312 protein-coding genes, 4 tRNA genes, 1 rRNA gene, 8 pseudogenes and 5 riboswitches are annotated in these 340,672 nt (G+C 45.6%); of the genes and pseudogenes, 210 read left to right on the top strand and 115 right to left on the bottom strand.

Annotated elements, in window-relative coordinates; genetic code table 11:
- The 8 genes from QMZ64_RS06535 to dnaA form a co-directional block, all read right to left on the bottom strand.
- A 16S ribosomal RNA gene (locus QMZ64_RS06535) occupies window positions 1-302 on the bottom strand; the annotation flags it as partial.
- Between the two features lie 337 nt (window positions 303-639).
- Window positions 640-3,114 carry a DNA gyrase subunit A gene (gene gyrA, locus QMZ64_RS06530; RefSeq protein ID WP_265625177.1) on the bottom strand — a complete coding sequence of 825 codons (2,475 nt, stop codon included), beginning with the start codon at window positions 3,112-3,114 and terminating at the stop codon, window positions 640-642.
- 190 nt (window positions 3,115-3,304) lie between these two features.
- Window positions 3,305-5,218, bottom strand: a complete 1,914-nt coding sequence (gyrB, locus tag QMZ64_RS06525) for a DNA topoisomerase (ATP-hydrolyzing) subunit B (RefSeq protein ID WP_020449766.1) — start codon at window positions 5,216-5,218, stop codon at window positions 3,305-3,307.
- 60 nt (window positions 5,219-5,278) lie between these two features.
- Window positions 5,279-5,521 (bottom strand): extracellular matrix regulator RemB, encoded by a 243-nt coding sequence (remB, locus tag QMZ64_RS06520; protein WP_243941219.1) that lies wholly within the window; start codon window positions 5,519-5,521, stop codon window positions 5,279-5,281.
- A 17-nt stretch (window positions 5,522-5,538) separates the two neighbouring features.
- Window positions 5,539-6,651 carry a DNA replication/repair protein RecF gene (gene recF, locus QMZ64_RS06515; RefSeq protein WP_003178089.1) on the bottom strand — a complete coding sequence of 371 codons (1,113 nt, stop codon included), beginning with the start codon at window positions 6,649-6,651 and terminating at the stop codon, window positions 5,539-5,541.
- Window positions 6,652-6,667: 16 nt separating this feature from the next.
- Window positions 6,668-6,883, bottom strand: a complete 216-nt coding sequence (gene yaaA / locus QMZ64_RS06510) for a S4 domain-containing protein YaaA (RefSeq protein ID WP_003178084.1) — start codon at window positions 6,881-6,883, stop codon at window positions 6,668-6,670.
- Window positions 6,884-7,050: 167 nt separating this feature from the next.
- Entirely contained in the window at window positions 7,051-8,187 is a 1,137-nt protein-coding gene (gene dnaN / locus QMZ64_RS06505; protein ID WP_301441201.1) for a DNA polymerase III subunit beta, read from the bottom strand.
- A 177-nt stretch (window positions 8,188-8,364) separates the two neighbouring features.
- Window positions 8,365-9,705 (bottom strand): chromosomal replication initiator protein DnaA, encoded by a 1,341-nt coding sequence (dnaA, locus tag QMZ64_RS06500; RefSeq protein WP_009330034.1) that lies wholly within the window; start codon window positions 9,703-9,705, stop codon window positions 8,365-8,367.
- Between the two features lie 638 nt (window positions 9,706-10,343).
- Here dnaA and rpmH point away from each other — a divergent pair.
- The 12 genes from rpmH to QMZ64_RS06440 all read left to right on the top strand — a co-directional run bounded on the left by rpmH (window position 10,344) and on the right by QMZ64_RS06440 (window position 21,077).
- On the top strand, window positions 10,344-10,478 hold the full coding sequence (gene rpmH / locus QMZ64_RS06495) for a 50S ribosomal protein L34 (protein WP_003178075.1): 135 nt from the start codon (window positions 10,344-10,346) through the stop codon (window positions 10,476-10,478).
- Window positions 10,479-10,562: 84 nt separating this feature from the next.
- Window positions 10,563-10,922 carry a ribonuclease P protein component gene (gene rnpA / locus QMZ64_RS06490; RefSeq protein WP_020453656.1) on the top strand — a complete coding sequence of 120 codons (360 nt, stop codon included), beginning with the start codon at window positions 10,563-10,565 and terminating at the stop codon, window positions 10,920-10,922.
- Window positions 10,923-11,087: 165 nt separating this feature from the next.
- Window positions 11,088-11,888, top strand: coding sequence for a YidC family membrane integrase SpoIIIJ (gene spoIIIJ, locus QMZ64_RS06485; protein WP_243942506.1), 801 nt, complete (start codon window positions 11,088-11,090; stop codon window positions 11,886-11,888).
- On the top strand, window positions 11,885-12,508 hold the full coding sequence (jag, locus tag QMZ64_RS06480) for an RNA-binding cell elongation regulator Jag/EloR (RefSeq protein ID WP_265625179.1): 624 nt from the start codon (window positions 11,885-11,887) through the stop codon (window positions 12,506-12,508). The genes spoIIIJ and jag overlap by 4 nt, the downstream gene beginning before the upstream one ends.
- A gap of 335 nt (window positions 12,509-12,843) precedes the next feature.
- On the top strand, window positions 12,844-14,223 hold the full coding sequence (gene mnmE, locus QMZ64_RS06475; RefSeq protein WP_165428569.1) for a tRNA uridine-5-carboxymethylaminomethyl(34) synthesis GTPase MnmE: 1,380 nt from the start codon (window positions 12,844-12,846) through the stop codon (window positions 14,221-14,223).
- Window positions 14,224-14,239: 16 nt separating this feature from the next.
- Window positions 14,240-16,126 carry a tRNA uridine-5-carboxymethylaminomethyl(34) synthesis enzyme MnmG gene (mnmG, locus tag QMZ64_RS06470; RefSeq protein ID WP_035338138.1) on the top strand — a complete coding sequence of 629 codons (1,887 nt, stop codon included), beginning with the start codon at window positions 14,240-14,242 and terminating at the stop codon, window positions 16,124-16,126.
- A 13-nt stretch (window positions 16,127-16,139) separates the two neighbouring features.
- Window positions 16,140-16,859 (top strand): 16S rRNA (guanine(527)-N(7))-methyltransferase RsmG, encoded by a 720-nt coding sequence (rsmG, locus tag QMZ64_RS06465; RefSeq protein WP_165428567.1) that lies wholly within the window; start codon window positions 16,140-16,142, stop codon window positions 16,857-16,859.
- 97 nt (window positions 16,860-16,956) lie between these two features.
- Complete coding sequence (noc, locus tag QMZ64_RS06460; protein ID WP_145653701.1) at window positions 16,957-17,808, top strand: nucleoid occlusion protein; 852 nt, start codon at window positions 16,957-16,959, stop codon at window positions 17,806-17,808.
- Between the two features lie 55 nt (window positions 17,809-17,863).
- A complete protein-coding gene (locus QMZ64_RS06455; protein ID WP_265625180.1) occupies window positions 17,864-18,721 on the top strand; it encodes an RNA polymerase sigma-70 factor in 858 nt (285 codons plus the stop codon).
- A 66-nt stretch (window positions 18,722-18,787) separates the two neighbouring features.
- On the top strand, window positions 18,788-19,231 hold the full coding sequence (locus QMZ64_RS06450) for a carboxymuconolactone decarboxylase family protein (protein ID WP_265625181.1): 444 nt from the start codon (window positions 18,788-18,790) through the stop codon (window positions 19,229-19,231).
- Between the two features lie 243 nt (window positions 19,232-19,474).
- Window positions 19,475-20,236, top strand: a complete 762-nt coding sequence (soj, locus tag QMZ64_RS06445) for a sporulation initiation inhibitor protein Soj (RefSeq protein ID WP_020453647.1) — start codon at window positions 19,475-19,477, stop codon at window positions 20,234-20,236.
- Window positions 20,229-21,077 carry a ParB/RepB/Spo0J family partition protein gene (locus tag QMZ64_RS06440; RefSeq protein WP_265625182.1) on the top strand — a complete coding sequence of 283 codons (849 nt, stop codon included), beginning with the start codon at window positions 20,229-20,231 and terminating at the stop codon, window positions 21,075-21,077. Before soj ends, QMZ64_RS06440 begins: the two co-directional genes overlap by 8 nt.
- A gap of 36 nt (window positions 21,078-21,113) precedes the next feature.
- Here the strand turns inward: QMZ64_RS06440 and yyaC are convergent, their stop codons facing one another.
- On the bottom strand, window positions 21,114-21,731 hold the full coding sequence (gene yyaC, locus QMZ64_RS06435; protein ID WP_145652019.1) for a spore protease YyaC: 618 nt from the start codon (window positions 21,729-21,731) through the stop codon (window positions 21,114-21,116).
- 303 nt (window positions 21,732-22,034) lie between these two features.
- Here yyaC and QMZ64_RS06430 point away from each other — a divergent pair, with 303 nt between their 5' ends.
- From QMZ64_RS06430 to rpsR, 6 genes are all read left to right on the top strand, one after another.
- Window positions 22,035-23,048 (top strand): YkvI family membrane protein, encoded by a 1,014-nt coding sequence (locus tag QMZ64_RS06430; RefSeq protein ID WP_265625183.1) that lies wholly within the window; start codon window positions 22,035-22,037, stop codon window positions 23,046-23,048.
- 87 nt (window positions 23,049-23,135) lie between these two features.
- Window positions 23,136-23,342, top strand: coding sequence for a DUF951 domain-containing protein (locus QMZ64_RS06425; protein ID WP_011201785.1), 207 nt, complete (start codon window positions 23,136-23,138; stop codon window positions 23,340-23,342).
- 180 nt (window positions 23,343-23,522) lie between these two features.
- Entirely contained in the window at window positions 23,523-24,623 is a 1,101-nt protein-coding gene (gene ychF / locus QMZ64_RS06420) for a redox-regulated ATPase YchF (protein ID WP_265625185.1), read from the top strand.
- Between the two features lie 113 nt (window positions 24,624-24,736).
- Window positions 24,737-25,024: a 30S ribosomal protein S6 gene (gene rpsF, locus QMZ64_RS06415; protein WP_020453642.1), complete on the top strand. Its 288-nt coding sequence runs from the start codon at window positions 24,737-24,739 to the stop codon at window positions 25,022-25,024.
- A gap of 46 nt (window positions 25,025-25,070) precedes the next feature.
- Window positions 25,071-25,583 (top strand): single-stranded DNA-binding protein SsbA, encoded by a 513-nt coding sequence (ssbA, locus tag QMZ64_RS06410; protein WP_003178024.1) that lies wholly within the window; start codon window positions 25,071-25,073, stop codon window positions 25,581-25,583.
- Between the two features lie 51 nt (window positions 25,584-25,634).
- Window positions 25,635-25,874 carry a 30S ribosomal protein S18 gene (rpsR, locus tag QMZ64_RS06405; RefSeq protein ID WP_003178022.1) on the top strand — a complete coding sequence of 80 codons (240 nt, stop codon included), beginning with the start codon at window positions 25,635-25,637 and terminating at the stop codon, window positions 25,872-25,874.
- Between the two features lie 76 nt (window positions 25,875-25,950).
- On the opposite strand, the gene QMZ64_RS06400 is transcribed toward rpsR, so the two are convergent.
- A complete protein-coding gene (locus tag QMZ64_RS06400; protein ID WP_265625186.1) occupies window positions 25,951-27,246 on the bottom strand; it encodes an MFS transporter in 1,296 nt (431 codons plus the stop codon).
- 214 nt (window positions 27,247-27,460) lie between these two features.
- On the opposite strand from QMZ64_RS06400, the gene QMZ64_RS06395 reads away from it, so the two are divergent.
- Together QMZ64_RS06395 and QMZ64_RS06390 are read left to right on the top strand one after the other, a co-directional pair.
- Window positions 27,461-28,927 (top strand): SulP family inorganic anion transporter, encoded by a 1,467-nt coding sequence (locus tag QMZ64_RS06395; protein WP_265625187.1) that lies wholly within the window; start codon window positions 27,461-27,463, stop codon window positions 28,925-28,927.
- A 17-nt stretch (window positions 28,928-28,944) separates the two neighbouring features.
- Window positions 28,945-29,364, top strand: a complete 420-nt coding sequence (locus QMZ64_RS06390) for a universal stress protein (RefSeq protein WP_265625188.1) — start codon at window positions 28,945-28,947, stop codon at window positions 29,362-29,364.
- Window positions 29,365-29,406: 42 nt separating this feature from the next.
- Here QMZ64_RS06390 and QMZ64_RS06385 read toward each other — a convergent pair whose 3' ends face one another.
- The gene (locus tag QMZ64_RS06385) at window positions 29,407-29,883 is read right to left on the bottom strand and encodes a spore coat protein (RefSeq protein ID WP_265625189.1); all 477 of its coding nucleotides are present in this window, start codon (window positions 29,881-29,883) and stop codon (window positions 29,407-29,409) included.
- A gap of 155 nt (window positions 29,884-30,038) precedes the next feature.
- Between QMZ64_RS06385 and QMZ64_RS06380 the strand changes: the two genes are divergently transcribed.
- From QMZ64_RS06380 to rplI, 4 genes are all read left to right on the top strand, one after another.
- Complete coding sequence (locus QMZ64_RS06380) at window positions 30,039-30,179, top strand: hypothetical protein (RefSeq protein WP_020453636.1); 141 nt, start codon at window positions 30,039-30,041, stop codon at window positions 30,177-30,179.
- A 216-nt stretch (window positions 30,180-30,395) separates the two neighbouring features.
- The gene (locus tag QMZ64_RS06375) at window positions 30,396-31,325 is read left to right on the top strand and encodes a YybS family protein (protein ID WP_265625190.1); all 930 of its coding nucleotides are present in this window, start codon (window positions 30,396-30,398) and stop codon (window positions 31,323-31,325) included.
- 35 nt (window positions 31,326-31,360) lie between these two features.
- Complete coding sequence (locus tag QMZ64_RS06370) at window positions 31,361-33,343, top strand: DHH family phosphoesterase (RefSeq protein ID WP_020453634.1); 1,983 nt, start codon at window positions 31,361-31,363, stop codon at window positions 33,341-33,343.
- Entirely contained in the window at window positions 33,340-33,789 is a 450-nt protein-coding gene (gene rplI / locus QMZ64_RS06365) for a 50S ribosomal protein L9 (RefSeq protein ID WP_020453633.1), read from the top strand. The genes QMZ64_RS06370 and rplI overlap by 4 nt, the downstream gene beginning before the upstream one ends.
- A 42-nt stretch (window positions 33,790-33,831) precedes the next feature.
- Here the strand turns inward: rplI and nagE are convergent, their stop codons facing one another.
- From nagE to QMZ64_RS06330, 7 genes are all read right to left on the bottom strand, one after another.
- Window positions 33,832-35,205 (bottom strand): N-acetylglucosamine-specific PTS transporter subunit IIBC, encoded by a 1,374-nt coding sequence (gene nagE, locus QMZ64_RS06360; RefSeq protein WP_265625191.1) that lies wholly within the window; start codon window positions 35,203-35,205, stop codon window positions 33,832-33,834.
- A gap of 2 nt (window positions 35,206-35,207) precedes the next feature.
- Entirely contained in the window at window positions 35,208-36,104 is an 897-nt protein-coding gene (gene murQ / locus QMZ64_RS06355) for an N-acetylmuramic acid 6-phosphate etherase (protein WP_265625193.1), read from the bottom strand.
- Window positions 36,101-36,832 carry a GntR family transcriptional regulator gene (locus QMZ64_RS06350; protein ID WP_265625194.1) on the bottom strand — a complete coding sequence of 244 codons (732 nt, stop codon included), beginning with the start codon at window positions 36,830-36,832 and terminating at the stop codon, window positions 36,101-36,103. Before QMZ64_RS06350 ends, murQ begins: the two co-directional genes overlap by 4 nt.
- On the bottom strand, window positions 36,829-37,575 hold the full coding sequence (gene nagB / locus QMZ64_RS06345; RefSeq protein ID WP_301441200.1) for a glucosamine-6-phosphate deaminase: 747 nt from the start codon (window positions 37,573-37,575) through the stop codon (window positions 36,829-36,831). The genes QMZ64_RS06350 and nagB overlap by 4 nt, the downstream gene beginning before the upstream one ends.
- On the bottom strand, window positions 37,572-38,822 hold the full coding sequence (nagA, locus tag QMZ64_RS06340; protein ID WP_265625196.1) for an N-acetylglucosamine-6-phosphate deacetylase: 1,251 nt from the start codon (window positions 38,820-38,822) through the stop codon (window positions 37,572-37,574). Before nagA ends, nagB begins: the two co-directional genes overlap by 4 nt.
- A gap of 131 nt (window positions 38,823-38,953) precedes the next feature.
- A complete protein-coding gene (locus tag QMZ64_RS06335; protein WP_265625197.1) occupies window positions 38,954-40,159 on the bottom strand; it encodes a CynX/NimT family MFS transporter in 1,206 nt (401 codons plus the stop codon).
- A 57-nt stretch (window positions 40,160-40,216) separates the two neighbouring features.
- Window positions 40,217-40,369 (bottom strand): YycC family protein, encoded by a 153-nt coding sequence (locus QMZ64_RS06330; protein WP_301441199.1) that lies wholly within the window; start codon window positions 40,367-40,369, stop codon window positions 40,217-40,219.
- A 133-nt stretch (window positions 40,370-40,502) separates the two neighbouring features.
- On the opposite strand from QMZ64_RS06330, the gene QMZ64_RS06325 reads away from it, so the two are divergent.
- Window positions 40,503-40,730, top strand: coding sequence for a hypothetical protein (locus QMZ64_RS06325; RefSeq protein WP_370510545.1), 228 nt, complete (start codon window positions 40,503-40,505; stop codon window positions 40,728-40,730).
- Between the two features lie 35 nt (window positions 40,731-40,765).
- On the opposite strand, the gene QMZ64_RS06320 is transcribed toward QMZ64_RS06325, so the two are convergent.
- Window positions 40,766-40,963, bottom strand: a complete 198-nt coding sequence (locus QMZ64_RS06320; RefSeq protein ID WP_265625200.1) for a DUF2188 domain-containing protein — start codon at window positions 40,961-40,963, stop codon at window positions 40,766-40,768.
- Between the two features lie 184 nt (window positions 40,964-41,147).
- Here QMZ64_RS06320 and dnaB point away from each other — a divergent pair, with 184 nt between their 5' ends.
- Window positions 41,148-42,512, top strand: coding sequence for a replicative DNA helicase (dnaB, locus tag QMZ64_RS06315; protein ID WP_020453623.1), 1,365 nt, complete (start codon window positions 41,148-41,150; stop codon window positions 42,510-42,512).
- Window positions 42,513-42,529: 17 nt separating this feature from the next.
- On the opposite strand, the gene QMZ64_RS06310 is transcribed toward dnaB, so the two are convergent.
- Window positions 42,530-42,796: a holin gene (locus QMZ64_RS06310; protein ID WP_003177977.1), complete on the bottom strand. Its 267-nt coding sequence runs from the start codon at window positions 42,794-42,796 to the stop codon at window positions 42,530-42,532.
- 266 nt (window positions 42,797-43,062) lie between these two features.
- On the opposite strand from QMZ64_RS06310, the gene QMZ64_RS06305 reads away from it, so the two are divergent.
- The 22 genes from QMZ64_RS06305 to QMZ64_RS06200 all read left to right on the top strand — a co-directional run bounded on the left by QMZ64_RS06305 (window position 43,063) and on the right by QMZ64_RS06200 (window position 60,179).
- Window positions 43,063-44,355, top strand: a complete 1,293-nt coding sequence (locus QMZ64_RS06305) for an adenylosuccinate synthase (protein WP_020453621.1) — start codon at window positions 43,063-43,065, stop codon at window positions 44,353-44,355.
- A 63-nt stretch (window positions 44,356-44,418) separates the two neighbouring features.
- Window positions 44,419-44,832 (top strand): NUDIX hydrolase, encoded by a 414-nt coding sequence (locus QMZ64_RS06300; RefSeq protein ID WP_301441198.1) that lies wholly within the window; start codon window positions 44,419-44,421, stop codon window positions 44,830-44,832.
- 226 nt (window positions 44,833-45,058) lie between these two features.
- A tRNA-Lys gene (locus QMZ64_RS06295) sits at window positions 45,059-45,134 on the top strand.
- Between the two features lie 7 nt (window positions 45,135-45,141).
- Window positions 45,142-45,213, top strand: a tRNA-Glu gene (locus tag QMZ64_RS06290).
- Between the two features lie 88 nt (window positions 45,214-45,301).
- A tRNA-Asp gene (locus tag QMZ64_RS06285) sits at window positions 45,302-45,378 on the top strand.
- A gap of 21 nt (window positions 45,379-45,399) precedes the next feature.
- A tRNA-Phe gene (locus QMZ64_RS06280) sits at window positions 45,400-45,472 on the top strand.
- Window positions 45,473-45,887: 415 nt separating this feature from the next.
- Window positions 45,888-46,595: a cell wall metabolism DNA-binding response regulator WalR gene (gene walR, locus QMZ64_RS06275; protein ID WP_152850118.1), complete on the top strand. Its 708-nt coding sequence runs from the start codon at window positions 45,888-45,890 to the stop codon at window positions 46,593-46,595.
- Window positions 46,596-46,602: 7 nt separating this feature from the next.
- Complete coding sequence (gene walK, locus QMZ64_RS06270) at window positions 46,603-48,447, top strand: cell wall metabolism sensor histidine kinase WalK (RefSeq protein ID WP_265625203.1); 1,845 nt, start codon at window positions 46,603-46,605, stop codon at window positions 48,445-48,447.
- Complete coding sequence (locus QMZ64_RS06265) at window positions 48,437-49,801, top strand: YycH family regulatory protein (protein ID WP_301441197.1); 1,365 nt, start codon at window positions 48,437-48,439, stop codon at window positions 49,799-49,801. The genes walK and QMZ64_RS06265 overlap by 11 nt, the downstream gene beginning before the upstream one ends.
- Window positions 49,788-50,636, top strand: a complete 849-nt coding sequence (locus QMZ64_RS06260; protein WP_035338116.1) for a two-component system regulatory protein YycI — start codon at window positions 49,788-49,790, stop codon at window positions 50,634-50,636. Before QMZ64_RS06265 ends, QMZ64_RS06260 begins: the two co-directional genes overlap by 14 nt.
- Before the next feature lie 14 nt (window positions 50,637-50,650).
- A complete protein-coding gene (locus tag QMZ64_RS06255) occupies window positions 50,651-51,445 on the top strand; it encodes an MBL fold metallo-hydrolase (protein ID WP_301441196.1) in 795 nt (264 codons plus the stop codon).
- 81 nt (window positions 51,446-51,526) lie between these two features.
- Window positions 51,527-52,738, top strand: coding sequence for a S1C family serine protease (locus tag QMZ64_RS06250; protein WP_301441195.1), 1,212 nt, complete (start codon window positions 51,527-51,529; stop codon window positions 52,736-52,738).
- Window positions 52,739-53,027: 289 nt separating this feature from the next.
- Window positions 53,028-53,879 carry an SAM hydrolase/SAM-dependent halogenase family protein gene (locus QMZ64_RS06245; protein WP_265625204.1) on the top strand — a complete coding sequence of 284 codons (852 nt, stop codon included), beginning with the start codon at window positions 53,028-53,030 and terminating at the stop codon, window positions 53,877-53,879.
- 251 nt (window positions 53,880-54,130) lie between these two features.
- A complete protein-coding gene (locus QMZ64_RS06240) occupies window positions 54,131-54,601 on the top strand; it encodes a hypothetical protein (protein WP_075751786.1) in 471 nt (156 codons plus the stop codon).
- Window positions 54,602-54,687: 86 nt separating this feature from the next.
- Entirely contained in the window at window positions 54,688-55,143 is a 456-nt protein-coding gene (locus tag QMZ64_RS06235; protein ID WP_265627878.1) for a GNAT family N-acetyltransferase, read from the top strand.
- A 582-nt stretch (window positions 55,144-55,725) separates the two neighbouring features.
- A complete protein-coding gene (locus QMZ64_RS06230; protein ID WP_265625205.1) occupies window positions 55,726-56,052 on the top strand; it encodes a hypothetical protein in 327 nt (108 codons plus the stop codon).
- Between the two features lie 197 nt (window positions 56,053-56,249).
- Window positions 56,250-56,408, top strand: coding sequence for a CxxH/CxxC protein (locus QMZ64_RS06225; RefSeq protein WP_265625206.1), 159 nt, complete (start codon window positions 56,250-56,252; stop codon window positions 56,406-56,408).
- A gap of 80 nt (window positions 56,409-56,488) precedes the next feature.
- Window positions 56,489-56,968, top strand: coding sequence for a 23S rRNA (pseudouridine(1915)-N(3))-methyltransferase RlmH (gene rlmH, locus QMZ64_RS06220; RefSeq protein WP_003177946.1), 480 nt, complete (start codon window positions 56,489-56,491; stop codon window positions 56,966-56,968).
- 447 nt (window positions 56,969-57,415) lie between these two features.
- Window positions 57,416-57,610, top strand: a complete 195-nt coding sequence (locus QMZ64_RS06215) for a hypothetical protein (protein WP_265625208.1) — start codon at window positions 57,416-57,418, stop codon at window positions 57,608-57,610.
- Window positions 57,611-57,961: 351 nt separating this feature from the next.
- Window positions 57,962-58,465, top strand: a complete 504-nt coding sequence (locus QMZ64_RS06210) for an RNA polymerase sigma factor (protein ID WP_265625209.1) — start codon at window positions 57,962-57,964, stop codon at window positions 58,463-58,465.
- Window positions 58,449-59,375: an anti sigma factor C-terminal domain-containing protein gene (locus tag QMZ64_RS06205; RefSeq protein ID WP_265625210.1), complete on the top strand. Its 927-nt coding sequence runs from the start codon at window positions 58,449-58,451 to the stop codon at window positions 59,373-59,375. The genes QMZ64_RS06210 and QMZ64_RS06205 overlap by 17 nt, the downstream gene beginning before the upstream one ends.
- Window positions 59,376-59,552: 177 nt before the next feature.
- Complete coding sequence (locus QMZ64_RS06200; RefSeq protein ID WP_301441194.1) at window positions 59,553-60,179, top strand: recombinase family protein; 627 nt, start codon at window positions 59,553-59,555, stop codon at window positions 60,177-60,179.
- A gap of 854 nt (window positions 60,180-61,033) precedes the next feature.
- Here the strand turns inward: QMZ64_RS06200 and QMZ64_RS06195 are convergent.
- Window positions 61,034-61,309, bottom strand: coding sequence for a hypothetical protein (locus QMZ64_RS06195; protein WP_265625211.1), 276 nt, complete (start codon window positions 61,307-61,309; stop codon window positions 61,034-61,036).
- A 339-nt stretch (window positions 61,310-61,648) separates the two neighbouring features.
- Between QMZ64_RS06195 and QMZ64_RS06190 the strand changes: the two genes are divergently transcribed.
- The 5 genes and pseudogenes from QMZ64_RS06190 (at window position 61,649) to QMZ64_RS06170 (ending at window position 67,015) form a co-directional block, all read left to right on the top strand.
- Window positions 61,649-62,026, top strand: a complete 378-nt coding sequence (locus QMZ64_RS06190) for a lactococcin 972 family bacteriocin (protein ID WP_265625212.1) — start codon at window positions 61,649-61,651, stop codon at window positions 62,024-62,026.
- A gap of 975 nt (window positions 62,027-63,001) precedes the next feature.
- Window positions 63,002-63,697: an ABC transporter ATP-binding protein gene (locus QMZ64_RS06185; protein ID WP_301441193.1), complete on the top strand. Its 696-nt coding sequence runs from the start codon at window positions 63,002-63,004 to the stop codon at window positions 63,695-63,697.
- Window positions 63,694-64,050, top strand: a complete 357-nt coding sequence (locus QMZ64_RS06180; protein ID WP_265625214.1) for a hypothetical protein — start codon at window positions 63,694-63,696, stop codon at window positions 64,048-64,050. Before QMZ64_RS06185 ends, QMZ64_RS06180 begins: the two co-directional genes overlap by 4 nt.
- Window positions 64,051-64,397: 347 nt before the next feature.
- Entirely contained in the window at window positions 64,398-66,371 is a 1,974-nt protein-coding gene (locus QMZ64_RS06175) for a hypothetical protein (protein WP_301441192.1), read from the top strand.
- 462 nt (window positions 66,372-66,833) lie between these two features.
- Window positions 66,834-67,015: pseudogene (locus QMZ64_RS06170) on the top strand (hypothetical protein).
- A 153-nt stretch (window positions 67,016-67,168) separates the two neighbouring features.
- Here the strand turns inward: QMZ64_RS06170 and QMZ64_RS06165 are convergent.
- From QMZ64_RS06165 to QMZ64_RS06130, 8 genes are all read right to left on the bottom strand, one after another.
- Window positions 67,169-67,771 carry a response regulator transcription factor gene (locus tag QMZ64_RS06165; RefSeq protein WP_265625216.1) on the bottom strand — a complete coding sequence of 201 codons (603 nt, stop codon included), beginning with the start codon at window positions 67,769-67,771 and terminating at the stop codon, window positions 67,169-67,171.
- Window positions 67,768-68,907: a sensor histidine kinase gene (locus QMZ64_RS06160; RefSeq protein WP_265625217.1), complete on the bottom strand. Its 1,140-nt coding sequence runs from the start codon at window positions 68,905-68,907 to the stop codon at window positions 67,768-67,770. The genes QMZ64_RS06165 and QMZ64_RS06160 overlap by 4 nt, the downstream gene beginning before the upstream one ends.
- A 6-nt stretch (window positions 68,908-68,913) precedes the next feature.
- Window positions 68,914-69,651 carry an ABC transporter permease gene (locus QMZ64_RS06155; protein WP_301441191.1) on the bottom strand — a complete coding sequence of 246 codons (738 nt, stop codon included), beginning with the start codon at window positions 69,649-69,651 and terminating at the stop codon, window positions 68,914-68,916.
- Window positions 69,648-70,550, bottom strand: coding sequence for an ABC transporter ATP-binding protein (locus QMZ64_RS06150; RefSeq protein WP_265625220.1), 903 nt, complete (start codon window positions 70,548-70,550; stop codon window positions 69,648-69,650). Before QMZ64_RS06150 ends, QMZ64_RS06155 begins: the two co-directional genes overlap by 4 nt.
- Before the next feature lie 279 nt (window positions 70,551-70,829).
- Window positions 70,830-71,141, bottom strand: a complete 312-nt coding sequence (locus QMZ64_RS06145; RefSeq protein WP_152845925.1) for a nucleotide pyrophosphohydrolase — start codon at window positions 71,139-71,141, stop codon at window positions 70,830-70,832.
- Between the two features lie 74 nt (window positions 71,142-71,215).
- Complete coding sequence (locus tag QMZ64_RS06140) at window positions 71,216-72,220, bottom strand: FecCD family ABC transporter permease (RefSeq protein ID WP_265625221.1); 1,005 nt, start codon at window positions 72,218-72,220, stop codon at window positions 71,216-71,218.
- Window positions 72,217-73,227: a FecCD family ABC transporter permease gene (locus QMZ64_RS06135; protein WP_265627879.1), complete on the bottom strand. Its 1,011-nt coding sequence runs from the start codon at window positions 73,225-73,227 to the stop codon at window positions 72,217-72,219. Before QMZ64_RS06135 ends, QMZ64_RS06140 begins: the two co-directional genes overlap by 4 nt.
- 84 nt (window positions 73,228-73,311) lie before the next feature.
- Window positions 73,312-74,232: an iron-hydroxamate ABC transporter substrate-binding protein gene (locus tag QMZ64_RS06130; RefSeq protein ID WP_265625222.1), complete on the bottom strand. Its 921-nt coding sequence runs from the start codon at window positions 74,230-74,232 to the stop codon at window positions 73,312-73,314.
- Window positions 74,233-74,807: 575 nt separating this feature from the next.
- On the opposite strand from QMZ64_RS06130, the pseudogene QMZ64_RS23275 reads away from it, so the two are divergent.
- Both QMZ64_RS23275 and QMZ64_RS06125 read left to right on the top strand, forming a co-directional pair.
- A pseudogene (locus QMZ64_RS23275) lies at window positions 74,808-75,014 on the top strand (thioredoxin reductase); the annotation flags it as partial.
- A pseudogene (locus QMZ64_RS06125) lies at window positions 75,013-75,248 on the top strand (NAD(P)H-dependent oxidoreductase); the annotation flags it as partial. The pseudogenes QMZ64_RS23275 and QMZ64_RS06125, both read left to right, overlap by 2 nt.
- A 125-nt stretch (window positions 75,249-75,373) precedes the next feature.
- Here QMZ64_RS06125 and QMZ64_RS06120 read toward each other — a convergent pair.
- Together QMZ64_RS06120 and fbp are read right to left on the bottom strand one after the other, a co-directional pair.
- Window positions 75,374-75,604: a DUF2306 domain-containing protein gene (locus QMZ64_RS06120; protein WP_301441205.1), complete on the bottom strand. Its 231-nt coding sequence runs from the start codon at window positions 75,602-75,604 to the stop codon at window positions 75,374-75,376.
- 238 nt (window positions 75,605-75,842) lie between these two features.
- Entirely contained in the window at window positions 75,843-77,768 is a 1,926-nt protein-coding gene (gene fbp / locus QMZ64_RS06115; RefSeq protein ID WP_301441190.1) for a fructose-1,6-bisphosphatase, read from the bottom strand.
- A gap of 469 nt (window positions 77,769-78,237) precedes the next feature.
- A riboswitch (glycine riboswitch) is annotated at window positions 78,238-78,317 on the top strand.
- A 148-nt stretch (window positions 78,318-78,465) separates the two neighbouring features.
- On the opposite strand from fbp, the gene QMZ64_RS06110 reads away from it, so the two are divergent.
- Both QMZ64_RS06110 and QMZ64_RS06105 read left to right on the top strand, forming a co-directional pair.
- On the top strand, window positions 78,466-79,818 hold the full coding sequence (locus QMZ64_RS06110; RefSeq protein WP_025810517.1) for an amino acid permease: 1,353 nt from the start codon (window positions 78,466-78,468) through the stop codon (window positions 79,816-79,818).
- Window positions 79,819-79,945: 127 nt separating this feature from the next.
- Window positions 79,946-80,068, top strand: coding sequence for a hypothetical protein (locus tag QMZ64_RS06105; protein WP_265625224.1), 123 nt, complete (start codon window positions 79,946-79,948; stop codon window positions 80,066-80,068).
- Window positions 80,069-80,116: 48 nt separating this feature from the next.
- On the opposite strand, the gene ahpF is transcribed toward QMZ64_RS06105, so the two are convergent.
- The 12 genes from ahpF to QMZ64_RS06045 all read right to left on the bottom strand — a co-directional run bounded on the left by ahpF (window position 80,117) and on the right by QMZ64_RS06045 (window position 93,937).
- Window positions 80,117-81,646, bottom strand: coding sequence for an alkyl hydroperoxide reductase subunit F (ahpF, locus tag QMZ64_RS06100; protein ID WP_265625226.1), 1,530 nt, complete (start codon window positions 81,644-81,646; stop codon window positions 80,117-80,119).
- 13 nt (window positions 81,647-81,659) lie between these two features.
- On the bottom strand, window positions 81,660-82,223 hold the full coding sequence (gene ahpC / locus QMZ64_RS06095; protein WP_020453590.1) for an alkyl hydroperoxide reductase subunit C: 564 nt from the start codon (window positions 82,221-82,223) through the stop codon (window positions 81,660-81,662).
- A 247-nt stretch (window positions 82,224-82,470) separates the two neighbouring features.
- Window positions 82,471-83,766 carry a chloride channel protein gene (locus QMZ64_RS06090; protein WP_265625227.1) on the bottom strand — a complete coding sequence of 432 codons (1,296 nt, stop codon included), beginning with the start codon at window positions 83,764-83,766 and terminating at the stop codon, window positions 82,471-82,473.
- Between the two features lie 13 nt (window positions 83,767-83,779).
- Window positions 83,780-84,391 (bottom strand): DUF421 domain-containing protein, encoded by a 612-nt coding sequence (locus tag QMZ64_RS06085; RefSeq protein ID WP_265625228.1) that lies wholly within the window; start codon window positions 84,389-84,391, stop codon window positions 83,780-83,782.
- Between the two features lie 154 nt (window positions 84,392-84,545).
- Window positions 84,546-87,149: a bifunctional acetaldehyde-CoA/alcohol dehydrogenase gene (gene adhE, locus QMZ64_RS06080; RefSeq protein WP_265625229.1), complete on the bottom strand. Its 2,604-nt coding sequence runs from the start codon at window positions 87,147-87,149 to the stop codon at window positions 84,546-84,548.
- Between the two features lie 280 nt (window positions 87,150-87,429).
- A complete protein-coding gene (gene gnd / locus QMZ64_RS06075; protein ID WP_301441189.1) occupies window positions 87,430-88,833 on the bottom strand; it encodes a decarboxylating NADP(+)-dependent phosphogluconate dehydrogenase in 1,404 nt (467 codons plus the stop codon).
- 29 nt (window positions 88,834-88,862) lie between these two features.
- Entirely contained in the window at window positions 88,863-90,209 is a 1,347-nt protein-coding gene (locus QMZ64_RS06070; protein ID WP_265625231.1) for a GntP family permease, read from the bottom strand.
- A gap of 21 nt (window positions 90,210-90,230) precedes the next feature.
- Window positions 90,231-91,772, bottom strand: coding sequence for a gluconokinase (gntK, locus tag QMZ64_RS06065; protein ID WP_301441188.1), 1,542 nt, complete (start codon window positions 91,770-91,772; stop codon window positions 90,231-90,233).
- Entirely contained in the window at window positions 91,765-92,496 is a 732-nt protein-coding gene (locus tag QMZ64_RS06060) for a GntR family transcriptional regulator (protein ID WP_243941297.1), read from the bottom strand. Before QMZ64_RS06060 ends, gntK begins: the two co-directional genes overlap by 8 nt.
- A 182-nt stretch (window positions 92,497-92,678) precedes the next feature.
- The gene (locus QMZ64_RS06055; protein ID WP_265625233.1) at window positions 92,679-93,113 is read right to left on the bottom strand and encodes an EVE domain-containing protein; all 435 of its coding nucleotides are present in this window, start codon (window positions 93,111-93,113) and stop codon (window positions 92,679-92,681) included.
- Window positions 93,107-93,499 carry a rhodanese-like domain-containing protein gene (locus tag QMZ64_RS06050; protein WP_265625234.1) on the bottom strand — a complete coding sequence of 131 codons (393 nt, stop codon included), beginning with the start codon at window positions 93,497-93,499 and terminating at the stop codon, window positions 93,107-93,109. The genes QMZ64_RS06055 and QMZ64_RS06050 overlap by 7 nt, the downstream gene beginning before the upstream one ends.
- 12 nt (window positions 93,500-93,511) lie before the next feature.
- Window positions 93,512-93,937, bottom strand: a complete 426-nt coding sequence (locus tag QMZ64_RS06045; protein ID WP_265625235.1) for a MarR family winged helix-turn-helix transcriptional regulator — start codon at window positions 93,935-93,937, stop codon at window positions 93,512-93,514.
- 152 nt (window positions 93,938-94,089) lie between these two features.
- Between QMZ64_RS06045 and QMZ64_RS06040 the strand changes: the two genes are divergently transcribed.
- Window positions 94,090-95,262: an ROK family transcriptional regulator gene (locus tag QMZ64_RS06040; RefSeq protein ID WP_265625236.1), complete on the top strand. Its 1,173-nt coding sequence runs from the start codon at window positions 94,090-94,092 to the stop codon at window positions 95,260-95,262.
- A gap of 35 nt (window positions 95,263-95,297) precedes the next feature.
- On the opposite strand, the gene galT is transcribed toward QMZ64_RS06040, so the two are convergent.
- Genes galT through QMZ64_RS06025 form a run of 3 tightly spaced genes read right to left on the bottom strand, consistent with a single transcriptional unit; the run spans window position 95,298 to window position 98,967 of the window.
- Complete coding sequence (gene galT, locus QMZ64_RS06035; protein ID WP_265625237.1) at window positions 95,298-96,785, bottom strand: UDP-glucose--hexose-1-phosphate uridylyltransferase; 1,488 nt, start codon at window positions 96,783-96,785, stop codon at window positions 95,298-95,300.
- Window positions 96,782-97,783, bottom strand: a complete 1,002-nt coding sequence (galE, locus tag QMZ64_RS06030) for a UDP-glucose 4-epimerase GalE (protein WP_265625238.1) — start codon at window positions 97,781-97,783, stop codon at window positions 96,782-96,784. The genes galT and galE (QMZ64_RS06030) overlap by 4 nt, the downstream gene beginning before the upstream one ends.
- 14 nt (window positions 97,784-97,797) lie before the next feature.
- Window positions 97,798-98,967, bottom strand: coding sequence for a galactokinase (locus QMZ64_RS06025; RefSeq protein ID WP_265625239.1), 1,170 nt, complete (start codon window positions 98,965-98,967; stop codon window positions 97,798-97,800).
- A 242-nt stretch (window positions 98,968-99,209) separates the two neighbouring features.
- On the opposite strand from QMZ64_RS06025, the gene QMZ64_RS06020 reads away from it, so the two are divergent.
- The 6 genes from QMZ64_RS06020 to ganB all read left to right on the top strand — a co-directional run bounded on the left by QMZ64_RS06020 (window position 99,210) and on the right by ganB (window position 107,265).
- Complete coding sequence (locus tag QMZ64_RS06020) at window positions 99,210-100,202, top strand: galactan degradation operon transcriptional regulator GanR (protein WP_265625240.1); 993 nt, start codon at window positions 99,210-99,212, stop codon at window positions 100,200-100,202.
- 143 nt (window positions 100,203-100,345) lie between these two features.
- Complete coding sequence (ganS, locus tag QMZ64_RS06015; protein WP_265625241.1) at window positions 100,346-101,614, top strand: arabinogalactan oligomer ABC transporter substrate-binding protein GanS; 1,269 nt, start codon at window positions 100,346-100,348, stop codon at window positions 101,612-101,614.
- 81 nt (window positions 101,615-101,695) lie between these two features.
- On the top strand, window positions 101,696-102,952 hold the full coding sequence (ganP, locus tag QMZ64_RS06010; protein ID WP_265625242.1) for a galactooligosaccharide ABC transporter permease GanP: 1,257 nt from the start codon (window positions 101,696-101,698) through the stop codon (window positions 102,950-102,952).
- A gap of 3 nt (window positions 102,953-102,955) precedes the next feature.
- Complete coding sequence (gene ganQ / locus QMZ64_RS06005) at window positions 102,956-103,795, top strand: galactooligosaccharide ABC transporter permease GanQ (protein WP_265625243.1); 840 nt, start codon at window positions 102,956-102,958, stop codon at window positions 103,793-103,795.
- A gap of 35 nt (window positions 103,796-103,830) precedes the next feature.
- Window positions 103,831-105,885, top strand: coding sequence for a beta-galactosidase GanA (locus tag QMZ64_RS06000; RefSeq protein ID WP_301441187.1), 2,055 nt, complete (start codon window positions 103,831-103,833; stop codon window positions 105,883-105,885).
- A gap of 105 nt (window positions 105,886-105,990) precedes the next feature.
- Window positions 105,991-107,265 carry an arabinogalactan endo-beta-1,4-galactanase gene (gene ganB, locus QMZ64_RS05995; RefSeq protein WP_265627881.1) on the top strand — a complete coding sequence of 425 codons (1,275 nt, stop codon included), beginning with the start codon at window positions 105,991-105,993 and terminating at the stop codon, window positions 107,263-107,265.
- A gap of 159 nt (window positions 107,266-107,424) precedes the next feature.
- Here the strand turns inward: ganB and ald are convergent, their stop codons facing one another.
- On the bottom strand, window positions 107,425-108,555 hold the full coding sequence (ald, locus tag QMZ64_RS05990; RefSeq protein ID WP_265625244.1) for an alanine dehydrogenase: 1,131 nt from the start codon (window positions 108,553-108,555) through the stop codon (window positions 107,425-107,427).
- A gap of 312 nt (window positions 108,556-108,867) precedes the next feature.
- On the opposite strand from ald, the gene QMZ64_RS05985 reads away from it, so the two are divergent.
- Together QMZ64_RS05985 and QMZ64_RS05980 are read left to right on the top strand one after the other, a co-directional pair.
- Window positions 108,868-110,292, top strand: coding sequence for an alanine/glycine:cation symporter family protein (locus tag QMZ64_RS05985; RefSeq protein ID WP_075751748.1), 1,425 nt, complete (start codon window positions 108,868-108,870; stop codon window positions 110,290-110,292).
- A gap of 162 nt (window positions 110,293-110,454) precedes the next feature.
- Complete coding sequence (locus tag QMZ64_RS05980) at window positions 110,455-112,140, top strand: methyl-accepting chemotaxis protein (protein WP_265625245.1); 1,686 nt, start codon at window positions 110,455-110,457, stop codon at window positions 112,138-112,140.
- A 228-nt stretch (window positions 112,141-112,368) separates the two neighbouring features.
- Here the strand turns inward: QMZ64_RS05980 and QMZ64_RS05975 are convergent, their stop codons facing one another.
- Window positions 112,369-112,740, bottom strand: a complete 372-nt coding sequence (locus QMZ64_RS05975) for a YxeA family protein (RefSeq protein WP_265625246.1) — start codon at window positions 112,738-112,740, stop codon at window positions 112,369-112,371.
- A 181-nt stretch (window positions 112,741-112,921) separates the two neighbouring features.
- Between QMZ64_RS05975 and QMZ64_RS05970 the strand changes: the two genes are divergently transcribed.
- The 8 genes from QMZ64_RS05970 to QMZ64_RS05935 all read left to right on the top strand — a co-directional run bounded on the left by QMZ64_RS05970 (window position 112,922) and on the right by QMZ64_RS05935 (window position 121,173).
- The gene (locus QMZ64_RS05970; RefSeq protein WP_065643488.1) at window positions 112,922-113,629 is read left to right on the top strand and encodes a response regulator transcription factor; all 708 of its coding nucleotides are present in this window, start codon (window positions 112,922-112,924) and stop codon (window positions 113,627-113,629) included.
- Window positions 113,626-114,633: a sensor histidine kinase gene (locus QMZ64_RS05965; RefSeq protein WP_265625247.1), complete on the top strand. Its 1,008-nt coding sequence runs from the start codon at window positions 113,626-113,628 to the stop codon at window positions 114,631-114,633. The genes QMZ64_RS05970 and QMZ64_RS05965 overlap by 4 nt, the downstream gene beginning before the upstream one ends.
- A 91-nt stretch (window positions 114,634-114,724) precedes the next feature.
- On the top strand, window positions 114,725-115,489 hold the full coding sequence (locus QMZ64_RS05960; protein WP_075751744.1) for an ABC transporter ATP-binding protein: 765 nt from the start codon (window positions 114,725-114,727) through the stop codon (window positions 115,487-115,489).
- Window positions 115,464-117,350 carry an FtsX-like permease family protein gene (locus QMZ64_RS05955; protein WP_265625248.1) on the top strand — a complete coding sequence of 629 codons (1,887 nt, stop codon included), beginning with the start codon at window positions 115,464-115,466 and terminating at the stop codon, window positions 117,348-117,350. The genes QMZ64_RS05960 and QMZ64_RS05955 overlap by 26 nt, the downstream gene beginning before the upstream one ends.
- 146 nt (window positions 117,351-117,496) lie before the next feature.
- Window positions 117,497-118,585 carry an acyltransferase family protein gene (locus tag QMZ64_RS05950; RefSeq protein ID WP_265625249.1) on the top strand — a complete coding sequence of 363 codons (1,089 nt, stop codon included), beginning with the start codon at window positions 117,497-117,499 and terminating at the stop codon, window positions 118,583-118,585.
- Window positions 118,586-118,768: 183 nt separating this feature from the next.
- Complete coding sequence (locus QMZ64_RS05945) at window positions 118,769-118,996, top strand: FeoA family protein (RefSeq protein WP_020453562.1); 228 nt, start codon at window positions 118,769-118,771, stop codon at window positions 118,994-118,996.
- Window positions 118,993-121,005 carry a ferrous iron transport protein B gene (gene feoB / locus QMZ64_RS05940; protein ID WP_265625250.1) on the top strand — a complete coding sequence of 671 codons (2,013 nt, stop codon included), beginning with the start codon at window positions 118,993-118,995 and terminating at the stop codon, window positions 121,003-121,005. Before QMZ64_RS05945 ends, feoB begins: the two co-directional genes overlap by 4 nt.
- A gap of 15 nt (window positions 121,006-121,020) precedes the next feature.
- Window positions 121,021-121,173, top strand: coding sequence for a FeoB-associated Cys-rich membrane protein (locus QMZ64_RS05935; protein WP_065643494.1), 153 nt, complete (start codon window positions 121,021-121,023; stop codon window positions 121,171-121,173).
- A 22-nt stretch (window positions 121,174-121,195) separates the two neighbouring features.
- Here QMZ64_RS05935 and QMZ64_RS05930 read toward each other — a convergent pair whose 3' ends face one another.
- From QMZ64_RS05930 to QMZ64_RS05920, 3 genes are all read right to left on the bottom strand, one after another.
- A complete protein-coding gene (locus tag QMZ64_RS05930; protein WP_265625251.1) occupies window positions 121,196-121,564 on the bottom strand; it encodes a VOC family protein in 369 nt (122 codons plus the stop codon).
- 33 nt (window positions 121,565-121,597) lie between these two features.
- Complete coding sequence (locus QMZ64_RS05925) at window positions 121,598-121,825, bottom strand: hypothetical protein (protein ID WP_265625252.1); 228 nt, start codon at window positions 121,823-121,825, stop codon at window positions 121,598-121,600.
- Between the two features lie 356 nt (window positions 121,826-122,181).
- Window positions 122,182-123,141, bottom strand: a complete 960-nt coding sequence (locus QMZ64_RS05920) for an iron-hydroxamate ABC transporter substrate-binding protein (protein WP_265625253.1) — start codon at window positions 123,139-123,141, stop codon at window positions 122,182-122,184.
- A gap of 173 nt (window positions 123,142-123,314) precedes the next feature.
- Here QMZ64_RS05920 and QMZ64_RS05915 point away from each other — a divergent pair, with 173 nt between their 5' ends.
- From QMZ64_RS05915 to yidA, 4 genes are all read left to right on the top strand, one after another.
- The gene (locus tag QMZ64_RS05915; RefSeq protein WP_265625254.1) at window positions 123,315-123,776 is read left to right on the top strand and encodes a DUF3052 domain-containing protein; all 462 of its coding nucleotides are present in this window, start codon (window positions 123,315-123,317) and stop codon (window positions 123,774-123,776) included.
- A gap of 147 nt (window positions 123,777-123,923) precedes the next feature.
- Window positions 123,924-124,574 (top strand): MtnX-like HAD-IB family phosphatase, encoded by a 651-nt coding sequence (locus QMZ64_RS05910; protein ID WP_265625255.1) that lies wholly within the window; start codon window positions 123,924-123,926, stop codon window positions 124,572-124,574.
- Window positions 124,574-125,623, top strand: coding sequence for an iron-containing alcohol dehydrogenase family protein (locus QMZ64_RS05905; protein WP_265625256.1), 1,050 nt, complete (start codon window positions 124,574-124,576; stop codon window positions 125,621-125,623). The genes QMZ64_RS05910 and QMZ64_RS05905 overlap by 1 nt, the downstream gene beginning before the upstream one ends.
- Before the next feature lie 155 nt (window positions 125,624-125,778).
- Window positions 125,779-126,591 carry a sugar-phosphatase gene (gene yidA, locus QMZ64_RS05900; RefSeq protein ID WP_265625257.1) on the top strand — a complete coding sequence of 271 codons (813 nt, stop codon included), beginning with the start codon at window positions 125,779-125,781 and terminating at the stop codon, window positions 126,589-126,591.
- Between the two features lie 34 nt (window positions 126,592-126,625).
- On the opposite strand, the gene QMZ64_RS05895 is transcribed toward yidA, so the two are convergent.
- Window positions 126,626-128,164 (bottom strand): ABC-F family ATP-binding cassette domain-containing protein, encoded by a 1,539-nt coding sequence (locus QMZ64_RS05895; RefSeq protein WP_265625258.1) that lies wholly within the window; start codon window positions 128,162-128,164, stop codon window positions 126,626-126,628.
- A gap of 429 nt (window positions 128,165-128,593) precedes the next feature.
- Here QMZ64_RS05895 and htpG point away from each other — a divergent pair, with 429 nt between their 5' ends.
- Window positions 128,594-130,474, top strand: coding sequence for a molecular chaperone HtpG (gene htpG, locus QMZ64_RS05890; protein ID WP_265625259.1), 1,881 nt, complete (start codon window positions 128,594-128,596; stop codon window positions 130,472-130,474).
- Between the two features lie 51 nt (window positions 130,475-130,525).
- On the opposite strand, the gene glpT is transcribed toward htpG, so the two are convergent.
- The 4 genes from glpT to QMZ64_RS05870 all read right to left on the bottom strand — a co-directional run bounded on the left by glpT (window position 130,526) and on the right by QMZ64_RS05870 (window position 134,839).
- On the bottom strand, window positions 130,526-131,884 hold the full coding sequence (gene glpT, locus QMZ64_RS05885; RefSeq protein ID WP_265625260.1) for a glycerol-3-phosphate transporter: 1,359 nt from the start codon (window positions 131,882-131,884) through the stop codon (window positions 130,526-130,528).
- A 22-nt stretch (window positions 131,885-131,906) separates the two neighbouring features.
- Window positions 131,907-132,800, bottom strand: a complete 894-nt coding sequence (locus tag QMZ64_RS05880) for a glycerophosphodiester phosphodiesterase (protein ID WP_265625261.1) — start codon at window positions 132,798-132,800, stop codon at window positions 131,907-131,909.
- Between the two features lie 255 nt (window positions 132,801-133,055).
- Window positions 133,056-133,991, bottom strand: a complete 936-nt coding sequence (locus QMZ64_RS05875; protein WP_265625262.1) for an aldo/keto reductase — start codon at window positions 133,989-133,991, stop codon at window positions 133,056-133,058.
- Between the two features lie 83 nt (window positions 133,992-134,074).
- Window positions 134,075-134,839, bottom strand: coding sequence for a DeoR/GlpR family DNA-binding transcription regulator (locus QMZ64_RS05870; RefSeq protein WP_025810534.1), 765 nt, complete (start codon window positions 134,837-134,839; stop codon window positions 134,075-134,077).
- A gap of 468 nt (window positions 134,840-135,307) precedes the next feature.
- Between QMZ64_RS05870 and iolA the strand changes: the two genes are divergently transcribed.
- The 15 genes from iolA to QMZ64_RS05795 all read left to right on the top strand — a co-directional run bounded on the left by iolA (window position 135,308) and on the right by QMZ64_RS05795 (window position 152,069).
- Window positions 135,308-136,771, top strand: a complete 1,464-nt coding sequence (iolA, locus tag QMZ64_RS05865) for a methylmalonate-semialdehyde dehydrogenase (protein ID WP_265625263.1) — start codon at window positions 135,308-135,310, stop codon at window positions 136,769-136,771.
- A gap of 74 nt (window positions 136,772-136,845) precedes the next feature.
- Complete coding sequence (gene iolB, locus QMZ64_RS05860; protein WP_020453546.1) at window positions 136,846-137,661, top strand: 5-deoxy-glucuronate isomerase; 816 nt, start codon at window positions 136,846-136,848, stop codon at window positions 137,659-137,661.
- A gap of 27 nt (window positions 137,662-137,688) precedes the next feature.
- Window positions 137,689-138,666, top strand: a complete 978-nt coding sequence (iolC, locus tag QMZ64_RS05855) for a 5-dehydro-2-deoxygluconokinase (RefSeq protein ID WP_265627882.1) — start codon at window positions 137,689-137,691, stop codon at window positions 138,664-138,666.
- Between the two features lie 31 nt (window positions 138,667-138,697).
- Window positions 138,698-140,611 (top strand): 3D-(3,5/4)-trihydroxycyclohexane-1,2-dione acylhydrolase (decyclizing), encoded by a 1,914-nt coding sequence (gene iolD, locus QMZ64_RS05850; protein ID WP_265625264.1) that lies wholly within the window; start codon window positions 138,698-138,700, stop codon window positions 140,609-140,611.
- Between the two features lie 13 nt (window positions 140,612-140,624).
- Window positions 140,625-141,527 (top strand): myo-inosose-2 dehydratase, encoded by a 903-nt coding sequence (gene iolE / locus QMZ64_RS05845; RefSeq protein ID WP_075751726.1) that lies wholly within the window; start codon window positions 140,625-140,627, stop codon window positions 141,525-141,527.
- A gap of 12 nt (window positions 141,528-141,539) precedes the next feature.
- Window positions 141,540-142,844 (top strand): MFS transporter, encoded by a 1,305-nt coding sequence (locus QMZ64_RS05840; protein ID WP_265625265.1) that lies wholly within the window; start codon window positions 141,540-141,542, stop codon window positions 142,842-142,844.
- 24 nt (window positions 142,845-142,868) lie between these two features.
- The gene (gene iolG / locus QMZ64_RS05835) at window positions 142,869-143,903 is read left to right on the top strand and encodes a bifunctional inositol 2-dehydrogenase/D-chiro-inositol 1-dehydrogenase (protein ID WP_243941370.1); all 1,035 of its coding nucleotides are present in this window, start codon (window positions 142,869-142,871) and stop codon (window positions 143,901-143,903) included.
- A gap of 23 nt (window positions 143,904-143,926) precedes the next feature.
- On the top strand, window positions 143,927-144,793 hold the full coding sequence (locus tag QMZ64_RS05830) for a sugar phosphate isomerase/epimerase family protein (protein WP_265625266.1): 867 nt from the start codon (window positions 143,927-143,929) through the stop codon (window positions 144,791-144,793).
- 67 nt (window positions 144,794-144,860) lie between these two features.
- A complete protein-coding gene (iolI, locus tag QMZ64_RS05825) occupies window positions 144,861-145,697 on the top strand; it encodes a 2-keto-myo-inositol isomerase (RefSeq protein WP_023856875.1) in 837 nt (278 codons plus the stop codon).
- Window positions 145,698-145,718: 21 nt separating this feature from the next.
- Window positions 145,719-146,597, top strand: coding sequence for a class II fructose-1,6-bisphosphate aldolase (gene fba, locus QMZ64_RS05820; protein ID WP_023856876.1), 879 nt, complete (start codon window positions 145,719-145,721; stop codon window positions 146,595-146,597).
- Window positions 146,598-146,807: 210 nt separating this feature from the next.
- Window positions 146,808-147,746: a DMT family transporter gene (locus tag QMZ64_RS05815; RefSeq protein WP_265625267.1), complete on the top strand. Its 939-nt coding sequence runs from the start codon at window positions 146,808-146,810 to the stop codon at window positions 147,744-147,746.
- Window positions 147,703-148,980, top strand: coding sequence for an ATP-grasp domain-containing protein (locus tag QMZ64_RS05810; protein WP_301441186.1), 1,278 nt, complete (start codon window positions 147,703-147,705; stop codon window positions 148,978-148,980). Before QMZ64_RS05815 ends, QMZ64_RS05810 begins: the two co-directional genes overlap by 44 nt.
- 1 nt (window position 148,981) lies before the next feature.
- Entirely contained in the window at window positions 148,982-149,548 is a 567-nt protein-coding gene (locus QMZ64_RS05805; protein WP_065643509.1) for a prephenate dehydratase domain-containing protein, read from the top strand.
- Complete coding sequence (locus tag QMZ64_RS05800; protein WP_301441185.1) at window positions 149,545-150,783, top strand: DUF6421 family protein; 1,239 nt, start codon at window positions 149,545-149,547, stop codon at window positions 150,781-150,783. Before QMZ64_RS05805 ends, QMZ64_RS05800 begins: the two co-directional genes overlap by 4 nt.
- The gene (locus QMZ64_RS05795) at window positions 150,780-152,069 is read left to right on the top strand and encodes a valine--pyruvate transaminase (RefSeq protein WP_265625270.1); all 1,290 of its coding nucleotides are present in this window, start codon (window positions 150,780-150,782) and stop codon (window positions 152,067-152,069) included. Before QMZ64_RS05800 ends, QMZ64_RS05795 begins: the two co-directional genes overlap by 4 nt.
- A gap of 28 nt (window positions 152,070-152,097) precedes the next feature.
- Here the strand turns inward: QMZ64_RS05795 and QMZ64_RS05790 are convergent, their stop codons facing one another.
- From QMZ64_RS05790 to QMZ64_RS05770, 5 genes are read right to left on the bottom strand one after another with little or no spacing between them, the layout of a single operon-like run.
- On the bottom strand, window positions 152,098-154,224 hold the full coding sequence (locus tag QMZ64_RS05790) for a cellulose biosynthesis cyclic di-GMP-binding regulatory protein BcsB (RefSeq protein ID WP_301441204.1): 2,127 nt from the start codon (window positions 154,222-154,224) through the stop codon (window positions 152,098-152,100).
- 5 nt (window positions 154,225-154,229) lie between these two features.
- On the bottom strand, window positions 154,230-155,492 hold the full coding sequence (locus tag QMZ64_RS05785; protein WP_065643512.1) for a glycosyltransferase family 2 protein: 1,263 nt from the start codon (window positions 155,490-155,492) through the stop codon (window positions 154,230-154,232).
- Window positions 155,485-157,215, bottom strand: a complete 1,731-nt coding sequence (locus tag QMZ64_RS05780; protein ID WP_301441184.1) for a DUF2334 domain-containing protein — start codon at window positions 157,213-157,215, stop codon at window positions 155,485-155,487. The genes QMZ64_RS05785 and QMZ64_RS05780 overlap by 8 nt, the downstream gene beginning before the upstream one ends.
- The gene (locus QMZ64_RS05775) at window positions 157,205-158,044 is read right to left on the bottom strand and encodes a diguanylate cyclase domain-containing protein (RefSeq protein WP_265625272.1); all 840 of its coding nucleotides are present in this window, start codon (window positions 158,042-158,044) and stop codon (window positions 157,205-157,207) included. Before QMZ64_RS05775 ends, QMZ64_RS05780 begins: the two co-directional genes overlap by 11 nt.
- Entirely contained in the window at window positions 158,025-159,107 is a 1,083-nt protein-coding gene (locus tag QMZ64_RS05770; protein WP_265627884.1) for a lipoprotein YdaJ, read from the bottom strand. Before QMZ64_RS05770 ends, QMZ64_RS05775 begins: the two co-directional genes overlap by 20 nt.
- 353 nt (window positions 159,108-159,460) lie before the next feature.
- On the opposite strand from QMZ64_RS05770, the gene QMZ64_RS05765 reads away from it, so the two are divergent.
- The 24 genes and pseudogenes from QMZ64_RS05765 (at window position 159,461) to QMZ64_RS05650 (ending at window position 185,492) form a co-directional block, all read left to right on the top strand.
- Entirely contained in the window at window positions 159,461-159,622 is a 162-nt protein-coding gene (locus QMZ64_RS05765) for a hypothetical protein (RefSeq protein WP_265625273.1), read from the top strand.
- Between the two features lie 35 nt (window positions 159,623-159,657).
- Complete coding sequence (locus QMZ64_RS05760; RefSeq protein WP_265625274.1) at window positions 159,658-160,596, top strand: DNA-binding transcriptional repressor DeoR; 939 nt, start codon at window positions 159,658-159,660, stop codon at window positions 160,594-160,596.
- A gap of 125 nt (window positions 160,597-160,721) precedes the next feature.
- A complete protein-coding gene (gene deoC, locus QMZ64_RS05755; protein ID WP_265625275.1) occupies window positions 160,722-161,393 on the top strand; it encodes a deoxyribose-phosphate aldolase in 672 nt (223 codons plus the stop codon).
- An 81-nt stretch (window positions 161,394-161,474) separates the two neighbouring features.
- Window positions 161,475-162,656 (top strand): NupC/NupG family nucleoside CNT transporter, encoded by a 1,182-nt coding sequence (locus QMZ64_RS05750; protein ID WP_301441183.1) that lies wholly within the window; start codon window positions 161,475-161,477, stop codon window positions 162,654-162,656.
- A 30-nt stretch (window positions 162,657-162,686) separates the two neighbouring features.
- Complete coding sequence (locus tag QMZ64_RS05745; RefSeq protein WP_265625276.1) at window positions 162,687-163,988, top strand: pyrimidine-nucleoside phosphorylase; 1,302 nt, start codon at window positions 162,687-162,689, stop codon at window positions 163,986-163,988.
- Window positions 163,989-164,777: 789 nt separating this feature from the next.
- Window positions 164,778-165,170 carry a DUF5082 domain-containing protein gene (locus QMZ64_RS05740; RefSeq protein WP_265625277.1) on the top strand — a complete coding sequence of 131 codons (393 nt, stop codon included), beginning with the start codon at window positions 164,778-164,780 and terminating at the stop codon, window positions 165,168-165,170.
- A gap of 9 nt (window positions 165,171-165,179) precedes the next feature.
- Window positions 165,180-165,449 carry a YwqI/YxiC family protein gene (locus tag QMZ64_RS05735; protein WP_044789527.1) on the top strand — a complete coding sequence of 90 codons (270 nt, stop codon included), beginning with the start codon at window positions 165,180-165,182 and terminating at the stop codon, window positions 165,447-165,449.
- 17 nt (window positions 165,450-165,466) lie between these two features.
- Entirely contained in the window at window positions 165,467-167,059 is a 1,593-nt protein-coding gene (locus QMZ64_RS05730) for a ribonuclease YeeF family protein (RefSeq protein ID WP_301441182.1), read from the top strand.
- 14 nt (window positions 167,060-167,073) lie between these two features.
- Window positions 167,074-167,853: a hypothetical protein gene (locus QMZ64_RS05725; protein WP_301441181.1), complete on the top strand. Its 780-nt coding sequence runs from the start codon at window positions 167,074-167,076 to the stop codon at window positions 167,851-167,853.
- Window positions 167,854-167,871: 18 nt separating this feature from the next.
- Window positions 167,872-168,477 carry a hypothetical protein gene (locus QMZ64_RS05720; RefSeq protein WP_301441180.1) on the top strand — a complete coding sequence of 202 codons (606 nt, stop codon included), beginning with the start codon at window positions 167,872-167,874 and terminating at the stop codon, window positions 168,475-168,477.
- 267 nt (window positions 168,478-168,744) lie between these two features.
- Window positions 168,745-169,350: a hypothetical protein gene (locus QMZ64_RS05715; RefSeq protein ID WP_301441179.1), complete on the top strand. Its 606-nt coding sequence runs from the start codon at window positions 168,745-168,747 to the stop codon at window positions 169,348-169,350.
- A complete protein-coding gene (locus tag QMZ64_RS05710; RefSeq protein ID WP_301441178.1) occupies window positions 169,340-169,960 on the top strand; it encodes a hypothetical protein in 621 nt (206 codons plus the stop codon). Before QMZ64_RS05715 ends, QMZ64_RS05710 begins: the two co-directional genes overlap by 11 nt.
- A 212-nt stretch (window positions 169,961-170,172) precedes the next feature.
- The gene (locus tag QMZ64_RS05705) at window positions 170,173-171,618 is read left to right on the top strand and encodes a DEAD/DEAH box helicase (RefSeq protein ID WP_265625283.1); all 1,446 of its coding nucleotides are present in this window, start codon (window positions 170,173-170,175) and stop codon (window positions 171,616-171,618) included.
- A gap of 113 nt (window positions 171,619-171,731) precedes the next feature.
- Window positions 171,732-173,147, top strand: a pseudogene (gene abnB / locus QMZ64_RS05700) (arabinan endo-1,5-alpha-L-arabinosidase AbnB).
- Window positions 173,148-173,484: 337 nt separating this feature from the next.
- The gene (locus QMZ64_RS05695; protein ID WP_265625284.1) at window positions 173,485-174,264 is read left to right on the top strand and encodes an OLD family protein; all 780 of its coding nucleotides are present in this window, start codon (window positions 173,485-173,487) and stop codon (window positions 174,262-174,264) included.
- Complete coding sequence (locus QMZ64_RS05690; RefSeq protein ID WP_301441177.1) at window positions 174,257-175,495, top strand: OLD family protein; 1,239 nt, start codon at window positions 174,257-174,259, stop codon at window positions 175,493-175,495. The genes QMZ64_RS05695 and QMZ64_RS05690 overlap by 8 nt, the downstream gene beginning before the upstream one ends.
- A gap of 214 nt (window positions 175,496-175,709) precedes the next feature.
- Window positions 175,710-176,699, top strand: coding sequence for a choloylglycine hydrolase family protein (locus tag QMZ64_RS05685; RefSeq protein WP_265625286.1), 990 nt, complete (start codon window positions 175,710-175,712; stop codon window positions 176,697-176,699).
- 18 nt (window positions 176,700-176,717) lie between these two features.
- A complete protein-coding gene (locus tag QMZ64_RS05680) occupies window positions 176,718-177,260 on the top strand; it encodes a hypothetical protein (protein ID WP_265625287.1) in 543 nt (180 codons plus the stop codon).
- 332 nt (window positions 177,261-177,592) lie between these two features.
- The gene (locus QMZ64_RS05675; RefSeq protein WP_265625288.1) at window positions 177,593-179,443 is read left to right on the top strand and encodes a beta-glucoside-specific PTS transporter subunit IIABC; all 1,851 of its coding nucleotides are present in this window, start codon (window positions 177,593-177,595) and stop codon (window positions 179,441-179,443) included.
- Between the two features lie 40 nt (window positions 179,444-179,483).
- Window positions 179,484-180,893, top strand: a complete 1,410-nt coding sequence (gene bglH / locus QMZ64_RS05670) for an aryl-phospho-beta-d-glucosidase (protein ID WP_243941408.1) — start codon at window positions 179,484-179,486, stop codon at window positions 180,891-180,893.
- Between the two features lie 110 nt (window positions 180,894-181,003).
- Complete coding sequence (locus QMZ64_RS05665; RefSeq protein WP_301441176.1) at window positions 181,004-181,690, top strand: response regulator transcription factor; 687 nt, start codon at window positions 181,004-181,006, stop codon at window positions 181,688-181,690.
- Between the two features lie 5 nt (window positions 181,691-181,695).
- Window positions 181,696-182,700 carry a sensor histidine kinase gene (locus QMZ64_RS05660; protein WP_265625290.1) on the top strand — a complete coding sequence of 335 codons (1,005 nt, stop codon included), beginning with the start codon at window positions 181,696-181,698 and terminating at the stop codon, window positions 182,698-182,700.
- Between the two features lie 100 nt (window positions 182,701-182,800).
- A complete protein-coding gene (locus QMZ64_RS05655; RefSeq protein WP_243941415.1) occupies window positions 182,801-183,562 on the top strand; it encodes an ABC transporter ATP-binding protein in 762 nt (253 codons plus the stop codon).
- Window positions 183,552-185,492, top strand: coding sequence for an ABC transporter permease (locus tag QMZ64_RS05650; protein WP_301441175.1), 1,941 nt, complete (start codon window positions 183,552-183,554; stop codon window positions 185,490-185,492). The genes QMZ64_RS05655 and QMZ64_RS05650 overlap by 11 nt, the downstream gene beginning before the upstream one ends.
- A 130-nt stretch (window positions 185,493-185,622) precedes the next feature.
- On the opposite strand, the gene QMZ64_RS05645 is transcribed toward QMZ64_RS05650, so the two are convergent.
- Window positions 185,623-187,785, bottom strand: a complete 2,163-nt coding sequence (locus QMZ64_RS05645; protein WP_301441203.1) for an ArnT family glycosyltransferase — start codon at window positions 187,783-187,785, stop codon at window positions 185,623-185,625.
- 214 nt (window positions 187,786-187,999) lie between these two features.
- Between QMZ64_RS05645 and yhfH the strand changes: the two genes are divergently transcribed.
- The 3 genes from yhfH to aceA are packed head-to-tail and all read left to right on the top strand — an operon-like array spanning window position 188,000 to window position 191,055.
- Window positions 188,000-188,137, top strand: coding sequence for a protein YhfH (gene yhfH, locus QMZ64_RS05640; RefSeq protein WP_023856901.1), 138 nt, complete (start codon window positions 188,000-188,002; stop codon window positions 188,135-188,137).
- A gap of 42 nt (window positions 188,138-188,179) precedes the next feature.
- Window positions 188,180-189,769 (top strand): malate synthase A, encoded by a 1,590-nt coding sequence (gene aceB, locus QMZ64_RS05635; RefSeq protein WP_301441174.1) that lies wholly within the window; start codon window positions 188,180-188,182, stop codon window positions 189,767-189,769.
- Between the two features lie 14 nt (window positions 189,770-189,783).
- The gene (aceA, locus tag QMZ64_RS05630) at window positions 189,784-191,055 is read left to right on the top strand and encodes an isocitrate lyase (RefSeq protein WP_105981315.1); all 1,272 of its coding nucleotides are present in this window, start codon (window positions 189,784-189,786) and stop codon (window positions 191,053-191,055) included.
- A gap of 50 nt (window positions 191,056-191,105) precedes the next feature.
- Here the strand turns inward: aceA and QMZ64_RS05625 are convergent, their stop codons facing one another.
- Window positions 191,106-191,264: a hypothetical protein gene (locus tag QMZ64_RS05625; RefSeq protein WP_265625293.1), complete on the bottom strand. Its 159-nt coding sequence runs from the start codon at window positions 191,262-191,264 to the stop codon at window positions 191,106-191,108.
- Between the two features lie 204 nt (window positions 191,265-191,468).
- Window positions 191,469-191,573: riboswitch (TPP riboswitch) on the top strand.
- 113 nt (window positions 191,574-191,686) lie between these two features.
- On the opposite strand from QMZ64_RS05625, the gene tenA reads away from it, so the two are divergent.
- From tenA to QMZ64_RS05580, 9 genes are all read left to right on the top strand, one after another.
- The gene (gene tenA, locus QMZ64_RS05620) at window positions 191,687-192,373 is read left to right on the top strand and encodes a thiaminase II (RefSeq protein WP_023856904.1); all 687 of its coding nucleotides are present in this window, start codon (window positions 191,687-191,689) and stop codon (window positions 192,371-192,373) included.
- Window positions 192,370-192,969, top strand: coding sequence for an ECF transporter S component (locus QMZ64_RS05615; protein ID WP_020453501.1), 600 nt, complete (start codon window positions 192,370-192,372; stop codon window positions 192,967-192,969). Before tenA ends, QMZ64_RS05615 begins: the two co-directional genes overlap by 4 nt.
- Window positions 192,944-194,536: an ABC transporter ATP-binding protein gene (locus tag QMZ64_RS05610; RefSeq protein ID WP_301441173.1), complete on the top strand. Its 1,593-nt coding sequence runs from the start codon at window positions 192,944-192,946 to the stop codon at window positions 194,534-194,536. Before QMZ64_RS05615 ends, QMZ64_RS05610 begins: the two co-directional genes overlap by 26 nt.
- Window positions 194,533-195,267 carry an energy-coupling factor transporter transmembrane component T family protein gene (locus QMZ64_RS05605; protein WP_301441172.1) on the top strand — a complete coding sequence of 245 codons (735 nt, stop codon included), beginning with the start codon at window positions 194,533-194,535 and terminating at the stop codon, window positions 195,265-195,267. Before QMZ64_RS05610 ends, QMZ64_RS05605 begins: the two co-directional genes overlap by 4 nt.
- Before the next feature lie 193 nt (window positions 195,268-195,460).
- The gene (licT, locus tag QMZ64_RS05600; RefSeq protein WP_243941429.1) at window positions 195,461-196,294 is read left to right on the top strand and encodes a BglG family transcription antiterminator LicT; all 834 of its coding nucleotides are present in this window, start codon (window positions 195,461-195,463) and stop codon (window positions 196,292-196,294) included.
- A 309-nt stretch (window positions 196,295-196,603) separates the two neighbouring features.
- Entirely contained in the window at window positions 196,604-198,463 is a 1,860-nt protein-coding gene (locus QMZ64_RS05595) for a PTS beta-glucoside transporter subunit IIBCA (protein ID WP_301441171.1), read from the top strand.
- On the top strand, window positions 198,453-199,871 hold the full coding sequence (locus QMZ64_RS05590; RefSeq protein WP_301441170.1) for a glycoside hydrolase family 1 protein: 1,419 nt from the start codon (window positions 198,453-198,455) through the stop codon (window positions 199,869-199,871). Before QMZ64_RS05595 ends, QMZ64_RS05590 begins: the two co-directional genes overlap by 11 nt.
- Window positions 199,872-200,038: 167 nt before the next feature.
- Window positions 200,039-200,491 (top strand): AraC family transcriptional regulator, encoded by a 453-nt coding sequence (locus QMZ64_RS05585; RefSeq protein WP_035339296.1) that lies wholly within the window; start codon window positions 200,039-200,041, stop codon window positions 200,489-200,491.
- A gap of 146 nt (window positions 200,492-200,637) precedes the next feature.
- The gene (locus QMZ64_RS05580; protein ID WP_301441169.1) at window positions 200,638-202,719 is read left to right on the top strand and encodes a catalase; all 2,082 of its coding nucleotides are present in this window, start codon (window positions 200,638-200,640) and stop codon (window positions 202,717-202,719) included.
- 45 nt (window positions 202,720-202,764) lie between these two features.
- Here the strand turns inward: QMZ64_RS05580 and QMZ64_RS05575 are convergent, their stop codons facing one another.
- Complete coding sequence (locus tag QMZ64_RS05575) at window positions 202,765-203,958, bottom strand: nucleoside transporter C-terminal domain-containing protein (RefSeq protein WP_301441168.1); 1,194 nt, start codon at window positions 203,956-203,958, stop codon at window positions 202,765-202,767.
- A gap of 134 nt (window positions 203,959-204,092) precedes the next feature.
- Window positions 204,093-204,194: riboswitch (purine riboswitch) on the bottom strand.
- Window positions 204,195-204,721: 527 nt separating this feature from the next.
- On the opposite strand from QMZ64_RS05575, the gene QMZ64_RS05570 reads away from it, so the two are divergent.
- The 4 genes from QMZ64_RS05570 to QMZ64_RS05555 are packed head-to-tail and all read left to right on the top strand — an operon-like array spanning window position 204,722 to window position 208,240.
- A complete protein-coding gene (locus QMZ64_RS05570; protein ID WP_265625296.1) occupies window positions 204,722-205,018 on the top strand; it encodes a DUF4176 domain-containing protein in 297 nt (98 codons plus the stop codon).
- A gap of 2 nt (window positions 205,019-205,020) precedes the next feature.
- Entirely contained in the window at window positions 205,021-205,659 is a 639-nt protein-coding gene (locus tag QMZ64_RS05565) for a hypothetical protein (protein ID WP_265625297.1), read from the top strand.
- A gap of 18 nt (window positions 205,660-205,677) precedes the next feature.
- A complete protein-coding gene (locus QMZ64_RS05560; RefSeq protein WP_301441167.1) occupies window positions 205,678-207,099 on the top strand; it encodes an alpha/beta fold hydrolase in 1,422 nt (473 codons plus the stop codon).
- A gap of 10 nt (window positions 207,100-207,109) precedes the next feature.
- The gene (locus QMZ64_RS05555) at window positions 207,110-208,240 is read left to right on the top strand and encodes a hypothetical protein (protein ID WP_025810560.1); all 1,131 of its coding nucleotides are present in this window, start codon (window positions 207,110-207,112) and stop codon (window positions 208,238-208,240) included.
- Between the two features lie 301 nt (window positions 208,241-208,541).
- On the opposite strand, the gene galE (QMZ64_RS05550) is transcribed toward QMZ64_RS05555, so the two are convergent.
- The 5 genes from galE (QMZ64_RS05550) to QMZ64_RS05530 all read right to left on the bottom strand — a co-directional run bounded on the left by galE (QMZ64_RS05550) (window position 208,542) and on the right by QMZ64_RS05530 (window position 214,893).
- Entirely contained in the window at window positions 208,542-209,534 is a 993-nt protein-coding gene (gene galE / locus QMZ64_RS05550; protein ID WP_301441166.1) for a UDP-glucose 4-epimerase GalE, read from the bottom strand.
- 28 nt (window positions 209,535-209,562) lie between these two features.
- Complete coding sequence (locus QMZ64_RS05545) at window positions 209,563-210,540, bottom strand: glycosyltransferase family 2 protein (RefSeq protein ID WP_023856914.1); 978 nt, start codon at window positions 210,538-210,540, stop codon at window positions 209,563-209,565.
- A 19-nt stretch (window positions 210,541-210,559) separates the two neighbouring features.
- Entirely contained in the window at window positions 210,560-212,800 is a 2,241-nt protein-coding gene (locus QMZ64_RS05540) for a glycosyltransferase family 39 protein (RefSeq protein ID WP_301441165.1), read from the bottom strand.
- Between the two features lie 139 nt (window positions 212,801-212,939).
- Window positions 212,940-214,070: a 5-methyltetrahydropteroyltriglutamate--homocysteine S-methyltransferase gene (locus tag QMZ64_RS05535; protein ID WP_301441164.1), complete on the bottom strand. Its 1,131-nt coding sequence runs from the start codon at window positions 214,068-214,070 to the stop codon at window positions 212,940-212,942.
- A 73-nt stretch (window positions 214,071-214,143) separates the two neighbouring features.
- A riboswitch (SAM riboswitch) is annotated at window positions 214,144-214,253 on the bottom strand.
- Window positions 214,254-214,341: 88 nt separating this feature from the next.
- Entirely contained in the window at window positions 214,342-214,893 is a 552-nt protein-coding gene (locus tag QMZ64_RS05530) for a hypothetical protein (protein ID WP_265625305.1), read from the bottom strand.
- Between the two features lie 181 nt (window positions 214,894-215,074).
- On the opposite strand from QMZ64_RS05530, the gene QMZ64_RS05525 reads away from it, so the two are divergent.
- Window positions 215,075-215,758, top strand: a complete 684-nt coding sequence (locus QMZ64_RS05525; RefSeq protein WP_265625306.1) for a DUF3298 and DUF4163 domain-containing protein — start codon at window positions 215,075-215,077, stop codon at window positions 215,756-215,758.
- A 98-nt stretch (window positions 215,759-215,856) separates the two neighbouring features.
- Here the strand turns inward: QMZ64_RS05525 and QMZ64_RS05520 are convergent, their stop codons facing one another.
- Both QMZ64_RS05520 and QMZ64_RS05515 read right to left on the bottom strand, forming a co-directional pair.
- A complete protein-coding gene (locus QMZ64_RS05520) occupies window positions 215,857-216,387 on the bottom strand; it encodes a chorismate--pyruvate lyase family protein (protein WP_265625307.1) in 531 nt (176 codons plus the stop codon).
- 188 nt (window positions 216,388-216,575) lie between these two features.
- Window positions 216,576-217,550 carry a LacI family DNA-binding transcriptional regulator gene (locus QMZ64_RS05515; RefSeq protein WP_243941462.1) on the bottom strand — a complete coding sequence of 325 codons (975 nt, stop codon included), beginning with the start codon at window positions 217,548-217,550 and terminating at the stop codon, window positions 216,576-216,578.
- Window positions 217,551-217,783: 233 nt separating this feature from the next.
- On the opposite strand from QMZ64_RS05515, the gene QMZ64_RS05510 reads away from it, so the two are divergent.
- Genes QMZ64_RS05510 through QMZ64_RS05490 form a run of 5 tightly spaced genes read left to right on the top strand, consistent with a single transcriptional unit; the run spans window position 217,784 to window position 223,640 of the window.
- Window positions 217,784-219,082 carry an ABC transporter substrate-binding protein gene (locus QMZ64_RS05510; protein ID WP_265625308.1) on the top strand — a complete coding sequence of 433 codons (1,299 nt, stop codon included), beginning with the start codon at window positions 217,784-217,786 and terminating at the stop codon, window positions 219,080-219,082.
- An 11-nt stretch (window positions 219,083-219,093) separates the two neighbouring features.
- Window positions 219,094-220,032 (top strand): carbohydrate ABC transporter permease, encoded by a 939-nt coding sequence (locus tag QMZ64_RS05505; protein WP_301441163.1) that lies wholly within the window; start codon window positions 219,094-219,096, stop codon window positions 220,030-220,032.
- The gene (locus tag QMZ64_RS05500) at window positions 220,029-220,877 is read left to right on the top strand and encodes a carbohydrate ABC transporter permease (RefSeq protein ID WP_301441162.1); all 849 of its coding nucleotides are present in this window, start codon (window positions 220,029-220,031) and stop codon (window positions 220,875-220,877) included. The genes QMZ64_RS05505 and QMZ64_RS05500 overlap by 4 nt, the downstream gene beginning before the upstream one ends.
- Before the next feature lie 34 nt (window positions 220,878-220,911).
- Complete coding sequence (locus QMZ64_RS05495) at window positions 220,912-222,147, top strand: MFS transporter (protein ID WP_301441161.1); 1,236 nt, start codon at window positions 220,912-220,914, stop codon at window positions 222,145-222,147.
- A 14-nt stretch (window positions 222,148-222,161) separates the two neighbouring features.
- Window positions 222,162-223,640: a glycoside hydrolase family 32 protein gene (locus tag QMZ64_RS05490; RefSeq protein WP_301441160.1), complete on the top strand. Its 1,479-nt coding sequence runs from the start codon at window positions 222,162-222,164 to the stop codon at window positions 223,638-223,640.
- A 153-nt stretch (window positions 223,641-223,793) separates the two neighbouring features.
- Here QMZ64_RS05490 and pepT read toward each other — a convergent pair whose 3' ends face one another.
- Complete coding sequence (pepT, locus tag QMZ64_RS05485; RefSeq protein ID WP_301441159.1) at window positions 223,794-225,026, bottom strand: peptidase T; 1,233 nt, start codon at window positions 225,024-225,026, stop codon at window positions 223,794-223,796.
- 139 nt (window positions 225,027-225,165) lie between these two features.
- On the opposite strand from pepT, the gene QMZ64_RS05480 reads away from it, so the two are divergent.
- The 5 genes and pseudogenes from QMZ64_RS05480 to QMZ64_RS05460 all read left to right on the top strand — a co-directional run bounded on the left by QMZ64_RS05480 (window position 225,166) and on the right by QMZ64_RS05460 (window position 230,541).
- Complete coding sequence (locus tag QMZ64_RS05480; RefSeq protein WP_265625314.1) at window positions 225,166-225,579, top strand: hypothetical protein; 414 nt, start codon at window positions 225,166-225,168, stop codon at window positions 225,577-225,579.
- Between the two features lie 94 nt (window positions 225,580-225,673).
- Complete coding sequence (locus QMZ64_RS05475; RefSeq protein WP_265625315.1) at window positions 225,674-226,243, top strand: sigma-70 family RNA polymerase sigma factor; 570 nt, start codon at window positions 225,674-225,676, stop codon at window positions 226,241-226,243.
- Window positions 226,213-227,604 (top strand): DUF4179 domain-containing protein, encoded by a 1,392-nt coding sequence (locus QMZ64_RS05470; protein ID WP_265625316.1) that lies wholly within the window; start codon window positions 226,213-226,215, stop codon window positions 227,602-227,604. Before QMZ64_RS05475 ends, QMZ64_RS05470 begins: the two co-directional genes overlap by 31 nt.
- Window positions 227,605-227,760: 156 nt before the next feature.
- Window positions 227,761-229,080 carry a PTS sugar transporter subunit IIC gene (locus QMZ64_RS05465; protein WP_301441158.1) on the top strand — a complete coding sequence of 440 codons (1,320 nt, stop codon included), beginning with the start codon at window positions 227,761-227,763 and terminating at the stop codon, window positions 229,078-229,080.
- A gap of 23 nt (window positions 229,081-229,103) precedes the next feature.
- Window positions 229,104-230,541: pseudogene (locus QMZ64_RS05460) on the top strand (glycoside hydrolase family 1 protein).
- Window positions 230,542-230,595: 54 nt separating this feature from the next.
- Here the strand turns inward: QMZ64_RS05460 and QMZ64_RS05455 are convergent.
- The 6 genes from QMZ64_RS05455 to argR all read right to left on the bottom strand — a co-directional run bounded on the left by QMZ64_RS05455 (window position 230,596) and on the right by argR (window position 236,797).
- Window positions 230,596-231,273: a Crp/Fnr family transcriptional regulator gene (locus tag QMZ64_RS05455; protein WP_020453468.1), complete on the bottom strand. Its 678-nt coding sequence runs from the start codon at window positions 231,271-231,273 to the stop codon at window positions 230,596-230,598.
- 109 nt (window positions 231,274-231,382) lie between these two features.
- Window positions 231,383-232,333 carry a carbamate kinase gene (arcC, locus tag QMZ64_RS05450; RefSeq protein ID WP_265625319.1) on the bottom strand — a complete coding sequence of 317 codons (951 nt, stop codon included), beginning with the start codon at window positions 232,331-232,333 and terminating at the stop codon, window positions 231,383-231,385.
- Window positions 232,334-232,354: 21 nt separating this feature from the next.
- A complete protein-coding gene (gene arcD, locus QMZ64_RS05445; protein WP_301441157.1) occupies window positions 232,355-233,761 on the bottom strand; it encodes an arginine-ornithine antiporter in 1,407 nt (468 codons plus the stop codon).
- Between the two features lie 53 nt (window positions 233,762-233,814).
- Window positions 233,815-234,822 carry an ornithine carbamoyltransferase gene (gene argF / locus QMZ64_RS05440; protein ID WP_020453465.1) on the bottom strand — a complete coding sequence of 336 codons (1,008 nt, stop codon included), beginning with the start codon at window positions 234,820-234,822 and terminating at the stop codon, window positions 233,815-233,817.
- A gap of 29 nt (window positions 234,823-234,851) precedes the next feature.
- Complete coding sequence (arcA, locus tag QMZ64_RS05435) at window positions 234,852-236,087, bottom strand: arginine deiminase (protein WP_069500929.1); 1,236 nt, start codon at window positions 236,085-236,087, stop codon at window positions 234,852-234,854.
- A 269-nt stretch (window positions 236,088-236,356) separates the two neighbouring features.
- Window positions 236,357-236,797, bottom strand: a complete 441-nt coding sequence (argR, locus tag QMZ64_RS05430; protein ID WP_243941489.1) for an arginine repressor — start codon at window positions 236,795-236,797, stop codon at window positions 236,357-236,359.
- Between the two features lie 168 nt (window positions 236,798-236,965).
- Window positions 236,966-237,072, top strand: a riboswitch (guanidine-I (ykkC/yxkD leader).
- 84 nt (window positions 237,073-237,156) lie between these two features.
- Between argR and QMZ64_RS05425 the strand changes: the two genes are divergently transcribed.
- From QMZ64_RS05425 to QMZ64_RS05400, 6 genes and pseudogenes are all read left to right on the top strand, one after another.
- Window positions 237,157-237,993, top strand: a complete 837-nt coding sequence (locus tag QMZ64_RS05425; protein ID WP_265625321.1) for a YitT family protein — start codon at window positions 237,157-237,159, stop codon at window positions 237,991-237,993.
- A 156-nt stretch (window positions 237,994-238,149) separates the two neighbouring features.
- Window positions 238,150-238,704, top strand: a pseudogene (locus QMZ64_RS05420) (YfjD family protein).
- A gap of 272 nt (window positions 238,705-238,976) precedes the next feature.
- Window positions 238,977-240,896 (top strand): lipoteichoic acid synthase, encoded by a 1,920-nt coding sequence (ltaS, locus tag QMZ64_RS05415; RefSeq protein ID WP_301441156.1) that lies wholly within the window; start codon window positions 238,977-238,979, stop codon window positions 240,894-240,896.
- 129 nt (window positions 240,897-241,025) lie between these two features.
- Window positions 241,026-241,673, top strand: coding sequence for a hypothetical protein (locus tag QMZ64_RS05410; protein WP_265625323.1), 648 nt, complete (start codon window positions 241,026-241,028; stop codon window positions 241,671-241,673).
- 144 nt (window positions 241,674-241,817) lie between these two features.
- Window positions 241,818-242,087 carry an excalibur calcium-binding domain-containing protein gene (locus QMZ64_RS05405; RefSeq protein ID WP_265625324.1) on the top strand — a complete coding sequence of 90 codons (270 nt, stop codon included), beginning with the start codon at window positions 241,818-241,820 and terminating at the stop codon, window positions 242,085-242,087.
- A gap of 139 nt (window positions 242,088-242,226) precedes the next feature.
- Window positions 242,227-243,087, top strand: coding sequence for a glycerophosphodiester phosphodiesterase (locus tag QMZ64_RS05400; protein WP_265625325.1), 861 nt, complete (start codon window positions 242,227-242,229; stop codon window positions 243,085-243,087).
- Between the two features lie 42 nt (window positions 243,088-243,129).
- On the opposite strand, the gene cimH is transcribed toward QMZ64_RS05400, so the two are convergent.
- Window positions 243,130-244,482, bottom strand: a complete 1,353-nt coding sequence (gene cimH / locus QMZ64_RS05395) for a citrate/malate transporter CimH (protein ID WP_165428416.1) — start codon at window positions 244,480-244,482, stop codon at window positions 243,130-243,132.
- A 573-nt stretch (window positions 244,483-245,055) separates the two neighbouring features.
- On the opposite strand from cimH, the gene QMZ64_RS05390 reads away from it, so the two are divergent.
- Entirely contained in the window at window positions 245,056-247,314 is a 2,259-nt protein-coding gene (locus QMZ64_RS05390) for a glycosyltransferase (RefSeq protein WP_265625326.1), read from the top strand.
- 18 nt (window positions 247,315-247,332) lie between these two features.
- Here the strand turns inward: QMZ64_RS05390 and QMZ64_RS05385 are convergent, their stop codons facing one another.
- Window positions 247,333-247,881, bottom strand: coding sequence for a pyridoxamine 5'-phosphate oxidase family protein (locus tag QMZ64_RS05385; protein WP_243941501.1), 549 nt, complete (start codon window positions 247,879-247,881; stop codon window positions 247,333-247,335).
- Window positions 247,882-247,975: 94 nt separating this feature from the next.
- Between QMZ64_RS05385 and pdxR the strand changes: the two genes are divergently transcribed.
- Entirely contained in the window at window positions 247,976-249,379 is a 1,404-nt protein-coding gene (gene pdxR, locus QMZ64_RS05380; RefSeq protein WP_265625327.1) for a MocR-like pyridoxine biosynthesis transcription factor PdxR, read from the top strand.
- Between the two features lie 82 nt (window positions 249,380-249,461).
- Entirely contained in the window at window positions 249,462-250,298 is an 837-nt protein-coding gene (locus tag QMZ64_RS05375; protein ID WP_165428414.1) for a polysaccharide deacetylase family protein, read from the top strand.
- 37 nt (window positions 250,299-250,335) lie between these two features.
- On the opposite strand, the gene QMZ64_RS05370 is transcribed toward QMZ64_RS05375, so the two are convergent.
- Window positions 250,336-250,584 carry a hypothetical protein gene (locus tag QMZ64_RS05370; protein ID WP_243941507.1) on the bottom strand — a complete coding sequence of 83 codons (249 nt, stop codon included), beginning with the start codon at window positions 250,582-250,584 and terminating at the stop codon, window positions 250,336-250,338.
- Window positions 250,585-250,917: 333 nt separating this feature from the next.
- Entirely contained in the window at window positions 250,918-251,106 is a 189-nt protein-coding gene (locus QMZ64_RS05365; RefSeq protein ID WP_205689341.1) for a hypothetical protein, read from the bottom strand.
- Between the two features lie 238 nt (window positions 251,107-251,344).
- On the opposite strand from QMZ64_RS05365, the gene QMZ64_RS05360 reads away from it, so the two are divergent.
- The gene (locus QMZ64_RS05360; protein WP_165428412.1) at window positions 251,345-252,391 is read left to right on the top strand and encodes a lactonase family protein; all 1,047 of its coding nucleotides are present in this window, start codon (window positions 251,345-251,347) and stop codon (window positions 252,389-252,391) included.
- An 84-nt stretch (window positions 252,392-252,475) separates the two neighbouring features.
- On the opposite strand, the gene QMZ64_RS05355 is transcribed toward QMZ64_RS05360, so the two are convergent.
- The gene (locus tag QMZ64_RS05355; protein ID WP_265625329.1) at window positions 252,476-252,823 is read right to left on the bottom strand and encodes a helix-turn-helix domain-containing protein; all 348 of its coding nucleotides are present in this window, start codon (window positions 252,821-252,823) and stop codon (window positions 252,476-252,478) included.
- Window positions 252,824-253,038: 215 nt separating this feature from the next.
- On the opposite strand from QMZ64_RS05355, the gene QMZ64_RS05350 reads away from it, so the two are divergent.
- The 4 genes from QMZ64_RS05350 to QMZ64_RS05335 all read left to right on the top strand — a co-directional run bounded on the left by QMZ64_RS05350 (window position 253,039) and on the right by QMZ64_RS05335 (window position 258,485).
- Window positions 253,039-254,028: an asparaginase gene (locus tag QMZ64_RS05350; protein ID WP_065644383.1), complete on the top strand. Its 990-nt coding sequence runs from the start codon at window positions 253,039-253,041 to the stop codon at window positions 254,026-254,028.
- Window positions 254,029-254,050: 22 nt separating this feature from the next.
- Window positions 254,051-255,478, top strand: a complete 1,428-nt coding sequence (gene aspA, locus QMZ64_RS05345; RefSeq protein ID WP_065644384.1) for an aspartate ammonia-lyase — start codon at window positions 254,051-254,053, stop codon at window positions 255,476-255,478.
- Between the two features lie 243 nt (window positions 255,479-255,721).
- Entirely contained in the window at window positions 255,722-257,119 is a 1,398-nt protein-coding gene (gene nhaC, locus QMZ64_RS05340; RefSeq protein WP_243941515.1) for a Na+/H+ antiporter NhaC, read from the top strand.
- Between the two features lie 34 nt (window positions 257,120-257,153).
- Window positions 257,154-258,485, top strand: a complete 1,332-nt coding sequence (locus tag QMZ64_RS05335) for an NAD-dependent malic enzyme (RefSeq protein ID WP_075751660.1) — start codon at window positions 257,154-257,156, stop codon at window positions 258,483-258,485.
- Window positions 258,486-258,502: 17 nt separating this feature from the next.
- Here the strand turns inward: QMZ64_RS05335 and QMZ64_RS05330 are convergent, their stop codons facing one another.
- Both QMZ64_RS05330 and QMZ64_RS05325 read right to left on the bottom strand, forming a co-directional pair.
- Entirely contained in the window at window positions 258,503-258,892 is a 390-nt protein-coding gene (locus QMZ64_RS05330) for a DUF1259 domain-containing protein (RefSeq protein WP_265625330.1), read from the bottom strand.
- 84 nt (window positions 258,893-258,976) lie between these two features.
- Window positions 258,977-259,765, bottom strand: coding sequence for a formate/nitrite transporter family protein (locus QMZ64_RS05325; RefSeq protein WP_243941519.1), 789 nt, complete (start codon window positions 259,763-259,765; stop codon window positions 258,977-258,979).
- A 337-nt stretch (window positions 259,766-260,102) separates the two neighbouring features.
- On the opposite strand from QMZ64_RS05325, the gene QMZ64_RS05320 reads away from it, so the two are divergent.
- From QMZ64_RS05320 to QMZ64_RS05295, 6 genes are all read left to right on the top strand, one after another.
- Window positions 260,103-260,309, top strand: a complete 207-nt coding sequence (locus QMZ64_RS05320; protein WP_265625331.1) for a hypothetical protein — start codon at window positions 260,103-260,105, stop codon at window positions 260,307-260,309.
- Between the two features lie 248 nt (window positions 260,310-260,557).
- The gene (locus QMZ64_RS05315) at window positions 260,558-261,964 is read left to right on the top strand and encodes a cytochrome ubiquinol oxidase subunit I (protein ID WP_243941523.1); all 1,407 of its coding nucleotides are present in this window, start codon (window positions 260,558-260,560) and stop codon (window positions 261,962-261,964) included.
- Window positions 261,951-262,967, top strand: a complete 1,017-nt coding sequence (cydB, locus tag QMZ64_RS05310; RefSeq protein ID WP_231005483.1) for a cytochrome d ubiquinol oxidase subunit II — start codon at window positions 261,951-261,953, stop codon at window positions 262,965-262,967. The genes QMZ64_RS05315 and cydB overlap by 14 nt, the downstream gene beginning before the upstream one ends.
- Window positions 262,967-264,691 carry a thiol reductant ABC exporter subunit CydD gene (gene cydD, locus QMZ64_RS05305; RefSeq protein ID WP_265625332.1) on the top strand — a complete coding sequence of 575 codons (1,725 nt, stop codon included), beginning with the start codon at window positions 262,967-262,969 and terminating at the stop codon, window positions 264,689-264,691. Before cydB ends, cydD begins: the two co-directional genes overlap by 1 nt.
- Window positions 264,688-266,439 carry a thiol reductant ABC exporter subunit CydC gene (cydC, locus tag QMZ64_RS05300; protein ID WP_265625333.1) on the top strand — a complete coding sequence of 584 codons (1,752 nt, stop codon included), beginning with the start codon at window positions 264,688-264,690 and terminating at the stop codon, window positions 266,437-266,439. Before cydD ends, cydC begins: the two co-directional genes overlap by 4 nt.
- Window positions 266,440-266,601: 162 nt before the next feature.
- The gene (locus QMZ64_RS05295) at window positions 266,602-267,453 is read left to right on the top strand and encodes an NAD(P)H-hydrate dehydratase (RefSeq protein WP_265625334.1); all 852 of its coding nucleotides are present in this window, start codon (window positions 266,602-266,604) and stop codon (window positions 267,451-267,453) included.
- 37 nt (window positions 267,454-267,490) lie between these two features.
- Here QMZ64_RS05295 and QMZ64_RS05290 read toward each other — a convergent pair whose 3' ends face one another.
- The 4 genes from QMZ64_RS05290 to katA all read right to left on the bottom strand — a co-directional run bounded on the left by QMZ64_RS05290 (window position 267,491) and on the right by katA (window position 271,799).
- The gene (locus QMZ64_RS05290; protein WP_265625335.1) at window positions 267,491-268,516 is read right to left on the bottom strand and encodes a pectate lyase family protein; all 1,026 of its coding nucleotides are present in this window, start codon (window positions 268,514-268,516) and stop codon (window positions 267,491-267,493) included.
- A 332-nt stretch (window positions 268,517-268,848) separates the two neighbouring features.
- Window positions 268,849-269,802, bottom strand: coding sequence for a ferrochelatase (gene hemH / locus QMZ64_RS05285; RefSeq protein ID WP_265625336.1), 954 nt, complete (start codon window positions 269,800-269,802; stop codon window positions 268,849-268,851).
- Window positions 269,803-269,808: 6 nt separating this feature from the next.
- Window positions 269,809-270,225, bottom strand: coding sequence for a Fur family transcriptional regulator (locus tag QMZ64_RS05280; RefSeq protein ID WP_322784710.1), 417 nt, complete (start codon window positions 270,223-270,225; stop codon window positions 269,809-269,811).
- 116 nt (window positions 270,226-270,341) lie between these two features.
- Window positions 270,342-271,799, bottom strand: a complete 1,458-nt coding sequence (gene katA, locus QMZ64_RS05275) for a catalase KatA (protein WP_243941537.1) — start codon at window positions 271,797-271,799, stop codon at window positions 270,342-270,344.
- 185 nt (window positions 271,800-271,984) lie between these two features.
- Here katA and QMZ64_RS05270 point away from each other — a divergent pair, with 185 nt between their 5' ends.
- Window positions 271,985-273,583 (top strand): catalase, encoded by a 1,599-nt coding sequence (locus tag QMZ64_RS05270; RefSeq protein ID WP_265625338.1) that lies wholly within the window; start codon window positions 271,985-271,987, stop codon window positions 273,581-273,583.
- A 304-nt stretch (window positions 273,584-273,887) separates the two neighbouring features.
- Window positions 273,888-274,319 (top strand): hypothetical protein, encoded by a 432-nt coding sequence (locus tag QMZ64_RS05265; RefSeq protein WP_026580310.1) that lies wholly within the window; start codon window positions 273,888-273,890, stop codon window positions 274,317-274,319.
- 18 nt (window positions 274,320-274,337) lie between these two features.
- On the opposite strand, the gene QMZ64_RS05260 is transcribed toward QMZ64_RS05265, so the two are convergent.
- On the bottom strand, window positions 274,338-275,549 hold the full coding sequence (locus QMZ64_RS05260; protein WP_265625339.1) for an MFS transporter: 1,212 nt from the start codon (window positions 275,547-275,549) through the stop codon (window positions 274,338-274,340).
- A 153-nt stretch (window positions 275,550-275,702) separates the two neighbouring features.
- On the opposite strand from QMZ64_RS05260, the gene sigY reads away from it, so the two are divergent.
- From sigY to QMZ64_RS05225, 7 genes are all read left to right on the top strand, one after another.
- Window positions 275,703-276,236 carry an RNA polymerase sigma factor SigY gene (gene sigY, locus QMZ64_RS05255; protein ID WP_265625340.1) on the top strand — a complete coding sequence of 178 codons (534 nt, stop codon included), beginning with the start codon at window positions 275,703-275,705 and terminating at the stop codon, window positions 276,234-276,236.
- Window positions 276,233-276,556, top strand: a complete 324-nt coding sequence (locus tag QMZ64_RS05250) for a YxlC family protein (protein ID WP_020453422.1) — start codon at window positions 276,233-276,235, stop codon at window positions 276,554-276,556. The genes sigY and QMZ64_RS05250 overlap by 4 nt, the downstream gene beginning before the upstream one ends.
- Window positions 276,557-276,775, top strand: coding sequence for a transcriptional regulator (locus tag QMZ64_RS05245; RefSeq protein WP_279599974.1), 219 nt, complete (start codon window positions 276,557-276,559; stop codon window positions 276,773-276,775). It abuts the gene before it with no gap.
- Window positions 276,772-276,984 (top strand): PLD nuclease N-terminal domain-containing protein, encoded by a 213-nt coding sequence (locus QMZ64_RS05240; protein WP_243941547.1) that lies wholly within the window; start codon window positions 276,772-276,774, stop codon window positions 276,982-276,984. Before QMZ64_RS05245 ends, QMZ64_RS05240 begins: the two co-directional genes overlap by 4 nt.
- The gene (locus tag QMZ64_RS05235; RefSeq protein WP_265625342.1) at window positions 276,984-277,871 is read left to right on the top strand and encodes an ABC transporter ATP-binding protein; all 888 of its coding nucleotides are present in this window, start codon (window positions 276,984-276,986) and stop codon (window positions 277,869-277,871) included. The genes QMZ64_RS05240 and QMZ64_RS05235 overlap by 1 nt, the downstream gene beginning before the upstream one ends.
- The gene (locus QMZ64_RS05230) at window positions 277,868-278,644 is read left to right on the top strand and encodes an ABC transporter permease (RefSeq protein ID WP_265625343.1); all 777 of its coding nucleotides are present in this window, start codon (window positions 277,868-277,870) and stop codon (window positions 278,642-278,644) included. The genes QMZ64_RS05235 and QMZ64_RS05230 overlap by 4 nt, the downstream gene beginning before the upstream one ends.
- Before the next feature lie 109 nt (window positions 278,645-278,753).
- A complete protein-coding gene (locus QMZ64_RS05225) occupies window positions 278,754-279,983 on the top strand; it encodes a multidrug effflux MFS transporter (RefSeq protein WP_020453417.1) in 1,230 nt (409 codons plus the stop codon).
- Window positions 279,984-280,024: 41 nt separating this feature from the next.
- Here QMZ64_RS05225 and bslB (QMZ64_RS05220) read toward each other — a convergent pair whose 3' ends face one another.
- Both bslB (QMZ64_RS05220) and bslB (QMZ64_RS05215) read right to left on the bottom strand, forming a co-directional pair.
- Complete coding sequence (gene bslB / locus QMZ64_RS05220) at window positions 280,025-280,498, bottom strand: biofilm surface layer hydrophobin BslB (protein WP_075751643.1); 474 nt, start codon at window positions 280,496-280,498, stop codon at window positions 280,025-280,027.
- Window positions 280,499-280,724: 226 nt separating this feature from the next.
- Window positions 280,725-281,291, bottom strand: a complete 567-nt coding sequence (gene bslB, locus QMZ64_RS05215; protein ID WP_265625344.1) for a biofilm surface layer hydrophobin BslB — start codon at window positions 281,289-281,291, stop codon at window positions 280,725-280,727.
- 313 nt (window positions 281,292-281,604) lie between these two features.
- Here bslB (QMZ64_RS05215) and QMZ64_RS05210 point away from each other — a divergent pair, with 313 nt between their 5' ends.
- From QMZ64_RS05210 to QMZ64_RS05195, 4 genes are all read left to right on the top strand, one after another.
- Entirely contained in the window at window positions 281,605-282,267 is a 663-nt protein-coding gene (locus QMZ64_RS05210; protein WP_265625345.1) for a rhamnogalacturonan acetylesterase, read from the top strand.
- 114 nt (window positions 282,268-282,381) lie between these two features.
- Entirely contained in the window at window positions 282,382-284,097 is a 1,716-nt protein-coding gene (locus tag QMZ64_RS05205; protein ID WP_243941557.1) for an ABC transporter ATP-binding protein, read from the top strand.
- 144 nt (window positions 284,098-284,241) lie between these two features.
- Complete coding sequence (locus QMZ64_RS05200) at window positions 284,242-284,550, top strand: PadR family transcriptional regulator (RefSeq protein WP_020453412.1); 309 nt, start codon at window positions 284,242-284,244, stop codon at window positions 284,548-284,550.
- Between the two features lie 12 nt (window positions 284,551-284,562).
- On the top strand, window positions 284,563-285,756 hold the full coding sequence (locus QMZ64_RS05195; RefSeq protein WP_265625346.1) for a chromate transporter: 1,194 nt from the start codon (window positions 284,563-284,565) through the stop codon (window positions 285,754-285,756).
- Window positions 285,757-285,799: 43 nt separating this feature from the next.
- Here QMZ64_RS05195 and prpB read toward each other — a convergent pair whose 3' ends face one another.
- From prpB to QMZ64_RS05175, 4 genes are all read right to left on the bottom strand, one after another.
- Window positions 285,800-286,717 (bottom strand): methylisocitrate lyase, encoded by a 918-nt coding sequence (gene prpB / locus QMZ64_RS05190; protein WP_265625347.1) that lies wholly within the window; start codon window positions 286,715-286,717, stop codon window positions 285,800-285,802.
- A gap of 12 nt (window positions 286,718-286,729) precedes the next feature.
- A complete protein-coding gene (locus QMZ64_RS05185; protein WP_265625348.1) occupies window positions 286,730-288,169 on the bottom strand; it encodes a bifunctional 2-methylcitrate dehydratase/aconitate hydratase in 1,440 nt (479 codons plus the stop codon).
- A 36-nt stretch (window positions 288,170-288,205) separates the two neighbouring features.
- A complete protein-coding gene (mmgD, locus tag QMZ64_RS05180; protein ID WP_065644413.1) occupies window positions 288,206-289,321 on the bottom strand; it encodes a citrate synthase in 1,116 nt (371 codons plus the stop codon).
- Between the two features lie 75 nt (window positions 289,322-289,396).
- On the bottom strand, window positions 289,397-290,068 hold the full coding sequence (locus QMZ64_RS05175) for a GntR family transcriptional regulator (RefSeq protein ID WP_243941566.1): 672 nt from the start codon (window positions 290,066-290,068) through the stop codon (window positions 289,397-289,399).
- 224 nt (window positions 290,069-290,292) lie between these two features.
- Here QMZ64_RS05175 and QMZ64_RS05170 point away from each other — a divergent pair, with 224 nt between their 5' ends.
- The 6 genes from QMZ64_RS05170 to licH all read left to right on the top strand — a co-directional run bounded on the left by QMZ64_RS05170 (window position 290,293) and on the right by licH (window position 296,628).
- The gene (locus QMZ64_RS05170) at window positions 290,293-290,883 is read left to right on the top strand and encodes a DNA-3-methyladenine glycosylase (RefSeq protein WP_265625349.1); all 591 of its coding nucleotides are present in this window, start codon (window positions 290,293-290,295) and stop codon (window positions 290,881-290,883) included.
- Between the two features lie 326 nt (window positions 290,884-291,209).
- Entirely contained in the window at window positions 291,210-293,156 is a 1,947-nt protein-coding gene (locus tag QMZ64_RS05160; protein WP_265625350.1) for a BglG family transcription antiterminator, read from the top strand.
- 126 nt (window positions 293,157-293,282) lie between these two features.
- Window positions 293,283-293,588: a PTS lichenan transporter subunit IIB gene (gene licB, locus QMZ64_RS05155; protein WP_003186297.1), complete on the top strand. Its 306-nt coding sequence runs from the start codon at window positions 293,283-293,285 to the stop codon at window positions 293,586-293,588.
- 14 nt (window positions 293,589-293,602) lie between these two features.
- Window positions 293,603-294,955, top strand: coding sequence for a PTS cellobiose transporter subunit IIC (gene celB, locus QMZ64_RS05150; protein ID WP_265625351.1), 1,353 nt, complete (start codon window positions 293,603-293,605; stop codon window positions 294,953-294,955).
- Window positions 294,956-294,970: 15 nt separating this feature from the next.
- Complete coding sequence (locus QMZ64_RS05145; protein ID WP_043926908.1) at window positions 294,971-295,300, top strand: PTS lactose/cellobiose transporter subunit IIA; 330 nt, start codon at window positions 294,971-294,973, stop codon at window positions 295,298-295,300.
- Window positions 295,300-296,628, top strand: coding sequence for a 6-phospho-beta-glucosidase LicH (gene licH / locus QMZ64_RS05140; RefSeq protein WP_265625352.1), 1,329 nt, complete (start codon window positions 295,300-295,302; stop codon window positions 296,626-296,628). The genes QMZ64_RS05145 and licH overlap by 1 nt, the downstream gene beginning before the upstream one ends.
- A gap of 102 nt (window positions 296,629-296,730) precedes the next feature.
- On the opposite strand, the gene QMZ64_RS05135 is transcribed toward licH, so the two are convergent.
- The 8 genes from QMZ64_RS05135 to QMZ64_RS05100 form a co-directional block, all read right to left on the bottom strand.
- A complete protein-coding gene (locus QMZ64_RS05135; RefSeq protein ID WP_065644419.1) occupies window positions 296,731-297,993 on the bottom strand; it encodes an MFS transporter in 1,263 nt (420 codons plus the stop codon).
- 222 nt (window positions 297,994-298,215) lie between these two features.
- Window positions 298,216-299,307 carry a branched-chain amino acid aminotransferase gene (locus tag QMZ64_RS05130; RefSeq protein WP_075751631.1) on the bottom strand — a complete coding sequence of 364 codons (1,092 nt, stop codon included), beginning with the start codon at window positions 299,305-299,307 and terminating at the stop codon, window positions 298,216-298,218.
- 171 nt (window positions 299,308-299,478) lie between these two features.
- Complete coding sequence (gene dltD / locus QMZ64_RS05125) at window positions 299,479-300,648, bottom strand: D-alanyl-lipoteichoic acid biosynthesis protein DltD (protein WP_265625353.1); 1,170 nt, start codon at window positions 300,646-300,648, stop codon at window positions 299,479-299,481.
- Window positions 300,648-300,884, bottom strand: coding sequence for a D-alanine--poly(phosphoribitol) ligase subunit 2 (dltC, locus tag QMZ64_RS05120; RefSeq protein ID WP_003186284.1), 237 nt, complete (start codon window positions 300,882-300,884; stop codon window positions 300,648-300,650). Before dltC ends, dltD begins: the two co-directional genes overlap by 1 nt.
- A gap of 15 nt (window positions 300,885-300,899) precedes the next feature.
- A complete protein-coding gene (gene dltB, locus QMZ64_RS05115; RefSeq protein ID WP_243941578.1) occupies window positions 300,900-302,057 on the bottom strand; it encodes a D-alanyl-lipoteichoic acid biosynthesis protein DltB in 1,158 nt (385 codons plus the stop codon).
- Window positions 302,054-303,562 carry a D-alanine--poly(phosphoribitol) ligase subunit DltA gene (dltA, locus tag QMZ64_RS05110; RefSeq protein ID WP_265625354.1) on the bottom strand — a complete coding sequence of 503 codons (1,509 nt, stop codon included), beginning with the start codon at window positions 303,560-303,562 and terminating at the stop codon, window positions 302,054-302,056. Before dltA ends, dltB begins: the two co-directional genes overlap by 4 nt.
- Window positions 303,563-303,576: 14 nt before the next feature.
- Entirely contained in the window at window positions 303,577-303,726 is a 150-nt protein-coding gene (locus tag QMZ64_RS05105) for a teichoic acid D-Ala incorporation-associated protein DltX (protein WP_003186278.1), read from the bottom strand.
- A gap of 252 nt (window positions 303,727-303,978) precedes the next feature.
- Window positions 303,979-304,098, bottom strand: coding sequence for a YjcZ family sporulation protein (locus QMZ64_RS05100; protein WP_377902634.1), 120 nt, complete (start codon window positions 304,096-304,098; stop codon window positions 303,979-303,981).
- Window positions 304,099-304,277: 179 nt separating this feature from the next.
- On the opposite strand from QMZ64_RS05100, the gene ywaC reads away from it, so the two are divergent.
- Window positions 304,278-304,916: a GTP pyrophosphokinase YwaC gene (gene ywaC / locus QMZ64_RS05095; protein ID WP_031314764.1), complete on the top strand. Its 639-nt coding sequence runs from the start codon at window positions 304,278-304,280 to the stop codon at window positions 304,914-304,916.
- Window positions 304,917-304,964: 48 nt separating this feature from the next.
- Here ywaC and QMZ64_RS05090 read toward each other — a convergent pair whose 3' ends face one another.
- Window positions 304,965-305,144: a Ger(x)C family spore germination C-terminal domain-containing protein gene (locus tag QMZ64_RS05090; protein WP_326131967.1), complete on the bottom strand. Its 180-nt coding sequence runs from the start codon at window positions 305,142-305,144 to the stop codon at window positions 304,965-304,967.
- 262 nt (window positions 305,145-305,406) lie between these two features.
- Between QMZ64_RS05090 and QMZ64_RS05085 the strand changes: the two genes are divergently transcribed.
- Both QMZ64_RS05085 and QMZ64_RS05080 read left to right on the top strand, forming a co-directional pair.
- A complete protein-coding gene (locus tag QMZ64_RS05085) occupies window positions 305,407-305,592 on the top strand; it encodes a hypothetical protein (protein WP_265625356.1) in 186 nt (61 codons plus the stop codon).
- On the top strand, window positions 305,593-306,954 hold the full coding sequence (locus QMZ64_RS05080) for an MFS transporter (protein WP_265625357.1): 1,362 nt from the start codon (window positions 305,593-305,595) through the stop codon (window positions 306,952-306,954).
- Between the two features lie 810 nt (window positions 306,955-307,764).
- Here QMZ64_RS05080 and QMZ64_RS05075 read toward each other — a convergent pair.
- Entirely contained in the window at window positions 307,765-309,114 is a 1,350-nt protein-coding gene (locus QMZ64_RS05075) for a M28 family peptidase (RefSeq protein ID WP_265625358.1), read from the bottom strand.
- Window positions 309,115-309,342: 228 nt separating this feature from the next.
- Between QMZ64_RS05075 and QMZ64_RS05070 the strand changes: the two are divergent.
- The 8 genes and pseudogenes from QMZ64_RS05070 to QMZ64_RS05035 all read left to right on the top strand — a co-directional run bounded on the left by QMZ64_RS05070 (window position 309,343) and on the right by QMZ64_RS05035 (window position 317,185).
- A pseudogene (locus QMZ64_RS05070) lies at window positions 309,343-310,118 on the top strand (IclR family transcriptional regulator).
- Entirely contained in the window at window positions 310,118-311,071 is a 954-nt protein-coding gene (locus QMZ64_RS05065) for a sugar kinase (protein WP_265625359.1), read from the top strand. Before QMZ64_RS05070 ends, QMZ64_RS05065 begins: the two are co-directional and overlap by 1 nt.
- Window positions 311,072-311,098: 27 nt before the next feature.
- On the top strand, window positions 311,099-311,743 hold the full coding sequence (locus QMZ64_RS05060) for a bifunctional 4-hydroxy-2-oxoglutarate aldolase/2-dehydro-3-deoxy-phosphogluconate aldolase (RefSeq protein ID WP_265625360.1): 645 nt from the start codon (window positions 311,099-311,101) through the stop codon (window positions 311,741-311,743).
- Window positions 311,740-312,887, top strand: a pseudogene (dgoD, locus tag QMZ64_RS05055) (galactonate dehydratase). The gene QMZ64_RS05060 and the pseudogene dgoD overlap by 4 nt, the downstream one beginning before the upstream one ends.
- 61 nt (window positions 312,888-312,948) lie before the next feature.
- Complete coding sequence (locus QMZ64_RS05050; protein WP_243941595.1) at window positions 312,949-314,280, top strand: MFS transporter; 1,332 nt, start codon at window positions 312,949-312,951, stop codon at window positions 314,278-314,280.
- Between the two features lie 107 nt (window positions 314,281-314,387).
- Entirely contained in the window at window positions 314,388-315,128 is a 741-nt protein-coding gene (locus QMZ64_RS05045; RefSeq protein WP_265625361.1) for a YwaF family protein, read from the top strand.
- Between the two features lie 82 nt (window positions 315,129-315,210).
- Window positions 315,211-316,074: a glycosyltransferase family 8 protein gene (locus QMZ64_RS05040; RefSeq protein ID WP_075213733.1), complete on the top strand. Its 864-nt coding sequence runs from the start codon at window positions 315,211-315,213 to the stop codon at window positions 316,072-316,074.
- Between the two features lie 154 nt (window positions 316,075-316,228).
- Complete coding sequence (locus QMZ64_RS05035) at window positions 316,229-317,185, top strand: phosphoglycerate dehydrogenase (protein ID WP_265627887.1); 957 nt, start codon at window positions 316,229-316,231, stop codon at window positions 317,183-317,185.
- Window positions 317,186-317,196: 11 nt separating this feature from the next.
- On the opposite strand, the gene QMZ64_RS05030 is transcribed toward QMZ64_RS05035, so the two are convergent.
- Window positions 317,197-317,577 carry a VOC family protein gene (locus QMZ64_RS05030; RefSeq protein WP_265625362.1) on the bottom strand — a complete coding sequence of 127 codons (381 nt, stop codon included), beginning with the start codon at window positions 317,575-317,577 and terminating at the stop codon, window positions 317,197-317,199.
- 142 nt (window positions 317,578-317,719) lie between these two features.
- On the opposite strand from QMZ64_RS05030, the gene QMZ64_RS05025 reads away from it, so the two are divergent.
- Together QMZ64_RS05025 and putP are read left to right on the top strand one after the other, a co-directional pair.
- On the top strand, window positions 317,720-318,910 hold the full coding sequence (locus QMZ64_RS05025) for a class I SAM-dependent rRNA methyltransferase (protein WP_265625363.1): 1,191 nt from the start codon (window positions 317,720-317,722) through the stop codon (window positions 318,908-318,910).
- A gap of 98 nt (window positions 318,911-319,008) precedes the next feature.
- Entirely contained in the window at window positions 319,009-320,475 is a 1,467-nt protein-coding gene (putP, locus tag QMZ64_RS05020) for a sodium/proline symporter PutP (protein ID WP_265625364.1), read from the top strand.
- Between the two features lie 297 nt (window positions 320,476-320,772).
- Here putP and QMZ64_RS05015 read toward each other — a convergent pair whose 3' ends face one another.
- Both QMZ64_RS05015 and QMZ64_RS05010 read right to left on the bottom strand, forming a co-directional pair.
- Window positions 320,773-321,459: a CidB/LrgB family autolysis modulator gene (locus QMZ64_RS05015; RefSeq protein WP_023856983.1), complete on the bottom strand. Its 687-nt coding sequence runs from the start codon at window positions 321,457-321,459 to the stop codon at window positions 320,773-320,775.
- Complete coding sequence (locus tag QMZ64_RS05010; protein WP_020453376.1) at window positions 321,441-321,827, bottom strand: CidA/LrgA family holin-like protein; 387 nt, start codon at window positions 321,825-321,827, stop codon at window positions 321,441-321,443. The genes QMZ64_RS05015 and QMZ64_RS05010 overlap by 19 nt, the downstream gene beginning before the upstream one ends.
- Before the next feature lie 459 nt (window positions 321,828-322,286).
- Between QMZ64_RS05010 and QMZ64_RS05005 the strand changes: the two genes are divergently transcribed.
- The 5 genes from QMZ64_RS05005 (at window position 322,287) to thiE (ending at window position 325,512) form a co-directional block, all read left to right on the top strand.
- Window positions 322,287-322,715: a YwqH-like family protein gene (locus QMZ64_RS05005; RefSeq protein WP_020453375.1), complete on the top strand. Its 429-nt coding sequence runs from the start codon at window positions 322,287-322,289 to the stop codon at window positions 322,713-322,715.
- Entirely contained in the window at window positions 322,712-322,981 is a 270-nt protein-coding gene (locus QMZ64_RS05000; RefSeq protein ID WP_065644440.1) for a YwqI/YxiC family protein, read from the top strand. The genes QMZ64_RS05005 and QMZ64_RS05000 overlap by 4 nt, the downstream gene beginning before the upstream one ends.
- A 131-nt stretch (window positions 322,982-323,112) precedes the next feature.
- Window positions 323,113-324,030 carry a cidABC operon transcriptional activator CidR gene (gene cidR / locus QMZ64_RS04995; protein WP_243941606.1) on the top strand — a complete coding sequence of 306 codons (918 nt, stop codon included), beginning with the start codon at window positions 323,113-323,115 and terminating at the stop codon, window positions 324,028-324,030.
- Window positions 324,027-324,836 carry a hydroxyethylthiazole kinase gene (gene thiM, locus QMZ64_RS04990; protein ID WP_265625365.1) on the top strand — a complete coding sequence of 270 codons (810 nt, stop codon included), beginning with the start codon at window positions 324,027-324,029 and terminating at the stop codon, window positions 324,834-324,836. The genes cidR and thiM overlap by 4 nt, the downstream gene beginning before the upstream one ends.
- 1 nt (window position 324,837) lies before the next feature.
- Window positions 324,838-325,512: a thiamine phosphate synthase gene (gene thiE, locus QMZ64_RS04985; RefSeq protein ID WP_243941610.1), complete on the top strand. Its 675-nt coding sequence runs from the start codon at window positions 324,838-324,840 to the stop codon at window positions 325,510-325,512.
- 298 nt (window positions 325,513-325,810) lie between these two features.
- Here the strand turns inward: thiE and QMZ64_RS04980 are convergent, their stop codons facing one another.
- The gene (locus QMZ64_RS04980) at window positions 325,811-326,974 is read right to left on the bottom strand and encodes an ROK family transcriptional regulator (RefSeq protein ID WP_265625366.1); all 1,164 of its coding nucleotides are present in this window, start codon (window positions 326,972-326,974) and stop codon (window positions 325,811-325,813) included.
- A gap of 195 nt (window positions 326,975-327,169) precedes the next feature.
- Here QMZ64_RS04980 and xylA point away from each other — a divergent pair, with 195 nt between their 5' ends.
- On the top strand, window positions 327,170-328,516 hold the full coding sequence (gene xylA, locus QMZ64_RS04975) for a xylose isomerase (RefSeq protein ID WP_301441202.1): 1,347 nt from the start codon (window positions 327,170-327,172) through the stop codon (window positions 328,514-328,516).
- Window positions 328,516-330,018, top strand: coding sequence for a xylulokinase (gene xylB / locus QMZ64_RS04970; RefSeq protein WP_265625367.1), 1,503 nt, complete (start codon window positions 328,516-328,518; stop codon window positions 330,016-330,018). The genes xylA and xylB overlap by 1 nt, the downstream gene beginning before the upstream one ends.
- A 52-nt stretch (window positions 330,019-330,070) precedes the next feature.
- On the opposite strand, the gene QMZ64_RS04965 is transcribed toward xylB, so the two are convergent.
- The 4 genes from QMZ64_RS04965 to QMZ64_RS04950 form a co-directional block, all read right to left on the bottom strand.
- Window positions 330,071-331,609 (bottom strand): solute symporter family protein, encoded by a 1,539-nt coding sequence (locus QMZ64_RS04965; RefSeq protein ID WP_265625368.1) that lies wholly within the window; start codon window positions 331,607-331,609, stop codon window positions 330,071-330,073.
- The gene (locus QMZ64_RS04960) at window positions 331,606-331,920 is read right to left on the bottom strand and encodes a DUF485 domain-containing protein (protein ID WP_020453366.1); all 315 of its coding nucleotides are present in this window, start codon (window positions 331,918-331,920) and stop codon (window positions 331,606-331,608) included. The genes QMZ64_RS04965 and QMZ64_RS04960 overlap by 4 nt, the downstream gene beginning before the upstream one ends.
- A gap of 174 nt (window positions 331,921-332,094) precedes the next feature.
- Window positions 332,095-332,658 (bottom strand): flavodoxin family protein, encoded by a 564-nt coding sequence (locus QMZ64_RS04955; protein WP_265625369.1) that lies wholly within the window; start codon window positions 332,656-332,658, stop codon window positions 332,095-332,097.
- A 537-nt stretch (window positions 332,659-333,195) separates the two neighbouring features.
- Window positions 333,196-333,345, bottom strand: coding sequence for an anti-repressor SinI family protein (locus QMZ64_RS04950; RefSeq protein WP_265625370.1), 150 nt, complete (start codon window positions 333,343-333,345; stop codon window positions 333,196-333,198).
- Between the two features lie 798 nt (window positions 333,346-334,143).
- On the opposite strand from QMZ64_RS04950, the gene galE (QMZ64_RS04945) reads away from it, so the two are divergent.
- The 5 genes from galE (QMZ64_RS04945) (at window position 334,144) to qoxD (ending at window position 339,518) form a co-directional block, all read left to right on the top strand.
- Complete coding sequence (gene galE, locus QMZ64_RS04945; protein ID WP_243941619.1) at window positions 334,144-335,133, top strand: UDP-glucose 4-epimerase GalE; 990 nt, start codon at window positions 334,144-334,146, stop codon at window positions 335,131-335,133.
- Window positions 335,134-335,588: 455 nt separating this feature from the next.
- On the top strand, window positions 335,589-336,557 hold the full coding sequence (gene qoxA / locus QMZ64_RS04940) for a cytochrome aa3 quinol oxidase subunit II (protein WP_020453363.1): 969 nt from the start codon (window positions 335,589-335,591) through the stop codon (window positions 336,555-336,557).
- A gap of 17 nt (window positions 336,558-336,574) precedes the next feature.
- Window positions 336,575-338,524 (top strand): cytochrome aa3 quinol oxidase subunit I, encoded by a 1,950-nt coding sequence (gene qoxB, locus QMZ64_RS04935; RefSeq protein WP_020453362.1) that lies wholly within the window; start codon window positions 336,575-336,577, stop codon window positions 338,522-338,524.
- A gap of 14 nt (window positions 338,525-338,538) precedes the next feature.
- On the top strand, window positions 338,539-339,153 hold the full coding sequence (gene qoxC / locus QMZ64_RS04930; RefSeq protein ID WP_059230874.1) for a cytochrome aa3 quinol oxidase subunit III: 615 nt from the start codon (window positions 338,539-338,541) through the stop codon (window positions 339,151-339,153).
- Window positions 339,153-339,518, top strand: coding sequence for a cytochrome aa3 quinol oxidase subunit IV (qoxD, locus tag QMZ64_RS04925; protein WP_059230872.1), 366 nt, complete (start codon window positions 339,153-339,155; stop codon window positions 339,516-339,518). The genes qoxC and qoxD overlap by 1 nt, the downstream gene beginning before the upstream one ends.
- Window positions 339,519-339,619: 101 nt before the next feature.
- Here qoxD and QMZ64_RS23270 read toward each other — a convergent pair whose 3' ends face one another.
- Window positions 339,620-339,736, bottom strand: a complete 117-nt coding sequence (locus QMZ64_RS23270) for a lariocidin family lasso peptide (RefSeq protein WP_423734433.1) — start codon at window positions 339,734-339,736, stop codon at window positions 339,620-339,622.
- A 171-nt stretch (window positions 339,737-339,907) separates the two neighbouring features.
- Here QMZ64_RS23270 and QMZ64_RS04920 point away from each other — a divergent pair, with 171 nt between their 5' ends.
- The gene (locus tag QMZ64_RS04920) at window positions 339,908-340,540 is read left to right on the top strand and encodes a response regulator transcription factor (protein WP_265625371.1); all 633 of its coding nucleotides are present in this window, start codon (window positions 339,908-339,910) and stop codon (window positions 340,538-340,540) included.
- Window positions 340,541-340,672: the final 132 nt, after the last annotated feature.

Here is a 340,672-nt window from a genome sequence, read left to right as displayed (position 1 = left end):
GGTCGGCTACGCATCGTTGCCTTGGTGAGCCGTTACCTCACCAACTAGCTAATGCGCCGCGGGTCCATCTGTAAGTGGTAGCTAAAAGCCACCTTTTATAATTGAACCATGCGGTTCAATCAAGCATCCGGTATTAGCCCCGGTTTCCCGGAGTTATCCCAGTCTTACAGGCAGGTTACCCACGTGTTACTCACCCGTCCGCCGCTAACATCAGGGAGCAAGCTCCCATCTGTCCGCTCGACTTGCATGTATTAGGCACGCCGCCAGCGTTCGTCCTGAGCCAGGATCAAACTCTCCATGAAATAATGGAGCGCAGATTAAGTTCGTCACATCCTGTGACAACATCTGCATGACCTGCATCGTGCAGGCCCCTGACTACGCACATTCGCATGTGCGATTTATTTAATGAATTAACAGGTACGTTTTGTCTTGTTTAGTTTTCAAAGAACTTCGTTGCCGCTCTCAAAGCGACCACTTAAATATAACATTTATGAGACAAGCGGTCAATACTTTTTTTGAAAAAGTTTTTGTTGTTACTTTTATAAGCGACCAAAAGAAATTATAGCACATGATCTTTCTGATGAAAAGATAATATTTGAATTTGAATAGAAAAACATGCAGCCCTTTGGCTGCATGTTTTTATGATTCGTCTGCTTCCTGTTCCTGTTCTTCTGCATCGTTCTCTTCATCTTTTTCAACTAAAGCGACAGTCGCGACATGCTCTTGTTCACCTAAGCGGATAAGACGCACACCCTGAGTGACGCGGCCGGTCGTGGAAATATCTTTAATATCCATCCGAATGATCACGCCGCTGGCTGTGATGATCATTAAATCTTCTTCTCCTGTTGTTGCTTTCACTGTCACAAGAGATCCGTTATTTTCTGTGATTTTGCAGGTTTTCAGCCCTTTTCCTCCACGGCTTTGAACCCTATATTCTGAAGCCGGCGTCAGTTTTCCGTAGCCTTTTTCAGTTACGATTAGCACATGATAATCCTCTTCCAAAATCTCCATGCCGACGACAACATCGTCATCTGTCAGAGTGATGCCTTTAACGCCGGCTGCTGTTCTTCCCATTTGCCTTACATCTGTTTCAGGGAAACGGATCAGCAGACCGTTCTTCGTACCGATAATCATTTGTTTATTTCCGTCCGTCAGGCGGACGGCCATCAATTCATCCTCATCGCGGAGGCTTAAGGCGATCAATCCGTTATTGCGGATATTCGCGAATTGGGAAAGCGGCGTGCGTTTTGATATTCCGTGTTTTGTCGTGAAGAACAAATAAGACTCGTCATCAAATTCGCTTACCGGAATAATCGCGTTGATCCATTCTCCTTTTTCCACTTCAAGCAGGTTAATAATCGGAATTCCCTTTGCTGTCCGTCCGAATTCAGGGATCTCATATCCTTTCGCACGGTAAACCTTCCCTTTATTTGAGAAGAAGAGAATGGTGTCATGGGTGGATGTTGAAATCAGGTGTTCAACGAAGTCGTCTTCGTTTGTCCCCATGCCCTGAATGCCTTTCCCGCCCCGTTTTTGGCTACGGTAAGTGGAAGAAGGCAGACGTTTGATATATCCGTTATGGGTTAAAGTCACAACGATATTCTCGCGCGTGATGAGATCTTCGTCCTCAATCGTCTCAAGGCCTGATGTCACGATTTCTGTACGGCGCTCATCATTAAAGCGCTCTTTAACTTCCGTAAGCTCTTCTCGAATGATTTCAAGAACCTTTTCTTCGTCTGCTAAGATGGCTTTTAGCTCTGCAATCAACTCAACAAGGCCTTGATATTCCTCTTCGATTTTTTCGCGTTCCAGTCCTGTTAAACGCTGAAGACGCATGTCCAAAATCGCTTGGGCCTGTTTTTCGGTCAAAGAAAACTTCTCGATCAATCCGTTTTTTGCGATTTCAGCCGTTTGCGAATTTCTAATTAGGGAAATAACTTCATCAAGATGATCAAGCGCCACTCTCAAGCCCTCAAGAATATGGGCCCGCGCTTCCGCTTTGCGAAGCTCGAATGCCGTGCGCCTTCTGATCACGACTTTTTGATGGTCAAGATAATGCTCCAGACACTGCTTCAGGCTCAATACTTTCGGCTGTCCGTCAACAAGCGCCAAAAGATTAATGCCGAATGATGTTTGAAGAGCGGTCTGCTTGTACAAGTTATTTAACAGTACATTAGCGTTTGCGTCCCTTCTCAGTTCAATGACGATGCGCATTCCGTTTCGGTCTGATTCATCGCGGAGATCCGTAATGCCGTCGATTTTCTTATCGCGCACTAGATCCGCGATTTTTTCGATCAGCCTAGCTTTATTCACCTGGTACGGTATTTCCGTAATAATGATTACCGGTTTGCCGGAAGATGTTTCTTCGATTTGAGCTTTGGCTCGAAGCGTAATGGATCCCCGGCCTGTTTCATAGGCTTTCCGAATGCCGCTTCTCCCCAAGATCAGCCCTGCTGTAGGGAAATCAGGTCCAGGAATGATTTCCATCAATTCCGGCAACGTAATATCAGGGTTCTTGCTGACCGCCAAGACCCCGTCAATGACTTCACCGAGCTGATGCGGCGGAATGTTCGTAGCCATACCTACAGCAATACCGGCCGCTCCGTTGACAAGCAGGTTTGGAAATCTCGCGGGCATGACAACAGGCTCTTTTTCCGATCCGTCATAGTTGTCCTGGTAATCGATTGTGTCTTTATTGATGTCGCGCAGAATTTCCATTGATATTTTAGACATTCTCGCTTCTGTGTAACGCATGGCCGCAGCCGAGTCGCCGTCAACAGAACCGAAGTTTCCGTGGCCTTGAACGAGCATGTACCGATAGTTAAAATCCTGCGCCATTCTGACCATCGCTTCGTAAACAGCAGAATCACCATGCGGGTGGTACTTACCGATAACTTCGCCGACAATACGCGCGGATTTTTTATACGGCTTATCACTTGTCATCCCAAGGTCGTTCATCGCATACAATATTCTTCTGTGCACCGGCTTCAGACCGTCTCTTACGTCCGGAAGAGCGCGGGAAACAATAACACTCATTGCGTAATCTAAAAAAGATGTGCGCATTTCCTGACTGATATTGACTTCCTGAACTTGGGGCTTATGTTGTTCACTCATTAAAAAACCTCCCTGGAGAATCTACATGAGTTGTGTGGGAGTAGATTTGTATTTATACTCTTCAACGAATTAGGCTATTCTCCATTATATCAATAATCTTGATTTTATACACATCAAATGACTAGAGCGTCAAAGGCTCATTCTAGAAAAGACCTTATTTCAAATAAGCGAAAATAAGGTCTTACAATCATTAAATATCCAAATTCTTCACATATCGGGCATTCTCTTCGATAAAGTTGCGGCGCGGCTCAACCTTGTCGCCCATCAGCATTTCAAAGGTTTCATCCGCATCGATCGCATCTTTGAGCGTTACTTGAAGCAATGTCCGCGTTTCAGGATCCATCGTCGTTTCCCAAAGCTGTGTCGCGTTCATCTCGCCCAAACCTTTATAGCGCTGCAGGCCTGGCTTCGGATTTTGCGGAAGCTCTTTTAAAATTTCTTCGAGCTGCTGGTCATTGTACGCATACTCAACGCGTTTCCCCTGCTGTATTTTGTAAAGCGGCGGCTGAGCGATGTAGACATATCCTTGTTCGATGATCTGCCTCATGTAGCGGTAGAAAAAGGTCAGCAGCAATGTTCTGATGTGGGCACCGTCGACATCGGCATCCGTCATAATCACGACTTTGTGGTAGCGGGCTTTTTCAAGATTGAAATCTTCCCCGATTCCGGTGCCAAGTGCGGTGATCATAGAACGAACCTCATTGTTGGACAAAATTTTGTCCAGGCGTGCTTTTTCGACGTTCAAGATTTTCCCTCTCAAAGGCAAAATGGCTTGGAAATGACGATCGCGGCCCTGTTTTGCCGATCCGCCCGCAGAGTCACCCTCAACGATGTAAAGTTCGGAAATCGTCGGGTCTTTAGAAGAACAGTCAGCCAGTTTCCCTGGCAGATTTGACACTTCAAGGGCGCTTTTTCTGCGCGTCAATTCGCGCGCTTTCTTTGCAGCCATTCGTGCTCTGGCAGCCATAACCCCTTTTTCAACGATTTTTTTCGCTGAATCCGGGTTTTCAAGCAGAAATTTTTCGAGCGCTTCTGAAAATAGCGCATCTGTTATCGTACGCGCTTCTGAGTTGCCAAGCTTTGTTTTCGTCTGACCTTCAAATTGAGGATCCGGGTGCTTGATTGAAATGATCGCTGTCAACCCTTCTCGGACGTCTTCCCCGCTTAAGTTTGGATCGCTTTCTTTGAATACGCCGTTCCTTCTCGCGTAATCATTGATGACCCTCGTCAAACCGGTCTTAAAGCCGGCTTCATGCGTTCCGCCTTCATACGTATGAATGTTGTTGGCAAATGAATAAATGTTGCTGGTATAGCTGTCGTTGTATTGAAGCGCCACCTCGACGGTAATGCCGTCTTTGGATCCTTCAATGTAGACCGGCTCTTCATGAACAACTTCCCGCGAACGGTTCAAATGTTCAACATAGCTTTTAATACCGCCTTCATAGCAGTATTCATTCTTGCGTTCTTTTCCATCTCGTTTATCTTCGATCGTGATTTTGACGCCTTTTGTCAAGAAAGCGAGCTCCCGGACACGAGTGGCAAGTGTATCATAGTCGTATTCAGTCGTTTCCGTGAATATTTCCGGATCAGGCTTGAAGTGAGTGGTCGTTCCCGTCACTTCCGTCTCTCCGATGACTTTCAGATCAGCTTTCGGAACGCCCCGTTCAAATTCCTGATAATGGACTTTTCCATCTCTGTAAACCGTTACATCGAGCTCGGTTGAAAGGGCGTTAACAACAGAAGCACCAACGCCGTGCAGACCGCCTGAAACTTTATATCCGCTTCCGTCAAACTTTCCTCCGGCGTGCAAGACAGTCATGATGACTTCAACAGCGGGACGGCCCATCTTCTCGTGAATACCGACAGGAATCCCCCGTCCGTTGTCTTTTACAGTGATGCTGTTGTCTTTTTCAATTTCGACATTGATTTCAGTGCAGTAACCGGCCAATGCTTCATCGATGCTGTTATCGACAATTTCCCATACTAAATGGTGCAGACCTTTGCCGCTTGTCGACCCGATGTACATTCCGGGTCTTTTCCGAACGGCTTCCAATCCCTCTAGAACCTGTATCTGATTTTCATCGTAATTATTTTGCTGTTCCATTGCCACGCACATTCACCTACACTTTTCTTCAAACATAATAAATTTATAGTTAAGATTCTTTTATGAATCGATTTCCGGCTTGGATTGCGCCCGTTTTTTCAACGTGCTTGAGGCTAAAGGAGAAAAATAAATCGATTGTAATGTGACAACAATTGACTTCGGCGTGCTGTTAGAAGAGACAATCAGCTGTTTTTGCTTGTTTAAAAACTCTTCAACAATCGGCGATGTCTTTGCCTTGTAATCAAAAATAGCCACAATTTCACGCGTTGAGACGACAAAATCGTCACCTAAGTGGATATACAATCCCTCACCCCATTTTCTCAGTCCGATAGCGTGCCATTTTCAACTCGAAAGATTTCCGCTTCGTTTAAGGTTTTATGATCAATTCCATCAACGCTTGTCGTTGTTACGAAAGTTTGAACACGGCCTTGAATGGTGTGGAGCAAGTGAGACTGCCGATAGTCGTCCAGCTCTGATAAAACATCATCCAAAAGCAAAATCGGGTATTCTCCTATCTCTTCCTGAATCAAATCGATTTCAGCCAATTTAAGTGACAATGCAGTCGTTCGCTGCTGGCCCTGCGATCCGTAAGTCTGCACATCACGGCCATTGACGTAGAAGAGAACATCATCCCTGTGGGGACCTGACAGAGATACCCCCCGTTCTATTTCTTTATCTCTTAATTTAGAAAACGTTTCTTGATAACTATTGATCATTTTCGACAAATCGGGCGAATCTGATACGTGAAGAGACGTATGATACTTTAGCGTCAGCTCTTCCAGACCTCTTGAAATTCCGGAATGAATGGGCTGAGCCCATTTTTCAAGCTGATCGACAAACTGAAGCCGTTTCATCACAACCTTTGCTGCGAATTCCGTCAGCTGTTCCGTCAGCACGTCAAGCATCGTTTGATCGGTTTGCTTTCTCGTTTGAAGCTGTTTCAGGAAATGATTCCGTTGTGAAAGGATTTTTTGGTAAAGAGAAAGGTCATGAAGATAGACAGGTGATACTTGGCCGATTTCCATATCGAGAAACCTTCTTCTGACCTGAGGACTTCCTTTTACAAGGTTTAAATCCTCCGGCGCGAACATAATCGTGTTGACAGCCCCGACATACTGGCTCAGCTTCTGCTGTTCAATATGATTAACTTTACCTTTTTTTCCTTTTTTGGAAATCACGAGCTGAATGGGAACAGAACCGTTTTTTTTAATGACCCTGCCTTCTATTTTAGCATAGTCTTCATCCCATCGTATGAGTTCTTTATCATTTGACGTCCGATGGGATTTGGCCATCGCAAGCACATAGATCGCTTCCATCAAATTCGTTTTTCCTTGAGCGTTCTCTCCGATAATCACGTTCACTTTGTTCTCAAATTGAAGGTCAAGGCGCTCATAATTACGGTAAGACGACAATGTTAGATTTTGGATATACAATCAATACCACCTGCTTTTAGCCGACGACTTGAAATGAACCGAATCCTTCAATCGTCACCACATCTCCGACATACAGTTTTCGTCCGCGGCGGTTATCCGGCTCGTCATTGACGAGTACTTCATATTCCGATAAAAACCATTTTGCCATTCCTCCGGACTGAATGACATCCGCCAATTTCAAAAACTGGCCGAGGGTAATCATCTCTGTATCAATAGCCACCGTCTTTGTCATTATATCGACCTCTTTCAATATCACTAATATCTAATTGTACTAAAAAACAGGGAAAGAAGGAAAGGGGAAACTTGCGGTATGAACAACCAAGGCAGGGCGAGAGCGCTTTTCTCCCGAAAAAATAAGAGAAGCTGCCGGACCAGCCGGCAACTTTCTATTCCAACAAATTAATACGTCCGGACAGGAAGAATTAATTGGACGATCGAATCGTCATTCGGCGTACGGATCAGAAAAGGCCTCATAGCGCCCGTGAAACTCACGTGAATGTCCTCTCCTTCAAGAACTTTAAGGGCATCCAGCATATATTTCGGACTAAAGGATATCTTTAAGTCTTCCCCTTCAATCTGCTCGGCATTCACCGTCTCGACAACCTTTCCGATTTCCGGAGAGTTTGAAGAAATTTCGATCGACTCATTGGCGGCTGCGGAAAGTTTCACCACATTGTTTCGTCCTTCTCTCGCCAAGAGCGAAGCCCTGTCGATCGCCTGAAGAAATTCCTTTGTATTGACGATCAGGTTCGTTTTGCTTTCCTGAGGAATCAGGCGGTTTGTATCCGGATAATTTCCGTCAAGCAGCCTGGAGAAAAACAGCACGTTTTTTGTTTTAAACAGCACTTGTGTTTCGGTAATTACAATATCGACAAGCTCCTGGTGGTCATCAAGGATCTTGCTCAGCTCGGTTAAGCTTTTTCCTGGGATGACGACATTGTAAGAACTGTCTTCGTGAATGTCGAGCTTAGCTTTTCTTAGCGCCAGACGGTGACTATCCGTCGCAGTGCATATTAATTCACCGCTTGTGACATTCCAGTTTACACCTGTCAAGATTGGGCGTGTTTCTGAGGTGGACACTGCGAAAACGGTTTGGCGGATCAGGTTTTTCAGCAGATCGGTCGGAATTTGAAAAGCGTGATGCTCTTCAATTTGCGGCAAAAGCGGATATTCGCTCGCATCTAAACCGTTTAAGTTAAACTCTGCTTTGCCGGAGCGGATGATCGTTAAGTATTGATTTTGAACCTCGATTTCCACCGTTGACATCGGCAGCTTTTTGACAATTTCACTGAAAAAACGGGCTTGAAGCACAATGCTGCCGGGCTGTTCAATTGTCACGACCTCTAAATCGCCGTCTTCTTTCGGGATAAACGATTCAATCGAAATATCGGAATCGCTGCCTGTCAGAGAGACTCCTTCATCAGAGGCCACAATTTTAATACCGGTTAAGATCGGAATCGTCGTTCTTGAAGAAACGGCTTTTAACACATCTTGGACACCTTCGACTAGGCGGTCTTTTTGAATTGTAAACTTCATAATCATCCTCCTTGCAGGAATCTATTAATTATTATGTTTTATAAAAATAGCAGAAGTACTAGTAGGGGCTGTGGATTTGTGGATAAGTGTAAAAAACGAACGGAAATACAGCCTATCCACATGTGGACAGACTGTGTAAGACTATGTTCAAGTTATTCACACTTTCCCGCTCACCACTTATCTCAGCTGCTCTTTAATTTCTTTAATCTGCTGCTGGAGCTGTTCATCATCGCTCAGCAGTTTTGATATTTTCTCATGGGCATGGATGACGGTCGTGTGGTCGCGTCCGCCAAACTCTTCGCCGATCTTCGGAAGAGAAGAATCTGTCATTTCTCTTGATAGATACATAGCGATCTGCCTCGGAAAAGCTACCGATTTTGTCCGTTTCTTCGCCTTGAAATCTTCCAGCTTGATATTGAACTGCTGGCCGACAATTCTTTGGATGTCTTTGATCGTAATGACTTTCGGCTTTGAAGACGGAATGATATCTTTCAAAGCTTCGGCAGCCAGATCGGCGTTGATGTCTTTATTGATCAGGGAAGAATATGCGACAACCCTGATTAATGCTCCTTCCAGCTCCCTGATATTGCTGTCGATCTGATTGGCAATATAAAGCATGACTTCATTCGGGATATCAAGTCCTTCTGCTTTTGCTTTCTTTCTTAAAATCGCAATTCTTGTTTCCAGATCAGGAGGCGTGATGTCTGTGATCAATCCCCATTCAAAACGGGAGCGCAAACGGTCTTCAAGCGTTGGGATCTCTTTTGGAGGCCGGTCACTGGAAATGACGATCTGCTTTGTTTCTTCATGCAGCGTATTAAACGTATGGAAAAATTCCTCTTGCGTTTGTTCTTTTCCGGCTAAAAATTGAATATCATCTATCAAAAGAACGTCAACATTTCGATAGCGATTGCGAAAATCGACAGCTTTATTGTCACGGATCGAGTTAATGAATTCATTTGTAAATTTCTCAGATGACAAATAAACCACTTTTGCAGATGGATTGTGATCGATGACATAGTGCCCGATCGCATGCATTAAGTGAGTCTTTCCAAGTCCGACTCCCCCATAAATAAACAGCGGATTGTAAGCTTTCGCCGGGGCTTCGGCCACTGCCAAAGACGCCGCATGGGCGAATCGGTTTCCTGAACCGATAACGAACGTATCGAATGTATATTTGGGATTCAGCATGTTTTGCGGAAAATCAGCCGGTTCTTCTTTCGACATTTTTTTGATTGGAGACTTAGGCATAAAATCTTCTTCATTTTGATTCTGCGGAATGACAAATTTAATGCTCAATTCTTCTCCTGTCAGATCGTAGATCGTATCGGCAATCAGGTGCAGGTATCTTGATTCAAGCCAGTCTCTTGCGAACTCGTTCGGTGCGGTGATGATCAGCGTATCGCCCTGCAATGAATGGGCCTTTGTCGATTTCATCCATGTTTCAAAGCTGGGCTTGCTCAATTTTTTTTCGATCTGCCCCAAAGCTTGATTCCAAAGATCCGATATGTTTTTCATAATGGCGGTTCGTCCCTCCTTTACCAGCATATTTGCTTGTCCAACCTGTTATAGAACACAAAAAAAGAGCAAATGGATGAGTCCATTCGTTAATGAAATGTTGAAAACATATAATATAGTAGAAAAACGTCTTTTCGACACTCTTCACAAGATGTGGACAAATTACTGCACACCCTGTGAAAAAACTTTCCACAACTTATCCACAGTTTGTGGATAATGGATTGGCAGCCAATTTGTTATCAAGAGTTAAAACACAAATATAATATCAGAATAAGCGAGTGGTTGCAATGGTTGTGAGGAACTTATCCACACACTATACAAACTGTTGAAGAAATATTGTCCACAGCAGTTAGTTTTGTGAAAATGTTGTCGATAATGATTGTGGATAGAAAAAACGAGGCGAAAGATATCCACACTGGCTTTTTTTTGCTTCGCTCTTCCCATTTTCCCGCTTCCAAAAAAATCTTTTAAGCTAAAATTGAGGAAAAATGAAATTAGGCTTTCGAAGAAAATTGATATGTGTTATCCTATTATGGTGCAAAAAAGAAATGTGTGAGCGAAGTTGACAATGAACTGCTCATCCCAATATAATAAATTAGACTGTCTTTAACAGCTATTCCTCGAGGGAGGTGTCATACATGAAAAGAACATTTCAACCAAATAACCGTAAGCGCAGCAAAGTTCATGGCTTTCGCAGCCGTATGAGTTCTAAAAATGGACGTCTTGTATTAGCACGTCGTCGCCGCAAAGGAAGAAAAGTATTATCAGCTTAGGCCACTGAATAATGTCAGTGGTCTTTTTTACATAGAGGAATGACCAGGCCCATTTGCCAGCTTGTTATCGGAGTGAAAGAAGATATGAAAAAGCGAAATCGATTAAAGAAAAATGAAGATTTTCAAAAAGTATTTAAAAAAGGCAAATCGATGGCAAACCGGCAATATGTTTTATACGTGCTTCACCAGCCTGAGGCGAAAGAGTTTCGGGTGGGACTGTCGGTCAGCAAGAAAATCGGAAACGCAGTTGTGCGCAACCGGGTAAAGCGGCTGATTCGCCAGGTCATCCAGGAAGAGCGGGATCTGTTAAAACAAGAAAATGACTACATTATCATCGCAAGAAAGCCTGCAGCTGAATTGTCATATGAAGAGACGAAAAAAAGTTTGCAGCACCTTTTCAGAAAGTCGTTTGTCTACCGGAAAAAACCGAATCAGCCATCATAGTCCGGGTTAAAAAGATGTTATGGCCCTCATTTTTAAGCGCTTCCTTTAGCTCCTGAAAAATGTCGTCGCCCATTCGGGGAGAAAGATGATAAAATACGAGAAAGTATGTCTTTTTAATGGTCATAACCGAATAACACCGGTTGAAGAATGAAGATTTAGGAGGAAATATTGTTGAAGAGGCGAATTTTATTATTGTTCAGTATGATCGGCGTTATCGTGCTGTTAGCTGGATGTACGGAAATCAACCAGCCGATCACTGCAGAAAGCGAAGGGTTTTGGAACACGTATATTGTATACCCGTTGTCACAGCTGATCACGTATGTAGCAAATTTAACGAATGAAAACTTCGGACTCGCGATTATCATCGTCACGATCTTAGTCAGACTTTTAATTTTGCCGCTGATGATCAAGCAGACGAAGAGTTCGAAAGCGATGCAGGCCCTCCAGCCTGAAATGCAAAAACTTCGCGAAAAATACAGTTCTAAAGATCAAAAAACGCAGCAGAAGCTTCAACAGGAAACGATGGCTCTCATGCAGAAGCACGGGGTTAACCCGCTTGCCGGATGTTTCCCGATCTTAATTCAAATGCCGATTTTAATCGGATTCTATCATGCCATTATGAGAACGCGGGAAATCGCAGAACACAGCTTTTTATGGTTTGACCTTGGGGAGCGTGATCCGTATTTCATTTTGCCGATTCTCGCCGGTGTGTTCACATTCATTCAGCAAAAGCTGATGATGGCGGGAACAGCGCAGCAAAATCCGCAGATGGCGATGATGCTTTGGCTGATGCCGATCATGATCGTTGTATTTGCGGTCAGTTTCCCGGCGGCTCTTTCCCTGTACTGGGTAGTCGGTAACTTATTCATGATTGCTCAAACCTTCTTTATCAAAGGGCCTGATTTAAAGGCAGAGAGGCAGGAAGCGGCAGCCGGAGGAAAAAAATCCGGAGGTAAGAAAAAGTGAAGGAACTGACTGCTACTGGACGTACCGTCGATGAAGCAGTGCAATCCGGGCTTGAACAGCTGGGCCTTCATGCAGATGATGTCGAAGTCGACGTAGTTGATGAAGGAAAAAAGGGAGTATTTGGCATTTTCGGTCATCGGTCTGCAGTCGTGAACATTCGGGAAAAAATAGACCCGGTTAAAGAAGCGAAACAGTATTTGGAAAATGTAATTTCGAATATGGGAATACAAGCCCAGGTGACGGCAGAAGAGGAGTCAAAACGAGTGGTTTTTCAGTTGAAAGGCGATAAAACAGCCCTTTTAATTGGAAAAAGGGGACAAACTTTAAATGCCCTTGAAACGCTGACGCAGCTCGTGCTCAATCGTCATTCCGACAAATATATCCAAGCGGTGGTTGACGCCGAAGGATACCGCGCAAAGCGGAAGGAAACACTGGCTCAGCTTGCATTGAAGCTTGCTGACCAGGCGGCCAGGCAGAAAAAAGACATTCACCTGGAGCCGATGCCTTCCAGTGAGCGAAAGGTCATCCATGATACGCTTGCGGGCTACTCGCAGCATATCGAAACTTATTCTACCGGAGAAGACCATAACCGGCACCTTGTCATCTCATATAAAAAATAACATGAAAACCGAAGTTCCCAAAATTGGGGCTTCGGTTTTTTGCCGTTGCAAAATCGATAAATGCAGACCAAATCGGTTTAAGCTTTAGTTTTTTCGGTGTAAGCTGTTGATGAAAATGAAATTTAATTGTTATTCACATGTGGATAAGTTAAAGTAAGTAATGATGGCTTAGAACGGTTGTGGATAACGGTTCAAGTCACTTCCACTTCAATTGAAACTATGTTATCTTTAAATTTTGATTACAATAAAAGTTTTTCATCCATATACGATGTTTGGAAGATGATCCGGACAAATGGGGATAATAGATAGAGGAATGAAAAAGAGAGGTGAAAGCCATGGATACCATCGCTGCGATTTCAACGCCGATGGGAGAAGGGGCGATTGCGATCGTCCGGATGAGCGGCCCTGAGGCTCTTGCGATCGCCGATAAAGTATATAAAGGACCCCGCGGGAAAAGGCTGAGTTCCGTCGATTCACATACGATTAACTACGGTCATATCGTTGATCCCGAAACGGAAAAAGTCGTGGAAGAAGTCATGGTTTCGGTACTGAAAGCGCCGAAAACTTTTACGCGGGAAGATATTGTAGAAATCAACTGCCATGGCGGAATTGTAACCGTCAACCAGGTGCTTCAGCTCGTTTTGAGAGAGGGAGCGCGCCTTGCGGAACCGGGGGAATTTACGAAAAGAGCCTTTTTGAACGGAAGAATCGATCTTTCCCAGGCTGAGGCTGTCATGGATCTCATCAGGGCCAAAACAGACCGCGCTATGAATGTGGCCATGAATCAGATGGAAGGAAGGCTGTCTTCACTGATCAAACGGTTGCGAGCCGAGATTCTTGAAACATTGGCCCATGTTGAAGTGAATATAGACTATCCGGAATACGATGATGTCGAAGAAATGACCCATAAGATGCTGATTGAAAAGGCGACAAAGGTCAAAAAGGAAATCGAGGCGCTGCTGACGACTTCAGAGCAGGGTAAAATATTAAGAGAAGGCATCTCGACGGTTATCATCGGGCGGCCAAATGTCGGCAAATCCTCGCTTTTAAACAGTCTCGTCCATGAGACAAAAGCGATTGTAACGGACATTCCGGGTACGACGCGGGATGTCATTGAAGAATATGTGAATGTCAGGGGCGTGCCGCTGCGGCTTGTCGATACAGCCGGGATCCGTGAGACCGAAGACATCGTCGAGCGAATCGGCGTTGAACGTTCAAGACAGGTATTAAAAGAAGCCGATTTGATTTTGCTTGTCCTCAATTACAGTGAGACCCTTTCGGAAGAAGACATCAAGCTCTTTGAAGCGACGAAGGGCATGGACATCATCGTCATCGTTAATAAGACCGATCTTGAGCAAAAGCTTGATCTTGATCGGGTTCGGGAATTGGCGGGAAATCAGCCTGTCGTCACGACATCCTTATTGAAAGAGGAAGGGATTGATGAGCTGGAGGAAGCCATTCAATCGCTGTTTTTCACAGGAACGATCGAGAGCGGCGACTTGACATATGTCAGCAATACAAGGCACATCTCACTGCTGCATGAGGCGAAGCGCGCCATTACTGACGCATTGGAGGGCATCGAAAACGATGTGCCGATCGATATGGTTCAAATTGATTTAACAAGATGCTGGGAAGTTCTCGGAGAGATCATTGGCGATGCTGTACACGAAAGCCTGATCGATCAGCTCTTCTCTCAATTTTGCTTAGGAAAATAAAGGAGGAACAAAGCATATGGGCTATGAAGCAGGCCAATATGACGTCGTTGTTGTCGGCGCCGGACACGCCGGTGTTGAAGCGGCGCTGGCGTCAGCCAGACAAGGCGCAAAAACGCTTGTCTTAACGATCAACCTTGATATGGTTGCTTTCATGCCATGTAACCCGTCTGTCGGCGGACCTGCAAAAGGAATCGTCGTCCGCGAAATCGATGCGCTCGGCGGGGAAATGGCTAAAAATATCGATAAAACTCATATTCAAATGAGGCTTTTAAATACAGGAAAAGGACCTGCCGTCCGGGCGCTGCGGGCTCAGGCTGATAAATTCCAATATCAGCATGAAATGAAAAAGACACTTGAAAATGAACCGAATTTGACCATGCTGCAAGGAATGGTCGAACGCCTTCTGATTGAAGACGGGGAATGCCGGGGCGTTGTAACCCAAACAGGGGCGGAGTACCGTTCTAAGACCGTTGTTCTGACGACGGGGACATTTTTGAGAGGAAAAATCATTCTTGGCGATCTGTCATACTCGAGCGGACCGAACAACCAGCAGCCGTCCATCAAGCTGTCAGAGCATCTTGAAGAGCTCGGCTTTGACCTCGTCCGCTTTAAAACAGGAACGCCGCCGCGGGTCAACAGCCATTCGATTGACTACAGCAAAACGGAAATTCAGCCCGGCGATGAAGTGCCGCGGGCCTTTTCGTATGAGACAGTCGAATATATTACAGACCAGCTTCCATGCTGGCTCACATATACGAGCCCGGAAACGCACGAAATTATTGACAACAATCTGCATCGCTCACCGATGTATTCCGGTATGATCAAAGGAACGGGGCCAAGATATTGCCCTTCTATTGAAGACAAGGTCGTCCGCTTTAACGACAAGCCGAGACACCAGATCTTTCTTGAGCCTGAAGGGCGCAACACCCAGGAAGTCTATGTCCAGGGATTATCGACAAGCCTTCCGGAAGATGTGCAGCGAAAAATGCTTTCAACTATTCCCGGTCTTGAAAATGTGCAAATGATGCGGGCAGGATACGCGATTGAATATGATGCGATCGTACCGACTCAACTGTGGCCGACACTGGAAACGAAAAAAATTCCCGGACTCTTTACAGCCGGACAGATTAACGGAACATCAGGCTATGAAGAAGCGGCCGGACAGGGAATTATGGCCGGCATCAATGCAGGCCGGAAAGCGCTTGGCAAAGAAGAGGTCATTCTCAGCCGTTCTGACGCTTATATCGGCGTATTGATCGACGACCTTGTGACGAAAGGAACAAACGAACCGTACCGCCTGCTGACTTCGCGTGCGGAGTACAGGCTGCTTCTGCGTCACGACAATGCAGACTTGCGCCTGACCGAGATCGGCTATCAGATCGGCTTGATTTCTGAAGAACGATATCAAAAGTTCCAAGAGAAAAAAGCGGCCATTGAAGCAGAGAAAAAACGCCTTCATTCTGTTATTATCAAACCGACAAAGGAAAATCAGGAATATATCCGTTCATTGGGCGGCAGCGAGCTCAAAGACGGCATTCGCGCGACCGACCTGATGAAGCGGCCGGAAATGAATTATGAAACCGTTACTGCTCTTGCGCCGCCTGAACAAAAAGTCGCCGGCGACGTTGCTGAACAGGTTGAAATTCAAATTAAGTATGAAGGATATATTGAAAAGTCCTTGCAGCAGGTCGAAAAACTAAAGAAAATGGAAAACAAAAAGATTCCTGACAGAATCGACTATGACGCGATCAAAGGCATTGCAACGGAAGCGCGCCAAAAATTGAAAGAGGTCAGACCGCTGTCGGTCGCACAGGCCTCACGGATTTCCGGCGTCAATCCTGCTGATATTTCCATTCTGCTTGTCTACTTAGAGCAGGGACGGATTGCCAAGGTTGCGGAATAGAAAGGGTGACGGCATGAACATTGAGCAATTTACAGCCGGTTTGGAGGAGAAAGGCATCTCCCTTTCTTCCTTCCAGCTGGAGCAATTTGAGACCTATTACGAATGGCTTGTTGAGTGGAACGAAAAAATGAATTTAACCTCGATTACCGAGAAAAAAGAAGTGTATTTAAAGCATTTTTACGATTCCATCGCCGCTTCTTTTTATGTTGATTTCAAAAAGATGAACAGTCTCTGTGATGTTGGAGCGGGCGCCGGATTTCCAAGCCTTCCGATAAAAATCTGCTTTCCTCACCTTCACGTCACAATCGTTGACTCACTGAACAAACGGATTCACTTTTTGAATCAGCTGTCAGATGCTTTGAAGCTGGAAAACACAGCTTTTTACCATGACCGCGCGGAAACATTCGGAAGATCAAAAGACCACAGAGAAAGCTATGACATCGTGACGGCACGCGCTGTCGCCCGCCTTTCGGTTCTCAGCGAGCTCTGCCTTCCGCTTGTGAAAAAAGACGGTTTATTCGTAGCATTAAAAGCAGCTTCGGCTGATGAAGAAATTGAAACGGGCAAAAAAGCCATCAAAATGCTTGGAGGCAAAATTGAAACCGTACATTCTTTTCAGCTGCCAATTGAAGAAAGCGACAGAAACATCATTGTCATCAAAAAACAATCGCAGACACCGAAGAAATTTCCAAGAAAGCCTGGAACACCTAATAAATCTCCTATAGAAGGTTAAATTATTCGTTTTCTTCAAATTTCGTGATGTCACAGAAGGAAAATTCATGAGAAAATAGAATTATAAAAATGGCAGTGTTTAAAGGTGGTGTAGGTACATGAAGCATTCATTCTCTCGTCTCTTCGGACTTGGCGACAAGGAAGAAGAAGCAGAGATTGCTGAACATGATACGAATAAAGAAGAAATTCAAGAGATTCCAGTAGGCGATATAATTCCTAACCGTTTTCAGCCGCGCACCATTTTCTCAGAAGAAAAAATTAAAGAATTAGCTGCAACCATTCATACACACGGCATTATCCAGCCGATTGTCGTCAGAAAAACAGAGCGGGAAGGCCAATATGAACTCATAGCCGGAGAGCGGCGCTGGCGGGCGGTTCAAACGCTCGATTGGGAGAAGGTTCCCGCTATTATTAAGGATTTTTCAGATACGGAGACCGCTTCCGTCGCTCTAATCGAAAACCTTCAGAGGGAAGAATTATCTTCGATTGAAGAAGCGCATGCTTATGCAAGGCTTTTAGAGCTTCACGATTTGACGCAGGAAGCCCTTGCACAAAGGCTTGGAAAGGGCCAGTCAACAATCGCCAATAAGCTCAGACTGTTGAAGCTTCCGGAAGAGGTGCAGGAAGCGATCTTGAAAAAAGAAATTTCAGAGCGCCACGCAAGAGCGCTCATACCGTTGAAACAGCCCGACCTTCAAGTCAAGCTGTTACATGAAGTCATTGAAAAGAATTTAAATGTAAAGCAAACCGAAGACCGTGTCGTCAAAATGCTTGAGCAGGATAAACGCAAGCCGAAACCGAAGAGAAAAGCGTACAGCAGAGACGCGAGAATCGCGATGAATACGATTCGCCAGTCTTTATCAATGGTGGAAGACAGCGGCGTCAAACTGAATACGGAAGAAGAGGAATTTGAAGAATATATTCAGTTTACGATCCGGATACCGAAATAAAAGCTCCCTCTAGAGCTTTTATTTTTTTAGGCAAAATATCAATGGGGGAGCATCTATGGAATACTATCGACAATATCATTCTTTGCTTTTTTCAATTGCTTACCGTATGCTCGGGTCTTTGCAGGATGCAGAGGACATCGTCCAGGAATTGTTCGCAGACCTCCAGGAAAAAGATATCAGTCAAATTGACCATATTCAAGCCTATTTGACGAAATCTATCACAAACCGCTGCATAAATGAACTGCAGTCTGCCCGCAAGAAGCGGGAGGTGTATATCGGGGAATGGCTTCCTGAACCGCAGGTGGAGCTTTCAGCTCAAAGTCCGGCGGAATACGTTGAAGAAAAAGAAAAGGTTTCCTATGCGTTTTTGGTAGTTATGAGCCGGTTAAATCCTGTGGAAAGAGCCGTTTTGTTGTTTAGGGAAGTATTCGGATATCACTATAAGGAAATTTCGCCCATAATCGGGAAGTCTGAAGCGAACTGCCGTAAAATCCACAGCCGGCTGAAACAGAAGCTAAATGGGGATATTTCGGTATTATCACAGCCGGTCGAAGAACAGCAACTGGCCCGGCTTTTTATCGAATCAGCGAAAACCGGTGACTTTGAGGCGTTTTCCAAAACATTGATTGAAGATGCCGTATTGTATACGGATGGCGGCGGAAAAGTACGCAGCGCGTTGAGACCGATCTATGGAAAGAGCCGCATTTATGCGTTTTTTACGGGAGTTGTTTCAAAGGGAAGCTTTTCCGGCCACTTTATACCTGTCGATATCAACGGCCAAAAGGGCGTTTTAATCATGAAAAACAACCGCCCGGCTTACGCTGTTTGCTTTGCTTGGAACCCGGAAGGCGATTCCGTCAAAAATGTGTTTATCGTGTCAAATCCCGATAAACTGAAGCACATTAAAATATAACGTTTTCTGTCACAAACGTCGTTCCTCACTTGTTATATAAGTGAAACACTTAAAGGAGGAATAGACATGGAAACGAGATTTCTAATGGAAAAAGTAAACCCTGAGGGCTACAGAGGAATGCTGGAGCTTGAAAAAGCGCAGGCTTCCTCAAGCATTGATCCAGTCTTAAAGGAACTGATCAAAATTCGTGCTTCACAGCTGAATGGATGTGCTTTCTGCTTAAACATGCATACGAAAGATGCAAGGCAGAACGGTGAGACGGAACAGCGGATCTATGTGCTCAATGCGTGGCGGGAAGCGCCTTTTTTCACGGAAAAAGAGAGGGCGGTATTGGCGCTGACTGAAGCCGTTACGCGAATCGGCGAGCACGGGCTGCCGGATGAAGTATACAACGAAGTAAGGATCCATTTTACAGAAGCTGAAACAGCCGAACTGATCATGGCAGCCGTCACAATAAATGCCTGGAACAGAATTGCCATCGCCACCCGGAAAATGCCCGCAGCAGATTGATTGAAATCCCCCTAAGACAGGGGGATTTTTTTTATATTAATATAATAATAAAACTATCTTTCATTTCACTTGAACATCTCTTCTCCTTTTTCTGAGATAAAAAAATGGTTTCTTTATGTCGAAAAATAGAAAAAACGGATCTCTTTGAAAAAACAAAAATTCAAAAAAAGCAAACGGCCGATTCTTTTTTTGTTAAAATAGAGAAATGAGAGAAACTTGTTCAATGTGAAAGTAGGTGACATTGTGGGGAAAATTATTGCGATCACAAACCAAAAAGGTGGCGTTGGTAAAACGACAACCTCTGTTAACCTGGGAGCTTGTTTAGCTTACATCGGGAAAAGGGTTTTGTTAGTCGACATAGACCCGCAAGGAAACGCAACAAGCGGTATCGGCGTTGAAAAGGCTGATGTTGATCAATGTGTGTACGATATATTAGTAGATGATGCAGATGTGAAAGATGTCATCAAAACAACATCCGTAGAAAATTTGGATGTCATTCCTGCCACGATTCAGCTTGCGGGGGCGGAAATCGAACTCGTTCCGACCATTTCCCGTGAAGTCCGGCTGAAAAGAGCTTTGGAATCGGTCAAACAAAACTATGATTTTATGATTATTGACTGCCCGCCGTCTTTAGGGCTGCTTACAATCAATGCGCTTACGGCTTCCGATTCCGTCGTGATTCCGGTTCAGTGCGAATATTATGCGCTGGAAGGGCTGAGCCAGCTGCTCAACTCAGTCCGGCTCGTGCAAAAACATTTAAATACGGATCTGATGATAGACGGTGTATTGCTGACAATGCTTGATGCAAGAACGAATTTAGGCATACAGGTCATCGAAGAAGTGAAAAAGTACTTCCGCGATAAAGTATACCAAACGGTTATCCCCCGGAATGTCCGGCTCAGTGAAGCGCCGAGCCATGGAAAGCCGATCATTTTATATGATCCTCGTTCCAGAGGAGCGGAAGTCTATTTAGAATTAGCAAAGGAAGTGGCTGCGAATGCCTAAAGGTCTCGGAAAAGGGATTAATGCATTGTTTTCAAATGTTGATTTATCCGAAGAAACGGTTGAGGAAATCAAGCTGCAAGACTTGCGGCCCAACCCTTATCAGCCAAGAAAAACGTTTGATGACCAATCGTTAAAAGATTTGAAGGAGTCCATTTTGCAACACGGTGTTTTGCAGCCCATCATCGTCAGAAAGTCAATTAAAGGCTATGATATTGTAGCCGGAGAACGCCGTTACCGGGCTGCTGAAAAAGCCGGATTGGAAACCATTCCTGCGATTGTGCGCGAGCTGTCGGAATCCCTGATGATGGAGATTGCCCTATTGGAAAATCTTCAACGAGAAGACCTGTCTCCGCTTGAAGAAGCAAAAGCCTATGAATCTTTGCTCAAACATCTCGATATGACCCAGGAACAGCTGGCAAAAAGGCTTGGAAAAAGCAGGCCTCACATCGCCAACCACTTACGGCTGCTGACACTTCCTGAAGACGTTCAAAAGCTAATTGACAACGGCACGTTATCGATGGGCCATGGCCGAACATTGCTTGGGTTGAAAAACAAGCAAAAGCTTGAGCCACTTGTTCAAAAGGTCGTGTCCGAACAGCTGAACGTCCGCCAGCTTGAAAAGTTAATTCAACAGTTGAATGCTGATGTTCCACGTGAAACAAAGAAGCCGAAACAAGTAAAAGATGCAGTGATCAAAGAACGAGAGTCGTATTTGCGAAACTATTTTGGAACACCGGTGACCATTAAAAAGCAAAAGAAAAAAGGCAGAATCGAAATCGAATTTTATTCAAATGAAGACTTGGAGCGTATTCTCGAATTGCTGGCCCAAGAAGACGAATAAACTTAAAAACCATCTGATCATGTGCAGATGGTTTTTTTATGACATCCTTCCGGTCATTCTTTGAATTGGAGACACATGGCGCCGCTGCCACCCGGCTTTCTCCAGATGCGACAGCCCGTCAGCGAGCACATCCGCCATGCTCATGACAAGGTTGAGCCTTGTATTTTGCAGGACAAAATACTCCATAAAGCCGCTGACATTGACAATGCCGTTAATATGCACGTGGCCGACTTCAGGCAAGCTTTTCTGAACGCCTGCTCCCGGCTTCAAAGGTCCTTTGCCGATTTGAAAAGATCCCACGCTTTTGGTTCGTCCAAGACAGGCATCGATCGCGATCATAAATGGATTTTGATGCTGCTGATGAATATGATCAATCTTTTCATTTAAGTTTACGGCGTGAACCGGGTCGGCAAGCGTTCCATAGACATGAAAACGTGTCAGCTGTTTTGCGGAGAGTTTCATTCCTACGAGGGGACCGAGCGAATCTCCGGTGGAGCGGTCTGTACCGATGCAAACGATCACGATGGGCCGGTCTTCGGCTTCCTTTAAATAGACGGAAAGAACTTTCTCTATTTGTTTCACAGCTAGCGGATCCGAATGAGAAATATATTCATTTATTGGTTCTTGAGAAAAAATTCCGCCTTTTCGATTCATAGGCTTCACATCCTTGTCATCATGGTAACAGCAGTGCCTTGGTGTGTTTTTCGAGTATGAATGGTTGTTTACAGTATATCCAGCTGTCTCTTTTTTTATGCTTTTGATGAAACGATTTGGTCAGGCGGAAAAAATACTTTACTAAAAGAAGATATGATAATTCATTTTATTATATTTATATAATTTATTCATTTGAATGAGAAAAGTCGTAAGGGGATTCATGAATTTTTATAGAGGACCGGCAATATAGTGTCATAAGCGGAGAAACAAGCTTAAAAACTATATTGCTGGGGTGAGCAAATCGTGTGGAGAGCCGGGATGAAGTGGATGCTTCTTATTTTAGGAAGCTTAATAGGTGCGGGATATGCGTCCGGCCAGGAAATATGGCAGTTTTTTGGTGATGAAAGCGGACTGGCTATCCTGTTGTTTATGATCATGTTCAGCCTGTCAACTTATATTGTGATGAAGATCAGCTACGAACAAAAATCAGAGCATTTTCTGCCTGTGCTCGAAACATTAATCGGTCCGCTGCTGGCTAAAGTATACGATGTGCTGATCATCCTGTACTTGTTTACGACGACGATTGTGATGATTGCAGGTGGCGGGGTAACGCTGCAAATTTTTCATATCCCGTTTTGGACTGGCGTCATCTTGTTTTGTTTATGCACAGGGTTGTTGTTTTTCTGGGGGCTTAATGGCATATTGTCCGTTAACAGCTACTTAATCCCGATTTTGGTGGCTGGGCTGCTGTATGCGCTGATTTCTTTTCAAACCGCTCATCATCAGCCGTGGCTGCTCAATTTGACTCATCAATACAACTGGCCTGCCGGCATCGCATTCACTTCGCTGAACATATTATCTGTTGTCGCTGTATTGTCTGCGGTCGGCAAAGAGATGAAGGGAGTCGGAGAAGCGAAGATTGCCAGCATATTAAGCGGCCTGGTGTTTGGCGCTATTTCATACATGTACAATGAGACCCTTGTTGAGCTTGCCGGTGAACTGGCCCATTATGAAATTCCTTTATTCGCGGTTTTGGAGGGCGCGCCTTTTCCAATTTTTATTTTTATGACGGCTGTTCTTTGCGTCGCGATCTACACAACGACGGTCTCGAGCATTCTCGGGCTGTCCAGCCGTTTTCTGTCACTTGTGAACTGGCCGAGATGGGTAATCGTCTTCCTGCTCCTGTTGATCATGGTGCCTTTTACATCAATCGGCTTTTCAAATTTAATCGCTTTTTTATATCCAATTTACGGGTTATTAAATTTATATTTATTGGTAAATATTTTACTTTATCCGATTTTAAGTAAATGGAAATAAATATATTTATGGTCATGAAGAATTGCTCTTTCGCTGTGGTTTTTTGTACAATAAGATCACAACAAGGAAGCAAAGAGGTGAACGATGTTGGCCGATAAAGAATTTGGCCTGAATGACGTGGTCGAAATGAAAAAGCCGCATCCCTGCGGGACGAACCGCTGGAAGATCATTCGGATGGGAATGGATATCCGGATCAAGTGCGAGGGCTGTTCACACAGTGTCATGATCCCGCGTAAAGAGTTTCAAAGGAAGCTGAAAAAGATATTAGTTAAGCATGAGGAGTCCGAATCTTAATCTTTGCGGACCCCCTCATGCTTTTTTTTTCGATCTCAACGAAAAATGAATTTTCACCTAGTTTGTATGCTTGAAAAGCAAGTTTTGTCAGCTTGTCTTTTACTGTAATCATCCTTATAATTGTTGCAGGTTTAACATTTACGACTACACATGGATGTTAATTATAGAGGAGATGAAACAATGGCTTTAACAGCTGGGATTGTTGGTTTGCCTAACGTTGGGAAATCAACCTTATTTAATGCAATTACTCAGGCCGGGGCAGAATCGGCCAACTACCCGTTTTGTACGATTGATCCAAACGTCGGAATCGTAGAGGTTCCTGATGAGCGTCTGCAAAAGCTGACAGAACTCGTCAATCCGAAGAAGACGGTCGCTACCGCATTTGAATTCACCGATATCGCCGGCATTGTAAAAGGAGCATCAAAAGGAGAAGGGCTTGGAAACAAGTTCCTGTCCCACATCCGCCAAGTAGACGCGATCTGCCATGTTGTCCGCTGTTTTGCCGACGACAATATTACGCACGTGTCCGGGAAAGTAGATCCGATTTCGGATATCGAGACGATCAACCTTGAGCTGATACTGGCTGACCTTGAAACCGTTGAGAAGCGGATCGGCCGGGTCGGAAAGATGGCCAAGCAAAAAGACAAAGAAGCCGTGTTTGAATTTGAGATTTTGACAAAGTTAAAAGAGGCCTTTGAACAGGAAAAGCCGGCCCGTTCTGTCGAGTTCTCGGAAGAGCAGCAAAAGGTGTTGAAGCAGCTTCATCTGCTGACGACAAAACCTGTCTTATATGTAGCGAATGTCAGCGAGGATGAAGTGGCTGATCCTTCAGGAAACGAGTACGTCCAGAAGGTCCGGGAATTTGCTGCTGCTGAAAACGCGGAAGTCATCGTCGTCTGCGCCAAAATTGAGTCCGAAATCGCAGAGCTTGAAGGCGAAGAGAAGGCAATGTTCCTTGAAGAACTCGGCATTGAAGAATCCGGTTTGGATCAGCTGATTAAAGCGTCCTACTCCCTCCTTGGACTCGCCACTTATTTTACAGCGGGAGAACAGGAAGTCAGAGCCTGGACATTTAAAAAGGGAATGAAAGCCCCTGAATGTGCGGGTATCATCCATACGGACTTTGAACGCGGATTTATCCGTGCGGAAACGGTCGCTTACGACGATCTGCTGGAGGCTGGAAGCATGGCCGCAGCAAAAGAGGCCGGAAAAGTCCGCCTTGAAGGGAAAGAATACATTGTGAAAGACGGCGATGTCATTCATTTCCGTTTCAATGTATAACACAGTTGAAATAGGACAAGAGCTTTGATATAATATAAAATTGTGAGTAATAGGATTATTGCTCCTTGCCCAATATAATGGGCCGCTTAGTCCAAAAGGAGGTGCAAATACAAATGAGAAAGTACGAAATCATGTACATCATCCGCCCAGACGTTGATGAAGAGTCTAAAAAGGCTGTTGTTGAGCGTTTTAACAACATTTTAACAACTAACGGTGCGGAGGTCACTGAAACAAAAGATTGGGGAAAACGCCGTCTTGCGTACGAAATCAACGATTTCCGCGACGGATTCTACCAAATCTTAAACGTTCAAGCTGGTGCTGAAGCAGTTCAAGAATTTGACCGTTTAGCTAAAATCAGTGATGACATCATTCGCCACATCGTGGTTAAAGAAGAAGAATAAACAGAATTGAATTATATACTCTAAAGCAAAAGGATGGTCTCTCAATATGCTTAACCGAGTTGTTTTAGTCGGCAGACTGACAAAGGACCCAGAGCTTCGTTATACTCCAAGCGGTGCAGCTGTTGCCACCTTTACGCTTGCTGTCAATCGTACGTTTACGAATCAGCAGGGTGAACGTGAAGCTGATTTCATCAACTGTGTTGTCTGGAGAAGACAAGCCGAAAACGTTGCGAATTTCCTTAAAAAAGGAAGTCTTGCGGGTGTAGATGGACGTTTGCAAACGCGCAGCTATGAAAATCAGCAAGGACAGCGTGTATACGTCACGGAAGTTCAAGCTGAAAGTGTTCAATTTCTGGAGCCTAAAGGCGGCGGTTCTGGTTCAGGCGGTTACAGCGGAGGCCAGGGAGGCCAACACTTTGGCGGCGGACAGAATGAACCGGCTCCATTCGGCGGCAGTCAAAACAATCAGAATCGCAATCAAGGCAACAGCTTCAATGACGATCCATTCGCAAACGATGGAAAGCCGATTGACATCTCTGATGACGACTTGCCATTTTAATGGATGACGGACGAATAAAACAAAACCAGAATAGAAAGGAGGGAAATAACGATGGCAGGAGGACGCAGAGGCGGTCGTGCGAAACGCCGTAAGGTGTGTTATTTCACTTCTAACGGCATTACGCACATCGACTACAAAGATGTAGATCTTCTTAGAAAATTTATCTCTGAGCGCGGTAAAATCTTACCACGCCGTGTAACAGGAACAAGCGCGAAATACCAACGTAAATTGACTGTTGCAATCAAACGCGCTCGTCAAATGGCTTTACTTCCATACGTAGCAGGCGAGTAAGCCGATAAAAGGAACAAGACCCAATACGGTCTTGTTCTTTTTTTATCATCAAAAGCCAGTCCGTTTTCTGCGGCATTCAGGTTTCTTGCTTGCCAATCTGAATCCGTTTGATGTCGCCGAGGACTGCAAGGTAGAACACGAGTCCAAGCAGTAATACAAATCCGGCTACTAAAAAGCTGAGCGTAAATGAACCGGTCACATCGACCAGATAACCTGTTAAAGAAACCGCGATAATCCCTCCGAATAAGTTATTTGCCAAATTGACCATTGAGCTGAGCAGAGAGATGGAACCAGCCGGTGCAATATCAGCTGATATCGACCAGCCGACAGGCGCAGTCGCAGATATTCCGGCTAAGCCGACGGAAATGCAGATGATCGCGATCGTGATGTTGTGCGTGAAGACAGCTCCCAAAAAGGCAAATCCAAGGCTCATGCCGATTGCGATAATGGTCTGGTACACTTTTGTATTCGAATGCCCCTTTTGAATTAAAAAATCAACGAGCCATCCGCCCACTACGATTCCGGAAACCGTCGATATCAGCCAGGGAACCGCTGTAAACAGCCCTGAGGACATAATATCCATTCCGTATGTTTCTTTAAAGAAAGTCGGCAGCCAGGTTAAGAGCAGGTTGAATGTATAACCGTAACCCGTGAATCCGATCATCAGCCCCCATGCTTTGCGGTTTGCCAGCATTGCTTTTAAAGCAATGAGCGTCCGTTCCGTGATGTCTTCCTCTGATACGGCATTATGCTTTTGAATATAATGAAGCTCTTCTTTTGAGATTCGTTTGTGCCGATCGGGTTGTTCATAATACATCCAGAAAAATACGGTGAACAGTACATTGATGATTCCGATCGTTAAAAAAGCGGCTCGCCAGTCAAATGTCGTGACTAAAAAGGCAACGAGAGGTGCGCCGATGACATTTGCGAACTTGGCTGCCGAGTCAAACAGAGAATTGGCAAGACCGCGCTCATTTGGCGGAAACCATAATGCCGTGGCTTTGGAAGCGGCAGGAAATGCTGAAGCACTCGTCAGCCCGATTAAAAATCTGACAATATAAAGAAGCAATTTCCCCTGTAAAAAAGCCAATATAATGGTTAGAAAACTCCATACGGTCATTCCGATCCTTGTTACCCAGGCAACGCCGTCCAAGAGACTCCCGACCGGAATCTGCATCAGCGTGTATGAGTAGGTATAGATGGAAAAGACGATGCCTAATTGGGTTGCCGTCAATTGAAAGGAATCCTGTATCGCAGGAGCCGCGACTGAAATGGCAACACGGTCAAAGTAATTTAAAATGATCATGCTGCTTAATAAAGAAGAAATATACCATCTTGTATGCCCCGGTCGTTTTTCCAGCTCTTGCGCCATATTGAAACCTCCTCTAATGATTAGATTGGACTCTTTTCAAAATTACATTCTTAATTTCTTCGTGTTCATTTCCACGGGATTGCGGGGAGTAAACGGCCGCGGAAAAAAAACCATATAGACATTTTGATACAAGTTTGCTAAAGTGAAACATGTTAAAAACAGATGGCTTCTATGAGAGTTAGAAGCAAATGATTACGAACGAGGTGTTGAATCTTTGAATGTTAAACAATTAAATAGCGAATGGTTTTCTAATGTACGGGGGGATATCCTTTCGGGTATCGTCGTAGCGCTTGCTCTCATTCCTGAAGCCATAGCGTTTTCCATCATTGCGGGTGTAGACCCGATGGTCGGTTTGTACGCATCTTTTTGTATTGCCGTTGTCATTTCCTTTACGGGCGGCCGTCCGGCGATGATATCAGCTGCGACCGGGGCGATGGCTCTTTTGATGGGATCTTTGGTCAGGGATCACGGGCTTGATTATTTATTTGCTGCTACGATTTTAACGGGAATCATCCAATTGATATTTGGGGTGCTGAAGATTGCGCGCTTTATGAAATTTATTCCGCGGTCGGTTATGGTAGGTTTCGTAAATGCGCTCGCCATTTTAATCTTTATGGCGCAGGTTCCTCATTTTGTTGGAGTTTCGAATATGACGTATGTTGTGGTCGGGATTACGTTGTTGATTATTTATGTTCTTCCCCGCTTTACAAAAGCCGTTCCATCTGCACTTGTTGCCATTATTGCGATGACTGTATTTGCTATTTTTGGCCATTTTGATCTCCGCACTGTCGGTGATTTGGGAGAAATGAAGCAATCATTGCCTGCTTTTATGATTCCCAATATTCCTTTCAATTTTGAGACGTTGGCCATTATTTTTCCAACAGCCTTTGCGCTTTCCATCGTCGGCTTGCTTGAGTCATTATTAACCTCTTCTATTGTTGATGATATGACGGATACGGAAAGCGATAAAAACAGGGAAAGCCGCGGACAGGGCATCGCCAACATTGTCGCCGGATTTTTCGGTGGCATGGCGGGATGCGCGATGATCGGCCAGTCTGTGATCAATGTGAAATCTGGAGGAAGAGGCCGCTTGTCCACTTTTGTTGCCGGCATTTTCTTAATGTTTTTGATCTTGGTGTTGGGCGACTGGGTCGTACAGATTCCGATGGCGGCCTTGGCTGGTGTGATGATTATGGTATCGATCGGTACGTTTGACTGGTCTTCGTTCAGCATGTTGAGAAAGGTGCCGCTGACAGATTCCATTGTCATGCTTGTGACCGTTATTACCGTTGTGGCGACCCACGATTTATCAAAAGGGGTTTTTGCCGGCGTTATTTTGAGCGCGATCTTCTTTGTGGCGAAAATCTCCAAATTGAAAATTGAAGAAAAGTCAGAAGAACATGCGGTCAAGTACATCATTAAAGGGCAAGTTTTCTTTGCATCTGTTCAAGATTTCGTAAAGTCTTTTAAAACAGATGAGCAAACGAAAAAGGTCATTCTTGATTTTTCAGAGGCCCATATATGGGATGATTCCGCTGTGGCGGCTATCGATAAAGTCGTTTTGAAAATGAAAGATCAGGGAATAGACGTTGACTTGATTGGTTTAAATGAGTCCAGCTGGAAGCTGGTCGAAAAACTGGCAACTTATGATCAGCCTCATCGTTCAGTGTCAAATCACTAAGAAACGGGTGATGAAGGGTGTATAAAAATATATTGCTGGCTGCTGACGGCTCAAAGCATTCTGAAAGAGCGGCCGATCATGCGATTCATTTGGCTTCCATGTCAAAGCAGGCGGTCGTCGACGTTATTTATGTATTGGATTATGCGAAAGCAAAACACGAAGTTCTGCATAGCGACAACCGTGCAGAACTCGAACGTGAACGGCGCAGCAGGCTGCTGTCGATAGAAAATAAATTCAAACAATCGGCCGTTCCCTATCAAATGACGATGCAGCACGGGGATCCAGGCCCGACGATCGTATCGTACGCCAACCATCATGATGTGGATATCGTGATTATCGGAAGCAGGGGGCTGAACACTTTGCAGGAAATGGTGCTGGGAAGTGTCAGCCATAAAGTGGCGAAAAGAGTGAAGTGTCCGGTTTTAATTGTAAAATAGCTTAAAACAGAGCCAGTGAGGATCCTATCCTTACTGGCTTTTTTATCTCATCGATATCGCTTTTTGGGCGTGCATGGCGTCGCCTTTTAGCAGGTCAACGAGATTATAGGCGGGATATAAGCCTTTTTGATACATAAAATAAAAAATTTGTTCATGCAATTTAATAGCCTCATTGATTTGTTTAACAAACACTCTTCTGAGCTCGGGCGTCGCCGTTTCCGTGATCGCAATCGCATAGTTTCGAACGGTCGTTTTCGCCAGTACCAACAGATCACCCGCATCAAAATACAGGTCGGCCCGTTCTTCCTCCCGATGAAATGCCGGAGCTTTTGGCAAAAAGGGAAGAAGCTCCCGTAAATTTTGCTCCAATGCCTTCGCTGAAACACTGTAAAGCTGTCTTAACTGAGGATCGCTGATTTTTTTCATGCTTTTCTTGATCTTGACCAATCCGACAGACTGGGCCGCGATCAGTTCATGCAACTCCATCGTTTCATGCCAAGCCAATGTTTTTGTTGTCATGCATATTCTCCTTTATTGCTTTTTCTCAGCATATGCCCATTGCCGTCTAAAGGTTAATAGAAGAATCAGAGGGACGTTTTAGACCGTTTTGGAAAGGGGAAATCAAATCATACGGGATTTTTGCATCTAAGTGACAACAATGAGAGGTGATCAATGTGTTGGATGTGTTGAAGGACTTTTTTCTATTCTTGAGCGGCGGGCTTCGCGTGACGCTTCTGATCGCAATTTTGATTATATTGTTGTTGATCAGAAAAGCGAGAAAGAAAAATAAAGAGAAGTCGGGGTTTCTCGACTGACAGTGTTTCACATGGAACATTTACTCGTTTTCTCAAGCCTTATGATCGTTTTACTTGCGATTTAACCTTATGTTAGAATAAAGAAACAATGAGAGAAGGCCGAGACCTGCTCATCTCATCGTCTTTATTTGAAAATGAAATTTTCGGCGTTAGAAAAGAGCAGTCGTCTATGCTGCTCTTTTTGATTCATGACATTTAAACATACGAGGTGAACAAGTGAAACAAACAAGAGCTTTAGTAGAAGGCGCTATCATGGTCAGTATTTTTGCCGTTTTGCTGATGATCAGCCTCTATATTCCTTTCGTCGGAACCATTCTTGTATTGACGCTGCCGCTGCCTGCCATGGTTCAAACAATCAGGTACGGTCTAAAGCCGGGGATTTCGGTAGGATTGGTCAGTTTACCCGTTTCGTTGATTGCCGGTTCCTTAGGCGGACTGATGTTTGCTATTCCGGTAAGTGCTGCGGGGGTGATCATGGGCTTTTTCTACAGAAGAAAAGAGCCAGCCCAAGCGATTGCAGCAGCAGCCGTTACATACATGATTTCGCTCGTGCTGCTGCTTTTCATCAGCATTCAGTTTCTCGGGTTAAACTTAATAGAGACGGCCAATCAAGCATATAATGAAACAATCAAAACTTTTGAATCAAGTATCAAACAGTTTGGAAATGATAAAGAAGCGGCTAAACAGATCGAATTGCTGAATGAACAATTCAAACAGGCGCAATATTTATATCCGACAGCCATTGTGATATTTTCCGGAATCACCGCGTTTTTGAATCACCTGCTCGCTAAGCCGGTGCTTCGGCGCATCATCCAAATACCGTCTTTGAAACCGTTTAGGGATATGAGGCTTCCGCAAAGCATGATTTGGATCTATTTATTGACGATTCTTCTGTCGCTTGCTCCCGTTGAAGAGGGCAGTATATCTTACTCCATTCTGCTAAATGCGAGTCTCATCATGGGCTTTGTCTTGATCATTCAAGGGTTTTCATTTGTGTTTTACTTTTGCCATGCCAAGAAACTGCCAATTGTCCTGCCGGTTCTTTTTTTAATTATCGGGTTGTTTTCGCCCCTGATGTACCTTGTTCGCATCTTAGGTATAATTGACATAGGCTTTAACTTGAGAGAAAGAGTAAAAAAATCGTAGCCACGATGTTCTCCAATGGTGAGGAGTTGATTTGAGTGCCAAGTTTTTATGAAAAACCGTTATTTCGATACCCCATATATTCTTTAATCGTCGTCACAATCATTTCTGTCCTCATCAACATTTATTTTAATTGGGTGGCAGGAGCGGCCGGCGTTCTGATTCTGGGTGTCATATTGTACTTTTTGAGACGGGCGGACTCCCAAATCAGAAAAGAGCTGGACGATTATATATCGACGCTGTCTTACCGTCTGAAAAAAGTCGGGGAAGAGGCGCTGCTCGAAATGCCGATCGGGATCATGCTGTTTAACGATCAGTACTATATCGAGTGGGCCAATCCTTTTATGGCGTCATGCTTTAATGAAAATACGCTCGTCGGCCGGTCGCTTTATGATACTTGTGAATCTGTCGTCCCTTTGATTAAGCAGGAAGTGGACACAGAAACGATTACGCTGAATGAGCGGAAATTTAATGTGGTCATCAAACGGGAAGAAAAGCTGCTTTATTTCTTCGATGTCACAGAGCAGACGCAGATTGAGAGACAATACGAAAATGAAAGAACGGTCCTTGCCTACATCTTTCTCGATAATTACGACGATGTGACACAAGGGCTTGATGACCAGACAAGAAGCTCGATAAACAGTGAAGTGACATCGCTTTTGAACCAGTGGGCCCAAGAGTACGGCATTTTCTTAAAACGGGTTTCCTCTGAGCGGTTTATCGGAGTATTAAACGAACATATTTTAAGCGAGCTTGAAGCATCAAAGTTTTCGATCCTTGATGAAGTTCGGGAGAAGACATCCGTTCATACGATCTCCTTGACGTTAAGCATCGGAATCGGTGCATCTGTTGCATCATTGAAAGAGCTCGGGGACTTGGCGCAATCCAGCCTTGACCTGGCGCTGGGACGCGGAGGAGATCAGGTGGCAATCAAGCAGCCGAACGGGAAAGTGAAGTTTTACGGCGGCAAGACGAATCCGATGGAAAAACGGACGCGCGTCAGAGCCCGGGTCATTTCACACGCCCTCAAGGAAATTGTCTCTGAAAGCAGCAATGTGATTATCATGGGTCATAAGTTTCCCGATATGGATTCGATCGGATCAGCCATCGGGATTTTGAAGGTCGCTCAAGCAAACGGCAAAGACGGTTTTGTCGTGATCGACTCCAATCAGATCGGTTCAAGCGTTCAAAGACTGATCGGGGAAATTAAAAAATACGAAGAACTGTGGTCCAGGTTTATTACGCCGGAAGAGGCGCTTGAGATTGCGAAAGACGACACGCTTCTCGTGATCGTTGATACACATAAGCCTTCCTTTGTCATTGAAGAAAGGCTGGTCAATAAAATTGAAAATATCGTCGTTATCGATCATCATAGAAGAGGGGAAGAGTTTATTAAAGACCCGCTGCTCGTCTATATGGAGCCGTACGCTTCATCTACAGCGGAGCTTGTGACAGAGCTGCTCGAGTACCAGCCGAAGCGCTTAAAAATTAACATGATCGAAGCAACAGCCCTTTTGGCCGGGATTATTGTCGATACGAAGAGCTTCTCGCTGCGCACCGGTTCCCGTACGTTCGATGCGGCGTCATATTTGCGCGCAAAAGGCGCTGACACCGTATTGGTGCAAAAGTTTTTAAAAGAAACAGCCGATCATTATATTAAAAGGGCGAAGTTGATTCAGCATACCGTTTTCTATCAAAACGGCATCGCCATCGCATCGCTGCCGGACGATGAGGCGGACGAATATTTTGACCAGGTTATCATTGCGCAAGCCGCGGATTCTCTCCTGTCCATGAGCGATGTCGAAGCGTCATTTGCTGTGGCGAGAAGAGATGAGAATACAGTATGCATCAGTGCGAGGTCGCTCGGCGAAGTGAATGTTCAAATCATCATGGAAGCGCTCGAGGGCGGCGGTCATTTAACCAATGCCGCGACACAGCTGACCGATATCACGGTTGAAGAAACGCTCCGCCGACTGAAAGAAGCGATTGACGAGTATTTCGAAGGAGGCATTCAGAAATGAAGGTAATTTTCTTACAGGATGTTAAAGGCAAAGGGAAAAAAGGCGAAGTGAAAAATGTAGCGGATGGATACGCGCACAACTTTTTGATCAAAAAAGGGCTGGCTGTTGAAGCGACATCCTCCAATATCAGCGCGCTTGAAGGCCAGAAGAAAAAAGAGAAGAAAGAAGCCGCTGAAGAACTGAAACACGCGAAAGAGCTGAAAAAACAACTTGAGGACATCACGGTGGAACTTTCAGCCAAGTCCGGAGAAGGCGGCCGTCTATTTGGCTCCGTGACAAGCAAACAAATCGCGGATGCGCTGCAAAAAAGCCATCAGTTAAAGATCGACAAACGTAAAATCGAATTAAACGATGCGATTCGCTCATTGGGATATACAAATGTTCCCGTGAAACTCCATCCAGAAGTACAAGCAACACTGAAAGTTCACGTGAAAGAGCAATCATAAAATAACAAAGCCCCTTCATGCAGTGCAGAAGGGGCTTATTTTTTATTCTATGCGTTTTCTCATTTCATTCGCCAAGAATTCAACGTCTGTACCGATGATCACCTGTACATCGTGCTGATTGAGCTTCACGAATCCTTTTGCTCCCATAGCTTTCATCGCGCTTTCATCCAGTTTGGAAGCATCGCGGACCTTGAGGCGGAGGCGGGTTACACAATTGTTCAGCGTCTCAATGTTTTCTTTTCCGCCAAGCGCTTCGATGTATTTGTCCGCAAGGGTATCGTATTTGGACGATCCTGTGTCAGGGCTGACAGGTGTGTTTTCCTGGTCATCGTCCTCCTCTCGGCCAGGCGTTTTCAAATTGAGCTTCGTAATCAGGAAATAAAAGATGACGAAATAAATAATGCCGTATACAAGACCGACCGGCAGCAATAGCAGCGGCTTTGTGGCGATTCCAAAGTTTAAAAGGTAGTCGATCGTCCCGGCTGAAAAGGTAAAGCCGTGGTGGATGCCGAGCATATTGGTTACGGTCATGGCGCTTGCGGTTAACAAGGCGTGAATACCGAAGAGCAGCGGCGACAGGAACATGAATGTGAACTCAATCGGCTCCGTGATACCGGTTAAAAATGATGTGAACGCTAATCCGATCAGCAATCCGGCCGTTGCTTTGCGGCGATGCTTTTTCGCGGCGGCGATCATTGCTAGACATGCCGCAGGAAGACCGAACATCATGATCGGGAAGAACCCTGTCATAAAGGCGCCGGCGCTTGGATCTCCGGCAAAGAACCGGTTCATGTCACCCGTTTTGCCCGCAAATTCTCCAAAGACCATCCAAACCATATTGTTTAAAATGTGATGAAGGCCGAGCGGCAGGAGCAGTCTGTTTAAAAGACCGAATATGCCGACTCCCAATGCCCCCGCATGAATGATCCAGCCACCAATGGCGTCAATGGCCTGCTGTGCGTAAATCCAGACGAAGCCGAAAATGCCTGCAAGAATGATGGAACAGAAGGCTGTCATAATCGGAACGCTGCGTTTTCCGCCGAAAAACCCGAGCCAGTCAGGCAGTTTTGCATCTTTAAAGCGGTTATACATGACGGCGGCGACGACACCTGAAATAATCCCGCCGAGAACGCCCATGTTCAGATCCTTATTGATGGCTGCTAAGCCGCCTGTCAGGACAAAATAACCGATGGCTCCGGACAGTGCGGCGGCCCCGTGGCCATCCTTTGACAACCCGATTGCAACGCCTATCGCAAAGATGATCGGCAGTTGGTCAAGAATCGATTGTCCTGAAGCGGCGATAAACGGAATGTTTAACAGGTCTTCTCTTCCCAGCGCAAGCAAGAGGCCCGCAGCAGGAAGAACGGCAATCGGCAGCATGAGCGCGCGGCCGATATTTTGAAGAAATCCCAACATAGTTAAAACCCCTTTCGATGATATTGAATCGCTTTTTTCAAATGTCCATTTTCATGGGATAAACAGCGGCGGGCATCTTCAAGTGTTCCGTTTGTCAACACCATAAAGATCGCTGCCTTGATGTCATTGCCGCTTTCTTTTAAAGCTTGCTGGGCCTCATTCTGTGATAATCCGGTGGTATTCATCAGAATGGTGACAGCGCGCCCGGCCAATTTTTGATTGAGCAGTCTCATATTCACCATCTCGTTTTGATAGACGCGGCCAAGCCTCGCCATTGCAGCTGTTGACAGCATGTTCAAGATCATTTTTTGAGCGGTTCCTGCTTTCAGCCGCGTTGAACCGCGGATAATTTCCGGTCCTGTTTGCACCTCAATCGCGATATCGCTTAATTTGCCCGCTTCTGTATCGGCGTTGCAGCTGATCGAAACAGATGCGGCTCCGAGCTGTTTGGCATAGGATAATGCGCCAAGGACATAAGGTGTCGAGCCGCTCGCTGTGACGCCGATTAAGACGTCATCTCCCGAGAATGATTGCGCTTTCAGTTCGGCGACGATTTTTTCACGGTCATCTTCATTTTCTTCAAGAGGTCTCCACATCGCGTCATATCCGCCGGCGATAAGACCGGTCCAACGGCTTTCGTCAATAGAGAAGGTCGGAGGCAGTTCTGCGGCATCAAGAACTGCGATTCTGCCGCTTGTGCCGGCGCCAGCTGTAAACACTCTTCCGCCTTGCTTAAAGCGGCTGACAATCGTATCCGCCGCCTCGGCGATCAGGGGAAGGCAGGGCGTAATGGCGCGAGGAACTGTATAGTCTTCCTCATTCATCAAGGTGACGATATCTAAAGCATTCATTTCATCAAGTGCTTTGCTTTTGTCGTTCGTATCTTCTGTCTTCCTCATTGTTCTTTCCTCTTCATATCGATGACGAATTTATAGCGGTCGCCTCTGTAAATGGATTTGACCACTTCAAACGGTCTGCCGTCGTCCAAATAGCTCAAACGTTCGATGAGCAGGACGGGTGCGCCTTCCTCGATGTCGAGAGGCTCGCTCTCTGCCGGAGAGGCAATCGCCGGCTCGAGTGTTTGTGCGGCGCGGTCAATCGTAAGGGAGAGCTTATTTTCGACATAGTCGTACAAAGATGCGCTCATAATGTCTTCTGTCAGGCCGTTGATGAGGTCGGCGGGCAAATAGGAGATTTCATAAGCCATCGGGATGTCATCGGCGAGACGGATCCGTTTGACTTCATAGACGGAAGCCCCTTCATGTATCTCCAGTTTGCGTGCTGTGCTCTGGTCACACGGAATGACGCCGAAGCCGAGCATTTTTGTGCCGGGTCTCATGCCTCTTGATTTCATGTCCTCGGAAAAGCTTGTCAATCCTTTGAGAGGCTGCTCAATTTTAGGCTCGGCAATAAATGTTCCTTTTCCCCGCTGCCGGACGAGAATGCCTTCATTAACGAGGTTGTTGACCGCCTGCCGGACAGTCATCCTGCTTACCTCATATTTTTCTGCGAACTCTCTTTCAGAAGGAATGAGGTCGCCGGGCTTCAAATCTTTTGTATCGGCAAGCTTTTTAATCTCGGTCTCAATCTGATAGTAAATCGGAATGTGGGAATCTTTTTTGATCAAAAGGCCATACCCCTTTCTTTCACGATTGATAAAGCATCGCTGTCCGCTATGATGACGACGTTCTGGTGTGTTTTTAAGACAGAAGCGGGCGTGTCTTCATTTGGTTCTTCACTGAGCAGCTTCGCCAGGATGCCCGCTTTTTTCTCTCCTGAAACGAGCAGCAGGATCTGCTTGCTTTTCATGATCGTGGAAATGCCCATCGTTATGGCTTGCGACGGGACGGCGTCATAGGAATCAAAATAACGGGCATTGGCTTCTTTCGTTGATTGTGTCAGTTCGACTGTATGCGTTTTCGATGAAAATGGGGTGCCCGGTTCGTTAAACCCGATGTGGCCGTTCAAGCCGAGGCCGAGCACTTGGAGATCAATGCCTCCAAGCCGTTCGATCAGCGCTTCATAGCGGCTGCATTCGGCATCGAGGTCACAAGCCATCCCGTCCGGAAGATGGGTATGGCTGAGCGGAATGTCAATGTGATCGAAAAGCTGTTTTTTCATATAGAATGTATAGCTGTTTTCATGATCCGGGGAAACGCCGACATACTCGTCTAAGTTAACGGTATAGACGTGCTTGTAAGTCGTTTTGTTCTGCACATGGTCTTCCCTTAAAACCTGATATGTGCCGAGAGGCGTTCCTCCGGTTGCAAGGCCGAGAACAGGCGCAGATAAGCGGTTTACTTTCTCGATGATGAGTCGGGCGGCCGTTTGGCTCATGTCCTGATAATTTTTAGCTTCAATGATTTTCATGGTGAAACCTCCCTTTTGCTGAAAGCAATCACGCCTTTGCAAAGCGTCATCACAACTTCATTTTTTTCATTTAAAATGATCAAATCGGCATCTTTTCCGCTCCGTATGCTGCCTTTTCGGTCAAACACATGAAGCTGCTTGGCGGGATTGACCGCTGTCATGTAGACGATATCTTCGAGTGAACATCCTGTAAAATCGATCATGTTCAGAGCCGCCTGGTTCATCTTCAAGATGCTGCCGGCAAGCGTACCATCCTGTAAGACGGCTTTTTCACCTTTCACGAACACCTCCTGTCCGCCTAATGTATAGGTTCCATTTTTCAAGCATTTTGCGCGCATCGCATCCGTAATTAAAATGATGCCTTCTTTCTGTTTTTGCTGAAATGCGAGCTTGACGACGGCAGGGTGAACATGAATGCCGTCGGCAATGACTTCGACCTTCAGTTCATCATGCAAAAGGGCGCTTCCGGCCGTCCCCGGCTCGCGATGGTGCAGCCCCCGCATGCCGTTGAACAAATGGGTGACATGGGAGATGCCGGCCTTAATCCCGTCTGCCATTTCTTTGAGTCCGGCGTCGGAGTGGCCGGCGGAAGCCGTGACACCTGTTTCTTTCAAAAAGGAAATTAGTTCCAAAGACCCTTCCAGCTCTGGCGCAAGTGTGACTAATTTAATGTTATTCCCCGAGATGCGCTGCCATTCTTTAAATAACGAGAGATCCGGCGGGATAATATCATCCGGCGGCTGGGCGCCGCACCGCTTTTCTGAAATAAAAGGTCCTTCTAAGTGAACGCCTAATACTTCGGCAGTTCCGGGCCGGGCGCCGGCTTCCTTATAGCGGTGAACGTTTGCCAGCGCATGCTCGATCGTGGCTTTATCCTGGGTCATCGTCGTGGCCAGGAAGCTTGTCGTTCCTTCTTTCGGCAGGGCTTCGGCCATTGTTTGCAAAGCCTCGGCTGTTCCGTCCATGACATCTGCGCCGTTTGCTCCGTGAATATGAACATCAATCATGCCCGGCAGCACTTTGAAGTTCTCCGGAAATGTCAGCTGTTCTGCCGTTGCGGCGGAAGCGGGAATATCAGTCATTGGTCCGTAAGCCTCGATTTTTTCCCCGTTCGTTAGAAGAAATCCGTCTTCTATCGTTCCATTTTCACTGTAAATATGAAGATGTTTAAACATATAGCGTTGAGAAGGTTTAGTTTTCACAGTCAAAAGTCCTTTCTTGAAAACGTTATCATCAGTATAGAACATTACAACTCTAGTTGTCTAGACCATTAAGAGAATTATTTTTGTCAAATCTGATCATACAGCATCACACTTCATTTAGCCGCTGTGTTGTCAGGTTATATTCCAAAAAAAAGCCGGCTCATCTGCCGGCTTCGTTATGCTGCTTTAGCATAAATATATTGATTTCTTCCCGCACCGAGGCCTGCACCGATCAAAGCGACCAGCGCGCCGATGAACAGTAAAATCGGTCCGTTCCATGAGTGCATGTGATCGTAAAGAAAACCGACAAAGCTTGGACCAATCGCTGCCAGCAAATACCCGGCGGATTGCGACATTCCTGATAATGCCGCGGCTTGATCGGCATTTTCGCTTCTCAGCCCGATTAACGTCAAGGCTAAACTGATGCTGGACCCTTGTCCGATTCCGATTAAAATGACCCACAGCGTCAGCATCGCAGTATTGCCTCCGTACAATAGCCCTGACATCCCCGCGAAGTATAATATGCCGAGAGCCAGCACAATGCTTTTTTGGTTTCGGAACCGTCCGGCAAGAACCGGAGTCAAAAATGTCGACGGGAGGCTGGCAAACTGCATCAGCGACAGCATCCAGCCGGCAAGCGACATGCTCATCCCGTGCGAGCGGAGAATTTCGGGCAGCCAGGCGATCGTGCAGTAAAACAAGAACGACTGTATGCCCATAAAGAATGTGACCTGCCAGGCGATTTTCGAGCGCCAGACCGTTTGGCCGCCCGTCTTTAAGCTGACCGTGCGGTTTCCCGTATCATGATAGCGGAGCTGGGGAACCCAGATCAAAATCGCAACAAACGCGAGACCGGCCCAGACCATAAGCGATGCGCTCCATCCCCACGCTAAACCGTGCGACAGCGGAATGCTGATCCCTGAAGCGAGCGCCGCAAAAATCGACATGGCTGTCGTATAGTAACTTGTCATAATTCCCGCTTTGTCAGGAAATTTATGTTTGATCAGGCTGGGCAAGAGCACGTTGGAGATAGCGATGCCGATTCCGATCAATGCGGTCCCCGCAAATAGTGTGAAAGCTTCTCCGTAAGAGCGCAGCAAAATCCCGATCAATAAGATGACCAATCCGACCCAGAGGGTTCTCTCATTGCCCAGCTTCTGTCCGAGCTTAGGGGCGATTGGGGACAGGACGGCGAAAGATAACAGCGGCAGCGTCGTCAAGAAGCCGGCCATGCCGTTCGTCAAATCCATATCCGAGCGGATCGAACTGATCAATGGCCCGACAGATGTAATAGCCGGTCTTAAATTAAAAGCGATAAATATGATTCCTGCAATCAATAAGATATTGTTCAAACGGGCGCGTCGAGCGTCAATGTAATGCATGCTGTATTCTCCTTTGCTTTCAGGTGGAAAAGTGACATGAAAAAGAAACCCGGAACATCATCCAAGGTTACTTTTTTGATCTTGCTTCTGAATTTCGGTAATTTTCGCAAGCAGGATATGCTGCGGCATATGCATGATTTGTTCAAGAGGGAGATTTAAGCTTTCCGAAAGTTTTTGCGCCGTTTCGGCAGATATTTGTAAAGGTTTCATAAAGTCCTCCATTTTATATTGTACCCCAGCGTACAGAGTAAGCAACAGTGAATATTGACTCCGATATATATTGTAACATCATATGACAAGTGAGTTGGAAGAAAAAGAAAAAAGCGATATAAATAAAGAGGAGGTGATCGTCTTGAATTCGACATTATCTGCGCTGAAAAAGAAATTGTATGAACAGCAGATCAGAGCGAAAGGGCTTTACACATTTGAAGAGTACAAAGATATGCGCAATGTGCTGCAAACGCTGCGTATGAAATTTGCGGCCTATGAAGAATGGGATTTGTACCAACATGCGACCGATTTGATGGTCAGCATGCTTTTGAAAAACAATTGGAACAGCCGGCTGGATTAATAGTGGAATCTAAAAAAACACCTCGGCCGAGGTGTTTAATAAGACCGTTCGTCTTCTTTGTTGTCCTGCCGGTCATAGATGACAAGCTTCGCAGGACGATTCTCTTTCGCCATCTTTTCTCCTTTTTCCACGGCTTCTGTCCTTGTGTCATAAAGCTCAACAGGCGCCGTATCTTCCAGTTTCATAAACCATCCTTCCGTCTCGGCATTCGGTGTCACCGTATAGACCTTCATGAAAAACAACCTCCCCAAACATGTTTACTGATTTGTTTTCCCGGATAGATCAGGGGAGCAAACATCCTCACAGCCGTTCTCCCTTTCTATGAAAATATTTCTACAAAAAGCGAGTCTACTTTTTTTCTGTAAAAATGGTAAAATAGACGTTGGATTATTTTTAAATGGGAGGACGGTGCTTAACATGACAGATCTTCTGAATGACAGGCTGCCGCCGCAAAATATCGAAGCCGAACAGGCCGTGTTAGGTGCTGTTTTTTTAGAACCATCAGCTTTAACATTGGCGTCAGAAGTCTTGATTCCAGATGATTTTTACAGAATGTCGCACCAAAAAATATATAACGCCATGCTTGTTCTTGGGGACCGCGGCGAGCCTGTAGACCTGGTGACGGTGACATCAGAGCTTGCGAACACGGACCTTTTGGAAGAGGTTGGCGGTATTTCTTATTTGACGGATATTGCAAATTCTGTGCCGACTGCGGCTAATATAGAGTATTATGCAAAAATCGTGGAAGAAAAATCGATTCTCCGCCGCTTGATCCGTACGGCAACGACGATTGCCCAGGACGGATATACAAGGGAAGATGAAGTCGAAGACCTCTTAAGCGAAGCAGAAAAAACGATTATGGAAGTCGCCCAGCGCAAAAACTCCGGGGCCTTTCAAAATATTAAAGATGTGCTCGTTCAAACTTACGATAATATTGAACAGCTCCACAACAGAAAAGGAGACATCACCGGGATCCCGACAGGTTTTACCGAGCTTGACCGAATGACGGCGGGCTTTCAAAGAAACGATTTGATCATCGTAGCTGCCCGTCCGTCAGTCGGTAAAACCGCTTTTGCCTTAAACATCGCCCAAAACGTGGCGACTAAAACCGATGAAAGCGTCGCGATCTTCAGCCTTGAGATGGGCGCCGAACAGCTGGTCATGCGGATGCTCTGTGCGGAAGGCAACATCAATGCCCAGAATCTCCGGACCGGAAACCTGACGGAAGAGGATTGGGGCAAGCTGACAATGGCGATGGGAAGCTTATCAAACAGCGGAATTTTCATCGATGATACACCGGGGATCCGCGTCAGCGAAATCCGTTCCAAGTGCAGACGGTTAAAGCAGGAGAACGGCCTCGGCATGATTTTGATCGACTACCTGCAGCTCATCCAAGGAAGCGGCAGATCCAGTGACAACCGTCAGCAGGAAGTGTCGGAAATATCCCGTGCGCTGAAAGCGCTGGCGAGGGAGCTTGAAGTTCCGGTCATCGCCCTTTCACAGCTTTCCCGGGGCGTCGAGCAGCGCCAGGACAAGCGTCCGATGATGTCGGACATCCGGGAATCGGGAAGTATCGAGCAGGACGCCGATATCGTTGCGTTCCTGTATCGCGATGATTACTATGACAAAGAATCTGAGAATAAAAACATCATTGAAATCATTATTGCAAAACAAAGGAACGGCCCGGTCGGGACCGTCTCACTCGCTTTTGTAAAAGAATATAATAAGTTCGTCAACCTGGAACGCCGGTTTGATGACGCAGGTGTTGCGCCTGGTGCTTAAATCCCTGAGACATGCTCTCAGGGATTTTTCTTTTTTCTTGCATTGCGGTTTTTACCGATTTCAAATAACCCCGTTGCTGTTAACCCGGCCAGTCCTCCGGACCATAAACGGAGCACGAGTTCAAGGTCTGTAAAAGGATATGCTGCGGCTCCGATCAGCAAACCTATCAAGAGTGAAACGAGCGGAATCAAGTTTTTCGGCACCTTGACCGTCTTCTTCACCAATTCGACCAGCGCCAAAATGATCGGCGATAAAACGGATGCAAAAATTAATACTGTCTCCATCGGCATCTCCCTCCTTACTTTATTGAATATTTGCGTTGCCGGTTTTTTATGTATCTTTGTCCAAGAAAAAACGTTTTTTTTAAGATTTAACTTACAGACTGTCTATTAAAAAGAAAATATATGAAATTTGCTTTATAATAACGAACGAAAATGTTCTGTTTTAAAATTAATGTTCGGATTTCCAATTGACTTTAGGGGATGACACTGATAAACTGAATGTGTTTGATATTGATATCGATTGAAAAGGTTAACGGAGGTGCACGGATATGTCTTCAGTAGTTGTTGTAGGTACGCAGTGGGGTGACGAAGGAAAAGGCAAAATCACCGATTTCCTTTCCGAAAACGCAGAGGTAATCGCACGGTACCAAGGCGGAAATAACGCAGGACATACGATTAAATTCAACGGGGTAACGTACAAACTGCATTTGATTCCATCCGGTATTTTTTATAAGGATAAAACGTGTGTGATCGGCAACGGAATGGTTGTTGATCCGAAAGCATTGGTGACGGAGCTGGCTTATCTTCATGAGCGGAACGTCAGCACGGACAATTTGAGAATCTCCAACAGGGCCCATGTCATTCTGCCGTATCATTTAAAGCTTGATGCGGTCGAAGAAGAGCGGAAAGGGGCCAATAAAATCGGCACGACGAAAAAAGGAATCGGCCCGGCTTATATGGATAAAGCCGCTCGCGTCGGAATCCGCATCGCCGATCTGTTGGACAGGGAGGTCTTTGAAGAAAAGCTCGCCCGCAATTTAGAAGAAAAAAACCGTCTGCTGGAAAAAATGTACGATGCGGAAGGGTTTAAAATAGAAGACATTTTAGACGAATACTATGAGTACGGCCAGCAGATCAAACAATATGTCTGCGACACATCCGTCGTCTTAAACGACGCGCTTGATGACGGCCGCCGCGTTTTATTCGAAGGGGCGCAAGGGGTTATGCTTGATATCGACCAAGGGACATATCCGTTTGTTACGTCTTCAAACCCTGTCGCCGGCGGCGTGACGATCGGCTCAGGTGTGGGACCGACAAAAATCCAGCATGTTGTTGGTGTATCGAAAGCTTACACAACGCGTGTCGGAGACGGGCCGTTCCCGACAGAGCTGAACAATGAGATCGGAGACCAGATCCGTGAGGTCGGTCGCGAATACGGAACAACTACAGGGCGCCCGCGCCGCGTCGGCTGGTTTGACAGCGTGGTTGTCCGCCATGCCCGCCGCGTCAGTGGAATAACCGACCTTTCATTAAATTCAATTGACGTATTGACCGGTATTGAAACGTTGAAAATCTGTGTCGCTTACAAATACCGCGGCGAGATCCTCGAAGAGTTCCCGGCAAGTTTAAAAGCGCTCGCTGAATGTGAGCCTGTCTATGAAGAAATGCCTGGCTGGACAGAAGATATCACAGGAGCGAAAAGCTTGAGCGATCTGCCTGAAAATGCCCGCCATTACCTAGAGCGAGTTTCTCAGCTGACAGGCATTCCGCTTTCTATTTTCTCAGTCGGTCCTGACCGCTCTCAAACAAATGTAGTGAGAAGCGTTTATCGTCCGAACTAAATTCCAGAAGAGCCTCTGCAGTTCGCAGGGGCTTTGTTTTTCAATGACAAGGAGGGCAAACGGGTGGAACGTGTCGATGTTGTATATTCATTCGCGGAAGAGAACGGAAACATCCTGATGGTGAAAAATAAGAAAAATCAATCGTGGACGCTACCGGGCGGCAAGGTGGAAGCTGGAGAATCGCTGACAGAAGCCGCGGCGAGAGAAATGAAGGAAGAAACAGGCTACGGGATTCAGCCTCTTGATATATTAGCTATAAATGAAGCGATAATCGGCGGCGAGCATGTATATTTCATCGTCTTTAGAGCCCAGGTCACCGACCGTCCGAATGCCATCACGTTTGACGAGAACATTGTTGAAGCCAAGTGGATGCCGCTTCATGAAGCTGACCGGCTGCTGTCTGTATTTAATCCGAATGGAATCATGCACTGGCTGAACCGCGAAGGGGCGGAGTATCATCACGAAGGGAAAAAATAATAGAAAAAAATAAAAAAATATATTGCCACTTCTGTTCGTTCTATGATAATATAAATCTCGTTGTTGCGAAAACAACGAAACGAGCCATTAGCTCAGTTGGTAGAGCACGTCCGAATATGCTTCGGAGAATTCGCTTCAGCGTACACATCGAGAGACATCCCGAAAAAACTTCCTGAGATGTGGACGTCGTTATTTTAGATTGAAACTAAGGGTGTCATTTAATCTTGAGCCATTAGCTCAGTTGGTAGAGCATCTGACTTTTAATCAGAGGGTCGAAGGTTCGAGTCCTTCATGGCTCACCATTTCCCTGGCCCGTTGGTCAAGCGGTTAAGACACCGCCCTTTCACGGCGGTAACACGGGTTCGAATCCCGTACGGGTCATTGATTTACTTTAGCGTAATTGCTAAATCCCCGCTTGCTCCGGAGGAGACCACGATTCTTCTCCGAAGCAGGTACTGTAAACATGCAAGGTCCGGTAGTTCAGTTGGTTAGAATGCCTGCCTGTCACGCAGGAGGTCGCGGGTTCGAGTCCCGTCCGGACCGCCATTTTAAAAAAGTTACATACCCGGCTCGGTAGCTCAGTTGGTAGAGCAACGGACTGAAAATCCGTGTGTCGGCGGTTCGATTCCGTCCCGAGCCACTCTAAAAAGCGCGTCTGTTTTTAAGCAGATGCGTTTTCTTTTAGCTGAAATCAAGGAAATAAAATGCTGAAGGAATAAAAAGGAGAAAAAAAGGGAGGCCGGTAACCCGGCCGAAGAAGAAGACGTTACTATATAGACGGTCTTGAAGGGAAAGATGTTTCATTTTTCAGTAAAAAAAGTCACAAAAATTTAATTGTTGTGATAAAAGCGGAAAAATTGCAGGTGGATTTAATTTCCAAACGTTTTCCTTTGAACTATTTTTTTAACTTTTGCTTCATAAACGTTATAATGTATAAGAAATCTATTTTCTAGAAAGTGTTTTTTAATGACGACATGCAGTGTACTTGATATAAAACTTAGGCAGCCATCCGCTGGCTGTATTGTATCCAAACTCTGAACCAGGAGGAACGAATAATGGAAAAAAAGATACTAGTTGTAGATGATGAAAAGCCGATTGCTGATATTTTAGAGTTTAATCTGAAAAAAGAGGGCTATGAAGTCCATTGCGCATACGACGGCAATGAAGCGATTCAGATGGTTGAGGATCTCAACCCTGATATGATTCTGCTCGACATCATGCTTCCGAACAAAGACGGTGTGGAAGTGTGCCGTGAAGTCCGCAAAAAATATGATATGCCCATCATTATGCTGACAGCAAAGGATTCGGAAATCGATAAAGTCATCGGCCTTGAACTGGGCGCTGACGACTATGTGACAAAGCCGTTCAGCACCCGCGAACTGCTGGCGCGTGTCAAAGCGAACCTGAGAAGACAGAACACAGCGGCTCCTGCCGAAGAAGAATCGTCTTCAAACGAAATTCAAATCGGATCGCTCGTCATTTTTCCGGATGCCTATGTCGTTTCAAAACGCGACGAGACAATCGAGCTGACTCATCGGGAATTCGAACTGCTGCATTACCTTGCAAAACATATCGGACAGGTCATGACGCGTGAGCATCTGCTGCAAACCGTGTGGGGATACGACTACTTTGGAGATGTCCGGACAGTTGACGTTACGGTCAGACGCCTTCGTGAAAAAATCGAGGATAATCCGAGTCACCCAAGCTGGATCGTCACAAGGCGCGGTGTCGGCTACTATTTGAGAAATCCGGAACAGGACTAATACCAAAATGAATAAAGTCAGTTTTTTTCGCTCGATTCATTTTAAGTTTACCTTAATATACGTTCTGCTGATTATCGTTGCCATGCAGATTATCGGCGTCTACTTTGTCAATGAGATGGAGAAGTCACTTCTTAAATCGTATAATGACTCTCTTGACCAGCGGGTGAACAACCTCTCGTATTATCTGGAACAGGAAATGACGAAGGATAGAAGCACGTCTTCCTCGACTACCTTGAAAGAAGACGCAGAGAGGATTCTAAATGATTTCAGCAAGGAAGGCGAAATTCTCGAAGTCAGTCTGATTGATAAAAGCTATGAAGTCATCGCGACCTCCAATCCTTATAACCGTGAGGTGGCGGGGAAAAAGACAACAGAGGGCATTATTAAAAGGACACTGCTTGTCGGTATTCCGTACGAAAATAAATTTTTCGACCCGGAGCGGGACAGCAAAGTACGGATTTCAGTCACGCCGATTAAAAAATCGAATCAAGAGACGATCGGGGCCATTTATGTCGTGGCATCGATGGATAATGTCTACAACCAAATCCGGACGATCAACACCATTTTAGCGTCTGGAACTTTTATTGCGCTTGGAATCACTGCATTCCTCGGGATTTTTGTCGCGCGAACGATTACACATCCGCTGTCAGATATGAGAAAGCAGGCCATTGAACTGGCGAAAGGAAATTTCTCAAGAAAAGTCAGGAAGTACGGAAACGATGAAATCGGCCAGCTGGCCACAACGTTTAATTATTTAACGAGAGAGCTGAAAGAAGCTCAGTCCATGACAGAAGGCGAACGAAAAAAACTATCTTCTGTTATTGCCTATATGACAGACGGGGTTATCGCGACAAACCGAAATGGCGCGATTATTTTGCTTAATACGCCGGCACTGGAGCTTTTAAATGTTTCACGTGAAACGGCTCTCGAAATGCCGATTACCTCACTGCTCGGCCTTGACGACGAATACACGTTCGAAGATTTGGTTGAACAGCAGGATTCGCTCCTTCTTGAAATTGAACAGGAAGAACGGACGTCTGTGCTTCGCGTCAATTTCTCGGTCATCCAAAAAGAACACGGAAAGATTGACGGGTTGATTGCGGTTATTTACGATGTCACAGAACAAGAGCAGATCGATCAAGAACGGAGAGAGTTTGTGGCAAATGTCTCCCACGAACTCAGAACGCCGCTCACAACGATGCGCAGCTATTTAGAAGCGCTTGCGGAAGGCGCGTGGCAGGATCCAAACATTGCGCCGCGCTTCTTGAATGTGACACAGAATGAAACAGAGCGCATGATCAGGCTTGTCAACGACTTGCTGCAGCTTTCAAAGTTTGACAGCAAGGATTATCAATTCAATAAAGAATGGATTCATTTTATCCGTTTCTTCTCATTGATTATTGAGCGCTTTGAAATGACGAAAGAGCAGCATGTTGAATTTATCAGCAATCTGCCGGATAGAGAATTGTATGTTGAAATCGACCCGGACAAGATTACGCAAGTGCTGGATAATATCATTTCAAATGCATTGAAATATTCCCCTGAAGGAGGCCACATCACGTTCTCTGTTGATGTAAATGAAGAAGAAGAGCTTCTTTATATCAGTGTCAAAGACGAAGGCGTCGGCATTCCGAGAAAAGACATGGAAAAGATCTTCGAGCGTTTCTATCGTGTAGATAAAGCCAGAACAAGAAGACTCGGCGGTACGGGGCTCGGTCTTGCGATCGCAAAAGAAATGGTACAAGCCCATGGCGGCGACATCTGGGCCGACAGTATCGAAGGAAAAGGAACAACGATCACATTTACCCTGCCGTATAAAGAAGAACAAGAGGATGATTGGGATGAAGCGTGAAACAATTAAAACGATAATACTGTCCCTTTTGGTTTTGATCAGTCTTCTTTTTACTTTTAATATTTGGGGATTTCAGGGGAATTACGAAAAAGTGGAAGATTCACAGGCTCAGGTCAGCGACAAACAGCCGATTACAAATCAGACAAAATTGTTAAATGAAGCCGTCAAACCGCAGCAAATGTTCATTCATGAGAATGGACAGCATTATTTGCTGAATGATACGACGCTCTATTCTCAGCTTTGGGATGACATGAGCCGATGGGAAGTCAAATCGTTAAAGGATATTTCGGACAAATTTGACAGGCAGCAGTTCAAAAACTGGCTGTACGCTAAAAATAAAGAATCCAAATTGGATCTCGTCTTTAGTGACAATATTCCAATCGATGTGCTGCAGCCGCTTTTCAAATGGTCCGCCAATTCTTATGAATACAACTCTTTTGACAGAATCGTTCTTCCTTTCAATGAAGGACGGGGCATGAAAAAAATCTACTTTGTATCCTTCAGTAAAGAGACAGTTGTTGAAGCGGTGATTGAATCGGCTAATTACCGCAACATCCTTGCAGACATTGAAAAAGAAAAATCGCAGATGCCTCTTTACGAGGACTTTGCAATCAATTCGCGCAGAGATGTTTTGCTTCCGGTTAATAGGCTGAAGCTGTCTGAAAAAGAGTATTTTACAGAAACGATCAGCCCGACGCGTTTTAAAAAGGCTTTATTTGATGATCCGCAAACCGTCCGGCAGGAAACCAACTTAAACCGACCTGTATATACGGACGGAACAAGCCTTTTGGAGGTCTACTCGAACAATAGACAGATTAAGTTCCAGCACCGCAACCTGGAACCGAGTTCTGCTTATCAAAATGGAGAGCTGATCAATAAAAGCTTTAAATATTTAAACGACACGGGAAGCTGGACGGATGATTATCAATTTTTCGGCTTGAATGAAAATCAGCAGGTCAACTTTAATCTGTTTATGGATCAGCTGCCGGTCGTTAACAGCCAAAACCAGCCTTTCGGAACGACATCGATTGAACTTCGCTGGGCAAACAACGACATATTGGATTATAAACACCCAACATATGTCTTGGGCGCAAACGCTAATCCGGTCAGCAAAAAGGATAAAGAAATCATGAGCGGAGAAGAATTGATTCAGTTCCTGCAAGACAATGAAGAGTATGACTTTGATAAGATTGAGCAAATTTTTCCTGCCTATGAAATGGTCTCAGTATCAGAGGAACAAGACCCTCTTGTCAAACTTGTGCCGACTTGGTGCATTAAAATAAACGGTACGATAAAGCCGGTATCAAAGAAGGATTCAGCGGTGAAGGAGGGCATTGAGAATGGAGTGGAATAGAACAAAAACAATCTTCATTATCGTCTTCCTCATCCTTGATATCTTTTTGGCCTTTCAATACTTTGATAAGCGCAGCAACAATCAGTTTCCGATTTTAGAAAAATCAACGCTGCAGGAAGATATGAAAGCAGACCATATTTCATACGGAAACTTGTCTAAAGAGACGTCAAAAGGCTCCTCAATCTCTGCACAAAAGCGAGTCTTTAAGCAGAGCGAGATTAAATCGTTAAAAGGGCAAAAGCCGAAGGCGTTAATGAATACTGCAAAAAATAACGCTTTGACGGAAATAGAAATGGAATTTGAAACACCCATTGCACTTCCGAAAACGGATATGAAGACAAAAGCAAGGGAAATCGTCAACGAAGAGATTATCGACGGCAACAAGTACAAGCTTTGGAAAGTCGATAAGTCCGGAAAACAGATCGTTTTCTTCCAAACCTATAATGGAAATTACATTTTTCAGGATCGGCAAAACGATGATAACAACGAGATGGGCGAGGTCGTTCTGTACCTGAATAATAAAAACGAAGTTGTTTCGTATAAGCAGTCGATGCTGCAGGATATAAAAGAAGTCAAAACGGAAAATCTGGTCTCTGCAGTCGGCGCGGTTGAAGCTTTGTACTATCCGGATTATTTGAAGAAGTACAGCAAAATTAAATCAGCCGAGCTTGGCTATTTCACGCAGTATCCGCTGGCAAGCGCGCAAATTTTCGTGCCCGTTTGGCGGATCGAAGTGGAGCGCAAAACGGACGATAAAACCATTCACGAAGAATTTATCGTGGATGCACGGGATGGAGCGCTTCTTCAATCACAAGAGAAAAAGGAAAAATCATAATGGAGTGAGAAACCATGAGCCTGCAATTTAGCGTACTTGCGAGCGGGAGTACCGGTAATGCTTTATATTTGGAAACCGATGACCACGCTTTTTTAGTTGACGCAGGACTTAGCGGGAAGGCGATGGAAGGGCTGATGGCGCAAATTGATCGAAAGCTTGATCAGCTTGACGGCATTTTTGTTACGCATGAGCACAGTGATCATATTAAAGGACTTGGTGTGCTGGCAAGAAAATATGAGCTGCCCGTTTACGCCAATGAAAAAACGTGGAAGGCGATGGAAGGGCATATCGGCAAAATGGATAACGGCCAAAAATTCGTATTTCCAATAGAAACCGTCAAATCGTTCGGCTCCCTCGATGTCGAATCGTTTGGCGTATCCCACGACGCCGCAGAGCCGATGTTTTACGTTTTTCATTATAATGGCCGAAAGCTCGCTTTGATTACGGATACGGGCTATGTCAGCGACAGAATGAAAGGCATTATCCGCTCGGCAAACGCTTTTGTTTTTGAATGCAATCATGATGTCGGCATGCTGCAAATGGGCCGCTATCCGTGGAATATCAAGCGCCGGATTTTAAGCGATGTCGGACACGTATCCAATGAGGACGCGGCACTCGCAATGACCGATGTAATCGGTGATGAGACATCGAGAATTTATTTGGCTCATTTAAGCCAGGACAACAACATGAAAGAGCTGGCGAGAATGTCCGTCCAGCAAACGTTGGCTGCCAAAGGATTTGCGGCGGGAGAAACGTTTGACTTATATGATACCGATCCTAAGAAACCGACACCTCTCGTAGCGGTGTAATTTTCCCGATTGAATGATTAATCTGCGGGCAGATGATCCACACTATATACATATATCGTTCCTTGAAAGGATTTGAATATAGTGGAGTTTAATCATGATGAGGAAAAGTTCGTTCGGGAAAAGCCGGTGAGAAATTGGAGAAGCTTTTTGTTTTCAAGCCTGGTCGGCGCCGTTATCGGCGCTCTTTTAACAGTGTTTGCCTTGCCGTACCTCTCGCAGCAGGGATGGCTGCCGTACAATCTGCAAGTCATTGAAGCGCACGGAGGTCAAGGAGCTCAACAGGGCGGTGTGGTCCGCAATGTATCCGTCAACGTGAACAATGAAGTCACACAAGTGGTCTCTAAGGTTTCTGATTCTGTTGTCGGCGTTATCAACATCCAAAAAACCGGTGTATGGGATGGAGACAGTGAAGCGGGAACAGGCTCGGGCGTTATTTATAAAAAGAACGGCAACACGTCCCACATTGTGACCAACCACCATGTCATTGAAGGGGCATCCCAAATCGAAGTCAGCCTGAATGACGGAACGCGGATTCCGGCAAAACTGATCGGCAGTGATAAACTGATGGATCTGGCCGTCCTGCAAGTCAGCAGCAATAAAATAAAAGCGGCTGCTGAATTCGGAAATTCTGATAAAGTGAAAACAGGCGAGCCTGTCATCGCGATTGGAAACCCGCTCGGCCTGCAGTTTTCAGGATCTGTTACACAAGGAATCATCTCAGGAACCGAACGCGCTGTTCCGGTCGATTCAAACGGAGACGGGCAGCCGGACTGGAATGCCGAAGTATTGCAGACGGATGCTGCCATTAACCCGGGAAACAGCGGAGGCGGGCTGTTTAATATTGATGGAAAAGTCATCGGTATTAATTCGATGAAAATCGCTGAATCAGCCGTCGAAGGAATCGGCCTGAGCATTCCGGCCAACCTTGCTATTCCGGTTATCGAAGATTTGGAAACGTACGGAGAAGTAAGACGGCCGTATTTTGGAATTGAGATGAAATCACTTGGCGATATCGCAAGCTACCACTGGCAGGAAACACTTAAACTGCCGAAAGACGTAACATCAGGCGTGGTTGTGATGGGCGTTCAGCCGGTGTCTCCTGCAGGCAGAGCCGGTTTGAAAGAGCTTGATGTCATCGTCGAATTCAACGGTGACCGCGTTTACGATATCGTTGATCTGCGTAAAAAGCTCTACACCAAAAACGTCGGCGATAAGGTGAAAATCAAATACCTGCGGGGCGGCAAAGAAAGAACAACAGAAGTAAAGCTGTCCCGATCCAAATTGGGAAGCTGATCAAGACAGTCTGGCCGGTACGGCCGGGCTGTTTTTTTATTATGCCAAGTCTGGGGAATGATCGTCAAAAGGCAAAAATGGGATAGTTAGAGAGGAAAATAAGACTTTCTGGATGAATAATCTGGTTTTTAGGGTGTGAATTCCAAGTTTTTGCTTCAATAAAAATGACAGTTTCTCAAAAATGGACAAAGCATCATATTGCGTTTCAATTTCGCGTACGATATGATGGTTTAAACATTCTGACAATGGCCGCGGAGTTTGAAAAATCTGGGCGGAAAGGGAGATAAGGATGAGTCGGCATGCACTTGTATTACAATCTGATTTTGGCCTTGATGACGGGGCGGTAAATGCGATGTACGGTGTGGCTTATTCGGTTGACCATTCACTCCGGATTTTTGATTTGACGCACAACATTCCCGTTTTTCACATTTGGGAGGCTTCCTATCGGCTGCTGCAGTCTGTTTCTTATTGGCCTGAAGGCACTGTCTTCGTGTCGGTCGTCGATCCAGGGGTCGGCTCGGAACGTCGCAGCGTCGCAGTCAGAACCTCTTCCGATCAATATATCATCACACCGGACAACGGAACACTCACCCATATCAGCCGGCAAAATGGGATTGTCGAAGCGCGCTATCTTGATGAAGCGCAAAACAGGCTTCCGAGATCAGGCGAATCACATACATTCCATGGCCGCGACATTTACGCTTACACCGGGGCAAGACTGGCAGCCGGGATTCTCAGCTTCGACCGGATTGGTCCGGAAGTTTCAACAGATTCCATTGTCAAACTGCCGGTCATGGAAGCTTATATCGAAAATGATTGGATAACCGGAACGATCGACATTTTAGATATCCGGTTTGGAAACCTTTGGACAAATATCAGCCGTAAACTGTTCAAGTCACTTGATGTTCAATACGGAGATCCTGTGGAAGTCGTCATCAAACACGAGGACACCAAAGTCTATCAGCAAACGATGGCATTTGGACGGTCATTTGCCGATATGCCGGTCGGCAAGCCGGTTGTTTATATCAATTCATTAGACCGCTTGGGTATTGCCCTCAATCAAGGATCGTTTGCCAAAACACACCATATTGGCACCGGCATCAACTGGCAGATTTCTCTTCAAAAAAGTATACAGCGTTAAACAAAAGAGCCTGAATTCCATCAGGCTCTTTGTTTTTTGTTTCATTCTTATGACATAAAAACGGTTGTCACACGTTTTTCAGCTAATCGAGAAGGCGGCAATCCTCTTTAAAAAATAGTACATTTGTCATATTGGTACCTAAGTCATATTGTCTAAAACAAGAGAAAAGAATATATTGAGGGGGTGTGCCGCTGCTATGAAAAAATTCATTCAATTCATTTGTTTGGAAAACGAGTGTCCGGAGGAATGATATGAACGACAATGTGCAGACTGCGTTGAAAACGCTGTCTAATGTAAAGAGCAGAAGTATCTTGTCCGTTTTTGTGCTATGTCTGATCACACTGGGGGTTTACATACCATACTGGTTTCTATCCAGGAAAAAAAGCTTCGATTTGCTGCCTTATCATGATATTCCCTACACCACGTTAAAAGCTATCATATTTTATCATTTATTTTCGATTCCAATTAGAATATCAGCAAAAATCGCTTTTCCTGACATGCATTACAGCCTTTATATGCTGCTCGACCGCGTGATTTTGATTCTGTCCGCAGGTGTTTTGATTTACTGCGCGCTGGTGGTGACCGCTTCATTAAACAAGCTCTCAGGTAAAGAACCTGCAAATGGGTCCATTTTTGCGTTCCTTTTGAATGTCATTTACATTCAGCACAGAATCAATAAACTTTCCGAGCCGAAAAGCGAATGGCTGAGCAAAGCATCATGATCAATAAACAAGGAAGTGAAGCATTGGTGAAATCAAAAATTAAAATTGACTTAAACAAACCGAGAAAAAAACCGGCAATCCGTTTAATGCCAATGACAGAAGAAGGCTTTAAGACTTACCAGACCTATTCCATCCAGCATTACGCCATGGAGAAAGTAAAAGCGGGCACATGGACAGTGGCGGAAGCGATGGAGAAAGCAGAAGAGCAGTTTGCAGCCCTTTTGCCAAACGGCATTGAAACGGTCAACCATCATCTATGGTCAATTATGGACGACAGCGGGGATGCCGCAGGCTGGCTTTGGATCTACGCTGACCCGCACCATCCTCAAAAGGAAGCATTTATTTACGATTTCGGGCTTTATGAAGCGTACCGCGGGCAGGGAATCGGCCAGCAGGCTTTAGCCGTCTTAGAAGAAGAGGCAAAGCAATTAGGAGTCCAAAAGCTGTCCCTGCATGTATTCGCCCATAATAAAAAGGCGAAGCGGCTTTATGAAAAAATGAATTTCGAGACGACGGATTTGCGTATGAGCAAGAGGCTGTAAGATCAAAGCTGTGAGCTTTGATCTTTTTTCATGGCCAATGTTCCACATGAAACACAGCATGTCATTATTCCTAGTTGAGAGACGCGGAACATAACGAAAAAAAGACAAAATGATCCGATTGAACCCCTTTATGTTACGCAATGACAGATTGCATATTGCAAAGGTAAAAATATGACGAATAATGTCCTGTTGATTGTCGAGTTTCTGCGGGTGAACACGAAATAAGGATCAGGTAAAAGGATACATTTTTTTTATTTCGGTCAAAAAAAAGAATCCATATACCTAAGAAAATCCCAATTTGACACTTCAATGGATTTTGATTTATTGGATTCAATATAGTACATTTTGATATGGAAAGTGGAAAAGTATAGATGACAAGGATAAAAAGACCTGGAAGAACAGTTTTAAGGAAAGAAGAGTGTTTCAGCATGAGTAAGGAATTAGAAGAATTTCCGAAAATAAAACCAATATATGCGGTGTTAAACAATCATAACGTCCGGCATATACATCCCGTATTGGTTTCTCTCAAGAAGAAAGAATTTAGAACGATGCCAAATCAAGCTCCCGTATGTCGCCATTAAAGTGACACTGCTGTTAAGCGTCTTTTCAATTTTGGAGCATTTTTGGACTTTTTACTCGATCACATTTCAAAAAGAAGATCTGCTGCCATACAGCAACAGCATTTTGCTTCTCCCGCTGCGCCCCGGACACAGCTTTCTCCCGCAGCTCTCATTTCTCCTTTTTTGGACGATAAATCTAGTTAGTGCATTTAAGGTTAGAAAAGCGTTTATGGGGTTGTCTAAAAAGCCGGTTAACGGGTTTTGGACTTTCATTCTTAACGTTTCATATTTGCAGCATGTCACGAATCAGCATTCTTTAGTTGTTCAGGAAAAAGGAGAAGCAGTATAAAAAAAGATTAAAGCATCAGCGAGGTTAGCTGGTGTTTTTTATTTAGAGAGAACAGAGTTATCCAGAGGAATATAAAAGCTTGTGGATAACCTTATGAAGTCATGCTAAAACCTACTAACATGTGCATAAATAGGGTATATTGAATAAGGAGCTTTTTTATAAAAGAGCCCAATGATACAGATATTGGAGGGACTTTTATGAAGTCTTGCGAAGAGCATATTGAAACCGTCATTGACATGTATGTGGATAAAGAAGAATTGGCCCCTGAAATCAGAAAAATCGAACATACACACAGTTTATCCACAACCTGTGAATTGTGCGATAAGCCTGCAGTATATATAGTGGGGAACGAATGATCGGACACTAAATACACAACCTTTATCCACAATTGTGGATAATGCATCTGAATAACTTGTTCTTAAAGTGGGGATGACCTGTGAATATATCAATCGTAGCAATCGGAAAACTAAAAGAAAAATATTTAAAACAAGGAATCGACGAATACATAAAACGGCTCTCGGCATATGCGAAAGTCGACATCATCGAACTGCCGGACGAAAAAGCACCGGAAAACCTAAGCGACCAGGACATGAAAATCGTCAAAGACAAAGAAGGCGAACGAATTCTCTCCAAAATCAGCCCTGACGCCCACGTCATCGCCTTGGCAATCGAAGGAAAAATGAAAAGCTCAGAAGAATTAGCCGATAATATGGATAGACTCGCCACATATGGAAAGAGCAAGGTAACCTTCGTCATCGGCGGCTCCCTCGGCTTGAGCGACGCCGTCCTGAAGCGCGCAGATGAGAAGCTGTCGTTTTCACGGATGACGTTCCCGCATCAGCTGATGAGGCTGATTTTGCTGGAGCAGGTTTATCGGGCGTTTCGGATTAATCGGGGGGAACCGTATCATAAGTAAGCACATAGTTATTATTTTTTGAAGCGTCAAAGTACAACTCGATGTCTTTGACGCTTCTTTCAGTTGGTGAATTTCCTTCATTAATGGTAATTTGATTAATAATTGTATGAAGTAAATCCTTTTGCTTCTCAGGTTCAACATGAGGGAGAATCTTTGAAAAGGTGCTTAAAACTTTTTGTAAATCTTCATATGAAATTTCTTTTATAGTGGGCTTGTTTAACTCAATTTCTAATTGTTCTTTTTGCTCTAATAATGCTAACGTAATAGAACAGGCAAAAGGAGTATTAAGGCTAGTATAATTTAAGGGAATATTCTCGTCAAAGAAAAGCAGTCGATTTGATAACGAAAGCCTTTTTTACATACATAATTGAGAAGTTTAAAATAAATGAGCTTCTAAAATTCCAAAACAAGTCGAACGATATTGAAATCCAAAAGGCTTTAAACGTAATGAAAGTAGCAGATATTGAAAAAGTGTTGGGTTTTAAAATGTTAGTAGAAATAATCGGGGAAAAAACGCTATTAGAAAAGTGCTATTATAAAGATGGAACATTTAGAAATAGAAAAGAATTAATAGATGAGTATAATAAGAACATAAATCAAAATCACAATAAGCAAAAACAGCTTTATATACCGTTGGATTAGAGTACATAAAAGAACGATTTTATAATTAATGAACATAAAATAGTGATACAAGCCACGCAATCTTTATTAAATATATTCCACGTATAAAATATTAAGAAAATCCTCTCTATTAACATACTTTTAACGTGTGAACACTACTCCCAAAACATAAAATCATTAAAGATTAATAACAATTAGCTAAAGAGATAGAAATCAAACCAAAAAGTCCTCTTTACAGGGGATTTTTTGGTGATTTTGAATGAAATGTCGTTACATTTAATTAAGCTAGGTGGAGAATAACAGAAAAAATAAAAAGAATTGTATACTTTTTAACTCTTAATACGTTATATAGACGGGAAGGAGGTTAGGTGCTTGGATCGGTTATCAAATGAGCAATTACTTAAAGCTATGAATGACTTATATTTCTATTTATTAAAGCTTGGTGTTGACCAAGAAACAGCTAAGGATATTATCCAAGAATCTGTCTATAAGTCGATGATATATCTTGAATCAATTGATGCCGATAAATATAAAGCTTGGCTTTTTAAGGTAGCAATAAATTTATATTACGATTACTGTAGAAAATTAAAGAAATCTCAATCTATATCATTCGATGAATATTTTGTTTCAAATTCAATATTAATTGAGGATTTGGTGATAGAAAAAGAAGATAAAGACGAAGTAAGAAAGGCACTTGGACAACTCCCTTACATATATAAACAGTTACTTCTTTTTAAGTATGAACTGGAATGGTCTTATAAACAGATTGCAGAGTATTTGGATATGAAACCAAGTGGAGTTAAAACCTATTTGGCTAGAGCAAGAGCAAAATTTAAGGAAATTTATTGGAGGGAAGAAAATGAAAGAACCAAATGAGGATGAGTTAAAAAACATTTTTGATGACAAGTCATTAAACAAATCATTAAAAAAGGCAAAACGAGTTACATTTTTTAGGACATTATTTATATCTGCTATTGTAAGTATTCTTCTAGTTGTAGGAATCTATAAGACAAATCTTTGGTGGATGAGTGAAAAAGGTAGTGAAGTAGCTTCTGAGTTAATAAGACGAGATGCTGTAATGAAAGCTCCTAATACTATTATTAATACTGAAACGTTAGATATAGGATTATTTAAAGGTACAATTAAACGTGAGGTATATAAGGTTATTGAGGATAAAGTTATTCCATGGGATACACAAGAGGTTCATTTTGGATTAAGGGGTTTTCAATCCACATCCTTTTCATCACATAGTACGAATATTGATGATACCACTCAAATCCACATACCTAGTGGAGAAAGAGAAATGTTATTTTATGTTCCACAATTTAATTATAAAAACTATGCTAATGACTTATCAAAAATTAAAGAATTTCCAAATGATAAATATATTGAAATGGCAATCTCCTTTGATAAGAGTTATTCGTTAGAAGAAGTTAAGACAATGCTTCCTAAATCAGTTAATCCAACGTGGTATTGGGTAAATTATTATTCTAATAAATCTGATGATAGGGAATCACCAGAATCTGGGCAATGGTTATTTGGAATTTCAGACCCATCTTCAAAGTTAGGACAGGTATTAAGTACACCAAAAGTGAAAAGTGAATCGGACTTCTTGGATCGTTTAAAGAAGTTTAATAAAAATGACTACGAATATGTAAAAAAGCGTCAAAAGGATGGTTTGATTATAGGGGTTGTTGTTACTGGTACAAAAGATAGTTTATCTTCATTGCAAGGGCAACCGTATGTAAAGGCATCTAGCTTAGGAGTGATAGTTGATAAATATTGATAATAATTTGGTTGAAGGTTTATAAACGTATACCTTTAAGGATAGACAAAATAAGTTGTTTTTGTTGTCCTTAAAGCTCGTTTAAATATTTTATAAACGTTTATAAAATATTGTTACCTTTATAAACACTTGGGTTATAATAGAATTAACAAATAACCTATAGGAACGGTGAACAATATGAGTAAAAAGACTTTTGCTTATATAAGGGTATCAAGCAAAGACCAAAATGAAGCCAGACAATTAACAGAAAGCCTAGAATTAGGCATAAATGAACGTGACATATTTATTGATAAGGAAAGTGGAAAAGACTTCAATAGAAGCCAATACAAAGCGTTAAAACAGTGTTTACGTGAAGGGGATTTACTCTATATTAAATCAATTGATCGGTTCGGAAGAAACTCCAAAGAAATAAAGAAAGAATGGGAAGATATTACCCAAAACATTAAAGCAGATATAAAAGTATTGGATATGCCCTTACTCGCTACAACGCAATATAAAGACCAATTGGGGTCATTTGTATCTGACCTTGTTTTACAAGTTTTAGCCTTTGTAAGTGAGCGTGAACGTGACAATATTCTTCAACGACAAGCCGAAGGAATTGCAGTTGCAAAAGCAAAAGGGAAGCATCTAGGCAGACCACAATTAAATCTCAGTACATTTAACAAGGAACAAAGACAAAAGTTAGATAACAACTATCCTAAATGGAAAAGAAAAGAGATAACAGGGGTTGAATTTATGTCCTTGTTAGAGTTAAAAAAGAATACATTCTATAAAATCATCGGAGAATATGAACAAACAATTTAGGCATCCTTCTAGGGATGTCTTTTACTTTTTTATAGGAGGGGTACTTTTCACCAATTATATTGATTATTATTATGAAATATATAATAGTACTTCCACTCCCACAAGCTGATTTAAAATAAAAACCCCACAAAATAGTGGGGGATAATGGCTATATTGATATATATACTTTATGTTCAAAATTAACTATGTTCTTTGGTGACATTCGCTGAGCCTTATCATAAGTGATGGAAAATTTTAAATTTGGGCTTATCATTCTTACCTTAAAAATAGAAGAAACATTACAATTTTCTCTGGAGACAGGCAATTAGGCTTGTCTTTTTTTAATAGCCTTCTCAAATGCAAATATAAAACCCCAACAATTTGCCACATTAAGAATACATTAAAACAGTCTATAATTTTCTGAATCAATTAAGCATTTAAAGGAAGATAGGAATATAAAATTCCATTCTTATATACAAATAAAAAGGGAAAATAATTTGATTATTCAATCCTCTATCATCTAAGATTTCTATACTTTGGCAAACATAAGAAATTTTGACCAAATTTTTGAAAAAATTAAGAAACCTCTTGAATCAGTTTTATTTTACAATTATTATAAAAATAGTTAATTTTAGTTAAAGAGAGTTGGTGTTAGGGTCACCGTACCCAAATAAAAACTTCTTTTGTCATGTGGGTTTTTCTTTTGTTTCCTCTTAATTTAGGTATCTTGTTTGATTTATTTCTGTGGCAAGGTGTTTTCAGGACTATGTTATTACGCCTGTTTTGTCCCGAAGCACCCGGCCGCTGCTGTTATTCTTCTTTTCTAAGCCAAATCATATGCCTTCATATAGGCTTTTGGGACAGGATACGGGACGCTAATCAATAAAAGTGATTTGATCTTTGTAGCGTTGGCGATTTTCTCCAGGTGTGCATTCATCCAGTTCTTGTAATGCCGAGTTGGCTTTTGCAAGCCAATTTCTACGATGTTGAATTTTGCGGCGGAACGTCTCCGGGAAAAGAGAGAGCATTTCTTCATCTTTGACATCCGCTTCTATGACTTCTTCCACCATCTGCTTGACCTCTTTTTCGAACGGAGTTGCCCATTCTATCTGCTTCCGTAACGATTTTTTTGTTTTTACTTGATCTTTCATTTAACAGACTTTTAGGAGGTTCCTGACATGCACCTCCATTCGGTCGCTAACCGAATGCAGTAAAGAACACTGTGGTGCTTGCCAGCCATTAGGATATTGAGGAGGTGATCAAAATGCTAGGTGACAGTATTTCGTCGAAGTGGACAAGTCGTCACCAAATGACCAGGACCGAGGGTTGGTCATGGAAGAAAAAATTGATGTCCTGTGACTAAGAAGAGTCAGGACCACGGCACCGCCAACAAGGGAAAAAATTCTCCCGCATCGACACGGTAGGTGGGCGGAGACAAATTAACTTGTAGAGTAAACTTATTAGCCGAAAGAATGAGGAGGAATGAAATAATGAAAAATCTTTTGAATAAGAAAAAAAGGAAACCTTTGACTCGAACAATCAAAGCGACGTTCGCCGTGTTGACAGTGTCCATTGGCTTGGTGGGAGGTGCTACGGTGCCTGCATTTGCGTGGGTGAACCCGGGTTATCACTACCAGTATCCATCGGAAGGTGGAACATGGAGGTATGGATTCGTAAATCTCGGGCTCCGTTCTGAGTACAACCACCCGAAAAAGGTCCACGGCTCGACAGTGCAAAAACTCATCGATGGAAAAGTGGAAAAAACAAATAGAAGTTTAGATACGGCTCCGGGCCGCTACTCTAACGCCTATGTCGGAGTCGTAAACTCACCGGGTCTGAAGGGGCGTTACTACTATCGCACCAACTAATTAAAGGGAAAACGGTTGCTATCAACAGGGCTAGCATGGCAAGATCCAGAAAGTCCTGAGAGATCCAGCTTTGTATAAGCGTATTATAGTGGATGACGCGGGTTTTGTTGTTTACACTTCCTGACCCCGTTGACGGCAATCATCCTATTTATGAAATCAAGGTTTCCGCTGGCCGTTATTTTCGAGAAAGTTAAATCTATATTCAATGTTTTATTTTGGTAAAGACATACCCGAATTTTATGTTTGGATTACCAGTCAAGTTAGCATATCTTTTCGCCCACTACCGTGTCGATGCGGGAGCAGTTTTCTCAGAAGCACTTACCGATTGGTAGGTTTTTATTCCAGTTATTGTAAAATTTCTTAAACTCTGAGATTTCAATAGGGTAATACCCCGCTTTTGAGGGGCGCAGCAATTAATCGCCCCGAGCATTCATTCTTAAATTTTTAAATTAAATTTCTTTTGAAAAATATTATATTTCCATCATAGTATTCATCTATATACAAAGGAGTTGCTTCGGTGCACAGCCAAAGAAACTCCTCAAAAGATAGTGAATATCAGCAGGAAAAAACATAAAATGCAACCTAATGATTTTGTGGGAAATAATAGGTTGATTTAATTTTGTAGTTTTATCTTGGTAGCCATAGCAGTATGTTATGTTATGCTGTGCAACCCTCGATTTCAGGCCTAGTGTTGATGTTGGCCGTTATTCAGAAAAACAAATTCCTTGTGCCCCGGCAACCAATAGGTTACCTATGGTAGAACAAGTGAAATTTTCTATTTATAAAGGAATTAATGTTTGTGACGAAGAAGAAATAGGATGTCACGACACCGTCAACAAGATTATGAAAAAGGTAGGTGTGCGGTGATAAATCGGCTTGAAGAGTAAAATATCCACAAAAATAGCCAAGTAAATGAGGAGGAATGGAATAAATGAGTGCCGCTTTTTATAGCGTTGAATTTGATGGGAGGTACAGATGTTGATTGAAGCACAGGGCATTTCAGTAGCAATTGGTGGGCGGACCGTGCTTGACGGTGAGACCGTTCAGTGCCCGCCAGGGGTCATGACAGCCCTCGTTGGTCCAAGCGGATGTGGAAAGACTACACTTTTGCACTGCCTCGGACTATTGCTCCCGGTTAATCAGGGACGCATCTTGATAGACGGACACGATGTTACAAGCTGCGGTACTGCGGCGCGGCGGCGGTTTTGGCGTGATCATGCGGCGTTCATTCTTCAGGATTACGGCATTATGGATGAGGAGTCAGTGGCATTCAATGTCACTATGCAGGCGAGCATCCTTGGACGGCGTGTCACGGGAAACCAAGAGCGGTTGGCGGAGGTGCTCGAGCAGACGGGTCTCCAGGGACGAGAAGGTGAGTTGGCTAGCCACCTTAGTGGGGGCGAGAAGCAGCGACTCGCACTGGCTCGTGCCATCTACAAGGACGCTGCATTCCTGTTTGTCGATGAGCCGACCGCCTCGCTTGACTCAACCAATCGGCGAAAGGTCATCGATCTGTTTGCGGGCTTCGCTGCGCGTGGCCGCACGGTTATTGTGTCGACGCACGACTCTGAGATGATCAACGCGTGTGGTGCTCGGCATGAGGTTGGTTCCAACAGTTCGTCAAAACAATTGTCGACTAGCGATCCCGGCAACTTAGGAGGTTCCTCATGAAATCAGCCACGAAGATCATTATCGGTGTGGTCGTAGGATTATTGCTTGTAGTTGGAACAGTTGCATTCCTAAACGGATGGATCACAGTGTCAAGAGACACTCATCCGCCATGCGATCAGCTGCCGAACGTAACAGAGGCCAATGCAGCGCTTACCAGACATCAAGACCTCGTCGAGGAGATTAAAGCTTTGGGTGACAGCATTACGGTCGAAGTAGGAAAGCCGTGTCCTGATGACCAGAACCGAGGGCTGGTCATGGTTAGCTATGGTTCAAGATCTGAGCATGACGCCATCTCCGACCTGCTCAGCCGCCGCGACGGGTTTGGGGTTCCGGTGCACCTGGTGAAGCGCTAACTCAACTTCCACACAATCCACTCGGTGTAACCGTTTCCTGCCTACTTATGGGCAAGACTGTCTCCCCGTTTTGTCAAGCCGTACGAACCTGATGCAGACCAACTACGCCAAGTACGATGCGCTGGCTAGGCTTTACATAAAGGCCCTTGGAGAATTGATAGGAGGCAGAGACAAACGAGTTGAGGAGTAGAAATATTGACAAAAATAGTTGAATAAATGAGGAGGAATGAAATGAAAGGGGAACATTACCTGTTAACCCAGGCAATTATGCCAGTCCCCGGCGATACCGGTTGTGTTCGCCGGGGCTTAGCATGGCAATTTTCAAATAGTTCTTGGAGGTCCAGCTTGTGTATAAACGTATTATAGTGGCTGTTGCGGGCGCGTTGTTTGCTCTGCTTGCGCTACTGGCGGCGATCATCACCGACCTATATGATCGAGACTTTCCTCAGGCGATTGGTGTCGAGAGCAGGTTAAACCTCGATTTCAGCGAATCGGGGCTATCTATCACTGAAGCGTTTGCGAAGCTGGAAAAGCTCGATGCGCGCTGGGATCTTGGGCTGGTCAAGGTTGCGCCAGACCTTGCAAGCGACGGCGATGGCCAGGTCTTTGTAGCACTTAACGATAGAGATCTGCCCGACGAATTTACTTGGTTTGGCGGCGATGGTGCAGGCAAGATTGTCGGTAAGGACCGGCTTGAAACCTCCTACTCCGATGGGTTCTATCTCGTGACCGGTGAAAAGGCTCACTTGAGCGAGTTCGAGGACACGCTGAAAAGTGAAGGTGTGAAGGTCGGTCGCGGGGATGCGTCAATTTTTAAAAGCCTTGAATTCGTTGTGCGAGAAAGAGGATTTGCTGCCGCCGTTCTTGCAGCATTTGCGCTGATTGCGGCGCTTGCGTTGTTCTGGTTGTCGTTAAGAGCTCGAGGGCGTGCCCTTCGGGTTCTGGGCGGTTGCCCGACCTCGCGGATTCAGGTGCAGGACCTGGCCGGGTTCGGGTGTGCGCTGCTGGTGTCGGCGGTTGCTGTAGCTCTGGTTGCGTCTTGCTACGTAAGTTTGTTTCATGGCTGGGTATATGTCGGCACCTTCCTCAAGGCGCTGTTCAGTCTGCAGGTCGCTGTTATTACCGTATCCCTGTTGGCTGCGCTGGTCATGTCAGCTTCCGCATGGCCAAGCGCTACCATGATCGCCACCAGACAACCTGCGGTTAAAAGCTTGCGTTCAGCTGCCATCGTGATCCAAGCGTTAACGTTCCTCCTGGTGGTAGCTGCGGCTGGACCTGCTTGGTCCGCATTCAAACATTCCTCAGCTATAGCTGCTGAAATGGCTCAGTGGAAGAAACTCGCAGATCAAGTCGCGATTGTGTTTGCGACAGACGTTGACGAGATGAACCACATGGAGCCGCAGATTGGTAAACTGATAAAGGATGCGGAATCGCTTGATAAGGTAGCTTTTTCATACACATATACTCAAGAAATGCCAATGCCGGTCGATTTTGGAGAGTACTCGGCCATCTCTTACGTGAACCAGCGTTGGCTTGATATGGTGACCATGGATGCACCACAGCCTGCTGTTACAAAGGTACCTTATCATAGCATTCCAAAAGGGCTTGTCAAAATGATTCGAGAAGAGGCTGAGCTTTTGTCGAGGAAAGAGCTTTCCGATGAGCAGTTCGGTAAGTTCAAGTTCTTGCGGCCGATTGACGGATTCCGGTTGCCGGTAGCCCAAGGAGGAGGGGGGGAAAGACTTCACTTTGCGGACGATGTCCTAGTTGTTGTCGTGCCCTCGCTCTACGATACCTATAACGATTCTGCCTTGACTTCCATGGCCTCAGGCAGCAACATCGTATTCACTGGTGTAACTGCTACGCAGGAATTGTTAGAGAAACACGGCCTTGACGTGAAGGCGCTGCGTAATCGAGATATCAACGGTGAACTGAAAGTTGTCTATGTTGCCGAAGAGGGGATTCTCCGCGCGCAGTTCGCAGCGTACGTTGTATGGTTGTTGAATCTTGCGCTGATTGCATTAGTTATTGCTTTCACTGTCGCTGCTGCGATTAGTGCATTGATAACCGCGCTGCTGCAGGCGAAGCGTGACTTTCCGCTGCGGGTGGCAGGTCAGTCATGGGTACGGATTCTCCGGAGCCGTGTAGCCAATGAAATGCTTGTTGGGGTCGGCCTTGTGGGCGTTGTTGTTTTGCTCCAAAGGCCTGATGAGATAGGGGCTGTACTAGTGGCCGCGGTGTATGGGTTGCTAGTTGTGCCGCTGAGTCATCTGTTTGCTGTACGTTGGTGTTTTGATAGAGCCAGCAAACGGCGAATTTGACCGGAGGTAAGAGTCGGATGAAGCCCAGGGCGTTTCAGTAGCAATTGGCGGTCGGTCCGTGCTTGACATCACGGACCGTTCGTCTTTCGCCACGGAACATGACAGCCCTGGTTGGTCCGAGCGAATGATTGTCGAGATACTATGTTTACGGTGACTATTACAGATGAGAAAGAGAAGTTTCTGAATAGCATTTTTAACTTAAAGCTTATAAAAATAAAGAAATTTGACTTTGAAAAATGTTTTAAGAAAAACTAAAAAATAGTTGAGAAAATAATTGTATTGATTATCGAAAAGGAGAGAATTGAACAGAACTTAATCATATTAAGAGGATGTTTAAAAGATAAGCGGTTGTTATCTCAACACAGGTTACGAGAGATTTTAGCAAGGCAGAATGGCGGTGAAGTGGTGGAAAAATTTGCAAAGCGGATTTTATCACCTAGTAAACAATACAAAGTTGAAATTATGAAAAGACATGATGGGCTTTACACAACAGAAGTCTTTACATGGATTGAATGGGACGAAGATTATGTATATGAGTATTGGAGTCCAATCAATCAAGGTCTATCACTGATTGATACAGAGGAAGAGCAATAAAAATTGGTATTCAACAGCTAAAAGAACATTCTGGTGAACCAATCGACTAAGGGGATTGGTCAAAAAACAACGAGAGTGTGGATTTTAGATGTTAATTGTTTAATAACGGCGTTGCCCTAAAAGATCACAAAATTATCTATAAGGCTAGCTTAAGCATCTGAAATGCCTATCGAGTAATAAACTGTTGATCACCCAGACCACACTCAAACCCACCCCTCTCCCTCCGCAACCTTCGCCGCCTCTGTCCGGTTCTTCGCACCCAACTTATGCATAATCTCAGAAATATAATTCCGGACGGTGCCTGCTGACAAAAATAACTCGGCGGCAATTTCTTTTGTCGTCATTCCTAAAGTCGCCAATCGCAGGATTTCCTGCTCCCGTTCGGTGAGCGGGTTTACCTTGCGGATGGCATCGAAGGTGAGTTCCGGGCTGAAGATTCGCTTGCCTTCCGTGCATTTTCGGATGGCGTCTGCGAGGTCGTCGATTTCTCCGTCTTTGAGTAGATAGCCGTGGACATTGCTTTTGACGGCGCGTTCGAAGTAGCCGGGGCGGGCGAATGTTGTTAAAATGATAACCTTACTTTTTGAGCCTCGTTTCGTTAGCTCTTCAGCCACTTCCAAGCCGCTTTTGACGGGCATTTCGATATCCATGAGGCAGACGTCCGGTTCTAGTTTCAGAATGGCGATGAGCGCTTCTTCGCCGTTTGTTGCCTGGCCGATCACTTTCATGTCTTCTTCAAGATCAAGCAAGGCCCCCAGCGCGCTTAACAGCATTCTTTGGTCTTCGGCAATAAATAAACGAATCATTGGATTGTTTCCTTTCGTTCAGCTTTCTTTACAATCGGAACGGTGATATTTAAAACTGTGCCGTTATGGGTTGAAACGTCGAGTGCGCCGTCGATTAATGCAAGTCTTTCCTTCATCCCGCGCAAGCCGTTTCCAAATGGTGTTTGCTGATCGATTCCCATTCCGTCGTCTTTGATGGTGATGCTTATTTTTTCATCTGTTTGAGAGATGGAAATGGTGCAATGGGTGGCACGGCTGTGTTTGACGATATTTGTGGCGGCTTCGCGTATACACATGCTGACGATGTTTTGTGTGACAGGAGAGATATTTGAAAAATCGGAACCTCCCATGTATTCGAATGTGGTGTCTGCAGCCCGCAGGATTTGCTGGATATGGATAAGCTCTTCTGCGATCGTTGCCGTTTTCATATCAGACACGAGTTCCCGGACTTGTTTTAAGGCTGCTCTTGATGTGGTTTCCATTTCTCTTGCTTCTTTTCGCGCCCGTTCCGGGTCGCTGGCGATGGTACGCTGGACAAGCTGGCTTTTTAATGTGAGCAGTGAGAGAGTATGGCCAAGTGTATCATGCAGATCACGGGCAATTCGTACACGCTCCTCGCGCTTGACCAGTTCCTTAATTTGCTGATTTGCCTCATCAAGCTCTTGTTCCAGTTCCATGCGGCGGTTCATAGAGCGGATGCCGTATGGCGAAATGAGCATAATCACGAGAAAGGGCAGAAAATAAAAGAGCCGATTTAGCAGGGATGGATCTTTCAGCAGATGATAGATAAAAGGGGCGACCAATACAACAACCAGGCTGGCAAGGCCGCGGCGAAATATCTTTTTTTCCCGGTAATAACCGATAAAGTTCGCTGAAAAAAAGCCTAAAAAGACTAAATTGATATCATAAAATACAGTGTAGATCAAAATGATCGAAAGCTGGATAGCCAGCCAATAAGTAAATAATTTTTTTTGCGGCGAAATAAAAAAAAGCTGGCGGTACGTCACCAAGAAAAGCAGCACGAATCCAAAACCGATCAGCTGTTTGATCCCCGAGGTCTGATTCGTCAAATAAGAAATGGGCAGCAGTAAATAGACTAAAAAGATATAGGGAAAAAAGCCGTACCGTTTCGGAAACATGCTGAAGTTTTTTTTCATTCTTCCTCACACCGCTTCTTGTTTTCTTCTTATATATTTAGATAGTAGCATAATAACGATTGAATAGGCGAATAGGAAGAGAATATTTTTCCAGTTTGGCATTTGACCTCGAGCGATTTCCCAGGCACCGCTGCCATAATGATAGGACGGCAGCCAATAGCCGATATTCTGCATCATTTTTGGCATAATTTCAAGCGGCATCCACATCCCTCCGCAAACAGCGAGGCCCATATACAACACATTGCTGATTCCGGCTGCTGTATCCACTTTTTTCATCATCCCGATCAGTGTCCCGATCGCAAGAAACGGGAGCGAGCCAAGCATGGCCCACAAGCCGCTCAGGAACCATTCCAACGGGGATAAAGAAACGCCGTTAATCAAGGCGCCGGCTAAGAAAATTACTGTAATCGAAAGAATATGAATGACGCTTTGCCCCGCCATTTGAGCGATAAAATAAATGTGGTCGGGAAGAGGCGTTACGCGAATGAACGTCGACCAGCCTTGGGTGCGTTCTTGAACCATGCGGATGCCGAGCGTCATGATCGAAGAGCCCATGACGCTGAATGTTGTCATCGACATTAAATAATGCGCATTCCAAGCCGCAGGGTCCGGAGTATTCGTATTGACGACATTTGTAAAAATATAATAAAAAGCAATCGGCATAGCCAATGACCAAAAGACAAAATAGCGGTTTCGAAGCATTCTTTTGATTTCCATTCGGCATTGCATCTGAAATACATTCATTTTACATCGTCTCCTTTGCCTGTCAGCTGGCGAAATGCCTTTTCAAGATTTCCTCGTTCAATGTGAATATCATAAGCGCCGATCTTTTCTGCGAAAATGAGTTCCAATATTTTGTCCGTATTGGCTGTGTCGATATAAACCCGGTTGTTTTTACGAAAAATCTGTTCGATTTCCGGGTGCTGATACAGCCTCTCGAGCGACTGTTCGGGATCGACTATAAATGAAACCGAATGTTTCGATATTCTTGATTTTATTTGGAGCGGCGTCCCGTCAGCTACTATGCTGCCGTCTTTAAACAGCAAGATTCGTTGTGCGGCATCATCTGCTTCCTGTAAGTAGTGTGTAGAAAAAATAATTGTTTTTCCTTGCTCTGCGAGCGTTTGAACCGTTTGCCAAAAGCGGTTTCTTGAAGTGATATCCATTCCGACCGTGGGTTCGTCAAAGATCATCAGTTCTGGATCACCGGCAAGCGCCAAGGCAAAGCCGAGACGCCGCTTTTGCCCGCCTGACAATTTTTCCGCCTGTGTTTTTAAATCCTTGTCTGTCAAACCTGTCAGCGCTCTAAGCTTCTGAAAGGATAGAGGCTTTGGATAGTAGCTCCTAACGAGTTCGATGATTTCACCCGCACGCAAACCAGGCATGACACTGACTTCCTGTAGCATCGTGCCGATTTTTTCACGCACCCGTTTTTCATATGGAATGGAACCGAATAATGTGATGTTGCCTGCCGTCGGTTTTAACAGCCCCAATATCATTGAAATCGTCGTCGTTTTCCCGGCCCCATTTGGCCCGAGAATGGCTACAATTTCTCCTTTTTTAATTGAAAAATCTATCTGATCAACCGCCGTTTTTTGGCGGAATGTCCTTGTCACATTCGTCAAGCTCACAACATTGCTCATGGCTTACAGACCACCTCCTGATTCACTCATTTCATTGTATAAGCTGAGGAAGGCGGATTTTAGTAAGTGATGTCATGAAAATCGGGTGACAAATGTCATTTTTTTAATAACAGGAAGCTAGCGAACGGTGCAGAAAGAACCGAAGGGTGTAAAAGCAAATGAAGTGGGGGGATTACGGTAAGATAACAAAGCAGAGCGCCATCATCATCAACGCATCATGGAGATAGAGAGAGCGGTCTTCAATTGTGAAAGAAGCTCTCTCTACTTAAAAGGAGAGTTTTAACCATTATGATTAACCGGATACTTCCTTCCATTCTTCACAATCTTCTCTTCCACAATCTCTTTCACATCCAGTCCAAGATCGTTACATAACATGAATGAGTAGATTAAAACATCTGCGATTTCTTCACGGATGTTTTCTTTATTTGCTTGGAGTGCTTCTTCACTGCTGATCCATTGGAAGTCTTCGAGCAGCTCTGCTGCTTCGATTGAGATTGAGATGGCGAGGTCTTTTGGGTTATGGTATTGTCTCCAGTTTCGTTCATCTCTGAATTCGTTGATTGCGTTGATTAAGCTTTGGATATCACTCATGATCATTTTCCCCTTTCTAACTCGAGTAGTCTCTATTTTTGGAGACTCATTGGAACAGCCTCGTTTTTAGATTTTTATTTTTTCAATAACAAATAAATAAAATAAGGTGCCCCGATTAATGAGACCATGATTCCAGCCGGTATAGTGGTTTCAATGATATTACGTCCGATTGTGTCGGCGAATAATAAGAACCAACCGCCAAGTAGAATAGCAACAGGGATAAATAGTTGATTTCTGGGTCCTACTAAAGTTTTGGCGATATGTGGGGCCATTAATCCGATAAAGGAAATACCTCCTGTGACAGAAACGGCAGCAGCCGCTAATGCGACAGCTGTTAAAAGCAAAACGATCCGCTCCCTTTCAATGGAAATCCCAACCCCAATGGTTACAGGCTCGCTTAATCCTAATAGATTTAGTCGACTTGCTTTGTACAAAGTAAACGGAATCAAGATGACTAACCAAGGCAGGAGAGCCCAAATAAATGGCCAATCTGCCCCCCAAATATTTCCCGCCAGCCATTTGGCGATGAAATCAACTTTTGTCCGTTCAGTAGAAGAAATAATGACAATCATCGCTCCGGAAAGTGCAGTTGAGAATCCGACCCCGATGAGGACTAAGCCTATAGGTTGCATACCACTATTTTTGTTATAGGCTAACAGATAAATGAAGAAGCCCGTTATAATTGCTCCTATAAATCCAACAATAGGAATCATATAAACAAATGATCCAGCTTCAGTCGGGAAAAATAAAAAGAAAACGGCAATGGCAACCCCAGCACCGGAATTAATCCCAATAATGCCTGGATCAGCTAAATCATTTTTTGTGATTCCTTGCAAAATAGCACCTGATATAGCAAGTGCCATCCCAGCTAATAAAGTAATCAATATTCGAGGCAATCGAATAGAATATAATATAAATTCCTCTTTAAAGGTTCCTTGACCTAATAGAGTGTGGATGAGTCTGTCAAAAGATAAACTAGCAGACCCTATTCCCATCCCAATAATAGCTGTAGCTATGATGAGTATGAGAGAAATCGATAAAATCATTCGCTGTTTTTTAATTAATGTTGAATGTATCATGAGAGTGTTTTTCCTCCCTTTCGGACAATGATCAGGAAGAACGGTAAACCAAGCATAGCGACAATGGCTATAACAGGTGTTTCGTATGGTGCATTTAAGGTACGGCCAAGTGTATCAGCAAATAGCATAAAAGTAGCTCCGCAAGTTGCAGACATTGGTAAAATAAAACGATAATCGGTTCCAACAATTGCCCGAACAATATGAGGAATCATAAGACCGATAAAGGTCATATTGCCAACCAGAGCAACAGATGCTCCCGCGAGAATGATAATGATAATAAATAGAAGGATTTTAATTCTGATGATATTTTGACCTAAGCCAACTGCAACTTCTTCATTTAAGCTGAGAATGGTAAGTTGTCTCGAGAGGAAAAAGGAAACAACAATTCCAATGATAATAAAAGGTACGATAATTCGCAGTTGATTCCAAGTTGTTCCAACCATCCCTCCTGCTGTCCACATCGAGATATCTTTAGAGATTTTAAAATAAAGGCCAATCCCTTCAGCAATGGCGTATAAAAAGGCGGAAACAGCAGAACCCGCTAATACAATACGGAAAGGAGAGAATCCGCATTTTTTCATCGAACCGATTCCAAAAACCAACAAGGCACCGAGTGCGGCTCCAATAAAACAGGCAACCATCGTCAAAAAGTAATTGGCTGATGGAATGAAAGCGATCGTAACAGCCAATGCTGCATAAGCCCCGGCAGATAATCCTAGTAAACCTGGATCAGCAAGTGGGTTTCTTGTTATACCTTGCATGATTGCACCAGAGACAGCAAGAGCTGCGCCAACAAAAATCGCAGCTATTTCACGAGGTAACCGAATATCACGGATAATCGAAATATGATCGCCGGTTGCAGAAGACGAAAGAGCCAACCATACATCTTCAACTGAAACGTCTGCAGCTCCAAATACCATTGCCATAAAAAACATACCAATAAACACTAGAATTCCTAAGATGAGTTTGAAGGCAAATGAGGTAAAAGATTGAGTTTTTCTTATCATAAAGCTCATCATTTTCCTTTCTTAGAATGGGAAAGGGGCTGCCCTTTGGCCAACCCCTTTCAATAGACCTCTGCTTTTCTAGTCTTAGTTTCCTAGAAACGCTTTTTTAAAGAATGCTAGTTGCTTTTCAAGTGTGATTGGGTCAGTGAATGATGCGCCTTCACCTTGCATTTCAATGACATGTCCATTTTTGACAGCTGGAATGTTCTTGTATGTGTCTGTTTCTTGGAAAGATGTATTCGCATCAGAGTACTTACTTAAAATGACATAATCTCCCGCATATTTTGGAAGCACTTCAGCTGATAACGTATAATACCCTGCTTTTAATGCGTCTTTCTTTACTTTTTCAGGCATATTTAGTTTCATCGTTTGATATAAGATTTCTGTACCGCGCGCCCAGTTATTACCGTAAACATAAAGATCTTTCCCATATGCTTCAATAACAGATACAGTTGAATCCTTGCCGATTTTTGTGCGAATATCTTCTCCGATTTCTTCTGCCCGCTGTTTAAAGTCGTCAACCCATGCTCGGGCTTCTTTTTCTTTGTTTAGTAGCTTGCCAATTTCCACGTGCTGAGTTAAATAATCTACTTTACCCCATGTATAAGTAACAGTAGGAGCGATCTCATTTAATTTGTCTAAATTTTTTACCGTTGATAACGCGATGATTAAATCTGGCTCTAATTCAATAATTTTTTCTAGGTCATCTTCTGAAACTTCTTGAACATCTTTTAACTTTTCTTTAAAGGTTGGATTGTTTTTAGACCAAGTGTCTACACCGACAACGTTGACTCCTAAATCTAACACATTTCCGGTATACCCTGAAAGCATAACAACTCTTTGCGGATCGGCTGGAACTTCGATTGGTCCTGTTTCCGCTTGGTATGTAATCGTTTTAGATTCTTTTTTTGTTGAGCCGCTATCCTTTGTTGCTGACTCTTCATTGCCGCATGCACTAATCATAAGCGTCAGCAGTAGCATAAACGGGATTAATAGTTTCTTCATGCTCATTTTCACCTCTTAATAAATTGTAAGTAACACACTTCGGTTTATTTGTTCTCGGGCCAATTTGAAAGACTTCCCGCAGTACTCATCCTTCACAAGCCCGGCCTCGCCGTCTTTAATGCAATGATATAATCCGAAAAAAACGAGCAGCTCGATGTAAATCATAAAGTACCATCATCAAAAAAATCATGTCCGTCTCCCGTACAAGCGCCATAGCAATTCCATTGGCGCTGACCTCAGGATATGGTTGTTCCTTTTTATCTGGAATCGTTACACAGAGATTTTTTACAATTAAACGTCCTCCAGAGCCAGTATTTAATTCTTCAGTAAATAGCTGTATGAACCGCACAATGAAAATGAATAAACGATAATGATTATCAATATCAACAATAAATATATATTTCATTTTTCAATATGTCAATGTAAAAATTGTGTCCTTATCATAGTACCCTCATGAAAGTGAAACCTTTTAGAAAGAAAAAATTAATTATGATGAAAACAAGTTTAATAACTTATCATTGATAATCAATTACGAATGATGTTTGGAAGTGAACGGTGATGAGTCAACAGGATGATATTCAACCTTTTATAGCGGGTTAAGAGAGATGAAGCTAATTGAATATTGGCCGAAACTTGGCGGGGAAATCCTTGTTTATTTGTAGAAAATAATTTGGGATGTTAATGGATTGACCGTTGATCCAACAGTGGGGTATTGAAGGAAAAAATAGAATCGATACCCATTTTTTCTAAGTGCGACGTCAGGTCAAAATCATTATACAAGGAGGGCTTTTGAAAGGAAAGTCGGTCGTCTGTATTTCGACTATGAAAGGCCCTGAGAAGTACCCTTTGTTTCTATTGAATAACAGTCACAAAGTGTTGATGAAAAGAGCGGTGTTTCACTTTATAGGAATCAAGAAAGTGAAAATATTTGAACTTGGCCATATGGAGAGTCTAAAGGAAGGCAGAGTGAAAAGTTAGAAAAAATATATCACTATTTTAGAAAGGTAAATCGATAACCATTAAAAAATACTTCTCAGTAATATAAACAGTCTAAAGCAAAATCTTTCTATGAATCTATCAATTAGCCGTTTCATCGCTATGCAAGGCTTAATCAAAAATGATTAAGCCTTTGAAGAAAGCTTTATGAAAATACCTGCTTTTTAATGATAAATTCCGCAATCAGCAGGTTGATGATCCAGCAAAGCCAAACGGCTATTGTGTAGGAATGTTCATATGAGACATTCATTAGGTTATGCGTAATCGCAACTATTATATAAATCGTCATATTCGCAAATGAAAGAAAGAAGCTTCTCATCATCCATTGGCTGTGCAGTATGACTTTTTTTCCTTTAATAGACAGATAAGCAAGGATAGTCGTTCCAAGTCATAATGTATTTAAAATCAGAAATCCGATTGTACTGGGCAATCCTCCGGTTGCAAAAAGAGACATAAACTTCAAGAACAGTGACATGGTTGACGATACCTGCCAGATCAATCGCCGCTTACTTATCTATGAACGAGCAGAAAACCAGACCTTGTTAGCAATTTGCTTTACGAAGTGGAAAACCGTAAAAAAGAGCCCAGAGAATGATCCCTGAACTCACATTTCCTCACTTCATATACCGATACTCCCGCAATCTCTCCAAAATAGCTATTTCCTTCAAGAGTTCCTCACCAACATTCGTTTCCTTTACTTTCTTCCGCTCAAGTTCTTTATCCACTAATCGTTTCACCGTTAAGACATCAGTTCCGGTGCTCAGCACTTCCGCCTTGGAATTAAAGTGTTTATGGGCGACGAGCTGCATGCCGTAGGAGTTGTATAACAGCGTGTAGCCGGCGATACCTGTTGTCGATTGGTAGGCTTTGGAGAAGCCGCCGTCGATGACGATCATTTTTCCGTTTGCTTTGATCGGATCTTCTCCTTCGATTTCTTTTACCGGTGTATGGCCGTTGATGATATGGCCATGATCCGGGTTGAGGCCGAATTCTTTCAGGATGTTTCGGCAGGTTGCCTCGTCTTCACGCAAATAGTAATACGGGTTTTTCTTCTCTTTATGTGTTTCCTTCTCTTTAATGAAATAACGCTCAAAGGTCGTCATTGCGCGTTTTCCAAAAAGGGAGGAGTACTCGCCTGTCCATAAATACCAGACCATATCCGTCGCCAGATCATCGGTTTCTTCCGGGTGGGCAAACGCTTCCCGCAAGAATCGTTCAAATACATCAAGCAGCTCACGGCCCGCATAGGCTCTGTCCTCAATCATCATCTCTTCCATATTGCCGTTTTCGTCTACAGGAATACAGCCGTGAATCAATAGGTTGCCGTTATATTTTAAATAAAGGCTGCCTTTTTTCATCATAAAATTCATATGGCGGCCCAGCTTTTCGGAATGCTGGACAGAGAATAGCAGCTTGTCTATGACTTCTGCTTCTTCTTCTAATAGCTGATCTGGCTGCTCCGGATTCACTGTCGCAAAGCAGGTGTTTTCCAGCTGATATGTTTTTCCGTTCAGCGTGATTTCATTTCGGGCATAATCAATCTTTTCTAGTAACAGCCGTTCCTCCATATTAAAGTTCGGCCGTCTCTTGATAATCGGGCTTTCAAGCTTGAATTGGATCATCGCAATCGCTTGATGAATTTTTGTGATTTGCTTAATCTCATCTTCCGGTCTGTTTTCGTCTGCTTTCGGACGGAAAGATGGGTTATCATCGTAATATTTTTCGGCAAGGTTCAAGAGCGGTCTCAGATTGATGCCGTACACATCTTCAATAATATCCAAGTTGTCATAGCGGGCACAGATGCGGATAATATTTGCCAGGCATACTTTAGAGCCTGAATAAGCGCCTATCCAAAGGACATCGTGATTTCCCCACTGAATATCGACTGAATGATAGTTGATCAGTTCCTCCATAATCCTGTCCGGCTGCGGTCCGCGGTCGTAAATATCGCCGACCACATGCAGATGGTCGACCACCAATCGCTGCGTGCTATATGCAAGACCGGTGATCAGCTTATCAGCTTGGCCAAGCGCAATGATCTGATCTACGATTTTGGAGTAATACTGTTCTTTGTTGGCAGCTTCTTCTGTTTTATACAGCAGCTCCTCCGTAATATACGCAAACTGAGAGGGCAGTGCTTTGCGTAATTTGGAGCGGGTATACTTGGAAGAGCAATAAGATACGAGCTTAATCATTCGATTAATCGTTTCTTTATACCAATCGTTTAACGATGCTTTCGTATCGTAATTATGTTTTATTAACTTCAGTTTGTCTTCCGGATAATACACTAATGCTGCTAATTCATCAATTTCTCTATCATAAATGACACCGCTGAAAATATCGCGTATCTTCTCTTTTACTCTTCCTGAACCATTTCGCAGCACGTGCTGGAATGCCTGGTATTCGCCGTGCAAATCACTGACAAAATGCTCGGTGCCTTTCGGCAGGTTCAGTATCGCTTTCAAATTAATGATTTCCGTTACCACTTTTTCTTCACAATCGTATTTTTGTGCGAGTAAATCTAAATATTTGGTTTCCAAAATCGTCCATCCCCTTTTTAGAATAGGAGTTGCCCCCTATGTACGAGCATTTGCATGATAAGGTGATTTTAAAAGTATGACATTATTTTTAAATAATTGACCTTTATATGATAGTACCGCATAACTCCTTTTTGAGACAATCAAAACGAGGGAAAGAGGCGCTGAGAGAGCGGAGAGAAAGCTTCTTTAACATTAATCGGACACCGCATTTCAGAGTAACCCGGCTTTGGCTTGGTCACTTTCATGGAATTGATTTCTTTCTATCCCAGCATTGTCTCGTTTTCAGAAAGGGGAGGAAAATATTGTCGCTAGTATATAGGTGAGTTTAAGAATACTAGCGTTAACTATAAATAGAACCATTGACAAATCACTCAACCTCTATTAAAATTAAAAGTTATCCGATAGTAATTATCTCTATCGAAAAACTCAATACATGCAAGCTATGATTGCTGTGGGTCGCACTACAGCAGGAGCAGCTTCTGGAGAGACCGCGGAATTCTGCGGCGCCGAAGGGTTCACAATCTCAGGCAAAAGGACAGAAGAGTACCGAATATGTATTTGTCGTGCTGATGATTGTCAGCGGCACAAATATATTTTGATATTCTTATGACCGCGAGATTGGAGGACATCCAATCTCTTTTTTTTATGGGCTTTTTTACTGCTCGTCGTTCACTAGAGAGGTAAGGAGGAGTTTGATGTGGAACAGCGGGAATTAAAGAGGGACTTATCCAATCGGCACGTACAGCTTATCGCTATTGGCGGGACGATTGGCACCGGGTTGTTTTTAGGCTCCGGTAAGGCGATTCAATTGGCGGGTCCTTCTATCATCTTTGCGTATTTCATTGTAGGTATTGCGCTTTTTTTCGTGATGCGGGCGCTGGGAGAATTGCTGTTATCTAAAGCGGGTTATCAATCGTTAACCGATATTGCCGAGGAGTATCTGGGGCCGCGTGCGGCGTTTGTCACCGGGTGGACCTATTGGTTTTGCTGGATTATGACAGCTATGGCGGATGTGATTGCCGTCGGTGTCTATGTGAAATATTGGTTTGATATTCCGCAGTGGGTCCCTGCACTTATCTGTTTACTCATTTTATTAGGGCTCAATCTGTTGACTGTCAAGCTTTTTGGAGAATTGGAATTTTGGTTCGCTTTAATAAAGGTGATCACGATTCTTGCGTTAATTGTCATCGGTGTTATTTTGCTGGTGATCGGGTTTAAGACGCATACAGGAACGGTTTCGGTTACCAACCTTTGGGCGCATGGCGGTTTGTTTCCAAACGGATTTTCAGGCTTTTTGCTTTCTTTCCAAATGGTGATCTTTGCATATGTCGGTGTGGAATTAGTAGGTGTATCGGCGGCGGAAACGTCGAACCCGAAAAAAAATATTCCATCGGCTATTAATAAAATTCCTTTACGGATTTTATTTTTCTACGTCGGCGCGCTTATCGTCTTATTATGTATTAACCCTTGGATGGAACTGAATGCAGCGGAAAGTCCTTTTGTGAAAACCTTCAGCTTAGTCGGCATCCCGCTTGCCGCGGGAATCATTAATTTTGTTGTATTAACGTCAGCCGCGTCTGCTTGTAACAGCGGGATGTTTTCAACAAGCCGGATTCTGTACAATTTAAGTAAAACGAAACAGGGCCCGGCCAATTTTGCGAAGCTGAATAAAAACCATGTGCCGAGTCACGCGTTATGGGTATCAACCATTGTCCTGTCAGCAGGGGCGCTATTAAGCAAACTGATACCGGAACAAGCCTTTGGGATCGTGACAACCATCAGCGCGATTTGTTTCATATGGGTGTGGGGTGTGATTCTTGTCAGTCATATCAGATACAGGAAAACCCGTCCGCACTTACACGCAGCATCAACATTCAAAGCGCCATTCGCGCCGTTTATCAATTATGTTGTCCTGGCGATGTTTGCGGTCATTCTCATGATTATGCTGTATGCGGATGCGACTCGCCCGGCCTTGCTGCTGACTCCTCTATGGTTTATTGTATTGTTTATTTTATTTTGGATGAAAAAAAACAGGACAAAAAGAACATGATGAGTCAAATTAAATCTCTTGAAAAAGACGGTGTACTGCATGCAGTATGCCGTCTTTATTTTTGATTAACCGTTTCCTTTTATAGGTTTATATTTAATGTAGACATGAGAACGAGAGGAATGGAGTCATGGAATACAATTCATACATGAATGGACAATCGCAATATCCCGCTTGGTCCTATCCGTACAATTTGATCATATGGAAAGCGTTTGTCAGCCATGATGTGAAGTCCTATTTATATGGGTTATAACATAAAAAAGCGCCATACTGCCGTTTAAGCAGCATAGCGCCTTTCGTGTTAGTTTCGGATCAAATAATCAAACGCCCCTAATGCGGCATTTGCCCCCGATCCCATCGAAATAATGATTTGGTTATATGGTCCGTCTGTGCAGTCGCCGGCAGCGAATAGGCCAGGGATTGTTGTTTCGCCGCGTTTATCGACTGCGATTTCGCCGATGCGGTTGCGTTCGACGGTTTCAGGGAGCCATTCCGTGTTCGGCACAAGACCGATTTGGACGAAGACGCCTTGGAGCTCGACGTGTTTTTCTTCTCCTGTTTCACGGTCAACGTAAGTGATGCCGTTTAAGTTTTCATCACCCGTGATTTCTTTTGTTTGGGCGTTTTTCACGACAGTCACGTTAGGGAGACTGTAGAGACGTTTTTGCAGAACTTCGTCTGCTTTCAGCTCCGGTGCGAACTCAAGAACAGTCACGTGGTTGACGATGCCTGCAAGGTCAATCGCTGCTTCGATACCGGAGTTTCCGCCGCCGATGACGGCGACGTCTTTGCCTTCAAACAACGGTCCGTCACAGTGAGGGCAGTATGCGACACCTTTGTTTTTGAACTCTTGTTCGCCAGGTACGCCGATATTGCGCCAGCGTGCGCCAGTTGACAGAATGACGGTTTTGCTTTTCAGAACAGCGCCGTTTTCGAGTTCAAGATGGAAAAGATCTTTTTTCTCGAGACCTTTTGCGCGTTGCAGGTTCATGACGTCGATCTCGTAATCCTTCACGTGTTCTTCAAGGCTTGCCGCAAGCTTCGGCCCTTCGGTGCGCTTCACGCTGATGAAGTTCTCGATGCTCATCGTGTCAAGGACTTGGCCGCCGAAGCGTTCGGCAACGATTCCTGTGCGGATGCCTTTGCGCGCCGCATAGATTGCTGCGCTTGCACCGGCAGGTCCGCCTCCGACAACGAGTACATCGAACGGATCTTTATCAGAAAGCTCAGATGCATCTGTGCCGCTGCCCATTTTCGCAAGAATTTCTTCAAGCGTCATTCGGCCGCTTCCAAAGGATTCGCCGTTCAAGTATACGGTCGGCACAGCCATAATGTTTTTGCTTTCGACTTCTGACTTGTATGCCGCACCATCGATCATCGTGTGCGTGATGTTCGGGTTGAGCACGCTCATCATGTTCAATGCCTGCACAACGTCCGGGCAGTTGTGGCATGTGAGGCTGATATAAGATTCGAAGCGGTATTCGCCGCTGATGTTCTTGATTTGATCGATGATTTTTTGATCGACTTTCGGCGGTCGGCCGCTTACTTGCAAGAGTGCCAGCACCAAAGATGTGAATTCGTGACCGAGCGGAACTCCGGCGAATGTGACGCCTGTTTCTTCTCCGGCACGATTGACGCTGAAGCTTGGCGTTCTGTCGAGCTGCGCCTTTTCAACAGTGATTTTTGATGACATGGAAGCCAGCTCTTCTACAAGAGCCAGCATATCCTTAGAGACACTGTCATCGCCTGTACTGACTTTAAGGACGATGTCATTTTCAATCATCTGCATGTATTGGTTTAATTGTGCTTTGATATTTGCTTCAAGTACCAATTGAATGCACTCCTTAGATTTTGCCTACTAGGTCAAGGCTTGGTGTCAGTGTTTCAGAACCTTCTTCCCATTTAGCCGGGCAAACTTCGCCTGGGTTTTGGCGGACGTATTGAGCCGCTTTTACTTTGTTGATCAGGGTGCTTGCATCACGGCCGATACCGCCTGCGTTAATTTCAACAGCTTGGATCACACCGTCCGGATCGATGATGAATGTTCCGCGGTCAGCAAGACCTTCTTCTTCGTTCAGCACTTCAAAGTTGCGGGAGATCGTTTGAGACGGGTCGCCGATCATCGCGTAAGTGATTTTGCCGATTTTCTCAGAGCTGTCATGCCATCCTTTATGTACGAAGTGAGTGTCTGTAGAAACAGAGTATACTTCGACACCAAGTTCTTTTAGGGCAGCATATTCGTTTTGAAGGTCTTCAAGCTCAGTCGGGCAAACAAATGAGAAATCCGCTGGATAGAAGCAGAAAATGCTCCATTGGCCTTTCAGATCTTCGTGTGTAACATCGATAAACTCACCGTTTTTGTAAGCTTTTGCTGCGAATGGTTGTACTTCTTTTCCGATTAGAGACATAATATCGTCCTCCTGAATGTAGTTTAAGAGAAATAAAAATTGTAAACTTTATTTCTCTATAATTATTATAATTATATATAAATTATCAAATAATAAATATTTTTTGTCAAGGGCTTTGTTTGGACAAGGTTTAGATAGTTGAGAATTGATTCTTCCAGTTAGAAAGGTGAGAATCGGAAGTTCTAAATGAAAATCATGCATATGTGGTAAACAAAAAAGCCATCCGCAAAAAGGATGGACATCTCGTCTAAGACTTTTTCTTTTTTTTAGCGTTTTTGATCGTTTCTCCGTCAGCAACACCGTACAACCGGCTCTTCGGTGCATATACTTTTTGGGACGGCCATAGCCCATGGTGGCCGGAACATATATAGCTGACAAGACAAGCGGCAAAAAAGTACTCAATCCCTTTTCCATCAAACATTTCCAGTGCCAACAAGAACGCTGCAATAGGGGTATTGGCACCGCCGCAAAACGCAGCAATCAGCCCTACTGCCGCTAAAAATGAGAGGGGTAAATGAACAATGGAGTGTAAGGTGTTCCCTAGTGTAGCGCCCATGAAAAATAATGGGATAGCCTCACCGCCGACAAACCCCGTCCCCAAAGTAACAGCGGTAAAGATGAGCTTGGCGAGGAAGGCAAACGGAGGCACCTCTTCTTTAAAAGCCTGCTCTAACATGTCCAAACCTCGACCATTGTAGTCTTGTGAGCCGACTATTAAAAATAAGCATACAATGATGATTCCTCCCACAAAGGCTCGTTTCATATGGTTTTGATTAAAAATGCTCTCGGTGAATGCTTCTATCCCGTGTCTCAACTGGCTATATGTGACGCTTAATAGGCCGAAGATTACAGAAACAAGAAGAACTTTTACAAATGTGATGAAAGATAACTCTGGTAGAGCATGGATCATAAATTCTTCGTGCTTAACTCCCCAAGCCGCAGTCGTGATATAGTGACCAGTGAAGCTAGCGACAAAACAAGGGACAAGCGCTTCAAATTTAAGTTTTCCTAAAGCAGTCATCTCCATTCCGAAAACAGCACCGGTTATAGGAGCTCCAAATGCCGCACCAAATCCGGCACTAATGCCGCTCATGATGACAATTTTCGTGTCTAACAAACCGACCTTAAATAACTTGTTGACCATTTGAGCCACACTGCCCCCCATCTGGACAGCTGCACCTTCTCTCCCGGTCGACCCACCAAAAAAAACCGTTATAAAAGTTCCGAGATACACAATAGGTCCCATTCTCTGCGGAACTTTTTTTTCTCTATTAACGGCGTCAATCACAAGGTTATTTAATTGGGCGGTGTCATTTAAGGTGTTATGTAAGAATACTTTTCCATAATTCATGTAGATGTAACCAATGACAAGTCCTCCAAGCGGCAGAAGGAATATGAGCCAGTCGTTTTTCTCTCTTATTTCACCCAGATAGTCGTTAGTTTCTAGCAGGAAGGCAGTCGTTGATCCCACAATTCCGCCAATGACACCTCCGTATAATATCCATTTAACAAGAACCTTTAAAAAACTTTTATCCTGTATCACTTGATTGGTAACCTCATTTCAATTCTTTAGAATGCTTTTTGGAATGTATAGGGTCTTTAATTTCCGTAAAAATGTTATGTGATGAATTTGTTTGCGGCCCCGGAGGTTCAATAGGAGGTTGGTCGAGATTCCTTTCAATCAGCGATTTGAGCTGTTGAATATCCTCTTTAGTAACATATTGTTTATTTGGTTTTAACATATACCCTAACTGTCCGTTTGATTCGATTGTCGCCAATTGTAAGTCTTTAAATGATTGAATGTTTTGTTGTCTCAACCTTACTTCAAGCATATCTACAGTTAAACGCATTTTTTTTAAGTTATTAATATTAATTTGACCGTTTTCAACAACCATAACTGATTTTCCATAAATAAAGCTCTCTAAGGCATCAAATTTCAAAGCGCAATACTCAATTAAAAGAAGCGTGAGAATCATTAAAAAAGTGACGAGCATTGTAATCCAAATATTCCTGTCATTAACGGGTTGGATAATTAATGAACCAACAGCGATCATGATGACGGTCTGTGCAACAGTAAGCTGTGAAATAGACTTTCTTCCGGCTAACCGCAAAATGAGAACGCCTCCTATGACAATGACAACAGCTTTCCAGATGAACTGTAGGTCCAAGAACATTCCTCCTTTCAAAAAACAACGTAATAATTATATGTTGTAGAAGAGATATAAAATTATTCATGGTTGCACAGCCTAGACGCAATTTTTTTAAGGTTTTAAAAACGGCAAAAAGCCATCCACTGCAGGATGGCTTTCACTTAATTGTTGATTAAACGCCTTTAAAAGCCGAACGATAAATCTCAGCCAATTCAGATACCAACGGCAGCTTCGGATTGGCTGTCGTGCACTGATCTTCAAAGGCGCGTTCGGCCATGAGATCCACTTTGCTTTCGAATGCGGCGGCATCCACGCCGTTTTGTTTAATGCTCATCGGAATTTTAAGCTCTTTGGCGAGCGAGATAATCTCCTGGATCAGGCTTTCAACGCCTTCTGCAGTTGTTTTTGCAGGCAGGCCGAGCGTTCTGGCAATCTCCGCGTAGCGCTGATCGGCTATGAAGTGGCTGTATTTAGGAAATGCCGTGAACTTTTTCGGCTTTTCTGCATTATAGCGGATCACGTGCGGCAGAAGGATGGCGTTTGCCCGTCCGTGAGCGATGTGAAACTCCGCGCCAAGCTTATGAGCTAAGCTGTGGTTGATGCCGAGGAAGGCATTGGAAAACGCCATTCCGGCAATCGTTGATGCATTATGCACTTTTTCGCGGGCCAGCTCGTCGCTGCCGTTTTTGTATGCTCTAGGCAGGTATTCGAAGATCAGCTGGATGGCCTTCATGGCCAAGCCGTCTGTATAGTCGTTGGCCATGCACGATACGTATGATTCAATTGCGTGAGTTAATACGTCCATTCCTGTGTCAGCCGTAATATGTTTCGGCACGGTCATGACAAATTGCGGGTCAATGATTGCGACGTCCGGTGTTAATTCATAGTCGGCCAGCGGATACTTCGTATTCGTTTCTTTGTCTGTAATGACAGAGAATGAAGTGACTTCAGAGCCTGTGCCTGATGTTGTCGGGATCGCGACAAATTTTGCTTTTTCGCCCAGTTTCGGGTATTTGACGATGCGCTTGCGGATGTCCAGGAATTTTTGCTTTAATCCAAAGAATTCAGCATCCGGGTGCTCATAGAACAACCACATTCCTTTTGCGGCATCCATTGCAGAGCCTCCGCCGAGAGCGATGATGACATCCGGCTGGAATTTGGCCATCATGTCGACGCCGTTCATCACCGTTTCGATTGAAGGATCAGGCTCGACATCAGAAAAAATTTCACAATGAACGTAATCCGGGCGCCTTCTTAAGTAGTGTAGGACGCGGTCTACATATCCGAGTTTCACCATCCCCGGATCAGTCACAATCAACGCTTTTGAGATGTCAGGCATTTTCGCTAAATATTGGGTTGCGTGTTTTTCAAAATAGATTTTTGGAGGAACTTTAAACCACTGCATATTGACATTCCTTTTCGCCACTTTTTTCGTGTTGATTAAATGAACAGCTCCAACGTTTGACGAGACGGAGTTTCCGCCATATGTGCCGCATCCGAGTGTTAAAGAAGGCATATAGGCGTTGTAAATGTCGCCGATCGCCCCTTGTGACGACGGTGCATTGACGATGATCCGCCCGGCTTTCATCCGTAATCCGAATTCTTTAACGGCTTCTTGATCGTTCGTATGAATTACCGCCGAGTGGCCGGTTCCACCGAACGCGAGCATGTCTTCGGCGCGTTTTAATCCCTCTTGAATTCCGCTGACTTTGTAGCACGCTAAAACAGGGCTCAGTTTTTCCCTGGAAAGCGGGTAATCCGGACCTACGCCTTCTAATTCGGCGATGAGGATTTTTGTATCTTGAGGCACTTTGACACCGGCCATTTCAGCGATTTTGAATGCCGGCATGCCGACGATATCAGCGTTTACCGCGCAAGTATTTTCATTGATGACCAATTTCTCGACCTTTGATTTTTCGGTTTCATTTAAGAAATAGCAGTTGTTTCTTGTCATTTCGACTTTGACGTCTGAGTAGATGTCTTTGTCTATGATGACGGCCTGCTCTGATGCGCAAATCATGCCGTTGTCAAATGTTTTGGATAAGATCAGATCATTGACGGCTTGCTTCAGGTTGGCAGACTTCTCGATGTAGCACGGAACGTTTCCAGGTCCGACGCCAAGGGCCGGTTTTCCGGAGCTGTACGCTGATTTCACCATGCCGGCGCCCCCTGTTGCGAGAATCAGGGAAACGTTCGGATGGGTCATTAAGGCTTGAGTTGCATTCAGCGAAGGCGTTTCAATCCATTGGATACAGTTGTCGGGTGCTCCTGCTTTGACGGCTGCGTCCCGAAGGATTCTCGCCGCTTCGCGGCTGCATTTTTGGGCCGATGGATGGAAAGCAAACACGATAGGGTTTCTTGTTTTGATCGCTATCAGGGACTTGAACATTGTAGTGGAAGTAGGGTTGGTCACCGGCGTCACCCCGGCGATGACACCGACAGGCTCCGCGATTTCAATGACTCCGTCGTGTTCGTTTTCATTGATGATGCCCACTGTTTTATCGTATTTGATATGATGGTAGACATACTCTGTGGCAAACATGTTTTTAATGATTTTATCTTCATAAACGCCGCGCTTCGTTTCTTCGACGGCAAGTTTGGCGAGAGGCATGTGCTGATCAAGGCCGGCAAGCGCCATCTGTTTGACGATCTCATCAATCTGCTCCTGATCAAAGCTGCGGAATTCTTCCAATGCCTTTAGGCCTTTTTCGACTAGCTGATCAATCATGTTTGAGGCATTTTGCTTTTGTTTCATTTCCTTTTCTTCGATTGCCATTGTAAACCCTCCAGTGAATGAATAGGAATTTGATTACAACAGGATGTCCAGGGATGAATGATGCGGACATTTTTTGTGAAACATTTCACAAGTAGAGTTAAAAAATTTTATCCCTGAAGCGGATATCTGGTTTATTTTGGTATCAGTCCTCCTTTTCTGTGGCTGAATTTATCATATCACGAATTTGAAGTATGAGTTTGTGAAATGTTGAACAAAGTATGAAATTCAAAATTTGAGCAAAAATAAGAAACACTGCACCCCGAATTTCGGGGTGCAGCTTTTAATACCAGTCCGTATGAAACACGCCTTCCATATCTGTCCGCTCATACTTGTGAGCGCCGAAATAATCGCGCTGTGCCTGCAGCAGGTTTGCGTTTGAGCGGCCCGTCCGGTAGCCGTCGTAATAGGAGAGGGCGGTGCTCAGGCACGGGAATGAGATACCTGAGCTGATGCCTTCGCAGACGACCTTTCGCAAGCCGGACTGGTATTCTTTTAGCTTTTCAGCGAAGTCAGGTGCGACCAGCAGGTTGGACAGGTCCGGCTGTTTGTCGAACGCTTCACTGATGAGATTTAAAAATTGCGCACGGATGATGCAGCCGCCGCGGAAGATGAGGGCGATGTCCTTTAACGGCAGGTTCCATCCGTTCAGGTCAGACGTCATTTTATATTGAGCGAAGCCTTGTGCATAGGCGCAGACTTTCCCCATGTATAATGCCTGTCTGACGCGGTCGATCCACACGTTTTGATCCAGGGGCCGTTCTTCTGTTTCAGGTCCGGCCAATACGTTTTCGGCAGCTGTCCGTTCGTCTTTTAATGACGACAGGTAACGGGCAAACAGGGATTCCGTGATAATCGATGATGGAATGCCGTTGTCGACGGCCTGCAGGCTCGTCCATTTGCCCGTGCCTTTTTGGCCGGTTTTGTCGAGGATGACGTCGATGAGCGGAGCGCCCGTGCACTCATCCTTTTTCCGCAGGATCTCAGCCGTGATTTCGATTAAATAGCTTTTCAGCTCTCCTTGATTCCACGTCTCGAAAATGTCAGCGATTTCATCTATCGGCAGACGAAGCTTTTCTCTTAAAAATGTATAGGCTTCAGCGATAAGCTGCATGTCTGCGTACTCGATGCCGTTGTGCACCATTTTGACAAAATGCCCCGCGCCTTTCGGACCGATGTAGACACAGCATGGATCTCCTTCTACTTGAGCGGCGATTTTTGTGAGAATCGGAGCTACTTTTTCGTAGACGTCCCGATCTCCGCCGGGCATAATGGATGGGCCTTTTAAAGCGCCGACTTCGCCGCCGGAAATGCCGATTCCCAGGTAGCCGATTCCGTTCGCTTTCAAACTGTCATATCTTCGTTCCGTATCTTCGTAGTGGGAGTTGCCGCCGTCCATGATGACATCCCCTTCTTCAAGCAGAGGAACGAGCGAGTCGATGACAGAATCGACCGGTTTTCCTGCTGTGACCATAAGAAAGATTTTTCTCGGTTTTTCTAGAGACTGTACGAAATCTTCAAGTTCATAGTACGGCTTGACTGTTTGGCCTCCCGTTTTTTGGACGAGTTGATCGGTTAAATCCCTTGTGTAATTATAGACGGCGACTTGTTCGCCTTTGCTTGCCATGTTCAGGGCGATATTGCTCCCCATGACTCCCAAACCTATGACACCGATTGTATTGCACATGTAATACCTGCTCCTTCATGAAAACTTTTTTATACAAATAGGCTTAACAATAAAGTAAATCCTAATCCGGCCACCGCGATAATTGTTTCAAGCAGTGTCCAGGTGGCAAATGTTTCTTTCATGCTTAGGCCGAAATATTCTTTGAACATCCAGAAACCTGCGTCATTGACATGGGAAGCGATTACACTTCCGGCCCCTGTTGCAAGCACAACCAGCGCAAGATTGACATCGCTTTGTCCGAGCATCGGAAGAACGAGTCCGGTTGTGCTTAACGCAGCAACTGTCGCGGATCCTAATGAGATGCGCAGAATTGCGGCGATGACCCAAGCGAGCAAGATCGGCGACATGGCTGTTCCTTTGAATAATTCAGCTACATAGTCGCCTACTCCACCATTGATCAAGACTTGTTTGAAGGCGCCGCCGCCTCCGATGATCAAGAGCATCATTCCGATTTGTGTAATGGCGGTTGAACAGGAATCCATCACTTGTTTGATTGGGATCTTTCTGGAGATCCCCATCGTATAGATCGCGACCAACAGGGAGATGACCATCGAAGTCGAGGCATTCCCGATTAAGCGAACCGCTGCCAGCAGGCTGTTGTCTGCAAGGCCCACCGTTTCTTGAATAAGCGTAATAACAGTCGAAATCGACATGATAATGACCGGAAGCATAGCTGTGAAGACGCTGATGCCAAAGGCTGGCGTCTCTTCAAGTTTGAACGTTTTCTGTTCACCGAGTGAAGCGATGCTGCCCATTTTCTCAAATGATTGCGGGACGATTTTTTTCGCCAGTTTCGTAAATAAAGGTCCGGCCAAAAGAACGGTTGGGATAGCAACAATGATACCGTAGAGCAACACTTCCCCGATATTGGCGCCGAGCTCTCCCGCGATAGCCGTCGGCCCCGGATGCGGAGGCAGGAAGCCGTGTGTGACGGATAAGGCCGCCGTCATCGGAATTCCGAGGTATAAAATTGAAATCTTCAATTCTCTTGAAATGGCGAATACAATTGGAATCAATAATACCAATCCGACTTCGAAGAATAATGCAACCCCAATAATAAAGGAGGCGATGACGACCGCCCATTGGATGTTTTTCTCCCCGAATTTGTTGACGAGGGTCATCGCAATGCGCTGAGCGCCCCCTGAATCCGCGATCAGCTTGCCCAGCATGGCGCCGAGCCCGAAGATCAATGCGATATGGCCGAGCGTTCCGCCGAGCCCTTCTTCAATCGTTTTGACGATGTCGTCAAGCGGCATTCCGAGTGCCAAAGCAACCCCGAACGATACGATAATCAAGGAAACAAACGTATTCAGTTTTAACCCCATAATTAAAAGCAATAGTGCGACAATCCCGATGGCTACGATCAATAATGGCATGATAACGCCTCCAATTCTCCCCTATTTTTTGCTGGTTAAGTTTCTTTGATAATTTGCAATTTGTGTATACTCGTTTTCAAGTGCTCGCGATAAGTTGATAAAGATCGGCATTAATGTTCTGTATTCTTTGGCCGATTCTTCTTTCGGCGCGTGCCTGTGCGTGCTTCCGATCATGTCGGAGACGACATCAAATGAATCGATTTTTCCTGTCGCGTACAGTCCCAAAATGCAGGCTCCGAGACAAGAGCTTTCATAGCTTTCCGGCACGACGACTTCCGATTCGAAAATATCGGCCATCATTTGCCTCCATACATCAGACCTTGCGAAACCTCCGGTCGCCTGGATTCGGGCAACGGGCCCGTCCATGCATTCTGTCAACGCCAGGAAGACGGTGTACAGATTGTAAATAACCCCTTCCAACGCCGCACGAATCATGTGTTCTTTTTTATGCGACATGGTGAGGCCGAAGAATGAACCGCGCACATCCGGATTCCAAAGCGGCGCCCGTTCGCCTGCGAGGTATGGATGGAACAGCAGTCCGTCGGCACCCGGTCTGACGCGTTCGGCAATTTTGGTCAAGACATCGTACGGATCAATGCCGAGACGTTTTGCCGTTTCGATTTCTGATGAAGCAAATTCATCTCTGATCCAGCGAAGGACGATCCCGCCGTTGTTCACTGGCCCGCCGATGACCCAATGGTTCTCAGTTAAGGCATAGCAAAAGATTCTGCCTTTTTCATCGGTTTGCGGCTTATCGATAATCGTGCGAATCGCACCGCTTGTCCCGATGGTGACGGCGATTTCGCCTTTTTTAATCGCGTTGACGCCGAGGTTGGACAGCACGCCGTCGCTGGCACCGATAACAAATGGCGTTTGCGGATCGATTCCCATCATCGCCGCCAGTTCCGGATTGCAATGATGGAAAATGGCTGTTGTCGGAACGAGCTTTGATAAGTGATCGGGTGTGATGCCGGCAACGGTCAGTGCTTCTTCGTCCCAGGCCATTGTTTTGAGATTCATCATTCCCATCGCCGAAGCTAAGGAGTAATCGACGACATATTGATCAAATAACTTTTTAAAAATATATTCTTTAATTCCGATATATTTTTTCGCTTTGGCAGCGATTTCAGGATGTTCGTTCACAATCCATGTGATTTTACTTAGCGGCGTCATCGGGTGAATCGGCGTTCCCGTTCGTTTATAGATATTGTGCCCGTTCATTTCTTCTTTGATTTTATGAGCCCAGCCTTCGCTTCTGTTATCTGCCCAAGTGATGCAGGAGGTGAGCGGCTTGTCGTTTTCGTCCATTGCAATCACGCTGTGCATTGCGCTGCTGAATGAAATGAATGACGGCTGTTTGTCAGGATGCTGCTGCATGATTTTCGCCGTTGACTGGATGACGGCCTGAAAGATTTCATCCGGGTTTTGTTCAGCGGTCGAGATGTCCGGTGTGTAAAGCGGGTAGCCGATGCTTTCCTTTTGGATCACGTTCCCTTTTTCACTGAATAAAACCGCTTTCGTGCTTGTCGTACCGATATCTATGCCTAACATATAACTAGTCATTTTCTTGTTCGGCCCCTTTCGCCAGCATTTGTTGCGACAGCCACAGATCTTCAACTTTACCTTGCACGTCATCGAAATTTTGATGTAGGGATTTAAGCATCAGATCCCTGTCTTTCGTTTTGATTGCTTGGATATAAAGTTCATGGTTATCGAGAATTCGTTCAAAGTCTTCGTATTTTTCTTTTAAGCGGGCCCGCATGGATAAAAGAATAAAGCTTTCCATCACAGGTTTGAGATTGTTCCATATCATCAAAATGTAAGAATGATTGATGGAGCGGACAATCGTTTCGTGAAATAAGACGTCTTGAAATGAGAACTCGTCGGCATCTTTGTATTTGATGGAGACTTTCATCATCTCCAATATTTTGCTGAGGTCTGTTACCAGTTCGTCGACATTGGCCTGTCCAAGCCGTTCGAATACGAATGTTTCCATCACCAGACGCACATCATAAATTTCTCCAATTTCTTTTTCGGTTAAACCGATGACAACGGCGCCCATCCGTTCCAAACGGATGATTTTTTCCGATGCCAGTATTTTTAAAGCCTCGCGGATGGGAGACCGGCTCACCGAGAATTCCGCAGCTAATTTATTTTCAGATAAAATGGTACCGCTTTCAATCAAGCCGGAAATAATGCGCATTCTCAGCTCGCATGCGACGCGAACACCTGTTGAAGCTCTTGAAAGCCACTTCTCCGGATATAAAAGACTTTTAGATTTGCTCATACACTCACCTTCCTAGTTATACGAGTATACTTGTATACAAGTATGATAACGCGATTATTTTGATTATGCAAACACTTTCATTTTAAATTTTTCGAAAAATTTTTCCATTTAGAAATCATTTGTTTTGCAGAAGCACTTTGAAAGCCCCTCTAAAACAAAAAAATAAAGGGAGCAGCTGCCCTTTATATTTTGACCATTTGTTTAACGATGAGTTTGAAGTCATGTTCGCTAATTTCTATGTGCCCAAATCGAAAGGAATAACCCCAGTGCCGTTTGTTTTTGATGAAAGAGAGGTTGGGAATGAATGGGTGGATCGGCGTTTCCCGGCATTTTAAAAAGTTGATCTTCCTTCTGTAAGGTGAGAATCCTTCTCCCGCATGAACCTTGTAAACTCTGTTATCACTCACTTCCCCTACAGCTGTAAACTTTTGATAGGGCGCATGATCTTTGAGATTTTGTTTTGGCGAGTAATAAATGATCCAATCATCGGGATTCATTCTTTTTAAAGGCGCCTCTTTTCCGTGGCAAAGTTGAGCAAAGCCTCCGGATACACCTTTCAAGACGTGATCGCGCGAAGCTACGCCGATCCAATACCTTCTTTTCATTCCATTCAGCATCCGCAAGCATCCTTGTCAGTATCCCCTTCGGTGCATGCTGACACAGGAAAATTCATTTCTCTCCATGCCGCGATCCCTCCGGTCAGCTCTTTCACTTGATAGCCTTTTTCTAATAAAAATTTAGCTGCTTTAGATGCCGTATTGCACCAGACATCCCAGCAGTACACAATGATTTCTTTATCTTTTGGAATATCCTCTAATCGATTAGGGAGATCGTGTTCAGGTATCGCTTGAGCACCTTTTATCGTCAAACTCCTGACTTCGCTTGGCCCGTTTCTTACATCTATTAAAAAATATTTTTCAGGGTGATCCTTTGAAGATTTAAAATAATCCATTGGACTAATGGTGGCTTCTAAACGTGCATTAAAAAAATCGAGTGAATTCATAGGGTATGCCTCCTAGTTTTTATACTTTTTCCATACTTTTAAAAGCAAATCTTTAAATAATTTTTTTTCATTGTCAGCCAGAGGGGATAAAACCTCATATTCTGTCTGTACTAAAACCTGTTTGCATGATGACAGTACATCGCTGCCTTTTTCAGTAAGGATTAGGCTGTATGCCCTGCGATCACTTGCGTTTTTTGTCCTTTCCACAAAGCCTGAAGCTTCTAAATGGTCAACATGGCTCACCATTGTCGTACGGTCGATCTGCAGTTGTTCAGAAATCAGTTTTTGAGAAGAAAAAGGGTTTTCTTCAATAAATACAAGTACTCCGAATTGCCTGGCATTCAAGCTATACGGAGCGAGAACATCAGCAAATTGATCCTCCATTTGCTGAAGAACCTTTCCTAGCAAAAATCCGTAAAATTGACTTAACTGTTTCAAAAATCATCACCACCTAAAATAATCACCAAACAATATAGTCAGTATAACTGATTATATTTTTGAACGCAAGCCTTCTTGTTTTCGTTTGTTAATTTAATTAATTAACCGTGGTACAATAAAACCTACGATATGGTGTAAATGGAGGATTTCACATGCAACGCGGTACATTTCAATTAATGAAATCGGTGAACAAATCGATCATTCTTAATAAAATCAGAACTTCAGAGCCGATTTCGAGAGCCGAGATCGCCAAGGAAACAAAGATTACCCCTCCCACGGTCTCAAGCATTGTCAAAGAGTTGATCGAACAAGGGCTCGTGAAAGAAAGCACGCTCGGCCATTCGAGCGGCGGAAGGAAGCCGACAATGCTGCACATCAACACAGGTGCCTATTATGTCATTGGCATTGATGCCGGGCCTGAGACGGTGGAGTGCATCTTAACCGATTTAGCCGGAGGGATACTGCAGCGGACATCCAGCCTGCTGAAAAAACCGCTGACAAACGAGACGTTCATTGATGTTTTAAAAGAAAATGTTTATGCGATTTTGGGACGGGCCGATGTCAATCAGGAAAAGATCATCGGGATCGGCATCGCAATGCACGGGGTCGTCGATGCTGAAACGGGAATGTCACGCATCGCCCCGATTTTAAACCTAACCAATATTCCCATTAAAGATGTGCTGGAACAAGAATTCAACTTAACGGTCAGAGTTGAAAACGATGCCAGGGCGATGGCGCTTGGCGAATCGTGGTTCGGCGGCTGCGATGATGCAGGCAGTATGGCGGCCGTAAACGTCGGCCACGGTGTCGGTGCGGGGATTGTCATCAACGGAAAACTGTACCATGGAGCGGAAGGAATCGCAGGGGAACTGGGCCATATGATCATTGATATTAATGGAGAAAAGTGCGAGTGCGGCAACCGGGGCTGCCTGCAGACGATTGTGAGCGGCAAAGCGATTGCCAAGCGGGGAAACAAACGGTTAAAAGAAAGTCCGGACAGCCTGACAGCCAAAGATTTGTTTGAAATGGCCGAGAACGGCTGCCAAACGTGTATCGAACTCTTTCGGGAAACCGGTGTGATCATCGGAATCGGGCTGACCAACTTCATTCATCTTGTCAATCCGGGCAAAATCGTGCTGGGCGGCGGAGTGATGAAAGGCGGGAGGTTCATATTGCCGGCGATACGAGAAACGATACAGCAGAAAGCCTTAACAGCCGAAGCGAGGCAGACAGAGGTGACGATAACGAAGCTCGGCGATGAAGCGACGCTTTACGGAGCCGTTTCATTGCTGTTGGCGGAGCTGTTTGATCCGGTGTTAAAATAAGCCTTTTTTTCGCCTGTTTTAACACCGGTGAAGCCTTACCCCTGACGATTGACCGTGTGGATGAAGCGCATGAAAGCTTCGCGGTTTTTGAATACCCCGGCATCCTCAAGGGCTTTAACAAATTTCCGGCCAAGTTCTTTTCGTACAATTGATTCAGCATGCTTCGGCCCGGACGGCTCTCCGTATTCGGTTTTGAGCTGTTCGGCCCATTCCCGGTGATGCGCTTCAACGGCATCTGACTGACCGAGCAGGAATTCTTGGACACCTGCCAGTTCGGTCTTTAAGCGGGGAGGAAGAACGGCCAGGCCCATCACTTCAATTAAGCCGATATTTTCTTTCTTAATATGGTGAACGTCAGCATGCGGGTGGAATATGCCGTATGGATGCTCGGCAGATGTCCGGTTGTTTCTGAGCACAAGGTCGATTTCAAAAACACCGCTCATGTTTCTTGCAATAGGCGTAATCGTGTTATGAGGCGTTTCATCAGTAAAAGCCGTAATATCCGCTTGTTGATCCGAGTAGTTTTTCCAAGTCTGAAAAATATGATCCGCCGCATCGACAAGGCTGTTGATCGCCGTTCCTTTCAAGCGGATGACAGACATCGGCCATTTTAAAACAGAGGCTTCGATGTCCGGATGCTGTTTGATTTGAAAGGAGAACGCGTCTTCTGCGCGCGTCATCGCAAACTCATATCGTCCGGTCTGATAATGGTCATGGCTTAAAATAGACCCGCCGACGATCGGCAAATCGGCATTCGATCCGATAAAATAATGCGGAAACAGCTCTGTAAAAACAAGCAGCCTGTGAAAGGCAAGCTTATCAATTTTCATCGGCCGATGCTGCTCAGAAAATAAAATGCTGTGCTCGTTATAGTACGCATATGGAGAATATTGAAAATACCAGTTTTCTCCGGCGAGCGGGACTTTAATTATCCTGTGGTTCGCCCGGGCGGGATACCCGATTCGTCCTGCATACCCTTCGTTTTCTTTGCACAGCAGGCATGTCGGATAGCTGCGTGCTCGTTTTGCAGCGGCGCGCTCCCGTTTGATTTGCTCAGGGTCTTTTTCCGGCTTTGACAAATTGATCGTAATATCCATTGTGCCGTAAGGTGTATCCGTCTGATACGAAATATTTCTTTCAATTCGTTTCGTCTGGATATAGTTGCTGTTTTTGCTGAGCTGATAAAAATAGTCGGTGGCCTCCAGCGGCGATTGCTCGTATTTTTGCTGAAACACGGCATTGATGACAGAAGGTCTTGCAACAAAGCAGTTCATCACATTTGCCGCCAGCATGTCTTTCGCGTCTAAATTGTCGGTTATAACGCCGTGTTCGACTGCATAGGCTACGAGTTTTTCCAAAAGGTCTGGGATGGAGTCGCCGGAAGCCGCAGGGGCTTCTTCGGGAAACGAGTCCAGACCCAGCAGATGCATCACTTGGTTGCGTGCGTAGTTCACGTCAGCCGGTTCGATTAACCCTGTTTCAAGCGCTTTTTGAATGAGTCCGGCTATGTCTTGTTCAATCATGATGACACTTCCTTCCTGTACCCGTTTGGATGTGAGGAATGCCACTTCCAGGCGTCTTCAATGATCTTTGCTACAGAAGTGCGCGAAGGCCTCCAGCCCAGGACTTGCTTTGCTTTGTCAGAGCCGGCAATCAGGATGCTCGGGTCGCCGGCTCTGCGTTTGCCGATCTCGGCGGGAATGTCTTTCCCGGTGACCTTTCTCGCCGCATCAATCATTTCTTTCACCGAAAATCCTTCGCTGCTGCCGAGGTTGAATATATCGCTTTTGCCGCCTTCTCTTAAATAGTCCAGTGCCGACAGATGAGCGTCAATCAGGTCTTCAACATGAACATAGTCGCGGATGCACGTGCCGTCTGGCGTATCATAGTCATCCCCGAAAATCGTAATGTGCGGTCTTTGTCCGAGAGCGGTTTGCAGGATGATGGGGACCAGGTGTGTTTCCGGATGGTGGTCTTCTCCGATCTCTCCATTTTCTCTTGCTCCTGCGACATTGAAGTACCTGAGAGACACAAAGCTGATCCCATGGGCTTCTTCAGTCCGCTTCATGAGCTTCTCCATGATCAGTTTCGTTTCCCCGTAGGTGCTTGTCGGCCGCGTCGGCATGTCTTCTGTGATCGGCACCGATTCAGGCTCTCCGTAGACGGCCGCCGTCGAGGAGAATACGATTTTTTTCACATCGTGCTCGAGCATCGTCTGAAGCAAAACCTGGGTCCCGGATACATTGTTGTCGTAGTATTTAAGCGGATCTTTCATCGATTCGCCGACAAGTGAACTGGCGGCGAAGTGGATCACTTCTTCAATACGTTCTTTTTCGAAAACAGTGCGGAGGAAGTCGCGATCGCGCACATCCCCTTCATAAAAGGCCGCATCGGGATGTATCGCCTGCCTTTGGCCGGTCTCAAGGTTGTCAACGACAACGACGGTTTCACCCCTGTCTATTAATTGATACACGGCGTGTGAACCGATATAGCCGGCACCGCCCAAAACCAACACACTCATATCCATTCTCCTTTCTATATTTCTTTGGCGCCGTCGCCTATCGTCGCAGTATAAAAAGCGGCATCATAGCCAACCGTTTCGCGGTAGACGGCATTCACGCGTTTTTTAAAGCTGTCTGTCCGGTCTTTTTCCACAATCGCAATCGCACAGCCGCCGAACCCGGCGCCGGTCATGCGGGCACCCAGGACTCCGTCTTGTTCCCAAGCCGCCTGGACAATGGTATCAAGCTCCAGCCCTGTCACTTCATAATCATCCCTTAAAGACACATGAGATTCATTCATCAGCTTGCCGAACCCGACGAGGTCGTCCTCGCGAAGTTTTTCCAGCGCTTTCATCGTCCGGGCATTTTCGTACACCGCATGCTTGGCGCGTTTTCGATTGATTTCATCTCGGATAAGGTGCTGATGAGCTTCAAATGCTTCCGTCGTCATTTCGCCCAGGCTTGCAATCGATAACTCCTTCTGCAGATCGCGGAGCGCCTCTTCGCATTGGGCGCGCCTTTCATTATATTTAGATCCGGCCAGCGCCCGCTGTTTGTTTGTATTGATGATGATCACATCGTGTTCCTTCAACACGAAGGGTGCGTATGTGTAATGAAGTGTTTGGCAGTCTAACAAAATCGCGTGATCCTTTTTCCCCATGCCGATCGCGAATTGGTCCATAATGCCGCTGCCTACGCCGATGTATTCGTTTTCGACTTTTTGTCCGAGCTTCACCATGGAGATCGTGTCTGTCTGCAAACCATAAAGCCCTTTTAACAGAACGCCTGTCGCAAGCTCAATCGATGCGGAAGAAGAGAGGCCCGCCCCGTGCGGGATATTTCCGTAATACAAAATATCGGCGCCGTGAACGATTTGATGGCCTGCCGCTTTCATCAAAAGGAACATTCCTTTCGGATAGTTGGCCCAGCCGTCAGACTGATCAAAGGCTAAATCGCTCAAGCTGCATTCAATTATGCCTTTGTCAGGGAAGTTCTTTGAATAGAAACGGATCATTTGATCATCTCGTTTCACGCCAAGGGCATAGGTGCCAAATGAAATCGAAGCGGGGAAAACATGCCCTCCATTATAATCCGTGTGTTCGCCGATTAAGTTGATTCTTCCTGGAGCAAAAAAGGTTCGCGGTGTCTTTTCTGTCTTGAAAATAGAACGAAAGTCGTCTAATAAAGCGGCTGCAGTATTCATATATCCTCCCATTCGTTTGACGTGCAGACTTAATAAATTAATTTAATTAAGTTTAGACTCAGTTTACTACGGGTTTTCAATTGGTGCAATAAAAAGTGTTTTTTCAAATGAAGCGTTTTCATGTAAAATCCTTATTGGCAGGGATAGGGCAATCAGCACTTGACTTTTACGACAATCAACGTTAAATTAGTAAAATATTTTACTAAAAATATGAAAGATGTTCATATGGAGGTTTTGCAATCGTGGCGACGATAAAAGATGTTGCAGAAAAGGCGGGGTATTCCATCTCGACGGTTTCCCGCGTATTGAATAACGACGAAAGCCTGTCCGTACCCGATGAGACGCGGGAGAAAATATTTGAAGTGGCGGAAAGCCTGAACTACCGCAAAAAAACGATCAGAACACTGGTAAAAAACATCGCGTTTCTGTACTGGCTGACGGATAAAGAAGAGCTCGAAGACGTGTATTTTAAAACGATGAGGCTGGAAATCGAGAAGCTCGCAAAGCAATTCAACGTTGAACTGACAACGTATAAAATTTCGGGCGGCATTGACGCCATCCCCGAAAACATTGAAGGATTCATTGCGGTGGGATCATTTTCAGATGATGAATTAACCCGGTTAAGGCAGATGACGCCTCACGGAGTATTTATCGATTCGACGCCGGATCCGGAACATTTTGATTCAGTCAGGCCGGACTTAAAGCAGATGACGAGGAAAACGGTGGACTTTCTTATTGAAAAAGGGCATGAAAAGATCGGCTTTATCGGAGGCACGTACCACAATCCTAATACCGATAAAGACGAAATGGACGTAAGGGAACGAACGTTTCGCGATTATATGAGGGAAAAAGGGCTCTTGGAGGAAGACTTTATTTTTTGCCGCAGGGGATTTTCGGTGGAAAACGGCTACCATCTGATGGATAAAGCGGTTGAAACATTAGGCGAAAAGCTGCCGACGGCCTTCTTTACAGCGGCGGATCCGATTGCTGTAGGCTGCCTTCAGGCCTTAAATGAGAGAGGGGTCGCCATCCCGGGCAGGGTAAGCGTCATCAGTATCAACAACATCAGTGTGGCGAAATATGTATCTCCGCCGCTGACGACATTCCATATCGACATTCAAGAACTTTGCAAAAACGCCATTGAATTGCTTCTTGAACAAATACTTAAAAAGAGAAAAGCTGTAAAAACGCTATATATCGGTGCAGAACTGGTGGTCAGGAAAAGCACCAATTAAAAAAAGGCGCGGGCTGTTCATAAGCCGCGCCTTTTTCGTAAAACATTTTACTGTAGTAAGTAAAATAATTGTTTACACTTTTTCTTAGACATGCTATATTGTTTTTGTAAAACGCTTTCAATCCAATAAAAGGAATGAGACAAATGATGAATATGAAAAAATATGTTGGAATCAGCAGTGTGATTGCTCTCAGTTTGTCTTTAACTGCCTGCGGACCTAAAGAGAGCAGCAATGAAACATCAGGCTCGAAGCAAAAGGAACTCGTGATCTGGGAAGATAAAGAAAAAAGCGAAGGCATTAAAGATGCCGTCGCCCAGTTTGAAAAAGAGCACGGCGTATCTGTCAAAGTCGTCGAAAAGCCTTACGCAAAGCAGATCGAAGACTTGCGGATGGATGGACCGGCAGGAACGGGGCCTGATGTGTTAACGATGCCTGGAGATCAAATCGGAACAGCGGTAACGGAAGGTTTGATCAAGGAATTAAAGGTGGACAAAGAGATCCAATCGATCTATACGGAACCGGCAATGAGATCCCAGGTGACAAACGGTAAGGTCTACGGCCTGCCGAAAGCGGTCGAAACGACGATGCTCTACTATAATAAAGATTTGATTTCTGAAAAAGAACTGCCGAAAACGCTGGATGAATGGTATGAGTATTCGAAAAAAACGGCTGACGGCAAAAAATTCGGCTTCCTGGCGCTGTTTGACCAGATTTATTATGCGCAGAGCGTCATGGGAGGATACGGCGGCTACATTTTTAAAAGCGATGCAGACGGCACTTATGATCCGGCTGATCTCGGCTTGAATAACAAAGGTGCAGTCGAAGGAGCCGAGTACATTCAGAAGTTTTATCAAGAAGGGCTGTTCCCTGCCGGAATTATTGGGGAGCAGGGCATCAATGTGCTGGAATCGCTGTTTACGGAAGGAAAAGCAGCAGCGATCATTTCTGGTCCGTGGAATCTGGAACCGTTCAAAAAAGCGGGTATCAACTACGGGGTTGCCAAGCTGCCTAAGCTGTCCAACGGCAAACATATGAGTTCTTTTGTCGGCGTGAAGAGCTACAATGTAAGCGCTTATTCGAAGAATGCCGATCTAGCGGAAGAATTAGCCGTCTTTCTCGCCAATAAAGAAAATTCAAAGAAGAGATATGAGATCACAAAAGAAGTTCCCGCTGTCAAAGAACTGGCGGATGATCCTGCCGTCACAAAAAGCGAAGCGGCTCAAGCCGTTGCTGAACAATCTCAGTACTCAGAGTTGACGCCGAATATTCCTGAGATGAATGAAGTGTGGACGCCGGCGGATGCGGCTCTGCAAACGATCGCAACCGGAAAAGCCGAACCGAAAAAAGCGCTTGATCAAGCAGCGGAAACGATACAAGGACAGATCAAAGCGAAGCACAGCGGCAGCAAATAAGCCGCAGCATTGGTGTCAAACTTGTCTTAAGTTTGGCGCCATTTATGATCAGGACGTCCATATAAAGAGGTGAAAGAGAAGGTGCAGCATCGCAAAAAAGCTTTACTATTATCAGTTATTCCCGGTTTGGGCCAATTCTACAATAAACAATGGATAAAGGGTCTGTTATTCCTTCTTTTAGGCGTCTCGTTCTTTGCGGTTTTTGGCGATTTGCTGAATATGGGGCTGTGGGGCCTGTTTACGCTTGGAACCGAAGTGCCGCGCGATAACTCGATTTTTCTATTGGCAGAAGGCATCATTGCCGTGATTGTCACCTGTTTTGGGCTGGCTGTCTATTACGCCAATTTGCGGGACGCCTACCAAAACGGAAAGCGGCGCGATGAACAAAAGGAGCTCAGTTCACTCAAGGAACAATATCATAACTTAATGGCTCAGGGATATCCGTATCTCATCAGCGGACCATCACTGTTCATTCTGATTTTTGCCGTTGTTTTTCCGATTTTGTTCAGCTTTGCATTAGCTTTTACAAATTATAACCTCTACCATTCTCCGCCTGCCCACCTTGTCGATTGGGTAGGGCTTAAAACGTTTGCCGACATTTTCACCGTTGATATTTGGCGGTCGACCTTTTTGGATGTTCTAGCTTGGACCATTGTCTGGACGCTTGTCGCTTCCACGCTCCAAGTCGGGTTGGGCATTTTGTTGGCGGTTGTCGTCAATCAGAAGGAAGTTCGCTTCAAGAAATTTTTCCGGACGATTCTGGTCTTGCCTTGGGCCGTGCCCGGTTTTGTTACCATTCTTGTATTTGCCGGCCTCTTTAATGACAGCTTCGGTGCTTTCAATCATCAAATCCTCGCTGCATTCGGCATCGATCCGATTCCTTGGATGACGAATGCTAATTGGACGAAGCTGGCGCTTATCCTCATGCAGGGGTGGCTCGGTTTTCCTTATGTGTTCATTGTGACGACCGGTGTTCTGCAGTCGATTCCGGACGACCTGTATGAAGCGGCGACAATTGACGGTGCGTCCGCGTTTTCGAAATTCAGGCATATCACAATGCCGCTGATTTTAATCGCAATGGCGCCGATTATCATCACGCAATTCACTTTTAACTTTAATAACTTCAACATTATCTATCTATTTAATGGAGGCGGTCCGGCTGTTCCCGGGTCAACAGCGGGAGGAACCGACATTCTGGTGTCCTGGATTTACAAATTGACGATGCAGTCGAGCCAGTACTCTTTAGCCGCCGCATTGACGATCCTGCTGTCGGTCTTTGTCATCTCGATCGCGCTGTGGCAGTTCAGACGGACAAATTCTTTCAAAGAGGGGGCTTAACATATGAAGAAAAGAAGATTCTTTCGGCTCCTTCTGACCTATTCTCTGTTGGTTTTTATGACAGCCGTAATCATATATCCTCTGCTTTGGACGGTGGGAGCCAGCTTTAATCCCGGCAACAGTTTGGTCAGTACTTCTATCATTCCGGCAAATCCGACATTGGATCACTATAGAGATTTATTCGCCGGAAAAGAGAGCCTTCAATACGGGCAATGGTATATAAACTCGCTGAAAATCAGCATCTTTACGATGATCGGATCGATCATCAGCGTTTCTTTTACAGCTTATGCTTTTTCACGGTTTCGTTTTAAAGGTAGAAAAAACGCTTTAGTTTTATTCATGCTGCTGCAAATGATTCCTCAATTTTCGGCTTTGGTTGCACTCTTCGTTTTAGCGCAGATGCTGGGCATGATGAACAGCCATTGGCTCCTGATTTTGCTGTACATCGGCGGACTTATACCGATGAACACGTATTTGATGAAAGGGTATATGGACTCCATTCCCATCGATTTGGATGAGAGCGCTAAGATTGACGGCGCCAGCAATACAAGAATTTTTCTGCAGATTATTATGCCGCTATCCAAACCGATGATCGCGGTCGTCGCCATGAACGGATTCACCGGACCGCTCGGGGATTTTGTTTTGTCTTCGACGATATTGCGGACGCCGGAGTCGTATACATTGCCGATCGGTTTATACAATTTAGTCAATGAAGTGATGGGGGCCAGCTATACGACATTTGCCGCCGGCGCCATTTTGATCAGCATTCCGGTAGCCGTCATCTTTATCATGCTGCAAAAGAACTTTGTATCAGGGTTGACGGCAGGCGGAACGAAAGGATAGTCCGAGAAGAATATGGTCTGAAAAAGGAGAGTATTATGCCAAAAATTTATACGACACAAGCAAAATACATGCTTCACGGGGGAGACTACAATCCGGATCAGTGGCTTGACCGTCCGGATATTCTTGCAGATGACATCAAGCTGATGAAGCTTGCCCATACGAATACATTTTCAGTGGGGATTTTTTCATGGAGCGCTCTTGAGCCGGAGGAAGGCGTCTATACGTTTGAATGGCTGGATGATATGTTTGAGAGCATTCACCGGAACGGCGGACGGATGATATTGGCGACACCGAGCGGCGCCCGTCCTGCTTGGCTGTCGCAAAAGTATCCGGAAGTGCTGCGGGTGAATGCGGAACGTGTCAAACAGCTGCATGGCGGAAGGCACAATCATTGCTTCACTTCATACGTATACCGTGAAAAAACGAGAAAGATCAACCGCTTGCTGGCGGAAAGGTACGGCAGCCATCCTGCCCTTTTGATGTGGCATGTCTCCAACGAATACGGAGGAGAATGCCATTGTGATCAATGTCAGCACGCCTTCAGAGACTGGTTGAAAAAGAAGTACGACGATGATCTTAAATCTTTGAATGATGCATGGTGGACGCCTTTTTGGAGCCACACCTTCAACGATTGGTCACAGATTGAATCGCCGTCTCCGATCGGTGAAAATGCGGTGCACGGCTTAAATTTGGACTGGCGCCGTTTCGTCACTGACCAGACGATCTCATTCTTTCAAAATGAAATCGTTCCATTGAAGGAAATCACGCCGAATATTCCGATCACGACCAACTTTATGGCTGACACGCATGATCTCATTCCATTTCAAGGGCTGGACTACAGCAAGTTTGCCAAGCATCTGGATGTGATCAGCTGGGACGCGTATCCCGCCTGGCACAATGATTGGGAAAGCACAGCTGATTTGGCCATGAAAGTCGGCTTTATCAATGATTTGTACCGCAGCCTGAAACAGCAGCCGTTTCTTTTAATGGAATCGACGCCAAGCGCTGTCAATTGGCACGATTTTAATAAAGCGAAACGGCCGGGCATGCACCTCCTGTCTTCGATGCAGATGATCGCCCACGGATCTGACAGCATCCTCTATTTTCAATGGCGGAAATCACGCGGCTCATCGGAAAAATTTCACGGTGCGGTTGTGGGCCATGACAATTGTTCTGAGAACCGCGTATTTAAAGAAGTGGCAAAAGTGGGGCAAACCCTTGAAGAGCTGTCTGAACTTGTCGGAACGACCCGGCCCGCGGATGTCGCGATTCTCTATGATTGGGAAACCCATTGGGCGCTCGAAGATGCGCAAGGTTTCGGGAAGAAAACCAAGCGGTATCCCCAAACGTTGCACGAGCACTACCGCGCGTTTTGGGAGCGTGATATTCCAGTCGACGTGATTACAAAGGAACAGGATTTTTCGCCGTACCGGCTGCTGATCGTTCCGATGCTTTACTTAGCAAGCGAAGAAACAGTCGCGCGTTTAAAAGCCTTTGCTGCAAACGGGGGCACATTGGTGATGACGTATATGAGCGGAATCGTCAACGAATATGACCTGACCTATTTAGGCGGATGGCCGCAAGATCTGCAAGAGATGTTTGGCGTGGAGCCTGTTGAAACCGATACGCTCTATCCTGGCGACAAAAATGCGGTTCGTTATCAAAACCGGTCGTATGAGCTGAAAGATTATGCGACCGTGCTGAAGGTGGATACGGCAAATCCTGTGGGATTCTATGAGGACGATTTTTATGCGGACACGCCGGCTGTTACAAGCCATTCATACAAACAGGGGAAGACGTACTATATCGGTGCGCGATTAAGCAGCCAATTTCATCGGGATTTTTATAAAACATTGATCAAAGAGCTAGCGATTGAACCGGCTTTTGACGTGAAACATCAGCCTGGTGTCTCCGTTCAAGTCAGACGGGATGAAGAAAATGATTATATTTTCATCATGAATTTCACAGAAAAACGCCAGCCCGTCGTGTTGGAGTCGGCCGTTAAAGATATGCTGAGCGGAGAAACGCTGACCGGGGAAATCGCATTGGAAAAATATGAAGCCAGAATAGCGGTAAAAACAAAAAAATAAGCCTGGGGGACATCCGCTTTGAAAGTGGATGTTTCTCTTGCTGAAATAATTAAAGCGTTTTCCTATTTAGTGTGTGCCAATCATGAAAGGGGAGAAGCGGGATTCATGAAAAACGCGGTGGCTGTTTTTGTGGTGTTGATTTTTATTTTGGGCGCATTCGGAACCAGGGGTCCGGCGGAAGCCGTCAGAGGTTCCAGGGCGGCAGAAAGCGGTCTTTTTGTCGAAAAGGTTTCAGGTCTTCACAAGGATTTTATAAAAGGGGTTGATGTTTCGAGCATCATCGCTTTGGAAGAGAGCGGCGTCGCCTTTTACAATGAATCCGGAAAGAAACAGGATATATTCAAAACGCTGAAGGAAGCAGGCGTCAATTATGTCCGGGTGCGCATCTGGAATAATCCCTATGATGCCAACGGCAATGGCTATGGAGGGGGCAATAATGATCTGAAAAAAGCGATTCAGATCGGAAAACGGGCCACTGCCAACGGAATGAAGCTGCTGGCGGATTTCCACTATTCCGATTTCTGGGCGGACCCGGCGAAACAGAAAGCGCCAAAAGCATGGGCGAACTTAAGTTTTGAAGATAAAAAAACGGCGCTTTACCAATATACAAAACAAAGCCTTAAAGCGATGAAAGCAGCGGGCATCAACGTCGGCATGGTGCAGGTCGGAAACGAAACAAACGGGGGCCTTGCCGGTGAAACGGACTGGGCGAAGATGAGCCAATTGTTCAACGCCGGGAGTCAAGCCGTCCGGGAGACGGATTCGAAAATTTTAATCGCCTTGCATTTTACCAATCCGGAGACGTCAGGCAGGTACGCTTGGATTGCCGAGACGCTTCACCGGCACCATGTAGACTATGATGTGTTTGCAAGCTCGTATTATCCGTTTTGGCATGGCACACTGAAGAATCTAACATCTGTCCTGACATCAGTCGCGGACACGTACGGCAAAAAGGTCATGGTTGCCGAGACATCTTATACGTATACGGCTGAAGACGGAGACGGACACGAAAATACAGCCCCTAAAAACGGTCAAACGCTCAATTATCCTGTCAGCGTTCAAGGGCAGGCGAACGCGGTCCGTGATGTGATTCAAGCGGTCAGCGATGTAGGAAAAGCCGGAATCGGCGTTTTCTATTGGGAACCGGCGTGGATTCCGGTAGGACCGGCACACCAGCTTGAGAAAAATAAAACGCTTTGGGAGACATACGGATCAGGCTGGGCCACAAGCTATGCCGCTGAATATGACCCGGAAGACGCAGGAAAGTGGTTTGGCGGCAGCGCCGTAGACAATCAGGCATTGTTTGATTTTAAAGGACGTCCATTGCCGTCTCTGAATGTGTTTAAGTATGTAGATACGGGAACACCATTCAAAAATTGACTTGCAGCTGAATTCTCGGATGAAGGCGAACGCCGTTTGCCGGAAAGCGGTTTAAAGCAGAATGAAAAAAGGCCGGATGATATCCGGCTTTTTTTCGTGAAAGGACAGTCAGAAAGCGTAATTAAAATTTTTCCATATTGACAGAGAGATAGAGTCCGCTTAACCAGCGATTACCGTTTGAAATGCATCTTCTACAGATACGTATTCATATCCAAGGTCGCGCGCGACGGCCTTGTAGGTGATGCTTCCGTTTGCAACATTGACGCCGAGAGCGAGCGCCTGATTTTCGGAGACTGCTTGTTCAACGCCTTTATTTGCGATTTGCAAAGCGTAAGGCATAGTGACGTTTGTTAAGCCGATCGTTGATGTACGGGGAACGGCTCCCGGCATATTGGCGACCGCATAATGGACAACGCCGTGCTTTGTATAAGTCGGATCGTCATGCGTGGTGATTTTATCAACCGTTTCAATAATGCCGCCCTGGTCAATCGCCACGTCTACAACAACTGAGCCTGGGGACATCGACTGAATCATCTCTTCTGTGACAAGCTTCGGCGCTTTTGCACCAGGGATTAAGACGGCGCCGATGACAAGGTCAGAGTCTTTTACGGCTTCCGCAATGTTGAGCGGGTTGGACATAAGCGTTTGAATGTCTTTGCCGAACTGGTCATCGAGCTGACGGAGGCGCTCAGCGCTCAAATCGATCAAAGTGACGTCAGCGCCAAGTCCGACAGCGATTTTGGCAGCGTTCGTACCGACCACTCCGCCGCCGATGATCGTGACTTTGCCGCGTTTTACACCAGGTACGCCCGATAACAGGATGCCTTTGCCGCCTTTTGATTTCTCAAGAAATTGCGCGCCGATCTGTGAAGCCATTCGTCCGGCGACTTCACTCATTGGAGTCAGGAGCGGAAGCGTCCGGTTCACTTCGACCGTTTCGTATGCGATGGCTGTGACGCCGCTGTCCACAAGCGCTTTCGCAAGCTTAGGTTCAGCTGCTAAGTGCAGATACGTAAATAAAACAAGTCCTTTTCGGAAATAGCCGTATTCAGAGCTGATCGGCTCTTTCACCTTCATGACCATATCCGCTTTTGCCCATACATCCTTCGCTTCAACCAAAATCTCCGCTCCCGCGGCTTTGTAGTCGGCATCCTCAAAGCCGCTTCCAAGTCCGGCTCCCTGTTCGATTAAAACTTGATGACCGCTTTTTTTTAGCGCGACTACGCCGGCCGGCGTAATGGCTACACGGTTCTCGTTGTTTTTAATTTCTTTCGGAATTCCAATGATCATGATGTCGTCCCCCTCAAATGAAATATGATTCTATCGCTAGTATAAATCTCTGAATCGGGAAGAGCATCGTGTGTAAAATTAAAAATGTAAGCGCTTTTTTGTGGAATTTAACAAATTGGTGAACGTTGAATAAGGTGAAAGGCTTGATCAGATAAGTTATCAATTAAAATTTTTTCTTTAAAAAATAGCTTTGTTAAAAAAACAAATGTAAGCGATTACATTTTGTGTTGTTTCACAAACATAACCATTTTTCGTTGTGATAGAATATCTCTTGCAGCTATGAAAGCGTTATCTTTGTTGGGAGTGAGTCATATGGATATCTTAGAAATACTAGGCAAGATTAATAAGGTATTATGGGGGCCGCCCAGTTTAATTTTATTATTTGGGACAGGCTTATTTTTAACGATTGTTTTAAAAGGACTGCAATTTCGCCGTCTGATCTATGCATTTAAGATCGGATTTGGCAAGGAAGATAGCAAAGACGCGGCTGCCGAAGGGGATGTGAGCCATTTTAAAGCTTTAATGACAGCGCTTGCCGCCACGATCGGAAACGGAAATATCGCAGGTGTCGCGACGGCATTGACACTCGGCGGACCGGGTTCGATCTTCTGGATGTGGGTTGTCGGGCTGTTGGGCATGGCAACGAAATATGCGGAAGCCTTGCTTGCTGTTAAATTCCGCGTGAAAAATGAAAAAGGGGAATATTCGAGCGGGCCGATGTATTATATTGAACGCGGACTCGGCCGCAGATTTAAAGGACTCGCCATCGCTTTTGCGCTGTTTGGCGCTTTTGCCGCTTTGGGGATAGGCAACAGCGTCCAATCCAATACGATTGCCGATATTACAAAGAACAGCTTCGGTATTGAAAACTGGGTGACAGGGCTGATTCTGGTTATTCTCGTAAGCGTCATTATCTTCGGCGGGATCCAGCGGATCAGTACCGTTGCCAGCTTCTTTGTGCCGATCATGGCTTTTCTTTACATGGGCGGGGCGATTTTGATTCTGATTTTGAATTATGACAAGATTATTCCGGCTTTTGAGCTGATTTTCTATTATGCTTTCCACCCTGTTGCAGCGGCCGGCGGTTTCCTTGGAATTGCCGTATCTGAAGCCGTTCGGAACGGGGTATCCCGCGGTATTTTTTCAAACGAAGCAGGCCTTGGTACGGCCGCGCTTATCGCCGGAAACGCGCGTGCAGACCATCCGGTAAAACAGGCGCTCGTCGCAATGACCGGGACATTTATCGTTACGATCGTGGTGTGTACGATGACAGGTTTAACCCTTATCATTACCGGTTTTTGGGACCCGTCTGGCGGCTTGATATCCGGCGCGGCCCATAACGCCAGCCTCGAAGGCGGGGCATTGACGAGCGCGGCTTTTGCCTCGGTCCTCGGCGCGGCAGGAGAATACATTGTGTCGCTGTCGGTGATTTTCTTTGGGTTTTCTACAATTGTCGGCTGGTATGTTTACGGAGAAAAATGCTTCGAGTATTTGGCCGGTTCCAAAGGAATTGCGGGCTACAGGCTGGTCTACATCCTCGCCTGCGGCATCGGGACGGTCGCCAATCTCGTCACCGTCTGGGCATTTGCCGATATGGCGAATGCGCTGATGATGATTCCCAACCTGATCGCCATCCTGCTGCTTTGGAAAGTTATCAAAGCAGAGACAAATGATTATTTTCATCATTTCTATGAACATACCAAATCGGCGGGTCCGCCAAGTAAACCAATTCATTAATCAATCAAAAGCTCTGCCATCCCGGCAGAGCTTTTTCTTTGTTTACAATCATACAAAATCTCAAATTTTGACGAAAAATGTCGATACTATGAAATGAAGAAGATCTTTAATTTGAAAATTGCATTTCATTATTGATGACATAAAGGAGAAAGGATCACCATCATGAAAGTGAAAACAAAACTGCTGGGAATTATATCAATTTTAGTCGTTTCCATCGTTGGAATCGGAGCTTCCTCTGTTTTTATGATTTCTTCTACGGTGAAAAAGAATGAAGAACTCAAGGACAAGATGGAATTTCAAAAAGAGATTAAGCATATTCAATATCGTCTGACCGGCTTGTCGAATGACGAAAGAGGTCTTATTATGACCAGAGACAATGAATACAGCGAAGGAATGAAGGACAAGGCCGACGATGTTTTAAAGAGTCTTGACCGTGCCGGTAAACTGATCCGGGAAGACACATACAAAGCGAACGTCGAGGAAATTAAAGAAAATTTCAATGCTTATTGGGATTTAAATCAACAAGTTATCCAATCTTACGCTTCAAGTTCTAAAAAAGCCGAATCGATCCATTTCGGAGAGGAAAGAACATTAAGAAAAGAAGTCCTCGATCCGTCTGTCAACAAGCTGGTCGAAAGCCTTGAAGAAGAGGTGGAAGATCTGAAAGCAGAGATCAGCGCCAATGGGACGATGAGCGAATGGGTCATCATCACTGTCACAGGAGTATCAGCAATCGTTGGAATTGTTTTGAGTCTGCTGCTCTTGAAGTCTATTCTGGTGCCGTTGAGAAGCCTGAATCAGCAGCTTGGTGACATCGCCCACGGCGAGGCGGATTTAACCAAGAAAGTGCTCGTCAAAAATAAAGACGAGTTCGGCCAGCTTGCCAATTCTTTCAATGCTTTTGTTCAGTCGCTGACGCAAATTGTGAAGCAGATCAGCAGTTCATCTGAGCAAGTCGCCGCATCCTCTGAACAGTTGTCGGCAAGCGCGGAGGAATCGAAATCGACCTCCGAACGGATTTCGGAAGAGATGCAGGCGATTGCCGACAGCAATATGACGCAAAGCGAAATGACAGAAAAAAGCTCTGAATCGATTCATGAATTGCTGGATCGTCTATCATCCGTTGCCTCCAATACAGGCAGCATAGCGGATCTGTCGTCTTCGATGAGAGACAAAGCCGAAATCGGCTCCGAGTCCGTTCATAAAATGCTCGAGCAAATGAATTTCATTGATAAATCCGTCGACTCAGCCGGCAGCGGCCTGGAGGCGCTCGTGTCCAGCACGGCGGAAATCAGCAACATTTCTTCGCTCATCACCGATATTTCGGAGCAGACGAATTTGCTGGCGCTGAACGCGGCAATTGAAGCAGCAAGAGCGGGAGAACAAGGAAAAGGGTTTGCTGTCGTGGCGGAAGAGGTCCGGAAATTGGCGGACGAAACGAATAAGTCGGCGAACCATATTCAATCATTGGTCACAACGATCCAAAATGAATCGGTAGAAACGGTGAATAATATTAAAGTCGTTCAAGAAAATGTCAGCTCCGGAATCGCTCTGTCCCAGGAGACGACCGGCAATTTCACCGAAATTTTGAACTTGGTGGAACAGGTTGCTTCTCAAATCCAAGAAGTTGCAGCTTCTACTCAGCAGCTGACATCAGGTGTCGAAATGGTTCAAAACACCATTCAAACATTAGCTTCTGGATCACAGGAAACGTCGGCTGGCACAAAAGCGGTTGCTTCCTCAACTCAGGAGCAGCTGGCTTCGATGGAAGAAATCTCTTATGCAGCAGAATCGCTGTCTCAATTGGCTGAAGAACTGCAAACCGTCATCAACCGATTTAAATATTAAGCAGAAAACCCCATCAGGCGATGGGGTTTCAGCGTGTCGACAAACCCTCGCATTCGTTGTCAGGCCTGCGCGTCGGTGCTCACGAATTCCAACATTCGCTCCGCTCCGATGCTCGGCCTTCCTAGACTGCAAGGGTTTTCAATCACGCTGAAAGGATGACAAAATCCCAAAACTAAGAGCCGTTTTGGGATTTTGTCAACAATCTGAAACCCCATCAGGCGATGGGGTTTAATTGGTTTTCATGGCGGCTAAGGCGCCCTCGGGGATTTCCTCTTCGTGTATTTCAGTCAAGCTTCCGGCTTTTGTTCCGTACGCCCATACTTTGATGAAAGCGCAGGGACGCAGTTTTTCGTCCGCCTCTGCTTCAATCTGCTGTTTGTGTCCGCTCGCGTCATATCCGGTTAATGTATAGTTGTACTTTCCGTTGTTCAGCTTTTCTGCATGATCTTCGGCTTTGAGATAATAGGCCTCAGGCTTACCCTGGCCTTGTATGAAATCATCGGCCAGGGGCACAAGGCCACCTGTCGCTTTCTGCAGGATAAAAACGCCGGCAACGGCGATCAGAACTGCGGCAATCAGGCCGCCTGCCCGTGTCTTCATATACCTTCTCCTCTTTCATTCAGTTTGTGGATGGTATTATTTTATAAAAAAGGCGCAGGGAGAAGAAATTGATTCATATTACAATACACTTACATGATCGTAAGGTAGGACGAATCGCGGCGGCTTTTGTTTATCAGACCGCTTCGTGTCATAATATATCCAAACAAAAGGAGAGACCGAGATGCAAAAAGTGATGATTGTAGAAGACGACCCGAAGATTGCCGATTTGTTAAAATCGCATATTGTCAAATACGGATACAACGTTCATGTAGTGAAAGACTTTGACCGTGTCATCGATGAGTTCAGAAGCACGGCGCCTGATCTTGTTCTGCTTGATATTAATTTGCCAAGCTTTGACGGCTATTACTGGTGCCGGCAAATCCGCCAGGAATCGATTTGCCCTGTCTTGTTTATTTCGGCACGGACGGGCGAAATGGATCAGGTCATGGCATTGGAAAACGGCGGGGATGACTTTATCACCAAGCCGTTTCACGCCGAGATCGTCATGGCAAAAATACGCAGCCAGCTTCGCCGGGCTTACGGGGAGTATGCGGCAAAGGCAGAGGAACGGCTTCTTGAAAAAGAAGGACTGCGGCTGTATCCGGAAAGACTTGAACTGACATTCGGCGGTCAAACGGCTGCTTTGACGAAAAAAGAAGCCGATATTATCGAAAGCTTAATGGAACGCCATCCGAGGATTTCCGGCCGCGAAGATTTGCTGGCCAAACTGTGGGATGATCAGGCCTATGTGGATGAAAACACGCTTAATGTCAACATTACACGCGTCAGAAAAAAGTTTCAGGAGCTCGGTATTGAAGATGCGGTGGAAACAGTGCGGGGCGCGGGCTACCGCTTAAATGTATCCTGGGTGAAGGCGGGAGAGGAATGAAGCTTTTTTTCAAAGAACACTATTTGTTGATTGCTGTGCAAGTGCTGCAGTTTATCACAATGCTTTCGGTGTACTGGCTTGATGGGTATCAGCACATCAGGCCAGCTTTTTATGCCGTTTTTCTCGGCTTTTTCTTTCTTGGCTGCTATCTTTTCTACCACTACTATACGCGCCGGAAGTTTTACAAACGGATGACGAGCGGGCTGGAATCATTGGATGACACCTTCAGGCAATCGAATCAGCCCCAATCCCCTCTGTCAGAAGCGCTTGAACAGCTGCTGAAAAGCCAGTACAGGCAATACCGTCAAGAATTAAAGAAGCTGGAGCTTGGACAAAAAGAGCATTTGACCTTCATGGATCAATGGGTGCACCAAATGAAGACGCCGCTGTCGGTCATCGAACTGACGGCTCAAAATTTGGATGAACCGGAATCATCAAGCATCCGCGAGGAGACCGAACGGATGAAAACGGGCCTCAATACGATTCTCTATATGGCCAGACTGCGGACGATCGAGCAGGATTTCCGTATAAAACCGGTCGCATTGGCGGATATCGTTCACGAGGTCAATCGTGAAAACAAGCGTTTCTATATTCGCAGTCAAGTTTATCCTAAGTTCAAGGAAGTCAAAAAAGGCATCACCGTCGAAACAGATGAAAAGTGGCTGTTTTTCATCATTTCCCAATTTGTCAACAATGCGGTCAAATATTCGGCGGGAAAAAGCAATACGGTTATGATTTCTATTGGTGAAAACGATTCGGAAGCGGTATTGGAAGTGACAGATTTCGGCGCCGGCATCCCGGATACAGATCAAAAGCGGGTATTCGACCCGTTTTTCACAGGAGAAAACGGACGCCGTTTCAGAGAATCGACCGGAATGGGTCTTTACTTGGCAAAAGCCGCGGCTGACCAGCTCGGCCACCGGATCGAACTTGAATCGCAAGAAGGGAAGGGCACGACAATCCGGCTGATTTTCACGGCTACGCAAAACCTTACATCGATGTAATGAAAGTGAAAGAAGAATCGATAGTTCTTCAACAAGAGATTCAGGTAAACTGATCACAGATCAAAAGTTGAAGGTGAAAGGAGATCTTATGATGCTTCAGGTCAAACAAGCCAGTAAGATTTACGAAGGAAAAATTGCGTACCGCGCGTTAACAGATATTAACCTAACAATTGATAAAGGTGAATTCGTCGGCATCATGGGGCCGTCCGGAAGCGGAAAAACGACCCTATTAAATATGATTGCAACGATCGATGAACCGACGACGGGCGAAATATTGATCAGCGGCCAAAACCCGCATGTTCTCAAAAAAGAAAAATTGGCGAAATTTCGCCGCAGAGAGCTTGGATTTGTGTTTCAGGACTTTAATCTTCTGCCGACATTAACGGTTGAAGAAAATATTGTACTGCCTTTGACGCTTGACGGCGAAAAGGTCAAGGAAATGAAGCGGAGGGCAAACGATTTAGCCGAAAAGCTCGGGATTACCACCATTATGAAAAAACGCACATATGAAATATCGGGCGGCCAGGCTCAGCGTGCCGCTGTAGCGAGAGCGATGATTCACTCACCGAAGCTTTTGCTTGCCGATGAGCCGACGGGCAATCTTGATTCAAAGTCATCCAAAGATGTGATGGAAATGCTTGAGTCGATCAACCGCAACGAAAAAGCGACCATGATGCTTGTCACGCATGACCCTCAGGCGGCAAGCTATTGCAACCGGGTCGTCTTTATTAAGGACGGAAAACTGTATTCGGAGATCAACCGCGGCGATAACCGCCAAGCGTTTTTCCAAAAGATTCTCGATACACTGTCCTTGTTGGGAGGGGATGCAAATGACCTTTCGTCAGTTCGCGTTTAACAACGTCATTCGCAACAAAAGGCTGTATGCCGCTTATTTTCTCAGCAGCATGTTTACGGTGATGGTTTTTTTCGCATTCGCGATCTTTGCTTTCCACCCGGTGATGACCAGTGATTCTTTGACCTCCGGCATCGGGCAGCACGCTTCCGTTGGCCTGTTAGTCTCCGGCGGCATTATTTTCGTCTTTTCTTTCTTCTTTGTGCTGTACTCAATGAGTTCATTTCTTCAATCGAGAAAAAAGGAATTCGGCGTTTTAATGATCCAGGGGATGTCCATGCGCCAAATTCGCATGATGGTATTTCTTGAAAATATGCTGATTGGCTTTTTTGCGACAATCGGCGGGATTGTGCTCGGGCTTGTCTTCGCCAAATTGATATTGCTTACAGCGGAAAATGTGCTGATTATTGATAATAAGCTCGATTTTTATTTTCCGTTGATGGCGATGATTGTGACATTTATTTCTTTTAACGGCCTGTTCTTATTTATTTCTTTTCTTGTGTCATTTGTGCTCAGGAGCGAAAAACTGATTGTTCTGTTAAAAGGAAACAAAATCTCCAAAGGGGAGCCGAAAGCATCTGCCTTACTTACGCTCATTGCAGCTGTGCTGCTTGCCGGAGGGTACTACACCGCTTTGATTGTCAAAGGAATAGGCGTTCTTGCGGCGATGGTGCCGGTGACGATTGTTGTCATTATCGGCACATATCTGCTGTTTACGCAGCTGAGTGTTTATGTGATCCGCAGACTTAAAAAACGGGAAAGCCTGTTTTGGCGGAAAACGAATATGATTTTGTTTTCTGATCTGTCTTACAGGATGAAAGACAATGCGCGGACGTTTTTTATGGTGGCCATTATCTCTACTGTCGCGTTCAGCGCCATCGGGACGCTGTACGGTTTCCAAACTTTGCTGACAAACGGAATTAAAGATATGAACCCGTATACGTTCTCGTATAAACCGCCGAAAACAAACAAAGACACCGAAAAAGACGTGGCTTTCATCAATGACACGCTGAATGAACGAAATATCAAAACAGATAAAGCTTCAGCTGTCCTTCAATATTTCGATGTCGACGGCAATGACATGCTGATTGTGAAAGAATCTGACTATAACAAGTTTGCCGATCTGGTCGGGGCCGACCACGTCAAGCTTGAAGAAGGGAAAGCCGCAGCTGCCGAGTATGATGTCAAGATCGGTCTCGAGGGAGAAGACGACCAGCCGCTCCCTTCGTCAATCCCTCTTGCAACTGGACAAAAGCTGCAGGCTGACAAAACGGTCCGTTCAAAAGCGTTATCTGAAAACAGTTATTATATTGTGACAGACAAAGATTTCGCACAGTTGAAAAAACCGAAAAGCGAAAACCGGTTTTATGCCTGGCAGGCAAAAGAATCTGACGGCATGGCTTTAGTGAAAGCCGGGGAGGTTCTGCAAAAGAAACTGGATCGGATTTATTTCGCGGCTGTAGATTATGAGGTATATGATATAAGCAAAGGGTATGGCCCGGTATTATTTGTTGGACTGTTTATCGGAATCGTCTTCTTCGTTTCAGCAGGAAGCTTTCTCTATTTCCGCTTGTACACTGATTTGGACGATGATAAGCAGAAATTCAAATCGATTGCCAAAATGGGCTTAACAGGCCGGGAACTGCATAAAGTGCTGAACAGGCAGATCGGCATTCTGTTCTTCGCGCCTATCGCTGTTGCCCTTGTCCATGGAGCTGTGGCGCTGACCGCTTTATCGCATGCCTTTCAGTACAACCTCTTCAAGGAATCTGCAATGGTGCTCGGCGTGTTCTTCGCCATCCAGGTTATATATTACTTCATTGTCCGCTTCTACTATACAAAACAGATAAAAGCGGCGATTTAAAAAAGATTAGACTACGTGTCTAATCTTTTTTTATACTTGCAGCCGGAAAATTTGGGATAAACATACCTATGTATTTTGCCTCTTTCTTCATTTGGTTGATTATGTTAATTTGATATTATTTCAAATTTGAAAGAGGAGTGATCGATTTGCAGGTAAAAGAAATATTTGTTATTCGCTTTATTTCCTGCTTAAGCGTTGTTTTGCTTCATGCGATATCGATGGTGCTCATGGTGCGGGCGGACATGCTTGGAGATACGGTTTTCCGGGTTGTTGAATCTTTCAGGACGCTTCTGATGTTCAGTACGCCTGCGTTTATTTTTATTTCCGAATTTTTGCTCGCGCATGCTTACCCTGGCGGCGTTCCGGAAGGGTTTTTAAAAAAGCGGTTTAAAACGATTTTCATCCCTTTTCTATTTATCGCTGTTTTGGATGCTTTTATGACCGCGGGTCTGATGTTGCAGCAATTTCATGCATCGGTCATTATTAAAAAACTGTTGGCGAATATTTTCTTGGGGAATTTCATCGGTTACTTCATCCTCGTCATCTTTCAATTTTACTTGCTGCACATGTGCTTCCATTCATTTTTACAAAAGGCGTCGCCTAAATGGGTGCTTTCGCTTTCTTTTGTGGTCACAGCGGCTTATTTGAGCTATTTCACGTTCATTCAACCTCCGGTAGTACAGGAAGAGGCGCCGTTTCCTTTTTCATGGGTGCCGTTTCCCGGCTGGCTCTTTTATTTTTGTTTGGCCTATTATTGCGGCAAAAATTACGAGCGCTTTTTGGCATTGCTGGAACGATACAGGCATGCGGTATATGCAGCGGCTGCTGTGACCGGATGTTTCATTGTAGCGGTTTCCTATTTGGGACAAGACATCGGGGTGACGTCAAAGCGTCCGGATATCCTGCTTTATTCGACAAGCATCATTTTCTTATGCTTTCACCTGTTTTCAAAACTGAAGTCGGTGCCGAAGCTGATCATGATGGTCAGCAACTATTCTTTTTCTATTTATTTATTGCACGCTTTTATCCTGATTTTCGGATTGGTCATTTTAACGAGCTTTGAAAGCATCGGTACGGTTTCGGCTGTTTTGCTTTTGTTTTTCATCTCTACAGGCGTTGCGGTTTTCATATCCTGGGCCGTCAATAAATTGAAGTACGGCTATATGTTTGTCGGCAAAATTTATGTCCCGAAAAAGAGGAGAATCGAGCAAAAAGTGAGCCATCATGCCGGTTAACGACTTAGCTTGATAGAGCGAAAAGCCAGAAGGGCAGATTGCGCCGCCGAAGCTTTTCGCTTTTTTATATTCTCGCAAAAATGTTCCGGTTTTGACACATCTTTTTTTAAATGGAAGGGGGCTTATTACCTATAATCATATTATGATAACGATTATCATTTTCAGAATGTGGAGGCCTCAACGATGGTTTTAGCCGAATTAAAACAAAAAGAGAGAGCAAGAATCATAGATTTTTCAGAAGTGAATGAACTTGTTCAGCGCAGACTTATACAGCTCGGGATGAAAGAAGAAGCTGAAATTTGCGTGCAGCGGAAATTGCCGTTTGGCGGTCCGTTCATGTTTGAGTCAGGCGGACAGTGCCTCGGCATACGGCTTGAAGAAGCAAAAAAGATCAGGATTGAAAAGCTATGAACAGCAGGCAGATTGCCCTTTTCGGAAATCCGAATACGGGGAAGACGTCATTGTTTAACGCGCTGACAGGCTCCTATGAGTATATCGGCAACTGGAGCGGGGTGACCGTTGAGAAAAAGGTCGGACTGCTCCGCCATAAACAAGGAATGATGGTCGATCTCCCCGGCGTTTATACATTGAGTCCGCTGTCCCGCGATGAAGGGGTCGTCACTGACTTCCTGCTCAATGAATCATTTTCAGACATTTTGAATATTGTCGATGCATCCCAGTTAAAGCGGAATTTGCACTTAACTGTGCAGCTCCTCGAATTTGGTCATCCGCTCACAATCGGTTTAAATATGATCGATGTCGCAGGACAGCGCGGCGTCTTCATTGATCATCAAAAAATGTCTGCAGCGCTAGGTGTTCCGGTGATTCCTGTGATTGCCCGCAGCGGCAAAGGGTGTGATGAACTGAGCCGGCATTTGCTTCTTGAAAAAGAAAAGAGGACGAAGCCGCTCGTCATCAATTACGGAAGCGCGGTAGAAGAAGCGATTGGCCGGATCGAGTCGATCATACCGGAACGTCCCGGCGTTTTAAAACGGTGGATGGCTCTTCAATATTTGGAAGGCAACTCGAAAATGAAAGAGCAGCTGGAAGACGCGGCCGACAGCGAACGGTTAAAGGAAATATACGAGGAGACAGAAAAACGCCTTCTTCAGGAACAATCCGCAAAATCGCTGCATCAGCATATTTACAATGAGAGAGAACGATGGATTGACCGCATTATGTCATCCTCTGTTGAATATCAGTCAGACCGAAAACAGACGCTGACTGAACGCGTGGATCAGATTGTCACGCATCAGGTGCTTGGCATCCCGATTTTTTTGTTGTTCATGTATCTCATGTTCATGCTGACGTTTGATTGGCTTGGTGTTCCATTGTCTGATGCATTTGACGGTTTCATCGGCGGACCGCTGACGGAATGGACGGCTTCGGCGCTGTCGGCAATGGGAGCCAGCCCGTTTATCGAGGCGCTCATTCTCGATGGGATCATTGCCGGTGTCGGCGGTGTGCTCGTTTTCGTCCCGCAGATTTTTATTCTGTTTTTCTTCATTTCGGTGCTTGAGGATTCCGGATACATGGCGCGTGTGGCCATGGTGATGGACCGTCTGATGGAGGCGATCGGTTTAAACGGTAAAGCCTTTATTCCGCTGATCATCGGCTTCGGCTGCAATGTTCCGGGCGTCATGGCTGCGCGAACTGTAGAGCAGCCTAAGGAAAGACTCTTGACGATTATGTTGACGCCATTTATGTCCTGTTCTGCAAGACTGCCGGTTTATGCTTTGTTTGCAGGGGCTTTTTTCGCGGCTCATCAGGCTTTTGTCGTCCTATCTTTGTATGTGCTGGGCATTGCCGCAGCGCTGGTGCTGGCGAAGTTTTTATCCTCGTCCAAGCTCAAAGAAGAAAAGTCGTTTTTCGTGATTGAACTGCCGCCGTATCGTTTGCCTCAAGCGCGTACATTGTGGCGGGCAACATGGGAAAAGGGCAAAGGTTTCGTCCGCAAAGCCGGGACTTACATTTTTGGCGGATCTGTCCTCATTTGGCTTTTATCGTATACAGGGCCCGGCGGAACGGGCGTTGCGATGGATGACAGCTTTTTAGCGATGATCGGCGGAGCGCTCGCACCGTTGTTGATGCCGCTGGGGTTCGGCACATGGCAGGCAGCGGCATCACTATTAACCGGTTTTCTCGCGAAGGAAGTTGTCGTTGCTTCGATGAGTATCATCTATTTCGTACCCGAAGCCCAGCTGCAAGGCATGATGGCTGAGCAATTTACACCGCTGGCCGCATACGGATTTATGGCGTTCGTTCTTTTATACGTACCATGCCTCGCGACAGTCGCGGTGATTAAAAAAGAAACAAACTCGAAAAAGTGGATGTTCCTGTCCATTGTTTACGGACTGGCCATTGCATATGTGATCGCGTTCTTGATTTATCAGGGCGGACGATTGCTTGGGTTATCATAGGAAGGATGTGACAGCATGCTGTTTAATATCACGATCGGAGCGCTCATCTTCGGTTACGCGGCATGGACGCTTATAAAATTTGTCAAACGAAGCCGGAAAGGAAAATGCGCCGCCTGTGAATTAAATCGTACGTGTCAGTCGGCTTGTGATGATGTGAAAAACAGCTGAGGTGCTCAGCTGTTTTTGTCTTTTAGACTTGCACTTCGCTCATCAAAGCGAGGGTATTTCCTTCGGTATCTTTAAAGAAGGCCATCCAGGTTTCCGTTTGCTCGATTTTCGCCGCCACATGCGGCTCAATTGGAAAAGAAACGCCTTTTGTTGCGATTTCGTTATATACTGCCGGCAAATCTTCAACTTGAAAATAGATGACGGAGCTTGCATGAGCAAATTCATCTTTTTCCGGGAGACTGAGAAGAAGCCGCAGCCCGCCGCACTCAAAGAAAGCCATACGATCTGTCTGAAATAAAAGGGACAGGCCTAATACATCCTGATAAAATGCCGCAGCCCGCTCCAGGTCTTGAACTGGCACCCCGATTTGTCCAACCTTTTCAATTCCCATCGTTATCTCTCCCTTTTTTGTCATTATTTCATTTTACACAATTGGTTTCAAAATATCTATTTTTTGCTGTGTTTTTTGTTTCACGTGAAACAGCGGCGGCATGCGGATTAAATCATTGTTTTCATGGATGTTTATTGTTAATATGACTTCTGTTGGTTTAAATGGAAAACGGTAGATAGGAGGCGAACGTAATGAGTGAAAATCAAAAGGCTGAGCAGGAAAGAAAAGTTGGATATGAAGGGTTTGTGCTTCTTCTTTCACTCATCTTTATTTCCATCTTTATCACGACCTCATATGAGATACCGAGCAATCTGTTACTGATCGTTCTTTTTTTCATTGGCAGCGGCTATTATTCTATTAGGCTTGTGAGCAAAGGTCTGTTGAGAAAAAAGAGGGGACTTGGCTTTAAAGCCGCATTGTTTGCCTTTGTCGTTTGGATGGGATTATCTTTTTTGTTTCATGACATTTCTTATCCATTTACTTTAGAAGGGTTATTATTTCAAATATTGATGTTTTTTCTTTTCTACATTCCTTTCTTTTTTATCTTTCAATTTGCTTTTAAGATTTCAAGCATACAAGAAAGAAAGCAGTAAAAAAAGCTGGAAATTCCAGCTTTTTTACTTATTCTCTTTCTCACGCTTCACCAGCATTTCCGTAATCAAATCAACCTGTTTGCTGACAGAGATCGGATCATATGGATAGAACGTGTTAAAGTCGTTGATAAAGACACGGTTGTGTTTGACGGCGTCAAGGTTTTTCCAAATGGAAGACTGCTTGAGCTTGTCCAGCGTCTTGCTGTCGCCGTTCGGGTTATAGTCTGTTACAAACATGTAGTCGGCGGCATATTCAGGTACGACTTCCAAGGATAGTTCTTTGATGTCGCCTTTTTTGAAGATGTCCTTTTGAATCTTTTCAGGCGCTTTTAAGCCGAGGGCGTTGTACACGGCCTGGCCCCCGCGGCCGCCGTTGTCATTGAACACCCAGAATTGGCCTTTTTCCGTGTTTTCATAAATACCGAAAGTAGCATTTTTGTCGATGACTTGAGCGATTTTTTTCCTTGCTGATTTCGATTTCTGTTCGAAATCGGCTAGGAATTGTTCAGCTTCTTCTTTAGCTCCTGCAATGTCGCCAAACATCTTAACGGTTTCCTGAACATTTTTCGCCGTATTATAAGGAATCACAACGGTCGGTGCGATTTTGGACAGTTTGTCGTAATTTTCATCGTTCATGACAACAATTAAATCAGGCTTCAGTTTCATGACTTTTTCCACATTAATTGGGTCGCCTAAATCTGTCACATCTTTCATGCGGTCTTTTAAAAACGGATTGGAGAAAGACCACGAGCCGGAGCCGACGACATTGGCGCCGACCGTGAACAGTTCACCGGCATAAAAGTCTGTGACGATGCGCTTTGGATGTGTTGGAATGTCTACTTTTCCACGCGTTGATTGATATGTTCTTGTCGTTTCTTCAGCCGTTTTTTCTTTGTTGCCGTTTGACGCATTGCCGCTTCCGCAGGCGCTGACCACGATACACAACAGCATAACTAAACCGATTATCAATAAGTTCTTTTTCACTTGACCCTCCTGTTGATATAAAGCATATGAAATTATCTAAGTGATAATGATTCGCATTATCAATGTAAATATAGCAAATGAATCCCTCTTTCGTCTATCACTTTTTTTGCTAAGTATGATTCGTGCTGTTTTGGTTAATTTGTTACTATAAACAGAAAAAGGATTGATGAGGTATGGCAGAAACGAACCCGGTGATCAAAAAACTGCAGTTCAAGGATAATGGACAGCCTGTACTGATAATGAATCCGCCTGAGGCATACAGCGGCATCATGGCTGAATTTCAAGGCCATGTCGATCATCAGGCCGAAGCTGACCGGTACGATTTTGTTCAGGTATTCGCAACAACCAACGCAAAGTTGCAGGCTTTAGCCAAGGAGGCTGAGCGTCATCTGGCGGAAGACGGCCTGTTTTGGCTTTGTTACCCGAAAAAATCATCGAAAGTCTACAAAGGATCGGACTGCAGCCGCGACACAGTAGCCGGGCTGCTTGCGGATCAGGGCTATGAACCGGTTCGGCAAATTGCAATAGATGAAGACTGGTCCGCGCTCAGATTTCGCAAGGCGGAAAACATTAAAACGATGAAGCGCAAATTTGCCGTGACGGAAAAAGGTAAACAGCGTACAGATCAAGAATGATCATATATGCCTCTTTTCAGAGAGGCAGAATATTCAGCTTGTGAACGAAAGTACACAAAAAAGAAATAATATTATGTTCAATGTTTCACAAACTTTTTGTATAATGAATCTAATCTTTTAAAATACCATAGAAAAGAGGTATGCAGCTTGAAGAAATGGGCATTTGTATCAGACTTTGACGGGACGATTTCCAAACAGGATTTTTACTGGATGGTCATTGACAAATATTTTCCGGAAGGCCGTGAATTGTTCAAGAAGTGGAAGGCCGGAGAATTAAAAGATATCGAATTTTTGGGAACCGTTTTTGCTTCAATTCATCAAAGCGAGCAAAAAATCATTGATGACATTCATTCCATACCGATTGATGAATATGTGCCAGACTTCATTCAGCATGTCCAGAAAAACGGCGGCGATTTCTACATTTTAAGCGCCGGCACGGATTATTACATTCATTATATTTTAAAGAAATACGGGATTACAGACGTTGAGGTCTTTTCAAATAAAGGCTTTTTTAAAGAAGACAATGTCCATATGGACATTGATGAGAATCATTGGCATTACTCTGAGCGCTATGGGATTGATAAATCAAAGGTCATTCAAAAGCTGAAAGAAGAGTACGAGACGATTTATTTTGCAGGCGACAGTGAACCGGATTCGCACCCGGCTAAATTTGCGAATGTAACGTTTGCAAAGGATGCGCTCCAGGATTTGCTGCGTCAGCAGGGGGTGCCGTTTGTAGCCGTTGAAACATTTGAAGACATTGAACAGTATCTTAAAGAAAAAGGGCGGATCGTCTAATGCCGCGCCAGGTTACCAGCATAGCCATCCCCGCGGTTTTGGACATTAGTGCAGGCGTGCTTGGCCGGTTGGATGAGATATTGAGAAAGCATCAGTTTGATAAGGCGATCATGTTTTTTGACGATTTTTCCTATCAGCAGTATGAGCATTCATTAAAAGCCGCCTTTCAACATGTCAAAGTAGAAGCTGTTTTGCTGCCGTCCAACCTGGACATACAGGAGCTTTTGAAGCAGGCATTTTCAATCGGGAATTACGATGTCATCATTGCCATGGGCGGCGGGTATGTTGTCGATTGCGGAAAATACATCGCCTTTTCCAAGCGGACCCCGTTCATCAGCATTCCGACGTCGGCATCCAATGACGGGTTTGCAAGCAGCAATTGCTCGCTTCAGGTCGAGGGGAAAAAAACAACCGTGCCGGCAAGGGTACCGTACGGAATCATAGCTGATTTGAGTATCATTCAAAAAGCGCCGGAGCACTTTATTTTGGCGGGGATCGGCGATCTGATGTCCAATATTACGGCTCTTTATGATTGGGAGTTTGAAGAGCGGCACGGGGTCAGCGATGTCAATGCGTTTGCGTCGATGCTCAGCAAAAAAGCGGTCAACAGCTTTGTCCGTACGCCGATGCAGGATATTAAACAGCCGATCTTTTTAAAAGAGCTTGTCAGTTCTTTGACGATGGGCGGCATCGCCACGGAAATCAGCGGAAACAGCGCGCCGATCAGCGGTTCTGAGCACCTGATTTCCCATGCGTTGGACAAAATTGCGGAAAAACCGCAGATGCACGGCATTCAAGTCGGGGTAGCCACCTACATCATGGCTCATGTACAGGATCATCGGGCTGAGCGGATTGAAAAGGTGTTTACGAGAACAGGCTTTTTTCAATATGTGAAAACGCTGAGTCTAAACAAAGATGAGTTTCGCGAAGCGATCAATTTGTCGCACACTGTCAAGCCCAACCGCTATACGTACTTGCATGAAGCCGGCTATCGCGAAAAAGCGCTTCGCATCCTTAATGAAGATCCGATTCTGCAGGAAATATTTTAAGCAGGCCAAGCGGCCCGAAAAACGCCTTATTTGCTGTAAGGCGTTTTTTCCGTGGGCATCAGACGAAAATGACGGGGAAAAGCTGTGATACAATAAAGAAGGTATGGGTCATAAGTACGACGTTAGGGCTCGATTCTGATCAGGGAGAGTGTAAAATGTACAAACTAATCGCGATAGATATGGATGGAACATTGTTGAATGATCTTCATGAAGTAACAGAGGAAGTACGGAATGCCCTGCATGCTGCAAAAAAGCAAGGCGTCAAAATCGTTCTTTGCACTGGCCGTCCCCTCGGCGGTGTAAGCCGCTATCTGGAAGAACTGAATCTAAATGAAGACGGCGATTATGTCATCGCCTATAACGGAGCGCTCGTTCAAAATACGCACACTCAGGAAGTCGTGTCAGAGCTGACACTGGGCTATGATGATGTGAAATCGTTATATGAGCTCAGCCAAAAGCTTGATACGCCGATGCACTTTTTCGATTCTGCTTATTTGTATACGCCAAACCGGGAAATCAGTCCATATACCGTTTACGAATCATACGTCACCAAAGTGCCGCTCCGGTTCCGGACGATCGAAGAAATCCCGAAGGACCTTCTCGCGCCAAAGGCGATGTACATTGATGAACCGGAAAAGCTGGACCGGACGATCGCCGCAATACCGGAAGACGTCAAGGAACGTTATACAATGGTGAAAAGCTCGCCGTTCTTTTATGAAATTCTTCACCCTGCGGCAAGTAAAGGAAATGCCGTTCAGCAGCTTGCCGACATATTAGGCATCGCACAAGAAGAAGTGATTTGTATTGGAGACAACGGAAACGACATGTCGATGATCGAATGGGCGGGATGCGGAGTCGCCATGGGGAATGCGATCCCTGAGGTAAAAGCTTCGGCCGATTATGAAACGCGTACGAATAACGAAAACGGCGTTGCCCACGCCATTCATGATCTTGTATTGTCCAAATAAAAAAATGCCGGCCTTTCGAAAGGCCGGCTTTTACCTATTTGCGGCGCCATGCTTCAATCTGCCAGATATGAGTCACCCAGTCTTCATAAAAAGACGGTTCATGGGAAACGAGCAAAATCGTTCCCTTGTAGTCGCAGAGCGCTTGCTTTAACGCACGCTTTGCCGATGTGTCAAGATGGTTGGTCGGTTCATCAAGAACAAGCAGATTGCTGTTTGAAAGCATCAGTTCCGCCAGCCGGACCTTTGCCTGTTCACCGCCGCTGAGGGTAGCAAGGGGCTGGCTGATATGCTTTGGCGTCAAACCGGAAATCGCGAGCGTCTGCCTGATGTCTTTTTCCGATAGATCAGGAAAGAACGCCCGCAATTTTTCAAGCGGTGTATAATGAGAAACCGGACTTTCCTGCCTGAAATAGGCCGCCTGTAAATGCTGTCCTGTTGTGACGGTGCCGCTTAGCGGCTTGAGATCACCGAGCAGCGTTTTAATGAGCGTCGATTTTCCGGCGCCGTTTTCTCCGATAATGGCGATTTTATCGCCCCGTTTTACGGTCAGAGAAAGAGGCTTAAATAATGGAACGGTGTAGCCCGCCTCAAGATTTTCCGTTTTGAGTACGGTCATCGCCGGATTTCGCCCCGTTTTAAATGCAAAGCTGGGGACATAGGAATCTGTCGGTTTTTCGATTCGCTTGATTTTGCTTAATGCTTTCTCCCTGCTTTTGGCCTGCTTCGCCTTTCGGACCCTGTTCCGGTCGATAAACGCCTCTAGCTTTTTAATTTCCCTGTTTTGTTTTGCGTATGCGGCTTCAGCCTGTACCCTGCTTTGCGCATATTCCTTCAGAAAATATTGATAGCTGCCGGAGTACCGTTTGATCGTTTGATGCTCAAGATGGAAGGTCACCGTCGTGATCTCATTTAAGAAGCGTTCGTCATGTGAGATCACGAGAAAGGCGTGCTTATAGTTTTTCAAATACCCCGTCAGCCACTCAATATGTGCCGCATCCAAATAGTTGGTCGGCTCATCCAACAGCAGCACATCAGGTTCTTCAAGCAGCAGTTTGGCCAGCAGGAGCTTCGTACGCTGCCCGCCGCTTAAAGCCGCGACATCCTGATCAAGCCCGATTTCCGTCAAGCCGAGGCCTTGAGCGGCATCCTCAATTTTCGTTCCGATCTGGTAAAATCCTGAGTTTTCAAGTTCGGATTGGAGCTCTCCGTATCTTTTCAAAATGGCCTCCAGATTGTCTCCGGCGTCGGCCATTTTTTCGGCAAGCCCATTCAGTTGCTTTTCGATTTCAAACAGCCGGTCGTTCGCTTGCTCCATGTACTGAAGGATGGTCGTGCCTTCCGTCAGCTTGGCATGCTGTTCAAGAAAGCCGGCCCGAATGTTTGGCTGCCATTCAATGTTTCCGTGATCGGGCAGAAGGCCGCCTGTCAACATCCGCAGCAATGTCGACTTTCCGGCGCCGTTTGCACCGACAAGGCCGGCGTGTTCGCCTTTTAGCAGGCGGAAGCCGGCGTCTTGAAAGATGATGCAGTCTCCATATATATGGGTCAGATTCGTGACATGAACAATACTCATGGTGATTCTCTCCTTCAGGCTTATTTTTTTGAAAAAACAAGCCATCAAAAGAGAACAGCGTGAAGCCTCGCTATCCTGTCCGGCAAAAAAAACGGGTAAGGCAAACTACACCTTACCCGCTACATGTTTAAAATACAGCAAGAAAGGATGTCAAATCATATCAAACTGTTCCCGAGATGGCTTGTCTAAAAAAGGGCAGACTTCTCCCGTCTTTAAGCCAATTCTCTTTTAAGAACAGTTGATAAGATTTTCATTCCTTTCCACCTCGTTTTGGTCAAATTTACCTTCACAACACATTATATGAAGCGGAGTGCCGGTTGTCAAACCGCTGCCATATGAATTGACATCGTGCAGGCAGTGTGTTATTTAATTTGTGAACAGAATCGTACGATAGATGTATATCATATGAACAAAAGAGGAGAGGGACAGATGGCTAAAAAAGAATTCAAAGCAGAATCCAAAAGATTGCTGGACATCATGATCAACTCGATTTATTCCCAAAAGGAAGTCTTTTTAAGGGAGCTGATATCCAATGCGAGCGATGCCATCGATAAAATCTACTACAAAGCGCTGACAGACGATTCACTGACGTTTAACAAGGATGATTACTACATAAAAATCTCCGCAGATAAAGAAAACAGAACGCTGACGATTGCGGACACCGGGATCGGCATGACGAAAGAAGAGCTTGAAGAACATCTTGGAACAATTGCCAAGAGCGGCTCGCTTGCGTTTAAACAAGAAAACGAATTAAAAGACGGGCACGATATTATCGGCCAGTTCGGCGTCGGTTTCTACGCCGCTTTTATGGTTGCGGACACCGTCACCGTCATGACAAAAGCCCATGGCAGCGATGAAGCGTATCAATGGGAATCAGCAGGGGCCGACGGCTATACGATCGTACCGGCTGCGAAAGAATCAGCGGGAACCGATGTCATTTTGAAGCTGAAAGAGAATACAGACGATGAAAACTATGATGAATACTTGGATGTCCATCGCTTAAAAGCGATCATCAAAACATATTCTGATTTCATCCGCTATCCGATCAAGATGGATGTCACGGTCAACAAGCCGAAAGAAGACGCTGAAAATGAATTTGAAGAAGTTCAGGAAGAACAGACAGTCAACAGCATGGTGCCGATTTGGCGAAAAAACAAAAGCGAACTGAAAGATGAAGATTACGAGGCGTTTTATAAGGAAAAGCGTTACGGTTTCGACAAGCCGCTCGCTCACGTCCATACAAGCGTGGACGGCGCGGTGAGATACCATGCGATTTTATTCATTCCTGAAAACATTCCGTTCAACTATTACACGAAGGAATTTGAGAAGGGTCTTGAACTGTATTCGAACGGTGTGCTGATCATGGAAAAGTGTCCAGACCTGCTGCCTGACCACTTCAGCTTTGTCAAAGGAATGGTCGATTCAGAAGATTTATCGCTCAACATTTCGAGGGAGATGCTCCAGCATGACAGGCAGCTGAAGCTGATTGCCAAAAACATCAGCAAAAAAATCAAGAATGAGCTGAAAAGCTTGTTGAAAAATGATAGAGAAAAATACGAGTCTTTTTATCAATCATTTGGCAGACAGCTTAAATTCGGGGTATACAATGATTTTGGAGCCCATAAAGATATGCTGAAAGATCTGCTGCTTTTCTATTCATCAAAAGAGAAAAAGCTGGTCACCCTTGATGAATATGTATCCAGAATGCCTGAAGATCAAACATACATTTATTATGCGTCAGGCGACTCGTATGACCGAATTGAAAAGCTTCCTCAAACCGAGCTGGTTTCGGAAAAAGGGTATGAAATCCTTTATTTCACCGAGGATATCGATGAGTTCGCCATCAAAATGCTGGCGAATTATCAAGAAAAAGAATTCAAGTCGGTATCCAGCGGCGACCTCGGAATCGAAAACGATGATGAGCAAAACCAAGCAGACGGGGCCGACAGCCAATACAAAGACCTCTTTGAAGAGATGAAAAAGACTCTTGATGGAAAAGTGAAAAGCGTAAGGGCGTCAAAACGGCTGAAGACACACTCTGTATGCCTTGCCGCTGACGGAGAAGTCACCATCGAGATGGAGAAAATCTTAAACGCAATGCCTGACAATCAGCACGTAAAGGCTGATAAAGCATTGGAAATCAATACAAACCACGAAGTCTTCAAAACACTGCAGGATGCTTTTGAAAACGACAAAGATAAATTCAAGCTGTACACCGGCATCCTGTACAACCAGGCGCTGCTGATAGAAGGCTTGCCAATCGAAGACCCCGTCGAATTTACGAACGATATATGCAAAGTGATGGCATAAAAATAAAAAAGATACATCTCAGCTTCATGTGAGATGTATCTTTTTTTGATGTTAATGCTTCACAACTTCCTGTCCCCGCACATTCCATGTCATCGCAAAGATGAGTGCTGCGATTGCACATGAAGCCGTTAAGAGCATAAAACCCGCATTCCAGCCGGATGCATCGACGATAACACCCATCAGCGCATTCGCCGTCAAGGTTCCGCCCAGGTATCCGAACAGACCCGTCAATCCTGCAGCCGTGCCTGCCGCTTTTTTCGGAACAAAGTCAAGCGCCTGAAGACCGATCAGCATGACTGGACCGTAAATGAGGAATCCGATCGCGATCAATGACGCCATGTCGATCATCGGATTGCCGGCTGGATTGAACCAGTACACAAGCACCGCGATCAAAACACCTACCATAAAGACAAAGCCTGCCGGTCCGCGGCGCCCTTTAAACCATTTGTCAGAGATCCAGCCGCAAAGCAATGTCCCCGGAATCCCCGCCCATTCATACAGAAAATAAGCGACACTTGATTTGCTCATATCAAAGCCTTTTTCTTCGCTTAAATAGGTTGGCGCCCAATCCAGGACGCCGTAGCGGACGAAGTACACAAAAATGTTGGCAAGTGCGATCGCCCACACCCATTTATTGTTTAATACATATTTGAAGAGGATTTCTTTCGTTGATAATTCCGTTTCAAATGCTTTCTTCGATTTGCTTGAATAATCGTTGCGGTATTCCTCGATTGGAGGCAGTCCGACAGACTGCGGCGTATCCCGGATCAGCCAGTAAGAAATGGCAGCAACGGCGATGGCGACCAAGGCGGGCAAAATAAATACGCCTTCATAGCCTGTAGCAGATCCCGTAATGCCTGAGAAGATGGCGACGCCGGCAACAGCAATCGGCGCCATCAGTCCCCCGCCGACATTGTGGGCGACATTCCAAATGGCTGTTTTATTTCCCCTTTCGCTGACGCTGAACCAGTGGACAAGGACGCGCCCTGACGGCGGCCATCCCATGCCTTGGAACCAGCCGTTTAAGAACAGCATGATAAACATAATGGCGATCGATGAGGTGAAGAAAGGAACAAACCCCATCAACAAGCTGATGACAGCGGAAAGGATCAAACCGGCGGGTAGGAACATCCGCGGATTGCTCCGGTCTGATATCGTGGCCATCACGAACTTGCTCAGCCCGTAAGAGATAGATAGAGCGGATAAGGCAAAGCCGAGCGCCGACTTTGAAAATCCCTCTTCGATCAAATAAGGCATGGCAAGCGAGAAATTTTTGCGAATTAAATAGTATGCCGCATAACCGATGAAGATGCCGAGAAAAACTTGCAGTCTGAATTTCTTATATTCCGAATCAATTTGATCGTCCGGCATCCGCTCAATCGGCGGTGCTGGCTTAAACAGTTTTAACATGGTATACCCCTTCTTTATTCATTTACTTCTTTTCACGCAATACATCGCGCAGCCGGTCCGGAAAGTTGGTGAACATTCCGGTCGCTCCCCAATCGAGGAGCCGCTTCATGTCTTCTTTTTCATTCACGGTATAAGGATGGACCAGCATGCCGGTGCTTCGAATTTTTTGCACGTATGCCCGGTCAATGCGGTCAAAGTTCATGCCGAGTCCGACGCTGTAAGATTGATATTGTTTTAATTCGGCGTCAGTAATGGCAGCCGGTTTGTCGTACCATAATAATTGCACAAGCGGAATGTTTGGATTAGCGTTATGAATGATTTGTAAGCTTTCAGGACTAAAAGATTGAATGATGACTTTGCTTGAATGAATGTTTGCCCCGGCCAGTTTATATTGCTTCAGAATGTCCAGGAGCTTTTCTTCCATATGATCATAGTCTTCCGGTGATTTTGTTTCGATATAGTAGCGCACGCTTCTCCCGAATGTTTGGATGATTTCTTCAAGGGTAGGCACTTTCAGCCCAACATACTCCGGTTTTGCCCGCTCAGGATATGCTTCGTTAAACCAGGAGCCTGCATCAAGCTGTTTGATTTCTTTCAGCGTATAGTCTTTGACAAAACCCGTACCATTGGTCGTGCGATCCAATGTCTCATCGTGCATGGCGACCAAATGTCCGTCTTTTGTCATTTGAAGATCGATTTCTATGTAATCGCCTTTCATTTTTTGCCCAAGCTTATAAGCCAAAAGCGTATGTTCGGGAGCATGACCCGATGCGCCGCGGTGCGCGACATTTAATAGCTGACTCGGATTGAGCTGCGGCTGGGAATGGCTTGCCGCCTCAGCATGCTCGCTGAGTCCAAAACCGGCGGCAGCGATTGCAGCCGTTATAAAGAAGATACTGCGGACAAGTTTTTTCATCAAATGATTTCCCCTTTCAAGTCGTTATGCTGAATGTTGGTGCCGGTTCATTTATTCCGGTTGTATTCGCCCCCTTATGTGACGAATAAAAAGAGAGATCCACAAAAAACCCCTGGCACAAGAGGGTCTTATTGTGAATCTCCCATTCTCCGTCACTTGTATTAACTTCTTTCCTATCATACCAAATATGGAAGCGCTGTCAACATGATTTTAAAAATAAAGAAACCTATCTTTTAAGATAGGTTTCCTGATCATTTAGCGGGCGAACAGCCGGTCGATGAAATCTATGTCCTCTTGAGACAGATTGACTTCTGCCGTTTTGAGGTTGTCGATCAGCTGATCAGCGCGTTTGGCGCCCGGGATCAATACATCGATTTCAGGTCGTGCCAAGTACCAGGCCAACACGATATGGGCGATGTCAACATTGTGTTTTTCCGCGATCGGCGCAAGCTGGTTCACTTTTCTAATGTTTTCTTTGAAGCGTTCGCCTTGGAAGTTTTCCATGTCTCTTCTCAGGTCGCCTTCCGGGAACGTTGTATCTTCGCTGTATTTTCCGGCGAGCAATCCGGAGACGAGCGGGAAGTAAGGAACAAATGAGATGTTATGCTCCTGTGTATACGGGAAGAATGTCGTCTCAGCTTCCCTGTTCAGCAGGTTGTATTCGCCTTGGAGCACATCCACCAATCCGTCTTTGTTCGCTTCTTTCAGCTGCTCAAGTGAAAAGTTGGATACCCCGATCGCTCTGATTTTGCCTTCCTGCTTCAGTTCATGGAGCGCTTGAACCGCTTCGTCTTTCGGCGTGTTCTCATCAGGGAAATGGATATAGAAAAGGTCAATGTAGTCAGTTTGCAGACGCTTCAGGCTTTCTTCAACGGACTTTTTCAAAAATGCAGGGGAGTTGTCAAAGACAAAATCGTTGCCTTCTTTCTTATGGGCGGCTTTTGTCGCAATCACGACATCCTCGCGGTTGAATTCTTTGAGGACTTCGCCGATTAATTCTTCGGAACGGCCGATGCCGTATATGTAGGCGGTATCTAAAAATGTGACGCCGTTTCTGATCGCTTCCCGCACCAATTCTTTTCCCGTTTCTTCATTGAGATTCGGATAAAGGTTATGTCCTCCGACGGCATTGGTTCCCAAACCGATCGGGAATACGTGCAAGTCTGATTTGCCAACTTTAACTTTTTTCATTGGATTCCCCTCCTGAAATGATGTGTTGATAAATAAGCTTGGCCGGCCGCTTGGAAACAGCCGGTCAAGGGTGTCCACTTCAACTATACATGTTTTGCCAAATGGATTTCAATGTTGCGCTCTTTACAGTACTCGTGATATTCCTCATCAAGCGCCTGAGATGTGACGATCGCGTGCAATCTGTCAAACGGCGCGTACGTCAGCAAGGTCGACTTCCCGAATTTGGAATGGTCGGCCAGCAAGTATACTTGTTTTGCTTTTTCGGATATTTTCTTTTTAATTTCATATTCAAGCAGATCGGAGTTCGTCAGTCCATGGGTAAGTGTTGCTCCTGTTGCCGACATGAAAGCTTTATTAATATTATATTTATCCAATGTTCCCGGATCATCCATGCCGACGAAAGACTGCGTTTTCCGTTTGTAGTTGCTGCCGATGATGATCAAGTTTATATTTTGCATCGCTGCAGCAGCGTTGATAATGTCGAGACTGTTCGTTAAAACGGTTACATTTTTATTTGGATCAAGAGTTTCCAATATGGATTGAGTCGTTGTGCCGGAATCGATAAAGATCAGGTCATGGTCTTCAATAAAGCGTGAAGCGTAGTGCGCGATTTTCATCTTGGCATCTTTGTTTTGAATGGTTCTGTTTTCAAATGGGATTAAGGCCGTTTTTTCGATCGCCGTTACGCCGCCGTAGACTTTTTTTATGACTCCTTTCTCGGTCAGCTTGTTAATGTCGCGTCTGACCGTGTTTTTGGAAACATTAAAGACCTGGCAAAGCTCATCAAGCGAAACGGTGCCATTGGTCAAAATATATTCTTCCATTTCTTTGATCCGCATTAACTTCATACCAAGTATCTCCTTCTAGTATATTTGGCTAAATATATATAATAAACCAAAAGTTAACCAATAATTGCTTAAAAAATGATAACATTGGTGATTGTTTTTTGCAAGATTTGTCCTGTTTCTTTTTATTATACAATGTTTTTCTAAATCATTTTAAGTTTTTCTATAAATCTTACAAAAGAAAAATTTAATGATTTTGATTGACTTATGGGTAAGAGCGGATTAGAATATAACCAAGAAGTAACCAAAACGTGATAAAGTTGAGAAATTTCTGAGTGTAAACGTTTTATTGCGTCGCGGTTCTTTTGATAAAATCATCGTTCTATTCATTCATTTCTTTTGTAAGCGTTTCATTCCTGTTTTTTGCGAAAATCCGTTATGCACTGAAGAGCCGTTCGGCATTCATACATAATGGCTGGAACCTGCCCCATCTGTACCAGGAGATGTTTAATATTCAAGGAGGTTATAAGAATGGCAGAAATCAGAAAGTTAAGAAACTATATTAATGGAGAATGGGTTGAAAGCAAAACCGACAAATATGAAGATGTAATCAATCCTGCGACGAAAGAAGTGCTGTGCCAGGTGCCGATTTCGACGCGCGAGGATATCGAATACGCAGCGCAAACAGCGGCTGAAGCGTTTAAAACATGGTCAAAAGTGGCTGTTCCGCGCCGGGCAAGAATTCTATTTAACTTTCAGCAGCTTTTGACTCAGCATAAAGAGGAGCTCGCCCACCTCATCACGATTGAAAACGGAAAAAACACGAAAGAAGCGTTGGGCGAAGTTGGACGCGGCATTGAGAATGTCGAATTTGCAGCTGGAGCGCCTTCCCTGATGATGGGAGATTCACTTGCTTCAATTGCAACCGATGTTGAAGCGGCGAACTACCGTTACCCGATCGGAGTCGTCGGCGGAATTGCCCCATTTAACTTCCCGATGATGGTACCGTGCTGGATGTTCCCGATGGCCATTGCGTTAGGAAACACATTTATTCTGAAACCTTCCGAGCGGACGCCGCTTTTGACGGAAAAGCTTGTTGAACTGTTTGAAAAAGCCGGACTTCCTAAAGGGGTCTTCAATGTCGTATACGGTGCGCATGATGTAGTAAACGGCATTCTCGAACACCCGGAAATTAAAGCGATTTCATTCGTCGGTTCAAAACCGGTCGGCGAATATGTCTATAAAAAAGGAAGCGAAAACCTGAAACGCGTTCAATCGCTGACAGGCGCTAAAAACCACACCATCGTTCTGAACGATGCCAATCTTGAAGACACGGTAACAAATATTATCGGCGCTGCTTTCGGATCTGCCGGCGAACGCTGTATGGCATGTGCAGTAGTGACGGTTGAAGAAGGGATCGCAGATGAATTCATGGAGAAATTGGTTCAGAAAGCATCTGAAGTCAAAATCGGAAATGGACTAGACGACGGTGTATTCCTCGGACCTGTCATTCGCGAAGACAACAAGAAACGCACACTCGGCTATATACAAAAAGGAGTTGAAGAGGGTGCGAGACTTGTCTGCGACGGACGTGAAAATGTGACAGATGAAGGCTATTTCGTCGGACCGACAATCTTTGACAATGTCACAACTGATATGACGATCTGGAAAGACGAGATTTTTGCTCCTGTATTGTCAGTCATCCGTGTGAAGAACTTGAAAGAAGCGGTTGACATCGCCAACCAATCCGAATTTGCAAACGGCGCATGTTTGTTCACATCGAATTCGAATGCGATCCGCTATTTTCGTGAAAACATTGATGCGGGAATGCTCGGTATCAACTTGGGCGTACCGGCTCCGATGGCATTCTTCCCGTTCTCCGGATGGAAGTCTTCGTTCTTTGGCACATTGCATGCGAACGGAAAAGACAGCGTCGATTTCTATACGCGCAAAAAGGTCGTCACTGCAAGATATCCGGCGCCTGACTTCAATTAATTGTGAAAAAACCGAGCGGCGCGGTTCCCGCGCTGTTCGGATCATGTTTCAAGTTTGAAAAGGAGGCTTTATCCATGAGTCATTTGTTGCGCAAGCCGCAGGCGAATGAGCTGTCACAAGGCGTGAAGCTTGTACACGAAGTGAAAAAATCGAATTCGGATCTCAGTTATGTCGAGTTTAAAGTCCTTGATCTCGCACCGGGATCCAGCTATGAAGAATCGCTGAGCAAACAAGAATGCTGCATCGTCGCGCTTACCGGAAAGATTACCGTAACCGATCATGAACAGACATTTGAAAATATCGGCACGAGAGAAAGCGTTTTCGAAAGAAAGCCGACCGACAGCGTATATGTGTCAAATGACCGCAAGTTCGGCATTACCGCGGTTACAGAGGCAAGAGTTGCCTTGTGCTATTCCCCTTCTGAAAACCAGCTGCCGACGAAACTGATCAAAGCTGAAGACAACGGTATTGAAAACCGCGGGAAATTCAGCAATAAACGAACCGTTCATAACATACTTCCGGATTCTGATCCTTCAGCGAACAGCCTTTTAGTCGTCGAAGTCTACACTGAAAGCGGAAACTGGTCCAGCTATCCGCCGCACAAGCATGATCAAGACAACCTGCCTGAAGAGTCCTTTTTAGAAGAAACATACTACCATGAACTTGACCCGCAGCAAGGCTTTGTCTTTCAGCGCGTCTACACCGATGACCGTTCTATCGACGAGACGATGACTGTCGAAAATGGAAACGTTGTCATCGTGCCGGCCGGATACCATCCTGTCGGGGTGCCTGACGGATACACATCCTATTATTTAAACGTGATGGCAGGGCCGACGCGGAAATGGAAATTTCATAACGATCCTGACCATGAATGGATTTTGGAACGCTAACAATAAGGCAAGGAGAGGCTGTTGAAGATGAAGTATACGTTTAATGAAAAGAAAGAATTTGACATTGTAGCGATCGGCCGCGCATGCATCGATTTAAACGCAGTCGAATACAACAGACCGATGGAGCAGACGATGACATTTTCAAAATATGTCGGCGGCTCCCCGGCTAATATTGCAATCGGCTGTTCCAAATTAGGATTGAAGACCGGCTTTATCGGCAAGATTCCGGATGACCAGCACGGCAGATTCATCGAAACCTATATGAAAAATACGGGTGTCGATACGTCACAAATGGCCGTCGATAAAGACGGACATAAAGCGGGGCTTGCTTTCACAGAGATTTTAAGCCCTGAAGAATGCAGTATTTTAATGTACAGGGATGATGTTGCAGATCTTTACCTTGCCCCTTCTGAAGTGAACGAAGACTATATCGCGAAATCGAAGATGCTTCTTGTGTCAGGTACGGCGCTGGCTAAAAGCCCTTCCCGCGAAGCGGTGCTGAAAGCCGTGCAGCTGGCGAAAAAGCATCAAGTGAAAGTGGTCTTTGAGCTTGACTATCGTCCATATACGTGGACATCTGCGGAGGAAACGTCCGTTTACTATACGCTTGTTGCCGAACAATCGGACATTGTCATCGGAACGCGTGATGAGTTTGATGTAATGGAAAATAAGAGCGGCGGCAGCAATGAAGAATCTGTTCAGCATTTGTTTGCACATTCCGCAGATCTTGTCGTTATCAAGCACGGTGTCGAAGGTTCATATGCATACAGCAAATCCGGGGACGTCTTCCGGGCGAAAGCATACAAAACGAAGGTCTTGAAAACGTTTGGAGCGGGCGATTCATACGCTTCCGCCTTCCTCTACGGACTCGTTTCAGGCAAAGATATTGAAACGGCGCTGAAATACGGAAGCGCTTCCGCATCCATTGTTGTTTCCAAGCACAGCTCATCTGAAGCGATGCCGACAGTCGCCGAGATTGAAGCGCTTATCGCGGCTCAGGCTTAAATGAAGAATATGAATAAAGGTGGGATCGTTTGTGGGCAAGAAAATACGTTTAACCACAGCACAAGCGTTAATTAAATTCTTAAATCAGCAGTACATCCATGTAGATGGTGAAGAAACACCGTTTGTCGAGGGAATCTTTACGATTTTCGGCCATGGGAACGTCGTTGGCATCGGCCAGGCGCTTGAACAGGATGCGGGTCATTTAAAGGTGTTTCAAGGCAAGAATGAGCAGGGAATGGCGCATGCAGCAATGGCTTACAGCAAGCAAATGCTGAGAAGGAAGATCTATGCTGTGTCGACATCAGTCGGACCGGGAGCAGCTAATCTTGTGGCCGCCGCAGGTACGGCGCTTGCGAACAACATTCCGGTTCTCTTGATTCCAGCTGATACATTTGCAACGAGACAGCCTGACCCTGTTCTTCAGCAAGTAGAACAGGAATACAGTGCGGCGATTACGACGAACGATGCTTTGAAGCCTGTTTCTAGGTATTGGGACAGGATTACGCGCCCTGAACAGTTGATGAGCAGTCTGATTCGTGCTTTTGAAGTGATGACAGATCCTGCAAAAGCGGGTCCTGCAACGATTTGCATTTCTCAAGATGTTGAAGGCGAAGCCTATGATTTCGATGAAAGCTTTTTTGAGAAACGCGTTCACTATATTGACCGCAAAGAGCCGAGTGAGCGTGAACTGAAGGGAGCGGCGGAACTGATCAAGTCGAGCAAAAAACCGCTCATCTTGGTCGGCGGCGGAGCGAAATATTCCGGAGCGCGCGATGAATTGATCGCCATGTCTGAAGCTTACAATATTCCGCTGGTGGAAACCCAGGCCGGGAAATCCACAGTTGAAGCTGATTTTGCCAACAACTTGGGCGGAATGGGCATCACAGGTACGCTGGCGGCAAACAAAGCGGCTCGCGAGGCTGACCTGATCATCGGAATCGGCACGCGCTATACCGATTTTGCGACATCATCAAAAACCGCTTTTGACTTTGACAACTCAAAGTTTTTAAACATCAATGTCAACAGAATGCAGGCATATAAACTGGATGCTTTCCAAGTCGTTGCCGATGCAAAAGTAACGCTCGGCAAGCTGCACGGTTTATTGGAAGGCTATAAGAGCGAATTCGGTTCGATCATCAAGGAGCTGAAAGACGAGTGGCTTGCTGAGCGTGACCGTTTGAGCAAGATAACATTTCAGCGCGAAAACTTCACACCTGAAATTAAAGATCATTTTTCTCAAGACATACTCAACGAATACGCGGATGTGCTGCAAACCGAGCTCCCGCAAACAACGGCATTGCTCGCCATCAATGAAACAGTTGATCCGGACAGCGTCGTCATTTGTTCAGCAGGCTCTTTGCCGGGAGATCTCCAACGGCTGTGGCATTCAAACGTACCGAATACGTACCACCTGGAATACGGCTATTCCTGCATGGGATATGAAGTATCGGGAACGCTCGGCTTGAAATTGGCTCATCCTGATAGAGAAGTTTATTCACTGGTCGGAGACGGAAGCTTCCTGATGCTTCACTCAGAGCTCATCACAGCAATCCAATATCATAAAAAAATCAACGTACTGCTCTTTGACAACTCAGGATTCGGCTGTATCAACAACCTGCAAATGGATCACGGAAGCGGCAGCTACTACTGTGAATTCCGAACAGCAGACAATCAGATTCTCAACGTTGACTACGCGAAAGTGGCCGAAGGCTATGGAGCGAAAACCTACAAAGCGAACACGATTGAAGAATTAAAAGCAGCGCTGGAAGATGCCAAAAAACAAGATGTCTCAACATTGATCGAAATGAAGGTGTTGCCGAAGACGATGACGGACGGCTATGACAGCTGGTGGCACGTAGGTGTTGCAGAGGTTTCCGAACAGGAAAGCGTGCAAAAGGCGTATGAAGCAAAAGAAAAAATGCTGAAATCTGCAAAGCAGTATTAAAGGAGGCACCAGGATGGGCAAGACACAAATTCTATGGGGCATCGCTCCCATAGGATGGCGGAACGATGATATTCCGGAAATCGGCGCGGGAAATACACTTCAGCATTTGTTGAGCGACATTGTTGTTGCAGGCTTTCAAGGCACGGAAGTGGGCGGCTTTTTTCCGGAACCGGCCATTCTCAATAAAGAGCTCGAGCTGAGGAACCTAAGGATTGCCGGCAAGTGGTTCAGCAGCTATATCATTCGGGACGGCATTGAAGAAGCAGCCAAGGAATTCGCGGCTCACTGCCAGTACTTGAAAGACGTCCATGCCGATGTTGCGGTCGTATCAGAACAGACGTACAGTGTGCAGGGCTTGGATAAAAACGTGTTTAAAGAAAAGCCTTATTTCACCGATGAAGAATGGCAGCGGCTATTTGCAGGTTTAAATCACCTCGGGGAAATCGCCGGCCGGTACGGCCTGAAGCTTGTCTACCATCATCACCTCGGCACAGGCGTGCAGACAGAGGAAGAGGTGGACCGGCTCATGGCGGGAACTGACCCGGCACTCGTGCACCTTCTGTATGATACTGGGCATGCCTACATTTCAGATGGAAATTATATGAACATTTTAGAGAAGCATATGGACCGGATTGGGCACGTTCATTTTAAAGACGCGCGCCTCAAGATCATGGAGAAATGCAAGCAGGAAGGAAAATCGTTTCAACAGGCGTTTTTGCAAGGGATGTTCACAGTTCCAGGCGACGGCTGCATCGATTTTAGAGAAGTCTATCAAACGCTTCTAAAGCACGGCTATTCCGGCTGGATCGTAGTGGAAGCCGAGCAGGATCCCGATGTTGCCAACCCGCTTGAATACGCATTGATCGCCAGAAAGTACATCGATCGTCACTTGTTGAATGTCCCAGCAACCAATTAGGGGGGCACTAAATTGAGCAATGGAAGTGCAGCAGTCTCACCATTCAATAAACGAACCGTCGCAGCAGCTTTGGCAAATTACATTGATGCAGGCTCCATTGTCGCAGGATCGGCAGGATTATCTTTATGGGTCAGTTACCTGAAGCTTTCTGATACACAGATCGGACTGCTCGGCGCATTTAGCGCCAACGCCATCTCGGCAGCAATCGGAGCGCTGCTCGGAGGCTTTTTGGCCGATAAAATTGGCCGAAAGGCTGTCTATACGAACAGTATGCTGGTTTATGCACTGGGGATTTGTTTAGTATTGTTCGGCACCAGCTTCCCCTTTTTGTTAAGCGGTTACATGATTATCGGTTTATCGGTAGGAGCTGATATCACAGCTTCCTGGACGATCATCGCGGAGAACGCACCTAAGAAAAACAGGGCCCGTCATTGCGGTGTTGCACAGGTCGCATGGGCTGCGGGAGCGGTTGTGGTCCTGCTGCTGTCGGTCCTGCTCGGTGATTTAGGCTTATTGGGCAATAAAATCGTGTTTGGGCATTTGCTCGTTATCGCACTGATCACTTATGTTCTGCGGAAAAGGCTGCCGGAATCCGATGCCTGGCAGGATCAATCCGAATCGGCTCAAGCCGTCAGAAAGCCGAAGACGTCTTATCTCGATTTGCTTCAGCCTAAGTATTTGAAAAGCATTTTATTTTTAATGGGCGTGTACTTAATTTGGAATCTGGCAGCAGGTGTCATGGGGTTTTTCATGCCTTACATTTATCAGCAGGTCGGCGGTGTGTCAGCGACCATGGCAAACATTTTGCAGATGGGGCTGTTTATTTTCACCGGGCTTGGCGTCGCTTTTATCTTCATGCCGTTTGCAGACAAATACAGGAAGACAGTGTTTGGGGTCTCAGCATTTGCAGCGGTGATCGGCTGGTCATTGTTTCTGCTTCCGGCAGAAGGCATGCCGATCCTCATCCTCTTTATCGTGATGATCGGCATGAACAATGGGGCCGGGCAACAGGCCAACTATCAGTTATGGGCGAGTGAAATTTTCCCGACGGAATATCGCGCGTCTGCACAAGGCTTGATGTTCTTCCTCGTTCGTATTTCAATCGGAGCTTGGAGCCTTTTCGTTCCAATGATCATCTCGAATTTTGGAATTGCATTTATGGCGGCCATTCTCCTTGGATGTGTAACGGCCAGCATGCTCATCGGGCTCTTTTTTGCACCGAATACATCCGGTAAGTCGCTTGAAGAAATTCAGGAAGAGCTGTACGGGACTCCTCCGGCTCAAGCTGGGCAAGTGCAAACAAGAAAAATTATGTAACTATTTTTGAAGGAGTGGCTATCAATGAAATTACGCATTGGTGTTATTGGTACAGGAGCAATCGGAAAAGAGCACATCAACCGCATCACGAATAAATTGGCCGGCGGCGAAATTGTCGCGGTCACCGATGTAAACCAGGAGGCAGCTCAGCAAGTTGTAACAGACTACAGCCTGAACGCCAAGGTCTATCCGGATGACGACAGTCTCATCGCAGCCGAAAATGTAGACGCAGTCTTAGTCACAAGCTGGGGACCGGCACATGAATCAAGCGTTTTGAAAGCGATTAAAGCGAACAAATTCGTATTTTGCGAAAAGCCTCTGGCGACGACTGCGGAAGGATGCATGCGGATCGTCAATGAAGAAATCAAAGCGGGCAAACGTCTCGTTCAAGTCGGCTTTATGCGCCGTTATGACAGCGGTTACGTACAGCTGAAAGAAGCGATCGACAACCGGGTCATCGGCGAGCCTCTCATGATCCATTGTGCGCACCGCAACCCGGTTGTAGGCGACAACTATACGACAGATATGGCGGTTGTCGATACGCTTGTCCATGAAATAGACGCCCTGCACTGGCTGATCAATGACGACTACGAATCCGTTCAGGTCATTTATCCGAAAAAATCGAAAAACGCGCTTCCTCATTTGCGTGATCCGCAAATCGTCATCATCGAAACGAAAGGCGGAGTCGTGATCAATGCGGAAATCTATGTCAACTGCAAATACGGCTACGATATCCAGTGTGAAATCGTCGGCGAAGACGGAATCGTGAAGCTGCCTGAACCATCAAGCATCTCTCTCAGAAAAGCCGGCAAGTTCTCGACGGATATCCTTATGGATTGGCAGCGCCGCTTTGTAGCCGCTTACGATGTAGAAATCCAAGATTTCATTGACTCGATCCAACAGAAAGGCGAGGTCAGCGGGCCGACTGCATGGGACGGCTATATCGCCGCCGTGACGACGGACGCCTGTGTGAAAGCTCAGGAATCCGGACAGAAAGAACCTGTGGCGCTTCAAGAGAAACCGGAATTCTATCAAACGTTTACGACTGTTCAAAAATAAAAACTTTCCGAGGAGTGATAAGTATGAAATTAGCATTGGATCCATCGATGTATCGCGATGATTTAACTTTGGAGGAAACGGTCTATAAAGCGGCGGAGCTTGGCTACGAATATATCGAACTATCGCCGCGCGAAGATTTTTGTCCATTCTATAAATATCCGAAAGTCGATTCAGCTAAAATCAAACAATTAAAGCGGCTTTTAAGAGATACCGGTGTTAAGCTTTCATCGCTCCTTCCGCTTTACCACTGGGCCGGTCCTGATGAAGATCGCCGTCAGGCAGCTGTGCGCAATTGGAAAAGGGCAATCGAAATTGCGGTTGAGCTAGAAGTCGATTTGATGAACAGCGAATTCAGCGGTTCAAAATACGATCCTTTAACAAGTGAAGAAAAATTTATCAAATCCATGGATGAGCTTTTGCCAGTCTTTGAAAAAGAAGGCATTAAACTCAATCTTCAAGCCCATCCATACGATTTTATCGAAACACACAAAGGTGCGATGGATATGATCCGAGCGCTTGACAAGGACTGGATCAATCTTGTCTACTCGACTGCGCACACGTTCTTCTATGACGACGGAAAAGGCGACATCGAGACCATGTTTGACGAAGCCGGCGACCGCCTCACACATGTTTTATTCGCAGATACTTATAATCATAAAGCGGCTCATGGCCTTCGCTACATCGTCAATCCGCCTGACGCGAAAGTAACGGTTCACCAGCATTTGGACATTGGCCAAGGCGAGGTCGATTTTGATACGATTTTCAGAAAGTTGAGAGAAATGAAGTTCGACGGAATTGCGACGAACGCCGTGTTTGCCTGGGTTGACGAAAGAGCGGATGAATCAAGCAGATTCATGCTTGAAAAGCTGAAACAGGAATTACTAGGATAAGCCCCTTGAGTTCGGCGCCCTGCCGAACTCTCTCTTCACAAGGATATTTAGATAAGGAGAATCTAATATGAAGCTATGCTTTAATGAAGCAACGACGTTGGAAAATTCAAACCTAGCAAAAGACCTCGAATACTGTGAGAAGCACGGATACGATTATATCGAAATCCGGACGATGGATAAGCTGCCCGAATATTTAAAAGACCATTCTCTCTCAGAGTTAGCCGAGTATTTTCAAACGCATCATATTAAGCCGCTGGCCTTGAATGCCCTTGTCTTTTTCAACAACCGCGATGAAAAAGGGCACCGTGAAATCATCGAAGAATTTAAAGGCATGATGGAAACATGCAAAACGCTTGGTGTGAAATATGTGGTCGCGGTACCGCTTGTCACCGAACAAAAAATCTTAAAAGAAGATATTAAAGCGAGCTCCGTCGAAGTGCTGACAGAGCTGTCAGACATCGCGGAGCCGTACGGTGTAAAGATCGCTGTCGAGTTTGTCGGTCATCCGGAGTGTACAGTCAATACGTTCAGCCAGGCCTATGACATCGTCATGACCGTGAACCGCGATAATGTCGGCCTTGTTCTTGACAGCTTCCACTTCCATGCAATGGGTTCGGATATTGAGGATTTGAAAAAGGCGGACGGCAAGAAGATTTTCATTTATCATATCGATGATACGGAAGACTTCCCAATCGGCTTTTTAAGAGATGAAGACCGCGTTTGGCCGGGACAGGGGGCCATCGACTTGGATGCACACTTATCAACTTTGAAAGACATCGGTTTTTCGGATGTCGTGTCAGTTGAATTGTTCAGACCTGAATACTATAAGCTGAGCGCGGAAGAAACGATTCGAACGGCCAAAGAAACAACAGTTGAAGTTGTTTCAAAATACTTCAAGATTTAATACGGGATAGGAGGGGTGAACGTGGCTTTCGTTTCCATGAAAGAACTTCTTCAAGAAGCAAAGGAACATCATTATGCAATCGGTCAATTTAATATTAACGGCCTTCAATGGACAAAAGCGATTCTACAGGCGGCGGAAGAGGAACGCTCACCTGTCATCGCAGCCGCCTCAGACCGGCTCATCGATTATTTGGGCGGATTTAAGACGGTTTCCGCAATGGTTGCGGCTTTGATTGAGGAAATGTCGATCTCCGTTCCCGTCGTCCTTCACCTTGACCATGGCAAAAATCCGGAGCGCTGCAAGCAAGCGATTGACGCCGGTTTTAGCTCAGTCATGATCGACGGCTCGCATTCACCAATCGATGAAAACATCGCCATGACAAAAGAGGTCGTGTCATACGCCGGAATTCGCAATGTTTCGGTTGAAGCAGAGGTTGGCACCGTAGGGGGCATGGAAGACGGGCTCATCGGCGGGGTGCAGTATGCCGACATCGGTGAATGCGAACGCATTGTCAAAGAAACCGGTATCGATGCTTTAGCAGCCGCGCTCGGCTCTGTTCATGGAAAATATCAAGGCGAGCCTAATTTAGGATTTAAGGAAATGGAAGAAATCTCACGGGTGACGGACATTCCGCTTGTTCTTCATGGAGCTTCGGGCATCCCGGCTGATCAAATCGCTAAAACGATCCGTCTGGGCCATGCGAAAATCAACATTAATACCGAATGCATGGTGGCCTGGACCGAGAAAACGCGCAGCATGTTTAAAGACAATCCCGATTTATATGAACCCCGCGCCTATATGACGCCAGGGATCAGCGCAGTCAAAGAAACGGTCAAACATAAAATGAGAGAATTCGGGTCATCCGGAAAAGCGGTATGCACCCAAAAGATAGAAATATAATCTAGATCAATATCACCTCCACTCACTTATCGAAGTGAGTGTTTTTTTTGTGGGCAGTATTTGTAAAGATATTCTAAAGGTTCAAAAGAATGATTGACTGTAATTGATATAATAGTTATAATTTCCCTCATAATCCATTTTGATCAGAAAGGATTTTATTTTCTGAAAATAAATGACAGCAAGACAATAACAAAATCAGGTGATTGCGCTATGCGGACAAACGTTTTAAAGTATCGGGTTCATATTTTATTTATCGTATTATGTTTGATCGGCGGGACGACATGGGCTTTTCAAAAAGCCGGGTTGAGTGACAGCCTTCCATTTTGGTCCGCGGGCATGCGGTTTATGATCGCAAGCATTTTGATCGCGGCGTTTCTTTTGATACGAAGGCAGTTTGTGCTGTCAAAGGAACTGCTGGTGCTGTCGTTTTTGAACGGCATCATGTATTTTTCCGTTCCGTTCGGATCTGTTTATTGGGCCTCTCTTTATTTGCCGAGCGGGTTGGTGTCTATATTAGCGGCAAGCATTTCAGTCTTTGCCCTGATGATCAACCGCCTCGTTAAGGGGACACCGGCGACGAAATTGCAAAAATGGGGGATATGCCTTGCTTTGCTCGGCATTACAATCGTGTTTGGCAATCAGCTGTTGATCAAAGTCGATGTTATTGAAATCGTCGCAATGATTGTGATTTTGAGTGCGATGTTTGGCTCGGCTTTTATTCAAATCAAAGTACAGCAAAGAATTCGTTCGCTTCCGATCTTAAGCTTTAACTCCCTTTCAATGCTGAGCGGCGGAGCGGTATTGCTCATCAGCAGCCTCATCTTTGAAAGCGGGACAAGAACGTTTTCCGGCGTGAGCCTTTATGCGCTGCTTTATCTAGCGGTTGTCGGCTCGATATTGGGTTTTTGGATCAACATTTATCTGCTTAAAAAATGGCACATCTCAAAAGCGACTTCCCACTTGTTTATCTCCCCTGTCATTGCGCTTTATATCGGATTTCTGTTTCTGGATGAAAAACTGAATGCGAATATTTATTTAGGAACGCTGTTTGTCATATTCGGTGTGATGTTCATCAACTTAAAAAAAGAAGAGAGGATCGCGAAAATTGACGATACGAAACAAAAACTTGGCCATCATTTGTCAAAATAAGCACTTGCCATTTATTTTTGAAGAAGCTGAGCATTTAGGATTGAAGGTCACGTTCTTTTACAATTCAGCCGAAGATTTCCCGGGCAATCTTCCGGCTGTGGAACGCTGTGTGCCGCTGCCGTTATTTGAAGATGAGGAAGCGGCGCTGGAAATCGTCAAACAGACATTTGTCGAATTTCCGTTTGACGGCGTTATGACACTGTTTGAGCCGGCATTGCCTTTCACGGCAAAAGCCGCTGAAGCTTTGAGTCTGCCGGGGCTTCCTTTCACAACAATGGAAAACTGCCGCAATAAAAATAAAACCCGCAGCATCCTTCAGCAAAACGGCCTGAATACGCCGGTTTTCCACGAGTTCCATACGCTCGCTGACCTCGAAGACAGGAAACTGACTTATCCATTAGTCGTCAAGCCGGTCAACGGCTTTTCAAGCCAGGGCGTCGTCCGTGTTGATGATCGGAAGGAGCTTGAGGAGGCCGTCCGGAAAGTCGAGGCCGTCAACGAGACGGACCTTAATCGATTCGTACACGGCAAAACGGGCATCGTAGCCGAGCAATTTATCGATGGGCCGGAATTTGTGATTGAAACGCTGTCGATCCAAGGAAATGTACATGTTCTTTCGATTGGATACAAAGGGAACAGCAAAGGTCCGTTTTTTGAAGAAGGCGTCTATATTGCTCCGGCTCAATTGAAGGAAGAGACGCGCCTTGCGATTGTCAAGGAAGTGACAGGCGCCGTCTCAGCGCTGGGCATTCATCAGGGGCCGGCTCATACAGAGCTGAGGCTGGATAAGGACGGAACACCTTATGTTATCGAGGTGGGCGCCAGAATCGGCGGTTCAGGGGTTTCCCATTACATCGTCAAAGAGAGCACGGGCATCAATTTTATGCAGCTTGTCTTGCAAAACGCAATAAAGCCGCTGGAGAGCAGCGAGTTTAAAGAAGAGATCCGGCCTGTAAAGACGGCCGGCAATTATATCATTCCTGTACAGGGCTCCGGCACTTTTGAAAAAATTGACGGACTGGAAGAAGTCAAACAGAGGCCGGAGGTAAAGCGGGTGTTTCAATTTATTAGAAGAGGCGTGGAAATTCTGCCGTACCCGCATTTTTCCGGTTATCCCGGTTTTATATTAACAAGCCATCATTCATATGAAGAATGCGCAGCTTTCTACCGGGAACTGGATGATGAGCTTCATATCATATATCAAAATAATTTGACGGGTACAATAGGAGGTTAAGATGATCTCGACTAAAGTGCAGGAAGAGCAAGCCGTGATGATTGTCCATACGCTCGGTCCCAAAGGCACGAACTGCGAAAAAGCCGGCCTGCTTTGGCTAAAAAACAAAGGGGTCCGCGGGGAAGTCAGGCTTTATGAAACGCTGGAAGAAGCGCTGCCACATGTTAAATCGACAGAAAATTCAGTCCTTTTAGGCTGCGCCGTTTACCCGTTTTTGCATCAAATTGTATTTGAGAATCTTGCTGATTTAAAGATCATAGACAGTTTTGTGATGCCGACATACAACATGGTTTTTGCCGCAAAACAGCACACGATGGCATCAGACATTCAAACTGTCGCTTCACACCCCGCTCCCGCCCATCTGGCGAAGCTGTTCAGCAGCCAAGTCCAATTTGTCACCAGCAATGCACAAGCGGCCCTGGCCTGTGCTTCAAACGCGGCTGACGGCTGTATCACGACGATTAAAGCAGCTGATGAACACGGTTTGAAAGTCATTCAAGATTTTGGGGAAGTGCCAATGTGTTTTACGATCCACGGGCTTAAATCAATCGAAGGAGGAAGCCGATGACGACATTGACAGGGGACATTGTAAACTTGGTCAACGAGCAGATTGTACCGAACATTCATGAATTGCAGACGTACCAAAATGATAAAGGACAGATTACAGAGCATCACGAAAGGGCGGAACAGCTTCTGCTGCAATTAATAGAAGACGCTGGAACCATTTATGAAGCGGTTCACCTAACGGCTGCAAAAGAGGCGTTTAAACAGGACGTCTTGGACTGGATCGGACGCGGATTAGGAGAGACGCCGTATTTTGACCGGTTATTGACGGCTTACCGGGCTCCGAATGATCAGGAAACGACCTTTTTCGCGGCGCCGATCGTGACGCCGAATGGGCCACATGCGAAAGGCTGTTATTTTGAAGCCTTTTTGGCCGTTCGTGAAGAACCTGCGATGATGAGGCCGATAGAAGAGGAGCTGCCCCATCCTGAAAACGGCTGTCAATCGCTCAAGCTTCTCGCCGGAACAAAGGGGTTCACGGAAGAAAAATGCATCGTATTCTTCCCGGAAAATGTGAAAACAAAAGAGAAGATTACATCACAGACATTCGCGATTTTCTATTTTAATAAGTTTTATCACATTTACCATGAGGACACGCTGAAAAGAGCGAGGGCCATTTTTGAACATGCGCCTTTCAAGTCGGCTCAGCTTTCCCCCGACAGCACATATGAAGCAAGGGTACTGTGGGGCTACCTTCATGACTATTTTCATCATTGCGGAAAAAAACCTTTTCATCTGCATATTCAGGCGAAAATGAATTTTTTCGCAGGCATTTTAGAAGAAGTCAAGGTCGATTGCCAAGCGATCCTCACCTTGTGGGAGCGGCAATATGACGGCTGGGAGGAAATTATCGAATTTGTTTTGTATGAACGGCTGCTGCGCTATCCGAGCCAGCATAATGCAACGCAGAATTTTGATTCCGGGACAGGCTATTTTCTGTTCAGCTGGATCATTGAAAACGGCCGTTCCATTCAAAAAGGAGAAGAGAAACCCGTGTCGCTTGACCTTTCCCGATGCATGGACGATTTAAAAAAGCTTGTGGCTGAAATCGAACAGCTGGAAGAGACCGAGGATGACTCGGCGTACAAAGAGGCAGCGGAACGCTATGTCAGACAATACCTGCCTCCCGGACGGGAAGGCGAGCGGTTCAGCGTCCCGGAACAATATTTCATTGACGAGATCAATAAGAAAATCGAAACCGCCCGTCTTCGGTTTGAGCGGGAGAGACTGGAAGCGTGAAGCCGGCATTAAGCAAAATCGGAGAAAAAATGAATGAGAAGACAGGGGTCAGGGCTGTGATGAACGATATTCAGGAAGTCCTGGCCGGCGGAGAGCGGTCATACATTAATTTAAGTGCGGGCAATCCAATGATTTTGCCCGGCGTGTCAGCCATGTGGAAGTCGGCTCTTGCCAATCTGCTTGACGATGACAGGTTTTCTTCGGTAATCGGCCAATACGGATCGAGCTATGGGACCGATGAACTGATTGAAAGTGTTGTCCGCTTCTTTTCAGAGCGGTATCGCGCCGACATTCGAAAAGAGAATGTGCTGATTACAGCCGGAAGCCAGCAGCTGTTTTTTCTGGCGATTAATTCGTTTTGCGGAATGGGAAGCGTGTCTGTGATGAAAAAAGCCTTGATACCGATGCTTCCCGACTATTCGGGATACAGCGGAGCGGCGTTGGAGCGGGAGATGATTGAGGGGATTCCTCCGCTCATTTCGGTATTGGATGATCATACGTTTCGATATGAGCTCGACCGTGAGGCGTTTTTAGAGAGGATGCGGACTGATCCGTGCATTGGCGCTGTCTTGCTTTCACGGCCGAACAATCCTTGCGGAAACATCTTGCCTGGCGAACATGTAGCATTCATTTCTGACGCCTGCCGAGAAGCGAATGTTCCGCTGTTCATTGATTCCGCATATGCTCCGCCTTTTCCGGCGATTCATTTTATCGACATGGAACCGATTTTCAACGATCAGATTATCCACTGTATGAGCCTTTCAAAAGCAGGCTTGCCTGGCGAAAGGATCGGAATCGCCATCGGGCCGTCCAGGTATATTCAGGCAATGGAAGCTTTTCAGTCTAATGCGGCGATCCATTCTTCAAGGCTGGGGCAGTATATGGCGGCATCTGTATTGAATGACGGGCGCCTCGCCGACGTGTCGCTAAATGAAGTCAGGCCGTATTACCGCAATAAATTCAAGCTGCTTAAGGAAACGCTTTTAGGCAAGATGCCTGAAGACATCAAATGGTATTTGCACCAAGGGGAAGGGGCGCTTTTCGGATGGATGTGGTTTGAAGACTTGCCGGTGACTGATGCGGCGCTGTATGAGTATATGAAAGCCGACGGAGTCATCATCGTTCCCGGCTCATCTTTCTTTCACCATCAATCCCGGTACATAGCGCATTCGCACCAGTGTATACGAATCAGCTTAACCGCGGCGGATGAAGATATCATAAAGGGAATCGATGTTTTAGCTAAAATTGTGAAGGATGTATATGAGAAGCAGGTAGAATGCTTATAAAAAAACAGAGGCTAAAGCAAGCCCCTGTTTATTCGTCAATTTTTCCGCCGGCATTGGCCTTTCTTTTTCTGCGCCTTGCCGTTGTCAAAATCAGAATAACCGCTGCCGCTATGATCACGATCAGGATGGCAATGTACAGTACATGTTGCTGATTGCTTTCCTGTTTATCATTCGTTTTGGTTTCAGCGGATTTTGCTGTCAGCTGTTGATGGTTTGTAAACAGCTGATGGCTGTCCGTTTCATTAACGACGGTTGCTGCGAAATCATTGCTGTTTAAAAAGTTGATCATTTCTTTTGTGACAGCTGTGCCTTGCCCTTTAAACGGCGCGAAAACAGCCATCGAGTAATTTGAATCCCAAAGCGATGTTTGAGTAAACGCGATTTGTTTCGTCGTTTCATTCAGCATTTGAAAAGATGACACATCAAATGTCCCGTTTTTCGCCGTCGGAACAGCCAATTCGGATGTTTTTTCCTTCAGCAGAGAGAATTGATCGACACTTCCGATGAAGATGATGTTTCTTCCTTTCATGTCATCCGGTTTGACTTCAGAGGATGTTTTCACTGTGAATGCCTGCCTGGCTTCGCTGCCGAAGGAGCCGACCACAAGCGAAAGTTCATGAAGCTTTGATTGATCCGCGTGGTCGGGCAGGATCATCAGCGTTTTGTTGTCCTGATCGCCCGCGTAGGGAAGCGGCCACTCTTGAAAGTTGGCTGAAGCTGACGTGTCGCTGACATGGTAAGACAATGCACTCTGTTTATCGATAAAAATCCATTTGTCATCGTTTGCCGCATAGCAGGGGTTGTTCTCTTTCAAGCCTGAAGTGACAAATTGAATATCGATGTAACGATTTTTTTGCAAAAGTTTCGGATCGACTTTTACAGAAACATGGTAAAAGCCGTTTTTGTCTTCTTTTCCTAAATCGTCAAGTCCGACGGAATGAGGCTGACCATTGATCATGACCTTCAGCTCCGCCTGTTCCGCAGCTAATTCGCTTTGATCGGCCTGCTTTTGAATCGTTTCCGATTTTTTCATTGTAAGTGAAAGCTTTGCAGGTTGATTTTTGTCTAATAGCGCCGGTGCTGGATAATAAAAATGCTCGGAAGATGTCTGTCCGGAACCAATTGTCAAATCCCCCGTCCCGAAATCCTCGAGTGTCAGCTTGCCGCCGTCCCGTTTATTATGCTGCTGCAGTTTGCCGATTGCCAGCGTGTCGCCGCTGAGCTGGGCGGCATACGTTTTGTCGGTGATGACGCTGATTTTTTCAGAAAGAACATCATCAGATGATGCAGCCGCAAACAATACAGGCTGTTGCTTATCCTTTGCTTTAAGCATCCGTTCCGCAAGCAAAAGTTTGTCTCCTTTTGCTTCGAGCTTCGTTTGTTTCAACAGCTTTTTCACTTTGCCGCTCCAGTGATGCTGGACGCCGATCACAATCGTCGGCATGTCGATTTTCGTCAGGTCAGATTCGCCCAAAATCTTCGTACTGATGCTATTGTCAACCATTTTGAGGTAGGCTTCTGTTTTAACTGCAGCTTCGATTTCAGCCGAACTTGGATGGTCCGGAATGATGATTGCCGTTTTTTCCATGGAGCTGCCGGACTGGGCGAACGGATAAGGATAATGTTCGAGCGCAACTCCTTTAGATTCGTTCTTTTCCCCGATATTCAGACGGCTGTCCGGGTAAATTTTGATCCAGTTCCCGGAAGAGTCCTGTCTGACGCAGACGCCTTCATGAACCACACCGTAAAACTTCAGTGATAAGCTGTGAAACCCTTGAGACGACTGGCTTTTGTTTAGCGCGAGTTTCAGCGTTTTCTTCCCGGCATTCCCTGCAAGCTTAACCGTTTTGACCGGTTCGCCATCAATCTCGGCTGTTAAAGAAGACGGTGAAATTAAAAGGTCTGAGGCCTCGTATTCAAGTGTGAGTTGCTGATGGGCAGAGGAGGCGCCCGCTGGAATTTGATACGTCAGCTCGGCGCTGTCTTTTGCCCCGTACAAGGTCAAGAGATCGTTTGTGAGAACTTGCTGTTTGGCTTGTTCCCGGCTGTTTTCCCCGAGGATCGAGCCGTCTACTGTAATGTCTTTGGCCGCCGCAGCTTGTCCCGTCGCCGTGATCAGCATAAGGCTTGCCAGACATATGATGATATACTTCAAAAAAGTCACCCGCTTTTCTTTTGATTGTATCGTTCTGTTTTGTACCATTTAACCTCTTGCTTGAACAGACGGTGCTTGATTTCTACGAATAAAGAATAAATCACGAGCGCAATCCAAGCCTGCGAGTATGTAAAGTACATCAGAAAAACGATGAAAAAGTTCTGCCTGTTCATTTCTGTTTTTTCGATGCTCAGTGTAATCATGACCTCCGTCATAAATAGAAAGAAAGCCAAAACCCATAAGATGATAGATAAAAAACCGAATGAAAGGTGCAGATTATAAAATAAATTGATCACAAAAAGCGCATTTGACATGATGACGCCAAAGAAAAACAAAAAATACGTAAAAAAGAAATAAAACAAATCAAAAATAATCCGTTTTCTCTTCAGCTTGAAAAACTGAGCCAAAAATTTCAGAACGACATACTGGTTGCCACGCGCCCATCTTGTCCGTTGACGCCACCAGACTTTCCACGTTTCCGGCTCCTGTTCCCAAGTGACGGCCGCCGGGAAGAAGCGGATGTGGTAGCCGAGGTTGTAGACCCGGATCGTAAGCTCGGTATCTTCGGCAAGCGCCTGATCGTCCCAGCCACCCAGCTGTTCGATAATGCTTCTCCTGATGGCAAAATTGGTGCCGGGAATCGTGGCGATTTTGAACCATTTCCATCTCCCGCCCTGTGCCATCCATTGAAAACAAATCGTTTCGATGTTAATAAATTTTGTGAGCAATGTTTTCGCCGCATTGATAACGCGGAATTTTCCCACCACCGCTCCGGCTTTCTGATCATTCATGAGCCCGAGGACAAGGTAATAAACCGCCATTTTTTCCGGCGTGTTGTCGGCGTCATATACACAAATGACATCCCCGCTTGATTCGGCAAAACCGCAATTGAGCGCCGTCGATTTTCCCTTTCCGGCATGCGGGGGTTTGGTCACGACCATTTTAATAAAGTCGTATTGTCTGGAAAACTCATCTACGATGTCGCCCGTCCGGTCGGATGAATTGTCGTTGATAACGATAATCTCTAGCAGATCCTTCGGATAATAAAGATTCACCATCGCCTTCAGGGTTTGCCGAATCACGACCTCTTCGTTATGCGCCGGAATCAGAACGCTGACCTTCGGAAGATCCTTCACGTTCTCTTTCCACTTCGGAATGTTCCGTTCGAAGGTCATATAGTGGCGGAATCCGCCCTGCATCAGAAACATGTGATACAGAAGCATGACCCATATTAAGCTTAACGAGACTAGGAACAGAACATTACCCACGTTTTTTTCTCTCCTTAAAGATTCGTTTTTTTAATGTGGCTCTCAAGTAAAGGGTATAGCTCACAAACATGACGACAAACAAGAGTACAATAAGAGAGAGAATCCAAAGCGCCTTTTCCAGCGGGCTTTGCTGGTGATGATCGAAAAACGTTTCAATGGCGCTGACTTTGCTTTTTACTTGAATCGTTCCATCTCCGCTTGTGTGAATTTCCACTTTATCTGTTTTAACGGTTTGCTTTGTCTTTTTAACATCGAGCCATTCGCTGTTCGGAATGCGTTCCATTTGATCAACCAGCTCAGGGAGATATTTCATTCCAAGGTAAGGATGATAAAATGCGCCGGCTACTCCGCCTTCAAAATCGATCATTTGAGAGATGCGTTCCTCGACTTTGCCGAGCGGATTTTGATCCGATTGATCGACATAGCCGATGGTCTCGGGATAGAGCGTCATCCCATGGAGCATAGCCGGATTCGTAACAAAAGGACCGGCGCCTGATGTTTTCCATGTTGTATCGCTAAGCTGAACCTGGCCGAACAAGCTTGTGAAATACTGTGAGGCGATCTGATAGCCGTGCTCTGACATCGTATAGTGCGGCGCTTCAAACGCGAGCGGATACAGCCCTTCCGCGGTGAGATCTTCAATAGCGTTCGTCAGCTTCTGCCGCGTGTACGTTTCCTCATTTTTTCTGAACGGCTTCAAATAGTTTTGATATGCTTCTTCATTTGGAAAGTTTTGTTCCTTTTGCAAAAGGGTCGCGGGCTCTTGCGCATTTTGCGATGTGATCGGCTGATCGGCTTTAGCATCCCAAAACTCGAATCCTTCACCGGTTTCGCTGTAGCGGTATGTATGGGTATACCCGTGAACAATTACACTGCCGCCCATATCCTGCAGCTTCCTCAGCACTTTGACCAGCTTCGGTTTTTCAGACATATAGACTTTGTCGCCCGTTTCAGGATTGACATATACCGGAATCACAGAAAGGATAAATGGAATATTTCGTTTATGAAGATAAGCCCCGGCTTGGAGCAGCAGTTTTTCATCCGACATTGGGCTGATATCCTCAAGCCGCAAATATAACAGCGTGCTGTCCGGGGTTTCACCAAATGCCTGTCTGAGCTGCTTAGCGGCGAGGAGGTTGTTGTTGAGCAAATCGGTTAAACCGATGTACACGTTACTTTTGCCGGTTTTCCATACGAAAGGGTGAGCTTTTCCGTCGTCAGCTTTGTATGTGTACAACGCTTTTCCCTTCAATCCCGATACCTCGAGGACACGAATTCCGCTTTCTAAAGAGGTATCGTTTTCCTCATTTGTGCTGCGAATCTGATACACATTGTCTTCGCTTTTCAGCGAAAGATCTGCAAATTGGCTGAACTGCCCGGCGTTAAAGCCGATCGCTGTCACAGGTTTTTGGAAAGAGCTGATCAGCTGCGCGAGCTTCTTGTTCAGCTTTCTTTTCGTTTGTCCGTAATAGATGACGCGGTCGTTTCCTGCCAGATCCGCAGCTTTGACATCCGTATCATTTACAACGGTCACACGGGATGTAAAATGTCCGGCGATAAGGTCGAGCATTTTCACATCGGCTGATTTTTTGCCATCCAATGTTGAATAGACGATGAGAATGCCGCGCTCCTGCTGCTTTGCCTCGGCGGTGTCCGGAACATGAAAAGCCGCAGCCAGGATAAGTACAGCCGCGTATAGAAGTAATATCCGCTTACAGTTCATTCATCATCATCTCGTTTTCTAGTTCTTCTAAAAATTGCTCAGCAGTCTTTAAATCGTTTTGATATGATAAGTGGCACACGTGGAAGGTCAAGGTGACATACTTGCCGTTTTTCAGCTGGTATGTGTCCAGCTGTTTCTTCAGTTTTTCAAGGACGGCAGGCATATGTTCAACAGGCGTGTGTGTCAGCAGGATGCCGAACCGCTCTTCGGCGGGACGGAATTTTTTATCCGTTTCCCGGACACATGATCTGATTTGACTGCTGACAAATTGAAAGAGACGGTCGGTTTCGTTTTCTCCGTACAGGGATTTGAACTCTTTGAAATAATGCATTTGAAGCAGTAAAAAAACAAACGAGTTGCCATACCGCTCCGCCCGCTTGATTTCTTCCGAGAGCTCCAGCTTCATCCTCTGTTTATTATCAAAGCCTGTCACCCTGTCAATTGCAACGAAGCTATTGATCTCGTCTTGAAGGTGTTTGACAGAGCGGTGAAGTCCGATCGCGATGTCATGGATTCTCCCTGACATGAAGGAGAACAGCAAAAGCGCTATTCCCCAGATGACGAGGGTTTGCAATTCCGTTTCAGACGAAGCGTCTGTGTGAAGAAACATCATCAAAGTTCCGAGAACAAACAGGACGATGATCGTCCCAGACAGTGCGTAAATCGATCCGAGCCATATTCCCGCTGCGATGATGGCAAGTGTGAGGCAAATGATGAGAATGGATTCGGACTGCGGGGCTGAGACATAATGAATGAACAACGCAAGAGCTGCTGCAAGCCCCGTCATATAAGCGAACATTTTTTGCGAATCATTGAATGATATTATCATTTAAAAGCTTCCTTTCGGCTAATAGGGGCAGCAGATTATCAAAAGAATGCGTATCATTTCCGCTCATATATCCCCCATAATACGTCGCGGACGAATCAAGAATTTCAAAATCATTCATTCGATCATACAGCGCTTTGATGACGTCTTGATCTTCGTTTTGGTTGATGAAAAACAATATCGCCAACGCGTAGACGGATGGAGATTCGTATTGAACCGCCGGCTTTTTTGTATCGATCGAGTACCGGCCAAACAGTTTGCCGCCGGTTTGAAACGTCTGTTTGAGCCAATCCGCTAATACAGCGGCTTTTTGATCCTTCGGCGGTAAATGCCAAGCTGTGTAAAGCTGATCAATGAGATTGACTTCATGGTCATAGGTATATGCTTTCGTTTCTGTACTGTACACTTTCGGGAGAAAACCGTTTTTCAAAGGGGCGCGGTAAAGAATGTTGGCGTTCCGCCTTTCGGTTTCCTTATCTATCACTCCGTTTTTTTTCAAGACGGATAGCGCATCTGGCATGATATAGGAAAGCGTGACATCCTTTGATGCGGATTGGGAGGCGGAGTCGTAAAAGTCCGTCAATATCCCGTTGTTCAGGTTGTGTGTTTTTAATGCGGAACCGATGTTCAGAGCGGTGTGTTTATACTCGCTGTTTCCCCATAGAGCTGCCGCTTGATCGAGGCTCACCATGATTCTGAGATCATCGATCAAGGCGTTTACCCCGCTTGCCTGGCCGTTTTGGATTTGCCATGAGACCAGGTTGTTTTTCATAAGGAAGGATTCGGTCAAGTGCTGATATTGCTCATGAAAATGCTCGCCGTCTTTTTTGCTGATCAAAAACGCCATCCACAAGCCAAGCGATTCCGACAAGTAAACAGGCTCGTCAGAAAAGCTGGTTTTGATCAGCCCCTGATCGCTCATTAAATGATGGTAAACGAAGTGTTCGGCAGGCTGCAGCGCTTCATTATTTTTGTCGTCATCTGGCTGATCTTCAGCTTTGATACAACCGACGGCCAGACTGACGGATAAAAAGCACAGGATCACACCAATCCATATATACCTCATGGGTGCTTTCACAATAGATCACCCCGGATGTTTTTTTGAGAATGATTTTGACTTATTTATTATAAATGAAAAAATGGAGATTGCTAGATTTTTTGATCTTTTTGGACTATCCAAAAAGAGGTCGTAAGTCCAATAATAAAATGTTTTTCCAGCAATAGTAGGATTTTTGTATTGATTTTCACGAGAAATACCAAAAGAAATGAATGGAGGACGTGAATGGATAGCCTGTGTGAGACCAGAGTGATCAGAAAAAATCTTGGTGAGGGATTGATTCAGCTATGAGATGAAACCGTGTTTTACCGGCGGACAGGCGCAGCTGAAGCACGCTTGCCTTTTGTTTGATCAGCACTCGGATGACGCCAGTATGCCTTGAACAAGCTGAAGAACTGACAGCAGCAGAAGATGCATATATAACGGATAAAGACATGACATGGGCATATGTGGTGTCGCATGGGCGGCATACGGGGCGTCTTTTTGCAATTCAGCTGGATGAGATGGAGCATGAACCTATATAATATGGGTTAAAGCGTTACTAAAGGGGAGGAACGTGATGGACAAGGAAAAACAGCAATTGAGCATTGAAGCTGCGAGGCTCTATTATCAGTCTGACTACAGCCAGCAGCAAATCGCCGAACAGCTGCAGATTTCAAGACCGACGGTATCAAGGCTGCTGCAGTTCGCCAAGGAAAAGGGGTATGTCCAAATTCGCGTCATGGATCCGTTTGAAGATATGGATGCGCTCGGTGCGATGCTTGAGGAAAAATACGGGCTCCTTGAAGCGCATGTTGTCTTTTCGCCGACTGCGGATTATACGACCATCACGCATTATCTCAGCCGTTTCGGGGCCGAATACATGCACGGCGCAGTCAAGGACGGCGACATTGTCGGCGTCAGTTGGGGGACGACAATGTACCAAATCGCCCAAAATATGCAGCCCAAACAGGTGAAGGGCGCAGAGGTCGTCCAACTGAAAGGCGGAATCAGCCACTCCAGTGTCAACACCTATTCGTCTGAAACGATTCAGCTGTTTGCCGAAGCCTTTCAAACGATGCCGAGGTATTTGCCGCTTCCGGTCGTGTTTGACAATCCGGAAGTCAAACAGATGGTAGAGCGGGACAGGCACATTAAGCGGATCATAGAAATGGGCAAACAGGCGAACATTGCGTTATTTACAGTCGGCACAGTCCGTGATGAAGCCCTGCTGTTCAGGCTGGGGTATTTTCATGATGAGGAAAAAGCCCTTCTGAAAGAACGTGGAGTCGGCGATATTTGTTCGCGCTTTTTTGATGCGGAGGGAAACATTTGCAGCCATGCTATCGACTCGCGGACGATCGGCATTGAATTGGCTGACTTGAGGGAAAAAGAACGGTCGATTCTCGTAGCGGGCGGCAGCCGGAAAAAATCCGCTATTCATGGTGCACTAAAAGGCAAGTATGCTAATGTGCTGATTATTGATCAGCATACGGCGAAAGAACTGCTAGATGATTAAAGTGTCCAGGAAGAACAGCCTGGATTTTACTTTATTTTCTATTGAACAAAATTTCATATGATAATTTACATCTGTTCAAAAATCGGTTATGCTGAAACTATCTTATACAAAGGAAGTGCTAGTATATGACGATTGCAAATCTCATTGATCATACAGCATTGAAACCGCATACACAAAAATCCGAGATTAAGAAATTAATAGAAGAAGCGAAAACACACCAATTCGCTTCAGTTTGCGTCAACCCGACATGGGTTGAATTCGCCGCCAAAGAGCTGAAAGGAACGGAAATCGATGTTTGTACAGTCATCGGTTTTCCGCTGGGCGCCAACACGACAGAGACAAAAGCGTTTGAAACGAAAGACGCTATCGCAAAAGGCGCGACAGAGGTGGACATGGTCATCAACATCGCCGCATTAAAAGACGGCGACGATAACTTTGTCGAAGCGGACATCCGCGGGGTCGTTGAAGCCGCAAAAGGTAAAGCGCTTGTTAAAGTCATCATTGAAACGTGTCTGTTGACAGACGAAGAAAAAGAGCGGGCCTGCCGCTTGGCTGTTGCTTCCGGTGCCGACTTTGTCAAAACTTCAACCGGGTTCTCAACCGGCGGAGCGACAGCGGAAGACATCGCCCTCATGCGGAAAACAGTCGGACCTGACATCGGTGTCAAAGCATCCGGAGGCATTCGAACAAAAGAGGATGTTGAAAGCATGATCTCAGCCGGAGCGACCCGGATTGGTGCAAGCGCAGGCGTTTCCATCGTCAGCGGAGCAGAAGGAAAAAATGAAGATAACTACTAAGATCCAGCGTGGCGGGAAGCGAAAGCTTCCTGCGCGCAGATACAAAAATGTAAGCGAATACATCGCCAGGAGGATCAAAACATGAAATATCTTATCGGGCTCATCGGTTTATTTGTCGTCTTAGGGCTTGCATGGCTGGTCAGCAGCGGAAAGAAAAGAGTGAAGTACCGTCCGGTTATCGTCATGATCGTGCTGCAATTCGCATTGGGATATGTTTTGCTGAACACGGGCGTCGGAAACTATCTCGTCAGCGGGTTTGCCAAAGGCTTCGGGTATTTGCTTGAATATGCCGCAGAAGGTGTCAATTTTGTCTTTGGCGGGCTGGTGAATGTGAATGAATCCACATTCTTCATCAGCGTGCTTCTCCCAATTGTTTTTATTTCTGCTTTAATCGGTATTCTGCAATATTGGAGAATCCTTCCGTTTATTATAAAATATATTGGTCTTGCGCTTAGCAAAATCAACGGGATGGGCAAACTTGAGTCATACAATGCCGTGGCCTCGGCGATACTGGGGCAATCTGAAGTATTCATTTCGTTAAAAAAACAGCTGGGCCTGCTGCCTAAGCACAGACTTTACACGCTGTGCGCTTCAGCGATGTCAACCGTCTCGATGTCAATCGTCGGCGCCTATATGACGATGCTGAAGCCAGAATACGTTGTCACCGCGCTCGTCTTGAACTTATTCGGCGGATTTATTATCGCTTCGATTATCAATCCTTATGAAGTCGATCGAGAACATGATATGGTAGAGGTACAGGAAGAGGAAAAACAATCCTTCTTTGAAATGCTGGGCGAATATATTATGGATGGCTTTAAAGTCGCCGTCGTCGTGGCCGCCATGCTGATCGGATTTGTCGCGATCATCGCAATGATTAACGGCATTTTCAGCGCCGCACTAGGCATATCATTCCAGGAACTGCTCGGATTTATTTTTGCGCCGTTTGCCTTCCTGATGGGTATTCCATGGCATGAAGCGGTGAATGCTGGAAGTATCATGGCAACCAAGATGGTCTCAAATGAATTTGTCGCGATGCAGTCTCTCGCACAAGGCAGCTTCCATTTCAGCGGCCGCACCGAAGCGATTGTTTCTGTCTTCCTCGTCTCATTCGCCAATTTCTCATCGATCGGTATTATCGCCGGCGCTGTTAAAGGACTAAATGAGAAACAAGGAAACGTCGTCGCACGCTTCGGCTTGAAATTGCTGTACGGCGCAACGCTCGTCAGTTTCTTGACAGCGACCGTTGTAGGATTGATCTATTGATAAACATTGAAAAAAGGACTGGTGATCACAATGAGAATGGTTGATATCATCACTAAAAAACAAAATGGAGAAGAATTGACAACAGAAGAAATTCAATTTTTCATTAAAGGCTACACAGACGGCAGCATTCCAGACTATCAGGCGAGCGCTCTGGCGATGGCCATCTATTTTCAGGACATGACGGACAGAGAACGGGCCGATCTCACAATGGCGATGGTCAACTCTGGCGAAACGATCGACCTTTCCGCGATTCAAGGCATCAAAGTCGACAAACACTCAACTGGAGGCGTCGGCGACACGACGACGCTCGTACTTGCGCCGCTTGTCGCAGCTCTCGACGTCCCGGTCGCCAAAATGTCGGGCCGCGGACTTGGTCACACAGGGGGAACAATTGACAAGCTCGAAGCGATCAAAGGGTTTCACGTGGAACTTTCTAAAGACGAATTCATCGAGCTCGTCAACCGCGACAAGGTCGCCGTCATCGGCCAAAGCGGAAACTTGACGCCTGCTGACAAAAAACTGTACGCCCTTCGCGATGTGACAGGCACGGTCAATTCGATCCCGCTGATTGCCAGCTCGATTATGAGCAAGAAAATCGCCGCAGGGGCGGACGCGATTGTCCTTGACGTCAAAACAGGCGCCGGCGCCTTTATGAAAACCGATGAAGACGCCGTCAACCTTGCGAAAGCGATGGTCCGCATCGGAAACAATGTCGGCCGCCAAACGATGGCTGTCATCTCCGACATGTCCCAGCCGCTCGGATTTGCCATCGGGAATGCCCTTGAGGTGAAAGAGGCGATCGATACATTAAAAGGGGAAGGTCCGGAAGACTTGACTGAGCTTGTCTTAACATTGGGCAGCCAAATGGTCGTTCTCGCCAAAAAAGCAGAGACTCTTGACGAAGCAAGAGAGAAACTGATCGATGTAATGAAAAACGGAAAAGCGCTGCAAAAATTCAAGGACTTCCTGCAGAACCAAGGCGGCGACAGCTCTGTCGCGGATAACCCCGAAAAGCTGCCTCGGGCTGCCTATAAAATCGACGTTCATGCCAAAGAAGCGGGCGTCGTGTCTGAAATCGTCGCCGATCAAATCGGCGTCGCGGCCATGCTGTTGGGCGCCGGCCGCGCAACAAAAGAAGACAAAATCGACCTCGCCGTCGGCATCATGCTCCGCAAAAAAGTCGGCGACGCAGTCGAAAAAGGCGAACCATTGGTTACTCTATACGCAAACCGCGAAAATGTCGATGACGTCATCGCAAAAGTCTACGACAACATCCAAATCTCCGAAAAAGCCGAAGCGCCGAAGCTCGTGCATACGGTGATTACTGAATAGAAGAACATGCAGAACAGCACATACCCTTGGGTGTGTGCTGTTTTTATATTCATGCGGGCCTTTTTTCTCATTTACCTATTTTAATCTTTCTTGTAGCATGAAATATGTCTTACGTGTCATCTTTTTACATGGACGGAAAGGTATAGATAAATAGGAGGTTTTTTTAAACGTGGTCAAACGAATTCTGGTATCTTTTGGTATTAGTGTTTTAATCTTTATCCTTATTGGTATATGCTCATTTATCCTATATGCCATACTGTCGCATTTTTATATGCAATCTTTTGTGACGGGCGAACCATCCCAGGATGAAGCGCTGGGATGGGGGTATTTGGGTTTGTTGTTTATTTCATTCATATTGGCAATTTTGACAGGTATAATTGGCGGAATCATTTCCTTTTGTATATATTTCAAAAAATTCAGGAAATGGAGCAGTTAAAAGGGAACTGCCGGAAAATCCGGTGGTTTTTAAAACGAATAGTTTGAGAAAACCTTGGGTGAGTGCTGTTTGTTTGATGTCGCAAGATTTGAGGAAGGCATTTGAACTAAACACCTGACGCTATTTCAAAGAACATTGTGCGAAGCTTGAATGGATCAATTGAAGAAAATCCAAGAAAACCAAGCCCATTATCCTATTTACCTAATTTGGATGATATTGTAATATGAAAATGGTCTGATTTATAAGAACGTTAGATTCACCCATAAAGCAACAATATACCTAACGGAAATACAGGGGAATAAGCGAATAGTAACGTGCGGATTTTTATTTCTGAAAAACGAGGTGAACCCGACATGTCAAACCATGCTGCTAAAATCGCTTCTTTGGAAAAAGATATTTCTTCTTTATCTCACAATATAAAGGATACACAAAGCAAAATCGCTGAACTGAAAAAAGCAAAAACAGCTATTACCGGTGAACTTCACACCCTTTCAAACAATGCTACTCTCATCAATCAACCAGATATCACTTCGCATATATGGAATGGAAGACATACAAATCAATTTATCAATATTAGATCAAATATTGCACACAGCTATCAAAATATACAGAGACAAACAGATGGTCTGATTTCACATATTGAACAGGAGATTGAAAATCTTGAACTGCAAATCTCTAATATGGAGATGTTTCTAAGCATACAAAAACAACAGCTTACAGATATAAAAAAACAAGTCAATCATTGAGGTGAAAGAATGGCAGAAATAAAGGTAAAAGCAGAAGAAGTCAAAACGGCGTTTTCAAACCTTCAGACAAAAATCAGCGCACTTTCGATATCAGGTTCAAAAGCCGATATCGCTAATTCTTCAATGGATGTAGTGAACAAAATAAAAAAAATCGAAAAGGAATACGAGCAGCTATTAAAAAAATACAAGGAGGCGCTATCTTCAGTTGAAAAGGACGCATGGTCAAACATTAAAGTCCTGATTGATACTGATAAAAACATCTCTCAAAAAATGAAATAAGGAGGGCTGGTTTTCTCTTGAAAGTTTTAGATGTCTCTGAAGTCATTGACGCGATAGACCAATTGATTAAGGAAAAAAAGCAAGAGGAAAAAGAAATCAATGCCATAAGGGAAAGTGTACAAAAAATTGCAGAGCTTGATGATGCATTAAAAGGAGAAGGCGGAAATGCGATCAAAGAACACTTTTCGGTTCTTCATCTTCCCGTGCTGCTTTATTTTCAGCACTTTATTGATCAATACATACAGAATTTAAAAGATATTAAAGCAAAAATCAGAACTTATGAATCAACAGAAGGTTTTGTAAAAGAAGAATTTCTGACGCATGATGTCAAAAAGGGCTTAACAGAACTGAAACGTCAAACGAATGATACGGTTGATTCGATTAATGACGAATTTGATAAAATCAGCCACTTGATTGGGGGCGGATCTATCTCTTTGGCATCATTTAATGAGCATATTTCCGAAGCAAAAAAACATGTGAACGACACAGTGTCTGATTTAAAAGAGCTTGATCGCGATACTAATTCTATATTAAAACAATCGTCACATTCGATCGCTCAGCTATCCAAGCTCACTGAAAAGGTGAACACTTGGTCAAAGGGAGGCGCGATCCTATCTAAAAAAACGATTAAAGAGGTTGAAAACTACTTTTCTGAAACAGATGTCGTTAAACAGATGATTGACGAAGCCGTTGATTTAGCAGAAAAACAAGACGATCCGACAATGATGGGCAGAATCGCTGAATGGCTCGATTTAATCGGTACAGGAAACGGCGCTTTGGCCGTAACAAAAGGCGTCATAGCCGTGAATGTACTGGCGACGAAAATGATTGAGCTTGAAAAAGACGGAAAAGGAAACTTCCGCGTGAAAGCCTCTCCGAAATGGACGCAGGGAGCTAACGGAAAATACGATTCCAAGGTGGCTCAGTTTGTTTACAACATCCTGAAAAAAGGCGATCCAAACTCAAGCAAACCAATCAAAAAATGGCTCGGCAAATTTCAAAATAAACCAGGCGGCCTTTTGAGAAAGATTGTTGGATTGGGGCCTAACACAACAAGAATATCATATGAAAAGATTTTAGAAAGCCAAAGTTTCCTAAAGCATAAGCCAGAGGAACTGAAGAGCTATAAGACTAAGGTTGATGTGAAAGGGACTCTTGGGAAGTTTAAGGATGAAGTAGCTCCTGGAAAGTTAGTTAAAAGGGTTCCTGGTTTTGGAACTGCATTTTCATTTCTAACTAATTCGGCTGAATTTTTTAGTGATGATAATCAGGGTAAGTCATTATATGAGAAATCTGGACGTGTGGCAGCAGGGTTGGGAATGGATGCTGGAGTAGCAGGCTTAACTGTAGGAGGTGCAGGGTTAGGTTCGTTGGTATGCCCAGGGCCAGGCACTCTTATCGGGGGGGCAATTGGAGCTGGTGTGGGTATAGTTGGATCTGTATTTTCTGGTGATACTGTGAAAGAATGGGGAGAGGAAGCCGGAGGTTGGTTAGAGGATAAAGGAAAAGAAGCAGGTGAATGGATTAGTCAAAAGGCATCTGAGACTGCAGAAACAATTTCAGACGGAATTTCAAGTGCAAAGGAATTTGTCACTAGTTGGTTCAGGTAATAAGGAGGAGTGTAATGTTAAACTCTAAAATTATATTAACAACAAATGAACTTGTTGCCGCATTGTTATTGTGCAGATATGAAAAAGCTGCTGAGGATATTATTAATGATCAGCAGTTGATTCAAAATGAAAAAGATATTGAACCATTTTCAATTCAAGCCGAAAATCTTTTAAAACAAAGAGGATATTGGGCTGATGAAACAGAATCTAATTTACAAAAAGGGTTAGAAAACCTGATTCACTTACTCATTCAATCAAAGCGAAAAGTTCGCTGTATCCATCGGAAAAGGGTGCTGATTGTACACCATGTTCAAAAAGATGAACTCATTGTGCAGGAGATCGAAAATCAAAATCATAGTTTTTCGATTTTAAGAAGCAGAGAGTTGTTTTTAGAAATGTTGAAAACATTTTATCATTCATATACAGATAAAAAACCAGAACATGAAATTTTTGAAATGGATGAAGATTCATTTGACGAGTTTCACGAGGTTGAAGCTGACGTTATTAAAAGAATGGCGGAAGACCCGAAAACGCATCCGACTATAAGTCAATTTTCCTTTGATTTTTTAGCAAACAACCAAGAGCTCGATAATATTTCTTTTGTAGAAAGTGACTATATTCAAAACCAAACAAGATTAGAACAAGTTGCGTTTTTACTAAGAAGTGATAATTTCATTTGGCATTTAGATTATGAGAATATTAAAAAAGACGGTTCACTATATCTTCAACCGGTGGCAGTCAACGAATACTTTAAAAAAATAGTAGATACAATGAATGAATTTTATGATTTTTAATGGAAAGGGTTTCTATGTATGATATTCTCTTTTAGAAAAAGCCGATTCTTTTGGCTAAGAAGCAATTTTATTCTTTTGTTGTTAACTGCTTTATTGTTGATGAATAAACCTTATTGGGAAAAAGACGCCAATGTTATGTTTTTTATGTTTGTTTTCACTGCAGAATTTTTTCTCATTTTGCTTTCTCTGGTATATGGTTTTCAAACTGAAAAAGTAATTCTTAGCCAGAGAAAAAGGGCTTTTAATAAATCAAATTTTGTGCATGGCATTATTGTGTTAATTTTTTTAAGTATCTTTTTTGCCCTTGCCTTGGGAGAGCATATGCCATTTCCAAGCTCATTATTTTATGCTTCTATACTTATTAATGTAATTATGGCAGCGATTTCTTTACTTTTTCCTTCATGGGTAATTAAACAATATGAGTTTAGTATTTATGAAGAATCAAATGGGCTTATAAACGACTTATTACGTTATTTTTTATTTTTTGCTTGGACAATAAATTACGAAGTCCAAATCGTTTTAGCCCGCCTCCCTTTTGTATTACAGCGTCTATTGGGCGTCATTTTCATCGCAGTTTTGCTGTGGGAGCTTACTATGATCGGATTAATTTTTGAAAACAATTGATATTGTAGGTGTTTCTTGCGGCTGCGTCTATTGCAGCCTCTTTTTCAAAGTACAGAAAGGATACACTTTATGTTTTCAATTAAAAAAGGCCTATTTTTTGCAAAGTCTAATGGAATAACTGACAATATTTCCTCTCTAATTATGAGGTGCAAGCAGTATTAGCTGTGTTCCATTTTTCTTCAACGTATGATAAGCATTATTTTATTTTCAACACATCTTTGATCTCTTCAATGTTTTAAAATAATTAAAAAGGTGAGATCTTAATAGATGGTTTCAATTAAAAAAAATTTCTTTTTTTGGTTGAGAAGCAATGTGGTGCTTTTACTTTTTTCGTCGCTTTTACTAATTAACAAACCGTATTGGAATAACAATGGAAGTGGAACTTCGTTTTTCTTATTTGTTTTTATTGCAGAATGGTTTTTGATTATACTTGCATTGGTGTATGGTTTTCAAACAAAAAAGATAAAAGCACGTCAAAGCTTTAAAACAACATTATTAAAATCAAATATTATCGTAGGACTATCTGTTTTTTCTATTTTTAGTTTGTTTTTCGGTTTTATATTATCAAGTAGTATTCCGTATCCGAGTTCAATTCTTATAGTATATTTAATTGTGAATATGATTTTCGCCTTCGCTTCTTTACTTTTTCCTACGGTAGTTATTAAGCTATATGAATCAAATGTTTATGATAAAACAAAGGGTTTAATACCTGATTTTTTTAGATATGTGGCTATCTTGGTATCTTCATTAAATTATGAAGTTCAAAAAGTTTTGGCACGTCTTCCGTTTATACTGCAGCGGATATTAGGAATAGTTTTTATTCTAGTGCTAATCTGTTCTATAGCTGGAGCATTATCAGTGTTTGAAAACTAAAGGAAAAATAAATATGTTTTCTATTAAAAAAAGTTGTTATTTTTGGATTAGAAGCAATGCAGTTCTTTTGTTGATTGCGGCTCTTCTACTGACCAATTTATCATGTTGGAATAAATATGAGAATGGCATTTCACTATTCTTGTTTGAATTATTTTCTGAATGCTTTTTAATTTTACTTTCTTTGGTGTATGGTACTAAAACAAAAAAGCAATATACTAGCCCACGAAAAAGGATACTTAAGAAGTCAAATGTGACACAAGGTATTTTAGTATTTCTTTTCATAAGTATCTTTTTTAGTTATGCATTAAATGGAATGGTACCTTTTCCAAGTTCATTGCTTTATATTTCATTAAGTGTCAACTTAATAATGGCTATATATTCTTTAATTGCCCCCTCATGGGTACTAAAAATATATGAATACAATATATATGAAGCACCGAATGGGTGGATAAGCGATTTGCTCCGGTATTTTTTGTTTTTCGCATGGTCGGTTAACTATGAGGTTCAAGTTGTTTTATACCGGCTCCCATTTCTGTTGCAACGGTTATTGGGTATTATTTTTATAATTGTTTTGCTCATAAATATATTTTTGATTTCTTCAATGTTTTAAAGGAGCAATTGAATGTAAAACAGTCGTTTCTTTTGGCTGAGAAGCAATTTTTTTGTTGTTAACAGCTTTTTAAGTTGATTAGGGTGTTTCTTACGGCTGCACTGATTGCAGCCTCTTTTTCATGTCTTTTTGAAATCAGTCATGATTCGCGTATAATCACATTCATAACACCATCATTCACTGGAAATCATATGACCAAAAGGAGTCCATACATGAGCAAAGCCAGTTTTAAAGAATATGCATTAAGCGGAGATATTACGAAAGCGCTCGATCATTTAGGGTATAAGCACCCGACCGAGGTGCAGAGCGAGGTGATTCCCGCGGCGCTTAAAAAGCGGGATGTTGTTGTGAAATCGCAGACGGGGAGCGGGAAGACGGCCGCGTTCGGAATTCCGCTTTGCGAGTTGACCGAATGGGAAGAGAACAAACCGCAAGCCTTGATTTTGACACCGACGCGCGAGCTTGCCGCTCAGGTTAAGGAGGATTTGACGAACATCGGCCGCTATAAAAGAATAAAAGCAGCGGCTGTTTACGGGAAATCGTCCTTTGAACGGCAAAAAACGGAGCTCAAGCAAAAATGCCATATCGTTGTTGGGACGCCGGGCCGCGTATTGGATCACATTGAAAAAGGAACCTTTCCATTAGAAAAACTGAAATACCTTGTCATTGATGAGGCCGATGAAATGCTGAATATGGGATTTATCGATCAAGTGGGAGCGATCATCCGCCATTTGCCTGAAGAACAGCTGACGATGCTGTTTTCCGCAACTTTTCCGGAGGATGTGGAGCAGCTATCTCTTCAGTATATGAAAGACCCTTTGAAAATCGAGATTAAAGCAGGCGGTATGACAACTGCAGACATCGAGCATCAACTGATCATTGTAAATCAAAATGATCCATTTTCGCTTTTAGTGGATCTGATCATTGTTGAAAACCCGGACAGCTGCATCGTCTTTTGCCGCACACAGGAGCAAGTGAATGAGTTGCAGCGGCGCTTAGCCGGTTTGGGTTATCCGTGCGCTAAAATTCACGGAGGTATGCCGCAGGAGGACCGTTTTGCCGTGATGAATCGCTTCAGACGGGGAGCGTTCCGCTATTTAATCGCGACAGATGTGGCGGCAAGAGGTATCGACATTGAGAACATCACACATGTCATCAACTATGAGCTGCCATTAGATCAAGAAAGCTATGTGCATCGTACCGGCAGAACAGGCCGAGCCGGAAGCCGGGGAAAAGCGATTACTCTTGCCAGTCCGCGTGAAAAAAGGATGATCGCTGAGATTGAAGACTATATCGGCTTTCCCATTCCTATGATTGAGGCGCCGTCAAAAGGAGAAATTGCACAGGCAAAAGCGGCGTTTCAAAAGAAAATCAATAGGAAGCCGAAGCTTAAAAAGGACAAGAGCGAACCGTTAAATAAAGAAATCATGAGGCTCTACTTTAACGGGGGAAAAAAGAAGAAGCTGAGAGCCGTTGATTTCGTCGGAACGATTGCTAAAATTGACGGCGTCTCCGCTGAGGATATCGGGATTATCACGATACAAGAGCAAGGTTCATTCGTTGAAATTTTAAACGGCAAAGGGCCGCTCGTCTTAGCTGCGATGAAAAACACGACTGTGAAAGGGAAATTGCTGAAAGTGCATAAAGCGAGGGAATAATCTCAGGCTGCCGACTTTGTCGGGAGCTTTTTTGTTCGTAATAAACCTTGGATAAGCAACATATGATGGATTGTCAAAAAATGAAAGCATTTCAAAGGAAAGGAGAACCAAATATGAAAAAGTGTTTCATTCAAGTCCTTGCATTGCTTTTCATCATGGCTGCATGTTTCGCGCCAAATCAAGCCTCCGCACAAACTCAAAAACCTGTATTTTCGGAAGTGACGGTTCACGATCCATCCATTATCAAAGCGAATGGCACGTACTATGTGTTCGGCTCCCATTTAGCTTCGGCCAAATCGACGGACCTCATGAAATGGACGCAAATTTCCTTGAGTGTCCACAATGGGAATCCCCTGATTCCGAACGTATATGAAGAATTAAAAGAGACCTTTGAATGGGCCGAATCTGATACGTTGTGGGCACCTGATGTCACCCAGCTTGAGGATGGCAAGTTTTATATGTATTACAACGCCTGCCGCGGGGATTCTCCGAGATCTGCCCTCGGACTTGCTGTCGCAGACGACATTGAAGGCCCATACAAAAATAAAGGCATTTTCCTAAAGTCGGGAATGGATGGGATCAGCAATGACGGGACGCCTTATGACGCGACAAAGCACCCAAATGTCGTCGATCCCCACACATTCTTTGATCAAAAAGGATAGTTGTGGATGGTGTACGGCTCCTATTCCGGCGGAATTTTTATTTTAGAAATGGACAAGAAAACCGGATTTCCGCTTCCGGGACAGGGGTACGGCAAAAAGCTGATCGGCGGCAATCACAGCCGGATTGAAGGCGCATACATTCTCTACAATCCTGAAACACAGTATTACTACCTGTACATGTCCTTCGGAGGGCTTGCCGCTGACGGAGGGTACAACATTCGTGTCGCCCGCTCAAAAAGCCCTGACGGCCCTTATTATGACGCAGAAGGCCATGCGATGATTGACGTCCGCGGCAAAGAAGGAACGTTGTTTGACGATCGTTCAATTGAACCGTACGGTGTCAAACTGATGGGAAATTTCTCATTTAGCAATCAAAACGGCTATGTGTCGCCGGGCCATAACTCTGCCTTTTACGACGAAAAAAGCGGCGGGTCTTATCTGATTTTCCACACGCGTTTTCCGGGACGGGGCGAGGAGCACGAAGTCCGCGTCCACCAACTGTTGATGAACAAACAAGGCTGGCCGGTTGCCGCCCCTCACCGCTATGCCGGAGAGAAGCTCGAAAAGGTGAAAACATCAGATGTGATTGGCGCCTACGAATTGGTGCGTCATGGCAAAGACATCTCCGCAGATATTAAAGAATCGAAAGAAATCCGCTTAAATCAAAACGGCAAAATAACCGGCGCAGTAGACGGAACGTGGAAGAAAACAGGACATAACAAAATAGAACTCAAGATCGACGGAAAAACCTACGATGACGTGTTTTTGCGTCAGTGGGATGCGGCTTCTGAGCGGAAGGTGATGACGTTTAGTGCGTTGTCTCGTGAGGGGGGTGCGGTTTGGGGGAGTAGTGACATGCAAAATTAATATAAAATTGAGCGAAACAATTTTAAAAGTTAATCTAGAGAGCTTTATCGACAGGACAGTATATAAAAAGGAAGGAGTGGTTTAACACCACCCTTTTTTTGTTGGCAGGCCTATAATTACATACAGCTGTAAAAATTATTTAAAACAAAACTAAAGTTGAAATATAAAGAAAAACAACCGATAATATAGATGTACTTGGCTTTAATGGAAGAAGTGTGATTTTTTGGGTGGTTACTGAAAATAGTTCGTATTGTTTTTAGGAAAATCGATAAGTTGATAGAGTTTGATATTTGAAAACAAAAATACAATATATTTTTGAAGGGATCGATTAAGTTCTATGTTAATATCATCTTTTATAAATGGTTACAAATCATATAATAAAGCTTATTTTGTTCCCATTACTATAGGGTTACAGGATAAATATACAGTATACATAGGCAATAATGGAGTTGGGAAAAGTGGAATTTTAGAAGCAATAGACGTTTTCTTCAATAATAGAGAGTGGAATGTTTATAAAGGAGCAAAAAAGGATGATGTCTATATTTCTCCGGTTTTCTTGATTAATAAAAAAGAGTTTAATGCAAGGTTTGAGAATCATAATAGATTTAATAGGGCAGAAATAAATGAATTTAAAAATACAATAGCTGATCTAACTAAAATAAGCGACTATATATGGGGTAATTTAGATGGTATTGTACGAGGTAGTTCTCGTAGAGAGCATATAGATAAATTTTTTGAAATGAAAAGAAAATTAGAGGATAGGTATAAAGAAGATTACTATCTATTAGTTATAGGTGTTAAAAGTAATGGGAAAACTACCTTAAATCCCTTTCAAGGGTACTTAGGAAAATTAATTGAAGATTCGGAAAAGAGGATGGATAAAATCAGGAAAATGATTTTGTTACACTACTCTTATGTTTATATTTCAGTAGAACAAAGAGCAAATGATATACTTAAAATTGAAGCGGAACAAATGCAAAAGTTGATGAGTAGGGATGTACTAGAGTTAGTAGATAAAATTATTGAACAACCATTAAATATTGAAGGTAGAAATATTAATTTTTTAAGTTTTATAAATCAAAATCTTGATGAGTTTATGGATGAAATAAATGAGTGAGAAAATAAAATGTATTGATACAAGGTATGATTATGGGGTTAGTGCAAATTATAAAAAACGATTAACAAGGACTGATTTAAGAGATAAAATACTTGAAGCTTATTTTTTAAAGAAGTCATTAAGACATAATCAACGGGAAATTTCAAAATTAAGTTCTGGAGAACAGAGAAAGGCTTTAGTAGACATAGCATATGCTTTTCTTTCTAACTTTAATCAAAAGGAAAAAGAAATCGTGTTAGCTATCGATGAACCAGAAGTTTCATTAAACGTTGCAAACTGCTTTGCTCAATTTACTAGAATAGAGGATTTAGCTAATAAATTTAATAGCCAGATAATAATTACAACACATTGGTATGGTTTTTTACCTATAACAACTAAGGGGCAGTTAATACATTTAGAAAAAAGTATTGATAATTTAAAAATAAACCAATATAGCTTTTTTAATTACTTGGATAATCAAAGAAGCTTTCCAGAAGATGTAGAATTGAAGAGTATGTTTGATTTGGCTACTAGTATCTTAAGCTATATAAAAACAAATGAAATTCATAGTAATTGGATAATATGTGAGGGTGGAGACGATAAAATTTATCTAGACACAATATTACCAGAAAATAAAGAATACAGAATTCTACCAGTTGGCGGCTGTGGAAATGTTGTGAAGTTATTCAACCTTTTACTTAATCCACTTCTTATAGATAAGAAAGAGAGAAAAGAGTTTAAAGGAAAGATTCTTTGCATTATCGATACAGATGAGACTAAAATGAATTATAAATTTGAAAATTTAAAAGATATGCCTATATCCTTAAGACGATTGCAGGTGTTTAAATCTAATAATGAAGAAGTTATAAAATTATTAGACGTTGCAAAACAAGGAACCATTTATGAAAAAACAGAGATAGAAGACTGTCTTGATCCACAAATTTATTATAATTCAATAAAAACAGTAATTTTGTCAAGCCAAGACAGTAATATTATAGACTTATTTAATAATTATGAACTCAATAGGGAAAAGAAATTTTCAAAAATAAGCGGAGACAATTCATTGTTGTTACCCAATGGAAATGAAGCATATAGAAGAAAGAATGAGTTAGTTTCTTTCCTAGAGAAGCCCGAAATTAAAATGCTTGTAGCAAAAGAATACAGTCAGGAGTCTCAATCTACAAATATAACACATGCATTAGCCATTGAAATTATAGAGTATTTTGAAGAATCGATGATAACAGTCAGTTAGAAAATGGCTTCTTAAAATTCCTTTAAGTTCAAATTATCTGTTGAAATAAAAAAGATATTGAATTCATTTAATTCCTTGATTGCTATTATTTTGGCAATCAAGGTTTTTTGTGGTTATTTCATCTAGTTAAAGCAACATTTTGACGAATCTTTTCCAATTCGATAACATAAAATAGTTCACGAAGTGTAATATCAAACAAAAAGGATGAGACGCAATGTGTACAAGTATCACGTTGACGACTGCGGGTCGGGAGCATTTATTGGCGAGGACGATGGATTTTGATTTTGAGCTTAACGGGGAAGTGCTGTTACACCCGCGTCGCTACAAATGGAAAAGTGAAGCAGACGGCAGCGAGCATGCCGGCCGGTATGCGTTTATCGGGATGGGCAGAAGGCTCAATAATGCGCTGTTTGCCGATGGTGTGAATGAAAAAGGATTGTCTTGCGCGGCGCTTTATTTCCCGGGTTATGCTGTGTATGAAAGCGAGACTAAAGAGCACTGCCGCAATCTTGCGCCGCACGAATTTGTGACATGGGTGCTGTCGGAATGCGGCGATTTGGAGGAAGTGAAAAAAGCGGCTGTTTCCGTCAACATTGTTGAGAGAGAGGTCAGCTTGCTCAGTACGGTGACGCCGCTTCATTGGCTATTAACGGACCGCTCAGGTGCGAGCATCGTTGTTGAACCGGCGGCCGGAGGCATTCAAATTCATGATAATCCGGTCGGCGTGCTGACGAACAGTCCGGATTTTCCATGGCATTTGACCAATTTGCGCAATTTTATCGGTCTTCAGCCGGGACAGTTTGCCGCGAAGAAGATGGGAGACATGACGCTGTCGGCTTTTGGTCAAGGTTCCGGGCTGTCCGGATTGCCGGGAGACTTTACACCGCCATCCCGTTTTGTCAGGGCAGCAGTTTTGAAAGAGCACATGAAGCCTGTGTCCAATGAAACAGAAGGCGTTTCTGCCGCGTTTCATATTCTCTCCAATATGAATATTCCCAAAGGGATTGTCATGACTGACAATGGCGAAGACGATTATACCCAATATACGTCGGTGATGTGCAGCGAGACGTGCAGCTACTATTTTCACCATTATCAAAACAGGCAGATTCAAAAGGTTTGCTTATTACAGGAAGACCTGAACAGCAACGAATTAAAGGCGTTTCAGCCAAAGCAGGAAGAGACGGTTCATTCTCTTCAATCATAAACGGAAGAAGGAACAACATTGAAAAACAAAGCAGCAAACAGACTCATTTTATTAGGCATTTGTTTACATAGCATCTATTGGTTGTTTATATTATTCTTATTTTTTCATTTCAAACATCAGCTTGACGTTTATGCCGTTTGGAATCCGAATGTCACGGACGGATATATGGAGGCTGGTACTTTCGTGGCCGCGCTGAAGTTGATGATCTACTCAGGCACGTTGTTTAATTTGGCTCTCTTGTTCATTTTGTGCTTGTTGATTGTGATATTAGTACAGTCGGTCATTTTTATTGCCCTGGAAATCACGGCTTACGTGAAAATCAAAAAAGAGCCGTTTTCTCCATGGGGATCTTTTATTTTAGCGATGGGCATTAAAAACATTTTCACAAACTTATCAGGGATTCCGTTCATGGCTGCCGGATTCATTCTTCATAAGCAGCAGGAACCGAAAGACGCAGTTGCACAGCCGGCAGCGCGAAGGAAAGCAAGGCGAAACCCCGCATTGCTTATGAAAAAGGCGGCGAAAGCTAGAAAACATAGAAATAAAGGTATAAAGTCTTAGTTTTTAGTTTTCATGTATTCTGGTTTTTATGAGACATTTGTAATGAAAGCGTTGACATGAACAAAAACAGGTGCTACAGTATAGTTACAAACTAATATCAACAAGTTTCTTAAGGATTGTTACTGCTTTTGCAGGCAAAACCTAAGTTACGTACAGCTTTCGGGGACACCATCGTCCCAGTCAAGCCGGCGTAATTTAGGTTTTTTTTATACCCAAAATGAGGAGGTGATGTGAGATTCCGAGGATTCATTGCGGTTCCAAGCCAATAAAAAAGCCGGGTGAAGGCGGCCACCTTCAGTCCGGCAGATTCCCCCAAAAGAGGAGGTACTCATATGGATTATAATAAAGTATCGAAGGACATTTTACAACTCGTGGGCGGTGAAGAGAACGTACAGAGCGTGATTCACTGCATGACAAGACTGCGTTTCAACCTTTATGACAATGCGAAGGCAGACCGCGCGAAACTGGAAAGTCTGCCGGCTGTAATGGGCACCAACATCAGCGGCGATCAATTTCAGATTATCGTTGGAAATGATGTGCCTAAAGTTTACAAAGCGATTATCGAAAACAGCGGACTGAGCGAGGAAAAGGCTGGCATGCAGAAAGCAGAAGGAAAGACAAATGTGATGAGCGCCATTTTTGATGTCATTTCCGGCGTATTTACACCGATTCTGCCGGCGATCGCCGGTGCGGGTATGATCAAGGGGATTATAGCGTTAGCCGTGACGTTCGGCTGGCTGAGCGAGAATAGCCATGCGCACACTATTCTGACTGCCATCGGAGACGGTGCGTTCTACTTCCTGCCTTTATTGCTTGCGGTCAGTGCAGCGAAAAAATTCGGCAGCAACCCTTATGTTGCTGCGGCGATCGGAGCGGCGATTCTGCATCCCGATCTGACAGCGCTCCTCGGTTCAGGAGAAAGCATTTCCTTTATCGGATTGCCTGTAACCGCTGCCACGTATTCGTCGACTGTCATTCCGATTTTGCTTGCCATCTGGATTTCATCTTATGTAGAAAAATGGATTGATAGAATCACGCCGACTTCTTTGAAACTCATCTTTGTACCGACTTTCACCCTGCTGATTGTCGTGCCAGTTACATTGATCACGGTCGGTCCACTCGGAGCGATTATCGGAAACTATCTATCTGTCGGTGTGAATTATTTGTTCCAGCATGCTGGCCTCATTGCAATGGTTCTGTTGGCCGGAACGTTCTCTCTCATCATTATGACGGGAATGCACTACGCGCTGGTGCCAATTATGCTTAATAATATTACTCAGAACGGATACGACTACTTGATGCCGGCCATGTTTCTGGCCAATATGGGGCAGGCGGGCGCGTCATTCGCAGTCTTTTTACGCTCAAGAAATAAGACGTTCAAATCGTTGTCGATGACGACAAGCATCACGGCGTTGATGGGAATCACGGAGCCGGCGATGTACGGTGTCAACATGAGGCTGAAAAAGCCGTTTGTCTCAGCGCTTCTCGGTGCAGCCGTCGGCGGTGCTTTTTACGGTGTCACAGGAGTTGCATCCTACATTGTTGGAGGCAACGCCGGATTGCCTGGTATTCCGACATTTATCGGCCCTACATTCGTTCAGGCGATGATTGGCCTCGTTATAGCGTTTTTTGCAGCGACGCTTATCGCTTATCTGTTAGGGTTTGAAGATGTGCCTTCACAGGAAGATGAAGTTCAGGCTAAAGTCGAACCTCAAGGCGACGCGGCCGCCGGAGAAATCATTCAAAGCCCGCTGAAAGGCGAAGTCAAATCATTGAGTGAAGTGGATGATGCGACATTTTCAGGAGAAGTCATGGGAAAAGGCGTTGCCATTGAGCCAGAAGAAGGTAAAGTGGTGTCGCCGGTATCAGGCACGATCACAACCGTTTTTCAAACGAAGCACGCCCTCGGCATCACAAGCGACAATGGGGCGGAAATTATTATCCATATCGGAATTGACACGGTGAAATTAAACGGCGAGCACTTTACCGTGCATGTCAATAAAGGTGACGTTGTAAAGCCGGGAGACCAGCTTGTCTCTTTTGATATGGATGCGATTAAGGATGCAGGCTATCAGTTGATTACGCCGGTTATCATCACAAATACGGACCGGTACCAGTCGATCAAGCCTTTGAAATCAGATGAAAGCGTTGACATTGAGGAAGCGCTGATCGCGCTGGCGTAGAGAGAGGAAAGCTCGACAAATTTGGATGAGGTGAAATGATATGACTGAACAAACGAAAAAATTTCCTGAAGGTTTTTTATGGGGCGGAGCGGTTGCCGCAAACCAAGTGGAAGGCGCCTATCATGTCGGCGGAAAGGGGCTCTCGACAGCAGATGTGTCGCCGAACGGGGTCATGTATCCATTCGATGAGTCGATGGAGTCATTGAACCTGTATCACGAAGGCATCGATTTTTACCACCGCTACAAAGAAGATATCGCTCTTTTCGCCGAAATGGGATTTAAAGCATTCCGGACATCGATTGCCTGGACGCGGATTTTTCCTAACGGCGATGAAACTGAACCGAATGAAGAGGGACTCGAATTTTATGATCGCCTCTTTGACGAGTTATTAAAATACAATATTGAGCCAGTCGTGACGATTTCCCACTACGAAATGCCACTCGGACTGATTAAAAAATACGGCGGCTGGAAAAACCGGAAAGTGATCGAATGCTATGAACATTATGCGAAAACTGTTTTCACCCGCTATAAAGACAAAGTGAAATATTGGATGACGTTCAACGAAATCAACATGGTCCTGCATGCGCCGTTTACAGGCGGTGGCCTTGTATTTGAAGAAGGCGAAAACAAGTTAAATGCGATGTACCAAGCGGCGCATCATCTATTTGTCGCAAGCGCTCTTGCCGTTAAAGCGGGGCACGACATCATTCCGGACGCTAAAATCGGCTGTATGATTGCCGCAACGACGACATACCCGATGACGCCAAAACCGGAAGATGTGCTCGCCGCGATGGAGAATGAGAGAAGAACGCTGTTTTTCTCGGACGTACAGGCACGCGGAGCTTATCCGGGCTATATGAAGCGCTACTTTAAGGAAAATGGAATTGCGATTGAGATGGCTGAAGGTGATGAAGACATTCTGAAGGAAAACACCGTCGACTATATCGGTTTCAGCTACTACATGTCAATGGTTGCGAGCACGAATCCGGAAGATTTGGCAAAAACGGAAGGCAACTTGCTCGGAGGGGTTAAAAACCCGTACCTTGAATCGTCCGAATGGGGCTGGCAGATCGACCCTAAAGGAATCCGCATTACGCTGAATACATTGTACGACCGCTATCAAAAACCGCTTTTCATTGTTGAAAACGGGCTCGGCGCCGTCGATGTCGTCGAAGAAGACGGTTCGATACAAGATGACTACAGAATCAACTATTTGCGCGATCACTTAAAAGAAGTAAGAGAAGCGATCGCAGACGGCGTCGACTTAATCGGCTACACATCATGGGGCCCGATCGACCTGGTCAGCGCGTCCACCGCCGAAATGAAAAAACGCTACGGCTATATTTATGTCGACCGTGACAATGAAGGAAACGGCACGTTTGCAAGAACGAGAAAGAAAAGCTTTTACTGGTATAAAAAAGTGATCGAAACGAATGGCGAGAGTTTGTAATATACAAAATGGCTGTCCTTTACAGGACAGCTCTTTTTTTCTCTGTAGCGCATGAAAACGATTTGCTATACACTTGATTTAGAAAAAAGACAAAAAGCGCGGTGAGACAAATGTTTAAACTGCTGTTGATCGAAGACGATAAATCGTTGTTTCAGGAAATAAAAGAGCGGTTAACCGGGTGGTCATATGAGGTGTACGGCATCGACGATTTCAGCGAAGTGATGCAGGAGTTTGCGGCGATTAAGCCCGATTGCGTCATTATCGATATTCAGCTGCCGAAATATGACGGGTTTCATTGGTGCCGGCAGATCCGTTCCCGTTCCAACGTTCCGATTCTCTTTTTATCTTCTCGCGACCATCCTGCTGATATGGTCATGTCCATGCAGTTCGGAGCGGATGATTATATTCAGAAACCGTTTCATTTTGACGTGCTGATTGCCAAAATCCAGGCGATTTTCCGCCGTGTTTACGACTATAATACGGAGCCTGAGATTCTGAAGAAAACGTGGAGCGGTGCAACCGTTGATCCCGAACAAAACCGCGTCAGCAATAAGGCGGGGTCGATTGAACTGACGAGGAATGAAATGTTCATTTTAAAACAATTGATCGACCAGAAAAACAAAATTGTCAGCAGGGAAGAATTGATGAGAAGCTTATGGAACGATGAGCGTTTTGTCAGCGATAACACGCTGACGGTCAACGTAAACCGTTTGAGAAAAAAACTGGATGCCTTGAACTTGGGGCAATATATCGAGACGAAGGTCGGCCAAGGTTATATGGCGAAAGAAGAAGGATGATGAGAATGCTGAAAGCGTTTTTGACCGAGAGGCGAAGCTGGATCGCCATATTTGTCTTGCAGCAGATCGTCTTTCTGTTTATCGCTTATGTCGATGCATCCATACCTTTTACATCGATTTTATATATGACCTATTTGTCTTCATTTATTTTTATCGTTTTTGTACTTGTCCGCTTTCGGAGGGAAACGAAGTTTTATAAAAGTCTGGAAGAATGGGATCACAATCTCGATGTGACAAACATTCGAGAGGCGGAAACGCCTTTCGAAACGATGATTGAAAAAAGCATCACCGGGCAAACGAAACAGTTAAAGCAAGAGGCGGCGCAGCATCGCCTGGCATTGGAGAATGAAAAGGATGAGCTCATGGCCTGGATACACGAAGTCAAAACGCCGCTTACCGCCATGCATTTGATCATGGAGACGATTGACGATCAATCATTAAAATCGAGACTCGACTATGAATGGCTGCGCGTTCACTTGCTGCTCGACCGCCAGCTTCATCAAAAGCGGATGTCATTTATCGAAAATGACTTGTCCCTTGAAGCTCTAGAGCTCAAACCTTTAATCTTTAAAGAACTAAAAGATTTGCAATCATGGTGCATTCCAAAAGGGATCGGGTTTGATATACAGCTTGACGCCGGGGAAGTGCTCAGCGATGCGAAATGGCTGTCTTTTATCATGAGGCAGCTGCTGACAAACGCGGTGAAATACAGCGAAGCATCTGATATATTGATTAAAAGCTATGAACAAGATGGCCAGGTGCATCTCGCAGTTCAAGATTTTGGACGGGGCATCGATCCAAAAGATATACCGCGCGTGTTTGACAAAGGCTTTACATCCACAACGGAGCATCATGATCAGGCCGCCACGGGAATGGGGCTGTACTTAGCGAAAAAAGCGGCAAAGCCGCTCCTGATTCATATCGAGGTTGATTCTAAACCGGGAGCCGGGACAACTTTTACGCTGATTTTTCCGAAGCGGAACGAATTTTCCCGTGTGCTGGGCGTGTGACAAAAGTGTCACACGCTTTTCTTTTTTGTTCGCTGAATCGAAGGAAAACGGCTGTCCTCCTTTCTATAATAAACATATCCAGTCAAAAGGAGATTTAAAAATGATGATTTTAGAAGCGAAAAAAATACGAAAAAGCTATGGAAATAAGCACAATAAACACGAAGTGTTAAAGGGAATCGACCTTCAGATCCAAAAGGGTGAATTTGTCAGTATTATGGGCCCGTCAGGTTCAGGCAAAACAACATTGCTCAATGTTCTGTCCTCCATTGACCAGGTGAGCGGCGGAACGATTACCATCAACCAAGCTGAGATGACGAATATGAAGGAAAAACAGCTTGCCGAGTTTAGGAAGCAGCATTTGGGATTTATCTTTCAAGAATACAATTTGCTCGATACGCTGACAGTGAAAGAAAATATCCTTCTGCCGCTGTCGATTACGAAAATATCAAAAAAGGAAGCCGGTCAAAAGTTTGAGGAAGTCGCGAAAGAATTAGGCATCTTTGAGCTGAAGAATAAATATCCGAATGAAATTTCCGGCGGGCAAAAACAGCGCACATCAGCAGCCAGGGCGTTTATTCATGAGCCGAGCATTATTTTCGCTGACGAACCGACCGGTGCGCTTGATTCGAAATCCGCATCAGACTTGTTAAACAAGCTGAGCCAGTTAAATCAAAAGCGCCGGGCCACAATCATTATGGTTACCCATGATCCCGTCGCCGCGAGCTTCTGCAGCAGAGTGGTGTTCATTAAAGACGGACAAATTTATACGCAGCTGAATAAAGGCGGACAAGACAGGCAGGCGTTCTTCCAGGACATCATGAAAACGCAAGGCGTGTTAGGCGGGGTTCAGCATGAGTATTAATCAGCTCATCTTCCGCAACCTGAAAAAGAATATACGGAACTATTACCTTTATGTGTTTGCGTTAATCTTCAGCGTGGCGCTTTATTTTGCGTTTGTTACGCTGCAGTATGATCCGGCGATCGATGAAGTGAAGGCATCGATAAAAGGCGCGGCGGCTTTGAAAGCAGCTTCCATTCTCCTAGTGGCAGTAGTAGCGGTTTTTATTTTGTATGCCAATACGATTTTTATTAAGCGGCGCAGCAAAGAAATCGGTTTATTCCAGCTAATCGGCATGAGAAAGCAAAAAATCTTCCGCATTTTAAGTTTGGAAAATGTCATGCTGTATTTCGGCTCTTTGGTCATTGGGGTGTTTGCCGGGTTTTCGATCTCAAAGCTCGTGCTTATGACTTTATTTAAAATAGTAGATGTTCAAGCTGAAGCCGAATTGAATTTTTCCGGAGAAGCGCTTGTGCAAACTGTCATTGTATTCTGCGGAATCTACCTTCTGGTGATGGTGATGAATTATACATTTATCAAAAAGCAAAGCATTTTATCATTATTTAAAGCGACATCATCTACGGAAGATCAGGTAAAGAGAATATCCGTTTTTCAAATGATCATTGGCTTATTGGGCATCTTGTTTATTTTGTCGGGATATTATCTTTCAACTGAGTTGTTCAGCGGAAAATTCAAGACCATAGATGAGCTGTTTTATGTGATGAGCTTTATTCTCGGTACCGTTATCATCGGAACGTACCTCTTTTATAAAGGATCGGTCAGCTTTGTCTCCAACATTATCCGCAAAAGCAAAGGAGGCTACTTAAATATTTATGAAGTGCTGTCCCTTTCATCGATCATGTTCCGGCTGAAATCAAACGCTCTATTATTAACGATCATCACCACCGTTTCGGCACTGGCGATCGGTTTGTTATCCTTGTGCTATATTTCGTATTACTCCGCAGAGAAAACCGCCGAACAAAATGTGGCAGCTGATTTCGCCATGACAAATCAAAAGGATGCAAAACGGTTCGAACAATTATTGGATGAAAATAACATTTCATACAACAAAAAAGAGATTCATGTCATTCAGGCGACTTTCAATCTGGAACAAATTGTTAACGGAGATCCTGAAGATATGTCTGGCGACCCGGGGAAATTACCCCTCGCCGTGGTCAGTGATACAGAGATTGACGGGATTGACGTGCACGTAGGAGACGTCATTTTCTCAGGATATAACGACCTTCTCCAGAAACTTATGGCTTTAAAAGAGAACGGTGCCGTTAAGGTAAAGAGCAGGCATGAGACAATCCCATTAAACTATTTAGGCTTGAGAAAAGAGTCCCTCTTATCCTTCAACTTTACCAGCGGCGGATTGCCTGTAGCCGTTGTGGATGATGCGCTGTTTAAACGTCTGAGCCAAGACAAAGATCCAAAATTACAGCAGAAGTCGAGTCTTTTTTACGGGATCAATTTAAAAGATGAAGATCAGATTCAGCAGGCAAATGAATTGTTTGCAACAGTGAATCAAAACGATCAGCATTTATCGCTCCTCGATGCAAGCACAGCTCAAAAATCGCTTTTCGGACTTGCCATGTTTATCGTAGGATTTCTAGGACTTACGTTTCTGATCACATCAGGATGCATCCTTTACTTTAAACAAATGGATGAAAGCGAAGATGAGAAACCGAATTACACGATCTTGAGAAAACTTGGTTTCACGCGCGGGGACCTTCTGAAGGGGATACGAATCAAGCAAACGTATAACTTCGGCATTCCATTGGTTATCGGCCTATCTCACAGTTACTTCGCCGTCCAATCCGGCTGGTTCTTATTCGGAGCAGAGGTGCGGACGCCGATGATCATCGTGATGGTGCTGTACACCGTACTCTATTCTATTTTCGGTTTGCTGTCCGTTCTTTACGGTAAGAAAGTGATCAAGTCGGCGCTGTAGCTGAGTCGTGTGGAATCTCGTGCAGCTCGGCGGAAAATGATGACCCTATATGGAGAAAAATTCCTTTATCATATTGAAGAAAAGCATAATCAAAAGCCCATCGGACTCATCCGATGGGCTTCCTCATTTCCTACAGCTCAATCTTGTAGAGCGTTTGCTGTTGTCCGCCGCCCGGGCCGCCTCTTGCGCCCTGCTGTGCGGAGCTGTCTGAATTGTTCGTGGTACTGTTGTATTCGTCAGACGAAATTTCGGTTCCGTTTTCTTTGATCCAGGAGACGAGCTCACTGTTGCCTGAGTTGTCACTGATCAGAAAGTATTTTACTTTTCCTTCTTTGACGAGGTTTTTCAGCCCGCTGACCGACAGGATCGGGTCTGTGCCATTGAAGCCTCCGAGCGCCATGACATTTTCGTCGGCATTGATGATATACGGGGCTGCGGTTACTGTTGTCAATGTCGCGAACAGGTACTCTTCACCGGTATTATTTTTCCGGAGGTATGTGAGCAATCCTGTGTCCACATCCGAGCTGAACATTCCGCCTCCGTTGGAGCTTTGCAGCTGAGGCCCCGATTCAGGAAGAACGCTGCTTCCTCCGTAAAGGATCGGTGTTGCAGACCAATAGACCGGTGTCAAAAGAAGCACGCACAAGCTGATGATTGTGAGCTGCTTTCCGAATGGATGGCTTCGCTTCAGCATCAGTAAGGTGATGGTGACACTAAGCCCCATGATTCCCATGACATACATCCAGGCGCTGCCGATTTGGTTTGTATAAGCACTTAAAATGTACACTTGGAATGCTGCCGTTGTCAGAACGGCTGCCGGCAGCAGATAACTTGCCCAGTCTTTGTGATTTTTGTAAAGGCCGTACATCGCGTACCAGCCGATTCCTGACAGCGCGGCGATCGGAGGAGCCAGCATAATCAGGTAGTAGTGGTGAAAGAATCCGGCGATGCTGAAGAACCCGGCGACAGGAACGAACCATGCAGCCCAAAAGATTGTTTCTTTTATTTCGCCCGTTTTTTCGCGGCGGCTGCGGAACCAGCTGATGATCATGCCGAGCAGTCCGAATAATGCGAATGGAAGCATCCAGCTGATTTGGCCCGATAAAGCCGATTGGAAGAGCCGCAGCGGTCCTGCGTCACCGGTGCCGAACATGTTCATGCTCTGTCCGCCGCCTTGACCTCCTCCTGGTCCGCCATTGCCTCCGCCCGGTCCGCCACCGGTTGGCGGCTGACTGCCGCCGTTTGCCCCTTGAGAACTGCCGTCAGACGAACCGCCCGCGCCCGGCGGCTGCATCGCGCCGTTTTGTCCATCGGAGCCGTCGGACGAACGGTTTCCGTCTTGAGTTTGTGCATTGCCGTCGGTCGCGCTGCCCGCAGCCGGCGGTTGCATTGCACCGTTTTGTCCATTGGAGCCGTCGGACGAACGGTTTCCGTTCTGAGCTTGCGCATTGCCGTTCGGCTGCTGTATGTCTCCTCCAAAACTGTTCATATCGCCGCGGGCGTTGCCCGTCGTCTGGCCGAGCAGCCGCTCTGTGCCGTTGTAGCCGAAAGCCAGTTCAAGCACGGAGTTGGTTTGGCTGCTTCCGACATACGGGCGGCTGTCGGCTGATGTATAGTCGACAGCAAGCGCCCAAGAAAGCGAAACGCCGATGAGAACAACAAGCGATAAAACCGCTGACACGATTTTTTTCTTCCAATTCGCATGGGCCGCGATGAGATAAAACATCAAGAACGCGGGCAGCACCATAAATGCCTGAAGCATCTTCATATTGAACCCGAGGCCGATGAGGCCAAATGCAGCGAGAAGCCAGAGCAGCCTGCCTTGTTTGACCGCCTTCATCAGGCACCATGTACCAAGTAGGAGCGTGAAGACGAGCATGCTGTCGATATTATTCGTCCGGCTTACGGCTACCGCGATCGGCGTCAGCGCCATCACCAGCGCTGAAATGCGGGCGGCGCCTTTTCCGAATTTCGGCTTAATTAGTGCGTATAGCAAATAGACGGAACCGGCCCCTGCTAGCGCCTGCGGCAAAATCACACTCCACGTATGCACGCCGAAGATTTTCGCAAATATAGTCTGAATCCATAAAACGACGGGCGGTTTATCTACTGATACGAATCCGGAAGAGTCGAATGACGCAAAGAAGAAATTGTGGAAGCTTTGCGTCATGCTTTTAACCGCCGCCAAGTAATACTGGTTGGCGGCATCGTCTTGCCAAATGTTATATGTATTCAGAATAAGAGCTGCCAACAAAATAAGAATCAGAATGACATCAAGTTGTTTGTTTTTTATTTTCATCATCACTTTCACCTCTTTATGTTCCCTATTCTAGAAGAAAAATATGAACAAGTTATGAATAAAAAGAGAACAATCTATTTTTGTTTGATTGGAAAAAAATAAATATTTTTTGGAAAAAGGTGTGTACTTTTTTCTTTTTGCGCTGTATACTGTACTACAACAGAAATATAAAACATAAAACTGTTCTATAAAAAGGAGAGTGACACAAATGAGCTTGAAAAGTCCGATGGAATTTTTCAGAACGCTTCCAAAAAAAACTTGCCCTGAATGCGGCGAAAAGATGGAGGAGCAGGCTGAATCTTACTTTATGGAATGCGAGCGCTGTCTTTCCAAAAAAGGCGAGTAAGCAAACTGTTTTATAACAATGCATGTAAAGGGGTAGGGAGACATGAAAACAGAGGAGAAGAGAATTCACATCACCGGATCGATGAATCCGCAGTATGAAGAGATTTTGACAAAAGAAGCACTGGAGTTTATCGGACGTCTTGAACGCCATTTTGGGGGAAGAAGACGGGAATTGCTGCATTTGCGGACGATCAGGCAGGCTGAAATTGATCAAGGGAAGAATCCCGGTTTTTTGGCGGAAACGAAGCACATCCGCGAGGCGGACTGGACGGTCGCGCCGCTCCCCCGGGATTTGGAGGACCGCAGGGTTGAAATCACCGGCCCGGTCGACAGAAAAATGGTCATCAATGCTTTAAATTCAGGAGCGAAAGTCTTTATGGCCGATTTTGAAGATGCGAACTCGCCAACTTGGAAAAACTGCATTGACGGCCAGGTTAATTTACGGGACGCGGTTCGCGGGACGATTTCCTTTACGAATGAACAAGGCAAACGCTATGAGCTGAAAGAAAACCCCGCCGTCATCATTGTAAGACCGAGAGGATGGCACTTGGAAGAGAAGCATGTGCTGATCGGCGGCAAGCCCGTGTCAGCAAGCTTGTTCGATTTTGGCCTTTATTTTTTCCATAACGCAAAAAAGCTGATCAAAAAAGGAAGCGGCCCTTATTTCTACCTTCCAAAAATCGAAAACCATCTGGAAGCAAGGCTGTGGAACGACGTATTTGTTTATGCGCAAAACGATTTGCGCATTCCGCAGGGGACGATTAAAGCGACGGTTCTCGTTGAAACGATCCTGGCGGCTTTTGAAATGGATGAAATCCTCTATGAATTGAAGGAGCATTCAGCCGGACTTAACTGCGGCAGGTGGGATTATATTTTCAGCTTTATTAAGAAATTCAGGAACAGGGAAGACGTCATTCTTCCAGACCGCTCAGCCGTGACGATGACGGTTCCAAACATGAGAGCGTACTCCCTCTTGGCGATTCAAACGTGTCATAAACGCAACGTCCATGCGATCGGGGGAATGGCGGCGCAAATTCCCGCTAAAGACAAACCTGAGATCAATGAAGCCGCATTTGCCAAAATCCGCGAAGATAAGGAACGTGAAGTAAAAGACGGACATGACGGAACATGGATCGCGCATCCCGGCATGATTCAAACGGCGCTCGATGTATTCAATCAGCATATGCCGTCGGCGAACCAGATTCATAGAAAGCGGGAAGACGTAAAGGTCGAGGAAAAAGACTTGCTGGAAGTACCGCAAGGCCGGATTACAGAAGCAGGCGTCCGTACCAATATCAGCGCCGGCATCCGCTATTTAGCTTCATGGCTGTCGGGCAGAGGCGCCGCTCCGATCGACCACTTAATGGAGGACGCAGCAACGGCGGAGATTTCCAGAGCCCAGCTTTGGCAATGGATTCGCCATCCGAAAGGGGTTCTTGACGATGGCCGGAAAGTCACCGCCGAAATGGTCAAGATGATGAAAGAGGAAGAAATGCAGAAAATCTTCGAAGAAGCCGGCATAGAACATTTTCGGAGCGGCCGGTTCGAAGAGGCCGGACAGTTATTTGAACAGCTGATTTTGGATGATGAATTCGCGGAATTTCTAACGATACCCGCTTATGAAAAAATATGATGGGGGAATGTGCGATGCTGAAAGAAAAACAACTCGCAGAAAGCTGGGAGCATGAAGAACGCTGGAAAGGGATCACAAGGCCGTATCAGGCGGCTGACGTCATTCGGTTGAGGGGCACGCTTGAGATTGAATACACGATTGCAAGGCGCGGCGCCGAAAAGCTGTGGAAGCTTCTCCACACAGAGGACTTCGTGCCGGCGCTGGGCGCTTTGACCGGAAATCAAGCCATGCAGCAAGTAAAAGCCGGATTGAAAGCGATTTATTTAAGCGGTTGGCAGGTGGCGGCCGATGCCAATTTGTCAGGGAGCATGTATCCTGACCAAAGCCTTTATCCGGCAAACAGCGTGCCGGAAGTCGTCAAAAAAATCAACCGTACGCTGCAGCGCGCCGATCAAATTCACCATATGGAAGGAAAAGAAGACATCGATTGGTTTGCTCCGATTGTGGCCGACGCTGAAGCGGGCTTCGGCGGACAGCTGAATGTGTTCGAGCTGATGAAAGGTATGATTGAAGCCGGCGCCGCGGGAGTTCACTTTGAAGACCAGTTGTCGTCTGAGAAAAAGTGCGGGCATTTGGGCGGGAAAGTGCTGCTTCCGACGCAAACGGCGGTGCGTAATTTGATTGCCGCGCGCCTCGCCGCAGACGTGATGGGAGTCCCGACCATTCTTATTGCCCGTACGGACGCGAATGCGGCCGACCTGATCACAAGCGACGTCGATTCATATGATGCGCCGTTTTTGACGGGAGAGCGAACAGCGGAAGGGTTCTTCAAAACAAAGCCGGGTCTTGATCAGGCGATTGCGAGAGGTTTGGCGTATGCGCCGTATGCCGATTTGATCTGGTGTGAAACGTCTGAGCCGAATATTGAAGAAGCCCGCCGGTTTGCACAGGCGATCCATGAAAAATTCCCGGGCAAACTGCTCGCCTACAACTGCTCCCCTTCGTTCAACTGGAAGGCCAAACTGGATGACAACACCATCTTGAACTTCCAGAAACAGCTCAGTGAAATGGGCTATAAATTTCAATTTGTCACACTGGCAGGCTTCCACGCCTTAAACCACGGCATGTTTGAATTGGCCCGCCAATATAAGCACCGCGGAATGGCGGCGTATTCTGATCTGCAGCAGGCCGAGTTTGCCAGCGAAGTCCACGGCTATACGGCGACAAGGCATCAGCGCGAAGTCGGAACGAGCTACTTTGATGAAGTCGCCCAGGTTGTGACAGGCGGGACTTCATCAACCACTGCACTGAAGGGATCGACTGAAGCGGAACAATTTCAATCATAAAAACGTAAAAAGCCGCCCAATCACGGGCGGCTTGCTTGTTGTCTATCAAGTTAGCAATTGACATCATTGGAAGGGGCGGTAAAAGGGTTTTCCCTAATAACAGTCAGTGTCTGATGATTCTTGTGGGTTCTTTTGGCCGGCCGGTTGTCTTTGCTGAAAGAATAGAACAAATACACAGCCATTGTCAAAATCAAGATAAACATCATCATAAATATCCCCTCCAAATTTTTTTGTCTTCACTATATTAGACGAACAAGCCTGCAAAAGGTTTCAGAAAATTAACATTTTTCCATAAATATTTTTACCCGCTGCATCTTCTGGATGAAACCCGGCGGTCCTATACAAGAATAAAACTGAAAAACTCAGGTTGACATCATAATCATTGATGTGTAGAGTAAAAGTTAATGTAATAGGAAGTCCACTAGGGGAGCCGTAAGCCGGCTGAGACAAGAAGCGATCTTGGACCCTTTGAACCTGATCTAGTTCATACTAGCGTAGGGAAGTGGAGCCGGTGTCTTTATGATTTCATCATACAAAGGCCGCTCCATTTTGGGGCGGCTTTTTTGCGTAAAAAGCGGCTCGCTCCCCCTGTGCCTTCCTTATAAAACCGATTGCTGAGGAGGCTATCTACATGAGTTTTTCTGCAGAACTTCGCCGCGAGGCAGACCCTATTTTTGAAGCCATTTTTGAGCATCCGTTTGTATTGGGACTGGCGTCCGGCAAGCTGAAAAAGGAGCAGCTTATTCATTATGTGAAGCAAGATTACGAGTATTTGAACGCTTTTATTCAAATCTACGGAATTGCAATTTCCAAGTGTCAAAACCGGAAAGACATGGAGATGTTTCATGAGCAGATTTCATTTGTATTAAACAGCGAAGTGCACCCACACAACAACCTGTGCCGGGCCGCGGGGGTGGAGTATGAATCTCTGCAGGGCTATCCGCTTGCGCCTTCTGCCCATCATTATATCCACCATATGCTGACGGCGGCGCACGAAGGCACGCTGGGAGAGATATTAGCCGTCTTGCTGCCTTGTCCGTGGACATATTGGGAGATCGGAAAAAAACTGATGATGGACGTTCAGCCTGACCCGTCGCATCCATTTTATGACTGGATCTGTTTTTACGGAGACCGAACCGATTCAATCACGACGAAGTTTTGCGCCCGCCTGGATGAATGGGCCGAAACAGCGGGCAAGGCTGAAAAAGAAAAAATGAAGGAGCTTTTTTTGCAAAGCTGTCAGCTTGAATACGGCTTTTGGGAGATGGCTTATACAGTTGAAGATTGGCCTGTGGAAATGGAGGCGGTGAGACGATGAATTGGAACATGAAAGAAGTCGTGATGGCAGTGATCTTGTCCGTTGCATGCGGCGTCATTTACTTAGGATGGTCCACCTTGTGGATCCCTGTTTCAGCAATTGTCGGGCCTGTCGGAGCGAACTTTATGTTCGGCATCTGGGTGATCGCCAGCCCGATTGTCGCTTATATCATCCGTAAACCGGGTGCTGCGCTGATTGCCGAGACGGCAGCTGCGGCGGTCGAACTGCTGACCGGAAGCCACTTTGGACTGTCAGCATTATTAATCGGTGTGTTCCAGGGAGCCGGTGCGGAAATCGCGTTTGCGATCTTTCGCTATAAGCGTTATAACTTGTTTACCCTTATGCTTTCCGGTGCGCTTGCCGCGGTCGGAAGCATGACATACAGCCTGATGGCGAACGGTTTTGCCTACTATACGACGCAAACGCTGATCATGACGCTTATCATCCAAATCATCAGCGGCATTGTACTCGGCGGCTGGCTGGCAAAAGCCGTTGTCGAAGCGCTTGCGAAAACGGGAGTCCTGAATCAGTATGAGATCATGAAGGAACAGCGGAAGAAGGATGATGCCGATGCGTTCATTTCTCGGATGCAGTAACCTTTCCGTCCGTTTTTATCATCGTCCTGAAACAGTCCTGGACCGGGTCTCGCTGTCGATTGGGCAGGGCGAAAAAGTGCTGATACTCGGTCCGAGCGGAAGCGGCAAATCGACGCTGTTGTCCGTGCTTTCCGGCATCATTCCTGAACATATCGAAGCTGAAGTCACAGGCGAAGTCAATCGCAGAAAGAGCGCCGGCGTTATGTTTCAGGATCCGGATTCGCAGTTCTGCATGCTTCATGTTGATGAGGAAATCGCTTTTAGCCTGGAAAACCGGTCCGTCTCCCGAAAAGATATGGACGGCATCATCTCGGAGCTGATGGAGCAAGTCGGCTTAAAGATAGATAAGAAAACGCCGATCGAAACCTTGTCAGGCGGGATGAAGCAGAGACTCGCATTAGCGTGCCTGCTCGCTCTGGAGCCTGAAGTGCTGTTTTTTGACGAGCCGACGGCGCAGCTGGACCCGGCCAGCCGGAAAGACATCTTTGCCTTGCTCCGTAATGTTTCCCGAAAAAGCGGACAGACGATGGTGTTCGTCGAACACGTGCTGGACGGCTGTATCGAGTGGATGGACCGCGTCATTCTTTTCAATGGAAAGGGACAGATCATCGCTGACGGAAAGCCGGAAGAAATCGTGAAACATTTTCAGCCGGAGATGAAAGCGGCGGGCATCTGGCAGCCGAAACTGTACCCTGCGGTATGGGAAGATGTCATCACACAAGATGATCATCCGCTCGCCGTCAAGCTCTCTTCTACATTGAAAATGAAAGAGGAGGAGGCGAAAAACAGGCCTACAGCTGACAGAGACATATTGATCCGCGCAGACGACGCGGCGATCGGCTATCGGAAAAAGATCGTTGCCGACGGCATCACCCTTGAGATTCCAAGGGGAGAATGGATTTCGGTCATCGGCGAGAACGGGAGCGGAAAGAGTACGTTTTTAAAAAGTCTGATCAGGCTTGAAGCCGTCAAAAAAGGGCGCCTTTATCTTGAGGATCGGGAGCTGAAGAAATGGTCCGACCGTACGCTCTATGAGAAGTCCGGCTTTGTTTTTCAAAATCCCGAGCTTCAATTTATTCGGGACACGGTGTTTGACGAGATCGCGTTCGGGGCGAGGCAGCGGGGATGGCCGGAGGACCGGGTCGAAAAGAAAACGGCTGAATTGCTGCGGGAATTCGGACTTGACGCTCATCAAAAAGCGCACCCCTTTACATTAAGCCTCGGGCAGAAACGGCGTTTAAGCGTTGCGACAATGCTTTTGTTTGACCAGGATCTGCTGCTGCTTGACGAGCCGACATTCGGTCAGGACGAAAGGACGGCGCAAGAATTAATCAAGCGGTTAAAGGAACGGCAGGAACGGGGAACGACGATTGTGATGGTGACGCACGACATGGACATCGTAGATGAGCATTCCGGCCGTGTCGTCGTGTTTCATCAAGGGAAAGCGGCATTTCAAGGAACGCCGTATCGATTATTTTCTGATCAAGGCCTCGTCCGCCGCTTTTCATTGATACCGCCGCTTCATTACCGGTTCATGCATGAAAGAAAGGAGAGGGTTCCCGTATGAAAAGCAATGGTTCACTTCTTTCGGCATTGAACCCGAGCGCCAAGCTCTTTTCCCACCTCCTGGTCATGTGCTTGCTCATGTTTGTTTCAAATCCGAAACCGACTCTATTCATTTGGCTGTTTGCGGTTGCCGTCGGAATTTTTTTCGGGGGATGGACTTTGTCTTATTTAAGTAAGCGGCTGTTGCCTTATCTCGTCTTTTTTATTCTCGTCTTTTGGATGATGGCCGCTTTTGGAAAAGGCGAGGAAACGATTTGGGAATGGGCCTGGTTCCGTGTCACCGAGGAAAGCGTCGGCAATGGGCTGACAATCGCGCTCCGGATGCTCGGCTTTGTCACATACGGTCTTTTGTTTACATCAACAACCGATTTGACGCAGTTTATTATGAGCCTGATTCATCAATGCAGGCTGTCGCCTAAATGGGCTTATGGCTTGCTGGCCGGCTTCCGTTTTGTCCCGCTTTTTCAGTCTGAGCTTTCGCAGATGAAGGCAGCGCACAAAATCAGGGGCTATAAACAAAAAAACAGCTGGAAGGCGTTTATTCGCTATGCGCTGCCTTTGTTTTCGCAAGGCATCCGCAAATCGGAAAGAATCGCCGTTGCTATGGAAGCGAGAGGGTTTACCGGTACAAAAGACCGCACCTACTATCAAACAGCGCGGCTTTCCGGAAAAGACTTCGTTTATTTTGCGGGTCTGGCGTCAGTCGCAGCGGGAATTTTGCTTATTTTTTAAAAGGGTTTTTTACAGGGCCGCACTGCGGCTCTTTTTTTATAAATCGGGAACGGACGGGCATTCTGTAAAATGTAAATATTTCGGACGTTGACTGAAACATATTGACCTAGGCCAAAAAGGTTGTACAATCAATGTGTACCATATGAAAAAAGAAATATAAAAAAATCCCCTTACAAGATGGGAGTGGCGCGATGTGAAAATTGCCAAAGTGATCAACAACAATGTGATCAGTGTTTTAAATGAACAGGGTCAGGAATTAGTGGTCATGGGCAGGGGAATCGCTTTTCAAAAAAAGCCTGGTGAAGCGGTGGATGAATCGAGAATCGAGAAGATTTTCAGGCTTGATAATAAAGATGTATCAGAAAGATTTAAGACGCTGTTGGACGAAATTCCGATCGAATTTATGGAAATGTCTGAAAAAATTATCTCCTATGCGAAATTAAAGCTCGGCAAGAAGCTGAATGACAGCATTTATGTCTCGCTGACCGACCATATTCATTTCGCCGTCGAACGGCATAAAAAGGGTCTGGATATTAAAAACGCCCTGCTTTGGGAGACGAAACGGCTGTATAAAGATGAGTTCGCCATCGGCAAAGAGGCGCTGGCCATCATTGAAAAGAAGACGGGGGCAGCTCTTCCGGAGGATGAAGCCGCCTTTATCGCGCTCCATATCGTAAACGCCGAGCTGAATGAAGAAATGCCGAACATCGTCAATATTACGAAAGTCATGCAGGAAATTTTAAGCATCGTCAAATATCACTTTCATATCGACTTTGACGAAGAAGCGCTTCACTATTACCGCTTCATTACCCATTTGAAATTTTTCGCGCAGCGGCTGTTCAGCGGAACCTATATGGAAAGCCGGGACGACTTTTTATTTGAAACCGTCAAAAATAAGTACCGTGACGCTTATGTCTGCACTAATAAAATCAAGCAGTACATCGAAAAAGAATACGGCCATCAGCTGACAAACGAAGAGCTTCTGTATTTGACGATTCATATCGAGCGGGTCGTTCATCAAAAATAGAGGATGATGTCAAAATGAAAGCGTTGACAATTGGATAAATGTATGCTACTTTTTACTTACATCAACTTATACAGGTTGTTAGGATTGTTACTGATCATGCAGGCAAAACCTAAATGACTGTGAAGCGGCACTCTTATGCCCTTGTTTCACAGTGATTTAGGTTTTTTTATTTACTTGATGTCTTAACACGGGATTGTTACTGTTCGGCAGGCAAAACCTAAACTAAGCCTTCTTTGACGGGCTCTAGTTTAGGTTTTTTATTTTATAACAGCTTGATAGGGCTTTAGGAGAGACAGGAGATGATCAACGATGGATGTTCAATCAATGGCAAAAGAAATTCTGGAGCGCGTCGGCGGGGAGAAGAACGTTGTATCGCTAGTCCATTGCGCGACAAGGCTTCGCTTCAAACTGAAAGACCGTTCCAAAGCAGACAGGGAAGCGCTTGAAAATACGGATGGCGTGGTAACCGTAGTGGAGAGCGGCGGACAATTTCAAGTCGTTATCGGCAATAACGTTCCTGAAGTCTATAAAGAAATCGGCCGGATCTCTCAACTGTTGGAAGGTTCTGCGGCCGATCACAGCCAAAAAGAGAAAGGAAGCCTCGCCGGTAGATTGGTAGATATCGTATCCAGCATTTTCACTCCGCTGCTCGGCGTCATGGCAGGAGCGGGGATTTTAAAAGGCCTGCTTTTGATTTGCACAAACGCCGGCTGGCTCTCGCCGGAAGAGACGACATATACGATTCTATACGCGGCAGCCGACAGCCTGTTTTATTTCCTGCCTTTGCTGCTCGCCGTTACGGCCGCCAAAAAATTTGGAGCGAACCCGTTCATAGCGCTGACGATTGCCGGGGCGCTGATCTATCCGACGATACTCGAACTGAAAAACAGCGGCGCCCAGACGGAGTTTTTCGGCATTCCGGTCGTCTTGATGAATTATACGTCGACAGTTATCCCGATTATCCTGGCCGTATTTGTGATGAGCTATCTTGAAAGATTATGTATGCGCTTTATTCATGAAAGCGTGAAAAACTTTATCACCCCTTTAATATGCCTGACGGTGATGGTGCCGTTAACCTTGATCATATTCGGGCCGCTCGGTGTTTACACAGGAAACGGGATCGCGGCGGCGATTCTGTCCGTTTTTGATCTCAGCCCGATTCTGGCAGGAGCGATTATCGCGGCTTTATGGCAAATCCTTGTCATCTTCGGCATACACTGGGGGATCGTCCCTGTCATTTTGAACAACATTGCCGTCCATGGCAAGGACTACATCAAACCGGCGACGGCAGCCGCCGTGTTTGCCCAAACAGGAGCTGCGTTTGGCGTCATGCTGAAGACGAAAAACAAGAAGTTGAAGGCATTGGCAGGATCTGCTGCCGTTACCGGGATATTCGGGATTACAGAGCCGGCCGTCTACGGGGTGACGCTCAGGCTGAAAAAGCCGTTTGTATGCGGTGTCATCAGTGCGGCGGCAGGCGGAGCCATTATCGGATACTCCGGCAGCGTCGCCCTCGCTTCCGGCGCTCCGGGCTTGTTGACGATTCCGATTTTTTACGGACCGGGCTTTCTCGGCTTTATCATCGGAATCTCAGTTTCATTTGTTTTATCGATTTTGCTCACTTACATTGTCGGTTTTGACGACCCTGTGGACGAGACGAAAGAGCCGCCTGTTGAAAACAGCGGGGGTGAACCAATTTACAGCCCTTTGCAAGGAGAAGTCCTGCCGTTAACAGAAGTATCAGATAAAGTGTTCGCCTCGGGGGCGCTAGGAGAAGGAATCGCGGTGCTTCCGTCAAAAGGCGTTGTCACCGCCCCTGCGGACGGCATCGTGACAACGGCATTTCCGACGGGTCACGCATACGGCATAACGTCAGAAAGCGGAACGGAGATTTTAATTCATATCGGAATGGACACGGTCAGACTCGACGGAAAGCACTTCAATGCTAAAGCGGTGCAGGGGCAAAAAGTGAAACGGGGTGATATACTCGCAGAATTCGATCTGGACGCTTTGAAAGAAGAAGGGTTTGACGTGACAACACCGATCATCGTTACAAATTCCGGTCAATACACGGATATCATTCCAACGGATCAAAAAAAGGTGAAGACTGAAGAACAGATCATCACTTTAATTTCATCACCATGGGAGGAAAATAATCATGAAATATAAAACATTAGCTCAATTTCCGGAAGATTTTTTGTGGGGCGCGTCTACTTCCGCTTACCAAGTGGAGGGCGCTTGGGATGAAGATGGAAAAGGGCCTTCCGTCATCGATGCGCGCGAAAGCTACCCGGAAGGGACAACCGATTTTAAAGTCGCAAGCGACCATTACCACCGCTATAAAGAAGATATCGCTTTGTTTGCGGAAATGGGCTTCAAAGCGTACCGTTTTTCGATTGCCTGGACGCGCACCATTCCTGACGGGGACGGCGATATTAATCCGAAGGGCATCGAATTTTACAGCCGTTTGATCGATGAACTCCTGAAATATGGAATCGAACCGATTGTTACGATGTACCACTTTGATCTGCCGAATGCTTTGCAGAAAAAAGGGGGCTGGTCGGACAGGGCCACGATTGATGCCTTTGAAAAATATGCGAAGATCCTTTTTGAAAACTACGGAGATCGCGTCAAATACTGGCTGACCATTAATGAACAAAATATGATGATTCTCCACGGGGCTGCACTCGGCACACTCGATCCGAACTTGGAAAACCCGAAAAAAGAGCTTTATCAGCAAAACCATCACATGCTTGTCGCACAGGCGAAGGCGATCAAGCTTTGCCATGAGATGCTGCCGGAAGCAAAAATCGGTCCTGCGCCGAATATCGCGCTCATCTATCCTGCTTCTTCGAAACCGGAGGACGTGCTGGCGGCTTTTAACTATAATGCGATCCGCAACTGGCTTTACTTGGATATGGCCGTATTCGGACGGTACAATACAACGGCATGGGCATATATGAAAGAAAAAGACTGCACACCGGTCATCGCCGAAGGAGATATGGATATTCTGCGGTCAGCCAAGCCGGACTTTATCGCGTTTAACTACTATACGTCGCAAACGGCTGAAGCGAGCAGGGATGACGGCAGCGACACGGCTGCCCGAGGCGGCGACCAGCATTTGCAGACGGGAGAAGAAGGCGTATACAGGGGAAGCAGCAATCCGCACTTAAAGAAAAACGCATTTGGCTGGGAGATCGACCCTGTCGGTTTCCGTTCGACGCTGCGCGAGATCTATGACCGCTATCAGCTGCCGCTGATCATCACTGAGAACGGCCTCGGCGCGTTTGATCAGCTTGAAGACGGAGATGTCGTAAATGACGACTACCGCATCAATTATTTAAAGGAACATATCAAGCAAATTCAGCTGGCGATCACGGATGGAGTCGATGTTTTCGGCTACTCCCCATGGTCTGCCATCGACTTGATTTCAACCCATCAAGGCTGTTCAAAACGCTACGGATTTATTTATGTGAACCGCGACGAATTTGATTTGAAAGACTTGCGCCGCATTCGCAAAAAAAGCTTTTACTGGTATAAAGACTTGATTGCTTCAAACGGCGAAACACTAGATTAAACAAAGAAAGAGGATGTTCAGATGATCTCTGAATATCCTCTTTTTTGTTGTGAAAATGATCATTTTTAAAATTTACAGAAAATTTTAAAAATAAAAATGTGATTATTTTTAAAGCATGTTACATTCGAAACGTAACGAACAACAATCAGGAAAGGAAGAAAAAATCTATGACATTCAAAGTTGAAACACTTCCAAACTATCGTATTGCTTATATGCGACGAGTTGGTCCGTACGGTCCTGCAAATATTGAGGTAATGGAGGCATTAAAAAAATGGGCTAAGGAAAAAGGTCTTCTTGAGTCTGCCATTCTGTTTGCGATTCCACAGGATAACCCGGAAACAACATCTCCTGATCAGTGTAGATTTGATGCTTGTATTGTGATACCACATGATTATCAAGTCGATGATTCAGTTTTTGAAGGGGAAATTTCCGGCGGAAAATACCTGATTTATGATGTTAAACATACAGCAGAAGATATTCAAAAAGCATATTCTGATATTTTTTCATCTCTGCAAAACAATGAATTTCAACTGGACAATAGACCAATAATGGAAAAATACACGGGTGATATGGTGAGCAACCCGTATTGTGAAATATGTGTACCTTTAAAATCGGTTTAATTCATTTTCTTGTCCAAACTTTGAATTTATTAAAATTACATTTCCCTTTAACGAGCGTTGCGTTTAACTCGCTGATAGACAGGGTAAATCATAAAATAGCAATCCAGATCAACTACATAGGGAATAAGAATGGGGAGGGATGACAAGTGAATAACAATGATGGCCGCCGCAAAGTCAATGAGCACAGCAAGGATCAACAACTTGAACAGTACCGGTCTGACAACCGGGGCAAAAAAATGACGACGAACCAAGGTTTACGCGTATCTGAAGACGAGCACTCCTTAAAAGCAGGCGTGCGCGGTCCGACGCTGATGGAGGACTTTCATTTTCGTGAAAAAATGACCCATTTCGACCATGAACGGATTCCGGAGCGGGTCGTCCATGCGAGGGGTTTTGGCGCGCATGGCTATTTCCAGGTTTACGAGCCGATGACGGAATATACGAAAGCAAAGTTTCTTCAAGATCCGTCAGTGAAAACACCGGTGTTTGTCAGGTTCTCGACTGTAGCCGGTTCCAGGGGCTCGGGTGATACCGTCCGTGATGTAAGAGGATTCGCGACAAAGTTTTATACAGAAGAAGGGAACTATGATCTCGTTGGCAATAACATCCCTGTTTTCTTCATTCAGGATGCCATCAAGTTTCCTGACCTTGTGCACGCATTTAAGCCGGAACCGAATAACGAAATGCCGCAGGCTTCTACGGCGCACGATACGTTTTGGGACTTTGTCGCCAACAATGAAGAAACGGCTCACATGATCATGTGGGCGATGTCTGACAGGGCGATTCCGCGAAGCTACAGGATGATGGAAGGCTTCGGCGTTCATACGTTCAGGTTTGTAAATGAAGAAGGCAAGGCGCGCTTTGTTAAATTTCACTGGAAGCCCGTCCTTGGCGTCTATTCGCTCGTCTGGGACGAAGCGCAGACAATCGCCGGGAAAGATCCCGACTATCACCGCCGCGATCTTTGGGAAGCGATCGAAAGAGGCGATGAAGTGGAGTATGAGCTCGGCGTGCAAATGATTGACGAAGAAGACGAGTTCAAGTTTGACTTTGATATCCTTGATCCGACAAAGCTTTGGCCGGAAGAAATGGTTCCTGTTAAGATCATCGGTAAAATGACGCTGAATCGAAACCAGGATAACGTTTTTGCCGAAACGGAACAGGCCGCTTTCCATCCGGGCCACGTTGTTCCGGGAATCGATTTTACAAACGATCCGCTTTTGCAGGGCCGGCTCTTTTCCTATACGGACACACAGCTGATCCGATTGGGAGGTCCGAACTTTCATGAAATTCCGATCAACCGGCCGGTCTGTCCGTTCCATAACAACCAGTATGACGGCTATCACAGAATGACGATTAACAAAGGGCCTGTCGCTTATCATAAAAATTCGCTGCAAAACAACGATCCGGCGCCTGCTTCAGAAGAAGAAGGCGGATATGTGCACTACGAGGAAAAAGTCGAAGGCAAAAAAATCCGCCAGCGCAGCGAAAGCTTTAATGATCACTATTCGCAGGCGAAGCTGTTTTGGAACAGCATGTCTCCCGTTGAAAAAGAACATATCATTTCGGCGTTCCGCTTTGAAGTCGGAAAGGTCAAAAGCAAGGACGTCCGCCGCCAAGTCGTTCATATGTTTAACCGGGTTGACAGGGAGCTTGCCAAGCAAATCGCTGCGGGTGTAGGCGTAGAGCCCCCTGAAAAAGACGAAGGCTCCAATGTGACGTTCAAATCCCCTGCGCTAAGCCAGGAGAACACGGTGAAACGACCGCAGACGAGGACCGTCGCCATTTTAGCAGAACAAGGTTTTGATGATGAGGACCTCAGCCGGGTGTTGAAAGAGTTCAAAAAAGCCGACATCATTCCGGACATTGTCAGCTCGGCACTCGGCGTGATCAAAGGGACCGGCGGTACAGAAATAGAAGTCGGTAACACTTTGCAGACGGTCGATTCCGTGCTGTACGATGCCGTTTATATTCCGGGCGGCCAAGAAAGCATTGAACGCCTGCAATTGCATAAAGCCGCATCGGATTTTATCAATGAAACATTCGGACATTATAAAGCGATCGGAGCCGCAGGCAAAGGGATCGATCTCCTGCTGTCCGCCGCCGGGTCCCACGCGGCAGCACAGCCGGGCATTATCACCTCTCGCGATGATAAGAGCAAAGACGACTTCGGCAAAAAGCTGGTCGCAGCGATCGGCGGGCACCGCCATTGGGATAGACAAGTTTAATAAAAAAAGAGGCAGGCTAAATGCCTGCCCTTTTACTCTATTTTTCTACCACACAAACAGCCCGACAATCCCCGCGCTCAACAGCGACACCGCTATTCCGCTGACAAGGAGCTTCCACACATTTCTTCCGATAATCGCTGATTTTTCTCCGTTAAATAAGGAATTGTACGTTCCATAGATCATTCCGATCGTACTGAAGTTGGCAAACGACGTCAAAAATGTTGTGGCCACGGCGGCTGTATGGGGCGAAATCGCATCTAGCTGCGTTTTTAAATCCATCATCGCGACGAATTCGTTTGTGGCGAGTTTCATCCCCATCAGCTGTGCGACATACATCGCGTCACCCGGCGCCAGTCCAAGCAGGAATGCGAACGGACTGAAGATGTAAGAAAAGATTTTTTGAATCGTCAAACCGTCCATGATCAACCCCAACATTCCGTTCAAACATGAGGTTAAAGCGACATATCCGATGACCATGGCGAGAATGACGATGACCATGTTCATTCCGACCATCATGCTGTTTGAAATCGTTGAGAAAAAGTCCTTTTTCTCTTCTTTTGGCGGTACGTAAATAATGTCTTCATCCTTATCGACTTCTACCGGGTTTAAAATGCTGGCCAAGATCAACGCATTTAAGCAATTCAACGGAATCGCTGTAAATACGTATGTTGCAGGAACCATCGTTAAATAAGAACCGAGAATCGATCCGCTGATACTGCTCATGCTCATAATGCCGAACGTCAGCAGGCGGTTGTCCTTTAATACAGCCAATTGCCCGCGAATCACGGCGAGCGCTTCAGTATTCCCCAGAAACATCATTTGAATCGAAAAGAAACTTTCTAATTTAGGAAGGCGCGAGACTTTCGAAATCACCCAGCCGATCTTATCAATCATCCATGTTAAAATTCCGAAATAAGCCAGTATATCAAAAAATGTCACCACAAAGATAATTGGCAGCAAGGCGCTGAAGAAAAAGTCAACGGTTTCATTGCCCATCACTGACGGAAAGGCAAACGCAATACCGTCGCTTGCACAAGCGATCAGCCACGAAAAGAAAGAGGCGATCAGGTTGATGGCCCATCCGCCGATTTTTGTCCCAAGCATAAACCAAGTCACCAAAAGTTCAACGATGAAAAGGGAGAGAATCGGCCTCCATTTTACGCTTTTCTTTCGCGGGGAACAAAAATAAATCACGGACATGACAATGAAAATGCCTAAAATGTTAATGAGAAAATACATGATGCCAACTCCCGAATGTTTTTTGAAAATAAAAAAGCTCTTACTTTTCATGGGTTCCGATAAAGAAAGCATGAAAAATAAGAGCAAATAAAAAATAGATATATTGTTTGCGCAATACACTTTTTACATGATCAAATCTATTCAAACTTCCTTGTAGTCTGGCGATTTACGGTTGCCAGGTAGAAACAATCAGACCCTATTACTGATTATATACAAGAAGTGAGCTTCTATTATTTTGACTGTATTTTATCTCGAGTTTGTGTAAAATTCAAGCTAAAAATATATTTTCACAATAGTTTTTTAAATGAAGTCACTTCTAAAGAAGGTTGCATATTGAGAGATGCACAGCAAATCCTCTGAGAGAAAGCCGGCTTTTCAAGCGGGAAGTCACCATGCACAGAACAACAGACGAAAAATGGAAGGTGATAAGATTCTTTTTATTAGAGGAGAATCGTAAGCGATTGCGCTTTATATTTCATGATGTCGCCGCCTACTATGGCGGTTTTTTTGTGAAACTTTATCTGTAAGGTTCCGTAAGTATGATGAATCGTTTCAGTGCTAAGTGCTCACTGTAACATACTAATGACACCGACAAACCTTACATAAAGAGCGAACCTTAAATCAAAAGTCTTTGATTTGAATAGGTAAAATTTCACGGTACTTTAGTTCGTTGAATGAAATGATACCTTTTTGCTATGATTTTCCTATGTTTTTACAACTTGTATATATGTCCAATTTCAGAGAAAAAGAGGGATAATCAATTATGCTATTAAAAAAGAACTATCTTCCTGTCGGCAGTGTTGTCGGCTTACATAATGATTCAAGACGTCTGCTTATCATCGGGCGGCAAATGTTTTCTGAGACAAACCATGTCATCAGAGATTATGCAGCTGTCGACTATCCAAACGGTTTTACCGATCCGAAAGAGCAGCTAGTTTTATTTAATAAACAAGATATAGAAATTGTGTACCATTACGGATATGTAGATCAAAAAGAATTGCAGCTTGATGAGTTGCTAACAGAAGCTGAAGCAGGAAAAAACGAAAATAAGGAGCAATGACGATGGGACATTTTCGCTTCAACAAAGAACTTTCACATAAGGCAGCGGGGACCATTAGTCAGCTGGAAAACGCCTTTAGCCATGTATTTGAGAACATGGTGTTTTTTCGTGAAGAATTAGACAGGCACAGCGGAAAAGCCGCCGCAGCGCTGCAGAAAAAAATGAGCGACAACATCAACTTTTTCGGTAAAGCGAGCAGCTGTTTATTATATTTTGCAGACAGTGTGCGGTGTTTTGCAAAAGCGGTCGAACTGACGGACGAATCCGACAAACCGGCCAATGTTCAGCCGCAGTCACGCTCAGAAAGAAGCCATACGTTTTCGGCTGAAAGAGTTCAAAGTGAAATTAAAGTAAACGGTGAATCGTTACACCAGGCAACCGGAAAGTTTGAATCAAATCTATCTACATTAGATGAAGTTTTGCACCATTTTGACACAATGCTCAGAGAAATGATGTATGAAACAGAGTTTCCGTGGGAAAAATTCGATGACGTCTGGTCTGATGCAAAGTCGCACATCAAATCGATCATGACGGAGCTTAAAAAAAGAGTCAAAGAACTTTCAGCAAATGCCAAAAACATCATTAAGGAATTAAAGCGCGTCGATAACGTAATCTCACAACAACTGCAAAGAGTGAAATGATGGAAGGGAACTAGAGTTATGGCATATTATAATAGAGAGCCAGAAATCACAAACATGATCAAAAGCCATGAAAGAAGAGCAAATCGAATGCTGCAGCATGCTCAATCCAGCCGTTTGCTTGAAGCTTTTAATAAAATATGGGTTTCGATAGAAAATAAAGAACTTCCGAACTTTGTATCAAAAAACGTAGTGAATTTTAATGTGGCGGATATCAAATCGGAAATCAACGATTGGATAAAGGATTTAAAAGATTGTCAGGAGAATGCCAGACGCAAGTTTGAGTCTATGGAAGACCCCTCACCGGAAGACATACAGAAGCGCAACAATATTACGAGTGACGTCGTTCTTTTAATTAGCCAATACGAGAATCTAAAAAATGGCCTTGATCAGGTGGAACAAGATTTCAGCAATGTCGCCCGCACCCACCGCGCCCCAATGCGCGAAGCCTTGACAGATATCTCAATCTTGTATAATTCAGTTAACCATGTGAAAGGCGATTTTTCGGATTATAAGAATGTTTCGGTTTATGTGCATGGGATTGAGGATAGTGGAAATGGTTTCTATGAAAGTGTAAAAGAGGCTGCGCAGAAAGGCGATCTTATTATCTATGTCCCGAATGACGGAGGTAAAAGGGTATATAGGTTTATTGATAAAGATGGGGTAATATATGAGGAAGATTCATATGAAAAGATAAAAAAAGTGGACACCTTTAACACAAACGGACGCCTCCATATTGTTTATGATACAGAGTATATGAATGAACATCGCCAAGCAACAAGCGACGATTTAGCTGAAAAGCTGAATGAAATGGGGCTGATGAATGATACAACAAAGATCGATATGTTTGGCCACAGTTATGGGGGAAGAAGATCGCTGCAATTTGCGATGGATTACCCTGATCATGTGCGAAGCATCACAACAATCGGAACTCCATATGATAAAAATCTCTTAGCTATCGGCGCTAATAGAGCTCGATGGATTGCAGACAATGCTGCTGGAAGAGATACTATGAATACGAGTGATTATTTAGATTTTAATGAAGACAACAAAAACAATGATAATGGAAAAGACTACAGTAATGCCTACACTGATATGGACAGTGAGGCGATGACTGAAGACATTAATCATTTGAAATCTGCCAACCCTGAGGTGTACCAAAAGCTTCAGAAAATGGACATTACCGCTGCAGCGGGATACAGAACAGAGGATACTGTGAGTTTTTCCCCTTACTATACTGCAAGCGGAAAACATAAAATAAACAGTGATGATATCGTTTCAGTCGAAAGTCAACACGGTGACATATTAGGCGATCTTATTGATGAAAAGCCAGAAATTGAAGTAAAAGGTTTCGGTGTCACCAAACCTGGACATATTTATGAAGTTGAAGACTCTGAATTTATAGACTTAATTCGAGAGGTTAATAAAAAAGAAACAGAGTAGGAGCAGTTCAATGACAAAAAAAAGGTTTGTAAGCTTTAGTGTAATAATACTCTTACTAGTAATAACTGGATGCGGAAAAGGTGATGTTCAGGAAGTCATCTATAAAAAAGGTTTACCGAAAGAAGACAGTCCAGCATTTGGAGAATTTATGAGACATGAACTTGATTTAGCGACAGATGCAACTTTGAATTATCAAGATCATATTTATACGATTATGCGCAGTGATAAAGAAGGGCTTCGTTATTATAAATATACAGATAAAGAACTTATGGATTTGTACAAACCTATTTTCTCAGCTAAAAAAAATCCCTCGAAAAAGTTGTATGATTTAGCTCAAATTAATTTTTTAGAGAAAAGAAAAATAAACAATGAATTAGACGAAAATCTCCCGGAAATGATGTTAGACAAAAAAAATGTCCTAAAAGTGAAAACAACAAGCGGGGAAAAACAGTTTGAATTGCCTTCAGCAAATGGAAAAAAAGTATACTTGGCACTTCAAGAAATTAACAAAGAAAACATGCTTATACAAATAAGAATGTATAAAAAATTAAAAAATGGTAGCTTAGAAGGTAGACAAATTTATTATCTTTTTTTAAAACGAGATTTTTCAAAGCACGAGGTTGTAAAAGAAGAGGAATTAAATGCATCAATAGAGTCAGGAAAATTAAAGGAATACTTATCCGTCTTTCCAAAAGTGACAGAGGATGGATCATATCATAAGTTATTCGATAAATACATTTTCGAAAAAAAGGCGAATAAAGTCCGGAAAATTAAAGACACTGATATTCTGAGCAAAGACGGTAAGTATGTTTATATTAACGGAGCTAAAGAAAAAGAAAACTTTGTGATTTCGGATGGTATTCAACGAATACAAACAGTGGATAATTATCTAAAAGGGAATGAAAAATATGAAGCTCAGTTTAAGATTGACTTCAAGCAAATTGCAAAAGAGATGGATTTTAACGCAGGCGATGCAAGGATAGCTAATGTTCAATATTTTAATGAAAATTATGTGGTACTGTTTATTTCATACCATGGAAAAATGATTGGAACAGCAGGCTCCCTTAATGTGCTGATTGACTTACAAAAAAATAAAAAACAGCCGACCGCTTATTTGGTTGATTTAGGGATATCTAGATGATTTTCACTTGTTTTTTTAAAAGGGAAAAATGATTGGTTCAGCGGATGTTTTAAATGTCTTAAACAGTGACCGCTTACTTAGTTGATTTAGGAATTGATTAGGGGGAGGACGAGTGTTCAACTCTATTTTCATGTAATATGCAGGCCTCAAAGATAGTGCGAACTTTTCTGTTGGTATTCACTTTAAGGAGTGAAATGTTGTTGTCGGGCTTTTTAAGCCAATACAGTATACATTTATCATAAGAAAAAAACCGCACCTCCATCGTTAGACACTGCCTAACGATAGGGGTGCGGTTCATTTTTCACCCTTGCTTCACCTTCTCCGACGCATACCCATTCGGATTCGAAGAGTGCCAGTTCCAGGCGTCGCGGATGATTGCGATCAGGCTGTTGTGCTTTGGGGTCCAGCCTAATTCTTTTCTGGCTCTGGAGGAAGAAGCGGCAAATGTTACTTGTGAGTCGATGTCCGTTTCTGTCAGCTTTGCGGCGATGAGAGGAATGCCTGTGACATATTGGGCGGCAAGGATGATTTGTTCAGCGGAGTAGCTTTCGCCATAGCTGAGATTGTAGATTCGGCTATCCTTGCCTTTCCGCATGTGACTGATGGCGAGCACGTGTGCTTCTGCCAAATCCTGAACGTGAACATAATCGTGGAAGCCTGTTCCGTTTTCAGGGTGATCTATGTGAACAAAAGGAAGGTGTCCGAGAGCGGTTCGCAGAACATTTGAAATGAGATGTGTTTCGCTCCCCCGGTCTTCGCCGATGATGGCGGATGGGTGGGCGCCGCACGCATTGAAGGAGCGGAGGATCACATATTTCAGGCCGTACGCTTTTTCCGCTTCCATCAGCATTTTCTCCATCATCCGTTTGACCTTGCCGTGCGGGTGAACGGGCTCAGGTTCGGTTTCTTCCGTGACAGGCAGGTCTGGACTGCCGTAGACGGCTGCGCTTGACGCGAAAACGATCCGGCTGACATCGTATTCTTTCATCACGCCAAGCAGGGTTTCCATGCCTGTCATGTTTTCGTTGAAAGAAGAAAAAACGCGATTCGACTGTGAAGGAATGGGTGATGCTGCGAAATGCATGACGGCTTCAATGTCCTCATTTTCAAATACTTGCTTGAGAAAATGCCGGTCGCGAATATCCCCTTTATAAAATGCAGATTCGGGGTGAACGGCTTCTGCGTGTCCCGTCGCCAGGGAATCCACAACGACGACTTTTTCTTTTTTCTCAATTAACGTGTAAACGGCGTGGGAACCGATATAACCGGCTCCCCCGACAACTAGTATGCTCATCGGAATCCCTCCTTTTGGATCTCTCGTTCTACATGATATGGCGCTGCGGAGCTGCCGCCCGCCGCTGTTCTTCAAATCCGTATTTGCCGTCAATGATATATAGCGGCCTGTCTTTCACTTCGTCATAAATGCGACCGATGTATTCGCCGATCGCTCCGAGGATGATCAGGATAAAGCCGCTGAACAAGCATTGCAGAATGATCATCGAAGACCACCCGGTAATGGTGCTTGTCGTAAACAGCTTCATGCAGACGACGATGAAGGCATATATAAAACCGACCGCTGACAGCGCGATTCCTGAGTAGCTTGCCAGTTTCAGCGGCTGAAAGGAAAATGAAGTGATGCCGTCGAGCGAGAGCTTCAGCATTTTTTTGAGCGGGTACTTCGTTTCCCCTGCAAGCCGTTCGTGGCGCTCGTAATAGACGGCGGTCTGCTTGAACCCGAGCCAGCTGACAAGGCCGCGGACGAACGGATTTTTTTCTTTCAGCTTGTTCATTTCATTGACCACCTTCCGGTCCATGAGCCGGAAGTCTCCCGTATCCACCGGGATATCAACGTCTGTGAGTTTTCTTAAAATACGGTAGAACATGGCGGCCGTTTGCTTTTTGAAAAATGTTTCTCCTTCCCGCTTTGTGCGGACGGCGTATACAACGTCAAAGCCTTGGCGCCACTTTTCCGCCATTTCCAAAATCAATTCGGGAGGATCCTGCAAATCGGCATCGATCACCACGATCGCTTCGCCGGCAGCATAGTCGGTACCGGCCGTAATGGCGATCTGATGACCGAAATTTCTTGAGAAATTGATGCATTTTACTGCCGGGTCTGACTGAGCAAGCGACTTCAGCATGTGAATGCTGTCATCGCTTGAACCGTCGTTTACAAAAATCAGTTCATAAGGGTCGCCTGTCGAGTCCATGACGGTTTTTAATCGGTCATAGGTGCTTTGAAGCACTTCCGCTTCGTTGTAGACAGGGACTACGATTGAAAATGTGACTTGTCTCTGCATATTCATACCTTTCCTTTCATCAATCAAGCTCCACTTTATAAAGCGTCTGATTTCCGCCAGGTCCGCCTGACTGGGAATCGTTATCTGAAGAAGAGCTGCTGTATTCGCTTTTTGAAATTTCTTTTCCGTTTTCTTTAATCCAATTGGTGATTTCTGAATTGTCTTGGCCGCGGCCGTCGCCGATCATGAAGTACTTGACTTCGCCTTTTTTGACGAGCTTCTCAAGTTTTTCAACCGTCAAAATCGGATCGCTTCCAGAGAATCCGCCCATCGCCATCACAGCTTTACCTGTTTTGATGATGTAAGATTGAGCAGATGTTGCGCTGGAGACTGCAAATAAATATTTTTCACCTGTGTTGTTCTTTTCAAGGTAGCTCAACAGTTCTTCATCGACTGACTCGCCGCTTCCAGGGCTGCCGCCGCCGCTTGGTCCGCCTTGTTGACGGCCGCTTGTGCCTTCGTCATTCTGATTTTGGCTGTTTTGGCCGGAACCGGTATCAGCTGAAGAATCATTGCTGTTTGAACCAGGACCGAAGCCAGGTCCGTTGTTGTTGTTTTGATCACTGTCTGTTTGACCGTCTTGGCTGCCGAATCCGGGAGGTCCGCTGCCGTTGTTATTCTGCATCTTCCCTCCGCCTCCGCCGCCAAATGATTGTGCGGATTTAGGTCCGGCCTGCGGAATCATGCCGTTTACACCGTCAGCGAGCGTTGCTGTCGTCCAATAGAAAGGTCCGATCAGCATGCCGAGCAGCGCTGCAAGTGCTACATAGTAGCTGAATGACTTTCCTTTTTTGAAAAAGATGAGAAGGCAGCTTGTGACAATGCCGAAAGCGCCGATCAATATGCTCCAGATGATCCCGATTTCGCTGAGATAAGGACTCAAAATATACAATTCAAATGCGGTTGTCAGCAAAATTCCGATCGGCAGAAGCTGTTTTTTCCAGCCGCTTTCTTCCTGATAAAGGCGAACGAGCGCCGTCCAGCCTGCACCTGACAGAGCCGCAATCGGTGCTGCCAGCATAATCAGATAGTAATGATGGAAGAATCCTGCGACGCTGAAGAATGCAGCGACCGGCAGAAGCCACATCATCCAGAAAATCGTTTCAGTCGTTGTTTCATTGAATTTTCGTTGCCCGCGAAGGCCCGTGATCAGCAAACCGATGATGCCGAAGAGTACAAACGGGATCAGCCAGCTTGCCTGTCCGGAAAGCTCAGATTGGAAGAGTCTGAGAGGACCAGGGTTTCCTGTGCCAAACATGCCGCTCGTGCCGCCACCGGGACCGCCGCCGCTTTGGACATCACCCTGCTGGCCGTCCGGTCCGCCTGAAGGCATCTCGCCCCCGTTTGGCGGAGCCATTTGTCCATTTGCCGAGTCTGAGTTGTTTTCAGTATCGCCGCTTTGCTGCTGCGGCATTTCCTGCTGCTTGTTCTTTTGATCTTGATCAGCTGAGGAGGTTCCGCCCCCGCCTGCACCGTTTTGGCCTGTGAGACGCTGGATGCCGTTGTAGCCAAACGCCAGCTCAAGGACAGAGTTGGTCTGGCTGCTTCCGATATAAGGGCGCGAACTCTCCGGCTGGCTGTCAACGACGACCGCCCAGGAAACGGAAACACCCGCCAGAACAATCACGGCTGTGATTAGAGACACAACTTTTTTGCGAATCGTCGTTTTTGCTGCCATCATGTAAAACAGCAGGAATGCCGGTAATACCATGTAAGCTTGCAGCATTTTGACGTTAAAGCCGACGCCGACCATACAGAATGCGCCGAGCAGCCAGCCGATTTTTCCTTTGCGGACTGCTTTAAACAACATCCAGGTTGCAGTCATCAAGCAAAGGACGAGAATGCTATCGACGTTGTTTGTATGGCTGACCGCAACGGCAATCGGCGTACACGCCATAATAAGAGCTGAAATTCTGGCCGCCGTTTTGCCAAAAGTAGGTTTTACAATAAAGTACAAGAGTGCTACGGAAATCACTTCGGCAATGGCTTCAGGGAGAACGACGCTCCAGCCGTGCACGCCGAACACAAGTGCAAAAAGTGTCTGAATCCAGAGTGCAACAGGCGGTTTATCAACTGTTACAAAGCCTGCCGGATCAAATGATGCGTAAAAGAAGTTATGAAAGCTTTGGGTCATACTTTCGACGGCCGCCGTATAGTAGGCGTTGTCTGTGTCACTATTCCAGATGCCGTACAAGTTTAATGCTGCAGATAATACAAGAATGAAGACCAGGAATATATCGATTTTCCTTTTCTTAATCATTGTTCGATCACCTCACTAAAGAGCATTATAGAAGCCAAATATGATCAAACTATGAACAAATCAAGAAGGAATTTTAAATTGTATAGAGGGGCAAAAAAAAGAGACATGCCGTCATTAGGCATGTCTCAAATATGAGATGTTATTTCCATACGTCTTCAGCGATCTCGACGACATGGCGCAGTTTTTCCCATTGCTGTTCTTCCGTCAGGAGGTTGCCTTCTTCTGTGGAGGCAAAGCCGCACTGCGGGCTTAGGCACAACTGGTTCAGGTCGACGTAGCGAGCCGCCTCTTCGATGCGCCGCTTAATGGCATCCGGGTTTTCAAGCTCACCGAATTTGGATGTGATGAGACCGAGGACGATTTGCAAGTCTTTCCGTTTGACATAGCGAAGCGGTTCGAAGCCGCCGGAGCGCTCGTCATCAAACTCAAGGAAAAGTCCGTCTAAATTGAGTCCGTCGAAAATCGTTTCTGCCGCCGCATCGTAGCCGCCTTCCGCCACCCATGTTGACTGGAAGTTGCCGCGGCAGATGTGCATGGTGACCGTCAAATCGTCCGGGCGTCCTTCAACTGCTTCATTAATCGTGTTGGCGAAAGACTGGCGCAGTTCATCAGGCTGGCGGCCGAAGGCTTTGATCTGCTCATGTCCTTTGTCTGAGAAAAATACCGACCAGGCCGTATCATCCAGCTGCAAATAGCGGCAGCCGGCGTCGTAAAATGCGCGGATCGCTTTTTTGTAAGCCTGCGCGACATCGTGATGGAACTCATCCAGATCCTCGTACGGGCTTTCTCCAAGTTTTCCTCTGAAAAATAGCATATTCGGGCTCGGAATCGTCATTTTCGGCGTATGTGTGCCCGCAATATCATGAAGAAATTGATAATCTTCCAGCATCGGATGGTTTGTAAAATCGACTTTGCTTGTTACTTTGATGCCGCGCGGCTTTGTTTCAACATTATGAAATTGAATGCCCTTGTCCGCTGTGTATCCTTCGACACCATCAAGGCCTTCGAGAAAATCAAAATGCCACCATGACCTGCGGAATTCCCCGTCAGTAACGGCTTTAAGTCCAATTTCTTTTTGCTTTTCGACAATGCGCTTGATCTCTTCGTTTTCGACTTCGCGCAGTTGTTCAGCGCTAATTTCACCGTTCGCTTTTTGAATACGCGCTTTTTTTACGGGCGCAGACCTTAAAAGGCTTCCCACCTGATCAGCTCTGTACGGTCCGATTTTTCTTCCAGGCGTTTGCTTCAGTACATCTGTTGATTGTGTCATGCTTCATCCCTCTTTCTTTATAGACATAAAAAAGCCCTTCCCGATAAGGAAGAGCTTGATATATTCAATCTCCTCCTTATCTTCAAGAGCACGAACATGCTCTTAAGGATTTAGCACCATTCTGTCATAGACAGCGGTTGCCGGGTTTCACAGGGCCAGTCCCTCCACCACTCTTGATAAGGAAAACCTTTTTATGCGATTTTTTTAATAATTTTAATATTAATACTTTTTATAAAAATGTCAATGGTTAATAAAAGAGCATTTTTAATATTCAAGTATTTTTCCAGACGGTTTTGTACTTTTTTTGATATTTTTCATTTTCTTCTTCTGCGATTAAACCCGCGGCAGTGCTTTTGATATCGTCATCCTGCAAGGCATCGTATAAGTGTCTAAGGCTTTGGATAATATCAAATCGAATCAGCGTGTAATTTTTTTCGTCAAGACAGCCGTTAAAACGATCAACGAGGTGCTTGACGACCATTTTCCGCTGTTGATCCCCTGCCAAACCGACTCTCCAAATTGACTGAAGGCTGTGTCTTGCGGTGACGAACTTCTTATCATATGTCACTTTCCACAATGCAGAAAAATCGTTCAGCATTCTGTTTTCCGGGTCGCTGATGGCTAAATGAGAGAGAAATTGCGCTGCTCTCGATCTTTTATGATTGTCTTTATCATCAAGGTCTTCTATTAATTGATCCCATACCTCATAAGCCCAATCGACTTCATTTTCGGTTAAGGACAGGATGTGTTGATATGCTTCATATTGGAGCTGTCGATCGTCTGACTCCAAATCTCTAAAATACATTTGAATCGCATCGTTCATGGATCGCCACCCTTTCCGTTTTTATCTGAGAACAGCATAACCCGTTCCATGGCGTTTGACAATCAGGTTGAATTAGAATATTTTCCAAAAACTGAAACTTTTTATTGGGTTCACCGGTCTATCATGTGTACCTGATTTCAAAGTGGGTATGATAAACAATGAAAGATTAAGGAGGGTTCTTATGAACAAAAAAACAGTGTTTAAAGCGTTAGGTATGTTGATGACAGGGGTATTGTTTTTTGCGCTGTACAGTGCGGCCGCACTTCCTTCTGCACACGCGGCAAATGAAAAAAAGCCGACGGTCACGAGCCATACTTACAAAAACGTTAAGGCTTTGAAATACCCGCAGGTTGCAAATGTAAGCACCAAATCTCTCCAAAATAAGATCAACAAAGATTTTAAACGTTATATTGAGCAGTCTTACAAAGATTATGTAAAAAACAAGAAAGACGGTCAACAGCACGGATACCAAACCGATTACCAAACGTCCTTTGAAGTGAAATACCGGACTAGCCAAAAGCTGAGCATCCTGACTAGTAATTATGTCTACTCCGGCGGAGCGCACGGAAATACGGCAGTCCGCTCTTTCAACTATGACCTTGCCTCTAAAAAACGGGTGTATTTATCAGACATCCTAAAGACAAAATCGAAAATGGATAAGACAAAAACATATATTTACAACTATATTCAAAAACACAGCGACATTTTCTTCCCGGATGTGAAGAAGAAAGACATCGTCCTTGGTAAAAACACGGCTTTTTATTACACAAAAGACGGCATTGCGATCGTCTTCCAGCAATACGATGTAGCCCCTTATGCTGCCGGAAATCCGGTCGTTGCCGTTCCGAAAACGGTGTATCAATAAATAACAGCCCCTGTTTCGCAGGGGTTTTTGTTTTGAGGGAAGAAGGATTGGGGAGGTTTTGGAAGCCCTTTCATAAAGCGGCAGCTGACGGGCATGAGTCAGCCCGGCGTCAGTTCGCAGATTTTTTCTAAATCGAACAGCTCGCAGACATAGAACATGCACTGCCGGCCGCTGATGATCTGATATTTTTTAAAAGCATATGTCCGGTCTGTCGCAACAGGTACAAGGTGTGTGAAATGTTTTCCCAGGCAGTCGCCCGTGCTGAAAATTTCACGCCTTGACTCCAGTTCTGCAATGATTTTCCCGATGGGAAGCCTTTCTTCCTGCAAATCTTGTTTGATGGCAGGCGGCAGTAAGTTTGTTTTGACATAGACATAATTATAAGATAAATAATCAGCGCCTGATTTCAAAGAGGAGGTTCTAAACAAGATGTCATCATCGCGTTGAAACAGCCTCGCTTCCTCAGGTGACAGCTTGTCATAATCAATATTATTTTGCTGAAAAACTTCGATTTCGGCTTTGCCGCCGATAAGCGTTTCAATCGCTTTGGTTGTTGAACCATCGGTTTTGGTTAACATGTCTTTTACAAGAGCAACAACAGTTTCAGGAAAAAAGTGGCTTACGCTCAATGAAAGGCACCTCCGTACCAAAATTAGAATTTTTTGAAAACTTGTCTTTAAATTTATCATGTGGAGGTGAGTTTGTCTAGAAAAATAAGTTAAATTTTAGGTTAGTAATGTAAATTTTATCTTTTTTATAATTGAATAGATATATGGAAAAAGGAGACGTCAATGTCTCCTTTTTTTGTGCCATTAATTTAAGTCGTCTCTCCTTCTAAAAGCTGTACGGGCAAATAGGTTTCCAGCGGCAAGTCATCGAATTCGCCTTCAATGGCTTTGGACAAAATCTCGATGGCCGTCTTGGAAATGAGTTCGATCGGCTGCTGGATGGTTGTCAATTCCGGGAGGATAGACTGAACCGCTTCCGTTCCGTCGTAGCCGATCACCTTTAATTGCCCGGGAATGTCTTTTTTGCGTTTTTTTGCTTCGGTGATGACTGTAGCGGCCATGAGGTCATCACTGGCGAAAATGCCGTCAGCTGCAGGCTGTTCATCAAACAGTTCTGAGATGATTTCCCGGTAATTTTGATGAAAGGGAACTTCATATGTAATCGGCTGTCTCCCGTGTTGTCGCATCACATCTTCATATGCTTTTCTTCTAAGATTTGCCGGTGTTTTCAGCTCAATTGGTCCGTTGATATGGATGATGTGCCGGCAGCCTTTTGCAATTAACAGTTCCGTCGCTTTTTTTCCTCCGTCATAGTTGTCGGAGCCGATGACGGGAATCGTTTCCGATAAGTAATGGTCGATGGCGACAATCGGCAGGTTTTGCTGATGATAATTTAAAATTCCCCTGTTGTAAGTCACGGCGATGACGCCGTCCACTTGATTTCGCATCAGCATTTCCAAGTATTTTTCTTCTTTGTCTTTGCGGTTCAAGCTGTTGCAAAGCAGCAGTTTGTAGCCCATGGCAGCGCAGATGCTCTCAATATGAAAGGCCAGTTCGCCGAAAAACGGGTTGCTGGAGTTCGGGATGATGAGCCCTATTAAATGGGTTCGTTTACGAAATAAAGAGCGGGCCAAATCGTTTGGAAAGTAATTGATGTCTTCCATCGCTTTATAGACTTTTTCTTTTGTTTTTTCACTAATATAGCCGCGGTTATTTAATACCCGCGATACGGTTGTTGGTGAAACTCCCGCTTTTTTTGCAACGTCGTGAATGCTAGGCTTCATTCCCTTTTCCCCCTGCTTTTTTACTGAAATGGCTTACAATTCTCGTCACGCACTTATTTTAGAGAATCGGGCCGATATGTGCAAGAAAATGCCATGATTCTGAGAAATGTACCGGGATGAATGAATGGGAAAAAGATATGTCAACCGGTTGACATATGAAACCGGTTGACATACAATTCACTTGAAAGCGCTTTTATTTGTTAATTTATGAAAAATGGGGGGAAGTGACAAAGATGAAAAGGTGGCTCTTCGGAATTTTTTCGTTGTTGCTGATGTTTGCAATGTGGGGCTGCAGCAATAGCAAAAGTGCAAATAGCCAAGATGGGAAAACGCTTACGGTATGGGTGCACGTATCTGATGATAGTGAAGAAGGAAAGGTCTATCAAAAGCGGGTGGACGCTTTTAATAAAAAGTATGCCTCTGAAAACGTCGAGGCCAAAATTGATTTCATCCCCAGAAGCGGAAACGGTGGCGGATATGAAGACAAAGTGAACGCGGCGCTGACAACGAACACCCTGCCTGATGTGATCACTTTGGACGGACCGAATACGGCGGCTTATGCGAAATCGGGCGTAATTGCGCCATTGGATGAGTATATCAAAGACCAGGATGATTTATTGCCAAGCATTAAGCAACAGGGAACCTACCAAGGGAAACTGTATGCGATCGGCGTCAGCGAATCATCGGTCGGTATTTACTATAACAAAAAAATGCTGAAGGATGCCGGCGTTGACTCGAAAACGCTGCCAACAGTTGAGAATCCATGGACGTGGGACGAATTTCTTGAGCTTTGCAAAAAGCTGAAAAATAAATATGACAAACCGGCAATCGATATGCAGTTGCAGTCAAAAGACGAAATGCTGACGTATGCGCTTTTGCCATTTGTTTGGTCGGCCGACGGAGATGTCCTTTCAAAAGATGGCAAGAAAGCGGAGGGTGTTTTTAACGACAAACCGACCGTTGAAGCGATGACATTTATTCAAACAATGCTGAAAGAGGGTTACACGACCCGGACTCCGGTTAAGCAGGCGTTTGAAACGGAAAAATATCCGATGAAAATGAGCGGTGTCTGGACGGTAACCGATATGAAAACAAATTTTCCTAATGTCGATTATGGTGTGATGCCGTATCCTGTTTCGCCAAAAACAAAAAAGCTTGTGTCTCCTTCAGGAAGCTGGCAGTTTGCCATGACACAGACGTCTGAAAACAAGGAATGGGCGGCAAAATTGGTCGATTGGATGACAAACAAGGAATCCAACCTGGAATTGAGCCGTTCGATCGCCGCGCTGCCTGTGCGCTATTCATCAGAGAAAGTGCTGGCAAAAGAATTCTCAGATGAAATGAATGTCTTCTTGCAACAGCTGAAAAAAACGGGGCACGCACGACCGGTGACACCGGCATATCCACAGGTCACACGCGCATTTCAGCAAGCGATCGATGACATCAGCTTCTTTGATCAGCATCAGGATATTCAATCGGTGCTGGATACGCGTGCAAAAGAAATGCAATCAGCCATCGATAAGGCAAACTAGAAGGTGGAGCCATGAATAAAATTCCGTTGAAAGAAGCAAGGACGGCCTTTCCGCTGAAAAAAACCACTGCCAATAAAATAGGGTGGCGGGACAATGTGCTGGCCTATACATTTTTAGGTCCGGCCTTGCTGATTTTGTCAGTGTTTCTTGTGATTCCTTCGATTATGGCGGTTTACTACGCATTTACAGATTATTATTTGTTAACACCTGACCTGCGCAAGTTTGTCGGTTTTGACAACTTTATCAAATTGTTCAAAGACCCTATTTTCTTGAAAAGTTTGAGCAACACATTGAAATTTGTTGTCCTTGTGATTCCGTTACAGATCGGGGCCGCTCTCGGGTTGGCCCTTCTGTTGAATAAAAAGCGCAAGGCCAACACGTTTTTCAAAGTCGCATACTTTAGCCCCGTCGTCATGTCGCTTGTTGTCATCTCCGTTTTGTGGCTGTACTTGCTGAATCCGAATGAAGGAATGATCAATAACGTACTGACGCATGTCGGATTACCGCCACAGCCGTTTTTGACAAGTCCTGATCAGGCGATCTTTACAATTGTTTTCGTTTCAGTCTGGCAGGGAGCCGGGTTTCAGATGCTGATTTTTTTAGCGGGCCTGCAAAATATTCCCGGAGATGTCTACGAGGCGGCGCAATTGGATGGTATGAATAAATGGCAGCAGTTTATTTATATTACATTGCCTTTGTTGAAACCGACGTCGGTTTTTATCTTTATTACGACGCTGATCAGTGCGTTTAAGCTCCTCGTGCAGCCAATGGTCATGACCCAGGGGGGACCTGTCAATTCAACGATGACAGTTGTCTATTATATTTATCAAACGGGATTTACCGATCGGATGGTCGGCTATGCAAGTTCAATTGCGCTCTTGTTTGGCACGATGATTGGATTGGTGACGCTTGCGCAGCGCAAGTTGGTGAAGGAGGATGAAGGCGGATGAGAAGGAAATTCGGACCTTTGACGATACTGGAATATATATGCCTTGTTTTGCTGGCGGTTCTGTTTATATTTCCGCTGATTTGGATGGTCGCTTCATCGATGAAACCGGAAGCCGATATTTACAACAATATCAGCAGCATAAAAGCGTTTCTCCCGTCTTTTCATCCGGCGGAATGGTTTCAATCCTACAGGGAAGTGCTGTCACGGTTTGATTTACTCATGTATATCGGCAACAGTCTGTTTTACGGTTTGTGTGTGGCAGCGGGGGCGGTCATCATCAACGGTATGGCGGGTTTTGCATTCGCCAAGCTGCAGTTCACAGGTAAAAAAGTGCTGTTTGCCATATTGCTTGCGCTTTTAATCGTGCCGATGGAAACGATTTTAATCTCGCAGTTTACAATTGTTCATAAGCTCGGACTTGTTGATACGCGCCTTGCCGTGATTTTGCCGGCGCTTGCCGGGGCTTTCAATATTTATTTGTTCCGAAACTTTTTCATGGCGATCCCGGGGGAGATGATTGAGTCGGCCAAGCTGGACGGAGCCAATACATGGCAGATTTTCTGGCGGGTGATGCTGCCGATGTCCAAACCGGCTGTTGCTACGGTGGGGACATTGGCTTTTATCGGCAGCTGGAATGACTATATTTGGCCGCTGATGGTTTTGACGGATAAGTCGAAATTTCCGATCCAGGTGGCGATTACAGCCATCAACAGCACCGAGCCGGTTTATACGAACCAGGTAATGGCTGTCCTGACGATTTCCACGATTCCGCTGATTCTGATCTACATTGTCGCCCAACGCTACATTTTAGATGGCCTGGGCGGTTCAGGGACAGGCATCAAATAGATACATCCAAATCGGGTTAAAGGAGCAAATGAAAATGAAAAGCTCAAACAGTCTGTATTGGAAACTAAGCGCTTATTTTTTCTTTTTCTTTTTTACTTGGTCTTCCAGCTATTCTTTATTTGCGATTTGGTTAGGGCAAGAAATCAATTTGAACGGGTCCGCGACGGGCATTATCTTTTCTGTAAACGCTATCTTTACTTTGTGCATGCAGCCTTTGTACGGTTTTATCTCTGATAAGCTCGGGCTGAAGAAAAACATATTGTTTATGATCAGTTTGCTTCTCGTATTGACGGGTCCCTTTTATATTTTCGTCTACGGACCGCTTTTGCAATACAATGTCTTTCTTGGGGCTATCGTCGGCGGATTGTATTTGGGAACTGCTTTTCTCGCCGGAATCGGTGCGATTGAAACTTTTATTGAAAAGGTCAGCCGCAAATATCAATTTGAATATGGAAGAGCAAGGATGTGGGGGTCCCTCGGCTGGGCTGCGGCGACATTTTTTGCAGGTCAGCTGTTCAATATCGACCCGAATATCAACTTCTGGGTTGCGTCTGTTTCAGCAGTCATATTGGTGGCCATTATTGTTTCCGTAAAAATTGAGATGACAGATGATGAAAAGGAAAGAGCAGACTCGGTCGGATTAAAAGACGTGGGAGGTCTTTTTCTCTTAAAAGATTTCTGGTTTTTGATGTTGTACGTGATCGGCGTAACTTGCGTATACGGCGTCTATGACCAGCAGTTTCCGCTTTACTACGCTTCCTTATTTCCGACTCCGGCCTTGGGGAACCAAATATTTGGATACCTTAACTCATTCCAAGTATTCATTGAAGCGGGCATGATGTTTCTTGCGCCTTTCATCGTCAATAAGCTTGGTCCTAAAAAAAGTTTGATTTTAGCGGGGCTGTTAATGGCTTTCCGCATTATCGGCTCCGGACTTGTCAGCGGACCGGTCGGAATTTCAGCGATGAAACTCATTCATGCTTTAGAGTTGCCGATTATGCTGATTGCGGTGTTTAAATATTTGGCGACTAATTTTGATAATCGTCTTTCATCCGTACTTTATCTTGTCGGCTTTCAATTCGCATCCCAGGTAGGCACGTCGATTTTTTCGCCGCTTGCGGGAGGTTTATACGACAGCATCGGATTTCGCCACACTTATCTCATCATGGGAACAATGGTTCTTTGTTTCACCATGATTTCGATTTTCACCTTGCTAGACTCAAAGAAAGACGTTGAATTTGTTCAAAGTCTACAAAGAAAGCATATATAGAAAGGATGTCACAGATGAATAGAATTCAGCAGGCAGAAGAAGCATTGAAGAAAGCCGGGAAAAAAGTGAATCACCGATATCGAATGGGCTATCACATGATGCCTCGGGCAAACTGGATAAATGATCCAAATGGACTTATTCAATATAAAGGGGAGTATCATGTCTTTTATCAACATCATCCGTATGATGAGAATTGGGGGCCGATGCATTGGGGCCATTTGAAGAGCAGGGATCTCATTCACTGGGAACACTTGCCGATCGCTTTAGCCCCTGGCGATGCATTTGATGAGAGCGGCTGCTTCTCAGGAAGTGCAGTCGAATATAACGGCGACCTCGCTTTAATCTATACAGGGCATAATATGATAGATGAAGAGAAAGACGATTTCTATCAAAATCAGAATATAGCAGTCAGCAAAGACGGTATCGCCTTTGAAAAACTGAAAGAAAACCCTGTCATCGCAGAGCCGCCGGAAGACAGCTCCCGCCACTTTCGCGATCCGAAAGTATGGAAGCATCGTGAGACCTGGTATATGGTGATCGGAAACGCCTCAAAAGAAAATGTCGGCCGGGTCATTTTATACCGCTCGCCTAACTTTGTAGATTGGGAATATGCAGGCGTCCTCGCCCAAAGCGACGGAAATCTCGGCTTTATGTGGGAATGTCCGGATTTCTTTGAATTAGGCGGCAAACACATTTTGCTGATTTCCCCTCAGGGTATAGAGGCGGATGGTGATTCATATCAAAATCTGTATCAAACAGGCTATTTGATTGGAGATTATGATGAAGAAACGAATGAGTTTGTACATGGCTCATTTAAGGAATTGGACCATGGCCATGACTTTTATGCCGTGCAAACTTTGTTGGATGACAAAGGGCGCAGAATTGCGATTGGCTGGATGGATATGTGGGAGTCAGAGATGCCGACGAAAGCGGACGGATGGTGCGGGGCTTTAACTTTGCCGCGTGAATTGACGTTGAAGGATGATCACAAAATTTTAATGAACCCCGTCGAGGAGACTCAATTACTTCGTGAATCGGAACATCATGAATGTGCCAATCAATCGATTTCCGGCAGCTATTTGATCAAGACAGCCGAAAAGCTTCTTGAAGTGGTGGCCGTTTTTGATTTGACAATTTGCAGTGCCGAAACGGTTGGCTTAAAGATTCGGGGGATTGATCAGGAAGAGACAATCATCCAGTACAGCTTGGTTGATCAAAAGCTGACGCTCGACTGTTCAAAGTCCGGCAAAGCGCGGGACGGTGTCAGAAACGTACGGCTTGAAGCGGAGGAGAAGCTCACCCTGCATCTGTTTCTTGACAGATCGTCTATTGAAGTATTTGCAAACCATGGTGAAGCGACAATGACCAGCCGCATATATCCCAAAGAAGGAAGAGCCGGGATTGAGCTGTTTTCTGAGAAAGGCAATGTACGGGTTGAAGAGTTCACTTACTGGACGTTGAAAGATATTTGGAAAGGCGATGAAGCCAAATGAGCAGAATTTTTTGCATCGGTGAGACGTTAATCGACTTTATCCCAGTCCAAAAAGAAACCGCCTTGCAACATGTTCTAATTTAGGCAAAGCGCAGATAAAGAATGATCTGGCAAAAAAAGCGGCTGTCGTGTCTTGCAGCCGCTTTTTTTCGTATTATGCTCTTTCTTCAAACAGCTTCACAATTTCCACGATGACATTCGCGGCTTTGACCATATTGTCGGCGGAAATATACTCGTATTTTCCGTGAAAGTTTTCCCCGCCTGTGAAAATGTTCGGACAAGGAAGCCCCATGTATGAGAGCTGGGAGCCGTCTGTACCGCCGCGGATCGGTTTCACAACCGGCTCGATGTCCAGATTTTTCATCGCTTCATAGGCAATGTCGACAATCTCTTTGACCGGTTCGATCTTTTCCCTCATGTTGTAATATTGATCATTCATGTCCACTGTGATGCTGTTTTCGCCGTATTTGGCTTTAAGGTCGTTTGCGATTTTTTGGACGGTGGCTTTTCTCTCGTTAAATCGGTCTCTGTCAAAATCCCTGATGATATAGGAGAGATTGGTTTCCGAGACATCGCCCTTGATCGAAAGCAGATGATAGAAGCCTTCATAACCTTCAGTAAATTCAGGGGTTTCGTTTTCCGGAAGTCCGGCATGAAACTGCATCGCGATTTTGGCGGCATTGACCATTTTTCCTTTTGCTGTGCCGGGGTGGACGTTCGTTCCTTTACAAGTGATTTTCGCGGCTGCGGCATTGAAGCTTTCGTACTGCAGTTCGCCGAGCGGCCCGCCGTCAACCGTATACGCGAATGTGGCGTTGAACGCCTCGACGTCAAACTTGTGCGGCCCTCTGCCGATCTCTTCATCAGGCGTAAAAGCGACTCTGATCTTCCCGTGCTTGATTTCGGGGTGCGCAATTAAATATTCGATTGCCGTCATGATTTCAGAGATTCCCGCTTTATTGTCAGCACCGAGCAAAGTCGTTCCGTCGGTTGTGATCAACGTATGTCCCGCGTAATTTGCAAGCTCGGGAAATTCCTTGGGCGATAAGACGACATTGAGGGATTCATTCAGCACAATGTCCTTTCCGTCGTATTGTTCGATAACCTGCGGATTGACGTTCTTTCCGGTAAAATCTGTTGCTGTATCCACATGAGCCAGGAAGCCGATCGTCGGCACCTCTTTTTCCGTATTCGAAGGAAGCGTCGCCATCACATAGCCGTTTTCATCGATTGTGACGTCCTTCATGCCGATCTCTTTCAGCTCTTCGACAAGCATATTGGCAAGCGTCAGCTGCCCTGGAGTGGAAGGCGTCGTCTGACTGTTTTCATTTGACTGCGTATCCACTTTCGCATAAGAAATGAGGCGTTCAATCAGTTTGTTCTTCATGTTTCCTTCATCTCCAATTGTTGGTTTTATGTTTATCTTATCATTCATGGCGGGCGAATCGAAAACTTTTATTCCTGTGTAGGAAAATTTAGTATAATATAGTTCTAAAGGATCATCACAATTGTAAGGGAGTATTAAAATGGCTAAAGGTTATACAAATGAAGGAATGAAATGGGAGTTTGCACATTCCTTCTGGCTTGTGTTCACATGGGTTCCTTTTGGATTTTTAAGCTGGTTTGCATTTATTTATATCGCAGCGCGAACGAAACAAAGAAAATGGTTATTTGCCGGGATCGGATATGCAGCGACTGTTTTATTCGCTGCTTTTACAGCCAGAACGTTCCTCTTCGATTTGGCTATGAAAGCCTTGCTTATCGTTTGGATCATCTCAATCATTCATGCTTTCAAAACAAGGGCCGAATATTTGGTTCGGCTTGAAGCCGTATATCGAATCAAACGATCAAGTATGAATGAACTGAGAGAAGAGCTAAAACATGAACAGGAACCGTACGGCCAATCCGGAACTCCTAAAGTGACGCTGACAAAGAAATAAATAGAATCCGCTATTTTCGGTGAAATAGCGGATTTTTTAATGCAGAGAAAAAATTCCGTCCTTTTGAAACTTTTCTCATCCATTCTCTTCTCTAATGTTTGAAGGAGGCGCAGCAGTGAAGCAAATCAGATTAGTTAAGAAAGCTGTCGCAGGCAATGCCAAAGCTTTTGAAATGCTGTTTCAAAAGCACAGCGATCAGCTTTACAGAACAGCTTACATATATGTGCGAAATAAGGAGGACGCGTTAGATATCGTACAAGAGACGGCGTACAAGGCATTTTTATCGATTGCCCAGCTGAGGAATCCCGAATACTTTTTGACATGGCTGACGAAAATCCTTATTCATCATGCATATGCCTTATTGGACAAGAAAAAGAAAGTGGTTTTAATGGACAGGCCGCTGCAGGATGAAGGCCAGGAGCAGGAGATGGATGCGGAAGACAGAATGGGGATGCTTGAAGCCGTTCAGCGGTTGCGAAAAGAATATCAAACCGCCATCATTCTATTTTATTATCACGACATGCCGATTCATGATATCGCCGGGGTGATGAATGCTCCCGAAGGAACCGTTAAGACCTATTTGAAAAGAGCGAAGCTTGAATTAAAACAACTACTGACTGGGGGAGAAGACGCATGGACAAACAATGGTTCAAAAACGAAGTAAACAAGATCGATGTTCCTACAAAAGAAATCCAAGAATCAATCGATAAAGGCATCAAGCGGGCCAAGCGGGAAAAAACGTTTCGGCCGAAGCGCGCCGTGAAAAGGACAGTTTTTGTTTCAGGCGCGGCCGCCGTGCTCCTTCTCGGCAGCGGCTTCGTTTCCCCAGCGATGCAAAGCGTGTTGGCTGACGTTCCGCTGTTTGGAAAAGCGTATCAACAATTCCACGACTATGTCGGCCAAAACTTGGTGACGGGCCAGCTTGTCACTGAACTGAACGAGAAAGTGTCCAGCAACAACATAGACGTGACGGCGACAAGCGTTTATTTTGACGGCGGAATCATCGGTATGACGTTTAATGTAAAAAGCGATACAAGAAAAGATTTAGATGATGGAGCGAGCATGATTCATTTCACATTATTTAATGGTGAGCGTAAATGGGCTATCGCTTCTCAAGGAGACATAAAGAAAACAGAGGACGGCTATACCGGCTACATTCAAACGGGCTATCCAGACAAACATATTCCCGACAAACTGACACTCCCGGTTACGATCACAGACATTAACGGAATCAGAGGGAAATGGAAGTTCGACATTCCGGTTGATAAACTGCCGTATAAAACGCTCCACGTAACCAAAAACAATACACAATCGGCTGATGGCCATAAACTCGCCGTAAAAACGGTAATTCTCGGAAAAGAATCGACTGTCATCGACTATGAAGTATCCAATTCAGAGGAATATCCAAACGATCGTACATCGATTATAAAAGTGACCGATGATAAAGGAAACGAAATCCCTCATATAAGCGGAGGGCAGTGGACGACAGACAGTACAAAAATCGGAAACAAGGTTCGTCACGAAGAAAGGCTGATCCTTGGAAAAGTGAATAAAGGAACAAAATACCTCAAGATTGAGGCAAGCAGCAGTATGGGCGATTCTGAAAAGACGCTGCCTCTCACAAAAACGCCCGCCGCGCTGAGCGCTGACCGTCATGATTTCCAGATTGCCGTTGATCAGGTGAAACAAAACGGTAGCAAACTGTCTGTCGACTATCATTTGAAACATGTCGATCAATCTAAGATCGATATGGACAGCATGCAAAATTTTTTAGAAACGATGTCGCTGGTTGATTCGGCTTATAAAGGCTTTGACGAGGCGCCGGAGGGACACAGCGTAAAAGGTAATTTTACAAAAGTGCTTGATCCTGAAAAACTCCGATTCCGATCAGACTTTACGTTAGATGGTGAATTCGGAGCGAAAAGCTTCAGCCTTGACCAATATTCGCTTGCTGTCGAGTTTGGTTATTTAAGCGCATTTTACTCTACACCGTTTAAGCCGATCAAAGTGCAATTGCCACAGTAAAATAGATGACCCGCTGTTTCAGTGAAACGGCGGGTTGTCTGCTTTGCTGGCCTCCCAACCTGAAAAATTTCCTCTCCCACAGGAAAAAATATGCACCGAAAAGAAAGCGTTTTCATTGTAAGGTAAAAGCAAACCACTAAAAAAGGGGGAGAGTAAATGAGCAGGATGGCGAAGGTGACCGAGGTGTTTGAACGGGTCGCTTTTAAAATTACAAGCTTCAAATACATCATGGTCATTAAGTCGGCGTTTGTCACGCTGATGCCGGTCATCATTGCCGGGGCGTTTGCGGTTCTGATGCAGAATATGGTGATGAGCCCCGAGACGGGACTTGCGGTTTTCGAGCCTTTTCGGTTCTTGTCTGCGCTTGAGCCGATTATGGCGTCGATCAATTATGCGACGCTGAACTTTATTACGATCGGCGCAGTGTTTTTGATCGGGATTGAGCTCGGGAAGCTGAATGGGCATGAATCATTTTTTCCCGGCTTGATGGCGCTGATGTCCTATATCTCTGTCATTCCATCGACGGTGCTGTTGGAAGTGAACGGTTCGATGCAGGAAGTGGTTAATGTGCTGGCCAAGGAATTTACGGATCCGAAGTCACTGTTTTTGGGGATGTTTATTTCGATTGTGTCTGTTGAAATCTTCAGCAAGCTTTCGAGCATGGATCGGCTCAAAATTAAAATGCCGGACAGCGTGCCGGCCAATGTCTCTGTCTCGTTCGGCACTTTATTTCCTTCGATTATTACGGTCACGATCATCGCCAGTTTCGGATTTGCTTTTCATCGGCTGACGGGCGTATACCTTCATGAAGCTGTTTACAATGTTGTGCAAAAACCGCTTGAAGGAGCGATTCAAGGCCTTCCCGGCATTTTGCTGCTCGTGTTTGTCGCACAGTTTTTCTGGGTCATCGGCATACACGGAAACCAGATGGTGAAGCCGATCAGGGAGCCTTTGCTGCTCGCTTCGATTACCGTCAATATGAATGCATACGCTGCCGGCGAATCGATTCCGAATATCATTACGATGCCGTTTTGGGATGTGTACATGAGCATCGGCGGATCCGGCGTCACGATCGGTCTGTTGATCGCGATTTTTATCGCGGGGAAACGGGAGGATTTGCGCAGCATTACAAAAATTTCGTTTGGTCCCGGCATCTTCAATATCAATGAACCGGTGATCTTCGGAGTTCCCGTCATGCTGAATCCGTTAATGGCGATTCCATTTATTGTGACGCCGCTTGTGACGGGTGCGATCGGTTACATCGCGACAGCGGCGGGCTTTGCCGGAAAAGCCGTTGTCATGGTGCCGTGGACGACACCGCCGATTATCAATGCCTGGCTGTCGACAGGAGGAAGCCTCGGCGCCGTCCTCACACAAATCGTATGCATCATCGTCTCCGCCCTTATTTATCTTCCGTTTGTGATGTTGTTGAATCGAAGCCTTACAGTCAGTTCTGAAAAAAATGTTTCCATGTAAAGGCGTTGAAAGGAGCGAACGAAATGGCGAGACAAACGTGGAAGATTCCCGACGATTTTATTCTCGGCGCAGCAGCGTCGGCGTGGCAGACAGAGGGGTGGGACGGGAAGCGGCCGACACAGGATTCTTATTTGGATATGTGGTACAAGAATGACCCGCATGTATGGCATAACGGATACGGACCGGCGGTGGCAACCGATTTTTATAACCGCTATAAAGAGGATATCCATCATATGAAAGTGATCGGCTTGACACATTACCGGACATCGATTAACTGGTCCCGCTTTTTGATTGATTATGAAACAGCAGAAGTTGACGAAATGTACGCACGCTATATCGACGATGTCATCAATGAGCTGATTACGTCGGGTGTGGAGCCGATGATTTGCCTTGAGCATTATGAGATTCCCGCAGTTTTGATGGAGAAATACGGAGGGTGGGGGTCTAAACATGTCATAGATTTATTTGCGGCATACGCGGAAAAAGTATTTGAACGGTATGGAGACAGGGTGAAATATTGGTTTACTTTTAATGAACCGATTGTCCCGCAAAACGCGGATTTTCCTTGATGCGATTCGATACCCATATGAGCAGAACACGAAAAAATGGATGCAATGGAATTTTAATAAGGCATTGGCGACGGCGAAATGCGTCCGGCTTTTTCACACCCGCAAATCCGATTGCCTCGAAGGCGCCAAAATCGGCGTTATTTTAAATCCTGAGGTCACGTATGCAAGGTCGAGTGCTCCTCATGACCAAAAAGCGGCCCGCATCTATGATTTGTTTTTTAACAGGGTTTTTTTAGATCCGAGCATCAAAGGCGCCTATCCCGATGAATTGATGGAGCTTTTGGTCAAACACGACATTCTGTTTGACCATCATGAGGCGGAGCTTGACATCATCAAACAGCATACAGTAGATTTTGCCGGCATTAACCTTTATTACCCCCGCCGTGTAAAAGCTCCGTCAAGACAGTGGAATGACTCAACGCCATTTCATCCCGCTTATTACTATGAATACTTTGAGCTGCCCGGCAGAAAAATGAACCCGTTCAGAGGATGGGAGATCTATCCCCGCATTGTCTATGATATGGCGATGAGAATCAAACATGAGTATGGAAATATCGAATGGCTGATTGCGGAAAACGGCATGGGCGTCGAACATGAGGAGCGTTTTAAAAATGAAGAGGGGGTCATTCAGGATGACTACAGAATCGATTTTATTTCGGCCCATTTGCGAGAGGCGATGAAAGGGATCGCCGCCGGCGCAAACTGCAAAGGATATATGCTTTGGGCGTTCACGGACAACGTCTCTCCGATGAACGCCTTTAAAAACCGCTACGGCCTTGTTGAGATCCGATTGGAGGACAACCGCAGCAGGGCGCTGAAAAAATCGGCTTACTTTTATCGGGATATCATCAAAAACAGACGGTTTGAAACAGAGGAATTCCGGTATAAATAAAGGCGGCGGGGGGAATCATCCCGCTTGTCGCCGGGATGATTTCTCATATATGATCTACATAAAATACTCCGGCCGATTGATCATAATCTGCTTGTTCATTTGACTGATAACGCCTTCACAGCGAAGCTTTTTCAGGACGGCGCTGACGGTTTCGCGGGATGTCCCTGAGATTTTGGCAATTTCAGCAGCGGTGATCGGACAGTTGATGACGGTTGAATTGCTTTCTTTTTGACCGAGGCTTTCGGTTAAATAGTAAATGGCTTGTGTGACCCTGTCATGGGCATGGGAGAGTGTAATGCGCTTCAGCCTTTCCTCGTGGAGGGCAAGGATGTCTGATAAATGATTGAGAATATCGTAAAGCAGGTTTTTGTTGTCCCGGACGAGATCTTCGAAGATGTTCATGGGTATATAGTAGAGTTCAATATCTGTTAAGGCTTCGGCGGCATAGTGATAATGCTCATCCCGAAACAAGCCTCCAAATGGAAAGAGGGTATGAGGACGGACATAGTCGGTATAAAACATGGATCCAGCTTCGTTTGATTTTTCGAGTTTGATGAAGCCGTCGAGAAGAAGGTACATTCGTTCCCGGGGGTCGTCTTCCATAAATAATATCTGGCCTTTATGGTAAGTGCGCCAATAGATAAACTGTTTCATATCTTCCAGATCTCTTTTATTCAGGGAAGCGAGAAGAGGAAACTTTTTCAGTTGATGTACGATGTCTTTGTTCTTCATATGGACCACCCTTATCGATTTTCTGATGTTGCGGCTATATAGTTTAAATTTTACTTGTTTTTGACGATTGGCAAAAGGAAGAACCCTCCCCGAGCCCTTCCTTTTGCTTTTAGGCTTGTTCGACAATCGTGCCGGCATTTCCTTGGAGAGCGTCTTTGGCTAAGTTCAGGGATGTGATGACCGTTTTGTTGCCTTTTTTGGCTTCAGCAAATTGGATGGCTGCTTTGACTTTTGGCAGCATGCTTCCTTCTGCAAATTGCTTTTCTTTTATATAACCTTTCAGTTCTTCGGTGGTGACGCGTTTCAGCGCGCGTTCTGTCGGCTTTAAATAATCGACGGCAACATAGTCGACACCTGTTAGAATGACCAGTTCGTCAGCCTGCACAAGTTCCGCCAGTTTGCAGGCGGCAAAGTCTTTGTCGATGACGGCGTCAATACCGGAGACGGCATCGCCGTTTTCAATGACGGGAACGCCTCCGCCGCCGGCCGCAATGACGATATGTCCGTGTTCGACAAGATCATTGATCACATCATGTTCAAGGATCGATACCGGAGCCGGAGACGGTACGACCCGGCGCCAGCCTCTTCCGGCGTCTTCTTTAAAAACGAGGCCGCCGTTGCGGCTGTTCATCAGTTCTTTCGCTTCTTCTTCGCTGTAAAACGGACCGATCGGTTTTGTCGGGTTGCGGAATGCTTCATCATCGCCTCGGACGGCGACGCGGGTGATGACGGTTGCCGCATGTCCGCCTTTCCCTTTCGCATGCAGCGCCCGGTCAAGAGCATTTTGCAGCCAATAGCCGATCATTCCCTGGGTCATGGAAACACAAGTTTCAAGCGGCATGGCCGGTGTTTTCGGGGAATCCGCCTCTTTTTGCTGAATCATCAGGTTTCCGACCTGCGGGCCGTTTCCGTGCGTGACGATTAATTCGGCGCCGCTGTCGATCATATCCGCCAAATACATGGCGGTTTCTTCAAGCGCGCGCTTTTGCGCTTCTGCACTGGCATCTCCGGTTTGGATGGCATTACCGCCAAGTGCGACGACAATTTTTCTTTTTTTCATTTGATCATCACCTCTGTTTTGTTAAATTGAAATGCTTCCCGCAGCCAGCCTGATCACGGCGATGACAGCCAATACAAGAATCGCGGCGGCAATCAAAAGCTCGGCCTTATTGAAGACGGGGCCTTCTTTTCCTTTGCGGACAGCCCGGAATACGAGAATGCCGGGAGCGTATAAAATCATGGTCAAAAGCAGGTAATCAAGTCCTGCGGCATATACGAGCCAGACGCCGTAAATGCTTGCAATGATCCCGATGATGAGGTTCTTTACCCGGTTAGGTTCTTTGTGCAGCCAGCTGTATTTAAGCTGATAAAGCCCGGAAAACAGATACGGGATCAAGATGGCCGAGGAAGCCAAGGAGAATGCAAACTGATAGGCCGCATCCGAAATGAGAAACGTCAGCAAAAACAGCTGGATAATGGCGTTTGTCAAAGTCAGCGCATTTGTCGGCGCGCCGTTTTTATTTTCTTTGCCGAACCATTTCGGGAAGACCCCTTCGCGCGCCGCGATCAGCGGGAGTTCGCCCGCGAATAATGTCCAGGCCAGCCAGGCGCCCAATACGGAAATGATCAATCCCAAGTTGATGAGCACAGCTCCCCATTTGCCGACGATATGCTCCATGATCGCAGCCATTGAAGGATTCGGAAGCCCGGCCAAGTTTTGCTGATTCATGACGCCGAGCGACAGCATCGTAATCATGACGTAAATCACAAGTACACTGATCAAGCCGATGACAGTCGCTTTGCCGACATCGCTTGATTTTTTGGCACGGCTTGAGAATAAGACGGCCCCTTCAATTCCGGTAAACACCCAGACGGTCACCAGCATCGTGCTCTTGACCTGTGTCCCGATGGAACCGAGCGACAGCCCTTTTCCCCAGAAATCGTTCGTAAATAAATCAAGATGAAACACAAAGATAATGGCGACAATGAAAGCAAAAATCGGTACCAGTTTTGAAATGGTCGTAATTAAGTTGATCATGGCAGCGGACTGTACGCCGCGCAGGATCAAAAAGTGCACGCACCAGAGGATTACGCTTGCACCGATAATCGATGCGACGTTTTGTCCGTCTCCAAACGCAGGGATGAAATATCCGACTGCGCTGAACAGCAGCGTTCCGTATGCGACATTGCCGAGAAGGGCTGCGAACCAGTACCCCCAGCCACTGTTAAATCCCATAAAATGGCCGAATCCTTCCCGCGCATAAGTGAAAATACCACCGTCTAAATCAGGCCTTTTCGTGGTCAAGTTTTGGAAAGAGAAGGCCAAGGCAATCATGCCGACTCCGGTGATGATCCAGCCGATTAAAATGGCTCCCGCCCCCGCTCCTGAAGCCATGTCGCTTGCAAGGTTGAAGGCGCCCCCGCCGATCATCGATCCGATGACAAGCGCGATAAGTGCAAACAGCCCAAGTTTCTTTTCTTCCGCCATTTTTGTCACCTCATTCGGTTTAGAATGGAAAAGGGAATGAGCCCCTTTTCCTGTCAGTCAAGATCGCCGAGTGTCGCTGCCATGACAGCTTTAATTGTGTGCATGCGGTTTTCAGCTTCATCGAACACTTTAGAGTGTTTGCTGCGGAACACTTCGTCCGTCACTTCCATTTCTTTAAGGCCGTGCTGATCGTAAACGTTTTGTCCGTAAGTTGTATGAAGGTCGTGGAAGGCAGGCAGACAGTGCAGGAAGATGACGTTATCGTTACCTGTTTTCTTGACGAGATCCATATTCACTTGATAAGGCTTGAGCAGTTTGATCCTTTCAGCGAACTTGTCTTCTTCTCCCATGGATACCCAGACGTCCGTATACAGAACGTCGGCTCCGGACACAGCTTCATCTGTATCGCTTGTGACGGTGATTTTTCCGCCGGATTCTTCGGCGAACGCTTCCGCCATTTTAACGATGTCTTGATCAGGGAACAGCTCTTGAGGCGAGCAGATTCTCACGTCCATGCCGACTTTGGCGCCGCCGATGAGCAGGCTGTTTGCGACGTTGTTACGGCCGTCGCCGATATAGGTGAGTTTGATCCCTTTTACGCGTCCCGTATGTTCTTTCACTGTCATAAAGTCCGCAAGCATCTGCGTCGGATGCCATAAATCGGTCAGCCCGTTCCATACCGGCACACCGGAGTGCTCTGCCAGGGAAATCACTTTTTCATGTTCAAATCCGCGGAATTCAATTCCGTCGAACATGCGGCCGAGAACTTTGGCTGTGTCTTCGATCGATTCTTTTTTGCCGAGCTGAATGTCGTCTTTGCCCAAATATTCGGGATGCGCACCGAGGTCGATACAGGCTGTCGTGAAAGCGCAGCGCGTTCTTGTAGAAGGCTTTTCAAACAGCAAAGCGATGTTTTTACCTTCCAAATAGCGATGCTTGATGCCTTGCGCTTTTTTTTCTTTTAATTTTTGGGCGAGATCGAGCAAATAGAGGATTTCTTCTTCTGAAAAATCTTTTTCAGCTAAGTAGCTTCTGCCTTTTAAATCAATCGTTTGGTTCATGGATCTCTCTCCTTTTTCTTTAGGTTTGTCTATTTCACGTCTTCGCGGTAGAGCGGCATGCTCATGCAGCGCGGGCCGCCGCGTCCTCTTGAAAGCTCCCCGCTCGGGATTTCGATAACTTCAATACCCTGTTCTCTCAAACATTCGTTAGAAATGTAATTCCGGTCATAGGTGACGACGACACCAGGAGCGATCGCGAGTGTATTGGAGCCGTCATTCCACTGCTCCCTGGCTGAAGCGATTTCGTCTCCGCCGCCGCAGAAGATCAAATTGACATCTGACAGGCCGAGCGTTCTTTTCAGCACTTCCGGCAAATTGTGTTCTTCAGTCGTATGAATGTCGTCTGCCGTTTTTCCCCTCTCAAGAACGAAGATCCGCATGTCTCCTTCAGGCCCCTGGATGGCGGGATGGATCGTGAATTGATCACGGTCAACCATCGTGAAGACGGTATCTAAATGCATAAAGGCTCTGCTCTTCGGTATTTCGACGGCCAGTACGCGGCGAATCCGGCTCTGCCGCTGAAATAAGTTCCGGACAAGACGCTCGATTGCCTGAGCCGTTGTCCGTTCTGATACCCCGATCGCTACGGTTTCTTCATTTAAGACAAGCTCATCTCCGCCTTCAATATTGAATTTGAAATCACGGTCGAGCCAAACCGGAATCTCATGCCCTTTAAAACGCGGGTGGTGATTGATAATGTAGCGCATAAACAGCGACTCTCTCCTGCGAGCAGGCTCTTTCATTTTGTTGATGGTCAGTCCGCTGCCGATGGCGGCCGCCGGATCTCTTGTAAAGTAAAGGTTTGGCATCGGATCGAGATAAAATGGATAATGGTCTTCCATCAGCTCATGAAGATGCGATTTCTTTTCGCGTTCCAGCTCATTTTTTCGAATGCCGCTCATCACATGTTCGACCATCGAATCGGCGTCAAAGGTGAGCAAGAACTCTTTCAGCCTGTCGTAAGCGCCGTTGATATCCGCCTTGCTTTCTGTTAAAAGCTCATCGATAAACCGCTCGCGGACGAAAGCGTCATCCAAGGCTTCGGCCGTCAGCTTTTCTAAATAAAGAACTTCAACTCCCTGTTTCTTTAACGTTTCTGCAAATTGGTCATGCTCTTTTTGCACCGCTGGCAAAAAAGGAATATCGTCAAAGAGAAGCCTTTCCAGATATTCGGGTGTGAGGTTTTCCAGTTCCCGACCGGGCCGCTTCAGCATGACGGTTTTCAAAGGGCCGATCTCAGAGTAAACGTGTATCGGTGTTGTCATGATCATCCCGCCTCCTAAGCTCTTTTTGTTACATATACAGCGTAAAACAGGAAGGAAAAGCGCGATGTGAAAGCGATAACAACGAAAACGTGATATATTTCACATGTTTTTTGATGAAGCAAAAACAAAAATGAATAATTATGATAAATCGAAAATGAGTCCTTGCAGGAGCAGAGAATAGAACGTATAAAACGTGTATATTTTTAAAGGGGATTTCTCGAAAAAAATTTTTTTGAAGGGCAAAAAAAAAGCTGATCCGGACGGCCGGATCAGCATAAGTGATCACAAAATGATTGGGCTGCCTCAGGCGATTGGGAAATCACAAGGCATGTATCGTTCCCGCATATACAGCCCAGCATTTCCGGGCTTCCGAGCTTATCAAGTAGGACGCCGATAGCATGGGCGTTGCCGGGCATTGTTTTAATAATGATCAAGTTGTCCGTCCGATGCACATGCAGGACAACGTCGGAGATTTTATCTTTCAATATTTTGGAAGGATTGATGGATAAAGAAGCATTTGTCGTGTAGACAAGCTTTCCGTTTTCACCGGGCTGTTTCACAAGATACATGTCTTTAATATCGCGGGAAATGGTAGACTGCGAAACGGCGATGCCGCGTTTTTCCAGAAGGGATGCCAGCTGTTCCTGATTTTCTACCGGATGTTCGAGAATGGTCTGCTTGATGAGCCATTGCCGTTTTTGTTTGTTCATAAGAGCGCCTCCCAGCAAAACACGTATATCTATTATTATAGAACGGTTTTATCGCCGGAAGATGGAAGCTATTTTACAAAAAAACAAATCTTTCAGGCTGTTAAAGGGGTTGATAGACCCCGAAATTTCACTTATAATGCTTGAAGATGACAAATTGATAACAGAGAAAAGGTGGTTTTCTAGGGTTCCGCAGTGCGTTCCGCGCTGGTCTGGTCCGAGAGAAAACACATAGCGAAGATATCGTTATGACACGGTGGGATAAAAGCCCAGGAGTTTTTGCTCTTGATCAAAGAGCTTCTCTCCGGGGCTTTTTTACTTTTTACAGGAAATCGACTACGGATAAGGAAGGGGATGCAGTTATGAAAAAGAAAGCAATGGACATAATCCTGATTGTGATAGGCGCATTTTTCTTTGCGTTAGCCGTGAATCTGTTCGCCATCCCGAATGACTTGGGAGAAGGCGGCGTCACGGGGATCACGCTGATTTTATACTACGTTTTTGAATGGTCTCCGGGCATCACGAACTTTGTGCTGAACGGCATTCTTCTAATGATCGGCTATCGCTTTTTGGATAAAAAAACGACGATTTATACCATCATCGCGGTGGCGGCCAATTCGTTTTTTCTGCATGTCACTGAAGATTGGACGGTGCCGGCTGATGAAGTGATCATCAGCACGATCTTTGCCGGGGTATTTGCCGGCGTCGGCATCGGCATGATCATCCGTGTCGGCGGAACCACTGCCGGGTCCGCGATTCTCGCGAGAATCGCCAATAAATATTTTGACTGGAACATCAGCTATGCCTTGCTGATGATCGATTTAGTTGTTGTGTTCAGTTCCTACTTTATCATCGGAGCTGAAAAGCTGATGTTTACGATTGTCATGCTGTACATCGCCACAAAGGTCATGGATTTCATTATCGAAGGGCTCAACACGAAAAAAGCGATCACGATCATTTCCGAGCATAAAAACGAGATCGCAGCGCAGGTCAATACTTTGATGGACCGCGGCGTCACGATATTAACGGGACGCGGACACTATACGGGCGATTCCAAAGAAATTTTATACATTGTCATTAATAAACAAGAGCTGTCCATGCTCAAGAAAATTATAAGAAGCACAGATAAAAAAGCATTTGTCATCATCCACGATGTCAGGGATGTATTCGGCGAGGGATTTGTTGATATTTCAAAATAGGGGAAGGCTCCCGGCAGATGGCCGGAAGCCTTATTGCATTCATCGGGTCTGATCATCTGCTATTAATAAATACATGAAGTTTTATGCAGAAACCGGTTTCTGTGGTAAGGTAGATTGTGGCATGAATATCATGAATATAGAAATCCGCTTGCTGAAGTGGAACAGAAAGAAAAACAGCCAATTGATGTGAAAAGCCGAATGTTCTTTAGAGTATGGGTTTGCGGGGACTGCAGGTTTCGGATTGGTCGGAGCATGGCTCTTTTATGAAGCAATAAAACTCGACTCGACATATTCATTGCTGTACCTGGGAGTCGGACTTTTCGGGATCATCTATGGTTTGATTACTTTTCTAATGATATTTCCGGCCTTCACGAAAAAAGGAAACATCATCTTCAGCATGATCGAGGGAGAAGGCGGACGGCTGTTCTCAGGGAAGAAATCTGTGTTGTTCAAGGACATCAAAAGCCTTAAAATGGCGCAGCACCGCTGCAGCCGAAAGGCATTTTCTTTATGGATATACTGATAGAGATGCGCGGGAACGGCATGGTGCGGATTCCGACGTACAACATTCTTCCTGAACCGGCATTTTATCAAGCGGTCGGGCTATACATTCTGCCCTATATGACGGAGGAAGCGCGTGCGGACTGGATCGGCCGGTTCACAGAAGCGCAAAGAAAAGCTTATTTAAATGAATTTCATAAAGATATTTAATCCTTCGGGAAAAAGCAATTTTCGAGGTGAATGAAAATAACTGAAACCTTTGGGGAAATTCATTCGTCTTAATTAGAGGCCGTTATCTTAAGTGCGGAAATTTTTTTTCGCAGGCGCGGACTGTTTGAGTGAGGGAAGCCGGGGGTATTTCACCGTGGACGTGCTTGAAAAACCGCCGAGACTTTTAGTAGAATGATATATTATCGTTTCCTCACGCTTCTTTGACTGAAACAGAAAGCGGTCTAAAAAAGTTTAAAAAGGTAGAGGTTATCATGAAAAAAATATTCTCTCATAAGCTAAGCTTTTTTTTGTTAGCTGTTGTTTTTGTATGGGCTAAAACCTATGCTTCCTACTTTTTAGAGTTTAATTTGGGTGTGAAAGGGTCTACGCAGCAAATGCTGCTGTTTATCAACCCATTCAGCTTCACGATTGCTGCACTCGGTTTGGCTTTGTTTGCAAAAGGCCGCCGGTCGGCGATATGGATCATCATCATTGATGCTGTGATGACGTTTGCTTTATATGCAAATATCCTGTTTTACCGTTTCTTTGATGACTTTTTGACGTTTGCAAACTTAAAACAAGCCGGAAACCTCGGCAACATGTCGGATGGCGTTTTTGACATCATGGCATTTCATGACGTTATCTATTTCGTCGATTTGATCATTCTGATTGCATTATGTGTGAAGCTGCCTGAACTGAAGGCTGCACAACTGAAGAAAAGATGGGCTGCAACTGTCGTTGTCGGCGGAGTGGCGCTGTTTTTCATCAATCTTGCAGTTGCTGAGACAGACCGTCCGGAGCTTTTGACAAGAACATTTGACCGAAATTATATCGTCAAGTATTTGGGGCCTTACAATTACATGATCTATGATGGTGTTCAGGCTGCCCAAAACGCGAGCCAAAAGGCATACGCGAGCAGCGACGACCTGACGAGCGTCATCAACTATACAAATTCGCATTATGCGAAACCGAATGACGAGTATTTCGGCGCAGCAAAAGGCAAGAACATCATCAAGATTCATTTGGAAAGCTTCCAGACGTTTTTGATCGATTATAAGCTGAACGGAAAAGAAGTTACGCCGTTCTTGAACAAGCTGGCGCACGGCCAGAATGACATGATGTATTTCGATAACTTTTTCCATCAGACCGGTCAGGGTAAAACCGCGGATGCCGAATTGATGATGGACAACAGCCTTTACGGACTGCCTGAAGGCAGCGCGTTTGTAACAAAAGGGCAAAATACGTACCAGTCCCTGCCGGCGATTCTGAACCAAAAAGAAGGCTACACAAGCGCCGTGATGCACGGGGATTACAAGTCATTCTGGAACCGCGACCAGGTGTATAAACAAATTGGCTATGACAAATTTTTCGATGCCAGCACATATGACATGTCAGAGGAGAACCTCGTCAACCTCGGCTTGAAAGACAAGCCGTTCTTTGAAGAATCAATTCCGAAACTGAAGTCGCTGAAACAGCCGTTCTATGCCCATTTAATCTCGCTGACAAACCACTATCCGTTCATTTTGGATGAAAAGGATGCCACCCTTGAAAAGGGAACGACGGGAGACAAAACGGTAGACGGGTACTTCCAGACGGCGCGCTATCTTGACGAAGCGCTTGAAGATTTCTTTAAAGAGCTAAAAAAATTGGGATTATATGATGATTCCGTTATCGTGATCTATGGCGACCACAACGGAATTTCAGAGAATCACAACCGTGCGATGAAAGAAGTATTAGGAAAAGAGATTACACCGTATCAAAACGCGATGAATCAGCGCGTACCGCTTATGATCCGCGTTCCGGGCAAAAAAGGCGGAGTCAATCATACGTATGGCGGAGAAATGGATGTCATGCCGACACTTCTTCACCTGCAAGGTATTGACAGCAAAAAATACATCAACTTTGGTACAGACCTCTTTTCTAAAGACCACGACGAAACCGTGGCTTTCAGAAATGGAAACTATGTAACGCCGAAGTACACGATGATTGATACGACCGTATACGATACAAAGACAGGAAAAGAGATCAAAGGCAACCAGGAAACGGAAAACCTGAAATCGCAGGTGTCCGAACAGCTGGATCTGTCCGACCAAGTACTCTATAAAGATCTGTTAAGATTCCACGAGATTTCGGACTTCAAGCCTGTTGATCCATCAAAATATCATTACGGAAAAGAAAAAACCGGCGAGTAAAAACGAAAAACCGCCTGACGCTTCATAAAGCAGTCAGGCGGTTTTTTTGTGTGCTGGTCCGCCATTGTTCTAAGAAGCCGGCCCGGCACATAGATTGATAGGAAAGAGGACAGAACAAGGATAGAGGATGTGAGTACGTTGACCAAATCTCAGTATTTTTTTAAATTGCATCCTTTGATGGTGCCGGCCGGCTGGACGGTGAAAGAAAATCATTTGTATCAAAAGCCGATTCGCGATCCCCGCCGTACGCTCTTCACCTTGGAGAATGAAAGCTCCGGTAAAATGGTACAAGTTGAATATGCTGGAGAACTGAAGTACGTCATCAGGATGCTAAATGCTGATCAAATGCTGGTCAGCGAAGATTCAGACACGTCGTATGAACAGCTGGTCGAACGGTTGGAAGATAGGATTCGTGTTTCCGGTGGCGCCCGTAATTTGCTGAGGCTTAGAATCCCGGCCGGCTGGACGGTTGTGCATCACTCATTAACCGATACAAACCCCGATGCATTGGCGCCTGACAGCAAGGCCTGGCGGTCAGATTTCAAACGGGATCTTTTGAAGCTGCGGCATGATGAAGAATGCCTTCTGCTCGATGTAGAGTGGTATCCCGAATGCAGTCCGGCGGGCCATTATGCGCTGAAATTGATTAAAAATGGGAACTGGAACAGTCCTTTGGAAGACATGCTGTGTATCCATCCGAAGGAATTAGCCTATGAGATTAACGCTGTTTTGAAAAAGACATGTGAACATCAATATGTTGATGAAGCCGGCGCATAACGCGGCCGGTTTTTTGTGCGAACAGTCCTTTGTTCAATACATACTTTTTATTCAATAAAATGTCATATTTTTCTTGAGTGAATAAGAAAAATATTTTATGATGGTAAAAGATACATAAGAAATAGACGAAAGGGGTCAAATGGGATGAAAAAAATAGCAGCGGGGCTTTTGTCTGCCGGTCTTATCATCGGTTTTTCCTGGGGTGCCAGCGATGTGGCAGAAGCAAAAACGAAGGTGAAAACGTACAAAAACTGCAAAGCTTTAAACAAAGACTATAAAGGCGGCGTCGCACGTTCGAAGTCGGTGAAAAACAAAGGCGGAAAAACGAAGTACAAGCCCTATGTTTCAAAAGCGCTTTATGACGCCAATAAAAAGCTGGACCGAGATAAAGACAAAATTGCCTGTGAGCGCTGATATATCCAAAAAAAGATCTCTGCTGAGGGGTCTTTGTTTTTTATCAGGAAATTTATGAAAATTAAAGACTGCTGAAACATAATCTTAACAGTGCGAACCTATACTTTGGCAAGAGAAGAGCAAAAGGGGAGTGGATGATGTGTCAGCATTATTAAAAAAATTGATGTTATCTTCATTGATCGGGGTTTCGATCGGGTCAGCACTGTTTGCACCGGATGCGGGAGCGCAAGAGCCGGCGGCGAAGCCTAAAAAAGTGGCTGTCATTGCGCACAGAGGCGCTTCGGGATATGCGCCGGAAAACACGATGGCTGCCTTTGAAAAGGCGCTTCAGATGAAAGCGGATTATATCGAGCTGGATGTTCAAATGTCCAAGGACGGGGAGCTTGTCGTCATTCACGATACGACCGTAAACCGTACGACAGACATCGGCTCAGTGCTGCCGGTCGCCGTAAAGGACTTGACACTTGCCGAGTTGCGCAAGCTTGATGCTGGCAGCTACTTCGGTCCGCAGTTCGCCGGGGAGCGCATTCCGACATTTGAAGAAGTGCTTGACCGGTATAAAGGGAAGATCGGAATGCTGATCGAATTGAAAGAACCTGCACGCTATCCGGGAATCGAAGAAAAAGTATCAGCGGCATTGAAAGAGCGGAGAATGGATAAGCCTAAAAACGGGAAAGTCATTGTACAATCGTTTGATTTTAACTCTGTTTACAAAATTCATCAGCTGCTACCATCGATGCCGACAGGTGTCTTAACGTCAAAAGCAGCTGACTTAACAGATGCAAAGCTCAAGGCATTTTCCGGCTATGCCAAATATGTGAACGCCAACTTAAAAAATGTGGCCGCTGATCCTACACTTGTGCCGAGGATTCATGCGCTCGGCATGAAAATTACGCCATGGACCGTCCGCTCCCGCGATGAAGTGCCTCCGCTTTTAAAGGCCGGCGTTGACGGGATTGTGACAGACTTTCCCGACTATGTTCCGAAAAAAGTACGCTAAAAAGTAAGCCTGCAGTTCACGCTCTGCAGGCTTTTTCATTCATCAATAAAACTGGGCTAACAGCAGCAATGTCAGTGTAACGGTTATCGCGCCGCCGATTCTTGTGGACACCTGAGCAAACGGCATAAGCTCAAGGCGCTCTGCGGCGCTGAGAATGGCGATGTCCCCCGTTCCGCCCTGACCTGAATGGCAGGCATTGATAATCGCGGTTTCGATCGGGTACATGTTCAGCCACTTTCCTGTAAAAAAGCCGACGGCTATCATCGTGACCACAACAGATACGATCGTTATAATATTGGCGATATTAAAAGCAGCGATCAGCTTGTCCCATGGTGTCATGGAGACGCCAATGGCAAAAAGCAGCGGATATGTCACAGCAGTTGAAAAGAAGCGTGACACGCCGTAGGCGCCGTTTTCCAAATTCGCTGGAGCCAAACGAAACAGTTTCACGGCAACAGCCAAGAGAAGCATCATGACGGGTGCTGGAAATCCGAACAAGTCATGTGAAAGCATACCGACTAAATATAGTGAGACGGCAAGAATGCCTCCCGATGCAAAGTGGGAAAGATTAAAAACGCTTTCTTTGTCTTTGTCGCGGCTTTCAAGCGGCAGTGCGTCCCCGCTTTCGAAACGATCGACTTTTCCGTTGCCTGTCCATTCAGGCTTTTTCTTTCCCATTACGTTTAAAACCCCTGACAAAATGACAGCGCTTAAGCTTCCAAACATAATGGAAGGAATGACAAGTGCAAAAGCTTCCCCTTGTGACATGTGCATGATCTCCGAATAGCCGATTGACAGCGGAATGGCTCCCTCTCCAACCCCTCCGGCCATGATCGGAATCACAATGTACAGAAGCGTATGCTGAAATCCGAGGCCGAGCATTGTACCAACTGTCAGACCGACTGCCGCTGCGGCAATTGTCCCTGCAATCAGCGGAATGAAAATTTTAATGAACGCCCTGACCAGCGTTTCTCTTTTCATCCCTAAAATGCTTCCCACTACAATGGCTGAGATAAACAAATAAAGAAAGTTTGAGTTTTCTGTAAATTCAGTTGTTGATTTGATAATGTCATCGGGAATGAGATGGTAATAGACGATCGCTGAAGGAATAAACGTCGCAAGTATAGCGGCACCGCCGACAGAACGAAGAAGCGGCAGCGACTTTCCGATTTGGGCGAAGGTGAATCCGAAAAAGCCCATAACCGCAATGGCTGTTAAAATGTCGCTTTTCAGATCGTGCATATAGACAAACGTCACAATCAAAGCGAAGAGCAGCAAGTATACGGGCAGCGGAATGATGCCGATTTTAACATTCATTGCTCTTGCGAAAAAATTTTCATCCGGTTCTTTCGTTGTTTGAATCGGTATGTGTTGTACCTTTGTTTTTGCTTCCATATTCTTTCCCCCATCCTTTTTGTTCTCCCTTTGCTCTGAGTTATTTAACTAAATTAAGTATACTAAAAAAATCAAAATTCAGACAACCGTGCAGGAAGACCTAGCTGTTTTCCCATGATGATCTAGAGCGGCTCCATTTGGTTAAAGACGTGTCTGTACACTGTTTAATAGCCTTGTACAGGCTGTTTTTGACCCCGGCAATTCCCGAATTCCCTTTTGCTGGAATGGAAATCGACACAAAAAAGCTGTTAATCCGTCAAAAACAAATCAAACATTTAGGAGCAGAGACCTTTTTTCTTGTGTGAACCGTTGATACATTCAGCTCCCGTCCCCGAACAGACACAGGACGTCTGCGACCAAAGATTCAATCTTGAGACGGCATATATGTGAGGGTTATCAATATGAACCTTATGGTTTTTTTGAATAAGAGTCTATAGCCTTATATTTTTTATTATTTTTGAAGAATTTTAGGTCTAAAGATGGTAATATATTCGAGTGCAAAAGAATGAAATAAAGGAATACTTTGGAGAAACCCTTTGGGAAGGGTTTTTATCCGCACATAAGGAGAAGAAAATGGAATTTATTTTACACTGCTATCCCGCAGCAATGATTGCCCTGATTCTCATCGGGTATTTGGGATCTTGGATGAATCCGCGTTTCAAGAGATTTTTAATCATATTGTGTCTTATGACGAACGGCGTGTATATTGTTTGGCGGTTCGGCTATACACTGCCTGTCTCTCGTCCCGCCGACATCGTGATGGGCGTGATCCTGATTGCAACTGAATGTATCGGCTTTTTACAGCTCTTGGTCTTTTATACGCTAGTATGGAAGGAAAGGAAGCGGGAGCCGGAAATGCTTGGTGATCAAGACCATTGGCCGAGTGTTGATATTCTGATTGCAACTTATAACGAGGAGCGCCATGTGCTGAAAAAGTCAGTGGCAGGCTGTCTGAACCTCGATTATCCAAAAGAGCTTGTCAACATTTATTTGTGTGATGACGGAAGGCGGACAGATATTAAAAAGCTGGCTGAGGAACTTGGCGTTCATTACGTTACAAGGCCAAGTAATGAGCATGCAAAAGCAGGGAATTTAAACCATGCGATGAGCTGCTCGAACGGGGAACTGATTGTGACGATGGATGCCGATATGGTCCCGCTTCCCTCTTTTTTGCAGAAAACTGTCGGCTATTTTAAGAAGGAAAAAGTGGCTTTTGTTCAAACGCCTCAGGCCTTCTATAATGAAGATCCTTATCAGTACAACTTATTTTCCGGAGCGAACATTCCGAATGAGCAGGACTTTTTTATGCGCAGGCTCCAGGCCGGGAAAGACCGTTTTAATGCCGTCATGTACGTCGGCAGCAATACGGTTTTCAGAAGAACCGCTTTGGAGGAAATCGGCGGTTTTGCGACAGGCGTGATTACCGAGGATATGGCAACCGGAATGCTTTTGCAAACGAAATTTAAATCTGTTTTCGTTAAGGAAGTGCTTGCCGTCGGTCTTTCGCCGGAAACGTGGACAGATCTTTTGAAGCAGCGCGACCGCTGGTGCAGGGGAAACATTCAGTGCGGAAAGAAGTGGAATCCGCTTTTCTTAAAAGGTCTTACACCAATGCAGCGCATTCTTTATTTTGACGGTATTCTCTTTTGGTTTTTCGGCGTTTTTAAGATGGTCTATATCCTGGCGCCGCTCTTGTTTTTGCTGTTTGGCATACATAGCTTAAAGACCGATTTGTGGTCGATCACCTCGTTTTGGCTGCCTGCGTTTTTAGGTTCTTATCTTTCATTTAAAGCTGTTTCGGACCGGCAGCGCAGCATGAGCTGGAGCCATATTTACGATACATCGATGGCACCCCACATGGCGATATCGGCTTTGTCGGAATTCATTTTTAAAAAGCGGTTTGATTTTAAAGTCACACCGAAGGGCGTCAACACAGATCGGCGAAAATTCAAATATACGACGGCGCTGCCGTGTGCGATTCTGCTTGGAATGACACTGTTTGCGCTCGGAAAAACCCTTTATGAATTTTTATTTCTGCATACTTTTGATATGAACGTCACATCGTATAATTTATTTTGGGTTCTCTATAATATGACAGGTCTCATACTTGCGCTGCTCGTTGCCTTTGACAGGCCGAGATTTCGAAGCTCTGAACGGTTCACAGTCAACAAACCGGCGGCTTTTTCCACCGTTTCAGGCAATGAGCACGAATGTGAACTGATCGATGTGAGCGACACGGGCGCGCGTATCAGGCTGCCTTATCAGGCTGATTTAGACATGTACTATCATGTGGATGGTCTGATCATAGATGCGGTCGGAAAAGTACCGGCTCGGGTGATGTGGACGACGAAAGACGCGGACGACATTGAAATCGGACTGCACTTCAAAGAGATGGACAAGGAATTGTATGTCAAGCTGATCGGTTTTATGTTCAATGAAGAAAATGCGAGAAAGGCTGACCGGGAAAAGCGGGCTGATACATTGTCAACAGTGCTGCGCTTTTTCATGAAAACTGAAAAAAGCCCGGATGCATTCAAGAGAAAACACGTCCGCGAGGCCATTCAAGGTCTGGGAACACTGCTGTTTCCCAATGATGCAGAGAAAGGCGCTCACGAGATCATGATTAAGGACATCAGCTTGTCAGGCTGTCAGATTGAATCCGGCGTCCCGCTTGAGATGAATGAACATGTGCTGGTTTCTATCGGTGAGAAGGATTCGGATCAGCGGCTGGCGCTCGTCTGCTGGATAAAGAAGCGGAGAAAGCGGTACACAGCGGGATTGAAATTTATAGATGAATATTCGGCACAATCCATAGGAGACCCGGTAGCATGAGCTGCGGGTCTTTTTTTGTCAATGGTCTTCCTGTACGGTCCGCCCGTTTTCGAATTTCATGTTTTGATTCAGCATGTTTTCTTTAGCTGTTATCTCTATGGGATGAATTTTAAGGACAACGGTTTTGCTGCCTAAACTCGATCTGTACTTTTCAACATGGGTTTTGTGAAGCGGAGAACTGTAGTATCCCGGTACGTATTTGTCGAGAAGAGCCTGCATCGCAGATGTTGCTTCATCTAAGTCTGTGATCATTGACGCTGTGCCGAAAAGAATGACGCTCATATAAGCGGTATCTGTTTTAGCGGGAATCGGGTGAACCATTGTTCCGTATTGTTCGCTGACTGTGAAGCATACGTTTGGATTTTCTTGCAGCATATCCATTTTTCGTCCCTCTGAGGCACCGTGAAAATAAATGAAGCCGTTTTTCCAGACGAAATTCAAAGGGATGACATATGGATATTCATCTGCTGCCATGCCGAGATATCCGGTTTGCGCTTCTGTTAAAAATTGATTAATCTTGTTTTTATCTGTGCAGGCAAGCTGTTTTTGACGAATTGAATGAGCCATCACATTCACGCTCCTTTTTATTGTTAAGATGATTTTAGGTTGTTATTGTCCCTTTAAAAAGAGACAATAATAGAAAACTTGATGAGGTCAGAAAATGATAGAATTAACTCCTTTACTCAATAAACAGCTTAAAACGCCTCTGTATATACAGCTTTACGACTATATCAAAAAAGAAATAGAGACCGGCGGCATTCCCGCGGGATCTCTTTTGCCGCCGATCCGCTATTTATGCGAACATTTGCACCTAAGCAAAAATACAGTTGAAAGCGCCTATCAGCAGCTCACTGCAGAAGGCTATACAGAAAGCAAGCCAAGGATCGGCATCAAAGTGCTTCCCTTGGAGAAAACACTGATGCCGCCTGGTCAATTGAAGGTTCATACCAACCGGGCATCCAAAGAAACAGGACAAGCTACAGCGGCAATGTATGATTTTAAATATGGTGATATCGATTTAAGCCATTTTCCGTTCAAAACATGGAGGCGTTGTCTGCAAAATGTATTGGACAGTGAAGATCATGAATTATTACTGTATGGTCATCATAAAGGCGATTTCGGTCTTCGTACGGAATTGGCGAAATATTTGTTTCAGGCAAGAGGTGTCCGCTGTGCACCTGAGCAAATTGTGATCTGTTCCGGTACGCAGTATGCAGTCGGACTTCTTTGCCAGCTGCTCTCAATGAACGGCCGATTGGTTGCGGCGGAAAATCCGGGATATGATGGTGTGCGTTCCGTTTTCCTTAACCATGGATGTGATATTCAGCCGATTGGTCTGGAGCCGGATGGGATCAATTTGTCTCAGCTTGCTGCAAGCCGGGCCAAACTCGTTTATATTACGCCGTCACATCAGTTTCCGTATGGAATGGTTCTGCCGATACAAAAGAGGCTGAAATTGCTTGAATGGGCAAGCCGTGAGAAGGCCTATATTATCGAAGACGACTATGACAGCGAATTCCGCTATCAGGGCAGGCCTATTCCATCTTTAAAAGCGCTTGATAAAAAAGAAAATGTCATTTATTTAGGGACTTTTTCAAAGTCATTTCTTCCGGGAGCGAGATTGAGTTATATCGTTCTGCCTTCAAAGCTGGCGGATGAATTTCAAGAAAAGCTTGGCCGCTACAGCCAGTCTGCTTCCCCCATCATTCAAAAAGCGATGTTTTTATTTATGAAAGAAGGTTTTTTCGAAAGGCACATCCGTAAAATGAAAAAAGTCTATCAAGAAAAGCACAAAACATTAATATCTGCCATTAAAACGCATTTCGGAAATGACGTGGAAATCATCGGCGAAAAAGCGGGGCTCCATATTTTGATGAAGACGGGCCGACATGCGCAAGACCTCATACATCAAGCGGAAAAACTCGGTGTGAAAGTTTATCCGGTATCAGATTTCTGGATTGAGCCTCATGAAAGCAGCTCTTCCATCGTCATGGCGGGATTTGGGGGTCTTTCTGAAGCGGAAATTGAAGAAGGGATCAGCATACTGCGTGAAGCTTGGCTCTAAATCATCAAAGCAGGAACGGTGAAAAATGCCCGTTCCGCACCGATATTAAAAAGGATTCAATAGATAGAAAGCGGGAATACTTGTGAAAAAAACGAAACTGTTCATTTTGCTGTTTATGTTGATGGGAATGCTGTACGGGTGTTCCGGTCATGAAACAAAAGGAGAGGAAAAAACAGAACCAAATACGGATCAAACAGCGGCAAAACAATCAAAACAGCAGGCGGCACATGATCTATCATCCAAGTGGATCAAAGTGAAGAGCCCCGCCCGCATTCCGATTCTCATGTATCACAGCATTTCTTCAGGAAACAGCCTGCGCGTACCGGAGGCGGAGTTCCGCGGACATATGAAATGGCTGAAGGATAACGGCTATTACACACTGACACCTGAAGAAGCCTATATTGTCTTAACACAAGATAAAATGCCTAGTGAAAAATGCGTGCTGATTACGTTTGATGACGGTTATACTGATAACTTTACGAAAGCCTTTCCGATCCTGAAAGAATATGGTCAGAAGGCGACCGTATTCATGATTGGCAAATCGGTGGGCGGAAAGAACCATTTGACAGAGAAACAAATGAGTGAAATGAGACGAAACGGAATTTCAATTCAAAGCCATACCATTCATCACGTTGAATTGAACGGACTGGCACCGGGACAGCAGCTCGATGAAATGACGCGTTCCAAAGCGCTGTTTGATCGCATGTTCAGCCAAAATACGGTCATGCTGAGTTATCCGGTCGGGCGCTATAATGAAGATACGCTGAAACTGGCAAATCAGGCAGGCTATCAAATGGCTGTCACGACAGAACCGGGAGCGGCATCTAGGGAGCAGGGGATTTATGCGCTCCACCGCGTCCGCATCTCGCCGGGGATGTCACCCGCCGCGTTTGGCCGGATGGTGGAACATAACAGGTAATCAGAAAAAGCGGCTTCTTTACAATGGCCGCTTTTTCTTATTTTTTGGGGTGTTGTTTGCCTTTCCCCATGATCAGCTGAAGATTCGGGCGAATCGTTTCAGCAGACTGCCGGGCCGGCGCCTGTTCCGGAGCAGAATCAATCACCTTTAAAAAGACAGGCGGTGCAGCAGTCTTACGGATCGTCATGTTATGATGATCCGGCTTTTGATAGGATCTGTTATTTCTTTTATCAAAGAAGAACGAATACAGGATCAGCAGAGCGAACAAAACCAGTAAAATGATCATACGGAATAAAACCTCCTCGTCATCTATTTCTTCTTTTAATATCGAACATAAGGGCGTAAAGTTTTACATGTTATGTCTTAAAAAGAATTTTTTGTGACTTTTGAATCGGTTTTAGAGTAAGTATCTTGTTGTCTTTACATCTTTCCCAATCTGCTGTCTGCTTAAACAGATGCTTTAGTGAACGGCGGTTTTTCTACGGTATGAATGGTGGAAGAATTTTAGAAGATGAATGAAGTGAAAAAACAGCATGTCAGCTGCAAAAACGCGATTTGCAGCCGCTGCTGCGGATGGGAAAGGCTTGAAAAATTGCTGAAAAAGGGAGCCGGCCGGTTATCAATCTCCGCCGCCTCCGCCGCAGTCCCCCCCGCCTCCATCTCCTCCGCATGAATCGCCGCCTCCGTCAGAGCCGCCGTAGAAGAAGGAAGAAGAACCTCCGTCTCCGTAGGAGCCTCCGCTGGCGGACCCGCGCGAGGAATGAAAAACCATCAGCAGGACGATAATTCCGAGGATAAAAATGATCATATGAAGACCCTCCTTATGTATATGGCTTCTGTTTTACTACGGATAAAAGAATGGAAAGTTTCGAAATTTTGTAAATTTATAGGCTGTACAGCTCGATTGTTTTTGGCAAGCCTTCGTCATAACAGGACAGATGATGCGAAGGAACATGGCGTTTCGGATTTTTTACACACCATCTCATGCTAATTGGGCTTCAGTGAGTTAAAATAGGAATGACCGTATCTGAAAGGAGAGGATCAAGATGCCGAAGTACAGAGGTTATATCGGAACATATACAAAAGCAGACAGCGAAGGGATTTATACATTTGAGCTTGATACGGAAAAAAAGGCGTTAAGCACGCCGAAGCCGGCAGCAAAGCTGGGCAGTCCGACATATTTGAATATCGCCAAAGACAATGAAATGCTCTATGCAGTGGTCAAAGACGGCGATAAAGGCGGGGTTGCCGCATACCGTGTTGACGGTTCCACAGGAGAGCTGACTTTCGTCAATCAGCAGGCAGGGGAAGGACCGTCACCTTGCCACGTCAGCGTCGATCAGAATAACCGTTATGTTCTGTCCGCCAATTACCACAGCGGGACGATCATGGCATACCCTTTAAATGAAAGCCGCGGCTTGCTTGAGCCTTCAGCAAAAGTGCAGCATCAGGGATCAGGACCGCATGAAAGACAGGAAAAAGCGCATACTCATTATTCCGGTTTCACACCTGGTGAGAAGTATGCAGTGGCCGTCGATCTCGGAACGGATCATATCATCACGTATCAATTGAAAGAGGACCGGCTTGAAACCGTAAAAAAACACGCTGTTGCACCGGGCTCAGGGCCGAGACATATCGAGTTCCATCCGCAGGAAAAGTATGCGTATGTATTAACGGAGCTGAGCAATGAAGTCATCGTGTTGGAATACAATCCCGATTTGGGTGAATTCAGGGAGATTCAAGTCATTTCGGCATTGCCGGAAGGCTTTGACGGTGCGAGCCAAGGCGGTGCCATCCACATCACTAAAGACGGCAAATTTGTATACGCTTCAAACCGCGGACACGACAGCATCGCCGTCTTCAGCATCAACGAGTATTCGGGCGAACTTTCCCTGGTTGAACACGTATCAACTGAAGGGGAATGGCCGCGCGACTTTGAGATTGATCCTTCAGAGCAATTTTTAATCGCTTCTAATCAGGAAACAGGGACATTGACATTGTTTGAAAGAGACCGGACAACGGGCCGGCTGACGCTTTTGCAGTCCGGAGTTCCTGCTCCTGAAGCGGTTTGCGTTAAATTTTTACATCAATAAAAGAAAAAAACTTGATTGGCCTTTTTAGCCAGTCAAGTTTTTTCTTTTTATAATACTTGCAGCATGCGGTTAACCGCTGTCATTTTACCCCGCATCCAGCTCTTTTTTGACCTTGATAAACGCGACCATCTGCTTGATTTCTTCTTCGGAAAGAAGCGTCCCGTCAACTACCAGCTTGAGCTTATCCCACTCCGTCAGTTCAATGGCTTCGTTTTTAGCCTTTTCATCCCGGGGATCGTCAACTCTGCCAAGCAAAAAATCGGTGGAAGTATTGAATAAATCAGCGATTTCGATAAGCGCCTCTAAAGAAGGGCGGCGGTAGCCCGATTCATAGCCCGCGTAAGTGCTTTTCGCAATACCGAGGCGGTCGGCAGTATATTGCAATGACCATTTTTTATTTTTTCTCAGTGTTGTTAATCGATCTAAATTCATATCTTACGCTCCTTTTAATACACAGTGATTATAGCACATTATCAGCAAAAGTGTACGCGAAATGAATAAAGTTTCTTGATTATTTCACATTTGAGGACTATAATTGCATTGAAGGTACGCATAAAGCGTATACATTCCTGATGTATCAAGCCTTCTTTGCTAAAATAGATCTTGCTTTATACTGTATAAAACTACTTCTTAAAGAGGTGTAGCACATGAAAAAGTTACTGCTGTTGACCACCGGCGGGACCATCGCTTCAGTAGAAGGCGAAAACGGACTGGCTCCGGGGGTTAAAGCGGAAGAACTTCTCAACTATTTATCTGATGACCATTCTCATTATACGATAGATTGCCAATCTTTAATGGATATAGACAGCACCAACATGCAGCCTGAACATTGGGTGATGATGGCTGAGGCTGTATATGAGAATTACAGCCGCTATGACGGATTTGTGATCACGCACGGAACCGATACGATGGCCTACACCTCGGCGGCGCTTTCATACATGCTGCAGAATATTGATAAGCCTGTTGCGATTACGGGTTCCCAAGTTCCGATTACATTTAAAAAAACGGACGCGAAAAAAAATATTAAAGATGCGGTCCGCTTCGCGTGCGACGGTATCGGCGGAGTTTACGTCGTCTTTGACGGCCGCGTCATTTTAGGCACGAGAGCGATCAAATTAAGAACGAAAAGCTACGATGCATTTGAAAGCATCAATTATCCTTACGTTGCTTTCATTCATGACAAGGAGATCGAGTATAACAAACGGATTCCCGAAGTGAAGCCAGGCGCTTTGAAACTCGATACCTCCTTAAATACCGATGTTTGCCTGGTGAAGCTTCATCCCGGATTAAAGCCTGAGTTTTTTGATTGTCTGAAAGGTTCATATAAAGGTATTGTAATTGAGAGCTACGGAAGCGGCGGCATTCCTTTTGAGAAAAGAAACATTTTAGAAAAAGTGAACGAGCTGATCGATTCCGGAGTAGTCGTAGCGATTACGACGCAATGCCTTGAAGAAGGAGAGGATATGAGCATTTACGAGGTCGGCCGCAAGGTGAACCAGGATGCCATCATTCGCTCGAGGAATATGAACACCGAAGCGATCGTTCCGAAGCTGATGTGGGCACTAGGAAAAACCGGACAACAAGCTGAAGTCAAAAAGATTATGGAAACGCCAATTGCAGACGATATCATCATTTAAAAAAAGAAAGCAGGGTTAAAAAATGAAAGCTGAAATGACATACCGGACGGAAAAGGATTTTCTCGGAGAAAAGAAGATTCCGGCCGATGTCTACTACGGTATTCAGACATTGCGGGCTGCGGAGAACTTTCCGATTACAGGATATAAAATCCACGAAGAAATGATCAAGGCGCTGGCAGTGGTGAAAAAAGCGGCCGCGCTTGCCAACATGGAGACAAAACGTCTTTATAAAGGCCTTGGAGATGCCATTGTCCAAGCCGCTGATGAGATCCTTGAAGGAAAGCTGCACGATCAATTCATCGTTGATCCGATTCAAGGCGGCGCAGGCACTTCAATGAATATGAACGCGAACGAAGTTATCGGAAACCGTGCCCTTGAACTGCTCGGCCACAAGAAAGGCGAATATATTCATCTGAGTCCGAATACGCACGTCAACATGTCTCAATCGACAAACGACGTATTCCCGACGGCGATTCACATTTCAACGCTCAAGCAGCTGGAAAAGCTGCTGGACACAATGGAATACATGCTTGACGCGTTTAAGAAAAAAGCGCGCGACTTTGACCACGTCATTAAAATGGGCCGCACACATCTTCAAGACGCCGTGCCGATCCGCCTTGGGCAGGAATTTGAAGCCTACAGCCGCGTGATCGAACGCGACATCAAACGGATTAAACAATCGCGCCAGCATCTGTATGAAGTCAATATGGGAGCTACCGCGGTTGGAACGGGATTGAACGCGGATCCGCGCTATATCGAAAATGTCGTCAAGCACTTGGCTGAAATCAGCGGTCTTCCGCTTGTCGGCGCTGACCATCTGGTGGATGCGACGCAAAATACGGACGCTTATACAGAAGTTTCAGCTGCATTAAAAGTGTGCATGATGAACATGTCGAAAATCGCCAACGACCTTCGGTTGATGGCATCAGGTCCGCGCGCAGGACTTGCCGAGATTTCTCTTCCGGCAAGGCAGCCGGGTTCATCCATCATGCCGGGGAAAGTCAATCCGGTTATGGCCGAGCTGATCAACCAAATCGCATTCCAAGTGATCGGAAACGACAATACGATTTGTCTTGCTTCTGAAGCCGGACAGCTCGAACTGAATGTGATGGAGCCTGTGCTCGTCTTTAATCTCCTGCAATCCATCAGCATCATGAACAACGGATTCCGTTCGTTTACCGATCACTGTGTAGCAGGAATCGAAGCGAATGAAAAACGCTTAAAGGCATATGTAGAAAAAAGCGCAGGCGTCATTACTGCGGTCAACCCGCATCTTGGCTACGAAGCAGCTGCAAGAATTGCAAGAGAAGCGATTTTAACAGGGCAATCCGTCCGCGATCTCTGTCTTCAAAACGATGTGTTGACAGAAGAAGAGCTTGATCTGATTTTGAATCCTTATGAAATGACAAAACCGGGGATTGCCGGGGCTGAACTTTTAAATCGGGATTAAGCTGGAAAAAACAGTACGCGAAAACACTCTGAAGCATTTTACCGGGATAGAAACACAGAGTGTTTTCGCTTTCCTTCAATAACTTTATGAAGAGAAAGGATAACAGCGGTGAAGTGGTACCGCATTAGCCTTTTTCATGGTATACTGTTCGTTGTTAGTTAAATTTTTAAGAAAAAATTGAAGCAGATTTCTATTTTTATGTAGTTTATTTTGAAAGCGTTTCAATAATAAGGGGGATTTAGGTTGAAAACAGCACGGTTACCATCAATGTTGGAAATCATTTGTGTATTAGGTGCATTTTTAGCGATAGTTTGTTCATTTACAGTCAAATTTGATCTGCCGATTCAGCTGGCATTGTTTATTTCATGGTTTTTAGTGATTTTGCTCGGTCTGCGTCTGGGGCATCGGTATGAAGATTTGCAAAAATCGATTACAAACGGAATTTCAAACGGACTCGAAGCGATATTGATCCTGATTGCCGTCGGCGCGCTGATCGGCACATGGATAGCCGGCGGTGTTGTGCCGACTTTGATTTATTACGGGCTTGAGTTTATCCACCCGAGCATATTCCTGCTTGCCACGCTCATTATTTGTTCGATCACCTCTGTGGCCACAGGTACATCTTGGGGTACTGTAGGAACGGCCGGGATCGCCATGATGGCAATCGGTGAAGGGCTGGGGCTACCGCTTCCGCTTGTAGCCGGAGCCGTGCTGTCCGGAGCCTATTTCGGAGATAAATTATCACCGCTTTCTGATAGTACAGTGCTTGCGTCATCCCTTTCAAAGGTCGAAGTGATTACCCATGTCAGAGCGATGTTGTATTTGTCGGTTCCAGCTTATTTGATCACGGCGGTGTTGTTCACCATTACCGGATTTATTTACGGTAGTAAAAATGTCGATTTGCAGAAAGTCGAATTTTTGAAAACTTCTTTGCAAAACACGTTTGATATTCATATTTGGATGCTTGTTCCGGCTATTATCGTCATCGTTCTTTTGGCGATGAGAAAGCCGTCTGTGCCGACGATCGCGATCGGCGCACTTTTGGGCGCGATCTGGGCTGCGGTCTTCCAAGGCATGAACTTTGCGGATGCACTTGGCACAGCATACAACGGCTTTTCCATCGACACCGGGATCAAATTTATGGACGAGCTCTTAAACCGCGGTGGAATTCAAGGCATGCTCGGTTCGGTCGTCGTCATCATTCTCGGTTTGGGCTTTGGCGGCCTCTTGGAGCACTTAGGCGTTTTAAAAGTGATTGTCTCCAAGTTCCAGCAAAAGCTGACTTCTGCCGGCAACGTCACATTCTCGACGATTATCGTCGCTTTCCTGGCGAATGTGTTCGGCTGCGCGATGTACGTCTCGCTCATTTTAACACCGAAAATTATGGAGAAAAGCTATGACAAGCTCGGAATTGACCGGAGGGTGCTGTCCAGAAACGCGGAAGTCGGCGGTACGATGACGTCGGGCATGGTGCCGTGGTCAGACAACGGCATATATATGGCGGGGATTCTCGGCGTGTCAACTTTCTCTTATCTGCCGTTCATGTGGCTGAGCTTCGTTTCAATCGGCCTTGCGATTTTGTACGGATACACAGGTAAATTTATTTGGTACACCGATAAAAAAGACTCGCCGGTTCAGTAGCCGATTTTAAAACAATTGATGGAGGTATTCTGTTATGAATGGCAACAATATTATTCGGAATTTGATGCTGGAAATCCCTTCAGCACCCGGAAACCTTGGAAAGGTGACAACGGCGATCGGACTTGCCGGCGGTGATATCGGAGAGGTTGAAACGATCAAGGTGGGGCCGAATTATACGATGCGGAACATTACGGTTCAAGTTGAGCATGAAGAACAGCTTACCGAGATTCTTGAAGTGATCCGCAACTTAAAAGAAGGCATCCATCTTCATACCGTTTCCGATGACGTGCTGGCTGCACATGAAGGCGGCAAAATCCGCATGAAAAGTAAGATGCCGATTCGCTCGCTCGCTGATCTGCGCCGGGTGTATACGCCGGGTGTCGCGAATGTGTGCGAGCTTATTAAAGAAGAGCCGCAAAAAGCGAATATCTATACTGGCATCGGCAATTCGGTTGCAATTGTCACGGACGGCACGGCCATCCTTGGCTTGGGAGACATTGGGCCTGTGGCGGGAATGCCTGTTATGGAAGGGAAGGCCGCACTTTTTGACCAGCTTGCGGACATCAGCGGAATTCCGATTCTGCTTGATACGAATGATCCTGACGAAATCGTGCGGACGGTAAAAAACATCGCGCCCGGATTTAGCGGTATTTTGCTTGAAGACATCGGTTCACCGCATTGTTTTGAAATCGAAGAGCGCCTGAAAAACGACCTGAATATTCCGGTTATGCATGACGACCAGCACGGTACTGCGGTGGTGACGCTGGCGGCCGCCATTTCAGCCGCCAAGAGTGCAGGGGTCGATCTGAAGCAGGCCCATGTCGGCCAAATCGGCCTGGGCGCGGCGGGGGTCGCGATCTGCAGAATGTTTATGGCATATGGGGTAAAACGTGTCGTCGGAACGGATAAATCGCTTGAGGCGATGGCGCGTTTAGAGAACTATGGCGGCCATGCGGCTGAAAGCATCGAAGAATTGATGGAAAGCTGCGATATCATCGTCGCGACAACCGGCGTTCCGGGATTGATCAATAAGAAATGGGTTCGGGAAGGCCAGGTGATTTTGGCTCTGTCCAATCCGAAGCCGGAGATTGAGCCTGAGGATGCGCTCGAGGCCGGGGCAGCCTACGCTGCGGATGGACGGTCTGTCAACAATGTGCTGGGGTTCCCCGGTATTTTCAGGGGCGTGTTAAATGCTGGAGCGGAATCGATCAGCCACCCGATGCTGGTCGCGGCCGCCGAAGCGATTGCATCCTGCACAAAACAAGGCGATCTCGTGCCTGATCCGCTGAATCCTGACGTTCACGAAATTGTGGCCAAAGCAGTCGAAAGGGTCGCACTTTCAGAAATGGGAAAAATGAACGGATAAAGAAAACAGCTGCTGCTTTATCGCAATACGGATAAAGCGGCAGCTGTTTTTCTTGCGAATGTTAACGGCGGTTCTACAGATTGAAAATGAATATATAAAATATTCGGTTTTGTAAAAATCCAATGATTGTGGAGAGCGCTGATGATGATGCCTTGATCGACAAGCTTTTTTGTAAACTGCGGAACTTCTTCAGGCAAAATTGCGACTTCGGCCATATTTAAGGCGATTCCGTTTTGATCGAGCGACTCGAACATGACTTCTTCCATGCCGACTCCCCGGCTTGGTCTTCCTTGAATCGTGATCCGCAAATTTCGTTTGATGCCGACAGAACAGACATCGTGTTCAATGTGCGGCTCCCCATTTAAAATATGTCCAAACTGCCGGCAAAGCGAATGAAAATTTTGCATCTGCTGAACCTCCATTTTTAAAGTTACCACGATTTTATGAAGGGAACCTGCATATTTAGAATCCTTTAAAAATGGACGATCCTTTTATTTGATGATTTCTTCACCGCCCGGCTTGTTTGCATAGTGGTACATGAAGCCCATCATAAACGCGCCTCCGATCAGGTTCCCGAGGGTTACCGGAATCAAGTTATGGATTGCGCCTGCAATCGAAATCGTATCCGGATGCTCGGTCACCAGGGAGACGGCAAAAGTGGCCATGTTCGCGATGCTGTGTTCATAACCGGAAATAAAGAAAGTAAAAACAAACAGCATCATAGAGAACATTTTCGCTCCGTCTCCTTTTTGCGCCATTGGAACAAAGAACGCAAGGCAGACAAGCCAGTTACACAAAATCGCTTTGAAAAACAATTCGGTCATCGGCGTATTCATTTTATGCTCCGCCACGCTAAGAATAAAGCCGGTGGAAGAAGAATCTTTAAATAAACCGGTCGCAAAGATGAGGCCTGCGAAAAACACGGCGCCCATTAAATTTCCTGCATAGCTGAACATCCACAGCTTGATAACAGTGGGCCAACGCATTTTTTTACGAAGCGCAGCCAATGTATAATAAAATGTATTTCCCGTAAATAAATCTCCTCCGCCATAGACGATTAGAATAATGGCGCCCCCGAACGTGATTGCTGCAATTGGATATGTGAACGGAGAATGTTCAACATAAAAGAGATTCCCCGTTTTAAACGCTACAATGACGCCGAACCCGATAAACATACTGGCCAGCATAGCCCGTAAAAGATAACGAAGCGGGCTTTGCATAAAGATGCTTTGCTTTTTTAAGGCAAGCTCTTCGACTAGAACAAGTGATTTTGATTCCATGTTTTCCACCACCATCAAGTGTTTACTTAAGAAGTATCTATCATAAATACAACCTAAGTATAGCAGGATATTGTGAAACATTTCACAAATTTTGTGTATTTTGTTTGAACAAATGTATGGTTCGATTTTCATAGAATAAACAGGGTATCGTTATTGTTTATTTTTAAGTCATAAATATTCCATCAATTCGTTAAAGCCGGAGGGAGCGATGTTTCAAAGATAGCTGTACAGGGAGGGATACGACAGCAAGCAGGTAAATGCGCAGTGCGGTCAGCAGGTGCTGCATGAAGGCATAGATGAAGGACATGCGCAGAAGGCTGAAGGGAGATTTCACAGATTGGACAAAATAGCAGGATTTTCCTTCAGGCGTATTCAAACTGAAGAAAAGCGCCAAATTTGTTTGATTGCATATCACGGTATTCATTTGACCCACAAGGCTTTGCACAGAGAATCGCAACCGTTGAATGACGAAATGCTCCGCGGGAATGAGGGGCATTTTTCTCATGTTGATTTAGTTCTTGTTAATCACCGCGTCACAAAATAGCTATAATTTCTTCGTATAATTGTCACAATGACATCCATAAATTAGGGAATATGTACTTTATTTAAGAAGGAATTCGCGGTAAAGTACAGGTATAAATAACCATCCGGATAATAACAGAACATCAATGTGGGCTGAGGTCACCCTTTTGTCTGTGATCATATTCATAAAATCCATGTGAAACTTTGAGCAAGGGTGATGCCCCATTCGGCAACGGGTCCGGCTAGAACAAAGAGGAGGAGACTGGAACAGTGGACGAACTCATTTTGGCAAGATTTCAATTTGCTTCAACAACGATCTTTCACTTTATTTTTGTGCCGATGTCAATCGGGCTTGTCTTTATGGTTGCTTTAATGGAAACTCTTTATGTCGTAAAGAAAAAAGACATTTACAGAACGATGGCTAAATTTTGGGGGCACTTATTTTTAATTAATTTTGCAGTCGGTGTGGTCACCGGGATTTTACAGGAATTTCAGTTCGGAATGAACTGGTCGGAGTACTCCCGCTTTGTCGGTGATGTATTCGGCGCTCCGCTCGCGGTGGAAGCGCTGCTCGCTTTCTTTATGGAATCGACGTTTATCGGTTTGTGGATATTCGGCTGGGACCGGCTTCCGAAGAAGATCCATTTGCTGTCCATCTGGCTTGTTTCGCTTGGAACGATCATGTCGGCGTTTTGGATTTTAGCGGCCAACTCGTTTATGCAGGAGCCTGTCGGATTCGCGATTAAAAACGGCCGCGCGGAAATGACCGATTTCTTTGCGATTATTAAAAACCCGCAGCTATGGGTTGAATTTCCGCACGTCATTTTCGGTGCCCTTGCCACCGGGGCGTTTTTCATTGCCGGTGTCAGCGCGTATAAAATGCTGAAAAAACAGGAAGTGCTCTTTTTTAAAAAATCCTTTCAAATCGCGATGATTGTGGCGCTTGTTTCCGGCATCGGCGTAGCGTTCAGCGGACATGAGCAGGCCCAGCATCTGATGAAGAGCCAGCCGATGAAAATGGCTGCCAGCGAAGCGCTTTGGGATGACAGCGGTGATCCGGCAGCTTGGACGGTGCTTGCGAACATTGACGCGGACAAGCAGGAAAACAAATCAGAGCTCAGCATCCCGTATGCGCTCAGCTATTTGGCTTATAAACAATTCAGCGGCGATGTGCCCGGAATGAAGACGCTGCAAAAGCAATATGAAGAAAAATACGGAGAAGGAAATTATATTCCGCCGGTGAAAACGACGTTTTGGAGTTTCAGAATCATGGCCGGTTCAGGACTTTTAATGATCGTTGCCGCTTTGACTGGCCTCTATCTCAGCTTCCGCAAAAGACTTGAAACAAGCAAATGGTTTTTGCGGACGATGGTAGCTTTGATCGCCTTTCCATTCATTGCAAATACGGCGGGGTGGATCATGACTGAAATCGGACGCCAGCCGTGGACGGTGTTCGGTATTTTGACAACGGCGCAGTCCGTGTCGCCGAACGTATCAGCGGGAATGCTGCTGTTCTCCGTCATCGCGTTTACAGCGATTTATCTTGTACTGGCGCTCGTTCTTGTCTACTTGTTTGTGCGGGAGATTAAAAAAGGGGCTGCACACCATGACCACCATCATGATGATTCCGTATCGACAGACCCGTTTGATCAGGAGGTTTACCATGGTATCTCTTAATGAACTTTGGTTTATATTAGTCGCTGTGCTGTTCATCGGTTTTTTCTTTCTTGAAGGCTTTGATTTCGGCGTCGGAATGGCGACCCGGTTTCTCGGACGCAACGAGCTTGAACGGAGGGTGATGATCAATACGATCGGCCCTTTCTGGGATGCCAATGAAGTCTGGCTGCTGACTGGAGGAGGCGCGATTTTCGCGGCTTTTCCGAACTGGTATGCCACGATGTTCAGCGGATATTACATTCCGTTTGTCTTTGTTCTTCTTGCATTGATCGGCCGCGGGGTCGCGTTTGAATTTAGAGGAAAAGTCGAAACCGCAAAATGGAAGAAAACATGGGATTGGGTCGTATTTTTCGGCAGCATCCTGCCCCCGTTTTTGTTCGGTGTTTTATTTACCAGCATCTTGCGCGGCATGCCGATCGATGCCGATATGAATCTGCACGCCGGTTTTACTGATTATGTGAACGTTTATTCCGTAACAGGGGGAGTCACCGTTACGCTTCTCTGCCTGCTGCACGGCCTGATCTTTATTACGTTGAGAACGGAAGACGACTTGCGCGACCGGGCAAGACAGCTGGCCAAAAAAGTCGTATTCGCCGTTTTGGCGGCGCTTGTTGCCTTTGTTGCTTTATCCATTTTTGAAACGGACTTGTTCACGGGCAGGGGACATGTGACGATACCGCTTGCGGCTTTGATTGTCGTTTGCTATGTGCTGTCGATCGTATTTATGAAACAAAAACGCGACGGCTGGACATTTGCTATGACAGGGGCAGGGATCGCCCTCACAGTGGCGACGATTTTCACTGCGCTGTTCCCGCGCGTCATGATCAGCTCGGTCAAAAGCGCATATGATTTAACGGTTTATAATGCTTCATCAGGAGACTATTCTTTAAAAGTGATGACGATCGTCGCGCTGTCACTGCTTCCTTTCGTGCTGGGCTATCAGATCTGGAGCTACTATGTTTTTCGAAAACGGGTCAGCAGTAAGGAGCCAATGATTTATTAATGGGAAAAGATCTTTTGCAATATAAAGGAATGAAGCGAATTCTTGCAGCACTCACCGTACTGACATGCATGCAAGGCGCAGCTATTATCATGCAGGCCGAATGGCTTGCTGAAGCGGTGACCCGCCTTTTTAACGGCGAGCGGGTCGGTTCGCTTGTTCCGCTGATCATCTTATTTACCGCCGCTTTTTTATTCCGCCACGCCGTGACCCTTGTCAGGCAAAGGCTGATTTTTGATTATGCCGCCAAGACGGGGGCCGACCTAAGGAAAAAGTTTTTGGAGAAACTTTTTCAATCCGGCCCCAGACTGGCGAGAAAAGAAGGAACAGGTCACGTCGTCACACTCGCGATGGAAGGAATTGCGCAGTTTCGCCGCTATTTGGAGCTGTTTTTGCCGAAAATGATCAGCATGGCCGTTATACCGCCGGCGGTTGTCTGTTATGTCTTTTTTAAAGACACTTCCTCCGCTGCAGTCTTAATGATTACGATGCCGATTTTAATCGCATTTATGATCCTGCTCGGTTATGCGGCAAAAAGAAAAGCGGACAGCCAGTGGAAGACGTATGAGATGCTTTCAAATCATTTTACTGATTCCTTGCGCGGCCTGGAAACATTGAAAGTGCTGGGCATGAGCCGTTCACATACGAAGAATATTTTTCATGTGAGCGAACGGTACAGGAAGGCGACGATGGGCACGCTTAAAATTGCCTTTCTGTCTTCGTTCGCACTTGATTTTTTCACCATGCTGTCCGTGGCAACCGTAGCCGTTTTTCTCGGTCTCGGTCTTGTTGACGGCACCATCATGCTGGAGCCGGCGCTTGCCATTCTGATTCTTGCGCCTGAGTTTTTTCTCCCTGTCCGGGAAGTCGGCAATGACTATCATGCTACATTGAACGGCCGGGAAGCCGGTAAAGCGATCAAGGCGATATTGGAGTCGCCCGGTTTCAAGGATGAGGAGCCTTTGGACCTTGAGCGATGGTCAGACGACGATCAAATCGAGTTCAAGCATGTAGAGGTGCAGCATGATGAGGAGGAAAACTCCTCTTTATCCGGCATTTCTCTATCGTTTAAAGGAAAGAAAAAAATCGGAATCATCGGGGAAAGCGGGGCCGGAAAATCTACGCTTATCGATGTGCTCGGCGGTTTCTTGGAAACGAAAAGCGGCGTGATCAAAGTCGGGGGAAAAGAAAGGACGCATTTGCAGACGGACAGCTGGCAAAATCTGCTCCTGTATATTCCGCAGCATCCCTATATCTTTCCGGACACGCTCGGAGCCAATATCCGTTTTTATCATCCCGGCGCTTCTGACGAAGAAGTTGAACAGGCAGCAAGAGCCGCCGGGCTGACGGAGCTGATTGATCAGCTTCCGTCCGGCTTAGAGGAGCGGATCGGTGAAGGCGGGAGGGCATTAAGCGGCGGACAGGCGCAGCGCACAGCCGTTGCCCGGGCTTTCCTGGGCAATCGTCCGATTCTTCTTTTAGATGAGCCGACCGCTCACTTGGATATCGAAACAGAATACGAGTTGAAAAAAACGATGCTGAAACTGTTTGAAGACAAGCTGGTTTTTTTGGCAACCCATCGTCTTCACTGGATGCTTGATATGGATGAAATCATCGTGCTGAAGGATGGGCAGGTGGCTGAAACCGGCACACATCAAGAACTGATTGAAAAGCGGGGCGTTTATTACGAGCTCGTGCAGGCGCAGTCGTTTGGAGGTGCATCATGAACAATGAAGACGGGTGGATTCTGCCCTATATCAAGAAAAATATAAGGCTTTTGATCATTGTCGTGTTGCTTGGCGGGTTGACGGCATGCTCGGCTGCAGCTCTTATGTTTACCTCCGGTTATTTAATATCCAAAGCGGCTACGCGTCCGGAAAATATTTTGATGATCTATGTCCCGATCGTAGCGGTCCGCACCTTCGGGATTCTGCGCTCGGTGTCGCGCTATGTTGAGCGGTTGACCGGACACCATATCATCTTGAAAATTTTATCCGATATGCGCGTCAGGCTTTACAGGATGCTGGAACCTCAAGCTTTAAAATGGCGTGAACGCTTCCGGACGGGGGATATGCTCGGCATGTTGGCCGACAATGTTGAGCATTTGCAGGACATGTATTTGAGAACGGTATTTCCCGGGCTGTCGGCGCTTCTTTTATATGGCGTATTCATCACTGCTATCGGCTTTTTTTCTTGGCCTTTTGCAGGGCTGATCGCGATCTATGCAGCGGTTTTCGTGTTTCTTGTTCCGCTTGTTTCCCTGCTTGTGACAAGGGCGAAAAATGTTGCGCTGAAAAGAGGACGAAGCCTCTTGTACCGTCAGCTGACAGACGCGGTCATGGGCGTGAGCGACTGGGTTTTCAGCGGCCGGCAAAACGACTTCGTCCATGCGTATGAAGCGGCAGAACAGGAATGGCTGGCGATCGAAAGGAAACGGATGCGTTTCAGTCGTTGGAGGGACTTTGCCATGCAATGCCTGGCGGCAGGGCTTGTTCTTCTGATGTTAATATGGGCGGGCGGACAAAGCGCGGAAGGCGCCTTGGCTCCTGTGTTTATTGCGGCGTTTGTCCTTGTTGTGTTTCCTTTGACAGAAGCTTTCTTTCCGCTTTCAGACGCAGCGGCGTCAATCCCTGAGTATCAGGATTCTTTAGAAAGAATGGACGGGCTTGAGCCGGCGAAAAGGGAAGAAATTGGAGCCGCTGTTCAGCAGGAACGGGCGGAGGCCGTAGGTTTGGACGATGTCACGCTTCGCTTTGAAGATGTTTCTTTTTCTTATGAAGAAGGCCATCCGGTGTTGGACGGTGTTTCATTTATATTAAAGCAGGGGGAAAAGACCGCTTTGCTCGGGCCGAGCGGCGCTGGTAAATCGACGATCTTGTCGTTGATACAAGGGGCGCTCGCTCCTTCTAAAGGAAACATTACATTGAACGGCATTTCTGCGCAGTCGCTTCAAGGAGAAATCTCACGCGCAGTCTCCGTTTTTAATCAGCAGCCGCATCTGTTTGATACGACAGTTTTGAATAATATCAGGCTCGGGAACCCTGAAGCGAGCGATGAGGACGTGTATTGGGCGGCGCGCCAGGTGAAGCTTCACGATTATATTCAGTCTCTTCCTGAAGGATATCATACATCTGTTCAGGAAACGGGCATTCGTTTTTCAGGCGGAGAACGTCAGCGGATTGCATTGGCGCGGATTCTGCTGCAGAATGCGCCAATCGTTGTATTGGATGAACCGACCATAGGTCTTGATCCTAAAACAGAGAAAGAGCTTCTATCAACGATGTTTCAAGTGCTTGATGGAAAGACGGTTCTATGGATTACACACCATTTGGCAGGAGCCGAAGCGGCCGACCGGATTCTGTTTTTAGACAAAGGGAAGCTTGCAATGGCAGGGAGCCATCAGCAGCTTTTGGAAAACAATCCGCGCTATTCAAGGCTTTATCGTCTGGATGCGCCTGTTGGCCGGCTTTCTTAGTAGAAAACCGCAAAAGACAGCTTCAAGCCGCGAAGCTGTCTTTTTTATATGCCCGCTCATCAACTGCTTTTATTTTGCATGTTAAAGTTCGGTGAAGGGTATGATTCAGTTAGTATTTAATTAAACGTTTGTTTAAACTTTGTATTGAAAGGTGTGATCCGGATGTCTGCAGAACAATTGCCGATATGGACGAAAGACTGCGTGAAGGGCTCATTGCCAAAAAGGGGGAATGGAAGTCATAAAGGAACTTATGGAACCGGCCTTTTGCTCGCGGGAAGCGATGACATGCCGGGAGCGGCTCTCCTTGCAGGAATCGGAGCGATGAGGAGCGGTCTTGGAAAGCTTGTCATCGGAACGTGCGGAAGTGCCATTCCGTTGATCGTCCCCGTTCTCCCTGAAGCGACGTATTGGCGGGACGGCTTAGAAAAGGCGGCGTCCGGCGAGATTGCCGAACCTTACCGGGCGATTGCGATCGGGCCGGGGCTGCCGTCTTCGCAAGTGACTGAGCAAGCGGTCCGGAACGTATTGGAAAAAGGCTGCCCGGTTGTCCTTGATGCGGGTGCTCTTGCAAAACGATCGTACCAAGAAAGGGAAGCGCCGGTGATATTAACGCCGCATCCGGGCGAATTTTCGAGAATGACAGGCTTGTCCATTCAAGAAATTGAGGCGAATCGGGCCGGTTATGCTCGAGATTATGCAGAGGAACACGGTGTGACTCTTGTCTTGAAAGGCCATGAAACGATCATTGCTTTCTCGGACGGCGAGTGCTGGAGGAATGTAACGGGAAACGGGGCGCTGGCAAAGGGGGGAACCGGAGATACGTTAACCGGGATGCTTCTCGGGATGCTGTGCTGTCATGAGAATCCGAGAGAAGCGGTGCTGAATGCTGTCCACTTGCACGGTGCATGTGCGGACGCATGGACAAAGACCAGATCGGCTCATACGCTTCTCGCGCATGAACTTTCTGATCTGCTGCCTACGGTTTGGAAAGCGTATGTGGATGGAAATGAGTGAAACGCTCGGAATGCCTCCGAACGTTTCTCCTCAAAGTTTATGGATTGACTTTGCCGACTCCGGCATTTTGCTTGACGATTGATTTTACATTGTCGACATTGTCGAGTGAGTACCTGTATGGCGGATTATAGGTTGTAGTAGAGGTAGTCGGCATGCTGCCCCTAGAGTTTACAAATTTGTTGTTGGATACATGCCAATAGCCCGGTGAACTGCTGTACCAAGAGACAATCGGATCTTTGGCGTTTTCAAAGAGATTGTTCTCAATTTTGATGCGCGCGCCCATCCTTGAATTAATACCGCTTTCAATGATGTTGCTGTAATAGTTGTTGTAAATGTGCCCCTCTCCGAAACGGAATGACGGCACACGCGAATTCAGATTCTCAAACCAGTTATGGTGGAATGTAATCGTCCGGTTGTAATTGTCGCTGTCCGATGAGCCCATCAGCATGGATTTCCACCCATCGTGGACATAGTTCCAAGAGAATGTAATATATTCCGCATCTCTTTTGACGTCAAATAATCCGTCATAGTAATCTTTGTCAACGTTCAGGCTGTGGTAAAGCTCATTATGATCAACCCAAATGTTTTTAGAAGGGCCTTCAATGCCGATCGCGTCTTTATCGCCTGAGGCGACCTCGTGAATTTTCAAGTTGCGGATGATGATGTTGTTGGCGCGCCATATTTTGATGCCGATACCTTTGAGTTCGCCTTTGGTCCCTGACCCGACAATCGATACGTTTGACACGTCTTTGACGTCAATCTTTGATGCGGATGTATTTGAAGTTGTAATGGTGCCGTTGACATAAATTTTTAAAGGCGTATTTGCATTCTTATTTTTTAATGCCGCAATCAGCTGATCTCCCGTTGTGACGGTTACCGTCTGACCGCCTTCTCCGCCCGTTGTTCCGCCGTTTAGTGTCGCGAAACCTTTTAAGCTGAAATCGGCAAGCGGATTGACTTTGCCCGAGCTTAACGAAGAAGCTGCTTCTGCCGAAACCGACGCTGTCAAAGACCCGATAACCCCTAATACAAAGATAAAGATGATGCTGATTAATTTCTTCATATGAATTCCTCCTATTCTTTTTTCATGCCGACGCTGTATAGGAAGCGCTTACAATTACGGCGGATACCGAGTGATGGACACTGGCTATCCCTCCCTTTTATTGGAATCAGAGAGAGCATAGCACATGTTTCTGAATGATCTGAATAATCATGATGTGAGTTGGAATTGCGCATAATCTGGTGATTATGCCAAATGACACGAATCTGAGAATAAGCGCATTTAGATAAAGGTCTTTCATCATAATGGTGCAAAAAAAAGAATCTATGGAAATGAAAATCCACAGATTCTGATTCTAAATCATGTTTCTTCAGTTTTTCATTTTTCGGAGCGATCTACAGCTCTGCTTTCTCCTGTTCTGTGCTGTTGTATGTTCGCTCCACGACTGCGGCAAGCGTATCGATAAACCGCGGATCGGTGTTCGGCATAGGCGGACGGTGGTAGCTTGCGCCAAGCTCGTCCGTAACCGCTTTGCACTCATAGTCGTTGTCATACAGAACTTCCAAGTGGTCAGACACAAAGCCGACCGGTGCGTAAATAAATGACCGGAAGCCTTCCTGATACAGTTCCTTTGTTAAGTCTTGGACGTCCGGGCCGAGCCACGGATCGGGCGTGTTGCCCTCACTTTGCCAGCCTACGGCGATCTGATCAAATGAGAGCCGTTCTCCGATTAGTTGGGCCGTTTTCTCGAGCTGATCCGGGTATGGATCGCCATGCTGCTTGATTTTTTCCGGCAGGCTGTGTGCTGAGCAGACAACAACCGCTTTTTTCCGTTCTGTTTCAGACATGCCGTTTAAAATGCTGCCGATTTCTTCAGACCAATAGCGAATAAAGCCTTCTTCCTGATACCATTCGTCAATCGATGCGATCCGGGGGCCGCTGATTGCTGCTGCGGCCTGTTTGGCGCGCCGATTGTATACTTCGGTGCTGAAGGTGGAGTAGTGGGGAGCTAAGACGACGGAAACGGCCGCTTCAATTTGGTCTTTTTTCATTTGTTCAACCGCATCCTCGATAAACGGAGAGATGTGTTTTAAGCCGAGATACATCACATATTCGACTTCATCTTGGCGCTCGTTCAACGTTTTTTCCAACTCTTTTGCCTGAGCGAGCGTAATTTTCGCGAGCGGAGAGATCCCGCCGATATGCTTGTAGCGTTTTTTCAAGTCTTCAATCATATCATCGGACGGCCGTTTTCCATGACGGATATGTGTGTAATACGGAATGATATCTTCTTCCTGATAAGGGGTTCCGTATGCCATGATTAACAAGCCGACTTTTTTTCGGTTCATATGTCTTCACCTCTGCTGCTGTTTTTGGCATGTTGTACAGATTCCGTAAATTCCTAAATAATGCGAGTTCACTTTAAAGTTCGTCAATTGAGCTGCTGCATGCTCAATCTCTTTGAGGTGAGGATAGTCCAGATCAGCGATCTTCCCGCACGATTTACAGATGACATGATAGTGATCTGATGTAAACAGTTCATATTTGCTTTTTGCGTCTCCGTGGGACAGCTCTTTTAAAATGCCGAGCTTCACAAATAATTTCAAGTTGCTGTAGATAGTCGGAAGACTCATGTACGGCAATTCCCGGTGAATGTCTTCCGCCGATGGATGGCCGCCCAAAGAGACAATCGTTTTTAAAATCAGGATGCGCTGGGCCGTTATTCGTAAACCCCGTTTCTTTAATAAAGGGACGAGCTGTTCGTCTTCCACACGTAACATCCCCTGTCGTTCTTTGATTAAGGGCAGGCACCCGCATGTTAAAGAAGACGGGTGCCTGTACCTGAGAAAATGAGAATAAAAGTGAGAATGATTGAAATGAATGAGCCTCAGACTTCCTGTGGAACGGACAAGCCCAATCCTTGGGCAACTCGTGTGCCGTATTCCGGATCTGCTTTATAGAAATGCTGAATTTGACGAAGCTTAATTTCGTCTTTTGTCACCGGCTTCATCGAACCTACGATATTGCTGACAAGACGGGTCCGCTCTTCTTCACTCAAGAGGCGGTAAAGATCGCCGGCCTGTGTATAGTGGTCGTTATGGTCGTAAGCCGTGCTGTCCGCCGAACCTGACACCGGATAAGCCGTTGTTTTGTTTTCCGGAGATTCCTGAGGGCCTCCGAAGCTGTTCGGTTCATAATAGACAGAGCCGCCGCCGTTTGAATCAAAGCGCATTTGTCCGTCTCTTTGATAATTATGGACCTCCGCTTTCGGACGGTTGATCGGCAGACTGTTATGGTTTGCGCCGACGCGGTAGCGGTGCGCATCCGCATATGCGAACAGGCGTCCCTGAAGCATTTTGTCGGGAGACGGTTCAATGCCGGGCACTAATGTTCCAGGGGAGAATGTCGCTTGTTCAACCTCTGCGAAATAGTTTTCCGGATTCCGGTTTAGAACCATGCGGCCGACTTCAATCAGCGGATAATCTTTTTGCGACCATACTTTTGTAACATCGAACGGATCAAAACGGTACGTATCCGCATCCTCCAGCGGCATGATTTGAACGTATAGCTTCCATGCCGGGAAGTCTCCTTTTTCAATCGCCTCATACAAGTCCTGCGTATGATAATCGGGGTTTTCACCCGCAATCTTTGTCCCCACTTCTTCGGTCAGGTTTTTAATGCCTTGTTCTGTTTTGAAGTGGTATTTGATCCAGACGCCTTCTCCTTCGGCATTCACCCATTTGAATGTGTGGGACCCGAAACCGTGCATATGCCGGTAAGTGGCGGGAATGCCTCTGTCAGACATCAGGATGGTCACCTGGTGCAGGGATTCAGGAGACAATGACCAAAAATCCCATACGGCATCCGGGTTTTTCAAATGTGTGACCGGATGGCGTTTTTGTGTATGAATGAAGTCAGGGAATTTAATCGCATCGCGAATAAAGAAAACCGGTGTGTTGTTTCCGACGAGATCATAGTTCCCTTCCTCTGTATAAAATTTAACAGCGAAACCGCGCGGGTCGCGGACGGAATCGGCTGAACCGTTTTCGCCTGCAACAGTTGAAAAACGGACGAATAACGGCGTGCGCTTTCCAACTTCTGATAAAAATTTGGCTTTTGTATATTTGGAAACGTCATTTGTGACTTCAAAGTAACCGTGCGCACCGGCGCCTTTTGCGTGTACAACCCGTTCAGGTACACGCTCTCTGTTGAAGTGGGCGAGCTTTTCGAGCAAGTGGACGTCCTGAATCAGCGTCGGTCCGCGAGAACCAGCTGTCATTGAGTTTTGGTTGTCTCCAACGGGAGCGCCCCAGCTGGTAGTTAGGTTGTTTTTATTTGTCGTCATCAAAGGATCACCTCGCGTAAATTTTAATTACAAAACAATGATAACATTTCTCAAGAAAAAAACAATATTTATTTATAATTATTATAAATAAAAATTCATTATCGTTGATTTAATATATTGTAACTTGAATAACTTCCTCAACTTGGGATAAATTATTGTTAATTCCAAATAAAGGAGGTAAAGGGATGGATCAGCGTTCAAACGAGCAGAAATCTGACATGGAGACGGATGATACGTTAACAAACCGGCAGGGCCACCCGATCACAAACAATCAGAATGTCAGAACCGTGGGCAACCGGGGGCCTTCTACATTGGAGAACTATGATTTCTTGGAGAAGATCAGCCACTTTGACAGGGAGAGGGTTCCCGAGCGGGTCGTCCATGCTAGGGGAGCCGGAGCGCACGGCTATTTTGAAGCTTATGGGACAGCAGGCGACAAGCCGGTCTCAAAGTATACGAGAGCAAAACTGTTTCAGGAAAAAGGTAAGAGAACCCCGGTGTTTGTCCGTTTTTCGACGGTGACCCACGGGATATCTTCACCGGAAACGCTTCGCGATCCCCGCGGATTTGCCGTTAAGTTCTACACGGAAGACGGGAACTGGGATCTGGTCGGAAACAACTTGAAGATCTTCTTTATCCGCGATGCGGTGAAGTTTCCTGATTTAATCCATGCATTTAAGCCGGACCCGGTTACGAATCTGCAGGATGGCGAAAGAATCTTTGATTTCATTTCCAACACACCTGAAGCGATGCACATGATCACATTCTTGTTTTCGCCTTGGGGCATTCCGGCAAACTACCGGCAGATGCAGGGGTCCGGGGTCAACACGTACAAATGGGTGAATCAAGATGGAGAAGCCGTCCTTGTGAAATATCACTGGGAACCGAAGCAGGGCATAAAAAATTTGACGCAAAAAGAGGCGGAAGAGATTCAGGCGAAGAACTTCAATCACGCCACACAGGATTTATATGAAGCGATTGAGCGGGGAGACTATCCCGAGTGGGAGTTGTTCGTTCAAATCATGAGCGATGATGAGCATCCTGAACTCGATTTTGATCCGCTTGACGATACGAAGCTATGGCCTGAGGAGCAATTTCCTTGGCTTCCTGTCGGCAAAATGGTATTAAACAAAAATCCGGAAGACTACTTTACAGAAGTCGAACAAGCGGCATTTGGAACAGGGGTTCTTGTCGACGGACTTGATTTTTCCGATGACAAAATGCTTCAGGGACGTACGTTTTCCTACTCGGATACACAGCGATACAGAGTAGGGGCCAACTATCTGCAGCTGCCGATCAATGCGCCGAAAAAAAGGGTGGCAACCAATCAGCGGGGCGGCCAGATGCAGTACAAGGTCGATTTAGGCAAAAATCAAAGCCCGCACATCAACTATGAACCTTCAACCATTAACGGGCTGAAAGAAGCGAAGCAGGATGGCAAAGAATATACCCCGCATGTCGAAGGAAATCTGGTGCGCGAAAGTATCGACAGGCAGAATAATTTCAAGCAGGCCGGGGACACGTACAGGCATTTCGAAGATTGGGAAAAGGACGAGCTGATTACGAATCTGGTCAATACACTTGCCCCATGCGATCAAAGGATTCAAACGAAAATGATCGATATGCTGAAGCAATGCGACAAAGAATATGGAAGCAGGGTCGAGGAAGGATTAAAAAACGCTTCCAGCCAAAATACATCCAGCCGGGAGCCGATCGGGGCAGAAGGCGCCGAAGATGCGCCGAGACAGGCGGAAGAAAAAGGGCATAGTGAAGATCCTTATTAAAAGATCTTCATTGTCTATTCAAATTGATATTAAGATATGGATGCGCTTCAGCGTATCCTTTTTATTTTGGAATAGAGACAATCGCTTCAGTCGTGGAGGGAAAAGAAGAATACAAAGAGAGGCTTAGGGTGTTCGCTCCAATTTGTCGAGAAAATAACGAGCAAAAGAAACTTATCCCCGCTTAGGCCCTTTAACTAATATTTTCCTATATTCAACAAATGTACAAATTCACAGAAAAGAAGTAAACGGAAAATATGGTAAAATTAAACATGTATAAAAAGTTGAAAAAAAGGGAGGAGTTTTCATGTTGAAAAAGTTGGCAGCTGTCGTTTTCATGTTGGGAATCATGCTTTGCGGCGCCGGCGGAACGTCTGTTTTGGCATACGGAAAGTCAATTTCTCAGGAATCGATTCATCCCTACAGCACGGCATATACAGATGTTAAGGTGGTTGGCAAAACAGTCCGCTTTTATATTAAAGGATTGGAGAGTCCGTTTAATCAGACTTATTATGAAAGAGTCGCATGGACAAGCACTGATGAGGAGCCTGATACATTAAAGGACAACATTTTATCTGTGAAAATACCGGCGAAAACGGGAAGCAGGTATGAGGCAAATTCAAGCGAAAGGCTTGAGCTGATCAGAGAAAAGGTCAATTCAGGCGATATGGTTTACGGATGGGCAAAAGCGCAGAATGGCAATTGGTATCCTGCCGGTTCTGCTAAAATATCTTATTGAGCAAGCAAAAAGCAGGCATCATCCCCGCCTGCTTTTTGTACGTATCGAAAACTGCTTTGAAACGAGCATCACTCCTGCCCCTGCCAATGACAAAGCCCCGGCAAACCAAAACACCTCCCGCAGCCCGAACAGTTCAGCCGTTTTTCCCGCCACAACCGGTCCGAGAAAAAAACCGAGCGCATAAAAAGATTGATAGAAACCCATCACAGACATTTTGAGCTGAGGCGTACCAAGCTGGGCGACCTTGCTGACCAAAAGCGGAAAAATAAATCCCAATGTCAGTCCTGTCACGGCGTGGATCACACACACTGCGAAAAGGGTCTCGGCGAACGGCAGCAAGGAAAAGAAAACAGCCGTTATCACATAAGATATCCATATTAGTGCATCGGCGGCCTTGACTTTGTAAAAGATACACCACACGGAAGCCAGCGTTTGCGGAATAAAAAAAGCGCACATGATCCAAATCAGCTGCTTCTCATCGATGCCGACCGATTCCGCGTAAATCGGCGTGAACCCGAACACAGTCATAAATAGCACGGCGTGGGCTAAAAACGATAATGTTGTAATCACTTTTAAATCAGGAAGGCGCAACGTCTGTTTAACATAGTCTGACAAAGCCATCCCCTTGGCCGTATGGCGGGGCCCGTTATCTTTAATGTAAAATGACAGAATCAGACCGATGCACGAAACGGCAACACCGATCCAAAACGGAAACATCCAGCCGAACAAATGGACGAGGTATCCGCTGACAGCCATGCTGACAAATTGGGGGAGAACCGTTAAAAACTGCAGAATGCCCATCGCTTTTGACGATTGATCTTTTGTGAAATACTGCGAGTATAAAACGGTTGCCATCACCCACATCGCCGCAGTCATACCGGCGAGCAGTCTGGCCGTGATCACCATGATGAACGAATCGAACAACAGAAATATGCAGCAACTCAACAGAGACATTGCAAAGCCGCTGATCAACAGCTGTTTTCTAAGCGGCGAAAGAACATCTGACAGGATGCCGAACGGAAACCGCAGTAATATTTGGGTGACGCCGTAGCTTCCGAGTACGATTCCTATCGCTGAATATGAAAATCCGATGTTGTCTAAATATAATCCGAAAACAGGGACATAGATGTATGTAGCAAACCAGAAACAAAAGACGGCACCCCAAAAGATGATATGATCTTTCTTTAAAATTTGTTTTTCTTCATAGACAATTTGTTTTTGCCGTTCCATCCCTTTTTACTCTCACCCCTTTAAATTCAAGTACATCATAAACCCCTGTCGGAAAACAAGACGATTTTTTATCTTCTTGAAATACAATTGAACGGTTTGCTTGCAGCCGTCGTCTTAGATACAGAGACAAAAAGAAAGGGGGTTGGCGTTTTAGTGGATCAAGCAGATGAAAAAGAACTGATCATACAGGCAAAAGACGGGGAAGATGCGGCTTTTACGAAACTGTTTCAGCTTCATTACCCCTTTGTATATCAATATGTTCTGAAATTAACGCTGAACCCTGATCTCACAGAGGACTTGGTCCAGGAAACGATGCTGAAAGCGTATGTCAGCCTTCATCAATTTCAGGGCAACGCGAAATTTTCAACATGGCTGATCTCAATTGCTTCCCGGCTGTTTATCGACCATCAGCGCCGGAAAAAACGCGAAAACCGCAAAACGCAAGCAGCAGGAGAGGAAGCCTTGCGAAAAATGAAATGGAAGTCCGCCCTTCACGGCCACGAATGGAACGAATACTTGGAGCTTTTTGCTGCTCTTGAGCCAGAGTTCAGAATGCCAATCTTGTTAAGGCACTATTACGGGTTTACTTATCCTGAAGTGGCAAACATGCTGAAAATAAAAGAAGGTACCGTCAAATCGCGCGTGCATCATGGATTAAAGAAAATCCGAAAGGAGTGCGGACAGTGAACGACCGAGACGAAAAAGAAACGATTACACAGTTGAAACGCGAACTCGAAAGAATGGATGATACTTTTGTGCCGCCGGTTCCTCAAGTATTTGAACTGAATCAGCGTTTAGCGCGGTTTAAGCAAGAACGCAAGCGGGCGCTCAAAAAGGAATTGCTTTGTTTTATCGTCATGGCGCTGGTAATTTTATCGGCTTACTTGACGATTTCCGTTCAAGTGCCGGCTGTTTTTATCATGGTGCAGGGTGCGGCGCTTATATTTCTGCCGGCGCTCGCCTTATTAGAAAAAAGGCGGCGTGCGGCTGACGGGGAGGCTGATTAAATGAATCTTGATATGACTCAGGAAAAACTGCTGCTGCTGCTTTACATTTCGCCGCTTTTATTTGCGCAGAGTATCTTTCTATTTCTTCATGCGAAGAAAAAGGGAGCCAATGCGTGGTTTTGGGGCATATGGGGCTTGATCCAAACACCGATGCCTTTATTATTCTATTATTTATTTGTTGTAAGGCCGTTTCATAAGAAAAGGAGGCCGTCATCATGACTGAAGCAGATATACCTTGGGCGCTGCTCGCTCCTTTCATTGTGCTGTATTTCATTTTAGCAGTGTCCGCATTGGTCAGTTGCATGAAACAGGAGAAAACGAATGGCCCAAAGTGGATGTGGATTTTGATCATTTTCGGGATCAGTTTTGTCGGTCCCGTCTCTTACTTTATCATCGGTAAAAAAACATATGAAAGGAGGCGGGTGTGATGCTGTCCGTCAATGGCTTAACAAAAATGTATCAGCAGCACCAAGCTGTCCGAAATGTCAGCTTTGACCTTGAGTATCAGCAATGCGTTGCCCTTCTCGGGCCGAACGGGGCGGGAAAAACGACGACATTGCAAATGCTTTCCGGTTTATTGGCCCCTACATCAGGACGGGTCCGCTTTTTGGGGAGAGAATCGATAAACAGACTGGAAATTGGATATTTGCCTCAGCATCCTGCGTTTTTTTCATGGATGACAGCTTTGGAATATATGGTGTTCGCTGCAAGACTTTCTAAAATGAAACGTCGTGAAGCCCTGGAAAAGAGTCGAACCGCTTTGCGCTATGTCGGTCTGGAAAAGGAAGAAGACCGGAAAATCAGCGGTTTTTCAGGAGGAATGAAGCAAAGGCTCGGGCTTGCGCAGGCTTTGGTTCATGAGCCGAGCCTGTTGATTTTGGATGAACCTGTTTCCGCGCTCGATCCGGCGGGGCGTCGTGAAGTCCTTGATATGATGAAAGATTTAAAAAAGAAGATGACAATTCTATTTTCGACTCATGTGCTGCATGATGCCGAAGAGGTGTGCGATCAAGTGATCATGCTGAAAGAAGGGGCTGTCAAATGGTCAGGTCCGCTTCACAGATTGAAGAACCGGCATTTAAAGCCATCTTATATCCTGACAGCTGAAGAGAGCCTTGAAGGATGGCTGGAACACCTGCCTTATGTCAGCAAAGTCGTGTATCATAAGCCTTCACAAGCTGAATTTTATTTAACAGATCGGTCTGACAGCCGCCGGCTGTTGGCTGAATGCTTGAGCAGGCAAGTATCGATTGTTCGTTTTGAACAAAAAACGATGTCCTTGGAAGATATGTATTTGAAGGTGATGGGGCTATGAATTCATTTTTTATGTTATTTCAAAAAGAATGGACGGAAAGCTGGAGGGACGGAAAGCTGCTTTGGCTGCCAGTCATTTTGATCCTTCTGGGCTTGATTCAGCCGCTCAGCCTGTATTATATGCCTCAGATTATCGATATGGCCGGGAATTTGCCTGAGGGAGCTGTGATCGACATACCAAAGCCGGGAAGTGAAGAGGTGATGGCGAGCACCTTGTCCCAGTTCGGCACGATTGGTACTGCAATTTTCGTTTTCAGTGTGATGGGCAGCATTGTCCACGAACGAAACCAAGGATCCCTTTCATTGGTGATGGCGAGACCTGTCAGCCCGCTGCAGTATATCGGCAGCAAGTGGCTTCAGCAGGTGCTGCTCGTATTGGTTTCGTTTGCTGTGAGCTACGGGTTAGCTTTTTATTATACAAACCTTCTATTCGGAAAGGTTGAATTTGACCGGTTCTTATTTAGTTTATTCGTGTACAGTATATGGATTGTATTTGTCATGTCGGTCACGATGTTTTTCGGTGCCCTGTTTCGTCATATCGGGGGGATTGCCGGCATGAGCATCAGTTCCATCGCCTTCGTTTCACTGGCGGGTTCCTTATTTCCCCGTTTTACCGAATGGATGCCTGATAAGGCGAAAAGCCAGGCTGACTATTTTATCATGCACGGTTCATGGGATAATGCTTTCGGCTGGATGGTGTTTTCGTCTTTGGGAATTGTGCTGCTTTTATTCATGTGCACCGTTTTTGTTTTTAAAAGATATGAATCTTACTAATCAGCCGGGCTCGCCCGGTTTTTCTAATTGTTATCTTCATAGCTTAAGGTGTACAATACATTGGAAGGTTTCGAGGGCGTATTTCAAAATATAAAAAAGGAGTGATCCAATGGGTACGCTTAACAGCCAGGCAGATCTTGCGGCTCAGTCAAAAGCTAAGCCGAACAGGGTATGGATCGCTGTCATATTGGGTATTTTATCGGGAATCGGTCCGGTTGTGATCGATTTATATTTGCCCGGCCTTCCGCAGATGGCATCTGATTTACATACGAATGCTTCCGTCGTTCAGCTCAGTTTAACATCGTGTTTACTGGGGCTGGCAATCGGCCAAATTGTCATCGGTCCTTTCAGCGATGTCCTTGGAAGAAGGCTCCCGCTGATCGTTTCGCTGTCCGTTTTTGCCGCGGCCTCTTTTTTATGTGCTATGACATCCTCTGTATGGGTCTTGATTGCGATGCGCTTTATTCAAGGTGCAGCCGGTGCAGGCGGCATCGTCATATCACGCGCGATTGCCCGTGATCTATATTCCGGTACAGAATTGACAAAGTTCTTTTCGCTTTTGATGCTGGTTAACGGGATTGCGCCTATCATATCCCCGGTAGCGGGCGGACAGCTGATGAAATGGACGACTTGGAACGGCGTATTTTTCATCATCGGCCTTTTTGGCTTGCTGATGATTTTGTCCGTAATATTCGGGGTGAAAGAGTCGCTGTCACCGGAAAACCGCACGGCAGGCGGGTTTAAAGAGACGTTTGTATCATTTGGCAGGCTCTTCGGCCAGCGCACATTTATGGGATACGCCTTGGCGCAAGGGCTGATCGTAGCTGGGATGTTCGGCTATATATCGGCCTCTCCGTTTGTTTTGCAGGACATTTACAAATTGTCGGCGCAAGCCTTTAGTTTTTGTTTCGCATTAAACGGCTTGGGCATCATTATCGCAGCTCAGATTACGGGCAGGCTTGCCGGCCGGTTCGGCGAAGCGTCCCTTTTGCGGAGCGGTTTGCTGCTGTCTTTTACCGCAAGCGTTGTTTTATTTGTTTCAGTCTTTTTCAAAGCACCGCTGATTCTGATTTTAATCCCGCTGTTTGTCGTGGTTTCCTGCATCGGAATCGTGACGACGACCAGCGGATCCTTGGCGATGCAGAGCCAGGGAAAATCGGCCGGAAGCGCATCTGCGCTTTTAGGACTGCTTCCGTTTATTTTAGGAGCTGCCGCGGCACCGCTCGTCGGTATTGGCGGAAGCCATACAGCTTTACCGATGGCAGTCGTCATTCTGTTTTGCAATATCAGCGCGCTCGCATGTTTTAACATGCTGGTTCGGCGGGCAGCGCTTAAATGAAAAAAAGCCTGCCGGTTCTTTTGCCGGCAGGCTGAAATGTTTTAGCGTGGCAGGATATCAACTGTAGCTTCAGCGTGGTTGTAGTTTCGTCCGAACTTTTGCAGCTCCGCGGTGACTCTGTGAGTTCCTGCGTTTGGAAGTGTTTTCCGAACCATGACCAGTTTGAACGCAGAAGAGCTGAAAGCGTAAACCGGCACTCTGACAGTTTGCCCGTCATTTAAAATTTGTGTATAGTTCAGTGTTCTGCCGTTCAGCGAATCTCTTGTGTTCGCATGGAAGCGGTATGGAAAGTTAAATTCAACATAGCTTGAACCGACAAAAGAGTTCGGTTTGTAGGTGACTTCAATGTCTGAGGTTGTCCACTCTTTGTTGCTGTCAACCGTTTCGACATGAAGCGTCGGAGCGTTTCTGAAAAAAGTGGCGCTCGCTTCCTCGGTCGGAAGAATGAAAGAAAACAATGCTGCTGAAGTTAATAGCCCGACTCCCATTTTTCCGATAAATTTACGTTTCAACATGTACTTCCCCCTCCTAATGAATGTTTTAAAAAAAGATGAAAAAGGAAAAAATAAGTCCGTAATCTACTATATTCCTTTTCCCACCCCATCAATCTATCACTATTTACCAATCAAGTAAATATCTTTCGAAGAAAATTCTAAAAACTTTTAAAAAATGCATGATATGTAAAGAGAAATACAGCAGAACGGCTGCCAGCAAATTGATGCCGGCAGGCCGAACATTGTTTTAACGAGGAACAATCTCCAAAGTTGTTTCAGCATGGTTGATGTTTTTTCCATTTTGCTGCAGTTCAGCAGTAATTCTGTGAGTGCCTGCATTTGGAAGCGTTTTCCGAACCATGACCAGTTTGAACTCAGAAGAGCTTAAAGCATAGACAGGGACACGGACCGTTTGTCCGTCATTTAAAATTTGTGTATAGTCAAGCGTTTTTCCATTTAGTGTATCTCTTGTGCTTGCATGAAAGCGGTATGGAAAATGAAATTCAACATAGCTTGAACCGACAAAAGTGTTGGGTTTATAAGTGATTTCTATGTCAGAAGTTGACCACTCTTTATTGCTGTTAATCGTTTTTGCCTCAAGGACAGGCTTCTGAGTCGGGTTATCCGGTTGCGGATTATCCGGCTGCGGCTTAGGCGACGGCTTGAATGGCGGCGGACAAAAGATCGGTCCTCTAAAATGATTTGTTTTCACCTCTTGGGCATTTGCCCCTTGGGTAGGAATGACAAATGAAAACAATGCTGCAGAAGCTAATAGACCAACACTGATTTTGCGAATGAATTTTCGTTTAAGCATCGATAAGTTCCTCCTAAATGCAATGTTAATGTAGTAGAGGACGTCCTATTATGTTCAAGAAAAGGTAGAAACGAGATCGCGATCAACTATATTCCTTTTCTTGTTTATTTAATCTATCACCATTTACCAGCCAAGTAAATATTTTTAGATAAATTTCTAAAAAAAATTAGTATAAATTGATAGTTTTCTGTCAATTTATAGCCTTTTTTTATAAAAAGGAGTCGTATAAAGAACAAAATGGTTAAAAATGTATATTTGGTTGCGATTCTTTAAGGGGCGTTTTAATATAAAGAAAAAGGAATGAGGGGGCTGGATGATGAGAGACGTTCAGTTGTTTTTGGCCGGGGATTCAACGGTTTGCGATTATGATAGCGACAGGGCGCCGCGTGCAGGCTGGGGACAGAAAATTGGCGCGTTTTTAAGCGCCGGTGTTTTGATCCGCAATGAAGCGGCATCAGGGAGAAGCTCAAAAAGCTTTATTGAAGAAGGCAGGCTGGAGCGAATCATGACACAGATCCGAAGCGGCGATTATTTGTTTGTCCAGTTTGGTCATAACGACCAAAAGCCGGATGATCGCTATACAGAGCCATACACAACTTACAAGCAGCATTTGCGCCGGTATATAGATGACGCCCGGTTAAAAAAAGCCAATCCGGTCCTCATTACACCGGTCCAGAGAAGATCATTTGAAAGCGACGGCCGGTTCAAAAATACCCACGGAGACTATCCTGATGCGATGATACAGCTTGCGGAAGAGCTTCGGGTGCCGCTCATCGATCTCGCCTTCAAAAGCCGTCAATTGCTTGAATCGCTGGGACCCGAAGCTTCCAAAAAGCTGTTTTTATGGCTTGAACCGGGGGAACACCTCAACTATCCGGACGGAGCCAGGGATGACACCCATTTTTGCGACTACGGGGCAAACGAAATCGCTAAACTGGTTGCACAGGGAGCAAAAGAAACGGGAATTCCTTTATAAAACAGTCTACTTGAGAATAATTTTCAATTATTTTTCGGAATTTTTGCACTACCTATGCAAAACTATGATACGATCAATCTCGTAAAGATTCTCAAAAGGAGTGCACATCATCTTATGATACGCCGCTTTTTTTCATACTATAAACCTCATAAACGTCTGTTCTTCATCGATTTCAGCAGTGCGATCATCGTCGCACTGCTTGAGCTGGCTTTTCCCCTAGTCGTTCAGTGGTTCATCGATACGCTGATTCCCGGGGGCGACTGGCTTGAAATTGTCTGGGTAAGCATCGGCCTCTTACTGATTTATTTGCTCAGCACGGGCCTGCAATACATTGTCAATTATCTCGGGCATAAGCTCGGCATCAACATCGAAACGGATATGCGCCAGGAGCTTTTCCAACATGTACAGCGCCAATCTTTCCGCTACTTTGACAATACAAAAACTGGACATATCATCAGCCGCATCACAAATGATCTGTTTGATATCGGAGAGCTGGCCCATCACGGACCGGAAGATTTGTTCATCGCCGTGATGACCTTTTTAGGTGCATTTTGGATCATGCTGACGATTAATGTGAAGCTTGCTTTGGTTGCTGTTCTGTTTGTGCCGTTATTGATTATTTTAATCACTTATTCAAATATCAGGATGAACCGCGCTTGGCGCCAGATGTACAGCGAAATCGCCGATGTTAACGCCAGGGTTGAGGACAGCGTTTCAGGCGTTCGCGTCGTTCAATCTTTTACGAATGAGCGCTTTGAGATTTCCCGGTTTTTAAAGAACAATCAAAAGTTCCGCAAGGCGAAGCTGAAAGGCTACAAAACGATGGCTCTCACGACTGCCGGGACCTTTTTGATGACGCGGCTGATGATTCTGGCAGTGCTTGTGTACGGAGCTTGGCTCAGTTTTTCCGGGAATATGTCCTACGGGGAATTCGTCGGGTTTGTTCTTTATGTCAACGTGTTGTTTAAGCCAATTGATAAAATCAGCGCCATTTTGGAGCTTTATCCGAAAGGAATGGCAGGATTTAAGCGGTTTACGGAGTTGATCGATACAAAGCCGCAGATTGTCGACCGCAAAGATGCGATTGATGTTCCGGAGTTGGAAGGAAACATCGTCTTCAAGAATGTGACGTTCGGCTATGAAAAACATAAACCCGTCCTGCAAGGTGTCGATCTGTCAATTACAGCCGGAGAAACGGTCGCTTTTGTCGGCCCTTCGGGAGCGGGTAAAACGACGATCAGCTCGCTGATTCCGCGTTTTTACGATATAGACGGCGGGGCCATCACAATTGACGGCATCGATATTCGCGATATGACAAAACGTTCTCTCCGTTCGCAAATCGGCATCGTCCAGCAGGATGTGTTTCTTTTTACGGGGACGCTCCGCGAAAACATCGCCTACGGAAAACTGGATGCGACAGATGAAGAGATTCAGCGGGCCGCTAAAATGGCGCATTTGGAACAGTTGATCGAGTCGCTCCCGGACGGTTATGAGACCCAGGTCGGCGAAAGAGGGCTGAAGCTGTCAGGGGGCCAAAAGCAAAGGATCGCAATCGCCAGGATGTTTCTTAAAAATCCGCCGATTCTCATATTGGATGAAGCCACATCAGCACTTGACACAGAGACGGAGCAGGTGATTCAAAACGCTTTGACAGAGCTCGCAAAAGACAGGACGACGCTTGTCATCGCTCACAGACTTGCCACGATCCGCAATGCCGACCGGATTGTGGTCGTGACAGAAAACGGAATCGCAGAAGAAGGAACACATGATGAACTGGTTGAGCGCGGCGGTATTTTCGCGAATCTTCATCGTGTACAGTATCAGTCGTAAATGTTTGAAACAGGCAAGCCCATGTTTGGGCTTGTTTTTTTAAGGGCAAAAGACCTTGAAAAGAGAGAGAACCGATGCTACACTTTCGTTATAAACTATCGATATCGGATTTCGATATTGGATTTCGTTAAAGGGGGTGTGGTATTGGAAGATAAAGTATTGCGAAAGCTATTTCTGGGATTTATTCAAATTCATATTTTGCACCACGCCAGCGAACATCCGATTTTCGGATTGTGGATGCTTGAGGAATTGAAAGAGCACGGATATAACATCAGTGCGGGAACGCTGTATCCGATCCTTCATTCAATGGAATCTGACGGACTTCTTCGAAAAGAAGAACAGAATGTGGACGGGAAAATCAGAAAATACTACTCAACCACGGAAAAAGGAGCAAGCGTACTGAAGGAAGCAAGATTGAAAGCATATGAACTGTTTAAAGAAATTAAAGAATAGAGGAGTGGAATGATGACAAAGCATAAAGCGGACAGAAGCTTGAGGTCGCTGCTTGACATTCTATTCGTTTCAACCAGGCTTGGGTTGACATCGTTCGGAGGACCGATCGCCCATTTAGGATATTTTCATGCCGAATATGTCCGCAAAAGAAAATGGATGGACGAAAAAAACTATGCCGATCTGGTCGCTTTATGCCAGTTCCTGCCCGGCCCTGCCAGCAGCCAGGTGGGGATCGGAATCGGTGTCATGCGAGCAGGCATCATTGGAGGCATCCTAGCGTTCATCGGGTTTACTCTCCCATCTGTCATAGCACTCGTATTATTTGCCATGATTCTGCAAGGCTTCGATATCGGGACAGCCGGCTGGATTCATGGGTTGAAAATCGTAGCCGTAGCCGTAGTCGCCCATGCCATTATAGGGATGGCGCAAAAGCTGACACCTGATAAAAAGCGCAAGGCGATCGCGCTGTTTGCTCTAGTCGCCACCCTTCTCTGGCAGACGGCTTTTACACAGGTCGGCGTCATCCTGCTCGCCGCTTTCGCCGGTTATCTGATCTATAAAGAGCAAGTTGAAACGGATGATTCCGTCATGCGGTTTCCTGTGTCGCGCCGGTTTGCGTCGGTTTGTCTCAGCTTGTTTTTCGGGCTTCTCATTCTGCTGCCGGTGCTCAGAGAAATGACATCTTCCGGCTGGATTTCCATGTTTGACAGTTTTTACAGGTCGGGTTCTTTGGTCTTCGGAGGAGGACATGTGGTCCTGCCGTTATTAGAACGGGAATTTGTACCAACGGGATGGTTAAGCGAAGAGGCTTTTCTAGCCGGGTATGGAGCCGCTCAAGCTGTCCCGGGGCCTTTGTTTACATTCGCTGCATATCTTGGTGCGGTGATCAGCGGCTGGCAAGGCGGATTGCTCGCCACAGCGGCGATTTTTCTGCCGGCGTTCCTGCTGATTCTGGGGACGCTGCCCTTCTGGGATACGCTGCGCCGCAATCCTAAAGTAAAAGGCGCTTTAATGGGAGTGAATGCAGCTGTTGTGGGAATATTGATTTCCGCATTTTATCATCCGATCTGGACCAGCTCGATATTGACACCGATCGATTTTGCATTCGCCGCGGTTTTGTTCAGCCTGCTTGTCTACTGGAAGCTCCCGCCATGGATCATCGTTGCGGCCGGTGCTGCCGGCGGCGCGTTGATGCAGCTGCTGTAAATGGAGAAGGCTGCCGACAATTTCGGCAGCCTTTTTTCGCGTATCAACGATGTTCTTTTCCGATTTCGGGAAGCACCGATTTGGCGATATTTTCGTCCAGTTTTTCATAGTCGTAGTAATGAATTGCATCGTATAATTCTTCGCGCGTCTGCATGTCATTGAGTACACCCTTTTGCGTGCCTTTTTCGAAAATTTCCACGAAGACCCGTTCATAAGCTTTCGCGGCAGCGCGCAGGGAAGTCACCGGGTAAATCACCATGCTGCAGCCGAGCATTTGGAATTCGTCCGCCGTGTAATAAGGCGTTTTTCCGAATTCGGTCATATTGGCGAGGAGCGGCGCTTTAATGGAGGAGGCCATTTCCTGGAATTCGGCGGCGCTCGTTAATGCTTCCGGAAAGATGGCATCGGCTCCCGCGTCGGCATATAAATTGGCGCGTCTGACGGCGGCTTCCATCCCTTCCGCTGCTCTTGCGTCCGTACGTGCCACAATGACGAGCGAAGGGGCGGTTTCTTTTATCGCTCTAATTTTTGCGATCATGTCTTCTGCCGGGACAAGCGTCTTTCCGTTTAAATGTCCGCATTTTTTAGGCAGCTGCTGATCTTCGATTTGAACGGCTGCGACCCGGCTCTCAGCCATTTCAGCCGCTGTGCGTGCCGCATTTAGGACACCGCCATAGCCGGTGTCGATATCGACCAAAAGTGGAAGATTTGCGGCTCTCACAAGTTCGCTGGCTTTTTCAGCGATTTCTTGGGAGTGAATCATTCCGAGGTCAGGGAGCCCGCGGCTTGCCGTGTAGGCGGCCCCGGAGAGATAGAGCGCTTTGAAGCCGATGTTTTTTGCGGTAATGGCTGACATCCCGTCATGAACCCCGGGTATTTTCAAAATATCAGGCGCTTTCATCAGCTTTCTGAATGCAATGGCCAGTTCTTCCTGAGTTGATTGTTTCGAGACAATCCACATATTCAACACCTCCTAAATCACAAACAATTCCATAAAGTCCGGCACAGGTGTACCGCTTAATTGGCGAGGATCGTTCAGCAGGGCGTTTATTCGCTCCGCTTGCCCCGCCGGAAAGCGCGTTTTTAAGTTATTGATAAATTTATCTTTTAACAGCGGGATGCCTTCGTTGCGGCGGCGCCGATGACCAATCGGGTATTCGACCGCGATTTTTTCCGAGTGTGTGCCGTCTTTGTAGAACACTTGAACAGCGTTGGCGATCGAGCGTTTTTCCGGGTCGAGATAATCGGTAGAATACTGTTTGTTTTCGACTGTCGTCATTTTTTCGCGCAGCCTGTCGATCTCCGAATTTTGCGCGGTTTCGTCTTCGTAATGGTCAGCGGTAATATCGCCGTAGATCAGTCCGATCGCTGTTATATACTGAAGGCAGTGATCACGGTCAGCCGGATTGTGTAATTCTCCCGTTTTGTCGATAATCCGGATGGCCGATTCGTGCGTCGTGATCACGATTTGATCGATCTCATCAAGTCTGTCCTTCACTTCAGGATGAAGCCTGATCGCGGCTTCAGCAGCCGTTTGAGCATGGAATTCCGCCGGATATGAAATTTTAAAAAGGACATTTTCGATGACATAAGAGTCGAGCGGTCTGGAGAGCGTCAATTCTTTCCCGCCGAATAGGACATCCTGAAACCCCCACATTGGAGCGGACAAAGCGGTTTTATATCCCATTTCGCCTTTCAAGGTCATCATTGCGAGCCTCACGCCGCGGCTTGTCGCATCACCGGCTGCCCATGACTTTCGCGAACCGGTATTCGGAGCGTGGCGGTACGTCCGCAGGCTTGAATTATCGACCCAGGCTTGGGAGACGGCATTGACAACATCCTGTTTTGTCCCCCCCAATAGTGAGCATGCCACAGCAGTGGAGGCGACTTTTACAAATAGCACATGGTCAAGCCCGTTTCTGTTTAAGCTGTTCTCGAGAGCAAGAACGCCTTGGATTTCATGAGCCTTCACAATTGCCGTTAATACATCGTGAATGGTAAGCGGTTCCTTGCCCGCCGCGAGCCGCTGCCTGCTGACATAGTCAGCGCAGGCTAAAATCGCTCCAAGGTTATCTGACGGGTGGCCCCATTCTGCTGCCAGCCATGTGTCATTATAATCGAGCCAGCGGATCATGCAGCCGATATTGAAGGCTCCATGAACAGGATCGAGCTCAAATTGCGTTCCCGGGACGCGGGTGCCGTTCGGGACGACGGTACCCGGGGCAATCGGGCCGAGATGTTTGGCGCATTCCGGATATTTGAGCGCCAAAAGGCCGCAGCCCAGTGTATCCATTAAGACGTAACGGGCGGTTTCAATCGCTTCTTCGCTTGAAATCTTGGCATTTACCGTATAGTCTGCGATCTCTTCCAGCAATTGATCGCAATGTTGGAGCGTTTGACTTTCTGTTTTCATAACATTTATCTCCCTTCTTTCTGAATCAAAGGCGAACTATGGATGAAGATGACGCGGTCCGGTATAGTGAACTCTCGGGCGGAACAGCCTGTTGTCTTCGTGCTGTTCAATGACATGTGCGCTTAGACCGACCGAACGTGCCGCGAAAAATATCGGAGTATAGAGGTCGATCGGTATGCCGAGCAGATAATAGACCGGAGCCGCATAGTAGTCGAGATTCGGATACAGGCCTTTTTCTTCGCGCATCAGCTTTTCGCCGGCATCGCACATCTCATATAAATCCTGTCTTCCGGTTTTATGAGATAGCGAATAGAGCGCCTTTTTCAGCAGGGCTGCGCGCGGGTCCATTTTTTTCATATAGACGCGGTGCCCAAAGCCCATGATTTTTTCTTTTCTGCTTAACTTATGCTCAATCAGCTTGCAGAAGCCCGATTTTGTTTCTCCTTCGAGCAGCATGTACATCACTGCTTCATTCGCACCGCCGTGCAAATGTCCTTTAAGCGATGCCGCGGCGCCTGTGAATGCACCGTATATGTCTGTGTTTGTCGATGCGATGACCCTTGCTGCAAATGTGGAGTTCGGCATTTCGTGCTCGCTGTACAGCATTAATGTTTGATCAAAGACGGCTGTTTCTTGCGGAGTCGGTTCTTTTTCCGTCAGCATGTATAAAAAGTTCTGGCTGAATGAAAGCTGTTTATCAGGTGTGATGACATTTTTCTGGTGAAGGATGCGGTAGCTGTTGGCGGTAATATTCGGAACCTGTGCGATCAAGCGCAGCGCTTTGCTTCTGTTTGCTGATGGAGACCTGTCATTCAATTCGGGATCATATCCTGCCAAAGCGGAAATCCCGGTTCGAAGGGCATCCATCGGATGGGTGTTATTCGGAAGCGCCTTCAGAATGGTATAGATTCCGCCGGGCAGTTCATACGAATTTTTTATAGCGCTTTCAATTCCTTGCAATTCCATTGGATCAGGCAGTTTATTTTGAAGGAGAAGATAGACGAGGTCAAGATATGTTTTTTGTTCTGCAAGTTCGATTAAATCATAGCCTTTAATGACGATTTGTTCCGCTTCCGTATCTAAGAAGGAAATGTTTGTTTCCCCAGCAATAACGCCTTCTAATCCCGGTTTAAATACACCTTGTTTGCCCATTTTTCCACCTCTTATTCGTTTTTTAACTTTTGTGTCAAAAACGTGCTGTGAGAATGGCATTGGCTGTTCGGCGGATTAGTATGAACGTTCCAGCGTCTCTTCAATGGAACGCAAGCTTCGTTTAATGTGGGAACGCATGGCGGCTTCTGCCAAAACGCTGTTTTTTTCTTTGACGGCATTAAAAATGTCCAAGTGTTCATTGAAAGATACAGACGGTTTGTAGTCAGGATTTTTGTATCCGCTGATTCTGCGATACCGTTCAATCCTGCTTTCAAGCTGATCCAGAAAACGTTTTGCGGTTGCATTGGTGCTGATGGCGTGCAAGATGGAATGAAATTCTGATCCGTACTTGACCGTATCTGTTTTGCGGCCCTTTACGGCAGCCAGTTTCATCAGTTCGATGCGGTCTTCAAGCTGATGAAGGGTCTCCGGCGTCACCAGCTGTGCGGCTTCGGCAGTGAGCAGTCCTTCAAGCGCTTCCCGAACTTTAAAAACCTCTTTCGCTTCAGCGAGCGAAATCGGGCATACGCGAAGCCGGCCGTTCGGCTGTTTACTGACTAATCCTTCAAGCTCCAGCCGGTAAAGAGCCTGGCGAAGAGGCGTTCTGCTGATGTTTAAACCCTTTGCAAGACTGTCTTCAGCAAGCTGTTCAGAGGGAGGGTATTCAAGTTCGATAATTTTCGTTCTTAATTCGTTGTAAGCGTAATCACTTGCAGACTGTCTTTTGACTGGATTTGAAGAGTGCATGAAAAAAGCTTTCGCCTCCTTTTTTCAGAATATAATTATTATTGTATACAATAATACAGATATGTCAATGTCATCCACGGAAGACCGAAAAATAAAATCAATGAAGATCATCCTCCCAATCAAGGCGCCTTCATTTCTGGCATCCCGTCTGTTGAAAATGGTAAAATATATCACAATCGACAAAGAGGCGTTTCGCCTTAGAGTAAAAAGGAGGCCGTCCAAAAATGAATCCAGCTCACGAACCTCTTCCGCTCGAATTTTACAACAAACCAACAATCGAACTCGCCCAATCCCTGTTGGGCTGTCTGCTCGTCAAAGAAACAGAAGAAGGGACTGCTTCAGGATATATTGTGGAGACAGAGGCTTATAAAGGGCCCGGGGACAGAGCGGCGCACAGCTACGGCAACCGCCGGACGAAACGTACGGAAATCATGTTTCATGAAGCCGGAGTGGTCTATACGTACACCATGCACACCCACACACTCATCAATGTTGTAAGCGGAGGGGCCGATGAACCTGAGGCCGTGCTGATCAGAGCGCTTGAACCCCATGAAGGCCTCGCGCTGATGGAGAAGCGTAGAAGCGGAAAGAAACCGCGCGATTGGACGAACGGACCGGGAAAGCTGACAAAAGCGCTTTCCATCACGATGAACGATTACGGCAGACCGCTGACAGCACCGCCGCTTTATATCGCAAAAGGGTATGAACCCCAGGACATTTTAAGCGGTCCGCGAATTGGCATTGACAACTCAGGAGAAGCGAGGGAATACCCTTGGCGATTCTGGATAAAAGGAAACCGCTACGTCTCAAGATAGTTAAAAGGTTTGGCTCCCGTTCAACAGGGAAAACAGTAAAAAAACAGGAGGGAGTCAAGCTATGAAAAAAATGTTTAAAAGCGCCGTCAAATGGGCGCCTGTCATCTATCCGATCGCATGGAAAATCATCAAAAACCGAAGAGAGAAAAAGAATCTGAAAGCCGGGTAAACCGGCTTTTTTTCTTGGAAAAAGGCCAAATTGACTTGAAAGCGCAACCATAATAGAATTTACTTAACTATGAGACAAATTTCACAAAAAGAATGAATATACCTCAGTGTATAGGTTTGGTCTCGGTTCAAGTATCTTAGTGGGAGGGTCTTTTTCTATGCTCAATGCTCGGCTTAAGCTTATCCTCGGCGAATTGATAGGAGCAGAATCACCGTTAACCAGCACATATTTGGCCAATGAGCTAAATGTGACCTCTCGGACGATCAGGTCAGATGTGAAAGAATTAGACCGGCTTCTCTCCAAAAACGGCGCTGCCGTCCAATCGATTAGAGGTGCAGGCTATCGGCTCTCCATCAAGAATGACCGCCTCTTTCGCCAGCTTCTGCAGCACACATTTCATGAAGAGCTTTCTACTCCCGTTTTTCCGAATGAGCGTATTCTCTATTTATTAAAAAGGCTTCTCTTAACTGAGGAGTATGTCAAACTTGAAGATTTAGCCGGTGAGATGTTTATCAGCAAATCGACGGTCCAAAACGATATGAGAGATGTGAAGAAAAGGCTCAAACCTTACGACATTGAACTGAAGATCAAACCGAATTACGGCTTTAAGCTGAAGGGAGATGAGATGAAGCTGCGATCTTGCATCGCAGAGCACCTTTTTCCAAAGCGGGAAACGGATATTGATATTATGAACACCCGGATATCCATTCTCCCAAAAGAAGAGCTTGCTATGATCCGTCAGACGATTTTAGAAAAAATAAGCGAAGATCACATTTCTCTTTCAGATATCGGACTAAACAACCTTCTCATCCACGTCGCCATTGCATGCAAACGCATCCGCAGCGGAAAACATGTTTCTCTTTATTCCACAGATGTAAAGGAGGTTATGAATCATAAAGAATATGAAGTGGCGAGGGCGATTGTCCGCACTCTTGAACAAAAGCTGCAAGTGGCTTTTCCTGAAAAAGAAACAGCCTACATCGCCATTCATCTGCTTGGCGCGAAAAGGACGGTTATGGCCTCCATTCGCAGCGATACAATCGAAAACATGATGGATGAAGAGACAGACCGGCTGACGCAATTGATCATGAAAGCCATCGATCAAAAATTGACCCTCGGCATTGGGAATGACAAAGAATTAAAAATCGGTCTCGGTCTTCACCTGAAACCGGCTCTGAATCGCTGCAGATACGGCATGAATATCAGAAATCCGATGCTGGACGCAATTAAAGCCAATTATCCCCTCGCATTTGAAGCCGGGATTCAAGCCGGTGAAGTCATCAAAAAAGAGACGGGATTTGACATTCAGGAAAGCGAGGTCGGCTATCTCGCTCTGCATATCGGCGCAGCCATGGAAAGACGCAACATGAACAGGCCCTCAAAACGCTGTATGATTGTCTGTGCGTCAGGAGCCGGAAGCGCCATGCTGCTTCAAGACAGACTGCGGGCAACATTCGGTTCAAAGCTTGAGATTCTTGGAACGGTTGATTACTACAAGCTGAATCTAATGTCGCTTCATGCACTCGACTTTGTCATCAGCACCATACCGCTGTCCGCTGAGCTTCCCATTCCGGTGATTCAAGTAAACGCCATATTGGGAGGGGGGGATTTAACGAAAATAGAACAAGTGCTTGCCGAAGATGACGGAATCGCTTCGACATATACGAAAAAAGAGCTCGTCTTTTTGCAGGAAAGCCTGTCTTCCCGAGAGGAGGTCCTCCGCTTTCTGTGCGGAAAAGTGACGCAATCAGGGCTTGCAGACGCGGGGCTTGAAGCCTCCGTCTTTGAAAGGGAGGCCGTTGCGCCCACTTGCTTCGGCAATCTGGTTGCGATTCCGCATCCGATGACACCAAAAACCGAATCGACTTTTTGGGCGGTTTGCACGTTGCAAAAACCGATAGTCTGGGAGAATAAGAGGGTTCAATTCGTTTGCCTTCTTTGCGTGGAAAAGGACAATACAGCAAATTTGCAAGAGATGTACAAATTTTTGGGCCGTGTTTTAGATGACAGGGCGATTGTCCGGGAACTTCTGAAATGCAAAACGTACGGGGAGTTTATGTCCGTCTTCAAAAAAAGCGGGCCGGCTCATCGATATGCTAAATGAAGATGTCCCCTTGTCTTTTTTCCTCTTCGCTGAGGAAAATCATTAAGTGTATATGAAAACGGTTTCATTATATGATGGAACTGTAAAAGAGATCAGACACGATAAGTAAAAGGGGGACAATTGAACATGAATATCTTATTAGCTTGCGCTGCAGGAATGTCAACGAGTCTGCTTGTGACGAAAATGGAAAAAAGTGCAGAGGAACAAGGCAAAGACTATAAAATCTGGGCCGTTTCCGGCGGAGAGGTTCAGAATCATATCGATAAAGCCGACGTCTTGCTTCTTGGCCCGCAAGTCCGTTACATGCTCCCGCAATTAAAAAAATTAGGAGAATCGAAAGGTGTACCCGTCGATGTCATCAATACGGTCCATTACGGAACTTGTAATGGAGCAGAAGTGTTAAAATCCGCCGAACAGCTTGCCGGCTCTTAAAGGAGGCGGCACAAGTGAATAAGTTTAATGCGTTTTTAGAGGAGAAGGTCATGCCGGTTGCCGGCAGAATTGCCGCTCAGCGCCATTTGCAGGCTCTCAGAGACGGTATTATTCTGACCATGCCATTAATCATTATCGGATCGCTGTTTCTCATCTTAGCCAATTTGCCGATTCCGGGATATCCGGAATTCATGGCAGGGATTTTCGGCGAGCAATGGGCTGATAAATTAAGCTACCCGGTTAATGTCAGCTTTGACATTATGGCGCTGATCGCAACGTTCGGCATCGCCTACCGCCTGGCCGAGAAATACGACATTGATGCTCTGTCATCAGGTGCCATTGCCGTAGCAGCTTTTCTGCTTGCGACCCCATACCAGATTCCGTTCACACCTGAAGGCGCAACAGAGGAAATTTTAGTGTCAGGCGGCATCCCGATTTCATTAATGGGAAGCAAAGGTCTGTTTGTTGGCATGCTGATCGCGATGTTCTCGACTGAGGTTTACCGCTGGGTTGTTCAAAAGGATATTGTCGTCAAAATGCCGGACGGCGTACCGCCGGCTGTCAGCAAATCATTTATCGCTCTGATTCCGGGATTCGCCGTTATCGGCTCGATCTGGGTGGCGCGCCTTTTAATTGAAATGACGCCGTTTGAAAGCCTCCATAATGTCGTCAACGTACTTTTAGGCACACCTCTGTCCATCCTTGGAGGCAGTCTCGGCGGAAGCCTTGTCGCCGAAACTGTGAAAATGCTGCTGTGGTCCTGCGGCCTTCACGGAGCAAACATTGTCGGCGGAGTGATGTCGCCGATCTGGTACGGTGCGATGGACGAAAACCGTCTTGCTTTCCAAGCCGGTGAAGCGCTCCCGAACATCTTTACGACACAGTTTTTTGAGATTTGGGTTAACATCGGCGGAAGCGGCGCCACTTTGGCTTTGGTCATTATGATGTTTGTTAGAGCGCGAAGCAAACAGATGAAACAGCTCGGCAGACTAGCCATCGGTCCCGCTATTTTTAACATCAACGAACCGATTATTTTCGGCATGCCGATCGTCATGAATCCGATGCTGCTGATTCCGTTCATCGTGTCGCCGCTGTTAATGTTAACGGCAACCTATATTGGAATGAGTACAGGTCTTGTCGCAAAGCCTGCCGGGATTGCGGTGCCGTGGACAATGCCGCCCGGCTTTTCCGGATATTTAGCAACAGGAGGGAAAATTTCCGGAGCGGTCATGCAGCTGATCAATCTGTTGATCTCGTTTGTCGTATACTATCCGTTCTTTAGAATGTGGGATCAACAAAAGCTGAGAGAAGAGAGCGAACTGGAGGCCGGGACGGCCGTAAGCGACGGTCAACAGGCCAGTGTATAGAAAAGGGGTGTCAAGATGTCCGAGGAATTGGAACGAACGATATTTCAAATTATCCTTCACGGAGGAAACGGCAGGAGCTTTTGCATGGAAGCGATAGCCGAAGCCAAAAAGGGAGATTTCGCCGCTGCAAAAGAAAAGATCCGGGCAGCTGACGAAGAACTGATCAAGGCGCATCACTTTCAGACAGCTTTGATTCAAAATGAAGCGAAGGGGACGAAAACCGAACCCTCACTTCTCATGATTCATGCGCAAGATCATTTAATGAATGCGATGACCATGAAAGATTTGGCCGCGGAGATTGTCGAGCTGTATGAAAAAATGAATGTCCACGGAGGTGTCAATTGATGAAAAAAGGATTGAAAATCGTAACAATTGGCGGAGGTTCTAGTTATACACCCGAGCTTGTCGAAGGATTAATCAAACGACATGACGAACTTCCGGTCAGCGAGCTTTGGCTCGTCGATATACCGGAAGGGGAAGAAAAACTCAATATCGTCGGCACGCTGGCGAAGCGAATGGTCGAAAAAGCGGGCGTCCCGATCGAAATTCATCTGACGCTCGACCGCAGAGAGGCTTTAAAAGATGCTGATTTTGTCACGACGCAATTCCGCGTCGGTTTGCTCGAAGCGAGAGCAAAAGATGAACGAATTCCATTAAAATACGGGGTGATCGGACAGGAAACAAATGGACCGGGCGGTCTTTTCAAAGGGCTCCGCACCATTCCGGTTATCCTTGAGATTGCAAAAGACATCGAAGAACTGTGCCCTGACGCGTGGCTTGTCAACTTTACCAACCCGGCAGGCATGGTAACTGAAGCACTGCTCCGCTACTCTAATTTGAAAAAAGTCGTCGGGCTCTGCAATGTGCCGATCGGCATGAAGATGGGGGTTGCAAAAGCGCTCGATGTTGATGAAAGCCGCATAAACATTCAATTTGCCGGATTAAATCATATGGTGTTCGGACTCGACGTTTTCCTGGACGGTGTCAGCGTCAAAGACAAAGTGATCGAAGCGATGGCAGATCCCGAAAATGCGATGACGATGAAAAACATCTCCGGAGAATCGTGGGAACCCGACTTTATCCGGGGCCTCGGCCTGATTCCGTGCGGCTACCACCGCTACTACTACAAAACGCAGGAGATGCTCGAACATGAACTGGAGGCTTCAAAAACGGAAGGAACGCGTGCAGAGGTCGTTCAGCAAGTTGAAAAGGAACTGTTTGAGCTGTATAAAGATCCGGAGCTGGCGATCAAACCGCCCCAGCTTGAAAAGCGCGGCGGGGCATATTACAGTGATGCCGCCTGCAACTTGATCAGCTCGATTTATAATGACAAGCACGACATTCAGCCTGTCAACACGATGAATAACGGAGCGATCGCAAGCATTCCGGATGACTCCGCAGTGGAAGTCAACTGTGTCATGACGAAAAACGGGCCGAAACCGATCGCGGTCGGAGATTTGCCTGTCACCGTGAGAGGCCTTGTCCAGCAAATCAAATCATTCGAACGCGTTGCGGCTGAAGCGGCTGTTACAGGTGATTACAACACCGCGCTTGTCGCCATGACAATCAACCCGCTCGTTCCGTCCGACAAAATTGCGAAACAAATACTGGATGAAATGCTTGAAGCGCATAAAGCGCATCTTCCGCAGTTTTTTAGATCTGTAGAAGCATAGGAATAAAATTGAGGTTCCGGTGTGTCAGCCGGAACCTTTTAATAGATATAGGCGCCGCCGTTTCCGAATGGCCCGGCGAAACAGCGGCCGTCCCATTCATGCTTACATATTTGCGCTTGCTTCTTTTTCTTTGACCAGATCTGACTGCCGGGCTTTGGCAAGCTGAGTGAAGATGAGGATGCCGATGCCCGCAATGATTTCGATGAAGCCGCCGATTGCGATCACGCTTCCCGCGCCAAGCGTTTTTGCGGCATATCCGCAGGCAATTGCCCCTAAAGGAAGCGATAGATTTGTGATCATATGGATGACTGCGAACACTTGAGGCTGGTCATCCCCTTCGACAGATGTCTGGATAATCGTGAATTCGGGGACATTGATCGAGCTGATGGCTGCTCCGAATGCAAAGGCGGCGAGAAATACGAGCGGCAGGAAAGTATTCAGTCCTGCGATAAAATAAGCCGCACCTTCAAGAATGCCTGCCGTGATGAAAAGGAGTCCGTACCTGTTGATTTTTACTTTTGCAAGGATAAAACCCAGTAAAAATGCTCCTCCTGCCGTCGTAGCCTTCAGCAGCGAGTGGATGAACGGCGTTCCGTTTAAATCCTCTGCAACATATACCGCAGAAAGGGCTTCCCATGGTGAAGCCGCCAGGTTCATGAAGATGCAATAAATCGCCAGCGGATATAATATTTTGTGGTTTTTCACTAATGTAAATCCTCTTTTTAATCTCGCAAAATATGTACCTCTTTGAGCAAGAGACTTAGATTGTGATTGATTCCGGGTGATGGTGTATTTGATGCAAAGCACGAATAGGCCCGATATGATATAAAAGATAAATGAAAAGACCAAAGTCGTTGCAGGGCCGATAAAAGTCAGCAGCACTCCGCACAATGTAACGGCTCCCAGCCTGATGATTTCTGAAGAAGACTGGAGAATCGCGTTGGCTTTTTGGATGAGATTTTCGTTCACGATCTGCGGAATCAGCGTAATCGACGCCGGGTTATAAGTCGCACCTGTTGCCGAATGGATGATCATGAGCCCTAAAACAAACCACATCGGTGAAAAGCCGTTTAAGTAGCAAATCGGTATTGTAATGACGACGGCTGCTCTTGTTAAATCCGAAAAATACATCCAGAATTTCAGGGCGCTTCTTTTGACTAAAGGCCCTGTAACCGGCGCCAAAAAGGCTTCGGGGAGGAAAGTGACGGCAAGAAGCAGGGAGGTGCCGATTGCACCTTTTCCGTCAAAAATTAAGAACCATAAAATAGAGTTGAAGGCAAAACAGTCAGCCGAGATTTTGATTAGCCTGGAGATGAAAAGGAACGTGTAATTCTTTTCCCAGACGCTCAATTTTGTTTGATCCATTGTTCAGCGTCCTTTCTTGATTTGCATGTTACATGAGAACGGATGATCTCTCCTTTACGGTATGGTTATTGATAATTTTAACATAAAATATATAAAATGGAATCGTTTTGTGCGGGGGATTGACTAGCGGAATGAAAAAGAGGGGGAGCGGTGTGGAAACCGTCGGCACATTTCGCGATAAGGGTGCAAGCCCTCTTTTTTGCAAAAGAGAGCTTAAACCGCTTAGCAGGACTGGCTGACTTTATCAACTTCAACTGTCCAGCCGAATGTGTCTGGCAAAGCGCCTTTTTGAATACCGGTGATCGTTTGGTAGAGCCTTTTGGCGATTTCGCCTGTTTGCCCGCTGTTGATCACAAGGCTTTCGTCTTTCCAGATCAGCTCGCCGACCGGGGAAATGACAGCGGCGGTTCCGGTGCCGAACGCTTCTTCAAGCAGGCCGTCTTTGTGAGCCTGAACCAGTTCATCAACTGAAATTTTTCTTTCGGTTACGGAAAGTCCCCATTGTTTTAATAAATGGATGACGGAATTTCTCGTAATGCCTTCCAAAATGCTTCCGTTCAGAGCCGGAGTGATAATTTCACCGCTGATTTTGAAGAAGATGTTCATGCTGCCTACTTCTTCAATGTATTTCTTTTCAACTCCGTCAAGCCAAAGCACTTGCGAGAAGCCTTTGCTTTCCGCCACTTCCTGAGCCTTCAGGCTCGCCGCGTAGTTTCCGGCCGTTTTCGCATTGCCTGTACCGCCTGCCACAGCACGGACAAATTCGCTTTCAACGGCAATTTTCACAGGGCGGATGCCTTCTTTGTAATAAGATCCGACCGGCGATAAAATGATGAGCATTTTATACATATTGGACGGGGCGACGCCGAGGTACGGTTCCGTTGAAATAATGAACGGACGGATATAAAGGGATGTCCCCTCAGCTTGAGGAATCCACTCTTTGTCGATCTGAACCAGCTGCTTCAGCCCTTCCAGAACGGTGTCAGGATCAACCCGCGGAATGCAGAGGCGGTCGTTGGATTTATTGAGTCTCTCGAAGTTTTTTTCAGGTCTGAACAGAAGAACTCTGCCTTCGCTTGATAAGTAAGCTTTTAACCCTTCAAAAACGGACTGCCCGTAGTGGTAAACCATTGCCGCCGGGTCCATTTCAATCGGCTGATAAGGAACGATTCTCGGATCGTGCCAGCCGTTTTCAGCCGTATAGTCCATGATAAACATGTGGTCGGTAAATGTCCGGCCGAATTCGAGCCGGTCAGCCTCTGGTTTTTGCTTTTTTGCTGTACTGAGTTGTACGCTGATCGTTTGTTTTGTCATATTCATTCTCCCTGCCGTTTCTAGTCTTTTTCCAAAAAATATTTATCTTCTATTTTAAACCTTCTCTTGATAATCGCAATAGATTTCAGAGAAATTTGTAAAATAGAATTTTTGGAAACTTTAAAAATTTAAATCGGACAAAAAAAGGACTCCCCATAGGGGAATCCTTTTTTATGATTGTTTTTTATAAAAGGATTCGATCTCCTGATCGACGTAAACCCAGCCTTTCCAGCCAAGGTGGAGCGTATCTTTCAAGAAGTATGGATCATATTCATGATTCGTTAAATCAGCAACTTGAAAGCCTTCTTGTTCGATTTCTTTTTTAATCTTTTTATAGAAATCTGTCCGGCCTTTTTTAGGGAAGCCGGTATAGTCGTAAAACTTGCCGTGGACCGGAACCGAGATGAACAGCGGTTCTGCGCCGGATTCTTTCAGAACATCCATCATGAGATGGAAATCGTGGAACTCGACTGACTCGGCATAGTTCATCTTTTTATTGTGGCCTTTAAGCTTTTTCAGCTTCGGCTTCAATTTCTTATAAACGCCGTTTGAAATTTTAAACTCATTGTTGCGCGATTCTTTGGCGCCGACCTTTTCGGCCATCTGCTTTAATTCATCCCACGATTTGTTTTTTACATCCTGGGAAATGGTCCGCTTCGGTCCGTTTCCTTCAACCATGGAATAGTAGATATCCTTTTTCTCCAGAATGCTCCGGTAAGCTTTTGCCGGCGGCGTCAGAAGAGACAGCGCCACTTTGTCCTGATCGAGCTCGGCTTTAAAAAGGGCTGAAAGCAGAGCGTCATTTGTAACTGCATGAAATTTAAGCATGCGTTTGATCATTTTTTTCTTCAGCTCGGGATCGACATTTTGATTGAACACAAGATCGTATGCCTGCAAAGCCGAGAAGTTCGGCGCAAAGTGGGCTTCGTCTGAGCCGTCTTTTTGAAACCACTGCGGAGAAATAATGAAAACGATTTTTTTGCCTTTTAAATGATCAGACTGCGCCGCAAAGTTGATTGCATGAATCAAGGACTGTGAACCGCCTTTCCCGACCAGGTAAGGCGTGAACCCTTGATTGTTTACTTTAAAATAGTTAGACGGATGAAAGGCATCTAACCGGGACAATTCCGATGAACCGTAAATCGGCAGATATTTCGGATCTTCAAGCGCTTTGCCTTGAAGATACATACCCTGGAACATCATCGGGTTTATTTCTGTAGCTGAAGTTTCGACGCGATCTTTAGGAACCAGCTTTGCCAGCCATGCATTTGGGATCAAGATCGCGGTGAAAAAAAGTAAAAATGCCAAGATGATTGGCCCGAATAAAAAACGCTTTTTCATTATCTCAACTCATTCAGCTGCTTTATGATTTGATTTGGCGTGTTCCATGCATCCCGGTCAAACTCTGTAATCGGCACTGTGATGTTAAAGTGGCTTTCGAATGCGAGCAGCAATTCCACCGTGCCGAAGGAATCGAGGATTCCCTCTTCGAAAATATCAATATCCGGATTTTCCTTTACGATATCGTCCTGACATACCTCTGCTAAAACTGAAAGTACTTCTTGATTAAAATCCATTATGAAAATCTCCTTTTAGTGTATTAGTTTCCCTGAGAAAATTAAAAATCCAAAACATACGAAGTGGAAGGTCACCACAATTGAGACGGCTGTCGTCCACTTATTGTTCGGCCACCACTTGTGCTTCTTATTCCATTTTTCAAAGAAGTTAAAGCCGACCATGAGCAGCGCGTGATACAGCCCGTAGACGATGTACTGAGGGGCAAGGCCGTGCCAGACGCCCATCAGAAGGAACAGCAGCACATATCCGATATTGGAAACAGCCATCCGGTTTGTGATCCATTTTTTCTTCGTCATCCAAAGGACAAAGCGCATGAACACGTAGTCCCTGAACCAGAAGGAAAGCGACATGTGCCAGCGGTTCCAGAAATCTTTAATATTGCGGCTGATGAACGGCTTATTAAAGTTTTCTGGGGATTTGATTCCCATGATATAGCTGACGCCGACCGCAAAAGCCGTATAGCCGGCAAAATCAAAAAACAGATAAAGGCTGTACGCATACATGTATGCCAATCCATGTGAGATGCTGCCGGAAGTCAAAAACGGCAGTTTCATAATGACATACGTATTAATGCAATAGCCGATAATGAATTTATATAAAAAGCCGAGAAAGATTTTATTGATTCCTTTGTAAAGCAGTTCTTCGTATTGCTCCTTCGTCCATACCGTCTGATCGTCTTTTTCAAAACGGCGGTACCTGTCGATCGGACCTGACGAGATGGTCGGAAAAAAGAGAATAAAGTAAAGCAGTCTGCTGATTGGGAGCTGCTTTTTAATGAGACCGTCGCGGGTTTCAATGATGAGCTGAACCCCTTTAAAAGTTAAATACGAGATTCCGAGAAATGTTGCCCAGTTGTCAACGGCGAAAAACGGCAGCAGCTTTGACAGTGCCAGAGGCAGGATAGAAGCTGCTGCAGCGAGACAAAATACGATGCCGCTGTTCGCTTTGAGACGGTAAGCGATATAGCCTTTGATCAGAACCACCTGCCAAAGCGTAAACAGACACAGCATGATCAGCCCGTGCAGGCTGTTTGAAAAAATAAGCGCCAGAACCAGAACGGAAACCGCCATGTTATATAAGCGGAAGCTTTTTCCGTTCAGTCCGAGAATGATGGTCGGCGCCAGTAAAATTCCTAATATAATGAAGAAAAGAAATGAACCATAGGGCGTCATACGGTTACCTCTTCTTTTAATCTCTTGCGGTCGATTTTACCGTTTGCTGTCATCGGAATCTCTTTTTGATACATGAATTTTCTCGGAATCATATAGGCAGGCAGCTTGCTGCCCAAATCTTTCTTAATCGCGCTGGTTAACTGGTATTCCTTTTCAAAATCGTGTTCGGCAGGCACGATCATGGCGATCAGATACTCGATTTTCTCCTCGCGGTAGAATGGAATAACGACCGCCGACTGCACGTATCGGGACTGATTGATTTGGTATTCGATCTCTTCGAGCTCAATCCGGTAGCCATGCAGTTTGATTTGGAAATCGAGTCTTCCGAGGAAGAACAGCTGGCCGTCTTCTTTGTACCCTGCGTCACCGGTGCGATAAGCAGGGGCGCCGTTGTAAGAGAAAAACGCTTTTTCCGTCAGCGCTTTTTCGCCTAAGTAGCCTTTGCTGACGCTGGCTCCGGTAATAATGATCTCGCCTTTTTCCCCGTCTTGGACGGCTTTTCCGTCTTCATCGATGATCACGATCTCGGTTTCCGGCTTTTCAGAACCGACGGGAAGAGAAGAATACTTGTTTAATACGTCGTCTGTTACTTCGATGGAAGTAACGGCAACGGTCGCTTCGGTCGGGCCGTATGTGTTAAAAACACGAGCCTTTGGAAATCTCTCTTTAAGCTGTCTGGCGACTGACGCCGGAAGCGTTTCTCCGCAGAACATAAACAAGCTCAGCTCAGGAAGCAGCTCTTCAGAATAAGACGGATCCATCAAGCACATTTGTGCGAATGAAGGCGTCGATGTCCAGACGTTGACGTTGGACTGTTTCAGCGCTTCAAACAACAGTTTCGGCCGGTTAATCATATCTTTCGTAACCGTCCATAATGTGCCTCCGGACTGCAGGCAAGGGTAAAGATCCATCACAGATAAATCAAAGGAAAACGGGGCTTGATTTAAGAACACTTGGCCGCTTTCCACCGGAAAGTCATTCGTGATCCAATCTGTGAAGCTCTGAAGATTGTCGGCTGAGATTTGCACGCCTTTTGGATTTCCCGTGCTTCCGGATGTGTAGATAATGTAAAAGGTATCTTCACCATCTACCCAGCGTGCGGGATCTGTCTCCGGCACCCCGTCTCCTTCAAGAACGCCCGGTTCTACAACGGAAATGAGGGCGTCTCCCGTGTCAACCGAAGTGCCTGAGTTATTGAGTAAAAGCTCGGCTTTTGAGCTGTTGATGATTTTCAGAATCCGGTCTGCCGGAATCGATACGTCAACTGGAATGTACGGATGGCCGGCTTTCACGCAAGCCAGGAAAGAAACCGCCATGACCGGTTTCATATGTCCGTAGACAATGATCGGAGAAGCCTCTGTTAAAGCTTCGCTTTGAATCCGTGCGGCAAGGCGCTCAGATTGTGACCAAAGCTCTCCGTATGTCAGCTTTTCTTCTTCATTCACAAAAGCAAGGGTATCGGGTTGTGTTTGCGCGTATTTTTTAATTGTTTCTATCAGTTTCATTGTTTTTTTCTCCATTAAAAGTCATTATAAATATATGAACCTGTATTTGCTGTATGGAATCCGTAAATTAAAAACAGCAGCACGAGAATAAGAAAGTAATAGGAAGTGTTGAGCAGCCACTTCATTGTTGTTTTTTCATACAACATTCTTAGCTTATTTAACATTGATCTTTTCCTTTCCGTTATTGAATTGCCTTAACAACAGTATAAGACGAAAATGTTGTATAAAAGTTTCATTTGTGGGAGAGTTTTATTTCTGAGCGCCGTCAGCTCAGAGCCTATCCTATTATAAATATTTTTTGTTATTGTGGAAATAAATTCTTTTTAAATCACAAAAAAACAGGCTCATATGAAAAGCGGAGCGCCTTTCGATATGAACCTGCAGTTTGTCGGAAGAAGGCTTCGTGCGTGAAGGAATTAATACCTTACAAACGCGGAACCCACAATGATCAGCAAAATAAATAATACAACAATTAAAGCGAAGTTTTTAGAGTATGACATATCATCACCTCCGTAATAAGTGGTAATACAGAATATGAAAGTTTTATGACTTTTGAAAGGGAAATAAATTTAAAAAAGTGGAAAATGATCAACCAGGCCACTTTTTGATCTTACGCTATAAGTCGAAACTTTACTGTGGATTTGCCCGTCTACTAACTGAAAAAACGAAATGATGTCATAAGGAGAAAAATATGATGGATATGGCGATAGATAAGATGATAGGACTGCCTGAAGCCCAGATAGAAGATTTGAGAAACCTGATGGAGGACTGGAAGAACGAACTCCTCGTCTATAAATTTGCCTTGGATCAAATGGATACGAAGTTTTCGATTATCAGCCAGGAATATAATTTAATCCACGGCCATAACCCGATTGAGCATACGAAATCAAGGGTGAAAAGCTTTGAAAGCCTGATCAACAAGCTTGTGCGGAAGGGCTGCGATATTACGACAAAGGCCGCTAAGGAGCACATCAATGATATCGCGGGTCTCAGAATCGTCTGCTCGTTTTTATCCGACATTTACAATATGGTTGAAGTGCTGAAGGAACACGAAGACATCAAGATTTTAAAAATGAAAGACTACATTAAAAATCCGAAGCCGAACGGATACAGAAGTCTCCACCTGATTGTAGAGGTGCCTGTTTACTTGACCAACCGCGTCGAGCACGCCAAGGTGGAGATTCAAATCAGGACAATCGCGATGGATTTCTGGGCGAGCCTCGAACATAAAATCTACTACAAATTGAACAATGAAGTGCCGAACCAGCTCACGGATGAGCTGAAAGAAGCGGCTGACATCGCGAACTATCTGGATGAAAAGATGCTTCATATTCGAACAAAAGCAGATCAATAAAAAGCAGCCGGGCATTTTTTAGCCCGGCTGTTATTTTTTTCTGCCGCTTCACCCGAAGTTGTCAATGTTGATATCAACATCATATGTAATATCGGATTCGGCGAAAAGCTCATCCCATTTCCCTTTCACTTTTTCCCATTCCCGCGGATACTGAATTCTGTACTTTTCCCCGAATTTCAAGACGTCCGCCCGGTATTCGTCCTGCAGTTTGCCGAGCGCGCTCTTCATCCACACTTTGACCTGATCTCCGGCAAGACGCTCGGCTTCTTTCAGCTTTTTGTTTTGGAAGGCATGGCCCGGCGACGCCTTCGAGCTCTTCTTTTGTCAGCATACTGATAAGTTTTTTGAATCTTTCACTATGCCAGCTCCGTCAAATACGTTTTTCAACTAAAAGAAAAGAGGAAGAACGCTCCTTTGTATCAAAGGTTATGACTGTCATGAATCGAAAAAACAAAACAAGAAAATGATAAGAGCATGAGGAGGTCTAAAAATGAAATCGGATATTGAAAAACTTGCGGAATGCGGTTTGCAATACGGAGCGGCAGCGATGATGCACCGGGAGTCGCAACGGCTTGATGCTGCTTTATACGGGGCCGTCGGCAGTGCTTTCGGCCGTGATGCGGGTGCGGGCGGTAAAGCGGACGGAGCTGGCGAAAGGCTGCTTTACGCTAAGTAAATGGCCGGGCTGAAAAAGAACCGCGCCCTGTTTTTAACAGCCGTTGCATCCGGGACGATGCTGAATCCGCTCAACTCTTCAATGATTTCTTTGGCGCTGCACAGTATCCAGCATGAGTTTCACCTTTCATTTGCAACCGTATCGTGGCTGATTTCATCTTTTTATTTGGCCAGTGCGGTCGCACAGCCTGTCACAGGAAAAATCGGCGATTTAATCGGCCGGAAAAAGATGTTTTTGTCAGGGCTTGTTCTCGTTGCAGTATCGGCAATCGGCGCTCCTCTCGCACCGGCTTTTTGCGTCTTATTGATCATGCGTTTGTTTCAATCGATTGGGAGCGGCGCCATTTATCCTTCGGGAGTGGGGCTGATCAGAAGCCACATTCATGAAAAGCGGGCGTCCGCACTCAGTGTGCTGTCCATTTTTTCTTCGGCTATGACCGCTTTTGGACCGACTGTGGGGGGATTTTTAATCGTTCTCGGGGGATGGCCCGCCATTTTCCTCGTGAACTTTCCATTTATTTTGTTCAGCTTTTTGCTGGGGATGTATATGTTTCCGAAAGATGAGAAAAAAGCCGGCTTAAATGTCCGCGCCGTCATCAAGCGGCTTGATCTGACCGGGATTCTTCTGTTTGCGGGCGGAATCGTTCTCCTGCTGGCATTCCTGCTCTCATTGAGCACGGGCGAGCCCCGTTTTGCCGAGGGGATGTTCGGGCTTGTCTTGCTTTTGATGTTTGTTTGGTGGGAGCTGAGAGTGAGCAGCCCGTTTATTGATATCAGACTGTTGATCGCGCGCAGGACGCTAACTTCGGTCTATGCTCAATTTATTATGCTGAACATCTTTAACTACTGTTTGTTTTTTGGACTTCCGAGTTATTTTCAGGATGAAATGCACCTTTCCGTTCAAACGAGCGGTCTTTTGATGCTGTTCATGTCCGGGACGAGCGTATTGATTTCGCCTTTTGTCGGGACATGGATTGACCGTTCAGGTGAAACCCAGCCCGTTTTAATTGGTTCTTGCTTAATGGCGGCCGGCGCTATCCTGCTCACATTGTTTTTTGTCGATGCACCGATGTTGTGGAAAGGCATCATCCTCTCTTTGCTGGGGGTCAGCTACGGCCTTGGCAATGTCGCCCTGCAGGCTGCCATGTTTACGGCAAGTCCGCCGGACATCGTCGGGACCACTTCGGGGCTTTTCCAAACATGCCGCTATCTTGGCTCGATCTTTTCGTCTGTCATTCTGGGTCTGTTGTTTGGAGAAGAAATAACCGCGGGTCATTTTCAGGATCTGGGGGTGGTCATGATTGTGGTTGCCATCGGCAGCGTTTTGATGAGCTTCAGGTTTATTAAGCTGATGAAGGGTTGAAAAATGGAGCGCGAGATGCGGCTCCATTTTTGCTTCTCATAGATCCGAATGCTTGATTTGAAGATTGCACTTTGGCAATGGCAAAAGCGAAGAGGGAAAACCGAAAACTGGTATTAATTGCTTATTGAATGTTCTTAACGCTTCTTCTTTTTGATCACAGCTGTAATGATCATATAGACTATAAAGATAGTGAATAGCTGAATAAGGAAGGGAAACACAATCCATCATCTCCTAATAAATTTAAATATAAAAAACGTTGACTGTTGCAATAATAAGAGCGCTAAGGATTGTGATAACTGTCTGCGCACTCAATGCTGGCGAGATAAGAAAAAATTATAAAACATGGCTTTTTGTTTTATTAGTTTATTGCGCTCATCATTTTACTTAAATTGAGGGTATAAATATCCCGATGTGAAAAACATGATAAATAAAGAAAAAGGAATTGAATTCATTTCAAATCGAGTTTTCCATTAGCCAATGTGCTAAAAACAGACAGAGACTTAAAGTCAACAAGGAAAAGAGTGACCTAAATGCGAACTCATGATTCAACTTCCTAAACATCTTCGCTTCTACTGTAGTATCGAAAAGGCCGTTGATAGGAAAAGGCTATGCTTACATCCATCTTTAGGCTGGACGTCAGCAGCACAAACTGGACATGTTCGGAGAAATACCGGTTTTTTCCTGAATCGTTGAATTATTTTTTTAGGTATGCACGGGGAAGGTGATGACACGGAAGCGTGGGGAGGATAGGCGCTTTTGGTCTATGAAAAGAAGGAGGAGCAGATCAATTCGATCTGCTCCTTTTTAATATTACTGGGCAACTGAGGTGTAAGACGGTTTTCTGTTTTCTTTCTTGGTCAAGTTATACACGGCTGTTCCCGCGATTTGACCGGCTGTTTTCAGCCTGTCTTTGCTGATGTGTTCAATCGTGTCGTAAGGGGTGTGGTACCAAGGCTCCAATGCACCTGTTCCCGGCTCTCTCCAAATGAAGTTGGCCGAGTCGATGCCTGCTTCATGGAATGGGACATGGTCGGATGATCCGCCTTGATTTAAAAATAATACGTCTTTCCCAAGGCTTAAAGAAGCGGCTTTACTTAGCTGCCAGACGAGGTTTGCCGAACCGTCGGGCGTATTGATGTACAGCTGTGAAGCATTTTCCCAGCTTGTCGCCACCATATCTAAGTTAAAGTTGGCAACGCTCCGTTTGATTTCCTGACCTGACAAGGTGCTGACATAATGGCGCGATCCGAGGAGACCGATTTCTTCGGCGCCGAATGTAATAAAACGAATTTCTTTGTCGGCTGGAACCGTCTTCATGATCCGGGCCAGTTCAAGGACGACTGAAGTGCCGGAGGCATTGTCATTGGCTCCGGGAGCATAAGGGACGCTGTCATAATGCGAAGTCACATACACGATGTCCGGATTTTTGACACCTTTTGCTTTGCGGACGCCGATTACGTTTTGCGATGTTTGATTTTTATGAGCCCTCAGCTTCAAGATCGCTTCTTGTTCAGAAAGCAGCTTTTCTCCGTCTTCCTTTTTGACGCCGACTACCGGAACATCGACTTTATTACCGCCGAGATTCGGAGTCAGAGGGACGAGACCGTCGATGTTATTATAAATGATCACTCCGCTTGCGCCTGCGTCAGCAGCGTTTTTCGCTTTTTCATAGAATGTCAGCTCACCTCTTAAAATGACGGCAATTTTGCCTCTCGCTTCCTCGGTGAAGTCGCCGGGCAGGCCGAGGCCGGCATCATAGAGAGGAGCGGCCAAGCCTTCTGCTGCAGTCGGTGCGGAACCGGCGGCAGGCCGCGTTGGCACGTTATTTCCCTGAACGGTAAGCGTTCCTTCCAGCCGGTCAGGTATGCTGAAGGTTTGTGTGGTCACTTTCAAATGTGATTTTTTCATCTGTGAGGCGATGAAAGCGGCGCTCTTTTTTTCTTCCGCCGTGCCTGTCACACGCGGTCCGATCGTTTCGCTTAAATGGTAAATCGTTTGATAGGCGCGGTTTTCGTTGAATTTTTTGCTGAATTTTTCGATATCTTTTACGATGGCTGTTTCCTGAGGCGCCGCTTGAACAGCATTCCCCGTTCCAGCGGTGAACACGCCGCCTGCTATTACGGATAGCGCCAATCCGATTATCATCATTTTTCTCTTCATACATAAACCTCCTTGATGGTCTTGTTTTCCTGAGAAGAGATATTCGCAGCAGAGCGGGTGAATCCTGCATGCATCTGATAAATGATTCGATAGACCAGTAATTTGAAGTTTGATAAAAAAGTTTTTTTGTTTAATAGGATGTTGACGTGAGCCTTCTTTCTGTTTAGAATACGTCCGACTTATCAGGATCCTGATTTTGAATCACATATGTGAATGTTGGAGGGTGTCATGTCAGTAAAATCCGCGGTACGTGTTGTACGTATATTTGAATTGCTGTCAAATCATCCGGATGGATTAACCGTAAAGGAGATCAGCAAAGAATTGTCGCTGCCGCAGAGCAGTACATTCAATTTGGCCGCTACACTTTTGGATGAAGGCTACCTTCAGCAGGATGCTATCAAGCGTTACAGGCTGGGGGCAAAACTGATTCAAGTTGGAACCGCTGCCATGGAGTCGATCGACATTTCGTCGCAGGGTGTTCCATTTTTAAAACAGCTGATGGACGGGGTTCAGGAGACGGTGTTTATGGCCGTTCTATCCGATGATCAGCTCGTCTACATCGCAAAAATCGATAACAACAGGTCAATCAGAACAACCGCACAGCCCGGTTCGCGCAAACCGCTTTATTGCACCGGGCTTGGCAAGGCATTTTTGGCATTCATGCCGGAGGATAAAAGGGAAGGGCTGCTCGACCGCATGGAATTCATCCGCTTTACCGGGCATACCATCACCGCCAGAGATGAGCTGGAAAAGCAGCTGCAGACTTTTTGGAACAGGGATATGCCGTTGACAATGAAGAAAATGAAGAAGGTTTGTTTTGTCTGGCAGCGCCTGTCTATGGTCCGGATGGCGTGATGAAGGCGGCGATCAGTACCGCCGGGCCAAAGGAGCGCATGCTCGCAAGAAAGGCCGTTATCGTTGAGCAGCTGCTTCACACAGCCGGAAAAATTACAGAAAGCATTGGCGGATATAAAAAGCCGCTTGAGCAAAGGAGAGAGTTCTGATGGATGTTATTAGCATAGGAGAGACAATGGCGCTGTTCACTCCGAATGAAGACGGCCCTCTCAGATACGCAAGAAACTATCAGGTGAGAATAGCGGGCGCAGAAACCAACACGCTGATCGGGCTTTCGAAGCTCGGTAAAAAAGCCGGCTGGATTACCCGGCTTGGAAAAGACGAGTTCGGGGCGATGATTCTTTCTTCTGTCAGAGGAGAAGGAGTCGATGTCAGCCAGGTGAAGCTCGATGACGCGTCGCCGACCGGTTTGTTTTTTAAAGAAAGGAAAAGCGCGGCCAAAGTCAATGTCTTCTATTACAGGAAGCTTTCAGCGGCGAGTTTTTTGAAGAAAAGCGATATTGCTGAGCCATACATTGAGAAAGCGGGGTTTTTATACATTACGGGAATTACCCCGGCTTTAAGTGAAAGCGCTTCAGATGCGGTGTTTTATGCTGTGGAGCTCGCCAAAAAGCACAATAAATGCGTTGTATTTGATCCGAATTTTCGAAAAAAGCTCTGGGATGGAGAGCGGGCGCGGCAGACGATGTTTGATCTGATCAAACAGTCTGATATCGTGCTTCCTGGCTTGAGCGAAGGGCGTTTTTTGTTCGGCACTGCTAATGAGAAAAAAATAGCGGAAGCCATCCGCGGGCTCGGGGCTGAAACTGCCATCGTCAAGCTTGGTGCAACAGGCGCCTATTATTCCGGTCGGAATGAAAGCGGCTATGCGGAAGGCTATCAGATTCAGACTGCAGCGGACCCCGTGGGTGCCGGAGACGGCTTTGCAGCCGGCGTTTTATCGGGTTTGATTGATCAAATTCCGCTTTCAGAAGCTGTCAAACGCGGCTGTGCCGTCGGCGCTATGGTAGCTGCGGTAAACGGTGATATTGAAGGGCTGCCTGACCGCGATTCACTGTTTGCGTTTATGGAACAATCTGATGAAGAAGATGTCAGCCGATAAAAAAACCGTAAAGAAAGGGTGGCAGAAATGCATGTATTGTCACAAATCAAAGAACAAAAAGTGATTGCGATCATCCGCGGATATAATCCGGAGGAGGCAGTGAGCATTGCCGGCGCCTTAAAAGCGGGCGGCATCAGGCTTGTGGAAATTACGCTCAATTCCCCTCAAGCGATCAAAGCGATTGAAGCGGTTTCAGCACATGTTGGAGACGAAATGCTTGTCGGAGCGGGGACCGTTCTTGATCCCGAATCTGCGAGAGCGGCGCTTTTAGCCGGCGCGCGGTTTATCCTGGCGCCAACTGTTCATGAAAAGACGATCAAGCTGACAAAGCGATATGGAGCGGTCAGCATTCCGGGCGCCTTTACCCCGACGGAAATATTGACGGCGTATGAAATCGGGGGAGACATCATCAAAGTATTCCCCGGAACGATGGGGCCTGGCTATATCAAAGATATCCACGGACCGCTTCCGCATATTCCACTGCTTCCGACGGGAGGAGTCGGATTGGAAAACCTTCACGAGTTTTTACAGGCCGGTGCGGTCGGTGCTGGAATCGGCGGTTCACTTGTCAGGGCTCATCAAGATGTGAATGACGCGTTTTTAGAAAAGCTGTCCAAAAAAGCAAAGCAATTTGTTGAAGCAGCAAAACAAAAAAGGGGAGATCAGAGATGAAAATAACGGGATTCGAGTGTTTCCAAATTCCGCCGCGCTGGCTTTTTTAAAAATCGAAACGGATGAAGGCATTACAGGATGGGGAGAGCCGGTAATTGAGGGGAAGGCGGCGACAGTTAAGGCGGCTGTCGGCGAGTTAATGGAATATTTAATCGGCAAAGACCCGATGAACATTGAAGACCACTGGAATGTCATGTACAGAGGCGGGTTTTATCGGGGCGGACCCATTCTAATGAGCGCGATTGCAGGCATCGATCAAGCGCTTTGGGACATTAAGGGCAAGTTTTACAATGCTCCCGTGCATCAGCTGCTCGGAGGGAAGAGCAGGGAATCGATCAAGGTCTATTCATGGATTGGCGGAGACAGGCCTCAAGACGTCGGCCTCGCTGCCAAGCAGGTGGTTGACCAAGGCTTTACAGCCGTCAAAATGAACGGCACGGAAGAGCTGCAATACATCGATTCACATGAAAAAATCGATCAGGTTATTGAAAGAATATCAGCCGTCAGAGAAGCTGTCGGCCCGTACATTGGAATCGGCATTGACTTTCACGGCAGGGTGCACAAGCCGATGGCGAAGATTTTGGCAAAAGAGCTTGAGCCGTTTCGTCCGATGTTTATAGAAGAGCCTGTTCTGCCGGAAAACAACGAGGCGCTCCGCGATATCGCCAGCCTCGTCTCAATTCCGATTGCGACCGGAGAACGAATGTTTTCAAAGTGGCAGTTTAAAAATCTGCTGACTGACGGCTATGTCGATATTATTCAGCCTGACTTGTCACACGCCGGCGGAATTACCGAGTGTAAAAAGATTCTGTCGATGGCGGAAGCATTTGATGTCGCCGCCGCCCCTCACTGTCCGCTGGGCCCGATCGCTCTGGCGGCATGCCTTCAGGTTGATGCAACGTGCCACAATGCATTTATTCAGGAACAAAGCTTAGGAATCCACTACAACAAAGGCACGGATTTGCTTGATTATATAGTGGATCAAAAGGTGTTTTTCTATGAAGACGGCTATGTCCGGATTCCGGATGGACCCGGCCTTGGGGTGGACATCAATGAAGATCACGTCCGGAAAATGGCTGATATCGGGCACAACTGGCGCAATCCGGTATGGCGGCACAAGGACGGAAGCATAGCTGAATGGTAAAAATGATACCGTTTTCAAAAGGTGTCCGTCATTACAATCAAATAAAAGGAGAGGGCCTGTCATGAAACAAACAACTTTAAAAGAGAAGCCGACAAAGGTTAGAGTGCGGGTACTGCTGTTTATTTTTGTATGTGTCGTGATCAATTATATGGATCGAAGCAATATCTCCGTCGCGGCTTCTGCAATCGGAGACGATTTAAACTTGTCTGCCGTTCAATTGGGCTTGATTTTTTCAGCTTTCGGCTGGGCATACTGCGCCCTGCAAATACCGGGAGGCGGGCTTGTCGACCGGTTTGGCCCGAGGCTTGTCTACGGTTTTACCTTGGTTACATGGTCGCTCGCAACATTGCTTCAGGGGTTTGTCCGCGGCTTCGGTTCTCTATTCGGGTTGCGTCTTGCGACGGGGGCGTTTGAAGCGCCGGCTTTTCCGACCAATAACCGGGTGGTGACTTCTTGGTTCCCTGAACAGGAAAGGGCTTCAGCCATTGCGTTTTATACGTCGGGGCAATTTGCCGGCCTTGCGTTTTTGACGCCGGCGCTCAGCAGCATCCAGCATGTCGTCGGCTGGCGCGGCCTGTTCATCGTAACGGGGGTAATCGGCATCATCTGGGGCCTGATCTGGTATATTTTTTATCGTGATCCCGACCGTCATCCAAAGGTAAACAAGGCTGAACTTGAGCATATAGAAAAAGGCGGGGGTATCGTCCGCCGCGGCCGGACTTCCGAAAAGGAAAAAACGGCATTTAATTGGAAGCATTTCAAACAAGTGACCGCTCATCGCAAGCTGTGGGGTATATATATTGGACAGTTCGCTGTTAATTCGACTTTATGGTTTTTTCTGACATGGTTTCCGACATACCTTGTAAAATATAGAGGCCTTGATTTTCTCCAATCCGGTTTTCTCGCCTCGCTTCCGTTTCTTGCGGCATTCATCGGTGTTCTGTTGTCCGGCTTCCTGTCCGACTATCTGATCAAAAGAGGCGTATCGGCCGGGGTTGCCCGCAAAACACCGATTATTACCGGATTGATCCTGTCTATTTCCATTATCGGTGCCAATTATGTCGATCAGACATCACTGATCATTTTATTTATGACGCTCGCCTTTTTTGGAAACGGTCTGGCCTCCATTACATGGGTGCTTGTATCGTCTTTAGCGCCTAAGCATTTGATCGGACTGACCGGCGGAGTATTTAATTTTGTCGGCAGCCTCGCTTCCGTTATCGTTCCGATAGTCATCGGCTTTCTCGCTAACGGCGGAAGCTTTGCGCCCGCACTCGTTTTTATCGGCACCCTTGCCCTTCTGGGAGCCCTTTCCTACATCTTTCTTGTCGGAAAGGTTGAACGGATTCAGATGCATGATGAGGAAAAGAAAAACGATTCTATATTCATGTGAATGTTCTCGGCGGCCGGATGCCCGGCGGCCTTTTTTGTTTGAAAGGAATAACCGCCGTGATTTGCCGCAAAATAACTCTAAAATATTTTGACGGACAGGTGTTCACGATGAAGACATATTTTCAAAAAGATTATCAGCTCGGCTCGTTTCAACTGTTTTCAACATCTCATATTCTGACTTTGCTGGTGCTTGCAGCGCTTGGTGTTTGTTTGTTCGTCTTTCGCAAGACGCTGCAAAAACCGCGGTGGAACCGGATGCTACGCTATGTCTTTGTGGCGGTTTTAGTCATTTCAGAAATCAGCTACCACTCCTGGTTCATCTATGTGAATTCCTGGACACCGCGCTATTGTTTGCCGCTTCACCTCAGCGACCTTTCGGTTTACCTTGTCATCATTCTGTTATTGACGAAAAACCTCAACTTGTTTAAATTTCTTTATTTTGCCGGTTTGGGAAGCGCTTTGCAAGCGATTCTGACGCCTGACTTGGGAAGGTACGGCTTTCCTCATTTCCGCTTTTTTGAATTTTTCATTTCCCACGGAATCGTCGTACTGGCCTGTCTTCTGATGATTGCGGCCGAAAAGTATAAGCCGACCGTGCGCTCTCTCTGGGTCATATTTCTTCTCGTCAATATTTATGGGGCATTCATCTTTTTAATCAACCGTTTGCTGAAGTCGAACTATATGTACATGATGAAAAAGCCGGGCGGCGGAGCTTCGCTGTTAGACGTGCTCGGGCCGTGGCCATGGTATCTTTTATCAGCGGAAGCGGTCACGATCGTCTTCTTCTATCTTCTCTATCTGCCGTTTTGGATCGCCGGGAAGGTGAAAGACAAAAAGGATCTTGCATGATCCTTTTTTTTCGGCCTATCGACAGTGTTTATCTTTTGAAAAAAGGGAATAGAACAAAAAAAGAAAAGGAGATGGAAGACATATGAAAAGCGACCGAACCATGCATATTATTTCTTGTACAGACAATAACTACGCACAGCATTTAAGCGTGATGTTCGCATCATTGCTGACGAATATGGATCAGACGCGCGATGTGAAACTGTATGTCATCGACGGAGGGATTGAACCGGAAAATAAAAAGCGTCTGGAAGAGACGACCCTTCAATTCGGAGCCCCCATTACATTTCTTAATGTAGAAAAAAGCCAGTATGACCGGGCGGTCGAAAGCAGCCATATTACAAAAGCGGCATACTATCGGATTTCCATCCCGGATCTGATTGATGACGAATCCGTCAAACGAATGATTTATGTCGATTGCGACGCCTTAGTGTTAGAGGATATATCGAAGTTGTGGGACAAGGACATTTCACCGTATTACGCAGCGGCGGTTGAAGATGCAGGCCAGCATGAACGGCTGAAAAAGATGAACATCAGCGACGAAGCAAAATATTTTAACTCAGGTATCATGATCATCGATATGGAAGCCTGGAGAAAAAACGACATTTCGAAAAAAGTCATCGACTTTATCAATAACAACGATGAAGACATGTTTGTGTTTCATGACCAAGACGCGCTGAATGCGATTCTTTATGATCAGTGGCTCGAACTTCATCCAAGATGGAACGCCCAAACACACATTATTTTAAAAGAAAAAACACCGGCTTCCCTCATCGATCAAAAGCGCTATATGGAAACAAGGGCAAATCCGGCAATCGTTCATTTCTGCGGCGGAAACAAGCCTTGGAATTCACAAACCTCACACCCGTACGCCCGTCAATATTTTAAGTACTTGCAGTCCACAGCCTTTAACCAGCCGGCCAAATTGTCTAAAAACCATGTCAGCTAACATGCCAATCTCATTTTAAATCGCAGGATGAATCGATATAATTTACAACAAACCCTGACGTATCCCCATATTCGCTTGTTTCCTTTCATCGGAAACAAGCATTTTTCTTGGCGTGCAAACATTTTTGACGAATGGAGGAGTGCTTTTGGTTAAAGTGCTGTTGACGCTTAACGGACTGTTTTACCGCGCAGCGCCGCTGTTGAAGGAAAAGGTCGAACGGCTCGGTGCCGAATTTGCGTTTTTGGATTCAAATCGGTTGACGAGACAGGATTTACTGACTCATATCAAGGATGTCCATATTTATATCGCCGGCGTTGAAAAAGCGGATCGGGAGCTGATCGACGCTGCCCCGGAACTCCGATATATCATGAAATTCGGCGCGGGAATCGACAATATTGATGTAGAATATGCAAACGAAAAAGGAATCCTCGTCACGAATGCTCCCGGCCAAAACGCCTCGGCAGTCGCCGACTTGGCATTCGGCCTTCTGCTGTCTGGCGCCCGTTCGATCCCGCAGTCAAACGCCGCAGTCAAAGCTGGTTTATGGCAATCGGCGATGGGCTATGAGCTCGATGGAAAAACGCTGGGGCTTGTCGGTTTTGGGGAAATCGGCAAAAAGGTTGCAAGGCGGGCCTCCGGGTTTCATATGAACGTTTTGGCGTACGGCATATATAAAGACTACAATGCAGCCAAACGGCTGAATGTACGGTTCGCAAAGCTTGACGATCTCCTGGCGAAATCGGACTTTGTCTGCATCAGCACGTCATTAAGACCTGCCACCTATCATTTGATCAATCAAGAAAAGCTGGCAAAAATGAAGAAAACCGCGTACCTGATCAACATTGCCCGCGGAGAAGTAGTAGACGAAAGCGCGCTCATTCAAGCGCTTGAACAAAAACAGATCAGAGGCGCAGCATTGGACGTCTTTGAAACCGAACCGCCGGCCGCCCGGATCACCAGCCTCGGCAATGCCATATGCACGGCGCATATCGGCGGCGCTACGTATGAGAGCATCAGGCGCATCGAAGAAGTGACATATCAAAATATCAAAAGGTTTATCGAAAAACAGCCGCCGGCTTTCCGCGTTCCATCAAGACCGGAAACGCGATAAGCCGCGTCCGGTTATGTTCTTTGAAAAAACTCGACCATTTCTCCTTCCGGCCCAAAAAGAAAAAAATAGCGGAAGCCGTTCGGCAATACGGTGATCTCGTCTTCCATCAGCTTGATGCCGGCGCCTTTAACGCGGGCGAATTCAGCCTCGATATCATCGGTTGAGACGGCAAAATGATGTACTTTTCCTTCCTGAGGAAGGCTGTCGTTATATCCCTCGATCAATTCAAGCTCTGTCTCGTCTCTGTTCTCAAAACCTAAAAAAGCGAGCTTCATGACGCCGTTTGTATGGGTCATTCTGCCTTTCAGCGTCATTCCGATCACATCCTGGTAGAATGCGATCGAAGCATCAATGTCTTTCACCATCAGCCCTACGTGGTCGATTAGCGACATTTCGCCATTCCTCCTTTTGTTTCTCCATCATTTTAGAAAGATCGGAATCATCTGTCAATTATATCGATTACATGATGAATAAGAATATTGATAAGGCGTTATGGTAGGATAGAGAAGACTTTAAAATAAGGACTGAAATCAAATGCATACATTAAAAATAAAACATCCATTCGCTGTAAAAATGAAAAAGGGCTATCCCTTAATTGAAAAAGAAGCTGTTTCTTCACAAGAAAACGGCATAAAAGAAGGTTCGCTGATCAGGATTGCCGATGAAAACGGCAGGTTTTTGGGAAAGGGCTATTATGGCGAGCAAAACAAAGGGATCGGCTGGATACTGACACGAAACAAAGAGGAATCGATTGATCAGACATTCTTTTTAAGCAGGCTGGCGAACGCCTTTCAGGCCAGAAAATCGCTTTTTCAAGACCCGGATACGACCGCTTTTCGTTTGTTTAACGGGGAAGGCGACGGAATCGGCGGCTTTACGATTGATTATTATGACGGCTACTATTTGTTCCAATGGTACAGCAAAGGGATTTATACGTTTAAGGAGACGATTATGGAAGCCCTCGATGAATTGACGGACTATAAAGCCGTATATGAGAAAAAACGGTTTAATACGGCCGGGCAGTATGTAGAAGATGACGATTTTGTCAGAGGAGAGAGAGGGGAATTTCCGATCATTGTGAAAGAGAACGGCATTCATTTTTCCGTTTACCTCAATGACGGAGCGATGACAGGCGTTTTTCTCGATCAGCGCCATGTCCGCAAGGCGGTTAGGGACCGGTATGCGGAAGGAAAAACCGTGCTTAACACCTTCTCATATACAGGTGCATTTTCTGTGGCGGCGGCACTTGGCGGTGCTGAAAAAACGACGAGCGTTGACGTTGCAAACCGTAGTTTAAGCAGGACGATCGAACAATTCAGCGTGAACGGGCTGGATTATGAAGCTCATGATATTAAAGTTATGGACGTTTTTAAATATTTTCAATACGCGGCCAAAAAAGAACTCGCCTTTGACCTCGTCATCCTTGATCCGCCTTCATTTGCGAGAACGAAAAAGCATACTTTCAGCGCGGCAAAGGATTATAAAAATCTGTTGAAAGACGCGATTCGGATCACTGAAGATCAAGGTGTGATCGTCGCTTCGACGAACAGCAGCGCTTTTGGGATGAAAAAATTCAAAGGCTTTATCGAGGCGGCATGCAAAGAAACGGGGACGCGCTTTACAGTGCTTGAGGAGCATTCGCTTCCCGAAGATTTTAATACAGTGAAAAGCTATCCTGAAGGCGATTATTTAAAAGTTGTCTTTTTGCGGATCCGCCGCCGTTAATGTAAGGACGGGGAAAAATTTTGCGATAAAAACAATACCTGTCGATCAATTATTCATGTATATTGATATTACGCAAATCACTCAGGCAGGGGGAAGTTATGGATTACGGAATTTTAATATCGATAGGTATTTATATGGCAGGAATGCTTTTTATTGGATATTTTGCATATCGAAGAACTTCAAATTTGACCGACTACATGCTTGGCGGAAGAAATCTGGGCCCCGCCGTCACCGCGTTAAGCGCAGGTGCTTCCGATATGAGCGGCTGGCTATTAATGGGGCTGCCGGGTGCGATGTTTCTGAACGGATTGAGCAGCGGCTGGATCGTTGTCGGTCTGACAATCGGCGCTTATTTGAATTGGGTGTATGTTGCGCCGAGGCTGAGAACGTATACGGAAACGGCCGGCAACAGTATTACCATACCGGATTATTTCGAAAACCGTTTTAAAGACGGTTCAAGGCTGTTACGGGTGACGTCGGCTTTTGTTATTTTAGTGTTTTTCACTTTTTATACATCATCCGGAATGGTGGCGGGCGGAGAGCTGTTCAGAACCGCATTCCACCTTGATTATCGGATCGGCATCTGGCTGACGGCCGGGGTTGTCATTCTTTATACGCTTTTCGGGGGATTTCTGGCTGTCAGCTGGACCGATTTTGTTCAAGGGACGATCATGTTTATCGCGCTCATCTTAATGCCGATCGTTGTTTTTGTCCAGTTGGGGGGAATTGCGCCGGCGTTTTCGGAAGTGAGCGCGGTCAACCCGGACCTCCTCCGCCCGTTTCAAGGAACAACCGCAATCGGTATCATCTCTTTACTGGCATGGGGGCTCGGCTATTTTGGACAGCCTCATATTATTGTCAGGTTTATGGCGATTTCAAGCGTGAAAGAGTTGAAGAGTGCCAGAAGAATCGGCATGGGCTGGATGATCTTTTCGATTTGCGGAGCGATGCTGACAGGGCTCGTCGGCATTGCCTATTTCAGCGCGAATCATCTTTCGTTAAAGAATGCCGAGACGATATTCATTAAGCTGGCCGACCTTTTGTTCCCATCGATGATTACGGGGTTTTTGCTGGCCTCCATTTTAGCAGCTGTCATGAGCACGATTTCTTCACAGCTTCTTGTAACCTCAAGCGCGCTGACAGAGGATTTTTATAAAGCGTTTGTCCGGAAAGGGGCTTCTGACAAAGAACTTGTTCTTGTCGGAAGGCTGTCTGTCCTCGCGATTTCACTGATCGCACTTATGATGGCGCTTCATCCGAATGAAACGATATTGAATCTTGTCGGCTATGCATGGGCAGGCTTCGGGGCGGCATTTGGCCCTGTCGTTCTGCTGAGCCTGTATTGGAAACGAATGACGAAGTGGGGCGCGCTTTCAGGGATGCTGTCCGGGGCGCTGACCGTTATTGTGTGGGAGCAAGTGAAAGCTTTTGACCCGGTTTATGAAATCATTCCCGGATTTATTGTTTGTACAGTCGTGATCATCGCCGTCAGCCTGATGACAAAGAAGCCGTCCGTAGAGATTGAAAAGGAATTTGAGACGGCGGTTGAACAGCTGAAAGGGTGAAAATATGGTCATGGTCTTTGTCAACGTACTGTTGACGGCCGCTTTTCTCACAGGGGCTTTCGCAGGATTCCTGTGGGCATTTTCCAAAGAAAAAGGCGATGAATTTTTCTCGGAAATGACGGCGGATGGATCGGGGAAATTTCACACTTTTCGGTTTGAATTTTCCCCAAACTGCCGCATGACAAGGCTATCAGGTGTATTTCTTTTATATTATTGCTGATGTGCTGCTTGATGTCTAAATGAAAAAAACCAAATTGGCGGAAAAAACTTCCCCAATTTGGTTTTTTTATTTTTCGGCTATGATACTGCAATAAGGGAAATGAGAAACGGCGCTGCGCAAAGCGTGATGATCGCAGCCAGGATCATCGATACGCTTGAAATCGTTCCGGACACGGAGCTGAGCTCAAATGCTTTTGACGTACCTGCGCCGTGGGCGCTTGTGCCAAGCAGCACGCCCCTTGCGATTTCATTATCAATCCGGAAGTAGCGAATGACCATCGGTCCGATCACTGATCCGGACAGGGCGGTCAATATAACAAAAACAGCGGTCACCGCGGGCATTCCGCCGATCATTTCAGAAACGCTCATTGCAATTGGCGTTGTGACCGATCTGGGAACGAGGCTCTCAATCAGGTCTTCATTCAGCTTGAAAAGTTTTGCGATAAACGCTGTTGACAGGATCGCGATACAGCAGCCTACAGTCACGTTGATAATGATCTCAACCGCGTATTTTTTCAAGACTGGAAAGTATTTGTACAGCGGAATCGCAAAAGCCACGGTTGCCGGCTGGAGCATGTCTGTCAACAAGCGTCCGCCCGCATTGTATGCTTCAAAGGGCACGTTGATGAAAAGCAGCAGGCCGACAAGGATCACCGGCGTGACCAATAAAGGTGACGCATATACCTTTGGATGGCGTGAATAGACCGCTTTTGCGCCCAGGTAAATTAACACTGTTGCGATCAGGCTTAAGCATCCGATGAGCATGTTTTTTTCCTTTCCTTTCTTTTGGCAATCAATTGAGTCAGCATTCCGGTCGACACCATGACGACGAATGTACTGATGAGGACAACGAGTATAATGCTTGTGCCGAATTCAGCCAGAATATCTCCGTAGTTCATAATCCCGACGGCTGAAGGGACAAAGAACAAAAGCAGCTCCGCGAGAAGCCACAAGGCGCCGATTTCAATCCATTCCAGCTTAATGATTTTGAAATGAAGAAGCGCAAAAATGACGATAATCCCGAGAATGCTGCCGGGAATGTTTATATGAAGAACCTCGGCAATCAGATTCATGAAACGCGCGAATAAAAACAAAAGAGCGACCTGACCTAATCCTTTAATGAATGTTTTCATGTCATTATCCCCCTTTCTAAACAAGAGTGTACATGAGTTTTAAGTATAGGTAAAATACATATACAGAATAGATATTATTCATTTTGTCTATAGTTGAAAACGCAAATCAGGTCAAAAGAAACAGTTTCCTGACTAAAATTAGAAATTGTCGTCCGGAATCATTTGGCGATTTTTTATGACCATTAAACTGCCGTATGCCCGTGTCTTTAGACTTGTCCGCGATGAAAGCGGTGTACAAATGATTCAAAAAGACGGGTTATATGTCCCTTGAAATGCGGTGTGAGGAAGACGGCGTCCTGTGTATATATCCCTAAAAACAGTATTTACAGCCTATTCAACATCCGTGATTTTCGACTTAAACTATAAATATTGGAAATGAGAGCAAGTCTAGTCAAAGATGTGAATCTATGAAAAACCACAATCAATGCGAATCATACTGCAATTTCAGAGGTGACAATAATGGACTACTCAGACACGTTGCAAAAAATACACGGTGTCCTCTCCCATAAGGCGGCAGAACTGGAAGAACAAATTGCAAGGCTGGAGCGGGCAAAGCGCGATGTAGAGCGGGAACAAAACCTCGGAATCGAAGAAATCAGGCAGATTTTGCGGCCGAACCTTGATGAGTCGTGGACCGGAAGCAGGGCAGCCGATTTTGACGAAGCACGTGATGAAGCGCACACGGCAATGTACAGAATTTTCACCGATGAGTATGATCGGTATATTCATAAAATTGATTTAAAGATATTTGCTTTAGATTCTGAAAAAGGGGCTGTTCAAGCTGCAAGCTGGTCAGCCGACCGGGCGGACTTTCTGATGGAAAAAGGAGAGGAGGCCGTCGACGCTCTGCACAGCACAATCAACGGTTTAAAAGGATGGTTGAAATGAGCAAAACGATTAAACTTAACCATGCAGCGGTTATGAAGCAGCTGGAACAAGTAAGCAGCACGCTTCAAGCCGTGTCTTTAAAAAGCCCGTCAGCCGGAGCGCTCGGGCGGAACAACCTTGATTTTACGAAAAAGTGGCTTGAACGGGAAGCCGAAATTTGCAATATGGTCAAACAGTATAAAGAGGCTGTTCGTAAAAACATTGAGGACACCCGCTCGAATGTGGACACGCTGAAGGAACAGGATGAGGCGATTGCCCGAAGATAGGCGCTGCCGGCTGTATGCCGGCGGCGTTTTTTTTATGTTGATGTAGAAGGGTGCTCCGCGGGGGTGCAGAAAACAATGAAATTGGTTTAGAATATGAATACAAGCAGGAACTCTGAAAGGGTGTCAAACAAATGGACATACGCCACTTAACCTATTTCTTGGAGGTAGCCCGTCTGAAAAGCTTCACAAAAGCCGCTCAGTCATTATACATATCCCAGCCGACAATTTCCAAAATGATTAAAAATCTTGAAGAAGAGCTCGGGATCGAGCTGTTTTACCGGCGGGGGCGGCAGATCGAGCTGACTGATGCGGGGCAAAGCATGTATGTGCAGGCCCAGGAAATCACCAAGTCGTTTCAAAATTTAACTTCAGAGCTGAACGACTTGATGGACGTTAAAAAAGGGCACGTGCGGATCGGTTTGCCGCCGATGATCGGCTCCGGCTTTTTTCCGAAAGTGATAGGGGATTTCAGAGACAAATATCCGAACGTCACCTTTCAGCTTGTTGAGCACGGATCTGTGAAAGTGCAGGAAGGAGTGGAAGACGGGTCGCTTGATATCGGCGTTGTCGTCCTGCCTGCAAAAGAGGAGATTTTTCACTCCTTTACAATCGTAAAAGAAGACTTGATGCTGATCGTCCACCCGTCTCATCGTTTTGCCGATGCGGATGAGATCGAGCTTCGGCAGTTAAGTGAAGAACCGTTTATCTTTTTCCGGGAAGACTTTGTTCTTCACGAACGGATCATTACGGCTTGCTTGAAGGCGGGATTTCAGCCGAATGTCATTTATGAAACCTCGCAATGGGATTTCATCAGCGAAATGGTTTCCGCTAACCTTGGAATCGGGCTTTTGCCCGAAAGAATCTGCCGGGATCTTGACCCGGAAAGAGTGAGAATCATTCCGCTGGTGAGGCCGGCCATTCCTTGGCATGTCGCCGTCATATGGAGAAAAGACCGCTACCTGTCGTTTGCGGCGAGGGCGTGGATTGATCATACAAAATCGTATATATGGAGCGATAATTCAAAAACAGAAAGGGATGCAGCCGAATGAATCTGGAAGATGCCGCAAGAGGAATTGAGAAAGTCAGAAAGCAAAAACCGCTCGTACACAATATGACAAACAATGTCGTCACCAACTTTACGGCAAACGGTTTGCTGGCTCTCGGCGCATCGCCGGTGATGGCGTATGCGAGGGAAGAGGCCGCCGACATGGCAAAGATCGCCGGAGCCCTTGTGTTGAACATCGGCACGCTTTGCCGTGAATCTGTTGAATCGATGATCATTGCAGGAAAATCCGCCAATGAACACGGAGTGCCGGTTATTTATGACCCAGTCGGTGCCGGGGCGACGCCGTTTCGAACAGAATCGGCTCAGGCGATTATGCGCGAAGTGAAGGTTTCCGCCGTCAGAGGCAATGCCGCGGAAATTGCCAACACGCTTGGAGAGGACTGGCTGATCAAAGGCGTGGATGCAGGTGAAGGGAGCGGCGACAGAACAGAGCTCGCCAAAAAATCCGCGAAATTATGGGATACAGCCGTTATCATAACCGGAGCTGAAGACGTCATAACGGATGGAACAAAAACGTATACCGTGGGCAACGGACATCAACTGCTAACGAAAGTGACGGGGACAGGCTGCCTGTTTACCTCTGTCATCGGTGCGTTTTGCGCAGTTGAAAAAGACGTTTGCCATGCCGCTGTATCTGCAGCCGCTTTTTATGGAACGGCGGCCGAGTTGGCCGCGGAGAAAACGGAAAACCGGGGGCCCGGAAGCTTTCAAATCGAGTTTTTGAATCAGCTTGCCGCTGTTGAAGCGATGGATATAAAAGAACGCGGCAGGATCAGAGAGGTGGAATAAGATGACGCGAGTCTCAAAAGAAACGATGAAAGATCTGTTGTCAGTCTATTTTATTATGGGTTCAAACAATACTGCGGGCGATCCTTTAACTGTCATTGAACAAGCTTTAAAAGGCGGTGCGACCCTTTTTCAATTCCGCGAAAAAGGCGAGGGCGCGTTAAAAGCAGGAGATCAAAAGGCGTTTGCTCGACAGGTGCAGGCTCTTTGCAAACAGTTCAATGTTCCGTTTATCATCAACGATGATGTAGAACTCGCGCTTGCGCTTGACGCCGATGGTGTGCATATCGGACAGGATGATGATAAGGCCGCCGACGTCAGAGCGAGAATCGGGGACAAAATCCTCGGCGTGTCCGCGCATACACTTGAAGAAGTCGTAAAGGCGGAAAAGGATGGGGCGGATTATATCGGTGCAGGACCGGTTTACCCGACTGAAACAAAGCAGGATACAAAAGCTGTGCAGGGCGTCTCGCTCATTCAAGAGCTCCGCAGGCAGGGGATTGGCATGCCTGTGGTCGGAATCGGCGGAATCACGGCCGAAAACTGCGTCCCCGTCATCGAGGCCGGCGCCGACGGCATCAGTGTCATCAGCGCCATCAGCAAGGCTGCCGATCCAAAGGCGGCCGCCGAGGCGTTCGGCAAGAAAGTGCAAGCTGCTAAACAAAGCGCGCATTCCTAAATGGAATATGCGCTTTTCAGCGTGTCGAGAAACCCTCGCATTCGTTGTCAGGCCTGCGCGTCGGTGCTCGTGAATAGGAGAAAGATCGACGGCTAACCGCCCAGGCGTCCTGCCTGAACACCGCCGTCATCACATCCTGTGAAAGTCCGCTCCGATGCTCGGCCTTCCTAGACTGCAAGAGTTTTCAATCACGCTGAAAGGATGATAAAATCCCAAAACAAAAAACCGTTTTGGGATTTTATCAACAATCTGCAAAGCACACATTCCTAAATGGAATATGCGCTTTTTAATATAAAAATTAAAATCTATCGTTCATAAACCGTTCCAGAAAATGCCCGATCACAAGGGAGGACATGCCAAGCGATGAGGCAGTGCGGCCAAGCGAGGAGATTTTCAAATGATAATTAGACAAGGCTTCTGCTGCACTTCTTGAGGAAATCGTTTTTTTAATCGCATCTACGATGATCGGATAGGATTCCACAATGGTATTCCGCAAAATAATCGTATCGGGATTCAACGTCTTCAAGATGTTGAGAAGTCCGATGCCGATATGAAAACCGAATCTTTCAAACGTCTCCATCATACCCGGATCACTGCGGTCTGCAAGTTCTTTAACGGTTTCGTAAAGCGGGACTTCGGAATTCGCTCCATAGTGAGAGAAGACGGCTTTTTCCGAAGCGTAAAGCTCCCAGCAGCCTCTATTCCCGCACCGGCATAATGGGCCGTCAAAGTGAATGGACATGTGCCCGGCTTCTCCGGAAAAACCTTGCACACCTCTAAACAGTTTTCCATTCATTAAAATCCCTAAACCAATCCCGGTATTAATGCTGACAAACACGGCATGCTCCAGCTGTCCGGCTTCTCCGTATTTCTTCTCGCCCACGGCGCCGGCGTTTGCTTCGTTTTCAATTAAAATGGGAACGCCGAACCTTTCTTCCAGTTTTTCTTTTAACGGAATCAAATGGATCGGCTTATTTGGCGTAAACACCACCTGCCGTTCGTTGTCCACCAAGCCGGGTACGCACACGCCGATTCCGGTCAATCCGTATGGGGAAGGCGGTATTTTGTCAACGGCTAGCCCTGTCAATTCGATTAATGCCTCTTCTGTCGCCTGAATGTCTTCTTCATCCAGCGTCCGTTCGAATTGTTCAATCAAATGCCCTTCAAGATCGGTTAACACAACAATCAGATAATTGGTTCCGATATCTACACCGACCGCATAGCCGGCTTTTCGATTGAATTTCAGCATAACGGGCCTCCTGCCGCCGCTTGACTCGCCGGGGCCGGTTTCATAAATGATGTCCTTTTGAAGCAGGGAAGATACCTGGGAGGAAACAGTCGCTTTATTTAACCCCGTTATTTCCGAAAGTTTTGCTCTTGAAATGGGTGCGTTCTCAATAATCTGCTCAAGAATCAGAGCTTTGTTCATTTTTTTTACAAGGGCTTGATCCGCTGTATTCAATGTCAATCACTCCATTGTTTGAAGCTGTGAATTTATTATAGTATAACAAATTTAGAAAACTTAATTTTTTCCTTCATTTCCATTGAAAGCGGTTGATTCATCTTGTAAAATAAATACAAGGAAGTTAGTTTAATGGTTAAACAAACTTGTTTTTCAACGTTTGCTTTGCAAGGAAAAGTGAAGGGGGAGATCGGAATGTTTTTTAAAAATGTCGGAATGATTGAGTATGAAGGAGCCGATTCGGAAAATCCTTACGCATTTAAATATTACAACCCTGATGAATACGTCGGCGGCAAAACGATGAAGGAACATCTTCGCTTCGCTGTTGCGTATTGGCATACCTTTGATGCGGACGGGAAAGACCCTTTCGGCGACGGGACGATGTTCCGGGCCTGGAACCGGATGACACATCCTTTGGATAAAGCAAAAGCCCGGGCGGAAGCGGCTTTTGAATTTTTTGAAAAGCTCGGCGTGCCCTATTTCTGCTTTCATGACGTTGATATCGTTGATGAAGGAGCAACGTTGCGTGAGACCTTTGCGTATTTGGATCAAATGTCGTCTTTTCTTAAAGAAATGATGGAGACTAGCCGTGTTCAGCTGCTTTGGAATACAGCCAATATGTTTACGCATCCGAGGTATGTCCACGGAGCCGCAACTTCTTGCAATGCAGACGTCTATGCCTATGCAGCCGCAAAAGTGAAAAAAGGGCTGGACATCGCCAAGGAGCTTGGAGCGGAAAACTATGTGTTCTGGGGCGGAAGAGAAGGTTATGAAACATTGCTGAATACAGATATGAAGCTTGAACTCGAAAACTTGGCTTCATTTTACAGAATGGCGGTTGAGTATGCGCGCGAAATCGGTTTTGACGGCCAATTTTTGATCGAGCCGAAGCCGAAGGAGCCGACGAAGCACCAATACGATTTTGATGTGGCCACAACGATCGCTTTTTTAGAAACTTACGGTTTAAAAGACCATTTTAAACTCAATCTTGAGGCGAACCATGCGACCTTGGCCGGGCATACATTTGAGCATGAACTAAGGGTGGCTGCCTTGCACGATGTGCTGGGTTCAATCGACGCCAATCAGGGCGATTTGCTCCTGGGCTGGGATACCGATGAGTTCCCGACCGATTTGTATTCTGCGGTTCTGGCGATGTATGAAATTTTAAAAGCAGGCGGGTTTAAAACCGGCGGCATCAACTTCGATGCTAAAGTAAGGCGCCCGTCTTTTGCGGATGAAGACTTATTTCACGCTCATATCGCAGGAATGGATACGTATGCAGTCGGCTTGAAAGTCGCCTCCCGTCTGCTTGAAGACAAAGCGCTCGACCAGGTCATTGAAGAACGTTATGAAAGCTATACGAAAGGCATCGGGCTTGAGATCAAAGAAGGCTGCACCGATCTGAAAAAGCTCGCCGCATACGCTCTTGAACACGACCAAATTGAAAATCAGTCAGGCCGCCAGGAACGACTGAAAGCGACCGTTAACCGTTACTTATTGAACGCTTTGCGCGAAGCGCCGGCAGAAAAGGAGACACGCTAGTGGAGGAATACGTGATTGGGATCGACCTCGGCACCAGCGCGGTTAAAATCATCCTTGTCAATCAGCGGGGAGAGCTGTGCGGGGAGGTCTCCAAACCATTTTCGATCATTCAGCCCCATTCCGGTTATTCTGAACAGGATCCCGCAGAATGGGCGGACAAAACGAAGGAAGCGATTAAGGAATTAGTTATGCATTTCCCGGGAAAAGCATCTCAGATTAAAGGGATCAGCTTCTCCGGACAGATGCATGGATTGGTACTTTTAAACGGCAAAGGAGAGGTTTTGCGAAACGCGATCCTGTGGAACGATACACGGACAACCGAACAATGCCGGCTGATTAACGACAAAATCGGAAAGGAACGCCTGCTCGAGATCGCGAAAAACCCGGCGCTCGAAGGCTTTACCCTTCCGAAGCTTTTATGGGTGAAAGAACATGAAAAAAAGCTGTTTGAAAAGGCGGCCGTTTTTTTGCTGCCGAAAGACTACGTCAGGTACACGATGACAGGGCGTCTACACAGCGAATATTCAGATGCGGCCGGAACACTCCTGCTCGATGTGAAACATCAGACATGGAGCGGAGAATTCTGCAGCAAGCTCGGTATCCCGGAGTCCTTATGTCCAGATCTGATTGAGCCGGGCGCCTGTGTCGGCGGCGTCAGTCCGGAATTCGCGGCCGAAACCGGTCTGGCTCCTGAAGTCAAGGTGTTTGCCGGCGGCGCTGATAATGCATGCGGCGCGGTCGGCGCCGGTATTTTAAGAGAAGGAACCGCCCTTTGCAGCATAGGCACCTCAGGGGTTGTTCTCACATATGAATCAAACCGAGATCAAGAGTTTGCCGGCAATATTCATTTTCTGAACCACGCCGCCCCCAAAGCATTTTATTCAATGGGAGTGACGCTTTCTGCAGGACGGAGCTTCAGCTGGTTTAAAGATGTATTTGCCGGGCAAACGTCATTTGACGAATTAATCAGCGATATTGACCATTCCCGTCCCGGTGCCCGGGGGCTGCTGTTTACCCCTTACTTGTCAGGGGAGAGAACCCCTCATGCCGACGCAAATATTCGCGCCAGCTTCATCGGGATGGACAGCGCACATACACGGGCGGACTTCGTCAGAGCCGTCATTGAAGGCATCACATTCTCCCTTCACGAGAGCATTGAACAATTCCGTGCCGCGGGAAAGGACATCAGCCGCGTGATTTCAATCGGCGGAGGCGCCAAAAGCGACCAATGGCTGCAAATCCAGGCGGATATCTTCAACGCCGACATCATCAGACTGACAAGCGAACAGGGGCCGGCATACGGAGCAGCCATGATCGCGGCCGTCGGGTGCGGCTGGTTTCCATCGCTTGAAGCTTGTGCAGACCGATTCGTTCTCATCAAAGAAACCTTTTCGCCCCGCCGTGAATACAGCAGACAATACAAAGCTCTGTTTCAAATTTACAGGGATGTCTACCGGCATACGAAAACGCTGAACGAGCGGCTGGCGAGCTTTCGGGAATAAAAAAACTTATGGGCCGGCCGGCTCATAAGTTTTTTTCGGGTGTGCATCCAGTTTAAGATTGATCCATGTGAATGCCAGTATGCGCTTTGACCTGAATTTCTGCAAATGCTTCTTGATCAGGGGTTTTTGAAGACAGAATCGTCCCGAGATAAGCGCCTAAAAAGCCGAGCGGAATGGAGATGATTCCCGGGTTGGAAAGCGGGATCAGCGGTTCTCCGACAAAAATGGCGTTGCCGGCCGGGTCCCAGACGCTCGGGCTGATGGAGACGAGAATCAGCGCGCTTAAAAGACCGGTCAGACTGCCGGCCAAAGCGCCGGCCGCATTAAATCTTTTCCAGAAGACGGTGAAGATAATGAGCGGCAGATTGGCGCTTGCCGCCACGGCAAATGCAAGCGAGACAAGAAACGCGACATTCAGCGATTGGGCGAAGACAGCAAGCAGAATCGAAAGGATGGATACGCCGATGGAAGCCCACCTTGCAGCAATCATTTGCTCTTTTTCCGTAGCCGCGCCTTTTCTGATAATCTGGCTGTATATATCATGCGCAAAGGCGGATGCCGCCGACAGAACAAGTCCTGTGACCACCGCCAAAATCGTTGCGAATGCGATGGCTGAGACGAAGGCGAACAGAAAATCTCCGCCGAGCGCCTGAGCAAGCAGCGGTGCAGCCATGTTCCCCGCTTTATCGGCAGCTAAAATGTTTTCAAAACCGACAAACGCGGCAGCACCAAAACCGAGAAAGACCGTCATAATATAAAATATACCGATAATCCATGTAGCCGAGATTACCGACTTCCTTGCCGTTTTGGCATCTTTTACTGTATAAAACCGGATGAGAATGTGAGGCAGGCCGGCTGTTCCGAGGACGAGTGCCAAATTGAGTGAAAGTGTTTCAAGAGGAACTTTATACTTATTGCCGGGGTTCAAAAAATCCGCCCCAAGCGGAGTAGCTGTTTTCATTTGTTCAAACATGTTCGTCAGACTGAAGCCGAATTTTGAAAAAACGATGATTGAAATAATGAGCGTCCCCGCCATCAAGAGAACGGCCTTGATGATCTGGACCCAGCTGGTTGCGATCATTCCACCGAATACGACATAGATGGTCATCAAAACCCCGACAATGCACACGGCCAGCGTATAATCGATGCCGAGCAGAAGCTTGATCAGCGCGCCGGCGCCGACTAACTGTGCAATCATATAAAAGGTGGAGATCGTGATCGTGTTTAATGCGGCGACACCGCGAATTTTCTTTTGTTTAAAACGGGAGGCAATCATGTCCGCCATTGTAAATTTGCCGAGGTTTCGGAGCGGCTCTGCCACAATGTAAAGCACGACTAAATAAGCGACGAGGAAGCCGATGCTGTAGAAAAAGCCGTCAAACCCGTTCAAAGCAATCATCCCGGCAATGCCGAGGAAAGAAGCCGCTGACATGTAATCTCCCGCGATAGCCAGTCCGTTTTGAATGCCGGTAAGCCCTCCTCCCGCCGTGTAAAACTCATTGGCCGTCTTTGTCTGTTTGGCCGCGAAATACGTAATGACAAGCGTGAGAGCAACAATGGCAAGAAACAGAATAAAGGCTGTGGCACTCATGAATCAACGCCTCCAATCTTCTTTTTGAAATCGTTTGCAATTTGATCGAATTGACCGGCTTTTTTTGTATACACAATGCACAGCGTCCATGTCATAACAAACTGAGCGATCGCGAAAACCCATGCCCATGTGATGGCTCCGACTGCCGGCTGATTCAAAAATGTGAAGTATGATGTCATAACCGGCAGCAGGAAATAAAAGAGCAGAAAGAAAATCGTCATCGGTACAATAAAAGCCCGTTTCCGTGATAACAACCGCTGGAACTCCGGAGATGCCGCAGCTTTGCTGTAATCTATTTTGCCTTCTCTCATTTGTTCTTTGCCCCTCCTTGTGTTTGTCTGAAAAGATACAACAAAGGTATGTAACAAGCTCCGGATTTATTCTTCAATTTTCACACAGCGTTTATTTATATAAGATGAAAGACCTGATCATCTCGAATAAATGTTTTTTCCATAAAAGAAACCGTTTGTTCACCTTCTCATTTGTCATGCCTTCCGCCCCGTTTCCGCCTCTGTCAGCTTCCTTCTCAGTTCATTTGCAGACGCAATCGCTTCCCGGTCTGTCATCACGCCGCCGGGCTTGTTCCCTTTGCCGAGCAAATAGCCGTCGAATGTCATGTTCATAAAATCAAATATGTAGTGAAACTGTTGGATAAGCGGCAGCCCTTTCAAGCGGGGATCATCGTCTCCGACAGCTGCGACGTAGACCGTTTTTTTCGCCATTTGCTGTTTAAATGCAGATCTTCCGTGCTCTATCAATGTCTGTGACCAGCGGTCAATAAAATTTTTCATCAGACCTGACATGCCGTACCAATAGATCGGAGTGGCAAAAACCAGGATATCCTTCTCAAGCACCCGGCTGATCAGGTCTCTGTAGTCATCATCAGGGTAAAAAGGGGTTGTATTGCTGTGCCTGTAGTCCGATACCGGCTGAATGTGATAGTTTCGCAGAAATATCTTATCGGCATCAAGTCCGTCCACTAATCGATTCATCAGTTTTTCCGTATTTCCGTTTTCGCGGGAGCTTCCGCAGATTGCTGCTATCCCCATATTCTTCATCCTCCTTTGGAATCGGTTATGAATTCAGTTTAAGATAACAACAATTATCAGTAAAATTGATATTTTAGATATTTACCATCGGGAAAATCGATTATAGAGGCGAACTTAACAGAAAAGAGAGGATGGAAAGGAAGCCTGAGAATGTTATCAGAAGGATCAAGACGAAAAGCTCCGCCCTCCTTCGGGAGAAAGGCAATCGAAACCGATGCAGAAGAATGTGTATGGTACTGCTGGCGTCAGCGTTGGTCAGCAATGCCTCTAAAACGCCTTAATCAATCCGGTCTGGTACCCCTTAAGAGAGTGAAGCTGGAAAAATGAAACGACCTATGTACAGGGCAAAGGTAAGGCTGCTCCTTAAAAAGCGCGTTTCTATGGAGCAGACAGAATCTATACACAGGCAGCAGGCCTGCTGCTCAAATACGTCATTATCAATTAAAACACTCGTTAAAACAGCCGGTTGGATCATCTTGATAGATCAAGATTCAACAGAACCGCCTGTTTTTTTGGATAACTGATGCTTCTAAACGCTTATTGCTTTATCGGTTTTTCAGCATCGCTTTGGATGGGCTGACTGCGAAGAAATTCTTTCACATCTTCAATTTGCAGCCCAAGTTTTTTCGCCTCCTTCATCAAAATCACCCAATCTTTGTCCAACTTGTGTTTCGTTTGAGTATTCATAGCTTCCTCCAATATGATAAGACGTTGTTCACCTCAAAGAAAAAACGGTTTTTCCTTGAGATGCAATAAAAGTTATAAAACAACAGCCATGTGAAAACAATGACAAATTTCATAAAAAATTCACAAAGTCATCATTGATAAACCTACCTATTCCCTAAATAACTGACTAAAAAAACCAAAAAATCTTAGATTCTTACTTATAATAATAAACAATCAATTACTGACTGGATAGTATTCAAATAAAAATGATCATTTTTCCCTATTAAGAATTTCTCAATTGCAACCGAATATCCTTTGAATATTCTAAAAATAAGAAAGGGTTTTTTGAGAGATTATTGTGTAGAAATATTGGAAAATCAATGGTTTCAAGGAATGATTTAGAATAAAGACATGGTGGGTAGGGAAGGTCCTTTCGGCTTAGTTGCTGTATGGGTTAAAGAAGGGTAATACGAAAATACTATTATCGACCAGCATTAAGTGGAAAAAAAGAACATTGGTTTCAAATGCAGTGAAAAAAGTATAGCTTTTGCCTCAAAATCGCTTTAATTCACCAGGGTGAAACCATTGATATGGATAAAAACCCGAACTATTCCTTGTAAGGTATTTAATGGAACGGGGTTCTCTCATTTTGTTTTACCCCAAGTTTTTATTTGAAGAAATGATGAAAATACAAGCTGGAAAATGCTGAAGGTGGTAAAATGAAAAAGCAAATATATCATCTTAGGATTGAAAAAGAAATTCACAGGCGTTTTATAGATTTAAATAGAAGAGTAACGCCGCTGAAAGGAGAGATATCAATTGGCAATATTAGTATGCGGAGGGGCGGGCTATATTGGAAGCCATGCTGTAGCGGAACTGTTAAGCCGCAATGAAGAAGTCGTGATTATTGATAACCTGCAAACTGGACATGAAGAGGCGGCTTTAAAGGGAGCTTCTTTCTATAATGGAGATCTGCGTGATGAAGCATTCCTGAGAAAAGTGTTTCAGGAAAACGAGATTGAGGCTGTCATGCATTTCGCGGCCGATTCATTGGTTGGAGAAAGCGTAACAGATCCTCTCAAATATTATGACAACAATGTTTACGGAGCCGTTTGCCTGTTAAAGGTCATGAAAGAGTTCGATGTGAAGCAAATTGTCTTCTCATCAACGGCTGCAACATACGGAGAACCGGATCGTGTGCCGATTATGGAAACAGATCCGACGGATCCGACAAACCCGTACGGGGAAACGAAGCTTGCCATTGAAAAAATGCTGAAGTGGTCTGAAAAAGCATACGGAATCCGTCATGTCGTCCTTCGCTACTTTAATGTTGCCGGGGCGCATGTAGACGGATTGGTCGGCGAGGATCACCAGCCTGAAACGCACCTGATCCCGATCATCCTTCAAGTCGCGCTTGGCAAACGGGACAAGATTATGATTTTCGGCGACGACTATCCGACTCCGGATGGCACGTGCATCAGAGACTACATCCATGTGATGGACCTGGTCGACGCGCATATCCTCGCTGTCGAAAGGCTTCGAAAGGGCGGAGAAAGCACCGTATACAATCTCGGAAATGGCACGGGCTTCTCGGTCAAAGAAGTCGTTGAAACAGCCCGGAAAGTGACAGGCTGCACGATACCGGCAGAGGTTGCAGAGCGGCGTGCAGGAGACCCGGCACAGCTGATCGCCTCTTCGGAAAAAGCAGTGAAAGAACTGGGATGGCAGCCGAAATACGCCGAGCTGGAAACGATCATTGACAGCGCGTGGAAGTGGTTTAAAGCACATCCGAACGGCTATCAAAGCTAGAATGCGATGACGCTTATTAAATAGGATGAAAAAGAGCTTTCAGTTACAGAAGGAAGCTCTTTTTAAGCGTGTTGTCAACAGGAAAAAGGAATGGGGGAAGATAATGATTCACTATGAAAAAATTTAACAATGTTAAATTAATGATTGACCAAAGTTTTTTATTGTGGTAAACCTAAATTTGACAGATTTTTTGTTCCGGAGGGATTTGTCAGCTCTTGCTATGTGTGTAAAAAGAACTAAAAAATTACCAGTCTATTTCCTTCGTTATTCATAATATCATGAACAAATTTTGACGATTTTGTGACATTCGGGTGAAAAAAAGGTGAACAATCGAAAAAAATAAGGCTAATTGGTGAAGATTTTGATAGCATAGCAAGGTAGAAGAAAAAAGTTTTTCAGAATCCTTTTATCTTAGATATTCTGACCAAATTTTAGACATCATTTAAGGAAGGATGGTGATCCTCTTGTTCAGAGCATTTAAACCACTGATTATGCTGACTCTGCTTTCCTCCGTTTTTTTATTGGGCGGCTGCAGTCAAATCGCGGTATTGGATCCTAAAGGACCAGTTGCTTCGCAGCAAAGAGATCTTATTCTATTATCGATTGGATTTATGCTGTTTATCGTAGCGGTCGTATTTGTCCTTTTCACTGTGATGATTGTGAAATACCGTGAGCGTAAAGACAGAAAGTCTCCTTACAGCCCGGAAGTAGAAGGCAATACATTTTTAGAAATCGTCTGGACAGTGGTTCCGATTTTAATTGTTATTGCGCTGTCAGTGCCGACAGTTCAAACAATTTATTCTCTAGAAGAGGCTCCAAAAGCATCAAAGGACAAGGAACCTTTGGTCGTATATGCAACATCTGTCGATTGGAAATGGGTATTCAGCTACCCAGAACAGGATATCGAAACGGTCAACTATTTGAATATCCCGACAGACAGACCGATCTTGTTTAAAATCTCATCTGCCGACTCTATGGCATCACTGTGGATTCCGCAGCTTGGCGGGCAAAAATATGCCATGTCCGGAATGGAAATGGAGCAATATTTGCAGGCAGACCATGAGGGTACTTATAAAGGCCGAAATGCAAACTTCACAGGTGAAGGTTTTGCAGAACAACAGTTTGATGTCAAAGCGGTATCTGAAAGCAAGTTTAACGACTGGGTGAAGAAAACGCAGAAAGAAGCTCCTAAGCTGACGAAAAGCCAGTACGATGAACTGATGCTTCCTCAGCATGCGGACGAAATGACGTTCTCATCGACACACCTGAAGTACGTTAACCACGGAAATGATGCGGAATACGCCATTAAAGCGCGCGAAAGATTGGGCTATAAACCATTGTCTCCGCACTCAAAATCAGATCCGTTTGAAAACGTAAAGACAAACAAAGATCAAAAACAATCTGAAGACCAAGATTCTCACTAGGAAAGGAGGAAGCTTGCATGAATTTGAAATGGGACGAATTCATAATTACAGGTGACCCATTAATTCTTGGAGCACAGATTTCCATTTTGCTTACATCCATTGCAATCGTATTTGTGCTGACATACTTCAAAAAATGGAAATGGCTTTGGAGAGAATGGATTACCACCGTCGATCATAAACGTTTAGGAATCATGTACCTCATTGCCGCAGTCATTATGTTTTTCCGCGGCGGTGTCGACGGGTTAATGATGCGTGCCCAGCTCACGCTTCCTAATAACAGCTTTTTAGATTCCAACCACTATAATGAAGTGTTTACGACACACGGTACGATCATGATCATTTTCATGGCGATGCCGTTTCTTATTGGATTAATGAACGTCGTCGTACCGCTCCAAATCGGTGCGCGCGATGTTGCATTCCCGTATTTGAACAACTTGAGCTTCTGGACCTTCATGGTCGGAGCGATGCTGTTTAATATTTCATTCGTCATCGGCGGATCGCCGAGTGCAGGATGGACGGCTTACATGCCGCTTGCAGGCAATGAGCTGAGTCCTGGGCCTGGGCAGAACTATTACTTGCTCGGACTTCAGATCGCGGGTATCGGTACGCTTCTCACCGGGATTAACTTTATGGTTACCATCCTGAAAATGCGTACAAAAGGCATGACCCTATGGCGGATGCCGATGTTCACTTGGACAACGCTGATCACTTGTGTGATTATCATTTTCGCCTTCCCTGTCTTGACAGTGGCTTTGGCGCTGATGACATTTGACCGCTTGTTCGGAACAGCCTTTTTCACCTTGGCGAACGGCGGTATGCCGATGCTGTGGGCGAACTTGTTCTGGATTTGGGGACATCCTGAGGTTTACATCGTGATTTTGCCTGCTTTCGGTATTTTTTCAGAAATCATTGCGACATTCGCAAGAAAGCAGCTGTTCGGCTACAAAGCAATGGTTTATTCAATTGTTGCCATTTCGGTTCTCAGCTTCGTCGTTTGGCTGCACCACTTTTTCACAATGGGCAACAGCGCGGCGGTCAACTCGTTCTTCTCGATTACGACGATGGCGATATCGGTGCCGACCGGGGTTAAAATCTTTAACTGGCTGTTGACGCTGCATCGAGGCAGAATCAAAATCACAACGCCGATGCTGTGGTCGCTTGCATTTATTCCGAACTTCGTCATCGGCGGTGTTACGGGCGTTATGCTTGCGATGGCAGCTGCGGATTATCAATATCACAACACATACTTCCTCGTATCGCACTTCCACTATGTGCTGATCGCGGGTACTGTGTTTGCATGTTTCGCCGGATTGATCTTCTGGTATCCGAAAATGTTCGGTCACAAACTGAACGAACGCATCGGAAAATGGTTCTTCTGGCTGTTCATGACGGGCTTTAACATCTGTTTCTTCCCGATGTATTTCCTTGGATTGCAAGGAATGCCTCGCCGTATTTACACATACGGAGCAGAAGACGGCTGGACTGCATTGAACATGATTGCGACATTCGGCGCATTGCTGATGGCCGCAGGATTCATCGTTCTCTGCTACAACATTTTCTACAGCTTCCGTCATTCAAAACGCGAAGAATCAGGAGATGCTTGGGGAATGGGTCGTACGCTTGAATGGGCTACATCTTCTGCGATCCCGCCGCACTATAACTTTGCGGTTCTGCCTGAGGTCACATCACCTGACGCATTTGCGCAAATGAAGGAAGACAATGTTGAGATTCATCCTGAAAGCAAGTTTAAAAAGATTCATATGCCGAGCAATTCAGGCCGTCCGTTTCTCATGTCATTATGCTTCGGATTTGCTGGATTCGGGCTTGTCTTTGAATGGTTCTGGATGGGAATCGTCGGTCTGATCGGTGTATTCCTCTGTATGATTCTTCGTTCATTTGAATATGACGACGGCTACTATGTAAGTGTTGAGGAAATAAAAGAGACTGAACGAAAGAATGCCAAGTAAAGGAGGCGGGATTGATGGAACATGCAGAACACAGCAATTCTAACGCTCCTATGGAATACCGTTCTGAAATCGGAAGGTTGAATATCCTTGGCTTTTGGATTTTTCTTGGAGCGGAGATTGCTTTATTCTCTACGTTATTTGCGACCTATGCTGTTCTTCATAACAGAACAGCGGGGAGCGTACTGCCAGCAGAACTGTTCGACGCAAAGCTCGTTTTAATCATGACGTTCCTGCTGTTAACGAGCAGTTTCACATGCGGCATCGCAGTGCATGAAATGCGCCGCGGCAGTTTGAAAGGCGTGATGATCTGGATGATCATTACCCTGTTGCTCGGTGCTGGGTTTGTCAGCTATGAGCTTTATGAGTTCAATCATTATGTACACGAAGGTGCCACTTTATCGACAAGTGCTTACTGGTCATCTTTCTTTGTTCTATTGGGAACGCACGGACTGCACGTATCGATCGGTATCTTCTGGATTATCGGCATTTTGCTTCAGACGAAAAAGCGCGGCCTAACCCCGCAAACGTCTGCTAAGCTGTTTATCTCAAGTTTGTATTGGCACTTCTTAGACGTGGTATGGATCTTCATCTTTACCGGTGTCTATTTGATAGGGTTGGTGAATGTATAATGGCAGCAAAACAATCGGCTGAACACAGCCACTTTCCTTGGAAGCATGTTGTCGGGTTCGTGTTGTCCATTGTGCTGACCTTATTGGCCTTGTGGGTGATTTATACGGATTTAAGCATGGCTGCAAAGCTGTGGATTATTTTCGGTTTTGCGATCATCCAAGCTGGACTTCAGCTCTTAATGTTTATGCATATGACTGAAAGTGACAGCGGCAAAATCCAAGTCGGGAATACGCTGTTTGCCGCATTTATTGCGGTTGCGATTATTGCCGGTTCCGTCTGGATCTTCGCTGCTCACAACTATCACGGAGACAACCCTGAGGGCGGTTCTCCAGGTGCAAAACATTCTGAGCACAGCGGACATTAATTGATTGGTAGAAGAGTGCGGATTTCAACGATCCGCACTCTTTTTTGATTGCTGTGAACGGAAAAAGAGAGAGCCTCGGGCTCTCTCTTTCTCATACACTCTTAACCGCGTTTTACGCCGCGGCCGAATTTGCCGTCGCCCGGCTTGCTCTTTTTAGAAAGAGTAACAGTCAGGAATGTACCATAGTTTTTAACTTGGGCAGTTTCCAATTTGCGCATCTGTGTCACCTCCTTATTACTTCCAGTTTATTACATATTCATGCTATCATAGAATAAAGTGGTAAAAACCACAAAAAGGCACGAAAACCCGACATCATCCTTCAATTCTATTCAGGGGGTTTTTATTGCGGTATTTGTTCGGAGGAAACTGACTTAAGGAGAGTGTTACTGATGATTCGCGTGTTGTTAGTAGACGACTACAGAGTTTTGACATCCGGAATGAAGGAAATATTAAAAAAATATAATATGGATGTCATCGTTTGCCACGAAGGAAATGAAGCTCTCGACCTCTTAAAAAATCAAGAGGTAAATATAGACGTTTTTCTTTATGATTTAAAAATGCCGAGGATGAACGGGCTGGAACTGTCTCTTAAAACGCTTGAAATCGCACCACAATCCAAAATTATCATTATGTTTTCGGGAGATGAAATTCACTCATATTTTAATAAGCTGATCGAAGCCGGAGTCAAAGGGTTTATCGATAAATCGTATACAGACAGCATGATTGCTTCGAGTATTTTATTGTGTTTAAAAGGGGCTGTGTTATTTCCCGACGGCTTGCTGCAAAAACTGAGGCTCGACTCCGATCTTGCGGTGGACGAGCATTTAACAGACACAGAACTGGATATTTTGCAGAAGGTAGCCAGCGGTAAAACAAATAAAGAGATCGCAGCAGACTTACAAATGTCGACGCGCAACGTAGAGTATCACTTGAGCAAAATCTATAAAAAGCTTAAAGTAACATCGCGCTACTGCGCAGTAAAAAAAGGAACGATGCTTAATTTGATCAAGCAGAAAGCTTAAACAAGGTATTTATTCGTTTTTCCCTGCAAAAGAGAGTCGATAGGCTCTCTTTTTCTTTTTTGTGAAAAAGAAAACCCTAGGCTAGGCCTAGGGTTCCAAAAAGCTTTCAGCGTTGTATTAAGAAAACTCCCC

This window comes from Bacillus sp. LB7 (assembly GCF_030449715.1).
Taxonomy (GTDB): Bacteria; Bacillota; Bacilli; order Bacillales; family Bacillaceae; genus Bacillus; species Bacillus paralicheniformis.
The sequence above is the reverse complement of the archived record's forward strand: the minus strand, read 5'-3'. Positions and strand labels throughout refer to the sequence as shown.

What these genes read in the sequence shown, in the direction of transcription:
- gyrA (WP_265625177.1), bottom strand. Translation starts at nt 3,114, where the DNA reads ATGAGTGAACAACATAAGCCCCAAGTTCAGGAAGTCAATATCAGTCAG.
- gyrB (WP_020449766.1), bottom strand. Translation starts at nt 5,218, where the DNA reads ATGGAACAGCAAAATAATTACGATGAAAATCAGATACAGGTTCTAGAG.
- yaaA (WP_003178084.1), bottom strand. Translation starts at nt 6,883, where the DNA reads ATGACAAAGACGGTGGCTATTGATACAGAGATGATTACCCTCGGCCAG.
- dnaN (WP_301441201.1), bottom strand. Translation starts at nt 8,187, where the DNA reads ATGAAGTTTACAATTCAAAAAGACCGCCTAGTCGAAGGTGTCCAAGAT.
- dnaA (WP_009330034.1), bottom strand. Translation starts at nt 9,705, where the DNA reads ATGAAAAACATATCGGATCTTTGGAATCAAGCTTTGGGGCAGATCGAA.
- rpmH (WP_003178075.1), top strand. Translation starts at nt 10,344, where the DNA reads ATGAAAAGAACATTTCAACCAAATAACCGTAAGCGCAGCAAAGTTCAT.
- rnpA (WP_020453656.1), top strand. Translation starts at nt 10,563, where the DNA reads ATGAAAAAGCGAAATCGATTAAAGAAAAATGAAGATTTTCAAAAAGTA.
- mnmE (WP_165428569.1), top strand. Translation starts at nt 12,844, where the DNA reads ATGGATACCATCGCTGCGATTTCAACGCCGATGGGAGAAGGGGCGATT.
- mnmG (WP_035338138.1), top strand. Translation starts at nt 14,240, where the DNA reads ATGGGCTATGAAGCAGGCCAATATGACGTCGTTGTTGTCGGCGCCGGA.
- rsmG (WP_165428567.1), top strand. Translation starts at nt 16,140, where the DNA reads ATGAACATTGAGCAATTTACAGCCGGTTTGGAGGAGAAAGGCATCTCC.
- noc (WP_145653701.1), top strand. Translation starts at nt 16,957, where the DNA reads ATGAAGCATTCATTCTCTCGTCTCTTCGGACTTGGCGACAAGGAAGAA.
- QMZ64_RS06455 (WP_265625180.1), top strand. Translation starts at nt 17,864, where the DNA reads ATGGAATACTATCGACAATATCATTCTTTGCTTTTTTCAATTGCTTAC.
- QMZ64_RS06450 (WP_265625181.1), top strand. Translation starts at nt 18,788, where the DNA reads ATGGAAACGAGATTTCTAATGGAAAAAGTAAACCCTGAGGGCTACAGA.
- QMZ64_RS06440 (WP_265625182.1), top strand. Translation starts at nt 20,229, where the DNA reads ATGCCTAAAGGTCTCGGAAAAGGGATTAATGCATTGTTTTCAAATGTT.
- yyaC (WP_145652019.1), bottom strand. Translation starts at nt 21,731, where the DNA reads ATGAATCGAAAAGGCGGAATTTTTTCTCAAGAACCAATAAATGAATAT.
- ychF (WP_265625185.1), top strand. Translation starts at nt 23,523, where the DNA reads ATGGCTTTAACAGCTGGGATTGTTGGTTTGCCTAACGTTGGGAAATCA.
- rpsF (WP_020453642.1), top strand. Translation starts at nt 24,737, where the DNA reads ATGAGAAAGTACGAAATCATGTACATCATCCGCCCAGACGTTGATGAA.
- ssbA (WP_003178024.1), top strand. Translation starts at nt 25,071, where the DNA reads ATGCTTAACCGAGTTGTTTTAGTCGGCAGACTGACAAAGGACCCAGAG.
- rpsR (WP_003178022.1), top strand. Translation starts at nt 25,635, where the DNA reads ATGGCAGGAGGACGCAGAGGCGGTCGTGCGAAACGCCGTAAGGTGTGT.
- QMZ64_RS06400 (WP_265625186.1), bottom strand. Translation starts at nt 27,246, where the DNA reads ATGGCGCAAGAGCTGGAAAAACGACCGGGGCATACAAGATGGTATATT.
- QMZ64_RS06385 (WP_265625189.1), bottom strand. Translation starts at nt 29,883, where the DNA reads ATGACAACAAAAACATTGGCTTGGCATGAAACGATGGAGTTGCATGAA.
- rplI (WP_020453633.1), top strand. Translation starts at nt 33,340, where the DNA reads ATGAAGGTAATTTTCTTACAGGATGTTAAAGGCAAAGGGAAAAAAGGC.
- nagE (WP_265625191.1), bottom strand. Translation starts at nt 35,205, where the DNA reads ATGTTGGGATTTCTTCAAAATATCGGCCGCGCGCTCATGCTGCCGATT.
- murQ (WP_265625193.1), bottom strand. Translation starts at nt 36,104, where the DNA reads ATGAGGAAGACAGAAGATACGAACGACAAAAGCAAAGCACTTGATGAA.
- nagB (WP_301441200.1), bottom strand. Translation starts at nt 37,575, where the DNA reads ATGAAAATCATTGAAGCTAAAAATTATCAGGACATGAGCCAAACGGCC.
- nagA (WP_265625196.1), bottom strand. Translation starts at nt 38,822, where the DNA reads ATGTTCTATACTGATGATAACGTTTTCAAGAAAGGACTTTTGACTGTG.
- QMZ64_RS06335 (WP_265625197.1), bottom strand. Translation starts at nt 40,159, where the DNA reads ATGCATTACATTGACGCTCGACGCGCCCGTTTGAACAATATCTTATTG.
- QMZ64_RS06330 (WP_301441199.1), bottom strand. Translation starts at nt 40,369, where the DNA reads ATGAAACCTTTACAAATATCTGCCGAAACGGCGCAAAAACTTTCGGAA.
- QMZ64_RS06320 (WP_265625200.1), bottom strand. Translation starts at nt 40,963, where the DNA reads ATGAAGGTCTATACGGTGACACCGAATGCCGAGACGGAAGGATGGTTT.
- dnaB (WP_020453623.1), top strand. Translation starts at nt 41,148, where the DNA reads ATGACAGATCTTCTGAATGACAGGCTGCCGCCGCAAAATATCGAAGCC.
- QMZ64_RS06310 (WP_003177977.1), bottom strand. Translation starts at nt 42,796, where the DNA reads ATGGAGACAGTATTAATTTTTGCATCCGTTTTATCGCCGATCATTTTG.
- QMZ64_RS06305 (WP_020453621.1), top strand. Translation starts at nt 43,063, where the DNA reads ATGTCTTCAGTAGTTGTTGTAGGTACGCAGTGGGGTGACGAAGGAAAA.
- walR (WP_152850118.1), top strand. Translation starts at nt 45,888, where the DNA reads ATGGAAAAAAAGATACTAGTTGTAGATGATGAAAAGCCGATTGCTGAT.
- walK (WP_265625203.1), top strand. Translation starts at nt 46,603, where the DNA reads ATGAATAAAGTCAGTTTTTTTCGCTCGATTCATTTTAAGTTTACCTTA.
- QMZ64_RS06265 (WP_301441197.1), top strand. Translation starts at nt 48,437, where the DNA reads ATGAAGCGTGAAACAATTAAAACGATAATACTGTCCCTTTTGGTTTTG.
- QMZ64_RS06260 (WP_035338116.1), top strand. Translation starts at nt 49,788, where the DNA reads ATGGAGTGGAATAGAACAAAAACAATCTTCATTATCGTCTTCCTCATC.
- QMZ64_RS06255 (WP_301441196.1), top strand. Translation starts at nt 50,651, where the DNA reads ATGAGCCTGCAATTTAGCGTACTTGCGAGCGGGAGTACCGGTAATGCT.
- QMZ64_RS06245 (WP_265625204.1), top strand. Translation starts at nt 53,028, where the DNA reads ATGAGTCGGCATGCACTTGTATTACAATCTGATTTTGGCCTTGATGAC.
- QMZ64_RS06240 (WP_075751786.1), top strand. Translation starts at nt 54,131, where the DNA reads ATGAACGACAATGTGCAGACTGCGTTGAAAACGCTGTCTAATGTAAAG.
- QMZ64_RS06235 (WP_265627878.1), top strand. Translation starts at nt 54,688, where the DNA reads ATGCCAATGACAGAAGAAGGCTTTAAGACTTACCAGACCTATTCCATC.
- QMZ64_RS06225 (WP_265625206.1), top strand. Translation starts at nt 56,250, where the DNA reads ATGAAGTCTTGCGAAGAGCATATTGAAACCGTCATTGACATGTATGTG.
- QMZ64_RS06215 (WP_265625208.1), top strand. Translation starts at nt 57,416, where the DNA reads ATGAAAGTAGCAGATATTGAAAAAGTGTTGGGTTTTAAAATGTTAGTA.
- QMZ64_RS06205 (WP_265625210.1), top strand. Translation starts at nt 58,449, where the DNA reads ATGAAAGAACCAAATGAGGATGAGTTAAAAAACATTTTTGATGACAAG.
- QMZ64_RS06200 (WP_301441194.1), top strand. Translation starts at nt 59,553, where the DNA reads ATGAGTAAAAAGACTTTTGCTTATATAAGGGTATCAAGCAAAGACCAA.
- QMZ64_RS06195 (WP_265625211.1), bottom strand. Translation starts at nt 61,309, where the DNA reads ATGAAAGATCAAGTAAAAACAAAAAAATCGTTACGGAAGCAGATAGAA.
- QMZ64_RS06190 (WP_265625212.1), top strand. Translation starts at nt 61,649, where the DNA reads ATGAAAAATCTTTTGAATAAGAAAAAAAGGAAACCTTTGACTCGAACA.
- QMZ64_RS06185 (WP_301441193.1), top strand. Translation starts at nt 63,002, where the DNA reads ATGTTGATTGAAGCACAGGGCATTTCAGTAGCAATTGGTGGGCGGACC.
- QMZ64_RS06180 (WP_265625214.1), top strand. Translation starts at nt 63,694, where the DNA reads ATGAAATCAGCCACGAAGATCATTATCGGTGTGGTCGTAGGATTATTG.
- QMZ64_RS06165 (WP_265625216.1), bottom strand. Translation starts at nt 67,771, where the DNA reads ATGATTCGTTTATTTATTGCCGAAGACCAAAGAATGCTGTTAAGCGCG.
- QMZ64_RS06160 (WP_265625217.1), bottom strand. Translation starts at nt 68,907, where the DNA reads ATGAAAAAAAACTTCAGCATGTTTCCGAAACGGTACGGCTTTTTTCCC.
- QMZ64_RS06155 (WP_301441191.1), bottom strand. Translation starts at nt 69,651, where the DNA reads ATGAATGTATTTCAGATGCAATGCCGAATGGAAATCAAAAGAATGCTT.
- QMZ64_RS06150 (WP_265625220.1), bottom strand. Translation starts at nt 70,550, where the DNA reads ATGAGCAATGTTGTGAGCTTGACGAATGTGACAAGGACATTCCGCCAA.
- QMZ64_RS06145 (WP_152845925.1), bottom strand. Translation starts at nt 71,141, where the DNA reads ATGAGTGATATCCAAAGCTTAATCAACGCAATCAACGAATTCAGAGAT.
- QMZ64_RS06140 (WP_265625221.1), bottom strand. Translation starts at nt 72,220, where the DNA reads ATGATACATTCAACATTAATTAAAAAACAGCGAATGATTTTATCGATT.
- QMZ64_RS06135 (WP_265627879.1), bottom strand. Translation starts at nt 73,227, where the DNA reads ATGATAAGAAAAACTCAATCTTTTACCTCATTTGCCTTCAAACTCATC.
- QMZ64_RS06130 (WP_265625222.1), bottom strand. Translation starts at nt 74,232, where the DNA reads ATGAAGAAACTATTAATCCCGTTTATGCTACTGCTGACGCTTATGATT.
- QMZ64_RS06105 (WP_265625224.1), top strand. Translation starts at nt 79,946, where the DNA reads ATGGAATACAATTCATACATGAATGGACAATCGCAATATCCCGCTTGG.
- ahpC (WP_020453590.1), bottom strand. Translation starts at nt 82,223, where the DNA reads ATGTCTCTAATCGGAAAAGAAGTACAACCATTCGCAGCAAAAGCTTAC.
- adhE (WP_265625229.1), bottom strand. Translation starts at nt 87,149, where the DNA reads ATGGCAATCGAAGAAAAGGAAATGAAACAAAAGCAAAATGCCTCAAAC.
- gnd (WP_301441189.1), bottom strand. Translation starts at nt 88,833, where the DNA reads ATGTGCAATACAATCGGTGTCATAGGTTTGGGAGTCATGGGGAGCAAT.
- QMZ64_RS06070 (WP_265625231.1), bottom strand. Translation starts at nt 90,209, where the DNA reads ATGCCATTATTGATCGTAGCCATCGGGATTGTCGCACTATTGCTTTTA.
- gntK (WP_301441188.1), bottom strand. Translation starts at nt 91,772, where the DNA reads ATGACTAGTTATATGTTAGGCATAGATATCGGTACGACAAGCACGAAA.
- QMZ64_RS06060 (WP_243941297.1), bottom strand. Translation starts at nt 92,496, where the DNA reads ATGAGCAAATCTAAAAGTCTTTTATATCCGGAGAAGTGGCTTTCAAGA.
- QMZ64_RS06055 (WP_265625233.1), bottom strand. Translation starts at nt 93,113, where the DNA reads ATGCTGAATGGAATGAAAAGAAGGTATTGGATCGGCGTAGCTTCGCGC.
- QMZ64_RS06050 (WP_265625234.1), bottom strand. Translation starts at nt 93,499, where the DNA reads ATGAATTCACTCGATTTTTTTAATGCACGTTTAGAAGCCACCATTAGT.
- QMZ64_RS06040 (WP_265625236.1), top strand. Translation starts at nt 94,090, where the DNA reads ATGCAACGCGGTACATTTCAATTAATGAAATCGGTGAACAAATCGATC.
- galT (WP_265625237.1), bottom strand. Translation starts at nt 96,785, where the DNA reads ATGATTGAACAAGACATAGCCGGACTCATTCAAAAAGCGCTTGAAACA.
- galE (WP_265625238.1), bottom strand. Translation starts at nt 97,783, where the DNA reads ATGAGTGTGTTGGTTTTGGGCGGTGCCGGCTATATCGGTTCACACGCC.
- QMZ64_RS06025 (WP_265625239.1), bottom strand. Translation starts at nt 98,967, where the DNA reads ATGAATACTGCAGCCGCTTTATTAGACGACTTTCGTTCTATTTTCAAG.
- ganS (WP_265625241.1), top strand. Translation starts at nt 100,346, where the DNA reads ATGATGAATATGAAAAAATATGTTGGAATCAGCAGTGTGATTGCTCTC.
- ganQ (WP_265625243.1), top strand. Translation starts at nt 102,956, where the DNA reads ATGAAGAAAAGAAGATTCTTTCGGCTCCTTCTGACCTATTCTCTGTTG.
- QMZ64_RS06000 (WP_301441187.1), top strand. Translation starts at nt 103,831, where the DNA reads ATGCCAAAAATTTATACGACACAAGCAAAATACATGCTTCACGGGGGA.
- ganB (WP_265627881.1), top strand. Translation starts at nt 105,991, where the DNA reads ATGAAAAACGCGGTGGCTGTTTTTGTGGTGTTGATTTTTATTTTGGGC.
- ald (WP_265625244.1), bottom strand. Translation starts at nt 108,555, where the DNA reads ATGATCATTGGAATTCCGAAAGAAATTAAAAACAACGAGAACCGTGTA.
- QMZ64_RS05985 (WP_075751748.1), top strand. Translation starts at nt 108,868, where the DNA reads ATGGATATCTTAGAAATACTAGGCAAGATTAATAAGGTATTATGGGGG.
- QMZ64_RS05980 (WP_265625245.1), top strand. Translation starts at nt 110,455, where the DNA reads ATGAAAGTGAAAACAAAACTGCTGGGAATTATATCAATTTTAGTCGTT.
- QMZ64_RS05975 (WP_265625246.1), bottom strand. Translation starts at nt 112,740, where the DNA reads ATGAAGACACGGGCAGGCGGCCTGATTGCCGCAGTTCTGATCGCCGTT.
- QMZ64_RS05970 (WP_065643488.1), top strand. Translation starts at nt 112,922, where the DNA reads ATGCAAAAAGTGATGATTGTAGAAGACGACCCGAAGATTGCCGATTTG.
- QMZ64_RS05965 (WP_265625247.1), top strand. Translation starts at nt 113,626, where the DNA reads ATGAAGCTTTTTTTCAAAGAACACTATTTGTTGATTGCTGTGCAAGTG.
- QMZ64_RS05960 (WP_075751744.1), top strand. Translation starts at nt 114,725, where the DNA reads ATGCTTCAGGTCAAACAAGCCAGTAAGATTTACGAAGGAAAAATTGCG.
- QMZ64_RS05955 (WP_265625248.1), top strand. Translation starts at nt 115,464, where the DNA reads ATGACCTTTCGTCAGTTCGCGTTTAACAACGTCATTCGCAACAAAAGG.
- QMZ64_RS05945 (WP_020453562.1), top strand. Translation starts at nt 118,769, where the DNA reads ATGGTTTTAGCCGAATTAAAACAAAAAGAGAGAGCAAGAATCATAGAT.
- feoB (WP_265625250.1), top strand. Translation starts at nt 118,993, where the DNA reads ATGAACAGCAGGCAGATTGCCCTTTTCGGAAATCCGAATACGGGGAAG.
- QMZ64_RS05935 (WP_065643494.1), top strand. Translation starts at nt 121,021, where the DNA reads ATGCTGTTTAATATCACGATCGGAGCGCTCATCTTCGGTTACGCGGCA.
- QMZ64_RS05930 (WP_265625251.1), bottom strand. Translation starts at nt 121,564, where the DNA reads ATGGGAATTGAAAAGGTTGGACAAATCGGGGTGCCAGTTCAAGACCTG.
- QMZ64_RS05915 (WP_265625254.1), top strand. Translation starts at nt 123,315, where the DNA reads ATGGCAGAAACGAACCCGGTGATCAAAAAACTGCAGTTCAAGGATAAT.
- QMZ64_RS05905 (WP_265625256.1), top strand. Translation starts at nt 124,574, where the DNA reads ATGCCGCGCCAGGTTACCAGCATAGCCATCCCCGCGGTTTTGGACATT.
- yidA (WP_265625257.1), top strand. Translation starts at nt 125,779, where the DNA reads ATGTACAAACTAATCGCGATAGATATGGATGGAACATTGTTGAATGAT.
- QMZ64_RS05895 (WP_265625258.1), bottom strand. Translation starts at nt 128,164, where the DNA reads ATGAGTATTGTTCATGTCACGAATCTGACCCATATATATGGAGACTGC.
- htpG (WP_265625259.1), top strand. Translation starts at nt 128,594, where the DNA reads ATGGCTAAAAAAGAATTCAAAGCAGAATCCAAAAGATTGCTGGACATC.
- glpT (WP_265625260.1), bottom strand. Translation starts at nt 131,884, where the DNA reads ATGTTAAAACTGTTTAAGCCAGCACCGCCGATTGAGCGGATGCCGGAC.
- QMZ64_RS05880 (WP_265625261.1), bottom strand. Translation starts at nt 132,800, where the DNA reads ATGAAAAAACTTGTCCGCAGTATCTTCTTTATAACGGCTGCAATCGCT.
- QMZ64_RS05875 (WP_265625262.1), bottom strand. Translation starts at nt 133,991, where the DNA reads ATGAAAAAAGTTAAAGTTGGCAAATCAGACTTGCACGTATTCCCGATC.
- QMZ64_RS05870 (WP_025810534.1), bottom strand. Translation starts at nt 134,839, where the DNA reads ATGAAGTTAATGCGGATCAAAGAAATGGAAGAATATATTTTGACCAAT.
- iolA (WP_265625263.1), top strand. Translation starts at nt 135,308, where the DNA reads ATGGCAGAAATCAGAAAGTTAAGAAACTATATTAATGGAGAATGGGTT.
- iolB (WP_020453546.1), top strand. Translation starts at nt 136,846, where the DNA reads ATGAGTCATTTGTTGCGCAAGCCGCAGGCGAATGAGCTGTCACAAGGC.
- iolC (WP_265627882.1), top strand. Translation starts at nt 137,689, where the DNA reads ATGAAGTATACGTTTAATGAAAAGAAAGAATTTGACATTGTAGCGATC.
- iolE (WP_075751726.1), top strand. Translation starts at nt 140,625, where the DNA reads ATGGGCAAGACACAAATTCTATGGGGCATCGCTCCCATAGGATGGCGG.
- iolG (WP_243941370.1), top strand. Translation starts at nt 142,869, where the DNA reads ATGAAATTACGCATTGGTGTTATTGGTACAGGAGCAATCGGAAAAGAG.
- QMZ64_RS05830 (WP_265625266.1), top strand. Translation starts at nt 143,927, where the DNA reads ATGAAATTAGCATTGGATCCATCGATGTATCGCGATGATTTAACTTTG.
- iolI (WP_023856875.1), top strand. Translation starts at nt 144,861, where the DNA reads ATGAAGCTATGCTTTAATGAAGCAACGACGTTGGAAAATTCAAACCTA.
- QMZ64_RS05815 (WP_265625267.1), top strand. Translation starts at nt 146,808, where the DNA reads ATGCGGACAAACGTTTTAAAGTATCGGGTTCATATTTTATTTATCGTA.
- QMZ64_RS05805 (WP_065643509.1), top strand. Translation starts at nt 148,982, where the DNA reads ATGATCTCGACTAAAGTGCAGGAAGAGCAAGCCGTGATGATTGTCCAT.
- QMZ64_RS05800 (WP_301441185.1), top strand. Translation starts at nt 149,545, where the DNA reads ATGACGACATTGACAGGGGACATTGTAAACTTGGTCAACGAGCAGATT.
- QMZ64_RS05780 (WP_301441184.1), bottom strand. Translation starts at nt 157,215, where the DNA reads ATGAACTGTAAGCGGATATTACTTCTATACGCGGCTGTACTTATCCTG.
- QMZ64_RS05775 (WP_265625272.1), bottom strand. Translation starts at nt 158,044, where the DNA reads ATGATAATATCATTCAATGATTCGCAAAAAATGTTCGCTTATATGACG.
- QMZ64_RS05770 (WP_265627884.1), bottom strand. Translation starts at nt 159,107, where the DNA reads ATGAGGTATATATGGATTGGTGTGATCCTGTGCTTTTTATCCGTCAGT.
- QMZ64_RS05765 (WP_265625273.1), top strand. Translation starts at nt 159,461, where the DNA reads ATGACGCCAGTATGCCTTGAACAAGCTGAAGAACTGACAGCAGCAGAA.
- QMZ64_RS05760 (WP_265625274.1), top strand. Translation starts at nt 159,658, where the DNA reads ATGGACAAGGAAAAACAGCAATTGAGCATTGAAGCTGCGAGGCTCTAT.
- deoC (WP_265625275.1), top strand. Translation starts at nt 160,722, where the DNA reads ATGACGATTGCAAATCTCATTGATCATACAGCATTGAAACCGCATACA.
- QMZ64_RS05750 (WP_301441183.1), top strand. Translation starts at nt 161,475, where the DNA reads ATGAAATATCTTATCGGGCTCATCGGTTTATTTGTCGTCTTAGGGCTT.
- QMZ64_RS05745 (WP_265625276.1), top strand. Translation starts at nt 162,687, where the DNA reads ATGAGAATGGTTGATATCATCACTAAAAAACAAAATGGAGAAGAATTG.
- QMZ64_RS05740 (WP_265625277.1), top strand. Translation starts at nt 164,778, where the DNA reads ATGTCAAACCATGCTGCTAAAATCGCTTCTTTGGAAAAAGATATTTCT.
- QMZ64_RS05735 (WP_044789527.1), top strand. Translation starts at nt 165,180, where the DNA reads ATGGCAGAAATAAAGGTAAAAGCAGAAGAAGTCAAAACGGCGTTTTCA.
- QMZ64_RS05725 (WP_301441181.1), top strand. Translation starts at nt 167,074, where the DNA reads ATGTTAAACTCTAAAATTATATTAACAACAAATGAACTTGTTGCCGCA.
- QMZ64_RS05720 (WP_301441180.1), top strand. Translation starts at nt 167,872, where the DNA reads ATGATATTCTCTTTTAGAAAAAGCCGATTCTTTTGGCTAAGAAGCAAT.
- QMZ64_RS05715 (WP_301441179.1), top strand. Translation starts at nt 168,745, where the DNA reads ATGGTTTCAATTAAAAAAAATTTCTTTTTTTGGTTGAGAAGCAATGTG.
- QMZ64_RS05705 (WP_265625283.1), top strand. Translation starts at nt 170,173, where the DNA reads ATGAGCAAAGCCAGTTTTAAAGAATATGCATTAAGCGGAGATATTACG.
- QMZ64_RS05695 (WP_265625284.1), top strand. Translation starts at nt 173,485, where the DNA reads ATGTTAATATCATCTTTTATAAATGGTTACAAATCATATAATAAAGCT.
- QMZ64_RS05690 (WP_301441177.1), top strand. Translation starts at nt 174,257, where the DNA reads ATGAGTGAGAAAATAAAATGTATTGATACAAGGTATGATTATGGGGTT.
- QMZ64_RS05685 (WP_265625286.1), top strand. Translation starts at nt 175,710, where the DNA reads ATGTGTACAAGTATCACGTTGACGACTGCGGGTCGGGAGCATTTATTG.
- QMZ64_RS05675 (WP_265625288.1), top strand. Translation starts at nt 177,593, where the DNA reads ATGGATTATAATAAAGTATCGAAGGACATTTTACAACTCGTGGGCGGT.
- bglH (WP_243941408.1), top strand. Translation starts at nt 179,484, where the DNA reads ATGACTGAACAAACGAAAAAATTTCCTGAAGGTTTTTTATGGGGCGGA.
- QMZ64_RS05665 (WP_301441176.1), top strand. Translation starts at nt 181,004, where the DNA reads ATGTTTAAACTGCTGTTGATCGAAGACGATAAATCGTTGTTTCAGGAA.
- QMZ64_RS05660 (WP_265625290.1), top strand. Translation starts at nt 181,696, where the DNA reads ATGCTGAAAGCGTTTTTGACCGAGAGGCGAAGCTGGATCGCCATATTT.
- QMZ64_RS05655 (WP_243941415.1), top strand. Translation starts at nt 182,801, where the DNA reads ATGATGATTTTAGAAGCGAAAAAAATACGAAAAAGCTATGGAAATAAG.
- QMZ64_RS05650 (WP_301441175.1), top strand. Translation starts at nt 183,552, where the DNA reads ATGAGTATTAATCAGCTCATCTTCCGCAACCTGAAAAAGAATATACGG.
- yhfH (WP_023856901.1), top strand. Translation starts at nt 188,000, where the DNA reads ATGAGCTTGAAAAGTCCGATGGAATTTTTCAGAACGCTTCCAAAAAAA.
- aceB (WP_301441174.1), top strand. Translation starts at nt 188,180, where the DNA reads ATGAAAACAGAGGAGAAGAGAATTCACATCACCGGATCGATGAATCCG.
- aceA (WP_105981315.1), top strand. Translation starts at nt 189,784, where the DNA reads ATGCTGAAAGAAAAACAACTCGCAGAAAGCTGGGAGCATGAAGAACGC.
- QMZ64_RS05625 (WP_265625293.1), bottom strand. Translation starts at nt 191,264, where the DNA reads ATGATGATGTTTATCTTGATTTTGACAATGGCTGTGTATTTGTTCTAT.
- tenA (WP_023856904.1), top strand. Translation starts at nt 191,687, where the DNA reads ATGAGTTTTTCTGCAGAACTTCGCCGCGAGGCAGACCCTATTTTTGAA.
- QMZ64_RS05615 (WP_020453501.1), top strand. Translation starts at nt 192,370, where the DNA reads ATGAATTGGAACATGAAAGAAGTCGTGATGGCAGTGATCTTGTCCGTT.
- QMZ64_RS05610 (WP_301441173.1), top strand. Translation starts at nt 192,944, where the DNA reads ATGCGTTCATTTCTCGGATGCAGTAACCTTTCCGTCCGTTTTTATCAT.
- QMZ64_RS05605 (WP_301441172.1), top strand. Translation starts at nt 194,533, where the DNA reads ATGAAAAGCAATGGTTCACTTCTTTCGGCATTGAACCCGAGCGCCAAG.
- QMZ64_RS05595 (WP_301441171.1), top strand. Translation starts at nt 196,604, where the DNA reads ATGGATGTTCAATCAATGGCAAAAGAAATTCTGGAGCGCGTCGGCGGG.
- QMZ64_RS05590 (WP_301441170.1), top strand. Translation starts at nt 198,453, where the DNA reads ATGAAATATAAAACATTAGCTCAATTTCCGGAAGATTTTTTGTGGGGC.
- QMZ64_RS05585 (WP_035339296.1), top strand. Translation starts at nt 200,039, where the DNA reads ATGACATTCAAAGTTGAAACACTTCCAAACTATCGTATTGCTTATATG.
- QMZ64_RS05575 (WP_301441168.1), bottom strand. Translation starts at nt 203,958, where the DNA reads ATGTATTTTCTCATTAACATTTTAGGCATTTTCATTGTCATGTCCGTG.
- QMZ64_RS05570 (WP_265625296.1), top strand. Translation starts at nt 204,722, where the DNA reads ATGCTATTAAAAAAGAACTATCTTCCTGTCGGCAGTGTTGTCGGCTTA.
- QMZ64_RS05565 (WP_265625297.1), top strand. Translation starts at nt 205,021, where the DNA reads ATGGGACATTTTCGCTTCAACAAAGAACTTTCACATAAGGCAGCGGGG.
- QMZ64_RS05560 (WP_301441167.1), top strand. Translation starts at nt 205,678, where the DNA reads ATGGCATATTATAATAGAGAGCCAGAAATCACAAACATGATCAAAAGC.
- QMZ64_RS05555 (WP_025810560.1), top strand. Translation starts at nt 207,110, where the DNA reads ATGACAAAAAAAAGGTTTGTAAGCTTTAGTGTAATAATACTCTTACTA.
- galE (WP_301441166.1), bottom strand. Translation starts at nt 209,534, where the DNA reads ATGAGCATACTAGTTGTCGGGGGAGCCGGTTATATCGGTTCCCACGCC.
- QMZ64_RS05545 (WP_023856914.1), bottom strand. Translation starts at nt 210,540, where the DNA reads ATGCAGAGACAAGTCACATTTTCAATCGTAGTCCCTGTCTACAACGAA.
- QMZ64_RS05540 (WP_301441165.1), bottom strand. Translation starts at nt 212,800, where the DNA reads ATGATTAAGAAAAGGAAAATCGATATATTCCTGGTCTTCATTCTTGTA.
- QMZ64_RS05535 (WP_301441164.1), bottom strand. Translation starts at nt 214,070, where the DNA reads ATGACACAATCAACAGATGTACTGAAGCAAACGCCTGGAAGAAAAATC.
- QMZ64_RS05530 (WP_265625305.1), bottom strand. Translation starts at nt 214,893, where the DNA reads ATGAACGATGCGATTCAAATGTATTTTAGAGATTTGGAGTCAGACGAT.
- QMZ64_RS05525 (WP_265625306.1), top strand. Translation starts at nt 215,075, where the DNA reads ATGAACAAAAAAACAGTGTTTAAAGCGTTAGGTATGTTGATGACAGGG.
- QMZ64_RS05515 (WP_243941462.1), bottom strand. Translation starts at nt 217,550, where the DNA reads ATGAAGCCTAGCATTCACGACGTTGCAAAAAAAGCGGGAGTTTCACCA.
- QMZ64_RS05510 (WP_265625308.1), top strand. Translation starts at nt 217,784, where the DNA reads ATGAAAAGGTGGCTCTTCGGAATTTTTTCGTTGTTGCTGATGTTTGCA.
- QMZ64_RS05505 (WP_301441163.1), top strand. Translation starts at nt 219,094, where the DNA reads ATGAATAAAATTCCGTTGAAAGAAGCAAGGACGGCCTTTCCGCTGAAA.
- QMZ64_RS05500 (WP_301441162.1), top strand. Translation starts at nt 220,029, where the DNA reads ATGAGAAGGAAATTCGGACCTTTGACGATACTGGAATATATATGCCTT.
- QMZ64_RS05495 (WP_301441161.1), top strand. Translation starts at nt 220,912, where the DNA reads ATGAAAAGCTCAAACAGTCTGTATTGGAAACTAAGCGCTTATTTTTTC.
- QMZ64_RS05490 (WP_301441160.1), top strand. Translation starts at nt 222,162, where the DNA reads ATGAATAGAATTCAGCAGGCAGAAGAAGCATTGAAGAAAGCCGGGAAA.
- pepT (WP_301441159.1), bottom strand. Translation starts at nt 225,026, where the DNA reads ATGAAGAACAAACTGATTGAACGCCTCATTTCTTATGCGAAAGTGGAT.
- QMZ64_RS05480 (WP_265625314.1), top strand. Translation starts at nt 225,166, where the DNA reads ATGGCTAAAGGTTATACAAATGAAGGAATGAAATGGGAGTTTGCACAT.
- QMZ64_RS05475 (WP_265625315.1), top strand. Translation starts at nt 225,674, where the DNA reads ATGTTTGAAGGAGGCGCAGCAGTGAAGCAAATCAGATTAGTTAAGAAA.
- QMZ64_RS05470 (WP_265625316.1), top strand. Translation starts at nt 226,213, where the DNA reads ATGGACAAACAATGGTTCAAAAACGAAGTAAACAAGATCGATGTTCCT.
- QMZ64_RS05465 (WP_301441158.1), top strand. Translation starts at nt 227,761, where the DNA reads ATGAGCAGGATGGCGAAGGTGACCGAGGTGTTTGAACGGGTCGCTTTT.
- QMZ64_RS05455 (WP_020453468.1), bottom strand. Translation starts at nt 231,273, where the DNA reads ATGAAGAACAAAGACATCGTACATCAACTGAAAAAGTTTCCTCTTCTC.
- arcC (WP_265625319.1), bottom strand. Translation starts at nt 232,333, where the DNA reads ATGAAAAAAAGAAAAATTGTCGTCGCACTTGGCGGTAATGCCATCCAA.
- arcD (WP_301441157.1), bottom strand. Translation starts at nt 233,761, where the DNA reads ATGGCGGAAGAAAAGAAACTTGGGCTGTTTGCACTTATCGCGCTTGTC.
- argF (WP_020453465.1), bottom strand. Translation starts at nt 234,822, where the DNA reads ATGAACCAAACGATTGATTTAAAAGGCAGAAGCTACTTAGCTGAAAAA.
- arcA (WP_069500929.1), bottom strand. Translation starts at nt 236,087, where the DNA reads ATGACAACACCGATACACGTTTACTCTGAGATCGGCCCTTTGAAAACC.
- argR (WP_243941489.1), bottom strand. Translation starts at nt 236,797, where the DNA reads ATGAACAAACAAAAACGGCAATGGCTCATCAAGCAGACCATTCTCGAA.
- QMZ64_RS05425 (WP_265625321.1), top strand. Translation starts at nt 237,157, where the DNA reads ATGAAAAAGAAAGCAATGGACATAATCCTGATTGTGATAGGCGCATTT.
- ltaS (WP_301441156.1), top strand. Translation starts at nt 238,977, where the DNA reads ATGAAAAAAATATTCTCTCATAAGCTAAGCTTTTTTTTGTTAGCTGTT.
- QMZ64_RS05405 (WP_265625324.1), top strand. Translation starts at nt 241,818, where the DNA reads ATGAAAAAAATAGCAGCGGGGCTTTTGTCTGCCGGTCTTATCATCGGT.
- cimH (WP_165428416.1), bottom strand. Translation starts at nt 244,482, where the DNA reads ATGGAAGCAAAAACAAAGGTACAACACATACCGATTCAAACAACGAAA.
- QMZ64_RS05390 (WP_265625326.1), top strand. Translation starts at nt 245,056, where the DNA reads ATGGAATTTATTTTACACTGCTATCCCGCAGCAATGATTGCCCTGATT.
- QMZ64_RS05385 (WP_243941501.1), bottom strand. Translation starts at nt 247,881, where the DNA reads ATGGCTCATTCAATTCGTCAAAAACAGCTTGCCTGCACAGATAAAAAC.
- pdxR (WP_265625327.1), top strand. Translation starts at nt 247,976, where the DNA reads ATGATAGAATTAACTCCTTTACTCAATAAACAGCTTAAAACGCCTCTG.
- QMZ64_RS05370 (WP_243941507.1), bottom strand. Translation starts at nt 250,584, where the DNA reads ATGATCATTTTACTGGTTTTGTTCGCTCTGCTGATCCTGTATTCGTTC.
- QMZ64_RS05365 (WP_205689341.1), bottom strand. Translation starts at nt 251,106, where the DNA reads ATGATCATTTTTATCCTCGGAATTATCGTCCTGCTGATGGTTTTTCAT.
- QMZ64_RS05360 (WP_165428412.1), top strand. Translation starts at nt 251,345, where the DNA reads ATGCCGAAGTACAGAGGTTATATCGGAACATATACAAAAGCAGACAGC.
- QMZ64_RS05355 (WP_265625329.1), bottom strand. Translation starts at nt 252,823, where the DNA reads ATGAATTTAGATCGATTAACAACACTGAGAAAAAATAAAAAATGGTCA.
- QMZ64_RS05350 (WP_065644383.1), top strand. Translation starts at nt 253,039, where the DNA reads ATGAAAAAGTTACTGCTGTTGACCACCGGCGGGACCATCGCTTCAGTA.
- aspA (WP_065644384.1), top strand. Translation starts at nt 254,051, where the DNA reads ATGAAAGCTGAAATGACATACCGGACGGAAAAGGATTTTCTCGGAGAA.
- QMZ64_RS05335 (WP_075751660.1), top strand. Translation starts at nt 257,154, where the DNA reads ATGAATGGCAACAATATTATTCGGAATTTGATGCTGGAAATCCCTTCA.
- QMZ64_RS05330 (WP_265625330.1), bottom strand. Translation starts at nt 258,892, where the DNA reads ATGCAAAATTTTCATTCGCTTTGCCGGCAGTTTGGACATATTTTAAAT.
- QMZ64_RS05325 (WP_243941519.1), bottom strand. Translation starts at nt 259,765, where the DNA reads ATGGAATCAAAATCACTTGTTCTAGTCGAAGAGCTTGCCTTAAAAAAG.
- cydB (WP_231005483.1), top strand. Translation starts at nt 261,951, where the DNA reads ATGGTATCTCTTAATGAACTTTGGTTTATATTAGTCGCTGTGCTGTTC.
- cydD (WP_265625332.1), top strand. Translation starts at nt 262,967, where the DNA reads ATGGGAAAAGATCTTTTGCAATATAAAGGAATGAAGCGAATTCTTGCA.
- cydC (WP_265625333.1), top strand. Translation starts at nt 264,688, where the DNA reads ATGAACAATGAAGACGGGTGGATTCTGCCCTATATCAAGAAAAATATA.
- QMZ64_RS05295 (WP_265625334.1), top strand. Translation starts at nt 266,602, where the DNA reads ATGTCTGCAGAACAATTGCCGATATGGACGAAAGACTGCGTGAAGGGC.
- QMZ64_RS05290 (WP_265625335.1), bottom strand. Translation starts at nt 268,516, where the DNA reads ATGAAGAAATTAATCAGCATCATCTTTATCTTTGTATTAGGGGTTATC.
- hemH (WP_265625336.1), bottom strand. Translation starts at nt 269,802, where the DNA reads ATGAACCGAAAAAAAGTCGGCTTGTTAATCATGGCATACGGAACCCCT.
- katA (WP_243941537.1), bottom strand. Translation starts at nt 271,799, where the DNA reads ATGACGACAAATAAAAACAACCTAACTACCAGCTGGGGCGCTCCCGTT.
- QMZ64_RS05270 (WP_265625338.1), top strand. Translation starts at nt 271,985, where the DNA reads ATGGATCAGCGTTCAAACGAGCAGAAATCTGACATGGAGACGGATGAT.
- QMZ64_RS05265 (WP_026580310.1), top strand. Translation starts at nt 273,888, where the DNA reads ATGTTGAAAAAGTTGGCAGCTGTCGTTTTCATGTTGGGAATCATGCTT.
- QMZ64_RS05260 (WP_265625339.1), bottom strand. Translation starts at nt 275,549, where the DNA reads ATGGAACGGCAAAAACAAATTGTCTATGAAGAAAAACAAATTTTAAAG.
- QMZ64_RS05245 (WP_279599974.1), top strand. Translation starts at nt 276,557, where the DNA reads ATGAATCTTGATATGACTCAGGAAAAACTGCTGCTGCTGCTTTACATT.
- QMZ64_RS05240 (WP_243941547.1), top strand. Translation starts at nt 276,772, where the DNA reads ATGACTGAAGCAGATATACCTTGGGCGCTGCTCGCTCCTTTCATTGTG.
- QMZ64_RS05235 (WP_265625342.1), top strand. Translation starts at nt 276,984, where the DNA reads ATGCTGTCCGTCAATGGCTTAACAAAAATGTATCAGCAGCACCAAGCT.
- QMZ64_RS05230 (WP_265625343.1), top strand. Translation starts at nt 277,868, where the DNA reads ATGAATTCATTTTTTATGTTATTTCAAAAAGAATGGACGGAAAGCTGG.
- QMZ64_RS05225 (WP_020453417.1), top strand. Translation starts at nt 278,754, where the DNA reads ATGGGTACGCTTAACAGCCAGGCAGATCTTGCGGCTCAGTCAAAAGCT.
- bslB (WP_075751643.1), bottom strand. Translation starts at nt 280,498, where the DNA reads ATGTTGAAACGTAAATTTATCGGAAAAATGGGAGTCGGGCTATTAACT.
- bslB (WP_265625344.1), bottom strand. Translation starts at nt 281,291, where the DNA reads ATGCTTAAACGAAAATTCATTCGCAAAATCAGTGTTGGTCTATTAGCT.
- QMZ64_RS05210 (WP_265625345.1), top strand. Translation starts at nt 281,605, where the DNA reads ATGATGAGAGACGTTCAGTTGTTTTTGGCCGGGGATTCAACGGTTTGC.
- QMZ64_RS05205 (WP_243941557.1), top strand. Translation starts at nt 282,382, where the DNA reads ATGATACGCCGCTTTTTTTCATACTATAAACCTCATAAACGTCTGTTC.
- QMZ64_RS05195 (WP_265625346.1), top strand. Translation starts at nt 284,563, where the DNA reads ATGACAAAGCATAAAGCGGACAGAAGCTTGAGGTCGCTGCTTGACATT.
- prpB (WP_265625347.1), bottom strand. Translation starts at nt 286,717, where the DNA reads ATGTGGATTGTCTCGAAACAATCAACTCAGGAAGAACTGGCCATTGCA.
- QMZ64_RS05185 (WP_265625348.1), bottom strand. Translation starts at nt 288,169, where the DNA reads ATGAAAACAGAAAGTCAAACGCTCCAACATTGCGATCAATTGCTGGAA.
- mmgD (WP_065644413.1), bottom strand. Translation starts at nt 289,321, where the DNA reads ATGGGCAAACAAGGTGTATTTAAACCGGGATTAGAAGGCGTTATTGCT.
- QMZ64_RS05175 (WP_243941566.1), bottom strand. Translation starts at nt 290,068, where the DNA reads ATGCACTCTTCAAATCCAGTCAAAAGACAGTCTGCAAGTGATTACGCT.
- QMZ64_RS05170 (WP_265625349.1), top strand. Translation starts at nt 290,293, where the DNA reads ATGAATCCAGCTCACGAACCTCTTCCGCTCGAATTTTACAACAAACCA.
- QMZ64_RS05160 (WP_265625350.1), top strand. Translation starts at nt 291,210, where the DNA reads ATGCTCAATGCTCGGCTTAAGCTTATCCTCGGCGAATTGATAGGAGCA.
- licB (WP_003186297.1), top strand. Translation starts at nt 293,283, where the DNA reads ATGAATATCTTATTAGCTTGCGCTGCAGGAATGTCAACGAGTCTGCTT.
- QMZ64_RS05145 (WP_043926908.1), top strand. Translation starts at nt 294,971, where the DNA reads ATGTCCGAGGAATTGGAACGAACGATATTTCAAATTATCCTTCACGGA.
- licH (WP_265625352.1), top strand. Translation starts at nt 295,300, where the DNA reads ATGAAAAAAGGATTGAAAATCGTAACAATTGGCGGAGGTTCTAGTTAT.
- QMZ64_RS05135 (WP_065644419.1), bottom strand. Translation starts at nt 297,993, where the DNA reads ATGGATCAAACAAAATTGAGCGTCTGGGAAAAGAATTACACGTTCCTT.
- QMZ64_RS05130 (WP_075751631.1), bottom strand. Translation starts at nt 299,307, where the DNA reads ATGACAAAACAAACGATCAGCGTACAACTCAGTACAGCAAAAAAGCAA.
- dltD (WP_265625353.1), bottom strand. Translation starts at nt 300,648, where the DNA reads ATGAAAAAGCGTTTTTTATTCGGGCCAATCATCTTGGCATTTTTACTT.
- dltC (WP_003186284.1), bottom strand. Translation starts at nt 300,884, where the DNA reads ATGGATTTTAATCAAGAAGTACTTTCAGTTTTAGCAGAGGTATGTCAG.
- dltB (WP_243941578.1), bottom strand. Translation starts at nt 302,057, where the DNA reads ATGACGCCCTATGGTTCATTTCTTTTCTTCATTATATTAGGAATTTTA.
- dltA (WP_265625354.1), bottom strand. Translation starts at nt 303,562, where the DNA reads ATGAAACTGATAGAAACAATTAAAAAATACGCGCAAACACAACCCGAT.
- QMZ64_RS05105 (WP_003186278.1), bottom strand. Translation starts at nt 303,726, where the DNA reads ATGTTAAATAAGCTAAGAATGTTGTATGAAAAAACAACAATGAAGTGG.
- ywaC (WP_031314764.1), top strand. Translation starts at nt 304,278, where the DNA reads ATGATAGGACTGCCTGAAGCCCAGATAGAAGATTTGAGAAACCTGATG.
- QMZ64_RS05090 (WP_326131967.1), bottom strand. Translation starts at nt 305,144, where the DNA reads ATGAAGAGCGCGCTCGGCAAACTGCAGGACGAATACCGGGCGGACGTC.
- QMZ64_RS05085 (WP_265625356.1), top strand. Translation starts at nt 305,407, where the DNA reads ATGAAATCGGATATTGAAAAACTTGCGGAATGCGGTTTGCAATACGGA.
- QMZ64_RS05080 (WP_265625357.1), top strand. Translation starts at nt 305,593, where the DNA reads ATGGCCGGGCTGAAAAAGAACCGCGCCCTGTTTTTAACAGCCGTTGCA.
- QMZ64_RS05075 (WP_265625358.1), bottom strand. Translation starts at nt 309,114, where the DNA reads ATGAAGAGAAAAATGATGATAATCGGATTGGCGCTATCCGTAATAGCA.
- QMZ64_RS05065 (WP_265625359.1), top strand. Translation starts at nt 310,118, where the DNA reads ATGGATGTTATTAGCATAGGAGAGACAATGGCGCTGTTCACTCCGAAT.
- QMZ64_RS05060 (WP_265625360.1), top strand. Translation starts at nt 311,099, where the DNA reads ATGCATGTATTGTCACAAATCAAAGAACAAAAAGTGATTGCGATCATC.
- QMZ64_RS05050 (WP_243941595.1), top strand. Translation starts at nt 312,949, where the DNA reads ATGAAACAAACAACTTTAAAAGAGAAGCCGACAAAGGTTAGAGTGCGG.
- QMZ64_RS05045 (WP_265625361.1), top strand. Translation starts at nt 314,388, where the DNA reads ATGAAGACATATTTTCAAAAAGATTATCAGCTCGGCTCGTTTCAACTG.
- QMZ64_RS05040 (WP_075213733.1), top strand. Translation starts at nt 315,211, where the DNA reads ATGAAAAGCGACCGAACCATGCATATTATTTCTTGTACAGACAATAAC.
- QMZ64_RS05030 (WP_265625362.1), bottom strand. Translation starts at nt 317,577, where the DNA reads ATGTCGCTAATCGACCACGTAGGGCTGATGGTGAAAGACATTGATGCT.
- QMZ64_RS05025 (WP_265625363.1), top strand. Translation starts at nt 317,720, where the DNA reads ATGCATACATTAAAAATAAAACATCCATTCGCTGTAAAAATGAAAAAG.
- putP (WP_265625364.1), top strand. Translation starts at nt 319,009, where the DNA reads ATGGATTACGGAATTTTAATATCGATAGGTATTTATATGGCAGGAATG.
- QMZ64_RS05015 (WP_023856983.1), bottom strand. Translation starts at nt 321,459, where the DNA reads ATGCTCATCGGATGCTTAAGCCTGATCGCAACAGTGTTAATTTACCTG.
- QMZ64_RS05010 (WP_020453376.1), bottom strand. Translation starts at nt 321,827, where the DNA reads ATGAAAACATTCATTAAAGGATTAGGTCAGGTCGCTCTTTTGTTTTTA.
- QMZ64_RS05005 (WP_020453375.1), top strand. Translation starts at nt 322,287, where the DNA reads ATGGACTACTCAGACACGTTGCAAAAAATACACGGTGTCCTCTCCCAT.
- QMZ64_RS05000 (WP_065644440.1), top strand. Translation starts at nt 322,712, where the DNA reads ATGAGCAAAACGATTAAACTTAACCATGCAGCGGTTATGAAGCAGCTG.
- cidR (WP_243941606.1), top strand. Translation starts at nt 323,113, where the DNA reads ATGGACATACGCCACTTAACCTATTTCTTGGAGGTAGCCCGTCTGAAA.
- thiM (WP_265625365.1), top strand. Translation starts at nt 324,027, where the DNA reads ATGAATCTGGAAGATGCCGCAAGAGGAATTGAGAAAGTCAGAAAGCAA.
- thiE (WP_243941610.1), top strand. Translation starts at nt 324,838, where the DNA reads ATGACGCGAGTCTCAAAAGAAACGATGAAAGATCTGTTGTCAGTCTAT.
- xylA (WP_301441202.1), top strand. Translation starts at nt 327,170, where the DNA reads ATGTTTTTTAAAAATGTCGGAATGATTGAGTATGAAGGAGCCGATTCG.
- QMZ64_RS04965 (WP_265625368.1), bottom strand. Translation starts at nt 331,609, where the DNA reads ATGAGTGCCACAGCCTTTATTCTGTTTCTTGCCATTGTTGCTCTCACG.
- QMZ64_RS04960 (WP_020453366.1), bottom strand. Translation starts at nt 331,920, where the DNA reads ATGAGAGAAGGCAAAATAGATTACAGCAAAGCTGCGGCATCTCCGGAG.
- QMZ64_RS04955 (WP_265625369.1), bottom strand. Translation starts at nt 332,658, where the DNA reads ATGGGGATAGCAGCAATCTGCGGAAGCTCCCGCGAAAACGGAAATACG.
- QMZ64_RS04950 (WP_265625370.1), bottom strand. Translation starts at nt 333,345, where the DNA reads ATGAATACTCAAACGAAACACAAGTTGGACAAAGATTGGGTGATTTTG.
- qoxB (WP_020453362.1), top strand. Translation starts at nt 336,575, where the DNA reads ATGAATTTGAAATGGGACGAATTCATAATTACAGGTGACCCATTAATT.
- qoxC (WP_059230874.1), top strand. Translation starts at nt 338,539, where the DNA reads ATGGAACATGCAGAACACAGCAATTCTAACGCTCCTATGGAATACCGT.
- qoxD (WP_059230872.1), top strand. Translation starts at nt 339,153, where the DNA reads ATGGCAGCAAAACAATCGGCTGAACACAGCCACTTTCCTTGGAAGCAT.
- QMZ64_RS23270 (WP_423734433.1), bottom strand. Translation starts at nt 339,736, where the DNA reads ATGCGCAAATTGGAAACTGCCCAAGTTAAAAACTATGGTACATTCCTG.
- QMZ64_RS04920 (WP_265625371.1), top strand. Translation starts at nt 339,908, where the DNA reads ATGATTCGCGTGTTGTTAGTAGACGACTACAGAGTTTTGACATCCGGA.